The organism is Desulfobaculum sp. SPO524, assembly GCF_044987625.1.
In the GTDB taxonomy this organism is placed as follows: domain Bacteria; phylum Desulfobacterota; class Desulfovibrionia; order Desulfovibrionales; family Desulfovibrionaceae; genus Desulfobaculum.
Window position 1 is genome coordinate 976920 of record NZ_JBJDSB010000001.1, and the last position, 337923, is coordinate 1314842.

Here is a 337923-nt window from a genome sequence, read left to right on the forward strand (position 1 = left end):
GCCGGAAATGCCGACGCCAACACGTCGAGGGCGTCCAGCCCCTCGCGAAGGCGCGCGCTCACATACGAGGTCAGGTGCATCACGTGGGAAAAGCGCTCCACCTGCATGAAGGAATCCACGCTCACGCTCCCGGCCGTGGCGATGCGGCCAAGGTCGTTGCGGCCAAGGTCCACCAGCATCACGTGCTCGGCGCGCTCCTTGGGGTCGGCAAGAAGCTCTTCGGCCAGCGCAGCGTCCTCGGCGGGCGTCGCCCCGCGCTTCCGCGTTCCGGCGATGGGACAGGTGGTAAGCTCCCCGTCGTCGCACCGCACCAGCAGTTCCGGCGACGAGCCAAACAGTTCAATGCCCGGCAACCGCATAAAGAAGAGATACGGCGAAGGGTTCACCTGCCGCAGGCGGCGGTACAGCACAAAGGCGTCGCCCGAAAACGGCGCGGAAAAGCGCGTGGACAGCACCGTCTGGATGCATTCGCCCTGTTTGATGAGGTCTATGGTGCGCTCCACACTGCGCATATAGTCGCGCTTGCCGGGGTGCACGCTGGTTTCGCCGATGTCCGGATTCACGGCGGCGCGGGCCACGGCCTTCATATCCACCTGCGGCTTCACGCCAGGATTCAGCGTCAGCAAGCACAGGCGGCTGCGCAGGTGGTCAAAAATCGCCACGTTGCCGGGCAGGACAAGGCAGGCCTCGGCGTCCTCGGGGTGCAGGACCTCGGCGAGCTTGGGCTCAAACATGCCCGCCGCGCCGTAGCCGAAGTAGCCCACCAGCCCGCGCGTGATGGCTGGCAGGTCCTCAAAGCCCTCCTCCGGCGTGATTTCAATGCGGCGCATGGCCTCGCGTACGCCGTCCATGTAGGGCATGTCCGCCAGCTCGCGCAGCGGCTCAAAGCGCGGGTCACGCACGCCAATTTTCAGCTTGCCGCCGTCGCAGGACAGACGCAGGGCAAAATTCCACGCCACAATGCTGTAGCGCCCGTGGCGGCCGTCCACCTGCGCGCTCTCCAGCAGGATGCCCTGCCGCTGCCCCACCAACCCGAGGAAAAGGCTGATTGGGGTCTGTATGTCCGCAGGCATCCATTTGCCGTGCTGCCGTACCGATATGCTGCTCATGCTGTCCTCCGCGAGTGCTGCGGTCTTGAAGTTCTGCATTGGCGGGTGGTCCCCCGCCCCATTCTACCCGATATTCGCATCCATCACACGGCGGCCCCGCCCAGCGCATCCACCCCCGGCGCGGCATGAAAAAAGGCCGCATCCCGGAGGGGGGATGCGGCCTTTTTCTGGTGGTGCGCCGTTATGACGGCTGGCAAAAGGTTACACGTCTCCCCCAAGGGTATCACGACGCCACCACCAATTGGCCCGCTCGGCCAGCAGTTCAATGTCGCCACCAGCGGCGATGTTGAGCATGGAACGGAACGCGCGCACGCTTTCCTGCGTGTGCGGATTCACGTCCATAAGACCGCAGAACAGCTCGGCGTCCTCGGTCAGCATTTTGCGGGCGGCATCAAGGCGGCGGTTAAAGGAGGGGGTGATGAATTTTTCCAGTTCCTCGCGTCCGGCCAGCGCCGCAAAGTACGACACCGTGGTCACGAAATTGAGGCCCTGAATGGCGGCCATGGCGCTGTCGTGCTCGTCCACCGTGGTCATGAAGGAATCAAAGCCCATGCGGGCAAAGCAGGCCTGCACCGCATCGCGCGCGGCGTCGTCCCGGCCACCGGCCACGGCCACGCGCCGGTCATCCGCGCTGGGCGCGGGGCCAAAGAGCGGGTGCGTTCCCACAACGGGACCGTCATAGACGGCCATCATGGCCGCCACGGGGGCCACCTTCACGGAGCAGATGTCCGCCAGAATCTGCGGCGGCGTCATCACGGACGCGCACAGCGCGGCGACCTCCTGCATGGCGGAGGCAGGAACCGCCAACAGCACAAGGTCCGCACCGCGCGCGGCTTCGGCCACGGCAGAGCGGGACAGCGGCCTGTCCACGCCGCGCACGCCAAGTCCACACGACTCGGCCCGCTGCATGAACAGCTGTCCCATTCGGCCCTGACTGCCGACGACAAGGAGGCTTTCTATCTGCATACCGTTCATTCTCACTCAGCGCGGCCCGCCACCACATGGCGGACAGCAGCCCATTCGTCCCAGAAACCGGGAAAAGATTTGGAAACGCACTCCGGTGTATCAAAGTGCGGCACAACGCCGGAAAGCTCCAGCACGGACAGACTCATGGGAATGCGGTGGTCGCCGTAGGTGGCAAGGTCCACCGCGCCGGGGCGGATGGGAGCCGGATCAATGATGAGGCCGTCATCCGTGGTCGTCACCTTGGCGCCCACTTTGGCCAGCTCCGTGGCCGTGGCGTCAAGGCGGTCGCATTCCTTAATGCGCAGATGCGCCGCGCCGGTAATGACGGTCCGCGACGTGGCGTGGGCCGCCACAACCGCCACCGTCGGCACGATGTCCGGGCACGAGCCCATGTCCACCGTCACCCCGCGCAGGCCGCCGGACACCGGCGGCGCAACCAGCACGCCGTCCTCGGACCACGTGATGCGCGCGCCCATCAGGCCAAGGATGTCCAACATGGCGCGGTCGCCCTGCAGGGAATCCATACGCAGGCCGCTCACCTGAACAGGATGCGGCCCGACAGCCCCCGCCGCAAGAAAGTACGACGCGTTGCTCCAGTCGCCCTCCACGGCGTAGTCGCCGCTGACATAGGCGCCCGGCTGCACCACAAAGCGCACATGGCCGGGGCGTGCGGCGTCCATATCCCGCCAGTCGGTATCGGCCCATTGGCCGCCTTGGCTGCGGGTCTGCACGCGCACATCAATGCCGAAGTCGTCCAGAATCTGCAGCGTCAGTGCCACATACGGCCACGACACGACCTTTTCGCCGCCAAGGGCGACGGTTGTCGTCTCGCGGGCGCACGCAGCGGCCAGCAGCACGCCGGAGAGGTACTGACTGCTCTCCCCGGCATCAACAGTGACCGCGCCGCCCGGAAAGCCCGAGGCGGAGAGAACGAACGGCGGAAACCCCTTTTTCCCTTCCCAAACGAACTGCGCGCCGAGGTCTTCAAGCACATTCGCAAGCGCACCGATTGGGCGCTCGTGCATGCGGGGCGCTCCGTGGAGGCGAAAGCGCCCTCTGCCCGCCGCGACAACACCAGTCATCAAACGGCAGGTCGTGCCCGATTCGTGTACGTTCAAGTTCGCCGGTTCGTTCTCCCCGCCACGGGGCAGGCCTGAAACCCCATCCACGACGACAGTGTCGCCACGGCGTTCGATGGTCGCCCCGCAGGCGCGCAGGCAGTCCATCGTCCGGTCGAGGTCCACGCTATCCAAAACCCCGGTCAGCCGACTCTGTCCCTGCGCCAACGCCGCTGCGATGACGGCGCGGTGCGACATGGACTTGCTGGCCGGAGCCTTGACTCGGACGGTGGCATGAGAAATATGCATGGATGGATTCTCCAACGTTACAGAAGGCGCATGCCGTGCACGCTGCGCCCATTCATGGCAATGTCCACACTGCGTGGATTGTCTATCTTGCGCGAAGCGTCGCGGATTTCCAGATTCACCAGCGTTCCGTCCCCGCCATAGCCCAGCACCACGCCGGGCTTTTCATGGTCGCACCGGCGGACCGGCGTTCCGGAGAGGACGATACGCAGCACGTCCTTCTGTTCGTCGTAGTTGACCTTCATTCCCTTGTTCTCCCTTTGCGAAATGCGAATATTTTTTACGGAGCGTCCGACCCGGGTTGCGAGGAGACGTCAAAGGACTCTCCCTCCGGGTAGCACCCCAGAATGCGCATGGTGGTTGAGCGCTCTTCCACTTCCGTCAAGACATGGGCAAAGTCGCTGCGTTCCAAATCGCACTGCGCATCCACAAAAAACACATACTTCCATTTTTCGCCCCGCATGGGGCGCGATTCCAACTTTTTCATATTCACGCCGTAGCGGGTGAACACATCCAGCACGCCGGACAGCGCGCCGGGCTTATCCGGCAGGGTGAAGAGGAGCGACGTTTTGTCGCGTCCTTCGCCCGTCTCCTGCCCCTGACCAATCACCACAAAGCGTGTCCAGTTATCCGGCAGGTCCTCAATGCCCTCGACCAAAACGTTCAGGTCGAAGATATCACCGAGGCGCTTATGGCCGATGGCCACGGCCTCCGGGTCGTCCTGCACGCGGGATGCGGCAGCGGCCGTGCTTTCCACAGGCACCAGCACCGCGTTTGGCAGATTGCCGCGCAACCAGCGCGCGCACTGGGCAAGGGGCTGCGGGTGCGAGTACACCCGCTTCACGTCGCCCAGCTTTTGCGCCGCGCCCAGCACGCTGTGGCTGATTTTGCAGTACAGCTCGCTCTGGATGCGCACGTCAAAGCGCAGGAACAAATCAAGGCTCTGGCCCACGGTGCCATGGAGGGAGTTCTCCAGCGGCACAACGCCAAGGCCGCATTCGCCCGAGTTCACCGCCCGGAACACGCCCTCAAGGTCCTGCTGGGGCATGTAGTCCGCGCTGTGGCCCAAAAATTCAATGCCCGCAAAGTACGAGAACGTGCCCTCGGGGCCGAGGTAGGCCACCCGCTGCGGATGCTGAAGCCGGCGGCTGGACGAAAAAATCTCGCGGTAGATGGCGCGCAGGTGGCGTTCCGGCAGGGCGTCGGCATGCACCAGCAGTCGCTCCATGACCTGCAGCTCCCGCAGGGGCTTGAACACGCAGTCGCCAGAGCCCTGCTTAATCTGCCCAACCTCCAGCGAGCACCCCGCCCGGCGGTTGAGCAGCGCCACAAGCGCTTCGTCTATGGCGTCGATTTCGCGGCGGAGTTCGCCAAGGCGCTCCTTCGCGCCGCTCTTCTCCATGGCGTCGCCCATCATCAGCCTTCCTTGATCTCTTCCTGAATGCGCATGCCGAAATGGCGGCCCGCCGCGTCCGTCCGAACAAGGATTTCATCACCCGGGGCCAGCTCCACCACGGAAACAGGGCTTCCGTCCGGGCGCACCACGCGGATGGTCTCCGCGTTCTGGAGAAAGATTTTGCCCTCTGCGCCGGCCTTGGTTCGCGCCGTAACCAGCAGCATGGGGCGGACTTCAACCTTCACCCGGCCCACCGTGGCAAGGGAGGTATTGCCGGAGGCGTCCACCACCAGCACCTGCGACCCCGCCTGCAGCTCTTCAAGGTAATTGGTCTTGTCGCCGGGCATGGCGGCATAGGCATGCACCGCACCGGCATTCACACGGAAGGGACGCGCCGCCACATACGGGTTGGACTCCGTCTCCGCATGCACCAGCACGGTAAAGGCGCTGGAATTGCCGACCAGCATGCCTTGGCCGGTCTTCAGCATGCTCAGGGTATCCACACACACGCGGTGCCCAAGGCCCGCCTGCTCCACTGCCGTGACCGTGGCGGTCTCAAGCTCCAACGTGCCTTGGCTCAATTTCAGCTCCCCGACAATGGCCTTCAAATCCGCCGCCGCCTCGGGCAGCACAACAAGGAAATCCACGCCGCGCTCCAGGATGCCCGCAGCCAGAATCGCCCGGTCATAGGAGGCCACTTCCACGCCAAGGCCCTGCCCCTGCGCCAAAAGGTTTTCCACAGGGATGATTTCCCATCCCTCGCGAAGGATAACGTTTTTCCCCGCCGTAAGGGCCTTTGCCGCCTTCTCCTCGTCCTCTTTTCCACCTAGGGCAACGGTGGTGAAATCGCCGGGAGTGTGCACGGCCGTCTTGGCCAGCGCGCGGACCGCTTCCGCGTCCTTTTTCTCCACGATAACGCCGTCTACGCCGGATTCCAGAGCCAGAGTCACGAAGTGCTTGTCGAAGGGGATGGCTTGTACAAAAATCTGTTTCATTGCTCGCTTCCGCTGTGGTTTTGCCGGTTCTAGTCCAGTTTCTCGCCCATGAATTCAACGGCCTGATCAAGGTCCCAGTCCTGATGGACGATGCCGTTCAGCGCCTTGAGCAAGCGGGAGACGTCCCGATGCTGGAAGACGTTGCGGCCAACGGACAGCCCAGCGCCGCCCGCCTGAATGCTGTCGTGTACCATACGCAGAAGGTCCGTGGTGTTGTCCAGCTTCGGACCACCGGCAATCACCACCGGAATGCAGCACGATTCCACAACAGTGGCGTAGCTCTCCACATCGCCGGTGTAGGCGACCTTGACGACATCGGCACCAAGCTCTTCGCCCACACGGGCGCAGTGGCGAACCATCTCCGGAGCAAATTCGTTTTCAATCTGCGGGCCGCGGGCGTACATCATCGCCAGCACCGGCATGCCCCACTCTGCGGCTTTCGAGGTCACCTCGCCAAGGGAGTGCAGCATATGGCGCTCCGTCTCATCGCCAAGGTTCACATGCACGGATACCGCGTCCGCACCCAATTTCAGCGCGTCCTCAACCGACCCCACAAGGGTTTTGGCATTCGGCGTCGGACACAACGACGTGCTGGCAGAAAGATGAATGATCAGGCCAATGTCTCGTCCCGCACCACGGTGCGTGCAGCGTGGCAGCCCCTTGTGCATCAAAACGGCGTTCGCGCCGCCTTCCGCAATCTGATTTACGGTGCCCTTGAGGTCGACAAGGCCGTAAATGGGGCCAACACTCACCCCGTGGTCCATGGGAACCACGATGGTACGTCCCGTGTTGCGGTTGAACATTCGTTCCAGCCGGATGGCTTTGCCAAGCATCATTGTCTTATCTCCACTGTGTTGCGCTCCATCTGCGCCGACACCAGCCTGCACAAGCCCGAAATTGCATAAAAAAGGGCCGCAGGCTGATGCCTGCGGCCCCGATGAAAGCTGGTTTTTCCCCGTGCTATAAACCCTTCCACCCCTGACCGCAGGCCCGCATAAAATACATAAAGAACAGCCAGAAATACATCAGGCCGGTCATGGTGAAGCGGGTGGTGGTAGCGGTGGTGGTGTTGCACATGCGAAAAGTGTTACGCCCACTTTTGCCGCTGTGTCAAGCGGTTTGGATGTTTCAATCCTGTGACGCCCCGTCACAGCACCCTCCCCCGCCCCCATATAACGCGTGCGCGTCACTGCACCACCACATGCAACAGCATTTTTTGCATCGCTGCCCTGCGCGCCACTGTGTTGTACAGGGGGGCGCCCAATGCGGTGCCCTAGGATGGGCCGGATCGTTACGCCGCGGTCAAGAGGATAGCTCCGCTGGCTCAAGGGCGTTGCCCTTGAGAATCCCAATATGGGGACGGAGATAAGGGTGGGGTGGGGATGGCGGGTGCGTTGAACGATGGGGCGGGAGCGGAGGTGATTCCGCAGGGAGGCACCCGTGCGGTTCTGCAACTGAGGAACCCACACCAGCTCGCCATGGGCGAGCAACGGGACCGCAACACTTCTTCAATGCAGGCCAGATGCCGCGAAGGACGAAGCACACCAGCATCCATTTCGTGACGGCAATCAGCCATTGACAAATGCGCCATTCACTGCATATGTGCATGGCATCAATTCAAAGGAGCTTTGATGTTTACAAATGTAAAAAGGGTGTTCCTGTTTTAGGAATGCGCTTGAAAAGCTTCCTCATGAGAGAACGTTCTCATGAGGGCTTGCTGCTTTTTATACCCACTTTCTTCCGCATCCCGCAAAACAGGGCACCCCTGCCCCATATTGTCATTACCCCGATACGTTAATTTGTAGCGGCTTTCTATAAGCACGCTCTTGGTTTGTGCTGTGCGCAAGCAGACGACTTATGGACATCCAACTGGATTCCATGAGTTCATTGTGCCGTGCGCTGTTATCGGCAAATCAGGAGACAGGCTTCACAAGCGGCTGCAAAGACTGGTAAATACAATGTGTATTTGCAGGAGCAGAGTCATGTCCCGACAGCGGAAAACCATACACTTTGATACAAACCCATTTATATGTGAGCATTGCGGTCTCACAGTCCCCTCGCCATTAAGCGGAACGAAAAATCGAAACCATTGTTGCCACTGCCTGCACAGCAAGCACGTGGACATGAAAATTGGTGATCGTCGTTCCGGTTGTCGAGGCACCATGGAGCCAATCGCTTTGTGGGTTAAGGACAACGGGGAGTGCGCTGTTATACACCAGTGCCAAAAATGCGGCTTTATCCGCACCAACCGCATTGCCTGCGACGACAATGAGGTCGTACTGTTTACGCTGGCAGCACGCCTGATTACGCAATTGCCGTTCCCGGCCAGAGTCGCTTTGGACAAAATTGAACGTCAACACATGGGTGGCGAACATGTTTAGTATGCAAGAACTCGGTTGGAATCCGTTTTTCGAAGACCAGCTTCAGCCATACAAACATCAAGGATTCAATGTTGGTCGCGTTGTAAAGGAATCACGCCACCAGTACAGGATATACACACCGCAAGGCGTCGTGAACGGAGACGTCTCAGGCCATTTTCAGTACACCGCCATCAACCGGGCTGATTACCCCACTGTGGGTGATTGGGTCGTTATTCGACAGTGCGATGATTACGCCCAGATCGAGAAGGTTCTGACACGGGCCAGCGCATTTTCTCGCAACAGAGCAGGCTCGGAAACGCAGGAACAGGTAATTGCAGCGAACATTGATTATCTCTGTATCGTCTGCGGCCTTGATGGCGGCAGGAACTTCAATCTCCGGGGCGTTGAGCGATATATTGCGATGACCATGGAAGGCGGCGCAAAGCCGATTATCGTCCTCAACAAGGCAGACCTTTGCGCCGACAAGGACCTCGCCCTGCTTCAAGCCCAGAGTGTCGCGGAGGACCTCCCTATCCACGTGGTGAGTGCCATGACCCATGAAGGGCTTGAGACATTCTCAACGAGCTTTCATCCCGGCTCTACCATTGCTTTCACCGGACATTCCGGTGTGGGCAAGTCCTCGCTGATCAACGCTCTTTTGGGAAGAAGCGCATTGAAAACCGGTTCGCTGCGTGAAAGCGACTTGAGGGGAAAGCATACAACATCCCACAAGGAGCTGTTCTTTCTGGAAAGCGGAGCCATGGTGATCGACACACCCGGCATGCGCGAGCTTCAGCTTTGGGGAAGTCGGCAGAGCCTAGACGACACCTACGGCGAGATTCATGAAGCTGCCAAGCGGTGCCGTTTCAATGACTGCACCCACCAAAATGAACCCGGTTGCGCCGTGCGGGAACTGCTCATCGACGGCTCTTTGGAGATGGAGCGCTATGAAAACTATTTGGATATGCGCTCCGAGCTTCACTTCCTTGAAAGCAAAGTGAATGAAAAAAAGAATCATGAGAGGAAGGCAAAAGAAAAAGCCCTTTCGAAATTGATTCGGAAATCGCAAAAGAACGACAAAAGGCAATAAGGCAACACACTAAGGCTTATTGCCACAACACAAAAGGGTGATTCGCTTTCAGCGAAGTCACCCTTTTTTATGTGCCCTAGGATGGACCGGGTCGTTACGCCGGAGTCAAGAGGATAGCTCCGCTGACTTGAGCTCTTCGTCCGTTCGCCCTGAAAGGGCGAAGGGGCTTAGAGATCAAGACAGCAACGCTGCGCAAGGGCTTTGCCCTTGAGAATCCCAATATTGGGGTGGGGAGCGGTGGTGGGATGGAATGCCGGGGATTCAGTCGTCGCAGGAGGACAGGAGGGATGGAGGCACATGGACGCTTTAGGTCAAAGCCTACTGACGCGACGGTACTTTTCTCTATACAGCGCCATCTCTTTCAGGCCGCGTCAGCACCCCCGCTTCGCAGCGCCTCTCCATGTGGCGAAGACAGAACGCGATACAAAACAAAACACCCCCACTCCCCCACCAGCCCCGGCGCACCGTTTTCACGAAATTCTGACATTTCAGGCTGCCATTTTGTCGGAGAGGTAGACTTTTCTTGTATTTTCGGAGTGTTATTTAAAAACGCTAAATTGACGTTTTTGTAACTTTACGCACAGTGTATATATGCTTTTTTTGTTAATTTATACCAAGGTTATCATCTTGCGCTCTCCGGGGGTATCCAACAATTCCCATTATTCCAGGGTGTTACCATGTTTGGCCCAAGCCTTGCTTTAGCAGAAATGTCGCGCCCCGATTCTGTGGGGCGGAATTTCCGCAAATGGTGTCGCAAGCGGCGCCGAAAAGGAGGTCTCTCATGTCTGTGTTCTGGCTCAGTCCCAAGCGTCCCTTATCGCTCCCCTTTGCGGGTGCGCTCACACTGGCCGTCATCGCCACCACTCCCGTTGCCGCCTTTGCGGCAGAGTCACAGGCCATGCTGAGTCAGGATAACGCCAACATTCTGTGGACGCTGCTCGCCGCTATCCTCGTCATGTTCATGCAGGCTGGGTTTGCCATGGTCGAGACCGGTTTCACCCGCGCAAAGAATGCGGGCAACATCATCATGAAAAACTTTTTGGACTTCTCCGTCGGGTCCGTCGCCTTCTTCCTCTTCGGCTTCGCGCTGATGTTCGGCGACAGCATCGGGTCCATGATTGGTGGCAGCGGCTTCGGCCTTATGGGCGTCGACGCCACCACGCCAGACGGCATGTGGACGCTGACCTTCTGGTTCTTCCAGAGCGTGTTTGCCGCCACCGCCGCAACCATCGTGTCCGGTGGCGTGGCCGAACGCACCAAGTTCTCGGCCTACATCGTCGTCAGCATGGTTGTCACGGGTCTTATCTACCCCATCTCCGGGCACTGGTGCTGGGGCGGCCTGTGGGGCGGGTCCGGTGGATGGCTTGAAAGCATGGGCTTTGCGGACTTTGCCGGCTCCACCGTTGTGCACTCCGTTGGTGGCTGGATAGCCCTTGCCGGCGCCATGGCCGTCGGCCCCCGTGTGGGCAAATACGGCGCGGATGGACAGGCCTACGCCCTGCCCGGTCACAACATGCCCCTCGCGGCCCTTGGCGTCTTCATCCTGTGGTTTGGCTGGTTCGGCTTTAACCCCGGCTCCACCACCACCGCCGACGGGACTATCGGCTACATCGCCGTCAACACGTCCCTCGCCGCTGCTGCCGGCACACTCGGCGCCATGATCACCGCATGGCTGCGCTTCGGTCACCCCGAACCGTCCATGACCATGAACGGCGCGCTGGCCGGACTCGTCGCCATCACGGCAGGCTGTTACGAACTCTCCCCCATGGGAGCACTTCTCACCGGTTTCGGCGGCGGCATCTTGGTTGTCCTGTCCGTCCTGTTCATTGACACGGTCCTCAAGGTGGACGACCCGGTGGGCGCTATCTCCGTGCACGGCGTCTGCGGCGCATACGGCACATTGATGGTCGGCCTCATGGCCGCCCCCGGCTACGGCGACATCACCGGCCTCTTCTACGGCGGCGGATTCACGCAGCTGGGAATTCAGGCCCTCGGCGTTGCCTCCGTGTTCGGCTGGGCCTTCGGTACGGGCGTCGTCACCTTCGCCGCAGTCAAAGCCTTCATGGGCCTGCGCGTTGAAGAAAACGAAGAGCTCCGAGGCCTCGATATCGCCGAGCATGGCGTGGAATCCTACAACGGCTTCCAGATCTTCACCACCGAATAACCGCCGCCGGAGAAAAGCATGAAACTCATCACAGCATACATCAGGCCCGAGCGCCTCAACGCAGTGAAAAAGGCCCTGTACGCCAAAGATATCTTCAGCATGACCGTCACAAACGTTCTGGGCAGCGGCCGCCAAAAAGGCTTCGTGGAGACCTATCGCGGCCTGCCGGTGGAAGTCACCCTGCTCAAGAAGATTCGCCTCGAAATCGGCGTCAACGAGGACTTTGTGGATGCAGCCCTCGACGCAATAACAGAAGGTGCCCGCACCGGAGCCGAAGGCGATGGCGTCATCTTCGTCACCGAGATAACACGTTCCCTGCGCATCCGCACCGGAGAGACGGACATCGCGGCCGTCGCCGCCACACGCGACGTCGCATAGCGCACCCCCCTTTCGTCCTCCCTTAAGACTGCCACCCCGACTGGTTGCCTCCTACCGGTCGGGGTGGTTTGTTTTTTTGTTTCTTTTGGAAGGATGGGGGCTGGGGGGGGGGAGGAAAGAGAGAGGGGGGGAAAGAAGAGGAAGAGCGGAGGGAGAGAACGCGGGGAAGAGAGGCCTTGGTGGTTTGACGTTGTGATGGCGGGGCCGAGAGGTGCTTTCGGTGTCGAGGGAAAGCGGCCTTGGTGGTTGGGTGTTGTGTTGGCGGGGCCGAGAGGTGCTTTCGATGGAATTTCTGTATGTTGTCGCCGTGTCTCCGACGGCCAAAGGGTGTTGGGGGAACCTTGCAGGATTCCCCCCGCACCCTCTGGACACCCGCCCCCCTCCGGCCGGAGCCGGATGAAGAGAGGTGGTGAGTGCGAGGCGGCCTCGGGCGTGGTTTTTAGGCTAGTGTGGGCGGACTGGCCGGGTGCTGTACGCGGGAGTTGGCGGTTGGCAGGTGTGGGCGTGCGGAACGGACGGGGCCGCTCTGGACGCTTAGAAGCGTCCGAATGCTCTGGTGCTTCTGCCCTTCGCGCGTAGGGATGGTGGTTGGGGAGTGTAGGGCTAAAGGGACATGGTCCTGCTCTTGGATGGCGGGCTGGCCGCCCTAAATCCCACTCCACACCACTCCACATCCTCCCGATTAACAGGGATTCTCACCGCCATTCCACAGCGCCAACGCCCCCCAAAAACTCCCCCCTCCCAACGACCGGGAGCCTCACAGGGGTGACGACAGTCCCTTCCACAGGCAACCGGTCTGTGCGCAAATGGGATCTCTAAGGGCCCACGGCCCTTAGACCTGCGGAGCAAAAATCTTCTCCCAGCACCAACACACACCACCCTCCCGGACGCTGCCCCGCGCCGCAATCCGGCCCCCCCCACAGCAAAACGCCCCAGCCCATGACGCGAAAGCTGTCAGGGGTTGGGGCGGTGGTGTCTTTGGCAACCGACCAGCACGCGCAAAGCGCTAGGAGCGGCGAACGCTGTGACAGCCACGACAACGCGTGGGGCCGGCGTTTTCATGGGCTTGCTGACGGGCCTTGTGGCACCCGCGGCAGCTCGCCTTGCCCTTGTGGAAGGCGTTTTTGAAGTAGCGCCCGGAGCGCATCTCGCGGGGGCAGTGCGGGGCGACCATGTCGTGACAGCCGGAGGTGGAGCATTTTTCAACACTGCCGAGGGCGTTCAGGGTGTGATGGCAATCCTGACAGGCCATGGAGACGTGCCGCTGATGTGGAAAGGGAACGCGCAGCTTTTGGGGATATATACCGCGGGGCCGGGTGACGATAACGCGGTCTGGCCTCTTGGGGGCGTTGACCGACAGCGCGGCCACGGGGGCGAGCAGTGCGAGGAGCACTGTCAGCCCGCAGAGGGTGCGTCGCATTTAGTCCTGTCCTTTCAGGTCGTACTTGTCGGCGTATCCTCTGGGGGTCAGGAGCGATGCTCCGGCAAAGCGGGTTTGGGAATTGCCGATGATGACAATGGTGAGCATATCGACGGTTTCCGGATCGAATTCATCGAGACGACAGGTACGCACATCCTGCCCTTCGCGGTAGGCGTTGCGGACGATGCCGACGGGCGTTGCGGGGTCGCGGTGCTCGCGGGCGCGCTCGACGGCGCGGGCAAGCTGCCAGTCGCGGCGGCGGGAACGCGGATTATAGAGCACGATGACGAAATCTGCGGCGGCGGCGTGGGCCACGCGATTTTCAATGCGCTCCCACGGCGTGAGCAGGTCGGAGAGGCTGACCACGGCGAAGTCATGCATCAGCGGCGCGCCGAGCAAGGACGCGGCGGCGCTGAGGGCGGGAATGCCGGGGACAACTTCAAAGGCAAGCTCACCCAGCAGACCACGCTGCTCGATAATTTCAAGGGCGAGGCCGGACATGCCGTAGACGCCGGAGTCGCCACTGGAGATGATGACAACGTTCTGACCATCCTGCGCGGCGTCCACGGCGGCGCTGACGCGGTCCAGTTCCTTCTTCATGCCGGTGACGATGTGCTTCTTGCCAGCTTTGAGGGAATCGGGAACGAGGTCCATGTAGGTGCCGTAGCCGACGATGGCATCGCACGCCTCAAGGGCGCGGGTGGCCATGGGGGCCAAAAGCGCGTTGTCGCCGGGGCCGAGGCCTATAACCGTCAGGGAACCTGCGCGACGGCGACGGTCACCCGGTCGCTTTTCGTTTTCTGGACGAGGAGCGTTTTCGCCCCTGCCAACAGCATTGCCGCTGCTTCGCATACGCTGGGTACTCCCATCCGCTCGATAACGCGCTGTGATGGGTTGGGCGCGTCCACGGCGGAGAGTTCTTCGGATTCATAAAAAAACAGACCGACGCCGAAATCCGCGGCGGCGGCAAGCAGGCCTTCCTCGTCGTTCTTGGCGACGATGCTCCCTAGCCCAAGGATGGAGCCGAGGACAAGGCCATTTTCCTGAAAAACAGCGCGCAGATGCTCCTGAATATCCTGCTGACTCACCCCGCGGCGACAGCCGACGCCAACGGCGAGACACGGCGGGTTGAGCACCAGCATACCGGGCTGCGGCGTGATGGTGGTGTGCGTCACAACTACGCCGGGCGCGCCGGAGCGCCACTGACCAAGGCTGGCAATGGGCGCAAAATGCCGGGACCAGTCGGGCAAACCGGGGCTGCGCGGGTCGCGCAGACCGAGCCAGTCGTCGGGGTCGAACACCTGGAGCACTTCGCCACTGAGGAGCGCTATGTTGGCGTCCTTGACGGCGGACAGATTGGCGATGCCAAGGCCGCGCTCCTGCGCCATGGTATCCAGCGAGGGCAGATCCTCGGTGTCCGTGGCTGTGGTGACAACAGCCTGCCCGGCGGTGACGGCGGCCACGGCGCGGGCAAGGTCGTTTGCGCCGCCGAGATGGCCGGACACTAGGCTGACGGCGTAGCGCCCGCGCTGGTCCACGGCCACAACGGCAGGATCGCGGTCTTTGCCGCGCAGCAAGGGCGCAACGGCGCGGACGGCGATGCCGGCGGCCGTGATGAACACGTGGCGGGTGTAGCGGGAGTAGGTCTGGGCCACAAAGGGCACAAGACGCGGGAAGGAGGCCGCGCCAAACTCGGCGGCAAAGCGTTCGGAGACGAACAACTCACCGCCAAGCTCGCGGGCAAGAACCCGTCCCAGACGCGCACCGGCCTGTGTCACGGCGTAGATGGCGACCGTTTCGTGATCGGCACGTTCCGGGACGGGCATACTGGTCTCCTGCGATTTAGAACTGCACCTTGCGCACGGCGGACAGGAAGGCGTCGTAGTCGGCCTCAGTGTGAGCGAAGGACGTAAACGAGCATTCGTAGCCGGACGGGGCGAGGTTGATACCGCTCTGGCGCATCTGACGGTAGAAGGACGCATAGCGCTCTCCGTCGGCCTTCTGCGCGGACTCGAAGTCCACCACGGGCTCTTCGGCAAAGAACACGGTGAACAAGGACGCCACGGTGTTGACCTGCACGGGGATGGACTTCTCGGCAAAGATGGCCTTCACGTCCTGCACAAGGGCGGCGGTGCGGGCTTCAAGGGTGGCGTAGTCGGCCTGCTCAAGGAGCTGCACGGTGGCGAGACCAGCGGCCATGGCCACGGGATTTCCGGAGAGGGTTCCGGCCTGATACACGTCGCCGCAGGGGGCGATGCGCTCCATGATTTCACGCTTGCCGCCGTAGGCGCCCACGGGGTAGCCACCGCCGATGATCTTGCCGAGGGTGGTCAGGTCCGGCGTAATGCCAAAGCGGCCCTGTGCGCCACCAAGGGAGGCGCGGTAGCCGGTGATGACCTCGTCAAAAATAAGCAGCGCGCCGTACTCGGTGGTCACGTCGCGCAGGCCCTGCAGGAAGCCTTCGGCAGGCAGGACAAGACCCATGTTGCCCGCGCAAGGCTCCACGATGACGGCGGCGATTTCGTCGCCGTGCTTGGCGAAGACGTCGCGGACGGCGTCGATGTCATTGTACGGGGCCAGCAGGGTGTGGGCCACGGTTTCCTCGGGCACACCGGGGGTGCCGGGGATGGACAGGGTCGCAAGGCCGGAACCGGCGCTGGCGAGGAAGCTGTCGGAGTGGCCGTGATAGTTGCCAACGAACTTCAGCACCTTGCTGCGGCCGGTGTAGCCACGGGCAAGACGCAGGGCGCTCATGGTCGCCTCGGTGCCGGAGCTGACCATGCGGACCATCTCGATGGAGGGCACGGTGCGCACCACGGCGTCGGCCATTTCGACTTCCTGCGCGCAGGGAGCGCCAAAGCTGGAGCCCTTGGCGGCCGCGGCGGCTGCTGCGGCCTGAACCTCGGGGTGGGAATAGCCAAGGAGCATGGGGCCCCAAGACATAACGAAATCAAGCAGCTTTTCGCCGTCCACGGTGGTGAGGTGCGCGCCCTGCGCGCTGTCGATGAAGAGCGGGTCCACGCCGACGCTCAGGCAGGCGCGCACCGGGCTGTTCACGCCACCGGGGATGACGTTTTTCGCCAATTCAAAAAGCTTGTGCGATGTACTCATATTGAACCTCCGGCGTCTGGGCGCGGCGCGTTGCGCCAGCCCTTCGGCCTTGTCCCCCATACAGAAACGTCTGTGCGGGATGTAGCCATGCGGGGGGCATCGCACGGCGGTCCGTCGCGTCACTCTCGGTAGCAGTTCTGGGCCGCGCGTGCGGCATCATCCATGGCGTGCTTCGCCCCGGTGGTGCGGGGCGGCGGGGAAAAGCGCCGCAGGCGCGGCGCGCCCGGACAGGCGGCGCCTAAAAGTAGACCATGGAGGATTTTTTCAGTTCCTTCAGGCTTTCCAGAACATCGTATTGCGTTACGCCGGTTTCCTCGATGAGTTCTTCGACGACGCGCTTGTAATCGTCCGGGGACTGGCCGTGAATCATGGTATAGATATTATAGGGCCAGTCCATGCAATTCCGGCGATGGTAGCAATGGGAAATTTCGGGACGGGCGGCCATTTTGGCGCCAACTTCGTCAATATCGACCCCGTCCTCCACAAACCAGGCAACCATGGCGTTGTGGGAATACCCGGCCTTCTGGTGCCTGAGGGTTGCGCCAAAGCGCCGGATAGCGCCGTCGGCCTTGAGGCCGCGGACAAGCTCCAAAACCTCTTCTTCGGTGACGCCGACTTCGGCGGCGATATCCGCGAAGGGCGTGGGGCTGTCGGGCAGATTGCCCTGAATCCGGCGCAGAACCTCGCGCTGGGACGCGGTGAAAGTGCGTGCTGCCATATTCTCGTCGTCCTTTGCTGTTAAGGGTGGTTCGGGCGTGCACCCGAAGGCCCAGTGATACCCAAGGGCTCGCCCCCTTGCAACCGCCATCCTTGCCTTGCGTTGGCGCGCAGGATATGTAGCTATGCGGCATGCCATCGGCATACGCAAACGCTGCCATCGCATCAACACCCTCTTAAACGGAGAGTCGCTGCCATATGAAGATAGCCGTGATTGGAGCTGGCGCATGGGGAACGACCCTCGCCAACGTCTTTGCCCGCAAGGGACTGGAAACGGTCCTCTGGGCCCGCGAACGAGAAGTGGTCGGCAAGATCAACCGGGACCATGAAAATTCTTGGTACCTTCCCGGCATCACACTGGATGAGCGCCTGCAGGCCACCACCGATGTGGCCCATGCCACCGAAGGCGCTGAATACTTCGTGTGGGTTGTGCCCTCGCAGTACACCCGCAAGGCGCTGGAGGGCTTTCGCCCCCACCTGCCCAAAAAACCAACCATCATCTGCGCCAACAAGGGCATTGAGCTGAAGACCTTGATGACCATGTCGCAGGTTGTGGACGACGTGCTTGCGCCGCTGAAGCCGCGCTTTGCCATGCTGTCCGGCCCGTCCTTTGCGGACGAAGTCAGCCGCGACATCCCCACCACCGTCACCCTCGGCTGCGCTGACGAAAAACGTGGCAAGGCCATTCAGGAAACACTGTCCTCCGAGACGTTCCGCATCTACACCACCACTGACTACCGTGGCGTGGAGCTTGGCGGCGCGCTCAAGAACATCATGGCCATTGCCGCCGGTGTTTCCGACGGCCTGAACTTCGGCTCCAACGCCCGCGCCGCCCTGATTACCCGCGGCCTTGCGGAAATGAGCCGCCTCGGCGAAGCGCTGGGGGCCAAGGCCGCCACCTTCCAAGGTCTGTCCGGCCTCGGCGACTTGGTCCTGACCTGCACAGGCGATTCCTCGCGCAACCGCCAAGTGGGCCTGAAGCTCGGACAGGGCCAGCGGCTGGTGGACATTCTGGAAGAGATGCGGTCGGTTGCCGAAGGCGTTAAAACCACGGAAGCCGTCTACACTCTGGGCCAAAAGCTCGGCGTCAGCCTGCCCATCACCGAACAGCTCTACGATGTCCTCTACAACGACAAAAACCCGCAGGACGCCGTGCACGAACTCATGACGCGCGGCCTCAAAGACGAATAGTCCCGCGCGGACAGACGCAAAACGACAAACGGCGGCTCCACAGGGGCCGCCGTTTTTTGTGGGCGGTCACCCTCGCTTCCGGCATAGCCCCCCAAAAAAAGCATAAAAAAAAGCCCACCAAAAGGTGGGCCTTAGATCGCAAAGTGTCTCGCTTAGTAGCGAGGACGACGCTCGCGGGGCTTGGATTCGTTCACTTTGATGTCGCGTCCGAGGAACTGCGAGCCGTCGAGCGTCTCAATAGCCTGTTCGGCACCTGCGGCTTCCATTTCCACGAAGCCAAAACCACGGGAACGACCGGTCTCACGATCTTCGATCACACGGGCAGAGGAAACCTCGCCGTAACCAGCAAAAAGGGTCTGAAGATCTTGATTGGTGCATTCCCAGGACAGATTGCCGACATAGATATTCTTGGTCAAAATAGATAAACTCCGAATAAAGTCATCCCCGAAAAAAGGTGGGGAAGTGTGTTGTGCACATGCCCTGATGGGCTATGCACTTCGCTCAAATCGATTTGTAGTTTCTACATGCAACCGGAGAACAAAGTCAAACGTTTTTCTTCTGTATTTGCAAAATAAAAAATACGAGCTGCGCCCATTTCCCCATACAACGCCCAATACACTACTTTAAACAGCAAATGCAAAATCAAAACATGAACTTTTGAGCATCATTTTTTCACTATACACCCCTTCGCACCTCAGCCATTCACTGTCTTTTCCCGAACAAAACCCTACATCATATCCATCGTACACCATCACCCCCTTTCTCTCGCCTTAGTGCGTCCTGACAAATGCGGTCCCGCTCGCAAAAAAGCCCCCGGACCAATCCGGGGGCTTTCATTTCTGCCACAGACACATCACTGCCGAAGCGCAGGGCTAAGCCCCAAGCCACTTCAACCACAGCTTGCGCGTCCGCGGGCCGTCGAATTCGCAGAAGTAGATGCTCTGCCACGTTCCCAGTTGCAGGCGTCCGTCTTCGACGATGACCATCTGGTCGCAGCCAAACATGCTGGATTTGATATGGGCGTCGGAGTTGCCTTCGGCGTGGCGGTAGTCGCCCCGGTGCGGGACGAGTTTTCGCATGTTGACGACGATATCGCGCATGACGTCGGGGTCTGCGCCCTCGTTCTTTATCTCCTACCCCAGTCTGTTTTTTCATGGGAGCAGGAGATCGGCCCATAGATTTGTGCTCCATCCTCTGGTAATGACATCGGTCACATACGACAGTTTGGACTCACATGGAGTAGCTATGCCCCCAAAGAGATTGCCTTTGGACTTACAATTTGATCAACGATTTCTTGAACAGTACGCCGGAACGAAGATCCTCAAAGATCCACGGACTGCTATTGTCGAGTTGGTTGCTAACTCATGGGACGCAGGAGCAACCAATGTTGACATCACATGGCCTAACTCGGACGCAGACAGGGCTTTCTCGATTACTGACAATGGCATCGGCCTTACCCCTGATGAATTCTCTAAACGTTGGTGGACAATCGCTTACGACAGGCGCCAGGATCTTGGTCCCAATGCGGTGTTTCCACCGGACGTGAATCTGTCCAAACGCCAAGCTTTTGGTAAGAACGGTAGAGGACGCTTTGCTGGCTTCTGCTTCGGCACTGACTATTTCGTTTCAACCAAGAAAAATGGCATTGAGAATGTCTTCAAAGTCTCCAAGGGGGTTGATAAACCTCTCGACCTTGAGTTTATAAGCTCCCAAGAGGCCCACGGCCACGGCACGAAGGTCTATGTTGTCCAGCCGAACCCCATACAGCTTACTCCTGAAGAAGCTCGCCAAGAGATTGGCATGAGATTTCTCTTCGACCCGGACTTCACGGTGAATCTTGACGGCTCTCAAATCAACTTCTCGGATATTCCACACACCAACCTCGCAAAGGAAACTTTCACCGTCAAAGGTGTTGGGGAGGTGACAGTGGTGGTCATCGACACACAGAACACGGATCGCACAACCTACCAGCATGGCGTCGCATGGCAAGTCAAAGGCCGAAGCGTGGGAAAGTGTTCTTGGAAAGGCCGGTACGAGCACCTTGTAGATGGCCGAAGGATAGAAGCTAGACGACTGACGTTCATAGTGTATGCGGACTGTCTTGAAGATGCCGTTCTGCCGGACTGGTCAGGGTTTGACCCCACCAGTGAAGCTGTTGAAGCTGTCTATGAGGCGGTCGGGGAGTTCATCAAAGAATTCTTATACGGGTTCTCCAAGAGCCGCATCGATGAAACTTTTCGGGAGATCAAGACTGCGAACGCCGACACTCTTCGGAGGCTTGGACCTGCAGGACGGGAAAACTGGAAACGCTTTGTCTCCTCAGTTCAAAAGGATTGCCCTAGCATCTCAGAGAAAGACCTCAAGAAGTTGGCAGACCTCATGGCGAGCTTGGAGGAGTCCAAATCGCGGTATGCGTTACTTCATCGCCTTGGGGAACTTAACCCGGACCAGATCGACGACCTCCAAGAAATCCTGAGAGACTGGACAGTTGATATTGCAAAAGCGGTGCTTGATGAGATCAAGACGCGCATGCTCCTATTGAATGAACTGGAAAAGAAGATCAACGATCCCGACACCGATGAGGTACAGGAACTGCAACCTCTCTTCGAGCGGGGCTTGTGGATATTTGGCCCTGAGTACGAAACCATAGAGTTCACATCAAACAAGGGCATGACAACCGTCATCCAGAAACTTTTCAATGGGAAGTCGAAGGGAAGTTTGAAACGCCCTGACTTTGCGATACTCCCTGATGGAACTGTTGGCTTGTACAGCTACTACCGGTTCGACGACGAAGGAGCCGAGGTTGATGTTGCTCGGCTAACTATTGTAGAACTCAAGCGTCCCGGTGTTGAGATCGGTGAGGATGAAATTTCACAGTGCTACAAGTATATCGTGGAACTCATGAGAAAAGGTTACATCACTAAAACCACAAAAGTAACGGGCTTCATTGTTGGCGAGGAAGTCGATCAATTCCATGCTGCTAAGCAAGAACGAGGAGACTTCATTACCCTTCAGCCATTGCTGTTTGAAACTATCATTAAGCGAGCAAAGAGCCGCCTGCTTAAACTCTATGATACTGTGCGGGATGTGCCTTTCTTAAACAGTAAGGAGTTGGAGGATTACCTCTCAGACGACATCATAGTCGATGGAGAGGATGGTTCTCAAACGAACCTGCCTCTCTCGAAATGCTAGTTGACCGAGACACCCTTCGCCAGCAGGTGGCTCTGTGAACTCCGAACAAATCGATCATACCTCTCGTAGAAGTCGGTAGCAATCTGGTTGATCTCCTCTGCATTTTTAAGTCCAGCCATTTCTTCCTCTAAATTGGCGTCTGACGGGTACACTCGGTTGTAGTCCGATGCCCCAAGCGGGTACGTCTTGTAGGCTATGGCGTGTAGGAGCTTGACTGCAAGAGAGATCAACTCTTTCTTGCCTTCTTCGAGCGTTTTGTCCTGGAACTGGTAGTTCGCAGCCTGCCAATTATCCACGAATGTCGCGTAGGGGTGTGTCTCCTTCCGTGAGAAAGAAGAGCTGAAGTCATGGTCTCTTGTGAAGTACATCACCTGGCGAGGTGGTAGCAGGTTGCAAAACTTACTGAACAGCTCGCCGTCCCTCACGTCGGCTGCACTTGGACCATTGGGACAGCTTCTCCCAAGCTCCTCAAAGGCTTTGCAAGTCGCATTGAACGCTAGGCCTAGCCCTACAAGGGCAAGTCCGTACCACGGTGGAATAACTCCAACGAATGGGAGTTCAAAATATTTCTGAAGGACAGCCTCTACAACACGTTCAAGCAAGGGAGTTGACACTATGGCCAAGCCCGCTACGACGACTGTCCACGTCATCCGGTTGTAGAATTTTGGGAGGAAGAGCCTCCATAGAGCACCTCCCGCCTTTATCCAATCTATCTTTTTGACTTTATTTAGCATTTAACCACTTCGCCCAGAGTTTTCGAGTCCTTGGACCATCGAACTCGCAGAAGTAAATCTTCTGCCAAGTGCCGAGTTGGATATTGCCGCCCTCCACGATGACCATCTGATCGCAGCCAAACATGGATGATTTGATGTGCGCGTCCGAGTTGCCCTCAGCGTGGTGGTAGTCGCCACGATAAGGCACTAGCTTGTTCATGTTGACCGTGATGTCGCGCACGACGTCTGGATCAGCTCCTTCATTTACCGTGATGGCTCCAGTGGTATGCGGGCAGTACAACAGCAACGCACCATCGGACCAACCGTTCTCGCTGATGAGGTGGCGGATCGCCCGAGTGACATCGACCATCTCTTCCCGGCTGTGGGTCTGAACTTGCAGCGTTTCCATGATCAATTTCCTTCCGGGTATTGCATGTCTCCCTCGTTCACCGTCACCGCGCCTGTGGTGTGCGGGCACCACAGCAGGAGTGCGCCGTCAGCCCAGCCCATGGCGCGGACCTTGTCCTGAACGGCGGATGTGATGTTCACCAACTCTTCCCGCGATTGCGTTGGGATGACGAGATTTTCCACAGGCGCACCTCCTTTTTCAACAGAGCCTATTCGATTCTTCGGCCGCAGGCTGCTGCATTCTAGTCCCCATACAGGCCAGCCCACATCCCCTTCCCCCACATACAACGCGGCCCCGCTGCGAAATTCGCGGCGGGGCCGAAGCGTCACGGCGCGCTAGGCGCGGTAGCCGTGGGCAAAATTTTTGTCGTACAGCTTAGAGACATGGTCCTCGTCATCCTCGCCGGGCAGGATGAGGAAGACGGTTTGCCGGGTAAAACCATTCTCCCGCGCGGTCACCGCAAGCTCCGAAAGCGTCGTATAGGCGAGTGTCTCCTCGGGCCAGCCCACTCGGTAGGCCACCACCACCCGGACATCACCCGCCAGCCCTGCGGCTTCCAGCTCGCTCTGAAGGCCCTCCGGATCACCTGCGGACAGATACACGGCCAGAGACGTGCCATGCTGCGCCAATTCGCGCAGCCGCTCGCCCTCGGGCACGGGCGTACGTCCCTCCATGCGGGTAATAATCAGCGTCTGCATCTTCTCCGGCACGGTGAAGGACAGCCCTGCCGCGGCGGCGCCAGCAAAGGACGCCGTGACGCCGGGAACGACCTGCCATGTGATGCCGTCGGCGTCCAACAGGCGCGCCTGCTCGCGCACCGCGCCATACAAGGCCGGATCGCCCGTATGCACGCGCACAACGGACTTGCCCGCCGCCACGGCCTCGCGGATAAGGGCGTGGGTTTCGTCAAGGTTCATTGGCGCGGAGTCGTACACCTCGGCATCTTCACGCGCTTCGGCAACAATGGCGCGCGGCACAAGGGATCCGGCGTAAATCACCACGTCGGCCTCGCGCACAAGGCGCTGCCCTTTCACGGTAATAAGCTCCGGGTCACCGGGACCAGCGCCCACAAACCATACGTCCGGTCCGTCCTGAGCGGGCGCTGCGTCAATACGCTCCGGCGCGGCGGACGCGCCATGGGCGCGCACGGTCTCCACGGTGGCGGTTATGGCGGCAAAAACCTCATCAATGGTCATATGCGAGGTGTCGATGATAACGGCATCATCCGCTGGGCGCAGGGGCGCTTCGGCGCGGTTTCGGTCCATGTCGTCACGCTCGCGAATCTGTCGGGCCAGCGCGTCCAAGTCGGCGGGCTTGCCCATCTCCTGCAATTGCTTAAACCGGCGCTCGGCACGCACTTCCGGCGTGGCGTCGAGGAAAATCTTGCACGTGGCATCCGGGAAGACCACGGTGCCCATGTCGCGCCCCTCCACCACAAGAGAAGTTGCGCGGCCAAGGCGCTGCTGGGCCACCTTCTGAAAGGCCCGCACCTGCGGCAGCACCGCCACGCGCGAAGCCATCATGCCCACCTCTTCCGTCCGGATTTCCTCGCCGATACGGCGGCCATTGACGAACAGCGTCGACGCCTCGCCCTCTCCGGACAACGTGAACTCCAGCGCGGCAAGGCGCGCGTCCAACTCGTCGGCGGCCAGCGCATCCGCCCCGGAACCAAGCTCCAATGCGGTGGTGCGGAACATGGCGCCCGTGTCCAGATAGGCCACACCCAAGGCTTGAGCAGTGCGGCGCGCCAGCGTGGTTTTTCCCACGCCGGCAGGTCCGTCAATAGTCACGACTAGCGGCTTAGGCATCGGCCAGAATCTCCTTGGCGGTGGCGATGAATTCACGGTTTTCCTCCGCGCTGCCGATGCTGATGCGCACCGAGCGCGGCATATTGTAGCTGCCCATAGGACGGATAATAATACCGCGCTGGAGCAAACGCTCCACAAATTCGCCCGCATCCAGCGGCGCGGCAGCTGGCATCTCCGTCAGCAGAAAGTTGGCCTGCGAGGGATGCACCGTAAAGCCCATCTCCGTCAACTCCGCGCGCAGATACTGCCGTCCTTCACTCACAGCGCGGCGGGTGGCGCGGACAAAATCCGCATCCTCAAGGGCGGCAAGCCCAGCCACCTCCGCAAGAATATTCACGGAAAACGGCGGCTTCACCCGCGCGCAATAACTGGCAAGCCACGCGGGCATAACGCCATACCCAAGGCGCAGACCCGCCAGCCCGTAGAGCTTGGAAAAGGTCCGTAGAATCGCCACATTAGGGAATGCGTCCAAACAGCCCATCAAGGAATGTGCGGACGGGTCCTCGACGAAGTCCATATACGCCTCGTCCACAACCAGCAGACACTGCGGCGGCAAACGCCGCGCAAGGGCCTTCAGGTCCTCCACATCCGGGGTGTAGCCCGAGGGATTGTCCGGCGTGGTCACAAAGCACAGGGCCGTATTCTCATCCGCAAGGGCAACCAGCGCGTCCCACGGAAAGCTGAAGTCCGGATTCAACGACGTCTGGCGGAATTCCACCCCGCACAGGCGCGCCTGAAGGCCGTACATGGAGAAGCACGGCGAAAAGGCAATGATATTGTCGCGTCCGGGGCGCGCCTTCACCCGCACCAGCAGGTCAATGATTTCATCGGAACCGTTGCCCGCCACCACACACTCCTGCGGCACGCCCAGATGCTCCGCCAACGCGCGGCACAGGCGCGGCGTCCCGGCCTGCGCATACCGGAAAGCCAGCGCGGCATGCTCCGTCAGCGCCTTGTGCACCACAGGGGAGGTGCCGAGGGGGTTTTCGTTGCTGGCCATCTTGACCACGCGGCCAAGGCCGTAACGCTCCTGAATCTCTTCTATAGCCAGTCCGGGGCTGTAGGGTTTGAACTCCGGCACCTGCGGCTGAACGGTCTTCTGCAAATCCATGACGAATGCCTCACGGGTGTGAGCGCGCGGCGCAGGACGCGGCGCACGCATAAGGGTGAACGGTTTCCTTTTGACTATGCGGGGCAGATGAGAATGGAAAGCGGCAGGAAAGTCAATGGTGCGGGGCGCTCGCAGCGCGCCCCGCACCACGGGGAATCTAGGCTTCAGGACGCACGGTGAGCACCGGCCTTGTGGCCGACTTCACCACCTTTTCGGCCACGGAACCAAACAGAAGCCTGTCCAGTCCCTTCCGGCCATGGGTGCCGATGACGATAAGGTCGCAGTCCTCCGCATCCGACATGGCAAGGATTTCGTCCGCCGGATAGCCGCTGACGACCTTCGGCGTGACCTTAAGCCCGGCAAAGTGCTTTTCCACAAAGTCGTCCATGCTCTTCTCCGCGCCGGAGATAATGTCGCCCACCACGGCGTTGAGCTTGCTGGCGGGCACATCAAACCCGGCGTAGTGCTCCAGCGTTGGCGCGGCGTAAAACACCACCACCTCGGCGGACATGCACAGCGCCAGCATGCGGGTATACTCCGCCACCTTGGCGCTGTGTCCGGAAAAATCAATGGCACAGAAAATCTTCTGAATGTCCTTCATACCGCTCTTCCTCCTATTCCTCGTCGTCCTCCCTCATTGCCCGAGGACGGACGGTGAGCACCGGACAGGGCGCGGCCAGCAGCACCTTTTCGGCCACAGAGCCAAAGATGACGCGGTCCAACCCCTCCCGGCCATGGGTTCCCATCACGATGACATCTGCGTGCATCCGACGGGCCTCGCCGACTATCTCCTGCGCGGGGTACCCGGTCGCCACGCGTGCCGTCACGTTTTTGCCGGGAAACTGCTCCGCCACAAAGGCCTTCATCTTGTCGTGCGCGCCCTGCATAATGCCGCCCACAAGGTCCTCAATTCGCGTCAGCGGCACATCAAAGCTCAAATACTGGTCAAAGGACGGCGCGGCGTAAAAAACCGTCACCTCGGCGTCACTGCATGCCGCAAGGGCAGCAGCATATTCCGCCACATATCCACTGTACTCCGAAAAATCCACCGCACACAAGATTCGTTTCATCTGCGCCATTGGCCTTCTCCTCCATGAAAAAAGGGCCGGGGTCCTCATGGAACCACGGCCCTTGGTGTGTGTTTTGGCAACGCTCCCCAGCCGTTAGGCTTCCGGGCGAATAGTCAGGACGGGGCATGCGGCACTCTTGACCACCTTTTCCGCCACGGAACCAAAGAGGATACGGTCTATCCCCTTGCGCCCGTGGGTGCCGATGACAATCATGTCCACGCCTTCGGTCTGGGCCGCCTCCAGAATTTCTTCCGCAGCATACCCGGTTCCCACGCGCCCTGTCACGGGAACGTCGGTAAAATTCTTTTCAATGAATTCATTCATGGTGGATTCCGCCCCGCTGACAATTTCGCCGACAAAGGTCTCGATGCTTGAGGGCGGAACATGGAAACCGACGTACTGATTGAGCGACGGCGCAACATACAGCACAACAACCTCTGCACTCATGCACTTGGCGAGGGCCTGGGCATATTCGGCAACGCTGGGGCTGTAGTCAGAAAAGTCGACGGCGCATAGAATCTTGTTCACTTGTACCATGGAACTTGCCTCCGGTTGGTGCTTGCAGCACTGGCATACGGCCAATGCATGCGTCCAGTATCAAGGAAAAGAGCGTTCCGGACCTTCCGGGAGTCATACACCTCATCCCTACCCATACTTTCCCCGGTTCGACAAGGGCTTTTTTCTTCCGTAAACTTGACGGGCATGCATGAAGGCATGCACAACTCCCTGCACGGCGCAGGAGCGCAACGCACCACCCACCGCTGGGGAATTTTTTGCCGCCGCGCGGCATGCGGAGCATCAAGCATTACGGAAAGTTGGCTTCCTACCGGCATTGGCAAGCTATTTGCTTATACCGAGGGAAACACCATACGGATAGGAGTGTGTCATGAAAATCCATCCTGATCAGATTAAAGCCCTCGAACAGGAGCAAGCAAAACACGGCCGCGTTCAGAAGACGAACGGGGACGAGTTTGGCAAGCTTCTCGCCGAGACGATCGGGAAGAGCGAGGAGGCGTCCAAGACGCAGGGGACGGCCCCCACGCCTCCCATGACCGGGCTGTTGCCCGGCCAAATCCTCACGGCTCAGGGCACAGACCAGTCCGGTGAACCCTCGCAGACGGGACAGCACGTCATGGACACGCTGGAAAACCTCTTGAATGGATGGGAAAATTATGCCGCGAAGCTCGGCTCGCCTGAAGCGACTCTGCGTCAGGCTGATGGCGAACTGACCTCCATTGAAAACGGCATTGCCGACATCCGCGAGAAATGGCCAAACCTCGCCAATGACAACCCGCAAGCGGGAGCCATTGTCGACGAGGTGGAAGTCCTCGCCGTGACCGAGCGCATCAAGCTCAACCGCGGCGACTACATGGCCTAGCGGCTGCCCCGCGCGGCGGGCCAAAGGACTGGCCTTCCGCCGCACCACAGTCTTCCCGAAGCCTTGGGGCTACACGGATGTGGCCCCATATTCGGATACCACCCCATACTGCGCACCCTGCGGCGTCAATGTACTGCGCCACAGGGTGAACCGGTCCACCGGCACAGACGCCCACTCCCGATCGCTTAACGCATCAATCAGCGCTGCCCACCTGTCGCCGCGCGCCTCGCGCACGCGGCAGACGGTGAGGTGCGGCGAAAAGGGCCGCCCCTCTTCGGCAAACCCAAGGGGCAAAAGCGCCCTGTTCACGGCGTCTGCAAGGCGGACAAGCTCCTGCCTGCCCTCCTCCACGCCAATCCACACCACACGCGGCTTTCCACGCCTCGGAAACATTCCGCCGCCACCGGCCCGCAGGGAAAACGGCGCAAACGCCACCCCGCCAAGGGCCACCTTGACCTCGTCCAGCTTCTGCGGCGACAGCTCGCCAAGAAACCGGAGCGTCACGTGCCAATTTCCGGGCCGCGTCCACGTGGTGCGCGAGGCAAGGCGGCTGCGCCACGCCCCAAGCTCGCCAATCGCCGCCTGATACTCCTGCGGCAGCGGCACGCCCACAAACGCGCGGATGCCGTCATGCATAGAGCCTCCCACGGCAGGCTAATCCACCCGCTGGAGCAGGCCTTCAATGGCGGCCAACGCGGTCTGCGCCTTAACGGCGTCGCGGTCGCCCGCAAAATGGAACACCTGCGAGGACACCGCGCCGCCCACACTCCAGCCAATCCACACCGTGCCAACAGGCTTGTCCGGCGTGCCGCCGTCCGGGCCGGCAATGCCGGAAACCGCCACAGCACACTGCGTCCCCACGGCGCGGCACGCGCCCGGAGCCATGGCTTCTACAGTTTCGCGGCTCACCGCGCCATGCGCCGCCAGCACACTGCCGCCAACGCCAAGCAGCGCCGTCTTTACATCATTAGCATAGGCCACCACCGCGCCGCGGAACCAGCGCGAACTGCCCGGCACGTTCGTCAAAGTATTGGCAATCAGGCCGCCGGTACACGATTCCGCTGTTGCCACGGACCATTCCCGCCGGACCAGTGCCTCGCCAAGTTCATAGGCCACGCGTTCTGCCTGTCGTTGTTTCTCCACGCTTCAGCCTCCGTAAGGTTTGCCCTGTGGATAGCAGGCCCACGTTTGCCATACAACCCCGCTTGCGGTACACCGCCGGAATCCGGTGACGCGCCGCGTCCGCTTCCGGACCAAACACCACGCGCCGCCACGGAGCATACCAATGACCACCACAGCACAGCACAGCAAAATTCAGGACGTTCTTACCCGTCTTGTGGACACCCAGCCGCAGGTTCTCCTTCTTGAGGGAGGAACCGTGGATGAACGTATGGATATGGCCATGCACTGGGCGCGCCTCAACAACTGCGCTACGCGCACGGCCTGTGGTCACTGCCCCGCCTGCGTTCAGATTGAGCAGGGCGTGCATGTGGATATCAAGCTCCTTGACGGCCGCGAAGGCAAAATCAAAATCGACGACGTGCGCGAGCTGAAGCCCCTCTTCGGTCAGCCCCCGCGCGGCGACGGCAAGCGTGTGGTCATTCTTGCCGAAGCGCAGGAGCTTATCGTGGCGGCGGCCAACGCCCTGCTCAAGTCCCTTGAGGAGCCGTGTCCGGGCACGCTGTTCGTCCTGCTGGCCCCGCAGCGCGAACGCCTGCTGCCGACGCTGGTTTCGCGCAGTTGGGTGCTGACCCTGCCGTGGCCCCACGGCGGCGGCCTTGACGGCGAAGCCGCAGACTGGCTGCGCGCCCTTGGGCAATTCGCCCAAAGCGGCACGGGCTGGTTTGCCAAAACCGGCGCCAAGGGCGCCGTCACGCGCGACATTGCCCTCAAGGTTGTTTTGGCCTGCCGCAAGGACCTCACCGCCATTTTGGCCGGACGCTCGCCCTCCCCCATGGGCGCGCAGCTTGCCGCGCGCCTTGACCTTGGCCGCCTGAAAAAATTCGACCTTACCCTTGCCCATGCGGAGGACGCACTCAGCCTGCCAACGGCTGTCAACCCCGCCATGGTCCTGGATTGGCTCGCAACGCGGACGTACCGCCTGCTCCGAGAACGCCCGTAACACGGCCCAGCCCCACACCCTCCATCTACCGCAGCCGCGCAAAATGTCGCCGTGCGGACAGAATCAACGCTGATACATCACGTAGGTTTGCGTGATTCGCCCCTTGTGGTATAGTTTTGCAGAAACCTCGCAATTCATCACGCACTAGCGGCGATTCACGTCCATCCTGCTTGACACCTGACGGCGGGTGCAATAGTGAGAACGATGTGAATACTTTATCATTACCTATGAGGAGGTAAACGCGAGATGAAGAAGATCCTTTTCTTGGGCGTTGTATGCTTCGCCATTGCGAGTTTCTGCGCTCTGCCCGTGCTGAACGCAGCCGACGCGCCCGCCGACGGCCTGAAGATGGAGGCTACCAAAAAGCCTGTCACCTTCAATCACTCCACTCACGGTGACTACGAGTGCAAAGACTGTCACCACCAGTGGGATGGCTCTTCCGCCATCAAAAAGTGCTCCGATGCCGGTTGCCACGACAACTTCGACCGCAAGGCCAAGGGTCCCGACTCTTACTACCAGGCCATGCACAACCGCCGCGTGAAGGACGTTCAGTCCTGCATTAGCTGCCACGGCGACGTCGCCGGCAAGGACAGAGAGATGAAGCGGGAACTCACTGGCTGCAGAAAGTCTGCCTGCCATCCCTAAATCATGATGCTGTCTTGGGGGCCGCACAGCGGCCCCCTTCTACGTAAGACCCCACGGACAACCCAGAGGTAACGCCATGGCTCCGGAAAACGGCAAAAACGAGGAAATCCTCGAACTCACCGACATCATTAAAAAAGGTGACCTCTCTGATGGGGACCAAGCCACGTCGGACGAGGACATGGACCTCAGCTTCGAGCAGGAACTCGAAGAGCTGTTTTCCGACGACGACGCCGCAGATGGCGATGATGTGCAGGAAATCGACCTTTCCGACCTCGACGAGGACTTCGGACTGGACGACGACGCCGACGCCCAAAGCGATGCACAAGGCGAGGCTGGAGACGACACGCCCGCGCCCGAACCAGACGCCACCTCTGACGACGACCTCGGCGGACTCGACGACCTCGGCGACATGGACGACATCGACTCCCTGCTCGACGAAGTAGAAAGCGACACCCTCGCCGCCGACTTCACCGACGCCCCCGAAAAGCCCGCGCCCGAACCAGACGCCGCCCCCACTGCCGACGCCCCCCAAGACGACGAGGACGACGACCTCGGCCTTGGCGATTTGGACGACCTCGGCGACCTTGATGACCTCGACGCCCTCCTTGGCGGCGATTCCGATGCCGATACCGAAGCTGGCGCAGACGACGCCGGAGACGATGACATCGACCTCAGCGCCCTCGACGACGTTGCCGCATCAGACGACAATGATACCGACCTTGGCGATGACGACGACATCGACCTGAGTGGACTGGACGACCTGCTGGACGGACTGGATGAACCCAGCGCCGACACACAGGACGACGCCCCCGCAGACGAACCCACACAGGACGAGCAGCCGCAGGCCGCTTCCGAACCCGAAGCCCCCAAAAAGCCCGCGCCCGAAGCGCCCGCCCTGCCTGACGAAGACAAAATTTTCGAAGACGCCGAAGCGGACATGGATGACGCCATGCCCGACCTTGGCGATTTGGACGACCTTGGCGATTTGGACGACCTTGGTGACCTTGGCGATGACGACCTCGACGCCCTTGCCGCCGACCTCGGCAGTGACGACGCGTCCGAGGCCGACCAGCCCGCCGAAGAAGCCGCCAGCGCCCCCGCAGACGAACCCACAGACGCCGGCGCTGATTCTCAGCCCGCTCCAGCCGAAGCTGCCGCCGAAGAGGCACCCGCAGACGACGAGCCCGCCGCACAGCCCGAGCCTATGGAGCCGGAACCCGCTCCTGAACCTGCGGCAGAAGCTCCCGCGCCCGAAAAACCGGAAGCCCCGGCCCCCGCTGCGAAACCTGAAGCCGCCGAATCATCCGCCGATGACGCCAGCACCGCAATGCCCGAGGCCGAAGCGCCCGCAGCAGAAGCCGCGGACGATGAACTGGGCGACGCAATGGACGACCTCGGCGACTTGGACGACTTGGATGATCTCGCCGACCTTGCGGACATCGAGGACGTTGACACCTTTGACCTGCCCGAAGACGACGGCATAGATGCCGACGCCGAGCCTGGGCCGGACCTCGACACCCTCGCCGCAAGCGCGGACGTGCAGCCCGAAGCCGCTCCCGCAGAACCTGCCGCGGAACCTGCTGACGAAACAGCCGAAGCCCCGACCGACGAGGAAGCCCCTGCGCCAGCGCCGGAAGCTCCGGCCGAGCCCGAGGCTTCCGTTGAGGCAGAACCTGCACAGCCCGAAGGCCCAGAGGCACCCGAAGAACCCACGCCCACGCCTGAGGCTGCACCCGCCGCGCCCGAGCAGGCCGAGCCGGCCACAGAGCAGCAGCCCGCAGCACCTGCGTTGGACCGCATTCTGGCACGGATTGACGCCCTTGAGTCCTCCGTCGGCACCGCGCTGGACGAGCGCCTCGACGCGCGCTTCTCCGCCTTTGAAGAGCAACTGGCAGATACAGACGCCACCCCGTCGCCCGAGTCCCTCGACGAACTCAAGGCGTCCATCAAGGTGGAACTGCAAGCCGAAATCGCCACCACGCTCAAAAAGGCGCTACTCGAAGAAATCGACGACCTGCGCGCCGAACTGCACCGCGAAGTGGACAGCCAGCTCTCCAGCAGCCTCAAGGACACCATTGTGGCCGAAGTGGAACAGCACATGGAACAGGCCGTCCCCGCCGCCGCTGCGCGCATCATACGCGAAGAAATCGCCGCCCTCGCCAAATCCCTCGGCGACGACTAGTGGCAACGCGCCACGGCGCGCACCGCTTTCAAAAAAAGCCCCCGGCCCGCTCTTGGCGGACCGGGGGCTTTTACGCTCCGGTGGGGGGGGACAAGATGAAGAGTGCCTCCGGCGGCTTTAGCTCTTAGGTCGTTCGGCCTGTAAGGACGAAGGGCCTTAGAGATAAAGATAGCAGAGCTGCTCAAGGGTGTGACACCCTTGAGAATCCCCAGGATTTTTCGGGCGGAAGCCGCCCGAAAAATAGGGGTGGGTGGGCGGGGTCTTCTGCCTTCTCTTTGTTCTTCACACACCCGAGCAGGGATTCTCACCGCCCTTCACACACCGCCAACGCCCCCCCCAAAAAACTTCTCCCATCACCACGGACGAGAGCCGTCAGGGGTGACGACCGTGCCATACAAAGCCGCCCGGTCTGTGCGCAAATGGGATTCTCAAGGGCCCGCGGCCCTTGAGCCTGCGGAGCACAAAAAGCCCGGCGCACACGCCGCCCCCACAACGTACAGCCTCCGCCGCGCCTTTCGCCGCAGAGCCCCTGTCAACGCAAGCGCCATGCGCGAAAGCCTGTGCAAAACGCAGCATGCGGCGGGGCGCACGCGGCGGCGCTGTAGAGTAAACCTCGACTCCTGTGATGCAAGATGCTAAAAGCCCACAAAAAAAGGGATGGCCTACCGGGTTATTCTTTTTACCCGCCCGGTCTCATTTGACACGGTGGTCAGGTGACGTTTCCCCCCGGGCGGGTTTTTCCAATGACAACCTCTATCGCATCGCAAGCGCCATCCACAGGGAGGCTCCAGTGGAAAAGCTACAGAAGCAGGCTTTGCAGGTCACGAAAGAGATCGTGGTGAAGTTTATTGAAACGGGCCGCATTTCACCGACCAATTTCCCGGACTATTTTTCCAAGATATACAACGAGGTTCTGGCCACCATCTCCGCTGAGGACGACAACGCGCAGATTCAGCGCTAAACGCAGGCACGGTTCGACACACATGCAGAATCCCGACCATTCACGTCATGCTGGCAATGTTGCCGGCATGTTCGGACGCATTGCTGGCTGGTACGACTTTCTCAATCATTTCCTGAGCCTTGGTCAGGACATTTATTGGCGGCAACGGCTGGTCCGCACGCTGCGCCCCGGCTCCACGGGCCGCACGCTGGACCTTGCTGCCGGAACGCTGGATGTCTCCCTTGAGATCAAGCGCCAGCACCCTGAGATGGACGTTCTGTCCATGGATTTCTCCAAGCCCATGCTGATGAAGGGCAAGACGAAGCTGAAGCCGGGCACGCACTCCGGCATCCAGCCTGTGCTTGCTGACGGTCGGTTTCTGCCTTTGCCGGATGCCTGCGTGGACAATGTGACCATTGCCTTTGGCATCCGCAACATTAAGCCCCGCGAGGACGCCTACGCGGAGATGCTCCGCGTGCTGGCCCCGGGTGGCCGCATGTGCATCTTGGAGTTCGGCTCCGGACGCACCCCTATCTGGAAGGGGCTGTACAATTTTTACCTGAACACCGTGCTGCCGGGCATCGGGCGCGTCTTCTCGGGCGACAGGGACGCTTATTCGTACCTTGCGGATACGATTACGGGCTTCCCGACGCCGGAAGAGCTGTCGCGTGATATCATGGCTTCGGGCTTTGAGCGGGTCTACCATGTCCCGCTGCTGTCTGGCATAGTGAATATCCATGTGGCGCAGAAAAGCGCGGCGGCCATCACCGCCCCCGCCCCCAAGGCCACAGCGCCTGAGGAGCCGGGCACCGGCCTGCTGGACCGCAACCCGGACGCCGTCGCCTTCGCCCTTGGTGCGTACAGCGCGGCCACTGCGCCAAAGCCTAAAAAGGCGGCTGCGAAAAAAGCCGCTCCGGCGAAGAAAACCGCAACCAAGACGGCGGCCAAAAAGAGCGCGGCGGAAACCAGCACCACGGCCAAGGCGGCCAAACCTGCGGCAAAGAAAAAGACCGCAACCGCCAAAACCGCCAAAACGGCCGACAAGGCCACTGCAACGCCGAAGAAGGCAGCCGCGGCGAAATCGACCACAGCGAAAAAAGCCGCGCCCAAGGCGGCGACAAAGAGCGCGACCAAAGCCCCGGCCAAGGCAAGCACGGCAAAGGCCGAAAAGACGACAGAGAAGCCCGCGGAGAACCCCGCAAAGAAGGCGACTGCCTCGGCAAAGGCGGCAAAGCCCGCTGCCAAGACGGCGAAATCCACGCCCCAGAGCGCGGAAACGCCCCCGAAAAAGGCGACGAAGAAGAACGCGGCTGAAACGCCTCAGACCAAGGCGGCGGACGCCACGACGCCAACCGCTAAAAAGACGAAAAAGCCCGCGACTGCGCCCAAAAAGAAGACGGCGGAAACGGCAAAGACGACTGAGGCCGCTCCCGAAACGCCCCAAAAGGCAGAGCAGGCCAAAGCGCCTGCACAGACGGCCCCAAAAAAGGACGCCACCCCGCAGCCCGCACCGGAAAAAGACGTTGCGAAAGCCCCGGCAAAAGCCGTAGAAGCGAAGGCCGAGGCGGCGGGACAGACGGAAGGTCAGGCGCCAGAACAGGCGGAGAAAACTCCGCAGACGGCTCCCAAGAAGGCCTCCAAAAAGTCCGCCGCGGCGGCGGCCCGCAAAAAGAAAAAGGCGGCCAGCAAAAAGACCGCCGCCAAAAAGAAAAAGAAGAAATAAGTCCGCGCGGCCCTAAGACCGCGCGAACATCACCAGCAAAAGACCGAGGATGACGGCCGTCAATCCGAACTTCCGCAGTTCGGAGGGCGGCCGCTCCGCGAGTTGCCGCAATATGCGCGGCATCTGGTTTGCGGCCAGAGTATACAGCGCTCCCTCAAGAACACACGCAAGGCCCAGGGCGGCTACGAACAGTCTCCAATCAAAGTTCATCATGCTTTTGTCCTACATCCGGCCCAAGGCGCTGTCCACCCTCCGCACCACGATGCCTGTGCGTTTAAGGAGTTGACATCATGGTATCGTTTGAAGACCTGCGTAGCAAAAAGACGCCCCTTGCCGTTGTTGGGCTGGGGTATGTCGGCCTGCCCCTTGCTGTTGCGCTGGCCAAACACTTTTCCGTCATCGGATTTGATATTTCCGCCAAGCGCGTCGACGAACTGCAGGGCGGCTTTGACCGCACGGGCGAGGTAGAGGACGGCAAGCTCCCTACCGTCTCCATCGACTACACCTGCGACCCGGCGGACCTGAAAAAGGCTGGCCTCATCATTGTGGCGGTGCCCACGCCCATCGACGCCAACCGCCGCCCGGACCTGACACCCGTCACGGGCGCTTCCACCACCGTTGGGGCCAACCTCGCTCCCGGCACCGTTATTGTCTACGAGTCCACGGTGTACCCCGGCCTTACTGAAGAGATTTGCGTCCCCATCATTGAGGAGCAGTCCGGCCTCACCTGCGGCGCGGACTTCTTTGTGGGCTACTCGCCGGAGCGCATCAACCCCGGCGACAAGGTGCACACGCTGGAAACCATCGTCAAAGTGGTGGCCGGACAGGACGACGCCACGGCGGACCTGCTCTGCCGCGTGTACGAAACCGTGGTCACCGCCGGCGTGCACCGCGCGTCCTGCATCAAGGTTGCCGAGGCCGCCAAGGTCATCGAAAACACCCAGCGCGACCTGAACATCGCCCTGATGAACGAACTGGCCCTTATTTTCGACCGCATGGGCATCGACACCGTCGAGGTGCTGGAGGCCGCAGGCACGAAGTGGAACTTCCTGCCCTTCCGCCCCGGCCTTGTCGGCGGCCACTGCATTGGCGTGGACCCCTACTACCTGACCTTCAAGGCCGAGGAGATGGGCTTTCACCCGCAGGTTATCCTTGCCGGACGTGAAATTAACGACTCCATGGGCAAATGGCTGGCCGAAACGCTCATCAAAAAGCTCATCGCCCGCTGCTGCCTTATCAAGGACGCCCGCATCGGCATCCTTGGCCTGACCTTCAAGGAAAACGTACCGGACCTGCGCAACACCAAGGTTGTTGACGTGGTGACGGAGCTTCGCGAATACGGCGCCAACGTGCTCATCCACGACAGCATGGCCGACCCCGAGGAAGCCCGCCACGAATACGGGCTGGACCTTGTGGGCCTTGAGGAATTCACGGAGCTGGACGGCCTGATTCTGGCCGTGCCGCACGAGGAATATATGGCGTTCTCGGCCGAGACCATCGCCGGATTCTTCCGCGACCCGAAACAGGGCGTGGTGATGGACATCAAGAGCCTTTTCGACCGCGGCAGCCTTGAAGCCCTCGGGCTGGAGCTGTGGCGGCTGTAGGAGCTATGCACCATGCAGGACGGCGTACGGCGCATTAACTGCTGGCAGGACTGCTGAGCCGGATTCCGGGAGATGAGTTTGCATCTCCAGTCCCTGCCGCCGGGTGGCACCATGGAGGCCGACGCCAACGAGGCGGGGCTGCCAAAGGTGGACATCATTGTGCGGCACAGGGGCGCCAGCATTGTCTCCACAGCGCGCATTGACGACGGCCTGTACAGACTGACCATCCGGAAGGACGAATCATGATTGCGCTGGTCTTTGCCACCGCCAAGGAATGCGCCGCCGCCCTGCCCGCTCTGCGGGACCTCCCCAAGCCGGGATGCAGCGCGGCGGCCACACTGCATGGGCGGGTGTGCCGCGTGCTGATTACGGGCGTTGGCCCGGTCAGTGCGGGAATTGCCCTAGGCCGCATGCTGGGGGCGCACCCGGACACCCGCGGCGTGGTCAATGCCGGTCTGGGCGGCAGCCTCGACCTTGCCGCCCTGCCCCTTGGCGCACCATGCGCCGCAAGCGCTGAAATCTTCCCGGAATACGGCCTGTTCACCCCCAGCGGGCTGTCGCCGCAGGGCCTTGGCTTTGCGCAGTGGGAGGGCGGCGACGTGTACGACCGCCTCCCCCTGTCCCCGCACGACGCCGCAGCGGCCATGGGCCTTACGCTGCCGCAGGCGTGGCCTCTTGCGCCCATTGTGAGCGTTGCAGGAGTCAGTGGCACGCCGGAACGGGCCGCAACCATACAAGCGCGCTACCCGGATGCGAAGGTGGAGAACATGGAAGGCTTTGCGTGCGCCCTTGCCTGCGCGCAGGTGGGCGTCCCGTTTCTGGAGCTGCGCACGGTGTCCAACGCAGTTGGCTCCCGCGCCGCCGCAGACTGGGACATCCCCGGAGCCTTCGCGGCCCTTGCCGCCGCCCTTGAAACCCTGCTTGCCCCCGCGGGGGAATAACGCACCCAGGCGCACAGTTTTCCACAGCCTAAACGGCGAAAAGAGCGACCGCCCGCACATTTTCGCCGCCCTGCACGGCGCGCGCCCTTGCCGCGCCACGCGCCGCGCACACCCCAAAGCGGGCACAGTATAACCTCGCTCCGGCCCTGCCGGACGCGCCGGACTCAGACCCGGCAATTGGACCATGACCATGACTGATGCTTTGACTGTTGCCATATCGCCGTGTCCTAACGACACGTTTATTTTTGCCGCATGGATTCTGGGCCGCATCCCGGAACGCCTTGAGCGGCCCGTCCGATTTGTGTGGGCAGACGTTGAAGAACTCAACCAAGCCGCCGCCGAGGAGCGCTACGACGTCGTCAAGATGTCCGCCGCCGCATCCCTTGGCCTAACACAGACGTACACCGTTCTGGACAGCGGCGCGGCCTTTGGCAAAGGCGCCGGCCCCAAGCTGGTTGTACGCCCCGGCGCGCCTAAGGCTCCGAAGACCGTTGCCGTCCCCGGCCTTGGCACCACGGCCTACACCGTGCTGCGCGCCGCCCTGCCAACGGGCTTCACCGCCGTGCCCATGCTGTTCTCGGACATTGTGGACGCGGTGCGACAAGGCGAGGTGGACGCGGGGCTGGTCATCCACGAAACAGCCCTCGTCTACGAGCGCTACGGGCTAGAGCTGCGTATGGACCTTGGCGCATGGTGGAAGGAGCAAGGCGAAGAAGCCCCCATTCCCCTTGGCGTCATTGCCGCGCGCACCGCACTGCCCAAAGCCGAGCGCGACGCCATCACCGAGAGCATCCGCAGCAGCATCCTTCATGCCCGCGCCCACCGCGAGGACATCTGGCCGCTGGTGCGCACTCTGGCGCAGGAAATGGACGACGAAACGCTGGAGCGTCACATTGCGGCCTATGTGGATGACCTGAGCGTTGATATGTCCGGTGCCGGACGCTGCGCGCTCAAGAGGCTTTCGCAGCTTGCATCCGGAGCATCTATCGGATAGGGACCACCCTGTTCAGCCCATTACTCTTGTCTTGCCCTGCAACAGGGGAACATGGATAATACACCACCTATGCACAAGCTTATTTTATCGTATCTTGAAAACGAGCTGCCGCGCATCAATGCGTTCTTGGAGCGTGAAACGGACAAACTTGATGGCAGTGTCCGTCCGCCCATCCAGCACGTACTGGCCGCCGGCGGAAAGCGCATCCGGCCCCTGCTGACGCTGCTGGCCTCCCGCGCCCTCGGCGCGCAGGGCGACACGCCCTATCCGCTGGCCTGCTCGCTGGAGATGCTCCACTCCGCCACCCTGCTGCACGATGACATTCTTGACGAAGCCGCCCTGCGGCGTGGCCGCAAAAGCGCCCACATCGTCTACGGTCCCAACGTGACCATCCTCGCGGGCGATGTGCTGCTGGCCCTTGCCAACCGCCTTGTGGCGGACTACGGCGAGCCGCGCCTCACCGCCATCCTGTCCGAGGCCATCCTGCGCACCGCCACCGGCGAGGTGAAGGAAATCGCCAACGTCCGCAACACGGACCTCACCAACGACGATTACCTCGACATCATCACCGGCAAGACGGCCTACCTCTTTCAGGCCGCGTGCGAGGCCGGAGCCATTGTCGCGGGAGCCACACCGGAGCAGGAACAGGCCGCCCACAATTACGGGCTGTACCTTGGCATCGCCTTCCAGCTTGTGGACGACGCCCTCGACTACGTCTCCCCTTCGGACGTCTCGGGCAAGCCCTCGGGCGGCGACCTGAAGGAAGGCAAGCTCACCCTGCCGCTCATCGGCTACTTTGACTCCCTGCCGGACGCCGAGCGCCAGCAGGTGCTGACGAAGTTCCGCGACAATGCCCTGACAGAGGACGAAACAGCGCACATCCTCGGCGAGATAACGCGCCTTGCCCTGCCGCAGAAAACACGCGAAGCCGCGGAGCGCTACGCCAACATGGCCCACGACGCCCTCTCGGCCTTCCCGGAAACACCGGAGCGAGAAGTTCTCCACTCGGTTCTGGACTACGTTCTGTCACGGGAAAAGTAGGAGCACAGGCACCCGACCATGCAGCACGCCTTGAAGACCGTTCTCACCTCCGCCAGACAGAGTCTGGAACAGACCTTCCCGCCCGCAATGTCCAAGCTGCTGCAGGAACTGGTCAAACCCGAGCCGAGCTTCGAAGCCATCGCCCGCATCATCAGCCTTGACCCGGCGATGACTGTGGCCGTGCTGAATCTGGTCAATTCGCCGTTTTATGGCCTGTCACAGGGCGTCACCAATCTGGAACGCGCAGCCGTGGTCCTTGGCACGCGCGAGATTCTCAAGATTGCCCTGTCCGTGTCCTATCTGGAATCGCGCCAGTCCGCCGCTGTGGACACAGACGACGCCTTCTGCAACTGGCGCATGGTGGTCTGGTCCGCCGTGGCCGCCGGGCTGATGGCCGAGCGCGCCGAGCCGGACAAGGCCGACAAGCTCTACCTGTGTACCCTGCTCAAGGATATCTCCCTCATCGCGCTTTCGGGCGACGAAAACGGCTCCCTGCCGCCTCCGCCCAAGGTCCCTCTCACCTGCCTGCGCCCCGGCCAGTTGGAGGCCGAGCGCGAAACATGGTCCGTTGACCACGCCGAACTCTCCGCGCAGCTTCTGCGCCTCTGGGATATCCCGGACATCGGGTGCGACAGCATCCGCTACCACCATGATCTGGACGACATTGAGCGCCATCCCATCCAGACCCGCATCGTCATTCTCGCCACCCGCTGGGCCGAACTCGCCAACGACTGCCACGGCATGAACGCCCCGGAGGAGCTCGTCCATCACGAAGCCTTCATCCGTCAGATTCTCGGCCTCACCCGCGAGGAGATGGAAGAACTGCGCGCCATGTGTCTGACGCGCTTCCGCTCCATGCTCTCCACCATCCATCTTTCCGAAGTGCCCAAAGGCGACAGGCTCTACGAGCACTCCCTGCAGGACATGCAGACCTTCCATCTCCAAGCCATGGAAATCGCCTCCGCCGACGGCGGCACCCACACCGTGGCCCGCACACTGGCCCGCCATCTGCGCTGGAACTTCGCCCTCAGCGACTGGGACTTGTGCCTGAGCGAACCGGGGCAGCACCGCTGGAGCCTCTATCAGTGCCACCCCGAGGACGGCGTCACCGCCTCCGGCGCGGCCGAACACCTTACCGACCTGCCGTGGCGCGAGGCCGCCAGCGACGCCCATCAGCTCATTGCCGTTGGCGACAAATGGGGCGAAATCCGCTTCCCCCACACCGGAGCCTCCGAAGACGTCATGGCCAAGGCGCAGCTGTATCTGCGCTTCGTCAGCCGCTCCCTTGAGCGCTACAACAAGCGCCAAGCTGTGCTGGTCAGCAAGGCGCGCACGCTGGACAATCTGCCCGTGGGCGTTGCCCGCCTCGACGCCCAAAGCCGCGTGTGGGAGATGAATCAAAAGCTCTATGAGCTTCTCGGCTACCCCCAAAATCCCAAGGGCCGCCTCATCATCGATTGCCTGCACGAAATCGGCTCCACCGGCCTTGGGCGCGACTGGACGGACTTTCTCACCACGCCGTCGCGTGAGGCATTCAGCAAGGTCTTTTGCCTGCAGCCCTCCGGGGACACACCGCCACGCTGCGTCTATCTCTCCGCCCACAAGCAGGATAAGCAGGACATTTTATTTATGATTGAGGACGTCACCGAGGTGTCCTCCGTTGAGATGCAGGCCCTGCGACAGGGGGCCTTTCTGGAGCAGGTCATATCGTCCATGCGCGACGTTGTGCTCACCACGGACGCGCGCGGCGTCATCACCTTTGCCTCGCCAGGGCACGAACAGTACCTCGTGGGCAAGAATCTGTTCACCGTGGCCACCCCCGTGGACGAAAACGACGGCGCGTGGGATGCCTCGCGCCTGCACCCCAAGACCACCAGTGTGGAGGTCGCCCTGGACGTTGGGCGCGAAAAGCCCCTGCCCCTCGAGATGGTCATCTCGCTTCTTGTGGGCACCGCTGGCGAGCAGGCAACCTACCTCGTTGTGGGCCGCGACCTCACGGACATCCGGCGGCTGGAGGAAAAACTCCGCAGGCAGGCCGTTCGCGACGGGCTGACGGGCCTGTTCAACCACTATCAGTTCCACACCCTGCTGGAGCGCGAAGCCCAGCGCTTTGGCCGTACAGGCCGTCCTCTGGGGCTGCTCTTTTTCGACCTTGATGGCTTCAAGGCCATCAACGACACCCACGGGCATCAGGCCGGAGACGATGTGCTCAAGGGCGTCGCCCAAATTCTGCGCCACACCATCCGGCGCGGAACGGACTATCCCTGCCGCTACGGCGGGGACGAGTTTGCCGTCATCGTCACGGAAACCAGCGAGGAAGGCATGCGCACGCTGGCCCAACGCATTCACGAGGCCGTCAACACCCGCTTCAAGGGAGCTGTCGGCCTCAGCATGGGCGCGGCGCTCCTCGGCAAGGACGAACGCCCGGCGGACCTGCTGCGGCGTGCGGACCAAGGCACCTATGCCGCCAAGGCCGTCGGCGGCAACCGCATCCACTGGATGGAATGATTTTTCGCGACTTCGACGCCGCCCCGTGCGGGGCGCACTGACAGACCGGGCCACAACCGTGGACCCGGCTTCATCTTTTCAAGGGAACCGTAGGACCGGACAGCCGGTCCGAGCAGCACGCAAACAGGGAGACACGTCAATGCTCAGGCGAGTTGAGTTGGGACTTCAGAAGCATGTCACGGACACTGTGGGCAAAAAGGTTGCCCACGGCATCACCCACGCGCTGGGGCTGCCCGTGACGGATTGCCGTATTATCAAGGTCTTCACCATTCAGGGCGTGGACGATTGCGACGTCCGTTCCATCGTCGATGCCGCCGCCCTGCACGACCCCGTCCTCCACGTCGCCTCCACCACGCCGCTGGCCGATGGGTTCGACTGGATTATCGAAGTCGGCTTCAGGCCCGGCGTCACCGACAACGAAGGCCGCACCGCCCACCAGAGCCTTGCCCTCATTCTGGAACGCACCCCGGAAGAGGCCGAAAACATCGCGGTGTATACCTCCACCCAGTATCTCCTGTCCGGCGACCTGTCCGAGGACGACGTCGCCCGCATCGGCAAGGACTTCCTCGCCAACGAGCTGATCCAGCGCTTTGAGTACAAGTCCGCCGCCGACTGGGCCAAGGCCCCCGGCTTCGAGCCCAAGGCCGCGCAGGTCACCGGCGAAGTGCACGACGACGTGGCCGAGGTTGACCTCCAGGCCATGACCGACGACGAGCTCGTCGCCTTCTCCCGCGAGAACACCCTCGCCCTCTCCCTTGAGGAGATGCAGACCATCCGCGACCACTACACCGACCCGGACGTGGCCGCCGCGCGCAAGGCCGCAGGCCTCAGCGCCCACCCCACGGATGCGGAGCTGGAAGCCCTCGCCCAAACGTGGTCCGAGCACTGCAAGCACAAAATCTTCAGCGCCAAAATCGACTACGAAAACCGCGAAAAGGGCACCCGCACCACCATCGACAGCATTTTCAAGACCTTCATCATGGACTCCACCGCCCGCATCCGCGAGGAGCGCGGCGAGGACGACTTCTGCCTGTCCGTCTTCAAGGACAACGCCGGCGTCATCACCTTTGATGAAGACCACAGCATCTGCATCAAGGTCGAAACGCACAACTCCCCCTCCGCCCTCGACCCCTACGGCGGCGCGCTCACCGGCATTGTCGGCGTCAACCGCGACCCCATGGGTACCGGCATGGGCGCAGACCTCATCTGCAACACCGATGTGTTCTGCTTTGCCTCGCCCTTCTATGACAAGGTTCTGCCTCCCCGTCTGCTGCACCCCCGCCGCGTTCTCGAAGGCGTGCGCGAAGGCGTGGAGCACGGCGGCAACAAGTCCGGCATCCCCACCGTGAACGGTTCCGTGGTCTTCCACGAGCAGTACCTCGGCAAGCCCCTTGTCTTCTGCGGCACCATCGGCCTCTTACCCGCAGAAGTCAGCGGCAAGCCCAGCCACGAAAAAACCGCCATCCCCGGCGACGCCATCGTCATGTGCGGCGGCCGCATCGGCAAAGACGGCATCCACGGCGCCACCTTCTCCTCCGAGGAACTCCACGAAGGCTCCCCCGCCACCGCCGTACAGATTGGCGACCCCATCACCCAGCGCAAGATGTACGACTTCCTCATGCGCGCCCGTGACGCCGGTCTGTACAACGCCATCACCGACAACGGCGCAGGCGGCCTGTCCTCCTCCGTCGGCGAAATGGCCGAGTTCTGCGGTGGCTGCAAAATGGACCTCTCCAAGGCTCCCCTCAAGTACGACGGCCTGCGCCCGTGGGAGATTCTGCTCTCCGAAGCGCAGGAACGCATGACCCTCGCCGTGCCGCAGGACAAGCTGGACGCTTTCCTCACCCTGTCGCGCGAAATGAACGTGGAATCCAGCGTTCTTGGCGAGTTCACGGACTCCGGCTACTTCCACGTCACCTACAAGGACCGCCCCGTCGCCTATCTGCCCATGCAGTTCCTGCACGACGGCGTGCCGCAGATGCAGCTTAAGGCCATCTGGGAACGCCCCGCAGACGAGGATCCGTACATCCCCTTCTTCGTGGCCGATCACGCCGATCTGCTCAAGAAGATGCTCGGCCGCCTCAATATCTGCTCCAAGGAATACATCGTCCGCCAGTACGATCACGAAGTACAGGGCGGCAGCGTGGTCAAGCCCCTTACCGGCGCGCAGAACGACGGCCCCTCCGATGCTGGCGTTATGCGTCCCGTGCTCGGCAGCACCAAGGGCATCGTCGTTTCCCACGGCATCTGCCCCAAGTTCTCCAAGCTGGACACCTACTGGATGATGGCCTCCGCCATTGACGAAGCCATCCGCAACGCCGTCGCCATCGGCGCCAACCCGCGCCACATGGCCGGTACGGACAACTTCTGCTGGTGCGACCCCGTCCAGTCCGAAAAGACCCCCGACGGGCACTACAAACTCGCCCAGCTCGTGCGCGCCAATCAGGCGCTGGCCCACTACTGCCAGTCCTTCAGCGTGCCCTGCATCTCCGGCAAAGACTCCATGAAGAACGACTACACCGGCGGCGGGCAGAAAATCTCCATCCCGCCCACGGTGCTCTTCTCCGTGCTCGGCCTCGTGGACGACGTCAACAAATGCGTCACCTCCGACTTCAAAAAGCCCGGCGACCTCGTCTACATCCTCGGCCTCACGCGCCCCGAGCTCGGCGGCAGCGAGATTTCCGACATGATGAAGGCCCCCTTCACCGAAGTGCCGCAGGTGGACGCCGTCACCGCGCGTGAACGCTACTACGCCCTGCACAGCGCCATCACCGACGGCCTCGTCACCGCCGCACACGACCTCTCCGACGGCGGCCTCGGCGTTGCCGCAGCAGAGATGGCCATCGGCGGACGCATCGGCGCACGCATCAACCTCGACAGCGTGCCCGTCTGCCCAGACAGCATGGAAGCCACCGATATCCTCTACAGCGAAACCAACTCCCGCCTGCTCGTCTCCGTCGCGCCCGAAAACCGCGACGCCTTCGAAGCCGCCTTCGCAGGACAGCACTGCGCCTGCATCGGCGAAGTCACCGGCGGCGAGACCTTCGTCATCGAATCCGGCGGCAAACGCCTCGTCGAAGAACACGTTCAGGCCCTCACCGACGCCTGGCAAAACACCCTCGGTGGTAACGGCAAAGCCAAAGCCAACTAACCACCCCGCGCCGCGCCAAGCGTGACGACATAAATGGCAACGGCCCCGCTTTGCATGCAAAGCGGGGCCGTTTTTTTAAAGAATAAGAGAGCCTCCGGCGGCTCAAGGGTATGATCCCCTTGAGAATCCCCAGGATTTTCGGGGCGGAAGCCGCCCCGAAAATAAGGGTGGATGGGCGGGTTCTTCTGTCTTCTTTTTATGGACACGCCAGACAGGGATTCTCACCGCCCTTCCCACACCGTCAACGCCCCAAAAAAAATTCTCCCCATCCACACGGACGAGAGCCGTCAGGGGTGACGACCGTGCCATACAACGCCGCCCGGCCTGTGCGCACATGGGATTGTTAAGGGCCCGCGGCCCTTAACCCGCCGGAGGCAAAAAAATTTTCGCCCCACCTCCACCGCTCCCCATCTCCTCCCCCACACCGCCACGACACACCACCATTCCCACCCGTGACGCCTCGCGCCTCCCCCGCGCCCAACTCAGGCGCAGGGGGAGGCGCGGGGCGCGCGTTGTGCCCTTGGATTTGACTCTCTTGGCGGCACGGGCTACAACCACAGGCCGTATCTCCGACATTCTGGGAATGTATGATGCAAAATATACATATTTCACGATTCATCTTCCGCACCGCCGTTTTTTTACGGTCCTCCTTTCCTGGGGCAGACGTCATGTATGGCCGTCTGTACACCCAGAGTCTGTATTGCTAGCCCGGCGCACTCACCGGGACCGGCGCCGGGCGTATACAGCGTCCCTAGTCTTTCATTCTTTCACCATATGACTTTTATCGCCCTGATGGGGGCGTTTTTGAAAAGGACAGACCGATGAATATCATCGACGAGCTGAAATGGCGCGGCCTTGTTTTCCAGACCACTGACGAAGCCAATCTGCGCGAGTACTTTGAGACGCCGGGACGCACGCTGTACTGTGGCTTTGACCCCTCGGCCAAGAGCCTGCACGTGGGCAACATGGTGCCGCTTTTGGCGCTGTTGCGCTTCAAGCGCGCGGGGCACAAGCCTATGGCGCTGATGGGCGGCGCAACGGGCCGTATTGGCGACCCCAGCGGCAAGGACCAGGAACGCCAGCTGCTGGACTACAGCATCATTGACGGCAACATCGAAGCCATCCGCAAGCAGGTACACAGGCTGTTTGGCGACGACACCGAGGTGCTGAACAACTACGATTGGATCCGCAAAATGGACCCTATCGAGTTCCTGCGCGACGTGGGCAAGCACTTTACGGTGAACGAGATGATGCGCAAGGAATCTGTCCGCCAGCGCATTGACCGCGACGAAGTCGGCATTTCCTACACCGAATTCAGCTACATGATTTTGCAGTCCTTGGACTACGACCACCTGTACAACACCAAGGATTGCCGCCTGCAGATCGGCGGCTCTGACCAGTGGGGCAACATCACGGCGGGCACGGAACTTATCCGTAAAAAGTCCAGCGGCGAAGCTTTTGCCCTGACCTTCCCCCTGCTGACCACGGCCAGCGGCGCCAAGTTTGGCAAGTCCGAAAAGGGCGCGATTTACCTTGATCCTGAAATGACCTCCCCGTGGGAGTTCTACCAGTTCTGGATCAACGCCGACGACCGCGACGTGGTGAAACTTCTGAAGTTCTTCACGTTTAAGACGCAGGAAGAGATTGAAGAGCTGGCCAAGCGCGTGGAGGAGGCTCCGCACCTGCGCGAGGCGCAGAAGTCTCTGGCCGCGGAGATGACCATCATGATCCACGGCGAGGACGAGCTGAACAAAATCCTCGGCGCGGTAGACGTGCTGTTTGGCGGCGGCGACATCGCCACTGTTGACGTGGCAACCCTGCGCGCGGCCATGCAGTCGGCCCCCAGCGTGCAGTACGCGTCCAACTCCCTGCCGCAGCTGGCGGACATGCTGGTGGACCTTGGCATTGTGAAATCCAAGGGTCAGGCCAAGAAGGACATCTCGGCCGGCGCTGTGCGCGTGAACGGCGAGCAGATTAAGGACATGATGCACAGCCCTGCGGCGGATGACTTCCTGCACGGCGAGGTGCTGCTGCTGAAGAAGGGCAAAAAGCACTACGGACTTGTGACCCTGAACTAATTTCGGCTCCCCACCGCATGGTGGCTGTGGGGAGTCGTCCACGACTATCTCTGACCGAAAGCGGCCCTGTGGCCGCTTTCGGCCATTGTACGGACCACGCGTTGGCGCTACGCGGCATTCTGGCCGAGGCCACGCGCAAGGAGGCACTGATGGAAAAGTTTCTCGCCCTGTGCAGGATGGTAAAGATTGAGCATTCGGTCTTTGCCCTGCCCTTTGCGTATATCGGTATGTTTCTGGCGGCTGACGGCTGGCCGGGGCTGCGGGTCTTTCTCTTTCTCACTCTTGGCATGGTGGCCATCCGCTCCTTTGCCATGGGTTTCAACAGACTTGCGGACCTCAAGATAGACGCCCAGAACCCGCGTACACAGGGCCGCCCCCTTGTCACTGGCGAGATTAGCGTCCGCGAGACCGTCATCTTCCTTATCGCCACCGCCGCCATCTTTGTGGCGGCCTGCGCGGGGCTGAACAGCCTGTGCCTGACCTTGTCGCCCGTGGCGCTCTTTGTGGCGGGTGGCTACAGCTATATGAAACGCTTCTCCATGCTGTGCCACTACTGGCTGGGCAGTGTTCTTGGCCTGTCGCCCCTTGCGGGCTGGCTGGCCTATGACCCCACGTTCACCCTGCCCGCCGTGCTGTTCTTCTTTGGCGTGACCTTCTGGGTGGCCGGATTCGACATCCTCTACTCCTGTCAGGATGTGGAGTTCGACCGCGAACACGGCCTGCACTCCATCCCGGCGCGCCTTGGCATCCCCACGGCGCTCACCCTCAGCTCGTTCAGCCATATCATCACGGCCATTTTCTTCGGCCTTGCTGGCTGGGCGGCGGGCATCGGCGTATGGTACTATCCCGTATGGGCCGCTGTGGCAGGCATTCTCGTCTACGAACACCGTTTAATCTCGCCGGAGGATATGAGCCGTGTGAACATCGCGTTCTTCACGCTCAATGGCGTCATATCCGTTGTGCTGTTCGTCGGCGTTATGCTCGGCATTTTCCTGTAAGCTCTCGCTTACACAATTGTTCCACACAGGCCGCCGAGGGGAACTTCGGCGGCCTTGTTGTCTCCAGACACCTGCCGCACGCAGGCCACGTACTCAACGAAGAACGCGTTCTTCCAGACATTGACGGGAGCATCCCTATGAAATGGGTCTACCTCCTTCTCTCCATCATCTGCGAAGTGCTCGGCACCTCCGCACTCAAGTATGCCTCCATGGGTGGAGCAAAGGCCATGTGGGGCATCATCGCCACCACAGGCTTCTACGTCGCGTGTTTCTGGCTTATGATGCGCGCCATGCGCTACTTTGACCTCGGCATCATGTACTCCACATGGTGCGGGCTGGGCATCGCCCTTGTCGCCGTCATGGGCGTGCTCTTCTTCGGCGACGAACTCACCGCCAAAAAAGTGCTGTTCATGTCCTTCATCGTTGTGGGCATCATCGGCCTGAACCTCAGTGGATCAACGCATTAATCCACACGTTTTCCACAGCGCCATCCGCAGTTTGCGGCGGATGGCGCGCCCTCCCCTTGCACTGCGCGCCCGTTTCCGTCCATAATTCACCATCCCCAGACCGTTCACCCACGCCCGCCACCACACACGGAGGCACCATGAACGTCAAAACCCTCATCATCGCCCTCGTCGTCCTCATCATCGCCTGGGACGGCCTCGTCCTGCTCTTCGGCATCAAACAGACCCCGCCGTGGGCCCTCAAGTCCGCCCTGCGCGGCCCCAATCCGCCCATGCTCATCGACGTCAGGACGCCGCAGGAATTCCGCGCCTTTCACATCCCCGGCGCCATCAACGTCCCCGCACCCGCCCTGCCGCCACAGCCCATCCTCGACCAAATGCGCACACGCCACACCGTCATCATCTGCATGACCGGCCACCGCTCACCCATCATGGCATGGCGGCTGAAACGCCACGGCGCACCCAACGCCTCCAACCTCACATGGGGCATGGCCGGGTGGCTCCTCAGTGGCGGCAAAACTGCCAGCGGCAAAGGGGCGAAGAAATAAAGAGTGCCTCCGGCGGCTCAAGGGTGTGACACCCTTGAGAATCCCCAGGATTTTCGGGGCGGAAGCCGCCCCGAAAATAGGGGTGGGCGGGTTCTTCTGCCTTTTGCCTTTTCTCTTTCACCCCTCCAAACAGGGATTCTCACCGCCCTTCACATGACGCCAACGCCCCCAAAAACCTCTCCCATCTACCCGGACGAGAGCCGTCAGGGGTGACGACCGTGCCATATAAGGCCACCCGGTCTGTGCGCACATGGGATTGTTAAGGGCCCACGGCCCTTAACCCTGCGGAGCAAAACAACCTCCGCAGCGCCTCCCCCCCCATGGCACGCCGTAAAAAAGCCCCGGCGGGTGCCGGGGCTGAGGAGGTGAGTTGGTGCTTATGTCCTGCCGCGCGCATTCTCGCGCGACTGGGTGGTGGTCTTAGAAGTCGTACCAGGGCCATGCTTCTTCGAACTTTCGTTCCTGAAGGGTCATGGCATCCTTTCCGTACTTGCGGCGCTTGGAGGTCTGCACGCGGGTGTTGCCGAACTTGCCTTGCAGGCGGCGGGCTTCTTCGTCTTCGCCGTCGAAGCCGAGACGCTTGATGTGGGGCGCTTCTTCGTAGTGCCACTGAAGCAGTCTCTTGCCGATACGCTGCCTGTTCGCCATTCTTTCTCTATCGATCATGGTTCCTCCCTTACACGTTTCCAGTTGAAACACTTGGAACCTTAGCCGCAGTTCCACGGTAGGGCCGGACGCGTCTGCTGTCTACGGCCGATACCGGCGCTTTTCCGGCGATTTATCGTATGGCGTGCAACGGCGCGGCGCGAATGCGAGAGTTCTCTTCCGCTGTCGATTTTTATGCGAAAAGATGCGCTGTATAGCGGTGGAATATTGGATGTTTCGGCGGTAGCTTAAGGAGTTGTCAGCCTCAACGAGACGCCTCGACATCACACGTGAAACAGCCGGAATCCGCTTGCGGGTCCCGGCTGCTTTCTTGTGGTGTGGTGGGATGGCTTAAAAGCCGCGGGCGCTCTGCACGCGCGACTCGCGGTAGCTGAGATGATCGTTGCGCCGCCACGTGGCGTAGACAGACGCGGTGGCGACATAGAGACCGAGCACAACCGCCAGCCCGGGGTTGCTCCAGAGAATGTCGGCCTGCCATGCTCCAGATGGCAGCACGGCGGTCTGCAGAAAAATCCCCGGCCAGTCCCGTCCTTGGCCCATGAGTTGATAGATGATGACCGGCATGGAGCCAACGTAGCAGATTGCGAAAAACGACCACCAGAAATGCCGCATCCAGTTCCGCATGTTCTTCCTCCCTTGGCCTGACCGCTGCCCTGCTAACGCGGGAACGCACCGCCTGCGCGGCGCGGCTACAGCGTGACGTAGGCCCAATAGCCGACCCCAAGGGCGACGATGAGTACCATCTCCATAAGGGTCAGCTTAATCATAAACAGACTGATGCGCCGCTGTGGCGGGGACATCCTGAGCCAGCACCGGCGCATAAAAAAGCGCCAAAAGATACCCGCTGGTCCCCGCGCGACGCACACGCGCAGATACTCGCGCAGACTGCGCAGCCAGTAGAATGCCCACTCCTCGGCCTGCGAGCCGGACAGCGCGATGTCCGCATCGCCGGTGAAGGCGTAATTGAACAGGGTGTTGCACTCGCCGGATTGCGGGCGGGCCATGATGGCCACGCCAAGCGGCGCGATGTGCGCGGCCCAGCCGGTTTCGTCCACGTGCATGTCGATATCCGCCACGAAGGAGATGTCGAGCAAATGGTCGTAAATGTGCATGGAGCCTTTCTCATCGTAGGACAGCTCCCAGTGCGGGTTAAGGCGCGCCAGCGTGGCGGGCGTCAGGTCCTCCCAAAACGCCCTGTTCCACGGCAGATTCACCTCCGTCCACCCCGCGCGGGGCTGCATAAGCAGGCCCATGAGGTCCTTAAAATGTCGGCCGGACGTCTCTATCATCGTTTCAGAGTACACGCTCATGGAGCCACCAGCAACGGACAGGCAAGCCGAGGGTGCAGCTTTTTGCCCTTGAGGCGTGCCTTGAAGCCGGGCGCTCGGGTCTTCTGCCGCGCGCCAACCACGATAAGGTCGGCCCCGGCTTCGGCGGCGGCGTCCACAAGGGCGTCCTCCAACTCCCCTACCTTGCGCACAAAGTGCGGGGACAGGTCGGGATGCTCTTCCTGAATGCGTTCCCACACGGCGGCGACCTCGCGCTGAATTTCGCCTTCGACGTAGTTGGCAAAATGGTTGCGCGTGGCTGAGGAATTGAGCCAATCGTCCCCTGTCATGACGTTCCAGTCGATGTTGACGATGGAGAGCACGGTCAGCGCCGCACCGCACTCCCGAGCGAGGGACGCGGCCATACTCTCGGCCTGACGCGCGCCGGGCGAGCCGTGGCTGGCCACGAGGATATTCCTGAACATCGTCGTTTCATGCCTCCGGGGTTGGGGTGATTGCCCCCGGCCCGCACGGGCCGTGTGCGGGCCGGGGAGACGGAATGAGGGAGGTGCATCCGGCCCGCCCTATGCAGGCCGAAAGTCTCCGCCAGCCGTCCTCATGGGACAGCTAAGCCATCCATTTGGTAAACAGCAGCACGAAGAAGACGACAACCAGCACAAAGCCAAGGGCCGTGAGGTCCTCGTTACGCTCGGACTCGAACACGGACAGGGCGCGCTCTTCGTTCTGGGACTGATCGTCCTGCTGCACGTCGCAGTTTTCTGTACGAATCTCGCTCATATTTGCCTCCTACTTGAGCACGACTTCCTTCACGAACAGGATGACCACAAGGAAGGACAGCGTGGCCTTGGTCACACCGGAGATAAGCCCGATGGCCAGCGGCCAGCCGCCCGCCTGCGTGATGGCCTTGCGCGTGATTTGCATCCCCAGGCCAATGAGGCCGTAGGCGAAGAACCACATCATGGCGTCGGTCAGGGCCACGATGGTCTTGGACTTCTTGTGCACCTGCTTAACGGCGTGCTTCACGGCCGAGACGAGGGGCGCGGCAATGGTCAACTCGCCGCCCTTCACGCGGGCGATGATGGATTCCAGAGCGGCCATACGCTTGCGGCCGGTGGCGTCGTACACGGCGTGGTTGTCCTTGTCGGCAAAGTCACCGGCAATCTGGCGCTGGTGGGCCAGGTCGGCCAATGCGGCGGCCTCATCCTCGTGCAAACCGGGAATGCCCTGCGCCACAGCGCCCTTGATGACCGTGAGTTCTTCCGGCGTCACCTCGGTGCGCTGGTTGTAGGTGAAGTCGAGATACTTGCCCTTGTAGTGGCTGGGCGGGCTGAACAGGCCGATGGAGGACATGAAGAACAGCAGCAGGAAGCCGATGATGAACAGGGGGAACTTGTCGATGACAACTTCCTTAAAGGTGAGCCGCTGTCCGGACTGACGGCCGTACCAGCCAGCCAACACCAAAACGATGATGGGCAGGAACAGCACGCGGGTGATGTTGAAGATTTCGCCGACCTTGAGGGTCTTGATATCCACGGCGTTGTAGGCAAGGCAGGCCGCCGCAACCTGTGCGGAGTTCAGGATGCCTGTGCCGGCCCATGCGCCGAACTGCGTGGGCGACATGCCCACCAGCTTGCCGATGGTGGGAAAGGCAAACATGCACAGCACGCCAAAGCCAAGGATAGTACCGATGGTGTAAGCCATCTCGGAGCAGCGGGCGCGGACAACGGGGGCGCAGGCGACGGTGGCGGACACGCCGCACACGCCCATACCTGCGGAAAGCACGCCGCTCATGGACTTGGGCTGTCCGAACACGCGGCCCAGCCACAGCACCATAAACACGGTGCCCAAAACGAAGAAGCCGATCATCCAGATGGAGGTCATGCCCAGCTTTGCCAGCTCGGCAAAGGAGTAGCGGGCACCCAGCAGGATGACGCCCATCTTCAGGACGAACCGGGCGGTCTTCACGCCGGACGCCGCAAAATTCGGGATACCCCATGTGTTGGTGATGACGATACCCACAAGGATGCCCAGGACCACGTAGTTGAGGTTGAGCACCTTATGGATTTTGAAGCCCAACACGGGCACAAGGTTGGTGGACATGATGGTGATGAGCGGCTCCGCAAACCAGCGGATGCCCATGGCCAGCAGCATGATGAACAGGATGCCGGGGATGGTGTTCACGACAAAGATGTCGAAGTTGCCGACAGGTTTGTCCTTTCGCATGTTCAGGATCAGTCCTGTGACCACGCCGAGAAAACCGCCAATGTACCCAAGGTAGATCATGGTATCCATGGCCTTGTGCACATGCAGCGCCTTCAGCGTGTCCGTAATGGCCCCGGTCTGCACCAGAGCCGCGTAGGCCAAGAGAATCACGCTGATGGCCCATACCGGTCCACTACCGGGACGCGCCAGTTCGCCATTTGCCATAGCTAACCTCCCGTATGGTTTGTGAAACCTCCTCTCTTCGTCTGCACGTTTACAGCAATATATGTTCCAATATTCACAATCCGTATAATTGCTTTCGCAGTCGTCGCTTTCGCGAATCATTTGCCTTTTATTCTGCAAACATGAGGCAACATGTGTTGCCACAAGAACGCACCCACCCCTTGCGTCAGCCGCAAAGGCCGTCTACTGTGCGCGTGAACCATACACCCAAACACAACGCACCCATGAAAGTCACCCGTCCAAAGAAGCTCCAGACAAAGTTCCTGCTCGGCCTCGCGGGCATCGCCCTTGGCGGTGGCCTGCTCTTTGCGTGTGGGCTGTACTTCCACCTGCGCACGCTTCTGGAGACGGAAGTCGCCAGCAAGGCGGACATGATGCTCAATCAGGTGGAGGCGGTGCGCACCTACGTCCGAAACACCCTGCGCCCCGCCATGTACCGCGCCCTGCCCGAGGACCAGTTCATCATTGAGGCCATGAGCACGTCGTACATCTCGCGCAAGGTCATGGACGGCATGGCCACCACGGGCGCGCTGAGTCCACACTACCGCCGCGTTGCCATCGGCGCGCGCAATCCCAACTACGAAGCCACCCCACGCGAGCGCCAGCTCGTTAAGTACTTTCAGGACCACCCGGGCAAGCGCACCTTCTCCGGGTTCGATACCATCGACGGCCAGCAGTTCTATATTACGGCCCGCCCGGTGAAATTCGTCTCCTCCTGCATGAACTGCCACGGCGAGCCGGGCCGCGCGCCCAAGGAGCTTATCCAGCGCTACGGCAACACGCGCGGCTTTGGGCACAGTGTAGACACCATCGGCGGCGTCACCGCCGTCACCCTGCCCGTGGGCAGCGCGCTGTCGCGCATCCGCGGGGCCACGCTGGGCTATATCTCCCTTGCCATCGCTGGGGCGCTGTTGTCCTTTGGCATCGTGAACATTTTGTTCAACCGCGTCGTGGTGCATAACCTGCGGCGGCTGACGGACGTCCTGACGGACCACTTCACCGAGCAGGCGGATACCTCCGTCCTCACCCAGCTCGGCGACGGCGACGAGATTGAAGACGTACTCCACGGCGTGGAGGAACTGGCCTCGCACCTGTCACAGGCGCGGCGCGAACTGGAACACTACGCCGTAAACCTGCGCCAAATGGTGGACGACCGCACCGCCGACCTCTCGCGCGAGGCCATGGAACGCCGCACGGACGTGACGCTGTTCGTGAATATCCTAAATACCCTCAACGTCAGCCACACCCGCCGCGAACTGCTGGAAGCCGCCCTGCCGCGCATTGGCAAACGCTTTAACGCGCGCAAGGCCGCCTTTGTCTGTACGCTGGCCTCGCAAAACTACTACTCGTGGCCCAAGCCCGGCGTGCAGCCGCAAAAGCCGGACAACTGGAGCGAAGTGGTCGCCAGCGGTGAACCGCTGCTCACCTACGACAGCGCCTTTATCCCGGTGCGCTCCTCGGAGCACACCGTGGAGGGCTACCTGTGCCTGTACTTTGACGACACCGCGGACACCGAGCCAGGACAAGTGCGCGACATCCTTGTGGCGCTGGGGCAGCAACTGGGCATTGCCATGGAAAACCTCAGCGCGCTGGACACCCTGCTCACGCAGAATGACCTGCTCGGCTCCATCTTCGAAGGCATCGCGGACCCGCTGCTGCTTATGGATGGCGCCTGCAACGTCATTATCGCCAACGAAGCCGCGCGCGCCCTTGGCGAATCCGCCATCAGCCCGCAGGCCTATGTTGACGCCGTGCCGCCGCTGTTCGGCCTATCGCGGGGCGAAGGGGACACCTGCCCGCTGCGCAGCGTTATCGCAGGCGGCCAGCCGCTCTCATTTGAACGCGAACTGCCGGGCGGGCGCTCCTTCCAGATTTCCATCTATCCCGTGCGCGGCGCGGAGGCGAGCGACAGCCGCGCCGTTGTCTACGCCCGTGAGAACACGGCGGAAAAGCAGATGCTGGCCCAGATGCAGCAGAGCGAAAAGCTCGTCACCGTAGGCAAGCTGGCCGCCGGACTGGCGCATGAAATCAACAATCCCCTCGGCGTCATCGCCTGCTACGCGGAGCTTCTGCGCTCCGGCGCGGAAAACGACGGCGACCGCGCGGACGTAGACGTCATTCTGCGCCACACCAAGCAGGCCCAGCACGTGCTTCAGGACCTGCTGAACTTTGCCCGCCCCCGCTCGGCTGGCAAAGGCCCCAGCGACCCCGGCGAGGTGCTGCGCATGCTCGGCGACGTCTTCACCGTTCAGGCCGAAGCGCGCCACGCCCGGCTGGTGATGGACGTTCCAGACGCCCTGCCCCCCGTGACCACGGACCCCATCTCGCTGGAGCAGGTGCTGTCCAACCTGCTCATCAACGCGCTGGACGTGGTCCCGCGCGACACGGGCGAAGTGCGCGTGCACGCCGAAGCCACGCCAGACGCCGTGCGCATTGTGGTGGCCGACAACGGCCCCGGCATCCCCAAGGACATGCAGAGCCAGATTTTCGATCCGTTCTTCACCACCAAGGATGTGGGCAAGGGCACGGGGCTTGGCCTCGCCGTGGTGTTCGGCCTGATGCGCGACATCGGCGGCACCATTACCGTCCACAGCGACGGCGGCGCCCGGTTCACCCTCACCTTCCCCATCGCGGAGACAGCCGATGACATTACCGCATAATCAGGACGCCACGTCCGACGCCATACTCATCGTTGATGACCAGCACGACTTTGCGCGCGGGCTTTCGCGCCTGCTGACGCGCGAATTTCCCAAAACGCCGTGCTTCACCGCCACCAGCGGCGAGGAGGCCCTGTCCATCCTCGCCACCCAGCGCATCGCCCTCATGTTCACGGACCTGCGCATGCCCGGCCTGTCCGGGCTGGACCTGCTTCAGCAGGCCCTCACCGCCGACCCGAACCTGACGGTGGTCATGCTCACGGGCTACGGATCCATTGAATCCGCCGTGGAAGCGCTGAAAGCCGGGGCGTATGACTTTCTCACCAAGCCTGTGGAGCCGGACGACCTGTTCCGCGCCACGGCCAAGGGCCTTGAGCGCGCCCGTCTGCTGGGCGAAAATTCCCGCCTGCGCAGCCTCATGGCCCAAAGCGAACTCAGCGCCAGCCTCATCGGCGAATCCGCCACCATGAAGCGCCTCAAGGATTCCATCGCCGCCGTGGCCGTCAGCGACTACACCGTGCTCATCACTGGCGAGTCCGGCACCGGCAAGGAAATGGTCGCCCGCGCCATCCGTTCCATGTCCTCGCGCTCTGCCGGGCCGTTTTTGCAGGTGAACTGTCCCGCCATTCCGGACCAGCTCCTGGAAAGCGAACTCTTCGGCCACGTCAAGGGCGCGTTCACCGGCGCGGACCGCTCCCACAAGGGCCTGTTCGTCTCCGCCAACGGCGGCACGCTCCTGCTGGACGAAATTGGCGACATTCCCATGAATATTCAAACAAAGCTCCTGCGCGTGTTGCAGGAGCAGGAAGTCCGCCCCGTCGGGTCCAGCCAATCCGTGCGCGTGGACGTACGCATTCTGGCCTCCACCAACAAAGACCTTGAGCAGAAGATGAAGGACGGCCTCTTTCGCGAGGACCTGTTCTACCGTCTGAACGTCCTTAGCGTGTATGTGCCGCCGCTGGACAAGCGCACCGAGGACATCCCGCTTTTGGCGCACCATTTCCTGACGCAGGCCTGCCGCGAGCTGCGCCTGATGCCCAAGGAAATCGCCCCCGAAGTTTTGGCCTACCTCGCCAGCCGTCCGTGGCCGGGCAACGTGCGCGAGCTGCAAAACTTCATGCGCCGTCTTGCCGTGTTCTCGCAAGGGGATGTCATTGACCTGCCGCTGGTGCGCCTGTCCGAATCGCGCCCCGCCGAGGAAGAACAGTCCGCCGGACTGCCGCCCTATAAGGACGCCAAGGCCCGCGTGATGGACGAATTCACCCGCAACTACGTCACCGAACTGCTCAAGAAAACCAGCGGCAACATCTCCGAAGCCGCGCGGCTGTCCGGTCTGGAGCGCGTCTCCCTCCAAAAAATTCTCAAACGCCTCGACATCCACGCGGCGTCGTTTCGCAGCAGTTAGGCGGACGCGAGTTTTCCACAGCCTCTCCAACCCAATTTGCCCTGTGGCTCTGCCATTTCGTGCCACAGGGCCACGGCGGGCAGGCGACGCGCGAAGTTTTTCACGGCGATTTGGCGAACCAATATCTCTGGCACAAACGGAATTTCATCCTCTTTGGGCCTTTTAAAGAGAGCGACACGGCCGAGGTGGCCGAAAGCGAGGGAACGGGGGTTTTCCACAGCCACAACCGCGCCCCATTGCGCCGCAGCGTGCTTTTCGGCTCCTTACCCGCCATCACGCGTCAGCACGCGACGATTCTCAACAGCATCACCCCGCCCCCATCGGCCCCGTCCAGCAATCCCGCCACCCCACAGTGCAATGCGCCCCAAAGCGCCACGCGCTTCTTGTGGAGAACATCCCTGACCACCCTCTTGTCTCATCTACAGGTTCCATCATCCTCAACAGCACACGCATCACCACCAACACTCTGTATTGCAGAAGCATCCTGTGCAGGACTGCAACGCAGTACCGCACAGCACCCTATGCCCACCACAGCGGTTAGAGAACAACCAAACACCGCATCCCGCCTTTTTCCCCGCCCCGCAGGCGCCAGCAGCAGCGCCTTCATTGTTCACTTCATAAAACGCTACAATCAAAACGATTGCGCAAGAAAAAATATTGACAGACAATTTGCCCATTAGATATTTACTGCCGTACAAATTGACGCTTACGAAAAATCCTGCTGTTTGGATTTTTTTCCGTGACACCTCGCCTAGCCCAGGATGGACGCCGTGGACCAGCAACGAAAACTCGACTCAACCGACGCCAAGCTCGTCGCCGCCCTCACAGAAGATGGCCAGCAGTCCACAGGGAAGCTCGCCGAGCGCCTCGGCGTTACCGGCCCCACCATCCGCTCCCGCCTTAAGAATCTCATTTCCTCCGGCGTGGCACGCGTTGCCGCACTGGTCGACCCATTCCGCGTAAAAGGGCTGACTGTGGCCCTCGTCGGCCTCACCGTCGAAAGCCACAACACCCTTGACCAAAAAATGGAGCAGATTTCCAAGCTCGATAACGTCAACTGGGTCGCCGTCGTCACCGGACGATACGACCTGCTGGTGGAAATCGTCCTGACGGAAGGCATCGACGACCTCTACCGCTTCATCAACGAGGAGCTCTCGCAGATTGGCGCCGTTACTGGCACCGAGTCCTTCGTGGTCATGCAGGCACGGCGCAAATGGGTGCTGCTGCCAAAAGGCGCACGAGACCTGCGACAGCTGCCCTAAGGCATTCCGGCGGCGTCGCGTATTGCGGAGCCGCCACCGACCTGTGGCTCCGCCCTTTCGGCGGTATCACCAACGCCAAACAGCAAGGAAGGCCCAATGATTATCGGTGTGCCCAAAGAGATTAAAACGCTGGAAAACCGCGTCGCCCTCACCCCCGGTGGCGCCCAGACCCTCATCAAACGCGGGCATGAAGTGCTCGTCGAGCGCGGAGCCGGCCTAGGAAGCGGAATTACCGACGACGAATACACCGCCAAAGGCGCACGCATCGTCTCCCGAGACGAAGCGTGGCACACCGACATCGTCGTCAAAGTCAAAGAACCCATCGAAGAGGAATATCACCTCCTGCGTGACGACCTCATTCTGTTTACCTATCTCCACCTCGCCGCCGACCGCCCCCTGACCTCCGCCCTCATGGAGTCCGGCTGTACCTCCATCGCCTACGAGACTGTCCAGCTCCCCGACCGCTCCCTGCCCCTGCTCATGCCCATGAGTGAGGTCGCAGGACGTATGGCCACGCAGGTCGGCGTCCACTATCTCGAAAAGACCCACGGCGGACGCGGCATTCTCATCGGCGGCGTGCCCGGCGTGACACCCGGCGCAGTCGTTATCCTCGGTGCAGGCATCGTTGGGACCAACGCCGCCAAAATGGCCCTCGGCCTCGGCGCGCAGGTCACCATCATCGACATCAACCACCATCGCCTCACCTACATGGACGACGTATTCGGTGGCCGACTCATCACCACCACCTCCACCGAACACAACATCCGCCGCGCCGTCCGCTACGCGGACCTGCTTATCGGCGCCGTGCTCATCCCCGGCGCAAAAGCACCCAACCTCGTCACCGCCAACATGATCAAAACCATGAAGCCCGGTGCCGTCGTCGTCGACGTCGCCATCGACCAGGGCGGCTGTATCGAGACCATCAAGCCCACAACGCACGCCGACCCCATCTATGAAGTCGATGGCGTCGTGCACTACGGCGTGACCAATATGCCCGGCGCCGTCCCAAGGACGTCCACCTTCGCCCTCACCAACCAGACCATCCACTATCTGCTCAAACTCGCAGACAACGGCCTGGACGCCCTGCGCGACGACCCGGCACTCATGAAAGGACTCAACACATTCCAGGGCGCCCTCACCTGCCCTGCGGTCGGCGAAGCATTCAACCTGCCGACCAAGACCCCAGAGGAACTCCTCTAACCACTCTCTCATTCACCCCCGGTGCGGGCCGACCAACCCGCACCCCAAGCCCCCGACCCCCCTTAAAGTCGGGGGCTTTTTTTTGGGAAAAAGGCAGTCGGTGGCGCGGAGCGAGGCGGAGAAGTGATGTGCTGTGGCGGACGGTGGGGTGACGCGAAGCGAGATGTGCTCCGCAGGCTTAAGGGCGTCGCCCTTAAGAATCCCACGTGCGGTCACGACGGGGGCCATGCAAATAGGCGCGGCGGCACCCCTGACGGCTTTCGGGGGATGGGATGGAGCGTGGGGTGGGTATGCGGGGCCGAGGCGCTGTGGCGGGCGGTGGGGTGGCGCGAAGCGAGATGTGCTCCGCAGGCTTAAGGGCGTCGCCCTTAAGAATCCCACGTGCGGTCACGACGGGGACCATGCGAATTGGCGCGGCGGCACCCCTGACGGCTTTCGGGGTATGGGGTGGAGCGTGGGGTGGGTAAGCGTGGCCGAGGCGCTGTGGCAGGCGGTGGGGTGGCGCGGAGCGAGATATGCTCCGCAGGCTTAAGGGCGTTGCCCTTAAGAATCCCACGTGCGGTCACGACGGGGACCATACGAATTGGCGCGGCGGCACCCCTGACGGCTTTCGGGGGATGGGATGGAGCGTGGGGTGGGTATGCGGGGCCGAGGCGCTGTGGCGGGCGGTGGGGTGGCGCGAAGCGAGATGTGCTCCGCAGGCTTAAGGGCGTTGCCCTTAAGAATCCCACGTGCGGTCACGACGGGGACCATGCAAAGAGGCGCGGCGGCACCCCTGACGGCTTTCGGGGTATGGGATGGAGCATGGGGTGGGCATGCGGGGCCGAGGCGCTGTGGCGGGCGGTGGGGTGGCGCGAAGCGAAATGTGCTCCGCAGGCTTAAGGGCGTTGCCCTTAAAAATCCCACGTGCGGTCACGACGGGTGCCATGCAAATAGGCGCGGCGGCACCCCTGACGGCTTTCGGGGTATGGGATGGAGCGTGGTGGGCGGTTATGTAAGACATACCTTTTTTTGGGGGGGGGTGGGCTTGGTGGTATGGTTAAGCGGTGAGAAGCCCTGTCACTGGAAGAACAGAGGGCGAAGGGGCATGGAGTACGGATTTGAGAGCGGAAATCCTGCGGTGCAAAGACGAAGTCTGAGGAATCCGATGGCACGTGGAGAGGATGGTCGCTACAGAACGCGTTCACGTTCAAAACGAGGGGAACGCGAGGCTGTCCACGATGCCTCTACCTGCACCGACAACACCTGTCCCCCCTCTTACGACAACACCGACGCAATCGTACCTTTCCAGAACGCAACTCTGTAGCAGGATCACAGAAACCACATACCCCCCCTCAACCTTCTTTGGGGAGCGTGCCCCGCGTCAAAAACACTGTGGATGGTTCAGAAAATCATTCCGTAAACCCGCTCTGTTCTTTGTCTCTTTACAGCCTTTTCAGGTCGAACAACCTCAGAGCAAAAGCCACCTCAGCCCGACGATCAAGCCTCATAAAAATGACAGGACCACCGCCCGAGTCGCCAACACATGGAAGAAACGTTTTTTCCCTTCTCCCCCTGAACACGCTGCTTCACGACACACAAGCCCCCGTACGCACACAGGCCCACACTCCCACCTCCGCCCACGTTCACCTGTACACCCCGGAACATGGGGAACACTTCTGTCCGGGAACAGAGGGAACAGGTTCTGGCGGCACAGGTTACCCCCACCCCACCCCCCTATTTTGGGAGCGGCTTTCGCTCAAAAATCCTAAAGATCGTAAAGGACAGTATTTCCCTAACAGCTCTGCTAGCTTGGATCTCTAAGGCCCTTCGTCCCTTCAGGCCGCACGACCTAAGAGCTTGAGTCGCTGGAGGTACAATTCTTTCGCCGTCATAACTGGTGAGGCAAAACGAAAGGCGGACCACCTTTTGGGGTGGTCCGCCTTTGTTTCGGGGCAGTACAGCGATGGGTTACGATCGCTTAGGACGCTTTAGTTCCGGCGCTGGAAGCATGTTCCTGGCAATTGAGTCGCGCGAGGGCGCGAGCCAGGGCAGCCTGAACCCGAGCGTTGTCGATTTTTTCCTGCTGCTGTGCGAGGCGCTGTTCGGCACGTTCACGTGCCTTGCGGGCGCGTTCGATGTCGATTTCAGCGGCTTTTTCGGCCACTTCAGCGAGGATGGTGACTTTATTAGCGGAGACTTCTGCGAAGCCTCCAGCGACGAAGACGTAGTACGTCTTGCCGTTTTCCTTATAGTACAGATTGCCAATCTTCAGTGCGGACAGGAACGGCACGTGGTTCGGCATGATGCCGAATTCGCCCTCGTAACCGGGGGCTCCCACGTACTCCACGTCCTGGCTGAGGACGAGTCTGTCCGGGGTGACAATCTCAAGATGCAGCGACTTGGCCATAGCTTCCTCCTGTTAACCAGGACTTAGCCCTGGGCCTGACGGGCCTTAGCCTTCTCCAGAGCCATTTCAATGCCACCGACCATGTAGAAGTCGTTTTCATTCATGTCGTCGTGCTTGCCCTCGAGAATCTCGCGGAAGCCACGGATGGTGTCCTCGAGCTTAACGTATTCGCCGGGGGTGCCGGTGAACACCTCAGCCACATGGAAAGGCTGAGAGAGGAAGCGCTGGATTTTACGAGCGCGTGCGACGGTGAGCTTGTCTTCGTCGGAGAGCTCATCCATACCAAGGATGGCGATGATGTCGCCGAGGTCCTTGTACTTCTGCAGGATCTCCTGCACCTCACGAGCGGTCTGATAGTGCTCGGCACCCAGGACGTTGGGGTCCAGGATACGGGAGGTGGAGTCAAGCGGGTCCACCGCGGGGTAGATGCCCAGCTCGGCGATCTGACGGGACAGAACGAGGGTACCGTCAAGGTGCGAGAAGGTCGTTGCCGGCGCGGGGTCAGTCAAGTCGTCAGCGGGGACGTAAACGGCCTGGACGGAGGTAATGGAACCCTTAACCGTCGAGGTAATACGTTCCTGCAGGCCACCGAGGTCAGTACCGAGCGTGGGCTGGTAACCAACAGCGGAAGGCATGCGGCCGAGAAGTGCGGACACCTCGGAACCGGCCTGGGTGAAGCGGAAGATGTTGTCGATGAAGAGGAGCACGTCCTGGCCTTCTTCATCACGGAAGTATTCCGCACAGGTCAGCGCGGTGAGCGCGACACGGGCACGGGCTCCCGGAGGTTCGTTCATCTGACCGTAGATGAGCGCGGCTTTCTCCAGAACGCCGGCGTCCTTCATTTCGTGGTAGAGGTCGTTACCTTCACGGGTACGTTCACCAACACCGGCGAACACGGAGATACCACCGTGCTGCTTGGCGATGTTGTTAATCATCTCCATGAGGATAACGGTCTTGCCAACACCGGCGCCGCCGAAGAGGCCCATCTTACCACCCTTGGGGAAGGGGATAAGCAGGTCAACGACCTTGATGCCGGTTTCGAGCACTTCGATGTCGGTGCTCTGCTCGGTGAAAGTCGGAGCGGCGCGGTGAATGGGGAGCTTCTTGTCAGCTTTGACGTCACCCATTTCGTCCACGGGGCGGCCCACGACGTTCATGATACGGCCGAGGGAGCCGGCACCGACAGGCACCTGGATAGGTGCGCCGGTGTTCACGACTGCCATGCCACGCTGGAGGCCTTCGGTGGCGTCCATGGCGATGCAGCGGCAGACGTTGTCGCCGAGGTGCTGGGCAACCTCGACCACGAGGTCGGGCGCATCGACGTTATTCGGATTTGAGATTTCAAGCGCGGTCAGAATATTCGGCAACTGACCCGCGGGGAATTCGACGTCAACAACGGCGCCGATTACCTGAACGATTTTTCCGTTAGCACTCATAGCAATAATGCCCCCTTCTTATCCATTCAGCGCTTCTGCGCCGCTGACAATATCCATAAGCTCCGTGGTGATAACCGCCTGACGCGTCTTGTTGTAGACGAGCGTGAGGGAGTCGACCAAGTCGTCGCAAGCCCTTGTGGCGTTGTCCATGGCGGTCATGCGTGCAGCATGCTCGGAAGCAGAGGTGTCAAGCAGCCCGCGATAGATCTGGACCTTGATAAAACGGGGCAGCAACTCGGCCAGAAGTCCTTCGACTTCGGGCTCGTAGATGTACTCCGCACCGGAGTCCTCTTCCACCTCTTCGGCCTCGCCGGCCTCGATGGGGAGGATATCCAGCGCCACCGGATCCTGCTTCACCATGTTAATGAACTTGCCGTAAACGACGGTCACTTCGTCCAGTTCACCGGAGAGGTAGCCGTCGATGACCTGCATACCGACCTGATTCGCCAGGGTGAAGTCGTAGTGGCTCATGGCATCGGGCAGGCCCAGAGGCATTTCGAAGTCGGACTTGGCGACAGCGTCGCGTCCCTTCTTGCCGATGCAATAGAACTTTACGGTCTTCCCCTCCGCGGCTTTCTGCTCGGCCAGCTTCAGCGCCCTCTTGATGAGGTTGGTGTTGAAGCTGCCACACAGGCCGCGGTCGGAGGTAATCAGGACGATTGCCGAGGTTTTGATTTCTTCGCGGACTTCAAGGAGCGGATGCGCGTCAGTATCCACACCAGCCGCGAGGTCACCAAGCATCTCGTAGAACTTGTCGGCGTAGGGGCGGAAGCGCTCAATGCGATCCTGAGCGCTGCGCATCTTCGCCGAGGCCACCATATTCATGGCCTTCGTGATCTGCTTGGTCTTCTTGACCCCGGTTATCTTCAGTTGGACATCCTTGAGTGAAGGCATGTCATGACCTCCTCAAGTATTAAGCCTGAAAGTTCTTCTTAAACTCTTCGATAGCAGCACGGAGCTTGCCGTCGAGTTCGTCGTCGATGACTTCCTTGGTCCTAATGCCCTCAAGGATGTCGGCCTTGGAGTTGCGCATAAAGTCGAGCAGCTCGGTCTCGCACTTAGCAACAGACTCAACAGGGACATCATCCATGAAGCCACGGGTCGCCATAAACATGGACACAATCTGCTCTTCAACAGGCTGCGGCTGGTACTGGGGCTGCTTGAGCAGTTCCACCAGACGGGCGCCACGGTTCAGCTTCTGCTGGGTGCCCTTGTCGAGGTCGGAGCCAAACTGCGCGAAGGCGGCCAGCTCGCGGTACTGAGCCATTTCCAGACGCATGGTACCGGCAACCTGCTTCATGGCCTTGATCTGCGCGGCGCCACCAACGCGGGACACGGACAGACCAACGTTAATGGCCGGGCGGACACCAGCGTTGAAGAGGTTCGGCTCCAGGTACACCTGACCGTCGGTAATGGAGATAACGTTGGTCGGGATGTAGGCGGACACGTCGCCGGCCTGGGTTTCGATGATGGGCAGTGCGGTCATGGAACCGGCGCCCAGATCGTCGTTCACCTTCGCAGCACGTTCCAGCAGACGGGAGTGGAGGTAGAAGACGTCACCGGGGAAGGCCTCACGTCCCGGAGGACGGCGAAGCAGCAGGGACATCTGGCGGTACGCGGTAGCCTGCTTGGACAGGTCATCGTACACGATGAGGCAGTGCTTGCCGTTGTTGCGGTAGTACTCGCCCATGGTCGCGCCGGTGTAGGCGGCGATGAACTGGAGCGGTGCCGGCTCGGAAGCGGTGGCCGAAATGATGGTGGTGTACTCGAGGGCGCCGTGCTTGCGCAGGACGTCGGCAACGAGGGCCACAGAAGCCTTCTTCTGGCCGATGGCAACGTAGATGCAGTGCACATCGGAGTTCTTCTGGGCCAGGATGGCGTCGATGCAGACAGCGGTCTTACCGGTCTGGCGGTCGCCAATGATCAGCTCGCGCTGACCGCGGCCGATGGGGGTCATGCCGTCAATGGCCTTCAGGCCGGTGTACATCGGCTCGTGAACGGACTTACGGGCGATGATGCCCGGAGCCTTCAGCTCCACCGGACGGATTTCATTGGACTCGATGGGTCCCAGACCGTCGATGGGCTGACCCAGCGGGTCGATAACGCGGCCCATAACGGCGTCGCCGACGGGCACGGAGAAGATCTTGCCGGTACGCTTGACGGGGTCGCCTTCCTTGATGCCGGTGTCGTCGCCCAGAAGGGCCACACCCACACTGTCTTCTTCAAGGTTCAGCGTCATGCCCATCAGGCCACCGGGGAACTCCAGAAGCTCCATGGCCATGGCGTTTTCCACGCCGTGGACTCTGGCGATTCCGTCACCGACATAGAGAACCGTGCCGGTTTCGGTCATCTCCACCTTGGATTCGTAATTAGAAATCGAATCCTCAATGATTTTACTGATTTCTTCAGCTTTGATCTGCATGGCCCTACTCACCCCTTTTGATCTGTTCTTTCATACCGTGAAGCTGAGCGCGCAAGCTAGCATCCAAAATCTTGTCACCCACTTTAAGCACCACACCGCCGAGGATGTCGGCGTTGGTATCGAAGTCCAGCACAAGCTCTTTGCCGAGCTGCTCGGCGAGTTCCTTGCGGACTTCCTTCTGCCGTGCATCCTCGAGTGCGACAGCGGTGACGAGCTCGCCACGCACCACGCCCTTGGCTTCATCGAGCAGAGCGCCAAAGTAGGCTTCGATTTCCGGCAGAATGGACAGGCGGTCCTTGTCTGCCAGCAGGAAGAGGAAATTCCTGGCGGTAGGATTGGGATCCAGCTTAGACAGAATCTTCTCCACGATGGCCTTCTTTTCCTCAACGGTGAAGATGGGGTTGCGGAAGATCTTAACGAGCTCCGGCGTGTTCTTCATCGCGGAGGCGAATTCGGCCAGGTCCTTGCCGTATGCCTCGATCTCGGCATCGCCCTTTTGCTGTCCTATGGAGAACAGCGCACGGGCGTACCTGCGTGCTACGATATCAGCAATCAATTGAGCACCACCTTCGTTAATGAATCGTTGATCAGCTTGTTGTGCTCATCGGCAGAGAGCTTCTCCGCCAAGAGCCTTTCAGCGGCGTCAACGACCAGCTCTGCCACTTCGGCGCGAACATCCTGAACGGCGGTCCGGCGTTCCTGCTCGGCAGTGAGCTTGGCCTGGGCGGTGATCTTCTCTGCGCTTTCCTTAGCACCCTCGATGATGGATGCCTTGAGCGTTTCGCCCTGCGCACGGAACTCGGCCAGGATGGCCTCGCGTTCCTGCTCGATGTTGGCGATGTTCTTCTCGACCTCAGCCAGCTTTTTCTCGGCATCTTCGCGACGTTCTGCCAAGTCGGCCAGCTGGGTCTCGATCTGTTTGCGGCGGCCACCGAAGATTTCGGCGATCTTCTTTCCGGCGAACTTGTAGATGATGCCGGCAAAGATGATAAAGTTGACGACACGAAGTCCGAAGTCTTTCCAGTTCGGCCCGTGCCCCCCGTGCGCGCCGCCAGCCTCGGACGCATAAGCGACCGATGCCACTGCCAGTACGAGCAGCAAAGCCGGCACGATTCGTTTGAGCCCTTTCAACGCGAAACCCTCCTTTCCATCCGGTTCTTTGGCTTAAGCAAAAAACGAGAAGGCGAAACCCGTACGGCTTCGCCTTGTGCGCGGAACTAGCCGAGCACCTTGGCCACAACTTTGCCAGCCATGCCATCCACCTGAGCCTTGAGGTCGTCCATGCAGGACTTCACCTCTGCGGCGACGGCGTCGCGCTCGGCCTTGAGCGCGGTGGCGGCTTTGCCGTTGGCGGCCTCAATGATGCCCTTCTCCTCGGCAACACCCTCTTCGCGGAGGTTGCTGCGGATATCCACGCCGTTGCGGCGGGCCTCGTCGAGGGCGGCGGAATAGTTCTTCAACTTCTGCTCCGCGGTCTCATTGAAGCCTTCGGCGTCCTCAAGGTATCCGGCCATCCGATCATTACGCTTTTTGATGATCTCACGGATGGGACGGACGAGAAGAAAGTTAAGAACGACCAACGTGACCACGAAGTTCACAAACTGAATAAAAAAGGTGATATCGAGATCAATCATACGCGCCCTCTCGGAGGTTGTGAATTATTGAGCAAAGTCAAACGGCCTTTAGCCAATTTCCAGCGACCTGTCAAAACTTTTTTATAAACCGCCGGGTTTGCGGCGGCTTTTCAAAGGCGCCTGCAACTCGAGAAAAAAAGCACATTCTCGGGCGCTATTTCGTTACTGCAAGGGACGGTTTAGAGGATGCAGAAGAGCCCGCCTGGCGGGCATCGGCGGCGTTTTTACCAGCCTCTGCATTGGGGGCGGCCTTCTTGGTGCCCATGCTGATGCTGCCTTCCATTACCGCACCTTCTTCCATCATGAGCACAGGGGTGGCCATGCTGCCGTCGACGTTGGCCGTTTTGTGCAAAACGACCTTGCCGGTGGCGCGCACTTCTCCCTGCACTTTGCCGCTTACGATAAGCTGGCCGACGTGGATGGTTCCTTCCACGCGTGCGTCCTTTCCGATGACGAGGGTGCCTTCGGACTCCACTTCGCCATTGAATTTACCGTCAATACGGACGGAACCTTTGAACTCCAGGCGCCCCTGGTAGGTGGTCCCGCTGCCAAGAAAGGCATTGATCTCGTCGCGCGCCATGAGTCGCTCCCGATCACGAAGGTTCACTGCAGGCCGCGTTCGGCTTTCGCGCGGCTATCCGCGCTTGAACACGAACCTGCGCATGGAAACGTTCAACACAAGGCCTATGAGGCACAGATTCACCACTGTGGCGCTGCCGCCGTAACTGATGAACGGCAACGGAATGCCCACAACCGGCATCAGGCCAAGCACCATCCCCATGTTGATGAGTATCTGCCAGAAAAAATAGAAAAAGACCCCAGCGGCGAGAAAGCTGCCGAAACGGTCCTTCGCGTCATGCGCCGTGAGGTAAATTTGATACAGGAAGAGGCAGAAAAGGGAAAGGAGAATAATACACCCGATAAAGCCCCATTCCTCGCCAAAAACGGCGATGGCAAAGTCTGTATGCTTCTCGGGAAGAAAACGTAGCTGACTCTGTGTGCCGCCCAAAAAGCCCTTGCCCCACAGTCGTCCCGAGCCGATGGCTATCTGCGATTGGATAATATGATAGCCCGCACCAAGGGGGTCGCGTCCCGGATTAAGGAACGTTAAAATGCGCTGCTTTTGGTAGTCGTGCAAAACGAACCACGACAAAGGCATCAGGATTGGTCCCATGATGACCAGTGTCTTGAACACGCGCATCTCCACACCGCGATACAGCACAAGCCCGCCCAGCAAGAGCAGGACAGACAGTCCCGACCCAAGGTCCGGCTGCAGTATCACAAGCCCCGCAGGGAGCATGCCCACGGCAATGACGGCAAACAGCCGCAGCCACCCAAGGGGCAACTGGCCTTTGGACAGAATCTTGGCACCGATGAGCAGGATGGAAATCTTGGCGACCTCACTGGGCTGGAGGTTAAAGAACCCAAGGTCCAGCCAGCGGCGCGCGCCGTAAATGGTTTTGCCGAAAAAGGGCACGCACAACAGCAAAAGCACCGTCACCCAAAACATGGGCCACGCCAGCGTCTTGAGGTGGCGGTAGTCGAACAGCATAAAGAACAGCATGCCGCCAAAGCCCATCATTCCCCACAGGAACTGCTTTTTGTAGAACGGGTTGACGGACAGCCCGCCCTCCATGCGAAACCCGCTGGCCGAATACAGGTTCAGCACGCCCACGGCGAACAGCAAAACCGTCAGCCCCAAGAGGGACCAGTTGATATGCAGCAGGATGCGGCGGTCAATGGGGGTCATTTCTTCTTCCCGAAAAGGTATTGGTAGACGCTTTTGAGGATTGGTCCGGCGGCGGAGCCACCGTGTCCGCCATGCTCCACCATGCAGACGGCGACATAGGTCTTGCCGTCCTTTTCGCCAAAGGACGCCAGCCACGCGTGGTCGCGTTCCTCGTAGGGCATTTCCTCCAGCTTGCGGCGCTTGTCGCCCTTTTTGAGCTTGAGCCGCACCACCTGCGCAGTGCCGGTCTTGCCGCCCATGACGGCGTCACGGCGTTTCAGACGCCGCGCCGTGCCGGTGTTCACGGTCTCGACCATGGACTTGACCAGCAGCTCGCGGTGCTCGTCGGACAGGGGCAGGTGCCCCAGCTTTTCCGGCTCGCCACCGGCGATGAGCTTGGGCCGCAGGATGTCGCCGCCATTGAGGAGTGCGCCGATAAAACGCGCCACCTGCAGAGGCGTCACCAGGGTGTAGCCCTGCCCGATGGCCATGTTCAACGTCTCGCCGCCCTGCCACGATTCGCCGAAGCGGCGGCGCTTCCATTCCCGCGTGGGGATGAGGCCGGACTTTTCGTGGGGCAGGCGGATGCCCGTCTTCTCGCCAAAGCCGCAGGCCATGGAGAAGGCACTGAGCTTATCCACGCCAAGGCGGTTGCCCATCTCGTAGTAGTAGACGTCGCAGGACTTGACGAGGCCCTTCATGAAATCTGTTTTGCCATGGCCCCATTTGCGCCAGCAGCGGAACACGCGGCGGCCGAGCTTCATAAAGCCCGGGCAGTAGACCTCTTCCTTGGGATCGATGCCCTCGGCCAGCACAGCGCCGCCCACCACCAGCTTGAAGACCGAGCCGGGGGGATAGGTGCTCTGCACCACGCGGTTTTGCAGGGGATGCATGGGGTTGTCGCGCAGGCTGGCCCACTGTTTGTTGGACAGCCCGGTCACGAACCAGTTGGCGTCAAAGCTCGGCTGGCTGACAAAGGCCCGGATTTCGCCGGATTCCGGCTCCATGACCACGATGGCCCCGGCCTTGCCCTCCAGCATGTCCGAGCAGCGCTTTTGCAGGCCAAGGTCAATGGACAGCGTCAGATCCTCGCCCGCCTGCGGCGGACGCAGGGTATGCTGGTTCAGCCGCCGTCCGGTGGCGTCCACCTCAAGCTGACGAAGGCCTTTCTCGCCGCGCAGGCGGTCCTCCAGCATATATTCCAGACCGCCCTTGCCCACGTTGTCGCCAAGGCTCAGAGACGGGTCTTTTTCCAGTTCGTCCTCGTTGGCTTCGGCCACGTAGCCCAGCACATGCGAAAGCAGCGCGCCCTGCGGATAAAACCGGCGCGGACGGACAACAATCTCCAGCCCCGGCCAAAACAGGGCATTGGCCTCAATGCGGGCCAGCTGCTCAAAGGGCAGGTCCGGGACAAGAATGAGCGGCTCAAAGGGCTTCACCCGTCGGCGGCCCTTCTTGAATTTCTTTTCGAGGTCGGCACGTTCCACACCGGTCCACGCGCTGATCTGGTCCAGCGTGGACTCGATATCGCGAACATCCTCGCGGATGAGGCCGAGGGCGTAGGCGGGCTCGTTGACGGCCACAAGAGTGCCACTGCGGTCGCGGATAAGGCCGCGCGGCGCGTGCAGATATTCCTGACGGAGCTGGTTGTCGCGCGCCTTTTGGGCGAACTCGGCGCCCTTGTGCACCTGCAGGTACCAAAAGCGCAGGGCAAAGAGGCAGAACAGGCCCCATATCAGGCACTGCAGCAGGATGAGACCGGTGCGCGGTGGCGCTTGGCCTTCCGGTTCAAAGTGCGTTGGCGCCATGGCGGACCCAATTTTTGTAGATGGCGTAGGCAAAAGCCCACTCGATGAAGAAAATACCGGCCTGCAACAGCCCCTCGGTCATGAGGCGGGGAGTGGATACGGACAGGTCCTGCAACTGGGCCATCAATTCAAAGAGGCCCACGTGCCACACGCCCATGGCGATGCCAATGAGCATGACGAACAAAAGGTTGGTGGACTCGAACAGCCAGCGCCCCGCCCAAAACAGCGCGCCAAGGGCGGCGTACCAGAGCAGCGCGGACCCAAAGGCCATACCGCCCGTGCCCTCCTGCACCAGAATCCAGATGCAGGTCAGCCATGCGGCAATGCGGACCTCGCGCTCCTGCATGAGGATAACGAGGCCCGGAGCCAGAAAATCCACGCCGGGAACCAGACGCTGCAGCCAGATTCCCGCAACGGTAAAGAGTGTCCACCAAAGGAGCGGATGCATGTGGGGTTCCTATTTCGCCTTGCTTGGCCCGGATTCGGAGACAACGGCCTCCTGATGCAGAATGAGCGCCTCCTCGACATTGCGCAGGTCCACCAGCGGTTTGGCCCGCACGGTCAGAAACAACGAAATGTCCGAGCGCTCAACGCCCACCACCCGCGCCACGGGCAACCCCTTGGGGAAGATGCCCGCCAGCCCGGAGGTCAACAGCTCCTCGCCAACGGCGAGGGGGGCGTTCTGCGGCACGTATCGCACTTCCAGCATGCCTTCGTCGCTTCGGCCGCACAAAACGCCGCTGACGCGGCTTTGGGAGCCAAGGACAGGCAGCTTGCTGTTGATGTCGGTGATGAGGAGGACGGTGGCCGTGGTCAGCCCACGGCGCAGGACGCGGCCCATGACGCCGTCCTCGGTGCAGACGGGGTCGTTTTGGTCCACGCCCGTTGAGGAGCCTTTGTCCACGGTGAGGGTATCCAGCACAGCGCCGGGGCCAAGACGGTGCGCAATAACGCGCACGCCCTGCCGCGACCAGCCGGGAACCGGAGCAAACGACATGAGCCGCCTGAGGCGCTGGGCCTCGGCGGCGTCTTCTTGCACTTTTGCCAGTTCCAGCTTGAGCTGGCCCACCCGGGTCTGAAGCTGCTCGTTCTCTTCGCGCACGTCCACAAGGTAGACGTAGTCACGCCAGAGCGTTGTGGCCTTGTCCACGGTCCACTGGCCGGGCTTGAGCACCCAGCCGACGAACTCCAGACCCGTGTGGCCGGAAATGGCGTCCAGTCCTCCCGTACGCAGATTCCACGTAAACAGACTCAGGTACAGGAACAGGATAAGGAGCAGGGCACCGATGGCCCCTTTTCGCGATCGGAGGTTAATCGATCGTGACCTCCTTGAGGACGTCCAGATTGTCGAGCGCACGGCCGGACCCCAGCACAACAGTCGACAACGGATCGTCCACAACGGTGATGGGCAGTCCGGTCTCCTCACGCAGGAGCTGGTCCAGTCCCTTCAGCAGCGCGCCGCCGCCAGTGAGCACAATGCCCCGGTCCACGATGTCCGCGGCCAGTTCGGGGGGCGTCTGCTCAAGGGCGATGCGGCAGGCCTGAACAATGGCGTCCACCTGTTCGGCAATGGCCTTGCGCACCTCTTCGGACGTGATGGTGATATTCTGCGGAATACCGGAGACGAGGTCCCGGCCCTTGACCGACATTTCCACCTCGTGGGACGAGGGGTAGGCGCTGCCCGCCTGAATTTTAATGGTCTCGGACGTGCTCTCGCCGATGAGCATGTTGTACTTGCGCTTCACATACTGCATGATCGCCTCGTCCATCTTGTCGCCGCCAACGCGGACGGACTTGGAGTAGACGATGCCGGACAGCGAGATGACGGCGACCTCGGTGGTGCCGCCGCCGATGTCCACAACCATGTTGGAGGTGGGCTCGGTAATGGGCAGGTCCGCGCCAATGGCCGCGGCCATGGGTTCCTCAATGAGGTACACCTCGCGCGCACCCGCGCTTTCGGCGGATTCCTTCACGGCGCGCTTTTCCACCTGCGTAATGCCCGTGGGCACGCAGATGATGATGCGCGGCCGCACCAGACGGCGGCTGTTGTGCACTTTGGTGATAAAATGCCGCAGCATGGCCTCGGTGATCTCGAAATCGGCGATGACGCCATCTTTCATCGGCCGGATGGCGACGATGTTTGCCGGGGTACGCCCGAGCATCTGCTTGGCTTCGAGCCCGACGGCGAGAACCTTCTTGCCGCCCTTGCTGTCCTGTTTGACGGCAACGACGGAGGGTTCGCGCAGCACAATGCCCTGCCCCTTGACGTAAACGCAAGTATTGGCTGTGCCCAAGTCTATCGCGAGATCATTGGAGAAAAATCCGAGAACCGTATCCAAGATTCTGGACATAAACACTCTCTTGGGTCAATGAATTCGTGGAATTTCGGAAGGCTGGAACCTGGGTGTGCTCCAGCCCGCAACGTCACTCTGAGTTAGTATACAAACCACTGTCATCAGGCAAGGGGTCCACACTAAATTCTCCCGGATACATATTTATGAACCGTTTCCATGGCCTCTCGGCCTACCTCAAGCGCCGCTTTGGCGGGCGCGTCCACAAAATCCCGCTGGACGCGGGATTCACCTGCCCCAACCGCGACGGAAGCCTGTCCACACGCGGCTGCGCCTTTTGCGACGCCAAGGGCGCAGGCACCGGACTTCTGGCCGGCGGGGCGGACCTTGCGGCGCAGTGGGAAAAATGGCGCACCCAACTGGGCGACAAATACGGCGCGCAACTTTTTTTGGCGTATTTGCAGTCCTATTCCAATACCTATGGCCCCATAGAGCACCTGCGCGCCACCCTTGAGCGCATCACGCCCTTGCCGCAACTGGCAGGCATCTGCATTGGCACGCGTCCGGACTGCCTTGATGACGCCAAGCTCGACCTGCTGGCCGACCAGCCCATTCAGGAAATCTGGCTGGACCTTGGCCTGCAATCCGCGCGGAACGACACCCTCGCCCGCATCAACCGCGGGCACACCGCCGAGACCTTTGCCGCCGCCACCCGCGCCGCCGCAGAGCGCGGGCTCAAGGTCTGCGCCCACCTCATTATGGGCCTGCCCGGCGAGGACGAGGAGGATTTCCTCGCCAGTGTGGACTACGTCAACGCCCTGCCCATCCACGGCATTAAACTCCACAACCTCTTTATCTGTCCGGGCACACCCCTTGAGGACATGTGGCGTACTTCGCCCTTTCCACTTCCCTCGCGGGGGGAGTACATTGAAGCCGTGGTCTTCGCCCTTGAGCACCTGCGCCCGGAAATTGTGGTCCACCGCATTGTCTCGGACCCGGAATCCGGCCAGCTTGTCGCGCCCGAGTGGGCGGCCATGAAGCGACCCACCATGAACGGCGTCACCACCGCCCTTGCGCGGCTGGACACATGGCAAGGCCGCGCCCTTGCACCGGACCGCCCCATGCCGGAGTGGTTTGAGCACGACGTCCCCTACCCACAAGGACTGTTTGCATGACAACACAGACGGAAACCCTCACCGCCGGTCCCCTTGCCCTCACGCTAACGTGGTCCGGCGCGCTGCTCACAGGCTCCGCCCTGTCGTGGAGCGAAACCGCAACGCCATCGCTCAAGCTGTCCGCCGCGGGCAGTGCGGTGCAGCGCGTGCTGGCAAACTATGTTCTGGGCCGTTCGGTCACGTGGCCGGACCTGCCCCTTGCCGAGCACAAGCTCCCGGCCTTTACCCGCCGCGTCCTCGCCACCCTGCGGCGCGAGGTCCCCCACGGCCACACCGTCACCTACAAAGAACTTGCCGAAATGGCAGGCTCGCCCAACAGCGCCCGCGCCGTGGGGCAGGTCATGGGCCGCAATCCATGGCTGCTGCTGGTGCCCTGCCACCGCGTGCTGAGCACAAGCGGCCTTGGCGGCTACGCCTCGGGCGAGGACCTCAAGCGCGCCCTCCTTGAGCTGGAGGGCGTTCCCGCGCCGTAGGCCTTCCCCTCCCCCGACACGGCCCCGCGACGACATCAAAGACTGGTACAGACACTGGACAACACCGCCGCCGCCACGCTAAGCGGCTGTGGGCGGACGCGCCGCAGGCCGCCGCATGCACCACGCACAGCAATCCCAAGGAATGAAACATATGTCCCAACGCACCGTGAACGCAGGCGCACTGGTCCTCGCCGCCGGAAAGGGCACCAGAATGCGCTCCAATACGCCCAAAGTTCTGCACACCATTCTTGGCGAGCCCATGCTGTGGTACGTCCACAGCGCCCTGTCCACCCTGCCCCTGTCCGGACTGTGGACCGTCATCGGCCACGGCGCGGATGACGTGCGCGCGGCCTTCTCGCACCTTGGGCAGGACGCGTTCATCGTGCAGGAGCAGCAGCTGGGCACGGGGCACGCCGTGCAGCAGGCGTGGGACGCCATCACCGATGCGGGGCTGGACGCCGTGCTGGTCGCCAACGGCGATACGCCGCTCCTTCCCGCCGCCAGCCTGCGCGCCCTTATGGACGAGTCCATAGCGCAGAACGCGGACATTGCCTTTTTGACCCTGACCCTCGACGACCCCGGCGCATATGGCCGCGTCACACGCGGCGCGGACGGCACGGTTGCCGCCATCATCGAGGCCAAGGACTTCCGCCCAGAAGACCACGGCGGCGAAGTGCATGAAATCAACGCGGGCATCTACTGGCTGAACACCGCCACCATTGGCCCGCTCCTCAGCCGCCTGACCAACAATAACGCCAGCGGCGAGTTCTACATCACCGATCTTGTGGCGCTGGCCGTGGCCGAAGGGCTGACCGTACAGGGCATCAACGGCGGCAGCGACCCGCACCTTTTAGGCGTCAACAGCCCTGCGGAGCTTGTGCGCTCCGAGGAGCTGCTGCGAAAGCGCATCGTGGACGGCCTGCTGGACGAGGGCGTGCTCATCCGCCGCCCGGACGCCGTAACCATTGGTCCGCGCGCCAGCGTTGCCCCTGGCAGCGAAGTCTGCGGCCCCTGCGAAATCCTTGGCGAAAGCACCATCGCCGCAGGCGCCAGCGTCGCCTCCAACGTGTGGATGCACGACAGCCACATTGGCGAAGACTCCACCGTGCTGCCCTTTTCGCACCTAGAGCAGGCCACGGTGCAGGCGCGCTGTCACATCGGCCCCTACGCCCGCCTGCGCCCCGGCGCGCTGGTGTGCGACGAGGCCAAGGTCGGCAACTTCGTGGAAATGAAAAAGGCCACCCTCGGCCCCGGATCCAAAGCCAGCCATCTGACCTATCTTGGCGACACCGAAGTGGGCACAGGAGCCAACATCGGCGCAGGCACCATCACCTGCAACTACGACGGCGTGAACAAGTTCAAAACCGTCATCGAGGACGACGCCTTCATCGGCAGCAACACCGCTCTTGTGGCCCCCGTGACCATCGGCAAAGGCGCACTTGTCGGCGCAGGCTCGGTAATTACGCGAAACGTCAAGGAAAATACCATAGGCATCACCCGCGCAAAACAACGCGAACTTCCAAGAAGGAAGTAACACATTTCTTGATTTTACTATCTGAACAGGGTAGAAATTTCGCCTATGGATGCACTGAGCCAGTTGGAAGCCCGAATCGATTCCATGCTTGCCAAGAACCGGGTTCTGGAGGAGGAAAACCGGCGTCTTCGGCGGGAGCTCGATGGTGGCAAACGAGAGCTTGAAAGCGAAAACCGAGCTCTGCGCGACGAACTCGAGCGCGAACGGGCCGGAAAGAGAGACGTCCTCGCCAAGATAGACAATCTGCTGGAAAAACTTCAGTCAGAGACTGAATAGGCGGATATCTACATATGCCGAGTTACACTCTTTCTGTCCTTGATTTGGAAGTTTCCTTCAGGGCAAAGGCTGACCATACCCGAGTTCTCAAGGCAAAGGAGCTTCTTGAGGAACGGTACCGGGAAATCACACAGCACGGTAGACGACTGAGCAAAGAGAAGCTGTTGACATTCCTGGCTCTTGGGCTGGCAGACGACCTGCTCCAGAGCAACCGGAAACTAGAAGAGCTGGATGGAAAACTTTCCGATCTTCTCGATAAGATCGATAATGGCGGGACCTGATTAACGGGCGTCATACTTGCGTATCTCCCTGGGGGGTTTGTGATTGAGGAACAATTTTTGAGCCAACACTTCTAAAACGGGAGCAGCTTTAAGGCCTGCCCGTGTGCACACCCGCAAGACGGGGAGCCTGACGGCAGGTACAGCAGCACCCACCTTGCTTTGCAAGGTTCAAAAGAGTTCCCAACACGGCGCCCCGGGGTAGATATATACATTCTTGGTTGTGGGAGAATACCTTAACCCGGCATGAACGCTTACAGGATAAACCCTTAACACGCCTGCCCGCCTTTCCTCATGGCCCCTTGCGGGTCTTCCAGCCGCGGCTGCCTCCGGCCGCTCACTTCCGATGTATCGCTCTTCACCCCTCGCCGCTGGCAGGAGCAGAAGCCCTGCCGAAGTATATCGGGTTTGCGGCAACCCGTAGCGCATAAAAGGAGAGTGCCATGAGTTTGGCAATATTGTTCGCCGCAATTGTCGGCGCGGTATTAGGGGCCTCAGCAGGCTATGTCCTGCACAATTACATCTCATCGAAGCGGCTGGCAGGCGCCAAGGACCTCGCCGACCGCATCCTCGACGAGGCCCGTAAGGAAGGACAGGCCCAGCGTAAGGAGTACATGCTCCAAGCGCAGGACGAAATCCTCCGCCTCAAGAAAGAAATGGAGGGCGAGTTCAAAGACGTTGAACGCGACCTCAAAAAACGAGAATCCCGCAACCAGGACAAGGAAGAACGCCTTGAGCGCCGCGTAGAGGAATCCAACCGCAAGGAATCCGAACTCGTCGCCATGGAAAAGCGTCTCTCCCGCCTCGAACGCAAGCTGACCAACCGTCAGGAGCACATCGAGGAACTGGAAGGACAACAGATGACCAAGCTGGAGGAAATCTCCGGCCTGACTGCTGAAGAAGCCAAAGAACGCCTCATGGGTGAAATTGAATCCCAGACGAGGCACGAGGCCGCCAAACGCGTCCGTCAGATTGAGATGGAAGCCAAGGAAACCGGCGACCGCAAAGCCAAAGAAATCCTCGCCACCGCCATCCAGCGGTATTCCGGCGACTTCGTCAACGAGCAGACCGTCGCCGCCGTTACCCTGCCCAGCGAAGATATGAAGGGCCGCATCATCGGCCGCGAAGGCCGCAACATCCGTGCGCTGGAAGCCGCCACGGGCGTGGACCTCATCATCGACGACACCCCCGAAACCGTCGTCCTTTCCGCCTTCTCCCCCCTGCGTCGCCAGGTCGCCAAGCTGGCGCTGGAACGCCTCATCAGCGACGGCCGCATCCATCCGGCCCGCATTGAAGACGTGGTGAAGAAAGTGGAACAGGAAATGGACGTCAAGCTCCGCGAAATTGGCGAGCAGGCGACCTTCGACGTGGGCGTGCACGGCATCCATCCCGATGTCGTCCGTCTGCTGGGCCAGCTCCAGTACCGCACCAGCTTCTCCCAGAATGTGCTCCAGCACTCTCTGGAAGTGGCCTCCCTGTGTGGCATCATGGCCGCAGAACTTGGTCTGGACGCCAAAAAGGCCAAGCGCGCAGGCCTGCTGCACGACATCGGCAAAGCCGTGGACCACGAAGTGGAAGGTCCCCACGCCCTCATCGGCGCGGACCTCGCCAAGAAATACGGCGAGGGCAAGGACATCATCCACTCCATCGCCGCGCACCATGAGGACACCGCACCCACCACGGTGCTGGCCGTTCTCGTGCAGGCTGCGGACAGCCTCTCCGGCGCACGCCCCGGCGCGCGTAAGGAACTGCTGGAAAACTACGTGAAGCGCCTTGAAGAGCTGGAAGGCATCGCCACCAGCTTCGAGGGCGTGTCCAAGGCCTACGCCATTCAGGCCGGACGCGAAATCCGCGTCATGGTCGATTCCGAGCGCATCGACGACGACAAGACCTACCTGCTGTGTAAGGACATCTCCCAGAAGATTGAGGAGAACCTCACCTACCCTGGCCAGATTCGCGTGACGTGCATCCGCGAACGCCGCGCCGTGGGCTACGCCAAGTAGCGTCTGCGCTCCCAACCAGAAGACACGGACCGGAAAGGCTCAGCCTTTCCGGTCTTTTTTTTGCGCCGCTGCACGTGGCACACAGCGCCGGCTTCCCGCCTCCTCCCTGCCCCTCTGGGCGTGGCGCACGCCACGTCCATGTCACGCCGCGCCCATGTCCTCATAGAATGCAAAACGCCCCTGTACAAAAAAAGGCCACACAGTACGCACACGCAAAAAACGAAATGTGGCAGGCCTTCTAACGCATCACCCAAACCCATGTCACAACTCGGGATATTGACATCTGCTGTCCAAGGCGCAATACAGCTGACATGGACTCTAAGAGGGAGGGAATTCCATGCGAATCCGGCTTGTTGCACCGCTTATTCTTGCGTCTGTGGCCTTAATCCCCTTGTTCACACGTCCGGTGGCCGCACAGGAGAAGACCTACGTCGGCTCCAAAGCGTGCGCGGAGTGTCATCCCGAACAGTATGACAACTTCATGCGCCACGCCAAAAAAGCCACCTCCGCCCACAGTATCAAAATCATGTCGTCGGACCTCACCGAGGAGGAAGAACGCGGATGCTACGCCTGCCACACCACGGGGTATGGCCAGCCCGGCGGATTCGTGAGCTTTGAGGAAACGCCGGAACTTGGGCACGCCGGGTGCGAGGTCTGCCACGGTCCCGGTTCCGTGCATGTGGAATGGGGCGGCGACCCGGACCAAATCCACGGCTCGCTGAGCATTGAGGACTGTGAACACTGCCACAACGAAGAGCGTGTCGGCGCGTTCAACTTCAAGCCCATGCTCTACGGCGGGGCGCATTAAAGGAGGTCGGCAGGCATGGGATTCTACAGCAAATCTTTGCGGCTCAAGATCATTGTCCCCATCTCCATCATCACCATCTTCACCTTTGCCGTTCTGGGCGTCACCAACTCCGCGTGGCACCGCCACGCCACAACGGACATCATCCACGACTCCGCCACCCGCATCGCCTCCACCCTGCTCTCCGCCATTGAGGAGCCTATGGCCATCGGTGACAACGAGGGCACGCAGATGCAGCTACGCAAAGTGGCGGCCAGCTACAGCGACGTCACCGTCTTCCTCACCAACTTCAAGGGCAACATCACCTACTCCACGGATGAAGAGGCCGTGCGCAAGGACCTCGCCACCGTCCGCCCGGAACAGGACATTCAGAACCTGCTTTCCGCCAGCCTCACAACCCCGCAGGAGGCGGGCGAGCTGCTGCACATTGGCGGACGGCCCTACTTTGTGGCCGTCAACTCCATTCCCAACGAGCCAAGCTGTCACCACTGTCACGGCGCGTCCCAGCCCATCCTCGGGTCCATGGTGCTCATGCAGGACGTCAGCCCGCAGTTTGCGGACCTGTGGAACGCGGAGAAGATGACCATCGGCCTCTCCCTCGCGGGCGCGGCCTTCCTGCTGCTGGCGCTTCTTGGCTTCATCAAGCGTATGGTCATCTCCAAGGTAGTCTGCATCGCCGACATCAGCGACCGCATCAAGGACGGCGACTACAACGCGGAATTCGACACCTGCGGCGACGACGAACTCGCCTCGCTGTCCGACAACCTGCGAGTCATGGTGCAGACCGTGCAGAATCAGCTGGAATACAACAAAAGCATCCTGCACGGCATCATCATCCCCCTCATTGTCACGGACCGGGACGAACGCGTCACCTTCACCAACGAGCCCATGCGCCGCATCCTCGGCCTGCCCGAGGGGCGCATTGCAGGGCGAAAGATGTCTGAACTCTTTGCCCAGTGCCCGCCCGAGCACGCCCAGGTGGCGCGCCGCGTCATCGCCTCGGGCGCCAGCGCAAGCGGCCAGCTAACCTACACGGGACAGGACGGCGCCCAATACCCCCTGCACTACGAAGTCTCGCCCCTCACGGACGCCAACGACGCCGTTGTCGGCGCCATCGCCACCATGATCGACCTGACGCAGGAGGAAGCCGACAAAGAGCGCATCCGCGCCCAGCGCGAGAACCTGCTCCACGTGGCGGACGACGTCACCGAGGTCGCCACAGCCCTTACCGCCTCAGCGGACCAGCTGGCGCACCAGATGCAGGAACTCATGAACGGCATGGAGCAGACCTCGGCCCAGACCGGGCAGGTGGCCGCCGCCATGGAGGAAATGAACGCTACCGTCCTGGAGGTTGCCCAAAACGCCGGACGCGCCGCCGAGGCTTCAACCTCCGCCAGCGGCGTGGCCAAGGACGGCGGACAGGAAGTGGAAAACACCGTCATGGAAACGCGCCAAATGGCCGAGACCACGCAGGGCCTTGCCCAAAGCCTTGGCAGCCTGTCCGAACGCGCCGAAGACATCGGCCACGTGATGAACGTTATTAATGACATTGCGGACCAGACCAACCTGCTAGCGCTCAACGCCGCCATCGAGGCCGCCCGCGCGGGCGAAGCCGGGCGCGGCTTTGCCGTGGTGGCGGACGAGGTGCGCAAGCTGGCGGAAAAAACCATGCAGGCCACCCGCGAGGTGGACGGCGCCATCCGCGGCATTCAGGAGAGCGCCCACGACGCTGTCTCCGCCATGGACCAAACCCGCGACCGCGCAACCCACACCCAGTCCCTGGCCACCAACGCGGGGTCCGTGCTGACGCGCATCGTCTCCCAATCCGATTCCATAGCGGACATGGTGCGCTCCATCGCCACGGCGGCGGATCAACAATCCTCCACCAGCGACGAAATCAACGCCAATGTCTCCAGCATCAATCAATTGTCGCAGGATATCTCCCAGCGCATATCCACGGCCAACGCGTCCATTCAGGACGTGGCGGGCATGGCAAAGCAGCTAAGCACCCTCGTGGAGAAATTCCGCGAATAAGTCCGGTTCTCCAAGCCGCCCGCATGCTGCATGCCATGGTTCCCCACCGCCACACGCATGCAGCATGCGGGCACTTTTCCCCAACTGCGTAGGTAGCGCACAGTTCCTCCCAGCAGTACTGCACGGCACCGCGTGCGACGCTCCGTCCTTTCAAATGTTCATTTCCTGTCAGGAAAGCCTGTTGATAGAGCCCCACCTTTTGCGTATATAGTGTTGGTGAATCCTTAAAGAGACGGTTTTCCTCTTTTTCCGAGGTCTTCCATCTCTTCGGCATTTGAAAAATGCCCAGATTGTGGCAGACTACCTTCCAACTCCTAGGGGGATGATGGGATTTCAATGCCAACACATCATAACACGGCGCGTCACAGTCAGCGCCGCACTTCACCGCACCGCGCGCAGTTGGAATGCCCTGCCATCACGAAGGAATTTGGAAAATTCCTGCTCAAACCCCTTGTCAAAGGCCTTCTTAATCGCTAATGGTTCCTAATACCAATTGCGAATCACCTGCAATGAAAAGACAGGAGGAAACCATGCCCGAAGTATTAGAAGTCTACAAATGTGAAGCATGTGGAAACATTGTGGAAGTGCTGCATGGTGGCGCAGGCGAGCTGGTCTGCTGTGGCGAACCCATGAAGAAGTTTGCCGAAAACACCGTGGATGCCGCCAAAGAAAAGCACGTGCCTGTCATTGAAAAGACAGCCGACGGCTATAAGGTAAAGGTTGGCGACGTGGCCCACCCCATGGAAGAGAAGCACTACATCGAGTGGATCGAACTCATCGCGGACGGCAAAGCCTACCGCCAGTTCCTGAAACCCGGTGACGCACCCGAAGCCACCTTCTGTATTTCCGCCAGCTCCGTTACGGCCCGCGAATACTGCAACCTGCACGGCCTGTGGAAGGCCGAGAGCTAAGCCCCTAGCGGCAAAAGGAGATTCCCCTCATGGCCAAGTATGTTTGCACCCTGTGCGGCTATGTGTACGACCCCGCCGAAGGCGACCCCGATAGCAACATCGCCCCCGGCACCGCCTTTGAAGACCTTCCCGATGACTGGGTCTGCCCCATCTGCGGCGCAGGCAAGGAAGACTTCGAAAAAGAATAGCACCCATGGCCCCCGCTTGCCGGGGGCCTTCCCGGCGGGGCGGCAGTGTCCGTCACGCCCGGAAGGCCCGCGAGAGAGAAACCGGGCCGCAGGGAAGACGCCGCGTACGCGGCGAAACACAGACTCACAAACGAAACGGACAGAACAATCATGAGACCGGTTGAAATCAAAAAAGACATCTACTGGGTTGGCTGCGTTGATTGGAACGGCATTGACTTTCACGGCTATTCCATCGCCCGTCACGGCACCACGTACAACGCCTACCTCGTCAAAGACGAAAAAATCACCCTGTTCGACACGGTGAAGCCCGAATTCCGCGACGAATTCCTCGCCACCCTCGCGCAGGTCGTGAACATTGAAGACATCGACTACATCGTGGCCAACCATCTGGAGCCCGACCACGGAGGCCTGCTGGCCGACCTCGTCGAGCTGGCCAAGCCCGAAAAAATCTTCTGCTCCCCCATGGGCAAGCGCGCCATTGAGGCCCACTTCCACCCCGAAGGCTGGCCCATCGAAGCCATGAAGACCGGCTCGTCCATCTCCCTTGGGCAGCGCACCGTGCAGTTTGTGGAAACCCGCATGCTGCATTGGCCCGACTCCATGCTGTCCTACATCCCCGAGGACAAGCTGCTCATCACCAACGACGCCTTCGGCCAGAACATCGCCTCCTCCGAGCGCTACGCGGACCAGCTTGACCGCGGGTTCCTGAAGCGCCGCATGATGGAGTACTACGCCAACATCGTTGTGCCCTACTCCCCCGTTGTGGAGAAGACCCTCGACGGCGTGCACGAACTGGACCTTGACGTGGACATGGTGGCCCCGGACCACGGCGCCATCTTCCGCGGCAAAGAGGACGTGGAGTTCGCCATGCAGACCTACCGCGAGTTTGCCGAGCAAAAGCCCACGAACCGCGCCGTCATCGTGTACGACACCATGTGGCACTCCACGGAAAAGATGGCCAAGGCCATCGCCGACGGCCTCATGGACGAGGGCGTGGGAGTGCGCCTGATGCACCTGAAGAGCTACCACCACTCCGAAGTGATGACCGAGGTCTTCAAGTCCGGCGCTGTGCTGATGGGCTCCCCCACGCACAACAACGGCATCCTGCCGCTGGTGGCCGACATGCTCACCTACATGAAGGGCCTGCGCCCGCAGAACAAGGTGGGCGCGGCGTTTGGCTCCTTCGGCTGGAGCGGCGAATGCGTCAAGACCATCACCGAATGGCTGGAGTCCATGAACTTTGAGGTTGTGGACCCGGTGAAGACCAAGCACGTCCCCGCCAAGGAATCCCTTGAGGAATGCCTTGAACTGGGCCGCGCCGTCGGCAAGGCCCTCAAAGCCAAAATGGCCGACTAAATCCGTCTCGCACGCGCCGGGGGTCTCCGGACCTCCGGCGCTTCTTGAACCGGCGCAGGAAACCACCGACCAAGGGGGCACACAATGGATGCTTTGTTCCTCTCGCGGCTCCAGTTCGCTGCCGCGACCATGTTTCACTTCATTTTCGTCCCGCTGACGCTGGGGCTTTCCATCCTCGTCGCCGTGATGGAAACCAAGTACGTCACCTCCGGCAACGAGACGTACAAGAAAATGGCGAAGTTCTGGGGCAAGCTGTTCCTCATCAACTTTGCCCTCGGCGTTGTCACCGGCATTACGCTGGAATTCCAGTTCGGCACCAACTGGTCCCGCTACTCCGCCTATGTGGGCGACATTTTCGGCTCGCTGCTGGCTATTGAGGCCACGGTGGCGTTCTTCCTTGAGTCCACGTTCATTGCGGTGTGGGTCTTTGGCTGGGACAAGCTCTCGCCCAAGATGCACTGTGCCGCCATCTGGATTGTGGCCATCGCCTCCAATCTTTCGGGTCTGTGGATTCTGCTGGCCAACGGCTTTATGCAGAACCCCGTGGGCTACACACTGCAAAACGGCCGCGCTGAACTCGCCAACTTCCTCGACGTCATCACCAACCCCTTTGGGTGGATGCAGTTCTTCCACGTCATTCCGGCGTCGCTCATTGTCGCGGGCTTCTTTATCATGGGCATCAGCGCATGGCATTTGCTGCGCGGCTCGCACACGGACTTCTTCCAGAAGTCCATGCGCGTTGGCATCTACGCGGCGCTTATCTTCTCGCTGTTCACCGCCTTTGAGGGCCACATGCACGGCAACGAGGTTGCCCAGGTGCAGCCCGCCAAGCTGGCTGCCATGGAAGCGCACTGGGAAACCACAGACTACGCGCCCATGTACCTGCTGCAGATTCCCGATGTAAAAAATGAGGAGAACCTCATTGAAGCGTTCCCCATTCCGGGCCTTTTGTCCCTGCTGGCCTTCAACGACCCCTCCGCCACCGTGCAGGGCCTGAAGGACTTCCCCAAGGACCAGCGCCCTCCCGTCATGCTGACGTTCCTTTCCTTCCGCGCCATGGTCGGTCTTGGCACCCTGTTCATCGTCCTTGCCGGTCTTGCATGGCTGGTACGCAACCGCCTGACGGACTACCCCATGCTGCTCAAGGCGCTGGTGTGGACCATTCCGCTGCCCTACCTCGCCCACCAGTTCGGCTGGATTGTGGCGGAGGTTGGCCGCCAGCCATGGGTTGTCTACGGCCTGATGCGCACGTCCGAGGGCGTCTCGCCCGCCGTGACCACGACGCAGGTGGGCTTCTCCCTGGCGGCACTGGTGGGCATGTACCTGCTGCTTGGCGCAGCGGACATCTTCCTGCTGTTCAAGTACGCCCGCAAGGGTCCGCAATAGGCCGGGCATGACAACGGGTATCGACACCAACTTCTTACCTGACGAGGAAGAGGCATGTTAGAGACTGTATGGTTCCTGCTGTGGGGCGTACTGTGGGCCGTCTACTTCATTTTGGACGGGTTTGATCTGGGCATGGGCACCATCATGCCCTTCATCAGCAAAAACGAAACCGATCGCCGCACCATCTACAATGCCGCCGGTCCCTTTTGGGACGGCAACGAAGTGTGGCTTATCACCGCCGGCGGCGTGACCTTTGCGGCCTTCCCCGGCGCATATGCCGCGCTGTTCTCGGCCATGTATTCGGCGCTGTTCCTGCTGCTGTTTGCGCTCATTCTGCGCGGCGTCTCCTTTGAGTTCCGCTCCAAGGTGGAAAGCGACGCATGGCGCAAGCTGTGGGACGTGTGCCACGTCATTGGCAGCTTTGCCCCGGCCCTCTTGCTGGGCGTGGCCTTTGCCAACATCTTCCGCGGCATTCCCCTCAACGCCGAGGGCATCAACGAAGCGGGCCTGCTGCAGCTGCTGAACCCCTACGGGCTGGCTGGCGGCGTGCTCTTCGTCATTATGTTCGTGATGCACGGCTCCATCTGGCTGGGCATCAAGTCGCAGGGCCCCCTGCATGACCGCGCCGTGAACCTTGCCACCAAGACGTGGCCCGTGCTCATCATCTGGGCGGTGCTCTTTGTGGTCTACACCGGCGTGGAGACCAACACCTTTGCCAACTATCTGGCCAACCCGCTGCTGTTCGTCATCCTCATCGGCGCTGTTGCGGGCATGATTGCCATCCGCCCCGCCCTTGGCGCGGGCCGGCTGTGGCGCGCATGGACGGCCTCGGCCGTGGGCATCGGCGGCACCGCGCTGTTCGGCGTGGTGGGCATGTTCCCCCGTCTGCTGCCCTCCAGCCTCAACGATGCATGGAGCATGACCATCCACAACGCGGCGTCCACGCCGCTGACCCTCAAAATCATGCTCACCGTGACCCTGATCACCATCCCCATCGTCATCGCGTATCAGGCGTGGGTGTACAAAACCTTCTCCCACAAGATCACGCAGGACGACCTCGACTACGAGGAAGCCTACTAACGCGGCGATTTTCCCCCGCCGCCCTGTGGAAAACACAGCGCCGCCCCGGCCTTGGCCGGGGCGGCGTCTTTTGTGTGAACAGCCGAAAGCTGCGCAGAAAACCAGTGGGAAGTCCTCCCCTTTTGAGCAGGCCCACCACAAGTGGCTGTGCCCTCAGCCTCAATTCGTGCGGCGGCGGCGAAGCCGCCACGGCGTCAGGCGTCGTCGTCCTCGGCCAGCGCTCCTGCGTCGGGCGTGCCGAGGGTGCAGGCGTTGCCTTTGTAGTTGAAGAACAGCTTCAGGGTCTTCTTAACCTTGTCAGAGAAAATTTTCGGGCCAAGGTAATTCCCGGCCACACGCTTATTGATTTCGCCAAGGGTGGGGTAGGGGTGCACCGCGCTGGCGAGGGTGCTCAGCTTCACGCCGCCGCTTTGGATGGCCACCCATTCGTTAATCAGCTCCCCGGCGTGGGGGCCGACAATCTGCACGCCCACGGGACGGCCCTTTGTGAGCAGCAGCTTGATGCGTCCGCGCGTTTCGCCTTCGGCAACGGCGCGGTCGTTGCCTGCAAAATCCTCGGTGATGACGTCCACATCCAGCCCCGCCTCGGCCGCGGATTTTTCATTGTGGCCGATGGAGGCGCTTTCGGGCCATGTGTAAGTGCAGCGCGGCAGGTTGGTGTAATCGGCCTTGCGGGGCAGGTGAAAGACGGCGTTGGACACCACAATACCGCCCTCGTAGCCTGCGGCGTGGGTAAATTGGTGCTGGCCGGTCACGTCTCCGGCGGCGTAAATATGCTTCACATTGGTGCGCATGCGCGCGTCCACGCCAATGCCGCGGCGCGAGGCGTCCACCCCCGCCTGCTCCAGGCCCAGCCCCTCGATATTCGGCGTGCGCCCCAGCGCCACAAACAGCGCCTCGCCCACCACGGAGCGCGGCGCGCCCGCCGCATCCGTAAACACCACCTCCGCGGCGTGCCCGGTGCTGACCACCTCACGCACCGAGGTGCCCACGTGCACGGTGACGCCGTCGTCACGCAGGGCCTGCTGCACCACCTCCGCCATGTCGGCGTCCTCGCCGGACAGAATGTGCGCGCTGCGCTGAATGAGCGTGACCTTGCTCCCAAGGCGGCTGAACGCCTGCGCCATTTCACAGGCAATAGGCCCGCCCCCGAGGATGGTCAGCGACGCCGGAAGTTCTTCCAGCGAAAAAATCTGCTCGTTGGTGAGGTAGTCCACGCTGTCCAGCCCCGGAATGGGAGGCGCACCGGGTCGCGTGCCCGTGGCAATCACCCACGAACCAGCGGAATACACCGCGCCGCCAACACGCACGCTGTGCTCGTCCACAAACACAGCCTCGCCAAACTCCACCCGCGCCCCAAGCCCGCAAAAGCGCTCCACCGAGTCGTGCTCCTGAATCACGGCCTGCACCTCGCGGATGCGTTCGGCCACGCGGTAGAACTCCACGGGCGGCACGTCGACGCTGGGCAAACCAAAACGGTGGGCCGAGCGCATCTGGTGATAGACATGGGCGCAGTGGAGCAAGGTCTTGCTGGGCACGCAGCCGTAGTGCAGGCAGTCCCCGCCAAGGGCGGGCTCACGCTCAATGAGCAGGGTCTTGGCCCCAAGCTGGGCGCTGCCTGCGGCCACGGTCAGCCCAGCCGCTCCGCCGCCAATAATGCCGAGGTCAAAGTCGTAGGTGCCCATACGCCATGCTCCTTACGCGCCAAAGCGCCGCGCGCGGACGCGGGTCATAATCTTCTTTACCACAAGGGGAAACAGACCAAGGGCCGCAAAGGACGCGAGCAGCGACGGGGACAGAATGCCCGACAGCGACTGCAGCTGTCCCAGCTCCTTGCCGGCGTTCACATACACCATAGTTCCGGGCAGCATGCCCAATTGCGACACCCAATAGTACCGCAGCAAGGGCATGGTGGTCAGCCCCATCACCAGATTGATGGCAAAGAACGGAAACGCCGGGATAAGCCGCATGGTAAACAGATAAAACGCGCCCTCGCGCTCAATGCCCCGGTTCACAGTGACCAGCCTGCCCCCAAAACGCTGCTGCACCCAGTCGCGCAGAAGAAAGCGCGACGCCGCGCACGCCAGCGTCGCCCCAATGGTGCTGGCAAAGGAAATCACCACCAAGCCCAGCCAAAAGCCGAACAGCCCGCCCCCAAGCAGCGTCATCACCGTTGCGCCGGGGACCGACAGCGCCGTCACCAGCACATACACAACGAAATACGCGCCAATGACCGCCACGGTGTGCTCCGCATACACCGACGCAAACCACGCCTGCTGCTCGCGGATGAAGTCCAATGAAAAGAAGCGCCCAAGATCAAACACAAAGTACCCGGCAAGACCAAGCAGAACGAGCACCAGAACCAACACTTTGCGTAACGACATGACTCCACCTTGTTTCACAACAGCGCACAACGCGCCGCTTCCATTTCCATATACACTGCACAAGGCCCGCGGTGAAGGCCAGCCGCCCGCACCACAGCGACCGGCCGAGTAGCACACATGTCACCAGCGTGACACTTTCGCGTTACGACTGGCCGAATTATGCATTGACGACGCACCACACCTCACGTAGAGTCCTTTTCAGCATATGGGAACAGCACACAACGACACCTCCGTGTGCCCCATCCTACCGCTAACCCCGTTCGCGCGGGGTTTTTTCATGATTCTTCCTTCCAGCGGGGTCTTTCCCCGCGTGCTGTGCCATCATCCACAATCCGCTCCCCGTCCCCCGTTGCCTCCTCATAGTGGCGCAGGGCGGGAGCGTTGTGGAGTGACGCTCTTCTTTGCGTTCGCAATAACTGTTCTCACTCCTTGAATTTTCCGCTCTACGTCCTATAGAAACGCTTCCCGCCCCCAAATTGCCTGTCTCATCGCCCTCAACGCCATTTTTTGTATGCACCGTGCATTGCGTAATAACATTTCGCAATTAATATTCCTATTGTACTATCCATAGAAAAAATGTAACAATCGCTCCCAGTTCCCAGGAGGTGTTTCAACAACGCGGGCTGTTTGCCCGCTCAAACGGAAGGAGGATCGCCATGTCAGGTTGCAAGGCACAGCAGCCGCCTGTCGAGCCGGTCGATCTCTCCGGCGTTGCGCCGGTTGGAGCAGGCGCCACGCAGGAGATGGAGTCCATCCGCTACAAAATGAACGCGCCCCACGGTGTTGAGCCGGACAGCATGTTCTTTGTGCAGGTGGACCCCGAGCTTTGTGTAGACTGCTTTGAGTGTGAGGACCACTGTCCCACCGGAGCCATTCAGGAAAACGCGGACTTCGTGCACGAAGTCGTGGACCCTGCCGCATGCATGAACTGCGGCCAGTGTCTGCTCAGCTGCCCCTATGGCGCCATCTACGAGAACGTCTCGTACGTGGACGAGCTTTTTGAAAAGCTGCAGGACCCCGACACCATCGTGGTCACCATGCCCGCCCCCGCCGTGCGCTACGCCCTTGGCGAGTGCTTTGGCGAGGCGACCGGCACCTTCGTCAGCGGCAAAATGCACGCTGCCCTCAAGAAGATGGGCGTTGACTACGTGTGGGACACCGAGTGGACCGCCGACGTCACCATCCTTGAGGAAGGCACTGAGCTCATCAACCGCGTGAAGACCGGCGAGATGCCCCTGCCGCAGTTTACGTCCTGCTGTCCCGGCTGGATCAAGTACTGCGAAAGCTTCTACCCGGACCTCATCCCCCACTTGTCCACCTGCCGTTCGCCCATTGGCATGATCGGCTCCATGGCCAAGACCTACGGCGCAGAGCAGACCGGTGAGAAGCCCAAAAAGATCTACACCGTGTCCATCATGCCCTGCATCGCCAAGAAGTACGAAGGCATGCGCCCCGAGCTGGATGCCAGCGGCTTCCGCGACATCGACGCCACCATCAACACCCGCGAGCTGGCCTACATGATCAAGAAGGCCGGTATCGACTGGAACGCCCTGCCCGAGGTCCAGCCCGACCCCGCCCTTGGCATGTCCACCGGTGCCGCAACCATCTTCTGCACCAGCGGCGGCGTTATGGAAGCGGCCCTGCGCCTGGCCTACGAGGAACTCTCCGGCCAGGATCTGCCCGCTCCCGATATCAAGGTCGTGCGCACGCACGAAGGCATCAACGCTGCGGACATCGACATCCCCGGCTTCGGCACCGTTAAGGTGGCTGTGGCTTCGGGCCTCGAAAACGCGGCCAAGCTCTGCGACGAAGTGCGCGCGGGCAAGTCCCCCTACCACTTCATCGAAATCATGACCTGCCCCGGCGGTTGTGTGAACGGCGGCGGCCAGCCCATGGACCCGGCTGTCCAGGCCTCCCTGTTCAAGAGCATGATCGCCAAGGTCAACAAGCGCTTCCGCGCGCGCAGCATCGCCTAAAGGAGGAAACCATGCACAATGTCGCTACTCTGACCCGACGTGGTTTCATCAAGGCCGCCGGCCTGGCCTGCGGGTACGCCGTTCTCGGCGTGAACCTGACCAAAGAAGCCGTGGCCGCCGCCATGGAATTCGTCGGCCTGCGCCAGCGCTCCGTCTACAATGCTGACGCCAACATCTATAAGCTGCGCAAGTCGCAGGACAACCCGACTGTTATGTCCCTGTACGCCAAGGACGGCTTCCTGCCCGAAGGCCCCTGCGGACACAAGTCGCACCACCTGCTGCACACGCACTACTTTGACCGCAGCGCCAAAGTACAGGCGCTCAAGGACAAGGGCTTCGAACTGAAGCGCTAGTTCCCCGCACGCAACCGGGCTCGCCTGCGGGAAGGACACCGCGTCTGACCCCAAGGGCTCGCCCGACTCCCCCACCCCGCCTTTTCCCATGCGAAACCCGCTTAATCCTGCGGATTTCGTAGGGAATTTATTTCTCTTTTAAGCCTCTGTTTTTCTTCACTTTTTCTTCATTTTTCCCCATTGACATACCGCAGCGAAGCGGGTACTTCTCTGGCACACGATTTATAAATTCGTGTCACCTATATACGTGAATCGACCTGCGGGGAGGACGTACGTCTGAACCAGAGGGGAGGCCACTGCGCGACCTGAACGCTGCGCGTCCGCACACCGGTGCTGGCGTAAGGCCACAGGTGCACCCGCACACTTCCTCCATCCCCCTCACAGATCGAGCTGACCACCGCCCGCGCGGCCAGATACTGGCCCAGCGCAGGCACAACCGCCCGCACACGGCGACGGAGCTCAACCATGGAAAAACGCATGGGCGTTATCGGCATCATCATCCACGATAGGACTGCCGCTGCCTCGGCCGTCAACGAGATTCTCAGCGACTACGGCCACATTGTGGTGGGTCGCATGGGCCTTCCCTACAAGGAGAAGGGCGTCAACGTTATCTCACTGATTATCGAGGCTTCCACGGACGAGGTCGGCGCCATGACCGGACGGCTCGGCCAGCTTGCCAATGTCAAAGTCAAATCCATGCTCGTGTAGCACAAGGAGGCGGGAATGCTCATCGACACATCCACGGCCAAGGACTTCATCAACGAAGACGCCATCTGGGCAACCATCGAAAAGGCAGACACCCCGGACCCCGCGGAAGTGCGGGATATCCTCGCCAAAGCGGCGGAACGCAAGGGGCTGACACAGTACGAGACCGCCGTGCTTCTGCAGAACACGGACAAGGACCTCGACGAAGAAATCTTTTCCACGGCCATGGCCGTGAAGCAGGGCATCTACGGCAACCGTCTGGTGCTGTTCGCGCCGCTGTACATCACCAACGAGTGCTGTAACAAATGCGCGTACTGCGGCTTCAACGCCGACAACGACGACCTTGACCGCCGCACCCTCAACGACGCGGAAATCGCCAGCGAAACCCGCGTGCTTGAGGACCTCGGCCAGAAGCGCCTGCTCCTCGTCTACGGCGAGCATCCCCGCCTCGACGCCAAATGGATCGCCCACACCATGCAGGTGGTGTACGACACCATCTCCGAGAAATCCGGTGAAATCCGCCGCGTCAACGTCAACTGTGCGCCGCTGGATGTGGACGGCTTCCGCGCCCTGCAGGAAACCGGCATCGGCACCTACCAGTGCTTCCAGGAGACCTACCACCGCAAAACCTACGAAAAGGTCCACCTTGCCGGACGCAAGACCAACTACCTCTGGCGTCTGAACGCCCTGCACCGCGCGCAGGAAGCCGGCATTGACGACGTGGCCATGGGCGCCCTCTTTGGCCTGTACGACCACCGCTTTGAAATGCTGGCCCTGCTCCAGCATGCCGAGCAGCTGGAAAAGGACTGGGGCGTTGGCCCGCACACCATTTCCTTCCCGCGCATGGAGCCCGCGCTGGGGTCCGAGATGTCCTACGACCCGCCCTACGCCATCTCCAAGCACGACTTCAAAAAGGTCGTCGCCATCCTGCGCCTGGCCGTGCCCTACACCGGCCTCATCCTCACCACGCGTGAAAATGCCGAGTACCGCCGCGAGCTCATCAAGGTGGGCGTCTCGCAGATTTCCGGCGGCTCCCGCACCTACCCCGGCGCGTACACGGACCCCGAGTACGACCGTCCGGACGTGCAGCAGTTCTGCGTGGGCGACAACCGCTCCTTTGACGAAGTCATCCGCGACGTTGTGGAGCAGGGCTACCTGCCCTCGTGGTGCACCGCCTGCTACCGCCTTGGCCGCACTGGCGAGCACTTCATGGAACTGGCCAAAAAGGGCTTTATCCAGAAGTTCTGCCACCCCAACGCCATGATGACCTTCAACGAGTACCTCAACGACTACGCCTCCCCCGAGACCCGCGAGGCGGGACGCCTTTTCCTTGAAAAGGAACTCAAAGGCATTGGCGACGAAAAGACCCACACCCGCATTGCCGAACGCATGAAGCGCATCGACGCGGGTGAACGCGACCTCTACTTCTAGAGCATACCGACGACACGGCCCCCGTCCGCCATTGGCGGGCGGGGGCCATTGCCAGACGCCTGCCGCCCCTCCACGCACGCCGCTGTCCCCCACGCTTTTGCAGGCCGCCGCGCCCCGGCGCGGCGTAGGCATGTGTGCCGTCCGTTTTCAGGAGCCGATATGCTCGCTGTTCCCGGCATTGCCGCCCTTGGCGTCCCGGACGCCCTTGCCGCGGCGCGCCGCCGCATCATTCTGCACGCCGCCGTGTACGGCAATTTTGCGTCCTCGCCCCGCCACGCCAAGGCGTTTGACGCCGTCTTGGCCGCGCCCGAGTTTCAGGGGCTGGACATCATCCACATCGCCCCCGAGGCCCTTGGTGAAGCGGCAGACGCATGCGGTGCAGTTAACTGCGGGGCAACACCCCACGCCCTTTCGGACAGCGCGGGGACAGATGCCGCTTCGGACGCCGCCCGCATCCTGCGCCACGACTGGAGCGCGCAGGCCATGCGCGAGCACGCCGACGCCTCGCTTGACTATGTCCGCGGGCTGGCCGCGCGCCACCCGAAACGCGTACGCATCCACATGACGCCGCACCTTGGCCTGTTCCCGGCCCTCGTCATCGACGACAGTCTCTTTTTTGGCCACTACGCCCACGCCCCAGTGCCCGCACCAGAGGGCTACTGGCTGCGCGTGGACACGGACACCGCCCTGCTTGATGCGTGGCTAGACGCCGGATGCATCCCCGGCGACGCTACGCCCGACCAGCGCGCGGCCCTGCGCATCCTTGCCGAGTGCCGTCACGCCATGGCCTCGGCCACGACCCTTCACACAGGACCCGACGCATGACCATGAACCTTTCCCGCTCCGACATCATCACTCTGCTGGACGGCCACGACGACAGATGGCTCTACGGCGCTGCCGACGCAACTCGCCGCGACGTTTTCGGCACGGACGTCTACCTGCGCGGCATTGTGGAGTTCTCCAACCACTGCTGCCGCCGCTGCCAATACTGCGGCCTGCGCGCGCCCAATACCAAGGCCCAGCGCTACCGGCTGGACGCCGAGCACATTGAGAACGCCGCCGCCCTTGTGCCGCAGCTTGGCTTTGGCACCCTCGTGCTCCAGTCCGGGGACGACTTCAGCTACTCCGGCGAAGCCATCGCCGCCCTTGTCCGTAATATCAAGGAGCAGCAGGACATCGCCATCACCCTCTCCCTTGGGGACCGCACCGAGGACGACTTTGCCCTGTGGCGCGACAGCGGCGCGGACCGCTATCTCCTCAAACTGGAGACCACGGACCCGGACCTGTACGCCGCCTGCCGACCGGGAGAAAACCTCGCGGACCGCTTCCGGCGCATAGAAGAGCTTCGCAAACTGGGCTACGAGGTCGGCTCCGGCGTCATCACGGGCCTGCCCGGCATGACCACGCCACGCCTTGCCGACGACCTGCTGCGCCTGTCCTCGCTGGAGCTGGACATGATTGCGGCCGGCCCCTTTGTTCCGCATCCGCAAACGCCTTTCGCGGGCGAGGACCATGGCTCGCTGGACACCAACTACCGCGCCTCGGCCATTTTACGCCTGCTGAACCCGCAGGCAAACATCCCCGCCACCAGCGCGCTGGATGTTCTGCAAGCGGGTGGACGCTGCACCGCCCTTGCCCGAGGCTGCAACGTCATCATGCCCTCGCTCACGCCCGAAGACGTGCGCGCGGCCTATTCCATCTACCCCGGCAAGAACACCTTCACGTCCGACGCCCTCGCCTACGCCGAAGACGTCAAGGCCATGATCCGCGAGGCCGGATACACCCCTTCGGCCTCCCAAGGCTTTTCACCGAGGAGCACCCATGTCTGATAAAGCCCCACGCGGGGTCCGGCTCGTCATTGCGCTGGCCGGCCGCCGCAACGCCGGCAAGTCCTCCCTCATCAACGCCATCACCGGGCAGGACATCGCCATCGTCTCGGACCATCCCGGAACCACAACGGACCCCGTGGCCAAGCACTACGAGCTGATTCCCCTCGGCCCCGTCACCTTTTACGACACCGCCGGCCTCGACGACGAAGGCGACCTTGGCGGCCTGCGCGTGAAGGCCACCAACAAAGTTCTGCTGCGCTCGGACCTTGCCGTGGTGGTCATCGGCGACGAAGGCCTCGACGCCTACGAACAGAAGACCATCGCCCGCATCCGCGAGCTGGATATCCCCTTCCTTGTCGTCTTCAACAAAAGCGACCGTTCCGCCCCCACCGCCGCTGACACCGCATGGTGCGAGGCCGAAGGCATCACCTGGCTGGCCGTCTCCGCCACCACAGGCGAGAACATTACCGAGCTGAAGGAAGCCCTCATCGCCGCCGCGCCGCCGGAATTCCGCGACGAGCCGCTGCTGTGCCGCGACCTCGTGGACGCTGGACAATGGGCCGTGTGTGTGGTGCCCATCGACCTCTCCGCCCCCAAGGGCCGCCTGATTCTGCCGCAGGTGCAGGTCCTGCGCGACTTGCTGGATGCGGGCGCACTTGCCGTCACCGTCAAGGAATTCGAGCTGGCCGGCGCGCTAAGTGGCCTCAAAGACGACCCCGCCCTTGTTATCACGGACTCACAGGTCATCGATAAGGTGGCGGCCACCGTGCCGGAACGCGTGCCCACCACCACCTTCTCCACGCTGTTTGCGCGCTACAAGGGCGACATCGGCCCGCTGGTGGAGGGCGCCCGCGCCATCGACACCCTCAAGGACGGCGACAAGGTGCTGGTGGCCGAAGCCTGCTCCCACCACGTTGCCGACGACGACATCGGCCGTGTGAAGATTCCCCAGTGGATGAAGCGCGCCACGGGCAAGGACATCGTTTTTGACGTCTACGCCGGGCACGACTTTCCCGAGGACCTTGAGCAGTACGCCCTGTGTATCCACTGCGGCTCCTGCATGCTGAACCGCCGCGAGATGCTCCGACGCATCCGCGAATGCGTCCGCCGCGGGGTGCCCATTACCAACTATGGCGTTGCCATCTCCAAATTGCAGGGCGTTCTGGAGCGCGTCATCCGCCCCCTCGGCCTCACGCCGTAGGACGCAGCGCTTCCGGGCCACAGCGCCCCACCCTGTTGTGGCGGGAACGTCCTGCGCGGCCATAGGTCGCCCGCGCCCACACCGCCCCGGCAACGCCGTCCGGATGACGGCGCGCCGGATACTCCCCAGCGGTGCCGCACGCAGCCAGACGCTCTGACGCAGACATGCGCCCGGCGCCCATGCATACGCAGACACGTCCGTTCCCGCCCCACACATCGCCCAGCGCCAAAACGGCGCTGGGCGACTACGTTTCTGGCTGGAGATGGGAGGGCCAGCGCTGAACCCGGCACTGAACACAAAGCGAGGTCCGAGGCATGCGCTTGGGCATGCGCCTCATCTGACGCTGGGGTGGTCATCCTGCTCATGGACGCCCCGCCACCTGCGTGCGCCGTGAGCCTACAGCCAAGGAGCCTGCCGCAGAACAAGGAGCAAAAGGCCGAGAGGGCGCGGCAGAGCACGCGCCGGGCACCAAAGGGCAAGGGCGCAGCCACACGCACTCCCCGCCGCGCAGATTCCTGCTGGATTGCACGGGCGCTTGGCTGTAGCATCAGTGCCACCCGGCAGCGCGCAGCGCTTTGCCCGTACAGCCGCCACACAGCGCGGGGCGCGGTCAAAACCACATGCGGCGAAACCTCGCGCACCTGCCCGCAACCGGGCGCAATTGTACAGACATTCCCCGGAGCACGCACAGCGCCTTGCATGACGGGAATGCACACCGCGAAAACACGCCATGGGCACCGGAAATTGCAGAGAATATCCGTTGACTTGGCACAACGTACCGTGGTAGGGGCTTGCTGTTTGTGAATGTTTGAACGAAACGCAAGTCGCTCGCTACGGTGAGGACGGCACACATGCTCTTTGGCAAACGGAAGAAAGACGAACGACCCCTCCTTGACCTTATGGGAGACGTGGGCACCATCGGCATGCACATGGTGGCTTCCACGTTTGTGGGGTTGGCCATAGGCTACTATCTGGACGAATGGCTCGGTACTGGCCCGTGGTTACTGCTTTTCTTCCTCCTTGTCGGCATTGCCGCCGGATTCAAAAACGTATATGAGCAGGCGATGCGAATGATGAACGATAAGGATGAAGATGATGCGTCTCGCGATGATACATGAGAACGTCGAGGCACGGCTGTACCGGATGGGCTACACGCTGAGGGATGTCCGCATCCTGGTCCGGAATCAGTTGTACCTCGCCACAGGCTCTGTCGTCATAGCGGCATGCCTTGGCTGGATGTATCCGTGGCTGTTTGATTTTGCTGCAGGCGCGGTGCTTATCACGCTGAACTTCTCTTCCCTGACTCAATTCGTTCAGCATCTCGTGCACAAAAGAGATGGCGCCGTAGCCCGTCTGCTCTTCAGGTTCTACGGGCGGCTCTTTTTGACCGGTCTGGCTCTGTTTGCCCTGATCGTCTGGGGAAACGCGGTCGTTGCGGCATTGCTCGCCGGTCTTTCCACGGTAGTGGTCACGATTCTCATCTGGGGCGCCGCCCAGGTGATAGGGAAAAACGCGAAGGAGGCGTAAGGAAAATGGCAGCTGGTGGTGGATTACCGCATCCGGTTCTTCTGGTTCCCAACGCGCTGGACGCCATGGGAATCCATGTCCCGATACACATCAGCCTGACGTGGACCGTCATGCTGCTCCTCTTCGTTACGGCTTTCATTGTCAGCCGCAACCTGAAGATGGTGCCGGGCAAGCTCCAAAACCTCTTCGAGCTCATCATCGGTGGGCTTGAGGACTTCGTCGTCACCAACATTGGCGAAGAAGGCCGCAAGGTCTTTCCGGTCCTGTGTGTGCTGTTCCTGTTCATCCTGCCCATGAACTGGGTGGGCCTGATTCCGGGCTTCGACGCACCGACCGCCAACGTGAACACCAACGCCGCCATGGCGATGTTCCTGTTCCTCTACTACAACTGGATCGGCATCAAGAAGTGGAAGTTTGGCTACGTCAAACACTTCATGGGACCGATTCCCGCGCTGGCACCGCTCATGATGATCATCGAGTTCGTCAGCCATCTCTCCCGTCCGCTGTCGCTGACGCTTCGTCTGTTCGGCAACATTAAGGGTGAGGAAATCGTCCTCGTGCTGATGTTCACCTTGGCACCCTTGGTGGGCACGCTTCCGATGTACTTCCTGTTCGTACTGGCGAAGTTCATCCAGGCCTTCATCTTCTTCATGCTGGGCATGATTTACCTGAAGGGCTCTTTGGAACACGCACATTGATCCGGCGCCTAGCGCCAATCCCGATACCGGGGGAAACGGTCATTTGACCGATTGTATATCAACTACCTGGAGGTTTTATCCAATGCGTAAAGCTATTCTGACCGTCCTGAACACCGTGGCTCTCGTCGCCGTCGCTTCTGTTGCCTTCGCCGCTGATGGTGGCGTTGCTACCGCTTCCGTCTGGGCTTCCGCCATCGGCATGGCTATCGCCGCTGCTGGTTGTGGTCTTGGTCAGGGCATGGGCCTCAAGGCCGCTTGTGAGGGCACCGCCCGTAACCCCGAGGCTTCCGGTAAGATCACCGTTACCCTCATTCTGGGTCTGGCCTTCGTCGAGTCCCTCGCCATTTACGCCCTCGTCGTCAACCTGATCCTCCTGTTCGTTAAGCCTTTCGCTTAAGAACGAAAATTGCTACACTGAGGGCCGCGCCACGGCGCGGCCTTCTTTTTCCACTTTTTTGTTAAAAATTTCACATGAATCCCGGAAAAACTACAAAAGTGAAAAGTCAGCACATTCCAAGAGCCACTATCCAGAGGATGGCCGTCTACATTCAGGTCCTTGAGAACCTCCAGCGCGATGGCAAGAACGTCATCTCCTCGGAGCTTCTGGCCCGCACCTGTGATGTCAATCCGTCCCAGATCCGCAAAGACCTCGCTTACTTCGGTGAGTTTGGCGTGCGCGGTGTGGGATACTACGTGCAGGACCTCATCACCAGCATCAAGCAAGCGCTCGGTGTCGACCGCGTTTGGAAATGCGCCCTCGTGGGCGTTGGCAACCTCGGTCGTGCCCTGCTCAATCACCGCGAGTTCCGTCTGCGCGGCTTCCATATTGTTGGCGCCTTTGACTGCGACCCCTTCAAGATCGGCGAAATTGTCTCCGGCCTTGAGGTTGTCTGCTCCCGCCGCCTCAAAGAGAAGGTGGACGAGCTGGGCATTGAGGTCGGCATCATCACCACGCCGCCGGAACGCGCGCAGCGAGCCTGCAACTACCTTGTGGACGCTGGTATCCAAGGCATCCTGAATTTCGCCCCCGCGCGGATCGACGTGCCCGACAACGTGAACGTAGAGTACGTGGACTTCTTCCACCACTTCTACGCCGTGGCGTTTAACGTCACCCTCGCGCTGCAGGACTAGACAGGCTCTTTTCTCCCCGCGGACACCGGATCCGCCTGCCGCCAGGAGAGAGGGAAATTCCTACCTACCCACTTCCCTCTTTCCGGGATTTTCTGCATCCATTGAACGGCTCTGTAACTCCCCCTTTATCTCTCTATCTTCCCCCTAGAATTACGACTCTGCTCTCTTACACCATGTGCGAAAAACGTCGCGAAGGCGACATGTCATGAAACAGACACAGCATTGCATTCCGTAAATACGTACGAGTGGCAGCACCTCCCGCGCTGCCGCATCTTTTACCTCATTTATAAAGACACACTAAGAAGCCCTGCCGCGCCGCTCCCCCGCCTTACCGCCACGTACCACGCACGCAACGCTCAAAACCCGCATCAAGCTCTGCCGCAAGCCATTTTTCTCTCCTTCCGGACCATTCTTGCGTAACAATTGATTGACCACACAACCACGACGCACCCATCAGTACATCACAAACCGTGCATACGCACGAACAATACGTATACACAGCGTCAGATGCCCGTGCAGTGCGGATTTTCGCGGTTTCTCCCGTGATATTCCACGAAAAAGTGTCCTGCTACAGACGAAAAACGCTTGCGTTTTCAAAATAAGGCGTCTACCGTTTTATCTGCTTTGGCGCACTAGCCGGGCACTTTGACAACGAATCATGCAGAGAGGCGCGAGGGATCTGGCCCGACGACCGCCCGGCAACCTGCCATCAAGGCAAGGTGCTAATGCCAGCCCCGAAAGGGACCCATGGAGACAACAATCCTGGATTCATGAGACCCTCCCCTTCGGGAGGGTCTTTTTTTTTGGCCCGCGCTCCACCACGGCCAGACGGTGGACGCCCGCCGCAACCATGCGGTAGATTCGGCCCCAAACGCCCTGAAACCACAGGGCAACTGACTGGCCCGCTCTCTATACCACGCAGTTTCACCCGGACACGTTCCGGGCCGGAGGAACACGACATATGCAGATCATCACCGATCCGCACGCCTTTCAACAACGCGCCATGGCAGAGCGCGCATCAGGAGCCACCACCGCTCTGGTGCCGACCATGGGCTTTTTTCATGAAGGGCACCTGAGCCTCATGCGCTGGGCGCGCGAAAACGCGGACACCGTCTTCGTCAGCCTGTTCGTCAATCCCACGCAGTTTGGTCCTGATGAAGATTTGGACGCCTATCCCCGCGACCTCGACCGTGACGCCCGCCTTGCCGAGGAGGCCGGAGTGGACGTGCTGTTCGCCCCGGACCCGCGCGCCATCTACGCCGAGGACCACGCAACATGGGTGGAGGTCCCCACACTGGCCCAGCATCTGTGCGGCGCCTCGCGCCCTGTACATTTTCGCGGCGTGGCGACCATTGTATCCATCCTGCTGCACCTTGCCATGCCCAGCATGGCCGTCTTTGGACAAAAGGACTGGCAACAGCTGGCTCTCTTGCGCCGCATGGCGCGCGACCTGTTCATCCCCACAGAAATCATCGGACGCCCCATCGTGCGCGAGGCCGACGGACTGGCCCTCAGCTCCCGCAACGTCTACCTGACCCCGCAGGAGCGCCAGCAGGCCCCGCACATCAATAAGGGCGTGCAGCATATCGCCGCCCTTGCCGAGGCTGGGGAACGCAGCGCCGCCGCCCTTAAGGCCGCCTTCGCCGACTACATCGCCCAGCATATTCCCGGCGCCGAGGTTGACTACTTTGAACTGGTCCACCCGGACAACATTCAGCCCGTTCACGACCTCACCGGTCCCACCCTTGCGGCCACCGCGGTCCGCATCGGCAAGGCCCGGCTTCTGGACAACACGCTGCTGCTGGCCGACGCCTAGCACTGTTTTTTGGAGAACGCTTCCGTGCTCAAACGCATCGCTCGCACAATAAAAGATACGCTCAAGGCCAACCTGCTGGCGGGCATTCTCGTGACGACGCCACTGGCCGCCACCGCGTTTTTCCTTGGGCTGCTCATGAAATGGGGCGACAAGGTGCTCCTGCTCATCCCGCAGGCCTACCGCCCGGAGAACTACTTGCCTTTCAAGGTTCCCGGACTTGGCATCCTTGTCCTGTTCATCTTCCTGTTCATCGCCGGCCTGCTCGGCCGCAACATCCTTGGCCGCTGGCTGATGGGCATTGGTGAACGCATCGTTGATAACATTCCGCTGGTGAATAAGTTCTACCACGCGGTCAAACAGCTTGTGACCACCATCATCAATGGTGGCGGCAAGGACTTCAAACGCGTGGTGCTGGTGGAGTATCCACGCAAGGGAGTTTGGGCTATCGCGTATGTGACCGGAACCGCCGTCGGCGAGATGCAACGCCGCACGGAAAAGCGCGTCATCAATATCTTTGTGCCCACCACGCCCAACCCCACGTCGGGCTTCTACCTTATGGTGCCCGAGGATGAACTCATCACCCTCGACATGAGCGTGGAAGACTCGTTTAAGGTTCTTATATCCGGTGGAATAATCAATCCTGAAAACAAACAGGTGTAACTCACTTCTTTGGAGGAACTCATGGTTCACAGCAACGGACGCTACCACTTCACTTCCGAATCCGTGACCGAAGGTCACCCCGACAAAGTCGCCGACAAAATCTCCGACGCCGTACTGGACGCCCTGCTGGAGCAGGACCCCAACTCCCGCGTTGCCTGCGAGACGATGGTCACCACCGGCATGGCCTTCATCGCCGGTGAAATCACCACCAAGGGCTACGCCGATCTGCCCCAGATCGTGCGCAACACCATCCGCGAAATCGGCTACACCAGCTCCGACATGGGCTTCGACTCCGAAACCTGCGCTGTGATTTCCTCCATCGACAAGCAGTCCCCCGACATCGCGCAGGGTGTGGACCGTGAAGACCCCGAAAATCAGGGCGCTGGCGACCAGGGCATGATGTTCGGCTTCGCCTGCAACGAAACCGACTCCCTGATGCCCGCCCCCATCTACTGGTCCCACAAGCTCTCCGAGCGCCTGACCAAGGTCCGCAAGGACGGCGTGCTGGACTTCCTGCGCCCCGACGGCAAAACCGAAGTCAGCTTCGTCTACGAAGAAGGCAAGCCCAAGTTCATCGACACCGTCGTCATCGCCGCCCAGCACGATGAAGACGTCTCCCACGACGACCTGTGCGACGGCATCCGCAATGAAGTCATCTTCAAGACCCTGCCCAAGGAATTCGTGGACCCCGAAAAGACCCGCGTGTTCATCAACACCACCGGCCGTTTCGTCATCGGTGGCCCCATGGGCGACGCAGGCCTCACCGGCCGTAAAATCATTCAGGACACCTACGGCGGCATGGGCGCCCACGGCGGCGGCGCCTTCTCCGGCAAGGACCCGTCCAAGGTGGACCGCTCCGGCGCCTACATGGGCCGCTACATCGCCAAGAACATCGTGGCCGCCGGTCTGGCCGAAAAGTGCGAAGTGCAGATTGCCTACGTCATCGGCGTGGCGCAGCCCGTGTCCACCCTCGTGACCACCATGGGCACCGGCGTGGTTCCGGACGAAATCCTCACCAAGGCCGTGAAGGAAGTCTTTGACCTGCGCCCCTACCACATTCTGAAGCGCCTCGACCTGCGCCGCCCCATCTACTCCGAAAGCGCCTGCTACGGCCACTTCGGCCGCGAACTGCCCCAGTTCACCTGGGAGCGCACCGACGCCGCCGAAGACCTCAAAGCCGCATGCCGCGTCTAACCCGCGCGTCAGCTACCAGCATACAAAAGCCCAGCCAACACCACGTTGGCTGGGCCTTACAAAAATGGGGCGGGAGCCATATGGCTCCCGCCCCATTTGCTTTTCATCTCTTCACATCATGCCCCGCGCGACTCTGTGGCCTCGTCAGCACGCTGCGGCATTGGCGCGCGCAAACTCAGCACCACGCCCGCACCGCTCACCACGGCAAAGCAGCCAAGGGCCCACTGCATCGCCTGCAAGTACATGCTGTGCGTTTCCACCGTCACCGCGTGCTCGCCCATAAACACAGACAAAAACATGCCGATGCACACAAGGCTCACCGTCATGCCCGTGGTGCGCATGCCGCCCGTCATGGCCGACGCAGTGGCATAATGCTCCGGCGGAACACTCCCCATAATCACGCTGGTATTGGGCGCGGAAAACAGCGCAATGCCCGTTCCAAACAGCATCAATATGCCCACCACCGTAGTCACGGCCGTGTGCTCGTCAAAGCCCGCGGCAACAGCAAGGCCCACCGTCGCCACAGCCATGCCCGCAGTGGCAATGCGGTGCGGCGGCCAGCGGTCCGCCATGCGGCCCGCCGTGGTAGACAACGCCGCCTGAACCAGCGGCTGCGCCACCAGAATCGTCCCGGCCTGTCCCGCCGTCATGCCCTGCACCGTCTGCAGGTACAGGCTCATCAAAAACGTCACACCAAAGGTCGCCGCGTAGTTAATAAACTGCACCGCGCTGCCATACGCAAAGGACCGGCTGCTCAAAAAAAGCCCCATGTCCAGAAGCGGGCTGTCATGCCGCCGCTCCCACCACACAAAGCCGCCAAGCAGCACCAGCGAGGCCGCAAACAACGCCTTGCCCGCCATGTCTTCCCATTCCGCGCTGCCCAGCACCATCATGCCAAGGCCCGACGCACTCAGGATAAAGCCGCCCCAGTCAAACCGGCGCGTCCTGTCCCGCAGCAGACGCACATCAAGCCCGCGGAAGGACATATACAACGCCACCAGGCACGCCGGGATGCCCACAAAGAAAATCCAGCGCCAGCCCCAATGCGTCGCGATAAGCCCGCCAAAGTACGGCCCCAGCGACAAGCCGATATACACGCCCGTGACGGCAATCCCCAGCGCCCTGCCGCGCTCCTCGCGCGGGAACACCTCCGTCAGGATGGCCAGACCCGTCGCCACCTGCGCCGCGCCGCCAAGGCCCTGCATCACACGAAACACAATAAGCATCTCAATACTCTGCGACATGCCAAGCAGCAGCGACATCACCGTGAACATCGCCACGCCGCTGACAAACAGCAGCCCCCGGCCATACATGTCCGACAGCCTCGCGCACGGAAACATCATCATCGCCACCGCAGCCAAATACCCGGACTCCACAAGCCCAAGCTGTACCGCACTGGCGCTGAGTTCCTCGCCAATCACAGGCAGCGCAACGCCCACAGCCGAAACCATGAACGGAACAGCAAACTGCGTGGCCGTCACAGCAAACAGCGCCCCGCGCCGTGTCTGCGCCGTCGTATCCATTACGCCGCGCCCTCCCCTCGGAGTTCGGCATCAAGATTCATCGCCATCTTCTCCAAAAGCTCCAAAGCCATGCTCCGCTCCTGCGGACTCAGGCCGCGGAACATCACCTCATTATTCGTATCCAAAACAGCAAAAAACGCCGTCTCAAGCTCGCGGGCACGCGCCGTGGGCGACACAAACTTCTGCCGCCTGTTCTGCGGATTCTCGCACCGGCTCACAAGCCCCTTGCGCTCCAACAACGCCACAGCCCGCGCCGTGGCCGAACGGTTGACGCCAACCAGCGCCCCCAGCTCATCCTGCGTCAAACGCCCATGGTACAACAGCTCGCACATATACGGCACCTGACCATGCCCAATACCCAGCGGCGCCGCCGTGCGCTCCACCTGAAGCGCAAGAAGACGCGCCAAACGCGACACCTTGTGCCCCGGCGACGTCTTGCGCCGCTCCTTCAAATTCTGCATATCGTTATTCCAATTGTTGCTTAGTAAACAGTTGCCCGGAGAACTAACGCTCAGAGGACGCTGTGTCAAACCCTACCAAGAAGGTCGTTTTTGGGGAAGAAAGGCATGCCTCCGGCGGCTCAAGGGTATGATACCCTTGAGAATCCCCAGGCTTTTCGGGGCGGAAGCCGCCCCGAAAATAGGGGTGGGTTCTTCTGTCTTTTTTTCTTGCACACGCCCCAACAGGGATTCTCACCGCCTTTCACACAGCGCCGCCGCCCCCATAAAAATTCTCCCCATCCACACGGACGGGAGCACGTCAGGGGTGACGACTGCGCCATACAAAGGCACCCGGCCTGTGCGCAAATGGGATTCCAAAGGGCCCACGGCCCTTTGGCCTGCGGAGCATAAAAAGCCCGGCCCTCACCTCCACCGCAACGCCACTCCGCCCCATTAAAATACTCCCCATCCACACGGACGGGAGCACGTCAGGGGTGACGACTGCGCCATATAAAGGCACCCGGCCTGTGCGCAAATGGGATTCCAAAGGGCCCACGGCCCTTTGGCCTGCGGAGCACAAAAAGCGCCGCCCCCATTTCTGGGAGCGGCGCGTTACGACATCACAATGGCGAGACGCCTTACAGTGCGGCTATTCGTCGCACTGGTTCTTGGCGGCAAGCTCGGCGAGTTCGGCGAGGCGGTCATCCACGCGGCGGTAGAGGGTGCCGGTGGGGAACTTGCCGGAGGGGCGGCGTTTGCCTGCGGGCAAGCCTGTGAGAATCTCCATGGCCTGCTCGATGGTCTCCACGGGGTAGATGTGGAACATGCCTGCCTTGACGGCTTCGACAACTTCGGTACCGAGCATGAGATGCACAACGTTGTCCTTGGGGACGATAACGCCTTGCTTGCCGGTCAGGCCGCGCCGCTTGCACACCTGAAAGAAGCCTTCGATTTTGCGGGTCACGCCGCCGACGGCCATAATGGCTCCGGACTGGCTGACGGCGCCGGTGAAGGCATAGGCGTGGTTGATGGGCGCGCCGGAGAGCGCGGAGAGGAGCGAGGCCAGCTCGGCGCCGGACGCGGAGTCACCTTCGACCTCGACGTAGGACTGCTCAAAACAGAGACTGCCGGTGAGGACAAGGGGCTTGTCCTGCGCAAACAGCCCGGTGAGGTAGCTCTTGAGAATCATCATGCCCTTGGTGTGAATAGGCCCGCCGAGTTCGGCTTCGCGTTCCAGGTCGAGAATGCCGCCGTGCCCCACACCTACGGTGCAGGAAATCTGGTGCGGCAGACCGAATTCGTAACCGCCATAGGCGGTTACGGCGAGCCCGTTGGCGCGGCCCACGGCGTCGCCGGTGGTGGCGACCTTGATGAGCTGACGGTCGTACTCGCCGAGGAATTCTTCCTCGTAGTAGTTGGCGCGGAAGTCGCGATTGCGGGCGGCGCGCTCGAAGATGTCGCTGGAGACAACCTCGCGCTTTTCTATGCGGGCAAGGGCTGAGGCCTCAATCATCAGCTCACGCACGAGGGGGAGCTGCAGGGACAGCTTCTTCTGGTCCTCGGCCATGCGCGAGGCATGATCCACAAGGGCGGCAAGGGCGGTGCTGTCAAAGGGCGCAAGGTCCGCGTCGCGGATGATGCGCGCGAGGACACCCAGATAGCCCTTGATGGAGCTGGCGCTGCGGGGAACGGTGTCCTGCATGTGCGCCTTGAGCTTGAAGAGCTTGGGAAAGCGGTCGTCCACGGCGTAGAGGGTCTCGTAAATATCGTCGGTGCCGATGAGGATAACCTTTACGGACAGGGGCACGGGCTTTGGCTCAATGCCCTTGGTGCGCATGGCTTCGCGTTCCTGCGCGTCCTCTATCTTGCTGACCCCTGCGCGCAGGGCGCGGAGCAGGCCGTCCCATGCCTGCGGCTCCTGCAGCAGGTCTTCCATACGCAGGACAAGAAAGCCCCCGTTGGCGCGGTGCAGCGCGCCGGCCTTGATGAGGGTAAAGTCCGTGTACAGCGCGCCCATTTCGGATTCCCGCTCAATGCTGCCAAGCAGATTGGCCACGGTGGGATGGTTCTCGAAAATAATGGGCGCACCGGAACAGTCGCAGTTGTCCACGAAGCGGTTGACGGTGTAGCGCACAAAAAAGTCCACCTGCGAGCCACCGTCAAAGAGCGCCTGCATGCCGGAGACAGGCGCGCTGTCTGCGGGCAGGAACTGGTCCATGTTGTCGAGAATATCGGCGCGCAGGGCCTTGAGGTAGCCGGAGACGTCGTCGCTGTCTTCGTAACCGTCGGCGAGGGGCTTCAGGTGCACGTCCAGAACGGCGTCCACGACGCTGCGTTCCAGCTTGCGCCGGTCCTCGCGGTAGTCGCGCTCTTCGCGGGTGAGCTGGCGTAGGCTCTTTGTCATCTCCGCCAGCAGGGTATCGCCGCTCTTCTTGAGCTTGGTGCGCAGCCCCACGTCGAGCTTGTCGAAGTCGATTTCGGACACGACTTTGCCTTCCACGAGGGGATAGAGGCTCATGCCGCCCTGCTCGTCCACCTCCAACTCAAAACCCTTGGCGGAGGCCCGTTTTTCCATTTCACGGACCATTTCTTCGCGCCGGTCCTGAAAGGAACGCAGCAGCGTTTCGCTCTTGCGGGCGAAGGAGTCCTGCTCCAAGCGCTCGGGAATTTCGCGGCGGATGTCCGTGATGGCGGCGTCGAGGGCTTTTTTGAACGTCTTGCCGCCGCCTGCGGGCAGGCGCATGATGCGCGGCCGGTCAGGATCCTGAAAATTGTAGACGTAGACGAGGTCCGTCGGGCGGTCCATCTTTGCCGCGCGCGGCTCCAGAAACTGGCGAACCATGTAGGTCCGGCCCAGGTTCGGGTCACCGGCCACATAGACGTTGTAGCCGGGGTCGCTGATGGCGAGGCCCATCTCAAGGCCCATGAGCGCACGGGGCTGGGGCGGCTTGATGGCTGCGGACTGCGGAATCTCTCGGCTGTCGGCGTAGGCGATCTTTTCCGGGGGCATGACGGCCCGGAGTCTGGTGCTGGAAAGCGGTTTCGGTTTAGCCATGGGGCTCCTTCTTATACTGCATATTCGCGGCGTCAAGCCGCCTCTGGCACAGGACTACCCACTCGTCGCCAATTTGTCATCATCCACAAACGGGCAAAATGCGGAGCAGGGCAAGGCGAAGTGCGGACGTTACGGGTCTGTTTGGCCGTTTGTCGCGCCGCGTCACCTCCCATGTTACCGAAACGTCACAGAAAAGCCATACGTTACACACAGTATTACGCCATAGCTCCTGCTGCCAGTCTGGCATTCCAATGACCTTGGGGGGAGAATATGAGTGTAAAATCCAAGCTGGTGCTGTTTTGCCTGCTGGTCGGCCTGCTGCCGACGGCGCTCATGGGCTTTTACAGCGTTAAGCTGGCAACGGACAGCCTGTCCGACGCCGCCTTCAATCAATTGACCTCGGTGCGCGACGCGCGCAAGCGAACCGTCACCGAACTGCTTGGCACATGGCATGACGAGGCGCGCATCTATGCGTCGTCCAAGGATGTGTACAATGCCCTTGGCATGCTGCGCGACTACGCATGGGGCGAGGCCAAAGCCGGTGAACGCATGGACGTGTCATCCGGGGAGTACACGGAGCTGGCCGCTTATGTGTCGCGCGCGTTTACGTCGTTTGTGCACAAGCTGGGCTACGCGGATGCCTACCTCATCGGCGACGATGGCCGCATCCTGTATACCGTGAAGGGCGGGCGCGATCTTGGTGAAGACCTCGCCAAAGGGGCGTTGCTTCGGGACTCGAACCTCGCCGCGGCGTGGAAGCGCGCCCTTGAGGGCCAGACCACCTTTGCGGATATGGCCGCCTACCCGGCGCTGGATGGCGCTCCGGCCATGTTTGTTGCCTCGCCCGTGCTGGACCATACCGGCGCGGTGGAGGGCGTGGCCGCCCTGCGCCTGCCTGTGGACCGCCTGAGTTCCATCATGAACGGGCGCGCGGGCATGGGCGACACCGGAGAAACCTCCATCGTTGGGCCGGATGGCCTGCTGCGCTCGGCCTCGCTGCACAACACGGCAACGCCCATGGACCTCAAAGCGGTGTACGCCGCGCCGGACAAGGCGCGCATCACCACAGACGCCGCTACCGCCGCCCTTGCCGGGGAGGCCGACACCCGCATCATCATGAACTCTCGCGGCGTGGAGACCCTGTCCGCGTATACGCCGGTGGAGGTGCAGGGCCTCAGCTGGGCGCTTTTGGCCGAGGTGGACACCGCAGAGGCCTTTGCGCCGGTCCGCCGCCTACGCCGCGCCGCGCTGCTGCTTGGGGCTGTGACGGGATGCATCATCCTTGCGCTGACCATCCTCTTTGTCCGCCGGGAAATCACCCGCCCCCTCGACGCCGTGACGGCTTTCCTGCGCCAAACGGCGGAGGGGGACTTCTCCTGCACGCTGGAGGGCACGTTCAAGGCCGAAATGCTCCAACTGGCCAGCGGCGTGCGCCAGATGTTCAGTACGGTGAAGGAACGCCTTGGGTTTGCGCAGGGAGTACTCAGCGGCATTGCCCAGCCCTGCCTTGTACTGGACCCACAGGGACGCCTTGCCTTCATCAACACCCACGCGCTGACACTGCTTGGCAGTACGCAGGAGCCAGAAGCCCTGACCGGCCAGCCCCTGGAGCAGGTGCTGCCCGGCGGGGACGCTGACGCGGCGCTCCCTCTTCGCGCCCTGGCCCAGCGCGCGGCCCTTGCCGAGGAGCAGGCCCTTGCCACGCACAGCGGAACAAAACAGGTGAGCATTAGCGCAACGCCGATATACGACCTTGATGGCGACATCCTTGGGGCCTTCGCCATGTACTACGACCTGACGCATATCCGTGAGCAGGAACAGCGCATTCAGGAACACACGCAAAGTCTGGAACGTGTGGCCCAGCAGGCGGCGGGCATTGCCTCGCAAGTGTCCGAGGCCGCAACGGAGCTGCATGGGCGCAGCCAAAGCATGGAACAGGGCGCCATGACCCAAAGCAGGCGCACCGAATCCACGGCGGCCAGCGTGCAGCAGATGTCCGCCACCACGCTGGATGTCGCGCAGAATGCCTCGGACGCAGCGCACAGCGCCACCATTGCGCGGGAAAAGGCCGAAGGCGGCAACGCCATTGTCGAAGAAGCCGTCACCGCCATCGGCGAGGTGCACCAGCGCACCAAAGCCATCGGCGCGGCCATGGACGAGTTGTCCGTCAGCGCCGAGGGCATCGGGAAAATTATGACCGTTATCGAAGATATTGCGGACCAGACGAACCTCCTCGCCCTCAACGCGGCCATTGAGGCCGCCCGCGCGGGCGAAGCGGGACGCGGCTTTGCCGTGGTCGCCGACGAGGTGCGCAAACTGGCGGAAAAAACCATGCTCGCCACCCGCGATGTGGCGCAGTCCATTTCGAGCATCCAATCCAGCGCCGCTTCCAGCCGCGAGGCCACGGCCAAGGCCGAGGACGCCGTCACGCGCTCCACAGCCCTCGCCGAAGAGTCCGGCCGCGCCCTGCAGGAAATTGTGGCGCTGGTGGCCGGAACGGCGGACCAAATCCACACCATCGCCGCCGCCGGGGACGAACAGTCCGCCGCCAGCGAGGAGATACGCCGCGCGGTGGAGGACATCAGTTCCATATCGCGCACCACGGCCACGGAATCCGGCAACGCGCTGGAAACCATCGCCTCCCTCGAAACGCAGGCCAAACGCCTGGAATCGCTCATCCAAAGCATCCGCTAACGCGCCCCGCCACAGGCCGCGCTCCGGATTGACCGAGAGAGCACCTGTGGCGGCGGCGAACCGTTCATGACACCCCACCACACACGATGCCCTCCCCATAAAAGGATTGTTAAGGATAAAATCCTTAACCCCCCGGAGGGAATATACGGCAGGCATCACCACACGGCATGCCCAACGCCAGCCGTGTGGTGACGCCTGCCATTACAGGCTCCAACAGCGGAAACAACGGCCCTTTCCCCCGCACACTTTGCCCCAGACGTCACGCCGACACACACTTTCCACCACGGCGTCACCGCCCCGTCACAGTGCCCCCGTAGGTTCGCCCCACCCCCTGAAAGCACCGCAGAGCGGCACGCACAACAGAAGCGAAAGAGACCTCCGACAACTCCCACACTCCCCTCTGTCACTCTCCCCGGCTTGGCACACGAAGCCGGGGAGACTTTTTTGCCCCAACGGGCACACTGTTCATAATTTCCCACAATATCTCAGCAGGATATCCCGTTTAGGAACACAACGAACAACCGCCCACACGACATGCTCCGCGCCATGCTCCGCGCCATGCGGGACGCGCGGCGCACACGACCGCCCTTGCCAAGGCGCGCAAAATACCGCACCACTAGCCCATGACATACGACGCCCTCTCCTTCCTCGTCACCGGCACCCTCCTTGGGCTGGCCGCCGGGCTTGCCCCCGGCCCTCTGCTGACGCTGGTCGTCACGGAAAGCCTGTCCAATGGCTTCTCCTCCGGCCTGCGCGTGGCCCTTGCGCCACTGATTTCGGACTCGCCCATCGTGCTGGGCTGCCTGTACGTCCTCAGCACCATCACCCTCGGCGCCACTTCGGAGCTCACCATCCCCGGCCTCGCCAAAGGCCTTGGCGTTGTCTCCCTTATTGGCGCTGGCTTTCTGGTCTACCTCGCCCGCGAGACGTGGAGCACGCCCATGCCCAGCTTTGCGCCCGCAGCCCGTCCGCCGCGGTCACTCATGAAAGGCGCGCTGGTGAACCTCTTAAGCCCGCATCCGTACCTGTTCTGGCTCACCATCGGCACGCCGCTCATGGCGACCTCCATGCAGAAAACGGGCATGACCGGGCCTGTGCTGGTTGTGGTCAGCTTCTACGCCGTGATGGTGGGGGCCAAGATGGCTGTGGCCTACGGCGTGGCGCGCTCCTCCGGCCTGCTGACGCCGCGGGTGTACACAGGCATTTTGCGCGGCATGGCCGTCATCCTTGTAGGCTTTGCCATCTTCCTCGCACATGAGGGGGTTATCTGGTACACGCAGCGCGGAAATGCCATTGCGTTTCAATAAGCCCGCCACATGCAAACATCCGGCAGCACTTGCAAACTCTCGGATACACTCTACATGCGCCCGGCATTGCACTGATGGCAAAAATGCCCTACAGCACATCCATGCCGACTCCAAAAATTCTGGTCGTTGACGACTCCCTGCTTATCCGCAAGGCCATCCAGCACGAGCTGACCCAGCTTGGCGCAATGGTCACACAGGCCCGCGATGGTCAGGAGGGGCTGGAAAAGGCCCACGCCGATCATTTCGACCTCATCATTTCCGATGTGGATATGCCGCGCATGGACGGGTACACCCTGTGCCAGCAGCTCAAGGCGGACCCGAAAACCGCGCGTACGCCCGTGGTGATTTGCAGCTCGCAGGACAGTGAGGAAGCCATCGACAAAGGCTTCCACGCCGGGGCGGACGGCTACCTGCCCAAGTCCGACGGGAGCGAGGGCTTCCGCCGCGCCATCCGCGACGTGCTGGACCGCGCCAATATCATCAGCGGCCGCCTTATCCTTGTGGTGGACGACTCCACCCTTGTCCGCCACAGCGTCAGCGACGCGTTGACGCAGGCAGGCTTTCGCGTTGCCACGGCCAACAATGGACGCGCCGCCATGCAGTGGCTTGCGGACAACGGCGCGCCAGACCTCATCATCAGCGACATTGAGATGCCCCAGATGGGCGGCATGGAACTGCTCACCACCATCAAGCGGCATCCGCAGTGGCATTCCATCCCCTTCCTCGTCATGACCTCCATGGCGGACCAAGGCACCATCCGGCGACTGTACCGAGCCGGGGCCGCGTCCTATGTGCCCAAGCCCTTCAACGCCCCGCACCTTGTGCACACGGCGGAAAAACTGCTCTCGGACAACTTTTTGAAACTGCTGCGGGAAAAGGAACGCCTCCAGTCCGAACACGGCCTGCTGCTGGCCTCCATCACCAGTCTTATTCAAGCCCTTGAGGCGCGCGACCTGTACACCCGCGGCCACTCCGAGGCCGTGGCCCGCATCGCCACCGGCATGGCCCGCACCATGGGCATGCCCGCCGAACAGGTGGAAAGCCTTGAAATCGCCGCGCGCCTGCACGACCTTGGCAAAATCGGCATCCCGGATTCCGTGCTCCTCAAACCCGGCAAGCTCACGGACGAAGAGTACGAAATCATCAAAACGCACCCCACCATCGGTGCGGATATCCTGCGCCCCATCCCCTCCCTTGCCGACCTTATCCCCGCCGTGCAGAGCCACCACGAGCGCCTTGACGGCACCGGCTATCCCCAGGGGCTGAAGGGGGACGAAATCCCGCTGTTTGCGCGCATCATCGCCGTGGGGGACATCTATCACGCCCTCACCAGCAACCGCCCCTACCGCGCCCCCATGCCCGAGGACCGGGTGTTGGAAATCATCAACGACGCGCGCGGCTCGCACCTGTGCCCGGAATGCGTGGACGTGTTTCTGCAGTACCTAGAGGCATCCGGCCAGCACGCGCCGCGCCCGGCCACGGCCGGGACGCCGCTGTAGCGCCTCACCAGCCTTTCACGCCGCCCGATGTGCCGAAAAGCTCGACACTCCGTTCTCGCGCTCTGCGCGCTTTTTCACCGCCGCCCATGACATCGACTATGACGCCGCGCCCATCCGCGCGGCGTTTGTGCACTCCGCGTAGGGCAGAAACGAACACGCGGGCGAAGACGCCCTCTCTTTCAACGCGAACGGGCCGCCCTGCATGATGCAGGGCGGCCCGTTCTTTGGTGTGCAGTGCGGGGTTGGCGCGCTAACGCGCCGCGTCGTTGAAGAACCGGAGCCGGAGGGCGTTGGAGACCACCGTCACGGAGGACAGGGCCATGGCCGTCCCGGCAATCATGGGGTTCAGGGTAGGCCCGCCAAAGATGTGCAGCACGCCTGCGGCAATGGGGATGCCGAGGGAGTTGAAGGCAAAGGCCCAGAAGAGGTTTTGCTTAATATTTCGCAGCACCGCGCGCGACAGGCGCAGGGCCGTGAGCACGCTGCGCAGGTTGTCGCGCACAAGGACGATGTCGCCGGACTCCACGGCCACGTCAATGCCAGAGCCCATGGCGATGCCGCAGTCCGCCTGCGCCAGCGCAGGGGCGTCGTTGATGCCGTCGCCCGCCATGGCCACGGACAGGCCCTGCTGTTGCAGTTCGCGCACAACCTCGGCCTTGCGCTCAGGCAGGACGCGGGCCGCAACGTCATCAATGCCAACCTTGGCGGCAACGGCGCGGGCGGTTTCTTCCGAGTCGCCCGTGAGCATGACCACCTTCAGGCCCATACGCTTTAATTCCGCCACCACCTCCGGGGCTTCCTCGCGCATGGTGTCCGCCACGGCAAGAAGCGCCGTCATGCGGCCATCCACGGCCATATGCAGAACGGTCTTGGCCTCTGCGGCAAGGGCCGCGGCCTTCTCGCCCACCTCGGGCGCGTCCAGACCGTCCACTCCGCCCTCACGCATGCAGGCATCGTTGCCCACAAGAACAGTATGCCCCTCCACCTGTGCGCAGAGTCCGCGTCCGTGCAGGGCTTCAAAATTCTCCACACGCGGCAGGCGGACGCCGTCCTCCTTGGCGCGGGCTGTGATGGCCGTGGCCAAAGGATGCTCCGAGGAGCTTTCCGCCGCAGCGGCAAGGCGCAGGGCGTCTGCCTCATCCGCGCCGCCGATGGGGACGATGTCCGTCAAACGGGGGGTGCCGTGGGTCAGGGTGCCGGTCTTGTCAAAGACAATGGCCCGCACGCCCTGCGCGGCCTGCAAGGCCTGACCGCTCTTCACCAGCACGCCAAGGCCAGCGCCGCGCCCGGTGCCCACCATGATGGACGTCGGGGTGGCAAGGCCCATGGCGCACGGGCAGGCGATAACCAGCACCGCCACAAAGATGCGCAGCGCAAAGGGGAAGTCTACCGCGCCAAAAGCCAGCCACGCCAGGCTGGACACCACGGCAATGGCCATAACCGTCGGCACAAAGTAAAAGCTCACCGTGTCGGCAAGGTTGGCAATGGGGGCCTTGGTACCCTGCGCCTCGCGCACCATGCGGATGATGCGGGCAAGGGTGGTGTCCTGCCCCACACGGTCCGCACGGATGGTCAGCGCGCCGGAGGTGTTCATGGTGCCGCCGGCCACGGTGTCGCCATCAGTCTTGGTCACGGGCAGGGATTCGCCCGTCAGCATGGATTCGTCCACGCCGGAGCGTCCGGAGACCACCGTGCCGTCAACGGGGATGCGCTCGCCCGGACGCACCAGCAGGGTATCGCCCTCTTCCACCTCTTCGGCGGGAATTTCGCGCTGCTCGCCGGATTCGTCCACGAGGGTGGCGGTATCCGGGGCAAGGCGCATCAGGGCGCGGATGGCGTCCGAGGTCTTGATGCGCGAGCGCGCCTCAAAATATTTGCCAAGGGAAATCATGGCGATAAGCACCGCCGCGGACTCAAAATACAGGTCCATGGCCCGCGCGTGGGGATTCACGCCAAGGCCAATCTCCAGCGTGTTCCACAGGCTGTAGATGAGGGCCGCGCCCGTGCCCACGGCAATAAGCGAGTCCATATCCGGCGAGCGCCGCCACAAATTTGGAAATCCGCGCAAGTAGAAGTGCCGTCCGGACCACACCACGGGGAGCGTCAGCACGAGCTGCGCCACGGCAAAGGCCAGCGGCGAATGCGCCGGGTCCAGCCACGCCGGAAGCGGCATGCCGAACATATGCCCCATGGAGAGGATCAGCAGCGGCAGCGCAAAGGCGAAGGCCGGAATCAGCCGCCGCCGCGCATCGGCGAGGCGGGCAAGGGCCTCCTGCTGGCGCTCCTCGAACATATCCGTCCCCGCGCTGGCGGGGGTGGCCGTAAAGCCCAGCTTGGCAATGGCCTCGCGGATGGCGCGCTGGGACGTGACCTCCGGGTCAAAGGCAAACACGCCGGACTCGGCGGCAAGGCTGACGCTGGCGCTTTCCACGCCCTCCATCTGGCCCACCACCTTCTCAATACGGCCCGAGCAGGCGGCGCAGTGCATGCCGCTGATGGCAAGGGTCACCTCGCGGTTGTCCGGAGGCGCTTCGGTTTCAAAACCAAGTCCCTTCACGCGGTCGGCAATGTCGGAAAAGTCGAGCTTGGCGGGGTCGAAGGCCACGTCCATGGTCTCGGCCGCCAGATTCACCGACGCCTTGTCCACGCCCTCCATCTGCCCCACCACTTTTTCAATGCGGCCGGAACAGGCGGCGCAATGCATGCCCTTTACCGGGGCAAGAATGCGCTTCAGGCTTTCCTTTTCACTGTGCTGTTCATCCATTGCTTTCTGCTCGCTGGTCATAATTCAGAACGCTACGCCGACCCGGCACCACTGTGCAACCCTTCCTAGCAGCCGCCGCACCCGCCGCAGCCACCGCCCCGGTTGTCGAGGCTCTTGGACGAGGATGCGGAATCGCACCCGTCGCAACCGCACCCGCAGCCCGAAGACTTCTTGCTCGTGTACCGCCACACAAGATACCCGCCGGCAGCGGCAATCAAAACCACAACGGCCACAATGTCGAATAGTGAGCTATCCATGCTGTCCTCCCCCGGGGCTGGCCCGGACGTGTTCTTTGAATTTTTCTTTATGATAGTGAATGTCGTTTTCAACATCTAATCCTCGTCCCCCGTATCGTCAAGGATGCTGGGGCGGGTTTTCCCCTTTTGGCCGGGCACCGCTTGCGCGCGTAACCGGGCGCCGCGCAAAAAGGCCTGCCCCTCAGGCAGGCCGCGCGCAATGCACGCCACTTCGCACGACCCGGCAAATGTGTGGAGATGCTTGGCGAATTGGGCCAGATAACGTATGGTGATTCTGTCTCTCAACCCTGCGCTGAACCGTGAGGAGCCGATACAATGGCCCAGAAAAAGCCCGGTAAGATATTTGAGAACGACCCCCTCTGGTACAAGGACGCCGTCATCTATGAGGTCCACGTCCGCGCCTTTGCCGACAGCGACGGTGACGGCGTGGGCGACTTCAAGGGCCTTGCGGAAAAGATGGATTATTTGCAGGACCTTGGCGTTACCGCCATTTGGCTGCTGCCCTTCTTTCCCTCCCCCCTCAAGGACGACGGGTACGACACGTCCGACTACCGCGACATCCACCCCAACTACGGCACCATGCGCGACTTCAAGGCTTTTTTGCGCGCGGCGCACGCCCGGGGCATACGCGTTATCACTGAGCTGGTGCTCAACCACACCTCGGACAAGCACCCGTGGTTCCAGCGCGCCCGCCGCGCCAAGCCCGGAAGCGCCGCGCGCGACTACTACGTGTGGAGCGACACCCACAAGAAGTACGAAGAGGCGCGCATCATCTTCCAGGATTTCGAAAACTCCAACTGGACATGGGACGACGAGGCCGGAGCCTACTACTGGCACCGCTTCTACTCCCACCAGCCGGACCTGAACTTCGACAACCCGCAGGTGCGGCGCATCATGAAGCAGACCGTGGACTACTGGCTGCGCCTTGGTGTGGACGGCCTGCGCCTTGACGCCGTGCCCTACCTCTACGAGCGCGAGGGCACCAACTGCGAAAACCTGCCCGAAACCTACGACTATCTGCGCGAACTGCGCGCCCATATTGATGAAAAGTTCGACTCGCGCATGCTGCTGGCGGAGGCCAACCAGTGGCCCGAAGACGCCGTGGCCTATTTTGGCGACGGCGACATGTGCCACATGGCGTTCCACTTTCCCATCATGCCGCGCCTGTTCATGGCCCTGTGGATGGAGGACCGCTTCCCCCTGCTGGACATTCTGGAACAAACCCCGGACATCAACGCCACCAACCAGTGGGCGCTGTTCCTGCGCAACCATGACGAACTCACCCTCGAAATGGTCACCGACGAGGAACGCGACCTTATGTACCGCGTGTACGCGCGCGACCCGCAAATGCGCGTCAACCTCGGCATCCGCCGCCGCTTTGCCCCGCTCATGGGCAACAACCGCCGCATGATCGAACTCATGAACGCGCTGCTCTTCTCCCTGCCGGGCACCCCCGTCATCTACTACGGCGACGAAATCGGCATGGGCGACAACATCTACCTTGGCGACCGCAACGCCGTGCGCACCCCCATGCAGTGGAGCGCGGACCGCAACGCCGGATTCTCGCGCGCCAACCCGCAGCAGCTGTTCCTGCCCGTTATCATCGATCCGGAATACCACTACGAAACCGTCAACGTGGACGCGCAGGAAAATAACCCCCACTCCCTGCTGTGGTGGATGCGCCGCACCATCGCCCTGCGCCGCAAGCACAAAGCCTTTGGCCGCGGCGACATCGATTTCATCTCGCCGGAAAACAGAAAGATTCTCTGCTTTGTGCGCTCCTACGAGGACGAACGCATCCTCGTGGTCGCCAACCTGTCGCGCTACGCCCAGCATGCGGAGCTGGACCTGTCCGAATTCGCGGGCATGGTCCCCGTGGAAATGTTCGGCCGCTCGGAATTTCCGCAAATCGGCAACCGGCCCTACACCCTGACCATTGCAGGGCACACGTTCTTCTGGTTCGTCCTCGCCCCCCTGCGCGTTGGCGCGGACATCATCACCGGCAAGAGCGAAGAAACCCCGGCCTTTGCCTGCTCCGCCTCATGGGACGAGGTGCTGTCCGCTCCGCATCTGGAACGGCTGGAATCCTTGCTGCCACACTACATTGCCAGCTCCCCCTGGTTCTGCGGCGGCAACCGGCGCATCGCCACAGCCAGCTTCCACCAGTGGCTCACCGTGTCCAATCTGGACCCGCCCGCCTACATCACCCTCGTGCATGTGGAGTACATGGACGGCACCGAGGAGTACTACTCCGTGCCCCTTGGCTTTGCCACGGGCAACCGCGCCGAGCGCCTCTACAGCGAACAGCCGCACACCATCCTCGGCAAAATCTCCATCGCGGCCACCAACGAGGAAGGCTACCTCTTCGACGCACTGGCATCGCGGACCTTCTGTATGGCACTCCTTGAAAACGTGCCCCGGCGCGCCGCCACCGTGGAGGCCACGGACCGCATCGCCATCAGCAGCACCCGCGCCCTGCGGCGCATGGTGCAGGACGCGGACTTCACCCTGCACTCTCCGTCCGCGCGCGTGGACCAGAACAACACCGTCATCGTCTTTGGCGACACCTTCGTGCTCAAGTTCTTCCGCCGCCTGGACCCGGACATCAGCCCGGAGCTGGAAATCGGCCGTTATCTCAACGAGCGCAACTATCCCCACAGCCCCAATGTGGTCGGTGCCATCGAATACCGCCGCGGCCGCCATCACGCGCCCATGACGCTGGCAACCCTCACGGAATACATCCCCAATCAGGGCACCGCGTGGCACTACGTTCTGGAAATGCTCCAAGGCGTCTTTGACAGGGCGCAGGCCCGGCGCGAAGAAGCACCGAACATCCCCGGCGAGCACATGCTTGATGTCTCCAGCATCACGCCGCCCGAGAGCGCCGCAGAGATGTTCGGCTCCTCCCTTGAGCGCTTTGCCGTCCTTGGTCAGCGCACGGCGGAGCTGCATTTGGCGCTGTCCTCACCAACAGGCACGCTGGAGCATGACGCCTTCCTGCCCGAGGACTTCACCCGCCTGTATCAGCGCTCCCTGTATCAGGGGCTGCGCAGTCACGTCGGGCGCGTATGGCCACAGCTCAAAAAGCACATCGACGAACTGCCGCAGGAGGCCCTCGGCGACGCCAACTGGGCGCTGGACAACAAGGCCACCATTCAGGACTTCTACAAGAACATCACCGCAAAACGCTTTGGCGGCCAGCGCATCCGCTGCCACGGCGACTTCCATCTCGGCCACGCCCTACTCACCGGGCAGGACTTTGCCCTCATCGACTTTGAGGGCGACCCGGACCGGACCTACGGCGAACGCCGCTTGCTGCGCTCGCCCCTGCGCGATGTGGCCACGCTTCTGCGGTCCATGGACTTTGCCGCCTTTGCCGCGCTGTCCGCCTTTGCCGAGCAAGGCTACGCCCGCGTCAGCGACCTCTCCAACCTCTTCTGCTGGGGCCGCTATTGGCAGTATTGGGCCGGGGCCGCCTTCCTTGACACGTACCTCGCCACCGCCAAGCAAAGCGCCATGATTCCCACAGACCCCAATGAACGGCGGCTGCTGCTCGACAGCTTCCTGCTAGACAAGGCCGTGGCCGAACTCGCCGAGGAACTGAAAAACCGACCGGCATGGACGCAGGTCCCCCTTGCCGCCATCCGGGCCATTGTGGACGATCCCTCGTGTTAAGCCCCGCCGCGTCATCCATCACCTGACCACACGCCCAGCCCCGCGCAAGCGGGGCTGGGCCAAAACCGCTCTGGAGGATCATATGATTCTGCGCTCAAGCGGACTGCTCATGCACATCACCTCGCTCCCCAGCCCCTACGGCATCGGCGGGCTTGGGGACGAAGCCTACGCCTTTGCCGACATGCTCCACCGCACCGGGCAGCGCGTCTGGCAGATTCTGCCCCTTACCCCCACGGCGCAGTCCTCATGGAACGACCCCTATCACAGCGTCAGCGCCTTTGCGGGCAACCCCCTGCTCATCTGCCCCGCACGCCTTGTTCAAGCAGGCTGGCTGGACGAAGCCGACATCGCCTCGCCCCCAAACTTCCCCGAGCACACCGTGGACTTTGCCGCCGTCACCGAATGGAAACAGGCCCTGTTCACCAAGGCCCACGCCCGCTTCAACCCCGACAACCACCCAGAATATCACCGCTTCTGCCACAAAAGCGCCCACTGGCTGGACGACTACGCACTCTATGTGGCCCTGCGCTCGCGCTACGGCGAAAAGCCATGGAACACATGGCCGGAGCCCCTGCGCACCCGCCAGCCCGAGGCGCTCGCCCGCGCCCGCGCCGACCTAGCCGACGTCATGGACGAAGTGCGCTTTCTCCAGTGGGTGCTTCAGGAGCAGTGGGACGCCCTCAAGGCCTACTGCCACGAGCGCAGCATTCAATTCTTCGGGGACATGCCCATCTATGTGGACCTCGACAGCGCCGACCTGTGGAGCGCCCCCCACTGCTGGAAGCTCGACGACGACTACGTCCCCACCGTCGTTGCCGGTGTGCCGCCGGACTACTTCAGCGCCACCGGCCAGTTGTGGGAAAGCCCCATCTACGACTGGGACGCCCTGCAAAAGGACAACTTCTCGTGGTGGGTGCGCCGCATCTTCCGCAATCTGGACCTGTTCGATACCCTGCGCATCGACCACTTCCGCGGTCTTGTCGCCTACTGGGAGGTGCCCGCCGGCGAGCCTACAGCCATGAATGGCGAATGGGTCGAAGCCCCAGTTCGCGAATTCTTCGACACCCTCTTCGCCAGGCGTCCCACCCTGCCCCTTGTGGCCGAGGACCTTGGCGTCATCACCCCGGACGTGCGCGAGACCATGGCCCATTACGCGTTGCCGGGCATGAAGATTCTGCTCTTTGCCTTTGGTGACGACCTGCCGAGCAACCCCTACGCGCCGCACAACATCGGCCCCCACAGCGTCGTCTACACCGGCACCCACGACAATATGCCCGCCAAAGGCTGGTTCACCGACGAAGCCGACGACGCCACACGAAAGCGCCTCATCGATTACGCCGGCCAAGATGTCACCGCCGACACCGCACCGTGGATTTTGGCGCGTATGGCCTTTCTCTCACACGCCAAGCTCGCCATCATTCCCGTGCAGGACCTGCTGGCCCTTGGCGCAGACGCCCGCATGAACCGCCCCGGCAACCTCAAGGGCAACTGGCACTGGCGCATGCGCCCCGGCAGCATCACCACACGGCACGAAACACAACTCGCCCGTCTGACGGAGCTTTCCGGACGCGGCAACACGCATCAGCAAAACGGCTGACGCATCCCTCAATCTCGTGTACTACGGGCAGTGGAGCCTGCGGTAAATCGGCTCCGCGTATCCTTCACCACTCACGGCAAGGAGGAGTTCATGGCAGAACGTAGCGGCATCGTAACCCTGCACGGCAACGGGCTGACCCTCACAGGCTCGCCCGTGGAAGTTGGGCAAAAAGCGCCCGACTTCACCGTGCTGGACAACGACCTCAACCCCAAATCGCTGGCAGACTACGCAGGAGGCGTCCTTATCGTCTCCGCCGTGCCGTCACTGGACACACCCGTCTGCGACATGGAGACCCGGCGCTTCAATACGGAAGCCGCCAACCTCGGCGACGTGACCATCCTCACCATCTCCACCGACCTGCCCTTCGCCCAGAAGCGCTGGTGCGGCGCAGCAGGCGTGGATAAAGTCGTCACACTGTCCGACCACAAAGACGTCTCCTTCGGTACGAACTATGGACTGCTCATTAAAGAACTGCGCCTGCTCGCACGCGCCGTTCTCGTCATCAACAAGGAGGGCGCCATCACGCATCAGGAAATCGTCAGCGAAGTCTCCAATGAGCCCGACTACAACGCGGCTATAAACGCCGCTAAAGCCGCGCTCTAGACGCACCAGTCGACACGAAGAGAGAGGCCGCCGAAAGGCGGCCTTTTTTTGGTGCCATGGGCGGGTGGCATCGGTTGTTCGTTGTGTTCCTAATTGTGCTATTGGTCTAAAATATATACTCATTTAACGAACATTTTGCCTCCGGCGGGTTAAGGGCCGCGGGCCCTTAACGATCCCATGTGCGCACAGACCGGGCGGCTTTGTATGGCACGGTCGTCACCCCTGACGGCTCTCGTCCGTGTGGATGGGAGTATTTTTTGGGGGGCGTTGGCGTCGTGTGAAGGGCGGTGAGAATCCCTGTTTGTGGTGGGGAAAAAAACAAGACAAGAGACCCCACACCCACCCCCTATTTTCGGGGCGGCTTCCGCCCCGAAAATCCTGGGGATTCTCAAGGGTGTCACACCCTTGAGCCGTCGGAGACAAAAAACTCACATAAAAAAGGCTCCGCGAAGCATTTCGCGGAGCCTTTTTTATGTCCCACCAGTCGCGGCGCGGGCACGTTCTAGAGGAGGCTCCAGAGCATACGGGTACCGACGACGAAGAGAAGAAGGGCGAAGAACTTTTTGAGGGTCGCGACGGGCAGGGAGTGGGCGAGCTTGGCGCCGAAGGGGGCGGTGAGCACGCTCATGCTGACGATGCCGACCATCGCGGGCAGATAGATGTAGCCGAAGGTCCAGTCGGGGCGTCCTTCCACGCCGATGCCGTTGACGAAGTAGCCGAGGGTGCCGGAGATGGCGATGGGAAGCCCGATGGCGGCGGCGGTGCCGATGGCGCGGTGGATGGCCATGTTGCACCACGTCAGGAAGGGTACGGACAGCGTGCCGCCACCGATGCCGACAAGGCTGGAGACAACGCCGATGACGTTTCCTGCGCCGAACATACCGGTCGCGCCGGGCAGCTCGCGGGAGGCGCTGGGCTTTTTGCCGAGCAGCATCTGGTAGGAGACGTAGTAGAGAAAGATGCCGAAGAACCCTTTGAGGATATTTGTCGGGAGCTGCGCGGCAATCCATGCGCCAAGAAAGGTCCCGGTGAGAATGCCGGGGGTCACGCGCCAGAACGCGGACCAGTCCACGGCTCCCCGCCCGTGATGGGCGCGCATGCTGGACAGGGAGGTAAAGATAATGGTGGCGAGAGACGTGCCAAGGGCCATGTGCAGAATATGCTCGTGAGGGACGCCCTGCCATGTGAAGGAGAAGGTCAGCAGGGGCACGATGACCAACCCGCCGCCAATGCCCAGCAGTCCGGCGAGAACACCGGCAAACGCGCCAAGAACAACATAAAGAAGGAGTGAAGTCAGCATGATGTGCCGATTCCTTATGCAAGGGGCCGGAGCGCGGCGGCTCCGGCCCGGTTACAACTACTTGTTGTTGTAGAGAATGTGGCTTCCGACGGCGGCGATGTCCTTGCAGCCGGTGAGGACCATGGCCTGCGTCAGCTGGGCTTTCAGCGCGTCAATGTAGGCCTCCACGCCTTCCTGCGTACCGCCCACGGCGGCCACGGAGAAAGGACGGCCAATCATAACGGCATCTGCCCCAAGGGCGACCATCTTGAGCACATCCACACCGTCGCGGATGCCGCCATCAACGATGATGCCGATGCGGCCCTTCACGGCCTGCGCGATGGCGGGCAGAACGGCGGCGGTACCGGGGGCGTGGTCGAGCACGCGGCCACCGTGGTTGGAGACGACAATGGCGTCCGCGCCGACTTCGGCGGCCTTTTCGGCCTCGTCCACGGTCATGACGCCCTTGAGGATGAACTTGCCACCCTTGTCGTGCACCTTCTGGATGATTTCACGCAGCTGGTCGGGCGTCTTGGGGGCGACGGGGCGGCCCATCTTGCGCAGGGTAATGAGTCCGGCGGCGTCCACGTCCATGCCGTACACTTTGGCTCCGCTGTCGAAGGCCATGGCGAACTTTTCATCCAGCTCGTCGCTTTCCCACGGCTTAATGAAGGGAATGCCGTAGCCGTCCACCTTCTTCAGGCCGCCGAAGGAGGCCTCGACGATGAAGGGCGGCACGCCGTCGCCGGTACAGCCGATGATGCCGCGGGACTTGCAGCCGCCAAGGATGGCGTCCACGTATTCGGCTTCGGTGATGCCGCCGCCCATGTTAAAGGACACGCCGCCGATGGGCGCGGCGATAACGGGCAGGGCAAGGTCCAGACCGAGCAGAGAGGTGGAGGTATCCGGCTCGGCGGCGTCGTGCATGAGGCGCATGTTCAGCTGCACCTCGCGCAGGGCGCGGACGTTGCTGCGGAAGGCTTCGCCGGTGCCAAGCCCGCCCATACCCGGCACTTCGCCGGAACAGGCGCGTCCGTCGCAGACGGGACACACGCGGCAGTATCCTTTCATCAATTCCTTAGCCTTTGCTCGCACATCGGGCATTTCCATAATGCTACTCCGTGATGTTGATAATCGTCATATATTGATGAAATACCGGCTCCGGGGCCACGTGGTCATGACCGGGGGGCGCGGAAAAACCATTCGCTTAGTCCTCGAAGGTAAAGCCGCCCGCTACGGCAAGCCCGCCGTCGGGGAACAGCCTGTCGGCCACATCGCGCACATGGCGGGCCATGCGCCGCTCCGCGGCTGCTCCGTCGCCGTGCTCAATGGCGGCGACGATGGCCTCATGCACGGCAAGAGAGGCCATCCGCCGCTCAGAGGGTACAAGAACCTCGTCGCGGCTTTCGGCAAACATGCCGTGCATTCGGCCAAGCACGCAGTGCAGGAGCGCGTTGCCGCACATGGACGCGAGGCTGGCGTGAAAGGCCTCGTCCTGTTTGGCCCCAGTCCCGCCACGTTCCACGTCGCGCCGCTGCATCTCCAGCGTACCGCGCAGCGCCGCCACATCCTCGGGCGTGGCGCGCACGGCAGCCATCCGCGCCACGCGCGGCTCCAGAATAAGGCGCACCTCCATCACCTCACGCAGGCGCGTACGGCCTTCCAACATGGAGTCGGCAATGCCAGCCACAAGATCATCGTCCCGGCCCTGCGCCACATAGGTGCCGCTGCCGGGGCGCGTCTCCACCACCCCGCGCTGGGTCAGCACGCGGATGGCCTCGCGCACGGAATTGCGCGACACGCCAAAGGCCTCGGCCAGCCGCCGCTCCGGCGGCAAGCGGTCTCCGGGGGCAAGCTCGCCGGAGGCGAGCATTTCGTTGATGCGCCGAACAATCTGCTCGTACACGGCGGAGCGCTGTACACTCCCGCCGCCTGCAAATCCTTCGGCTGGTATCCGTTGCGTCATATTTGTCCTTCTGGCAAAAATTGGTAGGACCAAAGTACCAATTGGACCACCCAAGTCAAGCCCCCAACCACATTTTGTCCAGCGCCGGTCGTGCGCGCATTGACACGGCGGCGCAGGCGATATATTACTATATCTCAATATGCAGATATTACAGTTTTCCAAAGCGCTGGCCGACCTCACCCGGCTCCGGCTCATCCGCATCCTTATGGAGCATGAGCTGGCCGTGGGCGAGATTGTCGAGGCGCTGGGCCTCAAGCAGTCGCGCATCTCGCGGCACCTGAAAATCCTTGCCTCCGCCGGGCTTGTCGAATGGCGGCGCGACGGGCAATGGGTCTTCTACCACGCCTCCACGCAGGGCGAAGCTGGCGACTACCTTGCGGCGCTGTCGCCCTTTGTGCACGCCGAGGCCGACCTTGACGCCGACGCGGCAGCCGCCGCGCGCGTGGTGGCCGCACGCCGCCGCGAAACAGCGCGCTTTTTCGGCTCCATCGCCGAGGAGTGGGACCAGATGCGGCGCGACACCCTTGGGGGGCTGGACATCGCCGGGCTGGTCACCAGCCGCATGCACGGGGCGGGCACGGCCCTTGACCTCGGCTGCGGGACGGGCGGCTTGCTGACGGCCCTGTCCCAGCAGGCGGAGAACGTCATCGGCGTGGACAACTCGCCGGAGATGCTGGACCGCGCGCGGGAGGCCTTTGGCGAACAGGCCGGGGCGTCGGGGCGCATTAGCCTGCGCATTGGCGACCTGGAACATCTTCCCGTTGCTGACGGCGAAGCGGATTTTGCGGTAATGTGTCTTTCTCTGCACCATTTGGCCTCCCCGCGCGAGGGCATTGGCGAGGCCTACCGCGCTCTGCACGGCGGCGGTCGCTTTGTGCTCGCGGACTTTGACAAGCACGAGGTGGAGGCCATGCGCACCGAGTCCGGCGACAGATGGCTGGGCTTTGCCCCCGGCGATGTCCGGGCATGGCTGGAGAAAGTAGGATTTTCCATCGTCAACGAAGACCGGTTCGAACTTCCGTCGGGGCTGCGGCTTCGGGTGTTCGAGGCGGCAAAACACTAATTTCCCGGAGGAAAGAACCATGGCAGACGTACAGCCGCTGGACCTGACCCTTCCTTACAAGGTCAAGGACATTGCCGAAGCCGATTTTGGCTACAAGGAAATGCAGCTCTCCGAGCGCGAAGTCCCCGGCCTGATGGCCCTTATTGAGAAGTACGGCGACGAAAAGCCCCTGAAGGGCCTGAAAGTCACCGGCTCCCTGCACATGACCATCCAGACCGCCATGCTCATCAAGTGCCTGCATGCACTGGGCGCGGACATCCGCTGGGCATCGTGCAACATCTTCTCCACGCAGGACCACGCCGCCGCCGCCATTGCCGACTCCGGCATGGCCAAGGTGTTTGCCTGGAAGGGCGAATCCCTTGAGGAATACTGGTGGTGCACGGAAATGGCCCTCACCTGGCCCGACGGCTCCGGTCCGGACCTCATCGTGGACGACGGCGGCGACGCCACCCTGCTCATCCATCAGGGCGTGAAGGTCGAAAAGGACCCCTCCATTCTGAAGCAGAAGGTGGACAACAAGGAATTCGCCGTGGTCATGAGCCGACTGGCCGCCAGCTACGAAGCCACCCCCACCAAGTGGACCGAAATCGCCAAAAAGGTACGCGGCGTCTCCGAGGAGACCACCACCGGCGTGCATCGCCTCTACCAGATGCAGAAGTCCGGCGAACTGCTGTTCCCGGCCTTTAACGTCAACGACGCCGTGACCAAGTCCAAGTTCGACAACCTCTACGGCTGCCGCGAGTCCTTGGCCGACGGCATCAAGCGCGCCACCGACATCATGATTGCCGGCAAGGTTGTGGTCGTCATCGGCTACGGCGACGTGGGCAAGGGCTGCGCCCAGTCCATGCGCGGCTTTGGCGCGCGCGTCATCGTCACCGAAATTGACCCCATCTGCGCGCTGCAGGCCGCCATGGAAGGCTTTGAAGTCACCACCATGGACGAGGCCGCCGCCATGGGCGACATCTTCGTCACCGCCACGGGCAACTACCACGTCATCCGCGGCGAACACATGGAAAACATGAAGGACGAGGCCATCATCTGCAACATCGGCCACTTCGATAGCGAAATCGAAATGACCTACCTTGAGGACAACCCGGAGTGCACCCGCACCGTCATCAAGCCGCAGGTGGACAAGTGGACCATGAAGTCCGGCAAGAGCGTCATCGTTCTGGCCGAAGGCCGTCTGGTGAACCTTGGCTGCGCTACGGGCCACCCCTCCTTCGTTATGTCCAACAGCTTCACCAACCAGGCTCTGGCGCAGATTGACCTCGCCAAGAACGACTACGAGCCGCAGGTCATGGTTCTGCCCAAGCGTCTGGACGAAGAAGTGGCGCGCCTGCACCTTGACCGTCTGGGCGTGAAGCTCGACACCCTCACCAAGGAACAGGCCGACTACATCGGCGTTCCCGTGGACGGCCCCTTCAAGGCCGACCACTACCGCTACTAAGCGCGGCCCACGCCCGCTTTTTGGCTTACTGGCTCAAGACCGAATGGGCGCCCCGTCTCCGTTGTGGAGGCGGGGCGCTTTGCCGTTTTTGGGGGCGCAGATTCGCAAACGCAGGCGCGCCGGGCACTGACGGGTGGAATCAGGCTTCCAATTCGTGCAAAATACTGGCAAAGGGAAGCCAAACGCGGCCGCCTCCAAACCTGCCGCGAACAGCCCTGGGAGGGGCCATGCGCGACTTCACATACTCCGTACCGTGGAATCTTGCTCTCATCACCATAGGAACGGGCATCTTTGCCTTTGGCATCAAAGCCATCGCCCTGCCGCACGGGTTTATCTCCGGCGGTATGTCCGGCCTTGGCCTGCTGCTGTATTACCTGACGGACAAGCTCTCGCCGGGGCAGTGGCTGTTTCTGCTCAACGCCCCCATTTTCCTCTTTGGCTGGTTCGGCGTCAGCCGCCGCTTTTTTCTGTACAGCCTGTATGGGGCGGTGTCCGTTGTGGTGTTCATGGAGCTGATTCCATGGGTCCTGCCCGTCAACGACCCGTGGCTGGCCGCCATTGCCGCCGGAGCCACCTTCGGCACCGGCCTTGGCATCACCTTTCGCTCGCTTGGATCCACGGGCGGCACGGACATCATTGCCGTGGCCATCAATCAGAAGTACAATCTGCGCATAGGCGCGGTAACGTTTGGCTTCAATCTGGCGCTGTTTGTGGTCAGCATGCTGTTCATGAAGGTGGACCTTGTGCTGTACTCGCTGTCCACGGTGTTCATTGCCGCGCAGATTATGGAGTACGTCCTTGGGCTGTTCCATCAGCGCAAGATGGTCTTCATCATCTCGGACAAGACCGAAGAAATCGCCGCCGCCATCATGCGCGACCTGCACCGGGGCGCCACCTTCCTCGACGGACGCGGCGCCTACTCCGGCAGGCCCAAGAGCGTGCTGCTGACCGTGGTGTTCAACATCCAGCTCAAGCGGCTGGAACAAGCCATCTACGCCATTGACCCGGACGCCTTCACCATTGTGGAAAGCCCCATGAACGTCATTGGCCGCAAATTCTCCAGACGGAAGGTCTATTAACATGACCGCGAGGACACCCGCCCCCATCGCCCTGCTGACGGACTTTGGCCTTGGCGACCCCTACGTCGCCCAGATGAAAGGCCGCATTCTGTCCCTTGTGCCGGACGCCCGCATCGTGGACATCAGCCACGGGGTGGAGCCGTTCAATCTGGCGCAGGGAGGATTCTTCCTCAACGCCAGCAGGCGGCACTTTCCCGAAGGGACGGTGTTCGCCGCCGTGGTGGACCCGGGGGTTGGCACCACGCGGGGGATTGTTCTCCTTGAAAAGGACGGACAATCCATCATCGCCCCGGACAACGGCCTTGCCAGCCTTGTGCTTGGCAGTGGCGGTCCTGTACGCGTGTTTGACCTGTCCGTGCACATGCACTCCCCGCGCACCGTCAGCGCCACCTTCCACGGGCGCGACGTCTTCGCCCCCCTTGCCGCACAATTGGCGCAAGGAGCGGAGGCGGAATCCCTCGGCCCGGAGATGGCCCCCGAAGACCTTGTCACGCTGGACTGGGCGAGACCCCGCCTTGAGGACGACAACGCCGCCGTCACCGCCACGGTCCTGCACGTGGACCGCTTCGGCAACTGCATCCTGAACCTGCCGGCCCGCGAATGGCTGGACCGCCTGTGCCACTGGGAAGGGCTTGCCCTGTCCGCCAAGGGCCGCACGGGCGCCGTCACCTGCTGCCGCACTTACGCGGACCTCCCCCTTGGCAGCATGGGCCTGCTTGAAGGCAGTCAGGGCTACCTTGAACTGTCCATGAATCAGGCCTCCGCCGCCCGTCTTTTGGCCGCCACATGCGGCACCACCATAACCCTCGCCGCCGCGCAAAGGCTGTAATGCTCTTTTTCACCTCGTTTCTCGCATCCCTCAGCTTCATGACCCGCCTCGGCCCCGCCCGCATCTATGACGACAAAACCGTTGCCGCCACCATTGGGTGGTTTCCCGTTGTGGGGCTGATTATTGGCACCATTGTCACCCTGCCCTTTGCCCTTGGCGTCCTTGGCGGACAGCCGTGGGTGCAGGCGTGGCTGGTGGTTGGCGGCTCCCTGACCCTGACCCGCGCCCTGCACTGGGACGGCTGGGCCGACCTCTTTGACGGCTGGGGCAGCGGCGCGCGCGGCGAACGCTTCTGGACCATCGTCAAGGACAGCCGCAACGGCGCCTTTGGCGTGCTTGCCATGGTCATGGGCATTGCGGGACAAATCATTCTGTTGCATCAGGCGCTGGCCGCGCAGGCGTATGGCGTGGTGGTGTTTGCCTTCATCATGGGCCGCACCGTCTCCGTATGCACGGCCTACACCGGCCGCCACCTCACCCGCGACGGACAGGGGCGGCTGTTTCTGAGCGGCGCAACCACGCCCATTGTGCTCCTCGTCATCATCCAGACGCTGTGTGCCGCGCTGTTCGTTCAGCCCCTTATCTTCCTGCTTCCCACCGCCCTGCTGGCCGGACTGGGCATTATGGAAATGGCCCTGCTGGCCCGCACCCACGGCGGCATGAACGGCGACTTTTTGGGCGCGGCCGTCATCTGGGGCGAAATCTCCACCCTGCTGGGCTGGTGCATCGCCATGAACCTGACGCGCAACCTGCTGCCGCTGTTCTACTAGCTGGCCGCGCGGCCGCCCAAGCCCACCACGGAGCGAGGGCCACCGCGCACCGCGCCGCCACCTCAGCGGCGCACGCCACCTCACAACACAAAGCGCCCCCGTCCGGAATCTCCGGGCGGGGGCGCTGTCGTACTGCGCGGGAATTGGACTGACCTTAGAAGGTCTTGGCGGCCTGCAGGTCCTCTTCGGAGTAGTCCCACGTCACGTTGTGGGGCGGCAGGGCCTCCTTGAACCAGCGGGGGAGCTGGTCGTCGTGCTTGGTAAAGCCGGCGTCGGCGTTGAAGGAGTGCTCGTCCTTCAGGGTCTGCACGCCAAGGGCGAGGGCGTCGTCCGGAGTGATGTTGCCGCCGTAGCGGGCGTTGAGCAGGTCGCACAGCACCTGCATGGCGTCCGGGGTATCCAGCACGGCAAAGGCCACGAACAGGCACATGCCGGTGGAGTCGATGGACGCGGTGGCGACCTGAAGGTTCTTGGACAGCTCAACGTTGCCGTCGTCCTTCATGCCGTCCACATCGCCGCCCACCTTGAGGACGTTCTGGCACACGGCGTAGCCGGCGGTATGGTCGCCGCCCATGGGGTTGGTGGCGTAGGTGACGCCAACACCCTTGACCGCGCGGGGGTCATAGGCAGGCAGGGCCTGATTTTTGACGGTGGGCACGCGGTCCACGCCAAAGGCGGCGGCGGTGGAGCCCGTACCGTTGCCAATGATGCGGCCCAGCGGGTCGTCGGTGCCGACCTTTTCCAGCAGGGCCTTGGCGGCGGGGCCATCGCCCCACTCGATAAGGCCGCCTTCCATGGCCATGGTCACGGCGTTGGCCATCTCGATGGTGTCGATGCCCTTTTCGTCGCAAACGCGGTCCATTTCGGCGATGAGGTCGATATCGTGCACAAGGCCGTTGGGACCGAAGCCCCACAGGGTCTCGTACTCAAACCCGGAGGTGACGTATTCGCCATTTTCATCAACGTAGCGCTGGGAGCACTGCATCACGCAGCCGGGGTGACAGCCTTCGTGCACCTTGCCGCCGCGCTTTTCGATGAGTTCGGACATCTTTTCGCCAGACACATCGGCGGCGTGCTCGTACTGGCCGCTGCGGAAGTTCTTGGTGGGCAGTGCGCCAGCTTCGTTGATGATGTTCACGAGGATGGCGGTGCCGAATCCGGCAAGGCCCTGACCGGTGACCGGGTGGGTCTTGAGGATTTCGGTCCAGCGCTTGTTGGCGGCCTTGAAGGCGTCCTTGTCGGCGTATTCAATGCCCTTGGCGCCGGAGTTGTCCACGGCGATGCAGCGCACGCGCTTGGAGCCCATCACAGCGCCCATGCCGCCACGTCCAGCGGAGCGTGCGGGGTTGCCGAAGGGGTCAGTAAACTGGATGGTGGACGCCTGCAGGCACTGCTCGCCGGCGGTACCGATGAGGGCCACGGTGGCTTTGCCGCCAAAGGCTTCGTCCAGCACCTTCTGGTACTCGTAGTTGTCCTTGCCTTCACGGTCGGGGGCGTCGGAGAATTCCACGCCGTCCTTGGTGATGCGGATGGCGGTGAAGGGCGCGTCCTTTTCGGGCTTGTCCTCCAGCACAACAGCGGCAAGGCCCAGCTTGGCCAGCTTCTGGGACAGCATGCCGCCGGAGTTGGACTCCTTGATGGAGCCTGTCAGCGGGGACTTGGCGCCAACGGAAATGCGGCCGGAGTTGGCGGCCATGGTGCCGGACAGCAGTCCGGGGGCAAAAATGAGCTTGTTGTCGGCGGAGAGGGCGTGAGCGTCGGCTGGAACCTCTTTACGCACAATGCGGGACGTAAGGGCGCGGCCTCCAAGGCCTGCATATTCCCCCATATCCTCATACTTGTACGTACGCTCGCGAGTGTTGATACGCAAAATTTTCATCGTGCTTTCCTCCAGTTTGCAGCTCGATAAACTGTTGCTTCAATGCTTCAAACTTCATATCGTCTATGACCAACTGAATACATTGTCAAAATCATAGAAAACTGCATTGTTGTTACATACAGTTCCTGCAAGATAGTTTATTCTGCTCTACGGATTGAAGCGCCACAGGATAACCAAGACAAACCAATCCCAACAGAAGCGCGGAGGAAAATTTTGCAATCCGTTCCAAAGATTTCACCCCAGCCCGGTTCCGGTGATATTTCCGGGGAAATAGCCGTCCGCCTCGCGCCGGGGCACGCGGCGTCCCTGCACCTCCTCCTGCAAGAGGGCGTGGACATCGCCCTGCCACAGCCCATGACGGTCCGCGACCTGCTGACGCAGCACCTGCACATCCCCGCAGACTACGTGGACCGCGACATCAGCACCGTATTCCTCGAAGGCCACCCTGTGGATGATATCGACACAGCCGAGATTGCCGCTGGCAGCACGCTTGCCCTTTCCGGGTCGCTTCCGGGCATCTGCGGCATCACCATGCGCCGCCACAGCCCCATTGCGCGCATGCGCTCAGGCATTGCCCTGCAGGATGGCGCGGCGGCTGAAGGCGGCGCCGGAACCATCCGCCTGCGCGCCTTCAACTTCATCGCCAAGGGCGTGGCCGCGCCGGTCTTTGCCGCCGGGGTCCAGCTCACCGCGAGCCGCGCGCACGAGGCCCTTGCGTCCGTCCTTACGGCGCCGGACGCCGTCCACAGCGCCACCGCAGAGGGATCGCCCATCGCACCTGCCGCCCTTGAAGAGCACCTGCGCCAATACCCGGACGCCATCATCCATCTGACCGTTTCGGCCTGAGTCATGCCACTTTTCTCCGCATAACGCCGCCCACGCACAGCGCGGGCGCAGGAGGCATGCGCCACCGCGCCCAGCGACCGCGCCCCGCCACAACGACGGACATGGGGCATTTGCAATTGCCTTGTGTTGCGGTATTGCAGACCTATCAAATCGTTCAATTTTCTCGTCACGTGTTCGGAGGCGAAGTGCAAAAAGGTTTCTTTCAAGTCGTCAGCCCGGAAACATTCATCAGCCTGCTCAAGGATTTTCCCGCCCTCGCGCAGACATCCGTCCCCCTGCATGACGCGGCGGGGCGCGTTCTTGCCAGCGACGTCACCGCCGCCGAAGACCTGCCCATGGTCAACCGCTCATGCATGGACGGCTACGCCGTCAACGCGCGCGACGCCTTTGGGGCAAGCGAATCCAACCCGGCCTATCTGGAATGCCGGGGCAGTCTGTCCATCGATGAACAGCCCTCAGCCCCCCTGTCCCGCGGGGACTGTGTGGGCATTGTCACCGGCGGCACCCTGCCCGAAGGGGCGGACGCCGTGGTAATGGTGGAACACACCCAGGAGCTTGGCGCGGGCACCATTGAATTCCGCAAATCCGTCGCCCCCGGCGACAACGTTATGCAGCGCGGCGAGGATGCCCGAGCAGGACAGCCCGCCCTCACCGCAGGCACCCCCCTGCGCCCACAGGAGGTCGGCCTGTTGGCCGCCCTTGGCGTCAGCGAGGTGCCGGTGCGAAAGCGCCCGCGCGTAGGCCTTATCTCCACCGGAGACGAACTTATCCCGGTGGCGGACACGCCGCGTCCGGGACAAATCCGCGATGTGAACAGCTACGCCCTCGGCGCGCTGGTGCGCACCGCAGGCGGCGTGCCCACGCTGTACGGTCTGGTGCGCGATGACGAGGCCAGCCTTGCCGCTGCCATCAAAAAAGGCGTAGAGGACAATGATGTGGTGCTCATCTCCGGCGGCAGTTCCATAGGCGTGCGCGACCTCACCCAGGCCGCCATTGAGGAATTGCCCGACGCGCAGGTGCTGGCCCACGGCGTTGCCGTCAGCCCCGGCAAGCCCACCATTTTGGCCCGTGCTGGAAGCACCGCCGTGTGGGGACTGCCCGGACAGGTCACCTCCGCGCAGGTCGTGATGCACGTCTTCGGCCTGCCCTTTTTGCGCCACATCGCCGGGGACAAAGGCGCCTTTGCCCCGCGCCGCCGCAGCGTGCGCCGCGCCACCCTCGGGCGCAACATCGCCTCCAAGCAGGGGCGCGAGGACTACGTCCGGGTCCGGCTGGAAACCCGCGAGGACGGCGCCTGCACTGCCATACCCGTCCTTGGCAAATCCGGCCTGCTGCGCACCATGCTCCGCGCCGACGGGCTGGTCCGCATCCCCGCGGATACGGAAGGCCTCTTTGAGGGCCACCCCGTGGACGTGTGGCTGCTCAACTAGCGGCAGACAAGCACAGCCCCACACAGCACAGCAACGGCAGGCCCGCGCCACAGCGCATGAACAGCCAAAGCACCGCACACAGCGAAGGCACCCATGAAGCGCAATATCTATCTCGACACCATTCCCATTGACGAAGCCGTGGGCAAGGTTCAGGCCGCCCTGGACAGGGAAAGCCTCCTCGGCACCGAAACCATCCCCACCCACGAGGCCGCAGGCCGCATCACGGCCAGCGCCATCCATGCGCGGCTGTCCTCGCCCACCTACCACAGCGCGGCCATGGACGGCATTGCCGTGGACGCCGAAGCCACCTTTGCCGCGCGCGAGGACGCCCCCCTCACCCTTGGGACGGACGCCTTTGTCCCGGTCAACACCGGCAATCCCCTGCCGGACGGCACCAACGCCGTCATCATGATTGAAAACGTGCTCATGACCGCCGACGGCAGCGCCCGCATTGAGGCGCCGGCCTTTCCATGGCAGCACGTACGCCGCATCGGCGAGGATATCGTCGCCACGGAACTGCTCATCCCGCAAAACCATGAGCTGACGGCCTATGACATCGGCGCGCTGCTCTCTGCGGGCATCTGGGAGGTCACCGTGCATGAGCGCATTGTCATGCACGTCATTCCCACCGGCGACGAGGTGCTGGACTTTACGGACCGCCCGACCCCTGCGCCGGGGCAGGTGGTGGAAAGCAACTCGCAGGTCTTTGCCGCACTGGCGCAAAGCTGGGGCATCGACATCCGCCGCACCGCGCCCGTCCCGGACAAGCCCGGCGCCCTCATCGAGGCCGTGGAAGACGCCCTTGGCACGGACGCGCACATTATCGTCATTGGCGCAGGCTCCTCGGCCGGTGCCAAGGACTACACCCGCACCGTCATGGAGAGCGTCGGCAGCGTGCTGGTGCACGGCATTAAGGCCATGCCCGGCAAGCCCACCCTGCTGGGCATGGCGGACAAGGCCCACGGCGGCAAGCTCCTTGTGGGCGCGCCGGGCTATCCCGTCAGCGCGGTGGTGTGCATGGAGGAACTGGTGGCTCCGCTGTGCGCGTGGCTGACCCGCCGCACCCTGCCCCGTCGCCCGGAGGTGGACGTGGAGCTTACGCGCAGCGTGCCGTCCAAGCTGGGCATGGAAGAGTTTTTGCGCCTGTCCATCGGCCGCGTGGGCGAAAAGTACGTCGCCACGCCCCTATCGCGCGGGGCGGGCATGATTACCACCATGACCCGCGCGCAGGGCATCTGCCGCATTCCGGCCAACTCCGAGGGCGTGGAACAGGGCGCCACCGTCCGCGCCGACCTGCGCGTGCCGCAGGACGCGCTGGAGCGCACCCTTGTCGCCGTGGGCAGCCATGACAACACCATAGACCTGCTCGCCAACGCCCTCATGGGGCTGGAGACGCCCATCCACCTTGCCTCCACCCACGTGGGCAGCATGGGCGGGCTGATGGCCGTCAAAAACGGCTCCTGCCACATGGCGGGCACCCACCTCTTCGACCCCGAAACCGGCGACTACAACACGCCCTTTGTCCGCAAATATCTTCCGGATGTGGACGCAGTGCTGGTCAACCTTGCCGTGCGCCATCAGGGCCTCATGGTCCCGGTAGGCAACCCCAAAGGCATCTCGGGCGTTGACGACCTCACCCGCGAGGACGTGCAGTTCATCAACCGCCAGCGCGGCGCGGGAACCCGCATCCTGCTGGACTGGCACCTCTCCGAGGCCGGCATCACGCCCCAGCAGGTCAACGGCTACGACAAGGAAGAATTCACCCACATGGCCGTCGCGGTAAACGTGCTCACCGGCGCGGTGGACTGCGGGCTGGGCATCATGGCCGCCGCCCGCGCCCTTGGGCTGGACTTTGTCCCCCTTGCGCGCGAGCGCTACGACCTGCTCATCCCGCGTGAGCACCTTGCGGACCCGCGCGTTCAGGCCGTGCTGGACCTCATCCGCAGCGCGGACTTCCGCACAAGCATTGAAGCCCTTGGCGGCTACGAAACCACCTGTACCGGCGAGTTCATGGAAGCCGGACAGGGCCTGCCCTAGGCAGGCCGCCCCCGCCGGGCACTCAGACCACCATCACAAAACGGGCGGCGCACACAGCGCCGCCCGTTTTTCTGCCTCTGGCAGGCCCGGTCTCCGGTCCAGCACAAGGGCTTGCCTTTCCGTGATTTTTTGCCACAATGCGGGGCATGATTATCACAGTAAAATGCTTTGCCACGCTCAAGCCCTTTGAGCCGCAGGACGCGGCGGCCTACACCGCGCCGGACGGCGTCACCGTGGGCGGCCTGATGGACCACCTCGGCATCCCCCGCGACGAGGTCAAAATCATGTTCATCAACAACAAGCACACCACCATAGACGCCACCATACACGACGGCGACCGGGTGGGCCTGTTCCCAGCTGTAGGCGGAGGATGACGCCATGGGCTGCGCGGACCCCATAGGCAACAGAACGCGGGAGCTTGCCCTCTCCGCAGCCATGCCCGACGGCTCGCCCTACTTGAGCCTTGGCATCCATGCGGCCCGCGAGCTTGCCGCCGAATGCGGCGAAACGCTCCGCGCCATAGAAGTCGCCGCCCTTGGCGCCGGGGTCATCCCGGAGCGCTACATCCGCAACTTTTCCACACTGGACTGTCAGGGGCAGGTGCGCCTGCTGTGTTCCAAGGCCGTGCTCATTGGCCTTGGCGGCCTTGGCGGTCTGCTCCTTGAAGCCATGGTCCGCATGGGCGTTGGCACCATTGAGGCGGCGGACGGCGACTCCTTTGAGGAAAGCAACCTCAACCGCCAGCTCACCTCCACCACGGACATCGTGGACATCCCCAAAACCCGCGCCGCCACCGTGCGCGCCATGACCGTGAATCCCGCCGTGGACTTTCTGGCCCATGAGGTAATGGTGGACGAATCCGACATGCTGGCCATGTGCGAGGACGCCCACGTGGTGGTGGACGCCCTCGGCGGACTGGACGACCGCCCCGCCCTGCAGCGCGTGGCCGCGCGCGCCGGTCTGCCCCTTGTGACGGCAGGCATCGCGGGCCTGTCGGGCTACGTTGCCACGGTGATGCCTGGCCAGCCCGGTCCAGCGGACTTCTTTGGCGCCAGCACAGGGGCCGAAGACGCCCTCGGCAGCCCCGCACCGGGCGTATATACCGCCGCCAGCCTGCAAAGCGCGGAAATCATGCGCCTGCTGGGCACAGGAACGCCGGCCCTTGCCGGAAAAATGCTCCTGTTCGACCTGCGGGACATGAGCTTTGAAACCATCGACATCGCGTCCTAACGCCCCCCTGCTGCGAGTCTCCCAAACGGACGCGCTGCAAACCGGCGCAAGCCGCCGCGCGCACGAACCCCACGCCTCTTGCGGAAAATGCTCCACAAAAAAACGACATTCCACAGCGCCGCAAGGCGCCGCGCTTTTCCCGCCTGCTAGCCCTGTCTGCTCATAATCCCGCCCGGCCCCGCAAGGGGCGCGGTCAGCGCTGTGCGCTTGATGGTGACAATATTGCGCAGCACGTCCGTGGTCTCCAAAAGCGGATTGCCTTCGGGCATGGCTGTGGTCGCCAGCGACGTAATGACCTGCTGCAGGGTTTTGCGCTTGGTCAGGTCGAATTCTTCGGCAATGGGCGGCCCCGGATCCTCAAGGGCCGACTTGGGGAGCAGGCGCTCGTACAGGTCCGGCGTCCGCGCCGAAAGCGACGCCTTTTGCCAGTCCGCCACCAGTCCGCCAAGCCCCGCGAAGGTGCTTCGCGCCGCGTCAGGGTCGCGCATGACGCCATCCATAAACGTCTCGCGGTCCACCACCAGCAGCTTTTCCGCCGTAAATTCACGGATGCCGTACCCCGCAAGCTCCCCCTCGCGCGAGGTAATGGCCGCGCGCCAGCGGTCGGCAAAGCCGTCCTCAAAGATTTCCTGATGCGGCAGAACAAACGCGCGCAGGTCGTTATAGGCGGTCACCACGTCGGCAAGGCGGTCCTCCACCTCCCCGTAGGCCTCCACCACGCGCAAGGGGAGAGCCTCGCCATAGGACGACTGCGCCTCAAAGACGACGCGGCCCTTGTCCACCGCCACCTGCCCGGACTCAGAGACCACCTCGTCGCCGTCCACCACCACCCGCGCATCCATACCCGGCGTTGCCGTGGCGTTCATGCCAAGGGAGTCAAGGAGCGTTCCGCCCACCGTGGTGGTCCATGACGACCCATCGTAGAAATACCACGCGTCGTCCTCCTCGCTGTACACGGTGTTGTCGTCCGTGGGCGTGGTCTCGTCCCATGTGGCGCTGAGTTCGTCATACTCATAAATACGATTCTCCACCCACCCATTGGCCGTGGCCGAGGCGATATACCGCTCGCCATTGACGGGCGCGGCGGGCAACGCCGCCGTGGGGTCAAAAAAGTCCAGCACATCGTCCACAACAGGGCCGCCGTAATCGCGCAGATACATGCGCTCCCCGCGCTTGGGGCTGACAAGGGTCACCTCCAGATACTCGCCGTCTGCCAACAGCGGCTGGGTCTCTAGCCCAGATGGCCGCCGGCCGTCACGAATCTCCGCCCGCAGCCGCCCCGAAGAGGAATTGAGCGCCCCGGCAAGCACGCGCAGCACCTCGCCCATGGTCATCTCCGCCTCAAGGGGGACAAGCACCTCCTCAGTCACGCCATTTATGGAAAAGCGCACCTGATGCTCCCCTGCGGCAAAGGGCGAGGCAGCGCCGGGGTCCAGCACATGGGAACGCACGCTGGACGCATGCGCTGTAGAGTCCACACGGACGCGGTAGGGCATAGTTTCGGCGGCAAAGGCGGGCGTGGTGGTTGCCTTCAAATTCAGCTCGGCAAGCAGGTGTCCGTCCTCATCGGCAAGGGAGACATCCTGCGCGCTGACGGCGGGATTGACGGTAATGGCAAGGGCGGAGCCAACAGCCACAAGGCCATCAACATACTGGTTCGGGGCGTTCTGGCGGACAACCTCCGCCTGCACGGGCAGGGACAACGCATTGATGCCCGCCGCCACCTGCTCCACCATATCGCCCCATGTGGCGTCATCGTCCAAAGCGATGTCCACGGTTTCCGTCTCGCCCCCCTGCGTGACGGAAAAACGGTACTCGCCACCGGCAAGGTCGGTCGATGTCCACGGCATATGGCCACTGGAAAAGTATTTGTAGTAGCGCGTCACCTCATCCTGAGGGCGCACGCGGGCGGCAAGGCGTCCGGACAGCTCGTCCGAGGCATTGGAGGGGGTTACAAGGCGGGCGCGGGTAAAGGAGGTATCTTCTGGCCATGCAAAGCGGGCAAGGGCTTCTTCAAAGGCCGCGACCTTGGAGCCAAGGCGCTCCACTGTGCCGGTGACCAGCCTGCCATAGCGCTGGCGGCGCTGGGCATTCTCAAAGCGCCACGCCACACGCGAATCAAGGGCCAGCCGCTCAAGGGGCGAGGCAAAGGCCTTGCCCTCGGCAGCGGTGCCGCGCAGCGTATCACCTGCGCTGATACGTCCCTGATAATCAATGCTGACCATAAGCCCGCCCAACACAAGGGGTGCGAGAACACGCAAAGGCGGGCGGAGAGAAAACGGGGCGGGCTAGACGTCCGCCCCGGCGTAGTCGACGTGCTCCATGCACAGGCCCTGTGGCGGCGCGGTGACGTAGCGCACAGCGCTCCGCTCCGCCGCAGCAAGGACGCGGTCCACGTCCTGCGGGGCAAAGCGTCCGCGCCCCACTTCCACCATCAGGCCCATCAGGTTGCGCACCATCTGCTTCAAAAAGCCGTCGGCGGAAAAGCGCCACACCACTTCATCAGCGAATGCTCCGGCGCTGCGGGTTATCTCCGTCACGGTGCGCACGGTGCTCTTCACGGGCGTCCCCGTGTTTTGGAACGAGGCAAAGTCATGCTCGCCGGTAAGCCGCTTTGCCGCCTCGTCCATGGCCGCCATGTCCAGCGGTCCCGTCTTCCAGACGTAGCACCGCCTTTGCGGTAAAACATATCGGCCATTCAGCCATAAACTATAGGCATAGGTCTTGGATGTGGCGGAATAACGGGCGTGGAAGTCGTCCGGCACAAGGGCGGCGGCCGTCACGGCCACGTCGTCCGGCAACAGGGCGTTGCAGGCGCGCATCCAGTCCACCCCGGCCTTGTCCGCCGGAATGTCCATATGCGCCACCTGCCCCAGCGCATGGACGCCGGAATCCGTCCGCCCGGACCCAAAGGCCCGGACGGGGCACCCGCACACGCGGGTCATAACGGATTCCACCAGTCCCTGAATGGTTGGTTGATCGGCGCGGCCAGCCTGAATCTGCCAGCCGCAATAGGCCGTGCCCTCGTAGGCGATATCCAGTCGCAGTCTGGGCACGGACTACTCGAAGGGGATCTGCAGGCGGGTCAGCTTTTCGGCCAGACGCGCCGCCTTCTTGGCGTTGACGTAGGTGAGGATTTCGCCGGCCTGACGTCCGCGCATGCCCGACAGAATCTTGACGGCCTGCCGCTCGTCCATGGTCTCCAGAACCTGCGCGGCCTGCTTGGCCTTCATGTTGGAGAAGACTTCCACAAGGTGCTTGTCGCGCTTATTCTTGATGGCCTTGGCGTCCTCAAGCATACGTTCAATCTGCTGGCGGGTCTTTTTCAGCTCGGCCATATCACGGGCAATTTTGTCTTCCAGCGCATTGAGGTCGCGCTCGCGCCGGTCCAGCTCCTCCTGCTTCTGCATGAGGGCGTCGCGGCCGAGGGGCGGCTCGGTGGGCTGGGCCTCACTCTGCGCCGCGGCGGGCGCGTCCTGCGCGTGGGCCGTTGCCGGCTCCACCACCTTGCGCACCGCCTGCTGAGGCGCAGGCTGCGGGGCGCGCTGGGCCACCTGCTGGGTCTGGCGCACCGTACTCACGGGGCCATCAACCACAGCCTGCCACCCAATAAAGGTCAGCAGGCACAATTTCAGAAGGGCCAGCGTCATCAGGCCCTTAACGATCTTAGAGAGTCCCATTTTCGTAACGAAGCGTGGCCATCTCATCGGCTTCCCTCTGCTCTCGCGCATTCTCCTCGCGGTTGAACGCCGTCTCCTGCGACGCGCGCAACCGTTCGAGGGTCTTTTTCTCTTTTGCCGTTTTCACGGCCTCCTGCCTGCAGGCATTCAGGCGCTTGGCGCGCTGAAACAGTTCCTGCTCGGCAATGGAGATGTCCTGCTCCAGACGATTCTTATACATCCGCCACAGCCACAGGTCGCCTTCGGAAAGGTCGCGGCGACCATCCAGCGAGGCTTCGTGCCCGGCCAGACGCTCGCGCAGGCCTTCCACCAGTGCGGACTGCTCCTGATGCGCCCGCGTGGCGACGGCAAGCTCCATTCTGGCTCGCGTTTCAAGCTGCTCGCGGTACTCCAGCACCCGTTGCAGCCGAAATGAAAAACGTTTGGGCACGGTGTTTCCTCTTTAGCGTAGCGTCAACCTTGCGACATCAAAATAGGTTCCACCGGCAGATAAGCAATATCCGGGCCGAAGCGGATCTCGCCCTAGCGGCCCCACCATACCAAGGCGCGACCGCCAGCGCAAAGAGGACGGCAGAGCCGATTTTGACCAATGCGCGCCCATGGGTTGCGAATCGCGCACGGATATGCTCATTTGCACTGAGAGGAGAGCACTTCCCTATGCAAAGAATGGAAACCGTCTTGCGTGCATTTCTGAAAAAGCACGACCCAGATGGCATGCAACGCACACTGCGCCGACTGTGGCGGCACTGGCCGGAGATTGTGGATGAACACATCGCCGAGATTGCCCGTCCCATCGGCCATAGAAAACGCATCCTGCTCATTGGCGTGGAAGATTCCATGGTCATGCAGGACCTCACGTTTTATGCGCCATACATTCTGGAACAGGTGAATGCCTTTCTTGGTACAAAAAGCTTTGACAAAGTTCTCCCAGAATTGATAAGAGACCGCGTTTCACTGGACCTGATTAAGAAAAGAACCACTTCGGCGGTTCGCTTCGAGCCCAGTCGCCCACAGAATCTCGGCTCTCAGGCCGACGCGTTCGACGCGAACTCTGCCGTGGCCAGGTGCTACGCCGCCTATGTGAAGCTTTTCAACGAACGAGGGCAAAACGGCACCCGTCAGCCCCGGACGACGAATACAGACTTTCCCAAGGAGGAGAAAACGAGATGAGCGAAGAAATCAATATCGAGCTGAAAAAGCCGCTTGAGAAGATGACCATCAAGGAACTGCGCGAACTCGCCATCGCCGAGATCCCGCAGATCACCGGTGCATCCGGCATGGACAAAGACACTCTCCTCGCCGCCATCAAAGAGGTGCTCGGCATCACTGACGACGACGAGAACAAGGGCAACCCCTACCAGGGTCAGATCGCCCGCATCAAAAAAGAGCTGAACGAGCTGCGCGCCAAGAAGCTGACCGTAGCTGGCCGTAAAGAGCGCGAGATCATCCGTAAGAAGATCAACAAGCTCAAGAAGTACACCCGTCGTCTGGCGCACTCCGCCTAACGAAATTTCAAAAAGCGCGATTTTAGGGTTGACACCCTCGGGCGAAAACCGTAAATCGCTGTTTCCGCGCTGGCGGATCGTCTAAGTGGTAGGACGCTGGATTCTGGTCCCAGTAGTCAAGGTTCAAGTCCTTGTCCGCCAGCCAACTTATCACGTCCCCATCGTCTAGCCTGGCCCAGGACACCTGCCTTTCACGCAGGCGACAGGGGTTCAAATCCCCTTGGGGACGCCAGGAAACACAGCCCTCCGGAGCAATCCGGAGGGCTTTTTTCGTTGGGCGAAGGCGAGCGGGCGCGCCCTCTCGCCTCCCTGTCCACGCCGTGCTACAGAAGCGGGAAATACACCCAGCAGGAGACGCCATGTCCCATCACGACGCCCCGCAGACCACACCCGTCACACTCACCACGCCGCGCCTCATCCTGCGCCAGTGGCGCGAGGCCGACCGCGCGCCCTTTGCCGCCCTTGGCGCAGACCCGGAAGTCATGCGCTATTTCCCTGCCCTGCTCTCGCGGGAGGAAAGCGACGAGACCGCGCAGCAACTGGCGCAGCGCATTGCGGACAACGGTTGGGGCTTCTGGGCGGTGGAGCACCGGGACTCAGGTGCCTTTCTCGGCTTTGTGGGGCTGAACGCGCCCCAAGTGGACCTCCCCTTCACGCCCTGCGTCGAGGCAGGCTGGCGTCTTGGCCGGGAGCACTGGGGGAACGGCTACGCCACCGAAGCCGCCCGCGCCGCGCTGGACTTTGGCTTTTCGCGTCTTGCCCTCACAAGCATTGTCGCTTTCACCGCCCATACCAACGCCCCGTCGGAGGCCGTCATGCGCCGCCTCGGCATGACGCGCGACAGCGGTGGCGACTTCCTCCACCCCGCCGTCCCCGCTGACCACCCCCTACAACCGTTCGTCCTGTACCGCATCACCCGCGAGGCTTGGCTAAAACAGCGCGCGCAGGCGTAGCCTGCGCCCTACGCCTGGGACAACACTGCCTGCGAACACGAGGTGAAGAAAGAGTCCCTCGCGCCACTCCACATGGCCCCCACAACACTTTTCCCCTGTGTTCCAAGCCCTTGCGCAAGCCTCGGCGCGATTCATCCAGAAAACCCGACGCTGCCGCCAAAAACACACGCTCTTCCCCTCCCCCACGCACCTCCTTCACCCTTCACACACAAAAATACCCCTTTTCGCATTTTTTCGTTTGACAACGGCCAGAATTGTCCGTAGATGCTTTTTCTCGCGTTGGCGGATCGTCTAAGTGGTAGGACGCTGGATTCTGGTCCCAGTAGTCAAGGTTCAAGTCCTTGTCCGCCAGCCAACTGCTTGTCCCCATCGTCTAGCCTGGCCCAGGACACCTGCCTTTCACGCAGGCGACAGGGGTTCAAATCCCCTTGGGGACGCCAGGACAGCACAGCCCTCCGGAGCAATCCGGAGGGCTTTTCTTATGGGCAAAACGCCCCTCTCCGCCCTCAGCCCTCCCGGGCACTGGACCTCACTCCTTCCTTGCTATAGAACTCACGAATCGCTCATGGTTGCACCTTTTTTCAACCCTTCAGCCGTCAAGAACGCTCTGTTGCGAGTCGCCAATGCCTGAACGCGCCAAAACCATTACCATCCTTGTCCCCGTCCTCAACGAAGAGGACAGCATCGCCTACTTTTTGGACACGGTCCGAAACATCATTCGCAATGAGCCATACCAGTGGAAATTCCTTTTCGTCGACGACGGCAGCACCGACGCGACACTCAGCATCCTCCGTACGCTTAATAAGACGGACAACTCCATTGGCTTCCTGTCCCTGAGCCGCAACTTCGGCAAGGAAACGGCCATGGCCGCAGGACTGCGACACGCCAAGGGCGACGCGGTCATTATCATGGACGTCGACCTTCAGGACCCACCAGAGCTCATCCCACAATTCCTCAGAAAATGGGAAGCAGGCCACGCCTCCGTTGCCGGGTTCCGCAAGAGCCGCTCATCCGACTCCTTCCTGAAGCGCACAACGGCAGCGGGTTTCTACAGAGTGTTCAACATCTTCTCGAAGGTGAAAATTACTCCAAACACTGGTGACTACCGCCTTTTGGACCGCCGTGTTGTCGAAGCGCTCAACCTACTTCCGGAGCGAGTACGCTTCACCAAAGGCCTCTACGCCTGGGTCGGCTTCGACGAAGCCACCGTGGACTTTGTCCGCCCCGAGCGCGCCAAGGGCCAAACCAAATGGAATTCCTGGAAGCTCTGGAACTTCGCTATCGATGGCATCTCCGCCTTTAGCTCCTTCCCCATGCGCATCTGGGCCTACATTGGTTTCCTCGTCGCCGCATCGAGCTTCATCTACGCCGCATATACCTTCCTGAAGACCCTCTTCTTCGGCGTGGATGTCCCAGGCTATTCCTCTCTGCTCATCTCCATCCTCGGCCTTGGCGGGTGCATCCTGATGTCCCTTGGCATCATTGGCGAATACCTTGGCCGCATCTATGAAGAAGTAAAGCTTCGCCCCATGTACCTGCTTAAAGAGCAGGGGGGCGTTGAGGAAAACGACCATGAATAACACCGATCCCATGAATCACCACACTTCTGCACACATCGCCGCCACGGCACTTATCGTTAGTATTTTCTGCATTGCTGCGTTCTTCACTTACCCAATAGCTGACGATTATTCATATGCTTTAAAAGTAAGAAATACCCCTTTCACTGAATATCTCGTAAACTTTTATATGACATGGTCTGGCCGATACGCATCAAATATTCTTATCCCTCTCCTGGAACCGCTCAACAGACACATCATACTCTACCAAACCTTGCCGCTTCTGCTCATTGTCACTTTTTTTGGCGGCACACTTGCTGCGTTTAGCACTGCATGCAAGAACTCTTTCAGTGATAAAGTTCTTTTTTCCCTGATTATTACATGTATATTTTTTACAGCCTCTGTTACTCTTCGCCAAAGCCTCTACTGGATGTCGGGCTCCTTGACCTACCAAATTTCTTTTTCCTTTTTCCCTATTCTGCTCGCATGCCTTTTTCATCTCGCCCTTGCAAAAACACCGCGTCACACCCTCTTATGGCCATTTTTGTTCCTAAGCCTTTTCCTGTGCTGTGGAGCAACAGAAATGATCTGCTTGGGCGTACTTTTGACGACCTATACGGCTGTAGGAATTGCCTATTTGAATAATCATCACGCGAAGCGGACTTTCCTCATGGTCGCATTTGTGACCACACTTTTCGCTCTCGCGTCTTTCCTGGCCCCCGGCAACTTTGCTCGGGCGACCAACTCTCCCCATATTAATGCTTCCATCCTCAATAAAATCCTACTGTGCTTAGGCGGTGGAGTATCCGGAGCTTTTGAGTCCTTCAAATGGTTCTTCCTCTCCCCATTCATTCCAGGAGTGCTCTTTATTTGCATGCACATGAAGCCTAAAAGCAAAACTCAACTCCCTCTTGCCAAAGGCTCAACGAAGCACAATGCATATTCAATATTTATTATACTCCTCTTTATTCTGTTTGCGATTTACTTCCTGGCCTACGCAGCAATCGGTGGATATCCATATGCCCGCGTTCGTAGTGGTATTTTTGCGACAGCTATCATCCTTGGCAGTGTTGGAATTCTCTTGTTCTGCGCCGATATTTCAACAAGACTTCATAAACTTGCCTCTTCCCACGCGCTGAGCAAAATCACCTTCGGAACCTTCATTGCAATTTCTCTCGCAATGCCCAACACATCACTTACACTCTACAACCTGGCAAACGGCGACCTTTTGCGATACCGGAACCTTAAACAAGAACAACAAGAAATTGCTCGAAAGCATACACAACGCCCAGCGGTTATCCCCGTATCGCCCAATCACCCTCACCCAGTATGGTTTCGAGCCCTTGATGACCCGAAACGAACCTGGCTTGCTGGCGTCTACAAAGACTACTGGCGCTTAACCTCAATCAACTTCGAGCACAGGAACTAAGCGTGGTACTCCGAACACTGTCCCGCTACTTTACGGCGTCCGTCATCGGCACTGCGCTGAATTTTGCCAGCCGTTTTCTCTTTGAGCTTTTCATGCCGTTTCTCTACAGCGTCGCCGCAGCCACATATGTTGGGATGGTGGTTATCTTCGTGTTGTCGTACAAGCGCATTTTTGCCACCACGCTCTCCTGGAAAACCGCCTTTCTTCGCTTCGCCATCACGGCGCATGTTGGCCTTGCCGTTGTCATGGGATGCAGCGAGTTCGCCCTTTGGGCGCTCCAGCCTTTTGTGAGTGACCAGCTTCCGCAGTCCCTTATCAATGGCGTAGCCCACGCCTTTGGCATCGGAGTTGGGTTTGTCTTTAACTTTCTTGGACACCTTTTTTTCAGCTTTGCCCGCCTCGGGACCAATGCCCTGCGCGGAGGGGACGCCTAACCCCTTGCCTCACCGCCCTGTCATGCCTATGTCTTAAGGCAGTGGGAACGATTTGGTTCTTTCGACTCAAGCCATCAGGACGTCTGCTTCATGACCACATTTGAATTCACTTCCATCGGCACCATCCATTCGCCGCACAAGTCGCTGAGCGACATGCCTATTCAGCCCACGGGGGCGCGGGATGCCATTGGGTATATTGATATTGATCCCAAGTACGCCGCGGGCTTGCAGGACATTGAGGGGTTTTCGCACATTATTCTGCTGTATGCCTTTCACCAGTCCAACGGCTTTTCCCTGAAGGTTACCCCCTTCATGGACGACACCGAGCGCGGGCTGTTTGCCACGCGGGCGCCGCGCAGGCCGAATCCCATCGGCTTTTCCGTGGTGGAGCTTCTGGGCCGCGCGGGGAACCGGCTCGACATCTGCGGGGTGGACGTCCTCAGCGGCACGCCCCTTTTGGATGTTAAGCCCTACGTCCCCCGTTTTGACGCGCCAGACGCCACCCGCTGCGGCTGGCTGGACGACAAGGCCGCCCTCAGCGAGTCCCTGCGGTCTGACGACCGATTCGTCACCAAAAAATAATATTTCACCCGCCGCAGGAAACTTGGCCGCCCTCTTTCGGGGGCGGCCTTTTCATTTTCTTGCCTCCGAGGAAACTCATTTGCCCAGCATCGGTTCCCCCTCCATTTTTGGGGCAAAAGCCTTATTTCACGCGGGTTGACAACCGATGAGTGCGCCCCTATATCTATGCCTCCTATTAAATAGCCTGCTAATCAATTTTTCCTTGTCACGAACCATACATGAAGCAACGGAGTGTTTTTCATGCAGAACGCTAAACACCTGATACTGTTCGCCTGCTTGCTCCTGTCGGCCGCATTGGCCACAGGCTGCACCGAGAGCGAAGCCTCCAAAAGCGCCACCCCGCCCCCGCCGCTGGTGAAGGCGCAGACCGTGTCGCGCACCGACGTGCCCTTGACCCTTGAATACGTCGGCCAGACCGCGGGCTCGCGCGAGGTTCAGGTCCGCGCCCGTGTTGGCGGCATCCTGCTCAAGCGCGCCTACGTGGAGGGCAGCCCCATCAACGAAGGCGACCTGATGTTCACCATCGACCCGGAGCCCTTCCGCGCCGAACTTGGACAGGCCAACGGCCAACTGGCCAAGTGCAAGGCCACCCTGCAGAAGTCCATCCTCGACCGCGACCGCATCCTTGAGCTGTTCAAGGAAGGCGCCGTGAGCACGCAGGAGCGCGACAACGCCCTGACCACTTACGATTCCGCCAAGGCGGATGTGGAAGCTGCAAGCGCCCGCGTCCGCGAGGCCGCCATCAACCTCGGCTACACTGACGTTCGCGCGCCCATCTCCGGCATCACCAGCAAGGAGACGCGCTCCGAGGGCAGCCTCATCAGCACGGACGCCTCCGGCAGCCTGCTCACGACCATCACGCAGCTGGACCCCATTTACGTGAACTTCTCCATCCCCGGCACCGAAGCCCTGCACTACCGCAAGCTGGCCGAGGACGGAAGGCTGCACCTGCCCGAGGCAGGCTACAGCGTGCGCATCCGCCTGAGCGACGGCACCATTTACGACACCAAGGGCCGCATCAACTTCTCGGACAAGCAGGTGGACCCCATGACGGGTTCCATCCGTTCCCGCGCGGAATTCTCCAACACCGAGGGTATGGTGCTTCCCGGCCAGTTTGTGCGTGTGCTCCTTGATGGCGCCATGCTCAAAAATTGCCTGATGGTGCCTCAGCGCGCCGTGCTGTTCACGCAGAACGGCCCCATCGTCTACACGCTGGACGAAAACGGCACCGCCTCCCCGCGCCCGGTCACCCTTGGCGATTCCGTTGGCGAGGCCTTTGTTGTTGAATCCGGCCTGAAGGACGGCGAGCGCATCGTCTCCGAAGGCGTGGTGAAGGTGCGTCCCGGTACGCCCGTGAACGTGGCCGGAGCCAAACCCGCCAACGCGGGTGCGGAGGGCTAGCTGTGATATCTCGCTTTTTCATCAACCGTCCCATCTTCGCCACGGTTATCTCGCTGCTCATTACGCTGGCGGGCGCTCTGGCGATTGAGACGCTGGCCGTGGAGCAGTACCCGGACTTGGTACCGCCCGAGGTCAACGTCACCACGGCGTACCCCGGCGCCAGCGCCGAGGTTATCGCCCAGACCGTTGCCGCGCCCTTGGAGCAGGAAATCAACGGCGTTGACGACATGCTCTACATGCGCTCGTCCAGCTCCAGCAGCGGCGCGCTGTCCATCGCCGTGACCTTTGCCATTGGCACGGACCCGGACCAGGCGACCATTAACGTGAACAACCGCGTGCAGTCCGCCTTGTCGAGCCTGCCCACGGAGGTGCGCCAGCAGGGCGTCACGGTGAGCAAGCGCTCGCCCAGTATGCTGCAGGTTATCAACCTGGAGTCCGACGGCCGCTACGACACCGTGTTCATGGGCAACTACGCCCTCGTCAACGTGCTGGACGACCTGCGCCGCGTTCCCGGTGTGGGTGACGCCATCATCTTTGGCGACCATGACTACTCCATGCGTGTGTGGCTGCAGCCGGACAAGCTGGCGCAGCTGAAGCTGACGCCGGACGACATCGCGGGCGCCATCAAGGAGCAGAACTCCCAGTTTGCGGCCGGCACCATCGGCATGGAGCCGCTGAGCGACCCTGTCCAGCTGACCTACACCGTCACGACGCAGGGCCGTATGGTCACGCCCGAACAGTTTGGCAACATCATCCTGCGCGCCAACCCCGACGGCACGCTGCTGCGCCTCAAGGATGTGGCACGTCTGGAGCTTGGCGCCTACAGCTACAGCATCGAGAGTAAGCATAACGGCAATCCGTGCATCGCCCTTGGCGTGTTCCTTGCCCCGGGCGCCAACGCCCTCAAAACGGCGGACCGCGTCAACGCGCGCATGGCCGAATTGTCCAACCGCTTCCCCGATGGCATTAACTACGCCGTGCCGTACAACACCACGGAGTTCGTGCGCATCTCCATCAACGAGGTGGTGCACACGCTGTTCGAGGCCATGCTCCTCGTGTTCCTGATCATTTACCTGTTCCTGCAGAACTGGCGGGCGACCATCATCCCCTGCCTTGCCGTGCCGGTCTCCATTGTCGGTACCTTTGCGGGCATGTATCTGCTGGGCTTTTCCATCAACACGCTCACGCTGTTTGGCCTTGTGCTGGCCATCGGCATCGTTGTTGACGACGCCATCGTCGTTATTGAAAACGTGGAACGTATCATGTCCACGGACGGGCTGTCGCCACACGACGCCACAGTCAAAGCCATGGAAGAGGTAACCGGCCCGGTTATCGCCATTGTGCTGGTGCTGTGCTCCGTGTTCGTGCCTGTCGCGTTCATGGGCGGTCTTGCCGGCGAAATGTACAAGCAGTTCGCGGTCACCATCGCGGTCTCCGTTGTGCTCTCCGGCATTGTGGCCCTGACCCTGACCCCGGCCCTGTGCTCGCTGATGCTGAAGCCCGGCCACAGTCAGCCGCTGGCCCCCTTCCGCTGGTTCAACGCCTTCTTTGACGGCGTCACCCGCCGCTACACCGCCGGTGTACGGTTCCTGCTCAAGCGCACGCTGGTTGGCGTGTTGCTGTTTGCGGGCCTGTGCGCCGTAACGTGGGGTCTGTTCCAGCGCGTGCCCGGCAGCCTTGTGCCGGACGAGGACCAAGGCGTCTTTATCGCCACCGCCATCCTGCCGGACGGCGCGTCCCTGTCCCGCACCACCGACGTCATGGACACGCTGGAATCCACGCTGCTCCAAAGCCCGACCACGCAGGACACCATCAACCTTTCGGGGTATGACCTGTTCTCCGGCAGCGCCAAGACCAGTTCCGGCACCATGTTCATCAACCTCAAGGACTGGGACCTGCGCGGCGAAGGAGAATCCTCCTTTGACGCGGTGAAGGACGTCTTCCGCAAGAGCTACGGCATCACCGACGCCATGGTTTTGGCCTTTAACCCGCCGCCCATCAGCGGCATGAGTAACACCGGCGGCTTTGAGGGCTATGTTCAGAGCCGTGGCGGCGCCGGCATGCGCGCATTGGCCGAGCAGACCAAGGCCCTTGTGGCCGAAGCCTCAAAGCACCCTGAAATCGGCAAATTGAGCACCACCTTCAGCGCCAACGCGCCCCAGCTGCACATCGACCTCGACCGCGAAAAGGCCAAGGCCCTTGGCGTCCCCGTCAACCGCGTGTTCCAGACCATGCAGGCCACCTTCGGCGCGTACTACGTCAACGACTTCAACAAGATGGGCCGCACCTTCCGTGTGCAGATCCAGTCGGAGTCCGACTACCGCAGTACGCCCGACGACCTGCGCAACGTCTACGTCCGTTCCGCCACCGGCGAGATGATTCCGCTCACCGCGCTGGTGCACATCAAGCAGACCGTTGGCCCGAACATTGTGGAACGCTTCAACGTGTTCCCGGCGGCCAAGATCGTTGGCGGCCCCGCACCGGGCTACAGCTCCGGTCAGGCCCTTGCGGCCATGGAAGAGGTGGCGGCCAAGGTTCTGCCCGGCGACTACACCCTGGCGTGGACCGGTTCCGCCTATCAGGAAAAAGCGACGGGCGGCACGTCCTCGCAGGTGTTCCTGCTGGGCCTGTTGATGGTGTTCCTCATCCTTGCGGCCCAGTATGAACGCTGGTCCCTGCCCTTTGCGGTCATCATGGTGGTGCCCTTCGCCCTGTTTGGCGCCATCACCGCAAACTGGATGCGTGGGCTGGCCAACGACGTGTACTTCCAGATTGCTCTGGTGACACTCATCGGCCTTGCGTCCAAGAACGCCATCCTCATCGTCGAGTTCGCGGCCATGAAGCACCGCGAAGGCCTGAATATCTTCGACGCGGCCATTGAGGCGGCGCGCCTTCGCTTCCGGCCCATCGTCATGACGTCGCTGGCCTTCATCCTTGGCGTTGTACCGCTGGCCATCAGCCACGGCGCCGGCGCGGCCAGCCGTCACTCCATCGGCACCGGCGTCATCGGCGGCATGCTGGCGGCGACCTTCATCGCCACCTTGTTCATCCCTGCGTTCTACAAGACCGTGGCCTCGCTCACCGAAACGGTGCGCGGCGCACGCAAGAACCGCAAGGTAGCATCCGAGAACGCATAATTCCCGGGGCGGGAGGCCCTCACGCCTCCCGCCCGTCAGGGTCAGCCGCCGCCACGTGCGGCAGGAGGGACGAACATCATGTCTTCACTGGACAATCTGGACGTTAAGGTCACGGAGATATTCAAGACGAACTCGCGCCAGCTTGGCGTTCTTATCGCCGCCGTTGCCCGCGAATGGCGCATGCGCCTTGATGAGCGCATGAAACCCTTTGGCATCAGCGGCGCGCGCTGGGTCACCTTGGTGTGCCTGAGCGAGCTTGGCGCGGTGTCGCAAAAGCAACTGGCCGAGGCCATGGGCATTGAAGGGCCAACGCTGGTCCGCCTGCTGGACCGGCTGGAAAAGGACGGCTGGGTCAGCCGCCATGTGTCCGAGCAGGACCGCCGCGTCAAAATCGTGGTGCTGGAGCCCAAAGCCCATGCCTTCCTTGACGAGTTTGAGGAAATCGCCATCGGCATCCGAGACGAGGCCATTCAGGACCTGCCCGAGCGCGACCTTGCCGCCTGTACCAACGTACTCCTGCATTTGCAGGACAAGCTTTCCGCCATGGGCCACGCCAACTAGGCCGCCCGCGGCGCACCGAGGAGGAGTCCCCCCCAACCCCCCACCACCCCTCATATCTCCTCCTCTCCCCCCACACCGAGGCGGGGCATGGTCCATGGACCATGCCCCGCCTCGGCCATTTTACGGCCCGAACAAAGGTGACGGAAAATGTCCCCACACATTTCCTTTCCCCGCGCGCCTATGGCATACTCAGGCATTGACGTGTGTTGACGCTTCCAGTCACTCCCAAACGGCATTCACGGAGGCTGCATGGACAGCAACGACCGCACCTCCAGCAGGCGCCGCCTTGCGGCGCGGCGCTTCGCCCCGGCAACACGGGCGGTTTGCCGCGCCCACATGACGCGGCGGCGCTTTTTGCGCATGGCGGCCGTCACCGCTGGTGCCATACTTCTGGACGGCCCCCTTGTGTGGGCCAAAAAGGACATCTCGCTCACCTATTTGGCCTCCAACGTAAGCGGATACCGGGAAATTGCCGAGCAAGCGCAGAAGGACCTTGGCATCACCATCCGCATGGAGCGCGCCACTACCATCCATGAAAACATGCGGCGCGCCATCACCCGCCCCAAGTCCCTTGACGTAGTCGACCTCGACTTCGGCAATATCGACACCATTGTCCGCCTGCAGATGCTCACTCCCATCGAGGCGAAGCGTATCGACGAATACGACCGCCTCTCCACCATTTTTACCGACGGCAGCCTTGGGAACACCACGCTGTCCACGCAAGGCGGCGCGCCCTATACGCACCTGTACCTGCGCCCAAACGCTCCCGACGCCTTTGCTCCGGGTCCCACCAGCCACATGGCCCTTGTGCCAACCATGTACAACGCGGACACCCTGGGCGTGCGCCCGGACCTTGTGGGGCGGCCCATTACCTCGTGGCGCGAACTCCTCAGCCCAGAATTTGCCGGACGCACCGCTCTTGTCAGCCGCCCGGGCGTGGGCATCCTTGACGCCGCCCTTGCCCTCGAAGCCGCAGGACTCATCACCTATCAGGACAAGGCCAACATGACCCGCGCGGAAATAGACGCCACAATGCACCACCTGCTGCGCCTGAAGCGGCGCGGGCACTTTTATGGCTTCTGGAAGGATTTTGGCGAAAGCGTGGACTTTATGGCCTCGGGCAATGTGGTCATCCAGTCCATGTGGTCCCCGGCGGTGACGCAGGTGCGCCAGCACGGCATTGCCTGTACCTATCCCCCTCTGGCCGAGGGACACCGGGGCTGGTGCTACGGATTGGGACTCAGCCGCGCCCTCCATGGCGCCAAGCTGGACGCCGCCTACGCGTTTATGAACTGGTTCCTCTCGGGCTGGGTTGGAGCCTTCCTCGGGCGGCAAGGCTACTACCCCTCCGTCCCCGCCACCATGCACAAGGCCATGCAGCCGCACGAGTGGGCCTACTGGATGGAAGGCGAGCCCGCCACCAAGCCCATCGTCAGTCCGCATGGACTGGTCATTGCCCAGCCCGGCGAGCGGCGTGACGGCGGCTCCTACATTGACAGGATGAGCAGCATCGCCTGCTGGAACTCCCTCATGGACGAAAGCCGCTACCTGCTCGCCCGGTGGAGCGAACTCACGACCAAAGGATAACGGCCATGCCACACACTGCGCCCAAAACAGCCAGCGTTTCCTGCGGCCTTGCGGCCCTTGCCACCTGCCTACTTGTTCTCCTCAGCCTTGCCCCGGCGCAGGCCAAGGAGCCGACAATCTTTCTCATCAGCCATGCCGGTGCGGGCGATCCCTTCTGGGGTATTGAGTTCAAGGGCGCGCGCGACGCCGCACAGCGCCTCGGCGTTGACCTGCACATTCTTGCCCCGGAATTTCCCAACGACATCATGCGCCAGCGCGAACTGCTGGAGCAGGCCATCCTTGCCGAACCTGACGGCATTGCCACCACCCTCTCGCACCCAACGGCCTTCACCCCCTCGCTCAAAGCGGCCAAACAACGCGGCATTCCCGTTGTCATCTTCAACTCCATCCCCACGGAAGTGGACCGGACAACAACGCCCTTCCTCGCCTATATCGGCATGAACGACTTCACCGCAGGGCAGCGGGCGGCGCGGCAGGCGCTGGCCTCCGGCAAGCTCACGGGGCGGGTCTGCGTTGCCGCGCAGCAGTTTGGCGTGCCGGGCATTATGGCGCGCCTGCGCGGGCTGCGCTCCATCTTGGAGCCCAAAGGCCTCAATGTGGACGTTGTGGACATGACCGCCGACCCGGCGCTGGCCGTCTCCGCCATGCGCAACTATCTGGAGCGGCACAAGGACGTCTCGGCCCTGTTCAGCCTTGGGCCGGTGGTGACCCACGCCCTCGTCGGCCTGCTGCAGGAGCGGCGCGACCTGTATGTTGGCTGCTTTGACCTGTCGCCACTAACGGTGCAGCTCATCGAAGCGGGCGTTGTGGCGTTTACCATTGATCAGCAGCCCTACATGCAGAGCTTTATGGCCGTAACGCTGCTCAACCTTGCGGCGCGTTACGCCCTGACCCCAACGGACATCAACACCGGTGTCGGCATTGTGGACAAAACCAACGTACAAGCGGTTCAGGACCTTGCCCGGCAGGGCATCCGCTAGACGGAGAACAGCGCAGTGAGACCCCTTCGCCGCTCCCTTCGGATGAAGCTCCTCGTCCTGGCATTTTTGCCAGCGCTTGCCGTTGCGCTTTTTGGCGGGAGCATGTCCACCCTCGTGCTGCTGAAGGAGGACCGCAAAACCACGCGCAAGGACCTGCAAACACAACTGGAGACCGTCAACAGAAGCCTGCAGTCCCTGCGGCAAAACATGCAGGGCACCCTCCAGCTTCAAGTCAGTGACAGAAGCCTTATCTACCGCGCCCGCTCGGCCTATGAACTGGATAAAAGCAACACCGACGTCCTGCTGGACCTGTATCTGAGCATTGTTCGTTCGCTCCAAACCGTTGGCCGGGCCAAGCTGTACGACCTTGTGGCCCTCTACACACCGGACGGACTGCGCGGTTACGCCACACAGGACACCTTGCGCCTTGTGGTGCACCAACAGGAAGGGCCGGTGCACTACGCACCGCTGAACCCCTCGGCCTATATCCGCTTTACCCGCGAGCGGTGGAAGCCCGTCCCCGCCACCAGCGACCTGCCGCACCATCTGTCCATACCCGTGGGGATGCATGTGGACTGGACAGTCCAGCCCAGCGGGCTTGTGCTCGAAGCTGTCGCCCCCATCACCGCCCCTGTTCTGGACCCAGAGACGCTCCAGGAGCACACGGCCACCCTCGGGGCCATCCTGCTACACCGCCACATCACCGACGATTGGCTTGCGGAGCAAAGATCCTTTCAGGGCAATGCCTCGGCCATCTTTGCCACCAACGGTACCCTGCTCGCCTCCAACGCGCCCTATATCCTCATGGACGGCATGCTCCCCAGCACGGCAGGCCCGGACGCCATGGTTGAAACCTCGGCGGCGGGCACCCCCTTCTACGCGCTGGCCACCGCCCTGCGGAATCAGGACATCCCAGCGGCGCGCCTTGCCACGCTGGCCTCACGCACGGCGCTGTCCAAGCGCTCACAGGCCGTCATCCTTCTGGAATTCACAGGCCTTGGCATCGGCCTTGTCCTCGCCATGATTCTCGCCATCGCCGCCGGCCGCGCCGTGACCAAGCCGCTGGCCACCATCAGCCGCCAAATGACGGAAATCGCCCAAACGCAAGACTTTACGCGCACGGTTGCCGTCACCTCGCGCGATGAATTGGGCACCCTTGCCTCGGCCTTCAACAACATGGCCACCCGCCTGGACAACGCCTACAAGGCGCTCATGCGCTCGCGCAATGAACTGGAGGAGCGCGTGCAGGCCCGCACGCAGGAACTCAGCCTTGCCAACGAGAAGTTGCAAGACGAAATCGCCCAGCGCAAAAGAACCGCCGACGCCCTGCTCATCGCCAAGGATGCCGCGGAACAGGCCGCACAGGCCAAGGCCAACTTTCTTGCCAACATCAGTCATGAGATTCGCACCCCGCTCAACGCCATCATCGGCATGGGGCACCTGCTGCAAAAGACCGAACTCTCGGACAAGCAGCAGGACTATCTGGAAAAGATGCACTCCTCTGCCCTGCACCTGTTGCGGCTGGTGGAGGATATTCTGGACTTTTCCCGCCTTGAGAGTCAGGCCATGGAACTCGATTCAGTGCCCTTTGCTCTGGACGACATCATCCGTGGCCTGAGTGCGACATCAACGCCCAAGGCGCAGGACAAGGAACTGGACCTCGTCTTTGACATTCCGCCGGACCTGCCCCTCGACCTTGTGGGCGACCCCATCAAGCTGGCGCAGATTCTGGACGCGGTCATGGACAACGCCATCAAATTCACCGAGGAAGGCGAAGTTGTCTTTGCCATCGCGGTGGAGCAGGACGAAGGAGAGACCGTCACCCTCCGCTTTAGCGTTACGGACACAGGAATTGGCATCGACAAACAGCGCATTGACGAGGCCTTTGTACCCTTCTCGCAGGCCGATGAAACCGCCACCCGCAGACACGGCGGCACCGGCCTTGGTCTGGCGCTCTGCGCGCGGCTGGTGGACGTCATGGGCGGCTCCATCACGCTGGACTCCGCCCCGGCGGAAGGGACCACCGTCACCCTGACGCTCTCCTTGGCGCGCAACACCGCACCAATCCGGACGCGCCAGCATGCGCCCCTGCCGGACTCCGCGCCAAGCCGCATCCTTGTGGTGGACGACAGCCCAACCGCGCGTGAGATTCTGCGGCAAATGCTCTCGCACCTGAGCATTGAAACGCATGAGGCGGTGGACGGCTCTGCGGCGGTAACCGCCGCCGCCAAAGCCGCGCAGGAGGGCCAGCCCTATGACGCCATCATCATGGACTGGGCCATGCCCGTGATGGACGGCCTTGACGCCACACGCGCCATCCGCACCCATCCCGGTGTTTCGCCGCACACGGCCATCATCATGGCTTCAGCCTTCCCGCAGAATGTTCTGCATGATCGCGCGCCGGACATCGACTTTGACGCCGTGCTCACCAAGCCCATCACTGCGGACTCCCTTGTGGCAGCGCTGTCGCGGATTTTGCCCACAGCGCCCAGTGCGGCCCCCGCGCCGCCCGCGCCAGACGACAGCGCGCGCCCCCGCCGCGTGGACGGCGGCGACGCCCTGCCCACCAGCATCCCCGGCGTGGACATGCGCGAAGGACTGCGCCGCGCGGCAGGCGACCGAACGCTGTACCACTCCCTTCTTGCCCGGCTGGTGAAAGACTTTTCCGGCATTGACGCCACCCTCAGGCCGCTCCTCGAACAGGACCGGTTCAGTGAGGCGCGCATGGTCTTGCAGTCCCTCATCGGCATGGCCGAAAACGTCGTGGCAACGGACGTGCAGCAGGCCGCCGCCGCGCTGGACGCCGCGCTTCAGGCGCAGCACAAGGCCACAGACCGTATCCGTGACATCGACGCCGCCCTGCGCGACATCAAGAGCGCACTGGACCAGGACGCCCAAAAGGAGCCACCCGGAAAAGCTCCCGTCCCCGCAGAAAATGCAGACGCCCTCGGCGCCACCCAAGAGGAGGGCCGCCCCACCCGGCGCGACACCACATCCACGCGTCTGCTGGCCCTGCTGGAGCGGGCAGAACATCTGGCTCATCGCGGCGACAACGAAGGCATACGCACCCTGCTGGGCGATGTGACGCCAACCACCTTCCCGCCCCTGCTCCAGCCCCTTGGCGACACCTTTGTCACCCAACTGCAAAACGGGCACTACGACGCCGCGCTGGATACGGCCAAGGAAATCGCGGCGTGGCTGGCCACCAACCGCCCCTGAGCAAAGCCGCCACGCCCCAGACCCAGGAGCAGGGCTAGGCGGATTTCGCCCAAAATACACCGCCCAAGCCCTCCGCAAAAACCGGAACCACGTCCACCACCAGCGGAAAATGCCCTCAAGGAAAGAAAATTGCGCCTAGGGGCTTGACGAACCGCCCAATCATATGTCAGTCAGCCGACACATTGTGCGGCGCTCCAGTTTAACAGCAACTGCGGTCGCATGTTTTCCATAGATCCATTCCATCCCGGCACGCGATGCCACTGGGCCGATGCGGCATGAAGCACCCTCCCGGCCTTGGCGCGGAAGAACAACCATTCCAATGGCAGAGCCCCCGCAGCAGTAGGCATGCTGCGCACGAGCCATCTTCCACGACACCACATTGCCAGCATCACCTGCCGGAGACGGAGACAGCGAGGGCGCGTCTGCGCGGACGACGCCCCGCATGCCGGAACGAAGCCGCAGGCCCACAGGGCCGTCAAGCGGGCGGCTTCGCAGACAACAGGCACCTCCGACATGGCACACATTGTTGAGCTCCTACCTCCAGTAGCAGTGCAGAACCATGTCATGGGGCGGCGGCTCCTCCACCCGGCCGCCGCCCTTTTTCCATCCCGCTTCACGGGAAACTCGGGAAACGCAGTAGCCATTTCGCATCATTTCCCTACCAAGCGGACCAAAGCCATCCCTGCGGCTTTGGTCCGCTTGTTTTTTTGCCCGCCGCCTTGCCCTTTTCGTGCGCCGCATGTTCCGATATATCCAGTGCGGACGCTCTCGTTTCTTCCACATTTCCACGGACGCAGGACGGATTATGCCCACCAGAACCATCGTCGTTGCCGGCACCCACAGCGGATGCGGCAAAACCACGGCCAGCCTCGGCCTTATGGCCGCCCTTGTGCGGCGCGGGCTCACCGTGCAGGCCTTCAAATGCGGGCCGGACTTCATCGATCCCGGCCACCACGAGCGCATCACAGGACGCCCCAGCCACAACCTCGACGGCTGGATGATGGGGCACGACGCCGTGCAGGACGTCTTTGCGCGCGAGGCCGCAGATGCCGACGTCGCTGTGGTGGAAGGCGTCATGGGCCTTTATGACGGCCGTACCGGCACCGGCGAGGACGGCAGCACCGCGCAAATCGCCAAATGGCTTGGCGCGCCGGTGGTGCTGGTGGCCGATGCGCGCTCCATGGCGCGCTCCGCCGCCGCCCTTGTCACCGGCTACACCGCCTTTGACCCGGACATCGACTTTGCGGGCATCCTGCTGAACCGCGTTGGCAGCGACAACCACGCCCAGCTCCTTGACGACGCACTGCGCGGCCTGCCAGACCACCTTGGCGGTCAGCCGCCTCTGCTTGGCCTGCTCCGCCGCCGCGAGGGCCTTGAACTGCCCTCGCGCCACCTTGGGCTTGTGACCGCGCAGGACCATCACCTGCCCGAAGACACCGTGACCCAGTTGGCGCAGTGGATGGAGGATGGCTGCCACCTTGGCCGCCTGCTGGACCGCAGTCCCGAGCGCCACCTGACGCCCACGGCCCCGTCCACGCTGGCGGAAAAGCCCGTGCGCATCGCCGTAGCCCGCGACGAGGCGTTCTGCTTCTACTACCACGAGAACCTGCGCCAGCTTGAGGCCGCAGGCGCGCGGCTCGTCTTCTTCTCCCCCTTGCGCGACGCCGCCCTGCCCCCGGACATTGGCGGCCTGTACCTTGGCGGCGGCTATCCCGAACTGCACGCCGACCGCCTGTCGGGCAACGTCGCCATGCGCGCCGCCGTGCGCGGATTCAGCGAGGCTAATGGCCCGGTGTACGCCGAATGCGGAGGCTTTATGTACCTGATGCGGGGCATCACCACCGCCGAGGGCGCAGAGCACCCCATGGTGGGCGTCTTTCCCATGCATGCGGCCATGGACAAACGCTTTCGCGCGCTGGGCTACCGCGAGGCCGTCACCACCGCGCCCACCTTTTTCGGCCCGGAATGGACCATGCTGCGCGGGCACGAGTTCCACTACTCCTCGCCCTGCGCGCTGGACGCGGACGTCCCCGCCGTTTACAAAGTCATGGACCGGCGCGGCTGGACCGGCGCCAAGGAAGGCTTTGCCCAGCGCCAGACCCTTGCCTCGTACATCCACGTGCACTTTGCCTCCAACCCCGACGCGGCCCGCGCCTTTGTGGACGCCGCCCGCGCTCACAACGCCCAGAGTGCGGCAGAATAACGCCGCGTCGCGGCCACCATCATGACCACACATCTCCGAGAAGGCTTCACCACAGGAACCGCCGCCGCAGCCGCGGCCAAGGCGGGCGTCCTCGCCCTTGTGGGCGGCTGGCGCGGGGCCGTCATGGACACCCCCACCCCACGCGCCGGACGCCTGAGCATTCCCATCGCGGCCCTTGAGCCAGAAGGTGACGCCATCCGCGTCAGCGTCACCAAGGACGGCGGCGACGACCCTGACGCCACCCACGGGGCCACCATCTGCGCCCTTGTGCGTCTGCTGCCGGATGGCCCGCGCGGCGAGGTGCGCCTTGAGGGCGGCACCGGCGTTGGGCGCGTCACCTTGCCCGGCCTGCCCATCCCGCCCGGACAAGCCGCCATCAACCCCGCCCCGCGCCAGCAGATTGCAGACGCCGTGCGCGAGGCCATGGATGAAACGAACTTTTGCGGCGCGGTGGACGTGACCATAGAAGTCCCGGGCGGCGAGGCCATTGCCGCCCACACCATGAACGGCCGCCTTGGCATTGTTGGCGGCATCTCCATCCTTGGCACGCGCGGCACGGTAAGGCCCTACAGCCACGAATCCTACGAAGCCAGCATCAATCAGGCCCTCAGCGTTGCCCGCGCGGCAGGGCATCACACCATCGCCCTGTCCACCGGCGGACGCACGGAGCGTCTGTTGCTGACGGACCGCCCGGAGATTCCCCGCATCGCCAGCGTGCAGATTGCAGACTTTTTCGCCAGCTCCCTGCGCGGCGCGCGCCAGTACGGCATGACGCGCGTCGTCATCGGCTGCTTTTTCGGCAAGCTGGTCAAAATGGCGCAGGGCTACGAATACACCCACGCCAAGGACAACCGCATCGATTTCGACCTGCTGGCCAAGTGGTGCCGGCAGGCCGGGGCGCAGCCCGGCCACGCCCGAGATATCGCCGGCGCAAACACCGCGCGCCACGCTCTGGAAATTCTCGTGAACGATGCCCATAAAAATGCTATTGTTACGGCAATCGCTCACCGCGCGCTGCGCGCTGCCCTTTCCCTTGCCGGGCCGGGCATCCGCATCGACTACCACGTCTACGACTTCGACAGCACGCGCCTTTGCCACGTCACATCGGAGGACGCATCATGACCATTCATATCATCGGCCTCGGTCAGGACCCGGACAACCTTCCCGACGACACCCGGACCCTGCTGGACCACGCACAGGTGCTGGTGGGCGGCCGCGCCCTGCTGGAGCACTTTGACGGCCACCCCGCCGAAAAGCTGCCCATCACCGCCCCGCTGGAGGACGTGTACGCCACCATGGCCGCGCGACAGGCCGACGGGCTTGAAGTTGTCGTCCTTGCCGACGGCGACCCGCTCTTTTTCGGCATCGGCACCTCGCTCATCGAGCGCTTTGGGCCGGAGGACGTGCGCATCTATCCCAACGTCACCACCCTGCAGGCCGCGGCGGCGCGCCTGAAGATTCCGTGGCAGGGCATCCGCACCGTGTCCCTGCATGGCCGAAACGACTATCGCCCCATGTTCAGCGCCCTGCTTGAAGCCCGCTGGGTGGCGGTGTTTACGGACAACCGCAACATCCCCTCGGCCATTGCCCAGAGCATTCTGGACAAAAGCGGCGAAACCCACTGCATGTGGGTGCTGGAAGACCTGGAAAGCGACAAGGAACGCATCGGCAAGTACACCCTGGAAGAGGCCCGGAAAAAGAGCTTTTCCCCGCGAAACCTCGTACTGCTGGAGCGCGTGGCCGAACCGCAAATCCCCCTCGGCCTCGGCACCCCGGACGATCTGTTCATGCGCGAAAAGAACCTCATCACCAAAGGCCCGGCCCGCGCCGTGGGCATTGCGGCCCTGCGCCTGCGTCCGGACTCCGTGATGTGGGACCTTGGCGCAGGCTGCGGCGCCATCGGCATTGAGGCCTCCAGCCTCACCACGCGCGGCAACGTTATCGCCGTGGAAAAAAACGCCAACCGTGTCGCCATGATCCGCGAGAACATCCGCCGCACCGGCGCGTACCTTGTGGACGTGGTGCACGGCTCCATGCCCGGATGCCTTGCCGACCTGCCAACGCCGGACCGCATCTTCATCGGCGGCGGCCTTGCCGGGGACGCGGACACCGTGCTGGACATCGTGTGCAAGCGCCTGCGCCCGGGCGGACGCCTTGTGGCCCACGCCGTGCTGCTGGATACCCTCACCCGCGCGCGCCAGATTCTGGAGGAACACGACTGGCCCTACTCCGTCACACTCATACAAGGCGGCGAATCCGCGCCGCTGGCCGGGGACCTGCGCATTGCCGCGCAAAATCCCGTGTTCGCCCTCATCGCGGACAAGCCGCAGGAATAGCCGTGACGCGGCGCCATTTGTCATCCACCCCAAACCCGACTATACCGGTCCAAAAGGAAACCGCGCCGGACGTCTTCCGCATCATTCCCACCGTCGGCCCCCGGCTGGCAGAGGTTTTTATGGAATTGGGCTACGCGGAGATTGACGCCCTGCGCGGTGAAAACCCACAGGACATGTACGACAGGCTCATCAGCCAGCGCGGGGAGCACGTGGACCGCTGCGTGCTCTACGTCTTTCGCCTTGCGGTGTATTACGCCGAAGGCGGACGCGACCCGCAGCGCCTGCGCTGGTGGGACTGGAAGGATACCCCGTGACCCATCATTTTACGCGCCTTGCCGACGACGTCCTCGGCGGCAAGGCCCTCACTGACGACGACGTGCGCGCCATTGCGTGCGCAGCCGCAGAGGATGCCGCGCGCCTCCACGCCGAGGCCGTGCGCATCAAGGAGCGCGCCTTCGGCAAGGCCGTAGGCCTGTGCTCCATCATCAACGCCAAAAGCGGACGCTGTGGCGAGGACTGCCGCTTCTGCGCCCAATCCGCCCACCACGGCGTCAACAGCCCGGAATATCCCTTTGTGGGCGCGCAGCGCATCCTTGAGGCCGCCCGCGCCATGCAGGCCGCCGGCGCCTCGCGCTTTAGCATTGTCACCAGCGGCAAGGGCCTTTCCGAAGCGGACTTTGACGAAATGCTCCGCGCCGTGCGCGGCATCTGCGACCTTGGCCTGCGCGCCGACGCCAGCGTCGGCATCCTCACCGCGGACCAACTGGCCGCCCTGCGCGATGCAGGCCTGTCCGGCTACCACCACAATCTGGAGACGGCCCGCAGCTTCTTCCCCACCATCTGCACCACCCACAGCTACGACGAGGACGTGCAAACCGTGCGCGACGCCGTGGACGCGGGTCTTATGGTCTGCTGCGGCGGGCTCTTTGGCATGGGCGAAACATGGGAGCAGCGCGCGGAACTGGCGCGGACGCTGGCGGATCTTGGCGTGCATTCCGTGCCCGTCAACTTCCTGCACCCCATCCCTGGGACTCCCCTTGCCTCCCGCCCCCTGCTCAGCGCCGGGGAAGCGGCGGGCATCATCGCCCTGCTCCGGTTCATGCTGCCGGACAAGCATATCCGCATCTGCGGCGGCCGCCCCGCCGTGTTTGGCGAGGACCGTATGCGTCCCCTGCTGTGCGGGGCCAGCGGGCTGATGATTGGCGACTACCTAACCGTCCAAGGCAACGACGTTGCCGCCGACCGTGCGGACATGGACGCCCTCGGCCTGTGCCCGGAGCCTGCATGACGCACTCCGGACACAGCCTGCATGCACTGGAATCCCTGCACCGGCTGGTGTGGACGGCCATGTTCTCGGCAACCATCGCCGTGGGGGCGTATCTGCACTTCCCCATCGGGCCGATTCCCTTCTCCATGCAGCCGTTCTTTGTCTTTTTGGCGGGGTACGCCCTTGGTCCGGCCTACGGCGCGCTGAGTGTGGCGCTGTACCTTCTGGCGGGCATCATCGGCCTGCCGGTGTTTGCCGGGGGCAATGCGGGGTTTGCTTATCTGCTGGGACCGACAGGCGGCTACCTTGCGGCCTTTGTAGGCTCGGCGGCGCTGACGGGCATGGCCGGACGCCGTAATCCCATCCCATGGACGCACGCCGTTGTCTGGGGCGCCGCCGCACTGGTGGTGGCCTACGGCCTTGGCACGTGGCGTCTTGCCGCCGTGCTCAACATCTCCATGGAGCGCGCCGCCATGGTGGGCATAGCGCCGTTTATCCTTCCCGACGCCGTCAAAATCGTTGCGGCGGCGGCCTGCGCGCGCCACATGCAGCGGCGCGGCCTGCTGCGCCTGTAGCGCCTACAGATACCACCGCCAACTGCGCCCTGCGAGGTACACATCGCGCAGCGTTTCAATGCCGCCGGATTTCAGCTTCTTCACGAGGAAAAGAAAGAGGTAGGCCGTCTGCATGGCGTCGTAGAGGGCGTTGTGCTGGTCAAAGGCTGGCAGGCCGTAGGACGCGGACAAATCCCCCAGCTGGTACGACACGCGCGAGTCAAACTGGTCGTAGTAGTTTTCCCAGCACTCGCGCTCGTACACCTGCGCAAGGCGCATGGTGTCCACGCACGGAATGCGTAGCCGCCCGCCCAGAATATCGCGCGCCGCGCGGTTCAAAAACGACATATCCAGCCCGATGTTGTGCCCCACAAGCAGCGAATCGCCAAGGAACTCCATCAGCCGGGGAAAGGTCTGCCGCAGGCGCGGGGCGCCGCGCAGCATCTCGGGCGTGATGCGGTGCACCATGGTGGACACCTTGGGCACGCCGCCGCGCGGCGCCACCAGCGAATAAAAGCTGTCCGCCGTAATGGACAAATCGCGCACCTTCACCGCGCCAATGGACACAATCTCGTCCGTGCGCGGCGACAGGCCCGTCAGCTCCGTATCCAGCACCGTAAAGGTATAGTCCGTCAAAGGCCGGTCCTGATCCAGCCCCGCGTACCGCCTCCGGTGCTCGGCCAGCGGCCCGGACGCGCCAAGCCCCACAAGGCGCAACAGGCGCTCCCCAAGGCTCCGCCCGCGTGTGGCGGCAGGTGCCGTCATACCATCCTCCCTGTCAGGCGATGTTCAGCCGGAACACATCCCGAATAAAGCCCTGCAAGCCCGAAATCACGCCAAAGGCCTCCTTGAGGGTCTGCTTCTCAAGGTCCGTCAGCGCCGACGGGCGCACCCGGTTGTCCGGTTCGCGCTCCTCACGGATCTGGCGCATCTGGTGCACCAGCCTTAGCTGCATCAAAAATTCGTAGGCCTCCGTGGCCTCGGAGCACAGGTCCTGCGCCACATGCCCCTGCGCGCCGAGGGCGTGCAGGCGGTCCAGCGTGTTGGTGGCCGCAATGCCGTGGCGCAGGGAAAACAGCCGCGCAAAGTCCACAAAGGGCACCAGCCCGCGCTCCTTCAGGTCCAGCGTGTCCTTGTGCTCACCGTTTTTCTCCACAATGAAATTGCGGAAGAACGACAGCGGCGGGCGCGCGCCAAGGCAGTCCCGCGCCAAATGCCGCAAGAACACGGCCTCGCGCGGGGCGTGCAGGGTGATGTGCCGCCGCAGGCTCTCGCCAAGGTCCGCGCGCCCCCAGCCGGGGCGGAAGTCAAAGAAAATCGTGGCGTGGAGCACTTCCTGCGGTTCTGGGCGCAGCATCATCTCCTCAAAGAACTCCCGGAACACCGCAAAGGGCCGTCGCCAGCGCGGATTGGACGCCATCATCCCGCCGGGGCACGGCGGGTAGCCACAACGCCCCAAGTGGTCCCGCGCGGCCTCGGCAAAACGCGCCAGATACGCCTCGGCACTGGCGGCCTCGTCCGCGTTCTGCGGGTCGGTGTAGATGATGGCGTTGTCCTGATCGGTGTGGAAGGTCTGCTCGCGCCGCCCCTCGCTGCCCATGAGCATCCAGCAAAACGGCACCGGCGGCGGACCCATCTCGTCCTGCAGCATGGTCAGCAGCTTTTCCAGAATCAGGTCGTTCAGCACGGTAATCATGCGCGTAATGTTCCCGGCCTTGGCCCCCTCCTCAATAAGGGACCCCACCACCAACGGCACCTTTTGCGACAGGACATACAGCCCCTCAATGCGCCGCTGGGCCAATATCTCGCGGAACAGATACACCGGGGAGCGGCCCTGCAGCACCATGATGTCATGGGACGTCACCATCCCCACCACGCGCCCGTCTTCCTCCACGGCCAAGTGGTGAATCTGCGCCGCCATCATGCTGAGCAGCGCGTCAAAGCACACCGCGCGGTGGCTGGCCGTCACCAGCGGCGCGCTCATAATGCTCTCCACAGGCGCGGCTGGGTCCACACCCTCGGCCACACAGCGCCGCAGGTCCTTGTCCGTGACGATACCCACAGGCTCGCCGCCCTCGCCCTCGGTCACCAGTAGCGAGCCGATGCCGCCACGCAGCATGCGCCGCGCGGCGCGGCGGATACTCGCCCCCCGCTCCACCCCGCGCGGGGCGTGCTGAATCAGGTCGCCGATGCGGGTGGAAAACAAATACAACGGGCTGTCCGTACACAGGTCCGCATGCTGGCGGCGCAGTTCCGAAAACGCACGCGAGACATAATGCTCCGAAAGGCTGTGCAGGAAATGCCGGGCTATGGCCGGATGGGTCTCCACGAGCTGACGGAACACCGCCGCAGGCATCTTGAAGCAAAAGGTGTCCTCAATGGTGTCAGCCGTCAGGCTGGCCACACTCTCGCGGATAATGCCCAGCGCGCCCACGGTGCCCCCCTCGCCGCGGTAGTCCACCAGCTTGTCCCCGCCCTGCTCCTGCACCAAATACAGCCGAACGCCACCGCGCTGGATAATAAGCAAATGCTCCACCGCGCTCTCCCCTTGGGTGAGCAGTCTCGTGCCCTTGGGGTAGAAGTCGATGGAGCACTTGCGCGCCAGCTCCCGCAGGACGTCGTCGTCCAATTCAGAAAACGGCAGCGTCGCCCTCAGGAAGGGGATAATTTCCGACGGCTGGGCCGCGAACACGTCCCTGTGCATAGCGCCTCGCTTGCGGCGTTTTCGGCGCGCGGCGCGGGTGTGCGCCGCGCGCCGGATGGGCTAATGATCTATGGCCGAACCCGCTCCGCGCGGGGAGCGCACGTTCTCGACCAGTTCCTGCACCTCCTGCGGCGGCGGCGCGGTAATGGCGGAGACGCCAAGGGTCACGGCAAAGTTGATGAGCATACCAATCATGCCGATGCCCTCGGGGCTGATGCCAAACAGCCACCAGCCAACGCCGAGGAACTTGGTCTGCACGATGTAGAACATGGTAAACCCAATGCCCGCGATCATGCCGCAGATGGCGCCCTCGCGCGTGGTGCGCTTGGAGAAGATGCCAAGCACCAGCACCGGGAAGAAGCTGGACGCGCCAAGGCCAAAGGCCAGCGCCACAACCTGCGCCACAAATCCCGGCGGGTTGACGCCAAAGTACCCGGCCACACACACGGCCACACCAATCATGATGCGCCCGATGAGCAGGCGCTTCTTCTCCGAGGCCTTGCGGTTGATGATGCGGTAGTACAGGTCATGCGAAATGCTGGAGGCAATGACAAGCAACAGGCCCGAGGCTGTGGACAGCGCCGCGGCCAAACCGCCCGCCACCACAAGGGCGATGACCCACGGCGACAGCGCAGCAATTTCGGGATTCGCCAGCACCATGATGTCCCGGTCCACATACAGCTCGTTGGCGGACTCGGTCACCTGATTGGCCACCAGCCGCTGGCCATGGCTGCCCGCGCCGTCAATAAAGTTCGGCTTTCCGGCAAAGACCTTGCCCGCGCGGTACTGGATGAGGCCGTCGTCATTCTTATCCACCCACGCAATCAGTCCGGTCTGTTCCCACTTGGTAAACCACGAGGGCATCTGCACGTAGGGCGCATCATTCACAGTGCCAATCATGTTGTAGCGCGCAAAGGAGGCCACCGCAGGCGCCGTGGTATACAAAATGGCGATGAACAGCAGCGCGTACCCGGCAGACAGGCGCGCGGCGCGCACGCTGGGCACGGTGTAGAAGCGGATAATCACGTGGGGCAGGCCCGCCGTGCCCACCATCAGGGACATGGTCAGGGCAAACACGTCCAGCATGGACTTATTCCCCGCCCCAAAGGCCGAGGTATACTCCCGGAATCCAAGGTCTCGGCCAATGGTATCCAGCGTCTCCAGCAGGTACTTGCCCGCATCCGGGCCAGCCTGAATGGTGCTGCCAAAGCCAATCTGCGGGATGGCAACGCCCGTAATCTTGAGGGAAATCGCCACCGCCGGGATAAGAAACGCCACGATGAGCACGCAATACTGCGCCACCTGCGTGTAGGTGATGCCCTTCATGCCGCCCAGCCCGGCGTAGATGAACACGATGACCATGCCGATGAGCACGCCCGTGTTCACGTCCGTTTCCAAAAAGCGCGAGAACACGATGCCAACGCCGCGCATCTGCCCCGCCACATAGGTGAGGGAGACGAAAATGGCGCACACCAGCGCCACCACCCGCGCCGTGCGCGAGTAGTACCTGTCGCCCACAAAGTCCGGCACCGTAAACTTGCCAAACTTGCGCAGGTACGGGGCCAGCAGGAGCGCCAACAGCACATAACCGCCGGTCCAGCCCATGAGGTACACCGCGCCCGTGTAGCCCAAAAAGGAAATGAGTCCGGCCATGGAGATGAACGACGCCGCGCTCATCCAGTCCGCAGCCGTAGCCATGCCGTTGGCCAAAGGCGGCACGCCGCCCCCCGCCACATAAAAGCCCTTGGTATCCCGCACACGGGACATCCACGCAATGGTCAAGTACACCCCAAAGGTCACCCCAACCATGATATAGGTCCACACCTGAAGCGTCATCGCGCCCTCCGCATGGTTTCCGCACGCCACAGCAGGGGCGGGCTATTCATGAACGTCAAACGCCTTGTCCAAACGCCGCATCAGGAAGAAGTAGACGAAGATGAGAATCACAAAGACGTAGATGGCTCCCTGCTGGGCAAACCAAAACCCCAAGGGAAATCCGCCGATGCGGATGGCGTTGAGAGGCTCCACGAAGAGGATGCCGCACCCATAGGACACAACCGCCCAAATGCTGAGCAAAATGACCATGTACCTGAGGTTGCGCCGCCAATACTCCTGCCGTTTGTCCATAACGACCTCCTGTATCCCGCCGGCGGATGCCGGGGGGCGTCCACCGCGTGCGGGGTATGGATACTGTTTTGTTATACACCCGCCCGGCCCTTGCGGCACGTGCAAATCGGTGAACGGCGCACCCAGCGGCATGGAGAACAGGCCGCACGCCCGGCACGCCGCCTGCCCCGCATCTTGCGCCGCCCGCCCCCCAAAAGACGCATATCAACGTCCGGGACGTGCAACACCCCTATTCACCTTTGGACGCTGTTCTGGTAGGTAACGGAAAGATTTTTCCGGCGTCGCGGATGCACCGCCGCCCGCGCCGCCCCAGTGCCACACCGGACCGTCCGGTCCGCTCCAAAAAAGGAAATCCACTCCATGTTCAACTTTCTGGACATCATATTCATTGCCATTGCGGCCTATTTCTTTGTCCGGGGCGCGTTTCGCGGCCTTATCAAGGAAGTGGCGTCCACCCTTGGCCTTATACTCGCGTATTGGCTGGCCAACGCCCACAACGACATGCTGGTGGGCTTTTATTCCACATGGTTCAAAAGCCCGGGCCTGCTGCATTTTCTCTCCTACGTCACGCTGTTTGCCGGGGTGATGATTGGCGTCTCCATCGTGGCGTGGATGCTGGTGCGCATCTTCCGCATCATGCCCGTGCCGTGGCTGGACATTCCCGGCGGCGCGGCGGTCGGCTTTATCAAGGCCGGCGGGCTGTGCTGCATTATGCTGGTGGCGCTGGCATCCTTCATGCCCGGCTCCGACGTCACGCGCGAGTCCGCCATCGCGCCCTACCTACAGCGCGGCGTTGACACCCTGTCGCAGTTCACCCCGGACAAGATGCGCAACTTCGACCCCTCGGACCTGCGCGAACGCATGCAGCGCGAGCGCGAAAAGGCTCTGGATGATTTTCTGGAAGGGGCACGCTCCTCCGGCAAAAAGCTGGGCGAAAGCTCCCTCGAAATGCTCGACACCGTGAAAAGTTCCCTCAAGGAGGCCACAGAGTAGTACCATGCCCACCAATGCCGACGCACCAACCTCCACCACGCCTCTGACCACCGCCGAAGCGCTGGACAAACTCTCCGGCGTTATCGACAGCCTGCTTGGCGACAACGGCTGCCCCTGGGACAAGGAGCAGACCCCCTGGACCCTCACCGACTACATCCTTGAGGAGTCCTTTGAACTCGTGGAAGCCATCCGCAACGACGCCCCCGCGCATTCCACCGCCGAGACCACCAACGAAGTCATGGAGGAACTGGGCGACGTGGCCTTCCTGCTGGTCTTCGTGGCCGAGCTGTACCGCCGCGCCGGACATTTTTCGCTGGCGGACTCCTTTGATTACAGCGCCACCAAGATGATCCGCCGCCATCCGCACGTCTTTGAAGACCTGCACCTTGGCAGCAAAGACGAACTGCTCTCCAACTGGGAACGCATCAAGCGCCGCGAAAAGAACGGCGAGGGCGAAGCCCCAAAGCGTGTGTTCGATTCCCTGCCCAAGGGCCTGCCGCCTATGCTCAAGGCCTACCGCGTCAATTCCAAGGCCGCGCGCACCGGCTTTACGTGGGAGTCCGACGAGGACCAAAAGGCCCATCTGGACAGCGAATGGCAGGAATGGCTGGAGGCCGAAGCCTCCGGCGACAAGGAGCGCATGCAGGAAGAATTCGGCGACTACCTGTTTTCCCTCATCGAATACGGACGCCGCCACGGTCTCAAGGCCAACATGGCCCTTGAGGACGCCAACGTGAAGTTCCTGAACCGCTTCTGCGCCATTGAGGACGCCGCCCGAGACGGCGGCCGCGACATCGCGGACCTGAGCCTTGATGAAATGAACACCCTGTGGGAGCGCGTGAAGGCCAAAAAATAGGGCGTACGCCGCCCTGAGGGCTTGCCGCTTGCCTGCCCATTGCCCTTCACCATCCGCCTTTCCGGCCAGCGACGCTCCACGCGCGCTGGCCTTTTTTCTGCCCCAACATGCGAGAGGGGGCACGGCTTCTTGGCCATGCCCCGCCCGCGCAGGGCTGCCGCAATCATTGACACATGCATGCAAAGGGGCGATACACTACGCGAAAGGAGTCTGCCCATGCATGTTTTATCACGCTGCTTTGCATATACTGTGGCCGCCTTTGCCGGCCTTGTCTTTCTGGCTGGGGCGGCTCTGGCCCAGCCCTTGTCCGTTGCGGTGAGCATTTTGCCGGAAAAATACTTTGTCGAACGCATCGGCGGCGACCTTGTGGACGTGCAGGTCATGGTGCCGCCCGGTTCGCAGCCCCATTTCTACGACCCCAAGCCCAGCCAAATGGTGCGCCTTAATGATGCGGCGGTATACTTCGCCATTGGCGTCCCCTTTGAAACAGCGTGGCTGCCGCGCTTTGCATCCGCCAATGCGGACATGCGCATCGTCAACATTGCCGACGGCCTGCCCCGCATTCCCATTGCGCCCCATGCGCACCATCACGCCGGTGGCAAGGATGGCGACCACGACCACAGCGCCCATCACGCGGCGGAAGCGACGGAGCACATGGACCTCACCGACCACGCCCAGCACGACGGCGCGGCGCATCACGAGGGGGAGGAGCATCATGACCATGCGGGCCACCACGACCACAGCGCGGACACCGAAACCATGGACCCGCACGTGTGGCTGTCCCCGCGCTATGTGGTGCGCATGGCGGATACCATCCGCGACGCCCTCATCCTTGCCGACCCCGTCAACGCCAAGGCCTACAAAGCCGGGCACGCCGCCTTCATCAGCGACGTCACCGCCCTGCACATGGAACTCACCGCCACCTTTGACCACGCCCCGGACGAGGAGGACGACGCCCCCGCCCCGGTCCTGACCGATGGTGCACGTACGTTTATGGTCTTCCATCCGTCGTGGGGCTACTTCGCGCGGGACTACAACCTGCGCCAGCTGCCCATTGAGCAGGACGGCAAGGAACCCTCCCCGCGCGACCTGGCCCAGCTCATCGCCACGGCCAAAGCCAAGGGCGTCCGCGTTATCTTCGTCCAGCCCCAATTCGCGCGCCGAAGCGCCGAAGCCATCGCCCGCGGCGTGGGCGGCACCGTCATCCCCGCAGACCCGCTGGCCTACGACTGGCTTGCCAATATGCGCTCCGTGGCCGACGCCTTCCACGCGGCGCTACGCTAAGGCCAACCGCCCGCACACGCTTGCCATTTCCGGCCGCCCCCGGCACACTGCGGGGGCGGCCCTTTTGCGCCGCAGGGCCGTGCCCGCGTCCCCATGACCATCCACAGGAGCAAGGAGTACCAGCCATTTCCACCTTTTTGCGCATTACCGACCTGAAGAAGCACTACCCCGTGGACAGCGGGCTCTTTGGTGCGGAGACGAGCTTTGTCCATGCGCTGGATGGCGTATCGTTGTCGGTACGCGCCGGGGAGACCCTTGGGCTGGTGGGGGAATCCGGATGCGGCAAGTCCACGCTGGCGCGCCTGCTGCTGCGGCTGGAGCGCCCCACATCCGGCGGCATTGAGCTGGAAGGGACGGACATCTGGTCCGCGGACCACGCCTTTAAGAAGGCCTATCCGCGCAAGGTGCAGATGATTTTTCAGGACCCGTTTTCCTCCCTGAATCCGCGAAAGCGCATCGGCAGCACCATTGCCGAGGGCCTTGCCATCCACGGCGTGCCGCGCGGGGAGCGCCGTCAGCGCGTGCGCGAACTTATGGACTGGGTGGGCCTGCGCCCGGAGCTCATCACGCGCTATCCCCATGAATTTTCCGGCGGCCAGCGCCAGCGTGTCGCCATTGCCCGCGCCCTTGCCCTAAGTCCCGCCTGCGTGGTCTGCGACGAAGCCGTCTCCGCGCTGGACGTGTCCATTCAGGCGCAGGTCATCGGCCTGTTGCAGGACCTGCAGGACAAGCTGGGACTGACCTATATTTTCATCTCGCACGACCTCGCGGTGGTGGGGTACATGAGCGACCGCGTCGCCGTGATGTACCTTGGCCGCCTGATGGAGCTGGCCCCCAGCCGGGACATCTACGCCGCGCCCCTGCACCCCTACACCCGCGCCCTGCTGGACGCCGTGCCGCGCCCGGACCCGGAATCCGGTGGCCTTGCTCTGCGCGTGGGCGGAGACATCCCAAGCCCCATCAATCCGCCCTTCGGGTGCCCCTTTCATCCCCGCTGCCCCGAAGCCATGCCCGTGTGCGCCACCACCGCGCCCACATGGCACGAGGCCGCCCCGGAGCACTTTGTGGCCTGCCACCTGCACCAGTCCTAACCCACGCCACCAGCGCCGAAAAAACGGCCCACCAGCGGGAGCCGCAGACAAGCCCCTTGACTCCGCCGGACTTGATGCCTACTTGTGAACTTCTGCACAACGTAATCAATGACCGGAATGGAGGCATACACAATGGCGCGCAAACTCGATTACGCCGTCGCCGACGTGGCGGAAATCATGAAGTTTGAAAACTGGCTGCGGTTCTACTTCGTGGAGGAAGAACAGGGAAAGGCCGTGCTCATCGGCATCCCGGAAGAAATCCTCAAGGATATTGAAGGACGGTACCCCCACCTGTATGAGCTTGCGAACCGCTACGACAAAAGCCTCATCGACTACGAACGCTCCTGTACCGAGGTCTGCTCGCACGTGGCCAGCGTCTACGACGGGGAGAAGTACCCCCCCGGACTCGTGGAAAAGAGCTTCGATTCCAAGGAACTGAAAATTGAAATGTACCTCTTTGGCCTGTGGATGCAGGGTCACGAAGAGGAGCTGGACAAAGAATACATGTCCTTTGACGAATGGATGACCGGCTACGAGAAGTGGAAAGGCACGCAGGAAGTGCAGGACTACCTCTCCCGCCTCACCGACGTCAGCACCGAGACCACCGACGCCGTGCAGTAGCCCCGCCCCAAAGGCGGCGTCCCGGCCCATACAGCATACCAACGCGCCCCGCAGACGGATGTCTGCGGGGCGCGTTTTTCGTCAGGCTTCGGCGCGGGGCTCAGCCGCCTTCGAGGGCCTCGAACCCGGCGGCCACTTCCAAAAGTTCCGCCGTGATAAGGCTTTGGCGCAGGTCTCGGTGCTGGGCCGCAAGGTCGTCGCGCATTTCCTCCACGTTCTTTTCCGCGCGCTGCATGGCCGTCAGGCGCGCGGCATTCTCCGCCGCCATGGACAGGCCAAAGGCCCGGTACAGCGAAATAAACAGATACTGGGCGAACAGTTGGGCAAACAGCTCGCGGCGCGGCACACCGGGCATGGGCAGGTTGCGACGCGGCCACGGCGCGGCGCGGTGCTCCTCCAGCCACGCGGCGTCCAGCGGCAACACCTGCCGCACCCGCGTGCGAAAGCCCCCGCCGCTCTCCGGCTCGTTGGAAATAAGCGTCAAGGCTCCGGGCGGCTCCGGCAGATCCCGTACGGCGCGCATGGCCGCCGTGCTGATGCCCGTCAGCCCCGCGGGCTGGGGGATGTGCACAACCGGAGTGTGTCCGGCCTCATCAAGGGCGCTTTCGGCGCGTGCTCCGGAACACCACACGCGCGCGCCAGAACGCTCCGCCAGCGCCTCTGCCGCCTTGTGCCCCACGGCCTCGTTAAAGGTGCCACACAGGCCTTGATCCGAGCCTATGACAAGGCACACGGCCTCACCGCGCGGAGCAACGGGCCGCAGCGCGCCATTGCGCAGAAGCACCTGCCACCCCATGTCGTTGATGGCGGCGTAGCGCTCCAGGGCCTCCACGGCGCGCTCATACTGGCGCATATTCACCGCCGCGAGGTTCTTCATGGACGTCACCACGGACAGCAGATTTCCGGCGGTGGCAATGCGCTTTTCCAGCGCCTCAAGGGTTATCATCGCCCCCCTCCGCCGCAAAGAACCGTTCCATCTCGCCCTGCAACTCCTCCCACACGCCGTCGTCAGGACCAGCCTGCGTCAACTGCTCCATCAGGTCCTCACGCGGCTCCAGCGTTTGCGTCAGACGCTTTCGCACATCCGGCAGATTCTCCACGGGGATGGTATCCAAAAAGCCGCTGGTCACGGCAAAGAGCAGGCTCACCTGCTCCGGCGCGGACAGCCGCTCGTACCGCCGCTGCTTAAAGGCCTCGCGCACGCGGCGGCCGTGTTCAAGGGTCTTTCGCGTGCTCTCGTCCAGCCGGGTGCCAAAGCGGGCAAAGGCTTCAAGCTCCTGAAACTGCGAGTACGACAGGCGCAGGTCCCCTGCCACCTTGCGGTAGCCCGGATGCTGGGCGCGCCCGCCAACGCGCGATACGCTCTTGCCCACGTCCACTGCGGGCAGTTGGCCTTTGCGGAACAGGTCCGGATTCACATAAATCTGTCCGTCGGTGATGGAGATGAGGTTGGTAGGAATATACGCCGACAGGTTCTGCGCTTCCGTTTCAATGACAGGCAGCGCGGTGAGGGAGCCGCCGCCGTGCTCGTCCCGCAAATGGGTGGCGCGCTCCAGCAGGCGCGAGTGCAGGTAGAAAATATCGCCGGGGAACGCCTCACGCCCCGGCGGACGCCGGAGCAGAAGCGAAAGCTGGCGGTAGGCTACGGCGTGGCGCGTCAGGTCGTCGTACACCACCAGCACGTCGCGCCCCTCATGCATGAGGTATTCGGCCATGCTCGTGGCCGCAAAGGGCGCGGCGTAAATCATGCCGGGCTGGTCGCCGCCCTCGGCAACCACCACCATAGTGTACTCCAGCGCGCCATTCTGGCGCAGGGTTTCCACGGCGCTGGCCACGCTGGAACTGCGCTGTCCCACGGCGCAGTAGACGCACAGGCAGTCCTTGCCCTGCTGGTTCAGGATGGTGGTCAGGGCCACATCGGTCTTGCCCGTTTGCCTGTCGCCAAGGATAAGCTCGCGCTGGCCGCGCCCCACGGGAATCAGGGCGTCAATGACCGTAATGCCCGTCTCCACAGGCCGCTCCACGGGCGCGCGGTGCATAATGGGCGGCGCGTCGCGCTCCACGGGCCAACGCGCCGGGGCGTCCACAGGGCCGCCGCCATCCAGCGGCCGTCCAAGCGGGTCCACCACGCGCCCCACCAGCCCCGCGCCAACGGGGACGTCCAGCACACGCTCCGTACGCACGGCCTCGTCGCCTGCGGACAGGCCTGTGGCGTCGTCGAGCAGAGCAAGGCCCACCTTGTCCGGTAAAATATCCATCACCAAGGCCGAAACGCGCCCGGCCAGCTTCACTAATTCACCAGAACCTACCGCGCCAAGCCCCTCGGCCCACGCTATGCCTTCGCCAACAGCGATGACGCGCCCCACCTCCTCCGTGGTGGGCGCGTAGTCGTAGTCCCCAAGGGCGCGGTCCACGGCCTGCGTTCCGGTCTCCAGCGCATCCTGCATGCTTCTGCCCGTGTCGCTCACGCCATGCCTCCCTGCGGCGTTGCCGCCAGTTCGTCCAGCACCCGCTGTTCAAGGCCTTCCAAATAGCCGGAAAGCGTCCAGCCGATGCGCGTGTCTCCCGTTTCCATCCGCATGCCGAATCCAAGCTCCGAGGCCTGCGTAAAGTCCACCTCCGTCACCTCCGTGAACACACTGCGCAGCCCCTCGGCCACGCGGCGCTGGGCCTCCGGCCCCATGTCCGCGCCTGTGCCTACGGTCACGCGGCCGGACACTGCCGCGCCGCGCCGCTCGCGTACCTCGCGCAGGAAGGCCTCGGCAAGGCGCTCCTCAAGGTCCGCGTCGCCAAGGTCAGTGAGCACCCGGCGCGATACCGAAACAACCTCGCGCGCCACGCGCTCGGCAAGGGCGCGTTCGAACTCGGCCTGCTCCGCGCTCAGGCTCTCCAGCCAGCGCTCACGGCGGGCCTCCACCTCGCCGCGCACGCGCTCTTCGGCGCTTTCGCGCCATGTTTGCACGTCCTCGCGGGCCTTTTCCATAAGCTGACGCTTCTCCTCGGCGAAGCCCTCGCGGTCCCTAGCAAGGGCGCGGCGCTCCTCCTCGGCGGCGTCACGCGCGGCGTCGGCCTCGCGCAGGCGCTGGGCAATGGCGGCCTCGCGGCTGTCCACGGCCCGCAATATGGGACCGTAGAGGAACCGCTTCAGCAGCCACAGCAGGATCAGAAAGTTGACGATCTGCGCGCCAATGGTGAACCAGTCAAACAGCACGGTGGAACTCCTTGCCTGCCCGGGTTCAGCCTCCGGCCTGCCCGAGGAAATAGTTCCAGTACGGATTGGCAAACAGCAAAATCATGGTGACCACAAAGGCGTAAATAGCCGTGGATTCCACCATGGCGAGGCCCACAAACAGCGTGCGGGTGATGGTGCTGGCCTCGTCCGGCTGCTGGGCCAATGAGTTGAGCGCACGCCCAAGGGCATGGCCCTCACCAATGCCCGGGCCAATAGCGCCAAGGCCAATGCACAATCCCGCGCCGATGATGGACGCGGCGGCAACGATGGTCAGACTGTCCATGTTCGACTCCTTGTCAGTTTCACGGGGATTCCTCTTCCGCCTCAATTCCGGCGGCGATATACACGGCGGCAAGCACCGCGAAAATATAGGCCTGTACCAGCCCGATAAGCAGGCCAAGCACCTGCATCACCACGGGCACAAACAGCGGCGCAATGATGAGCAAAATCGCCCCCATCATCCGCCCGCTCATGATATTGCCAAACAGACGAACGGCCAGCGCCATGGTCCGCGACAATTCCGCAAAAATATTGAGCGGCAGCATCAGCGGCGTCGGGCGCACATAGGTCACCAGATACTTGCGCAACCCAACACGCAGCAGCGAGTAGCCCGGCACCGTCACAAACACGCACAGCGCCAGCGCCGACGTGGTGGACAGCGACCCCGTGGGCGCTATAAAGCCCGGCACCGCCGCCAAAGTATTGCTGACGGCAATGAACAAAAACAGCGTGGCCAAAAACGGCAACAGGCTCGCCGCGCCCTTGCCCAGCACCTCCGTCACCTCGCCGCGCGCGTAGACCACCACGGTCTCCAGCACGGTCTGCCAACGCGGCACCTTCTGCCCCGCCAGCACGTCCTCGTGCCGCACCAGCCGCCGCGTCACCAGCCACGACCCGCCAACAAGCAGCGCCATAACCACCCACGTGTACACAAGGGTGGCGCTGATGGAGACAGGGCCGTAGCGCCAGTACACAATCCAATCAGGACTTATATCCATGCCGTCCTCCGCTCACGCCGCCAAGGCGGCGCACCATGAGCGCGCGCATAGCAATGAATCCCACCATGGCCGCGCCAAGGGCCAGAGGCCCGGCAGTAAGCGCGGCCCAGAATCCGGCAAGGGCCACGGCAAGGCGCACCACATACAGCGCCCCAAACGTCGCCCGCGGGCGACGCCGCCCAGGCACCAGCCGCAGGCTCAGCCACAGCCCGCCAAAGTACAGCGCGCCAAGCACCATGCCCCACACGGCCGCCACAGCCAGCACCATCGGCTCATTTCCCGTCACGGTCATGCCCCTGTTCCTCCTTGTCCCGCAGGATGGACCGCCGCTCGCGGCTGACCCAGTACGCCGCATGAGCGCAGCCAACACCAAGCCCCAGCACCATAAGCATCAGCGTCCATGACGACGTGCCCGGATGCGACAGGTCAATCCACACCCCGACAAAGGTTCCCACCAACAGCGGCACGGCCACAGCCCAGCCCACAAGGCCAAACATCCCCAACCCGCGCAGCAGTTCCGGGCGGTTGTCCCGCCGCCCGCCAATGCGCCGTCGCTCCTGCCTGTCCACCCCGCGTGAAAATTTCTCCGGCATGGTCTATCGGCTCCCAAAGTCCAAAACGCCGCGCACAAAGCGCGCCTCAAGGCGCGCCAAAGCCGTCCGCGCCGCACGTTCGCCCTCGTCCAGCTCCTCGGTCATGGCGTCCACAGCCTCGCGCAGGTGCCCCAGTTCGCCGCTGACGGCGTGGCGCGTGGCGATGCGGACCTCATCGCCGCTTTTCACCAGTATGCCGCCGTTCACGGCCACAAAGCGTTCCTCGCCATCGGCCCACCACGACACAATGCCCGGAATGAGCGCCATGGCCATGTCCACATGCCGCGGCCGCAAACAAAAGCCCCCGCGCAGGCCCATGCCCACCACCTTGTCCGTCTCCTCCTCAAGGAAGATCTTCAGCGGCAGAACAACGCTCAACTGCATCACGCGCCCCCGGCCTCATCGATGTCGCCGATCATATACAGCGCGGACTCCGGCACCTCCGCGAACTCATCGGCAAGGATGCGCTCGCAGCCCTCCACGGTCTTCTCCGGGTCTACCATGCGGCCCTTTTTGCCCGTAAAGTGCTCCGTGGTGAAAAACGGCTGGGTCAAAAAGCGCTCCAGCCGCCGCGCGCGGTATACGGTTTTGCGGTCCTCGCTGGAGAGTTCCTCCAGTCCCAGCATGGCGATGATGTCTTTAAGCTCCTCGTACGAGGCCAGCGTGCGGCGCACCTCGCGCGCCACGTCGTAGTGCCGCTGGCCCACCACCGCAGGCGACAGCATGCGCGACGACGACTGGAGCGGGTCCACCGCCGGGTACAGCCCCTCGCCCGCGCGCTTGCGCGAAAGCACAATACTTGCCGACAAGTGCGCAAAGGTATGCACCGCCGAGGGGTCCGTCAGGTCATCAGCAGGCACGTACACCGCCTGAATGGACGTAATGGCCGCGCGGCGCGAGCTGGAAATCCGTTCCTCCAGTTCCGCCAGTTCCGTCGCCATGGTGGGCTGGTAGCCAAGGCGCGACGGCAGGCGCCCCATCAGGCCGGAAAGCTCCATGCCCGCCTGAATGAACCGGAAAATATTGTCCACAAGGAGCAACACATCCTGCCCCCTGTCGTCGCGGAAATGTTCCGCCATGGTCATGGCCGACAGCCCCACGCGAAAGCGCGCACCCGGTGGCTCGTTCATCTGCCCGAACACCATCACCGTGGAGTCCATCACGCCGGACTCGCGCATGTCGCGGTAGAGTTCCTCGCCCTCGCGGCAGCGCTCGCCAATGCCGCAAAAGATGCTCACGCCCTTGTGGCGTCCGGCCATGTTGTTGATAAGCTCGGTAATGACCACGGTTTTGCCCACGCCCGCGCCGCCGAACATTCCGGCCTTGCCGCCGCGCTCCAGCGGAGCCAGCAGGTCAATGACCTTAATGCCCGTGGGGAAGACCTCCTCCCCCGCCACACGCTCGGACAGCGGGGCCGGGGCGCGGTGCACGCCGCGCCGCTCAAGGTCCGGCGCGGGCTTATCGTCGATGGGGTCGCCAAACACGTTAAACACACGCCCAAGCAGGCCCTCGCCCACCGGGGCCTCCAGCGGGCGGCCCTCGCCGCGCACCGTGTCGCCGCGCGCCACGCCCTGCACCGCCATCAGCGCAAGGCACCGCGCACGCTCTGCATCAATATGCGAAGCCACCTCCATCACGATGCCGTCGTCACCCTTGGTGCGTACCAGCGTCCGCAATGGGGGCAAGCCATCCGGAAAAGAGACGTCCACCACGCCGCCGCGCACCGCATCCACCACACCGTCATAACTGGCGGCTTTTTCCGCTTTGGTTTCCACCACGGTCATTGCCTCCTCAGTCGCAGATTGCCCCGCAAGGGGCCGAAAATTCGCTCACACGCGCCTGGGCCTGCGGGCAAGGCTTCGCCCCTTGCTTAGGGACGCACCCACAGCACCGCGCCAGCAAGCTCTCGCATAAGATTAATCGTCGTAGACCCCATAAACAGCCGCTTAAACATGCCGCCCCCCGCGCCCGTGCGCCCAAGGGCCACCGCGGCGTACATGCCGTCTTCGGCCTCCTCCATAATGGCCCGCCACGGCGTATTGCGCTCGCGAACCGTCATGCGGATGCGCGATTCTTCCACGCCGTTCTCCAAGAGGGACTCCGCCGCGCGCGAAAAAATTTCTTCGGTTTCCCGGTGGCTTCGCGTTCCCGGCTTGATAACGCGCAGCAGCCGCACATGGTGGTGCTTCTCCTCCGCCACCATAAATCCCACATGGTCCGCCATACGGTAGCTGGCATCGGATCCGTCAAGGCACAGGAGCACATGCTGGCGGTGCTTCTCCGGCCAGCGGCATATCCACATCGGCGCAATGGACTGCTTGCCGATGATTTCCATGCTCACGCTGTCCTCCACCAGTTGTTCTATGCGCGTCAGTCCCCGGCGGCCCAGCACAATGGCGTCGTACAGCCCCTCCTCGCCCTCGCGCAGGATGTCCATGGCCTTGGTGTCCTTGCGGAACATGAGTTTGGCGTCCACCTGCTCCTCGCACAGTTCCAGACTGCACAGGTGCGTGCGCGCCTCCTCCAGAGCCTTGCGGCCCTTGGCCTCGGCCTTGTCCGCCATGCGTCGCTGCTCATTCAGCGTTTCAAAGTTCTTCTCGTGTTCCCACACCTCCGGCGGGCGGGTGGCCGCGTAGAACAGCGTCAGGCGCAGGTTTTGTCTGTTCTTGAAAAAATTGAGGATAAAGCGGATGCCATGCATGGCGCTCTCTTCGCCGCTCACCGTCACAAGCAGATGTTTTTCCATTCCAACTCCCATGCTCTTCATCCTCCGGGGCGTAGCCCCAACGCGTCTACCCCACCACCCACACACTGCAATTTTTGGCGTAGTGCACAACCTTGCTCGACACACTGCCAAACAAAAATTCCTCAGCTTTGCTCACGCCCCGGCGGCCAACAACAATCGTCCCAAAGCCGCCCTCCTTCTGAATGCGCAGGATATGCTGGGCAATGGATGGCGCCGTAATGCACAGCTGCCGCTCCGTCACCGCCTCGTCAGTAAAACCGCCGTCCAGCAGGATGTCCCGCGCCTTGTCGAGAAAAGCGTGCGATTCTTCCTCCTGCTCGCACAGCTTGGCGTCAAAAGCCTCCTCGTCCGGGTACATGTCCCGCTCCGGCAGCCGCACAATGTGCAGCAGCTCCACCTCGCCGCCGCAGCCGCCGCCCAGCATCTGCGCCACATATTCAATGGCGCGCATTGAATTCTCCGATGTATCCACCGCCAACAAAATTCGCTTGCAGTCCATCATGACGCCTCTCCCTGTTGTCATCCTGCTTGCCGCGCCATGCGCCGCACAAGCGGCACGCACGGGCGCAGCTCCGCAAGGAACTCCTCCACGGATTCATAAAAGACATACGTCCCCGCGCTGAAATGCATCAGCACATTATTGAGTGGTTCAGGAATATACGGATACAGCTTGCGCAGGTTCACCACGCGGTTGGCAAAGACAATGGAAAAATCCTCACGCTCCAAGCCCGCCTCCTCCGGCGTGCCCAAACCGCGCGCGGCAAAGACCTCGCGGATCAAATCGCCCTGCCCAACAAGGTACACAAGGATGTTCCCAAGCCCGAAAAGGTCCAACCCAAAAGGGTTCTCCTGAAAATCGAAGGTATAGTCGAAGTCGATCCAGCACGGTCGCCCAGAACCGTGCTGAATGAGCAAGTGGTCGCGGCGGATGTCGCCGTGCTTTTCAAAACGCGAATGCAAATAGTCGATGGCTTCAGCCGCCTCGATGAACTTTTCCAAAAGCCCCGGCAAATGCTGAAAGAAATACTCCCTGTGCCCCACCTCCAGCCCGTCCACGATGCTGTCCAGCCGCCGCCCGTGCACAATCTCCAGTAGCCGCACAATATTGCCCTTGCTGTCGTGCAGGGGCTGCCCCTGCATGAACCGCCGGTCACCCCGGACAAGATTCAATATGCGCGCCTCCTTTTCCGGACTGCGGAAGCACCGCACCTCCATAGCGCCTATGCGCAGGGGGAAATTCTCGTGGAACACCAGCTTGGCAATGCGCCGCTCGCCCGTCTCCAGCACGCGGCAGCGCTTGACCCAATACTTCGGGTCCTCCAGGCCATACCGCCGCTCCACTTCCTCCTTCAGCACCATATAATGCAGACCGCCAAGGAGCATGACATCCCCATACGAGATGTCCATAAACTCCGTCGTGTCCGTATACAGCTTGCCGCAGCGTGCAAGTGGAAAGTCCGGCATAAATTGCCTGACAAGGTCGCGTACTTCCTGTGACACAAAGCCCTCCAAAGTGACGCATCCAGCCGTGATACAACGGTTTTCTCCACAGGTTTTTCCAATCTATCACACTCCCTTCCCTTCTCCTAGCACCGGCACAATATTCACACACCGCCCGCACCCCTCGCATGCAAGGCTTTTTGAGCGATTGGCGGATTTTTTGCGAAAAGTTGGAGGAAGATGCGCCGGGGACAGGGCGAGGGAAGGAAAGAGGAAGAGAGCCTCCGGCGGGTTAAGGACTACCGTCCTTAACAATCCTGCGTGCGCACAGACCGGGCGGCTGTATATGGCACTGTCGTCACCCCTGACGGCTCCCGTCCGTGTGGATGGGAAGAGTTTTTTTGGGGGGCTTTGGTGCGTTGGGCCAGGCGGTGAGAATCCCTGTTGAGGATGTTCGAAAGACGAAAGGCAGAAGAACCGCCCTCCCACCCCTATTTTCGGGGCGGCTTCCGCCCCGAAAATCCTGGGGATTCTCAAGGGTGTCACACCCTTGAGCCGCCGGAGGCAAAAGAAAAAAGCGCCCCCCTGCTTCCACACGAAGCAGGGGGGCGCTGAAGAGTCGCAGCATCTTGCCACACGGCCTTAGCCGTGTTGGCGGGAGAATTCGCCCATGATGATGGCGGCGGCTTGGGCGACGTTGAAGGAGTCGAAGGGCCGGCGCAGGGGAATCGTCAATTTTTCCGAGCACCTTTTGGCAACGCCGGGGCGGATGCCTTTTTCTTCGTTGCCCATGACGAGGACGGCCGGAGTTGACAATGCTTGCGCGTACATGTTCTTTCCGACGGGGTCGACCATGGAACCATAGATAGGCCAGCCGCGTTCATCGCACGCATCGAGAGCGCGGGAAAGGTTGACCACCCGGGCGACCGGCAGGCGTGTCAGCGCGCCGGCGGACGCCTTCACTGCGGCGCCGCCGAGGTAGGCGGTGCGGTCTTTTGGGACGATGATTCCGGCCCCGCCGAGGGCGTAGAGCGTGCGCGCCATAGCGCCCACGTTGCCGGGGTCCTGCACTTGGTCGAGGGCGAGGAGAAGCGGCAGCGGCGCGTCCAGCGCGGCGTCCAGCAGGTCCTCCAGCTCGGTGTACGACGCGGCGGACGTTCTTGCGAGCACGCCTTGATGGTTGCCGTCGAACATCCGGGCCATGTCGCCCCGCGGCACTTTACGAAAGCGCACCCCGCCATCGCGGCACGCGTCGATGATGGCTCCGATATCTTTTCCGCGTGCGCCTTCCTGCACGAACACCATATCGACGGTGTCGCGGCTATTCTGCACGAGTTCCAAAACGGGCTTGCGGCCGGGAACAAGGTTATCGTCACCGCCGGTCTGCCGTTTTTTTCCTTTGGTATTCATGGTAGTTACGTCCCTGCTGCCTGCCTAAAAAATTCAGGGGCTTAGGCCCTCCAGCCCGAGTCTACATCCCGATTTTCCTTGACTTTCAACAGCTGTTCTCTAGATATTTTTCTAACTAGCATGCTCGACTGAGCGCAAACACATCCTGAACCGATGAGCACATACACATACTCTGAGACCGACGCCCCAGAGGCACATACACACGCGACGGCCGTCACCCGCACTCTGTTGGTGCTGGTCCTCGCCCTCTGTATCGCGGGGCTTTCGGCCTGCGCCACAAAGAAACCGCTGCCCGAAGAGGACGCCGTTATCACGGTGGACGAGGGCATGCCGGACGAGTTGGCCGCAGCGCCGGAGCATGGCGAGGAACCTGAACAGCCCAGTGATGAGGCCGTGCAGGAATTTGCCGAAGCGGACGAAGCGCCTTTGTCCGCTACGGAGCAGGAGGCCCTGGAAACCGAAGCGGACCTGAGCTTTCAGCTCGACTCCGTGGAAACCAAGGAAATGCTCTCCTTCTTCCGGTATTTTACCCACAACAAGCGGGGGCGCAAGAACTTCGCCCGTTGGCTTGAGCGTTCTGAAACATATCTTCCGTATGTCCGCAAGGTCTTTGCGGAGCGCGGCCTGCCCCACGACCTCGTGTTTTTGCCCTTTGTAGAGAGCGGCTTCAACCCCAAAGCCGGCTCGCATGCCGGTGCCAAGGGGCTGTGGCAGTTCATGCCGTTTACGGGCAAAAAGTATGGTCTGGACGTTGGCTGGTGGATGGATGAACGCTATGACCCCTACAAATCCACCCACGCTGCCGCGGACTACCTGACCAAACTCTACGGCGACTTCGACGACTGGTACCTTGCCCTTGCGGCGTACAACGCCGGTGAGGGCCGCGTGATGCGCGCCATGAAGCGCAGCGGCTGTGACGACTTCTTTGAGCTGTCCAAAAAACGCCAGAACCGCTGGCGCCGTGGCCGCCGTCTGTACTACCTCCCGCGCGAAACGCGCCAGTACGTGCCCAAGTTGATGGCCGTCATCAAGATTGTCCGCAATCTGGAGTCGCTGGGCTTTGAAAAGCCCAACTGGAGCGGCTCCGGCGAAATTGCCTCCGTGGAGACAAAGCCCCGCACGGACCTGAAGGCCTTTGCCAAGGCGCTGGACGTGCCGTGGGAGGAATTCCACGCCATGAACACCGCCTACGTGGAGCCGGGAACCCACCCGCAGAAATCCAGCACGGTGTACGTGCCGCTGGATAAGCTGGAAGCCGCTCAGGGCTACCTCGCAAGCGCGGACTTCAAGACGTACACGGGCTACTACGCATTCTACAAGGTCCGCCGTGGCGATTCGTGGTACCGCATCTCGCGCCGCTTTGGCGTGCCCATCGCGGTGCTGAAGAACTTCAACGGCAGACGCTCCAACCTGATCCGTCCGGGCCAGACGCTGAAGATTCCGGGCAAGGGCCAAACCCGCCTGACCGCCCAGCAGATGAACAAACGGTCCGCCAAACGCAACCTGACGGCAAGCTCCTACCGCGTGCGCCGCGGCGACTCCCTGTGGACCATCGCCCGCCGCCATGGCGTCAGCGTCAGCGAACTGGCCCGCGCCAACAAGATCACCACCCGCTCTAAAATTATGCCGGGACAGCGCCTTGCCATTCCGGGACGCGGCACCTCCAAGGCCCGCACCCGCCAACTGGCGCAGTCGCGCTCCAACTACACGGTCCACCGTGGCGACACCCTGTGGGACGTGGCCAAGCGCTACAACACCACCGTGGCGACGCTGGCGCGCGCCAACGGCATATCGTCGCGCAGCACGCTGCGACCGGGCCAGCGCCTGTACATCCCGGACCAAAGCTCCGTGGCCGCCAAGCGCACCAAGTCCGAAGCGCGCAAGGCCAAGCAGCTTATCACCTACAAGGTCCGCCGCGGCGACACCCTGTATGACATCGCCCGCCGCTTTGGCGTCAGCACGCGCAGCATCATGGCATGGAACAACATGTCCTCCCCGCGCATCTACCCCGGCGACAGCCTGAAGCTGTACCAATAGCCGCGCGGCGTACCGACGCACTACCGACCACACAGAAAAGGCTCCGGAGATACTCCGGAGCCTTTTTTATGCCTCGTGGTGGGCAGATGGGGATGACGGCAAAAGAGGCGGTGCACAGGGCACGCCCTGTGCGGGCCTAGCGCGCGTGGGCGTCGCCGTTCTCCTCTTCCTCCTCCATGATGAGCGCCTCGTGGCGGCGCAGCAGTTCCTCAAAGCGGATATCCGCGCCAAGGATGCCCTGAATCTCCATGTTCTCGTCATCCACTGGCGTGGCGACGGTAAGACACAGCTTGCCCGTGAAGTGCGACTTGTAGAAGTCCGTCACGTGCAGCTTGCCGGTGCGCATGGGCACGGTGAACCATTCGCGGTCGGAGAAGTCGGTGGTGTAGTCGAACAGGGTGTACTTGGGCCTGTCCTCGGCGTTGCACACGGCGCTGTTGATGATGTGGCCGGTGGTATCGATAAGGTACAGGTACTGAATGAACGGGTACTCCGCGAGGAAGTCGTCCATGCAGCGCTCCACGGCGGACGTCTCCATGCCCCGGATGTCGCACTGGCTGGACAGGCGCTCGATGACCTTGGCGGCCAGCGTGTGGGCCACAGCCTTGAGGTGATCGAACTCCGAGGGGAACAGTTCGGGCATGAAGCGTTTGACCAGCGCCTTCATCTCCTTGTTGGAGAAGTGCGTGGTGCGGCCCTTTTCGTAGGCGCGGGCAATGTGCCCGGCAATCTTGCCCACGGTGGGGTGACGCTTGTCGATGCGCTCGGAACCTTTCAGTTCCAGATGCTGGTTGATCCAGTAGGCCACGCCAGCCTTGCCGGTCTTATCCGTGATGATAATGGGGATGGGCCGGGCAAGGATCTTTTCCGTGTCGAAAATGTTGTAGATTTCCTCGTTCTTGATGAGGCCGTCCACATGAATGCCCGCACTGGTGGCGTTGAAGTCGCGCCCCACAAAGGGGTAGTTGGGCGGAATACGGTAATCCAGCTCGCGCACGAAGTAGTCCGCAATCTCGGAGATCACCTCGGTGACGGCGGCGTCGTCTTCGCCCGTGAGGGAGATGTACTCAAAGATCAGCGCCTCCAGCGGCGCATTGCCCGTGCGCTCGCCAAAACCAAGGAGTGTGCCGTTGGCCCCGGAACAGCCGTACAGCCACGCCGTGGACGCATTGACGAGCACCTTGTGGAAGTCGTTGTGCCCGTGCCACTCCAGCCACTCGCCGGGCACGCCGGCCGAATCGGTAAAGGCGCGCACAATCTTCGCCACGGAGCGCGGCAGCGCCGCGCCGGGGTACGGCACGCCAAAGCCCAGGGTGTCGCACAGGCGAATCTTCACGGGCAGGCCGCTCTGGCGCGCCAGTTCCATCAGGCGGATGGCAAAGGGCACGCAGAAGCCGTCGATATCCGCGCGGGTGATGTCCTCAAAGTGGCAACGCGGCACAATGCCCCACTCAAGGGCCTTTTCCACGATGGCCAGATAGTCGTCCATGGCCTGCTGGCGGTCTTTTTTGAGCTTCAAATAAATGTGGTAGTCGGACACGGAGGTAAGCATGCCCGTCTCGCGCAGGCCCATTTCCTTGACGAGGCGCAGGTCGTCCGGGTTGGCGCGGATCCAGCCCGTCACTTCCGGAAAGGCGTAGTCCCGGGCAAGGCAGGTCTCGACGGCGCGCCGGTCCTTGGCGGAGTAGAGAAAAAACTCGCTCTGGCGGATGAGGCCGGAATGCCCGCCCAGCTTATGCAGATAGTCGTAGATGGTGGCAATCTGCTTGACGGTGTAGGGCGGTCTGGCCTGTTGTCCGTCGCGGAAGGTGGTATCCGTTATGAACATTGGTTCTGCGGGGCGCGGAACCAGAAAGCTGTCGTCAAAGTTGACGCGGCCGACTTTGGTGTAGGGGAAATTCTGCCGAAAGAGCTCCGGCTCGTCAGGGTTCTGCAACGCGTACGTTGGAGGACGGTTGAAGTGCAGAAAAGGCATTGGGTACGGCTCCTTTGTACTGGAATATATTGCGCATGGCAGAAGATTCCTGCCCTATCGTAGCGGAACGGTACCAAAAAGTCGGAGAAGTGCAAATGCCGGATATGGCCTCACCGGCGGCAGGTGGGTGGCCCTGCGTTGATGCTTGCGCACGCAGGGCCGGCTGCATCAGGAACGTTTGGCGCAGATGCGTCCGCGTTCCTTGTGCAGCAGAGGATGGTCGGCGTTGATGCGTTCGGCTTCGTTGAGGGCGCGCATGGCGTCCTCGCGCCAGCCGCCTTCGCGCAGGCTGCGCGCGGCCAGCAGATACAACAACTCCGGCTCGTCGCCATACACGCTGTCCAGCAGGCGGGCGTAGCCGCTGCCGAAGACCTCGCGCACCAGCTCCTCCCGCGCCAGCAGGAAGCGGGCAAGGAGTTCATTGTCCCGATGCTGGGCCAGATAGTCGATGAGCAGGCGACGGCAGTTGAACAGGATAAAGCGGATGCGGCCTATCTCGCGCTCGATGCTTTCGTTGGTCTGATCGAGAACGCGCATAAGCTCCTGCGAGATAAGCCGGGCGTCGTCGGAGAGCTGGCGGCGCTGGAGCTCGCGGAACCACGGGGCGTAGTTCTGCTGCTGGTAGGCATCTTCCTTGAGCTTGATGGTGTCGTGGAAGATGTAGCCGATGCTCCAGTCGAGAAATTGGCCGTTGAGGCCGTTTTCCGAGGCGTTCTTTTTGAAGAGCAGGTGCGCGGTGTCCTTGAGCCGCCACAGCAGGCCCTTGTTCATCTCCTGCCCCAAGAGGTTGCGGATCATGGAGAAATCCACATGTCCGGTCTTGTCGTAGTGCCGGAACTCCTTCTCAAGCTCACGATGAACAAGGCAGAAATCGCGCACTACATCGCGCACGAATTCCGGCCTTTTGGTACGTATCCACGTTTTCGACATTCCTGCTCTGTTCTCCTTTGTCCCCCTCGGACATCACCTTCTAGCATACGTCCCGGAACAAGCAAACCTTTCGCGGGGCAAGGTGTTCACGGCGCATGCCGGGGGCTGCGGGGCAACACAGGAGAGGCGCAGAATCAGGCGTCCGGCGGGGGTGGGGAGCCGCTCTCCTCCCTCCGCGCGCCCTCAAGGCGTGTGGACCAATGCAGCCCGGCGAACACCATGCCCACCGTGCCGAAGATGCACACCACGGCCAGCACGTAGGGGATGATGCCGCGCCCGTCGTACTCCGCAATAAGCGCCACACATAGGCTAAAGACGAACACCGCAGGGCTGTAGGGCGCAAGAGCCCACAGCTGCCGGGCGCGCTGACGCAGCCCCGCCCCAAGAGCCGACGGCGTCTCCCCCCGGCCACGCTGGCGCGCAACGCGCAGCGGCACGCTCACCATGGCCCATCCGGCCACCATGGCCACAACAGTCAGTCCCCCCGCCCCTCCGGCAATGACAGCTTCGGCAAACGACACGGCCCTGCCCCCTTGGGTTCCGGTTTCCCACGCGGCACTGGTGCGCGCAGATTTCCACTCTCCCACACTAAGATAGGCCGGAGCGCATGTCGAGGTGAATTGCCTGCGCCCTTGGGGGCAGGGGCGGACGGGCGCAGCGCACACAAATCCATCTGCCCCCTTTCCCTTTGGGCCATTCGATTGTATTGCATGCTCAGCCGCGCTCGCGCGGCAATCATGAACCGGAGGCAGCTTCATACGTGGGACGAACACTCATCATAGCGGAAAAACCATCCGTGGCTCGGGAAATAGCCAAGGTCCTTGGCGTGCGCGGTGCGCGGCAGGACGGCTATATCGCCAACGAGCAGTACGCGGTCACCTGGGCGGTGGGGCACCTCGTCAACATCGCCGAACCAGAAGAGCAGGACGAAAAATGGGCCGGACGCTGGAACATGAACCAGCTCCCCATGATTCCCCGGCGCTTCAAGCTGGCCGTACTGCCCAAATCCGCCAAGCAGTTCCACATCGTGAAGTCGCTTCTGGATGCGCCGGACGTGACCGAAGTCCTCAACGCTACTGACGCCGGGCGCGAGGGCGAACTCATCTTCCGCCGCATCTACGTCATGGCCGGGTGCGACAAGCCCATCCGCCGCCTGTGGGCCAGCGACATGACCGAACAGGGCCTCAAAAAAGCCCTCGCCAGCACCGTCAAGGGCGAAAAGAAGCGCAACCTCGGCCTTGCGGCCTTTGCCCGCGCCGAGGCGGACTGGCTTATCGGCATGAACTACTCGCGCCTGTTCACCCTCAAGGACAAAAATCTCATCACCGTTGGGCGCGTGCAGACGCCCGTCCTCAAACTGCTGGTGGACCGCCGCCGCGAGATTGAGCACTTCGTCCCCAAGGACTACTGGACCGTTGAGGCCACCATGTCCCGCGAGGAGGAAGCCTTCTCCGCCGTGTGGCACAAGCCGCCGGAGTACAAGGAAACACGCGTCGACGCGGAAGCGGACGCCGCCGCCATCGTGGAGAAGTGCCTGGGCAAAGACGGCGTAGTGGACGGCACAAAAAGCCAACAGCGCCAACAAAAGCCCCCGCTTCCCTTTGACCTGACCACCCTCCAGCGCGAGGCAAACTCCCGCTACGGCCTGTCCGCCAAGGACACCCTGGCCATCGCGCAGGCGCTGTACGAGCAAAAAAAGCTGCTCACCTATCCGCGTACGGACTCCCGCTACCTGACCAAAGAACTGTTCAAGGAAGCGCTCTCGCATCTGCGGGCCACCTACCACCTGTTCCCGGAAATTTCAGCAGGCGCCGCAACGCGCATCAAGGAAGCCAAGTCCAGCTTTGCCTGCGTCAACGACAAGAAGGTCTCGGACCACCACGCCATCATCCCCACGGCGCGCAAGGCCGTGCGCGAGTCCCTGTCCGACAACGAATGGCATATCTACGAGATGGTCTGCCGCCGCTTTATCGCGGCCTTCCTGCCGCCGGTGAAGTTTGCGGCCACCACGCTGTGGGTGACGGTGGAGGACGAACGCTTCAAGGCCACGGGCAAGGTCTTCAAGGACCGCGGCTGGCTGGCCGCCGAACCGTGGCGCGCGGCCAAGGACAATCCACTGCCCAAACTGCGCAAGGGCTCCAAGGTGGCCGTGGACGACCTGCACAGCAAGGCGCACCAGACCAAACCGCCGTCCCACTTTACGGACGCTACCCTGCTTGGCGCCATGGAAACGGCGGGCAAGCTGGTGGACGACGAGGAACTGCGCGAGGCCATGAAAGAGGGCGGCCTTGGCACGCCGGCCACCCGCGCCCAAATTATCGAGACCCTGCTCTCGCGCAAGTACATCGCCAAGGACAAGAAAAAGCTCATCGCCACGGATGCCGGGTGCCACGCGGTGGACGTCATCACCGCCCACCTGCCCGACGTCACCTCGCCGGAACTCACAGGCGAGTGGGAAAAGAAACTTGGCGACATTGAACGCGGCGATTTTTCCTACAGCCAGTTTATGCAGGCCGTGCGGCAAAACGTGCACCATAACGTCACGGTCATCCGCAACCACCGCGCCTTTGACAAGGACGGCTTTCCCCTGCCGCCGCCCTCAATGGCTCCGGCCGGCGCGCCCCAAAGGCCCGCCCAGCCCCGGCCTAAGCCCCGCCCCCGCGTGGACCGCGACGGCTTTCCGCTGGACGCCCCAGCTCCCCAAAGCGCCCCCGCGCCGCAGCAGGAGCAAGCCCCAGCAGCCGCCCCAGCGCCGCAGGTGGATGCCGACGGCTTCCCCATTGGCGGCCCGGCCAAAACCCCGCCCAAGCACGCCGGGGAATCCGTGGGCGCGTGCCCCCTGTGTGGCAAAAACGTTCTGGAACAGCCGGACGTGTACGAGTGCGAAAACGCCGCGCAAAGCGGCGGCACCTGCGCGTTCAGCATCCGTCGCCGCGCCTTTGGCGGCGAGATTCTGCCCAACCAAATGCGCGACCTGCTCACCAAGGGCCGCACCTTTAAACGCGGGCGCTTTGTCTCCAAAAAGGGCAAACGCTTCAACGCCAACCTCAAGCTCAGCGGCACCCGCGTGGAACTCACCTTCGAGGACTAAGACGCCACACCAAAAGCCCCCGGCATCACGCGATGCCGGGGGCTTTTGGTATTTCGAGAAGCGGGCAGGCCTACAGCAGGCGCATCTGCTGCTGGGCGTTGCCGTAGGCGCGGATGTAGGCGTCCACGTCAAACTTGCGGCGGCAGCCGCGTTCGTTCATATAGCGCACGGTTCCAAAGACATCGCGCTCGCGCCAGCCCCGGTCGTGCACGCCGCCGATGGACCACATCACCCCCACGTAGCCGTTGGGGTCGCGGCCATCAAGCTGGTAGCGGTCGTTGAGGTATATGGCCGTGTCCAGCGCCTCCTCGGGCGTCCGCGACCATTCCAGAATCTTCTTGGCCCAGAACATGCGCATGTAGTTGTGCATAAAGCCCGTGCGCACCATTTGCAGCTGGGCCGCATTCCACAGGGCGCTGTGGGTCTGCGCCCGCTCAAAGGCCTCACGCATGTACACATGCGGGCGCGCGTCATCGCGGTGGGCGTCCAGCGTGCGCCGCGCCCAGTCCGGTGCGCCGTCCAAGCTGTCGTAACGCTCGTTGTGCAGGCAAAAGTTGTCCGTGAGCTCCCGGCGCACCACCAACTGTTCCAAAAACGCGGTCACGCCCTCGCCGCGCCCGCAGGCGCTGGCCGCAAGGGCCACCCGGTGCGCCGACACCTGCCCAAAGTGCAGATACGGCGACAGCATGGACACGCCATCCACCGTAGGGTCACTGCTCGTCTCGTGGTAGCGGCGGACGCGGCTGTGCAGGAACTCTTCCATGCGCCGCAGGCCCGCGTCCGCGCCCGGCGGCAGGTCCACGGCCGGGACGGCGTCGTCGGCCTGCACCCAGCGTCGCAGGGCGTCCACGTCTGAGGCGTCACCATCCGGGGCATCCACACCCAGCTCCGCGCCGGAGGCGCGCGGCGGCGTCAGCTCCGGGAACGGCTCCAGAAACTCATCCAGCATGCGGTGGATTTTGGGACGGATGGTGCGGGCGGCGTATTCCTGCTTGTCCGACACATGCCGGCAGGGAACGATATTGTGGGCGTCCACTTCGTCTACCGTACAGACCACGGCGCGCGCCACATCCGCCAGCCACTGCTGTTTCAGGCGCAGCGGGTCAAAGTCCGTCACCAGCCGCGCCGCGCGGACTTCGGCCAGATACCCCGGCAGGGTTTCGGGCGCGGCCCCGCGCAGGACGGTGAAAGGTATGCCCACCTGCGCCAAACGCCGGGCCGTCTCCGCCAGCCCGCGCAGCAGAAAGTCATACTGCCGGCGCGTGGCTCCAAGAAAGGTCCGCGACAGGCAAAACACCACCACAAGGGGCACGCCCGCATCGTCGGCGCAGTCGCGCGCGTGCAGCAGCGCCCAATTGTCATCCGCGCGCTGGTCGCGGCTCATCCAGTACACAACAGGCCCGGTTCCGCCCGCGCCATCACGGACGCGGCGGACACGGGCCGGATGAACGGTATGCATCGTGTCTCCTCAATCAGTTTTGGAAGGCGGCGCGTCCTGCGCCTCGGGCAAAACGCACATGCCGCCACTGCCGGAAAAGGCGCGCGGGGCGTCACACACGGCGCATCCCGTGCGTCCGGCAATGGTGCGGAGCATGCCCTTGAACAGCCAGCCGTGCACCGGATACAGGCTGTACCAATAGGCAATACCCACAAGGCCGCGCGGCAGAAAGCGCGCCACCTGCGCAAGCTCCGTCCCCCCGTCCTCGGTGGGCGTCAGGGAAAATTGCAAAATCGCCTCGCCCGGAAGCTTCATCTCCGCCAGCAGTTGCAGGCGGCTGTTTTCCTCCACGGCGGTAACGCGCCAAAAATCCAGCGCGTCGCCGGGGCGCAGGTCGTCCGGGTCGCGGCGGCCGCGGCGCAGGCCCACGCCGCCAATGAGCCGGTCCACAAGGCCGCGCAGCATCCACAGCGGCTCGGCGTAATACCAGCCGTGTACGCCGCCAATGCCCCGAATGGTTTTCCACACGCGCTCCGGCGGGCAGGCCAGCACCACCTTGTGGTTGGACTCCAGCACCGTGCCCCCGGCATAGGGCGCATCGCCGCAGGCCAGCCACTCGGGCGGAAGCAATTCCCCGGCATCGGCCCAGCAGGTTTCCACCTCGTGCTGACGCACGCGGTCGAGAGCGCGGCGGATGGCCTGCCGTACGGTGAGCGTTTGGCGGGGGATGACCGCCGCTATGCGCGACTCGTGGCACACCACCTCATTGCGCAGGCCCTCCGCAAGGGGGCGCGCCAAGGCCGCAGGTACGGGCGTGACGAGGTGTATCCACCACGACGAGAGCTTGGGGGTAAACACGGGCACCGGGATGACCAGCCGCCGACGCAGCCCGGCCTCCTCGGCGTAGATGCGAAAAATCTGCTCGTAGTCCAGCACGTCCGGGCCGCCAATGTCGTAAGTCTGCCCCGCCGTCTGCGGCGCTTCAAGGCAGCCCTGCAGGTAGCCCAGCACATCGGTGATGGCGATAGGCTGGCACAGGGTGCGCACCCAGCGCGGGGTGACCATCACCGGGAGCCTGTCCACAAGGTAGCGCATGATTTCAAAGGACGCGCTGCCCGAGCCAAGAATCATGGCCGCGCGCAAAAAGGTGACCGGCACCGGCCCCTCGGCCAGCACATGCGCCGTCTCCATGCGCGAGCGCAAATGGTGGGACAGGTCCGGGTCGTCCTCGTCCCCCAGCCCGCCAAGGTAAATAATGCGCGATACGCCCTGCTCCGCCGCGGCTTCGGCCATGTGGCGGGCGGCATCACGGTCCGCGCTGGCAAAATCCTTCTGCCCCGGCACCATGGAGTGGACAAGGTAATACGCAACCTCAACGCCCCTGAGCGCCGCCGAGAGGGATGCGCGGTCGTGCACATCCGCTCCGGCGACTTCAAGATTCGGGTGGCCGCCCCATGGCCGCCCCCGCAGCTTCACTGCGGAGCGCGCCACGGCGCGCACGGCGTACCCGGCCTCCAGCAGGCGGGGCACAAGGCGCCCGCCCACGTAGCCTGTGGCGCCGATAACGGCCACCCGTGTTTTCTGCATTGCGGCATCAGGCATGGAACAACAGCTTCAGTTCCTTAGGATGCGGGTTCAGGTACACCTGCTGACGCAGGTAGTCGTTGTCGTATTTGCGCACGTAGTGGTTCACCAGCGTCAGCGGCGATATCCACGGCACAAGGCCCTTGCGGTACGCTTCAATGAGGTCCAAAAGCTCCTGCTTCTCATCCGAAGACAGGTCCTCTTTGAAGTGCCCAAGGATGTGCGTGAGCACGTTGACGTGGTTCTTCACCGTGGCCTTTTTGGCCATGGCGCGACTGAGCAGCTCCCAGTAGGTGGCGGCAAGCTCGTCCGGGTCCATATCTTTGCCTCCGGCCACCAGCTTGCCCATCTCGCGGTACACACTTTGGTTGTGCGAGAGGATGAGCATCTTGTGCCGGGTGTGGAAGTCCACCAACGCGCCCATGGTGAAGCCCGCCTTCATCAAATTGCGCCACCGCCACGTGACAAACAGGCGCTTGATGAAGTTCTCGCGCAGGCCCATATCGTTCAGGCGGCCGTCTTCCTCAAAGGGCAGCATGGGGAAGTGGTCCATAAACATGCGCGCCCACATGCCCACACCGGTATACAGCGGCTGGCCGTTCTCCTGAAACACCTTCACGCGCTCCATACCGCTGGACGGCGAGCGCGACTTGAAGATGTAGCCGCACAGGTCTTCGTTCTCCAGTTGACGCAGGCGGGACTTGCCCCACGTCTGCATCGTTTCCGTCCAGTCCGTTCCGGACTCACGCCCCACAAGGCGCGGACTGTCCACGTCCCCCACAAGGCGCACGGCCTCGCGCGGGATGGGCATACCGCACTCCACCTCCGGGCACACGGGGACAAACTCCACAAACTGCCCGAGGACATCGCGGATATATTTGTCCAACTTGTGCGTGCCGTCATAGCGGACCTCGTCACCAAGCAGGCACCGGGCAATGCCAAGACGGATGGGCTGTGTGTCATGACCGGCTTCGGCCATGTCGTGGGATTTCAGGTTCTCATCCACGTGAATAACTCCTTACAAGCTAGCATTGTACTCCCAGTAGGCGCAGGGTATAGTGGCAGGATACACCCTTCCCGCTGAGCTGAAAAGGAGAGCGCATGGGTAAGCATCTCATTCTGGCCGGTGGCGGCCACGCGCATGTGGCGGTCATTGACGGCCTCAAGGACTTCATCGACCGCGGCCACTCGGTCACCCTCGTCAGCCCCGCCCCGCGCCACCACTACTCCGGCATGGGGCCGGGGATGCTGGGCGGCGCCTACACGCCAGACGACATCAGCTTTCCCGTTGAGGCCATGGCCACAGCCAAGGGCGCGGCCTTTGTGCAGGACGCCATAGAGCGCATCGACAGCGCAGAGCGCGCCGTCACCCTCGCCTCGGGCACAGTGCTGCACTACGACGTCCTCTCCCTCAATATCGGCAGCGGCGTGCCCACTCTCGGCACCACTCCCCCCGGCCCGGAGGACGGCGTCTACCCCGTTAAACCCATCGACAACCTGCTCATGGCGCGTGAACGCATGCTGGACCTGCTGCAGGAGCGCGAGCCCAACGTCCTTGTGGTCGGCGGCGGCCCCGCCGCCCTTGAGATTGCGGGCAACACCTGGGGCGCAGCCCGCCGCGTACGCGACGAGCACGGCGGACGCATGCCCCGCATCCGCATTCTGGCGGGGAAGCACTTCCTCTCCCGCGCGCATCCCGGCGTGGCCCGCCGCGCGCGAAAAAGCCTCACCCGGCGCGACATTTCCATCATTGAGCACGGCTACGCCACATCCATCGCCCCCGGATCCGTCACGCTGGACAACGGCGAAGTCTTCAGCGGCGACATTATCTTTCTGGCCCTTGGCGTGCGCCCGCCAGAGCTTATCGCGGCCTCGGGCCTGCCGACAGGCCCGGACGGCGGACTGTCCGTAAACCGGCACCTGCAGAGCATTGGCGCGCCGCGCATCTTTGGCGGCGGCGACTGCATCCACTTTAAGGAGCAGCCGCTGGACAAGGTGGGCGTCTACGCCGTGCGCCAGCATGCCGTCCTGCCCGGCAACCTGCTTGCGGCGCTGGAGGGCCGCCCCCTCACGCCCTTCAACCCCGGCGGACAGTATCTGCTGGTGTACAACCTTGGCGACGGCACAGGCATCTTCCACAAGGGCCCTCTTGTATTCGGCGGCGCGCCCGCGTGGTGGATTAAGGACTTCATCGACAGACGATTTATGCAAAAGTTTCGGACATAGGCCCCGCGCACCTTCTGCCCCCGAACCCGCCGCAGCAGCACGGGTTTTCCCATGGCAGCGGGAGAAAATCGGCGCAAAAAAGCGCGCCGCGCGCACTTTGGGCGCAAGTCTTCTCTTGACAAGGACACAGGGAATGTATTCCTTCATTCACAGCCGGAACGCTTTTGAGAAAGCAATCCCATCCCGGCCCTTCAGGTGCTCCATGAGACCCTCCCTGTCCGCCGCCTTCGGCCTCGTTCTCCTTCTCGCGATGACATCCTCCGCCTTTGCGTTTCCAAACGCACCGCTGGTTCTTGCCTATCGTGTTACGGAGCCGGGGGCCGACGTCCGTATGCAGGACTGCCTTGTGGAACCCTCCAAAGAAGGCTGGCGCCTGACGATACATTCGCAGGGCGCCTCCCGGGCCATTGTCGCCACGGCCACTATGGAGACCATAGTTGAGGAGTATCGCGCCCCGCAGAGCGATACCCGCCTCATCCTCCGCAAGACCGACAGCGTGCTGGAACTGACCGGCCACAAAGGGCAAAGCGCCGTGCAGAAAGGCTACCGGGCCACAGCGCCCTGGGTTGCCTCCCCTCTGCAACTGTGCGCCGCTGTTCTCGCCGGCACGGACGAAATCCGGTTCTGTACCGCAAACGCGCGGCAGGACACCTTCTGGCGCGTCACCCTCCACCGCGAGGGGACGGAAGACATCAGCATCTGCGGCAAACGCGTCAGCGCGGTGCGCTACGAATACACCGCCACCGACTTCCTCGGAAAAAGCAGGAAGTCCACCTACTGGTACCGGGCAGACGACGGACTGCTTCTTGCCATGCAAGACCAGCCAAACGCCAACGCGGCCCCAACAAAACGAGTGGAACTCGTCCGGGAAACACCGCTTGAAGGCGTCCGTACCGTTGCCCACCTGCGCGGCCCCACGCCACCGGCGTGAGCGCCAGCAGCAGCCGCCTTCGCCCGCTCCATGCGTGGCCAGCACCCGAAGTCCGACCTTGCTTCATCCGGTCGGCTCGGCCCAGACGCACCCCACGGCGCGACCTTGGTCCGACTGAAGAAATTTTCGCGGGACTGGTCAAAATCAATAAAGCATGGCACATAATGACGGGTCGAAGATACGTAAACGTTTACGAGGAAACGTGTTTCATGAGTGATGACCACAGCATTTTTGGCCTGAAACCCGCCAAGAAACAGCCGACCAAGGACAAAAGCGCCGACGCACCGCAGGCAGACTCCGGGAAGAAAGAGGCTTCAAAGCCCGTTGAGTCCAATGGTGCAGCCCCAAAAGCGGCAGACGGCGCCAAGGACAAACCGTCCCGCCCCCGCCGCCCGCGCAGACGCCGCTCCGCGCGCAAACCGCGCTCAGCCGCGCCTCAGGACGCCGCGCAAAACGACGCGCCCAAGTCCGCTTCCGACTCTGCCCCGAAGTCCGCACCCGAATCCGCACAAAGCGCGCCCAAGCAGGCAGAGAGCCCCGAGGCGTCCTCAAAGGCCGCCCCCAAAGCGAGCGCAGAAGCAAGCCAGGACAAGCCCGCGTCCAAGCCGCGCCCCAAGCGCCGGCGCAGCTCCTCAAGGCGCTCCAAAGCCTCCAAACCCTCCGCACGCGAGAACGCGCCCCAGGCTTCCGCACCCAAAGCTCCGGCCGCTCCCAGCGCCGAGCAGGAACCTGCGGCCTCTCCCGCAGCAGAGAAGGATACCACCATAGCTTCACCCCCAGAACACCCCAAGGCGTCCAAGGCCGACGAGCGCTCCAGCGCCCCCACTCACGCCGAAGACGCCCCCGCAGAGCGCCCCGAGCCCGCCAAAGAGCAGGAAGCGCCCAAGCAGGAAGCCCCCGCACCGGCCGCCAAGCCCAAGCGGAAGCCCGCACAGAGCGTGGCCGAAGTGCCCGAGGATGAAACGCTGCCCGAAATTACCCTGAGCGATCTGCCCCAGCATCTGCAGGATGCCTGCGCCCGCGCCGGGTGGGACAAGCTCATGCCCGTACAGGCCAAGGCCATCCCCTATCTGCTCGCCAACCGCGACCTGATGATTCAGTCGCGCACCGGCAGCGGCAAGACCGGCAGCTTCGGCCTGCCCATTCTCGACCGCGTCGAAGTGGGCCGCAACGAATGTCAGGCCCTTGTCCTTGTCCCCACGCGTGAACTCGCCCAGCAGGTCGCCCGCGAAATCGAACTGCTGGCCCAAGGCACCGGCCTGCGCACCGTCGCCGTGTTTGGCGGCACCAGCTACAAGGCGCAGCTCGACGCCTTCCGCGAAGGCGCACACGTCGTCGTCGGCACCCCGGGCCGCGTTCTCGACCATCTGCTGCGCGGCTCCCTCAGCCTCAAAGGCATCGACACCCTCGTCTTCGACGAAGCCGACCGTATGCTGTCCATCGGCTTCTACCCCGACATGAAGCAGGTGCAGACCTATCTGCCCCGCCGCGACATCAGCATGCTCATGACCTCCGCCACCTACCCCCCGCACGTTCTGCGGCTGGCCGGCGAGTTCATGGACAAGCCCCAGATTCTGTCCCTCTCCAGCGCGCAGGTGCACGTGGCCGAGACGCCCCACGTCTACTTCGAGTGCCCCGCCATGCAGAAGGACCGCGCCCTCGTGCGCATCATCGAGCTGGAAAATCCGGCCACGGGCTTCATCTTCTGTAATACCAAGCAGCACGTGCATTATCTGACCACCGTGCTCAAGCGCTTCGGCTACGACGCCGACGAACTCTCCGGCGACCTCACACAGGCCAAGCGCGAAAAGGTGCTCGAACGCCTGCGCAAACGCGAACTGCGCTTCCTCATCACTACCGACGTCGCCGCACGCGGTATCGACATCCCCGACATCTCGCACGTCTTCATGTACGAGCCGCCCGAGGATCACGAGGTCTACATCCACCGCGCCGGTCGCACCGGCCGCGCCGGAGCCTCCGGTGAGGTCATCTCCCTGGTGGACGTCATGGAACGCCTCTCCCTTGAGCGCATCGCCAAGACCTATTCCATCACCCTCGAAAAGCGCGACCTGCCCTCCGACGACGACCTCGCCGCCGAAGTCGGCAACCGCGTTACCGCCCTGCTGGAAGCACGCTTCCGCGATATCGACGCCGTCACCCGCGAGCGCCTGCAACGCTTCGTGCCCCTCGTTCGCTCCCTCAGCGAGCACGAGGACATCGTCCAGCTCGTCGCCATGCTGCTCGACGAGACCTACCAAAAGACCCTGCACGATACGCCGCAGCCGCCCACAGAAGACGACGACACCCCCGCCGCCCCCAAGGACGACGCCCCCCGCAGCGAAAGAAAACGCCCCAGCAGAGGCTCCAGCAGCAGAAACCGCGGCCGGAAAAAGCCCGCAGAAGCACGCTCCGACAGCCCGCGCCCCAAACAGGACGCACCAAAGCAGGACGCGCAGCAAAACGGCGACACCAACGACAAGCCCAAACGCAAACGCCGCCCCCGTCGCCGCAGAAAAAAGAAACCCGCCACCAACAATAACGGCGGTCAGGATTAAAACGCAGACAAGCCGCCAGCCCCACAAGGGCTGGCGGCTTTTTTTGGGAGTTTTTTTTGCTCCGCAGGCTTTAGGTCTTAGGTCGTTCGGCCTGAAAGGACGAAGGCCCTTAGAGATAAAGAGAGCCTCCGGCGGCTCAAGGGTGTGACACCCTTGAAAATCCCCAGGATTTTCGGGGCGGAAGCCGCCCCGAAAATAGGGGTGGGCGGGCGGGTTCTTCTGCCTTCTCTTTGTTCTTCACACACCTCAAACAGGGATTCTCACCGCCCATCACACCGCGCCGACGCCCCCCCAAAAAAATATCTACCAATCCACACGGACGAGAGCCATCAGGGGTGACGACAGCGCCATATAAAGCCGCCCGGTCTGTGCGCGAATGGGATTTTTAAGGGCGGTAGCCCTTAAACCGCCGGAGGCTCTCTTTCTCTCTGAGGCCGTCCTGGCCAAGAAAGGCGCTCCTGACACAATTGGCGCCCCTAAAATCGTCATATCCTTGTCACGCGAGCGAAAGAGGGTGTAGGGTGCGTAGTGATATTCTGTGTGGGGCACAGGGCTGTACGATGGTGCTGCTGAGCCATGCGGCACGGCGGAAATGCGTGGGGGGATATTGCGCACGCTGTGCACGTTAAAAAATGTAGATTTGCATTTTTGTTGATTTTTTGCGCTTGAAAAGCACTCAAAGAAACATTTTTGTTAAAATAAAAAATTTGCCATTCAGGCGGGTTCTTGCTATCCGCTTGTCTCACAAGGTTTTTCCACTCTTGGCCCGGCTCTTGTAATGGAAAGACCAGAACGACGACGATGAAGGCTTTTCGTCCTTTACACGAATACACATTCCCGGAGGGATACTCATGGAACAGGCCCCTGTCTTCAACTGCAAAAACGCCGATGACGTCCTGAAAGCTGTCCGCGACTACAACGTCAGCTTCATTCAGTTTTGGTTCATCGACACGCTTGGCACGCTCAAGAGCTTTCAGGTAACGCCCAGCGAGCTTGAGGCCGCCTTTGAAGAAGGCATGGGCTTTGACGGCTCCTCCATCCTCGGCTTTACCCGCATTGAGGAATCCGACATGGTCGCCATCCCGGACCCCACCACCTTCCAGATGGTGTCCTGGCGCCCCACGGACCGTCCTGTTGCCCGCATGTTCTGCGACATCAAGCTGCCGGACATGACTCCTTACGAAAACGATCCCCGCCACGTGCTGCGCAAGGTCATCGCCAAGGCCGCCGAGAAGGGCTACACCTTCTACGTTGGCCCCGAGCTGGAGTTCTTCGTTTTCGGCAACTCCCGCAGCCCCGAGCTGATGGACGTGGGCGGCTACTTTGACGCACCGCCGCTCGACCTCGGCAACGACATCCGCCGCGAAATCATTTTCGCACTGCAGAGCATGGGCATTCAGGTGGAATACTCCCACCACGAAGTCGCCCCCTCGCAGCACGAAATCGACCTGCGCTACAATGAAGGCCTCAAGATGGCCGACATCGCCACCACCTACCGCGTGGTGACCAAGGAAGTTGCACGCAAGCACGGCGCCTACGCCACCTTCATGCCCAAGCCCATCTTCGGTCAGAACGGCTCCGGCATGCACGTGCACCAGTCCCTGTTCAAGAACGGCCGCAACGTGTTCTTTGACCCGAAGGACCCCCACGGCCTTTCCGCCGAGTGCAAATCCTACATCGCTGGCCTGCTGAAGCACGCCAAAGAATTCTGCTGCATCACCAACCAGTGGGTAAACTCCTACAAGCGCCTCGTGCCCGGCTACGAGGCCCCCGTGTACATCGCCTGGGCCCAGCGTAACCGCTCCGCCCTCATCCGCGTGCCCATGTACAAGCCCGGTAAGGAAGCAGCCACCCGCATCGAACTTCGCAACCCCGACCCGGCAGCCAACCCCTACCTCTGCTTTGCCGTCCAGCTTGCCGCTGGCCTGAAGGGCATCGAGGAAGGCTACGAGCTCGCCCCCGCCGTGGAGGAAAACATCTTCGCCTTCACCGAAGAAGATATGGATACCCACGGCATCGAAGCACTGCCCGGCGACCTCTACTCCGCAGCCAAGGAGCTGGAGAAGTCCGAGCTTATGAAGGAGACCCTCGGCGAATCCCTCCACAAGAACCTCGTGGAAAACAAACTCGCCGAGTGGGACGCCTACCGCACCCACGTCTCCGAATTCGAGATCAACAGGTACCTGCCAGTCCTGTAATCGATCATACCTCCATTACCCTCTTCGACGCACTGCACACCGAAAAGCCCCCTTCCCCAAAGGGGGCTTTTCACGTTGTATGGCCCCGCCAACAGCATGTTGGGACCTTTTTTTGCTCCGCAGGCTTTCGGCCTTAGGTCGTTCGGCCTGTAAGGACGAAGGGCCTTAGAGATAAAGATAGCAGAGCTGCTCAAGGGTGTGACACCCTTGAGAATCCCCAGGATTTTCGGGGCGGAAGCCGCCCCGAAAATAGGGGTGGGCGGGCGGGTTCTTCTGCCTTCTGCTTTTGTCTTCGTAATCACACCCAACAGGGATTCTCACCGCTTGGGCCAACGCACCAAAGCCCCCCCCAAAAAAACTCTTCCCAACCACACGGACGAGAGCCGTCAGGGGTGACGACAGTTCCCTACAAAGCCGCCCGGTCTGTGCGCAAATGGGATTTTTAAGGGCGGTAGCCCTTAAACCGCCGGAGGCAAATCTTCACCCTTCCCCTCTCCTGCTCCCCCCTTCTTCCCAACGTCACCCGCCCACCCCACCTTCTCTCCAAAAGCACAAAAAAGCCCCGCCTCCCAAAAGGAAGGCGGGGCGTACTCATCATGCATGACGACCGGTCCGCATGGCGGACTGGCGAACTAGATGATCTTATTCAGCGAGTATTCGATGATGCCTTTGGCACCGAGGTCGACGAGCTTGGGGATGAGGTCGCGGACGACGGACTCGTTGACGATGATTTCGACGGAGACCCAGTCCTTGTTCCAGAGGTTGGCCACGGTGGGCGCGGTGATGGCTGGGAGTTCGTCGAGGATGGCCGGGATGCGGTCTTCGGGCACGTTCATCTTGAGGCCGACCATGGACTCGGCGTCGAGGGCGCCGTGCAGGAGCATGTCGATCTGTTCGATCTTTTTGCGCTTGACGGGGTCCTTGAGGGCCTCGGGGTTGGCGATGAGCTGGGCGTTGGACTGCATAAGCTCGGCGATGATGCGCAGACCGTGGGCCTTGATGGTGGTCCCGGTTTCGGTGACTTCAACGACGGCGTCGGCGAGGCCTTCGACGACCTTGGCTTCGGTTGCGCCCCAGGAGTACTCGACCTGCACGGGAATCCCGGCGTTGTCGAAGTACTCACGGGTGAAGTTCATAAGCTCGGTGGCTATTTTTTTCCCGGCGAGGTCCTCGGGGCGCTTGTAGGGGGAATCGCCGGCAACGGCGAGCACCCAGCGCGCGGGGCGGTTGGACACTTTGGAGTAGACGAGGTCGGAGATGACTTCGACGTCCTTGTCGCATCCTGTTTCGTGGAGCCAATCGCGGCCGGTCAGGCCGAGGTCAAGGGTGCCGTCGGCCACGTAGCGGGGAATTTCCTGAACGCGGCAGAGGTTGCACTTGAGGGCCTTGTCGTTGACGTCGGGGAAGTAGTTGCGGTGGTGCTGCCGGAGCTTCCAGCCTGCTCGGGCGAACAGGGAGATGGTTGCATCCTGAAGGGAGCCTTTGGGCAGTCCGAACTTGAGTACGGAACCGTTACCGTTGGTATTGTTGGCAGCCATTATTTGTAGACCTCCTTGGGGTCGAACACCACCGGGGAGCATTCGTTGATTTCGCCGTTTCGAAGTTCGCGGTAGAAGCAGGAGCGGTAGCCCTTGTGGCAGGCGGCGCCACCGAGCTGTTCAATGAGCAGGACAAGCGTGTCGTCGTCGCAATCTATGCGGACGGACTTGACCATTTGCACATGCCCGCTGGTTCCGCCTTTATGCCAGAGGGTCTGGCGGCTGCGGCTCCAGTAGTGGGCTTCGCCGGTTTCGAGGGTCTTTTCCCATGCGTCCTTGTTCATGTAGGCGAGCATGAGGACCTCTCCGGTATCGGCGTCCTGTGCGATGGCGGGAATGAGGCCGCCTTGTTTGTCAAAGTCCGGTGCGAACATGTGAATCCTCGTCAATGCGTTTTTATGACTGGGTGTTGTGCTTTGCCTTGAGCTGACCGCACGCCGCCGCAATATCCTGCCCTTTGCTTTTGCGCAGGATGGCGACGATGCCTTTGTCCCAGAGGACTTTCTCGAAGGCGAGCACGTCGTCGTGGTCTGGCGCCTCGTAGGGCGCGCCGGGGGCGGCGTTGTAGGCGATAAGGTTCACCTTCGCCTTGCGTGCTCCCAGCAGTTTGGCCAGCTGCCGCGCGTGCTCCGGCCTGTCGTTCACGCCGCGCAGCAGAATATATTCGTAGGTGACGCGTTCACGGGGCTTCAGGGGATAGGCGTCCAGCGTTGCCATAAGCTCATCCAGCGGAAGAGCCTTGGCCGCCTTGGGGAGCAGCTTTTCCCGAAGCTCCTGCGTCGGCGCATGCAGGGAGATGGCGAGCTGTGCCAGCTCACAATCCCCGAGCACCTCCAGTCCTTTAAGGATTCCAACACTTGAAACGGTGATGCGGCGTCGCGAGAAGCCAAGACCGTTTGCATCAGTCATGATTGTGAGGCTGGAGAGCACCTCCTGCACGTTGAGCAGGGGGTCGCCCATGCCCATGAAGACGATATTGCGCACGGGGGCGATTTCGTCTTCGTGCTCCGCTATGTAGTCCTGCGCAACGAGCACCTGAGCGAGAATTTCGCCCATGGTCATGTTGCGGGTAAAGCCCATCTGCCCGGTGCTGCAAAAGGTGCAGGCCATGGGGCAGCCCACTTGGCTGGAAAGACACTGGGTGGTGTGTCCTTCCTCGGGGATGATGACGGTTTCAATGAGTTCGCCATCGGCGAGGCGGAGCAGAAATTTTACGGTGCCGTCTTTGCTGACGGCGGTCTTTTCGCGTTCGGGGTACACCACGTCCGCGCACTCGGCCAACTTTTGGCGCAGGGCTTTGGAAAGGTTGGTCATCTCCGCGAAGTTGCGGGCGCGCTTCTGCCAAAGCCACTGGAACACCTGAGCGGCCCGAAAGCGGGATTCGCCAAGCTGTTGCAGGAACGATTGCAGTTCCTCAAAGGTGAGGTCGAGCAGGTTCGTCTTTGTGTTCATTCTGTCTTCTTTATCCATGGCGCACGGCCTGCGGCGCGTGGTGTTCCCGGTCCTGCGCCCTGTGGCGGCAGAGACGAGAGGACGGTGCGGGCTGACACCACCCGCACCGTGCTGTTCTCATGCTGTATGGCAGCCCGGAGCGCGCGGCCCCAGGCGGTATGATTGTGCTAGGAGAGGTTCTCGCGTTCCTTGTAGCGGATGACGAACTCCACGGCGTCGGGCACGGAGGTGACATCTCCGGCCACCTGCGCCTGCAGCAGCGCATCGCGGATGAGGCCGACGCTGGGGCCGGGCTGCATGCCGGTGAAGTCCATAATCTCGTTGCCATTGAGGAGGGGTTCCAGCATCTCCTCGGGCGTTTCGGTCCGCTCCATCATCTTCATGTTGTGATTGAACTCGGTGTAGTTGCCTTCTCTGGCCTTCACGGCGGCGCGCTCCATCTCGATGATGCGCTTGTGATCGGGAAGAACCATAAAGCGGCGGATACCCTTGTCCGTCAGCATGAAGCTGAAGCGCTTGTGGTAGCGCACAAGGTTGCAGATGAGGTCGATGTCCTCGGTGTCGAAGCGCAGGCGGTTCAGAATCTTTCTGGTGACCTGTGCGCCGACGCGGTGGTGCTGAAAGAAGTGCCACTTTCCGGCGAAGTATTCACCGGTGTAGAGCTTGCCCACGTCGTGGAACATGCAGGCGAGGGTCCCCTTCCAGTCGTAGGCGTTTTCCTCGGGGTAGTACTTCATGACCTTGAGCACGTGATCGAACACGCTTTCCTCTTCGTCCTGCACCATGTGCGAGACGCGGGAGAGCGCGGCAACCTCGGGGATGAGGCCATGCAGTAGCTGGCAGTCGAAGAGCAGACGCACGAAGAGGTGCATGTTCTCGGCTTCCACCTTGCGCCACTCGTCCATGATGTCGGACACGGACACATAGTCCAGAATACGGCGCACGCCACGGATAATGGCCAGCCACGTGTTCTTTTCAATGGGCAGGTGGTAGTTGGCGGCAAACCGCAGGGCGCGCACGCCGCGCAGATAGTCGCGCTTGAGGGTGTCGTCGGCGAAACCGCTCAGGCACACTTCGCCGCTTTCGAAGTCCTTGAAGCCCATGAACGAGTCTTCCTGCTCCTCCGGCAGGTAGGGGCAGGCAAGGCTGGCGGGAAGCTCGTTGGTCTGCTCCAGATGCTTGAGCAAACGGGGCGTCATCCGCGCCACGCAGTCTTCGGGATACGCGCCGTCCTTGGCCTCGATGGGGTAGAAACGGAAGAGGATGCCCTCTTCACGAAGCGCGGCAACGACTTTGGGCTCGTTGGTGTGCTCGATTTCCGGGAACAACTTGTCGAGGCCCCGGAAGTCGATATCCGTCATGATGTCCAGTTCAATATCGGTGCTGTCCCGCATGATCTCACGCTGAAGGCGCGCATTGACGACGTAGGCGTCATAGCCGTTTCGCATGATGGTCTTGCAGATTCCAACTGCGTCCTTGTACGGGTCGCTCATTTATCTCTCCGTTTAGCTAATGCACTCGGGCCGGTTCAAATCCGTGTGAAGGAAGGAACTATATGAAGCTCCTGCAGGAACGTCAAACGACACGGCGTCCTTCAACGTACAGAGCGGCGGTTCTGCCGAGCATTGTTTGCCCGGACAGGGGGGTATTCTTGCCTTTGGAGTGCATGGACCCCGGCGAAACCACCCAGAATTCCTCACGGTCGTACAGGACGAAGTCCGCGGGGTCGCCGGGGGCAAAGGTGTTGACGGGCAGGCCAAAGGCCTTGGCCGGGGCCGTGGTCCACGCGCGGATGAGATGGTCCATCTCAAGCACGCCCTTGTCCACGAGCTGCATGGTGGCGCTCAGCGCGGTGTCAAAGCCGGAGATGCCGTTGGGAGCCTGCGAGAACGGTTCTTCCTTTTCATGGGCGGCGTGGGGGGCGTGGTCGGTGGCGAGCATATCAATAACGCCGTCGCGCAGCGCCTGACGCATCACCTCCACATGCTCGGCGGGCCGCAGGGGCGGATTGACCTTGGCGGCGGTGTCGTAGCCTTCCACGGCCTCCTCGGTGAACATCAAATAATGCGGGCAGGTCTCGGCGGTGACGGGCACGCCGCGCTCCTTGGCCGCGCGGATCAGCTCCACGGACTCGCGGCAACTGACGTGAGCAATATGGATGGGCAGATTCAGATACTCGGCCAGCAAAATATCACGCGCCACTTGCAGACTTTCGGCCACGGTGGGCTGGCCCTTGAGGCCGAGGCGCGCACTCATAACGCCCTCGTTGATGCCGGTGCCAAGGGCCATGTGCGGGTCTTCGCAGTGGTCAATGACGGTGAGGCCAAAGTCCGAGGCATACTCCACAGCGCGGCGGAACAGCTCGCTGTTCTCCACGGGCAGGCCATCGTTGGAGACGGCGCGGCACCCTGCGTCCCGCAGCTCGCCCATGGGCGCAAGCTCGCGGCCCTTCAGGCCCATGGTCAGCGCCCCGATGGGGAACAGACGCGGGCCGCCCTGCGGAAACGCCGCGCGGGCCTTGTCCAGCATCTGCTCGGTGACGGCGGCGCAGTCGTTGACGGGGTCGGTATTGGCCATGCACATCACGGTGCCAAAACCGCCGTGAGCCGCCGCGGTCAGGCCGGTGGCGACGGTTTCCTTCCACTCAAAGCCCGGCTCGCGCAGATGGGTGTGCACGTCGATAAGGGCGGGCAAAAGCTGCATACCTTTGGCATCGACAATCTCTGCGTCCGCATACTCCTGCCCGCCAGCCGAAGGCCGAAGCTCCAGCACCGCGCCGCCGGAGAGAAGCAGATCGTGCGATTCGCCGCGCCATGTGGCGTTCTGAATAACTGTATCGGGTTTGGACACGCTGGCCCCCTAGTCTTTGCGGGTTATGAGGAGAAAGAGCACGGCCATGCGGATGGCAACGCCGGACGCCACCTGATCGAGGATGAGGCTGTCGGCCATGTCCGCAATCTCGGAAGACAGCTCCATGCCCCGGTTGATGGGGCCGGGATGCAGAATCTTGGCGTGGGGCTTCATCAGCTCCACATGCCGCATGCCAAGGCCGTAGGTGCGGGCGTATTCACGCAGGTCCGGCAGCAGGCCGTCCTGCTGGCGCTCCAGCTGCAGACGCAGGCACATCACGGCGTCCACGCCGGTCACGGCCTCGTCCAGATTGGTGTAGACCTCGACGGGCCACGTTTCCATGCGCGGTGGCAGCAGCGTTCTGGGGCCGCACACGCGCACCTTGACGCCCAGCGTGGTGAGCAAGTGCACATTGGAGCGCGCCACCCGGCTGTGGGTGATGTCGCCAAGGATGAGCAGGGTCTTGCCCTCGAACTCGCCATTCCATGCGCGGCGCAGGGTAAAGGCGTCCAAAAGCGCCTGTGTGGGGTGAGCGTGCCAGCCGTCACCGGCGTTGACCACCGCGCAGTTCAGGCGCTCGGCAATGAATTTTGCCGCGCCGCTGCGCGAGTCGCGCAGGACGATGGCATCGGGATTCATGGACTGGAGGGTGAGGACGGTATCCTTGAGGGTTTCGCCCTTGGTCAGGCTGCTGGAGCTTTTGGCAAGGGAGAACGTATCCGCCGAAAGGCGCTTTCCGGCCACGTCAAAGGACGTCTTGGTCCGTGTGGACGGTTCCGCAAAAAAAAGAACCACGCTCTTGCCTTTGAGCGTGGGGACTTTCTTAACGGAACGGGTATTGATCTCCATGAAGGATTCGGCGGCGTCAAATATTCGGTTCGCCTCGTCCACGGAGAGCATGTCGACATCGAGCAGGTCTTTATATGGCCACTTCATCAGGTCCCTCGCATTATGGTGAGGACCGGGATGCCGTCCCGGTCAGAAATCATCAGGTCATCCGTCCGGGAGTATCCTCTACCTCGACTAGGCTCCGGTTTCAAGGAAAAGCCGCGCCAAAACCGCACGCGAATGCAGGTCGCAGGCAAACACGCCCAAAACGCTGGGCTTTTTCCGCGCGTCGCCCGGTGGCGGAGCGACGCGCATCCGTGGCCGCCTGCGGGACGGCGAAACGGCGCGCCGACCGGCAAAATGTTCTCTATTTTATACGATATTTAAGATTGTTAAGTGCAAAAGGAACACTTTGAACATATGAAGTCCAAAGCGCGCGACGCCACCACTTGCCCGGCGGAAGACGTTGCGAACCCGGCAGGTCTTCGGGTATGAGGTCCACTGGATAGCCACACCTGACCTCATACGGAGCGCCCATGTCCCTTCGCCGTCTTGTTCTGCCCTGCATCGCCGCTGCGATGTGCGCCCTTGTGCTCACCGCCTGCGGCAAGAGCCGCCTCCCCGACGCCTCTCCCCTGCCCCGTACCGAGCGGCAGAGCTCAGCCTCGCACGGGCACAAGGCCGGACCATCCCCCAAGGGCACGTTCCGTCCCTACATTGTGGCGGGCAAGCGCTATCACCCGCTGGCAAAAGCCGACGGCTTCCGTCAGGAGGGGCTGGCCTCGTGGTACGGCAAAAAATTTCACGGCAGGAAGACGTCCAACGGCGAGCGCTACAACATGTATGACATGACCTGCGCGCACAAGATTCTGCCCATGAACACTGTGGTGCGGGTGACGAACAAAACCAACGGCAAAAGCGCGGTCTTCCGCGTCAACGACCGGGGACCGTTCGTCCAAAGCCGCATTGTGGACCTGTCCTATACGGGAGCGAAGCGTCTTGGGGTGGTAAAGCCGGGCACGGCTCCGGTGGTTCTGGAAGCCATAGGCATGGCAGGAGACAGCACCATTTCCGTCTCACGCTCGGTGGCGACGGGGCGCTATTACATTCAGGTGGGGTCGTTCACGGTACGCAGCAACGCAGAGCGCCTGCGCGCGGCCCTCAAAGACAGGGGCTACACGCAAAGCCGCATCCAGCGCGCTGAGATAAGCGGCCAGACATACTGGCGCGTCCAGGCAGGCGTGTTTGCGGGCATGGACAAGGCGAAACTCGCCCATGCCCGCTTAAAAAGCCGGTATCCCGGGAGCTTTGTGCTTACGGATTAAGCTCGGCGCGAAACTTCCGGGAAAGCCTGAACACCACGACCTTGCGCGGCGGCAGAACAATGGTCTCGTCCGTCTGCGGATTACGGCCCTTGCGGGCCTTCTTGTCGTAGGCCTCGAACTTGCCAAATCCGCTGATAAGCAGCGAATGGTCACGTTTCACGGCCTGCTTCATGATCTCCAGCAGGGATTCGACGTGGCCTTTGACTTCCGCTCTGTTTCTGTCGACCTTCTCGTAAATGCTGTCGACGATGTCGGCTTTGGTCAGCGTCTTGCCCATGTGGTCCTCCTCAGTTCCCCCGGTTTTTGATCGTTGTGTATGAATCATCCGGAACGGCCGGATAATCGCAACAGAGTACAATAGTGGCGGGAGCAGCGTGGATGGTACCCGGCGTCGGGTACGGTGGCGCCTCTGTGGTCTGCCCGTTCCTCTTGGCGGCCGCCGGACGATTGCGTACGGGCCGAGAGTTCAAGAAGCCGGGGGGACAAGCAGAACCTTTGGCGTTTACCCCACTGCACCTTGGCGGTGCGTCCACGGGTTGCCGGTGCTCACTGTACTGTCCATTTTCGATTTAAGCTCGAGTGCAGCATGAATTTCAGGCTGAAGCCCCGCTGGGCGGTGCCTCGTGAGAAGTCGTGGAGAATACGCGTCGAGCGTAATACAATTTTTACATAACCTTTTTGATTATATCAAGTATTTTTGCTGGACAGCCCCTTTATGTCACACAGAACAGCGCCACCCTTCAGTCATCCGGCTCCGCAGGCCTCCCGGACCAGAATTTGGCCGGTATTCCTGCCCTTTGCCGGATGTCCGTTCCGCTGCACCTACTGCGCGCAAAACACCCTGACGGGCCAGGCGCAGAGTCCACTACACACACTATACGACAATCTCGCGGCTGGACTCAACCGGGCATTGAAAAAAAAGACAAAATCTCTGGAACTGGCCTTCTTCGGTGGCACGTTCACCGCCCTGCCGGAGCCATGGCCGGAGCGCTTTCTTGGCCTTGCGCGGGAGTTCCGAGACGCCGGGCTGATTACGCGCGTGCGCTGCTCCACCCGCCCGGACTGCATCACGAAGTCTATGCTCGCCCGCCTCAAGGCCCTTGGGCTGGACATGGTGGAGCTTGGCATCCAGAGCTTTGACGCCGCATCCCTTGCCGCCTCACAGCGCGGCTACACGCCGCAGGTGGCCCAAAACGCCTGCCGCATGGTCACGGACGCCGGGCTTGCCCTTGGCGTGCAGCTTATGCCCGGCCTGCCGGGCAACACGCCGGACGCCTTTGGGCGGGACATCGACGTGGCCTGCGCCCTGCGCCCGGAAGTGGCGCGGCTGTACCCCTGCGTTGTGCTGCGGGATACGCCCCTTGCCGCCACGTGGCGTGACGGCGGCTACTCGCCGTGGCCGCTGGAGACCACTGTCGCCGCCCTTGGCGCGGGTCTGCTGCGCCTGTGGGAGCACGGCGTGCACGTTATCCGCATCGGCCTTGCTCCCGAGCACGACCTCCACTCCGCCATCCTTGACGGCCCGTGGCACCCGGCCATGGGGCAACTGGTGCGCTCCGAGGCGCTCTTTCACGCCATAGCCGCCCGCGTGGCGGCCATGACGCCCCCGCCAAACCGCCTCACATGCCCCGAGCGCTTCCGCAGCGACCTTCTTGGACACAAGGGGCGCATGACGGAGCGCTACGCCGCCATAGGCCTGCCGCGCGATGCCATCACCTTCCACGGGGGCGATACCTTCCGCCTTGAGTCCGCACCCTCCCCTTCCGCATAAAAAAGCCCCCGTCCACTCTGGGTGAACGGGGGCTTTCCACAATTCGTTGTCGTCCTCGTCTGGCGCACGCGGCGAGCCAATCAAAAAAACACGCGCGCCGCAGGAGCGGTGCTCTCGGACGAGGGGGCGTTCTCTGCACGCGAGAGAGCACTGTGCGCAAATGCGCCGCAGGCCGCTTTTCGTCAGCCTCTGCGCTACGCTCCGGTGGGCGCGTCCAGATAGGTGACGCCCTCGGCCACAATGCGCACAGGGCCATCAATCCACGCAAGGCTCGGCGCGCCCTGCCCATCCAGCAAAACCATGGCCGTGATGGTGCTGCCGCTGGGCTGACGCGCCCGGAGCTGTGAAGCGCCGCGCTCATGGGCCATAAGCATCGCCAGCGCGACCGTGCCGGAGCCACACGCGGTTTCCACGTGCGTGGTGGCCGTCTCGCGCACCCAGACCACGGGGGTGATGGCGTACTCGTCGCCCACCGCCGAATACCACACGCAGCCCACCGCCGGGCCATCCAGTCCAAGGTCCTCACGGTAGGACGCGCACGCCGCCACCGGGTCCTCCGGAAAGGGATGCATCGCCGCGTCAAGGAGCACGTGGGAAATGCCATCCAGATGCACCACGGCGCAGCCGTCGTCGTGGCTGTGTAGGCAATCGCTCATGCCCTCAAGGGGCATCTCCACCGCCGCCGTGCCCATCGCCGTATCCACGCGCACCTCAAGGGGCGCGTCCACGCCGGAGACGCCAAGGGTGCCCGTGGCCTCGTCCGCGTGGGCGCTAAAAGCCGGATGGCCCTGCCGCACCAGCAGATAGGCCGCGCTGCGCGCGGCATTGCCGCAAAACTCGCCGCCCATCATCTCAAGGTGCGGCTCACTGCCGCAGGACAAATAGCCCACCTGCTCCGCTCCCAGATGGAGCGGGTCCATAAGGCGCGAAGCAAGCGCCGCGCGCTCTCGCGCGGTCATCTCCGGCGGGTCGAGGAGAAGAATGGTGGTGTTGCCACCGGGACTGACTTTGACGAAACGGTACGAAGATGCGGTCATGGCGGCGTGTGGCGGGGTTTACAAAAGCCGTGAGAACCAGCCGGGCTGCGCGGCAAGGCAGGCCAGCGCATCGGCAAGGGCGGCTTCCGTGTGGGGTTCAAAGGTCACGCTGGGGCGCAGGTCCTGCTGCTCCAGCGCGGCAAACAGCCGGTCAAAAGGAATCGTTCCGCGCCCGATGCCACTGTGCTGGTCGCCGGAGCCGTCGTTGTCGTGCAGATGCAAATGGCGGATATGCGGCCCCAGAACGTCCAGCCAGTGTTCAAGGTCATCCTGCGCCGCGCCGCCGCCAAAGCTATGCCAGTGCCCGACATCAAAGCACACGCCCACCTCGGGGTGGTCTATGGCGCGGACAAGGGCGGCCAGGGTGTCCGGGGCGCTTTCAAAAACATTCTCAAGGCACAGGGGAGGATGCTCCGGCCATGCGGCGAGGGTCGTCCGCCACGTCTCCACGGAGTGCTCCAGCCACGCCTCGTACAGCCCGTTGTAGAGCCGCGTGGAGTACATGGCATGCCCCACCATATGCCGGGGGGCATACTGGGCGGCAATCTCCAGCGCCTGCGCAAGACGCGTGCGCGTGGCCCCGGCAATGAGCGCGTCCGGACTGCCGGGATGCAAATCATGAAACGGCAGGTGCACGCCGCAGGTCAGCCCGGCATCGCGCAGGCGCGCGGCGGTCTGCCTGTGCCACGACATGGGCAGCGTCTCAATGGCGACCGCGTCAATGCCCAGCTCCGGATGCAAGCCTTTGTCCAAGAACAAAGCCAGATACCGCTCGTCCGCCGCCGCATAGGACAGCGGCAAATTCACGTAAAACGGCATTACGGCATGGCTCCCAATAGGTTTACGGCCTGCAGGGACGGTACATCGCCAAGCAGGGTCATATGCCCCACTTCGCGGAACGTGGTGGCCTGCCGCAGGGTCAAGGTCAGGCTCTGTCCGCGTACAAGGGATACGCGCCCATTCCACGGCACGCGCTCCTCATCCACGGTGGCGATAAGCTTGTCGCGCTTGCCATTGCTCCAGATGTCCGTGAGCTCGTAATTGCCTGCGGGAAGGCGCATCAGGTTGCCGGGGTGCCATGGCACCAGATGCCGTCGGCCATCATTTCCGCGCAGAACCACGGCGTTGATGCGCCGGGGGCGGATATTCAGATAAAATTCCGCGCGCTTTTTGCCCTCGGTCTCGCGGACCACGCGGCAGCGCGTCAGGCCGTCCTCATGCTCCACAAAGCGGCCAAGGAAGATATCCGGGTCAAGGATGATTTCCTGGCCCATATCCTGCCCGCTGTTGTAGCCGCGCTGGGAGACATAGCCCTTGAAATTGAGCACCTCTTCCTTGGGCGGACGCACGCCGCCCCACACGCCTTCAATAACAAACTGGTCCCCGTCCACCGTCTCCAGCGTTTCGCCCGCCGGAACAAAGTGCAGCTTTTTATTAAGCCAGCACACAAACAGCGTACGCCCCGGTCGCGGAGGCGCGCCGCGCCCGGCAACGGCTACGGCATCCGGGCACGCCACCGTGACCTCGCTCAGGCGCTTGCCGTCGGCGCGCACATCAAGCGAAGAAATGGGGGTCAACGCAAGGCGCGGAGTCTCAAGGATGTTCACGCCCGGACGGTCCGAGGCAAACACCGCCGGAGCGGGCTCCCACTCGGGATTGTCGTCCGCCGGGGCCGGTTCGGCCTCAATGCGCGACCCCTGCGGCACCGTCAGCGTCAGCGTGCCGCCGGGGACAACCTTGCGGCCGTTGACCTTCACAAGGCCCGCCTTGCGCGCGTAGCGGTCGATTTCCGCTTCGGTAACGCGCGGCAGGGTCATGTGTACGCCATACTGCTCCAGCACCAGCGACGTGGCCCGAAGCTGCTGGATAACCTTCCAGCCCACCTGAATGATGTCCTTGCTGACCTCAATGGCCAGCGCAGGGATGCCCACATCCTTGAGGGCGTGGTAGGTCAACGACTTACGCTGCTCCGGGTGGGTGGTGTTGTTGGCGAAGGTATTGGTGTTGAACAGCGTAAAGCGGTAATCCGGCACGATGGTGGCGTTGAGTTCCGTCAGCACATTGTTGGCCACCTTGGCAAGATTGATGCGGTTCTGAAACACCGGGGTGTCGATGATGATGGACTGCCCATAGCGCTTGGGGTTGCGCAGGACGTCTTCGTAGGTGGGGCGGTAGAATCCCGACCCTTCGTGCAGGTGAATGAGCGCGTCGGAGCGCGAGAGCAGATAGCGGATAACCCGCGCGAGGCGGTCTTCGTAGAAGGTGTTGTAGTCTTTGTCGAAGCGCCGGTTCAGGTCCACGTTAATTTGGCGTTTGCGCACGTGCACCGTGGGCACATTGGCCCGAGGCACAATAAGCAGGGTGCCGTTATCAACCTTGGCGCGGGTGAGGATTTGCGCGGTCAGATAGCCCGCAGCTTCGTCGCCCTGAATGCCGCCCTGCACCATCACCGTGGGGCCGGGGGCCTTGCCGCGCAGGACGTGCACGGTCAGCGGATACTGCGTCCCGCTAAAAAATGTATGCGACTCGGCGTGCGCCAGCGAGGCACACACCACAACAAGCAGCAGACTAAGAACGAATGTACGACAGCGGATACGTCTCACTGAACAGCGTCTGCCCCGACGAATTCTTAATGCTCAGGCGAATGCCGAACACCTTTGCCATCGAGGTCTTGCCCGGAATGTTGAAGGCGGTCTGAATCTTCTTAAACCGCTGGATCTGGAATTCCAGATCGTCCTTATTCACCTTGGGGCGCAGTTCGTTGCCGTCCGTAGTCAGAAGCGACACCCCCACCACGCCCGAAATGGACCCGGAGGAGATGAGGTTGTTCAGGTTAAAGGAAATCCTGATTTTGCTTCCGGCCACCTTGGCCTGCAGGTTGTCCACGCCCACCTGCTGCAGGTCCACGCGCTTAAAAAGCCGGCGCAGGTCCACAGGCGGCTTGGCGGGCTTGGGCGGCGTTTTTTCGCCGGAGGACACCGTCCCCAGCAGCGCCTGCAGCTCTTCGGGATCGTTGGACTTGAGGATGCTGTCGATGTTCTGCAGCCGCTCCAGTTCAATGCGTGCGTCGCGCAGTTCGCGCTGGGTGGAGGCCAACTGTTCCTTGAGGTCGGCATTCTCGGTCCAGAAGGTGAATCCGGCCCAGCCGCCGGCCGCGGCTACCACGCACAATATGAGCAGCAGATAGACAAAGGTCTTCAGCCACAGCGGACTCAGGCGATAGCGCCGCACGGGACTGTTGTCCCGCATCATCAGCACATTGTACTTGGCGTTGCTCATTTACAGATGTCTCCAGTCTTCACGGACAATCTTCCAACCGCCAGCAAAGGGGGCAAAGACGAGGGTCTTGCGGCCATAGTCGCTGTAGCCGCTGGTGGCGGCGTAATCCTGGCGGAAGGTGACGGCAATGCCGTCCGCGGCGATGGCGTAGCGGACATCATCAAGCGCAACGCGCTCGGGCGCGGAGCGGGACCAGACGTCCTTCTTGTGCTGGACAATGGCGCGCAGACCGGCGCGGCCGTCCTGCGTGGCGTCCTCGTCATAGAACGCGCGGTAGGCATCAAGATCGCCCTTTTCCCACGCGGCCCGCCATGCGTCCACAAGAGGCTCCACCGCCTTGCGGGAGTCGGCAAGGTAGGCGTCGTTGAGGGTGGTGGGCGTGCGGAGCCATTCGCGGCCCACAATGCGCAGTTCACCAGCCTCGTCATACTGCCAGTACAGGCGCTTGATGCCCTCCGTCACCACGGTGGGCGTGCGGTAATACTGGCGGAAATAGGTCACCCAGTAGTCCGGTCCGGGCAGCACGCGGATGTCGTCCACCATCACCCGAATCCACGGATAGATGGCAAACAGGCGCTCCTTGCGGCTTTTGAAGGCGGCAAAGTTCTTGCCCTGCGACCTCGTAAAGCGCTCCGGGTGATAGAACGCGAAAAAGGCGTCGGACTTCGTCTCCCACGCATGCGCCCAGCCCCGCACCTTGCTCACAAGGGCGTCAATGGTCTGATCCATTTCGGACGGCGTGGTGGGCATGCCCTCGCTCACGCGCATGGTGGTGGTGATGGCCACAGGCAGCCCCGGCGCAATCTCGTCCTGCACGGTGTGCAGGTCCGAGTCGGACAGGGCCACACAGCCCTGCGTGTCACGCGGGGTCAGCGGCTTGCCACGTCCATGAATCCAAATGCCATAGCCCGTTTTGCCCTTGAGCTTATCCACAGGGTTCGGGAAATTGAGCGTAAACGCTTGGTCCCCGTACAATTCGTAGTTCAGGCCCCCCTGCAGGTGGCGTTCCACGAAATAGATGCCCTCCGGGGTGCGCAGGTCGCCCTGACGCAGTTTATCCCCTTTGCGCTGGCCTGTGGTGCACGGCAGGTTGCGCACCTGCCGCAGCGGGCTGTGCTGCGTATACAGAAAGAATTTCTGCGCCGTTTTGTCGATGGCCAGAAACTTCTGGGGCAAATTGGGATGACTATCCAGAGTGGCGTTCCACCCGGAGGCCCAGGACGTACCAACCATGCACAGGATGGTCGCGAGTGTGATGATGCTGATGCGTCGGTTCACTAGGTCTCTACTTGTAGTTCTGCCAGTCGAACGCCACCCGGCCGGCCGGACCCGAGACCATAAGGCGCACCGGGCCCGCTGACAGGGGCTCGAAGCGGATAAAATAATACTTCTGCCAACGAGTGTGATGGGGGAAGAATGCCGCCAGCCGCTCGGAGGACCAGTCCTCTTCCTGCAGGGGGCGTACTTCCTGTGGCAGAACGGTTCTGCCGTCATTTTGCACGGTAATGCGCCACGTTTTGAGCCGCGGCGCAAGGCGCGTCAGTTCGCGCTTGGCGCCAGAAACGGCCACGATGAACGTTGTTTCGCGCTCATGGGCACGCATCTGGTCGTCCAGAAAGTCCTGCTGCTCCTGTGGGGTCAGACCATAGACCTCGCCATAGCGCTGGGCGTAGGCCTCGCGCCAATCGCTGGACGCAAGGGTCGCCACGGCGGTGAACTCGGCATTCACCCCGTCGTACAAGGTCTGGGAGCGCGACCACGTCCGCGTTGCGGCAACGTAGGGGTCGTTCAGGTCCGGCCACAGAAAGTCAACAGCCTGCCGACCCTCGACGCTACACGCGCCAAGGGTCAAGCAGGTGACAATCAATAAAAGGAGCTGTTTAGTCCTTGCCCGCATCGAGCAGTTCTCTCCGGGTGAAGATGGAAGTCAGTTCCAACCCGGCTTCTCTCAGGTTCTCCCTGCCGCCTTCCTCTCGGTCCAGCACGCAGATGACGCCAGCAATGTCCAGCCCTGCGTCGCGCACGCGCTCGCAGGCTTTGACAAGGGTGCCACCTGTGGTCACCACATCTTCAAGCAGGACGACCTTGGCGCCCTTTTCAAAGTTGGCCATACCTTCAAGGTACTGATTCGTGCCGTGGCCTTTGGACTTTTTGCGGACGATAAAGCCGGGAAGCGGACGACCTTCCACATAGGAGACAACGGTAACCGCGCTGATAAGCGGGTCCGCGCCAAGTGTCATGCCGCCCACGCCATCAATATCATACTCTTTCAGCAATTCCAAAAACAGCTTACCGATAAGCCATGAGCCCTCCGAATGCAATGCAGTCTGCTTGCAGTCGAAGTAATAGTCGCTCTTCTTGCCGGAGGTGAGCGTTACCTCGCCCTCCATGTAGGACTTCTCCAGCAGGATTTTGGCCAGTCGTTTTTTCAGATCATTCATGGCTTACTTGAACACCCTGTTAAAAATGAGGTCTTCATGACGAAGGTAATAGCCGTGGTCAAAGATTTCGTCCAGTTTTTCAGCGCTCAGGCGCGACGAAATCTCGGCATCCTTCCGGGCCTCTTCCGGGAACTGGAGCTGCTCGTTCCAGCAGCGCATGGCCACGCCCTGCACCATTTCGTAGGCCTTCTGGCGCTCAAGACCGGTCTCGATAAGGGCAAGAAGCACCCGCTGCGAGAAGTACAGCCCATAGGACGCGCGCAGATTGCGGTCCATGTTGTGGCCGTTGACCTTGAGGTTGGCGATGAGGCCGCTCAGGCGGTTCAGCACGTAGTTGGCGAGGATGGTGGAGTCCGGCATAATCACGCGCTCCACGGAGGAGTGGGAGATGTCGCGCTCGTGCCACAGGGCCATGTTTTCCATGCTGGCCATAGCGTTGGTGCGCATCAGGCGGGACAGGCCGGTGAGGTTCTCCGCGGAGATGGGGTTCTTTTTATGCGGCATGGCGGAGGAGCCTTTCTGCCCCTTGCTGAAGCCTTCCTCGACTTCCAGCACCTCGGTGCGCTGCAGGTGGCGCAGCTCCACGCACAGGCGCTCCACGCCGCCAGCCAGCAGGGCAATGGCGGTGAAGAAAGCCGCGTGGCGGTCGCGCTGAATAATCTGGGTGGAAATGGGATCCACATCCAGACCCAGCAGCTCGCAGGTCACCTGCTCCAGCTCCGGAGTCAGGTGGGCATAGGTGCCCACAGCGCCAGAAATCTTGCCGACGCTCACGCCCTTCCATGCATCAAGGAAGCGCTGCTGATGGCGCTTAAATTCGGCGTAGAAGCCCGCCATCTTCAGGCCAAAGCTGGTGGGCTCGGCATGCACGCCGTGGGTGCGGCCCATGGCGAGGCGGCCCTTGTTGTCATTGGCCAGCGTCTTGAGGGTTTCCAGCAGGCGCTCAATGTCCCTCGCGATGATCGCACCGGCGCGGGACAGCAGGACGCCGTTGGCGGTGTCCACAATGTCCGAAGACGTGCAGCCCAGATGGATAAAGCGGCTGGAGGGGCCGACCTTTTCCTCAACGGCGGTCAAAAAGGCGATGACGTCGTGCTTGGTGCGCTCCTCAATTTCGAGGATGCGGTCCAGCTCAAAGTCCGCCTTGTCGCGGATGATCTTCATGTCCTCTTCTGGGACGACACCGAGGCGGCACCACGCCTCGCACACGGCAATCTCCACTTCCAGCCAGACCCTGAACTTGTTTTCAAGAGTCCACAGGTTCCCCATCTCGGGGCGGGTGTAGCGTTCGATCATTGCACGATTTCCGGATGTTAGATGGTGGTCGGACCGGCAGGAGGCCGGGATTCCGCAAAAAAAAAGGCAGCCAAATAGCTGCCTAGCGCCGCGGCTACGCCTGCGGCGAAGATTGCTCGGCCTTGCTCGGGGCAGAGTCCTTCTTGGCTGGTTCAGTCGAAGAAGAGTCCTTACCGCCGGCAACGTCGGATTTGGCGCTGCCGTGGCTGCCGCCCTGGCAATAGTCGGTCACATACCAACCGCTGCCCTTCAGGACAAAGCTGGTATTGGAGATGAGTCGCTGCGACGCGCCGCCGCAGACGGGACAGGGCACTTCCTTGTCGTCGAAGTTGCGCTGCCACTCCTCGAAAACTTGTTTACAGTCGTTACAACGATACTCGTAGATTGGCATTGAAATCACCTCATGCGGTCGTCTGGTATGGTGTCCAGTCGGTAAGTACGCCGCGCAAGGTTGTCAAGATTTCGCCCGTTGAAAAATACAGCGAGCAAGCGCTGGACGGGGCAGCCTGAGGTGGCGCCCCGCCCGGCAACCGCGCGGAAATGTGCTACTTCTTTGCAGAAGCCTTCGCTTCCTTGATGCGGGTCTTGATGCGATCGGCCTTGCGCTTACGCTTGCGGTCGAGTTCCTTCTTCCGCTCGTGCTTCTTATGAGCCATTATGGATTCCTCCCTTTCATGTCGATTTGAAAACAAGAGTGTTGCTCTACCCGCAAAACAGGGAGCTTGTAAAGTCCTGGGGGCCCCGCTGTGTGGGCCTACCCCGGTCAAAGGGCGGCCACTACGCCTCACGCGGAAAGCTCTTTCCCCATATTACAGGAAAATAGCGCAAACATGCCGTGGGCGCAAGTTTTCCACGCGTTGCCCCGCCGTGCAATGCTGCGGGGGTGCGTCCTCACATGCCGCCGGCCAAGCGGCGCGGTCATTCGGCGGGCCTTCAGGGTCGGATGGGGCCGCCAGACGTCCGGCCCCATACACTCTCATCGGCAGGGGGAGCGGTTCTCCATACCTAGCAGCACACGATTTTTGCCAGAGGCCCGGGCTTTAATGCGCAGGCAAACACGTCCGTCCCCACGCTCAGCCCCTTCACTTCCTCATAGCCCTGCTCCAGCAGGTACACATAAGCCATGGCCGCGCGGAACATGGTGGCGCAAAACGGCACAATGAACTTGTCCCTAGGCACCTCGTCCAGCCTGTCGGGCAATTCATTAATGGGAATGTGCTTGGCAAAGGGAAACGTCAGGCACCCCACTTCCTCGTCCGCGCGCACATCCAAAAAGAAAAAGTGGTCGTTCTTGATAACCTTAAGCGCTTCGTCCACACCCATGCCGTACTGTCCGGTGGCAAAGAATTCAAAATCCATTTCCTTGAGCAAACTTCCAAGCGAATCCATCCCGTCCTCCTAAGGATTGCAACGGCCAGCCCCTCCGGCATCAGCGCCGTAGCGGCGAAGACCATCTGTCTCAACACGTTCCCCGTCATAGCGCGCTGCGGACTAAATGTCACTTGTTCATCCAATAAAACCAGACGATTATCCGCTTTATGAACACAATGAACATCCCAAGCCACAACCCAATGCACCGCCGCACAGCCACACCGCAGGGCGCGCCTCCGCCTCTTCCATCCCCCTGATGTGCCTCAGAAAGTCCCGCCAGAAGCCGCACTTCATGCGTGCGGCGCATCAGCGCCTTGCGCCGAGCGCAATCTTGATGGTACGTGGGCACAGCCGACCGCATGGTTGGAGCACAACATTCAATTCCTTTGTGGTATCCTCTACAGCATGACAAACATCCGACTGAAAAAAGGCAGGGAGAAATCCCTGCTACGCTGGCACCCCTGGGTCTTCTCCGGGGCAATAAAGACAATCGACGGCCATCCCGCTCCCGGTGAGACCGTTCGCGTCGAATCCCAAAACGGCGACTTTCTTGGCTACGGCTCATGGTCGCCCAAATCGCAAATCCAAATCCGCATCCTCAGCTTCACGGAATCCGACACCATCGACGACGCGTTCTTTCATGAGCGCCTCAAGGCCGCAGCCGCCCTGCGCCGCGAGCCGGGGTCCGATATTCCAGAACGCGCCTGCCGCATCGTCAACGCGGAAAGCGACGGCCTGCCCGGCGTCATCATTGACCGCTACGGCGACTTTGCCGTGTGTCAGTTTCTCACCACGGGCGCGGAATACTGGAAGCACAGCATTGCCGCATCCCTTATGGACATTCTGCCCGGCCTGCAGGGCGTGTACGAACGCTCCGACGCCGACGTGCGCGGCAGCAAGGAAGGCCTCAAGGGCGACTCCGGCGTACTCACCGGCGAAGAGCCGCCAGAGTTGGTGGAGATCGATGAGCTGGGCGTCAAGTTCCTTGTGGACGTGCGCCACGGGCACAAGACGGGCTTCTACCTCGACCAGCGCGAAAACCGCCGCCTTGTGGGCGCCCACAGCGCCGGGCGCGACGTGCTGAACTGTTTCTGCTTTACCGGCGGATTCGGAGTGTGGGCCCTTGCCGGTGGCGCAAAAAGCGTCATCAACATCGACACCTCCGGTGCTGCGCTGGATATGGCGCGCCGCAATACCGAGGTGAACGGCCTCAATATGGACAAAGCCGAATTCATGGAAGCCGACGTCTTCAAAGCACTACGCCGCTTCCGCAAGGAAGGCCGCACCTTCGACGTCATCGTGCTCGATCCGCCCAAATTCGTGGACTCGCGCCGCTCCCTGAAGCAGGCCTGCCGTGGCTACAAGGACATCAACCTGATTGCCTTCCACCTGCTGCGCCCCGGTGGCACCCTGTTCACCTACTCCTGCTCCGGACTCATGGAGTCGGACCTGTTCCAGAAAATCGTTGCCGGCGCCGCCCTCGATGCAGGTCGCAAAGCGCAAATCATCCGCCGCATCGGCCAGGCTCCCGACCATCCCGCGGCTCTGAGCTTCCCGGAAAGCCGCTACCTCAAGGGCTTCACCGTCCGCGTCGAGTAGCCCCGCTCCGGCCATACGCACCACCAATACCCCCGGTTCAGCTGGAACCGGGGGTATTTTATGTTCTCAAGCCCAAGCGGACCCTACACAGCCTCGCCCTCACCCAGAACGCCTCGCAGAGAGCTTATAGCGGCCCATGACTCGGAAGGATGTATAGTAGCTTTGTACACCCCGGAACATGGGTAACAGTTCTGCCTGGGAACAGAGGGAACAGGTTCTGGCGGTACAGGTTACCTCCTAGGGCCGCCCTCCCCCCTGCTCACACCAGAAACGAAGCCGCGACATCTGCCCCGCCACCGGCTCCCTCTTTTCGCTCCACACCCACAACCCAACACGCAACTCCGCCCCCGCACCAACCACAGACGCCATCTTTCCCCAGAACCAAGCCCACACGCCTTGGAGTCCCTGTAGCCAGCAGTTGTTCCCAATGTTCATTACCTTACTATATCTTTGAAATACTTCAGTATTTTATGAACATACTCAACGACACGCGTCTCAAACCTCCAAAACCCGCCACTCCCCACACCCACTTTTTTTACCCAAGACGGAAAAAGACACTTGCCAGCCACCAGAAAATACGGCATACACCCGTTCTCCGGGCGGATAACGCCGCCCCCCCCCGTGCCGAAGTGGTGGAATTGGTAGACACGCTATCTTGAGGGGGTAGTGGCCGAAAGGCCGTGGGAGTTCGAGTCTCCCCTTCGGCACCATATGAAAGCAGAAAGGGCTTCAACCAACAGGTTGAAGCCCTTTTTCTTTTTTGTTCTGAAGCGAACGCTTCATTCAGTGTGATTCACTCTCATACTCTCGTCTATTCGCCAAACACACGTACGAAATTCTTCCCATCAACAGACACATACAGTCCAACCACATCGGCGACTCCTGGAATATTAACGGGAACAGTCCACGCTCCGGTCTCCTTATCGCTCCACTCGCTACGTGAAAACACATGAGGGACGCATGCAAACCGTTCTAGCACCCCCAAACTCAGATAATTTTTTTGCAAAACAGCATTATTCATTATCGATACTAGCCCCTCGGGCACGGGACGATATGCAGCATTCTGAGTTAAGGTAAGAACTGTCAGTTCCTGAACCAAAGAATTGGGATAAAGGACCAGCCAATCGTACATAAACGTCTCGTTTGACCCTGCCTGAAATTTCGGAACAAAGAAAGCAGAGGCATTAATGCGTGGTAAGACGACCTGCTCACCTCGCTCCACATTTGATTCAACCAACTTAACCTTGGGTAGCTCAGACCGAACACTTTTTAGATTATACGTTTTGCAAATATCCTTTGCGGGCCAAGTTGAAGCACTCCTCGGGATACCATCACCAAAGCTCGCCGGATAGACAATATCTGACAACGCCGAAACCTGAACGTCCCTGCCTTCAGAAGAAGAAAGTATTTCATACCTTCGACTTTGTTCAACTCCGTATAGCCCAGTTCTCCCGGAAAAAACATTCATCGCTGTTGTTTGAAAGTTAGGAGACATAAGAAAACAAATCAAAATCAACGCACACGGAATGTCTACTGGGATTTTACTTATCATTACCTTTGACCCTTTAAGCAGTATTAAAAAAGTCCATAGCAAAAGATAAGAGACTAACAGTGCCACATTTGCTGAAAGTTTTGATTTTTCTCCAATTGTTATATCACTTAACGCGTGCAAAAAAACAATTGAAAGAGTCAGAGACATAATTGAAATAACGGCCAAAACAAAAGATGGCATTTTTTTAACTGTGATATCTCGACACATCGTTTTCATTATAAAAACACCAATCAACAAAATGACAAGTATATTCAAGCAGTCGAACGCCCAGAACCCATAAGAAATCCAATCAGAAAACAAGTTTCCTAAATTCTCAAAAATATCCTCAATTCCAACTGAGCGCTTAGTTTGACGTCTAAAGTTACCTCGTGCGCAGAATGACAACAAGAAGAAGAATACAATCCATTTGAAGACCAGGAAAAACACCTTTTTCTTTTCTCTTTTAACATACAGAGCAAAAAACAAAGATATTACAGAGATCAAAAGGACTGCTAAACCAGAATGTTCATACGACCCAATCGCCAGAGCCCCAGATGACACGGACAATATAACATCTTTGCTTGTCCAATGAGACAAATTCCACAGCCGCAATTGAGACCAAATGAAGGTCAGAACAAAACCGCTTCCTATCCCTATACCTAAAGAATCCGTAGCCAGATAATAGACTTTATCCAGCGCCATATGACTCGTTAACAAAGCCGAAAGGCAGAGTATTGAACCAAGGAGCGAGAGCAACTTGTCTTTCCTACATGACAACTCATTCAATATCCCAAAGAAGGACACAAAATAGATTAATAGTACCCCCATCGTTATCGAAAAGTATCCGACACTAGTCAAAACACCTTTTGCAAAGAACGTTACAAAAAAATGATGTGTAAAGCGTCCACTCCACACCCACCAACTCCACCCCATACGCTCAATTGCTTTGTATATATCAAAAATATATCTCGCTTGATGGGCTCTCTCAAAGTCATCCCAATAAGGGAATGAAAAATATGCTGAAAATATAAATGGGAAAATAATTAGCATACCAACTAAACACCACAGCAAATAACGAATAATACGGACTGTGTTACTCATTTTAATTACCTGTATAATATTTTATTAAATGTTACGCCATCACGAGAAACATAGACACCCACAACATCCGCAGCGCCCGGAACATTAACAGGCACAACCCATGCCCCAGAGGTTTCGTCCTGCCAACTCGTCCCCGTAAATGTCCGGCGCACACCAGCCAACTGTTCAATGCCACCCATTTCAAAACTGTCTTTTGCAAGGACGACGTCGTTCATTATATTTGTAAGCCACTCTGGAACGGGGCGATCCTCTGTATTCTTTGTTACGGTAAAAACAGACAGAGTCTGGATAGGTGTCTCCGGCTTAAATACAAGCCAATCAAACAGATACGATTCATTGGGACCAGCTTGTACACGTGGAACATATTCGACGTACTGAGCTTCCTCCAGAGGCTTGCTCGCGATCTGCTCGAGCACTTTTTCCTTTTGAGGCTGAACAGACTGTAAGCCCTTGAGTCCATACATCTTTCGGATTTGTTTGTTCGGCCATTGCGACGCATGAGAAGGAATTGGATCGCCAAAGCTTGTGGCGGGATATGCTGTCGTAAACAAAGGGCACACTGAAACGCTCTCCCCCTGATGGGCCAACAACACGTCAAACCGTCTTGCCTGTTCTGCCCCAAAGAGAGCCGTCGTTCCGGACACGGCATCAATCCATGTTCTCTGCATATTTGGGCTTAAAACCAAAATAAGGACAACAAGAGCAAGGGCTCCCCCTTTCGAGAGCCAACCCAAGTATTTCTGAAGCGACTCGCGGCACCCCAAGGCAACGCCAACCATAACGTACGCACTAAGGAGCCCAACGCTTGCTGGCAGTTTTGAGGCCTCGCCAATCGTAACGTCGCTCATGGCATGAACAAGAACAATCGCTCCTGACACACCAATAAAGACAACAAGGCCGCCACCCAACACCCAAATCAGAGACCACCGCCTCTGGAATGACTGCCCCCACGTCGCGGGACAGATGCGAGCCAAAAGTACCGCCATGACGGGAAACACACTGCCAAACCCAATGAATGAATACTTAAACCAATCAATCCCTGCATGCTGTACATTGACAAGCATCTCCTCAAAACTCACGGAACGCTTTGTCTGCCTGCGAAAATTACCTCGGGCGAGAAACGACAACAGGAAGAAGAAGAGAATCCACTTCGCAATCTTCCAAAACACGGCCTTGTGCTTATGGTCATACGCAAAAGCTAGCGCTGCTCCTGTACATCCGGTGATAAATATAGCGACAGCAGCATGCTCATAGCATCCAATCCCAATACCTCCAGATGCTACTGCGAACACAACATCACGCTTTTCTACATGAGGACAAAACCAAATTCTTGTCAGACTCCAAATAAAAATCAGCACAATCCCATTACCGATGCCAAGGCCCAACGCATCTGTAACCAGATAATACGTCGCATTAAGATTCTCGTGCCCGGCAAAGAAGGTCAGCATTCCCACTAAAGCAAGTACGAACGGCGTGGAATACTCTCGCCTTCCCGTCAACTCTCGGAATATTCCAAACATCCCAAGAAAATAGACACCCATCACTCCAAGGCAGACAGCAGCATATCCAAGGCGAGACCACACCGCATCGCCAAAGAAGATTACCAAAAAGTGGTGCGTGTAACGCCCGCTCCACACCCACCACGACCAGCCCATACTTTCGACAGCTTTATATACGTCGAAAAGATAGCGGGCTGTATTGGCTCTATCGAAATCATCCCCACCCGGGAATGTAAAAAAAGCTGAATAAACAAATGGTAAAACAAGGACGCCAAAAGGAAGGCACCACTTCCAGCTCAGTCTCATAACTATCCCATGAAATTGTTATTGTTCTTGCACCGTATTTTAACGCCCTTTTTCAAAAAGAGCTTTCAGCCCATACACTGCTCCCATACGCCCTGTCTATTTTCAATCAACAGCCAGATATCACCACAGACCACACCGCACCCTGTTCCTTTTGTTCACATCTTATTTAGTCAGCTGTAATTATTCATTATTTTATGAACAAACAAACCTCCACCTCATCCCCACGCTTGCAGGGGCCGTGCTGCGCGTGTATGCCTGCTGGTGACGGTTTTAGCCCTGTATGTCTCACTATACGAGGAGTTGCCATATGGATGAGAGCACGAAAAGCTACGAAGAGAGCATTGCTTCCGATATTTTCAATATGATTCAGTCCGCTAAAGAAAGCGGGTTGGACGTTGATGATGGGTTTCAGAATGAGCCGTTTTCTACCTCGGCCATTACTGTTCGCTACCTCTTCTACCCCAAACAGCATTTGCTCCAGATTCCTGGCATGCCCCAGAGCCTGCGGAGCAAGATTCAGACGGCCAATATTCTTGCGCAGGTTGAGGTTGATAAGAAAATCGCCGGAATTCACCTGATTTGGGCTTCCCCAAAGCGCTTTGCCGATATTACCTCCGAGCAGGACGCCCTGGCGTGTATCGACTCCAAAGGGTTGACCGCCTACAAAGACCACGTCGCCCAGGCCCTGCGCGATGACCTCGCCAAAGCAACCGCCGCAGCAGAAGCCGCGTCAAACACCAAACAGTAGCCAAACGCCCGCAGCAAACGGTCATTCGGCAATTTTTTTGAAAATATGGCCAATTTGGACTTGCCAAAGTCCGGCCAGCAAGTTTATACAGCCTTCTCCCGTGCCGAAGTGGTGGAATTGGTAGACACGCTAGGTTCAGGGTCTAGTGAGCGTTCGCTCGTGGGAGTTCGACTCTCCCCTTCGGCACCACCTTTTGGTGCTTCAGGCTTCGGTTCCACCCCGAAGCCTTTTTTTTGCTCCGCAGGCTTTAGGTCTTAGATCGTTCGGCCTAAAAGGACGAAGGGACATAGAAATAAAAAGAGCCTCCGGCGGCTCAAGGGTGTGACACCCTTGAGAATCCCCAGGATTTTCGGGCGGAAGCCGCCCGAAAATAGCCTCCCTCACACAGGGATTCTCACCGCCCTCGCCACAGCACTCAGCCCCCCAATAAATTCTCCAAACGCAAGAGCCCCACAGGGGTCCCAAGCAGCCCCATCTACGCGCACCCGTCATGACCGCTCTCGGGATTCTCAAGGGCGGAGTCCTTGAGCCATCGGAGATAAAATCTTCCGACCGCGTTCCCTCCACGCCATAGCCCCTTCTCACCCCAAGGCCTCCCGCCGCCTTGCAGCACAGCACCATTTTTTCAACCACGATTTCTTGTGCCCTTTTTCAGGAGTGTGATAGCGTTACGCAAACAGTATCCATACTGCACATGGCATCAAACGCACTCTGCCCCGGTGAAGGAGGACTGCAATGCCTGACCTGCGCATCTGGAGTGACAGGCAACTTGCTCGCCTGAAAGAGGACATGGACCGCCTCTTCGAGAGTTTCTGCACGGACCTTGGCATCCCGGACATCTCCTGCTTGCATGATGACGGAATGGTTATGCGCAAGAGCCCGGAACGGCTGCTGATAACCTTGCCCCTGCCGGGGTTTTCCATTGAGGACATTGACATCACGCTGACGGGCACGCTGCTTGGCATCTCTGCGCACAAGCACACCGGCCAGCACACGACCACGACGCATCGCAAGATGCGCCTGCCGTACGAGGTGGACACCGAGGCGGTAAACGCGTCCTTTGTAGACGGCGTTTTAACCGTAACCCTTGTCCGCCGCACTCCGGACACAGCCAAACGCATCACCATTTCCGATTCCTAACCGCCACGGAGGTTCGCATGGCTTCGAAAACGCACTCCCTGCATGTGCCGACCGACCAACTGCGCTGGACCTTGGCGCCAAAATCGCTGCCCTTTTCCTCCACGGCGGACCTTGAGCCGCATCAGGATATTATTGGGCAAAAGCGCGGCGTGGAGGCCTTTCGGTTCGGCATGGGTATGACGAAAAAGGGCTACAATATCTTTGTCACCGGCGCGTCGGGCAGTGGACGCTTAGCCACGGTAAAAAAGCTGCTGAAGGAACTCTCCCGCAAGGACGAGCCGCCGGAGGACCTGTGCTACGTCAACGACTTTAAACGGCAGGAAGCCCCTCTTCTGCTCCAGTTTCAGGCGGGCAAGGGGGCGCAGTTCAAAAAGGCGGTTGAGGAGTTTTTGGACACCCTGAAGCGCGACCTGCCACAGCTCTTTGAGAGCGAAGAATACATCGCGCGGAAAAACGCCATCCACGAGGCGCACGAAAAAAAGGTCCGCGAGTTCTACAAGGACGTTGAGGACAAGGTGAAGGACACGGACCTTGTGGTCGTGAATATGCAGATGGGCCCGGTCCAGCGCCCGGACATCCTGCCGCTTGTGGACGGCGAACCCAAGCGGCTGGTCGAGCTTGAGGAAATGGTGGAAAATGGACGCTTTCCCAAAAAGGAATTTGAAAGCTTGAAGGAGCGGCGCGCCAAGCTCAAAGAGGAGCTGGACTTCATCGTGCAGCAAGTGCGCGGCCTGCAAAAGGATGTGTCGCGAAAGCATGACGAGGTGGACCGGCTGATGTTCATGACGCTGGCGCAGGACCTGCTGAAGCCAGTGAAGGAAGAATTTCCGGGCGAAAAAGTGGACGCGTATTGCGAAGCCATGCTGGAACATATGGCCTCACGGCTGGACGAACTGCGCATGATTGGCGCCAAGGCGCCGCAGGGCGCGCCGCCCATTCCGATGATGGCCGCGCCCTCGCCGGACGTACTGCTGCGGCCGTACAAGGTGAACCTGCTGGTGGATAACAGCGAGCTGGAAGGGCCGCCGGTGATTATTGAATCCTACCCGACCTACCGGAACCTCTTTGGGTCCATTGAGCGCATTATGGAACCGGGCGGCGGCTGGCGGACAGACTTTACGAAAATCAAGGCAGGATCGTTCATTAAGGCCAACGGGGGCTACCTTGTCATCAACCTGCTGGACGCGATTATGGAGCCGGGCGTGTGGCAGACGCTGAAACGCTCGCTCAAGACCGAAGAAATCGAAATCCAAACCTACGACCCGTACTACTTCCTGACGGCAACGGGCCTCAAGCCTGAACCCATTCCCATGAACGTAAAGGTCGTTGTCCTTGGGGATGCGCGCATCTATTCGCTGCTGCGCTACTACGACGAGGACATGGAGAAAATCTTCAAAGTCCGGGCGGATTACGAGTCCTCAATGGACCGCTCGGAGGACACCATCCTGCAGGTGGCGCGGTTTATCCGCTCCGAGCAGGAAAAGGAAGGCCTGCGGCACTTCGATGCGTCCGGCGTGTGCCGCATTATGGAGCAGGCCGTGCGCATGGCGGGACGACAGGAAAAGATGAGTACGGCGTTTCCGGTGCTTGCGGACCTGCTGGCGGAAGCGAACTTCTTTGCGCAGGAGGCTGAGGCAGATCAGGTTACGGCGGAGCACGTGGACGCGGCGCTCAGCGCCAAAATCTACCGCACCAACCAAATTGAAGAGCGCTTGCAGGAAATGATCGACCGCGGGTCCATCTTCGTGGACACCTCGGGAAAAGCTGTGGGGCAGGTGAACGGCCTCGCGGTGTACTCCATGGGCGATTATATGTTCGGCAAGCCCTCGCGCATCACGGCGGTAACGTCCCTTGGGCGCGACGGCATTATCAACATCGAACGGGAAGCCAAACTCTCGGGTCCAACGCACAACAAGGGCATGCTGATTCTGTCCGGGTACCTGCGGCATACCTTTGCGCAGAACAAACCCCTGTCACTCACCGCCTCCATCACCTTCGAGCAATCGTATGGCGGCATCGACGGGGATTCGGCGTCCAGCACGGAGCTCTACGCCCTGCTCTCCAGCCTGTCGGGCAAACCCCTGCGGCAGGATATTGCGGTGACCGGCTCCGTGAACCAACGCGGCGAGGTGCAGCCCATTGGCGGCGTGAATGAAAAAATTGAAGGCTTCTACCTGTGCTGCAAGCACGCGGGGCTGACCGGGGAACAAGGCGTGATGATCCCCCGCGCCAACGTGAAGGACCTGATGCTGCGCCCGGACGTTGTGGAGGCCATCGACAAGGGCGACTTCCACGTCTGGGCCGTTGAGAACATTGACGAAGGCATCGAACTGCTGACGGGCACAAGCGCCGGAAAACGCAAAAAAGACGGCACCTACCCCAAAACCACCATCTACGGCCTTGTGGACGCCAAACTGCGCGAGTTGGCCGAAGAACTACAAAAATTCGGCAAGGACGACGAGGACAACGACAAAGGCAAATCCCGCACCAAAAAAGACCCACCCGAATCCCCCGATGACCCCGGAGGGCCGGGGAACGGATAAAGGGAAGGGGACGCACAACGAAAAAAGGCTTCCAGCATAATGCTGGAAGCCTTACTTTCTTGAGTGGTGCCGAAGGGGAGAGTCGAACTCCCACGAGCGAACGCTCACTAGACCCTGAACCTAGCGTGTCTACCAATTCCACCACTTCGGCACTCGGTGGACGGCCTGTATAGCTTGGGGGCGCGGGGTTTTGCAAGTACTTTTTTTACGTTTCTTTTTGTCCATTTTTTCGGGCAGTTATAAAACTGCTTTCTTCACAGATGTTTCACGGCTTGAACGACATGCTGATTTGGGGTAGCACATGCCCTCATCATATCCCTAGACTCAAAAGGCATCACCCACATGATCGTCATCCGCAACATAGAGGACATCCGAGACAGCCTGCGTGGCGCGTGCGTCACCATTGGCAACTTTGACGGGGTCCACAAGGGGCATCAGAAGCTACTGGCCAGAACGCGCGACAAAGCGCGGGCAAACCATCAGGAATCTGTCGCCATTACCTTTGATCCGCATCCCCTGCGGGTTCTCACCGCAACGAACACCCCGCCGTTTATCACCCTTCTGGACCAAAAGCTCCAGCTCATCAGCGACATGGGCATTGAACTGTGCGTGGTTTTGGAATTCACCCGCGACATGGCGGCGCTGGATCCGGAAAGCTTTGTGCACACCTACCTCGTGGACGGCCTGAATACGCAGGAACTCGTCATCGGCTACGACTACGCCTTTGGCAAGGGCCGCAAGGGCAACTACGAGATGCTCACCGCCCTTGGGCATAAGTACGGCTTTGGCGTGGAGCGCGTTGGCCCCTATATGCACGGCGACGCCATCGTCAGCTCCACCCGCATCCGCGACCTCGTCCAAGCCGGAAATGTGTGGGACGCACGCCCGCTGCTGGGACGCTTCTATACCGTGACCGGCACCGTCCAGCACGGCGCCAACCGCGGCGGCCGCCTGCTGGGCTTTCCTACCGCGAACCTGAAACTGGTGGACGAACTCTCCCCTGGGCTTGGCGTGTACGCGTGCTGGGCCATGGTGGGCGGCGTAACGCGCCCGGCTGTGGCCAATATCGGCTACAATCCCACCTTTGGGAACGACGCGGTTTCCGTTGAGGTCCACATTATGGACATTGAAGAAGACCTGTACGGCAAGGACCTGACAGTCAGCTTTGTCCAGCGTCTGCGCTCGGAAAAGAAATTCGACGACCTGCAGCAGCTCATGGACCAAATCTCACACGACATCAACCTGGCGCGGACCATCCTTGCCAGCTCCGAGGCGCAAATGTAAGCCATGTTTACCAAAACAATAAAAACGCTCTACTCCATGTTCCATGGCCAGACCATGCGCTGGATAGGTCTTTCACTGGGCGTGGGCGTCTTTTCAGGGCTTGCCGCCGTACTCTTCTTTACGGGCGTGGAATATCTGAAATTCGTCTTCATCCATCAGTTTGCGGGATTTACCCTTCCCGGCCCCGCGGGTGAAGAGATATTCCACGGCCCGGCCGGTGCCTTCCGGCCTTGGCTTATCCCCATCATGACCACTGCGGTGGGTCTTGCGTCCGGCTGGCTCATCATGCGCTTTATCCCGGACTCCGTTGGCGGCGGCACCGACGGCACCGACGCCACCATCAACGCCTTCCACAACAAGGAAGGGAAAATCCCTCCCCTTGTGGGCCTTATCAAAGGTGTCACCGCGATGTTCACCATCGTTACCGGTGGCAGCGCCGGCCGCGAAGGTCCCATCTCGCAAATGGGCGCGACCATTGGCTGCTATATCGCGGATAAATTCAAGCTGACGACAAAGGAGCGCCGCATCATGCTGCTTGCAGGTGCGGCGGGCGGCCTCGGCGCGATTTTCCGCGCACCCCTTGGCGGCGCACTCACCGCCATTGAAGTCATCTACAAGGAAGACTTTGAATCAGAGGCCGTTCTGCCTGCCGTTATCTCCTCTGTTATCGCCTATTCCCTGTTTTCCCTCTTCTTCGGCACAACGCCCATCTTCGGCATCCCCGAGTTCCACTTCACCAACGCGCTGGAACTGCCCTTTTACGTGCTGATGGCTTTTTTCTGCTCCTTCACCGGATGGTTTTACATCCGCACTTTTGAATTCATCAAATTCAAGGTCTTTGAGCCGCTCTCCCTTAAGCTGGGCCTGATGTGGGCCATGGGCCTTGGCGGGTTGGCCATGGGCCTTTTGGGCATGACATTCCCGCAGCTGCTCACCGGCGGCTACGGCTGGCTGGAACTCGCCATCAAGGGCGAGCTGGCCGTATCCATCATGCTGGCCATCCTTGTGGGCAAGACCCTTGCCACGTCCGTGACCATCGGTTCGGGCATGAGCGGCGGCATGTTCGCCCCGGCCCTGTTTGTTGGCGGCATGAGCGGCGGCTTTATCGGCTTTTTGTCCAACAAGTACTTCCCGGATATTGTCACCCAGCCCGGCGGCTACGTGCTGGTGGGCATGGCGGCCTTCTTTGCTGGTGTGGCCAATGCCCCCATCGGTCCCATGATTATGGTCTGCGAGTTGACGCAGGGCTACGGCCTGCTTGCGCCGCTGATGCTGGCCAGCGTGGTGTGCATTGTCCTCGGCAAAAAGACCTCGCTGTACGAAAATCAGGTGGAAAACAAGTTTGAGTCACCCGCGCATATTGAGGACATGACCATCAACGTCCTCGAAGGCCTGTACGTGAAGGACTACTTCCGCCCCGGCCGCGTAACCACGCTGGAGGAAGGCACCACCCTCAAGGCGCTGACGGACATCATCGTCGGCACCAACGAGCTGTACTTCCCCATCAAGAACACCGAGGGCGCCATTACGGGCATGCTGGGCATGAAGGACGTGCGCAAGGTGCTGTACGAAACCTGCCTCTTTGACCTCATCGTGGTGCGCGACCTCGCGGGCAAGCCCGCAACCCTCGTCCCCAAGGACGACCTGTACACCGCGCTGATGAAGTTCGTGGATACCGACTACGGGCAGATTCCCGTGGTACACCCGGAATCCCCGCACACAATTATTGGCATCCTGAACCGCGAAGACGTGTTCAATGCCTACAAGAACGCCATCACCATCGCCACAAGCTAGCGCACGCGCGCCAGCCCTCCCCCCACACGCAAAACGGGGCGCAGCCACATGGCCGCGCCCCGTTTTTTCTTCGTCCACCGCCAGATGGCGGCGCAGTGCCTATTCGCCTGCGCCGTGCACCGTTTCGCACACAGCGGCCAAAGCCTTCATAGGCTCGCTATGCTGGAAAATGTTGCGGCCAATGGCAACGCCGGATGCGCCGGCCTCAAGGGCCTCCTGAATCATGGCAAGGAAGGACTTCCAATCCGGCTGGCCCGGCCCCCCCGTCACCAGCACCGGCACCGGGGAGTGCTCCACGGCGTGGCCAAAAGATGCGGCGTCCCCGGAATAGGGCACGCACACCACATCCGCGCCAAGCTCGCCGCCAAGGCGAATGCAGTGGCCTATGAGGCTGGGGTCCAGCTCGTTCACAATTTGGCCGCCAAGGGCGTAAATCACGGCAATAACGGGCAGACCAAGGAGGTGCGCCTCGTCTGTGATGGTGCCAAACTCCTGCAGCATGCGGTCTTCAAGGTCGTTGCCGATATTCACATGCACGGACACGGCGTCTGCGCCCAGCCTGTGGGCCTGCTCCACGGAGCAGACAATGCTTTGATTGTAGTTGGGCAGGCCGTGTTTGGTTCCGGCAGACAGCTGGATAATAAGATTCGTCTCCGGCTCCACATCTGCGGCCTTGGCCCGGGCGAGGCCCTTATTGAGCACCACGCCCTGCACGGGCAGGGTTGCTGCGCCCGCGAGGAGTTCGGGAAAGGTTTCGATCCCCTGAAGCATGCCGTCGCTTGCTCCATGGTCCAGCGGCAGGATGACCGAGCGTGATGTCCGGGTGTGAAACAGCCGCCGCAACCGTCGGGTCGTTCCAATCATATCCACCTCGTTGTTGAGTTTTCGCCCTGCGTGTTCCGGAGAAAAGGAACACGCAAAAGCGTCAATGATAAAATAAAGTTATGGCAAAAACGAACACGGTTCACACCGCCCTTTCCGGTGCGCCGCGCTCCCGGCATGCGGGAGCGGACTTGCCTGCGTTGCAGGTGTACCCTATGTTCCGCCAACGCGCCACATGCGCAAGGGAGTCGCCATGAGCATATTTGAAACGGAACACACCATACTTATCACCTGCGCCAAGGCTGTAGAGCCTTTTGTCGCCGAGGAACTGGTCCAGCTGGGCTTTGACGTCACGGCCGAGCGCCCCGCCGCCGTGGAAACCACAGGCACGTTCACGGACTGCATGCTCCTGAACCTGCACCTGCGCACGGCCCACCGCGTGCTCCTTGAGGTGGCGCAGTTCCGCGCGGATTCGCCCGACGCGCTGTACAGCGAGGTCTCGCGCCTGCCGTGGGAGGATGTCATCCCCTCGGACGGGTACGTCTCGGTGGTGGCCTCCGCCCGCACCGAGGCGGTGCGTGATGCCCGCTTTGCCGGCCTGCGCACCAAGGATGCCATAGTGGACCGCATCCTCAAACACAAGGACCGCCGTCCGGACTCCGGACCAGACCGAAGCCGCGCCGTGGTCTCCCTGTACTGGCACGACGACAGCGTGACCCTGTACCTTGATACCACGGGCGAGCCGCTGTCCATGCGCGGCTACCGCAAGCTGCCCCACCGCGCGCCCATGCGCGAAACCTTGGCGGCCGCCGCCATCCTTGGCACGCAGTGGGAGCCGGGTGCGCATTTCGTCAATCCCATGTGCGGCAGCGGCACCCTTGCCATCGAGGCGGCCCTTCTCGCCACACACACCGCGCCGGGGCTTCTGCGCGAGAATTTTTCCTTTATTCACGTTTGCGGGTACGACGCCGGGGAATGGTCCCTCATGCGCGAAGACGCCATCAAGCGCCGCACGGCGCCAACCGGGCGCATCATCGCCACGGACATCGACCCCAAGGCCGTGGCCGCCGCGCGCAAGAATGCCGAGGCCGCGGGCATGGCGCGCGCCATCGAATTTGACGTGTGCGACTTCCGCCGCACCACCGTGCCCCCGGCCACCGAAGGGGACTGCATCCTGCTCAATCCCGAATACGGCGAGCGCCTTGGCTCCGAGCGGGAACTGGAGCCCATCTACACCGCCATTGGCGACATGTTCAAACAGTCGTGCCAAGGCTACACCGGAGCGGTCTTCACGGGCAACATGCACCTTGCCAAGCGCATCGGCCTGCGCACGCGCCGCCGCATCCCGCTGTTCAATGGCCGCATCGAGTGCCGCCTCTTTGTCTATGACCTCTACGCAGGCACGCGCAAGGTGCGTTCCTGACCGAGGTCTTCCGGCGTGCGTCCTCTCCAGCCCGGCTCCAGAGCCGGGCTTTTTTATGCCCTTTCGCCGGGCCGGTTAAGGACGCTCACGTTTTGAACATTCTGCGCTGCGCCCCAAAACCGCTCCCCAATGCCCCATGTTCGTAACTTTCCAAAAGACAGGTCCAAAACAGGAGCGCAACCCGCCCCGCGCAAGGGCCGCAGGGTGACGAACAGGTTACGAACATTCGTGAACACGAAAACGACACGACGAACACCCTTTTGGGCAAACGGCCCGGCCCTGTCGCAAGCGCGTCGTTATTCCCGTCAGAAAAGAACACAGAAAAAGTGAATTTTTCAGGGGGGGTAATCCTCAAGCGAACATCACGAACAGACCAACTCCCACAACAACAAAACAAAAGAAAGAAGAGAAGAAGAAGAGGGAGGGGGTGTCCTAAACCGGGCAGCAAAGCATCCAACCGCTGCGTCACAAATCGCACCAGAAGAAGCTAAAAAAAGAAAAGCCCCCAAGAGGTACCGACAACTCATCGCCAAACAGCACCCGGTCGAAAGCACAAAACCAAAGCCAACACCATGGTGCCCAAGGCACCACGTTTCGTCACGCCACAGGACACGAAGACCGAGACAGGCCATGAAAGGGACCGATGCCCTTTGGGCAAAACAAAACGGGACACTCCCGAAGAAGTGCCCCGCTCAAAACGGTACAAAAATCGTCACGGTTACCTGTCAGACCACAACACGCGCTTTCCCTTGACGGCAAGCCGGGCCAGAGGGTGCCCATGAAACGACAAGCCTGCCCACTTCCCAGACTGCGGCGCCGTCAGACTTTGGCCGGACAACAGCTGACGAATAACGTCAATGGACGACGCATCCACAAACCGCTGCGATTCACCGGGAAGGAGCGCGCGCAGACGGGCGTCGGGCTTAAACTTTTTGCCCGCAAACTTGCCGACCGGAAACCCCTGCCAGCGCATATCACGCGGGATGATGCGCAGCGCGTGCTCATGCAGAAAATAGGTGTTCTCCCCAAAACGGTAAACCTCGCCCGGCGGCAGTCCCGCAAGGTCTGCTCCGGCCTGCGCGCACAGATTGCGTTCCGCACGGGATAATGGACGGCCCGGAAAGTCGCCCTTGCCACCCTGCACAGGCGCGCCGTCGTCCCCATCGCCCTCGGGCTTTACAAACCGGGCGAGGAAGAATCCTTGTCCGCCCTCTTGCCCGCCGCCCACACGCAGCACACCCTCAAGGTGCGCCATGGTCGGCGCGTCCACCTGAAAGCCCGGAGGATGCGGCAGCGGGTCTAGGGTCAGCCCCAGCTCGCGGACGGCAAAATCGGCCTGCGTTTCATTTTCGCGCGCATTGGTGGTGCAGGTGGAATACATGAGCCGACCGCCGGGCTTCAACAGATCCACCGCGGTGCGCAACAATTCACGCTGCAGGCGCTCCAACGGTTCGGTTTTGTCCTCGCTCCACATCTGCATGACGTTGGGGTTCTTATTCACGGTACCCCAGCCCGAGCACGGCGGATCCAGCAGGATGGCGTCAAAGGAGCCGGGCGGAAGGGGGAGTTCCTCGCCGGGGAAGGAGCACGTGGCGGCGTTGACCGCGTTCATGCGGTGCAGGTTGCGGCGCAGGGTCTCAAGGCGTGAGCGGTTTGGCTCGTTGCCGATGACGAAACCCTCCGGCCCCACAAGAAGCGATAAAAGACTTGTCTTTCCGCCCGGACTGGCGCACATATCCAGAATTGCCGATCCGGGGGCCGGATCCAGATACAGTGGCGGCAACATACTGGATTTGTCCTGAATGTAGATGAGGCCAAAGGTGTTGGCGAGGCTGCCCCCAAGGGGCTGCGGCTCCTCGGTGAGGTGGTAGGCCACATCGGAAAACGGCTCCGGCGCAAACCGGTAGCCCTCGGCGTGCAGGAGATCCAGCGCAAGCTGACGGTCCTGCTGGGGACAGGCCAAGCGGAAGGTCCGTTTGGCGTCCGTGGTGGGAATGGTGGTTGATTCTGCCATGGTGTGTGTTGTCGAGGGTTGATGTACGGCTTTCAAAGCCTCGGAACCTACGGACTGCGCGCCCAAAGCGCAAGCGCAAGGTGGGGACCACAGGGTGGTCCGTGCCCTTGTTCTGCATGGACAAAGTTAGATTTTGCGTCCTTACGCAGAAGGTGCTACACAGGTCTTCCTTTCCGAACTGGAAATGAAGACCATACTGAACGACACCATCGTGCGGAGGCGGGGCCGGCTTGGCCCGCAGTCCGCGCTTTTGCAATCTTTTCTTTCAAGGAGCTGAAATTCATGGGTTGTGTGCGTTATCTGGCGACCCTTCTCATGGCGGTAGCCATCCTCCTGCCCGGGCAGGCTATGGCTGCGGAACTGGCCAAGACCTTTGCGGTCCTTCCCTTCGCCATCAATGGTCCCGACAAGTACCAGTACCTGAGCCGTGGCATTCAGGACATGATGATTTCCCGCCTCAGCTGGGAAGACCATCTTGAACCCGTGAGCAAGGACGACGTCGCCGCCAAGGTGAACAGCGCTCCCGATTCCGACGCAGCCGCCGCCAAGGCCCTTGGCGCCCTTGATGCAGACTACCTCGTCTGGGGCAGTGTGACCATGGTTGGCGAGCAGTGCAGCGTGGACGTGCGCGTGTCCCACAACGACGGCGCCGCCTGGCCGCAGAGCGTGCAGACCGACATCGGCGGCCTGATTCCCGCCCTTGAAGGCATGGCCGGCGACATCAACGACCGCATCTTCAAGCGTCCGGCTCCCGCACCTCAGGCGGCCCAGCAGCAGCCTGTGAACCGCATGAATCCCGAGCTTATCTTCAACGAGCGCAAGGACGGACAGCAGTTCTACCTGAACCCGCAGTTCCGCTACTCCGGCGGTTCCGACACCCCCGGTCGCTGGAGAAGCCCACGCCTTGGCTTTACCGCTCAGGGCATGGTTGCCGGTGACCCCGACGGCGACGGCCAGAACGAAATGCTGTTCATTAGCAAGAACACCCTGTCCGTGTACCGCTACGACCGCGGCCGTCTGCGCCTGTTGGCCGAGGTGACCCCCTCGCGCCGCATTGAGCTGCTGAACGTGAACCTCATCGATACCGATAGGGACGGCGTGCAGGAAATTGTGGTCTCCGGAGTGTACGAGCACGACCTCGACTCCGCCATGAGCCGCAACGGACGCAATACCCCCAATTCCTACATTTATCACTTCGACGGTCAGGCCCTGAAGCCTGTGGCCGAAGACCTGCCCTATTTCATGCACGTGGTGCGCATGCCGCCCACGTTCTCCCCCGTGCTTATCGGCCAGAAGGCCGGCCGCCTGCGGACCTTTGACTCCCCCATCCACGAAATGGTGCGTATGGGCGGCGAGTTCCAGCTCGGCAAGCGCGTGGCCGTTCCTGAAAAGGCCAACGTCTTCAACATCGCCTACCTGCCCACCAAAGACGGCCACAAGCTGCTGCTGGTGAATAAGCAGGACCAGATTGAAGTCTACACGCCCACCAACGAACTGCAGTACACGTCTCTGGACCAGTTTGCCGGTTCGCAGTTGGGCTTTGAACTGCCGGATACCCTGAGCGGCCTCGGCACCGCCCGCGACCAGTACACCAACATGTACTACATCCCCCTGCGCCTCGTTCCCACCAACCTTGATGGCAACGAGAGCTGGGAGATTCTGGTCAACAAGAACATCTCCGTGGCCGCGCAGTTCTTCGAGCGGTACCGCTTCTTCCCCAACGGCGAAATCCACTCCCTGTTCTGGGACGGTGTGGGCCTGAGCCTGTCGTGGAAGACGCGCCGCATCAAGGGCACCGTCTGCGACTACGGTCTGGCCGACATCAACAACGACGGCGTGCGCGATCTGTACGTCGCCCTGAACACCTACCCCGGCCACTCCGGCCTTGGCCAGCGTAAGGCCATGGTGATCAGCTACCCCCTCGACCAGACCAAGATGGACCCGGCCACCCCGGTGGAGCGCGAGCAGTAAGCCGCCTCCCGCCATATGGCACCCATCAGCCCCCGCAGCACATGCCGCGGGGGCTGTTTTTGTTTCCGGGGACGGCGCTGGGGAATATTGGCCGGACGGTTTTCCTTAGCGTGCTGGGCGTGGTATAGTGGGCGGAAATATGTGTCATGCATAGCAGGGAGTGTGCCGCGTGCGCGTTGTGGTCCGGATTGTTCTTGGCATTATGGTCTGTGTGGCGTTGTCGCCGCCAGCTTTGGCGGAGCCTCTCCGCCTGCGTTATGCCAATTCACCGCCGGCCTCTACGTTCCCGTGCATCCAGATGGAACGCTGGGCCGATGAGGTGGAGCGGCGCACCAAGGGCGCTGTAGAAATAGAAACCTACCCCGGAGCGACCCTTGCCGGGGCCGGGGACATGCAGCAGGCGGTGGCCGCAGGGAAGGCCGATATCGGGTGTATCTCCCTGCCCTTTGCCCAACAGAAGACGCCGGTATGTACCCTGTTTGAGGAGCCTCTCGGCTTTACCTCCGCCACGGTGGCCTGCGCGACGTTTTGGGATATGTTCCAGCGCTATGCCCCGCCCCAGTTCAAGAGCGTGAAGGTGCTCACGGTGTTCACCTCCGGTCCCAGTTGCCTGATGAGCAAGGTGCCGGTGCGGGGCCTTGGGGACTTTGAGGGCCTTGAGGTACGCGCCATCGGCAACGGCCTTGATATTATCCGCCGCCTTGGCGGTGTGCCGGTTTCCCTGCCCATGTCCATGACTGGTGACGCCCTGCACAAGGGGACGGTCAAGGGCGTGCTGTCCTCGCTGGATGTGCTCATGGATATGAATTTTGCCGAGTATTGCCGGTATCAGGTGGCGCTGAACCTGCACGTGTATCCCTTTGTCGTGGTCATGAACCGCGCGGTGTGGGAAAGCCTGCCGCAGGCTGTGCAGCAGGTGATGGAAGACCTCTCGCGCGAGCATGCGGTGTGGACCGGGCAGTATGTGGACGCCCACACCCGCAAGGCCGTAAGCTGGGCGGTGAAGCGCCATAACGTGCAGTTTTTGCAGTGGCCGGAAGCCGACCTGCGCGATACACGTGTGAATTTGGACGTTGGCGTCACCCGGTGGATGAGCCGCGCCCGCGACGCCGGATACCCCGCCAGCCAAATGGTGCGCGATGTGGTCCGCTTCAAGGCCAAAAACCGCAAGCGCTATGGCGCGTACATCCCCTCTTTTCCTTGAGGCGCAGTTGCGCTAAGACCGCCCCATGCCACCCGTACAGCATTTTGACGTGTCCGACGCCGAATCCGGGCAAAAGCTCCTGCAGTTTCTCCAGCGCCGGTTGGGGAATGTGCCCCGCTCCCTGCTTATGCGCCTTGTGCGCAAGGGGCAGGTGCGCGTTGATGGGGGCCGCAAAAAGCCCTTTGACCGCGTGAGCGCCGGGCAGGTGGTGCGCGTGCCGCCCATCCGTCTTGATGACGTTCCCGCCCCTTCCGCCGACGGGCCGGCACTGCCCGTGGCCTACGAAGAGGACGGCGTCGTGGTCATTGTCAAACCCGCCGGCCTTCCGGTGCAGCCCGGCACCGGACATGCCGACGCCGTGACCGAGCGCCTCAAGGCGCAGTATGCCGGCGCGGCGTTTACCCCCACACCCGCCCACCGTCTCGACCGTGATACCTCGGGCCTGCTGGCCTGCGGCGCAACGTATGCGGCTCTGAGGCACCTTCAGGAGGCCTTTCAGAACCATACACTGGGGAAATACTATTTGTGCTGGACCGAGGGCGCATGCGAGGCGGGAACGCGCCTGACCATGCGCGACACCATGGAGCGCAGCGGCGCGCCCGGACGCGAGAAGGTGCGCACCGGATCGGGCAAGGACGCCCACGCCCGCGCCTTGTCGCTGTACACCGATGGCGCGGTGACGCTGTTTTGCGTGCGGCTGTTCACAGGACGCATGCACCAGATTCGCGTGCAGCTTGCCGGGCGCGGCTATCCCCTTGTGGGGGACGGCAAATACGGGACACCTCGGGGCAACCAGCGCATGCTGCTGCATGCCTGGGCCTTGGCGTGGGATGACACGTTCGTGCGCCGCGACCCGGACTGGGCCGGACGCTTCGCCGTTGGCGGCCATGTGCCGGATGATGTACGCGAGCTTGATATGTAGGGGACCATGCAGGAGCGAAAAGGGGAACCTTTCGCGGGCGATGGCGCGTGACGGCTTGGCCGGGCGCGCCTTATTTTTTGCCAAGGCCGCTGGCGCGGTCAAAGTGGCCGCTGACGGCAGCGGTGAAGGTGACGGGCAGATCCTCCGGCACGGGGCGGCCGGTGTTGGCGGGATGGGCGTGCAGGCGCAGCCCGCCGCCCTCCTCCACGCGCACGCGAAAGTTCGTCCAGCCTTCGCGCGTCAGGCGGTCCTCCAGCTCGCCAAGGCGGGCCAGAAGCGCTGGCGTTGGCCGCACGCCATAGGGAAACCGCGTGAGCAGGCAGGGCCGCGCGGGCTGGTCCGGGCGTGGCAGACTCAGGGCGCGTGCCAGCGTATGGATGTCGTCCTTGGTGATGCCCGCCTCGGCAAAGGGACTGCGCACACCCAGTTCGGCAAGGGCGCGCAGACCCGGGCGGTACTCGCCGTGGTCGCTGGCGTTTGTGCCGTCAAGAAGCGTCGTGTTTTGGGCGGCGCGGCGCGCGGCGGTAAAAAGGTGGTGCTTGCAGTGATAGCAGCGCTGTGGGCTATTCTCCGCGACGCCAGAGACGCTGAGTGGGTCCACGGTGATAATCTGAAACGGCAGCCCAAGGTCCTCCAGCCACGCGCGGGCGGCGGCGGATTCATCGGGCGTCAGATGGGGGCCGGAGATATGCAGGCAGGTCATGGCCGCGCCAAGGCGCTTGGCCACATGGGAGAGCAGGCGGCTGTCCAGCCCCCCGGACACTGCGATGGTGCCCGGGGCGGCCGAACGGATATGCGTCAGGAGCGCCTGCATTGTGAGGCGCAGGCGCTCCGGAACGTCGTCTAGGAGGAGGGAATCTCTTCCTGCGCTTCGGTGAGCTGGAATGTTCCGTCTTCGATCCATTTTTTGAGCTCATTCGCCACTTCAAGGGAGCGGCTGTAGCTTGTCAGGGGGACGGTCTGCACGGTTTTGCCGTTAAGTTCAATCTCGCCGCTGACCAGTTCCGAGAACTTGGCGTGCTTGAGAATGCGCGGCAGGCCATTGGGGTAGTCGTACCCGTAGTCCCTGATGGGCATATCGATATCGTCGTCACTGACGCCGGTGAACCATGCCATGTCCTCGTTGAGGATGGGAATGGGAATACCAACGCCAAGGGCCAGCGAGCAGCCGTAGCCGGTGATGGAAACGCCGCGCACGTAGCGGGCGTCCATGCTCTTGAGGTCGCCCTTGAGCATGAGGGTTCCGGCCCCGGTCATGGGGATGCCGCGTTCGTTGCGCTTGGGCGCGGCGTCGTGCTGGGTGCCCGCGCCAAGAACATAGCCCACGCCGCCGCCGATGAAGATGCGCGTGCCAAGGCCGATGGTCTTCAGGTACGGGTCGTTGAACAGCGGGCTGAGCTGGCCTGCGGTGGCAAAGTTGGCGTTGCGCCCGCCCGGCTTGAGCGGCCCCATGTAGGTGTAGATGAGGCGGCTGGTCAGGTTCACGGCGCAGTTGTAGTTCTGGTAGCAGTTGCGCGGGTTGAGCAGCTCGGCAAAGGGCAGATCCGCCAGCGTGATGTTTTTGTCCAGCTCGCGGCGGGGGTAGCAGTCCGTGCCGTAGGCGGTGGCGCGCAGGTGCACGGCCTTGCCGCGGACAAGGTCTTCAATGACGTGGCCGCCGCCGTACTTGAACTGGCCGGGGTAGACCTTGTTCAGCGGGTCGTCCTCGGTTGGCTCGGTGGCGCCGAGGTAGGAATCCACCGCCGCCAGCCCGCCGTAGCAGGGCACGTCGTTCAGCCAGACGTTGGACGTGCGCATGGTGGGCGGATTTTTCTGACCGATATTAAACAGCAGACCACTGGAACACATGGGCGAGAAGGTGCCGGTGGTCACGACGTCCACTTCTTTGGCCGCGGCGACTTTCCCCTTCTTGCGCACCACGTCCACCATCTCCTCTGCATTGAGGACGACGGCCTTGCCTTTGCGAATCTTTTCGTTGATTTCCTTAAGCGTCTTGTTCACTTCATGAGAGTGACTCATTGGGCTTCTCCTATGCTGAAAAATCACGTAAGCGGCAATCGTGGCCGATTCTGAAATGGAAGGCAATGCAAATTTGCGTGCAAAAGCGCGGGAAGCCGCTTGGATACTAGGTTTTTCCTTGGCTTTGGCGGTGTTTTGCGGTATAACGGCCCATACTTTTTCGAAGCAGCGAACACGTCCGCAACACACCGATTTTTCTCTCTTTTTTAACACACTTTGTTGTGGACTTTTTTCCCTCGCAAAGACCGGACACCAATGGATTCCGAATTGAAGAACATTTTGCGCGATCATCTGCTGAAAAACCACTCCGCGGATGAGCTCCGGCGCTGGTACGACCCCTTGCGACTCACGATGAACAGCGAGCAGACAGAGCTGTCCGTGGTCTTTCCCCACGCCTTTTTTTCGCAGTGGTTCGCAGGGAGTCATCAGGAGCGTTTTGAGCAGGAACTGCATGCGTTCTTTGCCGCGCCCGTGCGTCTGCGCTACGGGACCAACGGCAGTTCGGCCAAGGCGGCGCAGACCCCTGCCGCCGGCGAGGACGACGTGCGCACGCTGGATTATCCCTTCGGGCGTGAATTCGCGTTTTCCAGCTTTGTGCAGAACAACAAAAACGCCTTCCCCATCATCTCCGCGCGTGAGGTGGCCAAGCAGACGGACCCAACGTTTAATCCGTTCATCGTCTGCGGCCCCAGCGGCTCGGGCAAGACGCACCTGCTCAAGGCCATGGCCAACGAGCTGGCCCGCAATCATGGGCGCGAAAACGTCTTCTTCGGCTCCGTCGAGGATCTGCTCCACCTCTACGAAGGCGAGTGCGGCGGCGACGCCATGAAGGCCCGGGCGCAGGTGTGCGGCTATACCTTTCTGCTGGTGGACGACCTGCATCTCCTCAAGGGGCACAGGGACTTCCAGAGCGAGATTCTGACCCTGTTCGACAGCTTCTACGACGCCCGCAAGCAGATGGTCTTTGGATGTCTTGGCAACCTGCCCTCCTACGATTTCCTTGACCCCAAGCTTAAGTCGCGGCTGGAGTGGGGGCTTATCGTCACGCTGGCGGAGCCGGACCTTGAAGTGCGCATTGCCTGCGTGGAGCGCTTTTGTCGTCAGAAACAGCTTGGCCTGTCGCGCGAGCGGCAGCTTACCGTGGCGCAGCGCTTCACGGACCTGCGGTTTTTGCAGGGCGTGCTCCTGAAGTTGTACGCGTACAAGGAATTCGTCAGCACGGAGTTTTCGGACAGTGATTTTGACCGCATCATCGCCCAGTCGGACGATGGCGCACGCGGGGATGTGGACCCGCAAACCATTCTTGACGTGGTGGCGGCCTTTTACGGCCTGAGCCTTGGCGACCTGAAGGGCGCAAGGCGGCACCACAATATCGTGCGGGCGCGGCAGGTGGCCATGTACCTGAGCCGCGACATCCTGCAGACCTCCTACCCCGCCCTTGGGCGGCAATTTGGAGGGCGCGACCATTCCACGGCGCTGTACGCCGTGAAGAAGGTGCGCACCCTCATGGCCGAAGACGTGCACTTCAAGGACCAGGTCGAGACGCTGCGAAAGCGCTGTCTCGCAGACGACTAACGGTCGTGGTCATGCACAATATACCAGCCCGACAGCGGGCCGGATGGAAGATTACGAGTGGCTGCCGCACAGTTTGCGGCCGCGATATTTGTTTCAGTTTTCACGCAAGGAGAAGACGATGTTTCTGAAGGTGTTCCGGGATGACATCATCGAAGGCCTGCAGAAGTCGGCAAGCATCATTCCCGCCAAGACCGGCGCGGCATTTTTGAGAACCATTTGGCTGAAGGTGGACGGCGGCGCCCTGCGCATTATGTCCACGGACTCCAATTTGGAATTTTGCGGCACCTATACGGCTGAAATCATTGAGGAAGGCCTTGTGGGCGTGCAGGGACGGTCCTTTTACGACCTCATCCGCAAGCTGCCTCCGGGGCAGATTACCCTCAAGGCGGACGACGAGGGCCAGCACCTTTCCATCCAGCAGGGAAGCCGCAAATACAAGCTGCCCACCAACGAGAAGAGCTGGTTCCAGAACTTTTCGGAATTCCCCGAGGAGAACTCCGTGTTCTGGGCCGGGGATTTTCTGCAGGAACTCATCGACAAGACCGCCTACTGCATCAGCGATGAAGACACCATGGAAGCCATCGCCTGCCTGAGCCTGATGCCCGACAAGACCACGCAGCACATTGAGTCCTGCGGTCTGAACGGCCACCAGTTCGCCATGTTGCGCTTTCTGCACGACGACCTGCGCGACATGCTCCCCGACGGCGGCGTGCTCATCCAGAAAAAGTACTTGGTGGAACTGAAAAAGTGGCTCTCCGGCGACGAGATTGAGCTGAACATCGACAATAAGCGTCTCTTCTTCCGCACCGCGGACAAGAAGGAGACCTTCAGCCTGCCGCTGTCCTTCTATCAGTATCCGGATTACCACACCTTCCTCGACAAAATCGCCGAGGACGGCGTGTCTGAGATGACGGCGGACCGTCTGGAACTCATTGATGCCCTTGAGCGCATCATCATTTTCAATACCGAGAACAACCGCTGCGCGTATTTTCAGCTCGGCGGCGAACTTGTGATTTACAGTCAGGGGCAGGACGTCGGTACCGCGTCCGAATCCCTCGACGTCGACTTCACGGGCGACCTGAAAAAAATTGCGTTCCCCACGCGCAACCTTATCGAAATCCTCAATCATTTCTCCTCGGATAAGGTGAACTTCAAGCTGACCGGCGCGGAAGGGCCTTGCGGCGTCTGCGGCGAGGACGATCCCGAATATCAGGTCATCATCATGCCCATGAAGATCGTGGAAGAAACGTATTACAGCGAGGAAGGCACCGAATAATGACCCAGCCCAAGCAATATAATGCGGAAAGCATCACCATTTTGGAGGGCTTGTCCGCAGTTCGAAAACGCCCGGCCATGTACATCGGTTCCACCGATGCGCGCGGCTTGCACCACTTGGTGTACGAGGTGGTGGATAACTCCATTGACGAAGCCATGGCGGGCTATTGCGATACCATCATCGTGAACCTGCACATCGACAACAGCGTCACCGTCATGGACAACGGCCGTGGTATTCCCGTGGATATGCATCCCAAGGAAAACCGCCCCGCCGTTGAAGTCGTCATGACCGTGCTCCACGCCGGTGGCAAGTTTGATAACGACTCCTACAAGGTCTCCGGCGGCCTGCACGGCGTTGGCGTCTCCTGCGTGAACGCCCTGTCCGAGTATTTGGAAGTCACCGTCCGCCGCGACGGCAAAAAGTGGTTCCAGAAGTACGAGCGCGGTGTTCCGGCAACCCAGCTGAAGAACATTGACGACGCTGTGGACTCCGGCACCATGATCCGCTTCCGCCCGGACGAAGAGATTTTCGAGACGAACCAGTTCCAGTACGACGTACTGCGTAAGCGCTTTGAGGAACTGGCGTACCTCAATCCCGGCCTGACCATCGACTTCCGCGACGAGCGCACCCAGCGCAGCGACGTGTTTAAGTTCGACGGCGGCATCGGGCAGTTCGTGGCCGACCTGAACTCCGGCTCCACGGGCATCCATCAGACGATTTCCGGTTCTGCGGAAGTGGACAGCATCTCCATCGATTTTGGCATGCAGTACAACACCTCCTACAAGGAAGTGATGCTGACCTTTGCCAATAACATCCGCACCAAGGAAGGCGGCACGCACCTGATGGGCTTCAAGTCCGCCCTGACGCGCGCCATCAACGCCTACATCCAGAACTCGGACCTGCCTAAAAAGCTCAAGGCCAAGCTCTCCGGCGATGACGTGCGCGAGGGCCTGACCGCCGTGGTCAGCGTGAAGCTGCCTGCTCCGCAGTTTGAGGGGCAGACCAAGACCAAACTTGGCAACTCCGAGGTCTCCGGCCTTGTGTCCGGCATGGTGTACGACAAGCTGAACACCTTCTTTGTGGAGAACCCCAAGGACGCCCGCGCCATTATCGAAAAGGTCGTGGACGCCCACCGCGCCCGTGAAGCCGCGCGCAAGGCCAAAGACCTTGTGCGACGCAAGGGCGCGCTGTCGGACAACTCCCTCCCTGGCAAGCTGGCGGACTGCCAGACCAAGAAGCCCGAGGAGTCCGAGCTGTTCATCGTTGAGGGCGATTCCGCCGGCGGTTCTGCCAAGCAGGGACGCGACCCCCGCATTCAGGCCATCCTGCCCTTGCGCGGCAAGATTCTGAACGTGGAGCGCACCCGCTTTGACAAGATGCTTGGCAACAAGGAAATCAAGGCCCTTATCACCGCCATGGGCGCCGGTATCGGCCAGGGTGAGGACGAGATTGAGCTGGACAAGCTGCGCTACCACAAAATCGTCATCATGACTGACGCCGACGTGGACGGCGCGCACATCCGGACGCTGCTGCTCACCTTCTTCTTCCGCCACTACCCGCAGCTTATCGAGCACGGCTATCTCTACATCGCCCAGCCTCCGCTCTTCCGCGTGCACAAAGGCAAGTTTGAGAAGTACATCAAGGACGAGGGCGAATACGCCGGCTACCTGCTGGAGCGCATCGCCGGCGACATCGAAGTGCACTCCATTGGCTGCGACGAGCCGCGCGTGTTCCGCACCGCGACGCTGGTGCGCTTGATGAACAAGATCAACTTCTTGCGTGACAAGACCCTTGAGGCCGAACAGCTCGGCATTGGCGAGGACCTGTTCCACAAGCTGCTCGCCTTTGACGTGAAGCTGACCCCCGCCTCCCTCGACAACGGCGAGTTTGAGACGCTGAAGGCCTACATCGGCGAGCGCGGCTACTCTGCCGAGCTGGAACTCTCCGACGATGGGCTGGAAAGCCGCCGCTATGTCATCTTTGACAACGGCAAGGGCCACCGCACGCGCATTGGCGTGGAGTTCTTCAACTCCAAGATCTTCAAGCAGAGCTATGACCGCTTCGCCGCCGTTATGGACCAGTGCGGTTCCCATGACTTCCAGCTGGTCAAGAAGGACACCACGGACACCATCTCCGGCATCTTCAACCTGCTGGACGCCGTGTTTGCCGAGGCGCACAAGGGCATCAACATCCAGCGCTATAAGGGCCTGGGTGAAATGAACCCCGAACAGCTGTGGCAAACCACCATGAACCCCGAGCAGCGCACCATGCTGCAGGTCACCGTGGACGACGCCGCTGAGGCGGACGAGCTGTTCTCGGACCTGATGGGCGATCAGGTGGAGCCGCGCCGCCAGTTTATTGAGCGCAACGCTCTGGCTGTAGGCGACTTGGACATCTAAGGCCACGCCCCGCGCTCTTGCGCGGCATGGCCATGACACACCTGCCCGGCGCACCTTGCGCCGCCGCAGGGATGACAGTTTTTCGGCAGGACCGCCCGCCCCGCTTTGGCGGGAGGGCGGCTCCCCGGATTAATCCCCGCCCGGAGCATGGCTCCGGCAAGCTTGCGAGGGAGAAGCGTGGAAAACCCGACAATCAGTATTGAACAGGAAATACAGCGATCATACCTTGAGTATTCGCTGTCGGTCATTATCGGCCGAGCCATCCCGGACGTGCGCGACGGCCTGAAGCCCGTGCACAGGCGCATCATGTATGCCCAGCATGAGCTCGGCAACACCTACAACAGGGCGTACAAGAAATCCGCCCGCGTTGTTGGTGACGTTATCGGTAAATACCACCCCCATGGCGACTCCGCTGTGTACGACGCCTTGGTGCGTATGGCGCAGGACTTTTCCATGCGCGATCCGCTGGTGGATGGACAGGGTAACTTCGGCTCCATCGACGGCGACTCCGCCGCCGCCATGCGTTACACCGAAGCCCGTATGTCCCGCCTTGCCGGTGAATTCCTCTCGGATATCGAGAAGAACACCGTCGATTTCCGCCCCAACTACGATAACTCCCTGCAGGAACCCGAGGTTCTGCCCACCAAGGTGCCGAACCTGCTCCTCAATGGTTCCGCGGGTATCGCCGTTGGTATGGCGACCAATATTCCGCCCCACAACCTTGGCGAACTCATCGACGCGCTGCTGTACCTGCTGGACCACTCGTCCTGCTCGTCCCGCGACCTGATGCAGTTCATCAAGGGCCCGGACTTCCCCACCGGTGGCGTGGCCTACGTTGGCGAAGGCCTGACCGAGGCCTACACCACCGGCCGTGGTTCGGTGAAGATGCGCGGCACCCTCTCCGTAGAGGACCGTGGCAAGGGCCTTGAGTCCATCGTCATTACCGAGATTCCCTACGCGGTGAACAAGTCCACCCTCGTGGAAAAGATTGCCCTGCTGGTGCATGAGCGCCGCATTGAGGGTATCAGCGACCTGCGTGACGAATCCGACCGCCGCGGCATCCGTATTGTTATCGACCTCAAGCGCGGCACCATTCCGGACATTGTCATCAACGCCCTGTACAAGTACACGGCGCTGGAATCCTCCTTTGGATTCAACATGATGGCCGTTGTGGATAACCGCCCGCAGCTGCTTACCCTCAAGGATATTCTGGCTCACTTCCTTGAGCACCGCCGCGAGGTCATCATCCGCCGCACCCGCTTTGACCTGAAAAAGGCCGAAGCCCGCGCCCATATTCTGGAAGGTCTGCGCATTGCGCTCGATAATATCGACGCCGTGGTCAAGACCATCCGCAGTTCCAAAACCGCTCAGGACGCCAAGCAGGCGCTTATGGAGCAGTTTGAGCTGTCCGACGTGCAGAGCCAGGCCATCTTGGACATGCGCCTGCAGCGTCTGACCAATATGGAGCACGAAAAGCTGCTGGAGGAATACCGGGAGCTGCTCAAGAAGATTGAATTCTTCAAGAGCATTCTGGAGAACGAAGATGTGCTTCTTGGCGTTATCCGCGACGAGCTGGACGCCCTTAAGAAGACCTACGCCACCCAGCGCCGTACCGTCATCGACGACCACGACCTGTCCGGCATCGACATTGAGGACCTGATCCCCGACGCCGACGTGGTTATCACGCTGTCCGAGCGCGGCTATATCAAGCGTACCGCCATGGAAAACTATTCCGCCCAGAAGCGCGGCGGTAAGGGGATCTTTGGCGTGCATACCTCCGACGGGGACTTTATTCTGAACTTCCTCGTCACCACGAACCACCAGTACATTCTGCTGTTCACCAACCGGGGCAAGATGCACCGCCTCAAGGTGCACCAGATTCCCGAGGGCAGCCGTACGGCCAAGGGCATGCACATTGCCAACCTGCTGCCGCTGGACAAGGACGAGTACGTGGTGGCTTCCCTGACCGTACGCGACTTTGCCGCAGACAGGAGCTTCCTGTTCGTGACCCGCAAGGGCATGGTGAAGCGTACGCATCAGGAGATGTACACCAACTGCCGCTCCACCGGCATCATTGCCGTTAACGTCCGCGAAAGCGACGACCTGTTGCAGGTTGTGGACGTGGGCCGCGAGGACGAGATTGTGCTGGTGACGCAGCATGGCTACGCCATCCGCTTTAGCGTTGCCGACGCCCGCGCCATGGGCCGTGGCACTGCTGGTGTGAAGGGTATTGCCCTGCGCAGCGGCGACCGCGTTGTGGCCGGTGTTGTGGTGACGCCTGATGAGCACAAGGACATCCTGACCGTATCCGAAAAGGGCTACGGCAAGCGCTCCAGCCTTGACCTCTACCGCCTGCAGACGCGCGGCGGTAAGGGCATCATCACCATGCGCACCACGCCCAAGACTGGTTCCCTCATCGGGGCCATCATGGTCGAAAAGGACGACGACATCATCATGCTGACGTCCGAAAACAAGGTTATCCGCATTGGCGCCGGTGAAATCCGCAAGGTTGGCCGCGCCACGCAGGGTGTGCGCCTTGTGAGCATGGCCGATGACGGCCACGTGGTGGGCTTCGACATCGTCCGCGACAAGCAGATTGATGAAGCACGGAAGAATGAAGACTAAAACCGCCATCGCCTTGGTGCTGGCGTGCCTGCTCTGGGCGTGTTCTCCGCAGGCGGAGGACACTACCCTGTCCCGCGCCGACCGGGAATACGCTCAGGGCAACTATGTTCAGGCCGAGAACCTGTACCAGAACTACCTGCAATCCTCGCCGCAGGGCGATGCACGGTGGAAGGTCTGGAACCGGCTGCTGGACATTTGTCTCGATATAAATGACTCGCCGCGCAAGGCCGCCACACTGCTGGAGGCCATGCTGCTGGAGTTCTCGGATGCACCCGAGCGCTCCGCGCAACTGACGCGGCAACTGGCTGATGTGTATATGCGCATGCGCCAGTGGGATAAGGCGGCGGAAACGTGGCAGCACGCCCTTGCCGCCAATGCGGGGAACTCGGACAGGTTGTGGGAAATCTCCTTCAACCTCGGCAAGGTGTACCAGTATCAGGGGCGGTATGACCTCTCGCGCGATGCCATGTTGCAGTGCGTGCAGGACGCCCCGGCTGACGTCCCCCGCGCCACCTGTATGTATGAATTGGCGCAGGCCTATTCCCTGCTCCAGAACAACGAACAGGCGCGGGAGTGGCTGCACAAGGTCCGTGCGCAGCAGGCTGCGCCAGAGGAACTGCGCGCCCGCGCCACGTTCCTGCTGGCGGAGATTGCGGTTTCGCAGGGCGAGCGGGAGAAAGCGCTGGAGCTGTTCTCCTCCATCCGCACCACCTACCCCAATCCCAAAGTTATCGAGACCCGCATCGGGCTGTTGGAGTCAAAATAGCTTCATCCCCGTGGGGACTCCAGGGAAGACCATTCAAAGCCGCTCAGGTTCGCCTGAGCGGCTTTTTTGTGGCTGTTGCCGGGCGCAGGGCGGCGGCGTTTGGAGGGAAGTGACGCGCTTGGTTGGGGACTGCGCTGTTGTGATGATGTGGCACAGCGAAGGGCTGCCCTCCCTTGTGGAGACTGCGGTTGAAGACGGGCTGCATGGTGAAAATGTTCCTTATTTTACATTAAATTTCAGAGTGTTAATTTGATTAGGAACACTTTCGACATCCACAGTCCTTGGCACATCAGGAGCGGATGAAGGGGCGGGAAGACGCTGGAAAGAATGGGGGTATGGCCGCACTGGGGCTGTTTGGGGAAATGCGCTCGTCTGTATGGGGATGAGGCGCCGCCGCGACTAGCCTCCAAGAAACGATGTTTCTAAGTTTTTCAATAAAAAGAGCTGGTTATTGTGTTTACGAACACAATGCACATCCTGCCCAATCGCCGGGAGGATACGCAGGAGGGACGTCAGTGCGCGGCGCAGGGCCGAGGGGATAGGCCTCGTGGGAAAAAGAATGTGTGATGTGAGGTGGTTGTGCAGTCAGTCTGTGCACAGCGTTGCACATGTTTGCACATTATATGTGCAGCCTTGTGCACTCAAAAACTTGAGACAATTTCAAGTAAATCCCTAACATACTGATTTTCAACATAAACTGTGTTTGGCACGAAGGTTGATACAGAGAAGGCAGAAGGCGACGGGAAAAGCCTTCCCATAGCCACCTCCCAAGCTCTCTTTGTTCTCTACCGTGCTAGCGGTGCGGCGGCGGAAAATGCATACGACCCTCTCGGCCGCCGCACCGACGAGATATCAAACCTTCCTTGGTTTATTGGATAGAAGCCTCCTTCTTGCGATTGTGACGGCCGGGGCCGGCGACACCCCGGCCGTCACCTGTTTTTTGTCCCTGCGCGGTATGACGCTTTTCATGCCTCATCCCTCCGAAATTCTTTGCCCAGCCAAAACTCCCCGAAATAGCACAAGGAATGCTGCTCTCGCGCGGATATCCGCCCACGGCAAGGGGTGACAGAATCCGTGAAGACGAGTACAGGCACCTGTCCTGCGCCGTACTGGCGCGCCACCCCCTTCCAAATAGCAGAGAGGATGATGCACCAAAGACCCCAAGCTGAGTTAGGATTTCTCCGGTACGTCGTTGCGGCGTGTGTACTGTGTGGCCTTTTGCTGGCTGGTATGCCGCTTCCCGGCCACGCCGGCGAGGCGCAGCGCCCCACCGCCACCGGTGATGCTGTGACGGTGCGCGACGGCACAGTACGCAGCGGCGACAGTGTATCCTCCCTGCTTGGTGACGTGCTCTCCCCTCCTGAAATCTACGACCTGTCCAAACAGTGCCGGGGCGTCTTTCCGCTGACCAAGCTCCGGGCCGGCCAGACCTACCGCGTGCAGTCCGGGCCTGAGGGATTCCACTCCTTCCGCTACGATATTGACGAATGGGAATATCTGCTGGTCACCCACGATGGTGAGGGCTTTTCCGCCAGTGTGAAGAAAACGCCCATAGATGTGGTGGAGGAAACCATGCACGGCGAGGTACGCCAGCGCCGCGCCTTCACCGCCGCCATGCGCGATGCGGGCGGAGACCGTGGGTTGGCCCTGCGTTTGGCTGATATTTTTGCCTTCCGTTTCAACGCGTGGCGCGAGGTCCGAAAAGGCGACACCTTCACTCTGCTGGTGGAGAAGAAATACCGCCGCGGCGAATGTATTGGGTATGGTCGCATCCTTGCGGCCGCTTTTTTCCGCGGGGACACCGTTTATGAGGCGTTTTGGTTCAAGAATGAACCCGATGGCCGCGCGTCCTATTTCGACGCCGCCGGAAAGAACTTGCAGCCCTACCTGCGCGCGCCTTTGGAAACCTATGAGCTGGCGTCGGGCTTTGCTTCGCGCCGTTTGCACCCCGTGACCAAGCGCTGGCAGCCTCATTACGCCATTGATTACTCCGCCCCGCGCGGGACGCCGGTCTATGCCACCAGCGACGGCCGCATTGACCGCATGCGGCGTGACCGTAAATCCGGGCGCTATCTCGCCATTGAGCATGAGGACGGCTACGAATCGCTGTATCTGCACCTCAGCGCGTACGCCAAGGATATTGCCGCCGGCGACCGCGTGGTGCAGGGGCAGGTGATTGGCTATGTGGGCAGCACGGGCTACGCCACGGGACCACATCTTGATTTCCGTCTGAAAAAGAACGGCAGGCTGGTGAATCCGCGGGGCAACCGCTCCCTGACCTCGCGCGACCTCACCCGGCGCGAGATGCGCTATTTGCGTCGCCGCGTCATTGCCTCCCGCGTGCGGATGGGGACCACCCGCCTTGCGCACAATGATTCCCGCTTTTCCGCACAGATGTAGATTATTCGCAGCTTGCCCTCGCATTTTTCGGGGCGCATAAAGCCACCCTGTGGTAGTCTGGATGGAAACGTCCGGACCACGAGGAGGTGGCCATGAATCGCTTTCGTTGTGGTGTTGTGGGGCTGGTCTTGCTCTGTCTTGTGTGCGCCGCACCCGCCTTGGCGCAGGAGGAATCCGCTGATCCGGAGCTGCACCCTGCCCTGCGCAATACCGTGGAAATGGGCTATGTGTACGCCAATGTGCGCTACCGTGAGCCGGGGGTGATGAAGGAAACGGGCAGTTTGCACGGCATCCGCCTGCGCGGCACCTACCATTGCTCGGCAGGATGGATGGGACGCGGCGAAATGGAATACGTTGGCGGCGGGCTGGACTATGACGGACAGTATCAAGATGGCACGCCCATCACCCGCGACACTGAAGACTCCATGTTCCACCTGCGCGCCCTTGTCGGGTACGACATTCCCCTCAGTGACTGGGCGCTGACGCCCTTTGTCGGCCTGGGCTACCGCTATTGGTTCGATGAAATCGAAGGCGACGGCGGCTATGAGCGCGAAATCCGCTATCTGTACACGCCTGTTGGTGCGGAGCTTGCCACCCGGCGCGGCGAGTGGCGCTTTGGCCTGCGCGGAGAATACGACCTCTTTTGGGGCGGGCGGGTGAAGAGCCACCTCAGTCAGGCCGATGCGCGCTACAATGACCCCACCAACGAGCAGGACGCTTTTGATGCGTGGGGCGTGCGGGCCGCGTGCTTTGCCGAATACCTCGGCGATGGGTGGAGCGTCTCCGTGGAGCCGTATTACCGCTACTGGGATGTGGAGAAATCCGACACCGCCACGCTGGAGATTACGGGCAGTGCCGATGGGACTGTGGTGGAGCCGCAGAATACCATGCGGGTGTTCGGGGTGGCCGTGATGGTGGGCTTCTAGCTCCTTTCGGGGAATATCCCCGCGTTACCGCGCCCCTGTGGCCATGAATTCCAAATTTTTTTCAAAAAGTGCTTGCCAACCAAATCGAGTTTGGCTAGGTATTCATCTCCGACGGGGGCCACGGTAGCTCAGTTGGTAGAGCAGGGGACTGAAAATCCCCGTGTCCGCAGTTCAATTCTGTGCCGTGGCACCACTTAGAGAATACGCCTCCGCGTGAAAACGCGGAGGCTTTTTCTTTGTCTTGTGCCTGTCCTGCCCGAAGTGGTGTTGAGTTGTGCCGTCCTGCGGCGCGCTGTGACTGCCCGCCCTCTTCTTTGTTACAAAACGCCTTGCGCCCCTTCCTTTGAGGCGTTCTCCTCCTGCGCTTTTCTTATTCCTCCTCTCTTTTCAGACGGTTTATTCTGTTCCCTGTGCTGCTTTTTCGTGCGTTCTTGGTGGTGATGCAGGCGCGCCCTCCTTTTTTGTGTCTGCATTTTTTGGTATGATTCTGCGTTGTCTGTTGTACGTCTTTGCACCGCGTCTGTTGTGTTGCGTGGCTGCGGATGCTTTGACGCTGCACAGCACTGTATTTGCGCAAGCAGCTATACCCGTGCGCAACGGTTCCTGCGTCGTGTTTTACGTGTGGTGACGGGAATTTTTGGAAAAAATAGGCCTGCGCACAAAAATCTCCGTTCTGTATCCGATGACGTTACTCTGAATGCACTACGCCCGTAAAAAACGTTGTCCTTTCCGTATCGACGGAGATTGTGAACGCCGTCACAATGCGAAAAGAGTTCTTGCATCACCTCTCCTCTGTATCTCGTCCACATCAAACCCAGCACGCTTTTTCAAAACGAAAGTGTCAGCCAGGTGACACTTATAGCGCCACCTCTCGCAAAAGGGGGCTTGGCGGCTGGCGTTGGTTGAATATTCAGTCAACGCCGCTTTATGCGATGTTTTGCCTTGTGTGCTCGTCTTTTTCCCAAGTTTGGCTGGTTGTGCGACCAAGAGAAAGGTGCGCGGATTCACAGCCGCCGGTGCGGCGTTCTTTTCGCGTGGAAAACTGTGCATGAAATTGAGCAAGATTCGTCCTCTTGACAATTGCAACATCTTGAATGCGTGTAAAAGCATACAAACAACGTTGACGCACCGCTGTATTTCTAATCTTTTGTTGACCTGTAACTGTTCATGTCATAAACAAGGGAGCCAGAAATCTTTAAAAGTTGAGATTTCAAGGACTTGTCCCGGTCAGTGGGAGGCCGGGTTGGCTGTGGGATACGATTGGCGGAACATTTTAAAAGAGGTCGTCATGTCCAATCTGTTAGTGCTTCTTGTTCTTCTTCCATTCGTGGCGGGCATTGCGTGCATGTTCCTGCGTGCAAGCTTTGTCCGGTCACTGGTCGTTACGGGTATGGGCGGCATTTTGGCCGTCGCCTCCATCGCCCTGCTTACGGCGGGGACGTTCACCTATAGCCCGCCAGCGGGCTGGGGAACGCTGGTCGCGGTGGCGGATTTCGCCCTGTTGTTCCTTATTCTGTACTACGCATTCAAACACAACAGCCTGCTCATCAAGGTGTTCACCGTCACGCAGATTGCGCTGCTGGCCATTTTTGAGCTGTTTGTGGTGGACCATGCGCAGGTCCCGGCGTTTTATGCCGATCAGCTTTCGCTGGTGATGGTGCTGGTTATCTCCATCATCGGCTCGCTCATCTGCATCTACGCCATCCCCTACATGAACAAGCACGAGGAGCATCTGCATCTGGAGACGTCCAGACAGCCCCGCTTCTTCATGTTCATGATTCTTTTCCTTGGCGCCATGAACGGCCTTGTCCTCTCCAACAACATCATGTGGCTGTACTTCTTCTTCGAGGTCACGACCTTCTGTTCCTTCATGCTCATCGGGCATGACGGCACCGAAATCGCCATCCGCAACAGCGTCCGCGCCCTGTGGATGAACAGCCTTGGCGGCGTGGCTTTCGTCATCGGCATGATATGGGCCTACAACGTCACCGGAACGCTGGACCTGCAGCAGATTATCGCTGCCGGACCTGCCGTGGGCGCGCTGATGATTCCGCTGGCCTTCATCTGTCTGGCCGGGTTCACCAAGGCCGCGCAGGTGCCCTTCCAGAGCTGGCTGCTTGGCGCCATGGTCGCCCCCACTCCGGTTTCCGCCCTGCTGCACTCCAGCACCATGGTTAAGGCCGGTGTGTACGTGGTTCTGCGCATCGCTCCGGCGTTTGCGGGCAGCTTCGTCTCCGACGGCGTAGCCCTGTGTGGCGCGTTCACCTTTGTGGCCTGCGCGGCGCTGGCCATCAGCCAGTCCAACGGCAAGAAGATTCTCGCCTACTCCACGGTGTCCAACCTTGGCCTGATCATCGCCTGTGCGGGCATCAACACCCCTGCGGCGCTGACGGCGGCTATCTTGCTCATCATCTTCCATGCGGTGTCCAAGTCCCTGATGTTCCTGTGCGTTGGCACCATCGAGCAGGAAATCGGCTCCCGCGACATCGAAGACATGCGCGGCCTGTACAACCGCATGCCCCGCACCACCATCCTTGCCGTTATCGGCATTCTGACCATGATCCTGCCGCCCTTTGGCGTGCTGCTTGCCAAGTGGCTGGCCATTGAGTCTGCCGCGGGCAACCTGTTCGTGGTGGTGATGATGGCCCTTGGCTCTGCCCTTACCGTCATCTACTGGGCGCGCTGGGCCGGCATGATGCTGTCCACCGCCGGCGCCGACAAGCCCGCGACCGAGCGCCAGGAAACCTTCATTCGCATGCCGCTGACCCTGCTGGCGGGCGCAGCCGTGGTGCTGTCCCTGGCTGCTCCGGTTATCTACTCCAGCCTCGTGCAGCCGCTGTTCTCCGCGCCGCCCCTTGAGAGCGCCGGAGGCATCCTCACCGGGCCCATGGGCGCGTTTGCGGTGTACCCCTTGTTCTTCATCCTTGGCGCGGGCTTCCTGTACGCCCTGCGCGCGGCTAAGAAGGCCCGCACCATTGAGCCGACGGCGGCGTACATGGGCGGCCTGCAGATTGGCGACATCAAGGACGCCACCTTCAACGGCCCCATGAACGCGCCGGTGAAGCTTGAGGCTGGGAACTATTACATGAATGCGGTCTTCGGCGAGAATGTGCTGACCACGCCGGTCAACATTGCCGCCATCGCCCTGATCGTGCTGATGATGGGAGGGGCGCTGTAATGATCACGAAAATCATACTCGCACTGATTGGTCTTGTTGTTGCGCCGCTTATCGGCGGCCTCATCGCCGGTCTGGACCGCAAGGTCACGGCATGGTTCCAGTCCCGGCAGGGACCGCCCATCATGCAGGCCTTTTACGATGTGGCCAAACTGTTCGGGAAGGAGAAGATGGTCGCCAACGTGTGGCAGGTGTTCTGCGCGTGGGTGTACCTTGTGGCCGCCGCCCTGTCCGTGGTGCTCTTCTTCGTCCAGTCCGACCTGCTGCTGATTTTCTTCGTGCAGGCCATTGGCGCGGTGTTCCTGGTCATGGGCGCCATGAGTGTGCCCTCGCCCTACTCGCAGATTGGCGCCCAGCGCGAGCTGATTCAGGTGCTCACCTACGAGCCGCTGCTCATCCTCGTGTTCGTCAGCATCTTTATGGTGACGGGTAGCTTTAACATCAGCGACATCATGGCCACGCAGCAGCCCCTGCTGCTCAAGCTGCCGCTCATGTTCATTGTGCTCGGCTACGCGCTGACCATCAAGCTGAGGAAGTCGCCCTTTGACTTCTCCACCTCGCACCACGGCCATCAGGAACTGGTGAAGGGTGTGCTCACCGAATACTCCGGCCCGTTCCTTGGCCTGATCGAGCTGGCCCACTGGTACGAAACCATCTTCGTCCTTGGTATCTGCGCCCTGTTCTGGACCACCAGCTGGTACGGCATGGGTCTGCTTTTGGTGGCGGTGTACTTTGCGGAAATCGTCATCGACAACACTATGGCCCGCATGACCTGGCGCTGGATGCTCAAGTACGTCTGGAGCGTTGGCCTGGCCATGTCCTTCGTGAACCTCATCTGGCTGCACGCCGCGAGTTAAGTCATGATCAAGTCATTCATCGAGAAGTCGCGCATCAAGTCCCCGTGGATCATGCACTTCGACTGCGGGAGCTGTAACGGTTGTGATATTGAAACGCTGGCCTGCCTGACCCCACTGTACGACGTGGAACGCTTCGGCGTCGTCAATGTGGGCAACCCCAAGCATGCGGACATTTTGCTTGTGACGGGCACGGTCAACCACCGCAACAAGAAGGTTCTCAAGAACATCTATGACCAGATGCCAGACCCCAAGGCGGTTATCGCCATTGGCGCATGTGGCACCACAGGCGGCGTGTTCCGCGAGTGCTACAACGTGCTGGGGGGCATTGATAAGGTCATCCCCGTTGATGTCTACGTACCCGGCTGCCCGGCCAAACCGGAAGCCATCATTGATGGCGTTGTGCTGGGGTTGCAGAAGTTCGCCGAAAAGGTCGAAGCCCAGAAGGCATAGTCTCAGGAGAAAGCTGTGATTGAGAATTTGAAAGAGGTCACGAAAGAGACCGTCGCCAATGAGATACTGATGCTCAAGAACGACGGCTACCGGCTGGTCGCCATGTCCTGCACCGAGGTGGACGACGACACTGTGGACATCCTCTACCACATGGACAAGGACCTGGAGCTCGTCAACCTGCGCATGATGGCCGAAAAGGCCAAACCCGTGCCCAGCATCAGCGGCATTTACTTCTGCGCCATGCTTTCCGAAAACGAGATGCGCGACCAGTTCGCCCTCGACTTCGACGGGCTGGTGCTGGACTTCAACCGCTCGCTGCTTCTGGATGAAGAAATATCCACGACGCAGGTTCCCCTGACCAATAACGTCAAGATCACCAAACAGTAAGGATTCGACATGGCCAAGACGGTAATCCCCTTCGGTCCCCAGCACCCGGTCCTGCCGGAGCCGATCCACCTGAAGCTGGTGGTCGAAGACGAAATTGTGACGGAAGCTGTTCCCGCACTGGGTTTTGTGCACAGAGGTCTGGAGAAGCTGACCGAGATCCGCGACTACCACCAGATGATTCAGGTGGTGGAGCGTGTGTGCGGCATCTGCTCCTGCATCCATGCCATGACCTACTGCGAATGCCTCGAAAAGCTCCTTGGGCTGGAAGTGCCGGACCGTGCACAGCATCTGCGCGTTATCTGGTCCGAGCTGCACCGCATGCACAGCCACCTGCTGTGGCTGGGCCTGTTTGCGGATGCCTTCGGCTTTGAGGCGCTGTTCCAGCAGTTCTGGAAAATCCGTGAAAAGATCATGGACATCAACGAAGCCACAGCGGGCAACCGCGTTATCGTGTCGGTGAACGTGGTTGGCGGCGTGCGTCAGGACCTGTCGCCCGAGCAGTGCCGCTGGATTCTCAGCGAGCTGGACGAGGCCGAAAAGGCCATCCGCGAGCTGACCGCCACCATCCTGAACGATTACACCGTGAAGTCCCGCACCGTTGGCAAGGGCATCCTGACGCCGGAAATGGCTATCGAAACCGGCGCATGCGGCCCGACCCTGCGCGGCTCCGGCATTGCGCAGGACTGCCGCCAGCTCAAGTACGAGTGCTTTGACCGCATCGACTTTGAGCCTGTGGTCTACTCGGAGTGTGACTCCTGGGCGCGCAGCGCGGTTCGCTTTGACGAAACGCTGCAGTCCATCGACCTTGTGCGTCAGGCCATCTCGCGCCTGCCCGAGGGCGACCTGGCCGCGAAGTTCAAGGGCCACCCCGAGGGCGAAATCGTGCACCGCACGGAACAGCCCCGCGGCGAACTGCTCTATTACATTAAGGCCAGCGGCAAGAAGTACCTTGACCGCGTGCGCATCCGCACCCCCACATTCGCGAACATTCCGCCCCTGCTCGCCATGGTGGGCGGCATTGAACTGGCGGATGTACCCGTCGTGGTTCTGTCCATCGACCCGTGCATCTCGTGTACGGAACGATAACGGAGGACACCGCTATGATGAATATGACGCCGACAGTGCTGAGGAACCTCTTCACCAAAAAGGCCACGCGCCTGTATCCCTTTGAGGTTCGCGAGCCGTTTAAGAAATACCGCGGCGAACTGGTGAACAATATGGAGACGTGTACCTTCTGCACCCTGTGCTCCAAGAAGTGCCCGTCCCAGTGCATCACCGTGGACCGCAAGGCCGGAACGTGGGACCTGGACCCGTATGCCTGCATTGGCTGCGGCATCTGCGTGCAGAGCTGTCCCGTGTCCAGCCTGTCCATGACCAACGACCATAAGAAGCCCGCCGCCCAAAAGGCGATGGTGAATATGCAGGGAACGCCGCCCAAGCCCAAGAAAAAGGCGGCGCCCAAGGCTGACCCCAAGGTCTCGTAACGGCCTCCCTGTGGTCGTCTTGTCGACACGACATGGCCCCTCCCGCGTGCGCGCAGGAGGGGCCGCGTTGTTTGAGGGGGCAGGCTTTTGTGCCGGGGCGTTTCGCTCCTGCGCCGGAGTGTGGTAGGCTCCTCGTGTCTGGACCGCCGTGGCCGCGCTGGGTGCGTGCGATGGGGGGAGCCTCGGGGCGCACAAGGCGCTTCCGCCGTCCTCCCTCCAAGCCGCGCCGTGAATGGCGGCCAAGGCCCCACATGTCCCGTAGCGTGGCGGCATGTGCCATGGTCCAGACGGCTCCGCTGCCCTGCATCCACCGGAGGTTCCCCGCTATGCTTGAACACTGTGTTGCCGTCCTTACCGGCCATTCCCTGTGCGTCCTCGCCACGGCTGGGCCTGATGGCCCGCACACCTCGTTGATGACCTATGTTGTGCCCATTCCGCCTCGCGCCATGTATCTTGTTACGTCCAAGGACAGCGCCAAGTGGCGCAATATTCTGCACAACCCTGCCGTGAGCCTGCTTGTGGATACCCGCCTCAAGTCCTCAGACGACCGCTCGCGCGTTCAGGCGCTCACGGTCCGTGGGACGGCCAGCGCCGTGGAGCATCCGCAGGAGCGCGCCAAGGCCGCCGCGGAATTGGAACGCGTGAATCCGGGACTGGACCACTTTCTCAGCCAGCCGGACTGCGTTGTCTTCCGGGTGGATATTGCGTCCTTCCAGCTTTTGTCCGGCGTTGCCGAGCAGTTCCATTACGCCTTGGAGCCGCCGCGTGAGGCCGCGCCGAGTACCTAGCCAGCGCCCAAGACAGAACGCGGCATCCAGAGCACACCCCCGCGCCCCGTTTCGCCCTGTATCCAGTGGCGGAACGGGGCGGCGTTTTTGTGGGGCGTTGCATGCGTGAAAAGAGTGCGCTGTGATGCCCCGGAAGCAAGGCATGGCGTGGGCTGATAACCCGTTTGAAGTGGGGCGCCGCCGGACTTTGCCGGGTGGGTGGCGTGTGACTGTTTGGTCAAGAGGCTTGGCCGACCGTGTTCCCGCTTCAAAGGAAAAGCGGCGAGGAAAGGTGGTGGGCGAGGCGCAGGTGCGGCCACGCCTACGCGCGGAGGAGAAATTGGGCTGTGCCCCTGTCCTCCTTTTTGAAGAAAAGGGGCGGGAAAGCGGCGGAAGCTTGGGGCGAAGGGACTGTGTGGTGCGGTAGCGGTGGCGCTCCATGCGGCGGCATGGGCTGGGTGAGGATGGGGGCGTGCCGCTCAGAGGAATCCGCTGGCGCTGTGACAAGGACCTACGGTCTGCCACAACAGCCGCCTTCATGCCATTCATGGAGGCGGCTTTCTTTTTTCAGCGCCTTTGGCTCAGGGGGGGAATATACAAGCGACCCCGCCGCGGCATGGCGGACCTCCTGTGGCCCGGCAGCGCAGGGTGTGGATGGGGCTAGTCGCCCTGCTCCGGCGTTTTTTGTTCCTCATTGTCCCCGTGGTCCCCATCGTCGTCTTCTGGTCGCACAAGGGGCATATTGAAGGAAAAAACATCGTCCTGATAGTTTTTGGTCACCTCAAAGCCGAGGGCGGCGGCAAGCCCTGCCATGCCTTTGTTCTCCAGCAGGGCTTCGCCGATGATGGCCTTGGTCCCGCGTGAGGTGGCGTAGCGCACCAGCTTGTCCAGCAGGATGCGTCCCAGCCCCTGCCGCTTGATGTCCGAGCGGATGATAATGGCAAACTCCATGGCGGAGTTGTCCGGTTTGGTCATGCCGCGCACCACGCCAAGGGTCTCCGGCGCGTCGCCGTCGGACTCGCGCGAGGCAATAAAGGCCATTTCGCGGTCGTAGTCGATTTGCGTCAGGCGGATCATTTCGGAGCGCGGCAGTTCGCGGATATGGCCGAAGAAACGGTAGCGGATGTCCTCGATGGAGAGCTTGGACAGGAAGTCCCAGTGCGCGGGCTCGTCCTCCGGGCGGATGGGACGCAGGGTAATGCGCATGCCGTTTTTGAGAGTGATGCATTCCTCCAGCTCGCGCGGGTAGGGGCGGATGGCAAGGCGCGCGGTGCCGGTCTCCTCTTCGTCCTCGTGCACCACCACGTCGGCATCAAGGGCCAGTACGCCCTGCTCGTCGGCAAACAGGGGATTGATTTCCATGGAGGTGATTTCCGGCAGGTCGATGAGTAGCTGCGAGACTTTGTTCAGCGTCAGGCACAGGGCGTCGATGTCTGCCGCTGGCCGGTCCGCGTGCCCCTGCAACAGCTTCCAGATAAAGGTGCGCGAGATGAGCTCTTTGGCGAGGGTCATGTTCAGCGGCGGCAGCGCCACGGCGGAGTCCGCAAGAATTTCGGATTCCGCCCCGCCCTGCCCGAAGCTGATATATGGGCCAAAGACCGGGTCCGTGCCCACATGGATATACAGCTCATGCGCGCGGGGTCTGCGGCCCATGCGCTGGACAATAAAGCCCGAGATGCAGCACTCCGGCTGCGCCGAGCACACGCGGTGGGCCACGGCGCGTGCGGCGTCCATCACGGCCTGCGGGGTGTCGAGGTCAAGGGCCACGCCGCCCGCTTTGGACTTGCACACCAGGTCCGGGGAGAGAATCTTCAGCGCAACGGGAAAGCCGATGGCCTCCGCCGCTTCTGCGGCCTCCTCCGCCGTGGCGGCAAGGCGCGTCTCCGGGACGGGAATTTGGTACGCGGCAAGGATGTCCATGGCCTCGGGCACGGTGAGCCTGTCGCGCCCCGAATCCAGCGCGGCCTGCATAACGCGGCGGGCGGTGCTCGTCTCCGGCTGGTAGGACGTCGGCAGCGAGGCAGGGGTCTCCACCAGCATGTCTTGGTTGCGGCGGTAGTGCACAAGGTTCAGGTACGCGCGGATGGCCTTGTCCGGCGTGGAGTACACGGGGATGCCCGCTTCGTTGAAGACTTCGCGCGCGTCCTCGGTGTTTGCGCCGCCCACCCAACTGGTCAGCACAAGGCGCTTGGCGCGTTTGGCGGCCTTGGCCACGGCCTGCGCCGCTTCCTTGCCGTCCACAAGGGCCGAGGGGAAATGCAGCAGTAGCACGGCGTCCACGCCCGGAGCCTTGAGCAGGATGCGCAGCGCATCAGCGTAGCGCTCGGGCGGCGCGTTGGCGGCGATGTTGACGGGGTTGCCCACGCACCCTTCCGCGCGGCATCCGGGCATGGGCTCGTCAACGAGCAGTTCGGCCAGCTTATTCCGCGTTTCAGGCTCGATTTCCGCCAGCTCTCCCCCGCCCTCCACAAAGCGGTCCAGCGTGATGAGTCCCGGACTTAGGCCATTGACCACAATGGCGAGCCGTTCCCCCTTGAAGGGCTTGGAGCGGGCAATGGTCTCGACGCTGTCGAACAGCGCTTCGGTGTCCGAAACGCGCAGCATGCCCGCGCGGCGGAAGGCGGCGTCGTACACCGCGTCCGCGCCAAGGGCGCGGGTGGTAAAGCGCGCCATCTCGCGCGCGGCCTGCGGCGTGCGCCCTGCCTTAATGACCACCACCGGCTTGTTGCGCGATGTGGCCCGCGCGGCGGACATAAAGTGCCGCGCGTTTTCAATATCCTCCACGTACAGAAGCACCGCGCGGGTGTGCGGGTCCGCGTTGAGAAAGTCCAGCACCGTGCCGAAGCCGAAATCCAGCCGCGTGCCAAGGGAAATGCACTGTGAAAAACCAATATTGCGCACGTGCGCCCAGTCCAGAACCGTGGTGAACAGCGAGTCGGACTGGGTGACAAAGGCAATGCGTCCGGGCTGGGCGTCGCAGTGGGCAAGGCTGGCGTTGATGCCGATGATGGGGTTCAGGAAGCCCATGCTCCCCACGCCCAACAGGCGCAGGTCCGTGCGGCGGGCGGCGCTGAGGATGGCGCCTTCCAGCATTTGGTGGGCGTCCGGCGGCAGGTCCGCAAAGCCGGTGCCGAGGATGATGGCCCCGGCCACGCCGCGGTGCCCCAGTTGGAGCACATAGTCCGGCACTGTTTCCGGCGCGGAGCAGATGATGGCGACGTCTGGCGTCAGGGGGAGCGTGTCGATGGAGCGGAAGGCAGGCAGTCCGGCTATTTCCGAGAGGGATTCGTGCACCGGCATGATGGGACCGATGAACTTGCCGTCCTTGAGGTTGCGCAGGATGACCGCGCCGGGAGTACCGGGCGTATCCGTCGCGCCGATAACGGCGACGGAGTTGGGCCGGAACATGGTGTGCAGATTGGTCAGGTTCATCGTGGCTACGCTCTTTTCCGTTCACCTGTCGTGTTTGACCGCCGACCGCCAGGCGGTGGCCGATAGAAGCCTCTAAGTTCCGCTCATACCATTCTTTTCTGCCGTTTACCAAAAAAACATGTCCACTGAAATTCTCAAGGCCTATAAAAGCGTGTATTCAATAAACGATGGAGTCCGAACTGCTGCAACGGTCTTCACACATGCGCGGACTGTCTTTTTTCAAGGCCAGAGCAAGGGAGTGCATATGACTGATCAGGAAAAGATTGAAACCATGATGCAGGAAAACAGGCTCTTTGAACCCTTCCAGCGCGAGGACGGTACGCCGTGGGTCTCGTCCATGAAGGACTATGAAGAGCTGTACGCCGCATCCATGGACGACCCCGAGGGCTTTTGGATGAAGCGGACGCAGGAACTCATTTCGTGGTTCACGCCGCCGCAGAAGGGGCTGGAGTATGACTTCCACACCCCGGACATCAAGTGGTTCCAGGGCGGCACCCTGAACGTCGCGTACAATTGCCTGGACAGGCACATCAAGAATGGCCGCCGCAACAAGGCCGCCATCATTTGGCAGGGGGAGCCGGACGAGGACGTCCGTGTGTTCACCTACCAGATGCTGCACACCGAGGTGAACAAGTTCGCCAACGTGCTGCGCAAGATGGGCATTGGCAAGGGCGACCGCGTGGCGCTGTATCTGCCCATGGTTCCGGAGCTGGCCATTGCCATGCTGGCTTGCGCGCGCATCGGGGCCATGCACTCCATTGTTTTTGCCGGGTTCTCCGCCATCAGCCTGCAAAACCGCGTCAACGACTGCGAGGCCAAAGTGCTCGTCACCGCCGACGCTGTGCTGCGCGCAGGGCGGACCATCCCCCTCAAGCCCAACGCCGACGAAGCCCTTGCCGGATGCCCCACAGTCAAAAAGTGCGTTGTGGTGCAGCGCGCGGGGAACGATATTTCCATGACCGACGGGCGCGACTCGTGGTGGCACGAGGAAATGGCCGCCGAGGACGTACAGGGCTTTTGCGAGCCGGAGCATATGGACGCCGAGGATACCCTGTTCATCCTCTACACCTCCGGGTCCACCGGCAAGCCCAAGGGCGTTGTGCACACCACGGGCGGCTACCTGACCTACACCGCTAGCACCATGCAGCACGTCTTCGATCTGACCGACGACGACGTCTACTGGTGCACCGCCGACATTGGGTGGATTACCGGACACAGCTACATTGTGTATGGTCCGCTGTGCCTTGGGGGCACGTCGCTGATGTTTGAGGGCGTGCCCAGCTACCCCGCACCGGACCGCTTCTGGCAGATTGTGGAGAAGTTCAAGGTCAACATTTTCTACACCGCGCCCACCGTCATCCGCGCCCTCATGCGCGAGGGCACGGAATGGACGGACAAGCGCGACATGTCCTCCCTGCGTATTCTCGGGTCCGTTGGCGAGCCCATCAATCCCGAGGCATGGATGTGGTACTACGAGAACGTGGGCAAAAAGAATCTGCCCATTGTGGACACTTGGTGGCAGACCGAAACCGGCGGCATTCTCATCTCCGCCATGCCCTACGCGACCCCCCTCAAGCCCGGCTCCGCCACCCGCCCCCTGCCCGGTGTGGACGCCGCCATCGTTGACGCCGAGGGCACGCCCGTCGGTCCCGGCGAAGGCGGGCACCTTGTGGTGCGCAAGCCGTGGCCCGGTATGCTCCGCGGCGTCTTCGGCGATCCGGAGCGCTTTAAGAGCACCTACTTCGAGCGCTTCCCCGGCATGTACGAGTCTGGCGACGGCGCGCGGACGGACGATGACGGCTACTTTTGGGTCATGGGGCGTTTGGACGACGTGATCAACGTCTCCGGCCACCGCATGGGCACCGCCGAAATCGAGTCCGCCATCGTTGCGCACTCCGCCGTGGCCGAAGCCGCCGTGGTCGGCATGCCGCACGAAATTAAGGGCGAGTCCATCTACGCCTATGTCACCCTTACCGCCGATGCGGAACCCACCGATGAGCTTATGGCCGAACTGCGCGGGTGGGTGCGCAAGGAGATCGGCCCCATCGCCTCACCAGAGGTCATCCAGTTCGCCGACGAACTGCCAAAGACCCGAAGCGGCAAGATCATGCGCCGTGTTCTGCGCAAGATTGCGGCAGGCATCACCGACGAGTTCGGCGATACCTCCACCCTTGCCGACCCCGGTGTCATCACAGACCTGCTGGAAGGTCGCGACGAATTGCTCGCCTAGCGCGAGGCAGCAGCACTCCCGCATTGAGGGCCGGATGCATAGGGCATCCGGCCCTCGCATGTTGTGGGGCCTTGCGCCACGCGCCCCCGTGTGCCGCCCTGCCGCCGCCTTGCGCCGGCCGGCCTCGCCCTAGCCTATCAGGCCGCTATCACCTTGTGATCCCGTCCCAATTTGCCCCCACTATTCGGGCTTGCCCGTCCTGCACTGGTTTGGTATTCGCAAGAGTTCCGGTTTCTACGCAGAACCGGGATTAAGGGAGTGGATAACTGTTCAGTTGCCCGGGGGGTATGCGGGCACAAAAGGAGTGGAAACCATGGGTAAGAAGCTTATTGCTGGTATTTTTGGCCTGATGTTGACCCTGATGCTTGCAAGTGGCGCCATCGCTGCCGACAAAGTTTACGTCAATGGAATCGATTTCGGCTTTCCGCCTTTCGGTTACGTTGACAAGCACGGCGATCCCGCAGGGTTCGATGTTGACGCCGTGAACTGGATTGCCGACAAGATGGGCTTTGAAGTGCGCCATCAGCCCATGGACTGGGACGGTATCATCCCCGCGCTCAACGCCGGAAAGCTCGACTTTATCGCCTGTGGCATGTCCGCCACCAAGGAGCGCGCCAAGGTCGTTGACTTCACCATCCCCTACTACGAAGTCACTCAGGTGCTCGTGGTGCGTGATAACATCAAGGGCGATCTGGAAAACTTCCTGACCTCCGGCAAGACCGTTGGCGTGCAGCGCGGCACCAACACCGCCGCCTACCTTGATGCCCTGTCCAAAAAGGACGGCATGGACTTTACGGTGAAAAAGTACGACTCCACCGACCTCTCCATGCAGGATCTGCCCATCGGCCGCATTGACGGTTCCGCCATGGACAGCACCATCGCCTACGAGATGATGAAGGATCAGCCCTACCGCATCTGCGGCACCTTTGACCTTGAAAGCGAAGTGTACAGCTACGCCGTCCGCAAGACCGACGGCGACCTGCGCGAAAAGCTCAACGAAGGTCTGAAGCTGCTCATGGCCGATCCCTACTGGAAAGAGCTGAAGGCCAAGTGGAACATCCACTAGCCTGAAAACGTTCTCACTTTTGAGCCGCCCGGATGGTATCGGTCCCGTTGACCGTTCCGGGCGGTTTTTTCCTTTTTAACAAAGCGATACGACTATGGATTTTACCAAGGCATTCGCTGCGATATTGGATGCGCTTCCGTACCTGTTGTCCGGCATTTGGTGGACGGCAGGTCTTGTTATTGGTGCGCTGGCCCTTGGGCTGTGCCTCGGCATCCCCATGGCTGTGGGGCACGTGTACGGCTCGCGCCCGGTGCGGCGCCTTGTTGGGCTGTATGTTTGGCTGTTTCGCGGCGTGCCCATTCTGGTGATGCTCTACCTCTTCTATTTCGGCATTCTCGCCACGTTGACGGAAGTGTTTCCCGCCCTGCGCGCCATCGGCCTCGACAGCGCGTTTGCGGCTGCCGTCATTGTGCTGGGCCTCACCAGTGGCGCATACCAGTCCCAGATTTTCCGCGGAGCCATTCAGTCGCTGCCGTCCGGCCAGCTCAAGGCCGCCCGCGCCCTCGGCATGTCCGACCGCGACGCCATCGTGTCCATCATTTTGCCGCAGGCGCTCCGGCTGGCCATTCCCGGCTGGTCCAATGAATTTTCCATCATTCTCAAGGACTCGGCCCTGGCGTTCGTCATCGGCGTCATGGAACTGATGTCCAGAACGCGCTCCGTGGCGTCCACAACGCACCAGCCGTTGCCGCTTGCCGTGTTTGCGGGGCTGTTGTTCTTTGTTCTGACGTGGTTCGGCCTCAAGGCCCTGCGTCGGCTTGAAGTGAAAGTACGGATTCCGGGCTACTCCCGGGAGGGATCCTTCTAATGTCTGATTCTGTCATATTAAAGGTGCAAGGACTCAATAAGTCCTTCGGTGAAAACCACGTTCTGCGCGACGCCTGCCTTGAGTTGGGGCGCGGCTCCCTCAAGGTGCTTATCGGCCCCTCCGGCGGCGGCAAGAGTACCCTGCTCCAGTGTATGAACTTTCTCATCACGCCCGATACCGGCCGCTTTTGGCTGAGTGGTGAGGAAGTGGACTACACCAACCGCAAAGTGCTCAACGCCTACCGGCAAAAAGTCGGCATGATCTTTCAGGACTTCAACCTGTTTGACCATCTCACCGCCATGGAGAACGTGCGCATTGCCCTCACCAAGGTGCGCCGCATGAGCAAGCGCGAAGCCACGGACCGCGCCATGGCCGAGTTGGAACGCGTCGGCCTCGCCGGGCGCGCGGGCCTGTACCCCGCCCAGCTTTCCGGCGGCCAGAAGCAGCGCGTTTCCATCGCCCGCGCCCTTGCCATGGACCCGGAAGTGCTCCTCCTTGACGAGCCGACCTCCGCCCTTGACCCCGAGCTTATCGGTGAGGTGCTCGCCGTTATTCGCGACCTTGCGCAGAACGGCATGACCATGGTCATGGCCACCCACCAGATTACGTTCTCCTCCCAGCTTGCAGACGAGTTTATCTTTATGCAGCAGGGCGAAATTATCGAGCACGGCTCCCCCGCAGAGCTGCTCGGCGCAGGTTCCGCCTCCCGTACGCAGGAGTTCTGCTCCAAGATCAACGAACTGACCGGGGAGACCCTGTAACATGGACGCTTTCCTGCAATTCGTTATGGAACGCGTCGTTCCGGGCCTGAACGTTGGGCTTTTGGTCAGCCTCAAGCTGATCATCCCTGCGTCAGCCCTTGGCGTCGTGTTCGGCGTACTCACGGGAACCATACGCGTCTACGGTCCGCGTCCCCTGCGCTGGATGGCCGACGTCTACGTCGCCATCTTCCGCGGGACGCCCCTCGTCGTGCAGCTCTACTTCTGGTACTTCGCCCTGCCCTACATCTCCGTAGGGGGCTTCCGCCTCGTGCTGGACCCCATGGAGGCCGCCGTTATCGGCTTCTTCATGTGCAGCGCCGCCTATCAGTCCGAGTATGTGCGCATGGGCCTCATGTCCATCAAGTCCGGCCAGCTTAAAGCCGCCGAAGCCCTCGGCATGACGCCCTTTCAGACCGTCGTCCACATCGTGCTCCCGCAGGCCGTGCGCCGCGCTCTGCCCGGTTGCGGCAATGAGATTATCTACCTCATCAAATACTCCTCGCTGGCGTCCATCATCACCGTCAACGACCTCACCGGCATGGGCCGTGAGATCGCCAAGGCCACATGGCGCAATATCGAGGTCTTCTCCGTGGTCGGGCTCTACTATCTGCTGCTCGTCACCCTCGCCACATGGGGACTGCGTGAACTCGAAAAACGCACCTCCATCCCCGGCTTCAACGCCATCTCCTCCGGCGACTAGCCGGGGCAATGCCCTTTCATCAGAGAGCCCGCAACGTCTTGGCGTTGTGGGCTTTTTTATTGGTGATGGGTGATCGTGGTCGAATGGGGGCGTATGGAGCTGGGCTTTGGGGGCCTCCGGCGGCTTAAGGGCTACCGCCCTTAAGAATCCCATTTGCGCACAGGCCGGGTGCGTGTGGAAGGAGCGGTCGTCACCCCTGTGTGGCTCTCGTTCGTGTGGATGGAGAATTTTTTTGGGGGGGCTTTGGCGCGGTGTGATGGGCGGTGAGAATCCCTGTTGAGGGTGTGTAAGAAAGAAAAGAGATAAGACAGAAGACCCCGCCCACCCTTTTATTTCTCGGGCGGCTTCCGCCCGAGAAATCCTAAGGATTGTTAAGGAAATTATTTCATTAACCCGCCGGAGGCCCTCTTTTTCCCATTCCGAAAGCCGCCACAGGCCAAAAAAGTCATGGCCCAAAAGCGCAAAAAAGGCTTTTGGCAACCCGCGCTGTGATGGGTATCCTGCGCTGGAAGGAGACGGATCGATGAGTGTATTTGCGTTGTTTGATCAGCTTGCGGAGGAGCGCATTCGCGAGGCGCAGGAGCGCGGCGAGTTTGATGACCTTGCGGGCAAGGGCAAGCCGTTGGTGTTTGAGGATGATTACATGGTGCCGGAGGACTTGCGCATGGCGTACAAGGTGCTCAAGAATTCCGGGCATCTGCCGCCGGAGGTGGAGGCGGAGCGGGACATTCGGTCCACGGCGGATCTGTTGCAGAATGCCGAGGATGAGCAGGAGCGCTGCCGCCAGATGCGCAAGCTCAATTACTTGATGAGTCGCCTTGGGGCCTCCCGGTCCATGTCTTTGAAGGTGCAGGACGACTATTACAACGAGATTGTACAGCGCGTCAGCGTGCCAAAGAAGAACAGCGACTAGGTCTCCTGTATTTTGGCGTCGTTCTCGGCGGAGCCTGTGAGGCGCTTCAGGTAAACCTCTCCGGTGTGCGTGAGGAAGAAGAGCTTCCGGCCGCGAACGCCACCGATGTCCTGCGCCTTGGGGGTGATGCCGTAGCGCTGGAGGACGCTGAGGGCGTTTTCGGCGTTTCGGGTGCCGACGGCGTACTGGTCCGCAAAGAACGAGTTTGCGCCGCCGAACATTTTGCACTCTAGATTCGACGTTGTGCAGCCAAGGTTGACCATCTCCTCAATGAGCCTATGCGTTCCTTCGTCCGCAAACCGATAGACATCCCCCTCGCGGCGGACACTGCGCGCGCCACGCGTTGGCAACAGCGCATGAAATATTCCCCCGCAACGCATGTGCGGACAAAAAAGCGTCACAGCAACACACGATCCCAAAACCGTCGTCACCGCCGCCTGTTCACACAGCGCCATCCCTTCACCAACCCCAAGGTTGTGAAACGTCAGTCCGGGATACCGCTCCAGAAGACTCCGAAACACCGCACCCTTCCACTTCAGATGTGAACACCACAAATTGCGTCACTTTTTAGCATAACACCGCGCCCTCATGTGACCAATCAAATTTTGGCGAGACGTAGGCACATGGCTAAGGGGGGAGAAAGAAGAGGCCTCCGGCGGGTTAAGGAAATAATTTCCTTAACAATCCTTAGGATTTTCCGGGCGGAAGCCGCCCGAAAAATATGGGGTAGGCGGGCCTTTTGTCTTCTCTTGCATTCCTCTCCCACACACTCAACAGGGATTCTCACCGCCCATCACACCGCTCCAAAGCCCACCCAAAAAAAAAAGACGCAGCCCCGAGAGCCACACAGGGGTGACGACCGCCCTTTCCACACGCACCCGGCCTGTGCGCAAATGGGATCCTTAAGGGCGGTAGCCCTTAAGCCGCCGGAGGCACAAAAAGCCCGGCCCCTTGCTCCTCCGTTTGCCCATAGCCCCCCCCTCTCCCCCTCGCCACGCTCCCCTTGAGGGGTGACGACCGCCTCATCCATCTGCACAACGCCTCTGCGACGGCCTCAAATGAACCGTTTTTTTGAAAAAATATAACCTACGCCCTGCGAACAACGTAAAAACGCCATAGCGCCCGCGTGAGGGGCAAAAAAGAGGGTCTGGCGGTTTGGCTGGCAAATGGTGTTCGCCGCTGGGGGGCTACGAAAGAAAAAAGCCGCGGCACTGTAAACAGTGCCGCGGCTTTGGTGCGCTAGCAGTAATTGTGATTACTCATCAAGCCATGTCTCGACGGGGGTGTCGTCGTAGTCTTTGAGTGCGGCGCGGAGTTCATCGGCAGAGGCGGCGGCGGTACCGACTTGGGCGACGACCATTCCTGCGGCGTAGTTGGCGAGCACGCAACTGGTGAGCAGGTCGAGCCCTGCGGCGAGGGCGAGGCCGAAGGTGGCGATGACGGTGTCGCCAGCGCCGGTGACGTCGAACACTTGGCGCGCGGCTGTGGGGATGCGTCGAACGTGGCCGGGCCCTTCGAAGAGAGCCATGCCGTCGGCGCCGAGGGTGATGAGCAGGTTCTTGTTACCGAGGCGCTCGAAGATGGCGCGTCCGGCGCGCAGGGTATCTTCGGGCTGGGTGGTAATGGGAAAGCCTGCGCCTTCGCCTGCTTCCTTTGTGTTTGGAGTGAGCAGGTCGACGTTTTTGTAGAGGTGAAAATTGCGCATCTTGGGGTCGACGAGCACTTTTGGGCGGTGGGGCAATGCACTGAGCATGGCGTCGAGCTGCTGCATGAACACGTCGGTGATGAGGCCTTTGCCGTAGTCGGAGAGGATGATGACTTCGGCGTCTGCGGCTTCATGGCGCAGGGAGTCCATGAGCTGGGTGAGCACGGCCTCTGAGACGGGCGCGGCGTTTTCCCAGTCGACGCGGACAACTTGTTGCTGCTGGGCGATGATGCGGGTTTTCTTGGTGGTTGGCCGCGTGTCGTCGCAGACGGTGCGTGCGGTGATGCCGTCTTGTTGCAGCAGGCTGGTCATGAGGTCGCCTTCGGCGTCGCGTCCGCAGACGCCGATGATGACGGGCTGGCCGCCGAGGGTCTTGATGTTTCGCGCCACGTTGCCTGCGCCGCCGAGGATGTAGCGTTCGCTGCCGACTTCGACGACGGGGACTGGGGCTTCTGGGGAGATGCGTCCGACGGCGCCCATGACGTAGTGGTCGAGAACGAGATCCCCGAAGATGAGGACCTTTTTGTGCGCCATGGCGTCAAGGGCATGAAGCAGGCTATCTGGGGAAATGGTCGTGGTGTCGTTCATGTGTAATCTATGCTCTGGGGCAAAAAACGGGCCCGGCTGGAACGTGTGGTTCTGGCCGGGCCGGTGGGGTTAATCGAGGGTGACGTCAAGGCCGAGGCGCTGCATCAGGGAGAGGAACTCTTCCTGATCGCTGTAGGAGACGGTAAGGCGTCCCTTCTCGGTGTCGCCGGAGATGTTGACCTTGAGGTTCAGCGTCTCCTTGAGCTTGGTATTCAGTTCGGTGATGACCGGGAGCACTTCCTTGGGCTGGCCTTTTTTGCCTTTGGCCTTGGGGGTGCCGGTGGCCTCGGGCAGATGCCCGGTGCGCTTGAAGTAAGCGGCGATGGCCTCGCATTCGCGCACGGAGAGGCCTTCGTCCAGAATACGCTGGCGCAGGGCTTCCTGTGCATCCTCGTCGGTGATGGCGAGGAGCGAGCGCCCGTGCCCGCCGCTCATGAGGCCTTTTTGAATATCGGTCTGAATGGCCTGCGGCAGTTGGATCAGGCGCAGCAGGTTGGCGATGGCGGGACGGCTTTTGCCGACCTTCTTGGCCAGGTCATCCTGCGTGAGGCCGAATTCGTCCTGCAGTCGCTTCAGGCCAAGGGCCTCTTCGATGGGGTTGAGGTCCTCGCGCTGCAGGTTTTCAATAAGCGCGATGGCGAGGCTTTCCTCGTCGGAGATGCGCTTAATGATGGCGGGGATATCCGTCAGGTCAACGATTTGCGAGGCGCGCCAGCGGCGTTCACCGGCGACGAGCTCGTACATATGCTGGCCTTCCTCATCGATGGGGCGTACCAAAACAGGTTGCAGCACCCCGTTTGCCTGAATGGAGGCGGCCAATTCTTCCAGCGCGTCGTCTTCGAATTCACGTCGCGGCTGGTTGGGATTCGCTCGGATTTTTGTAATGGGGACGAGGACGACTTCCGGTGCTTCCATATCTTCCTGAAAGCCGGAGAGCAGTGCGTCCAGGCCGCGGCCGAGTCCTCTTTGCAGTGCAGCCATATTCCTACTCCTTGACATTGCGGGGGTTGCAATACATCACTTGGCATTTGCTGGTCACAACATACCCCCTATGGAGGAACCATGTCCCGTCTTGATGATAACGTAAAGTTTCTCTACGACGACAAGGGCAAGAGCCTTGGCGTGTGGATGAGTCCTGAACTTTGGAACAGCCTGGATGCGCATATTGCGCCGCTTCTTCACAAGCTGTATCCGGAATGCTTTGAGGATGCGGTTGTTCCTGAGCCTGTTGACGATTTGAACATGCTCAAGGAGTACTGGGACTTTCCGTATCCTCCTGATGGCAAAGTCCACTGCGAGCACTGCGGTGCTTCCACAGAGGATTGGGAGAGCGACGACCCCCGCGTGTTCCGCCTGAAGGCGGCGAATCTTGGCGGGTTGGTCACCTTTGAGTGTCTGCAGTGTTCGTCTCGCATCATGAAGCGGCACTTCAAGGACAAAGTGACCTTTGAATGCAAGCCGCCGGTGGACAGACGCTCTCGCTAGCCGTTTATCGGCGGTGCGAAACGGATGTCTTCACGAAAAGCCCCTGCCCAGTGCAGGGGCTTTTCTGCATTGAAATATCGGGCGTTAGGCCTGGGGCCTGCGGGTGACGACTTCCTTGGCAAGTTGCAGGTATGCCTCCGCGCCTTTGGATTTAATATCATATCCAACGACCGGTTTGCCATAGCTTGGCGCTTCCGAGAGGCGGATATTGCGCGGGACCACCGTTTCAAGCAGGTGCTGCGGCAGGGTTTTACGGATTTCGTTTTTCACCTGTCGCGACAGCCTGTTGCGGGTGTCGTACATGGTGAGCACCACGCCCAGCAGGCGGATGCCGGGGTTGAGGCGTCTGCGGACAAGCCCGTACGTTTGCAGGAGCTTGGCGATGCCTTCAAGGGCGAAGTATTCGCACTGGAGGGGGATAAGCACCTCTTCGCCCACGCACATGGCGTTGAGCGTCAGCAAGCCGAGGGACGGCGGACAGTCCACGATGATGAAGTCGTAGTCGTCCTTGAGCGGCAGGAGGGCTTCTCTCAGGAAGTATTCACGCGCAGGCTTGCCGACCAGTTCGATTTCCGCCGCCACAAGGTCCTGATGGGCAGGAATGATGGAGAGGTACGGAATGGAAGTCAGCTTGACGGCTTCCGGAGCCGAAGGCGGATCGAGCAGGATGCTGTAGGTGCTGCTTTGTACGCTTTCGGGGTAAATGCCAAGACCGCTGGATGCGTTGGCCTGCGGGTCGCAGTCAACGACCAAGACCTTCTTTTCCATAACGGCAAGGCTGGCGGCGAGGTTGACGGACGTGGTTGTTTTGCCCACGCCGCCCTTTTGGTTGGCGACAATAATGATGCGCGACACGCGTTACTACTCCTTCCCGCTGTTTCACGGGAAACATCGCAGGGCTTTGCTTACATGCTAAACATGCGATGACAATAGTCTTTAGCGGCGTCGAGGGATTCGACTATCATGACGGCCTCTTGGAGTTCCTTTCGCTTGACGGCTTGCTGGAGCTTAACGGCCATGTGGGCGAAGTCTTCAGCCTCCCCGGCCCAATCGTCATACGCTTGGTTTTGCAGCATGCGGCACAGGCGAACAAAGTTGTCCACCACCTCCTTCTGAGGCATCTCGCCGTGGCTGGTGTTGTCAAGAAGCTGGGCGAACGTTGTTTCAAGGTCGTTTTTCAGCGTCTGGAAATCCATGTCGAAGCCTCTGAGTTACTCCATTCGTTAAGGGACAAGGGGGGACTACCAGTTGCGATACTGGAAGCCCCTCTCCCCTGTCAATGTGAATTATAGACCGTGGTACTCCTTGTACCACTCTACGAATCGGGCAATGCCCTCTTCTATCGGCGTATTCGGGCGGAAGCCAACGTCGCGGACAAGATCATCTACATTGGCGTATGTTGCCGGTACATCACCGGGCTGCATGTCCATGTAGTTCTTCTTGGCCTTTTTGCCGAGGCAGTCTTCCAGTACTTCAATGTACTTGCCCAGCTCTACTACATTGTTGTTGCCAATGTTGTAGATCTTGTAGGGCACGCAGGAGGTGCCCGGATCGGGCGTTTCACCGGTCCATTCGGGATTCGGCGTGGGGGTGTGCTTGGTTACACGGAGTACACCTTCCACGATGTCATCAATATAGGTGAAGTCGCGGCGCATCTTGCCGTGGTTGAAGACATTGATGGGCTGATCCTCAAGGATGGCCTTGGTGAACAGGAACAGCGCCATATCCGGGCGGCCCCACGGGCCATACACGGTGAAGAAGCGCAGGCCGGTGCACGGCAGGCCGTACAGGTAGGAATAGGTATGCGCCATCAGCTCGTTGGACTTCTTGGTCGCAGCATAGAGGCTGATGGGGTGGTCCACGTTGTCGTGCACGCTAAACGGCATGGTGGTGTTCAGGCCATACACGGAGCTGGAGGACGCAAACACAAGGTGCTTCACGCCGTAGTGGCGGCAGCCCTCAAGGATGTGCAGAAAGCCGACCGTATTGGAGTTGATGTAGGACTTGGGGTTCTCGATGGAGTACCGAACGCCAGCCTGAGCGGCAAGGTTGATGACGTGGGTAAACTGCTCGCGTTTGAACAGTTCGTCCATGCCCTGCTCGTCTTCCAGGTCCATCTTCATAAAGGTGAAGTTGGGGTGGTCCTGAATGCGTGCCAGGCGGTCCTTCTTGAGCTGAACGGAGTAATAGTCATTGAGGTTGTCGAGGCCGACAACGGTATGCCCTTCTTCAAGGAAGCGCATGCTCAGGGTAGAGCCAATGAACCCGGCAGCGCCGGTCACCAATATCTTCATTGTGTGTTCTCGCATGTTGCGGTGTGATGCTACAGGAAGACAGGGGTCGCGTGCAGTGCCCCTGAAGCCGAAAGGCGGCGCGATGCAGTGCGTGTTTCGCACGCCGCATCGTCACTACATGTTTCCCGTGAAACATGCCGGGGTGGGCTCAGTCGCCCCCGTGCCCCGGCCGAGACTTCCAGTTAAATGAAAAAAAATCAAGAGGCAGGGGCAGGACTGTGGAGGCTTTGCTTTCCGCCGCCATCTCGCGCATGGTCTGTAAATACCGTAGCTGCAGGGCTTCTGGATACTGGCTGATGATTTGCGCCGCGTCGGCTAATTTGTTTGCGGCCTGGTATTCGCCCTCGGCATTGATGACCTTGGCGCGGCGCTCGCGTTCGGCCTCGGCCTGTTTGGCCATGGCGCGTTGCATCTCCTGCGGCAGGTCAATGTACTTGAGCTCCACCGTGCTGACCTTGATGCCCCAGGCATCCGTGTGCTGGTCCAGTATCTCCTGAATCTGATTGTTGACCATATCGCGGTGGGACAGAATCTCGTCCAACTCTACCCCGCCGCACACGCTGCGCAGCGTGGTCTGGGCCAACTGGGATGTGGCAAAGAGGTAGTCCTCAACTTCAAGGATGGATTTGATGGGCTCCAAAACGCGGAAGTAGACCACGGCGTTGACCTTGATGCTGACGTTGTCGCGCGTAATGACGTCCTGATTAGGCACATCAAGGGCGAGGATACGCAGGCTGACTTTGACCATCCGGTCAATAACCGGGATGAGGATGATAAGGCCCGGCCCTTTGGCTTTGATAACGCGCCCAAGGCGGAAAATAACGCCGCGCTCGTATTCGTTGAGCACCCGCAAGGATGCCAGAAGAACGAGGATGATAAGGCCCAAAGCTGGTAGGACTTGATACAACATGTTTCCTCCGGATGGCTGGTGCTCTCGTGGCCGTTGGACGGTTTGCGATATGGTCGTAGTGGTGCGTCAGCCTCACACGGCCGCGCCCTTTTCTTTCTCGACAATGAGCCGGAGCCCTTCTGTTCTCACAACGCGGACGGTGTCGCCTTCGACCATGGCCAGCCCCTCAGGGTGCTCCGCGGTCCAAATTTCTCCGCGTACGAGGACTTGGCCCTTGCCGTTTTGCCATGTCCGCACCACGGCGGTCTTGCCCACAAGGGTTTGCGGACCGAGGCGGACGGGGATGGTTTGCGCTTTGGCGACCAAGTAAACGCCCAGAAAAACGATACACCCCACGCCAACAACCGTGGACGCGATGATGCCCATGGGGAGCGCCGTAAAGCCGTATTCAAAGCGGAACAAAATAGTGGACCCAAAGAACAGCGCCGCGAGGCCGGAGATGGCAAGAAGACCGTAGCTGGTGACAAATACTTCCAGAATGAAGAGCAGCATCGCAAAGAGGATAAGGAGCACGCCAGCCGCCGTCGTCGGTAAGATGGACAGGGCGTAAAGGGCCAGCAGCAGGCACAGTCCGCCAAAGACGCCCGGGAACACCGCGCCCGGTGTGGCGAGCTCGAAGAACAGACCCGCCATGCCCCCGAGAAGGAGCAGATAAGCCACCTGCGGGCTCAGGAGCCATGACAGAATGGTGTGCCGCGCCCCCGGCTCAAACATGACCCGTTCCATCCGTGCCGGGTCGAAGGTGATGGTTCCGCCCCTGAAGGGGATGCTCTCTTTCGCTATGGCGCGGAGAAAATCGTTTTCGGAACTGGCAAGGATTTCAACCACACCCAAGTTGACGGCTTCCGTGCCCGTGATGCTGTCGCTCTCCTCCACCGCCTTCTCGTACCAGTCAACGTTGCGTTCCCGAGAATGCGCCATCGCCCGCACAAGGCTCATGATGTCGTTGGTGACCTTTTGTCCCATGGTGCCGTTGACGGATTTGCCGGAGATGTTCACGGGGCTGGCTGCGCCAATGGTCGCCTGCGGACTCATGCCCGCAATGTGCGACGCGGCGACGAGAAACACCCCTGCCGACGCCGCCCGCGCGCCCCCCGGACCAACCCACACGGCAACGGGTATGGGCGCGCCAAGGATGCTTTGCGCCATCTCCCGCATGCTGGAGCCAAGACCGCCCGGCGTGTCGATGCGAAGCAGCAGCAGGTCCGCGCCGCTGGTCTGGGCATGGTGGATGGCGTCGTTTAAGGCGTCGGCCTGCGCTGGGTTGATGGTGCCCGTTATGGCGAATTCCAGCACAGTAAATGGAGCCCGGACCGGTGCAGGGTTCGTGGCATTTTCGGCGCCTGCCCTGCCCGCACCACACAGGCAGCACAGCGCAATGAGACACGTGGTGAACAGGCGTAAGGCTCCAAGCATGACAGCATTCCTCCAAATGGCCAAAAGGGAGTTGGAGAATACTACCAAATATAGGGCGGCATGGGCAAAGGATTCTGCGGCTTTTGCCTGAACCGCGAAAGCTGGTGTGCTGTCGCGCCCGTTGCCGAAGGAGCGGATGGTGTCGCGGTTTGGTGGTTGGGAGTGGTTCGCTTGGGCGAGTGTTGGTCAGACGTGCGTGGGCGTGGTTAGGGGATGAGGGGGGAGGTGTGGCGTGAGGGTAAGGGCGCTGTGGGATGGGGTGAGATGGGGAGGTGCTGGTGCGGAGGCACTGGGGTACGGAGGGTTTGCGGCTGGCTCAGGTGTGGTGCGTTATGGGTGCAGAGGTCGCCTTGGTATGAGCGGGGACGAACGGTGGGGGGGGCGCGCGACGTATGTTACCTCCGGTGGTTTAAGGATTTCATCCTTAAAAATCCTTATATTTGGGAGGGGGGAGTTGGTCTGTTGGGTTGTTTTGGTGGGAGGATGTGCTTGGGGGGATGGTTCGGCGGACTCTTCGGGGCGCTGTTTCTCTGGTGGCGATATCGCTCAATGGGGGAGGAGCCTTCACTGGCGCGGGGCGTGAGGGGAGAGTCGTCTTCGCGTCACCCTTTTCGCTTTTTGGTGAGCTGTTGAAGCATTGAGGCTTGCGAAGGCACCGCCCTTTAGTCATGACGCGCAAGGACTGTTGTCGTTTGTCTTGGGCTGGCTCGTTTCGGGGGACCACTCCCCTTTTGTCGTCTGTATTCGCGTGAGGATTGCTTCTGTGTGTTTTGCGTCGGGCGAAGAGGGATGGTTCTCCTTGCAGTTCATGCGTCGCTCGGGGCTTCGTTCTCACTCCTTTCACAAGGGCACCGCTCCCTCTGGTGTCCAAAAAAAGCTCCGCATTGACCAGAGGTCAATGCGGAGCGTGTGGTCCGATATCTGCGCGGAGAGGATTAGGACGGCGTGAAGCTCTTGAGGCCATTCCATGCGACGAGCTTCGCCTGTTTGTCGCCCGCGAGCATGGCGTTTGGTCCGGGGAGGACGTAGACGTTCATGCCGTTTTTCTGGCGGATGCCGGGTGTGAAGTCCTGCCCCGGGAACAGCGCCTGAAAAGCGCGTTCGCCAAAGCAGAAGACGGTCTGTGCCTCGGCCTCGCGGACGCCGCGCCAGAAGCTGCCGGGGTGCGGCAGCAGAAAGCCGCGGTGCTGGGCGGAGACGGGCCAGAAGGTGATGGATCCCGCCGGCCAATGCAGATTCTTGATGATGGCTGCAAAGAGTTTGCGGCGCTCGGCGCTCGGGTTCTCGCCAAAGTCGTCCCCAAGGTCCCAATAGGTCCACACCGTGCGGCTGGGCGTGTGCAGTTTGGGGCGGAATTCCTCCCACGGAAACTGCGGGCCTGCCGGGGGCGGCGCGGTTTTTTTGGGGGCGGACGGCTGGGCCGGCTGTTGGCGCGGATTGACCTTTTGCGGGCGCTGCGCAGGACGGCGCTTCGGCGTGGCGGGTGTTTCATGTGAAACATATGCGCCCTGCTTTGGCGCAGGGGCCGGAGCCGCTGCCGCACGTGCGGCGCGGGCGTCCTCTGCGGCTTTGGCCGCAGGGAAATCCGCCTTAAAGACCAGCCGCAGGCCGGCCTCGTGCCACGAGCGAAGCCCCTCGCGGATGTTTAGAGCGCGAGCATCCAATCCCAAATCCTCCATGCAACGTCGGCCTTGGACATCGGGTCCCATGCCTCGGTGGCGCCAGTCACGTCGTGGATGACCACGGCGTTGGTGGGCGTGCCGAAACCGGAGTCCGGACGCGAAACGTCATTGCCGACAATCATATCCAGATTCTTTCTGGTGAGTTTGCCGGCGGCGTTAGCCTCAAGGTCGGACGCCTCGGCCGCAAAGCCGATAAGACGCTGGCCGTCCTTCTTGTTCTGACCAAGGGTGTACAGGATGTCCGGGTTCTGCTCAAAGGCGACCTCCAGACCTGCACTCCCCTCTTTTTTGAATTTGCCTGTACCGTAGGGAACGGGGCGGTAGTCGGCCACCGCTGCGCTGAGGCAGGCGATGTCCGCCTCAGGCCAGAGGGCGGTTGTGGCATCAAACATTTCGCGGGCGGTGCCTACATCAACGCGGGTGATGCCTTCCGGCAGCCAGACGTTGGTCGGGCCGCACACGGCGGTGACATTCGCCCCGCGAAGCCACGCCGCAACGGCGATGGCCGCACCCATGGTCCCGGACGAGGGGTTGCTCCAAAAGCGCACGGCGTCAAAGTATTCCCGCGTAGGGCCAAGGGTGATGAGGACGTTTTTCCCTGCCAAATCCTGCGTGCTCAGGGCGCGCAGGATGGTCAGGGAGATGCTCTCCACATCGGGGAAACGGCCCTTGCCGTCCTCGCCGCAGGCCATCTCGCCGCAGGTTGGCTCAATGCAGATAACGCCGCGATCCTTCAGCTTCTGCCAGTTCTCGCGCGTTGCCGCAGCGTTCCACATACGCGGGTTCATGGCCGGGGCCAGAACCATGGGACCGTTGAAGGCCAGCGCCTGGCACGACAGCATGTCGTCCGCGATGCCGTGGGCGATTTTGGCAAGGATGTTTGCCGTGGCCGGGGCAACGGCAAACACGTGGGCGTCCTGCCCCGGCTCAAGGTGGCCGAAGATGCTGGACTCTGTGTTGTCCATGCTTGTGTACACCGGCGCCGCCCCAAGAGCCTCAAAGGCTAGGGGGGTGATAAAGCGCTGGGCGCCGGATGTGAGCGTGGCGCTGGTGTGGACGCCGGTTTTGGCAAGGGCCCGCATAAGCTCAAGGGACTTGACCACGGCAACACTGCCGCTGACGCCAAGATGCAGGCGCTTGCCCCGAAAACCGGTGAACGCTGTGTGTGGGTACATGATGCGGTTTCCCTTACTGGGCCAGGTTTTCCTCAACGGGAGCGGGGATGCTCTGCGTGGGCACGTCGCCGGAGGACTGGCGCGGGGCAATCATAATCTCCACAACGGTGTCGAAGGTGCCGTCCAGAATATTGATGATGCAGTCACGGTCCGGCTTTTCGAAGACCATGATGGTGCGGTTGTACTTCATCTTGCTGCGCAGGTGCCAGTTGTCTTTGGTCATGTTGCGCTCAAAGAAGTTGGCAAGGTCCACGGCGTTGACGCGGCCAGCGTAGGTGACGATACCGGTCTTGAAGTTCGGCGTCTCAAAGACGAAGGACTTTTTGTTGTCCAGCTCCAAGTCATTGGGAATAAGGATATCGTCAAACTCCTGATACGAACTCACGGCCTTGGCGGCAACGTGTCGGTTCGGCTCGGGAGAGGCGTCGGAACGGTTTTGCAGTGCCGACTGGCAGGAGCACAGGGACAGCAAGGAAACCATTGCCAGGATCAGGAGAATCGGTCTATGCATGTTGCCTCCAGAGTCACGGTGATTGCGTGTACAGTTGATAGTGTGGCAAGCCACGTTTCAGCCAGTCGTACACCCTAATCGACTCGAAGCCAAACATCAATCAGGACGGGGCCTCCCGGTGCGTAACCGGTCCGGTTCTCCCGCTTTTTTCCAGCGGGAGCACCCCTCTCGTATGCCCTGCCCGCAAATGCGGTGGGACCGTCCCCCCGCCGGGATGCAGATTGCCATGAGTGATATACCCGTAGAATACCAACTTTCGTCCTATACCTTCGAGCTGCCCGAGGACCAAATCGCGCAGGAGCCAGCCGCTAACCGCGATGCATCAAAGCTCCTTGTGCTCGACAAGGCCACCGGCCAGACCGAGATAGACACCTTTGCCTCCATCGTGGACCGTTTGCCCGAGAATACCCTTCTCGTCGCCAACAATTCCAAGGTGCTCCCCGCCCGTGTGTTCGGGCATAAGGAGACCGGCGGCAAGGTGGAGTTTCTGCTGCTTACCCCCCTCCCCCTCGTGCTCGGGCGCGTGCAGGACGCCGGAGACGGCTGGTCCTCCGCCGAGGTCGACGGGTTGCTGCGCGCCTCCAAGGGGCCAAAAGTCGGCCAGACCATTACCATCAGCGACGATTTCCGCCTTGACGTGCTGGACCGGCGCGAGTTTGGCCAGAGCACGGTGCGCCTCATTTGGCGCGGCGATTTGGCCCAACTCTTCATCGCCAACGGCCACTATCCCCTGCCCCCCTATATCCGCCGTCCCGATACCCCCGAGGACGCCAAGCGCTACCAGACCGTCTACGCCGAGGACGCCAAGCTCGGCTCTGTGGCTGCGCCGACTGCGGGCCTGCACTTTACGCCAGAGGTGCGCGAGCGTCTTGCCCAGCGCGGCATTGAATGGGCGGAGGTGACGCTGTACGTGGGCTACGGCACCTTCAGCCCCGTGCGGTGCGAGGATATCCGCGAGCACTCCATGCATGGCGAATACATCGAAGTCAGCGAGAACACCGCCCGCGCCGTGCGCGAGGCCAAGGCCTCCGGACGCCCTGTGGTGTGCGTCGGCACCACCAGCGTGCGCTCCCTTGAGGGCGCGTTTGCGGCTACAGGGGGCATTCAGCCCTACACCGGATGGACGAATATTTACTTGTACCCGGGGCGGAAATTCAATGTCGTTGACCGTATGCTGACGAATTTCCATTTGCCAGAGTCCTCGCTCCTTATTATGGTTTCTGCGCTCGCTGGAAGGGATTCCGTGCTCGCAGCGTACGCAACCGCGCTCGAGAACAAGTTTCGTTTCTTCTCTTACGGCGACGCAATGCTCATACTCTAGCCAGCCGCGCCCCGCGCATTGACCTGCTCTCGGACGGCTGGCTGATTGACTCTTGAATCAGCAAGGAGCTGCGTATGTCCAGAATCGAGATTCGGGAAGAGCGGTGTAAGGGCTGTTTGCTCTGTACCACCGTCTGCCCGAAGGAGATCATTCAGCAGTCCGACAGGTTCAATGCCCAGGGCTACAAAGTGGTCGAGGTTCCTCAGGGGAAAATGGAGGAATGCATCGGCTGTATGTCTTGCGCAAAAATCTGCCCGGACTTCTGCTTCACCGTCTACAAGACCCCAAAGGCCAAGGAGGCGTAGACGATGGCCAAACAATCTCCGGAAAAACGCTTCGTCAAAGGCAATGAGGCCATCGCCCGCGGCGCCCTCGCCGCCGGGTGCAAGTGCTTCTTCGGCTACCCCATTACCCCGCAGAACGAGATTCCTGAATTCCTCTCCAAGGCGCTCCCCGACGCCGGAGGCGAATTTGTGCAGGCAGAGAGCGAAGTCGCCGCGGCAAACATGCTGCTGGGCGCCGCCGCGTGCGGCGTACGCGCCATGACGTCGTCCTCCAGCCCCGGCATGTCTCTGAAGCAGGAAGCCATTTCCTACATGGCCGGAAGCCAGCTGCCCGCCGTCCTCGTCAACATGAACAGAGGCGGTCCGGGCCTTGGCGACATTGGCCCAAGTCAGGGCGACTATTACCAGTCCACCCGCGGCGGCGGACACGGCGACTACCGCCTGCTCGTCCTCGCCCCCGCAACTTGTCAGGAAGGCTATGACCTCATCATCGAGGCCTTCACCCTCGCCTTCCGCTATAAGAACCCTGTGATGATTCTTGGCGACGCCATCCTCGGCCAGATGAAGGAGCCTGTCTCCTGCTGGCAGCCAGAGGACGTGGACGACAACGCCGGTCCGTGGCAACTGGACGGCGCCGCTGGCCGCGACCCAAGGCTCATCAAGTCCCTCTTCCTCGAAGAAGGCGCCCTTGCCGCGCACAACACCGTTCTGCAGAACAAGTACGAGGCCATGAAGGCGGAAATCCGCTACGAGGCCTATGAATGTGATGATGCGGATCTTGTTGTCGTGGCCTATGGCTCCATCGGGCGCATCGTCAAAAGCACTGTGCGCGCCCTGCGCGCCAAGGGGCACAAGGTTGGTCTGTTCAGGCCCATCACGCTGTACCCCTTCCCCACCGAAGCGCTGGAGCAGCTGGCCGCCAACGGCAAGCGATTCCTGACCATTGAGCACAACCTTGGGCAGATGGTCGACGATGTGCGGCTGGCCGTGCGGCGGCATGCGGATTCTGACTTCCATGCCCAGATGCCCGGCACCCTGCCCAACCCCGATGACTTCGAAGCCCCCATTCTTGAGCGGCTGGGAGGGAAGTAAACATGCCTCAGACACAGGAAAAACTCGTGTTCAAGCCGTCGGAGGTTCTCGTTGACCGTCCGACGCATTATTGCCCCGGATGCCAGCACGGCACGGTGCACCGCATCGTGGCCGAGTGCCTCGAAGAGATGGGTCTTGCCGAAAAGACCGTCTGCATCGGCTCCATCGGCTGTTCGGTGTTTATCTACAATTACCTCACGGTAGACGCCGTCGAGGCCCCCCACGGCCGCGCCCCCGCTGTGGCCACCGGTGCCAAGCGTGCCCGCGAGGATGCCTTCGTCTTTGCCTATCAGGGCGATGGCGACTTGGCGTCCATCGGCCTTGCCGAGATTATGCACGCCGCCAACCGTGGCGAACGTATCTCCATCATCTTCGTGAACAACACCGTCTACGGCATGACCGGCGGACAGATGGCCCCCACCACCATGATTGGTCAGGCCACCACCACCTGCCCCGGCGGACGCTGCGAAGACAAAGAAGGTCTGCCCATCAAGATGGCGGAAATCATCGCCGGGCTGGGCGGCACCGCCTACTCAGCGCGCGTGGCCGTCAACACCGTGGGCAACATCGCCAAGGCCAAAAAGGCCGTCCGCCGCGCCTTCGAGGCGCAGGAAAATGGCGAAGGCTTCGGCTTTGTGGAATTCCTCGCCACCTGCCCCACCAACTGGAAGATGTCCCCCGTCGCTGCCAACGAACGCATCGCGTCGGAATTGATCCCCTACTTCCCGCTCGGCGTGTTCACTGACCGCGCCGCGGGTGAGGAATAAGGAGCCGCTATGCTGTATCAGGATGTCATCATGGCGGGGTTCGGCGGACAGGGCGTGATGCTTATTGGCAATCTGCTGGCCTACGCCGGTATGGGCCAAGGGTTCAACGTCACCTATATCCCGGTCTATGGCCCGGAAATGCGTGGCGGTACCGCCAACTGCACCGTCGTTGTCTCCAGTGAGGAAATCGGCTCGCCCATCATTCGCACCCCCAAGAGCCTTATCATCATGAATAGGCCCTCGCTGGATAAGTTCCAGCCGCGGATGCAGGACGGTGGCGTGCAAATCATCAACTCGTCCCTCGTGGACGAAGAGCTTGTCGAAACCGAACGCGTACGTTCCATCATGGTCCCCTGCAACGATATCGCCGACTCCATCGGCAATACGCGTATGGCCAACATGGTCGCCCTCGGCGCCTACGTCCACGCCACCGGCGTCATGCCCGTCAGCGCCGTGCAAGATGCACTGCCAAACGTTATCTCCAAACGCTACGAAAAACTCATCCCCAAAAACGCCGAAGCCCTGCAAGCAGGGGCCGACGTTGCCGCCAAGGCCCTGCACTAGCGCCAAAGGTGGACATGAGAAGAAGACGGGAGGGCGTGGTTGCGCCCTCCCCTTTTTTTGTAAAGAGGTTTTTTGGGCCTCCGACGGCCTAAGAAAGAAAGAGTGCCTCCGGCGGCTCAAGGGTGTGACACCCTTGAGAATCCCCAGGATTTTCGGGGCGGAAGCCGCCCCGAAAATAAGGGGTGGGTGGGCGGGGTCTTTTGCCTTGTATTTTTATCTTTCGTACACATTCCCAACAGGGATTCTCACCGGTATTCAAATCGCACCCAAGCCCCCCAAAAAAACTCTTCCATCAACACGGACGGGAGCCGTCAGGGGTGACGACAGTTCCATATAAAGCCGCCCGGTCTGTGCGCACGCAGGATTGTTAAGGACGGTAGTCCTTAACCCGCCGGAGGCTCTCTTTATCTCTAAGGTTTCTCGCCTTTTCAGGCTGAGAAACCTTAGACCTCACGTCGCCGAAGGCAAAAAAACGTTTGCCGCCCCACTTCCCGTCGCCCACTCCACCGCCACGAACGCCACCGTTGCTGTGGTTGGGCGTTGACGTCACGCCCGTGCTGACCGAGGATAGCGAAGCGATTGCGCGTTCTTGGAGCGCGGCAGCCCCGCGCACTGAAGAGTGGCGCACGAAAACGCATATGGAGACGATATGACTGCACAGCAGACGCACGGCGCCTCGGATGAGCCGAAGCGCTATGGAATAATTGGGTGGCCGCTGGGCCATAGTATGAGTCCTCTTCTGCACAACTGGGCGTTTGGCCAGCTAGGGATGAATGCGGAGTATAAGGCGTACCCTCTTCCGCCGGAGGACTTGGAGTATTTTATGGCGCATATGCGCGAGGCTCCGCTGTCCGGACTGTCGGTAACCATTCCGCACAAGCTGGCGATAAAGGGCTATGTGGACGGCCTGTCTGACGGCGTTATTGCGGTTGGCGCGGCCAATACGTTGTATTGGGACGGAAAGCGCCTTATGGCGGAAAATACTGATGTATTCGGCTTTCAGGCGCCTCTTCGCAAGATGCCGATCCGCATTGAGTCGGCCATTGTGTACGGCGCTGGTGGAGCGTCGCGCGCTGTGGTGGCTGGGCTGTTGGAGCTTGGCGTCCCGGACATTGTGATTGTCAACAGGTCGGCGGACAAGGCAATGGAGTTGGCGAGCGAATTCCACGTCTCAGCGGCGGATTGGGACGAGCGTCATCGTATTGACGCGCAGTTGCATGTGAATGCGACGCCGCTTGGCATGTCTGGCGACGGTGTTGCATTGTCTCCCTTGCCGGAGGGCGTGAAGCTGGGGCCGGGGCAGATTGCCTATGACATCGTGTACAACCCTGTGCGGACGACATTCCTTGAGCAGGCGTCCGAAGCGGGGTGCCATACGGTGGACGGGCTGGAGATGTTCCTGCATCAGGCTGTGGAGCAGTTCCGGCTGTGGACGGGCGAGATGTTCTCCTTGGAGGATGCCCGCGCGCTTCTGCGCGAGCAGTTGGGCTAGAATCCCCAGTGTTTCCCGTGGAACACTCCTTTTTGCCTGCACGCGGCGGCGCTGAGGTTTGCCCTTGCGCGGTAAACCCGCTACCGTTTGGGCCTTTTCTGAACTGAGACAGCACCGGAGAACCGATGGAAAAGCGTTCGAGCGGTAATATAGTCGATGTGCGGCGCGTGTCGCACAACTTTGGCACCCACTGGGCGCTGAAGGACGTGAGCCTGTCGCTGGAAAAAGGCGGCTTTCTGTTTTTGACGGGACCGTCTGGCGCGGGCAAGACAACGCTGCTGCGCCTCCTGTACGGCTCGCTTCCGCTGACGCGTGGTGCGGCGGAGGTGGCGGGCTTTCAGCTCAAGGGGTTGAAAAAGACGCGGCTGCCGCAGCTACGGCGGCAGGTGAGCGTGGTGTTTCAGGATTTTCGCGTGCTACCGGATAGAACGGTGGCGGAAAACGTGGCCTTGCCCCTTGAGGTACGCGGCGAAAAGCGGCGCACCATAGACCGCCGCGTCAACGCCGTGCTCAGAAGTCTGAACCTTTCCAGCAAGAGCCGCTGCCTGTGCGCGGAACTCTCCGGCGGCGAACAGCAGCGGGTGGCCATTGCCCGGTCCATCGTGGTGAACCCCAAGCTGCTGTTGGCGGATGAGCCAACGGGCAACCTCGATCTCGACCTTGCTATGCACTTGATGGACGTTTTCAAGCAGTTCCATACCTTTGGGACGACCATTATCCTTGCAACGCATAACCGTGAGATTGTGCGCTCCGTCCCGCATGCGCGGCGGCTGGAGCTTGCGGACGGACAGGTTGTGGGCGAGGCGCAGGCAGGCGAATGGGGGCCGGTGTGCGACATTGCTCCGCAGGAGGACCCGGTATGCTGAGCACCGTGTTTCGCCTGATATGCCGGGGGCTGAGGGATATGGTCCGCAATCCCCTCTCCCAGACGCTGACGCTCCTTGCCGTGACGCTTGCCGTGTTCCTTGGCGGGCTGTTTTTGTTGGTGGTGAGCAATCTGGACCGCGAGCTTTTGGACGTGAAGGGTCGGTTTGCCTTTCAGGTGTACTGGAATGCCGAGGCCGACGCGCAGACCGTGCAGGATGCGTGGGCGCGCCTTCAGTCCTTGCCGCATCTGACGTCGTGGAAAACCTTTACGCCGGACGAGGCGCTGGCCGACCTTGGCGAGACCCTTGACGGCGCGCAGGCCCTTAAGGCGCTGGGGCAGGATAACCCTCTGCCGCCCACGGCGCTCCTCCACTTTTCGCCGCCGCCGGGCGATGCCGACGCCTTTGCGCGGGATATGCTGGCGCAGTTGCAGGCCTTGCCGGGGGTGGCGGATGTGCACTATGACGCGCTGCAGATTGAGCTTGCCAGTTCGTGGGCGTCGTTTTCGCGCACCATCTTATGGCCGCTTATTGCGCTGCTTGCCTTTGTGGTGGCGCTGCTGGTGGCGAACACGATGAAGCTGTCCATGCTTTCGCGCCGGGATGAGGTGGCAATCCTGCACCTTGTGGGCGCGGCGCGGTGGTATATTCGCCTTCCGCTCCTTGCTGGCGGAGCCAGCCTTGGCGTGGTGGCTGGCGTTTTGGCGCTGGTGCTGCTGCGCGGGGCGCAGCTGGCGCTGGCGGAATTTTGCGCCACGCCGCCCCTGCATTTGGAGGTGCACTACCTGTCGTGGGCGCAGTGCCTTGCCATGGTGGTCGGCCCCGCCGTTGTGGGGATGGCCAGTGGCTGGGTGGCTGTGAAGGAATATTGACCTCCGCCCTGCTCCCTCCTGTTTTCAACACAGACGGTCCCCGTGCGCAGAGGCGCGCGGGGGCCGTCTTTTTGTAGGCCGCAGGACAACGGCCTTGCGCCCGTGGCGCATCCTGTCTACCGTGCTGGGTACGCAACCAATTTATTCACAGCATGGAGAAAGGATACCGACTATGCGAAGCAAAAAGATGACGCAGGGGCTGGAAAAGGCTCCGCATCGCTCGCTGTTGTACGCGCTGGGGATGACGCGCGACGAAATGCAGCGCCCGCTTGTGGGCGTGGTAAACGCTGCAAACGAGGTGGTTCCGGGGCATATCCACCTCGACCGTATCGCCGAAGCCGTGAAGGCCGGTGTGCGCTCCGCGGGCGGCACGCCCATGGAGTTTCCGGTCATTGGCGTGTGCGACGGTCTCGCCATGAACCATGAGGGCATGTATTACTCCCTGCCCTCGCGCGAAATCATCGCGGATTCCATCGAAATCATGGCCAGTGCGCATCCCTTTGATGCGCTGGTGCTCATACCCAACTGCGATAAAATCGTGCCTGCCATGCTCATGGCGGCGCTGCGCATGAATATTCCCGCCATTGTCGTTTCCGGCGGCCCTATGATGGCCGGAGTGGACGATACGGACCTCATCAGCGTGTTTGAGGGCGTGGGCCGCGTGAAGCGCGGCGAAATGACCGAGGACGAGCTGTCCGAATTGGAGCAGTGCGCCTGTCCGGGGTGTGGCTCCTGTTCCGGTATGTTCACGGCCAATTCCATGAACTGTCTGTCCGAGACCATCGGCCTTGCCCTGCCCGGCAACGGCACCATTCCCGCCGTCACGGCCGAGCGTATCCGCCTTGCCAAGACCGCAGGCGCACGTGTGATGGACCTTGTGCGCGAGAACATCACCCCCCGCGACATCGTCACCGAAAAGGCCGTTGCCAACGCGGTCGCCATGGACATGGCCCTTGGATGCTCCACCAACACCGTCCTGCATCTGCCCGCCGTCTTCGCCGAGGCCGGTCTTGACTTGGACCTGACCATCTTTGATGACGTCAGCCGCAAGACTCCGAACCTCTGCAAGCTCTCCCCCGCCGGGCCGAACCATATTCACGACCTGCACCGCGCCGGAGGTATTCCCGCCGTCATGAGTGAGCTGGACGCCCACGGCCACATTCATCGCGACGCGCTCACCGTCACCGGCCACACCGTTGGCGAGAACCTCGACGCCCTTGGCGCCAAGGCCAAAGACCGCGCCGTTATTCGCAGTTACGACGAGCCGTACGCCAAGCAAGGCGGCATCGCCATTTTGCGCGGTAACCTCGCCGAGCAGGGGGCTGTGGTCAAGCAGTCCGCCGTTGCCCCCGCCATGATGACCCAGACCGGCCCCGCCCGCGTCTTTAACGGCGAAGAGGACGCCAACGCGGCCATCCTTGGCGGCAGCATCAACCCCGGCGAAATCATCGTCATCCGCTACGAAGGCCCGCGCGGTGGCCCCGGCATGCGCGAGATGCTTTCCCCCACCGCCAACATTGGCGGTATGGGCCTTGGCGAATCCGTGGCCCTCATCACCGACGGCCGCTTCTCCGGCGGTACCCGCGGGGCAGCCATCGGCCACGTGTCGCCCGAAGCCGCAGACGGCGGCCTTATCGCCCTGGTGCAGGAAGGCGACACCATCGAAATCGACATCCCCCAGCGTAAGCTGAACCTGCTCGTCGATGACGACGAACTCGCGCGCCGACGTGAAAAATTGGTGCATCCCACCAAAGAAATTACGTCGCCCATCCTCAAACGCTACAGCAGGCTCGTCACCTCCGCCGCCAGCGGCGGTGTGTATCGGGACGATATGTAGAGTGAACAGGTAATGCCCCTGCCGGAGACGGCAGGGGCTTTTTTTTGCCTCCGGCGGCTTTAGCTCTTAGGTCGTTCGGCCTGAAAGGACGAAGGGCCTAAGAAAGAAAGAGTGCCTCCGGCGGCTCAAGGGTGTGACACCCTTGAGAATCCCCAGGATTTTCGGGGCGGAAGCCGCCCCGAAAATAGGGGGTGGGTGGGCGGGGTCTTCTGTCTTATATCTTTGTCTTTCGTACATGCCCAACAGGGATTCTCACCGCCCATTACACAGCGCCAACCCCCCAAAAAAAATCTTCCCATCAACACGGACGGGAGCCGTCAGGGGTGACGACAGTTCCATAAAAGGGCACCCGGTCTGTGCGCACGCAGGATTGTTAAGGACGGTAGTCCTTAACCCGCCGGAGGCTCTCTTTATCTCTTAGCCCCGTCGTTTTTTTCAGGCCAAGCGGCCTACGAATTCAAGTCGCCGGAGGCGAATCCTCTCCCGCGCTCGCTCCCCTCTTCACCTCCGCCACCGGCACATGATGATGAACATTGCGGGCGCATTGCGCTCCTGTTGAAGTTGTCATAGAACCGAGGGAAGTGGCTGAATCGGCATATGATTGTGGCGCCCAAGCGGGCACGAAGCGGAGGCGAAATGTCGGAGCGTTGGGACAGGGAAGCTGTTGCGAGCTACGAGGAGTGGTTTGAGACTGCGGAGGGGGCGTTTGCCTTTTCGCAGGAGCGCCGCCTTGTGGAGCGTTTGGTTTCTGCGTGGCCGCGCCGTGGGCAGCGCCTGCTTGATGTTGGGTGCGGTCCGGGTATGTTGCTGAAGTCGATGTGGGAGTCTGGCTTTGATGTGACGGGGCTGGACGCTGCGCCAGAGATGCTTGGCGCGGCGCGTCGGCGCATGGGCGCGCGTGCGGCGTACCATGTTGGTCAGGCGGACCATATGCCGTTTGACGACAACGAATTTGAATTTTCTGTGGTGATGAACGTGCTGGAGTTTTGCGAGGACCCGGAGGCGGTGCTTCGCGAGGCCGCGCGGGTAACGCGCCACGGCATGATTGTGTGCTATTTGAATAAATGGAGCCTGTATTGGCTGCTGGTTGGCCGTCCGGGGCGCAATGGGCGTGGCGGGCGGCTTGCGCGGGCGCGCTGGTTCTCGCCGCTGGATATGCGCCGGATGCTAGGGACTGCCCTTGGCGTGGTGCCGGAGGAGGCGGGATCCGTGTTGCCGGGGCCGCCGAAAACGTGGCGTGGGCGGCGGCCGTGGACGGTGCTGAACAGGCTGGTGTACCCGCATGGTGTTGGCGCATTTTGCGCTGTGCGGCTGGATTTTACCGGCGGCAAACCGCTTACGCCGCTGATGGCCTTTAGCGCGCGCCCGTGCGGAACGACGTAGGGCGCGGGTCACTTCTGCTTCTCCCGGCGGGCCGGGAGCTTCCGAAATAGAATTGGCGAGGTTGCGTAGTGCATTGGCGGCGCCGTGCAGGGCGCACTCTGCGCGGGGCGAATGCGGCGCGCGGCGGGCGTCTTGCGGTGCGTTTGCGTACGCTGACGCTTTTGACATTTCACGGCGTATGGACTACTGCCTATCGGCTTAGCCCGCGCGCATCCAAGGGGTGCGCCGAGTCCCTTCAAATCCTGAACGAATCGACGTTAGAGCAATGAGCAAGATTCAAAAAATCAAGGGCGTAGCAGACCTCTTCTCGCCCGAGAGCGACAAGTTCGCCTTCATGGAGCGGACCGCGCGCGAGGTCTTCTCGCGTTACGGTTACCGCGAGGTACGCATCCCCATCATGGAAAAGACGGAGCTTTTTGCCCGTTCCATCGGTGAGGAGACGGACGTGGTCCAGAAGGAAATGTACACCTTCCCGGACCGCAAGGGCCGTTCCCTGACGCTGCGCCCGGAGGCCACCGCAGGACTGATGCGGGCCTACATTGAGAACAAGCTCCACGCCTCGCAGGCTGTGTCGAAGCTGTTCACCTTTGGCCCCATGTTCCGCTACGAGCGCCCGCAGAAGGGCCGCATGCGTCAGTTCCACCAGTTGGATGTGGAGATGATTGGCGCAAGCGAGCCGCAGGCGGACGCCGAGCTTCTGCTGATGCTCAATGCGTTTTTGCGCACGCTGGGCCTGAGGAAGCTGTCCTTTGAAATCAATTCGCTGGGCTGTCATGACTGCCGCCCTGCGCACCGCGAGGCTTTGAAGGAGTTCTTCAGCCACGTGAACAAGGAGGAACTCTGTGACGACTGCCGTCGTCGCGTCGATACCAATCCTCTGCGTGTGCTGGACTGCAAGGTCGAGCGGTGCCGCGAACTGACCCAGGGCGCTCCTGAAATCACGGACCACCTGTGCGATTCGTGCCGCAGCGACTTTGAAGAGATCAAGGGCATCCTTAACGCCATGGACGTTGAGTATACGCACAATCCGCGCCTGGTGCGCGGCCTTGACTACTACGTGGGGCTGACGTTTGAGGTGACATCCTCGGACATTGGTTCGCAGACCGCTGTTGCTGGTGGTGGCCGCTATAATGGCCTGATCAAGCAGCTGGGCGGTCCGGACCTGCCTGCCACGGGCTTTGGCATCGGCATGGAGCGCCTTGCGCTGCTGCTGGGCGATATGCAGACCGAGGGGCAGGACTTCTACGTAGCAGTTCTGGATGAAAACGGGTCCACTCCCGCACTGACGCTGGCGCAGACGCTGCGCGCCGCTGGTCTGTCCGGCGAAGCCGGATTCACCAAGGGCAGCATGAAGAGCCGCCTGCGCGCCGCGAACAAGTCCGGCGCGCGCTGGTGCCTGCTGCTTGGCACGGACGAGCTGGCCGCCGGTGAAGTGACGGTGAAGGACCTTGAGGGCGGCGAGCAGGAGCGCGTGGCGCTGGCTGACGTGTGCGCCCACCTTGCCGCGAAAAAATAATCGCGCCGTAGTACACTGACAACGCTGCGCCGGATGCTCCGGCGCAAGATTTTCTTATAAGGGTAGGTAATTTTCATGAGCGAGTCCTCTGATATTCAGATGGAGCATCAGCAATACATCCAGCCGCTGGGCGACTGGGTGCGCACCCACTCCTGCTGCGAACTCACCGCGGCGAATGTGGGCGACGAAGTCCTGCTTATGGGCTGGGCGCAGTTCCGCCGCGACCACGGCGGCCTTATCTTCATCGATATGCGCGACCGCGAAGGCCTGACGCAGGTCGTCTTCTCCCCCGAGGAGAACGAAGAGGCCCACAAAACCGCGCACATCTTGCGCACTGAATATGTCCTTGCCATCAAGGGCCGTGTCCGCCTGCGCCCCGAGGGTATGGCCAACTCCAATCTGCACACCGGCGAAATTGAAGTTGTGGTGTCGGACTGGAAGCTGCTGAACACGTGCCGCACTACGCCCTTTGGCATTGAGGACCGTGTGGAGGCGACGGAGAATCTGCGCCTCAAGTACCGTTACCTCGACCTGCGCCGCCCGCGTCTGGCCAAGAATTTCATCATCCGCCACAAGGCCATGCAGAGCGTGCGCCGCTATCTGGACGAGCTGAACTTCCTCGACATTGAGACGCCCATCCTGACCAAGAGCACGCCCGAGGGCGCGCGCGACTTCCTCGTGCCCAGCCGTGTGAACCAGGGCCAGTTCTATGCGTTGCCGCAGTCTCCCCAGCTGTTCAAGCAGCTGCTGATGGTGGCAGGCATGGAGCGCTACTACCAGATTGTGCGCTGCTTCCGTGACGAAGACCTGCGCGCCGACCGCCAGCCCGAGTTCACGCAGATTGACTGCGAGATGAGCTTTGTGGACCACGAGCAGGTTATGGCGATGGGCGAAGGCATGGCCCGCCGCATGTTCAAGGACGTGCTGGACGTGGACCTGCCCGAGGCCTTCCCGCGTATGACCTACGCCGAGGCCATGGACAAGTACGGCGTGGACAAGCCGGACACCCGCTTTGAGCTGCTGCTCACCGACGTCACCGACGTTGTGAAGGGTTCCGAGTTCCGCCTGTTCGCCACGGCGGAGCTGGTCAAGGCCATGACCGTCAAGGGCGGCGCCACCATGAGCCGTAAGGAAATCGACGACCACACCGAGTTCGTGAAGATTTACGGCGCCAAGGGTCTGGCGTGGATTAAGGTGAAGGAAGACGATTGGCAGTCCCCCATTGCCAAGTTCCTGTCCGACGACGAGCGCAAGGGCCTCACTGAGGCGCTTGGCCTTGAGCCGGGCGATATTGTGTTCTTCCAGGCCGGTCCTGCGGACATGGTCAACGCGGCGCTGGGCAACCTGCGCCTGCGTATTGGCGAGCAGATGGGCCTTATCGACGAGAAAGCCATCAACGCCCTGTGGGTGACGGATTTCCCCCTGCTGGAATGGGACGACGAGTCCAAGCGCTACGTGGCGCTGCACCATCCCTTCACGGCCCCGCATCCGGACGATATTGAGCTTTTGAAGACCGATCCCGGCAAGGTGCGCTCCAACGCCTACGACATGGTCATCAACGGCCATGAGGTTGGCGGCGGCTCCATCCGCATCCACTCCAGTGAAGTGCAGGCCAGCATGTTTGAGGCCCTCGGCATTGGCGAAGAGGAAGCGCAGGAGAAGTTCGGCTTCCTGCTTGAGGCGCTTGAATATGGCGCTCCGCCGCACGGAGGCATTGCCTTTGGTCTGGACAGACTTATTATGATTCTGACGGGCGCAAAGTCCATCAGAGAGGTCATCGCCTTCCCCAAGACCCAGAGGGGGACGTGCCTGATGACCGAAGCCCCCAGCACCGTTGCCACCGCGCAGTTGCGCGAGCTTGGCATCAAGCTGCGGGAGAAACCCAGCAACTAGCCGGAACCGCTTCCGCCGCCACGTGCGGCGGAAGCGTTACCCCATCCCGGGCGTCCGGCACGTCGGGACACAGCTATGAAAAGAGAAATCGTCACGTATCCGGAACCGGTCCTTGCCGAAAAGGCGGCCGAGATTACCGAGATTACGCCAGAAATCCGTGCCCTTGCCGAAGACATGGCCGAAACCATGTACGAAGGCGACGGCATTGGCCTTGCTGCGCCGCAGGTGGGCGAAAGCTGCCGCCTTGTGGTGGTGGATATCACCGGCCCCAACGACCGCAGCGACCTGCGCATCCTCGTGAATCCGTGCATCACCTCCCGCGAGGGCGAGGTGGAGTCCGAAGAGGGCTGCCTGAGTGTTGTCGGACTGCGTGGCAAGGTCACGCGTGCGGAAAACATCACTGTGGACGCCACCGACCTTGAGGGCAACCCTGTCCACATCGAGGCCGACGGCCTGCTGGCCATCTGCCTGCAGCACGAAATCGACCACCTCGACGGCGTGCTGTTCATCGACCATTTAAGCCGCCTCAAGCGGTCCTTGTACGACAAGAAAGTGAAAAAATGGGTTCGACAGAAAAAACGCCACTCCGCATAGTTTTCATGGGCACGCCCGATTTTGCCCGCACGTCCCTGGAGCATCTTGCCGGATGGGACGGCGGTGAGATTGTGGGCGTGTACACCCAGCCCGACCGCCCCTGTGGCCGGGGACAGGTCTGCAAGCCCTCCGCGGTGAAGCAGCTAGCTCTTGAGAAGGGATGGGACGTCTATCAGCCTGTCAACTTCAAGGACCCCGCCGCCATTGACGAACTGGCCGCCCTGCGTCCGGACGTCCTCGTGGTTGCCGCCTATGGCCTTATCCTGCCGCAGGCCGTGCTGGACATTGCTCCGCATGGCGCGGTGAACGTGCACTCCTCCCTGCTGCCCAAGTACCGCGGCGCCGCACCCATCCAGCGCGCTATTTTACATGGCGACGATGTAACCGGCGTGACCATCATGCAGATGGACAAGGGCATGGACACAGGCGACATCCTGAAGGCGCGCGCCCTTGCCATTGGCAAGGACGACACCGCGGAAATTCTGCATGACGAGCTGGCCGAACTTGGCGGCAAACTGCTGGTGGAAACACTGGACGCCATGGTTGCCGGAACGCTGCGCCGTATCAAGCAGGATGAGGACAAGGCCACCTACGCGGCCAAGCTGTCCAAGAGCGAGGGCCAGCTGGACTGGACCCGCCCCGCGCAAGAGGTGCATAACCGCGCCCGCGCCATGCATCCGTGGCCGGGGGCGTACTTCTTTTGGTGCGCGCCAGACCGTGACAAGCCCCTGCGCATTGCCCTGACTCCCGGCGAAGTTGGCCCCTCCCTAGAGGAATACGGCAACCCCGAACCGGGAACCATCATCGGCGATGTTGACGGCAAGCTCGCCATTGCCTGCGCTGACAAGGTGTACCTTGCCGCTGCGGTGAAGCCCGCCGGCAAGAAGTGCATGACGGCCGAAGGCTTCTGCTGCGGCTACTTGAACCGCTGCGCGGAGTAGGCTCCGGAGCTTGACTTTTGCCGGGCCTGTTGGTGGTATGTCAGTGAATTCATGCCACTAGCACGGTACAAGCCCCAGGGGCGCAGGGAGAGGAATGACCCACCAGCAGAACGACCTGACGGATTTCGACGCGACGGACCGAGAGGTCAGCCGAGAGCGCAAGCGGCTGTTCATCGGTCTTATTTCTTTGGCCTCCGTGCTTGTGAGCGCTGTGCTGCTTTTGCTGTGGTACGTGCCTTATGTGGGGCTGACCTCCATCCATCCCATTATGCCGTGGCTTATGGGCGCGGTTGTGGCCGTTGCCGTTGCCGGCGTGCTGTGGGCTGGACTGGGCCTTGTGCTGAATATTCTTGTGGGCCGCAGTCTGCCGTATACGCGGCGTCTTCACGGCCTGACCATCAAGCTGTTTTTGCCGCTTATGGTGCTGCTGGGCAAAGCCCTTGGCATTTCCAAGCGGCGCGTGCGTTCCTCGTTCATTAAGGTGAATAATGAGCTGGTGCGGAACGAGGCCTCGCGCTACGAGGCCGACGACATTTTGCTCCTTTTGCCCCACTGCCTGCAGAACAGCCGCTGCGACATGCGGCTGACCTATGACATGAACAACTGCAAGCGGTGCGGCAAATGCCCCATCAAAGACCTTCTTGAACTTTCCGAGCGGTATGGCGTGCATATGGCAATTGCCACCGGCGGGACCATTGCGCGGCGCATCGTGGTGCAGACGCGGCCGAAACTCATCTTGGCCGTCGCCTGTGAACGCGACCTCGCCAGCGGCATTCAGGACACCTACCCCATCCCTACCTACGGTGTCATGAACGAGCGCCCCCACGGGCCGTGCCTGGATACGCAGGTCTCCACCGCGCTGGTGGAGAAGGCGCTCCAGCGCTTTATGGTGTCGCCCCCCGAACCTTCACCCACGCTGAAGCCTCTTTCCACCACGGCCGAGGCGGGTGCGTAACCCATCATGACCAAAAAACGAAAATATCGACCTCAATTGCCGCCAGCACGACTGGCGGCAATCGACGCTCTGACGGCGTGTCTTGATCAGGGCATTGACATTCAGGCGGCCCTTGATGCCGCCATCACCTCCCTCAGGGACGCAGGCGGCATTGACACCCGCGACACCGCGCTGGCGACGGAATTGGCCTATGGCTATCTGCGCTTGCGGCTGCGCCTTGATTTTATCCTCGACTCCCACCTCAAGTCCCCCGGAAAAACGCCCCGGCGCATGCGCCTCGCCCTTGGTGTGGCCGCGTTCGAGATTCTTATGCTCGACCGCGTTCCTGCGTATGCTTCCGTGGACTGGTGCGTGACGCATGTGAAAAAGGACATCACGCCCAAGCTGTCCGGCGTTGCCAACGCCGTGCTGCGCGCCGTGAGCCGCCTTGGAGCCGAGGCGACCTCCCATGACTACTACCGGCAGGACAAGCCGGACCGGGATACCTTCCTCAGCCGCTACTACTCCTGCCCCAAGTGGCTGGTGAAGCTGTGGCGCAAGGCCTACGGCGAACGCAAGGCCATTGCCCTGCTGTCGGCGTCGGTGAAGGCTCCGGCCCTTGGCCTGCGGTTTGATTTTTCCTCCCCTGCCTCGCGGGCGGCGCATGAGCAGCTTTCGGCGCAGGAGGATTGCCTCGCCACCATGGGCACTGGCCTTGCCATGCGCGCGCCCACGCCCGAGGCTCTGAGCGCCGAGCGCGACGGCTTTGCCGTGCGCCAGAGCGCCGCAGGGCAGGAGGCCATGCTGGCCCTTGGCGCCAAGGATTGGCCCCGTCCCGTGTGGGACGCCTGTTGTGGCCGGGGCGGCAAGACGCTCTTTCTGCACAGCCTTGGGGGCGGCCCCATCGTGGCCAGCGACCCAAGCCCTGCCCGTCTGCGTGGCCTCAGCGCCCTGCTTGAGGGCAAGGACATTGACGACGTGACCGTGGCGCAGGCGCGCGCGGACGAACCCGCGCCCTTTGCCGAGCCTTTCCCCGTGGTGCTGGTGGACGCACCGTGTTCCGGCCTTGGCGTGCTGTCGCGCCGTCCGGATGCCAAGTACCGCCGCACGCGCAAGGACCTTGCGGAGCTTGCCGCGCTTCAGACCAGCATCCTCGACAACGCATGGCAGGCTGTCGCCCCCGGCGGCATGTTGGCCTATGTGACCTGCACCATGACTCCGCAGGAGAATGAGCAGCAGGTGGAGGGCTTCCTGCGTCGCACCAAGGACGCCGCCCTGATGACGCGCTTCCGTACGCCGGAGGACACTCCCCTTGGCGAGTTCTTCTTTGGCGCGACCTTCCGCAAAATGTAGCGCCGCGCGTTTCCTCGCGCTTTTTCGCGCCGCCCGCCTCGTTGAGGTGGGCGGCGCTTTGTGTTTGGGCGCCCTGCTCCCCCGGCCGAATTGGCCGACCCATCAAGAGCGATATGTACACCCCGAAGGGGGGAGCACGCCTGCTCCGGAACATGGGAAACAGCTTCTGGCGGAAGAGGCTTGGCACCTCAGCCCCCGCGCATCCGCCGGGCGGGTGTTTCGCGTGAAACGGCGGGGCGAATTGGGGCTTGGCCCAGAGCGGCCAAGGGGCAGCAAGGCCTTTGCCCCCTTGCCCTCAGGCCCCGGCCGCAGTAAGGATTGTCCCTCGGCGCAGTGCGCCGGGGAGAGAGAATGGCAGCAGACGTCCGCGAATATATTCAGGCCCTCAAGGATTCCAAACAGCTTGGCCAGCTTGTGGTCCACCATCAGGTTGTGGAGGGACGCCCCGCCGTCACGGCGGCGTGCCGTCGCCCATGGCCCGTCACCGTGGAGCGCCTGCTTGCGTGGCGCGGCATCACGCAACTGTATTCCCATCAGGCCCGCGCCATGGACATCCTGCGCAGTGGGCGCAGTATGGTTGCCGCCACCCCAACGGCCAGCGGCAAGACCCTCATCTACAACCTGCCCGTCATTGAGCAGGTGCTGTCCAATCCCGACAGCCGCGCGCTGTATCTTTTCCCCCTCAAGGCCCTCGCGCAGGACCAGCTCAAGGGCTTTAACGAGCTTGTGGCCCCATGGCCCGGCGATGACCGCCCCGAAGCCCGTATCTACGACGGCGACACCACCCAGTGGTTCCGCAAGAAGATTCGCGACAATCCGCCCCACGTGCTCATGACCAACCCGGAGATGCTCCACCTGTCCATGCTGCCCTACCATGAGCGGTGGGCCGCATTCTGGGCGGGGCTGACCCATGTGGTGGTGGATGAGGTGCACACCTATCGCGGCGTGCTTGGCTCGCACATGGCGCAGGTCTTCCGCCGGATGCGGCGCGTGTGCGCGCGGTATGGGGCAAACCCGTCCTTTGCGTTTTTGTCCGCCACGGTGGGGAATCCCGGCCAGTTGACGCATGATCTCACCGGGCTGGACGTTGAGACCGTCACCGAGTCTGGCGCGCCGCAGGGTTCGCGGCATTTTGTGTTTGTGAATCCGGCCCTGACCATGGCCGAGAGCCCCTCGCAGGTGGCTATTCAGCTGCTCAAGGCCGCTCTCGCACGCGGCATGCGGACCATTGTCTACTGCCAGTCGCGTAAGATGACGGAGCTTATCTCCATGTGGGCCTCCCAGCGTGCGGGGCGCTACAGGGACCGCATCAGCGCCTACCGCGCGGGTTTTCTGCCCGAGGAGCGGCGCGACATTGAGGAGCGCATGGCCTCCGGCGAGCTGTTGGCCGTGGTGTCCACCAGCGCGCTGGAACTGGGCATCGACATCGGCAATCTGGACCTGTGCATTTTGGTGGGTTACCCCGGCACCATCATGAGCACCCTGCAGCGCGGGGGGCGCGTTGGCCGTGCGCAGCAGAAATCCGCCGTGGCCCTCGTGGCGGGCGAGGACCAGTTGGATCAGTATTTCATGAAGAATCCGCGCGACTTCTTTGCGCGCCCGCCCGAGAATGCGGTGCTGAATCCCGTGAATCCCGTCATCGTGGAAAAGCACCTTGTGTGCGCGTCTGCGGAGTTGCCCCTGTCGCCGGGTGAGCCGTGGCTTGCCGAACCGGGCATGGCCGAGCAGGTTGCGCGCCTTGAGGCCGAGGGCAAGCTGCTGCGCAGTGCGGATGGCCATGATATTTACTCCCACCGCAAGCGCCCGCACCGCGAAATCAGCCTGCGCGGCTCCAGCCGGACGTTCCAGATCGTCACGGGGCACGATTCCCTTGAGAAAGCGGGCGGCGAGGGGCAGGTCAGCATTGGTGACATCGACGAGCACCGCGCCTTTACGGAGACCTACACCGGCGCGGTGTATCTGCACCGCGGGCGCTCCTATGTGGTGGACAAGCTGGATGTGGAGGGCGGCGCCGTGCACGTGCGCCCGGCCAAAGTGGACTACTACACCCGCGTGCGCAGCGAGAAGACCACGGAAATTTTATCCACCACAGGCGTACGTGCGGCCTACGGCTGCCGGGTGTTTGTGGGACGCCTGCGCGTGACCCAGACCGTGAAAGGCTACGAAAAGCGGCGCATTCGCGGCAGCAAGCTTATGACCGTTGTCCCGCTGGACCTGCCGCCCCTCACCTTTGAGACCGACGGCCTGTGGATAGAAATCCCGCGCGAGATTCAGCGCAAGGCCGAGGACGAGTATCTGCACTTTATGGGCGGCATTCACGCCGTGGAGCACGCCGCCATCGGTATTTTGCCGCTGCTCGTCATGACGGACCGGAACGACCTTGGCGGCATTTCCACCCCCTATCATCAGCAAGTCGGCGGCGCGGCTGTGTTCGTCTACGACGGCGTGCCCGGCGGCGTCGGGCTGACGCGGCAGGCCTTTGACACTGCCGAGGAACTTATCGAACGCACCCTTTCCGTCATCGCAGACTGCGAGTGCGAACTCGGTTGTCCCTCTTGCGTGCACTCCCCCAAGTGCGGCTCCGGCAATCGCCCCATCGACAAAGCCGCATCTCTATATATTCTGCGCGCCATCAAGAGCGCCCCACGTCCCCAGAATCTGACGCTGGAGGATGTGCCGGGCGCTGATGACAAAACGTCTTCGGAGCGTAATACAATGAAGCCTACAGGCGACAATCACACTCCCCCGTCCCCTTCTCCATCCGTGACGGCATCCGATGAGCCGGCAGCATCCGTCACCACGTCCTCCGCTTCCGCCGCCGAACAGGGCAACGGACGCTACGCCGTGCTCGACCTCGAAACCCAGCGCTCCGCGCAGGAGGTCGGCGGGTGGGGCAAAGCGTACCGTATGGGGGTCTCCTGCGTGTGCGTGTACGATTCCGCCGCCGACGAGACGTTGTCCTATCTGGAGGACGACATCCCCCAGCTTATTGACGACCTGCAAGGGTACGACTTTGTCGTGGGCTTCAACATCAAGCGCTTCGACTACACCGTACTCACGGGCTACACGGATTTTGACTTCCGCACGCTGACGACAATCGACTTGCTGGAACACGTGCATCGCCGCCTCGGCTATCGCCTGTCCCTCGACCATCTGGCGCAAGCGACCCTTGGCGCACAAAAATCCGCCGACGGCCTGCAAGCCCTCAAGTGGTGGAAGGAAGGACGCATCGACGACATCGTCGCCTACTGCAAGCAGGACGTCGCCGTCACACGCGACCTCTACCGCTACGGCGCCGAGCACGGGTATCTGCTCTTCCGCAATAAAGCGAAAAGAGACGTCCGCCTGCCCGTGGATTGGTCGGTGTTGCCGGGGTAGGTACGGGAAGAGAAAGAGTGCCTCCGGCGGCTCAAGGGTGTGACACCCTTGAGAATCCCCAGGATTTTCGGGGCGGAAGCCGCCCCGAAAATAGGGGTGGGTGGGTTCTTCTGCCTTTCGTCTTTCGAACAGCCCAACAGGGATTCTCACCGCCCATCACACCGCGCCGCCCCCCCAAAAAAAAATATCTTCCAATCCATACGGACGAGAGCCGTCAGGGGTGACGACCGCCGCATCCGCTCGCACCCGGCCTGTGCGCACATGGGATTCCTAAGGGCCCACGGCCCTTAGGCCTGCGGAGCAAAAAATCTTCATCCCCCTCGCCTCCCCCACCCCCCCCCTGCGCGTCCTCTCCCATTTCAAGCCCTGTTGCTTCCTGCTATGCTGAACCAAACGCACGAAGTCGGCGCGCTGTACTGCGCGGCGCACATGGTGATGCATATGGAGGACTTATGCAGATAGGTATGGTTGGCCTTGGCCGCATGGGCATGAACATGGCGCGGCGGCTGCTTGGCGGCGGGCACGCTGTGGTGGCGTATAACCGCACGCCCCAGCGGGTGGATGACATCCGCGCAGAGGGGGCGGCGGGGGCGTATACCCTTGAGGAGTTGGTGGAGCAGCTGGAGCGCCCACGCGTGGTGTGGATTATGCTGCCTGCGGGGCAGACTGTGGATGACCATATTGATGTGCTGATTCCGCTGCTGGACGCGGAGGACATCATCGTGGACGGCGGCAACTCGCGCTACCATGATGACATCCGGCGGGCGGCGAATCTGGCCGGGCATGGCCTGCGGTATGTGGATGCAGGGGTAAGCGGCGGCATCTGGGGGTTGGAGGTTGGCTATTGCACGATGCTTGGCGGCAATGCCGGTGATGTGGAGCACCTGACGCCGCTGCTGGAAACTCTTGCGCCGAAGGATGGCTATTTGCACTGCGGCGGACACGGCGCGGGGCACTTCGTGAAGATGATCCATAACGGCATAGAGTATGGCATGATGCAGGCGTATGCCGAGGGCTTTGCGCTGCTGGAGGCCTCGCGCTATGGCGGGGAGATGGATTTTTCGCGCGTTGCCGGGCTGTGGAATCAGGGGAGCGTTATCCGCTCGTGGCTTCTGGAGTTGGCGGAGTCGGCCTTTGCCGGTGACGCACGCCTTGAGGATGTGGCCGCGTTTGTGGAGGATTCGGGCGAAGGGCGCTGGACTGTGGCCGAGGCTGTGGACGCGGCGGTTCCTGCGCCGGTGCTGACGCTGGCGCTTATGGAGCGCTTCCGCTCGCGGCAGGAGAATTCGTTTGCGGACCGGCTTCTTGCGGCGCTCCGCGCTGAGTTTGGCGGGCACGCGGTAAAACGTCCGAACAAGGAGTAGTGCTGTGGACAGTGTTTCGTCGTCTGCACTGGGGCGTGCGTTTGCGCCGTCGGCGTTGACGCATGGCGAGTGTGCGCGGGGTGGCGCACCGGCGCCGTGTTCGCTTGTCATCTTTGGCGCGTCTGGGGATTTGACGGCGCGGAAGTTGTTTCCGGCGCTCTTTCGGCTCTTGCGCGGTGGCCTGCTGGACCCGCGAAGCACGGTGGTGGGTGTGGCGCGCTCCGGCATGGATGATGACATGTTCCGCCGCCGTATGAAGCAGGCCCTGCAGGACGCAGATATTTTTGAAGAAGACCTGTGGGGGCAGTGCGCGCAGAACCTGCACTACCACCAGCTACATTATGATAGCCCCAAGGAATACGCCGCGCTGGCCAAGCGCCTTGGCCAGTGGGAGGCGGAGCGTGGGGACGGCGGCAATCGCCTGTTTTATTTGGCAACGCCGCCTGCGGTGTATGGCACGATTGCGGAGCACCTTGGCCGGAGCGGCCTCGCCCGCGAAACAGAAGAGGCGTACGCGCGGCTGGTGGTGGAAAAGCCCTTTGGGCATGACCTGCCAAGCGCCCGCGCGCTGGATGCCACCCTGCACGAGGCCTTTGCCGAGCATCAGATTTTTCGCATAGACCACTACCTTGCCAAGGAAACCGTGCAGAATATTCTGCTGTTTCGCTTTGGGAATGCGGTGTTCGAGCCGATTTGGAACCGGCGGTATATCGCGTCCATTACCTGCGCGTCGTCGGAGAAAATCGGCGTGGAGCACCGCGCGGGATATTATGAGCACGCGGGCGTGCTGCGCGATATGTTCCAGAACCATATGATGCAGATTTTGTCCCTTGTGGCCATTGAGCCGCCCGCGCTCTTTGAGGCGGACCGGGTGCGCGATGAAAAGGTGAAGGTGTACCGGGCACTGCGCCCCTTTGCGCCGGAGCGGCTGCGGGAGCACTTGGTGCTGGGGCAGTACGCGCGGGGTGTGGTGGATGGGCGGGAGGTGCCCGCCTACCGCGAGGAGCGCGGCGTCTCCGGCTCATCCATAACGCCGACCTTTGCCATGCTCACGGCGTATGTGGACAACTGGCGCTGGCAGGGCGTGCCGTTTCACATCATGTCCGGCAAGCGGCTGCAGGAAAAGCTGACGCGCATTGTCATTACCTTCCGCGATGTGCCGCATTCCATGTTCCGCGATGTGGCGCAGGGGGATATGGCGCCCAATCGGCTGGTGGTGGATGTTGCGCCGGATAACGCCATCTCCCTCCAATTTCAGGCCAAGGTGCCGGGAGCGCAGCTGTGCTTTCGGCCTGTGACCATGCGCTATGACTTTTCCGCCGAGGCCTCGGGAACGGGACTGGATGCGTATGAAAAGGTGGTGCTGGACTGCATGCTGGGGGACCAGATGCTGTTTTGGCGGCAGGATGGCGTGGAGGCGTGCTGGGGCTACCTGACGCCAATTCTTGATTTGTGCGAAGCCTGCGGTGACGCGGAGGAGCACCTGCACCCCTACCCTGCTGGTTCGTGGGGGCCTCAGGCCAGCCTTAAGACGGTGCGGACGTTGTTTTAGGGCGCTTTTGCCAGCGCGTTCTTCTGTCAGGAAAAAATAACGGCCCGGACACGGTGTGTCCGGGCCGTTTTGCGTGGCGGAAAAAAACGGGCGCCCTACCCGTTTGCGGCGTCCCATGTGGCTTGAATGACGGTGCCCTTGCCGGGCTGGGAAAAAATGCCAAAGTCTCCGCCGCTCATTTCTGTGCGTTCGCGCATATTTTCCAGCCCCATGCCGGTGGTGATGCGCTCGCGCATGGCGTCGGTGCTGAGGGAGAAGCCGCAGCCGTTGTCGCGGATGCGCAGCACAAGGGCGGCGTCCTCGTAGGCGAGGGTCAGCCAGACCACGCTGGCCCCGCTGTGGCGGGCGGCGTTGCTCATGGCCTCCTGCATGATGCGGTAGAAGGTCACCTTGAGGCTGGCCGGGATGTCGGCTTCTGCTATCTCGATGCGCTTTTGTACGAGCACGTGGGAATAAATGCTTTCGTATTCGGCGCAGAAGCCATTCATGGACGTGATGAGGCCGAGGTCCTCAATGCTTGGCGGATGCAGCGCCGCCTGAATGTTGCGGATTTTGTCGATGAGGCCTTGGGTGAGGGTCACCACGCTGCGAAGGGGTTTCACGCTGGCTTCGTCCGCCACGGGGGCTACGTCGAGAATGGCGTTTTCCACGGCGTATTTGACGGCGGCGAGGGTCTGCCCCACGTCGTCGTGCAGCTCGCGCGCGAGGCGCTGGCGTTCCTGCTCCTGCGCCTGAAAAAAACGGCGCGAGAGGATGCGCAGGCGTTTTTCATTTTCCTTAAGGCGCTGCTCGTACTGTACGCGGCGGGTCACATCGCGCCCGACGGCTTGGTATTCCGCCGGGGAGCCGTCGTCATTGAAAATGATGCGGACGTTCCATTCCAGATGCCGCACGGTGTTGTCTGCCGTGGTGAGGCTGGTCTGGCAGGTAACGATGGGGCATGCCCCGCACAGCGCGGACACGCCGCGCCGCACAGCGCCCCGGTCCGGCTCGCTGATAAGGTCGAAAAAAGTGGACGGCGGGGCCTGCGAGGCAAGGCGCAGGTTCTGCATGGCCCGGTTTTGGTAGGTGAGCGTACCGCTGCGGCGGAAGCGGCAGACGTATTCCGTTTGGTCCTCCACGATGGCGCGGTAGCGCTTTTCGCTTTCGGTGAGGGCGCGCTCCATTTCACGCACGCGGGTGACGTCCGTGACCACGGCAACACTGCCGTTGAAGTGGCCGGTCTCGGAAAACAGCGGCGCGGCGGAGATGAGGCAGTGGACGTTGCGCCCGTTGCTGCGGCGGAAATCAATTTCGTAGACATCGGCCTTGCCTGCGGCGCGGGTCTGGAGTTGCTCGCGGATAGTGGCGCGCGTTGTGGCGCTCAGGCCCTCGTCAATATAGTCCAGCACCGTACGCCCGAGGATTTCCGCCCGCGGTTTCCCCATGATTTCACAGTACCTTTGGTTGACGGCAATGACGGTTTGGTCCGCATCCGTCAGGGCAAGGCCATCGTTGAGGGTCTCGAAAACCTTGCGCAGGAAGAGTTCCTTGGTGGCCAGCATATGCGCGTAGCGCCTGTTGGCTGTCACATCCACAAGGGTGGCCAGCTTGAGGCCCGAGGGCAGATTGATGAGCCGAAAGTTGATGATGTGCGTTTCGCCGCTGGCGCAGGTGAGGGGGTGTTCGCGCTCTACAAAGGCGCGGGTGCGGTCCTCGCGCCACAGGCGCAGCAGGCGGTGACGCAGGGTGGGGTCGGGATAGGCCCGGTGCAACCATGCGCCAAGGGGGGTGAGGTCGGCAAGGGTATAGCCCGTCATGGCCGTAAAGCTGGCATTGACGAAAAACGGCTTCGAGCCGGCATCAAAGGCGATGATGCCTAGCTGGGCGTTGTCCATCACGGCGGAAAGGAACTGCCTTTCGGTGTCTGTCAGCGATGACGGGGACAGTTCGTCTGGGAAGCGGAAGGCCATAGGGAGCTACTGGGGGCTGAAGGTGTCAACTGGTGCGCGCTCCAGCGATGAGGGCTTTGGCGGCGGTGGATTCGAGGGGGCGGGAAAAATAAAAGCCCTGCACGAAATCGCAGCTTAGTCCTTTAAGCAGGTCGAGCTGGTCGGCCTGCTCCACGCCCTCGGCAACAACGTCGAGGCCGATGGTTCGGGCAAGGGCGAGAACAATGCGCACAATTTCGGTGTTTTGGCTCCCCTTGCTCATGTCCACGATGAAGGACCGGTCCACCTTGAGTGTATTTACCGGGAATTGCAAGAGATAGGACAGCGAGCAGTAGCCTGTGCCGAAGTCGTCGATGGAGAGTTGAATGCCCAGCGCCTTGAGCCGCTTGAGCATGACAAGGGCGCTTTCCGCATTGCGCATGATGGCTGTTTCGGTGATTTCCAGCTTGAGGCACGAAGGTGTGAGACCAGTTTCGTCAAGGATGCAGGTAATCTGGTCCACAAGGCTTGGCTGGGAAAACTGCACGGCGGAAAGGTTGACGGACAGCACCAGGTCCGCGCGCGAGGGGTAGGCGGTTTGCCACTCGGCCATGGTGGCGCAGGCTTGGCGCAGTACCAAAAGGCCAAGGTCGATAATGTCGCCGGTGTCCTCGGCGTGGGGGATGAAGTCGCTGGGCAGAATTTCACCGTGGATGGGGTGCCGCCAGCGGCACAGGGCCTCAAAGCCCACGACTTCGCCTGTTTTGATGGACAAAATGGGCTGGTAGAGGACGTAGAATTCTTTGTTCTGGATGGCGCGGCGCAGGTCGTTTTCAAAGAACATGGTCCGCGCGGCGCGCTCGCGCATGCGGGTGGTGAAAACCTTGATGTGGTTGCGGCGGTCTTCGCGCCGGGCTTCGTACAGGGCGATATTGGCGTTTTGCAGAATTTCCTCGGGCTGGGTGCACCCGGATTGACTGAGCACGATGCCGAAGCTGGCCGTGAGGCGGATGGAGCGGTCCCCGATGGTCAGGGGCTTGGCAAGGGCCTCGCGCACGCGGTGCACGGCGGTGATGGCCTCGCGCGGGGATTCCAGTTCGTCGAGGAGCAGGATGAACTGGTCGCCGCCAAAGCGGCACACCGTGTCCAGACTGCGCACGCAGTGCAAAAGCCGCAGGCCGGTTTCGCGCAGGACGCTGTCGCCAAAGGCATGCCCGAGGCTGTCGTTGATGACGCGGAAGCGGTCAATGTCGAGGAAGACCACGGCGTAATGGTAGTCCGGGCGGCGTTTGGAGCGCGCCAAAACCTGCCGGATGCGGTCGAGGCAGAGTTCGCGGTTGGCGAGGCCCGTAAGGGTGTCGTGCAGGGATTCGTAGCTGAGGCGGCGCTCCAAGCTCTTGCGGTCCGTGATGTCGCGCATGCTGCAGCGCACGCCAAGGGGGGAGCCGTCGTCGTCAAACACGCTGCGGCAGACCACATTCAGCCAGCGCATGCGTCCGTCCTTGCGGAAAAAGCGTACGTCGATGGAGTCCGTGTCCGAGTGTTCGTCGGTTTCCATGAACTGGGTCCAGATGGGCACATCGTCGCGGTGGAGGAGGCCAAGCATAAACTGCGGGTCCGCCAGGAAGTCCTCCTCGGCGTAGCCCGTCAGTCGGAGGCACGAGGTGGACACATACAGCATGCGCCCGCCCGGCGAGCACCACGTCTCTAGCCCGAAGGCGGAGTCCGACACGGTGCGGTAGCGCTTTTCAGAGCAGCGCAGGGCGTCCTCCATGCGGATGCGCTCAATGGACAGCGCCACCTGCCCGGAGATGGCGGCCAAAAGGTCGGCGTCCTGCTCGGTGTACTGGTGCGGATTGTGGTAGTCCTGAATGGCCATGGCCCCGATGATTGTGCCGCTGACCATGAGGGGAACGCCCAGCCACACCGCGCTCATGGTCCCTACCACGCCTGAAACGCCCTCCCGCAGGCCGTCGCCGCCCGCGTCCACGTCCTGGGCATTGATGAGCAGTGGCGTGCCGGAGCGGATGACGTCCAGCGTCAGGCTTTTGGTGGCGGGGTCGCTGATGCCCCGGATTTCCAGAAAGGATTCCATCTCGTCCATGTAGTAGGGAAAGACGAGGCGGTCGTTGTCCTTGTCGATAAGGGCGATGTAAAAATTGGGAGCCGCGATGTATTCCAGCAGGATGCGGTGGATGGTGGGGAACAGTTCGTCGATGGAGGGCGAAACGTTGACCACGTTGGCAATGCGGTACAACAGCCCGAGGCGGCGTTCGTTGCTGAGGCCTTCGCTGCGGGTGTTGAGGCGCTCGGTGACGTCCTCCATGATGCCCACAAGGTTGGCGGTGCCGTCGGGATTGTCGTGCCGGCGGATGACGGCGTCCAGCCAGTAGCAGTCGCCGTCTTTTTTGCATTGGCGAAGCAGTCCGCGCCACTCCCGCCCGTGGATAAGGGCGCGCATCATCCGGTCGCGCTCGGCCGGGGGCAGCATTTTGGAGGTGTGGGTAAAAACACTCTGCCCCACCACTTCGTCAGTGGAAAAGCCAGAAATATCGCAGAACATGGGGTTGGCGTATTCAACCGTCCCCTCAAGGTCCGTGACCAGAACAAGCGTTGGGGAGTGCTCCACCACCGAAGGCAGCCACGCCGGAATGCGTGTGGTTTGCCCCTGCTGCATGAGGCGGAGCAGGTCGTCGTGCTCCCGCCGCAGGCGCGCATAGCGTTGCCGCAGGGTTTGGAGCTCGTCGTGGCAGTGGACGACAGGCTCTGTACAGTGGTCTGGCGTGTTGTCGGTACCCATAGCATCCTGTGGGGCTGAGGTGGCAGATGGATATATGCCTTCCTGTATACGCTAGACCGATCGGATTGTGCAATGTGTTTTGTAAAGAGCGACGGTGTGTTGGAGCGTTCTCCAAAAGGTGATGCTGCGCTGGTGGTGGTGCTTTTCGGGGGAAAGGTGCGTTGGCCGGGGCGTATGAAGCCATGGCGCGGCAGTTGGATGCGGTGCAAAAAAGCCCCCGGACCGTGGTCCGGGGGCTTTGGAAGGCGTGGAGGGTGGCGGGGCTAGCCGCACTTGGTGTAGCCGCACGCGCCGCACAGGAAGCACCCTTCCTGAAAGTGCAGCTCCGCGCCGCACTCGGGGCAGGAGGGGGCCAACAGGTCGTCGCCGCCGGTCACGGGCGATTCATCCTGCGTGATGTAGCGCTGCTCCAGCACCCACGCGATGGCGTCGGGGATGGACATGATCATGCCCTTTTTGCGGAACACCGGATGTTCGCCGCCAATGCCCTTGAGCTGCTGCACCACCGCGCGCACGGAGATGCCGGAGCGCAGCGCCAGCGACACCAGACGGCCAATGGCCTCGGCCTTGGCGGTGATGGAGCGGCCGGACTTGCCAATGGTGGCAAAGACTTCAAAAGGCTTGTGGTCCACCTCGTTGATGGTGAGGTACATGGCGCCAAGGCCTGTTTCGATTTTTTGGGTAAAGCCGTAGACCACGTCGGGTCTTTCGCGGACGATTTCCTCTTCCTGCACTTCGCCGGGGGCGCTGTCGCCGGTGTAGAGCACCTGCACGGCCTTGCATCCGTCGCGGTAGACGGTCACGCCCTTGCAGCCCATCTCATACGCCATCCAGTAGATGGCGCGGATGTCGTCCTTGGTGGCGGAGTGCGCCAGGTTCACGGTCTTGGAGACGGCGTTGTCCGTGTATTTCTGGAAGCTGGCCTGCATGCGCAGGTGCCATTCCGCGGCAAAGTCCATGGCCGTGACGAACACGCCGCGCAGGTCTTCGGGCAGGTAGTCCATGTCGCGGATGGTGCCTTTTTTGGCGACCTCCTCCATGAGGGAGGACGACCACGCACCGGCCTGCTTCAGGGCGTCTTCAAAATAGGGATTCACTTCCACCAGTTTGTCGCCGTCCATGACGTGGCGGGCGAAGGACAGGGCAAACAGCGGCTCCACGCCCGAGGAACAGCCCGCAATGATGGACAGCGTGCCCGTGGGCGCGATGGTCGTGGTGGTGGCGTTGCGGTAGGGGCCAAGGTCCTGCTCGGCAAAGATGGATTCATCATAGGCCGGGAAGGGACCACGTTCCTTGGCCAGCTTCTTGGACGCGGCGCGGGCCTGCTCGCGGATGAACTTCATCACCTGCTCGCCAAGCTGCAGGCCCTCCTGACTGCAATAGGGGATGCGCAGCTGGAACAGCAGGTCCGCAAAGCCCATGACGCCGAGGCCGATTTTACGGTTTTTGCGGACGGTTTCGGTGATGCGGTCCAGCGGGTACTTGGACGCGTCGATGACGTTGTCCAAAAAGCGCACGCTCATGTGCACCACGCGCCTGAGTTCGTCCCAGTCCACCTCGGTGCCGTCGCCTTCGCCGCGCACCATGAGGGCCAGGTTTACGGAGCCAAGGTTGCAGGCCTCGTACGGCAGCAGGGGCTGCTCGCCGCAGGGGTTGGTGCTTTCCATCTCGCCTTGCGCGGGGGTGGGGTTGTCGCGGTTGATGCGGTCAAGGAATATGATGCCCGGATCGCCGGATTCCCACGCCTTGCACACCAAGCGGTTGAACACGTCGCGCGCCTTGAGCTGGGCGACCACCTCATGGGTGTGGGGGGTGACGAGGTCGTAGTCCTCGTCCTTTTCCACAGCCTGCATAAAGCGCTCGGTCAGCGCCACGGAGAGGTTGAAGTTATTCAGTTCGCCGTCGCGCTCTTTGGCGGAGATAAATTCGAGGATGTCCGGATGGTCCACGCGCAGAATGCCCATGTTGGCGCCGCGGCGGGTACCGCCCTGCTTCACCTGCTCCGTTGCGGTGTTGAAGATGCGCAGGAAGGACAGCGGGCCGGAGGCGACGCCGCCGGTGGAGCCGACTACGGCGTCCTTCTGCCGCAGGCGCGAGAAGGAAAAGCCCGTGCCGCCGCCGGACTTGTGGATAAGCGCGGCGTGCTTCACGGCATCGAAAATTTCTTCCATGGAATCGCCAACGGGCAGAACGAAGCACGCGGCCAATTGGCCGAGGGACGTTCCCGCGTTCATGAGGGTCGGCGAGTTGGGCAGGAACTTGAAGCTGGTCATCAGGTCATAGAATTCCTGCGCCAGTTGGTCCGGGGTATAGGGGGATTCGGTATATTTTGCTTCCTCGGCGGCAATGCCGGCGGCCACGCGCCAGAACATCTGGGTGGCGTTTTCCGTGGGGTTGCCTTCGGCGTCCTTGCGGTAGTAGCGGCGGCTGAGGACCACCTCGGCATTGTCGTTCACTGCTGCGGGGCGGATGGTATCGGGCATGGCTGGTGCGCTGCACTGTGTCGTCTTCTGTAGCACGGTCTCACTCCGGAAAAATTGATGGAAATTGCACTGATGAGGGAGGGTGCCCTATCGCCGCAGACGCTACCTCAGAGGGCGTATGAAGGGAAGCCCCCTCGGGCAAGAGAGGTGGTTCCCACAGGGAAACGCCCCGGGATAGCTGGCGAAAAATTTTCTGCCCGTGGTTCTCCCCATACCCGTGGAATTCGGTGGGTACAGCAGCGCCGCCGCAGCGGGTGCGGCGGCGGAATGCACAGGCGGCGCGGGGGCGCTATGAGTTTTGCCCAGGTGTCTTTGGCGCGGCCTCTTCCAGGTCGCTGAGGTGGATATTGAGCGCCTGCACCGAGATGTAAATCTCGCGCATGGACCATGTCAGGGAGAGCATCAGCATGACGAGGCTGGCCCCGAAGAGCAGCTTGCCCACAAAGACCTGTCCGGCAAACAGCACAAACATGCACACCACGCATAAAAAGAGGCTAAACACACCCATCGCCTGCATGTTTCGGATGAGCACCACGCGCTTTTTCAGGCTGTCTATCTGGTCGCGCAGGTGCTGTCCGCCGTTTTCACAGTACATGTCGTGCAGCTGGCGGATGCGCGCACCAAGAGCCAGAAAGCGGTTGGTGTAGGCCAACAGCAAGAGTGAAATGGCAGGAAACAAAAGCGCAGGGGTGGTGACGGTGATGTCCATGGGCGTTCTCCGTGGGTGGTGCGGCGCAGGGCGCGTGGTATGGAATGCGCTCCCCGCCCGGGGCGGGCCGTGCGGGGTGCGCTTGGCTAGCTGTTGGCCTTGTACAGCGCGGTAATATCGCCACTGCACAACAGGTCGAGGTTGGCGTTTATGCGTTGGTCGTCCCAGTCCCACCATGCCAGTTCGTCCAGCATGCGCCGCTCGTCTTCATTGAAGCGGTAGCGGATGTGCGTGGCGGGGTTGCCGCCGACCACGGCGTAGGCAGGGACATGCTTGGTCACCACGGCGCGGGCGGCAATGACGGCGCCGTTGCCGATGTGTACGCCGGGCATGATCATGGCCTCGGTGCCTATCCAGACATCGTTGCCCACCACGGTATCGCCGCGCGGCACCCAGCCGTCCGGGCAGTCCGGATAGTGCGGCATGTAGTGGAAGGGATAGGTCGCCGCCCAGTTCATCTGGTGGCCCTGATTGCCCGCCATGATAAATGACGCGCCAGAGCCGATGGAACAGAAGCTACCGATGACGAGGCGGTCCACGTCGTTCCGGTCCGGGGCGAGGTAGCGTACGTTCTCCTCAAAGTGGCAGCCGTGGTAATAGCCGGAGTAATAGCTGCGCCGGCCTACGGTGATGTTGGGGTTGGTAATGTGTTTCTGTATTTCATACCCATCAAAGGGGCTGGCAAACGGATTGGACATGGTCGGGTCTTCTCTAGTGCGGCCTTGGCCCGTCGATGCCCGGGCGCAGTTGGCATTTGACGCGGATGTTGCGGCCTGTGGTCACCACGCCGTCCACCATATTGAAGGCTTCGGCCTCGGTGATGTCCGGCGCTGTACTGGTGGCAACGCCCTGCTCTTCCAAGTAGCCCGTAAGGGCGGCGAGGGCGTCGGCCTTGGCCTCATCCAGCGTGTAATTTCGGGGGATGGACTTGGCGATGTCCAGGTTGGGGATGAACATCTTGCCCTTTTGTGTGTCGGCAAAGAGTTCAATATCCAGCGTGGTGCGCGTGAGGGCCGCGCCGATGGCGTTGGCCACGGGAGCGTGCTCCGGCAGGCCCACGGCGGCCCCAAGGCGCTCGCTCAGAATGCCCTGCATGGCCTCGGCCGGACCACCCATGGCAAAGTAGTGCTTGGGCGCAATGCGCTTGCCCCGCAGCAGCTCGTAGATGGTGTACACGGGTTTTTCGTTGATGGCGGCGACCATTTCGCTCACAGCGTTGCAGATGCGCTGCGTGGCAAAATCCACGGCCTGTTGGGCCAGTTTTTGGGGTTGCATGTCCCACAGGCGGGCCAGCTTCTCGATGCCCCGGCGCGAGGCATCAACGTCCCCAAAGTTGCTCAGACCAAGGACGTTCAGGGCGTCGGTCAGGGCCGGGCCACCCGCGCCCTGCGGCTGGACGGCCAGCGATGGGCCTTGCCGGTCCGGGCCGACGGTGACGCCGTGGGCGCTGACATGGATGGCCGAGTCGCCGCCGATGCCGATGGACGACACCCGAAGAGCCTGCACCAGTGTGGGATAGGAGCCTACGGTCATGCCCTCGCTCTCGATAATGGGCGAGCCGTCGGCAAAGACGGCGATGTCCGTGGTGGTGCCGCCGATGTCGAGGATGACGGCGTCTTCGTCAATGTCGCACAGGGCCACAATGCCCATGACGCTGGCGGCGGGGCCGGACAGGATGGACTCCACGGGCGAGGTGCGCGAGGCCGCAAGGGGCATGGTGCCGCCGTCGGCCTTGAGGATATTGATATCGGCGGTGATGCCGAATTCCCGCGCGCTCTCCTCCACCGCCCACGCAAAGTCGTTGTACACGCGCCAGACGGCGCTGTTGAAGTAGGCGGTGGCGATGCGGCGGGGAAAGTTTAAAATGCCGGACAGGCTGTGCCCCATGGTGATGCAGTCCGCGGCGCCGGAGTCCTCCACGGCACGGCGCATGGCGCGCTCGTGCGTGGGGTTGCGGGTGGAAAACTTGCCCACCACGGCGTAGGCGCGCACGCCCGCATCGGCGCAGGCGCTGACGGCGCGCTCAAGGGCGTCCGTGTCTAGGGCGGAGATTTCTGTGCCCCGGTGGTCGATGGAGCCGGGAATCACGTGATATTGCGCGCCGGTGCGGTGGTGCTCCGGGTCAATGCCCGGCCCGGCGGACAGAATGACGCCAACGTCCTCGGTTTTCCCCTCGACGATGGCGTTGGTGGACAGCGTGGTGGAGAGGTTCACCCGGCTGATGTCCTGCGGGGGGATGTCCGTCAGTACGGCCTTCATGGCGCGGCGTATGGATTGGAGCAGGTTGTCGTGGTCCGTGGGAATCTTGGCCCACCCCATGAGGGTTGGGCCGTCGATGACAACGGCGTCTGTGTGGGTGCCGCCCACGTCAATTCCAAGCAACATGGCTGTATTCTCCGAAGATTTGTCCTGTGAGGATGTCGAAAGAAATTGCGTTACCGTATCAGCAATGCGGGGGCGCTGGAAAGGGCCGAATGGGGCGCTCAGTCTGCGCGGACAAGGCCTTCGCGCACGGCGTCCAGCGGCGTGCGGACGGCTATGGCCTGCCGGGGCAGTTCCACGGCGGCCACGGCAAGGCGCGGCTGTGCGTGCCACACGCTGGGCCAGCATCCGGTGGCGATGATGGCAAAGCTCCCTTCGGCGCGGAACACGGGCGGGAACTGCTGGCGTCCGGAAATGGTCCGCCCTGTGGTGGTGCACCGCAGGACGCCGCCGGGGCCCTGCTCCCATGGCGCGCCCGGTGGCGTAAACCGCGTGCGCTCGGCGCCGCCGTGGCCGCAGCCCCAAGGCGATGGCTCGCACGGGGCGCCGTGGGGAGGCTCTCCGTGCAGGGTCCAGCCTTGACAGGGGTGGTCGTCCGGGCGCACAGCGCTGACGGCAACGTCCGCCCCTTCTCGCCGCATGCGTTCAAGGGCGCTGCGCACAAGGGCCTCGCTGACGCTGCGGTTGCGGATGTCGAGAACAATCCACGGCGCTTCCGCCGGACGGGCCATGGCCTCAGCAGTGCCATAAGGCAAAAAAGGCGGCGCGTCCGGGCCGGGAGCGCAGGTGAGAATCTGCACGCCGCGCGCGGTAAGCTGCGCTTTGGCCTGCGGGTTGTCCGTGGCGGCAAGGACGCCGTCCACGAGGGGCAGGCAGGACAGCAGGTCCAGCGCCGCGCTGATGTGCGCATTCTGCCGCTCTGGCGTGGCAAGAGGCTCTCCGGGCGTGGGAAAGATGGGCAGTAGGGCGTTCATGTGTCCTCCGGCCAGCGGAAGAGTCCGGCATCCAGCGCGGCTTCGGCCAGGGCGAGGTCGTCTTCGGTGTCGATGTCCACAAGGTGCACGGGGTTGGTCATTTCCTCATACCAGACGCCCGCGCCGGTAAAGCTGAGGCAAGTGCCGTCGTACAGGCCGTACTGGCGGAAGACCGGGGCATCTTCTCCGGGCAGAAAGGCGTTGCCGCACAGGTAGGTCCCCTGCCGGGCCGGAATGCGCGCAACCGGAACAACCACGGCGTAGCCCGCAAGGTTGCGCTCCACAAGGTGGTCCACAAGCCCATGCGGGCGAAAGGGATGGGTGGGGTAAAGCGTCGCGGCCACGTCAAAGCGGTCGCCCTCGCGGGCGAGGGACTCCACGGCGTGGCGGGTGACCGGGCCAAGGCGCGCTGTATCTCCTGAAAGCTCCGCAGGACGAATAAAGGGCGTCTCTGCGCCCCATTCACGGGCCACGGCGGCAATGGCGTCGTTGTCGGTGGAGACGATAACGCGCTGGATGCGGCGGGCGCGGCGCGCGGCCATGATGGACCACGCAATGAGCGGAACGCCGCCGAGGGGACGGATATTCTTTCGCGGCAGGCCCTTTGAGCCGCCGCGCGCGGGAATAATGGCTACGGCCCGCGCCGAGGCCGGGTCCGGGTGGGAGTCTTGCGCCGTCATTTCGGCAGTATAGACCGGCTGAGGGCCGCCGTCCACGCCGCATGCGGTGTGTGTGGGCGTCTTTTGGGTGGAGGTGGTTGACATTTCCCCCTTCGCGTCGTCTCATCACGGGATGCGTACAACGAACAGTCCCGCGCGGTCATTGGAGAATCCGCACCATGCTTGAAGCACAACATTCACTCGGCCTTATCTTTTTCCCGGCCTTTGACTGGGCCATCAGCGCCACCCACCCCGAACGGGAGGAGCGCCTGCTCTACACGCAGGACCAGCTGCGCGAGGAAGGGCTTTTTGACATAGAGGGCATCACCGAACACAAGCCCGACGTCGCCACCAATGAGGACGTGGAGCGTGTGCACTTTTGCATGCCCGATGTTGCCACCGTGGCGACCAAGAGCCACCTTGTCTCCGCCGGCGGCGCCATCAAGGCGGCGCGCCTCGTCATGGAGGGCAAGGAGGACAAGGCCTTTGCCCTTGTGCGCCCGCCGGGACACCACGCCATGAAGGTGGTCCACGGCAACCGCGGCTTCTGCAATATCAACATCGAAGCCGTGATGATTGAGCACATCCGCGCCACCTACGGGCACAAGCGCGTTGCCATCGTGGACACAGACTGCCACCACGGCGACGGCACGCAGGACGTGTACTGGCACGATCCGGATACCTTGTTCATCTCCCTGCATCAGGACGGGCGTACCCTGTATCCGGGGACGGGCTTTCCCATGGACCTTGGCGGTCCCAACGCCCTTGGGCGGACCATCAATATCCCCCTGCCCCCCTTCACCAGTGACGAAGGATTCCTGCATGTTATCGACAATGTGGTGCAGCCCATCCTTGATGACTTCAAGCCCGACATCATCATCAATTCCGCCGGGCAGGATAACCATTTCTCCGACCCCATCACCAATATGAACTTCTCCGCCCGCGGCTATGCCATGCTCAACGAGCGGCTGAATCCGGACATCGCGGTGCTGGAGGGCGGCTACTCCATTCAGGGCGCCCTGCCTTACGTGAATCTTGGCATCTGCCTCGCCATGGCCGGGGTGGACTACTCCGGTGTGCGCGAGCCCGACTTTGACGCCGAGCGCCTGCGCCAGCCGCAAAAGGTGACGGATTACATCAAGGAAATGTCCGACCAGATGCGCCAGCTCTATTTTGCCCCGCCAAAAAGCGCCCTCAAGGGCGAGATGGTGGACGGCTTCTTTGTGCGCCACAAGGATATCTTCTACGATACTGACGGCATTAGTGAGTCGCAGGTGGAGTCCGTGCAGGTGTGCGACGAGTGCCCGGGCGTGCTGAAGATTGAAACGTGGTCCTCGGTCAATCCGCTGTCCGTTGGCATCCAGATTCCCATCACCGCCTGCGAGCGCTGCCGGAACACGGGCCTTCGGCTGTGGGAGGAGGCGCAGGTGAAGGGCAGCTACCGTTATATGCAGCTCATCAACCGAAAGGATGGCTACTGCCGCCAGTTTGGGTTCTAGCTCCTTCCCCTTCTTACGACGAACATGAAAAAACGGGCCCGGAAGACACTGTGTCTTCCGGGCCCGTTTTTCGCGTGGACGAGACGCGCGGCGGACGCCGATGCTCCTCTGCCCTGCCGTCAGCGGATATACTGCGGAATGTTCAGGAACAGATTGGTGGTGTAGGTGATCATTTTGTCAAGAATCCATGGGAACGCCACAAGCAGCGCCAGAAAGATGGCGATAATCTTCGGTATGAAGGTCAGGGTCATCTCCTGAATCTGCGTGGCGGCCTGCAGCACACTGATGAACAGGCCAACGCCAAGGCCGATGCCCAGCATGGGCAGGGAAATCATCAGCGTCATTTCAATGGCCTGACGCGCAAAGCCGATAACGAATTCCGGTGTCATAATGCGGTTTCCTCCCGTCAATAAAAGAAGCTGTTGACCAGCGACGCCGTTAACAGATTCCAGCCATCCACCATCACGAACAAGAGCAGCTTGAACGGGAGCGATATCATGACTGGTGGCAGCATCATCATACCCATAGCCAGCAGGATGGACGCCACAACCATATCCAGTATGAGGAACGGAATGTAGATGAGAAAGCCAATGGTGAAGCCCGTTTTCAGCTCACTGATGACAAAGGCGGCAATGAGCATGGGCATGGGCACATCCACCTTGGTCTGGGGCTGGTTCATACCTGTCACGGAGTAGAAGACGGAGAGGTCCTTCTCACGCGTGTGGCGGAACAGGAATTCGCGCATGGGGATTTCCGCGCGGCCGAGGGCTTCCTGAAAGCCGATTTCTTCGTTCAGGTAGGGCTGCAGGGCGGTGTCGTTCACCTTGGTGCCAACGGGCAGCATGATGACGAAGGTCATAAAGATGGCAAGGCTGGCCAGAACCTGATTGGGGGGCATCTGCTGCGTGCCCATGGCCTGCCGCAAAAAAGAGAACACGATGATGATGCGCGTAAACGACGTCATCGTGATGACGATGGCCGGAGCCAGCGACAAAATGGTGAGCAGGAAGAGAATCTCCAAAAGGACGGAGACCTTCTCCGGCTCCGCCTGTCCGGCGGCGAGGTTCAGGGTCAGCGAGGGGATGTTCGGTTCGGCGCAGGCCAGCGCCGGAAGGAGGACAAGCGCGGCCAGCGCAAGCGCCGCAATGCTAGCGGTCGCTGCGGCTGGCCGTTTGAAGCGCTTTGGAAAAATCGGTGTTGGTCTCGTCATCATCAGCGTCCATTTCTGTTAGCAGGTTGATGGTGGAGTCGGTGACTCCAAGCACCAAATGCTTATTCAAGAAACGGACCACCATGACGCTCTTTTTGGGGCCAAGGGCAAGTTGCCCTTCCAGTTTCAGGTCGCTGCGCCCCAGCATGCCAAGGCCCGCGCGGGGGCCGAAGCGCCGCAGCAGCCAAAAGCCGCCAAACAGCACGGCCAGCAGCAAGCACAACACCCCCACCACCTTGAGGGAGGCGGCACCCAGCGCAGGCTGGGGAGCCATGACCGGTGCGGCCTCCTCGGCGGCAAGAAGTGTGGACGGCAGCCACATCAGGGCAACGGTGGCGGCGCAGGCGCATGCGCGGCGCAAAAGGGCGTTCATGCGGCTACCCAAGCTGCTTCACGCGTTCGATGGGGCTGATGATGTCCGTCAGCCGTACGCCGAACTTTTCGTTGATGACAACCGCCTCGCCGCGGGCGACGAGTTTGCCGTTGACGTAGATTTCAAGCGGCTCGCCAGCCAGTTTGTTCAGCTCAATGACCGAACCCTGACCAAGCTGCAGCAGCTCGTTGATGAGCAGTTTGGTGCGGCCAAGCTCTGCCGAAACATCAAGGGGAATATCCAGAATGAAATCAAGGTCGCGCTTGGTGGCGTCCGGGCGCGGAGCCTTGGCGTCGTCCGTCAAATCCTTGAACGCGGCGTCAGAGCTTTGAGCGGCAAAGCTCGCTTGTTTTTCCTGCTCGGCCTGCATGTCCGAGGCTTCGTCCTCGGCAAGGGCGGCGGCCCACTCTGCGGCCAACGCGTCGTCGTCGCCTTCACCGCCTGCGTCTGCTGCGGGGGCGTCTGCAGCGCCGTTCTGGGCGTCCTGCCCCTCGTCTTCGTCCGAGAGTGCGGCGGCCCATTCCGCGGCCAATTGATCCTGATCCAGTTCCTTTTCCATGCCTATCCTCGTATCGGGTCTGATTTTAATCCTGTCAGGTCCAATGCAGTTATTGGACCACCATCTCCGTGAAGTACACACGCAGAATGGACGACCCGCCCATAATCTGGTTCAGGCGCTTCACAATTTGGTCCTTGAGTTCCAGCTTGGCGTCGATGGAGGACAGGTCCGCAAAGGTCTTGCTGGACAGCAGCAAAATCACGGCGTCGCGGACTTTCGCCTCGGATTGATTCAGCGTTTCCGCGGCTTCCTTGCTGGCAACCTCCACGGAGAGGGTCAGCTTCAGGTACCTGCGGCCCAGCGGGTCAGCCAGGTTGACCACAAAGGTCGGCAGGGTGACCATTTCCGTCTCGCCCGCGGGAGCCATGGGCTGCGCGCCGGGTTCCTGCGTCTGGGTTGTGGCATTGGCGGGGGCGTCACCGCCGCCCAGCAGCTTTTCCTGCACAATGGGCCAAGCAAAGAAGGCGCCGGCACCAATGGCCAGCAGCAGGACCAGCAGAATGATCCACTTAAGTTTCCCACTTTTTTTCTTTTCTTCTTTTGGGGCTTCCATTTGTTCGTCAGCCACGGTGTCGCTCCTTTGTTATCGGACGGAAGGTTAAAGTCTATTGCGTGTAAGCGCCAAGCCACGGGGTGGTCTTCAGCAGAATCTCAACCCGGCGGTTTTGCCCCTGCCCTTCGCGGGTGGTGTTGGGGGCGATGGGCCAGTTGGGACCATAGCCGGACACGGAAAACCGTTGGTCCGGAATCCCGCGCGACAGGAAAAAGTCCAGCACGGAAAGCGCGCGCTCGCCAGAAAGACGATAGTTGCCTGCGGCGTTGCCACCCACGTTGTCCGTGTAGCCGGAGATGTTGATTGGCGCGGTCATGTAGGCCAGCACCTCGGCCACGGACGCCAGCACAACCTTGGCCGGCTGGCTGAGTTCGGAACCACCAAGGGGAAACAGCACCTTGTCCGTCAAAACGAGGGCCACGCCCTCGGGGCGCTGCAGTATCTGGAGGTTTTCGTCCAGCGTGCTCTTGTTGATCTCCGGCGGCAGGACGTCTTCGGGGAACAGCAAGTCCTTGATGCGCTGCTGTTTATCCAGCACTTCCCACGGCTTTTCAATGGCGTCGATGATGAACTTGATGCGCTGGGGGATCTGTCCGGCGCTGCGGTACGTCAAAAAGCCAATATCGTCCGTGAACAGCGTGATGCGCGTCAGGATGCTCCTGTCCATTGAGGACATACTGAGCAGGAGCACGAAAAATGTCAAAAGCAGGGTCACCAGATCGCCGAAGGTGATGAGCCATTCGTCGCCTGTCAGCCCGCCGCCTTGTTTTTTCTTCTTGCGTGCCATGGCGGTTCCCTACTCTGCCTTGCCCCGGCGTTCAAACCGGAAGATGAAGTCTTTGTACTCGAATTCCTCGGGCGTGGTGTCCTTGCTCTGGTAGAAGAACTTGTCCTGCCAGCGGGCGTTGCGCTTGTCGAGGATGATGTCCACCCGCCGGTTTTTGCGCCGCCCCTTGGGCGTAAGCTCAGAGTAGCGCGGGTGGAAGCGGCCAAAGGCCTCAACGCGCATCAAGTCCGGGTCCATACCCGAGTTCAGCAGGAACAGATACAGGCTCATGACGCGGCTAAAGGAGAGCCGCCACGAGCTGTCCATGGGCTTGTCGCGGTCTTCCACGCGGTAGGCCGTGCCCTCCTCGTCGCGCAGGGACGAGGTATGCCCCGCCAGCAAAATAGGCGTGCGCACGGAAAAGAACACCGGCAGCGCCATCTCCAGCAGCCGTTTGCCGCCCGGTTTCAGGTTGCTGCTGCCGCTTTCAAAGAGCACATCGTCCGCAATGGAAAAGACTTGCACGAACTCGTTGGACTTAAAGTCCAGGTCCTCGTTGGCATCGTCCCATATGAGTTCCTTGAGCGGCTCCAGGTCGTTGGTGTCTTCCACTTCGATGGGGCCGGGCTCCACGCTGCGCTTTTTGTCCTGCTGGGAGAGAACCTCGTAGCTGTCGCGCCCAAGGCCAAACGTGCCCACGATGGACCCAAGGACCACCAGTTTGCGGCGTTCGTCCATAACGCTCATGCTCACGAGCAGCACGAAGAACGTCAGCATCAGGGTCATCATGTCCGAAAACGTGACGAGCCAAGGTGGTGCGCCTTCCTGTTTTTCCTCTCGTTCCTTTCTTGCCATGCTGTTGTGTCCCGTGCCGGGAGCTAATCGGTCTGCCGGCGGTCTTTGGGCGGCAGGAAGCTGTTGAGTTTTTCTTCAATGATGCGCGGGTTCTCACCCTTAGAGATGGACAGAATGCCGTTCATGACCATTTCCTTGAGCAGGACCTCTTCCTTGCTGCGCGTCTTGAGTTTGCCCGCCATGGGGTTGAACACAAGGTTCGCCAGCACCGCACCGTAGAAGGTGGTCAGCAGGGCCACGGCCATGGCCGGGCCAATGGTGCTGGGGTCGCTCATGGTCTGCAGCATCTGCACAAGGCCGATAACCGTACCAATCATACCCATGGCCGGGGCAAATGCCCCAAGGGTGGAGCAGATGTCCGCACCCTTGCTGTGGCGCTCCTCGATGTAGGAAATTTCCGTCTCCAGAATTTCCTGAATGGTCTGCGGCTCCAGACCGTCAACGGTCAACTGCAATCCCTTCTTGAGAAATTCGTCGTCGATTTCCTTGATGAGCGGCTCCAGCGAGAGGATGCCCTCGCGGCGGGCGCGGTTGGCGTAGTCCATGAACTTTTCAATGATTTCCGCCGGGCTTTCCAAGCTGGAGAAGAACGTCTTTTTGATGATGCCCATCACCCCCAGCACATTGGCCAGGGGGTAGTTCACCATGGTCGCGCCGAGGGTTCCGCCCATTACAATGAGCATGGACGGAATGGAAATGAATATCAGGGGGCTGCCCCCGGTGACGATGGCAGCGGCCACCAGGCCGAAAGCGAGGACAATGCCTATGAGCGTCGCAAGATCCATGGCGTTCGCCAGCTCCTACTGTTTGATTGGTCGTGGCCCGAAAATGCGCGTTCCCACACGCACGATGGTTGCCCCCTCCATGATGGCCTGCGGAAAATCATCCGTCATGCCCATGGAAAGGACCGGGAGCGTCATGTTCAGCCGGGTTTCAAGCGCGTCGCGCTGACGCCGCAGCTCCGCGAACAGCGGCCGCCGCTGCTCGGGGGTGAGGTCGAAGGGCGGCAGCAACATCAGCCCGGCAAGCTCCAGACTGTCATAGCCTAGCACGGCTTCGGCCAGCGCCGGAAGCGCCTCCGGCATCACTCCCGCCTTTTGCTCCTCTCCGGCAAGGTTCACCTCAAGGAGCACGCGCTGTCGTGGCGCGGCAACGGCACACAGGCGTTTATGCAAGGCTTGGGCCAGCTTAGGGGACTCCAGCGTGTGGATGAGGTCGAATCGGCAGGGGACAAACTTGGCCTTGTTGCTTTGCAGCTTGCCCGTAAAGTGCCACGAGATGTCCAAATCCGTCAGTTCGTCCTGCTTGGCGAGGGCTTCCTGAATGTAGTTTTCGCCGAACTGGCGCTGGCCCGCGTCGTATGCGGCGCGCACAGCACCGGCGGGGTGAAACTTGGAAATGGCAACCAGCGAGACGTCCTCAGCAGCGCGCCCTGCCCTGCGCGCGGCGTCCGCAATGGCGTCACGCGTACCGGCCAATCGCTCGCCGATGGCGCGGGCTTCGTGTTCAGAAATCATGAAAACTTTTCCTCATGGATGGATTTTGCCCGTGAAAGGCGGAAAAATATAACTGTTTCGGGGTGGTGGCGTCAAAACATCGGCGGCGGGCATGGGGCTGCGTGTCCCCTGCCGCAGGCCGCGTTTCACGCCGCATGCTGGGCGCGGCACATAAAAGCGGCGAACCCGTCCCCGGCTCCGCCGCTTTCCGCTCATTCTGGCGCGCTGGTTAGTCCTCCAGCCCGCCCGTCAGGCCAATGGCGCGCAGGAAGGGTTCGTCCTCGGTCCAGCCGGAGCGGACCTTGACCCACAACTCAATGTGGACCTTCTTGCCGACCAGTTCCTTAATCTCAATACGCGACTTTTTGCCGATATCCTTGAGATTCTGGCCACCTTTGCCAATGACCATGGCCTTGTGGTTTGCCCGCGCAACATAGATGATGGCCGACATCGTCAGCAGCTTGTCCGTCTCTTCCCACTGTTCAATCTCCACCGCCGTGGTATAAGGCAGTTCATGGCGCAGGCCCATAAACAGCTTCTCGCGGATGACCTCGGAGGCCATAAACCGCAGCGGAACGGTAGAGATTTGATCCTCGGGGAACATGGGCGGGCATTCCGGCAGGTGCTCCTTGACGGACGCAAGCAGGCGGTCTACCCCTTCACCCTTGGCCGCGCTGATGGGCATAATCTCTGCGTTAGGCCAAACGGAGGTAAAATACTCCATCAGCGGCAGCAGATCGCTCTTTTCCTTCACGAGGTCAATTTTGTTGAGCGCCAGGTACACGGGCTGCGATGTTGCGGCCACGCGTTCCACCAGCGGATCCATTTCTTTTTGCAGCAGGTGCGGCTTTCTCGCGTAGAGGTCCGCGTCCGCCAAAACGACCATGACATCCGCCGCGCCAGCGCCGTTCCACGCCGCCTGCAAGAGGAACCGGTTCATCTTGCCACGCAGGCGGTGGACGCCGGGCGTGTCCAAAAAGATGATTTGCGAATCCTCATCGCTGAGGATGCCGGTTATCTGGTTGCGCGTGGTCTGCGGCTTGGGAGTGACAATGGCCACTTTTTGGCCGAGCAGGTTGTTCAGCAGTGTGGACTTGCCTGCATTCGGCGGTCCCAGCAGGACCACAGTTCCAAATCGATGCGTCATGCGGAGTTATTCTCCTTGATAGATGATGTATGCTTTCGCCCCGTTAAGGGGGTTTTTTTCTGTCCGATATTGACTCGGGCCAAAGATAGTATACCGTAATCAGTTATGTTCCGGCACCGGAAACGTCCATCAATTCAATCCGAAATGCAAGGGTTGCCTTGCTTCAGCCCTTCGGCTACGGAACCCACTTGTTATGAGTAAGAACTTAATCATCGTCGAGTCCCCGGCAAAGGTGAAGACCATCAAGAAGTTTCTTGGCCGGAAGTACGCCGTCGAGGCCAGTGTTGGCCACGTGCGCGATCTTCCAAACAAGAAGCTCGGGGTGGACGAAGAAACCTTCGAGCCAGAATACCGTGTCATCCCCGGTAAGGAAAAGGTGGTAAACAAGCTGACGAAGGCGGCGGAAAAAGCCGAAGTCGTCTACCTTGCACCTGACCCGGACCGGGAGGGTGAAGCCATTGCATGGCACGTGGCCAACCTCATTCACGAGCAGAACAAGGACGCCACCATCCGGCGCATCCAGTTCAACGAAATCACGTCCCGTGCCGTCAAGGAAGCGCTTGAACACCCGCGCGATCTCGACGAGAACCTGTTCAACTCCCAGCAGGCGCGACGCGTCCTCGATAGGCTGGTGGGCTACAAGGTCTCGCCTCTTCTGTGGAAGAAGGTCAAGCGTGGCATTTCCGCCGGACGCGTGCAATCCGTCGCCCTGCGCCTTATCGTGGAGCGCGAAAAAGAACGCCGCGCCTTCGAACCCGAGGAATACTGGGTGCTCAAGGTGCGTCTGGCCGGCGAAAACCCGCCGCCCTTTGACGCGGACCTCTGGAAAATCAAGGGCAAGACCGCCAAGGTCGGCTCCGAGGATCAAGCCCTCGCGCTGGAAAAAGCCGTGCGCGAAGGCTCCTTCGTGGTGGAGTCCGTCACCGAGAAGGAACGCCGCCGCCAGCCCGCGCCGCCGTTCATCACCTCCACCCTGCAGCAGGAAGCCAACCGCCGCATGGGCTTTTCCGCCAAGCGCACCATGAGCACCGCCCAGCGTCTCTATGAAGGTGTGGACCTTGGCGAACGCGGCACCACCGCGCTCATTACCTATATGCGTACCGACTCCGTGCGCATCGCCGCCGATGCCCGCGACGCCGCAAAGGACTTCATCACCGATCGCTACGGCAAGGATTTCTATCCGCCCAAAGCCCGCGCCTTCAAGACCAAGTCCTCCGCGCAGGATGCGCACGAAGCCATCCGCCCCGTTGATGTGAACATCACCCCCGATGACGTCAAGGCCCTGCTCCCCTCCGATCAGTTCCGCCTTTACAAGCTCATCTGGGAGCGCTTTGTCGCATCGCAGATGGCCGCCGCCAAATTTTGGGACACCACCGTCATCACCAAGGCCGGCGAGACGCAGTGGCGCTCCAAGGGCGAGCGTTTGCTCTTCCCCGGCTACATGATGGCCTATCAGGGGACCAAGCTCGTCGAGTTTCAGTCCATTTCCGCCCACAAGGCCGACGTTAACGAGCTGCCCAAGCTCGCCGAAGGACAGGATCTCACCCTTGAGGACTTCCAGAAGGAACAGAAGTTCACCCAGCCGCCGCCTCGCTACAGCGAAGCATCGCTCGTGAAGGAACTGGAGGAGAAAGGCATCGGTCGTCCCTCGACCTACGCCGCCATCATCTCCACCATTCTCGCCCGCGAGTATGTGCAGCTTACCGAAAAGCGGTTCATCCCCACCGATCTCGGCACCGTGGTCAGTGACCAGCTCACCGAGCACTTCGAGACGCTCCTCGACGTCGGCTTCACCGCCAACATGGAAGAGAGCCTCGACAAGGTCGCCACCGGTGGTCAGGACTGGGTCGCCCTCCTCAAGGATTTCACCACCGACTTCTACCCCACGCTCGATCAGGCCAAAGAGAATATGGCCCGCGTCAAGACCGGTCTGCAGACCGAGATCATGTGCGAAGAGTGCGGCAAGCCCCTTGTCATCAAGTTCGGCAAGGCCGGGACCTTCCTCGCCTGCTCCGGCTATCCCGCGTGTACCAATACCAAAAACTTCACGCGAAACGACAAGGGCGAAATCGAAATCATCGAGAAGACCAAGGCCGAAGTGGAAAAGATTGGCCGCAAGTGCCCCGAGTGCAGCGGCGAGCTTGTTCTCAAGCGTGCCCGCACCGGTAGCCGCTTCATCGCCTGCGATAACTATCCCGACTGCACCTACACCGAGCCGTTCACCACAGGCATCAAGTGCCCCAAGTGTGGCGAAGGCGACCTCGTCGAGAAGTCCTCGCGCCGAGGCAAGCTCTTCTTCTCCTGCAGCCGCTACCCCGACTGCGAGTACGCCCAGTGGAACAAGCCCGTGGCAGAGACCTGCCCCGACTGCGGGTTCCCCGTGCTTGAGAAGAAGACCACCAAGGCCAAAGGCGAGCACCTCGCCTGCCCCAACAAGAAGTGCAAGTACACCCGCTCCCTCGAAGAGGAAGCCGACGCCTAGCTCCAGCATGCGCGAAGCGCAGAGTGTGGCGTACAGAGACGACACAGAGAGGCCCTCGCGAGAGGGCCTTTTCTTTTGGCGAACGGGGCAAGCGTGTGAGATGGCAAGGGAAGCTAAGGCCTTGGCGACAAATGTGGCGCAGTGGCGTCAAAAGGCGTGAAAACCGTTGTCTGCCAGTTGAATTATGGGGTATTGTGGCGGCGTGTGTTAGACCGTGCTGGTCTGGGGGGGCGTTGGCGTGGCGCACCAGAGGGGCTAAGATTCGCCTCCGGCGGTCTAAGGGCCGCGGGCCCTTAGATATCCCGTTTGCGTACAGACCGGCTTCCTTTGGCGGGTACTGTCGTCACCCCTGTGTGGCTCCCGCGATTGTGGATGGGGAGAGTTTTTTGGGGGCGTTGGTGGTCTAGATGGTCGGTGAGAATCCCTGTTTGTGGTGGAGACGGGAAGCGTGAAGAGGGTGAGGCCCATTCTATAGTATATGGGCGGGAGGGATGGTTTAGCGGAGTGACTTTGCTGCGAATCACCCACCCAAACCCTTTTTCGGGCCAGTTTCTGGCCCGAAAACCTGGGGATTGTTAAGGGAATCATTCCCTTAACCCGCCGGAGGCATCTTTCCCTCATCCTGCGCGAAAGCGCAAACCGAGCATTCATGCGGGTTCCCGCGATGTGGGGTGTAGAATA

At 61.6% G+C, this 337923-nt stretch carries 290 protein-coding genes, 8 tRNA genes, 1 other RNA gene, 2 pseudogenes and 1 riboswitch (1 of these 302 cut by a window edge); of the genes and pseudogenes, 163 read left to right on the forward strand and 138 right to left on the reverse strand.

The features are described 5' to 3' along the window. The 7 genes from ACI3L3_RS04085 to ACI3L3_RS04115 form a co-directional block, all read right to left on the reverse strand. Window positions 1–1109 carry the 5' portion of an anthranilate synthase component I family protein gene (locus ACI3L3_RS04085; RefSeq protein WP_404843819.1) on the reverse strand. 307 nt of this gene lie to the left of the window's left edge, so only the first 1109 of its 1416 coding nucleotides appear in the window; its start codon is at window positions 1107–1109; its stop codon lies off the left edge, out of view. A gap of 201 nt (window positions 1110–1310) precedes the next feature. Continuing rightward, a complete protein-coding gene (locus ACI3L3_RS04090; RefSeq protein ID WP_404843820.1) occupies window positions 1311–2075 on the reverse strand; it encodes a prephenate dehydrogenase/arogenate dehydrogenase family protein in 765 nt (254 codons plus the stop codon). Between the two features lie 11 nt (window positions 2076–2086). Further along, entirely contained in the window at window positions 2087–3442 is a 1356-nt protein-coding gene (aroA, locus tag ACI3L3_RS04095; RefSeq protein WP_404843821.1) for a 3-phosphoshikimate 1-carboxyvinyltransferase, read from the reverse strand. Between the two features lie 17 nt (window positions 3443–3459). Then, window positions 3460–3684, reverse strand: a complete 225-nt coding sequence (locus ACI3L3_RS04100; RefSeq protein WP_404843822.1) for a DUF2283 domain-containing protein — start codon at window positions 3682–3684, stop codon at window positions 3460–3462. 35 nt (window positions 3685–3719) lie between these two features. Continuing rightward, the gene (pheA, locus tag ACI3L3_RS04105) at window positions 3720–4853 is read right to left on the reverse strand and encodes a prephenate dehydratase (protein WP_404844118.1); all 1134 of its coding nucleotides are present in this window, start codon (window positions 4851–4853) and stop codon (window positions 3720–3722) included. A 2-nt stretch (window positions 4854–4855) separates the two neighbouring features. Then, window positions 4856–5830, reverse strand: coding sequence for a 3-dehydroquinate synthase II family protein (locus ACI3L3_RS04110; RefSeq protein WP_404843823.1), 975 nt, complete (start codon window positions 5828–5830; stop codon window positions 4856–4858). 29 nt (window positions 5831–5859) lie between these two features. Next, complete coding sequence (locus ACI3L3_RS04115; protein ID WP_404843824.1) at window positions 5860–6666, reverse strand: 2-amino-3,7-dideoxy-D-threo-hept-6-ulosonate synthase; 807 nt, start codon at window positions 6664–6666, stop codon at window positions 5860–5862. 1146 nt (window positions 6667–7812) lie between these two features. On the opposite strand from ACI3L3_RS04115, the gene ACI3L3_RS04120 reads away from it, so the two are divergent. The 4 genes from ACI3L3_RS04120 (at window position 7813) to ACI3L3_RS04135 (ending at window position 11822) form a co-directional block, all read left to right on the forward strand. After that, window positions 7813–8211, forward strand: coding sequence for an RNHCP domain-containing protein (locus ACI3L3_RS04120; protein ID WP_404843825.1), 399 nt, complete (start codon window positions 7813–7815; stop codon window positions 8209–8211). Beyond that, complete coding sequence (gene rsgA / locus ACI3L3_RS04125) at window positions 8204–9280, forward strand: ribosome small subunit-dependent GTPase A (protein WP_404843826.1); 1077 nt, start codon at window positions 8204–8206, stop codon at window positions 9278–9280. The genes ACI3L3_RS04120 and rsgA overlap by 8 nt, the downstream gene beginning before the upstream one ends. Before the next feature lie 781 nt (window positions 9281–10061). Further along, window positions 10062–11444, forward strand: a complete 1383-nt coding sequence (locus ACI3L3_RS04130) for an ammonium transporter (protein WP_404843827.1) — start codon at window positions 10062–10064, stop codon at window positions 11442–11444. An 18-nt stretch (window positions 11445–11462) separates the two neighbouring features. Continuing rightward, entirely contained in the window at window positions 11463–11822 is a 360-nt protein-coding gene (locus tag ACI3L3_RS04135; RefSeq protein ID WP_404843828.1) for a P-II family nitrogen regulator, read from the forward strand. 1006 nt (window positions 11823–12828) lie between these two features. On the opposite strand, the gene ACI3L3_RS04140 is transcribed toward ACI3L3_RS04135, so the two are convergent. The 5 genes from ACI3L3_RS04140 to ACI3L3_RS04160 form a co-directional block, all read right to left on the reverse strand. Continuing rightward, a complete protein-coding gene (locus tag ACI3L3_RS04140; protein ID WP_404843829.1) occupies window positions 12829–13242 on the reverse strand; it encodes a cytochrome c3 family protein in 414 nt (137 codons plus the stop codon). After that, on the reverse strand, window positions 13243–14094 hold the full coding sequence (cobJ, locus tag ACI3L3_RS04145; RefSeq protein ID WP_404843830.1) for a precorrin-3B C(17)-methyltransferase: 852 nt from the start codon (window positions 14092–14094) through the stop codon (window positions 13243–13245). After that, window positions 13995–15068 (reverse strand): cobalt-precorrin 5A hydrolase, encoded by a 1074-nt coding sequence (locus tag ACI3L3_RS04150; protein ID WP_404843831.1) that lies wholly within the window; start codon window positions 15066–15068, stop codon window positions 13995–13997. Before ACI3L3_RS04150 ends, cobJ begins: the two co-directional genes overlap by 100 nt. A gap of 16 nt (window positions 15069–15084) precedes the next feature. Next, window positions 15085–16353, reverse strand: a complete 1269-nt coding sequence (gene hemL / locus ACI3L3_RS04155) for a glutamate-1-semialdehyde 2,1-aminomutase (protein WP_404843832.1) — start codon at window positions 16351–16353, stop codon at window positions 15085–15087. 238 nt (window positions 16354–16591) lie between these two features. Continuing rightward, a complete protein-coding gene (locus ACI3L3_RS04160; protein ID WP_404843833.1) occupies window positions 16592–17071 on the reverse strand; it encodes an Lrp/AsnC family transcriptional regulator in 480 nt (159 codons plus the stop codon). A 197-nt stretch (window positions 17072–17268) separates the two neighbouring features. Between ACI3L3_RS04160 and ACI3L3_RS04165 the strand changes: the two genes are divergently transcribed. After that, entirely contained in the window at window positions 17269–18261 is a 993-nt protein-coding gene (locus ACI3L3_RS04165; RefSeq protein ID WP_404843834.1) for an NAD(P)H-dependent glycerol-3-phosphate dehydrogenase, read from the forward strand. Between the two features lie 152 nt (window positions 18262–18413). Here the strand turns inward: ACI3L3_RS04165 and ACI3L3_RS04170 are convergent, their stop codons facing one another. Both ACI3L3_RS04170 and ACI3L3_RS04175 read right to left on the reverse strand, forming a co-directional pair. Next, window positions 18414–18677, reverse strand: a complete 264-nt coding sequence (locus ACI3L3_RS04170; RefSeq protein WP_404843835.1) for an RNA recognition motif domain-containing protein — start codon at window positions 18675–18677, stop codon at window positions 18414–18416. A gap of 456 nt (window positions 18678–19133) precedes the next feature. Continuing rightward, window positions 19134–19385 (reverse strand): annotated as a pseudogene (locus ACI3L3_RS04175) (secondary thiamine-phosphate synthase enzyme YjbQ); the annotation flags it as partial. A 121-nt stretch (window positions 19386–19506) separates the two neighbouring features. Between ACI3L3_RS04175 and ACI3L3_RS04180 the strand changes: the two are divergent. Then, on the forward strand, window positions 19507–21453 hold the full coding sequence (locus tag ACI3L3_RS04180; RefSeq protein WP_404843836.1) for an ATP-binding protein: 1947 nt from the start codon (window positions 19507–19509) through the stop codon (window positions 21451–21453). On the opposite strand, the gene ACI3L3_RS04185 is transcribed toward ACI3L3_RS04180, so the two are convergent. The 9 genes and pseudogenes from ACI3L3_RS04185 to ACI3L3_RS04225 all read right to left on the reverse strand — a co-directional run bounded on the left by ACI3L3_RS04185 (window position 21450) and on the right by ACI3L3_RS04225 (window position 27101). Next, window positions 21450–22187, reverse strand: coding sequence for a hypothetical protein (locus tag ACI3L3_RS04185; RefSeq protein ID WP_404843837.1), 738 nt, complete (start codon window positions 22185–22187; stop codon window positions 21450–21452). The genes ACI3L3_RS04180 and ACI3L3_RS04185 overlap by 4 nt on opposite strands. Beyond that, window positions 22177–22575, reverse strand: a complete 399-nt coding sequence (locus ACI3L3_RS04190) for a secondary thiamine-phosphate synthase enzyme YjbQ (RefSeq protein WP_404843838.1) — start codon at window positions 22573–22575, stop codon at window positions 22177–22179. The genes ACI3L3_RS04185 and ACI3L3_RS04190 overlap by 11 nt, the downstream gene beginning before the upstream one ends. A 2-nt stretch (window positions 22576–22577) precedes the next feature. Further along, complete coding sequence (locus ACI3L3_RS04195; protein ID WP_404843839.1) at window positions 22578–22757, reverse strand: YjbQ family protein; 180 nt, start codon at window positions 22755–22757, stop codon at window positions 22578–22580. A 153-nt stretch (window positions 22758–22910) separates the two neighbouring features. Beyond that, window positions 22911–23732, reverse strand: coding sequence for a precorrin-4 C(11)-methyltransferase (gene cobM, locus ACI3L3_RS04200; RefSeq protein WP_404844119.1), 822 nt, complete (start codon window positions 23730–23732; stop codon window positions 22911–22913). A gap of 6 nt (window positions 23733–23738) precedes the next feature. Beyond that, a pseudogene (cmk, locus tag ACI3L3_RS04205) lies at window positions 23739–24383 on the reverse strand ((d)CMP kinase); the annotation flags it as partial. Next, window positions 24376–25494: a histidinol-phosphate transaminase gene (gene hisC, locus ACI3L3_RS04210; RefSeq protein WP_404843840.1), complete on the reverse strand. Its 1119-nt coding sequence runs from the start codon at window positions 25492–25494 to the stop codon at window positions 24376–24378. The gene hisC and the pseudogene cmk, both read right to left, overlap by 8 nt. 157 nt (window positions 25495–25651) lie before the next feature. Further along, the gene (locus tag ACI3L3_RS04215; protein ID WP_404843841.1) at window positions 25652–26095 is read right to left on the reverse strand and encodes a universal stress protein; all 444 of its coding nucleotides are present in this window, start codon (window positions 26093–26095) and stop codon (window positions 25652–25654) included. 13 nt (window positions 26096–26108) lie between these two features. After that, a complete protein-coding gene (locus ACI3L3_RS04220) occupies window positions 26109–26573 on the reverse strand; it encodes a universal stress protein (protein ID WP_404843842.1) in 465 nt (154 codons plus the stop codon). Window positions 26574–26657: 84 nt separating this feature from the next. Continuing rightward, window positions 26658–27101, reverse strand: coding sequence for a universal stress protein (locus ACI3L3_RS04225; RefSeq protein WP_404843843.1), 444 nt, complete (start codon window positions 27099–27101; stop codon window positions 26658–26660). 349 nt (window positions 27102–27450) lie between these two features. On the opposite strand from ACI3L3_RS04225, the gene ACI3L3_RS04230 reads away from it, so the two are divergent. Beyond that, window positions 27451–27942, forward strand: a complete 492-nt coding sequence (locus ACI3L3_RS04230) for a hypothetical protein (protein ID WP_404843844.1) — start codon at window positions 27451–27453, stop codon at window positions 27940–27942. 69 nt (window positions 27943–28011) lie between these two features. On the opposite strand, the gene thpR is transcribed toward ACI3L3_RS04230, so the two are convergent. Together thpR and ACI3L3_RS04240 are read right to left on the reverse strand one after the other, a co-directional pair. Further along, window positions 28012–28578, reverse strand: a complete 567-nt coding sequence (gene thpR, locus ACI3L3_RS04235; RefSeq protein WP_404843845.1) for an RNA 2',3'-cyclic phosphodiesterase — start codon at window positions 28576–28578, stop codon at window positions 28012–28014. An 18-nt stretch (window positions 28579–28596) separates the two neighbouring features. Next, window positions 28597–29085, reverse strand: coding sequence for a CinA family protein (locus tag ACI3L3_RS04240; RefSeq protein WP_404843846.1), 489 nt, complete (start codon window positions 29083–29085; stop codon window positions 28597–28599). A gap of 142 nt (window positions 29086–29227) precedes the next feature. On the opposite strand from ACI3L3_RS04240, the gene ACI3L3_RS04245 reads away from it, so the two are divergent. From ACI3L3_RS04245 to ACI3L3_RS04265, 5 genes are all read left to right on the forward strand, one after another. Next, the gene (locus ACI3L3_RS04245; protein WP_404843847.1) at window positions 29228–30064 is read left to right on the forward strand and encodes a DNA polymerase III subunit delta'; all 837 of its coding nucleotides are present in this window, start codon (window positions 29228–29230) and stop codon (window positions 30062–30064) included. 246 nt (window positions 30065–30310) lie between these two features. Further along, window positions 30311–30709, forward strand: a complete 399-nt coding sequence (locus ACI3L3_RS04250; protein ID WP_404843848.1) for a cytochrome c3 family protein — start codon at window positions 30311–30313, stop codon at window positions 30707–30709. A 76-nt stretch (window positions 30710–30785) separates the two neighbouring features. Further along, entirely contained in the window at window positions 30786–32891 is a 2106-nt protein-coding gene (locus ACI3L3_RS04255; RefSeq protein WP_404843849.1) for a hypothetical protein, read from the forward strand. A gap of 790 nt (window positions 32892–33681) precedes the next feature. Continuing rightward, window positions 33682–33852 carry a hypothetical protein gene (locus ACI3L3_RS04260; RefSeq protein WP_404843850.1) on the forward strand — a complete coding sequence of 57 codons (171 nt, stop codon included), beginning with the start codon at window positions 33682–33684 and terminating at the stop codon, window positions 33850–33852. Between the two features lie 67 nt (window positions 33853–33919). Then, window positions 33920–35554 carry a ubiquinone/menaquinone biosynthesis methyltransferase gene (locus tag ACI3L3_RS04265; protein ID WP_404843851.1) on the forward strand — a complete coding sequence of 545 codons (1635 nt, stop codon included), beginning with the start codon at window positions 33920–33922 and terminating at the stop codon, window positions 35552–35554. Between the two features lie 12 nt (window positions 35555–35566). Here the strand turns inward: ACI3L3_RS04265 and ACI3L3_RS04270 are convergent, their stop codons facing one another. Beyond that, on the reverse strand, window positions 35567–35767 hold the full coding sequence (locus ACI3L3_RS04270) for a DUF2065 domain-containing protein (protein WP_404843852.1): 201 nt from the start codon (window positions 35765–35767) through the stop codon (window positions 35567–35569). Window positions 35768–35844: 77 nt separating this feature from the next. Between ACI3L3_RS04270 and ACI3L3_RS04275 the strand changes: the two genes are divergently transcribed. The 11 genes from ACI3L3_RS04275 to ACI3L3_RS04325 all read left to right on the forward strand — a co-directional run bounded on the left by ACI3L3_RS04275 (window position 35845) and on the right by ACI3L3_RS04325 (window position 49881). Then, the gene (locus tag ACI3L3_RS04275; protein ID WP_404843853.1) at window positions 35845–37158 is read left to right on the forward strand and encodes a nucleotide sugar dehydrogenase; all 1314 of its coding nucleotides are present in this window, start codon (window positions 35845–35847) and stop codon (window positions 37156–37158) included. A gap of 72 nt (window positions 37159–37230) precedes the next feature. Then, window positions 37231–37404 carry a hypothetical protein gene (locus ACI3L3_RS04280; RefSeq protein ID WP_404843854.1) on the forward strand — a complete coding sequence of 58 codons (174 nt, stop codon included), beginning with the start codon at window positions 37231–37233 and terminating at the stop codon, window positions 37402–37404. Next, window positions 37401–38099, forward strand: coding sequence for a futalosine hydrolase (gene mqnB / locus ACI3L3_RS04285; RefSeq protein WP_404843855.1), 699 nt, complete (start codon window positions 37401–37403; stop codon window positions 38097–38099). The genes ACI3L3_RS04280 and mqnB overlap by 4 nt, the downstream gene beginning before the upstream one ends. A 190-nt stretch (window positions 38100–38289) precedes the next feature. Next, window positions 38290–39093 carry a 1,4-dihydroxy-6-naphthoate synthase gene (locus tag ACI3L3_RS04290; RefSeq protein WP_404843856.1) on the forward strand — a complete coding sequence of 268 codons (804 nt, stop codon included), beginning with the start codon at window positions 38290–38292 and terminating at the stop codon, window positions 39091–39093. Between the two features lie 51 nt (window positions 39094–39144). After that, entirely contained in the window at window positions 39145–40134 is a 990-nt protein-coding gene (locus tag ACI3L3_RS04295; protein ID WP_404843857.1) for a polyprenyl synthetase family protein, read from the forward strand. A gap of 18 nt (window positions 40135–40152) precedes the next feature. Then, window positions 40153–42642 (forward strand): diguanylate cyclase, encoded by a 2490-nt coding sequence (locus ACI3L3_RS04300; protein WP_404843858.1) that lies wholly within the window; start codon window positions 40153–40155, stop codon window positions 42640–42642. A 139-nt stretch (window positions 42643–42781) separates the two neighbouring features. Next, window positions 42782–45793 (forward strand): AIR synthase-related protein, encoded by a 3012-nt coding sequence (locus ACI3L3_RS04305; protein ID WP_404843859.1) that lies wholly within the window; start codon window positions 42782–42784, stop codon window positions 45791–45793. 821 nt (window positions 45794–46614) lie between these two features. Then, window positions 46615–47871, forward strand: coding sequence for a tyrosine--tRNA ligase (tyrS, locus tag ACI3L3_RS04310; RefSeq protein WP_404843860.1), 1257 nt, complete (start codon window positions 46615–46617; stop codon window positions 47869–47871). Window positions 47872–48020: 149 nt separating this feature from the next. Then, window positions 48021–48869, forward strand: coding sequence for a 4-hydroxybenzoate octaprenyltransferase (locus tag ACI3L3_RS04315; protein ID WP_404843861.1), 849 nt, complete (start codon window positions 48021–48023; stop codon window positions 48867–48869). Window positions 48870–49006: 137 nt separating this feature from the next. Beyond that, window positions 49007–49336, forward strand: a complete 330-nt coding sequence (locus ACI3L3_RS04320; RefSeq protein ID WP_404843862.1) for a DMT family transporter — start codon at window positions 49007–49009, stop codon at window positions 49334–49336. 137 nt (window positions 49337–49473) lie between these two features. After that, window positions 49474–49881 carry a rhodanese-like domain-containing protein gene (locus tag ACI3L3_RS04325; protein ID WP_404843863.1) on the forward strand — a complete coding sequence of 136 codons (408 nt, stop codon included), beginning with the start codon at window positions 49474–49476 and terminating at the stop codon, window positions 49879–49881. Between the two features lie 420 nt (window positions 49882–50301). Here the strand turns inward: ACI3L3_RS04325 and ACI3L3_RS04330 are convergent, their stop codons facing one another. The 6 genes from ACI3L3_RS04330 to ACI3L3_RS04355 form a co-directional block, all read right to left on the reverse strand. Then, the gene (locus tag ACI3L3_RS04330) at window positions 50302–50547 is read right to left on the reverse strand and encodes a hypothetical protein (protein WP_404843864.1); all 246 of its coding nucleotides are present in this window, start codon (window positions 50545–50547) and stop codon (window positions 50302–50304) included. Between the two features lie 330 nt (window positions 50548–50877). Next, window positions 50878–51171, reverse strand: coding sequence for a hypothetical protein (locus ACI3L3_RS04335; protein WP_404843865.1), 294 nt, complete (start codon window positions 51169–51171; stop codon window positions 50878–50880). Window positions 51172–51236: 65 nt separating this feature from the next. Continuing rightward, window positions 51237–51857 carry a hypothetical protein gene (locus tag ACI3L3_RS04340; RefSeq protein WP_404843866.1) on the reverse strand — a complete coding sequence of 207 codons (621 nt, stop codon included), beginning with the start codon at window positions 51855–51857 and terminating at the stop codon, window positions 51237–51239. Next, window positions 51854–52300, reverse strand: coding sequence for a universal stress protein (locus tag ACI3L3_RS04345; protein WP_404843867.1), 447 nt, complete (start codon window positions 52298–52300; stop codon window positions 51854–51856). Before ACI3L3_RS04345 ends, ACI3L3_RS04340 begins: the two co-directional genes overlap by 4 nt. 142 nt (window positions 52301–52442) lie before the next feature. Further along, the gene (locus tag ACI3L3_RS04350) at window positions 52443–52613 is read right to left on the reverse strand and encodes a hypothetical protein (RefSeq protein WP_404843868.1); all 171 of its coding nucleotides are present in this window, start codon (window positions 52611–52613) and stop codon (window positions 52443–52445) included. A gap of 9 nt (window positions 52614–52622) precedes the next feature. Further along, a complete protein-coding gene (locus ACI3L3_RS04355; RefSeq protein WP_404843869.1) occupies window positions 52623–54263 on the reverse strand; it encodes a YeiH family protein in 1641 nt (546 codons plus the stop codon). A gap of 242 nt (window positions 54264–54505) precedes the next feature. On the opposite strand from ACI3L3_RS04355, the gene ACI3L3_RS04360 reads away from it, so the two are divergent. The 4 genes from ACI3L3_RS04360 to ald all read left to right on the forward strand — a co-directional run bounded on the left by ACI3L3_RS04360 (window position 54506) and on the right by ald (window position 60805). Continuing rightward, the gene (locus ACI3L3_RS04360; RefSeq protein WP_404843870.1) at window positions 54506–56941 is read left to right on the forward strand and encodes a DUF3365 domain-containing protein; all 2436 of its coding nucleotides are present in this window, start codon (window positions 54506–54508) and stop codon (window positions 56939–56941) included. Next, entirely contained in the window at window positions 56925–58343 is a 1419-nt protein-coding gene (locus ACI3L3_RS04365; RefSeq protein ID WP_404843871.1) for a sigma-54-dependent transcriptional regulator, read from the forward strand. Before ACI3L3_RS04360 ends, ACI3L3_RS04365 begins: the two co-directional genes overlap by 17 nt. A 770-nt stretch (window positions 58344–59113) precedes the next feature. Beyond that, window positions 59114–59605 carry an Lrp/AsnC family transcriptional regulator gene (locus ACI3L3_RS04370; protein ID WP_404843872.1) on the forward strand — a complete coding sequence of 164 codons (492 nt, stop codon included), beginning with the start codon at window positions 59114–59116 and terminating at the stop codon, window positions 59603–59605. Between the two features lie 96 nt (window positions 59606–59701). Then, entirely contained in the window at window positions 59702–60805 is a 1104-nt protein-coding gene (ald, locus tag ACI3L3_RS04375; RefSeq protein WP_404843873.1) for an alanine dehydrogenase, read from the forward strand. Window positions 60806–62765: 1960 nt separating this feature from the next. On the opposite strand, the gene ACI3L3_RS04380 is transcribed toward ald, so the two are convergent. From ACI3L3_RS04380 to ACI3L3_RS04440, 13 genes are all read right to left on the reverse strand, one after another. After that, a complete protein-coding gene (locus ACI3L3_RS04380; RefSeq protein ID WP_404843874.1) occupies window positions 62766–63194 on the reverse strand; it encodes a F0F1 ATP synthase subunit epsilon in 429 nt (142 codons plus the stop codon). 23 nt (window positions 63195–63217) lie between these two features. Beyond that, window positions 63218–64630, reverse strand: a complete 1413-nt coding sequence (gene atpD, locus ACI3L3_RS04385) for a F0F1 ATP synthase subunit beta (protein WP_404843875.1) — start codon at window positions 64628–64630, stop codon at window positions 63218–63220. Between the two features lie 18 nt (window positions 64631–64648). Next, the gene (locus ACI3L3_RS04390; RefSeq protein WP_404843876.1) at window positions 64649–65524 is read right to left on the reverse strand and encodes a F0F1 ATP synthase subunit gamma; all 876 of its coding nucleotides are present in this window, start codon (window positions 65522–65524) and stop codon (window positions 64649–64651) included. A gap of 19 nt (window positions 65525–65543) precedes the next feature. Next, window positions 65544–67052, reverse strand: a complete 1509-nt coding sequence (atpA, locus tag ACI3L3_RS04395; protein WP_404843877.1) for a F0F1 ATP synthase subunit alpha — start codon at window positions 67050–67052, stop codon at window positions 65544–65546. Between the two features lie 4 nt (window positions 67053–67056). Further along, a complete protein-coding gene (locus tag ACI3L3_RS04400) occupies window positions 67057–67608 on the reverse strand; it encodes a F0F1 ATP synthase subunit delta (protein ID WP_404843878.1) in 552 nt (183 codons plus the stop codon). Next, window positions 67605–68183, reverse strand: coding sequence for a F0F1 ATP synthase subunit B (atpF, locus tag ACI3L3_RS04405; RefSeq protein ID WP_404843879.1), 579 nt, complete (start codon window positions 68181–68183; stop codon window positions 67605–67607). The genes ACI3L3_RS04400 and atpF overlap by 4 nt, the downstream gene beginning before the upstream one ends. A gap of 86 nt (window positions 68184–68269) precedes the next feature. Further along, window positions 68270–68686: an ATP synthase F0 subunit B gene (locus ACI3L3_RS04410; RefSeq protein WP_404843880.1), complete on the reverse strand. Its 417-nt coding sequence runs from the start codon at window positions 68684–68686 to the stop codon at window positions 68270–68272. Window positions 68687–68840: 154 nt separating this feature from the next. Next, window positions 68841–69266 (reverse strand): polymer-forming cytoskeletal protein, encoded by a 426-nt coding sequence (locus tag ACI3L3_RS04415; protein ID WP_404843881.1) that lies wholly within the window; start codon window positions 69264–69266, stop codon window positions 68841–68843. Between the two features lie 54 nt (window positions 69267–69320). Then, window positions 69321–70436, reverse strand: coding sequence for a rod shape-determining protein RodA (gene rodA, locus ACI3L3_RS04420; RefSeq protein WP_404843882.1), 1116 nt, complete (start codon window positions 70434–70436; stop codon window positions 69321–69323). Further along, the gene (gene mrdA / locus ACI3L3_RS04425) at window positions 70433–72223 is read right to left on the reverse strand and encodes a penicillin-binding protein 2 (protein WP_404843883.1); all 1791 of its coding nucleotides are present in this window, start codon (window positions 72221–72223) and stop codon (window positions 70433–70435) included. The genes rodA and mrdA overlap by 4 nt, the downstream gene beginning before the upstream one ends. Continuing rightward, complete coding sequence (locus ACI3L3_RS04430) at window positions 72204–72671, reverse strand: hypothetical protein (protein ID WP_404843884.1); 468 nt, start codon at window positions 72669–72671, stop codon at window positions 72204–72206. The genes mrdA and ACI3L3_RS04430 overlap by 20 nt, the downstream gene beginning before the upstream one ends. A gap of 9 nt (window positions 72672–72680) precedes the next feature. Then, window positions 72681–73580, reverse strand: coding sequence for a rod shape-determining protein MreC (gene mreC, locus ACI3L3_RS04435; protein ID WP_404843885.1), 900 nt, complete (start codon window positions 73578–73580; stop codon window positions 72681–72683). After that, window positions 73534–74574 (reverse strand): rod shape-determining protein, encoded by a 1041-nt coding sequence (locus ACI3L3_RS04440; RefSeq protein WP_404843886.1) that lies wholly within the window; start codon window positions 74572–74574, stop codon window positions 73534–73536. The genes mreC and ACI3L3_RS04440 overlap by 47 nt, the downstream gene beginning before the upstream one ends. Window positions 74575–74720: 146 nt before the next feature. On the opposite strand from ACI3L3_RS04440, the gene ACI3L3_RS04445 reads away from it, so the two are divergent. The 14 genes from ACI3L3_RS04445 to cydB all read left to right on the forward strand — a co-directional run bounded on the left by ACI3L3_RS04445 (window position 74721) and on the right by cydB (window position 88013). After that, window positions 74721–75689: a TIGR01212 family radical SAM protein gene (locus tag ACI3L3_RS04445; RefSeq protein ID WP_404843887.1), complete on the forward strand. Its 969-nt coding sequence runs from the start codon at window positions 74721–74723 to the stop codon at window positions 75687–75689. Next, window positions 75686–76162 (forward strand): methylated-DNA--[protein]-cysteine S-methyltransferase, encoded by a 477-nt coding sequence (locus ACI3L3_RS04450; protein WP_404843888.1) that lies wholly within the window; start codon window positions 75686–75688, stop codon window positions 76160–76162. Before ACI3L3_RS04445 ends, ACI3L3_RS04450 begins: the two co-directional genes overlap by 4 nt. Before the next feature lie 151 nt (window positions 76163–76313). Then, window positions 76314–77696 carry a bifunctional UDP-N-acetylglucosamine diphosphorylase/glucosamine-1-phosphate N-acetyltransferase GlmU gene (gene glmU, locus ACI3L3_RS04455; RefSeq protein ID WP_404843889.1) on the forward strand — a complete coding sequence of 461 codons (1383 nt, stop codon included), beginning with the start codon at window positions 76314–76316 and terminating at the stop codon, window positions 77694–77696. Window positions 77697–77741: 45 nt separating this feature from the next. Beyond that, the gene (gene zapB / locus ACI3L3_RS04460) at window positions 77742–77972 is read left to right on the forward strand and encodes a cell division protein ZapB (RefSeq protein ID WP_404843890.1); all 231 of its coding nucleotides are present in this window, start codon (window positions 77742–77744) and stop codon (window positions 77970–77972) included. Between the two features lie 14 nt (window positions 77973–77986). Next, window positions 77987–78253, forward strand: coding sequence for a cell division protein ZapA (gene zapA, locus ACI3L3_RS04465; RefSeq protein ID WP_404843891.1), 267 nt, complete (start codon window positions 77987–77989; stop codon window positions 78251–78253). A 22-nt stretch (window positions 78254–78275) separates the two neighbouring features. Further along, a non-coding RNA gene (ssrS, locus tag ACI3L3_RS04470) (6S RNA) lies at window positions 78276–78457 on the forward strand. 236 nt (window positions 78458–78693) lie between these two features. Beyond that, window positions 78694–80253, forward strand: coding sequence for a ribonuclease Y (gene rny, locus ACI3L3_RS04475; RefSeq protein WP_404843892.1), 1560 nt, complete (start codon window positions 78694–78696; stop codon window positions 80251–80253). Window positions 80254–80590: 337 nt separating this feature from the next. Further along, complete coding sequence (locus ACI3L3_RS04480; protein WP_404843893.1) at window positions 80591–81061, forward strand: cytochrome c family protein; 471 nt, start codon at window positions 80591–80593, stop codon at window positions 81059–81061. 15 nt (window positions 81062–81076) lie between these two features. Next, on the forward strand, window positions 81077–83092 hold the full coding sequence (locus ACI3L3_RS04485; protein WP_404843894.1) for a methyl-accepting chemotaxis protein: 2016 nt from the start codon (window positions 81077–81079) through the stop codon (window positions 83090–83092). Window positions 83093–83622: 530 nt separating this feature from the next. Continuing rightward, entirely contained in the window at window positions 83623–84003 is a 381-nt protein-coding gene (locus tag ACI3L3_RS04490) for a desulfoferrodoxin (protein WP_404843895.1), read from the forward strand. A 29-nt stretch (window positions 84004–84032) separates the two neighbouring features. Beyond that, entirely contained in the window at window positions 84033–84191 is a 159-nt protein-coding gene (gene rd, locus ACI3L3_RS04495) for a rubredoxin (RefSeq protein ID WP_404843896.1), read from the forward strand. A 150-nt stretch (window positions 84192–84341) separates the two neighbouring features. Further along, window positions 84342–85547, forward strand: coding sequence for an FprA family A-type flavoprotein (locus ACI3L3_RS04500; RefSeq protein ID WP_404843897.1), 1206 nt, complete (start codon window positions 84342–84344; stop codon window positions 85545–85547). A gap of 84 nt (window positions 85548–85631) precedes the next feature. Next, complete coding sequence (locus ACI3L3_RS04505) at window positions 85632–86933, forward strand: cytochrome ubiquinol oxidase subunit I (RefSeq protein WP_404843898.1); 1302 nt, start codon at window positions 85632–85634, stop codon at window positions 86931–86933. A gap of 54 nt (window positions 86934–86987) precedes the next feature. Next, window positions 86988–88013 carry a cytochrome d ubiquinol oxidase subunit II gene (gene cydB / locus ACI3L3_RS04510; RefSeq protein WP_404843899.1) on the forward strand — a complete coding sequence of 342 codons (1026 nt, stop codon included), beginning with the start codon at window positions 86988–86990 and terminating at the stop codon, window positions 88011–88013. A gap of 194 nt (window positions 88014–88207) precedes the next feature. Here the strand turns inward: cydB and ACI3L3_RS04515 are convergent, their stop codons facing one another. Together ACI3L3_RS04515 and ACI3L3_RS04520 are read right to left on the reverse strand one after the other, a co-directional pair. Further along, on the reverse strand, window positions 88208–89698 hold the full coding sequence (locus ACI3L3_RS04515; RefSeq protein ID WP_404843900.1) for a dihydrolipoyl dehydrogenase family protein: 1491 nt from the start codon (window positions 89696–89698) through the stop codon (window positions 88208–88210). Between the two features lie 12 nt (window positions 89699–89710). Beyond that, window positions 89711–90397, reverse strand: a complete 687-nt coding sequence (locus ACI3L3_RS04520) for a TVP38/TMEM64 family protein (RefSeq protein ID WP_404843901.1) — start codon at window positions 90395–90397, stop codon at window positions 89711–89713. A 743-nt stretch (window positions 90398–91140) separates the two neighbouring features. Here ACI3L3_RS04520 and ACI3L3_RS04525 point away from each other — a divergent pair. The 15 genes from ACI3L3_RS04525 (at window position 91141) to metK (ending at window position 104918) form a co-directional block, all read left to right on the forward strand. Further along, window positions 91141–92373 (forward strand): [FeFe] hydrogenase, group A, encoded by a 1233-nt coding sequence (locus ACI3L3_RS04525; RefSeq protein WP_404844120.1) that lies wholly within the window; start codon window positions 91141–91143, stop codon window positions 92371–92373. Window positions 92374–92384: 11 nt separating this feature from the next. Beyond that, the gene (locus ACI3L3_RS04530) at window positions 92385–92726 is read left to right on the forward strand and encodes an iron hydrogenase small subunit (RefSeq protein ID WP_404843902.1); all 342 of its coding nucleotides are present in this window, start codon (window positions 92385–92387) and stop codon (window positions 92724–92726) included. A 465-nt stretch (window positions 92727–93191) separates the two neighbouring features. Further along, the gene (locus tag ACI3L3_RS04535) at window positions 93192–93434 is read left to right on the forward strand and encodes a TM1266 family iron-only hydrogenase system putative regulator (RefSeq protein WP_404843903.1); all 243 of its coding nucleotides are present in this window, start codon (window positions 93192–93194) and stop codon (window positions 93432–93434) included. A gap of 15 nt (window positions 93435–93449) precedes the next feature. After that, a complete protein-coding gene (gene hydG, locus ACI3L3_RS04540; RefSeq protein ID WP_404843904.1) occupies window positions 93450–94862 on the forward strand; it encodes a [FeFe] hydrogenase H-cluster radical SAM maturase HydG in 1413 nt (470 codons plus the stop codon). A gap of 159 nt (window positions 94863–95021) precedes the next feature. Beyond that, window positions 95022–95687, forward strand: a complete 666-nt coding sequence (locus ACI3L3_RS04545; RefSeq protein WP_404843905.1) for a hypothetical protein — start codon at window positions 95022–95024, stop codon at window positions 95685–95687. Beyond that, a complete protein-coding gene (gene hydE, locus ACI3L3_RS04550; RefSeq protein WP_404843906.1) occupies window positions 95684–96691 on the forward strand; it encodes a [FeFe] hydrogenase H-cluster radical SAM maturase HydE in 1008 nt (335 codons plus the stop codon). The genes ACI3L3_RS04545 and hydE overlap by 4 nt, the downstream gene beginning before the upstream one ends. Beyond that, window positions 96684–97892 carry a [FeFe] hydrogenase H-cluster maturation GTPase HydF gene (gene hydF, locus ACI3L3_RS04555; RefSeq protein ID WP_404843907.1) on the forward strand — a complete coding sequence of 403 codons (1209 nt, stop codon included), beginning with the start codon at window positions 96684–96686 and terminating at the stop codon, window positions 97890–97892. The genes hydE and hydF overlap by 8 nt, the downstream gene beginning before the upstream one ends. Window positions 97893–98743: 851 nt before the next feature. Then, entirely contained in the window at window positions 98744–99010 is a 267-nt protein-coding gene (locus ACI3L3_RS04560; protein ID WP_404843909.1) for an AtpZ/AtpI family protein, read from the forward strand. Beyond that, a complete protein-coding gene (locus ACI3L3_RS04565) occupies window positions 98985–99419 on the forward strand; it encodes an ATP synthase subunit I (protein WP_404843910.1) in 435 nt (144 codons plus the stop codon). Before ACI3L3_RS04560 ends, ACI3L3_RS04565 begins: the two co-directional genes overlap by 26 nt. Before the next feature lie 5 nt (window positions 99420–99424). Continuing rightward, complete coding sequence (gene atpB, locus ACI3L3_RS04570) at window positions 99425–100117, forward strand: F0F1 ATP synthase subunit A (protein WP_404843911.1); 693 nt, start codon at window positions 99425–99427, stop codon at window positions 100115–100117. A gap of 82 nt (window positions 100118–100199) precedes the next feature. After that, on the forward strand, window positions 100200–100514 hold the full coding sequence (atpE, locus tag ACI3L3_RS04575; RefSeq protein ID WP_404843912.1) for an ATP synthase F0 subunit C: 315 nt from the start codon (window positions 100200–100202) through the stop codon (window positions 100512–100514). Window positions 100515–100588: 74 nt separating this feature from the next. Then, entirely contained in the window at window positions 100589–101248 is a 660-nt protein-coding gene (locus ACI3L3_RS04580) for a redox-sensing transcriptional repressor Rex (RefSeq protein WP_404843913.1), read from the forward strand. Window positions 101249–101901: 653 nt separating this feature from the next. After that, a riboswitch (SAM riboswitch) is annotated at window positions 101902–102002 on the forward strand. Between the two features lie 207 nt (window positions 102003–102209). Next, window positions 102210–103064, forward strand: coding sequence for a pantoate--beta-alanine ligase (gene panC, locus ACI3L3_RS04585; RefSeq protein WP_404843914.1), 855 nt, complete (start codon window positions 102210–102212; stop codon window positions 103062–103064). Between the two features lie 24 nt (window positions 103065–103088). Further along, window positions 103089–103724, forward strand: a complete 636-nt coding sequence (locus ACI3L3_RS04590; RefSeq protein WP_404843915.1) for a DUF502 domain-containing protein — start codon at window positions 103089–103091, stop codon at window positions 103722–103724. A gap of 21 nt (window positions 103725–103745) precedes the next feature. After that, complete coding sequence (gene metK / locus ACI3L3_RS04595; protein ID WP_404843916.1) at window positions 103746–104918, forward strand: methionine adenosyltransferase; 1173 nt, start codon at window positions 103746–103748, stop codon at window positions 104916–104918. 116 nt (window positions 104919–105034) lie between these two features. Here metK and ACI3L3_RS04600 read toward each other — a convergent pair whose 3' ends face one another. From ACI3L3_RS04600 to ACI3L3_RS04610, 3 genes are all read right to left on the reverse strand, one after another. Next, on the reverse strand, window positions 105035–106441 hold the full coding sequence (locus ACI3L3_RS04600; RefSeq protein ID WP_404843917.1) for an MFS transporter: 1407 nt from the start codon (window positions 106439–106441) through the stop codon (window positions 105035–105037). After that, entirely contained in the window at window positions 106441–106902 is a 462-nt protein-coding gene (locus tag ACI3L3_RS04605) for a MarR family winged helix-turn-helix transcriptional regulator (protein ID WP_404843918.1), read from the reverse strand. Before ACI3L3_RS04605 ends, ACI3L3_RS04600 begins: the two co-directional genes overlap by 1 nt. A 628-nt stretch (window positions 106903–107530) precedes the next feature. Next, complete coding sequence (locus ACI3L3_RS04610) at window positions 107531–109936, reverse strand: Lon protease family protein (RefSeq protein WP_404843919.1); 2406 nt, start codon at window positions 109934–109936, stop codon at window positions 107531–107533. 270 nt (window positions 109937–110206) lie between these two features. Between ACI3L3_RS04610 and ACI3L3_RS04615 the strand changes: the two genes are divergently transcribed. The 3 genes from ACI3L3_RS04615 to ACI3L3_RS04625 all read left to right on the forward strand — a co-directional run bounded on the left by ACI3L3_RS04615 (window position 110207) and on the right by ACI3L3_RS04625 (window position 115436). After that, window positions 110207–112630, forward strand: coding sequence for a methyl-accepting chemotaxis protein (locus ACI3L3_RS04615; RefSeq protein WP_404843920.1), 2424 nt, complete (start codon window positions 110207–110209; stop codon window positions 112628–112630). Window positions 112631–113253: 623 nt separating this feature from the next. Next, the gene (locus ACI3L3_RS04620; protein ID WP_404843921.1) at window positions 113254–113937 is read left to right on the forward strand and encodes a LysE family translocator; all 684 of its coding nucleotides are present in this window, start codon (window positions 113254–113256) and stop codon (window positions 113935–113937) included. An 83-nt stretch (window positions 113938–114020) separates the two neighbouring features. After that, window positions 114021–115436 carry a response regulator gene (locus ACI3L3_RS04625; protein ID WP_404843922.1) on the forward strand — a complete coding sequence of 472 codons (1416 nt, stop codon included), beginning with the start codon at window positions 114021–114023 and terminating at the stop codon, window positions 115434–115436. 250 nt (window positions 115437–115686) lie between these two features. On the opposite strand, the gene ACI3L3_RS04630 is transcribed toward ACI3L3_RS04625, so the two are convergent. Further along, window positions 115687–118200 (reverse strand): heavy metal translocating P-type ATPase, encoded by a 2514-nt coding sequence (locus tag ACI3L3_RS04630; RefSeq protein WP_404843923.1) that lies wholly within the window; start codon window positions 118198–118200, stop codon window positions 115687–115689. 65 nt (window positions 118201–118265) lie between these two features. Further along, window positions 118266–118457 (reverse strand): FeoB-associated Cys-rich membrane protein, encoded by a 192-nt coding sequence (locus ACI3L3_RS04635; RefSeq protein ID WP_404843924.1) that lies wholly within the window; start codon window positions 118455–118457, stop codon window positions 118266–118268. 315 nt (window positions 118458–118772) lie between these two features. Between ACI3L3_RS04635 and treS the strand changes: the two genes are divergently transcribed. The 3 genes from treS (at window position 118773) to tpx (ending at window position 124332) form a co-directional block, all read left to right on the forward strand. After that, window positions 118773–122132: a maltose alpha-D-glucosyltransferase gene (gene treS, locus ACI3L3_RS04640; protein WP_404843925.1), complete on the forward strand. Its 3360-nt coding sequence runs from the start codon at window positions 118773–118775 to the stop codon at window positions 122130–122132. 82 nt (window positions 122133–122214) lie between these two features. After that, window positions 122215–123729, forward strand: coding sequence for a 4-alpha-glucanotransferase (gene malQ / locus ACI3L3_RS04645; RefSeq protein WP_404843926.1), 1515 nt, complete (start codon window positions 122215–122217; stop codon window positions 123727–123729). 90 nt (window positions 123730–123819) lie between these two features. Then, window positions 123820–124332 (forward strand): thiol peroxidase, encoded by a 513-nt coding sequence (gene tpx / locus ACI3L3_RS04650; protein ID WP_404843927.1) that lies wholly within the window; start codon window positions 123820–123822, stop codon window positions 124330–124332. Window positions 124333–124834: 502 nt separating this feature from the next. Here the strand turns inward: tpx and ACI3L3_RS04655 are convergent. From ACI3L3_RS04655 to ACI3L3_RS04665, 3 genes are all read right to left on the reverse strand, one after another. Beyond that, window positions 124835–125632 carry a sulfite exporter TauE/SafE family protein gene (locus ACI3L3_RS04655; RefSeq protein WP_404843928.1) on the reverse strand — a complete coding sequence of 266 codons (798 nt, stop codon included), beginning with the start codon at window positions 125630–125632 and terminating at the stop codon, window positions 124835–124837. A 57-nt stretch (window positions 125633–125689) separates the two neighbouring features. Continuing rightward, a complete protein-coding gene (locus tag ACI3L3_RS04660) occupies window positions 125690–126715 on the reverse strand; it encodes an alpha-hydroxy-acid oxidizing protein (RefSeq protein WP_404844121.1) in 1026 nt (341 codons plus the stop codon). Window positions 126716–126818: 103 nt separating this feature from the next. Then, window positions 126819–127577, reverse strand: a complete 759-nt coding sequence (locus ACI3L3_RS04665; protein WP_404843929.1) for a FadR/GntR family transcriptional regulator — start codon at window positions 127575–127577, stop codon at window positions 126819–126821. A gap of 139 nt (window positions 127578–127716) precedes the next feature. On the opposite strand from ACI3L3_RS04665, the gene ACI3L3_RS04670 reads away from it, so the two are divergent. The 5 genes from ACI3L3_RS04670 (at window position 127717) to ACI3L3_RS04690 (ending at window position 132765) form a co-directional block, all read left to right on the forward strand. Beyond that, on the forward strand, window positions 127717–128640 hold the full coding sequence (locus tag ACI3L3_RS04670; RefSeq protein WP_404843930.1) for an ArsR/SmtB family transcription factor: 924 nt from the start codon (window positions 127717–127719) through the stop codon (window positions 128638–128640). A gap of 19 nt (window positions 128641–128659) precedes the next feature. After that, a complete protein-coding gene (gene ahcY, locus ACI3L3_RS04675; RefSeq protein ID WP_404843931.1) occupies window positions 128660–130087 on the forward strand; it encodes an adenosylhomocysteinase in 1428 nt (475 codons plus the stop codon). Window positions 130088–130314: 227 nt separating this feature from the next. Then, the gene (locus ACI3L3_RS04680; protein ID WP_404843932.1) at window positions 130315–131166 is read left to right on the forward strand and encodes a YitT family protein; all 852 of its coding nucleotides are present in this window, start codon (window positions 130315–130317) and stop codon (window positions 131164–131166) included. A gap of 1 nt (window position 131167) precedes the next feature. After that, the gene (locus ACI3L3_RS04685) at window positions 131168–131995 is read left to right on the forward strand and encodes an S-adenosyl-l-methionine hydroxide adenosyltransferase family protein (protein ID WP_404843933.1); all 828 of its coding nucleotides are present in this window, start codon (window positions 131168–131170) and stop codon (window positions 131993–131995) included. Further along, window positions 131995–132765 carry an adenosylcobinamide-GDP ribazoletransferase gene (locus ACI3L3_RS04690; RefSeq protein WP_404843934.1) on the forward strand — a complete coding sequence of 257 codons (771 nt, stop codon included), beginning with the start codon at window positions 131995–131997 and terminating at the stop codon, window positions 132763–132765. The genes ACI3L3_RS04685 and ACI3L3_RS04690 overlap by 1 nt, the downstream gene beginning before the upstream one ends. 154 nt (window positions 132766–132919) lie before the next feature. Here ACI3L3_RS04690 and ACI3L3_RS04695 read toward each other — a convergent pair whose 3' ends face one another. Continuing rightward, a complete protein-coding gene (locus tag ACI3L3_RS04695; RefSeq protein ID WP_404843935.1) occupies window positions 132920–134644 on the reverse strand; it encodes an aldehyde ferredoxin oxidoreductase family protein in 1725 nt (574 codons plus the stop codon). Between the two features lie 213 nt (window positions 134645–134857). Here ACI3L3_RS04695 and ACI3L3_RS04700 point away from each other — a divergent pair, with 213 nt between their 5' ends. The 5 genes from ACI3L3_RS04700 to ACI3L3_RS04720 all read left to right on the forward strand — a co-directional run bounded on the left by ACI3L3_RS04700 (window position 134858) and on the right by ACI3L3_RS04720 (window position 140187). Next, a complete protein-coding gene (locus ACI3L3_RS04700; protein WP_404843936.1) occupies window positions 134858–135490 on the forward strand; it encodes a hypothetical protein in 633 nt (210 codons plus the stop codon). A gap of 185 nt (window positions 135491–135675) precedes the next feature. After that, window positions 135676–136920, forward strand: a complete 1245-nt coding sequence (glp, locus tag ACI3L3_RS04705; protein WP_404843937.1) for a gephyrin-like molybdotransferase Glp — start codon at window positions 135676–135678, stop codon at window positions 136918–136920. A 93-nt stretch (window positions 136921–137013) separates the two neighbouring features. After that, complete coding sequence (locus tag ACI3L3_RS04710) at window positions 137014–138957, forward strand: molybdopterin biosynthesis protein (protein ID WP_404843938.1); 1944 nt, start codon at window positions 137014–137016, stop codon at window positions 138955–138957. A gap of 146 nt (window positions 138958–139103) precedes the next feature. Further along, window positions 139104–139331: a MoaD/ThiS family protein gene (locus tag ACI3L3_RS04715; RefSeq protein WP_404843939.1), complete on the forward strand. Its 228-nt coding sequence runs from the start codon at window positions 139104–139106 to the stop codon at window positions 139329–139331. A gap of 4 nt (window positions 139332–139335) precedes the next feature. Further along, complete coding sequence (locus ACI3L3_RS04720; protein WP_404843940.1) at window positions 139336–140187, forward strand: ThiF family adenylyltransferase; 852 nt, start codon at window positions 139336–139338, stop codon at window positions 140185–140187. A gap of 146 nt (window positions 140188–140333) precedes the next feature. On the opposite strand, the gene ACI3L3_RS04725 is transcribed toward ACI3L3_RS04720, so the two are convergent. The 4 genes from ACI3L3_RS04725 to fliJ all read right to left on the reverse strand — a co-directional run bounded on the left by ACI3L3_RS04725 (window position 140334) and on the right by fliJ (window position 144297). After that, a complete protein-coding gene (locus ACI3L3_RS04725; protein WP_404843941.1) occupies window positions 140334–142412 on the reverse strand; it encodes a hypothetical protein in 2079 nt (692 codons plus the stop codon). 63 nt (window positions 142413–142475) lie between these two features. Beyond that, window positions 142476–143243: a tRNA pseudouridine(38-40) synthase TruA gene (gene truA, locus ACI3L3_RS04730; protein WP_404843942.1), complete on the reverse strand. Its 768-nt coding sequence runs from the start codon at window positions 143241–143243 to the stop codon at window positions 142476–142478. 3 nt (window positions 143244–143246) lie between these two features. Beyond that, window positions 143247–143867: a MotE family protein gene (locus tag ACI3L3_RS04735; protein ID WP_404843943.1), complete on the reverse strand. Its 621-nt coding sequence runs from the start codon at window positions 143865–143867 to the stop codon at window positions 143247–143249. After that, complete coding sequence (fliJ, locus tag ACI3L3_RS04740) at window positions 143854–144297, reverse strand: flagellar export protein FliJ (RefSeq protein ID WP_404843944.1); 444 nt, start codon at window positions 144295–144297, stop codon at window positions 143854–143856. Before fliJ ends, ACI3L3_RS04735 begins: the two co-directional genes overlap by 14 nt. Window positions 144298–144524: 227 nt before the next feature. Here fliJ and ACI3L3_RS04745 point away from each other — a divergent pair, with 227 nt between their 5' ends. The 23 genes from ACI3L3_RS04745 (at window position 144525) to ACI3L3_RS04855 (ending at window position 167592) form a co-directional block, all read left to right on the forward strand. Further along, window positions 144525–145037, forward strand: coding sequence for a DUF721 domain-containing protein (locus ACI3L3_RS04745; protein ID WP_404843945.1), 513 nt, complete (start codon window positions 144525–144527; stop codon window positions 145035–145037). Further along, a complete protein-coding gene (locus ACI3L3_RS04750) occupies window positions 145034–145372 on the forward strand; it encodes a hypothetical protein (RefSeq protein ID WP_404843946.1) in 339 nt (112 codons plus the stop codon). The genes ACI3L3_RS04745 and ACI3L3_RS04750 overlap by 4 nt, the downstream gene beginning before the upstream one ends. Window positions 145373–145442: 70 nt before the next feature. Beyond that, window positions 145443–145517: transfer RNA gene (locus tag ACI3L3_RS04755), tRNA-Gln, on the forward strand. A gap of 9 nt (window positions 145518–145526) precedes the next feature. Beyond that, a tRNA-Glu gene (locus ACI3L3_RS04760) sits at window positions 145527–145604 on the forward strand. 127 nt (window positions 145605–145731) lie between these two features. Then, window positions 145732–146325, forward strand: a complete 594-nt coding sequence (locus tag ACI3L3_RS04765; protein ID WP_404843947.1) for a GNAT family N-acetyltransferase — start codon at window positions 145732–145734, stop codon at window positions 146323–146325. A 280-nt stretch (window positions 146326–146605) separates the two neighbouring features. Beyond that, window positions 146606–146680: transfer RNA gene (locus ACI3L3_RS04770), tRNA-Gln, on the forward strand. Between the two features lie 7 nt (window positions 146681–146687). Then, a tRNA-Glu gene (locus ACI3L3_RS04775) sits at window positions 146688–146765 on the forward strand. Between the two features lie 183 nt (window positions 146766–146948). Then, window positions 146949–147905: a glycosyltransferase family 2 protein gene (locus ACI3L3_RS04780; RefSeq protein ID WP_404843948.1), complete on the forward strand. Its 957-nt coding sequence runs from the start codon at window positions 146949–146951 to the stop codon at window positions 147903–147905. After that, on the forward strand, window positions 147898–149310 hold the full coding sequence (locus tag ACI3L3_RS04785; protein ID WP_404843949.1) for a DUF6056 family protein: 1413 nt from the start codon (window positions 147898–147900) through the stop codon (window positions 149308–149310). The genes ACI3L3_RS04780 and ACI3L3_RS04785 overlap by 8 nt, the downstream gene beginning before the upstream one ends. Before the next feature lie 2 nt (window positions 149311–149312). Next, window positions 149313–149744 (forward strand): GtrA family protein, encoded by a 432-nt coding sequence (locus tag ACI3L3_RS04790; RefSeq protein WP_404843950.1) that lies wholly within the window; start codon window positions 149313–149315, stop codon window positions 149742–149744. Between the two features lie 90 nt (window positions 149745–149834). Beyond that, a complete protein-coding gene (gene tsaA, locus ACI3L3_RS04795; RefSeq protein WP_404843951.1) occupies window positions 149835–150326 on the forward strand; it encodes a tRNA (N6-threonylcarbamoyladenosine(37)-N6)-methyltransferase TrmO in 492 nt (163 codons plus the stop codon). Between the two features lie 240 nt (window positions 150327–150566). Further along, window positions 150567–151727, forward strand: coding sequence for an efflux RND transporter periplasmic adaptor subunit (locus ACI3L3_RS04800; protein ID WP_404843952.1), 1161 nt, complete (start codon window positions 150567–150569; stop codon window positions 151725–151727). 2 nt (window positions 151728–151729) lie between these two features. Continuing rightward, a complete protein-coding gene (locus ACI3L3_RS04805) occupies window positions 151730–154864 on the forward strand; it encodes an efflux RND transporter permease subunit (RefSeq protein ID WP_404843953.1) in 3135 nt (1044 codons plus the stop codon). 78 nt (window positions 154865–154942) lie between these two features. Then, a complete protein-coding gene (locus tag ACI3L3_RS04810; protein ID WP_404843954.1) occupies window positions 154943–155425 on the forward strand; it encodes a MarR family winged helix-turn-helix transcriptional regulator in 483 nt (160 codons plus the stop codon). A gap of 249 nt (window positions 155426–155674) precedes the next feature. Next, window positions 155675–157012: a PotD/PotF family extracellular solute-binding protein gene (locus tag ACI3L3_RS04815; RefSeq protein ID WP_404843955.1), complete on the forward strand. Its 1338-nt coding sequence runs from the start codon at window positions 155675–155677 to the stop codon at window positions 157010–157012. A 5-nt stretch (window positions 157013–157017) separates the two neighbouring features. Continuing rightward, on the forward strand, window positions 157018–157992 hold the full coding sequence (locus ACI3L3_RS04820; protein ID WP_404843956.1) for a substrate-binding domain-containing protein: 975 nt from the start codon (window positions 157018–157020) through the stop codon (window positions 157990–157992). 15 nt (window positions 157993–158007) lie between these two features. Then, complete coding sequence (locus tag ACI3L3_RS04825) at window positions 158008–161211, forward strand: ATP-binding protein (RefSeq protein ID WP_404843957.1); 3204 nt, start codon at window positions 158008–158010, stop codon at window positions 161209–161211. 805 nt (window positions 161212–162016) lie between these two features. Continuing rightward, window positions 162017–163414, forward strand: coding sequence for a cobyrinate a,c-diamide synthase (locus tag ACI3L3_RS04830; RefSeq protein ID WP_404843958.1), 1398 nt, complete (start codon window positions 162017–162019; stop codon window positions 163412–163414). A gap of 21 nt (window positions 163415–163435) precedes the next feature. After that, window positions 163436–164536, forward strand: coding sequence for a cobalt-precorrin-5B (C(1))-methyltransferase (locus ACI3L3_RS04835; RefSeq protein WP_404843959.1), 1101 nt, complete (start codon window positions 163436–163438; stop codon window positions 164534–164536). Continuing rightward, window positions 164533–165750 (forward strand): precorrin-6y C5,15-methyltransferase (decarboxylating) subunit CbiE, encoded by a 1218-nt coding sequence (gene cbiE, locus ACI3L3_RS04840; RefSeq protein WP_404843960.1) that lies wholly within the window; start codon window positions 164533–164535, stop codon window positions 165748–165750. The genes ACI3L3_RS04835 and cbiE overlap by 4 nt, the downstream gene beginning before the upstream one ends. A gap of 2 nt (window positions 165751–165752) precedes the next feature. Further along, on the forward strand, window positions 165753–166064 hold the full coding sequence (locus ACI3L3_RS04845) for a helix-hairpin-helix domain-containing protein (RefSeq protein WP_404843961.1): 312 nt from the start codon (window positions 165753–165755) through the stop codon (window positions 166062–166064). Continuing rightward, the gene (bioB, locus tag ACI3L3_RS04850) at window positions 166061–167038 is read left to right on the forward strand and encodes a biotin synthase BioB (protein ID WP_404843962.1); all 978 of its coding nucleotides are present in this window, start codon (window positions 166061–166063) and stop codon (window positions 167036–167038) included. The genes ACI3L3_RS04845 and bioB overlap by 4 nt, the downstream gene beginning before the upstream one ends. Then, window positions 167035–167592 (forward strand): biotin transporter BioY, encoded by a 558-nt coding sequence (locus tag ACI3L3_RS04855; protein ID WP_404843963.1) that lies wholly within the window; start codon window positions 167035–167037, stop codon window positions 167590–167592. Before bioB ends, ACI3L3_RS04855 begins: the two co-directional genes overlap by 4 nt. Window positions 167593–167595: 3 nt before the next feature. Here ACI3L3_RS04855 and ACI3L3_RS04860 read toward each other — a convergent pair whose 3' ends face one another. The 4 genes from ACI3L3_RS04860 to ACI3L3_RS04875 are packed head-to-tail and all read right to left on the reverse strand — an operon-like array spanning window position 167596 to window position 172402. Next, window positions 167596–168336, reverse strand: coding sequence for a PolC-type DNA polymerase III (locus ACI3L3_RS04860; protein WP_404843964.1), 741 nt, complete (start codon window positions 168334–168336; stop codon window positions 167596–167598). A 13-nt stretch (window positions 168337–168349) separates the two neighbouring features. Next, window positions 168350–170275, reverse strand: a complete 1926-nt coding sequence (locus ACI3L3_RS04865) for a putative nucleotidyltransferase substrate binding domain-containing protein (protein ID WP_404843965.1) — start codon at window positions 170273–170275, stop codon at window positions 168350–168352. Between the two features lie 60 nt (window positions 170276–170335). After that, on the reverse strand, window positions 170336–172111 hold the full coding sequence (locus ACI3L3_RS04870; RefSeq protein ID WP_404843966.1) for a sodium:solute symporter family protein: 1776 nt from the start codon (window positions 172109–172111) through the stop codon (window positions 170336–170338). Window positions 172112–172153: 42 nt separating this feature from the next. Further along, window positions 172154–172402 carry a DUF4212 domain-containing protein gene (locus tag ACI3L3_RS04875; RefSeq protein ID WP_404843967.1) on the reverse strand — a complete coding sequence of 83 codons (249 nt, stop codon included), beginning with the start codon at window positions 172400–172402 and terminating at the stop codon, window positions 172154–172156. 360 nt (window positions 172403–172762) lie between these two features. Between ACI3L3_RS04875 and ACI3L3_RS04880 the strand changes: the two genes are divergently transcribed. From ACI3L3_RS04880 to ACI3L3_RS04900, 5 genes are all read left to right on the forward strand, one after another. Beyond that, on the forward strand, window positions 172763–173395 hold the full coding sequence (locus ACI3L3_RS04880; RefSeq protein ID WP_404843968.1) for a CvpA family protein: 633 nt from the start codon (window positions 172763–172765) through the stop codon (window positions 173393–173395). A gap of 4 nt (window positions 173396–173399) precedes the next feature. Next, complete coding sequence (gene mazG, locus ACI3L3_RS04885) at window positions 173400–174251, forward strand: nucleoside triphosphate pyrophosphohydrolase (RefSeq protein ID WP_404843969.1); 852 nt, start codon at window positions 173400–173402, stop codon at window positions 174249–174251. A 216-nt stretch (window positions 174252–174467) separates the two neighbouring features. After that, the gene (locus ACI3L3_RS04890) at window positions 174468–175535 is read left to right on the forward strand and encodes a metal ABC transporter solute-binding protein, Zn/Mn family (RefSeq protein ID WP_404843970.1); all 1068 of its coding nucleotides are present in this window, start codon (window positions 174468–174470) and stop codon (window positions 175533–175535) included. A 137-nt stretch (window positions 175536–175672) separates the two neighbouring features. Continuing rightward, window positions 175673–176626 carry an ABC transporter ATP-binding protein gene (locus tag ACI3L3_RS04895; RefSeq protein WP_404843971.1) on the forward strand — a complete coding sequence of 318 codons (954 nt, stop codon included), beginning with the start codon at window positions 175673–175675 and terminating at the stop codon, window positions 176624–176626. A 132-nt stretch (window positions 176627–176758) separates the two neighbouring features. After that, complete coding sequence (locus tag ACI3L3_RS04900; protein ID WP_404843972.1) at window positions 176759–177247, forward strand: hypothetical protein; 489 nt, start codon at window positions 176759–176761, stop codon at window positions 177245–177247. A gap of 100 nt (window positions 177248–177347) precedes the next feature. Here ACI3L3_RS04900 and ACI3L3_RS04905 read toward each other — a convergent pair whose 3' ends face one another. The 13 genes from ACI3L3_RS04905 to rlmB form a co-directional block, all read right to left on the reverse strand. Further along, window positions 177348–178193 (reverse strand): F0F1 ATP synthase subunit gamma, encoded by an 846-nt coding sequence (locus ACI3L3_RS04905; protein WP_404843973.1) that lies wholly within the window; start codon window positions 178191–178193, stop codon window positions 177348–177350. Continuing rightward, window positions 178180–179694, reverse strand: a complete 1515-nt coding sequence (locus ACI3L3_RS04910) for a F0F1 ATP synthase subunit alpha (protein ID WP_404844122.1) — start codon at window positions 179692–179694, stop codon at window positions 178180–178182. Before ACI3L3_RS04910 ends, ACI3L3_RS04905 begins: the two co-directional genes overlap by 14 nt. Window positions 179695–179711: 17 nt before the next feature. After that, window positions 179712–180458 carry a hypothetical protein gene (locus tag ACI3L3_RS04915; protein WP_404843974.1) on the reverse strand — a complete coding sequence of 249 codons (747 nt, stop codon included), beginning with the start codon at window positions 180456–180458 and terminating at the stop codon, window positions 179712–179714. Between the two features lie 25 nt (window positions 180459–180483). Beyond that, the gene (locus ACI3L3_RS04920; RefSeq protein ID WP_404843975.1) at window positions 180484–180762 is read right to left on the reverse strand and encodes a F0F1 ATP synthase subunit C; all 279 of its coding nucleotides are present in this window, start codon (window positions 180760–180762) and stop codon (window positions 180484–180486) included. Window positions 180763–180781: 19 nt separating this feature from the next. Further along, entirely contained in the window at window positions 180782–181477 is a 696-nt protein-coding gene (locus ACI3L3_RS04925; RefSeq protein WP_404843976.1) for a F0F1 ATP synthase subunit A, read from the reverse strand. Further along, complete coding sequence (locus ACI3L3_RS04930) at window positions 181461–181769, reverse strand: ATP synthase subunit I (RefSeq protein ID WP_404843977.1); 309 nt, start codon at window positions 181767–181769, stop codon at window positions 181461–181463. Before ACI3L3_RS04930 ends, ACI3L3_RS04925 begins: the two co-directional genes overlap by 17 nt. Continuing rightward, the gene (locus tag ACI3L3_RS04935; RefSeq protein WP_404843978.1) at window positions 181750–182070 is read right to left on the reverse strand and encodes an AtpZ/AtpI family protein; all 321 of its coding nucleotides are present in this window, start codon (window positions 182068–182070) and stop codon (window positions 181750–181752) included. Before ACI3L3_RS04935 ends, ACI3L3_RS04930 begins: the two co-directional genes overlap by 20 nt. Window positions 182071–182073: 3 nt before the next feature. Continuing rightward, window positions 182074–182454: a F0F1 ATP synthase subunit epsilon gene (locus tag ACI3L3_RS04940; RefSeq protein ID WP_404843979.1), complete on the reverse strand. Its 381-nt coding sequence runs from the start codon at window positions 182452–182454 to the stop codon at window positions 182074–182076. Beyond that, window positions 182454–183845, reverse strand: coding sequence for a F0F1 ATP synthase subunit beta (gene atpD, locus ACI3L3_RS04945; RefSeq protein WP_404844123.1), 1392 nt, complete (start codon window positions 183843–183845; stop codon window positions 182454–182456). Before atpD (ACI3L3_RS04945) ends, ACI3L3_RS04940 begins: the two co-directional genes overlap by 1 nt. Before the next feature lie 95 nt (window positions 183846–183940). Beyond that, window positions 183941–184816, reverse strand: a complete 876-nt coding sequence (locus ACI3L3_RS04950) for a universal stress protein (RefSeq protein ID WP_404843980.1) — start codon at window positions 184814–184816, stop codon at window positions 183941–183943. A gap of 46 nt (window positions 184817–184862) precedes the next feature. Further along, window positions 184863–185339 carry a universal stress protein gene (locus tag ACI3L3_RS04955; RefSeq protein WP_404843981.1) on the reverse strand — a complete coding sequence of 159 codons (477 nt, stop codon included), beginning with the start codon at window positions 185337–185339 and terminating at the stop codon, window positions 184863–184865. Further along, the gene (locus ACI3L3_RS04960; RefSeq protein ID WP_404843982.1) at window positions 185336–186316 is read right to left on the reverse strand and encodes a serine/threonine protein kinase; all 981 of its coding nucleotides are present in this window, start codon (window positions 186314–186316) and stop codon (window positions 185336–185338) included. Before ACI3L3_RS04960 ends, ACI3L3_RS04955 begins: the two co-directional genes overlap by 4 nt. Window positions 186317–186898: 582 nt before the next feature. After that, the gene (gene rlmB, locus ACI3L3_RS04965; RefSeq protein WP_404843983.1) at window positions 186899–187666 is read right to left on the reverse strand and encodes a 23S rRNA (guanosine(2251)-2'-O)-methyltransferase RlmB; all 768 of its coding nucleotides are present in this window, start codon (window positions 187664–187666) and stop codon (window positions 186899–186901) included. A gap of 153 nt (window positions 187667–187819) precedes the next feature. Here rlmB and ACI3L3_RS04970 point away from each other — a divergent pair, with 153 nt between their 5' ends. After that, window positions 187820–189703 carry a LysM peptidoglycan-binding domain-containing protein gene (locus ACI3L3_RS04970; protein ID WP_404843984.1) on the forward strand — a complete coding sequence of 628 codons (1884 nt, stop codon included), beginning with the start codon at window positions 187820–187822 and terminating at the stop codon, window positions 189701–189703. Between the two features lie 136 nt (window positions 189704–189839). On the opposite strand, the gene ACI3L3_RS04975 is transcribed toward ACI3L3_RS04970, so the two are convergent. The 3 genes from ACI3L3_RS04975 to ACI3L3_RS04985 form a co-directional block, all read right to left on the reverse strand. Next, window positions 189840–191678, reverse strand: a complete 1839-nt coding sequence (locus ACI3L3_RS04975; protein ID WP_404843985.1) for a histone-lysine N-methyltransferase — start codon at window positions 191676–191678, stop codon at window positions 189840–189842. Between the two features lie 168 nt (window positions 191679–191846). Continuing rightward, window positions 191847–192608: a hypothetical protein gene (locus tag ACI3L3_RS04980; protein WP_404843986.1), complete on the reverse strand. Its 762-nt coding sequence runs from the start codon at window positions 192606–192608 to the stop codon at window positions 191847–191849. Between the two features lie 134 nt (window positions 192609–192742). Further along, complete coding sequence (locus tag ACI3L3_RS04985; RefSeq protein ID WP_404843987.1) at window positions 192743–193129, reverse strand: hypothetical protein; 387 nt, start codon at window positions 193127–193129, stop codon at window positions 192743–192745. A gap of 239 nt (window positions 193130–193368) precedes the next feature. Here ACI3L3_RS04985 and ACI3L3_RS04990 point away from each other — a divergent pair, with 239 nt between their 5' ends. After that, window positions 193369–195699, forward strand: a complete 2331-nt coding sequence (locus ACI3L3_RS04990) for a DNA topoisomerase 3 (RefSeq protein WP_404843988.1) — start codon at window positions 193369–193371, stop codon at window positions 195697–195699. 70 nt (window positions 195700–195769) lie between these two features. On the opposite strand, the gene ACI3L3_RS04995 is transcribed toward ACI3L3_RS04990, so the two are convergent. The 3 genes from ACI3L3_RS04995 to ACI3L3_RS05005 are packed head-to-tail and all read right to left on the reverse strand — an operon-like array spanning window position 195770 to window position 199727. Continuing rightward, window positions 195770–197158, reverse strand: coding sequence for a deoxyribodipyrimidine photo-lyase (locus ACI3L3_RS04995; RefSeq protein WP_404843989.1), 1389 nt, complete (start codon window positions 197156–197158; stop codon window positions 195770–195772). A 9-nt stretch (window positions 197159–197167) separates the two neighbouring features. Further along, window positions 197168–198724 (reverse strand): SDR family oxidoreductase, encoded by a 1557-nt coding sequence (locus ACI3L3_RS05000; protein ID WP_404843990.1) that lies wholly within the window; start codon window positions 198722–198724, stop codon window positions 197168–197170. 7 nt (window positions 198725–198731) lie between these two features. Continuing rightward, complete coding sequence (locus tag ACI3L3_RS05005; RefSeq protein ID WP_404843991.1) at window positions 198732–199727, reverse strand: YbgA family protein; 996 nt, start codon at window positions 199725–199727, stop codon at window positions 198732–198734. A gap of 95 nt (window positions 199728–199822) precedes the next feature. On the opposite strand from ACI3L3_RS05005, the gene ACI3L3_RS05010 reads away from it, so the two are divergent. From ACI3L3_RS05010 to ACI3L3_RS05025, 4 genes are all read left to right on the forward strand, one after another. Beyond that, on the forward strand, window positions 199823–200947 hold the full coding sequence (locus ACI3L3_RS05010) for an NAD(P)/FAD-dependent oxidoreductase (protein ID WP_404843992.1): 1125 nt from the start codon (window positions 199823–199825) through the stop codon (window positions 200945–200947). A gap of 202 nt (window positions 200948–201149) precedes the next feature. Then, window positions 201150–201878 carry a hypothetical protein gene (locus ACI3L3_RS05015; RefSeq protein ID WP_404843993.1) on the forward strand — a complete coding sequence of 243 codons (729 nt, stop codon included), beginning with the start codon at window positions 201150–201152 and terminating at the stop codon, window positions 201876–201878. Window positions 201879–202087: 209 nt separating this feature from the next. Next, on the forward strand, window positions 202088–204433 hold the full coding sequence (locus tag ACI3L3_RS05020; RefSeq protein ID WP_404843994.1) for a DEAD/DEAH box helicase: 2346 nt from the start codon (window positions 202088–202090) through the stop codon (window positions 204431–204433). 851 nt (window positions 204434–205284) lie between these two features. Continuing rightward, window positions 205285–206631 (forward strand): glutamine synthetase family protein, encoded by a 1347-nt coding sequence (locus ACI3L3_RS05025; RefSeq protein WP_404843995.1) that lies wholly within the window; start codon window positions 205285–205287, stop codon window positions 206629–206631. 632 nt (window positions 206632–207263) lie between these two features. Here ACI3L3_RS05025 and hisG read toward each other — a convergent pair. The 6 genes from hisG to ACI3L3_RS05055 form a co-directional block, all read right to left on the reverse strand. Then, window positions 207264–208169: an ATP phosphoribosyltransferase gene (gene hisG, locus ACI3L3_RS05030; RefSeq protein WP_404843996.1), complete on the reverse strand. Its 906-nt coding sequence runs from the start codon at window positions 208167–208169 to the stop codon at window positions 207264–207266. Next, window positions 208169–208558 carry a phosphoribosyl-AMP cyclohydrolase gene (hisI, locus tag ACI3L3_RS05035; RefSeq protein WP_404843997.1) on the reverse strand — a complete coding sequence of 130 codons (390 nt, stop codon included), beginning with the start codon at window positions 208556–208558 and terminating at the stop codon, window positions 208169–208171. The genes hisG and hisI overlap by 1 nt, the downstream gene beginning before the upstream one ends. Window positions 208559–208565: 7 nt before the next feature. Next, complete coding sequence (gene rlmN / locus ACI3L3_RS05040) at window positions 208566–209621, reverse strand: 23S rRNA (adenine(2503)-C(2))-methyltransferase RlmN (RefSeq protein WP_404843998.1); 1056 nt, start codon at window positions 209619–209621, stop codon at window positions 208566–208568. A gap of 167 nt (window positions 209622–209788) precedes the next feature. Next, on the reverse strand, window positions 209789–211114 hold the full coding sequence (locus tag ACI3L3_RS05045; RefSeq protein ID WP_404843999.1) for an HD domain-containing protein: 1326 nt from the start codon (window positions 211112–211114) through the stop codon (window positions 209789–209791). Between the two features lie 82 nt (window positions 211115–211196). After that, window positions 211197–212471, reverse strand: a complete 1275-nt coding sequence (locus ACI3L3_RS05050) for a dihydroorotase (RefSeq protein WP_404844000.1) — start codon at window positions 212469–212471, stop codon at window positions 211197–211199. Between the two features lie 9 nt (window positions 212472–212480). After that, window positions 212481–213407 (reverse strand): aspartate carbamoyltransferase catalytic subunit, encoded by a 927-nt coding sequence (locus ACI3L3_RS05055; RefSeq protein WP_404844001.1) that lies wholly within the window; start codon window positions 213405–213407, stop codon window positions 212481–212483. Window positions 213408–213835: 428 nt separating this feature from the next. On the opposite strand from ACI3L3_RS05055, the gene ACI3L3_RS05060 reads away from it, so the two are divergent. Next, the gene (locus tag ACI3L3_RS05060; protein ID WP_404844002.1) at window positions 213836–214624 is read left to right on the forward strand and encodes a septal ring lytic transglycosylase RlpA family protein; all 789 of its coding nucleotides are present in this window, start codon (window positions 213836–213838) and stop codon (window positions 214622–214624) included. Here the strand turns inward: ACI3L3_RS05060 and ACI3L3_RS05065 are convergent. Continuing rightward, complete coding sequence (locus tag ACI3L3_RS05065) at window positions 214614–214901, reverse strand: integration host factor subunit alpha (protein WP_404844003.1); 288 nt, start codon at window positions 214899–214901, stop codon at window positions 214614–214616. The genes ACI3L3_RS05060 and ACI3L3_RS05065 overlap by 11 nt on opposite strands. A gap of 438 nt (window positions 214902–215339) precedes the next feature. Here ACI3L3_RS05065 and ACI3L3_RS05070 point away from each other — a divergent pair, with 438 nt between their 5' ends. Further along, on the forward strand, window positions 215340–216395 hold the full coding sequence (locus ACI3L3_RS05070) for an elongator complex protein 3 (protein WP_404844004.1): 1056 nt from the start codon (window positions 215340–215342) through the stop codon (window positions 216393–216395). Window positions 216396–216589: 194 nt separating this feature from the next. On the opposite strand, the gene ACI3L3_RS05075 is transcribed toward ACI3L3_RS05070, so the two are convergent. The 10 genes from ACI3L3_RS05075 to ACI3L3_RS05120 form a co-directional block, all read right to left on the reverse strand. Beyond that, window positions 216590–217432, reverse strand: a complete 843-nt coding sequence (locus ACI3L3_RS05075; RefSeq protein ID WP_404844005.1) for a diaminopimelate epimerase — start codon at window positions 217430–217432, stop codon at window positions 216590–216592. An 18-nt stretch (window positions 217433–217450) separates the two neighbouring features. Continuing rightward, complete coding sequence (locus ACI3L3_RS05080; RefSeq protein ID WP_404844006.1) at window positions 217451–218251, reverse strand: sugar phosphate isomerase/epimerase family protein; 801 nt, start codon at window positions 218249–218251, stop codon at window positions 217451–217453. Further along, on the reverse strand, window positions 218251–220035 hold the full coding sequence (locus ACI3L3_RS05085; protein ID WP_404844007.1) for a M99 family carboxypeptidase catalytic domain-containing protein: 1785 nt from the start codon (window positions 220033–220035) through the stop codon (window positions 218251–218253). Before ACI3L3_RS05085 ends, ACI3L3_RS05080 begins: the two co-directional genes overlap by 1 nt. Next, a complete protein-coding gene (locus ACI3L3_RS05090) occupies window positions 220001–220711 on the reverse strand; it encodes a hypothetical protein (protein WP_404844008.1) in 711 nt (236 codons plus the stop codon). The genes ACI3L3_RS05085 and ACI3L3_RS05090 overlap by 35 nt, the downstream gene beginning before the upstream one ends. Further along, complete coding sequence (locus ACI3L3_RS05095; RefSeq protein ID WP_404844009.1) at window positions 220712–221989, reverse strand: L,D-transpeptidase family protein; 1278 nt, start codon at window positions 221987–221989, stop codon at window positions 220712–220714. 7 nt (window positions 221990–221996) lie between these two features. Continuing rightward, the gene (locus tag ACI3L3_RS05100) at window positions 221997–222608 is read right to left on the reverse strand and encodes a hypothetical protein (protein WP_404844010.1); all 612 of its coding nucleotides are present in this window, start codon (window positions 222606–222608) and stop codon (window positions 221997–221999) included. Beyond that, window positions 222592–223152 carry an orotate phosphoribosyltransferase gene (gene pyrE, locus ACI3L3_RS05105; protein ID WP_404844011.1) on the reverse strand — a complete coding sequence of 187 codons (561 nt, stop codon included), beginning with the start codon at window positions 223150–223152 and terminating at the stop codon, window positions 222592–222594. The genes ACI3L3_RS05100 and pyrE overlap by 17 nt, the downstream gene beginning before the upstream one ends. Before the next feature lie 3 nt (window positions 223153–223155). Next, the gene (gene purB / locus ACI3L3_RS05110; RefSeq protein WP_404844012.1) at window positions 223156–224448 is read right to left on the reverse strand and encodes an adenylosuccinate lyase; all 1293 of its coding nucleotides are present in this window, start codon (window positions 224446–224448) and stop codon (window positions 223156–223158) included. 94 nt (window positions 224449–224542) lie between these two features. After that, window positions 224543–224839 (reverse strand): FmdB family zinc ribbon protein, encoded by a 297-nt coding sequence (locus ACI3L3_RS05115; protein ID WP_404844013.1) that lies wholly within the window; start codon window positions 224837–224839, stop codon window positions 224543–224545. A gap of 614 nt (window positions 224840–225453) precedes the next feature. After that, window positions 225454–225837 (reverse strand): rhodanese-like domain-containing protein, encoded by a 384-nt coding sequence (locus ACI3L3_RS05120; protein ID WP_404844014.1) that lies wholly within the window; start codon window positions 225835–225837, stop codon window positions 225454–225456. A 387-nt stretch (window positions 225838–226224) separates the two neighbouring features. On the opposite strand from ACI3L3_RS05120, the gene ACI3L3_RS05125 reads away from it, so the two are divergent. Both ACI3L3_RS05125 and ACI3L3_RS05130 read left to right on the forward strand, forming a co-directional pair. Continuing rightward, on the forward strand, window positions 226225–227418 hold the full coding sequence (locus ACI3L3_RS05125; protein WP_404844015.1) for a class I SAM-dependent rRNA methyltransferase: 1194 nt from the start codon (window positions 226225–226227) through the stop codon (window positions 227416–227418). A 623-nt stretch (window positions 227419–228041) separates the two neighbouring features. Beyond that, window positions 228042–228128 (forward strand) — tRNA-Leu (locus ACI3L3_RS05130). Between the two features lie 101 nt (window positions 228129–228229). On the opposite strand, the gene ACI3L3_RS05135 is transcribed toward ACI3L3_RS05130, so the two are convergent. Together ACI3L3_RS05135 and ACI3L3_RS05140 are read right to left on the reverse strand one after the other, a co-directional pair. Beyond that, window positions 228230–230050 (reverse strand): hypothetical protein, encoded by a 1821-nt coding sequence (locus ACI3L3_RS05135; protein ID WP_404844016.1) that lies wholly within the window; start codon window positions 230048–230050, stop codon window positions 228230–228232. Window positions 230051–230055: 5 nt separating this feature from the next. Further along, window positions 230056–231855, reverse strand: coding sequence for a hypothetical protein (locus ACI3L3_RS05140; RefSeq protein WP_404844017.1), 1800 nt, complete (start codon window positions 231853–231855; stop codon window positions 230056–230058). A 307-nt stretch (window positions 231856–232162) separates the two neighbouring features. Between ACI3L3_RS05140 and ACI3L3_RS05145 the strand changes: the two genes are divergently transcribed. From ACI3L3_RS05145 to ACI3L3_RS05160, 4 genes are all read left to right on the forward strand, one after another. Then, window positions 232163–232603, forward strand: coding sequence for a hypothetical protein (locus ACI3L3_RS05145; RefSeq protein WP_404844018.1), 441 nt, complete (start codon window positions 232163–232165; stop codon window positions 232601–232603). A 102-nt stretch (window positions 232604–232705) separates the two neighbouring features. Continuing rightward, window positions 232706–232792: transfer RNA gene (locus ACI3L3_RS05150), tRNA-Leu, on the forward strand. 546 nt (window positions 232793–233338) lie between these two features. Further along, window positions 233339–233743, forward strand: a complete 405-nt coding sequence (locus ACI3L3_RS05155; RefSeq protein WP_404844019.1) for an Hsp20/alpha crystallin family protein — start codon at window positions 233339–233341, stop codon at window positions 233741–233743. A 17-nt stretch (window positions 233744–233760) separates the two neighbouring features. After that, a complete protein-coding gene (locus ACI3L3_RS05160) occupies window positions 233761–236286 on the forward strand; it encodes a Lon protease family protein (protein WP_404844020.1) in 2526 nt (841 codons plus the stop codon). A 64-nt stretch (window positions 236287–236350) separates the two neighbouring features. Here ACI3L3_RS05160 and ACI3L3_RS05165 read toward each other — a convergent pair. Beyond that, a tRNA-Leu gene (locus tag ACI3L3_RS05165) sits at window positions 236351–236437 on the reverse strand. Window positions 236438–236628: 191 nt separating this feature from the next. On the opposite strand from ACI3L3_RS05165, the gene ACI3L3_RS05170 reads away from it, so the two are divergent. Continuing rightward, complete coding sequence (locus tag ACI3L3_RS05170) at window positions 236629–237570, forward strand: bifunctional riboflavin kinase/FAD synthetase (protein WP_404844021.1); 942 nt, start codon at window positions 236629–236631, stop codon at window positions 237568–237570. 3 nt (window positions 237571–237573) lie between these two features. Beyond that, a complete protein-coding gene (locus tag ACI3L3_RS05175; RefSeq protein WP_404844022.1) occupies window positions 237574–239364 on the forward strand; it encodes a chloride channel protein in 1791 nt (596 codons plus the stop codon). A 99-nt stretch (window positions 239365–239463) separates the two neighbouring features. On the opposite strand, the gene ACI3L3_RS05180 is transcribed toward ACI3L3_RS05175, so the two are convergent. Then, window positions 239464–240228 carry a class I fructose-bisphosphate aldolase gene (locus ACI3L3_RS05180; protein ID WP_404844023.1) on the reverse strand — a complete coding sequence of 255 codons (765 nt, stop codon included), beginning with the start codon at window positions 240226–240228 and terminating at the stop codon, window positions 239464–239466. 211 nt (window positions 240229–240439) lie between these two features. Here ACI3L3_RS05180 and ACI3L3_RS05185 point away from each other — a divergent pair, with 211 nt between their 5' ends. Beyond that, window positions 240440–241609, forward strand: coding sequence for a class I SAM-dependent RNA methyltransferase (locus ACI3L3_RS05185; RefSeq protein ID WP_404844024.1), 1170 nt, complete (start codon window positions 240440–240442; stop codon window positions 241607–241609). 718 nt (window positions 241610–242327) lie between these two features. Here ACI3L3_RS05185 and ACI3L3_RS05190 read toward each other — a convergent pair. Further along, a complete protein-coding gene (locus tag ACI3L3_RS05190; RefSeq protein WP_404844025.1) occupies window positions 242328–243623 on the reverse strand; it encodes an RsmB/NOP family class I SAM-dependent RNA methyltransferase in 1296 nt (431 codons plus the stop codon). A gap of 282 nt (window positions 243624–243905) precedes the next feature. On the opposite strand from ACI3L3_RS05190, the gene ACI3L3_RS05195 reads away from it, so the two are divergent. The 3 genes from ACI3L3_RS05195 (at window position 243906) to ACI3L3_RS05205 (ending at window position 247720) form a co-directional block, all read left to right on the forward strand. Then, window positions 243906–245594, forward strand: a complete 1689-nt coding sequence (locus ACI3L3_RS05195; protein WP_404844026.1) for an FG-GAP-like repeat-containing protein — start codon at window positions 243906–243908, stop codon at window positions 245592–245594. 169 nt (window positions 245595–245763) lie between these two features. Then, window positions 245764–246798 carry a TRAP transporter substrate-binding protein DctP gene (dctP, locus tag ACI3L3_RS05200; RefSeq protein ID WP_404844027.1) on the forward strand — a complete coding sequence of 345 codons (1035 nt, stop codon included), beginning with the start codon at window positions 245764–245766 and terminating at the stop codon, window positions 246796–246798. A gap of 25 nt (window positions 246799–246823) precedes the next feature. Next, window positions 246824–247720 carry a pseudouridine synthase gene (locus ACI3L3_RS05205; protein WP_404844028.1) on the forward strand — a complete coding sequence of 299 codons (897 nt, stop codon included), beginning with the start codon at window positions 246824–246826 and terminating at the stop codon, window positions 247718–247720. A 70-nt stretch (window positions 247721–247790) separates the two neighbouring features. On the opposite strand, the gene ACI3L3_RS05210 is transcribed toward ACI3L3_RS05205, so the two are convergent. Together ACI3L3_RS05210 and ACI3L3_RS05215 are read right to left on the reverse strand one after the other, a co-directional pair. Next, window positions 247791–248534 (reverse strand): hypothetical protein, encoded by a 744-nt coding sequence (locus ACI3L3_RS05210; protein ID WP_404844029.1) that lies wholly within the window; start codon window positions 248532–248534, stop codon window positions 247791–247793. 29 nt (window positions 248535–248563) lie between these two features. Beyond that, window positions 248564–249739 (reverse strand): homocysteine biosynthesis protein, encoded by a 1176-nt coding sequence (locus ACI3L3_RS05215; protein WP_404844030.1) that lies wholly within the window; start codon window positions 249737–249739, stop codon window positions 248564–248566. 255 nt (window positions 249740–249994) lie between these two features. Here ACI3L3_RS05215 and ACI3L3_RS05220 point away from each other — a divergent pair, with 255 nt between their 5' ends. From ACI3L3_RS05220 to ACI3L3_RS05255, 8 genes are all read left to right on the forward strand, one after another. Continuing rightward, the gene (locus ACI3L3_RS05220; RefSeq protein WP_404844031.1) at window positions 249995–251314 is read left to right on the forward strand and encodes a DnaA ATPase domain-containing protein; all 1320 of its coding nucleotides are present in this window, start codon (window positions 249995–249997) and stop codon (window positions 251312–251314) included. Between the two features lie 118 nt (window positions 251315–251432). Next, the gene (dnaN, locus tag ACI3L3_RS05225; protein ID WP_404844032.1) at window positions 251433–252590 is read left to right on the forward strand and encodes a DNA polymerase III subunit beta; all 1158 of its coding nucleotides are present in this window, start codon (window positions 251433–251435) and stop codon (window positions 252588–252590) included. Next, window positions 252590–254989, forward strand: a complete 2400-nt coding sequence (gene gyrB, locus ACI3L3_RS05230; RefSeq protein WP_404844033.1) for a DNA topoisomerase (ATP-hydrolyzing) subunit B — start codon at window positions 252590–252592, stop codon at window positions 254987–254989. The genes dnaN and gyrB overlap by 1 nt, the downstream gene beginning before the upstream one ends. Window positions 254990–255136: 147 nt before the next feature. Further along, window positions 255137–257614, forward strand: coding sequence for a DNA gyrase subunit A (gene gyrA / locus ACI3L3_RS05235; protein WP_404844034.1), 2478 nt, complete (start codon window positions 255137–255139; stop codon window positions 257612–257614). Next, the gene (locus tag ACI3L3_RS05240; protein ID WP_404844035.1) at window positions 257604–258380 is read left to right on the forward strand and encodes a tetratricopeptide repeat protein; all 777 of its coding nucleotides are present in this window, start codon (window positions 257604–257606) and stop codon (window positions 258378–258380) included. The genes gyrA and ACI3L3_RS05240 overlap by 11 nt, the downstream gene beginning before the upstream one ends. Before the next feature lie 1230 nt (window positions 258381–259610). Beyond that, a complete protein-coding gene (locus ACI3L3_RS05245; RefSeq protein WP_404844036.1) occupies window positions 259611–260780 on the forward strand; it encodes a M23 family metallopeptidase in 1170 nt (389 codons plus the stop codon). A gap of 92 nt (window positions 260781–260872) precedes the next feature. Further along, window positions 260873–261706 carry an outer membrane beta-barrel protein gene (locus tag ACI3L3_RS05250; protein ID WP_404844037.1) on the forward strand — a complete coding sequence of 278 codons (834 nt, stop codon included), beginning with the start codon at window positions 260873–260875 and terminating at the stop codon, window positions 261704–261706. A gap of 117 nt (window positions 261707–261823) precedes the next feature. Then, a tRNA-Phe gene (locus ACI3L3_RS05255) sits at window positions 261824–261899 on the forward strand. A gap of 563 nt (window positions 261900–262462) precedes the next feature. Here the strand turns inward: ACI3L3_RS05255 and ACI3L3_RS05260 are convergent. Then, window positions 262463–262768, reverse strand: coding sequence for a hypothetical protein (locus ACI3L3_RS05260; protein WP_404844038.1), 306 nt, complete (start codon window positions 262766–262768; stop codon window positions 262463–262465). Window positions 262769–262994: 226 nt separating this feature from the next. On the opposite strand from ACI3L3_RS05260, the gene ACI3L3_RS05265 reads away from it, so the two are divergent. The 7 genes from ACI3L3_RS05265 to ACI3L3_RS05295 all read left to right on the forward strand — a co-directional run bounded on the left by ACI3L3_RS05265 (window position 262995) and on the right by ACI3L3_RS05295 (window position 268847). Further along, on the forward strand, window positions 262995–264884 hold the full coding sequence (locus ACI3L3_RS05265) for an NADH-quinone oxidoreductase subunit L (protein ID WP_404844039.1): 1890 nt from the start codon (window positions 262995–262997) through the stop codon (window positions 264882–264884). Then, on the forward strand, window positions 264884–265738 hold the full coding sequence (locus tag ACI3L3_RS05270; protein WP_404844040.1) for a respiratory chain complex I subunit 1 family protein: 855 nt from the start codon (window positions 264884–264886) through the stop codon (window positions 265736–265738). The genes ACI3L3_RS05265 and ACI3L3_RS05270 overlap by 1 nt, the downstream gene beginning before the upstream one ends. Window positions 265739–265741: 3 nt before the next feature. Then, a complete protein-coding gene (locus ACI3L3_RS05275) occupies window positions 265742–266188 on the forward strand; it encodes an NADH-quinone oxidoreductase subunit B family protein (protein WP_404844041.1) in 447 nt (148 codons plus the stop codon). A gap of 15 nt (window positions 266189–266203) precedes the next feature. Next, window positions 266204–266575, forward strand: a complete 372-nt coding sequence (locus tag ACI3L3_RS05280) for an NADH-quinone oxidoreductase subunit C (RefSeq protein WP_404844042.1) — start codon at window positions 266204–266206, stop codon at window positions 266573–266575. A gap of 9 nt (window positions 266576–266584) precedes the next feature. After that, window positions 266585–267661 (forward strand): nickel-dependent hydrogenase large subunit, encoded by a 1077-nt coding sequence (locus ACI3L3_RS05285; RefSeq protein WP_404844043.1) that lies wholly within the window; start codon window positions 266585–266587, stop codon window positions 267659–267661. Window positions 267662–267675: 14 nt separating this feature from the next. Next, window positions 267676–268059: a 4Fe-4S dicluster domain-containing protein gene (locus tag ACI3L3_RS05290; RefSeq protein WP_404844044.1), complete on the forward strand. Its 384-nt coding sequence runs from the start codon at window positions 267676–267678 to the stop codon at window positions 268057–268059. A gap of 326 nt (window positions 268060–268385) precedes the next feature. After that, window positions 268386–268847: a pyridoxamine 5'-phosphate oxidase family protein gene (locus ACI3L3_RS05295; protein WP_404844045.1), complete on the forward strand. Its 462-nt coding sequence runs from the start codon at window positions 268386–268388 to the stop codon at window positions 268845–268847. A gap of 639 nt (window positions 268848–269486) precedes the next feature. Here ACI3L3_RS05295 and ACI3L3_RS05300 read toward each other — a convergent pair. Beyond that, entirely contained in the window at window positions 269487–272258 is a 2772-nt protein-coding gene (locus tag ACI3L3_RS05300; protein ID WP_404844046.1) for a GNAT family N-acetyltransferase, read from the reverse strand. A gap of 244 nt (window positions 272259–272502) precedes the next feature. Between ACI3L3_RS05300 and acs the strand changes: the two genes are divergently transcribed. The 6 genes from acs (at window position 272503) to ACI3L3_RS05330 (ending at window position 278736) form a co-directional block, all read left to right on the forward strand. Next, window positions 272503–274488 carry an acetate--CoA ligase gene (acs, locus tag ACI3L3_RS05305; protein ID WP_404844047.1) on the forward strand — a complete coding sequence of 662 codons (1986 nt, stop codon included), beginning with the start codon at window positions 272503–272505 and terminating at the stop codon, window positions 274486–274488. Window positions 274489–274801: 313 nt separating this feature from the next. Beyond that, the gene (locus ACI3L3_RS05310) at window positions 274802–275554 is read left to right on the forward strand and encodes an ABC transporter substrate-binding protein (RefSeq protein WP_404844048.1); all 753 of its coding nucleotides are present in this window, start codon (window positions 274802–274804) and stop codon (window positions 275552–275554) included. A gap of 94 nt (window positions 275555–275648) precedes the next feature. Continuing rightward, the gene (locus ACI3L3_RS05315; protein WP_404844049.1) at window positions 275649–276362 is read left to right on the forward strand and encodes an amino acid ABC transporter permease; all 714 of its coding nucleotides are present in this window, start codon (window positions 275649–275651) and stop codon (window positions 276360–276362) included. Next, on the forward strand, window positions 276362–277123 hold the full coding sequence (locus ACI3L3_RS05320) for an amino acid ABC transporter ATP-binding protein (protein ID WP_404844050.1): 762 nt from the start codon (window positions 276362–276364) through the stop codon (window positions 277121–277123). The genes ACI3L3_RS05315 and ACI3L3_RS05320 overlap by 1 nt, the downstream gene beginning before the upstream one ends. Window position 277124: 1 nt before the next feature. Further along, complete coding sequence (locus ACI3L3_RS05325; RefSeq protein ID WP_404844051.1) at window positions 277125–277823, forward strand: amino acid ABC transporter permease; 699 nt, start codon at window positions 277125–277127, stop codon at window positions 277821–277823. Window positions 277824–278346: 523 nt separating this feature from the next. Then, the gene (locus ACI3L3_RS05330; protein WP_404844052.1) at window positions 278347–278736 is read left to right on the forward strand and encodes a DnaJ family domain-containing protein; all 390 of its coding nucleotides are present in this window, start codon (window positions 278347–278349) and stop codon (window positions 278734–278736) included. Here the strand turns inward: ACI3L3_RS05330 and ACI3L3_RS05335 are convergent. The 3 genes from ACI3L3_RS05335 to ACI3L3_RS05345 form a co-directional block, all read right to left on the reverse strand. Beyond that, a complete protein-coding gene (locus tag ACI3L3_RS05335; RefSeq protein WP_404844053.1) occupies window positions 278733–279257 on the reverse strand; it encodes a chemotaxis protein CheD in 525 nt (174 codons plus the stop codon). The two genes, ACI3L3_RS05330 and ACI3L3_RS05335, sit on opposite strands and share 4 nt — an antisense overlap. A 734-nt stretch (window positions 279258–279991) precedes the next feature. Next, complete coding sequence (rfaE1, locus tag ACI3L3_RS05340) at window positions 279992–281029, reverse strand: D-glycero-beta-D-manno-heptose-7-phosphate kinase (protein ID WP_404844054.1); 1038 nt, start codon at window positions 281027–281029, stop codon at window positions 279992–279994. Window positions 281030–281098: 69 nt separating this feature from the next. Further along, window positions 281099–282010 (reverse strand): ParB/RepB/Spo0J family partition protein, encoded by a 912-nt coding sequence (locus ACI3L3_RS05345; RefSeq protein ID WP_404844055.1) that lies wholly within the window; start codon window positions 282008–282010, stop codon window positions 281099–281101. Window positions 282011–282091: 81 nt separating this feature from the next. Between ACI3L3_RS05345 and ACI3L3_RS05350 the strand changes: the two genes are divergently transcribed. Continuing rightward, the gene (locus tag ACI3L3_RS05350) at window positions 282092–282514 is read left to right on the forward strand and encodes a hypothetical protein (protein ID WP_404844056.1); all 423 of its coding nucleotides are present in this window, start codon (window positions 282092–282094) and stop codon (window positions 282512–282514) included. An 84-nt stretch (window positions 282515–282598) separates the two neighbouring features. Here the strand turns inward: ACI3L3_RS05350 and ACI3L3_RS05355 are convergent, their stop codons facing one another. The 8 genes from ACI3L3_RS05355 to ACI3L3_RS05390 form a co-directional block, all read right to left on the reverse strand. Beyond that, window positions 282599–283369 carry a ParA family protein gene (locus ACI3L3_RS05355; RefSeq protein WP_404844057.1) on the reverse strand — a complete coding sequence of 257 codons (771 nt, stop codon included), beginning with the start codon at window positions 283367–283369 and terminating at the stop codon, window positions 282599–282601. A 50-nt stretch (window positions 283370–283419) separates the two neighbouring features. Then, complete coding sequence (locus tag ACI3L3_RS05360; protein WP_404844058.1) at window positions 283420–283710, reverse strand: GAK system XXXCH domain-containing protein; 291 nt, start codon at window positions 283708–283710, stop codon at window positions 283420–283422. A gap of 90 nt (window positions 283711–283800) precedes the next feature. Continuing rightward, window positions 283801–284808 (reverse strand): NAD-dependent epimerase, encoded by a 1008-nt coding sequence (locus ACI3L3_RS05365; RefSeq protein WP_404844059.1) that lies wholly within the window; start codon window positions 284806–284808, stop codon window positions 283801–283803. A gap of 148 nt (window positions 284809–284956) precedes the next feature. Then, complete coding sequence (locus tag ACI3L3_RS05370; RefSeq protein WP_404844060.1) at window positions 284957–285718, reverse strand: slipin family protein; 762 nt, start codon at window positions 285716–285718, stop codon at window positions 284957–284959. Between the two features lie 72 nt (window positions 285719–285790). Continuing rightward, entirely contained in the window at window positions 285791–287134 is a 1344-nt protein-coding gene (locus ACI3L3_RS05375) for an NfeD family protein (RefSeq protein ID WP_404844061.1), read from the reverse strand. 935 nt (window positions 287135–288069) lie between these two features. After that, on the reverse strand, window positions 288070–288798 hold the full coding sequence (locus ACI3L3_RS05380; RefSeq protein ID WP_404844062.1) for a hypothetical protein: 729 nt from the start codon (window positions 288796–288798) through the stop codon (window positions 288070–288072). After that, the gene (gene coaBC, locus ACI3L3_RS05385; RefSeq protein ID WP_404844063.1) at window positions 288780–289991 is read right to left on the reverse strand and encodes a bifunctional phosphopantothenoylcysteine decarboxylase/phosphopantothenate--cysteine ligase CoaBC; all 1212 of its coding nucleotides are present in this window, start codon (window positions 289989–289991) and stop codon (window positions 288780–288782) included. Before coaBC ends, ACI3L3_RS05380 begins: the two co-directional genes overlap by 19 nt. A 13-nt stretch (window positions 289992–290004) precedes the next feature. Continuing rightward, window positions 290005–290502 (reverse strand): hypothetical protein, encoded by a 498-nt coding sequence (locus ACI3L3_RS05390; RefSeq protein ID WP_404844064.1) that lies wholly within the window; start codon window positions 290500–290502, stop codon window positions 290005–290007. Window positions 290503–290728: 226 nt separating this feature from the next. Between ACI3L3_RS05390 and queA the strand changes: the two genes are divergently transcribed. From queA to zwf, 19 genes are all read left to right on the forward strand, one after another. Further along, a complete protein-coding gene (gene queA / locus ACI3L3_RS05395) occupies window positions 290729–291823 on the forward strand; it encodes a tRNA preQ1(34) S-adenosylmethionine ribosyltransferase-isomerase QueA (RefSeq protein WP_404844065.1) in 1095 nt (364 codons plus the stop codon). Between the two features lie 74 nt (window positions 291824–291897). Then, entirely contained in the window at window positions 291898–292128 is a 231-nt protein-coding gene (locus ACI3L3_RS05400) for a 4Fe-4S binding protein (protein ID WP_404844066.1), read from the forward strand. A 3-nt stretch (window positions 292129–292131) separates the two neighbouring features. Then, window positions 292132–293199 carry a 3-methyl-2-oxobutanoate dehydrogenase subunit VorB gene (locus tag ACI3L3_RS05405; RefSeq protein WP_404844067.1) on the forward strand — a complete coding sequence of 356 codons (1068 nt, stop codon included), beginning with the start codon at window positions 292132–292134 and terminating at the stop codon, window positions 293197–293199. 2 nt (window positions 293200–293201) lie between these two features. Then, entirely contained in the window at window positions 293202–293966 is a 765-nt protein-coding gene (locus tag ACI3L3_RS05410) for a thiamine pyrophosphate-dependent enzyme (RefSeq protein ID WP_404844068.1), read from the forward strand. Between the two features lie 9 nt (window positions 293967–293975). Next, window positions 293976–294530, forward strand: coding sequence for a 2-oxoacid:acceptor oxidoreductase family protein (locus ACI3L3_RS05415; RefSeq protein ID WP_404844069.1), 555 nt, complete (start codon window positions 293976–293978; stop codon window positions 294528–294530). Between the two features lie 649 nt (window positions 294531–295179). Further along, on the forward strand, window positions 295180–296022 hold the full coding sequence (gene aroE / locus ACI3L3_RS05420) for a shikimate dehydrogenase (RefSeq protein ID WP_404844070.1): 843 nt from the start codon (window positions 295180–295182) through the stop codon (window positions 296020–296022). A 149-nt stretch (window positions 296023–296171) separates the two neighbouring features. After that, the gene (gene ftsE / locus ACI3L3_RS05425; RefSeq protein ID WP_404844124.1) at window positions 296172–296888 is read left to right on the forward strand and encodes a cell division ATP-binding protein FtsE; all 717 of its coding nucleotides are present in this window, start codon (window positions 296172–296174) and stop codon (window positions 296886–296888) included. Further along, on the forward strand, window positions 296882–297760 hold the full coding sequence (locus tag ACI3L3_RS05430) for a cell division protein FtsX (protein ID WP_404844071.1): 879 nt from the start codon (window positions 296882–296884) through the stop codon (window positions 297758–297760). The genes ftsE and ACI3L3_RS05430 overlap by 7 nt, the downstream gene beginning before the upstream one ends. Window positions 297761–297932: 172 nt before the next feature. Then, window positions 297933–299597 (forward strand): dihydroxy-acid dehydratase, encoded by a 1665-nt coding sequence (gene ilvD, locus ACI3L3_RS05435; protein ID WP_404844072.1) that lies wholly within the window; start codon window positions 297933–297935, stop codon window positions 299595–299597. Between the two features lie 636 nt (window positions 299598–300233). Further along, on the forward strand, window positions 300234–300980 hold the full coding sequence (locus ACI3L3_RS05440) for a class I SAM-dependent methyltransferase (RefSeq protein WP_404844073.1): 747 nt from the start codon (window positions 300234–300236) through the stop codon (window positions 300978–300980). Between the two features lie 265 nt (window positions 300981–301245). Beyond that, entirely contained in the window at window positions 301246–302496 is a 1251-nt protein-coding gene (gene hisS / locus ACI3L3_RS05445; protein ID WP_404844074.1) for a histidine--tRNA ligase, read from the forward strand. Window positions 302497–302571: 75 nt separating this feature from the next. Beyond that, window positions 302572–304389 carry an aspartate--tRNA ligase gene (aspS, locus tag ACI3L3_RS05450; RefSeq protein WP_404844075.1) on the forward strand — a complete coding sequence of 606 codons (1818 nt, stop codon included), beginning with the start codon at window positions 302572–302574 and terminating at the stop codon, window positions 304387–304389. 75 nt (window positions 304390–304464) lie between these two features. Beyond that, entirely contained in the window at window positions 304465–304983 is a 519-nt protein-coding gene (def, locus tag ACI3L3_RS05455; RefSeq protein WP_404844076.1) for a peptide deformylase, read from the forward strand. After that, a complete protein-coding gene (gene fmt, locus ACI3L3_RS05460; protein WP_404844077.1) occupies window positions 304950–305924 on the forward strand; it encodes a methionyl-tRNA formyltransferase in 975 nt (324 codons plus the stop codon). Before def ends, fmt begins: the two co-directional genes overlap by 34 nt. A 94-nt stretch (window positions 305925–306018) precedes the next feature. Continuing rightward, entirely contained in the window at window positions 306019–306879 is an 861-nt protein-coding gene (locus tag ACI3L3_RS05465) for a DUF116 domain-containing protein (RefSeq protein ID WP_404844078.1), read from the forward strand. 6 nt (window positions 306880–306885) lie between these two features. Then, a complete protein-coding gene (locus tag ACI3L3_RS05470; protein WP_404844079.1) occupies window positions 306886–308211 on the forward strand; it encodes an RsmB/NOP family class I SAM-dependent RNA methyltransferase in 1326 nt (441 codons plus the stop codon). Window positions 308212–308562: 351 nt separating this feature from the next. Beyond that, on the forward strand, window positions 308563–311589 hold the full coding sequence (locus tag ACI3L3_RS05475; protein ID WP_404844080.1) for a DEAD/DEAH box helicase: 3027 nt from the start codon (window positions 308563–308565) through the stop codon (window positions 311587–311589). A 452-nt stretch (window positions 311590–312041) separates the two neighbouring features. After that, window positions 312042–312953: a phosphogluconate dehydrogenase (NAD(+)-dependent, decarboxylating) gene (gnd, locus tag ACI3L3_RS05480; protein ID WP_404844081.1), complete on the forward strand. Its 912-nt coding sequence runs from the start codon at window positions 312042–312044 to the stop codon at window positions 312951–312953. A 4-nt stretch (window positions 312954–312957) separates the two neighbouring features. Further along, entirely contained in the window at window positions 312958–314505 is a 1548-nt protein-coding gene (zwf, locus tag ACI3L3_RS05485; protein WP_404844082.1) for a glucose-6-phosphate dehydrogenase, read from the forward strand. 95 nt (window positions 314506–314600) lie between these two features. Here zwf and ACI3L3_RS05490 read toward each other — a convergent pair whose 3' ends face one another. From ACI3L3_RS05490 to ACI3L3_RS05525, 8 genes are all read right to left on the reverse strand, one after another. Continuing rightward, complete coding sequence (locus tag ACI3L3_RS05490; protein WP_404844083.1) at window positions 314601–316457, reverse strand: PAS domain S-box protein; 1857 nt, start codon at window positions 316455–316457, stop codon at window positions 314601–314603. A 25-nt stretch (window positions 316458–316482) separates the two neighbouring features. Next, the gene (locus ACI3L3_RS05495; RefSeq protein ID WP_404844084.1) at window positions 316483–319215 is read right to left on the reverse strand and encodes an EAL domain-containing protein; all 2733 of its coding nucleotides are present in this window, start codon (window positions 319213–319215) and stop codon (window positions 316483–316485) included. Window positions 319216–319478: 263 nt separating this feature from the next. Further along, window positions 319479–321698, reverse strand: a complete 2220-nt coding sequence (locus ACI3L3_RS05500) for a vitamin B12-dependent ribonucleotide reductase (RefSeq protein ID WP_404844125.1) — start codon at window positions 321696–321698, stop codon at window positions 319479–319481. Between the two features lie 289 nt (window positions 321699–321987). After that, the gene (locus ACI3L3_RS05505) at window positions 321988–322407 is read right to left on the reverse strand and encodes a DUF2721 domain-containing protein (protein ID WP_404844085.1); all 420 of its coding nucleotides are present in this window, start codon (window positions 322405–322407) and stop codon (window positions 321988–321990) included. 86 nt (window positions 322408–322493) lie between these two features. Then, window positions 322494–323105 (reverse strand): CatB-related O-acetyltransferase, encoded by a 612-nt coding sequence (locus ACI3L3_RS05510; protein ID WP_404844086.1) that lies wholly within the window; start codon window positions 323103–323105, stop codon window positions 322494–322496. A 13-nt stretch (window positions 323106–323118) separates the two neighbouring features. Continuing rightward, on the reverse strand, window positions 323119–324792 hold the full coding sequence (locus ACI3L3_RS05515; RefSeq protein WP_404844087.1) for a hydantoinase/oxoprolinase family protein: 1674 nt from the start codon (window positions 324790–324792) through the stop codon (window positions 323119–323121). 98 nt (window positions 324793–324890) lie between these two features. Further along, window positions 324891–325643, reverse strand: coding sequence for a hypothetical protein (locus ACI3L3_RS05520; protein WP_404844088.1), 753 nt, complete (start codon window positions 325641–325643; stop codon window positions 324891–324893). After that, the gene (locus tag ACI3L3_RS05525; protein ID WP_404844089.1) at window positions 325640–326407 is read right to left on the reverse strand and encodes a cytidylyltransferase domain-containing protein; all 768 of its coding nucleotides are present in this window, start codon (window positions 326405–326407) and stop codon (window positions 325640–325642) included. The genes ACI3L3_RS05520 and ACI3L3_RS05525 overlap by 4 nt, the downstream gene beginning before the upstream one ends. 74 nt (window positions 326408–326481) lie before the next feature. Between ACI3L3_RS05525 and ACI3L3_RS05530 the strand changes: the two genes are divergently transcribed. Beyond that, window positions 326482–327801, forward strand: coding sequence for a histone deacetylase (locus ACI3L3_RS05530; RefSeq protein ID WP_404844090.1), 1320 nt, complete (start codon window positions 326482–326484; stop codon window positions 327799–327801). Window positions 327802–327920: 119 nt separating this feature from the next. On the opposite strand, the gene fliQ is transcribed toward ACI3L3_RS05530, so the two are convergent. The 10 genes from fliQ to era all read right to left on the reverse strand — a co-directional run bounded on the left by fliQ (window position 327921) and on the right by era (window position 334760). Beyond that, on the reverse strand, window positions 327921–328190 hold the full coding sequence (gene fliQ, locus ACI3L3_RS05535) for a flagellar biosynthesis protein FliQ (protein WP_404844091.1): 270 nt from the start codon (window positions 328188–328190) through the stop codon (window positions 327921–327923). Window positions 328191–328207: 17 nt separating this feature from the next. Next, window positions 328208–329011, reverse strand: a complete 804-nt coding sequence (fliP, locus tag ACI3L3_RS05540; RefSeq protein ID WP_404844126.1) for a flagellar type III secretion system pore protein FliP — start codon at window positions 329009–329011, stop codon at window positions 328208–328210. After that, window positions 328950–329384, reverse strand: a complete 435-nt coding sequence (gene fliO / locus ACI3L3_RS05545; RefSeq protein WP_404844092.1) for a flagellar biosynthetic protein FliO — start codon at window positions 329382–329384, stop codon at window positions 328950–328952. Before fliO ends, fliP begins: the two co-directional genes overlap by 62 nt. Before the next feature lie 4 nt (window positions 329385–329388). Further along, window positions 329389–329943 carry a flagellar motor switch protein FliN gene (gene fliN / locus ACI3L3_RS05550; RefSeq protein WP_404844093.1) on the reverse strand — a complete coding sequence of 185 codons (555 nt, stop codon included), beginning with the start codon at window positions 329941–329943 and terminating at the stop codon, window positions 329389–329391. A gap of 49 nt (window positions 329944–329992) precedes the next feature. Beyond that, window positions 329993–330511 (reverse strand): flagellar basal body-associated protein FliL, encoded by a 519-nt coding sequence (gene fliL / locus ACI3L3_RS05555; RefSeq protein WP_404844094.1) that lies wholly within the window; start codon window positions 330509–330511, stop codon window positions 329993–329995. Between the two features lie 37 nt (window positions 330512–330548). Further along, window positions 330549–331283 (reverse strand): flagellar motor protein MotB, encoded by a 735-nt coding sequence (locus ACI3L3_RS05560; protein WP_404844095.1) that lies wholly within the window; start codon window positions 331281–331283, stop codon window positions 330549–330551. A gap of 9 nt (window positions 331284–331292) precedes the next feature. Next, window positions 331293–332117, reverse strand: coding sequence for a flagellar motor protein MotB (locus ACI3L3_RS05565; protein WP_404844096.1), 825 nt, complete (start codon window positions 332115–332117; stop codon window positions 331293–331295). Window positions 332118–332140: 23 nt separating this feature from the next. Further along, window positions 332141–332902: a motility protein A gene (locus ACI3L3_RS05570; RefSeq protein ID WP_404844097.1), complete on the reverse strand. Its 762-nt coding sequence runs from the start codon at window positions 332900–332902 to the stop codon at window positions 332141–332143. 15 nt (window positions 332903–332917) lie between these two features. Beyond that, on the reverse strand, window positions 332918–333634 hold the full coding sequence (locus tag ACI3L3_RS05575) for a YggS family pyridoxal phosphate-dependent enzyme (RefSeq protein WP_404844098.1): 717 nt from the start codon (window positions 333632–333634) through the stop codon (window positions 332918–332920). Window positions 333635–333842: 208 nt separating this feature from the next. Beyond that, a complete protein-coding gene (gene era / locus ACI3L3_RS05580; protein ID WP_404844099.1) occupies window positions 333843–334760 on the reverse strand; it encodes a GTPase Era in 918 nt (305 codons plus the stop codon). A 193-nt stretch (window positions 334761–334953) separates the two neighbouring features. Between era and topA the strand changes: the two genes are divergently transcribed. Next, the gene (topA, locus tag ACI3L3_RS05585) at window positions 334954–337242 is read left to right on the forward strand and encodes a type I DNA topoisomerase (protein WP_404844100.1); all 2289 of its coding nucleotides are present in this window, start codon (window positions 334954–334956) and stop codon (window positions 337240–337242) included. Window positions 337243–337923 lie beyond the last annotated feature (681 nt).

Coding starts and splice junctions, on each gene's coding strand:
- ACI3L3_RS04090 (WP_404843820.1), bottom strand. CDS start 2,075: ATGCAGATAGAAAGCCTCCTTGTCGTCGGCAGTCAGGGCCGAATGGGA.
- aroA (WP_404843821.1), bottom strand. CDS start 3,442: ATGCATATTTCTCATGCCACCGTCCGAGTCAAGGCTCCGGCCAGCAAG.
- ACI3L3_RS04100 (WP_404843822.1), bottom strand. CDS start 3,684: ATGAAGGTCAACTACGACGAACAGAAGGACGTGCTGCGTATCGTCCTC.
- pheA (WP_404844118.1), bottom strand. CDS start 4,853: ATGGGCGACGCCATGGAGAAGAGCGGCGCGAAGGAGCGCCTTGGCGAA.
- ACI3L3_RS04110 (WP_404843823.1), bottom strand. CDS start 5,830: ATGAAACAGATTTTTGTACAAGCCATCCCCTTCGACAAGCACTTCGTG.
- ACI3L3_RS04115 (WP_404843824.1), bottom strand. CDS start 6,666: ATGATGCTTGGCAAAGCCATCCGGCTGGAACGAATGTTCAACCGCAAC.
- ACI3L3_RS04120 (WP_404843825.1), top strand. CDS start 7,813: ATGTCCCGACAGCGGAAAACCATACACTTTGATACAAACCCATTTATA.
- rsgA (WP_404843826.1), top strand. CDS start 8,204: ATGTTTAGTATGCAAGAACTCGGTTGGAATCCGTTTTTCGAAGACCAG.
- ACI3L3_RS04130 (WP_404843827.1), top strand. CDS start 10,062: ATGTCTGTGTTCTGGCTCAGTCCCAAGCGTCCCTTATCGCTCCCCTTT.
- ACI3L3_RS04135 (WP_404843828.1), top strand. CDS start 11,463: ATGAAACTCATCACAGCATACATCAGGCCCGAGCGCCTCAACGCAGTG.
- ACI3L3_RS04140 (WP_404843829.1), bottom strand. CDS start 13,242: ATGCGACGCACCCTCTGCGGGCTGACAGTGCTCCTCGCACTGCTCGCC.
- cobJ (WP_404843830.1), bottom strand. CDS start 14,094: ATGCGAAGCAGCGGCAATGCTGTTGGCAGGGGCGAAAACGCTCCTCGT.
- ACI3L3_RS04150 (WP_404843831.1), bottom strand. CDS start 15,068: ATGCCCGTCCCGGAACGTGCCGATCACGAAACGGTCGCCATCTACGCC.
- hemL (WP_404843832.1), bottom strand. CDS start 16,353: ATGAGTACATCGCACAAGCTTTTTGAATTGGCGAAAAACGTCATCCCC.
- ACI3L3_RS04160 (WP_404843833.1), bottom strand. CDS start 17,071: ATGGCAGCACGCACTTTCACCGCGTCCCAGCGCGAGGTTCTGCGCCGG.
- ACI3L3_RS04165 (WP_404843834.1), top strand. CDS start 17,269: ATGAAGATAGCCGTGATTGGAGCTGGCGCATGGGGAACGACCCTCGCC.
- ACI3L3_RS04180 (WP_404843836.1), top strand. CDS start 19,507: ATGCCCCCAAAGAGATTGCCTTTGGACTTACAATTTGATCAACGATTT.
- ACI3L3_RS04185 (WP_404843837.1), bottom strand. CDS start 22,187: ATGCTAAATAAAGTCAAAAAGATAGATTGGATAAAGGCGGGAGGTGCT.
- ACI3L3_RS04190 (WP_404843838.1), bottom strand. CDS start 22,575: ATGGAAACGCTGCAAGTTCAGACCCACAGCCGGGAAGAGATGGTCGAT.
- hisC (WP_404843840.1), bottom strand. CDS start 25,494: ATGGATTTGCAGAAGACCGTTCAGCCGCAGGTGCCGGAGTTCAAACCC.
- ACI3L3_RS04215 (WP_404843841.1), bottom strand. CDS start 26,095: ATGAAGGACATTCAGAAGATTTTCTGTGCCATTGATTTTTCCGGACAC.
- ACI3L3_RS04220 (WP_404843842.1), bottom strand. CDS start 26,573: ATGGCGCAGATGAAACGAATCTTGTGTGCGGTGGATTTTTCGGAGTAC.
- ACI3L3_RS04225 (WP_404843843.1), bottom strand. CDS start 27,101: ATGGTACAAGTGAACAAGATTCTATGCGCCGTCGACTTTTCTGACTAC.
- ACI3L3_RS04230 (WP_404843844.1), top strand. CDS start 27,451: ATGAAAATCCATCCTGATCAGATTAAAGCCCTCGAACAGGAGCAAGCA.
- thpR (WP_404843845.1), bottom strand. CDS start 28,578: ATGCATGACGGCATCCGCGCGTTTGTGGGCGTGCCGCTGCCGCAGGAG.
- ACI3L3_RS04245 (WP_404843847.1), top strand. CDS start 29,228: ATGACCACCACAGCACAGCACAGCAAAATTCAGGACGTTCTTACCCGT.
- ACI3L3_RS04250 (WP_404843848.1), top strand. CDS start 30,311: ATGAAGAAGATCCTTTTCTTGGGCGTTGTATGCTTCGCCATTGCGAGT.
- ACI3L3_RS04255 (WP_404843849.1), top strand. CDS start 30,786: ATGGCTCCGGAAAACGGCAAAAACGAGGAAATCCTCGAACTCACCGAC.
- ACI3L3_RS04265 (WP_404843851.1), top strand. CDS start 33,920: ATGTTCGGACGCATTGCTGGCTGGTACGACTTTCTCAATCATTTCCTG.
- ACI3L3_RS04270 (WP_404843852.1), bottom strand. CDS start 35,767: ATGATGAACTTTGATTGGAGACTGTTCGTAGCCGCCCTGGGCCTTGCG.
- ACI3L3_RS04275 (WP_404843853.1), top strand. CDS start 35,845: ATGGTATCGTTTGAAGACCTGCGTAGCAAAAAGACGCCCCTTGCCGTT.
- ACI3L3_RS04280 (WP_404843854.1), top strand. CDS start 37,231: ATGAGTTTGCATCTCCAGTCCCTGCCGCCGGGTGGCACCATGGAGGCC.
- mqnB (WP_404843855.1), top strand. CDS start 37,401: ATGATTGCGCTGGTCTTTGCCACCGCCAAGGAATGCGCCGCCGCCCTG.
- ACI3L3_RS04290 (WP_404843856.1), top strand. CDS start 38,290: ATGACTGATGCTTTGACTGTTGCCATATCGCCGTGTCCTAACGACACG.
- ACI3L3_RS04295 (WP_404843857.1), top strand. CDS start 39,145: ATGGATAATACACCACCTATGCACAAGCTTATTTTATCGTATCTTGAA.
- ACI3L3_RS04300 (WP_404843858.1), top strand. CDS start 40,153: ATGCAGCACGCCTTGAAGACCGTTCTCACCTCCGCCAGACAGAGTCTG.
- ACI3L3_RS04305 (WP_404843859.1), top strand. CDS start 42,782: ATGCTCAGGCGAGTTGAGTTGGGACTTCAGAAGCATGTCACGGACACT.
- tyrS (WP_404843860.1), top strand. CDS start 46,615: ATGAATATCATCGACGAGCTGAAATGGCGCGGCCTTGTTTTCCAGACC.
- ACI3L3_RS04315 (WP_404843861.1), top strand. CDS start 48,021: ATGGAAAAGTTTCTCGCCCTGTGCAGGATGGTAAAGATTGAGCATTCG.
- ACI3L3_RS04320 (WP_404843862.1), top strand. CDS start 49,007: ATGAAATGGGTCTACCTCCTTCTCTCCATCATCTGCGAAGTGCTCGGC.
- ACI3L3_RS04325 (WP_404843863.1), top strand. CDS start 49,474: ATGAACGTCAAAACCCTCATCATCGCCCTCGTCGTCCTCATCATCGCC.
- ACI3L3_RS04330 (WP_404843864.1), bottom strand. CDS start 50,547: ATGATCGATAGAGAAAGAATGGCGAACAGGCAGCGTATCGGCAAGAGA.
- ACI3L3_RS04335 (WP_404843865.1), bottom strand. CDS start 51,171: ATGCGGAACTGGATGCGGCATTTCTGGTGGTCGTTTTTCGCAATCTGC.
- ACI3L3_RS04340 (WP_404843866.1), bottom strand. CDS start 51,857: ATGAGCGTGTACTCTGAAACGATGATAGAGACGTCCGGCCGACATTTT.
- ACI3L3_RS04345 (WP_404843867.1), bottom strand. CDS start 52,300: ATGTTCAGGAATATCCTCGTGGCCAGCCACGGCTCGCCCGGCGCGCGT.
- ACI3L3_RS04350 (WP_404843868.1), bottom strand. CDS start 52,613: ATGAGCGAGATTCGTACAGAAAACTGCGACGTGCAGCAGGACGATCAG.
- ACI3L3_RS04355 (WP_404843869.1), bottom strand. CDS start 54,263: ATGGCAAATGGCGAACTGGCGCGTCCCGGTAGTGGACCGGTATGGGCC.
- ACI3L3_RS04360 (WP_404843870.1), top strand. CDS start 54,506: ATGAAAGTCACCCGTCCAAAGAAGCTCCAGACAAAGTTCCTGCTCGGC.
- ACI3L3_RS04365 (WP_404843871.1), top strand. CDS start 56,925: ATGACATTACCGCATAATCAGGACGCCACGTCCGACGCCATACTCATC.
- ald (WP_404843873.1), top strand. CDS start 59,702: ATGATTATCGGTGTGCCCAAAGAGATTAAAACGCTGGAAAACCGCGTC.
- ACI3L3_RS04380 (WP_404843874.1), bottom strand. CDS start 63,194: ATGGCCAAGTCGCTGCATCTTGAGATTGTCACCCCGGACAGACTCGTC.
- atpD (WP_404843875.1), bottom strand. CDS start 64,630: ATGAGTGCTAACGGAAAAATCGTTCAGGTAATCGGCGCCGTTGTTGAC.
- ACI3L3_RS04390 (WP_404843876.1), bottom strand. CDS start 65,524: ATGCCTTCACTCAAGGATGTCCAACTGAAGATAACCGGGGTCAAGAAG.
- atpA (WP_404843877.1), bottom strand. CDS start 67,052: ATGCAGATCAAAGCTGAAGAAATCAGTAAAATCATTGAGGATTCGATT.
- ACI3L3_RS04410 (WP_404843880.1), bottom strand. CDS start 68,686: ATGATTGATCTCGATATCACCTTTTTTATTCAGTTTGTGAACTTCGTG.
- ACI3L3_RS04415 (WP_404843881.1), bottom strand. CDS start 69,266: ATGGCGCGCGACGAGATCAATGCCTTTCTTGGCAGCGGGACCACCTAC.
- rodA (WP_404843882.1), bottom strand. CDS start 70,436: ATGACCCCCATTGACCGCCGCATCCTGCTGCATATCAACTGGTCCCTC.
- mrdA (WP_404843883.1), bottom strand. CDS start 72,223: ATGGCGCCAACGCACTTTGAACCGGAAGGCCAAGCGCCACCGCGCACC.
- ACI3L3_RS04430 (WP_404843884.1), bottom strand. CDS start 72,671: ATGCATCCGCTCCTTTGGTGGACACTCTTTACCGTTGCGGGAATCTGG.
- ACI3L3_RS04440 (WP_404843886.1), bottom strand. CDS start 74,574: ATGTCCAGAATCTTGGATACGGTTCTCGGATTTTTCTCCAATGATCTC.
- ACI3L3_RS04445 (WP_404843887.1), top strand. CDS start 74,721: ATGAACCGTTTCCATGGCCTCTCGGCCTACCTCAAGCGCCGCTTTGGC.
- ACI3L3_RS04450 (WP_404843888.1), top strand. CDS start 75,686: ATGACAACACAGACGGAAACCCTCACCGCCGGTCCCCTTGCCCTCACG.
- glmU (WP_404843889.1), top strand. CDS start 76,314: ATGTCCCAACGCACCGTGAACGCAGGCGCACTGGTCCTCGCCGCCGGA.
- zapB (WP_404843890.1), top strand. CDS start 77,742: ATGGATGCACTGAGCCAGTTGGAAGCCCGAATCGATTCCATGCTTGCC.
- zapA (WP_404843891.1), top strand. CDS start 77,987: ATGCCGAGTTACACTCTTTCTGTCCTTGATTTGGAAGTTTCCTTCAGG.
- rny (WP_404843892.1), top strand. CDS start 78,694: ATGAGTTTGGCAATATTGTTCGCCGCAATTGTCGGCGCGGTATTAGGG.
- ACI3L3_RS04480 (WP_404843893.1), top strand. CDS start 80,591: ATGCGAATCCGGCTTGTTGCACCGCTTATTCTTGCGTCTGTGGCCTTA.
- ACI3L3_RS04485 (WP_404843894.1), top strand. CDS start 81,077: ATGGGATTCTACAGCAAATCTTTGCGGCTCAAGATCATTGTCCCCATC.
- ACI3L3_RS04490 (WP_404843895.1), top strand. CDS start 83,623: ATGCCCGAAGTATTAGAAGTCTACAAATGTGAAGCATGTGGAAACATT.
- rd (WP_404843896.1), top strand. CDS start 84,033: ATGGCCAAGTATGTTTGCACCCTGTGCGGCTATGTGTACGACCCCGCC.
- ACI3L3_RS04500 (WP_404843897.1), top strand. CDS start 84,342: ATGAGACCGGTTGAAATCAAAAAAGACATCTACTGGGTTGGCTGCGTT.
- ACI3L3_RS04505 (WP_404843898.1), top strand. CDS start 85,632: ATGGATGCTTTGTTCCTCTCGCGGCTCCAGTTCGCTGCCGCGACCATG.
- cydB (WP_404843899.1), top strand. CDS start 86,988: ATGTTAGAGACTGTATGGTTCCTGCTGTGGGGCGTACTGTGGGCCGTC.
- ACI3L3_RS04515 (WP_404843900.1), bottom strand. CDS start 89,698: ATGGGCACCTACGACTTTGACCTCGGCATTATTGGCGGCGGAGCGGCT.
- ACI3L3_RS04520 (WP_404843901.1), bottom strand. CDS start 90,397: ATGTCGTTACGCAAAGTGTTGGTTCTGGTGCTCGTTCTGCTTGGTCTT.
- ACI3L3_RS04525 (WP_404844120.1), top strand. CDS start 91,141: ATGGAGTCCATCCGCTACAAAATGAACGCGCCCCACGGTGTTGAGCCG.
- ACI3L3_RS04530 (WP_404843902.1), top strand. CDS start 92,385: ATGCACAATGTCGCTACTCTGACCCGACGTGGTTTCATCAAGGCCGCC.
- ACI3L3_RS04535 (WP_404843903.1), top strand. CDS start 93,192: ATGGAAAAACGCATGGGCGTTATCGGCATCATCATCCACGATAGGACT.
- hydG (WP_404843904.1), top strand. CDS start 93,450: ATGCTCATCGACACATCCACGGCCAAGGACTTCATCAACGAAGACGCC.
- ACI3L3_RS04545 (WP_404843905.1), top strand. CDS start 95,022: ATGCTCGCTGTTCCCGGCATTGCCGCCCTTGGCGTCCCGGACGCCCTT.
- hydE (WP_404843906.1), top strand. CDS start 95,684: ATGACCATGAACCTTTCCCGCTCCGACATCATCACTCTGCTGGACGGC.
- hydF (WP_404843907.1), top strand. CDS start 96,684: ATGTCTGATAAAGCCCCACGCGGGGTCCGGCTCGTCATTGCGCTGGCC.
- ACI3L3_RS04560 (WP_404843909.1), top strand. CDS start 98,744: ATGCTCTTTGGCAAACGGAAGAAAGACGAACGACCCCTCCTTGACCTT.
- ACI3L3_RS04565 (WP_404843910.1), top strand. CDS start 98,985: ATGATGCGTCTCGCGATGATACATGAGAACGTCGAGGCACGGCTGTAC.
- atpB (WP_404843911.1), top strand. CDS start 99,425: ATGGCAGCTGGTGGTGGATTACCGCATCCGGTTCTTCTGGTTCCCAAC.
- atpE (WP_404843912.1), top strand. CDS start 100,200: ATGCGTAAAGCTATTCTGACCGTCCTGAACACCGTGGCTCTCGTCGCC.
- ACI3L3_RS04580 (WP_404843913.1), top strand. CDS start 100,589: ATGAATCCCGGAAAAACTACAAAAGTGAAAAGTCAGCACATTCCAAGA.
- panC (WP_404843914.1), top strand. CDS start 102,210: ATGCAGATCATCACCGATCCGCACGCCTTTCAACAACGCGCCATGGCA.
- metK (WP_404843916.1), top strand. CDS start 103,746: ATGGTTCACAGCAACGGACGCTACCACTTCACTTCCGAATCCGTGACC.
- ACI3L3_RS04600 (WP_404843917.1), bottom strand. CDS start 106,441: ATGGATACGACGGCGCAGACACGGCGCGGGGCGCTGTTTGCTGTGACG.
- ACI3L3_RS04605 (WP_404843918.1), bottom strand. CDS start 106,902: ATGCAGAATTTGAAGGAGCGGCGCAAGACGTCGCCGGGGCACAAGGTG.
- ACI3L3_RS04610 (WP_404843919.1), bottom strand. CDS start 109,936: ATGGCTAAACCGAAACCGCTTTCCAGCACCAGACTCCGGGCCGTCATG.
- ACI3L3_RS04615 (WP_404843920.1), top strand. CDS start 110,207: ATGAGTGTAAAATCCAAGCTGGTGCTGTTTTGCCTGCTGGTCGGCCTG.
- ACI3L3_RS04620 (WP_404843921.1), top strand. CDS start 113,254: ATGACATACGACGCCCTCTCCTTCCTCGTCACCGGCACCCTCCTTGGG.
- ACI3L3_RS04625 (WP_404843922.1), top strand. CDS start 114,021: ATGCCCTACAGCACATCCATGCCGACTCCAAAAATTCTGGTCGTTGAC.
- ACI3L3_RS04630 (WP_404843923.1), bottom strand. CDS start 118,200: ATGGATGAACAGCACAGTGAAAAGGAAAGCCTGAAGCGCATTCTTGCC.
- ACI3L3_RS04635 (WP_404843924.1), bottom strand. CDS start 118,457: ATGGATAGCTCACTATTCGACATTGTGGCCGTTGTGGTTTTGATTGCC.
- treS (WP_404843925.1), top strand. CDS start 118,773: ATGGCCCAGAAAAAGCCCGGTAAGATATTTGAGAACGACCCCCTCTGG.
- malQ (WP_404843926.1), top strand. CDS start 122,215: ATGATTCTGCGCTCAAGCGGACTGCTCATGCACATCACCTCGCTCCCC.
- tpx (WP_404843927.1), top strand. CDS start 123,820: ATGGCAGAACGTAGCGGCATCGTAACCCTGCACGGCAACGGGCTGACC.
- ACI3L3_RS04655 (WP_404843928.1), bottom strand. CDS start 125,632: ATGCTGACTTCACTCCTTCTTTATGTTGTTCTTGGCGCGTTTGCCGGT.
- ACI3L3_RS04660 (WP_404844121.1), bottom strand. CDS start 126,715: ATGCCCGATGTGCGAGCAAAGGCTAAGGAATTGATGAAAGGATACTGC.
- ACI3L3_RS04665 (WP_404843929.1), bottom strand. CDS start 127,577: ATGACGCAACGGATACCAGCCGAAGGATTTGCAGGCGGCGGGAGTGTA.
- ACI3L3_RS04670 (WP_404843930.1), top strand. CDS start 127,717: ATGCAGATATTACAGTTTTCCAAAGCGCTGGCCGACCTCACCCGGCTC.
- ahcY (WP_404843931.1), top strand. CDS start 128,660: ATGGCAGACGTACAGCCGCTGGACCTGACCCTTCCTTACAAGGTCAAG.
- ACI3L3_RS04680 (WP_404843932.1), top strand. CDS start 130,315: ATGCGCGACTTCACATACTCCGTACCGTGGAATCTTGCTCTCATCACC.
- ACI3L3_RS04685 (WP_404843933.1), top strand. CDS start 131,168: ATGACCGCGAGGACACCCGCCCCCATCGCCCTGCTGACGGACTTTGGC.
- ACI3L3_RS04690 (WP_404843934.1), top strand. CDS start 131,995: ATGCTCTTTTTCACCTCGTTTCTCGCATCCCTCAGCTTCATGACCCGC.
- ACI3L3_RS04695 (WP_404843935.1), bottom strand. CDS start 134,644: ATGAAAATTTTGCGTATCAACACTCGCGAGCGTACGTACAAGTATGAG.
- ACI3L3_RS04710 (WP_404843938.1), top strand. CDS start 137,014: ATGAAGCGCAATATCTATCTCGACACCATTCCCATTGACGAAGCCGTG.
- ACI3L3_RS04715 (WP_404843939.1), top strand. CDS start 139,104: ATGATTATCACAGTAAAATGCTTTGCCACGCTCAAGCCCTTTGAGCCG.
- ACI3L3_RS04720 (WP_404843940.1), top strand. CDS start 139,336: ATGGGCTGCGCGGACCCCATAGGCAACAGAACGCGGGAGCTTGCCCTC.
- ACI3L3_RS04725 (WP_404843941.1), bottom strand. CDS start 142,412: ATGGTCAGCATTGATTATCAGGGACGTATCAGCGCAGGTGATACGCTG.
- ACI3L3_RS04735 (WP_404843943.1), bottom strand. CDS start 143,867: ATGGGACTCTCTAAGATCGTTAAGGGCCTGATGACGCTGGCCCTTCTG.
- ACI3L3_RS04745 (WP_404843945.1), top strand. CDS start 144,525: ATGCAAAGAATGGAAACCGTCTTGCGTGCATTTCTGAAAAAGCACGAC.
- ACI3L3_RS04750 (WP_404843946.1), top strand. CDS start 145,034: ATGAGCGAAGAAATCAATATCGAGCTGAAAAAGCCGCTTGAGAAGATG.
- ACI3L3_RS04765 (WP_404843947.1), top strand. CDS start 145,732: ATGTCCCATCACGACGCCCCGCAGACCACACCCGTCACACTCACCACG.
- ACI3L3_RS04780 (WP_404843948.1), top strand. CDS start 146,949: ATGCCTGAACGCGCCAAAACCATTACCATCCTTGTCCCCGTCCTCAAC.
- ACI3L3_RS04785 (WP_404843949.1), top strand. CDS start 147,898: ATGAATAACACCGATCCCATGAATCACCACACTTCTGCACACATCGCC.
- tsaA (WP_404843951.1), top strand. CDS start 149,835: ATGACCACATTTGAATTCACTTCCATCGGCACCATCCATTCGCCGCAC.
- ACI3L3_RS04800 (WP_404843952.1), top strand. CDS start 150,567: ATGCAGAACGCTAAACACCTGATACTGTTCGCCTGCTTGCTCCTGTCG.
- ACI3L3_RS04810 (WP_404843954.1), top strand. CDS start 154,943: ATGTCTTCACTGGACAATCTGGACGTTAAGGTCACGGAGATATTCAAG.
- ACI3L3_RS04815 (WP_404843955.1), top strand. CDS start 155,675: ATGGACAGCAACGACCGCACCTCCAGCAGGCGCCGCCTTGCGGCGCGG.
- ACI3L3_RS04820 (WP_404843956.1), top strand. CDS start 157,018: ATGCCACACACTGCGCCCAAAACAGCCAGCGTTTCCTGCGGCCTTGCG.
- ACI3L3_RS04830 (WP_404843958.1), top strand. CDS start 162,017: ATGCCCACCAGAACCATCGTCGTTGCCGGCACCCACAGCGGATGCGGC.
- ACI3L3_RS04835 (WP_404843959.1), top strand. CDS start 163,436: ATGACCACACATCTCCGAGAAGGCTTCACCACAGGAACCGCCGCCGCA.
- cbiE (WP_404843960.1), top strand. CDS start 164,533: ATGACCATTCATATCATCGGCCTCGGTCAGGACCCGGACAACCTTCCC.
- ACI3L3_RS04855 (WP_404843963.1), top strand. CDS start 167,035: ATGACGCACTCCGGACACAGCCTGCATGCACTGGAATCCCTGCACCGG.
- ACI3L3_RS04860 (WP_404843964.1), bottom strand. CDS start 168,336: ATGACGGCACCTGCCGCCACACGCGGGCGGAGCCTTGGGGAGCGCCTG.
- ACI3L3_RS04865 (WP_404843965.1), bottom strand. CDS start 170,275: ATGCACAGGGACGTGTTCGCGGCCCAGCCGTCGGAAATTATCCCCTTC.
- ACI3L3_RS04870 (WP_404843966.1), bottom strand. CDS start 172,111: ATGACGCTTCAGGTGTGGACCTATATCATGGTTGGGGTGACCTTTGGG.
- ACI3L3_RS04875 (WP_404843967.1), bottom strand. CDS start 172,402: ATGGACAAACGGCAGGAGTATTGGCGGCGCAACCTCAGGTACATGGTC.
- ACI3L3_RS04880 (WP_404843968.1), top strand. CDS start 172,763: ATGTTCAACTTTCTGGACATCATATTCATTGCCATTGCGGCCTATTTC.
- mazG (WP_404843969.1), top strand. CDS start 173,400: ATGCCCACCAATGCCGACGCACCAACCTCCACCACGCCTCTGACCACC.
- ACI3L3_RS04890 (WP_404843970.1), top strand. CDS start 174,468: ATGCATGTTTTATCACGCTGCTTTGCATATACTGTGGCCGCCTTTGCC.
- ACI3L3_RS04900 (WP_404843972.1), top strand. CDS start 176,759: ATGGCGCGCAAACTCGATTACGCCGTCGCCGACGTGGCGGAAATCATG.
- ACI3L3_RS04905 (WP_404843973.1), bottom strand. CDS start 178,193: ATGATAACCCTTGAGGCGCTGGAAAAGCGCATTGCCACCGCCGGAAAT.
- ACI3L3_RS04910 (WP_404844122.1), bottom strand. CDS start 179,694: ATGCAGGATGCGCTGGAGACCGGAACGCAGGCCGTGGACCGCGCCCTT.
- ACI3L3_RS04920 (WP_404843975.1), bottom strand. CDS start 180,762: ATGGACAGTCTGACCATCGTTGCCGCCGCGTCCATCATCGGCGCGGGA.
- ACI3L3_RS04925 (WP_404843976.1), bottom strand. CDS start 181,477: ATGGATATAAGTCCTGATTGGATTGTGTACTGGCGCTACGGCCCTGTC.
- ACI3L3_RS04930 (WP_404843977.1), bottom strand. CDS start 181,769: ATGACCGTGACGGGAAATGAGCCGATGGTGCTGGCTGTGGCGGCCGTG.
- ACI3L3_RS04935 (WP_404843978.1), bottom strand. CDS start 182,070: ATGCCGGAGAAATTTTCACGCGGGGTGGACAGGCAGGAGCGACGGCGC.
- ACI3L3_RS04940 (WP_404843979.1), bottom strand. CDS start 182,454: ATGCAGTTGAGCGTTGTTCTGCCGCTGAAGATCTTCCTTGAGGAGGAG.
- ACI3L3_RS04950 (WP_404843980.1), bottom strand. CDS start 184,816: ATGGAAAAACATCTGCTTGTGACGGTGAGCGGCGAAGAGAGCGCCATG.
- ACI3L3_RS04955 (WP_404843981.1), bottom strand. CDS start 185,339: ATGACAACAGGGAGAGGCGTCATGATGGACTGCAAGCGAATTTTGTTG.
- rlmB (WP_404843983.1), bottom strand. CDS start 187,666: ATGAATACCAAAGGAAAAAAACGGCAGACCGGCGGTGACGATAACCTT.
- ACI3L3_RS04970 (WP_404843984.1), top strand. CDS start 187,820: ATGAGCACATACACATACTCTGAGACCGACGCCCCAGAGGCACATACA.
- ACI3L3_RS04975 (WP_404843985.1), bottom strand. CDS start 191,678: ATGCCTTTTCTGCACTTCAACCGTCCTCCAACGTACGCGTTGCAGAAC.
- ACI3L3_RS04980 (WP_404843986.1), bottom strand. CDS start 192,608: ATGTCGAAAACGTGGATACGTACCAAAAGGCCGGAATTCGTGCGCGAT.
- ACI3L3_RS04995 (WP_404843989.1), bottom strand. CDS start 197,158: ATGCATACCGTTCATCCGGCCCGTGTCCGCCGCGTCCGTGATGGCGCG.
- ACI3L3_RS05000 (WP_404843990.1), bottom strand. CDS start 198,724: ATGCAGAAAACACGGGTGGCCGTTATCGGCGCCACAGGCTACGTGGGC.
- ACI3L3_RS05010 (WP_404843992.1), top strand. CDS start 199,823: ATGGGTAAGCATCTCATTCTGGCCGGTGGCGGCCACGCGCATGTGGCG.
- ACI3L3_RS05015 (WP_404843993.1), top strand. CDS start 201,150: ATGAGACCCTCCCTGTCCGCCGCCTTCGGCCTCGTTCTCCTTCTCGCG.
- ACI3L3_RS05020 (WP_404843994.1), top strand. CDS start 202,088: ATGAGTGATGACCACAGCATTTTTGGCCTGAAACCCGCCAAGAAACAG.
- ACI3L3_RS05025 (WP_404843995.1), top strand. CDS start 205,285: ATGGAACAGGCCCCTGTCTTCAACTGCAAAAACGCCGATGACGTCCTG.
- hisG (WP_404843996.1), bottom strand. CDS start 208,169: ATGGCTGCCAACAATACCAACGGTAACGGTTCCGTACTCAAGTTCGGA.
- rlmN (WP_404843998.1), bottom strand. CDS start 209,621: ATGAACACAAAGACGAACCTGCTCGACCTCACCTTTGAGGAACTGCAA.
- ACI3L3_RS05045 (WP_404843999.1), bottom strand. CDS start 211,114: ATGAGCGACCCGTACAAGGACGCAGTTGGAATCTGCAAGACCATCATG.
- ACI3L3_RS05055 (WP_404844001.1), bottom strand. CDS start 213,407: ATGAAGTGGCCATATAAAGACCTGCTCGATGTCGACATGCTCTCCGTG.
- ACI3L3_RS05060 (WP_404844002.1), top strand. CDS start 213,836: ATGTCCCTTCGCCGTCTTGTTCTGCCCTGCATCGCCGCTGCGATGTGC.
- ACI3L3_RS05065 (WP_404844003.1), bottom strand. CDS start 214,901: ATGGGCAAGACGCTGACCAAAGCCGACATCGTCGACAGCATTTACGAG.
- ACI3L3_RS05070 (WP_404844004.1), top strand. CDS start 215,340: ATGTCACACAGAACAGCGCCACCCTTCAGTCATCCGGCTCCGCAGGCC.
- ACI3L3_RS05075 (WP_404844005.1), bottom strand. CDS start 217,432: ATGACCGCATCTTCGTACCGTTTCGTCAAAGTCAGTCCCGGTGGCAAC.
- ACI3L3_RS05080 (WP_404844006.1), bottom strand. CDS start 218,251: ATGCCGTTTTACGTGAATTTGCCGCTGTCCTATGCGGCGGCGGACGAG.
- ACI3L3_RS05090 (WP_404844008.1), bottom strand. CDS start 220,711: ATGAGCAACGCCAAGTACAATGTGCTGATGATGCGGGACAACAGTCCC.
- ACI3L3_RS05100 (WP_404844010.1), bottom strand. CDS start 222,608: ATGCGGGCAAGGACTAAACAGCTCCTTTTATTGATTGTCACCTGCTTG.
- pyrE (WP_404844011.1), bottom strand. CDS start 223,152: ATGAATGATCTGAAAAAACGACTGGCCAAAATCCTGCTGGAGAAGTCC.
- purB (WP_404844012.1), bottom strand. CDS start 224,448: ATGATCGAACGCTACACCCGCCCCGAGATGGGGAACCTGTGGACTCTT.
- ACI3L3_RS05115 (WP_404844013.1), bottom strand. CDS start 224,839: ATGCCAATCTACGAGTATCGTTGTAACGACTGTAAACAAGTTTTCGAG.
- ACI3L3_RS05120 (WP_404844014.1), bottom strand. CDS start 225,837: ATGGATTCGCTTGGAAGTTTGCTCAAGGAAATGGATTTTGAATTCTTT.
- ACI3L3_RS05125 (WP_404844015.1), top strand. CDS start 226,225: ATGACAAACATCCGACTGAAAAAAGGCAGGGAGAAATCCCTGCTACGC.
- ACI3L3_RS05135 (WP_404844016.1), bottom strand. CDS start 230,050: ATGAGTAACACAGTCCGTATTATTCGTTATTTGCTGTGGTGTTTAGTT.
- ACI3L3_RS05140 (WP_404844017.1), bottom strand. CDS start 231,855: ATGAGACTGAGCTGGAAGTGGTGCCTTCCTTTTGGCGTCCTTGTTTTA.
- ACI3L3_RS05145 (WP_404844018.1), top strand. CDS start 232,163: ATGGATGAGAGCACGAAAAGCTACGAAGAGAGCATTGCTTCCGATATT.
- ACI3L3_RS05155 (WP_404844019.1), top strand. CDS start 233,339: ATGCCTGACCTGCGCATCTGGAGTGACAGGCAACTTGCTCGCCTGAAA.
- ACI3L3_RS05160 (WP_404844020.1), top strand. CDS start 233,761: ATGGCTTCGAAAACGCACTCCCTGCATGTGCCGACCGACCAACTGCGC.
- ACI3L3_RS05170 (WP_404844021.1), top strand. CDS start 236,629: ATGATCGTCATCCGCAACATAGAGGACATCCGAGACAGCCTGCGTGGC.
- ACI3L3_RS05175 (WP_404844022.1), top strand. CDS start 237,574: ATGTTTACCAAAACAATAAAAACGCTCTACTCCATGTTCCATGGCCAG.
- ACI3L3_RS05180 (WP_404844023.1), bottom strand. CDS start 240,228: ATGATTGGAACGACCCGACGGTTGCGGCGGCTGTTTCACACCCGGACA.
- ACI3L3_RS05185 (WP_404844024.1), top strand. CDS start 240,440: ATGAGCATATTTGAAACGGAACACACCATACTTATCACCTGCGCCAAG.
- ACI3L3_RS05190 (WP_404844025.1), bottom strand. CDS start 243,623: ATGGCAGAATCAACCACCATTCCCACCACGGACGCCAAACGGACCTTC.
- ACI3L3_RS05195 (WP_404844026.1), top strand. CDS start 243,906: ATGGGTTGTGTGCGTTATCTGGCGACCCTTCTCATGGCGGTAGCCATC.
- ACI3L3_RS05205 (WP_404844028.1), top strand. CDS start 246,824: ATGCCACCCGTACAGCATTTTGACGTGTCCGACGCCGAATCCGGGCAA.
- ACI3L3_RS05210 (WP_404844029.1), bottom strand. CDS start 248,534: ATGCAGGCGCTCCTGACGCATATCCGTTCGGCCGCCCCGGGCACCATC.
- ACI3L3_RS05215 (WP_404844030.1), bottom strand. CDS start 249,739: ATGAGTCACTCTCATGAAGTGAACAAGACGCTTAAGGAAATCAACGAA.
- ACI3L3_RS05220 (WP_404844031.1), top strand. CDS start 249,995: ATGGATTCCGAATTGAAGAACATTTTGCGCGATCATCTGCTGAAAAAC.
- dnaN (WP_404844032.1), top strand. CDS start 251,433: ATGTTTCTGAAGGTGTTCCGGGATGACATCATCGAAGGCCTGCAGAAG.
- gyrB (WP_404844033.1), top strand. CDS start 252,590: ATGACCCAGCCCAAGCAATATAATGCGGAAAGCATCACCATTTTGGAG.
- gyrA (WP_404844034.1), top strand. CDS start 255,137: ATGGCTCCGGCAAGCTTGCGAGGGAGAAGCGTGGAAAACCCGACAATC.
- ACI3L3_RS05240 (WP_404844035.1), top strand. CDS start 257,604: ATGAAGACTAAAACCGCCATCGCCTTGGTGCTGGCGTGCCTGCTCTGG.
- ACI3L3_RS05245 (WP_404844036.1), top strand. CDS start 259,611: ATGCCGCTTCCCGGCCACGCCGGCGAGGCGCAGCGCCCCACCGCCACC.
- ACI3L3_RS05250 (WP_404844037.1), top strand. CDS start 260,873: ATGAATCGCTTTCGTTGTGGTGTTGTGGGGCTGGTCTTGCTCTGTCTT.
- ACI3L3_RS05265 (WP_404844039.1), top strand. CDS start 262,995: ATGTCCAATCTGTTAGTGCTTCTTGTTCTTCTTCCATTCGTGGCGGGC.
- ACI3L3_RS05270 (WP_404844040.1), top strand. CDS start 264,884: ATGATCACGAAAATCATACTCGCACTGATTGGTCTTGTTGTTGCGCCG.
- ACI3L3_RS05275 (WP_404844041.1), top strand. CDS start 265,742: ATGATCAAGTCATTCATCGAGAAGTCGCGCATCAAGTCCCCGTGGATC.
- ACI3L3_RS05285 (WP_404844043.1), top strand. CDS start 266,585: ATGGCCAAGACGGTAATCCCCTTCGGTCCCCAGCACCCGGTCCTGCCG.
- ACI3L3_RS05290 (WP_404844044.1), top strand. CDS start 267,676: ATGATGAATATGACGCCGACAGTGCTGAGGAACCTCTTCACCAAAAAG.
- ACI3L3_RS05295 (WP_404844045.1), top strand. CDS start 268,386: ATGCTTGAACACTGTGTTGCCGTCCTTACCGGCCATTCCCTGTGCGTC.
- ACI3L3_RS05300 (WP_404844046.1), bottom strand. CDS start 272,258: ATGAACCTGACCAATCTGCACACCATGTTCCGGCCCAACTCCGTCGCC.
- acs (WP_404844047.1), top strand. CDS start 272,503: ATGACTGATCAGGAAAAGATTGAAACCATGATGCAGGAAAACAGGCTC.
- ACI3L3_RS05310 (WP_404844048.1), top strand. CDS start 274,802: ATGGGTAAGAAGCTTATTGCTGGTATTTTTGGCCTGATGTTGACCCTG.
- ACI3L3_RS05315 (WP_404844049.1), top strand. CDS start 275,649: ATGGATTTTACCAAGGCATTCGCTGCGATATTGGATGCGCTTCCGTAC.
- ACI3L3_RS05320 (WP_404844050.1), top strand. CDS start 276,362: ATGTCTGATTCTGTCATATTAAAGGTGCAAGGACTCAATAAGTCCTTC.
- ACI3L3_RS05325 (WP_404844051.1), top strand. CDS start 277,125: ATGGACGCTTTCCTGCAATTCGTTATGGAACGCGTCGTTCCGGGCCTG.
- ACI3L3_RS05330 (WP_404844052.1), top strand. CDS start 278,347: ATGAGTGTATTTGCGTTGTTTGATCAGCTTGCGGAGGAGCGCATTCGC.
- rfaE1 (WP_404844054.1), bottom strand. CDS start 281,029: ATGAACGACACCACGACCATTTCCCCAGATAGCCTGCTTCATGCCCTT.
- ACI3L3_RS05345 (WP_404844055.1), bottom strand. CDS start 282,010: ATGGCTGCACTGCAAAGAGGACTCGGCCGCGGCCTGGACGCACTGCTC.
- ACI3L3_RS05350 (WP_404844056.1), top strand. CDS start 282,092: ATGTCCCGTCTTGATGATAACGTAAAGTTTCTCTACGACGACAAGGGC.
- ACI3L3_RS05360 (WP_404844058.1), bottom strand. CDS start 283,710: ATGGATTTCCAGACGCTGAAAAACGACCTTGAAACAACGTTCGCCCAG.
- ACI3L3_RS05365 (WP_404844059.1), bottom strand. CDS start 284,808: ATGAAGATATTGGTGACCGGCGCTGCCGGGTTCATTGGCTCTACCCTG.
- ACI3L3_RS05370 (WP_404844060.1), bottom strand. CDS start 285,718: ATGTTGTATCAAGTCCTACCAGCTTTGGGCCTTATCATCCTCGTTCTT.
- ACI3L3_RS05375 (WP_404844061.1), bottom strand. CDS start 287,134: ATGCTTGGAGCCTTACGCCTGTTCACCACGTGTCTCATTGCGCTGTGC.
- coaBC (WP_404844063.1), bottom strand. CDS start 289,991: ATGTACCCACACACAGCGTTCACCGGTTTTCGGGGCAAGCGCCTGCAT.
- ACI3L3_RS05390 (WP_404844064.1), bottom strand. CDS start 290,502: ATGCATAGACCGATTCTCCTGATCCTGGCAATGGTTTCCTTGCTGTCC.
- queA (WP_404844065.1), top strand. CDS start 290,729: ATGAGTGATATACCCGTAGAATACCAACTTTCGTCCTATACCTTCGAG.
- ACI3L3_RS05400 (WP_404844066.1), top strand. CDS start 291,898: ATGTCCAGAATCGAGATTCGGGAAGAGCGGTGTAAGGGCTGTTTGCTC.
- ACI3L3_RS05405 (WP_404844067.1), top strand. CDS start 292,132: ATGGCCAAACAATCTCCGGAAAAACGCTTCGTCAAAGGCAATGAGGCC.
- ACI3L3_RS05410 (WP_404844068.1), top strand. CDS start 293,202: ATGCCTCAGACACAGGAAAAACTCGTGTTCAAGCCGTCGGAGGTTCTC.
- ACI3L3_RS05415 (WP_404844069.1), top strand. CDS start 293,976: ATGCTGTATCAGGATGTCATCATGGCGGGGTTCGGCGGACAGGGCGTG.
- aroE (WP_404844070.1), top strand. CDS start 295,180: ATGACTGCACAGCAGACGCACGGCGCCTCGGATGAGCCGAAGCGCTAT.
- ACI3L3_RS05430 (WP_404844071.1), top strand. CDS start 296,882: ATGCTGAGCACCGTGTTTCGCCTGATATGCCGGGGGCTGAGGGATATG.
- ilvD (WP_404844072.1), top strand. CDS start 297,933: ATGCGAAGCAAAAAGATGACGCAGGGGCTGGAAAAGGCTCCGCATCGC.
- ACI3L3_RS05440 (WP_404844073.1), top strand. CDS start 300,234: ATGTCGGAGCGTTGGGACAGGGAAGCTGTTGCGAGCTACGAGGAGTGG.
- hisS (WP_404844074.1), top strand. CDS start 301,246: ATGAGCAAGATTCAAAAAATCAAGGGCGTAGCAGACCTCTTCTCGCCC.
- aspS (WP_404844075.1), top strand. CDS start 302,572: ATGAGCGAGTCCTCTGATATTCAGATGGAGCATCAGCAATACATCCAG.
- def (WP_404844076.1), top strand. CDS start 304,465: ATGAAAAGAGAAATCGTCACGTATCCGGAACCGGTCCTTGCCGAAAAG.
- fmt (WP_404844077.1), top strand. CDS start 304,950: ATGGGTTCGACAGAAAAAACGCCACTCCGCATAGTTTTCATGGGCACG.
- ACI3L3_RS05465 (WP_404844078.1), top strand. CDS start 306,019: ATGACCCACCAGCAGAACGACCTGACGGATTTCGACGCGACGGACCGA.
- ACI3L3_RS05470 (WP_404844079.1), top strand. CDS start 306,886: ATGACCAAAAAACGAAAATATCGACCTCAATTGCCGCCAGCACGACTG.
- ACI3L3_RS05475 (WP_404844080.1), top strand. CDS start 308,563: ATGGCAGCAGACGTCCGCGAATATATTCAGGCCCTCAAGGATTCCAAA.
- gnd (WP_404844081.1), top strand. CDS start 312,042: ATGCAGATAGGTATGGTTGGCCTTGGCCGCATGGGCATGAACATGGCG.
- ACI3L3_RS05490 (WP_404844083.1), bottom strand. CDS start 316,457: ATGGCCTTCCGCTTCCCAGACGAACTGTCCCCGTCATCGCTGACAGAC.
- ACI3L3_RS05495 (WP_404844084.1), bottom strand. CDS start 319,215: ATGGGTACCGACAACACGCCAGACCACTGTACAGAGCCTGTCGTCCAC.
- ACI3L3_RS05500 (WP_404844125.1), bottom strand. CDS start 321,698: ATGCCCGATACCATCCGCCCCGCAGCAGTGAACGACAATGCCGAGGTG.
- ACI3L3_RS05505 (WP_404844085.1), bottom strand. CDS start 322,407: ATGGACATCACCGTCACCACCCCTGCGCTTTTGTTTCCTGCCATTTCA.
- ACI3L3_RS05510 (WP_404844086.1), bottom strand. CDS start 323,105: ATGTCCAATCCGTTTGCCAGCCCCTTTGATGGGTATGAAATACAGAAA.
- ACI3L3_RS05515 (WP_404844087.1), bottom strand. CDS start 324,792: ATGTTGCTTGGAATTGACGTGGGCGGCACCCACACAGACGCCGTTGTC.
- ACI3L3_RS05520 (WP_404844088.1), bottom strand. CDS start 325,643: ATGAACGCCCTACTGCCCATCTTTCCCACGCCCGGAGAGCCTCTTGCC.
- ACI3L3_RS05525 (WP_404844089.1), bottom strand. CDS start 326,407: ATGTCAACCACCTCCACCCAAAAGACGCCCACACACACCGCATGCGGC.
- ACI3L3_RS05530 (WP_404844090.1), top strand. CDS start 326,482: ATGCTTGAAGCACAACATTCACTCGGCCTTATCTTTTTCCCGGCCTTT.
- fliQ (WP_404844091.1), bottom strand. CDS start 328,190: ATGACACCGGAATTCGTTATCGGCTTTGCGCGTCAGGCCATTGAAATG.
- fliP (WP_404844126.1), bottom strand. CDS start 329,011: ATGACGAGACCAACACCGATTTTTCCAAAGCGCTTCAAACGGCCAGCC.
- fliO (WP_404844092.1), bottom strand. CDS start 329,384: ATGAACGCCCTTTTGCGCCGCGCATGCGCCTGCGCCGCCACCGTTGCC.
- fliN (WP_404844093.1), bottom strand. CDS start 329,943: ATGGAAAAGGAACTGGATCAGGATCAATTGGCCGCGGAATGGGCCGCC.
- ACI3L3_RS05560 (WP_404844095.1), bottom strand. CDS start 331,283: ATGGCACGCAAGAAGAAAAAACAAGGCGGCGGGCTGACAGGCGACGAA.
- ACI3L3_RS05565 (WP_404844096.1), bottom strand. CDS start 332,117: ATGGCAAGAAAGGAACGAGAGGAAAAACAGGAAGGCGCACCACCTTGG.
- ACI3L3_RS05570 (WP_404844097.1), bottom strand. CDS start 332,902: ATGGATCTTGCGACGCTCATAGGCATTGTCCTCGCTTTCGGCCTGGTG.
- ACI3L3_RS05575 (WP_404844098.1), bottom strand. CDS start 333,634: ATGATTTCTGAACACGAAGCCCGCGCCATCGGCGAGCGATTGGCCGGT.
- era (WP_404844099.1), bottom strand. CDS start 334,760: ATGACGCATCGATTTGGAACTGTGGTCCTGCTGGGACCGCCGAATGCA.
- topA (WP_404844100.1), top strand. CDS start 334,954: ATGAGTAAGAACTTAATCATCGTCGAGTCCCCGGCAAAGGTGAAGACC.